427 protein-coding genes, 5 tRNA genes, 2 pseudogenes and 1 riboswitch (1 of these 435 running past the window's edge) are annotated in these 455,981 nt (G+C 62.4%); of the genes and pseudogenes, 239 read left to right on the plus strand and 195 right to left on the minus strand.

What is annotated here, in order from left to right; all coding sequences use genetic code 11:
• Positions 1-124 precede the first annotated feature (124 nt).
• From NKI29_RS00005 to NKI29_RS00025, 5 genes are all read right to left on the minus strand, one after another.
• Positions 125-2,599 carry a GcvT family protein gene (locus tag NKI29_RS00005; protein WP_352644795.1) on the minus strand — a complete coding sequence of 825 codons (2,475 nt, stop codon included), beginning with the start codon at positions 2,597-2,599 and terminating at the stop codon, positions 125-127.
• A complete protein-coding gene (locus NKI29_RS00010) occupies positions 2,596-3,777 on the minus strand; it encodes a pyridoxal phosphate-dependent aminotransferase (RefSeq protein WP_352724938.1) in 1,182 nt (393 codons plus the stop codon). The genes NKI29_RS00005 and NKI29_RS00010 overlap by 4 nt, the downstream gene beginning before the upstream one ends.
• The gene (locus NKI29_RS00015) at positions 3,777-4,676 is read right to left on the minus strand and encodes a homocysteine S-methyltransferase family protein (RefSeq protein ID WP_023676541.1); all 900 of its coding nucleotides are present in this window, start codon (positions 4,674-4,676) and stop codon (positions 3,777-3,779) included. The genes NKI29_RS00010 and NKI29_RS00015 overlap by 1 nt, the downstream gene beginning before the upstream one ends.
• A complete protein-coding gene (locus tag NKI29_RS00020) occupies positions 4,673-7,126 on the minus strand; it encodes a GcvT family protein (protein WP_352568960.1) in 2,454 nt (817 codons plus the stop codon). The genes NKI29_RS00015 and NKI29_RS00020 overlap by 4 nt, the downstream gene beginning before the upstream one ends.
• A 77-nt stretch (positions 7,127-7,203) precedes the next feature.
• Positions 7,204-7,797, minus strand: coding sequence for a helix-turn-helix domain-containing protein (locus tag NKI29_RS00025; RefSeq protein WP_031211731.1), 594 nt, complete (start codon positions 7,795-7,797; stop codon positions 7,204-7,206).
• Positions 7,798-8,066: 269 nt separating this feature from the next.
• On the opposite strand from NKI29_RS00025, the gene NKI29_RS00030 reads away from it, so the two are divergent.
• Positions 8,067-8,765, plus strand: a complete 699-nt coding sequence (locus tag NKI29_RS00030; RefSeq protein WP_352623286.1) for a nitroreductase — start codon at positions 8,067-8,069, stop codon at positions 8,763-8,765.
• 19 nt (positions 8,766-8,784) lie between these two features.
• Here NKI29_RS00030 and NKI29_RS00035 read toward each other — a convergent pair whose 3' ends face one another.
• From NKI29_RS00035 to NKI29_RS00050, 4 genes are read right to left on the minus strand one after another with little or no spacing between them, the layout of a single operon-like run.
• Positions 8,785-9,372 (minus strand): sarcosine oxidase subunit gamma, encoded by a 588-nt coding sequence (locus NKI29_RS00035; RefSeq protein ID WP_023676538.1) that lies wholly within the window; start codon positions 9,370-9,372, stop codon positions 8,785-8,787.
• Positions 9,365-12,361, minus strand: a complete 2,997-nt coding sequence (locus tag NKI29_RS00040; protein ID WP_352568958.1) for a sarcosine oxidase subunit alpha — start codon at positions 12,359-12,361, stop codon at positions 9,365-9,367. Before NKI29_RS00040 ends, NKI29_RS00035 begins: the two co-directional genes overlap by 8 nt.
• On the minus strand, positions 12,358-12,654 hold the full coding sequence (locus NKI29_RS00045) for a sarcosine oxidase subunit delta (protein WP_023676536.1): 297 nt from the start codon (positions 12,652-12,654) through the stop codon (positions 12,358-12,360). The genes NKI29_RS00040 and NKI29_RS00045 overlap by 4 nt, the downstream gene beginning before the upstream one ends.
• 11 nt (positions 12,655-12,665) lie before the next feature.
• Positions 12,666-13,925 carry a sarcosine oxidase subunit beta gene (locus tag NKI29_RS00050; protein ID WP_352568999.1) on the minus strand — a complete coding sequence of 420 codons (1,260 nt, stop codon included), beginning with the start codon at positions 13,923-13,925 and terminating at the stop codon, positions 12,666-12,668.
• Positions 13,926-14,175: 250 nt separating this feature from the next.
• Between NKI29_RS00050 and NKI29_RS00055 the strand changes: the two genes are divergently transcribed.
• The 8 genes from NKI29_RS00055 (at position 14,176) to NKI29_RS00090 (ending at position 24,526) form a co-directional block, all read left to right on the plus strand.
• Positions 14,176-16,665 (plus strand): mechanosensitive ion channel family protein, encoded by a 2,490-nt coding sequence (locus NKI29_RS00055; protein ID WP_352568957.1) that lies wholly within the window; start codon positions 14,176-14,178, stop codon positions 16,663-16,665.
• 156 nt (positions 16,666-16,821) lie between these two features.
• A complete protein-coding gene (locus tag NKI29_RS00060) occupies positions 16,822-17,085 on the plus strand; it encodes a hypothetical protein (RefSeq protein WP_023676533.1) in 264 nt (87 codons plus the stop codon).
• A 268-nt stretch (positions 17,086-17,353) separates the two neighbouring features.
• Positions 17,354-19,915, plus strand: a complete 2,562-nt coding sequence (locus NKI29_RS00065; protein WP_352568956.1) for a GcvT family protein — start codon at positions 17,354-17,356, stop codon at positions 19,913-19,915.
• Positions 19,916-19,922: 7 nt separating this feature from the next.
• Positions 19,923-20,885 carry a site-2 protease family protein gene (locus NKI29_RS00070; RefSeq protein ID WP_352568955.1) on the plus strand — a complete coding sequence of 321 codons (963 nt, stop codon included), beginning with the start codon at positions 19,923-19,925 and terminating at the stop codon, positions 20,883-20,885.
• A gap of 100 nt (positions 20,886-20,985) precedes the next feature.
• Positions 20,986-21,834, plus strand: a complete 849-nt coding sequence (locus tag NKI29_RS00075; protein WP_352568954.1) for a DUF1194 domain-containing protein — start codon at positions 20,986-20,988, stop codon at positions 21,832-21,834.
• A gap of 114 nt (positions 21,835-21,948) precedes the next feature.
• Positions 21,949-22,899: an ABC transporter substrate-binding protein gene (locus tag NKI29_RS00080; RefSeq protein WP_352452114.1), complete on the plus strand. Its 951-nt coding sequence runs from the start codon at positions 21,949-21,951 to the stop codon at positions 22,897-22,899.
• A 71-nt stretch (positions 22,900-22,970) separates the two neighbouring features.
• Positions 22,971-23,747, plus strand: a complete 777-nt coding sequence (locus NKI29_RS00085) for an ABC transporter permease (RefSeq protein WP_023676527.1) — start codon at positions 22,971-22,973, stop codon at positions 23,745-23,747.
• On the plus strand, positions 23,744-24,526 hold the full coding sequence (locus NKI29_RS00090; protein ID WP_352452112.1) for an ABC transporter ATP-binding protein: 783 nt from the start codon (positions 23,744-23,746) through the stop codon (positions 24,524-24,526). Before NKI29_RS00085 ends, NKI29_RS00090 begins: the two co-directional genes overlap by 4 nt.
• A 26-nt stretch (positions 24,527-24,552) precedes the next feature.
• Here NKI29_RS00090 and NKI29_RS00095 read toward each other — a convergent pair whose 3' ends face one another.
• From NKI29_RS00095 to NKI29_RS00115, 5 genes are all read right to left on the minus strand, one after another.
• Positions 24,553-25,044 carry a GNAT family N-acetyltransferase gene (locus NKI29_RS00095; protein ID WP_352568952.1) on the minus strand — a complete coding sequence of 164 codons (492 nt, stop codon included), beginning with the start codon at positions 25,042-25,044 and terminating at the stop codon, positions 24,553-24,555.
• Positions 25,041-25,331 carry a type II toxin-antitoxin system TacA family antitoxin gene (locus NKI29_RS00100; protein ID WP_352477597.1) on the minus strand — a complete coding sequence of 97 codons (291 nt, stop codon included), beginning with the start codon at positions 25,329-25,331 and terminating at the stop codon, positions 25,041-25,043. Before NKI29_RS00100 ends, NKI29_RS00095 begins: the two co-directional genes overlap by 4 nt.
• An 81-nt stretch (positions 25,332-25,412) precedes the next feature.
• A complete protein-coding gene (locus NKI29_RS00105; protein WP_348625928.1) occupies positions 25,413-26,351 on the minus strand; it encodes a GlxA family transcriptional regulator in 939 nt (312 codons plus the stop codon).
• 350 nt (positions 26,352-26,701) lie between these two features.
• Entirely contained in the window at positions 26,702-26,836 is a 135-nt protein-coding gene (locus tag NKI29_RS00110) for a hypothetical protein (protein WP_013894968.1), read from the minus strand.
• Between the two features lie 335 nt (positions 26,837-27,171).
• Positions 27,172-27,357, minus strand: coding sequence for a hypothetical protein (locus NKI29_RS00115; protein WP_352452109.1), 186 nt, complete (start codon positions 27,355-27,357; stop codon positions 27,172-27,174).
• Positions 27,358-27,586: 229 nt separating this feature from the next.
• Between NKI29_RS00115 and NKI29_RS00120 the strand changes: the two genes are divergently transcribed.
• Positions 27,587-28,486 (plus strand): LysR substrate-binding domain-containing protein, encoded by a 900-nt coding sequence (locus NKI29_RS00120; protein WP_023676521.1) that lies wholly within the window; start codon positions 27,587-27,589, stop codon positions 28,484-28,486.
• A 6-nt stretch (positions 28,487-28,492) separates the two neighbouring features.
• On the opposite strand, the gene NKI29_RS00125 is transcribed toward NKI29_RS00120, so the two are convergent.
• From NKI29_RS00125 to NKI29_RS00170, 10 genes are all read right to left on the minus strand, one after another.
• Positions 28,493-29,476 carry an alpha/beta hydrolase gene (locus tag NKI29_RS00125; protein ID WP_352454619.1) on the minus strand — a complete coding sequence of 328 codons (984 nt, stop codon included), beginning with the start codon at positions 29,474-29,476 and terminating at the stop codon, positions 28,493-28,495.
• A 268-nt stretch (positions 29,477-29,744) separates the two neighbouring features.
• The gene (locus NKI29_RS00130) at positions 29,745-29,927 is read right to left on the minus strand and encodes a hypothetical protein (RefSeq protein WP_352454618.1); all 183 of its coding nucleotides are present in this window, start codon (positions 29,925-29,927) and stop codon (positions 29,745-29,747) included.
• A 186-nt stretch (positions 29,928-30,113) separates the two neighbouring features.
• Entirely contained in the window at positions 30,114-32,183 is a 2,070-nt protein-coding gene (locus NKI29_RS00135; protein ID WP_352452107.1) for an ASKHA domain-containing protein, read from the minus strand.
• Between the two features lie 113 nt (positions 32,184-32,296).
• Positions 32,297-33,271 carry a methyltetrahydrofolate cobalamin methyltransferase gene (locus tag NKI29_RS00140; protein ID WP_352568951.1) on the minus strand — a complete coding sequence of 325 codons (975 nt, stop codon included), beginning with the start codon at positions 33,269-33,271 and terminating at the stop codon, positions 32,297-32,299.
• Positions 33,272-33,351: 80 nt separating this feature from the next.
• Complete coding sequence (locus NKI29_RS00145; RefSeq protein ID WP_352795301.1) at positions 33,352-34,443, minus strand: methylenetetrahydrofolate reductase; 1,092 nt, start codon at positions 34,441-34,443, stop codon at positions 33,352-33,354.
• On the minus strand, positions 34,440-35,063 hold the full coding sequence (locus NKI29_RS00150; RefSeq protein WP_352568950.1) for a methylenetetrahydrofolate reductase C-terminal domain-containing protein: 624 nt from the start codon (positions 35,061-35,063) through the stop codon (positions 34,440-34,442). The genes NKI29_RS00145 and NKI29_RS00150 overlap by 4 nt, the downstream gene beginning before the upstream one ends.
• Positions 35,056-35,358, minus strand: coding sequence for a virulence factor (locus NKI29_RS00155; RefSeq protein WP_352452105.1), 303 nt, complete (start codon positions 35,356-35,358; stop codon positions 35,056-35,058). The genes NKI29_RS00150 and NKI29_RS00155 overlap by 8 nt, the downstream gene beginning before the upstream one ends.
• 235 nt (positions 35,359-35,593) lie before the next feature.
• Positions 35,594-36,505, minus strand: coding sequence for a fatty acid desaturase family protein (locus tag NKI29_RS00160; RefSeq protein ID WP_352568949.1), 912 nt, complete (start codon positions 36,503-36,505; stop codon positions 35,594-35,596).
• 43 nt (positions 36,506-36,548) lie between these two features.
• The gene (locus NKI29_RS00165; protein ID WP_352568948.1) at positions 36,549-37,331 is read right to left on the minus strand and encodes a formyl transferase; all 783 of its coding nucleotides are present in this window, start codon (positions 37,329-37,331) and stop codon (positions 36,549-36,551) included.
• A 79-nt stretch (positions 37,332-37,410) separates the two neighbouring features.
• Complete coding sequence (locus tag NKI29_RS00170) at positions 37,411-37,986, minus strand: DUF4893 domain-containing protein (protein WP_352568947.1); 576 nt, start codon at positions 37,984-37,986, stop codon at positions 37,411-37,413.
• 121 nt (positions 37,987-38,107) lie between these two features.
• Here NKI29_RS00170 and NKI29_RS00175 point away from each other — a divergent pair, with 121 nt between their 5' ends.
• The gene (locus tag NKI29_RS00175; protein WP_352568946.1) at positions 38,108-39,031 is read left to right on the plus strand and encodes an NAD-dependent epimerase/dehydratase family protein; all 924 of its coding nucleotides are present in this window, start codon (positions 38,108-38,110) and stop codon (positions 39,029-39,031) included.
• 8 nt (positions 39,032-39,039) lie between these two features.
• Here NKI29_RS00175 and NKI29_RS00180 read toward each other — a convergent pair whose 3' ends face one another.
• Positions 39,040-39,669 carry a DUF1638 domain-containing protein gene (locus tag NKI29_RS00180; RefSeq protein WP_352568945.1) on the minus strand — a complete coding sequence of 210 codons (630 nt, stop codon included), beginning with the start codon at positions 39,667-39,669 and terminating at the stop codon, positions 39,040-39,042.
• 64 nt (positions 39,670-39,733) lie between these two features.
• On the opposite strand from NKI29_RS00180, the gene NKI29_RS00185 reads away from it, so the two are divergent.
• The gene (locus tag NKI29_RS00185) at positions 39,734-39,874 is read left to right on the plus strand and encodes an entericidin A/B family lipoprotein (protein WP_023676507.1); all 141 of its coding nucleotides are present in this window, start codon (positions 39,734-39,736) and stop codon (positions 39,872-39,874) included.
• 81 nt (positions 39,875-39,955) lie between these two features.
• Here NKI29_RS00185 and NKI29_RS00190 read toward each other — a convergent pair whose 3' ends face one another.
• Positions 39,956-40,654, minus strand: coding sequence for a cobalamin B12-binding domain-containing protein (locus NKI29_RS00190; protein ID WP_023676506.1), 699 nt, complete (start codon positions 40,652-40,654; stop codon positions 39,956-39,958).
• Positions 40,655-40,962: 308 nt separating this feature from the next.
• Between NKI29_RS00190 and NKI29_RS00195 the strand changes: the two genes are divergently transcribed.
• The 5 genes from NKI29_RS00195 to NKI29_RS00215 all read left to right on the plus strand — a co-directional run bounded on the left by NKI29_RS00195 (position 40,963) and on the right by NKI29_RS00215 (position 46,924).
• Entirely contained in the window at positions 40,963-42,537 is a 1,575-nt protein-coding gene (locus NKI29_RS00195) for a trimethylamine methyltransferase family protein (protein WP_292654762.1), read from the plus strand.
• A 148-nt stretch (positions 42,538-42,685) separates the two neighbouring features.
• Positions 42,686-43,315 (plus strand): hypothetical protein, encoded by a 630-nt coding sequence (locus tag NKI29_RS00200; protein ID WP_352568944.1) that lies wholly within the window; start codon positions 42,686-42,688, stop codon positions 43,313-43,315.
• 104 nt (positions 43,316-43,419) lie between these two features.
• On the plus strand, positions 43,420-44,175 hold the full coding sequence (locus tag NKI29_RS00205; RefSeq protein WP_352568943.1) for a dienelactone hydrolase family protein: 756 nt from the start codon (positions 43,420-43,422) through the stop codon (positions 44,173-44,175).
• A 68-nt stretch (positions 44,176-44,243) separates the two neighbouring features.
• Positions 44,244-44,804 carry an RNA polymerase sigma factor gene (locus NKI29_RS00210; RefSeq protein WP_352452095.1) on the plus strand — a complete coding sequence of 187 codons (561 nt, stop codon included), beginning with the start codon at positions 44,244-44,246 and terminating at the stop codon, positions 44,802-44,804.
• A gap of 2 nt (positions 44,805-44,806) precedes the next feature.
• Positions 44,807-46,924: a vWA domain-containing protein gene (locus NKI29_RS00215; protein WP_352568942.1), complete on the plus strand. Its 2,118-nt coding sequence runs from the start codon at positions 44,807-44,809 to the stop codon at positions 46,922-46,924.
• A gap of 149 nt (positions 46,925-47,073) precedes the next feature.
• Here NKI29_RS00215 and bmt read toward each other — a convergent pair whose 3' ends face one another.
• Together bmt and NKI29_RS00225 are read right to left on the minus strand one after the other, a co-directional pair.
• Positions 47,074-48,090: a betaine--homocysteine S-methyltransferase gene (gene bmt, locus NKI29_RS00220; RefSeq protein WP_352568941.1), complete on the minus strand. Its 1,017-nt coding sequence runs from the start codon at positions 48,088-48,090 to the stop codon at positions 47,074-47,076.
• 88 nt (positions 48,091-48,178) lie between these two features.
• Entirely contained in the window at positions 48,179-49,021 is an 843-nt protein-coding gene (locus NKI29_RS00225) for a helix-turn-helix domain-containing protein (RefSeq protein WP_352454605.1), read from the minus strand.
• A 227-nt stretch (positions 49,022-49,248) separates the two neighbouring features.
• Between NKI29_RS00225 and NKI29_RS00230 the strand changes: the two genes are divergently transcribed.
• Positions 49,249-50,259, plus strand: a complete 1,011-nt coding sequence (locus NKI29_RS00230) for a fatty acid desaturase (protein ID WP_352568940.1) — start codon at positions 49,249-49,251, stop codon at positions 50,257-50,259.
• A gap of 83 nt (positions 50,260-50,342) precedes the next feature.
• A complete protein-coding gene (locus tag NKI29_RS00235; protein ID WP_352454603.1) occupies positions 50,343-51,143 on the plus strand; it encodes a phosphate/phosphite/phosphonate ABC transporter substrate-binding protein in 801 nt (266 codons plus the stop codon).
• Positions 51,144-51,253: 110 nt separating this feature from the next.
• On the opposite strand, the gene NKI29_RS00240 is transcribed toward NKI29_RS00235, so the two are convergent.
• The 4 genes from NKI29_RS00240 to NKI29_RS00255 form a co-directional block, all read right to left on the minus strand.
• A complete protein-coding gene (locus NKI29_RS00240; protein WP_352568998.1) occupies positions 51,254-52,567 on the minus strand; it encodes a M24 family metallopeptidase in 1,314 nt (437 codons plus the stop codon).
• Positions 52,568-52,592: 25 nt separating this feature from the next.
• On the minus strand, positions 52,593-54,170 hold the full coding sequence (locus NKI29_RS00245) for an ArnT family glycosyltransferase (protein ID WP_352795302.1): 1,578 nt from the start codon (positions 54,168-54,170) through the stop codon (positions 52,593-52,595).
• A gap of 88 nt (positions 54,171-54,258) precedes the next feature.
• On the minus strand, positions 54,259-56,844 hold the full coding sequence (locus tag NKI29_RS00250; protein WP_352568937.1) for a GcvT family protein: 2,586 nt from the start codon (positions 56,842-56,844) through the stop codon (positions 54,259-54,261).
• Positions 56,845-56,976: 132 nt separating this feature from the next.
• Positions 56,977-58,554, minus strand: coding sequence for a trimethylamine methyltransferase family protein (locus NKI29_RS00255; RefSeq protein ID WP_023676493.1), 1,578 nt, complete (start codon positions 58,552-58,554; stop codon positions 56,977-56,979).
• A 208-nt stretch (positions 58,555-58,762) separates the two neighbouring features.
• Between NKI29_RS00255 and NKI29_RS00260 the strand changes: the two genes are divergently transcribed.
• The 3 genes from NKI29_RS00260 (at position 58,763) to NKI29_RS00270 (ending at position 63,707) form a co-directional block, all read left to right on the plus strand.
• Positions 58,763-59,923, plus strand: coding sequence for an MFS transporter (locus NKI29_RS00260; RefSeq protein WP_352568936.1), 1,161 nt, complete (start codon positions 58,763-58,765; stop codon positions 59,921-59,923).
• Between the two features lie 94 nt (positions 59,924-60,017).
• Positions 60,018-62,087, plus strand: a complete 2,070-nt coding sequence (locus NKI29_RS00265) for a prolyl oligopeptidase family serine peptidase (protein WP_352795303.1) — start codon at positions 60,018-60,020, stop codon at positions 62,085-62,087.
• Between the two features lie 240 nt (positions 62,088-62,327).
• Positions 62,328-63,707 carry an aspartate aminotransferase family protein gene (locus NKI29_RS00270; RefSeq protein ID WP_352452083.1) on the plus strand — a complete coding sequence of 460 codons (1,380 nt, stop codon included), beginning with the start codon at positions 62,328-62,330 and terminating at the stop codon, positions 63,705-63,707.
• A gap of 328 nt (positions 63,708-64,035) precedes the next feature.
• Here NKI29_RS00270 and mmsB read toward each other — a convergent pair whose 3' ends face one another.
• Together mmsB and NKI29_RS00280 are read right to left on the minus strand one after the other, a co-directional pair.
• Positions 64,036-64,920: a 3-hydroxyisobutyrate dehydrogenase gene (gene mmsB, locus NKI29_RS00275; RefSeq protein ID WP_023676486.1), complete on the minus strand. Its 885-nt coding sequence runs from the start codon at positions 64,918-64,920 to the stop codon at positions 64,036-64,038.
• A gap of 169 nt (positions 64,921-65,089) precedes the next feature.
• Complete coding sequence (locus tag NKI29_RS00280) at positions 65,090-66,256, minus strand: isobutyryl-CoA dehydrogenase (RefSeq protein ID WP_023676485.1); 1,167 nt, start codon at positions 66,254-66,256, stop codon at positions 65,090-65,092.
• 151 nt (positions 66,257-66,407) lie between these two features.
• Between NKI29_RS00280 and NKI29_RS00285 the strand changes: the two genes are divergently transcribed.
• Positions 66,408-67,022: a dimethylsulfonioproprionate lyase family protein gene (locus NKI29_RS00285; protein ID WP_023676484.1), complete on the plus strand. Its 615-nt coding sequence runs from the start codon at positions 66,408-66,410 to the stop codon at positions 67,020-67,022.
• A 2-nt stretch (positions 67,023-67,024) separates the two neighbouring features.
• Positions 67,025-68,494, plus strand: a complete 1,470-nt coding sequence (locus NKI29_RS00290; protein ID WP_023676483.1) for a cobyric acid synthase — start codon at positions 67,025-67,027, stop codon at positions 68,492-68,494.
• A gap of 52 nt (positions 68,495-68,546) precedes the next feature.
• On the opposite strand, the gene NKI29_RS00295 is transcribed toward NKI29_RS00290, so the two are convergent.
• The 3 genes from NKI29_RS00295 to NKI29_RS00305 form a co-directional block, all read right to left on the minus strand.
• Positions 68,547-68,966 carry a VOC family protein gene (locus NKI29_RS00295; RefSeq protein ID WP_023676482.1) on the minus strand — a complete coding sequence of 140 codons (420 nt, stop codon included), beginning with the start codon at positions 68,964-68,966 and terminating at the stop codon, positions 68,547-68,549.
• A 73-nt stretch (positions 68,967-69,039) separates the two neighbouring features.
• Positions 69,040-69,870, minus strand: coding sequence for a helix-turn-helix domain-containing protein (locus tag NKI29_RS00300; RefSeq protein ID WP_352795305.1), 831 nt, complete (start codon positions 69,868-69,870; stop codon positions 69,040-69,042).
• A 111-nt stretch (positions 69,871-69,981) separates the two neighbouring features.
• The gene (locus NKI29_RS00305; protein ID WP_023676480.1) at positions 69,982-70,152 is read right to left on the minus strand and encodes a hypothetical protein; all 171 of its coding nucleotides are present in this window, start codon (positions 70,150-70,152) and stop codon (positions 69,982-69,984) included.
• 511 nt (positions 70,153-70,663) lie between these two features.
• On the opposite strand from NKI29_RS00305, the gene NKI29_RS00310 reads away from it, so the two are divergent.
• Positions 70,664-71,095, plus strand: a complete 432-nt coding sequence (locus tag NKI29_RS00310) for a TerB family tellurite resistance protein (protein ID WP_023676479.1) — start codon at positions 70,664-70,666, stop codon at positions 71,093-71,095.
• Between the two features lie 298 nt (positions 71,096-71,393).
• Here NKI29_RS00310 and NKI29_RS00315 read toward each other — a convergent pair whose 3' ends face one another.
• The 12 genes from NKI29_RS00315 to NKI29_RS00370 form a co-directional block, all read right to left on the minus strand.
• Positions 71,394-71,669, minus strand: coding sequence for a hypothetical protein (locus NKI29_RS00315; protein ID WP_023676478.1), 276 nt, complete (start codon positions 71,667-71,669; stop codon positions 71,394-71,396).
• Between the two features lie 134 nt (positions 71,670-71,803).
• Positions 71,804-71,995, minus strand: coding sequence for a hypothetical protein (locus tag NKI29_RS00320; RefSeq protein ID WP_156937333.1), 192 nt, complete (start codon positions 71,993-71,995; stop codon positions 71,804-71,806).
• Positions 71,996-72,012: 17 nt separating this feature from the next.
• Entirely contained in the window at positions 72,013-72,453 is a 441-nt protein-coding gene (locus tag NKI29_RS00325; protein WP_352568929.1) for a hypothetical protein, read from the minus strand.
• 127 nt (positions 72,454-72,580) lie between these two features.
• Positions 72,581-72,781, minus strand: a complete 201-nt coding sequence (locus NKI29_RS00330) for a DUF4926 domain-containing protein (protein ID WP_023676476.1) — start codon at positions 72,779-72,781, stop codon at positions 72,581-72,583.
• 139 nt (positions 72,782-72,920) lie between these two features.
• Positions 72,921-73,112, minus strand: a complete 192-nt coding sequence (locus NKI29_RS00335) for a hypothetical protein (RefSeq protein ID WP_023676475.1) — start codon at positions 73,110-73,112, stop codon at positions 72,921-72,923.
• 137 nt (positions 73,113-73,249) lie between these two features.
• Positions 73,250-73,873 carry a DNA polymerase Y subunit UmuC family protein gene (locus tag NKI29_RS00340; RefSeq protein ID WP_156937332.1) on the minus strand — a complete coding sequence of 208 codons (624 nt, stop codon included), beginning with the start codon at positions 73,871-73,873 and terminating at the stop codon, positions 73,250-73,252.
• A 292-nt stretch (positions 73,874-74,165) separates the two neighbouring features.
• Positions 74,166-74,630: an Imm26 family immunity protein gene (locus NKI29_RS00345; RefSeq protein WP_023676473.1), complete on the minus strand. Its 465-nt coding sequence runs from the start codon at positions 74,628-74,630 to the stop codon at positions 74,166-74,168.
• A 448-nt stretch (positions 74,631-75,078) separates the two neighbouring features.
• Positions 75,079-76,698 carry an ABC transporter ATP-binding protein gene (locus tag NKI29_RS00350; RefSeq protein WP_352795307.1) on the minus strand — a complete coding sequence of 540 codons (1,620 nt, stop codon included), beginning with the start codon at positions 76,696-76,698 and terminating at the stop codon, positions 75,079-75,081.
• Positions 76,695-77,564, minus strand: coding sequence for an ABC transporter permease (locus NKI29_RS00355; protein ID WP_352795308.1), 870 nt, complete (start codon positions 77,562-77,564; stop codon positions 76,695-76,697). Before NKI29_RS00355 ends, NKI29_RS00350 begins: the two co-directional genes overlap by 4 nt.
• The gene (locus tag NKI29_RS00360; RefSeq protein WP_352795309.1) at positions 77,561-78,508 is read right to left on the minus strand and encodes an ABC transporter permease; all 948 of its coding nucleotides are present in this window, start codon (positions 78,506-78,508) and stop codon (positions 77,561-77,563) included. Before NKI29_RS00360 ends, NKI29_RS00355 begins: the two co-directional genes overlap by 4 nt.
• A 236-nt stretch (positions 78,509-78,744) precedes the next feature.
• Positions 78,745-80,223: an ABC transporter substrate-binding protein gene (locus tag NKI29_RS00365; protein ID WP_352795311.1), complete on the minus strand. Its 1,479-nt coding sequence runs from the start codon at positions 80,221-80,223 to the stop codon at positions 78,745-78,747.
• A 130-nt stretch (positions 80,224-80,353) separates the two neighbouring features.
• A complete protein-coding gene (locus tag NKI29_RS00370; RefSeq protein WP_352795313.1) occupies positions 80,354-81,643 on the minus strand; it encodes an acetylornithine deacetylase/succinyl-diaminopimelate desuccinylase family protein in 1,290 nt (429 codons plus the stop codon).
• 222 nt (positions 81,644-81,865) lie between these two features.
• Between NKI29_RS00370 and NKI29_RS00375 the strand changes: the two genes are divergently transcribed.
• Entirely contained in the window at positions 81,866-82,294 is a 429-nt protein-coding gene (locus tag NKI29_RS00375; RefSeq protein ID WP_023676467.1) for a L,D-transpeptidase, read from the plus strand.
• 143 nt (positions 82,295-82,437) lie between these two features.
• Here NKI29_RS00375 and NKI29_RS00380 read toward each other — a convergent pair whose 3' ends face one another.
• The 8 genes from NKI29_RS00380 to NKI29_RS00415 form a co-directional block, all read right to left on the minus strand.
• Positions 82,438-83,430, minus strand: coding sequence for a lipid A biosynthesis lauroyl acyltransferase (locus NKI29_RS00380; RefSeq protein WP_352795315.1), 993 nt, complete (start codon positions 83,428-83,430; stop codon positions 82,438-82,440).
• A gap of 1 nt (position 83,431) precedes the next feature.
• A complete protein-coding gene (locus tag NKI29_RS00385) occupies positions 83,432-84,460 on the minus strand; it encodes a zinc-binding dehydrogenase (RefSeq protein ID WP_352795316.1) in 1,029 nt (342 codons plus the stop codon).
• 83 nt (positions 84,461-84,543) lie between these two features.
• Positions 84,544-85,815: a beta-ketoacyl-ACP synthase gene (locus tag NKI29_RS00390; protein ID WP_352795318.1), complete on the minus strand. Its 1,272-nt coding sequence runs from the start codon at positions 85,813-85,815 to the stop codon at positions 84,544-84,546.
• A gap of 75 nt (positions 85,816-85,890) precedes the next feature.
• A complete protein-coding gene (locus NKI29_RS00395; protein ID WP_352757460.1) occupies positions 85,891-87,078 on the minus strand; it encodes a beta-ketoacyl-ACP synthase in 1,188 nt (395 codons plus the stop codon).
• 39 nt (positions 87,079-87,117) lie between these two features.
• Positions 87,118-87,402, minus strand: coding sequence for an acyl carrier protein (locus NKI29_RS00400; RefSeq protein WP_023676462.1), 285 nt, complete (start codon positions 87,400-87,402; stop codon positions 87,118-87,120).
• Positions 87,403-87,615: 213 nt separating this feature from the next.
• Positions 87,616-88,164 (minus strand): histidine phosphatase family protein, encoded by a 549-nt coding sequence (locus NKI29_RS00405; RefSeq protein WP_352454578.1) that lies wholly within the window; start codon positions 88,162-88,164, stop codon positions 87,616-87,618.
• A 106-nt stretch (positions 88,165-88,270) separates the two neighbouring features.
• Positions 88,271-90,706, minus strand: a complete 2,436-nt coding sequence (locus NKI29_RS00410) for a caspase family protein (protein ID WP_352757461.1) — start codon at positions 90,704-90,706, stop codon at positions 88,271-88,273.
• On the minus strand, positions 90,649-91,284 hold the full coding sequence (locus tag NKI29_RS00415; protein WP_352757462.1) for a caspase family protein: 636 nt from the start codon (positions 91,282-91,284) through the stop codon (positions 90,649-90,651). Before NKI29_RS00415 ends, NKI29_RS00410 begins: the two co-directional genes overlap by 58 nt.
• 149 nt (positions 91,285-91,433) lie before the next feature.
• Between NKI29_RS00415 and NKI29_RS00420 the strand changes: the two genes are divergently transcribed.
• From NKI29_RS00420 to NKI29_RS00450, 6 genes are all read left to right on the plus strand, one after another.
• Complete coding sequence (locus NKI29_RS00420; protein WP_352470327.1) at positions 91,434-92,384, plus strand: AEC family transporter; 951 nt, start codon at positions 91,434-91,436, stop codon at positions 92,382-92,384.
• A 191-nt stretch (positions 92,385-92,575) separates the two neighbouring features.
• Positions 92,576-94,033: an NAD-dependent succinate-semialdehyde dehydrogenase gene (locus NKI29_RS00425; protein WP_352454576.1), complete on the plus strand. Its 1,458-nt coding sequence runs from the start codon at positions 92,576-92,578 to the stop codon at positions 94,031-94,033.
• A gap of 80 nt (positions 94,034-94,113) precedes the next feature.
• On the plus strand, positions 94,114-95,139 hold the full coding sequence (locus NKI29_RS00430; protein ID WP_254818213.1) for an aldose epimerase family protein: 1,026 nt from the start codon (positions 94,114-94,116) through the stop codon (positions 95,137-95,139).
• Between the two features lie 335 nt (positions 95,140-95,474).
• Positions 95,475-97,403 (plus strand): adenylate/guanylate cyclase domain-containing protein, encoded by a 1,929-nt coding sequence (locus tag NKI29_RS00435; protein ID WP_352568919.1) that lies wholly within the window; start codon positions 95,475-95,477, stop codon positions 97,401-97,403.
• 1,317 nt (positions 97,404-98,720) lie between these two features.
• On the plus strand, positions 98,721-100,457 hold the full coding sequence (locus NKI29_RS00445; RefSeq protein WP_352795320.1) for an adenylate/guanylate cyclase domain-containing protein: 1,737 nt from the start codon (positions 98,721-98,723) through the stop codon (positions 100,455-100,457).
• A gap of 187 nt (positions 100,458-100,644) precedes the next feature.
• Entirely contained in the window at positions 100,645-101,127 is a 483-nt protein-coding gene (locus NKI29_RS00450; protein ID WP_352697837.1) for a GNAT family N-acetyltransferase, read from the plus strand.
• 499 nt (positions 101,128-101,626) lie between these two features.
• On the opposite strand, the gene NKI29_RS00455 is transcribed toward NKI29_RS00450, so the two are convergent.
• The 5 genes from NKI29_RS00455 to NKI29_RS00475 all read right to left on the minus strand — a co-directional run bounded on the left by NKI29_RS00455 (position 101,627) and on the right by NKI29_RS00475 (position 106,435).
• Complete coding sequence (locus tag NKI29_RS00455; RefSeq protein ID WP_352568916.1) at positions 101,627-102,481, minus strand: phosphorylase family protein; 855 nt, start codon at positions 102,479-102,481, stop codon at positions 101,627-101,629.
• Positions 102,482-102,561: 80 nt separating this feature from the next.
• Positions 102,562-103,353 (minus strand): ABC transporter permease, encoded by a 792-nt coding sequence (locus tag NKI29_RS00460; protein WP_352795321.1) that lies wholly within the window; start codon positions 103,351-103,353, stop codon positions 102,562-102,564.
• Entirely contained in the window at positions 103,346-104,233 is an 888-nt protein-coding gene (locus NKI29_RS00465; protein ID WP_352795323.1) for an ABC transporter permease, read from the minus strand. The genes NKI29_RS00460 and NKI29_RS00465 overlap by 8 nt, the downstream gene beginning before the upstream one ends.
• Positions 104,230-105,267, minus strand: coding sequence for an ABC transporter ATP-binding protein (locus NKI29_RS00470; RefSeq protein WP_352568997.1), 1,038 nt, complete (start codon positions 105,265-105,267; stop codon positions 104,230-104,232). Before NKI29_RS00470 ends, NKI29_RS00465 begins: the two co-directional genes overlap by 4 nt.
• 127 nt (positions 105,268-105,394) lie before the next feature.
• Positions 105,395-106,435, minus strand: a complete 1,041-nt coding sequence (locus NKI29_RS00475; protein ID WP_352568912.1) for an ABC transporter substrate-binding protein — start codon at positions 106,433-106,435, stop codon at positions 105,395-105,397.
• 146 nt (positions 106,436-106,581) lie between these two features.
• On the opposite strand from NKI29_RS00475, the gene NKI29_RS00480 reads away from it, so the two are divergent.
• Positions 106,582-107,631 carry a LacI family DNA-binding transcriptional regulator gene (locus NKI29_RS00480; RefSeq protein ID WP_352568911.1) on the plus strand — a complete coding sequence of 350 codons (1,050 nt, stop codon included), beginning with the start codon at positions 106,582-106,584 and terminating at the stop codon, positions 107,629-107,631.
• Positions 107,632-107,643: 12 nt separating this feature from the next.
• On the opposite strand, the gene NKI29_RS00485 is transcribed toward NKI29_RS00480, so the two are convergent.
• Positions 107,644-108,228: a TetR/AcrR family transcriptional regulator gene (locus NKI29_RS00485; protein ID WP_352568910.1), complete on the minus strand. Its 585-nt coding sequence runs from the start codon at positions 108,226-108,228 to the stop codon at positions 107,644-107,646.
• Positions 108,229-108,335: 107 nt separating this feature from the next.
• On the opposite strand from NKI29_RS00485, the gene NKI29_RS00490 reads away from it, so the two are divergent.
• The 3 genes from NKI29_RS00490 to NKI29_RS00500 all read left to right on the plus strand — a co-directional run bounded on the left by NKI29_RS00490 (position 108,336) and on the right by NKI29_RS00500 (position 111,192).
• Complete coding sequence (locus NKI29_RS00490; protein WP_352568909.1) at positions 108,336-109,151, plus strand: oxidoreductase; 816 nt, start codon at positions 108,336-108,338, stop codon at positions 109,149-109,151.
• A gap of 86 nt (positions 109,152-109,237) precedes the next feature.
• The gene (locus NKI29_RS00495; RefSeq protein ID WP_352568908.1) at positions 109,238-110,185 is read left to right on the plus strand and encodes an alpha/beta fold hydrolase; all 948 of its coding nucleotides are present in this window, start codon (positions 109,238-109,240) and stop codon (positions 110,183-110,185) included.
• A 5-nt stretch (positions 110,186-110,190) separates the two neighbouring features.
• The gene (locus tag NKI29_RS00500) at positions 110,191-111,192 is read left to right on the plus strand and encodes an NADP-dependent oxidoreductase (RefSeq protein WP_352568907.1); all 1,002 of its coding nucleotides are present in this window, start codon (positions 110,191-110,193) and stop codon (positions 111,190-111,192) included.
• Here NKI29_RS00500 and NKI29_RS00505 read toward each other — a convergent pair.
• Positions 111,185-112,114, minus strand: a complete 930-nt coding sequence (locus NKI29_RS00505) for a sugar kinase (protein WP_352568906.1) — start codon at positions 112,112-112,114, stop codon at positions 111,185-111,187. The two genes, NKI29_RS00500 and NKI29_RS00505, sit on opposite strands and share 8 nt — an antisense overlap.
• 158 nt (positions 112,115-112,272) lie before the next feature.
• Between NKI29_RS00505 and NKI29_RS00510 the strand changes: the two genes are divergently transcribed.
• Both NKI29_RS00510 and NKI29_RS00515 read left to right on the plus strand, forming a co-directional pair.
• Positions 112,273-112,719, plus strand: a complete 447-nt coding sequence (locus NKI29_RS00510) for a FixH family protein (RefSeq protein ID WP_352568996.1) — start codon at positions 112,273-112,275, stop codon at positions 112,717-112,719.
• Between the two features lie 7 nt (positions 112,720-112,726).
• A complete protein-coding gene (locus tag NKI29_RS00515; protein WP_352644741.1) occupies positions 112,727-113,926 on the plus strand; it encodes a cytochrome-c peroxidase in 1,200 nt (399 codons plus the stop codon).
• A gap of 237 nt (positions 113,927-114,163) precedes the next feature.
• Here the strand turns inward: NKI29_RS00515 and NKI29_RS00520 are convergent, their stop codons facing one another.
• Entirely contained in the window at positions 114,164-114,616 is a 453-nt protein-coding gene (locus NKI29_RS00520) for an Lrp/AsnC family transcriptional regulator (RefSeq protein WP_352568904.1), read from the minus strand.
• Between the two features lie 162 nt (positions 114,617-114,778).
• Here NKI29_RS00520 and putA point away from each other — a divergent pair, with 162 nt between their 5' ends.
• Positions 114,779-118,390: a bifunctional proline dehydrogenase/L-glutamate gamma-semialdehyde dehydrogenase PutA gene (gene putA, locus NKI29_RS00525; RefSeq protein ID WP_352568903.1), complete on the plus strand. Its 3,612-nt coding sequence runs from the start codon at positions 114,779-114,781 to the stop codon at positions 118,388-118,390.
• 169 nt (positions 118,391-118,559) lie between these two features.
• Here the strand turns inward: putA and NKI29_RS00530 are convergent, their stop codons facing one another.
• Genes NKI29_RS00530 through NKI29_RS00540 form a run of 3 tightly spaced genes read right to left on the minus strand, consistent with a single transcriptional unit; the run spans position 118,560 to position 122,539 of the window.
• Entirely contained in the window at positions 118,560-119,840 is a 1,281-nt protein-coding gene (locus NKI29_RS00530) for an energy transducer TonB family protein (protein WP_352568902.1), read from the minus strand.
• 48 nt (positions 119,841-119,888) lie between these two features.
• On the minus strand, positions 119,889-120,320 hold the full coding sequence (locus NKI29_RS00535) for a hypothetical protein (RefSeq protein WP_352795325.1): 432 nt from the start codon (positions 120,318-120,320) through the stop codon (positions 119,889-119,891).
• A gap of 5 nt (positions 120,321-120,325) precedes the next feature.
• Positions 120,326-122,539, minus strand: coding sequence for a TonB-dependent hemoglobin/transferrin/lactoferrin family receptor (locus tag NKI29_RS00540; protein ID WP_502894570.1), 2,214 nt, complete (start codon positions 122,537-122,539; stop codon positions 120,326-120,328).
• 202 nt (positions 122,540-122,741) lie between these two features.
• Between NKI29_RS00540 and hemP the strand changes: the two genes are divergently transcribed.
• The 5 genes from hemP to NKI29_RS00565 are packed head-to-tail and all read left to right on the plus strand — an operon-like array spanning position 122,742 to position 126,844.
• On the plus strand, positions 122,742-122,948 hold the full coding sequence (hemP, locus tag NKI29_RS00545; RefSeq protein WP_352587787.1) for a hemin uptake protein HemP: 207 nt from the start codon (positions 122,742-122,744) through the stop codon (positions 122,946-122,948).
• Positions 122,949-122,957: 9 nt separating this feature from the next.
• Positions 122,958-124,016 carry a hemin-degrading factor gene (locus NKI29_RS00550; protein ID WP_352754841.1) on the plus strand — a complete coding sequence of 353 codons (1,059 nt, stop codon included), beginning with the start codon at positions 122,958-122,960 and terminating at the stop codon, positions 124,014-124,016.
• A gap of 11 nt (positions 124,017-124,027) precedes the next feature.
• Positions 124,028-124,936, plus strand: coding sequence for a heme/hemin ABC transporter substrate-binding protein (locus NKI29_RS00555; RefSeq protein ID WP_352795327.1), 909 nt, complete (start codon positions 124,028-124,030; stop codon positions 124,934-124,936).
• A 5-nt stretch (positions 124,937-124,941) separates the two neighbouring features.
• On the plus strand, positions 124,942-126,045 hold the full coding sequence (locus NKI29_RS00560; RefSeq protein ID WP_352635557.1) for a FecCD family ABC transporter permease: 1,104 nt from the start codon (positions 124,942-124,944) through the stop codon (positions 126,043-126,045).
• Positions 126,046-126,055: 10 nt separating this feature from the next.
• Entirely contained in the window at positions 126,056-126,844 is a 789-nt protein-coding gene (locus NKI29_RS00565) for a heme ABC transporter ATP-binding protein (RefSeq protein WP_352635555.1), read from the plus strand.
• Between the two features lie 156 nt (positions 126,845-127,000).
• On the opposite strand, the gene rirA is transcribed toward NKI29_RS00565, so the two are convergent.
• On the minus strand, positions 127,001-127,462 hold the full coding sequence (rirA, locus tag NKI29_RS00570) for an iron-responsive transcriptional regulator RirA (RefSeq protein ID WP_023676431.1): 462 nt from the start codon (positions 127,460-127,462) through the stop codon (positions 127,001-127,003).
• A gap of 191 nt (positions 127,463-127,653) precedes the next feature.
• Here rirA and NKI29_RS00575 point away from each other — a divergent pair, with 191 nt between their 5' ends.
• The 3 genes from NKI29_RS00575 (at position 127,654) to NKI29_RS00585 (ending at position 130,106) form a co-directional block, all read left to right on the plus strand.
• Complete coding sequence (locus tag NKI29_RS00575; RefSeq protein WP_352454554.1) at positions 127,654-128,958, plus strand: DUF445 domain-containing protein; 1,305 nt, start codon at positions 127,654-127,656, stop codon at positions 128,956-128,958.
• 83 nt (positions 128,959-129,041) lie between these two features.
• Positions 129,042-129,470: a phasin family protein gene (locus tag NKI29_RS00580; RefSeq protein ID WP_023676429.1), complete on the plus strand. Its 429-nt coding sequence runs from the start codon at positions 129,042-129,044 to the stop codon at positions 129,468-129,470.
• Positions 129,471-129,608: 138 nt separating this feature from the next.
• Positions 129,609-130,106: a MaoC family dehydratase gene (locus NKI29_RS00585; protein ID WP_023676428.1), complete on the plus strand. Its 498-nt coding sequence runs from the start codon at positions 129,609-129,611 to the stop codon at positions 130,104-130,106.
• A gap of 39 nt (positions 130,107-130,145) precedes the next feature.
• Here NKI29_RS00585 and NKI29_RS00590 read toward each other — a convergent pair whose 3' ends face one another.
• Positions 130,146-131,549, minus strand: coding sequence for an aminotransferase-like domain-containing protein (locus NKI29_RS00590; protein ID WP_352517638.1), 1,404 nt, complete (start codon positions 131,547-131,549; stop codon positions 130,146-130,148).
• A 104-nt stretch (positions 131,550-131,653) separates the two neighbouring features.
• Here NKI29_RS00590 and NKI29_RS00595 point away from each other — a divergent pair, with 104 nt between their 5' ends.
• Positions 131,654-132,562: a DMT family transporter gene (locus NKI29_RS00595; RefSeq protein ID WP_023676426.1), complete on the plus strand. Its 909-nt coding sequence runs from the start codon at positions 131,654-131,656 to the stop codon at positions 132,560-132,562.
• 42 nt (positions 132,563-132,604) lie between these two features.
• Here NKI29_RS00595 and NKI29_RS00600 read toward each other — a convergent pair whose 3' ends face one another.
• A complete protein-coding gene (locus NKI29_RS00600; RefSeq protein ID WP_023676425.1) occupies positions 132,605-134,053 on the minus strand; it encodes an MFS transporter in 1,449 nt (482 codons plus the stop codon).
• A gap of 139 nt (positions 134,054-134,192) precedes the next feature.
• Between NKI29_RS00600 and NKI29_RS00605 the strand changes: the two genes are divergently transcribed.
• Complete coding sequence (locus NKI29_RS00605; RefSeq protein ID WP_352454663.1) at positions 134,193-135,086, plus strand: LysR family transcriptional regulator; 894 nt, start codon at positions 134,193-134,195, stop codon at positions 135,084-135,086.
• A gap of 19 nt (positions 135,087-135,105) precedes the next feature.
• Here the strand turns inward: NKI29_RS00605 and NKI29_RS00610 are convergent, their stop codons facing one another.
• From NKI29_RS00610 to NKI29_RS00620, 3 genes are read right to left on the minus strand one after another with little or no spacing between them, the layout of a single operon-like run.
• Positions 135,106-136,146 carry a zinc-dependent alcohol dehydrogenase family protein gene (locus tag NKI29_RS00610; RefSeq protein WP_352454550.1) on the minus strand — a complete coding sequence of 347 codons (1,041 nt, stop codon included), beginning with the start codon at positions 136,144-136,146 and terminating at the stop codon, positions 135,106-135,108.
• Between the two features lie 34 nt (positions 136,147-136,180).
• Positions 136,181-136,831: a maleylacetoacetate isomerase gene (gene maiA / locus NKI29_RS00615; protein ID WP_352454549.1), complete on the minus strand. Its 651-nt coding sequence runs from the start codon at positions 136,829-136,831 to the stop codon at positions 136,181-136,183.
• A 4-nt stretch (positions 136,832-136,835) separates the two neighbouring features.
• Positions 136,836-137,546: a fumarylacetoacetate hydrolase family protein gene (locus tag NKI29_RS00620; RefSeq protein ID WP_352754836.1), complete on the minus strand. Its 711-nt coding sequence runs from the start codon at positions 137,544-137,546 to the stop codon at positions 136,836-136,838.
• Between the two features lie 373 nt (positions 137,547-137,919).
• On the opposite strand from NKI29_RS00620, the gene NKI29_RS00625 reads away from it, so the two are divergent.
• A complete protein-coding gene (locus tag NKI29_RS00625; RefSeq protein WP_352568886.1) occupies positions 137,920-138,942 on the plus strand; it encodes an acyltransferase family protein in 1,023 nt (340 codons plus the stop codon).
• 19 nt (positions 138,943-138,961) lie between these two features.
• Here the strand turns inward: NKI29_RS00625 and NKI29_RS00630 are convergent, their stop codons facing one another.
• Positions 138,962-139,450, minus strand: a complete 489-nt coding sequence (locus tag NKI29_RS00630) for a GNAT family N-acetyltransferase (protein ID WP_352795329.1) — start codon at positions 139,448-139,450, stop codon at positions 138,962-138,964.
• Between the two features lie 28 nt (positions 139,451-139,478).
• Positions 139,479-140,243: a copper homeostasis protein CutC gene (locus NKI29_RS00635; RefSeq protein WP_352568884.1), complete on the minus strand. Its 765-nt coding sequence runs from the start codon at positions 140,241-140,243 to the stop codon at positions 139,479-139,481.
• Positions 140,244-140,468: 225 nt separating this feature from the next.
• Between NKI29_RS00635 and NKI29_RS00640 the strand changes: the two genes are divergently transcribed.
• Together NKI29_RS00640 and NKI29_RS00645 are read left to right on the plus strand one after the other, a co-directional pair.
• On the plus strand, positions 140,469-140,912 hold the full coding sequence (locus tag NKI29_RS00640) for an SRPBCC family protein (RefSeq protein WP_352454545.1): 444 nt from the start codon (positions 140,469-140,471) through the stop codon (positions 140,910-140,912).
• 119 nt (positions 140,913-141,031) lie between these two features.
• Positions 141,032-141,487: a carboxymuconolactone decarboxylase family protein gene (locus NKI29_RS00645; protein ID WP_352568883.1), complete on the plus strand. Its 456-nt coding sequence runs from the start codon at positions 141,032-141,034 to the stop codon at positions 141,485-141,487.
• A gap of 28 nt (positions 141,488-141,515) precedes the next feature.
• On the opposite strand, the gene NKI29_RS00650 is transcribed toward NKI29_RS00645, so the two are convergent.
• Complete coding sequence (locus tag NKI29_RS00650; protein ID WP_352568882.1) at positions 141,516-142,424, minus strand: LysR family transcriptional regulator; 909 nt, start codon at positions 142,422-142,424, stop codon at positions 141,516-141,518.
• A gap of 122 nt (positions 142,425-142,546) precedes the next feature.
• Here NKI29_RS00650 and NKI29_RS00655 point away from each other — a divergent pair, with 122 nt between their 5' ends.
• The 3 genes from NKI29_RS00655 to NKI29_RS00665 are packed head-to-tail and all read left to right on the plus strand — an operon-like array spanning position 142,547 to position 144,641.
• Positions 142,547-143,050, plus strand: coding sequence for a nuclear transport factor 2 family protein (locus NKI29_RS00655; protein ID WP_352568881.1), 504 nt, complete (start codon positions 142,547-142,549; stop codon positions 143,048-143,050).
• Positions 143,051-143,109: 59 nt separating this feature from the next.
• Complete coding sequence (locus NKI29_RS00660) at positions 143,110-144,093, plus strand: alpha/beta hydrolase (protein ID WP_352568880.1); 984 nt, start codon at positions 143,110-143,112, stop codon at positions 144,091-144,093.
• Positions 144,090-144,641, plus strand: coding sequence for a nuclear transport factor 2 family protein (locus NKI29_RS00665; RefSeq protein ID WP_352568879.1), 552 nt, complete (start codon positions 144,090-144,092; stop codon positions 144,639-144,641). Before NKI29_RS00660 ends, NKI29_RS00665 begins: the two co-directional genes overlap by 4 nt.
• 37 nt (positions 144,642-144,678) lie before the next feature.
• Here NKI29_RS00665 and NKI29_RS00670 read toward each other — a convergent pair whose 3' ends face one another.
• Both NKI29_RS00670 and NKI29_RS00675 read right to left on the minus strand, forming a co-directional pair.
• Positions 144,679-145,110, minus strand: coding sequence for a cupin domain-containing protein (locus tag NKI29_RS00670; RefSeq protein WP_352568878.1), 432 nt, complete (start codon positions 145,108-145,110; stop codon positions 144,679-144,681).
• Between the two features lie 70 nt (positions 145,111-145,180).
• Positions 145,181-146,011: an AraC family transcriptional regulator gene (locus tag NKI29_RS00675; RefSeq protein ID WP_352568877.1), complete on the minus strand. Its 831-nt coding sequence runs from the start codon at positions 146,009-146,011 to the stop codon at positions 145,181-145,183.
• Positions 146,012-146,095: 84 nt separating this feature from the next.
• Here NKI29_RS00675 and NKI29_RS00680 point away from each other — a divergent pair, with 84 nt between their 5' ends.
• Positions 146,096-147,295 (plus strand): amidohydrolase, encoded by a 1,200-nt coding sequence (locus tag NKI29_RS00680; protein ID WP_352568876.1) that lies wholly within the window; start codon positions 146,096-146,098, stop codon positions 147,293-147,295.
• Here the strand turns inward: NKI29_RS00680 and NKI29_RS00685 are convergent.
• The 5 genes from NKI29_RS00685 to NKI29_RS00705 all read right to left on the minus strand — a co-directional run bounded on the left by NKI29_RS00685 (position 147,273) and on the right by NKI29_RS00705 (position 153,388).
• Positions 147,273-149,495 (minus strand): xanthine dehydrogenase family protein molybdopterin-binding subunit, encoded by a 2,223-nt coding sequence (locus tag NKI29_RS00685; RefSeq protein ID WP_352568875.1) that lies wholly within the window; start codon positions 149,493-149,495, stop codon positions 147,273-147,275. The two genes, NKI29_RS00680 and NKI29_RS00685, sit on opposite strands and share 23 nt — an antisense overlap.
• Positions 149,492-150,481: an FAD binding domain-containing protein gene (locus NKI29_RS00690; RefSeq protein WP_352568874.1), complete on the minus strand. Its 990-nt coding sequence runs from the start codon at positions 150,479-150,481 to the stop codon at positions 149,492-149,494. The genes NKI29_RS00685 and NKI29_RS00690 overlap by 4 nt, the downstream gene beginning before the upstream one ends.
• Complete coding sequence (locus NKI29_RS00695) at positions 150,478-150,963, minus strand: (2Fe-2S)-binding protein (RefSeq protein WP_352568873.1); 486 nt, start codon at positions 150,961-150,963, stop codon at positions 150,478-150,480. Before NKI29_RS00695 ends, NKI29_RS00690 begins: the two co-directional genes overlap by 4 nt.
• A gap of 251 nt (positions 150,964-151,214) precedes the next feature.
• Positions 151,215-152,186, minus strand: coding sequence for an NADP-dependent oxidoreductase (locus NKI29_RS00700; RefSeq protein WP_352568872.1), 972 nt, complete (start codon positions 152,184-152,186; stop codon positions 151,215-151,217).
• 128 nt (positions 152,187-152,314) lie between these two features.
• Positions 152,315-153,388 (minus strand): alkene reductase, encoded by a 1,074-nt coding sequence (locus NKI29_RS00705; protein WP_352568871.1) that lies wholly within the window; start codon positions 153,386-153,388, stop codon positions 152,315-152,317.
• A gap of 83 nt (positions 153,389-153,471) precedes the next feature.
• Here NKI29_RS00705 and NKI29_RS00710 point away from each other — a divergent pair, with 83 nt between their 5' ends.
• On the plus strand, positions 153,472-154,341 hold the full coding sequence (locus NKI29_RS00710) for a LysR family transcriptional regulator (RefSeq protein ID WP_352568870.1): 870 nt from the start codon (positions 153,472-153,474) through the stop codon (positions 154,339-154,341).
• 433 nt (positions 154,342-154,774) lie between these two features.
• Here NKI29_RS00710 and NKI29_RS00715 read toward each other — a convergent pair whose 3' ends face one another.
• Positions 154,775-155,425, minus strand: a complete 651-nt coding sequence (locus NKI29_RS00715; RefSeq protein ID WP_352568869.1) for a hydrolase — start codon at positions 155,423-155,425, stop codon at positions 154,775-154,777.
• 181 nt (positions 155,426-155,606) lie between these two features.
• Here NKI29_RS00715 and NKI29_RS00720 point away from each other — a divergent pair, with 181 nt between their 5' ends.
• The 14 genes from NKI29_RS00720 (at position 155,607) to NKI29_RS00785 (ending at position 167,451) form a co-directional block, all read left to right on the plus strand.
• Complete coding sequence (locus NKI29_RS00720; RefSeq protein WP_352568868.1) at positions 155,607-156,500, plus strand: LysR family transcriptional regulator; 894 nt, start codon at positions 155,607-155,609, stop codon at positions 156,498-156,500.
• Positions 156,501-157,237: 737 nt separating this feature from the next.
• The gene (locus tag NKI29_RS00725) at positions 157,238-157,795 is read left to right on the plus strand and encodes an integrase arm-type DNA-binding domain-containing protein (RefSeq protein ID WP_352795331.1); all 558 of its coding nucleotides are present in this window, start codon (positions 157,238-157,240) and stop codon (positions 157,793-157,795) included.
• Entirely contained in the window at positions 157,740-158,513 is a 774-nt protein-coding gene (locus NKI29_RS00730; protein WP_352795333.1) for a site-specific integrase, read from the plus strand. Before NKI29_RS00725 ends, NKI29_RS00730 begins: the two co-directional genes overlap by 56 nt.
• Positions 158,510-159,220: a hypothetical protein gene (locus tag NKI29_RS00735; protein WP_352795335.1), complete on the plus strand. Its 711-nt coding sequence runs from the start codon at positions 158,510-158,512 to the stop codon at positions 159,218-159,220. The genes NKI29_RS00730 and NKI29_RS00735 overlap by 4 nt, the downstream gene beginning before the upstream one ends.
• 130 nt (positions 159,221-159,350) lie before the next feature.
• Entirely contained in the window at positions 159,351-159,560 is a 210-nt protein-coding gene (locus NKI29_RS00740; protein ID WP_352795339.1) for a helix-turn-helix transcriptional regulator, read from the plus strand.
• Positions 159,561-159,570: 10 nt separating this feature from the next.
• Positions 159,571-160,350, plus strand: coding sequence for a helix-turn-helix domain-containing protein (locus tag NKI29_RS00745; protein WP_352795341.1), 780 nt, complete (start codon positions 159,571-159,573; stop codon positions 160,348-160,350).
• The gene (locus NKI29_RS00750) at positions 160,334-160,807 is read left to right on the plus strand and encodes a hypothetical protein (RefSeq protein ID WP_352795343.1); all 474 of its coding nucleotides are present in this window, start codon (positions 160,334-160,336) and stop codon (positions 160,805-160,807) included. The genes NKI29_RS00745 and NKI29_RS00750 overlap by 17 nt, the downstream gene beginning before the upstream one ends.
• Before the next feature lie 621 nt (positions 160,808-161,428).
• A complete protein-coding gene (locus NKI29_RS00755; protein WP_352795344.1) occupies positions 161,429-162,118 on the plus strand; it encodes an HK97 family phage prohead protease in 690 nt (229 codons plus the stop codon).
• A complete protein-coding gene (locus NKI29_RS00760; protein WP_352795346.1) occupies positions 162,115-163,299 on the plus strand; it encodes a phage major capsid protein in 1,185 nt (394 codons plus the stop codon). The genes NKI29_RS00755 and NKI29_RS00760 overlap by 4 nt, the downstream gene beginning before the upstream one ends.
• Positions 163,300-163,365: 66 nt before the next feature.
• Positions 163,366-163,734, plus strand: a complete 369-nt coding sequence (locus NKI29_RS00765) for a hypothetical protein (protein WP_352795348.1) — start codon at positions 163,366-163,368, stop codon at positions 163,732-163,734.
• 36 nt (positions 163,735-163,770) lie between these two features.
• A complete protein-coding gene (locus NKI29_RS00770; protein ID WP_352795350.1) occupies positions 163,771-165,975 on the plus strand; it encodes an SGNH/GDSL hydrolase family protein in 2,205 nt (734 codons plus the stop codon).
• On the plus strand, positions 165,960-166,169 hold the full coding sequence (locus tag NKI29_RS00775) for an SGNH/GDSL hydrolase family protein (RefSeq protein ID WP_352795352.1): 210 nt from the start codon (positions 165,960-165,962) through the stop codon (positions 166,167-166,169). Before NKI29_RS00770 ends, NKI29_RS00775 begins: the two co-directional genes overlap by 16 nt.
• Before the next feature lie 69 nt (positions 166,170-166,238).
• A complete protein-coding gene (locus NKI29_RS00780) occupies positions 166,239-166,580 on the plus strand; it encodes a hypothetical protein (RefSeq protein WP_352795354.1) in 342 nt (113 codons plus the stop codon).
• Between the two features lie 55 nt (positions 166,581-166,635).
• Positions 166,636-167,451 carry a hypothetical protein gene (locus NKI29_RS00785; protein WP_352795356.1) on the plus strand — a complete coding sequence of 272 codons (816 nt, stop codon included), beginning with the start codon at positions 166,636-166,638 and terminating at the stop codon, positions 167,449-167,451.
• Positions 167,452-167,743: 292 nt separating this feature from the next.
• On the opposite strand, the gene NKI29_RS00790 is transcribed toward NKI29_RS00785, so the two are convergent.
• Positions 167,744-167,818, minus strand: a tRNA-Asn gene (locus tag NKI29_RS00790).
• Between the two features lie 220 nt (positions 167,819-168,038).
• Between NKI29_RS00790 and NKI29_RS00795 the strand changes: the two genes are divergently transcribed.
• Positions 168,039-168,299, plus strand: a complete 261-nt coding sequence (locus NKI29_RS00795) for a hypothetical protein (protein ID WP_023676401.1) — start codon at positions 168,039-168,041, stop codon at positions 168,297-168,299.
• 64 nt (positions 168,300-168,363) lie between these two features.
• Here NKI29_RS00795 and NKI29_RS00800 read toward each other — a convergent pair whose 3' ends face one another.
• On the minus strand, positions 168,364-168,564 hold the full coding sequence (locus NKI29_RS00800; RefSeq protein ID WP_156937330.1) for a hypothetical protein: 201 nt from the start codon (positions 168,562-168,564) through the stop codon (positions 168,364-168,366).
• A gap of 217 nt (positions 168,565-168,781) precedes the next feature.
• Here NKI29_RS00800 and NKI29_RS00805 point away from each other — a divergent pair.
• The 8 genes from NKI29_RS00805 to NKI29_RS00840 all read left to right on the plus strand — a co-directional run bounded on the left by NKI29_RS00805 (position 168,782) and on the right by NKI29_RS00840 (position 179,938).
• Positions 168,782-168,855 (plus strand) — tRNA-Cys (locus tag NKI29_RS00805).
• Between the two features lie 89 nt (positions 168,856-168,944).
• Positions 168,945-169,613, plus strand: a complete 669-nt coding sequence (locus tag NKI29_RS00810; RefSeq protein WP_352568867.1) for a protein-L-isoaspartate O-methyltransferase family protein — start codon at positions 168,945-168,947, stop codon at positions 169,611-169,613.
• A gap of 186 nt (positions 169,614-169,799) precedes the next feature.
• Positions 169,800-171,191: a TolC family outer membrane protein gene (locus NKI29_RS00815; RefSeq protein ID WP_352795358.1), complete on the plus strand. Its 1,392-nt coding sequence runs from the start codon at positions 169,800-169,802 to the stop codon at positions 171,189-171,191.
• Between the two features lie 199 nt (positions 171,192-171,390).
• Entirely contained in the window at positions 171,391-172,272 is an 882-nt protein-coding gene (locus NKI29_RS00820; protein WP_352795360.1) for a DUF2497 domain-containing protein, read from the plus strand.
• A 389-nt stretch (positions 172,273-172,661) separates the two neighbouring features.
• On the plus strand, positions 172,662-175,445 hold the full coding sequence (locus NKI29_RS00825; protein WP_352568865.1) for a valine--tRNA ligase: 2,784 nt from the start codon (positions 172,662-172,664) through the stop codon (positions 175,443-175,445).
• 447 nt (positions 175,446-175,892) lie between these two features.
• Positions 175,893-177,113, plus strand: a complete 1,221-nt coding sequence (locus tag NKI29_RS00830; RefSeq protein ID WP_352568864.1) for an outer membrane protein transport protein — start codon at positions 175,893-175,895, stop codon at positions 177,111-177,113.
• Positions 177,114-177,390: 277 nt separating this feature from the next.
• Complete coding sequence (gene ilvD, locus NKI29_RS00835) at positions 177,391-179,115, plus strand: dihydroxy-acid dehydratase (protein WP_352577585.1); 1,725 nt, start codon at positions 177,391-177,393, stop codon at positions 179,113-179,115.
• Complete coding sequence (locus NKI29_RS00840; RefSeq protein WP_023678939.1) at positions 179,102-179,938, plus strand: tetratricopeptide repeat protein; 837 nt, start codon at positions 179,102-179,104, stop codon at positions 179,936-179,938. Before ilvD ends, NKI29_RS00840 begins: the two co-directional genes overlap by 14 nt.
• A gap of 23 nt (positions 179,939-179,961) precedes the next feature.
• Here NKI29_RS00840 and NKI29_RS00845 read toward each other — a convergent pair whose 3' ends face one another.
• From NKI29_RS00845 to erpA, 4 genes are all read right to left on the minus strand, one after another.
• On the minus strand, positions 179,962-180,279 hold the full coding sequence (locus NKI29_RS00845; protein WP_352635511.1) for a hypothetical protein: 318 nt from the start codon (positions 180,277-180,279) through the stop codon (positions 179,962-179,964).
• 76 nt (positions 180,280-180,355) lie between these two features.
• Positions 180,356-181,150 carry an exodeoxyribonuclease III gene (gene xth / locus NKI29_RS00850; RefSeq protein ID WP_352795363.1) on the minus strand — a complete coding sequence of 265 codons (795 nt, stop codon included), beginning with the start codon at positions 181,148-181,150 and terminating at the stop codon, positions 180,356-180,358.
• A 30-nt stretch (positions 181,151-181,180) separates the two neighbouring features.
• Entirely contained in the window at positions 181,181-181,570 is a 390-nt protein-coding gene (locus NKI29_RS00855; RefSeq protein WP_352587862.1) for a VOC family protein, read from the minus strand.
• A gap of 2 nt (positions 181,571-181,572) precedes the next feature.
• Positions 181,573-181,920: an iron-sulfur cluster insertion protein ErpA gene (gene erpA, locus NKI29_RS00860; protein WP_031212336.1), complete on the minus strand. Its 348-nt coding sequence runs from the start codon at positions 181,918-181,920 to the stop codon at positions 181,573-181,575.
• Positions 181,921-181,993: 73 nt separating this feature from the next.
• On the opposite strand from erpA, the gene NKI29_RS00865 reads away from it, so the two are divergent.
• From NKI29_RS00865 to NKI29_RS00925, 13 genes are all read left to right on the plus strand, one after another.
• Positions 181,994-183,208: a deoxyguanosinetriphosphate triphosphohydrolase gene (locus NKI29_RS00865; protein ID WP_352795365.1), complete on the plus strand. Its 1,215-nt coding sequence runs from the start codon at positions 181,994-181,996 to the stop codon at positions 183,206-183,208.
• A 61-nt stretch (positions 183,209-183,269) separates the two neighbouring features.
• On the plus strand, positions 183,270-185,027 hold the full coding sequence (argS, locus tag NKI29_RS00870; RefSeq protein ID WP_352635503.1) for an arginine--tRNA ligase: 1,758 nt from the start codon (positions 183,270-183,272) through the stop codon (positions 185,025-185,027).
• A gap of 103 nt (positions 185,028-185,130) precedes the next feature.
• Positions 185,131-188,784 (plus strand): SPOR domain-containing protein, encoded by a 3,654-nt coding sequence (locus tag NKI29_RS00875; protein WP_352795366.1) that lies wholly within the window; start codon positions 185,131-185,133, stop codon positions 188,782-188,784.
• Between the two features lie 116 nt (positions 188,785-188,900).
• Positions 188,901-189,920 carry a beta-N-acetylhexosaminidase gene (gene nagZ / locus NKI29_RS00880; RefSeq protein WP_023678932.1) on the plus strand — a complete coding sequence of 340 codons (1,020 nt, stop codon included), beginning with the start codon at positions 188,901-188,903 and terminating at the stop codon, positions 189,918-189,920.
• Positions 189,921-189,978: 58 nt separating this feature from the next.
• Positions 189,979-190,779 carry a segregation and condensation protein A gene (locus NKI29_RS00885; protein WP_352482297.1) on the plus strand — a complete coding sequence of 267 codons (801 nt, stop codon included), beginning with the start codon at positions 189,979-189,981 and terminating at the stop codon, positions 190,777-190,779.
• Positions 190,776-191,555, plus strand: a complete 780-nt coding sequence (scpB, locus tag NKI29_RS00890; RefSeq protein ID WP_352451389.1) for an SMC-Scp complex subunit ScpB — start codon at positions 190,776-190,778, stop codon at positions 191,553-191,555. The genes NKI29_RS00885 and scpB overlap by 4 nt, the downstream gene beginning before the upstream one ends.
• A 178-nt stretch (positions 191,556-191,733) precedes the next feature.
• Positions 191,734-191,955, plus strand: a complete 222-nt coding sequence (locus NKI29_RS00895) for a twin-arginine translocase TatA/TatE family subunit (protein ID WP_023678929.1) — start codon at positions 191,734-191,736, stop codon at positions 191,953-191,955.
• A gap of 45 nt (positions 191,956-192,000) precedes the next feature.
• Positions 192,001-192,684 (plus strand): Sec-independent protein translocase protein TatB, encoded by a 684-nt coding sequence (gene tatB, locus NKI29_RS00900; RefSeq protein ID WP_352795369.1) that lies wholly within the window; start codon positions 192,001-192,003, stop codon positions 192,682-192,684.
• Positions 192,681-193,544: a twin-arginine translocase subunit TatC gene (tatC, locus tag NKI29_RS00905; RefSeq protein WP_352795371.1), complete on the plus strand. Its 864-nt coding sequence runs from the start codon at positions 192,681-192,683 to the stop codon at positions 193,542-193,544. The genes tatB and tatC overlap by 4 nt, the downstream gene beginning before the upstream one ends.
• Before the next feature lie 413 nt (positions 193,545-193,957).
• A complete protein-coding gene (gene serS / locus NKI29_RS00910) occupies positions 193,958-195,265 on the plus strand; it encodes a serine--tRNA ligase (RefSeq protein WP_352697801.1) in 1,308 nt (435 codons plus the stop codon).
• 244 nt (positions 195,266-195,509) lie between these two features.
• Complete coding sequence (gene surE / locus NKI29_RS00915; protein WP_352467008.1) at positions 195,510-196,268, plus strand: 5'/3'-nucleotidase SurE; 759 nt, start codon at positions 195,510-195,512, stop codon at positions 196,266-196,268.
• Positions 196,265-196,930: a protein-L-isoaspartate(D-aspartate) O-methyltransferase gene (locus NKI29_RS00920; protein ID WP_352568853.1), complete on the plus strand. Its 666-nt coding sequence runs from the start codon at positions 196,265-196,267 to the stop codon at positions 196,928-196,930. Before surE ends, NKI29_RS00920 begins: the two co-directional genes overlap by 4 nt.
• Positions 196,931-197,257: 327 nt before the next feature.
• On the plus strand, positions 197,258-198,790 hold the full coding sequence (locus tag NKI29_RS00925; protein WP_352568852.1) for a peptidoglycan DD-metalloendopeptidase family protein: 1,533 nt from the start codon (positions 197,258-197,260) through the stop codon (positions 198,788-198,790).
• 97 nt (positions 198,791-198,887) lie between these two features.
• Here NKI29_RS00925 and NKI29_RS00930 read toward each other — a convergent pair whose 3' ends face one another.
• Positions 198,888-199,763 carry an ATP-binding protein gene (locus NKI29_RS00930; RefSeq protein ID WP_352568851.1) on the minus strand — a complete coding sequence of 292 codons (876 nt, stop codon included), beginning with the start codon at positions 199,761-199,763 and terminating at the stop codon, positions 198,888-198,890.
• A 292-nt stretch (positions 199,764-200,055) separates the two neighbouring features.
• Between NKI29_RS00930 and yajC the strand changes: the two genes are divergently transcribed.
• Genes yajC through NKI29_RS00950 form a run of 4 tightly spaced genes read left to right on the plus strand, consistent with a single transcriptional unit; the run spans position 200,056 to position 204,259 of the window.
• Entirely contained in the window at positions 200,056-200,397 is a 342-nt protein-coding gene (yajC, locus tag NKI29_RS00935) for a preprotein translocase subunit YajC (RefSeq protein WP_352451381.1), read from the plus strand.
• Between the two features lie 51 nt (positions 200,398-200,448).
• Positions 200,449-203,001, plus strand: coding sequence for a protein translocase subunit SecDF (secDF, locus tag NKI29_RS00940; protein ID WP_352568850.1), 2,553 nt, complete (start codon positions 200,449-200,451; stop codon positions 202,999-203,001).
• Between the two features lie 15 nt (positions 203,002-203,016).
• The gene (locus tag NKI29_RS00945; RefSeq protein ID WP_352568849.1) at positions 203,017-203,406 is read left to right on the plus strand and encodes an Mth938-like domain-containing protein; all 390 of its coding nucleotides are present in this window, start codon (positions 203,017-203,019) and stop codon (positions 203,404-203,406) included.
• A 25-nt stretch (positions 203,407-203,431) separates the two neighbouring features.
• Positions 203,432-204,259 (plus strand): phytoene/squalene synthase family protein, encoded by an 828-nt coding sequence (locus tag NKI29_RS00950; RefSeq protein WP_502896624.1) that lies wholly within the window; start codon positions 203,432-203,434, stop codon positions 204,257-204,259.
• 26 nt (positions 204,260-204,285) lie between these two features.
• Here the strand turns inward: NKI29_RS00950 and trmFO are convergent, their stop codons facing one another.
• From trmFO to NKI29_RS00965, 3 genes are all read right to left on the minus strand, one after another.
• Positions 204,286-205,695 (minus strand): methylenetetrahydrofolate--tRNA-(uracil(54)-C(5))-methyltransferase (FADH(2)-oxidizing) TrmFO, encoded by a 1,410-nt coding sequence (trmFO, locus tag NKI29_RS00955; protein WP_352568848.1) that lies wholly within the window; start codon positions 205,693-205,695, stop codon positions 204,286-204,288.
• Positions 205,696-206,069: 374 nt separating this feature from the next.
• Positions 206,070-206,210, minus strand: coding sequence for a DUF1127 domain-containing protein (locus NKI29_RS00960; protein ID WP_023678914.1), 141 nt, complete (start codon positions 206,208-206,210; stop codon positions 206,070-206,072).
• 48 nt (positions 206,211-206,258) lie between these two features.
• Positions 206,259-206,399 (minus strand): DUF1127 domain-containing protein, encoded by a 141-nt coding sequence (locus NKI29_RS00965; protein WP_023678913.1) that lies wholly within the window; start codon positions 206,397-206,399, stop codon positions 206,259-206,261.
• A 222-nt stretch (positions 206,400-206,621) separates the two neighbouring features.
• Between NKI29_RS00965 and NKI29_RS00970 the strand changes: the two genes are divergently transcribed.
• Both NKI29_RS00970 and NKI29_RS00975 read left to right on the plus strand, forming a co-directional pair.
• Complete coding sequence (locus tag NKI29_RS00970; protein ID WP_352568847.1) at positions 206,622-207,740, plus strand: DUF2157 domain-containing protein; 1,119 nt, start codon at positions 206,622-206,624, stop codon at positions 207,738-207,740.
• The gene (locus NKI29_RS00975; protein ID WP_352587907.1) at positions 207,737-208,321 is read left to right on the plus strand and encodes a GDYXXLXY domain-containing protein; all 585 of its coding nucleotides are present in this window, start codon (positions 207,737-207,739) and stop codon (positions 208,319-208,321) included. Before NKI29_RS00970 ends, NKI29_RS00975 begins: the two co-directional genes overlap by 4 nt.
• Before the next feature lie 91 nt (positions 208,322-208,412).
• On the opposite strand, the gene NKI29_RS00980 is transcribed toward NKI29_RS00975, so the two are convergent.
• Positions 208,413-208,497: transfer RNA gene (locus tag NKI29_RS00980), tRNA-Leu, on the minus strand.
• A 343-nt stretch (positions 208,498-208,840) separates the two neighbouring features.
• Between NKI29_RS00980 and tig the strand changes: the two genes are divergently transcribed.
• From tig to NKI29_RS01005, 5 genes are all read left to right on the plus strand, one after another.
• Positions 208,841-210,316 (plus strand): trigger factor, encoded by a 1,476-nt coding sequence (gene tig, locus NKI29_RS00985; protein WP_023678910.1) that lies wholly within the window; start codon positions 208,841-208,843, stop codon positions 210,314-210,316.
• A gap of 160 nt (positions 210,317-210,476) precedes the next feature.
• Positions 210,477-210,998, plus strand: a complete 522-nt coding sequence (locus NKI29_RS00990) for a hypothetical protein (RefSeq protein ID WP_023678909.1) — start codon at positions 210,477-210,479, stop codon at positions 210,996-210,998.
• A gap of 212 nt (positions 210,999-211,210) precedes the next feature.
• The gene (locus NKI29_RS00995) at positions 211,211-211,564 is read left to right on the plus strand and encodes a c-type cytochrome (protein WP_502894605.1); all 354 of its coding nucleotides are present in this window, start codon (positions 211,211-211,213) and stop codon (positions 211,562-211,564) included.
• Between the two features lie 146 nt (positions 211,565-211,710).
• A complete protein-coding gene (locus NKI29_RS01000) occupies positions 211,711-212,643 on the plus strand; it encodes a heme o synthase (protein WP_023678907.1) in 933 nt (310 codons plus the stop codon).
• A gap of 316 nt (positions 212,644-212,959) precedes the next feature.
• Positions 212,960-213,772 carry a DUF2189 domain-containing protein gene (locus NKI29_RS01005; RefSeq protein WP_023678906.1) on the plus strand — a complete coding sequence of 271 codons (813 nt, stop codon included), beginning with the start codon at positions 212,960-212,962 and terminating at the stop codon, positions 213,770-213,772.
• Positions 213,773-213,838: 66 nt separating this feature from the next.
• Here the strand turns inward: NKI29_RS01005 and NKI29_RS01010 are convergent, their stop codons facing one another.
• The 10 genes and pseudogenes from NKI29_RS01010 to NKI29_RS01050 form a co-directional block, all read right to left on the minus strand.
• Positions 213,839-214,312 (minus strand): aminoacyl-tRNA deacylase, encoded by a 474-nt coding sequence (locus NKI29_RS01010; protein ID WP_023678905.1) that lies wholly within the window; start codon positions 214,310-214,312, stop codon positions 213,839-213,841.
• A 144-nt stretch (positions 214,313-214,456) separates the two neighbouring features.
• Positions 214,457-214,861, minus strand: a complete 405-nt coding sequence (locus tag NKI29_RS01015) for a cytochrome C oxidase subunit IV family protein (RefSeq protein ID WP_352795375.1) — start codon at positions 214,859-214,861, stop codon at positions 214,457-214,459.
• Positions 214,862-214,871: 10 nt separating this feature from the next.
• Complete coding sequence (locus NKI29_RS01020) at positions 214,872-215,594, minus strand: heme-copper oxidase subunit III family protein (protein ID WP_023678903.1); 723 nt, start codon at positions 215,592-215,594, stop codon at positions 214,872-214,874.
• Positions 215,595-215,607: 13 nt separating this feature from the next.
• Complete coding sequence (locus tag NKI29_RS01025; protein WP_023678902.1) at positions 215,608-216,312, minus strand: cytochrome c oxidase subunit 3; 705 nt, start codon at positions 216,310-216,312, stop codon at positions 215,608-215,610.
• Positions 216,309-218,078 (minus strand): cytochrome c oxidase subunit I, encoded by a 1,770-nt coding sequence (ctaD, locus tag NKI29_RS01030; RefSeq protein WP_352470447.1) that lies wholly within the window; start codon positions 218,076-218,078, stop codon positions 216,309-216,311. Before ctaD ends, NKI29_RS01025 begins: the two co-directional genes overlap by 4 nt.
• Before the next feature lie 90 nt (positions 218,079-218,168).
• Positions 218,169-218,984, minus strand: coding sequence for a cytochrome c oxidase subunit II (gene coxB, locus NKI29_RS01035; RefSeq protein ID WP_023678900.1), 816 nt, complete (start codon positions 218,982-218,984; stop codon positions 218,169-218,171).
• A gap of 167 nt (positions 218,985-219,151) precedes the next feature.
• Positions 219,152-219,341 (minus strand): annotated as a pseudogene (locus NKI29_RS33430) (efflux RND transporter permease subunit); the annotation flags it as partial.
• A 6-nt stretch (positions 219,342-219,347) separates the two neighbouring features.
• Positions 219,348-220,676, minus strand: coding sequence for a PQQ-dependent sugar dehydrogenase (locus tag NKI29_RS01040; RefSeq protein WP_352795377.1), 1,329 nt, complete (start codon positions 220,674-220,676; stop codon positions 219,348-219,350).
• Positions 220,676-221,124 (minus strand): annotated as a pseudogene (locus NKI29_RS01045) (DUF2231 domain-containing protein). The gene NKI29_RS01040 and the pseudogene NKI29_RS01045 overlap by 1 nt, the downstream one beginning before the upstream one ends.
• Before the next feature lie 128 nt (positions 221,125-221,252).
• Positions 221,253-221,609: an SPW repeat protein gene (locus NKI29_RS01050; RefSeq protein WP_352795379.1), complete on the minus strand. Its 357-nt coding sequence runs from the start codon at positions 221,607-221,609 to the stop codon at positions 221,253-221,255.
• A gap of 494 nt (positions 221,610-222,103) precedes the next feature.
• Here NKI29_RS01050 and NKI29_RS01055 point away from each other — a divergent pair, with 494 nt between their 5' ends.
• From NKI29_RS01055 to NKI29_RS01065, 3 genes are all read left to right on the plus strand, one after another.
• Positions 222,104-223,198, plus strand: a complete 1,095-nt coding sequence (locus NKI29_RS01055; RefSeq protein WP_352795381.1) for a glycosyltransferase family 4 protein — start codon at positions 222,104-222,106, stop codon at positions 223,196-223,198.
• 237 nt (positions 223,199-223,435) lie between these two features.
• On the plus strand, positions 223,436-224,302 hold the full coding sequence (locus NKI29_RS01060) for a class I SAM-dependent methyltransferase (protein WP_023678894.1): 867 nt from the start codon (positions 223,436-223,438) through the stop codon (positions 224,300-224,302).
• 349 nt (positions 224,303-224,651) lie between these two features.
• On the plus strand, positions 224,652-227,231 hold the full coding sequence (locus tag NKI29_RS01065; protein ID WP_352795556.1) for a bifunctional diguanylate cyclase/phosphodiesterase: 2,580 nt from the start codon (positions 224,652-224,654) through the stop codon (positions 227,229-227,231).
• A gap of 88 nt (positions 227,232-227,319) precedes the next feature.
• On the opposite strand, the gene radC is transcribed toward NKI29_RS01065, so the two are convergent.
• Both radC and map read right to left on the minus strand, forming a co-directional pair.
• Positions 227,320-228,066, minus strand: coding sequence for a RadC family protein (radC, locus tag NKI29_RS01070; protein ID WP_352795383.1), 747 nt, complete (start codon positions 228,064-228,066; stop codon positions 227,320-227,322).
• A gap of 68 nt (positions 228,067-228,134) precedes the next feature.
• On the minus strand, positions 228,135-228,962 hold the full coding sequence (map, locus tag NKI29_RS01075; RefSeq protein WP_352454462.1) for a type I methionyl aminopeptidase: 828 nt from the start codon (positions 228,960-228,962) through the stop codon (positions 228,135-228,137).
• Between the two features lie 297 nt (positions 228,963-229,259).
• Here map and NKI29_RS01080 point away from each other — a divergent pair, with 297 nt between their 5' ends.
• A complete protein-coding gene (locus tag NKI29_RS01080; protein WP_023678889.1) occupies positions 229,260-229,556 on the plus strand; it encodes a DUF982 domain-containing protein in 297 nt (98 codons plus the stop codon).
• Positions 229,557-229,681: 125 nt separating this feature from the next.
• Here the strand turns inward: NKI29_RS01080 and NKI29_RS01085 are convergent.
• The 3 genes from NKI29_RS01085 to phaC form a co-directional block, all read right to left on the minus strand.
• Positions 229,682-229,756 (minus strand) — tRNA-Glu (locus NKI29_RS01085).
• Positions 229,757-229,930: 174 nt separating this feature from the next.
• Positions 229,931-231,154: a YcbK family protein gene (locus tag NKI29_RS01090; RefSeq protein ID WP_352754868.1), complete on the minus strand. Its 1,224-nt coding sequence runs from the start codon at positions 231,152-231,154 to the stop codon at positions 229,931-229,933.
• 216 nt (positions 231,155-231,370) lie between these two features.
• The gene (phaC, locus tag NKI29_RS01095; protein WP_352754815.1) at positions 231,371-233,206 is read right to left on the minus strand and encodes a class I poly(R)-hydroxyalkanoic acid synthase; all 1,836 of its coding nucleotides are present in this window, start codon (positions 233,204-233,206) and stop codon (positions 231,371-231,373) included.
• Between the two features lie 97 nt (positions 233,207-233,303).
• Here phaC and NKI29_RS01100 point away from each other — a divergent pair, with 97 nt between their 5' ends.
• The 5 genes from NKI29_RS01100 to recJ all read left to right on the plus strand — a co-directional run bounded on the left by NKI29_RS01100 (position 233,304) and on the right by recJ (position 239,333).
• Complete coding sequence (locus NKI29_RS01100) at positions 233,304-233,690, plus strand: hypothetical protein (RefSeq protein WP_023678887.1); 387 nt, start codon at positions 233,304-233,306, stop codon at positions 233,688-233,690.
• Positions 233,691-233,730: 40 nt separating this feature from the next.
• A complete protein-coding gene (locus NKI29_RS01105; RefSeq protein ID WP_023678886.1) occupies positions 233,731-234,948 on the plus strand; it encodes an LL-diaminopimelate aminotransferase in 1,218 nt (405 codons plus the stop codon).
• A 40-nt stretch (positions 234,949-234,988) separates the two neighbouring features.
• Positions 234,989-236,302: a homoserine dehydrogenase gene (locus tag NKI29_RS01110; RefSeq protein ID WP_352454459.1), complete on the plus strand. Its 1,314-nt coding sequence runs from the start codon at positions 234,989-234,991 to the stop codon at positions 236,300-236,302.
• A 202-nt stretch (positions 236,303-236,504) separates the two neighbouring features.
• The gene (glpX, locus tag NKI29_RS01115) at positions 236,505-237,488 is read left to right on the plus strand and encodes a class II fructose-bisphosphatase (RefSeq protein WP_352754813.1); all 984 of its coding nucleotides are present in this window, start codon (positions 236,505-236,507) and stop codon (positions 237,486-237,488) included.
• Between the two features lie 60 nt (positions 237,489-237,548).
• On the plus strand, positions 237,549-239,333 hold the full coding sequence (gene recJ, locus NKI29_RS01120; RefSeq protein ID WP_352568835.1) for a single-stranded-DNA-specific exonuclease RecJ: 1,785 nt from the start codon (positions 237,549-237,551) through the stop codon (positions 239,331-239,333).
• A 19-nt stretch (positions 239,334-239,352) separates the two neighbouring features.
• Here recJ and NKI29_RS01125 read toward each other — a convergent pair whose 3' ends face one another.
• The 3 genes from NKI29_RS01125 to folE form a co-directional block, all read right to left on the minus strand.
• Positions 239,353-240,324 (minus strand): patatin family protein, encoded by a 972-nt coding sequence (locus tag NKI29_RS01125; RefSeq protein ID WP_023678882.1) that lies wholly within the window; start codon positions 240,322-240,324, stop codon positions 239,353-239,355.
• An 84-nt stretch (positions 240,325-240,408) separates the two neighbouring features.
• Positions 240,409-240,879 (minus strand): phosphoribosyl-AMP cyclohydrolase, encoded by a 471-nt coding sequence (hisI, locus tag NKI29_RS01130; RefSeq protein WP_352568834.1) that lies wholly within the window; start codon positions 240,877-240,879, stop codon positions 240,409-240,411.
• Between the two features lie 10 nt (positions 240,880-240,889).
• On the minus strand, positions 240,890-241,552 hold the full coding sequence (folE, locus tag NKI29_RS01135; RefSeq protein WP_023678880.1) for a GTP cyclohydrolase I FolE: 663 nt from the start codon (positions 241,550-241,552) through the stop codon (positions 240,890-240,892).
• Between the two features lie 240 nt (positions 241,553-241,792).
• On the opposite strand from folE, the gene NKI29_RS01140 reads away from it, so the two are divergent.
• A complete protein-coding gene (locus tag NKI29_RS01140) occupies positions 241,793-242,239 on the plus strand; it encodes an iron-sulfur cluster assembly scaffold protein (RefSeq protein ID WP_023678879.1) in 447 nt (148 codons plus the stop codon).
• On the opposite strand, the gene NKI29_RS01145 is transcribed toward NKI29_RS01140, so the two are convergent.
• Positions 242,236-243,150: a LysR substrate-binding domain-containing protein gene (locus NKI29_RS01145; RefSeq protein ID WP_352568833.1), complete on the minus strand. Its 915-nt coding sequence runs from the start codon at positions 243,148-243,150 to the stop codon at positions 242,236-242,238. The genes NKI29_RS01140 and NKI29_RS01145 overlap by 4 nt on opposite strands.
• Before the next feature lie 91 nt (positions 243,151-243,241).
• Between NKI29_RS01145 and NKI29_RS01150 the strand changes: the two genes are divergently transcribed.
• The 4 genes from NKI29_RS01150 (at position 243,242) to thrS (ending at position 246,966) form a co-directional block, all read left to right on the plus strand.
• On the plus strand, positions 243,242-243,409 hold the full coding sequence (locus NKI29_RS01150) for a hypothetical protein (RefSeq protein ID WP_352568832.1): 168 nt from the start codon (positions 243,242-243,244) through the stop codon (positions 243,407-243,409).
• Between the two features lie 79 nt (positions 243,410-243,488).
• Positions 243,489-243,863 (plus strand): membrane protein insertion efficiency factor YidD, encoded by a 375-nt coding sequence (yidD, locus tag NKI29_RS01155; protein ID WP_352454656.1) that lies wholly within the window; start codon positions 243,489-243,491, stop codon positions 243,861-243,863.
• Between the two features lie 146 nt (positions 243,864-244,009).
• Positions 244,010-244,825: a class D beta-lactamase gene (gene blaOXA / locus NKI29_RS01160; RefSeq protein ID WP_352795386.1), complete on the plus strand. Its 816-nt coding sequence runs from the start codon at positions 244,010-244,012 to the stop codon at positions 244,823-244,825.
• A gap of 167 nt (positions 244,826-244,992) precedes the next feature.
• Positions 244,993-246,966, plus strand: a complete 1,974-nt coding sequence (thrS, locus tag NKI29_RS01165; protein WP_352795388.1) for a threonine--tRNA ligase — start codon at positions 244,993-244,995, stop codon at positions 246,964-246,966.
• Positions 246,967-247,117: 151 nt separating this feature from the next.
• Here thrS and NKI29_RS01170 read toward each other — a convergent pair whose 3' ends face one another.
• Positions 247,118-248,083 carry an RgsD C-terminal domain-containing protein gene (locus tag NKI29_RS01170; RefSeq protein WP_023678874.1) on the minus strand — a complete coding sequence of 322 codons (966 nt, stop codon included), beginning with the start codon at positions 248,081-248,083 and terminating at the stop codon, positions 247,118-247,120.
• 156 nt (positions 248,084-248,239) lie between these two features.
• Between NKI29_RS01170 and NKI29_RS01175 the strand changes: the two genes are divergently transcribed.
• Positions 248,240-248,824: a nitroreductase family protein gene (locus NKI29_RS01175; RefSeq protein ID WP_352568828.1), complete on the plus strand. Its 585-nt coding sequence runs from the start codon at positions 248,240-248,242 to the stop codon at positions 248,822-248,824.
• Positions 248,825-248,843: 19 nt separating this feature from the next.
• Here the strand turns inward: NKI29_RS01175 and NKI29_RS01180 are convergent, their stop codons facing one another.
• Both NKI29_RS01180 and NKI29_RS01185 read right to left on the minus strand, forming a co-directional pair.
• Positions 248,844-249,725, minus strand: a complete 882-nt coding sequence (locus NKI29_RS01180; RefSeq protein ID WP_352587953.1) for an HpcH/HpaI aldolase/citrate lyase family protein — start codon at positions 249,723-249,725, stop codon at positions 248,844-248,846.
• 3 nt (positions 249,726-249,728) lie between these two features.
• Positions 249,729-250,220, minus strand: a complete 492-nt coding sequence (locus NKI29_RS01185; RefSeq protein ID WP_502894602.1) for a MaoC family dehydratase — start codon at positions 250,218-250,220, stop codon at positions 249,729-249,731.
• A 110-nt stretch (positions 250,221-250,330) separates the two neighbouring features.
• Between NKI29_RS01185 and NKI29_RS01190 the strand changes: the two genes are divergently transcribed.
• Positions 250,331-251,452 carry a DUF2336 domain-containing protein gene (locus tag NKI29_RS01190; RefSeq protein WP_352795390.1) on the plus strand — a complete coding sequence of 374 codons (1,122 nt, stop codon included), beginning with the start codon at positions 250,331-250,333 and terminating at the stop codon, positions 251,450-251,452.
• Here NKI29_RS01190 and NKI29_RS01195 read toward each other — a convergent pair.
• Positions 251,449-253,515 (minus strand): FUSC family protein, encoded by a 2,067-nt coding sequence (locus tag NKI29_RS01195; protein ID WP_352795392.1) that lies wholly within the window; start codon positions 253,513-253,515, stop codon positions 251,449-251,451. The genes NKI29_RS01190 and NKI29_RS01195 overlap by 4 nt on opposite strands.
• Before the next feature lie 42 nt (positions 253,516-253,557).
• Positions 253,558-255,609, minus strand: a complete 2,052-nt coding sequence (gene parE / locus NKI29_RS01200) for a DNA topoisomerase IV subunit B (RefSeq protein ID WP_352795394.1) — start codon at positions 255,607-255,609, stop codon at positions 253,558-253,560.
• 273 nt (positions 255,610-255,882) lie between these two features.
• Here parE and NKI29_RS01205 point away from each other — a divergent pair, with 273 nt between their 5' ends.
• Positions 255,883-257,052 (plus strand): GGDEF domain-containing protein, encoded by a 1,170-nt coding sequence (locus NKI29_RS01205; RefSeq protein ID WP_352568824.1) that lies wholly within the window; start codon positions 255,883-255,885, stop codon positions 257,050-257,052.
• Between the two features lie 72 nt (positions 257,053-257,124).
• On the opposite strand, the gene gcvP is transcribed toward NKI29_RS01205, so the two are convergent.
• From gcvP to gcvT, 3 genes are read right to left on the minus strand one after another with little or no spacing between them, the layout of a single operon-like run.
• On the minus strand, positions 257,125-259,935 hold the full coding sequence (gene gcvP, locus NKI29_RS01210) for an aminomethyl-transferring glycine dehydrogenase (protein ID WP_352568823.1): 2,811 nt from the start codon (positions 259,933-259,935) through the stop codon (positions 257,125-257,127).
• Positions 259,936-259,951: 16 nt separating this feature from the next.
• Positions 259,952-260,320 carry a glycine cleavage system protein GcvH gene (gcvH, locus tag NKI29_RS01215; RefSeq protein ID WP_352568822.1) on the minus strand — a complete coding sequence of 123 codons (369 nt, stop codon included), beginning with the start codon at positions 260,318-260,320 and terminating at the stop codon, positions 259,952-259,954.
• Positions 260,321-260,325: 5 nt separating this feature from the next.
• On the minus strand, positions 260,326-261,444 hold the full coding sequence (gene gcvT, locus NKI29_RS01220; protein WP_352568821.1) for a glycine cleavage system aminomethyltransferase GcvT: 1,119 nt from the start codon (positions 261,442-261,444) through the stop codon (positions 260,326-260,328).
• Positions 261,445-261,592: 148 nt separating this feature from the next.
• A riboswitch (glycine riboswitch) is annotated at positions 261,593-261,679 on the minus strand.
• A 204-nt stretch (positions 261,680-261,883) separates the two neighbouring features.
• On the opposite strand from gcvT, the gene NKI29_RS01225 reads away from it, so the two are divergent.
• Positions 261,884-262,882: a hypothetical protein gene (locus tag NKI29_RS01225; protein WP_352568820.1), complete on the plus strand. Its 999-nt coding sequence runs from the start codon at positions 261,884-261,886 to the stop codon at positions 262,880-262,882.
• 12 nt (positions 262,883-262,894) lie between these two features.
• Here the strand turns inward: NKI29_RS01225 and NKI29_RS01230 are convergent, their stop codons facing one another.
• Positions 262,895-263,722, minus strand: a complete 828-nt coding sequence (locus NKI29_RS01230; RefSeq protein WP_352795397.1) for a transporter substrate-binding domain-containing protein — start codon at positions 263,720-263,722, stop codon at positions 262,895-262,897.
• Between the two features lie 86 nt (positions 263,723-263,808).
• On the opposite strand from NKI29_RS01230, the gene NKI29_RS01235 reads away from it, so the two are divergent.
• Positions 263,809-264,411, plus strand: coding sequence for a DUF3011 domain-containing protein (locus tag NKI29_RS01235; protein WP_352635443.1), 603 nt, complete (start codon positions 263,809-263,811; stop codon positions 264,409-264,411).
• Between the two features lie 23 nt (positions 264,412-264,434).
• Here the strand turns inward: NKI29_RS01235 and NKI29_RS01240 are convergent, their stop codons facing one another.
• The 6 genes from NKI29_RS01240 to NKI29_RS01265 all read right to left on the minus strand — a co-directional run bounded on the left by NKI29_RS01240 (position 264,435) and on the right by NKI29_RS01265 (position 269,218).
• Positions 264,435-265,244 carry a molybdopterin-binding protein gene (locus NKI29_RS01240; protein WP_352795399.1) on the minus strand — a complete coding sequence of 270 codons (810 nt, stop codon included), beginning with the start codon at positions 265,242-265,244 and terminating at the stop codon, positions 264,435-264,437.
• A 1-nt stretch (position 265,245) separates the two neighbouring features.
• The gene (locus tag NKI29_RS01245) at positions 265,246-266,127 is read right to left on the minus strand and encodes a cytochrome b/b6 domain-containing protein (RefSeq protein WP_352795400.1); all 882 of its coding nucleotides are present in this window, start codon (positions 266,125-266,127) and stop codon (positions 265,246-265,248) included.
• Positions 266,128-266,232: 105 nt separating this feature from the next.
• The gene (locus tag NKI29_RS01250) at positions 266,233-266,910 is read right to left on the minus strand and encodes a DUF1345 domain-containing protein (RefSeq protein WP_352454436.1); all 678 of its coding nucleotides are present in this window, start codon (positions 266,908-266,910) and stop codon (positions 266,233-266,235) included.
• Positions 266,911-266,915: 5 nt separating this feature from the next.
• Positions 266,916-267,383 carry a YaiI/YqxD family protein gene (locus tag NKI29_RS01255; RefSeq protein WP_352454435.1) on the minus strand — a complete coding sequence of 156 codons (468 nt, stop codon included), beginning with the start codon at positions 267,381-267,383 and terminating at the stop codon, positions 266,916-266,918.
• Between the two features lie 66 nt (positions 267,384-267,449).
• Positions 267,450-268,019: an S-(hydroxymethyl)glutathione synthase gene (gfa, locus tag NKI29_RS01260; RefSeq protein WP_352795402.1), complete on the minus strand. Its 570-nt coding sequence runs from the start codon at positions 268,017-268,019 to the stop codon at positions 267,450-267,452.
• A gap of 71 nt (positions 268,020-268,090) precedes the next feature.
• On the minus strand, positions 268,091-269,218 hold the full coding sequence (locus tag NKI29_RS01265; RefSeq protein WP_352795404.1) for an S-(hydroxymethyl)glutathione dehydrogenase/class III alcohol dehydrogenase: 1,128 nt from the start codon (positions 269,216-269,218) through the stop codon (positions 268,091-268,093).
• Positions 269,219-269,431: 213 nt separating this feature from the next.
• Here NKI29_RS01265 and NKI29_RS01270 point away from each other — a divergent pair, with 213 nt between their 5' ends.
• Together NKI29_RS01270 and dnaE are read left to right on the plus strand one after the other, a co-directional pair.
• Complete coding sequence (locus tag NKI29_RS01270; RefSeq protein ID WP_352795406.1) at positions 269,432-271,444, plus strand: acetyl-CoA carboxylase biotin carboxylase subunit; 2,013 nt, start codon at positions 269,432-269,434, stop codon at positions 271,442-271,444.
• A 437-nt stretch (positions 271,445-271,881) separates the two neighbouring features.
• Positions 271,882-275,409 carry a DNA polymerase III subunit alpha gene (dnaE, locus tag NKI29_RS01275; protein ID WP_352795408.1) on the plus strand — a complete coding sequence of 1,176 codons (3,528 nt, stop codon included), beginning with the start codon at positions 271,882-271,884 and terminating at the stop codon, positions 275,407-275,409.
• 14 nt (positions 275,410-275,423) lie between these two features.
• Here the strand turns inward: dnaE and NKI29_RS01280 are convergent, their stop codons facing one another.
• Positions 275,424-276,305 carry a DMT family transporter gene (locus NKI29_RS01280; RefSeq protein WP_023679994.1) on the minus strand — a complete coding sequence of 294 codons (882 nt, stop codon included), beginning with the start codon at positions 276,303-276,305 and terminating at the stop codon, positions 275,424-275,426.
• Positions 276,306-276,478: 173 nt separating this feature from the next.
• On the opposite strand from NKI29_RS01280, the gene NKI29_RS01285 reads away from it, so the two are divergent.
• Entirely contained in the window at positions 276,479-276,985 is a 507-nt protein-coding gene (locus NKI29_RS01285; protein WP_352568806.1) for a hypothetical protein, read from the plus strand.
• A 623-nt stretch (positions 276,986-277,608) separates the two neighbouring features.
• Here the strand turns inward: NKI29_RS01285 and NKI29_RS01290 are convergent.
• On the minus strand, positions 277,609-277,896 hold the full coding sequence (locus tag NKI29_RS01290) for a GIY-YIG nuclease family protein (RefSeq protein WP_352568805.1): 288 nt from the start codon (positions 277,894-277,896) through the stop codon (positions 277,609-277,611).
• A gap of 248 nt (positions 277,897-278,144) precedes the next feature.
• Positions 278,145-279,473: a DNA polymerase IV gene (locus NKI29_RS01295; RefSeq protein ID WP_352568804.1), complete on the minus strand. Its 1,329-nt coding sequence runs from the start codon at positions 279,471-279,473 to the stop codon at positions 278,145-278,147.
• Between the two features lie 68 nt (positions 279,474-279,541).
• Here NKI29_RS01295 and NKI29_RS01300 point away from each other — a divergent pair, with 68 nt between their 5' ends.
• Together NKI29_RS01300 and NKI29_RS01305 are read left to right on the plus strand one after the other, a co-directional pair.
• The gene (locus tag NKI29_RS01300) at positions 279,542-280,117 is read left to right on the plus strand and encodes a GNAT family N-acetyltransferase (protein ID WP_023679991.1); all 576 of its coding nucleotides are present in this window, start codon (positions 279,542-279,544) and stop codon (positions 280,115-280,117) included.
• A gap of 303 nt (positions 280,118-280,420) precedes the next feature.
• Complete coding sequence (locus NKI29_RS01305) at positions 280,421-281,761, plus strand: hypothetical protein (protein WP_352646496.1); 1,341 nt, start codon at positions 280,421-280,423, stop codon at positions 281,759-281,761.
• 190 nt (positions 281,762-281,951) lie between these two features.
• Here NKI29_RS01305 and NKI29_RS01310 read toward each other — a convergent pair whose 3' ends face one another.
• Positions 281,952-282,251, minus strand: a complete 300-nt coding sequence (locus NKI29_RS01310; RefSeq protein ID WP_352568802.1) for a DUF3572 domain-containing protein — start codon at positions 282,249-282,251, stop codon at positions 281,952-281,954.
• A 172-nt stretch (positions 282,252-282,423) separates the two neighbouring features.
• Here NKI29_RS01310 and NKI29_RS01315 point away from each other — a divergent pair, with 172 nt between their 5' ends.
• From NKI29_RS01315 to NKI29_RS01350, 8 genes are all read left to right on the plus strand, one after another.
• Positions 282,424-282,840, plus strand: a complete 417-nt coding sequence (locus NKI29_RS01315; protein ID WP_348625950.1) for a response regulator — start codon at positions 282,424-282,426, stop codon at positions 282,838-282,840.
• 33 nt (positions 282,841-282,873) lie between these two features.
• Positions 282,874-284,247: a PleD family two-component system response regulator gene (locus NKI29_RS01320; protein WP_352568801.1), complete on the plus strand. Its 1,374-nt coding sequence runs from the start codon at positions 282,874-282,876 to the stop codon at positions 284,245-284,247.
• Positions 284,248-284,709: 462 nt separating this feature from the next.
• A complete protein-coding gene (locus tag NKI29_RS01325; RefSeq protein ID WP_023679986.1) occupies positions 284,710-285,444 on the plus strand; it encodes a FadR/GntR family transcriptional regulator in 735 nt (244 codons plus the stop codon).
• A complete protein-coding gene (locus NKI29_RS01330) occupies positions 285,441-286,628 on the plus strand; it encodes a PLP-dependent transferase (protein WP_352646433.1) in 1,188 nt (395 codons plus the stop codon). Before NKI29_RS01325 ends, NKI29_RS01330 begins: the two co-directional genes overlap by 4 nt.
• A 29-nt stretch (positions 286,629-286,657) precedes the next feature.
• Positions 286,658-287,935 carry an ABC transporter substrate-binding protein gene (locus NKI29_RS01335; protein ID WP_031212851.1) on the plus strand — a complete coding sequence of 426 codons (1,278 nt, stop codon included), beginning with the start codon at positions 286,658-286,660 and terminating at the stop codon, positions 287,933-287,935.
• Between the two features lie 214 nt (positions 287,936-288,149).
• On the plus strand, positions 288,150-289,073 hold the full coding sequence (locus tag NKI29_RS01340; RefSeq protein ID WP_352455645.1) for a carbohydrate ABC transporter permease: 924 nt from the start codon (positions 288,150-288,152) through the stop codon (positions 289,071-289,073).
• Positions 289,073-289,921 carry a carbohydrate ABC transporter permease gene (locus tag NKI29_RS01345; protein ID WP_352455646.1) on the plus strand — a complete coding sequence of 283 codons (849 nt, stop codon included), beginning with the start codon at positions 289,073-289,075 and terminating at the stop codon, positions 289,919-289,921. The genes NKI29_RS01340 and NKI29_RS01345 overlap by 1 nt, the downstream gene beginning before the upstream one ends.
• A 4-nt stretch (positions 289,922-289,925) precedes the next feature.
• Positions 289,926-290,993 (plus strand): ABC transporter ATP-binding protein, encoded by a 1,068-nt coding sequence (locus NKI29_RS01350; RefSeq protein WP_352646436.1) that lies wholly within the window; start codon positions 289,926-289,928, stop codon positions 290,991-290,993.
• 68 nt (positions 290,994-291,061) lie between these two features.
• Here NKI29_RS01350 and rpmG read toward each other — a convergent pair whose 3' ends face one another.
• The 9 genes from rpmG to NKI29_RS01395 all read right to left on the minus strand — a co-directional run bounded on the left by rpmG (position 291,062) and on the right by NKI29_RS01395 (position 300,745).
• A complete protein-coding gene (rpmG, locus tag NKI29_RS01355) occupies positions 291,062-291,229 on the minus strand; it encodes a 50S ribosomal protein L33 (protein WP_006201775.1) in 168 nt (55 codons plus the stop codon).
• Between the two features lie 319 nt (positions 291,230-291,548).
• Positions 291,549-291,917 (minus strand): YybH family protein, encoded by a 369-nt coding sequence (locus tag NKI29_RS01360; protein ID WP_352455648.1) that lies wholly within the window; start codon positions 291,915-291,917, stop codon positions 291,549-291,551.
• A 51-nt stretch (positions 291,918-291,968) separates the two neighbouring features.
• Entirely contained in the window at positions 291,969-292,430 is a 462-nt protein-coding gene (locus NKI29_RS01365) for a YqfO family protein (protein WP_352455649.1), read from the minus strand.
• Positions 292,431-292,539: 109 nt separating this feature from the next.
• Entirely contained in the window at positions 292,540-293,715 is a 1,176-nt protein-coding gene (locus tag NKI29_RS01370) for an MFS transporter (RefSeq protein WP_023679978.1), read from the minus strand.
• 16 nt (positions 293,716-293,731) lie between these two features.
• Positions 293,732-294,466, minus strand: coding sequence for an NUDIX hydrolase (locus NKI29_RS01375; RefSeq protein ID WP_352455650.1), 735 nt, complete (start codon positions 294,464-294,466; stop codon positions 293,732-293,734).
• Between the two features lie 72 nt (positions 294,467-294,538).
• Complete coding sequence (locus NKI29_RS01380; RefSeq protein ID WP_023679976.1) at positions 294,539-294,991, minus strand: DUF983 domain-containing protein; 453 nt, start codon at positions 294,989-294,991, stop codon at positions 294,539-294,541.
• Complete coding sequence (gene rnr, locus NKI29_RS01385) at positions 294,991-297,297, minus strand: ribonuclease R (protein WP_502896617.1); 2,307 nt, start codon at positions 297,295-297,297, stop codon at positions 294,991-294,993. The genes NKI29_RS01380 and rnr overlap by 1 nt, the downstream gene beginning before the upstream one ends.
• Positions 297,298-297,303: 6 nt before the next feature.
• A complete protein-coding gene (gene topA / locus NKI29_RS01390; protein WP_352455651.1) occupies positions 297,304-299,919 on the minus strand; it encodes a type I DNA topoisomerase in 2,616 nt (871 codons plus the stop codon).
• 448 nt (positions 299,920-300,367) lie between these two features.
• The gene (locus NKI29_RS01395; RefSeq protein WP_352568795.1) at positions 300,368-300,745 is read right to left on the minus strand and encodes a COG4315 family predicted lipoprotein; all 378 of its coding nucleotides are present in this window, start codon (positions 300,743-300,745) and stop codon (positions 300,368-300,370) included.
• Between the two features lie 187 nt (positions 300,746-300,932).
• Here NKI29_RS01395 and NKI29_RS01400 point away from each other — a divergent pair, with 187 nt between their 5' ends.
• Positions 300,933-301,679: a cytochrome c biogenesis CcdA family protein gene (locus NKI29_RS01400; RefSeq protein WP_031212847.1), complete on the plus strand. Its 747-nt coding sequence runs from the start codon at positions 300,933-300,935 to the stop codon at positions 301,677-301,679.
• Between the two features lie 53 nt (positions 301,680-301,732).
• Here NKI29_RS01400 and NKI29_RS01405 read toward each other — a convergent pair whose 3' ends face one another.
• Entirely contained in the window at positions 301,733-302,638 is a 906-nt protein-coding gene (locus tag NKI29_RS01405; protein ID WP_352754786.1) for an SDR family oxidoreductase, read from the minus strand.
• A gap of 129 nt (positions 302,639-302,767) precedes the next feature.
• Here NKI29_RS01405 and NKI29_RS01410 point away from each other — a divergent pair, with 129 nt between their 5' ends.
• A complete protein-coding gene (locus NKI29_RS01410; protein ID WP_352754785.1) occupies positions 302,768-303,715 on the plus strand; it encodes an AraC family transcriptional regulator in 948 nt (315 codons plus the stop codon).
• A gap of 129 nt (positions 303,716-303,844) precedes the next feature.
• Positions 303,845-305,206, plus strand: a complete 1,362-nt coding sequence (gene glmU / locus NKI29_RS01415) for a bifunctional UDP-N-acetylglucosamine diphosphorylase/glucosamine-1-phosphate N-acetyltransferase GlmU (protein WP_352594487.1) — start codon at positions 303,845-303,847, stop codon at positions 305,204-305,206.
• 1 nt (position 305,207) lies between these two features.
• On the opposite strand, the gene NKI29_RS01420 is transcribed toward glmU, so the two are convergent.
• Positions 305,208-305,561: a hypothetical protein gene (locus NKI29_RS01420; protein ID WP_023679968.1), complete on the minus strand. Its 354-nt coding sequence runs from the start codon at positions 305,559-305,561 to the stop codon at positions 305,208-305,210.
• Positions 305,562-305,788: 227 nt separating this feature from the next.
• On the opposite strand from NKI29_RS01420, the gene glmS reads away from it, so the two are divergent.
• The 4 genes from glmS (at position 305,789) to NKI29_RS01440 (ending at position 309,176) form a co-directional block, all read left to right on the plus strand.
• Entirely contained in the window at positions 305,789-307,612 is a 1,824-nt protein-coding gene (glmS, locus tag NKI29_RS01425) for a glutamine--fructose-6-phosphate transaminase (isomerizing) (RefSeq protein ID WP_352622634.1), read from the plus strand.
• Between the two features lie 219 nt (positions 307,613-307,831).
• Complete coding sequence (locus NKI29_RS01430) at positions 307,832-308,005, plus strand: type II toxin-antitoxin system RelE/ParE family toxin (RefSeq protein ID WP_352795557.1); 174 nt, start codon at positions 307,832-307,834, stop codon at positions 308,003-308,005.
• Between the two features lie 37 nt (positions 308,006-308,042).
• Positions 308,043-308,342 carry a HigA family addiction module antitoxin gene (locus NKI29_RS01435; protein ID WP_031212869.1) on the plus strand — a complete coding sequence of 100 codons (300 nt, stop codon included), beginning with the start codon at positions 308,043-308,045 and terminating at the stop codon, positions 308,340-308,342.
• An 81-nt stretch (positions 308,343-308,423) separates the two neighbouring features.
• Entirely contained in the window at positions 308,424-309,176 is a 753-nt protein-coding gene (locus tag NKI29_RS01440) for a DUF502 domain-containing protein (RefSeq protein ID WP_023680026.1), read from the plus strand.
• On the opposite strand, the gene recG is transcribed toward NKI29_RS01440, so the two are convergent.
• The gene (gene recG / locus NKI29_RS01445) at positions 309,128-311,236 is read right to left on the minus strand and encodes an ATP-dependent DNA helicase RecG (RefSeq protein WP_352692318.1); all 2,109 of its coding nucleotides are present in this window, start codon (positions 311,234-311,236) and stop codon (positions 309,128-309,130) included. The genes NKI29_RS01440 and recG overlap by 49 nt on opposite strands.
• 91 nt (positions 311,237-311,327) lie before the next feature.
• Here recG and NKI29_RS01450 point away from each other — a divergent pair, with 91 nt between their 5' ends.
• The 6 genes from NKI29_RS01450 (at position 311,328) to NKI29_RS01475 (ending at position 318,373) form a co-directional block, all read left to right on the plus strand.
• Complete coding sequence (locus NKI29_RS01450) at positions 311,328-311,615, plus strand: FAD assembly factor SdhE (protein WP_023680023.1); 288 nt, start codon at positions 311,328-311,330, stop codon at positions 311,613-311,615.
• A gap of 13 nt (positions 311,616-311,628) precedes the next feature.
• A complete protein-coding gene (gene mfd, locus NKI29_RS01455; protein ID WP_352692316.1) occupies positions 311,629-315,126 on the plus strand; it encodes a transcription-repair coupling factor in 3,498 nt (1,165 codons plus the stop codon).
• 179 nt (positions 315,127-315,305) lie between these two features.
• Positions 315,306-316,679 (plus strand): class II 3-deoxy-7-phosphoheptulonate synthase, encoded by a 1,374-nt coding sequence (locus tag NKI29_RS01460; protein WP_352568786.1) that lies wholly within the window; start codon positions 315,306-315,308, stop codon positions 316,677-316,679.
• A 150-nt stretch (positions 316,680-316,829) separates the two neighbouring features.
• On the plus strand, positions 316,830-317,249 hold the full coding sequence (locus NKI29_RS01465; protein ID WP_352568785.1) for a GFA family protein: 420 nt from the start codon (positions 316,830-316,832) through the stop codon (positions 317,247-317,249).
• Positions 317,250-317,326: 77 nt separating this feature from the next.
• Positions 317,327-317,686: a diacylglycerol kinase gene (locus NKI29_RS01470; protein WP_031212866.1), complete on the plus strand. Its 360-nt coding sequence runs from the start codon at positions 317,327-317,329 to the stop codon at positions 317,684-317,686.
• A gap of 99 nt (positions 317,687-317,785) precedes the next feature.
• Positions 317,786-318,373, plus strand: a complete 588-nt coding sequence (locus tag NKI29_RS01475) for a hemerythrin domain-containing protein (protein WP_352684153.1) — start codon at positions 317,786-317,788, stop codon at positions 318,371-318,373.
• A gap of 3 nt (positions 318,374-318,376) precedes the next feature.
• On the opposite strand, the gene NKI29_RS01480 is transcribed toward NKI29_RS01475, so the two are convergent.
• Complete coding sequence (locus NKI29_RS01480) at positions 318,377-318,964, minus strand: DedA family protein (protein WP_352684155.1); 588 nt, start codon at positions 318,962-318,964, stop codon at positions 318,377-318,379.
• Positions 318,961-319,524, minus strand: coding sequence for a DUF1003 domain-containing protein (locus NKI29_RS01485; protein ID WP_023680015.1), 564 nt, complete (start codon positions 319,522-319,524; stop codon positions 318,961-318,963). Before NKI29_RS01485 ends, NKI29_RS01480 begins: the two co-directional genes overlap by 4 nt.
• An 83-nt stretch (positions 319,525-319,607) precedes the next feature.
• Between NKI29_RS01485 and NKI29_RS01490 the strand changes: the two genes are divergently transcribed.
• The 5 genes from NKI29_RS01490 (at position 319,608) to gltX (NKI29_RS01510) (ending at position 326,204) form a co-directional block, all read left to right on the plus strand.
• Positions 319,608-320,321: a DNA-3-methyladenine glycosylase I gene (locus NKI29_RS01490; RefSeq protein ID WP_352684158.1), complete on the plus strand. Its 714-nt coding sequence runs from the start codon at positions 319,608-319,610 to the stop codon at positions 320,319-320,321.
• Positions 320,322-320,386: 65 nt separating this feature from the next.
• Positions 320,387-322,069, plus strand: a complete 1,683-nt coding sequence (locus tag NKI29_RS01495; RefSeq protein WP_352795412.1) for an NAD+ synthase — start codon at positions 320,387-320,389, stop codon at positions 322,067-322,069.
• A 27-nt stretch (positions 322,070-322,096) separates the two neighbouring features.
• Positions 322,097-322,510: a GNAT family N-acetyltransferase gene (locus NKI29_RS01500; RefSeq protein ID WP_352619846.1), complete on the plus strand. Its 414-nt coding sequence runs from the start codon at positions 322,097-322,099 to the stop codon at positions 322,508-322,510.
• A 381-nt stretch (positions 322,511-322,891) separates the two neighbouring features.
• A complete protein-coding gene (locus NKI29_RS01505; RefSeq protein WP_352568776.1) occupies positions 322,892-324,697 on the plus strand; it encodes an ABC transporter ATP-binding protein in 1,806 nt (601 codons plus the stop codon).
• 133 nt (positions 324,698-324,830) lie between these two features.
• Positions 324,831-326,204 (plus strand): glutamate--tRNA ligase, encoded by a 1,374-nt coding sequence (gene gltX / locus NKI29_RS01510; protein ID WP_352795414.1) that lies wholly within the window; start codon positions 324,831-324,833, stop codon positions 326,202-326,204.
• Here gltX (NKI29_RS01510) and NKI29_RS01515 read toward each other — a convergent pair.
• Entirely contained in the window at positions 326,122-327,336 is a 1,215-nt protein-coding gene (locus tag NKI29_RS01515; protein ID WP_352568774.1) for a DUF2865 domain-containing protein, read from the minus strand. The two genes, gltX (NKI29_RS01510) and NKI29_RS01515, sit on opposite strands and share 83 nt — an antisense overlap.
• Before the next feature lie 263 nt (positions 327,337-327,599).
• Between NKI29_RS01515 and NKI29_RS01520 the strand changes: the two genes are divergently transcribed.
• A complete protein-coding gene (locus NKI29_RS01520) occupies positions 327,600-328,220 on the plus strand; it encodes a DUF1287 domain-containing protein (protein WP_051406245.1) in 621 nt (206 codons plus the stop codon).
• Positions 328,221-328,232: 12 nt separating this feature from the next.
• On the opposite strand, the gene NKI29_RS01525 is transcribed toward NKI29_RS01520, so the two are convergent.
• The 5 genes from NKI29_RS01525 to NKI29_RS01545 all read right to left on the minus strand — a co-directional run bounded on the left by NKI29_RS01525 (position 328,233) and on the right by NKI29_RS01545 (position 332,635).
• A complete protein-coding gene (locus NKI29_RS01525) occupies positions 328,233-330,557 on the minus strand; it encodes an NADP-dependent malic enzyme (RefSeq protein ID WP_352568773.1) in 2,325 nt (774 codons plus the stop codon).
• Positions 330,558-330,771: 214 nt separating this feature from the next.
• Positions 330,772-331,080: a hypothetical protein gene (locus NKI29_RS01530; protein ID WP_352568772.1), complete on the minus strand. Its 309-nt coding sequence runs from the start codon at positions 331,078-331,080 to the stop codon at positions 330,772-330,774.
• The gene (locus NKI29_RS01535; protein WP_352568771.1) at positions 331,077-331,340 is read right to left on the minus strand and encodes a hypothetical protein; all 264 of its coding nucleotides are present in this window, start codon (positions 331,338-331,340) and stop codon (positions 331,077-331,079) included. The genes NKI29_RS01530 and NKI29_RS01535 overlap by 4 nt, the downstream gene beginning before the upstream one ends.
• Positions 331,341-331,392: 52 nt before the next feature.
• Positions 331,393-331,692 (minus strand): hypothetical protein, encoded by a 300-nt coding sequence (locus NKI29_RS01540; protein WP_352568770.1) that lies wholly within the window; start codon positions 331,690-331,692, stop codon positions 331,393-331,395.
• 163 nt (positions 331,693-331,855) lie between these two features.
• Positions 331,856-332,635, minus strand: coding sequence for an SDR family oxidoreductase (locus tag NKI29_RS01545; RefSeq protein ID WP_352448726.1), 780 nt, complete (start codon positions 332,633-332,635; stop codon positions 331,856-331,858).
• A gap of 120 nt (positions 332,636-332,755) precedes the next feature.
• Here NKI29_RS01545 and NKI29_RS01550 point away from each other — a divergent pair, with 120 nt between their 5' ends.
• A complete protein-coding gene (locus tag NKI29_RS01550; RefSeq protein WP_352568769.1) occupies positions 332,756-333,577 on the plus strand; it encodes a UDP-2,3-diacylglucosamine diphosphatase in 822 nt (273 codons plus the stop codon).
• A 127-nt stretch (positions 333,578-333,704) separates the two neighbouring features.
• Complete coding sequence (locus NKI29_RS01555) at positions 333,705-334,922, plus strand: MFS transporter (RefSeq protein ID WP_352502483.1); 1,218 nt, start codon at positions 333,705-333,707, stop codon at positions 334,920-334,922.
• Here NKI29_RS01555 and dgcA read toward each other — a convergent pair.
• Positions 334,893-335,876, minus strand: a complete 984-nt coding sequence (dgcA, locus tag NKI29_RS01560; RefSeq protein WP_352646457.1) for an N-acetyl-D-Glu racemase DgcA — start codon at positions 335,874-335,876, stop codon at positions 334,893-334,895. The genes NKI29_RS01555 and dgcA overlap by 30 nt on opposite strands.
• A gap of 78 nt (positions 335,877-335,954) precedes the next feature.
• On the opposite strand from dgcA, the gene NKI29_RS01565 reads away from it, so the two are divergent.
• The 4 genes from NKI29_RS01565 to NKI29_RS01580 are packed head-to-tail and all read left to right on the plus strand — an operon-like array spanning position 335,955 to position 340,037.
• Positions 335,955-337,139, plus strand: a complete 1,185-nt coding sequence (locus NKI29_RS01565) for an MlaE family ABC transporter permease (protein ID WP_352568764.1) — start codon at positions 335,955-335,957, stop codon at positions 337,137-337,139.
• A 1-nt stretch (position 337,140) separates the two neighbouring features.
• Positions 337,141-337,959, plus strand: a complete 819-nt coding sequence (locus NKI29_RS01570) for an ABC transporter ATP-binding protein (protein WP_352568763.1) — start codon at positions 337,141-337,143, stop codon at positions 337,957-337,959.
• A gap of 13 nt (positions 337,960-337,972) precedes the next feature.
• A complete protein-coding gene (locus NKI29_RS01575; protein WP_023679998.1) occupies positions 337,973-339,346 on the plus strand; it encodes an MlaD family protein in 1,374 nt (457 codons plus the stop codon).
• 37 nt (positions 339,347-339,383) lie between these two features.
• Positions 339,384-340,037 (plus strand): ABC-type transport auxiliary lipoprotein family protein, encoded by a 654-nt coding sequence (locus NKI29_RS01580; protein WP_352568761.1) that lies wholly within the window; start codon positions 339,384-339,386, stop codon positions 340,035-340,037.
• Between the two features lie 104 nt (positions 340,038-340,141).
• Here the strand turns inward: NKI29_RS01580 and NKI29_RS01585 are convergent, their stop codons facing one another.
• Positions 340,142-346,528, minus strand: a complete 6,387-nt coding sequence (locus tag NKI29_RS01585; protein WP_352568760.1) for an apolipoprotein A-IV repeat region-like domain-containing protein — start codon at positions 346,526-346,528, stop codon at positions 340,142-340,144.
• A 285-nt stretch (positions 346,529-346,813) separates the two neighbouring features.
• Between NKI29_RS01585 and NKI29_RS01590 the strand changes: the two genes are divergently transcribed.
• The 3 genes from NKI29_RS01590 to NKI29_RS01600 all read left to right on the plus strand — a co-directional run bounded on the left by NKI29_RS01590 (position 346,814) and on the right by NKI29_RS01600 (position 348,711).
• Positions 346,814-347,182, plus strand: coding sequence for an Hpt domain-containing protein (locus NKI29_RS01590; RefSeq protein WP_352646500.1), 369 nt, complete (start codon positions 346,814-346,816; stop codon positions 347,180-347,182).
• A 97-nt stretch (positions 347,183-347,279) separates the two neighbouring features.
• Positions 347,280-347,600: a 2Fe-2S iron-sulfur cluster-binding protein gene (locus tag NKI29_RS01595; protein ID WP_023674833.1), complete on the plus strand. Its 321-nt coding sequence runs from the start codon at positions 347,280-347,282 to the stop codon at positions 347,598-347,600.
• A gap of 82 nt (positions 347,601-347,682) precedes the next feature.
• Positions 347,683-348,711, plus strand: a complete 1,029-nt coding sequence (locus tag NKI29_RS01600) for an NAD(P)/FAD-dependent oxidoreductase (RefSeq protein ID WP_352568758.1) — start codon at positions 347,683-347,685, stop codon at positions 348,709-348,711.
• A 27-nt stretch (positions 348,712-348,738) separates the two neighbouring features.
• On the opposite strand, the gene NKI29_RS01605 is transcribed toward NKI29_RS01600, so the two are convergent.
• Positions 348,739-350,220: an MDR family MFS transporter gene (locus NKI29_RS01605; protein WP_352568757.1), complete on the minus strand. Its 1,482-nt coding sequence runs from the start codon at positions 350,218-350,220 to the stop codon at positions 348,739-348,741.
• A gap of 201 nt (positions 350,221-350,421) precedes the next feature.
• The gene (locus NKI29_RS01610) at positions 350,422-351,039 is read right to left on the minus strand and encodes a DUF922 domain-containing Zn-dependent protease (RefSeq protein WP_023674836.1); all 618 of its coding nucleotides are present in this window, start codon (positions 351,037-351,039) and stop codon (positions 350,422-350,424) included.
• A gap of 96 nt (positions 351,040-351,135) precedes the next feature.
• On the opposite strand from NKI29_RS01610, the gene folP reads away from it, so the two are divergent.
• From folP to folK, 3 genes are read left to right on the plus strand one after another with little or no spacing between them, the layout of a single operon-like run.
• The gene (folP, locus tag NKI29_RS01615; RefSeq protein ID WP_352568756.1) at positions 351,136-351,981 is read left to right on the plus strand and encodes a dihydropteroate synthase; all 846 of its coding nucleotides are present in this window, start codon (positions 351,136-351,138) and stop codon (positions 351,979-351,981) included.
• A 3-nt stretch (positions 351,982-351,984) separates the two neighbouring features.
• A complete protein-coding gene (gene folB, locus NKI29_RS01620; RefSeq protein WP_352568755.1) occupies positions 351,985-352,344 on the plus strand; it encodes a dihydroneopterin aldolase in 360 nt (119 codons plus the stop codon).
• On the plus strand, positions 352,328-352,852 hold the full coding sequence (gene folK / locus NKI29_RS01625; protein ID WP_352568754.1) for a 2-amino-4-hydroxy-6-hydroxymethyldihydropteridine diphosphokinase: 525 nt from the start codon (positions 352,328-352,330) through the stop codon (positions 352,850-352,852). Before folB ends, folK begins: the two co-directional genes overlap by 17 nt.
• Before the next feature lie 24 nt (positions 352,853-352,876).
• On the opposite strand, the gene NKI29_RS01630 is transcribed toward folK, so the two are convergent.
• On the minus strand, positions 352,877-353,428 hold the full coding sequence (locus NKI29_RS01630; RefSeq protein ID WP_502894566.1) for a DUF924 family protein: 552 nt from the start codon (positions 353,426-353,428) through the stop codon (positions 352,877-352,879).
• 17 nt (positions 353,429-353,445) lie between these two features.
• Positions 353,446-355,281, minus strand: coding sequence for a monovalent cation:proton antiporter-2 (CPA2) family protein (locus tag NKI29_RS01635; protein ID WP_352754780.1), 1,836 nt, complete (start codon positions 355,279-355,281; stop codon positions 353,446-353,448).
• Between the two features lie 229 nt (positions 355,282-355,510).
• On the opposite strand from NKI29_RS01635, the gene NKI29_RS01640 reads away from it, so the two are divergent.
• Positions 355,511-355,777: a hypothetical protein gene (locus NKI29_RS01640; protein WP_352697726.1), complete on the plus strand. Its 267-nt coding sequence runs from the start codon at positions 355,511-355,513 to the stop codon at positions 355,775-355,777.
• Positions 355,778-355,840: 63 nt separating this feature from the next.
• On the opposite strand, the gene NKI29_RS01645 is transcribed toward NKI29_RS01640, so the two are convergent.
• The 4 genes from NKI29_RS01645 to NKI29_RS01660 form a co-directional block, all read right to left on the minus strand.
• Positions 355,841-356,395: a hypothetical protein gene (locus tag NKI29_RS01645; RefSeq protein ID WP_352697724.1), complete on the minus strand. Its 555-nt coding sequence runs from the start codon at positions 356,393-356,395 to the stop codon at positions 355,841-355,843.
• A gap of 87 nt (positions 356,396-356,482) precedes the next feature.
• Positions 356,483-357,577, minus strand: coding sequence for a YcjF family protein (locus NKI29_RS01650; RefSeq protein WP_352795416.1), 1,095 nt, complete (start codon positions 357,575-357,577; stop codon positions 356,483-356,485).
• Complete coding sequence (locus NKI29_RS01655; RefSeq protein WP_352697722.1) at positions 357,574-359,052, minus strand: YcjX family GTP-binding protein; 1,479 nt, start codon at positions 359,050-359,052, stop codon at positions 357,574-357,576. The genes NKI29_RS01650 and NKI29_RS01655 overlap by 4 nt, the downstream gene beginning before the upstream one ends.
• 62 nt (positions 359,053-359,114) lie before the next feature.
• On the minus strand, positions 359,115-359,618 hold the full coding sequence (locus tag NKI29_RS01660) for a SixA phosphatase family protein (RefSeq protein ID WP_352574988.1): 504 nt from the start codon (positions 359,616-359,618) through the stop codon (positions 359,115-359,117).
• Positions 359,619-359,878: 260 nt separating this feature from the next.
• On the opposite strand from NKI29_RS01660, the gene dksA reads away from it, so the two are divergent.
• Entirely contained in the window at positions 359,879-360,295 is a 417-nt protein-coding gene (gene dksA, locus NKI29_RS01665) for an RNA polymerase-binding protein DksA (protein WP_023674847.1), read from the plus strand.
• An 83-nt stretch (positions 360,296-360,378) separates the two neighbouring features.
• On the opposite strand, the gene NKI29_RS01670 is transcribed toward dksA, so the two are convergent.
• Positions 360,379-361,131 (minus strand): hypothetical protein, encoded by a 753-nt coding sequence (locus NKI29_RS01670; protein ID WP_352754776.1) that lies wholly within the window; start codon positions 361,129-361,131, stop codon positions 360,379-360,381.
• Positions 361,132-361,334: 203 nt separating this feature from the next.
• On the opposite strand from NKI29_RS01670, the gene cckA reads away from it, so the two are divergent.
• Both cckA and NKI29_RS01680 read left to right on the plus strand, forming a co-directional pair.
• Positions 361,335-363,908 carry a cell cycle histidine kinase CckA gene (gene cckA, locus NKI29_RS01675; RefSeq protein WP_023674849.1) on the plus strand — a complete coding sequence of 858 codons (2,574 nt, stop codon included), beginning with the start codon at positions 361,335-361,337 and terminating at the stop codon, positions 363,906-363,908.
• An 82-nt stretch (positions 363,909-363,990) separates the two neighbouring features.
• The gene (locus tag NKI29_RS01680) at positions 363,991-364,701 is read left to right on the plus strand and encodes a purine-nucleoside phosphorylase (RefSeq protein WP_023674850.1); all 711 of its coding nucleotides are present in this window, start codon (positions 363,991-363,993) and stop codon (positions 364,699-364,701) included.
• Positions 364,702-364,747: 46 nt separating this feature from the next.
• On the opposite strand, the gene NKI29_RS01685 is transcribed toward NKI29_RS01680, so the two are convergent.
• The gene (locus tag NKI29_RS01685; RefSeq protein ID WP_023674851.1) at positions 364,748-365,143 is read right to left on the minus strand and encodes a hypothetical protein; all 396 of its coding nucleotides are present in this window, start codon (positions 365,141-365,143) and stop codon (positions 364,748-364,750) included.
• 301 nt (positions 365,144-365,444) lie between these two features.
• Between NKI29_RS01685 and urtA the strand changes: the two genes are divergently transcribed.
• The 6 genes from urtA to NKI29_RS01715 all read left to right on the plus strand — a co-directional run bounded on the left by urtA (position 365,445) and on the right by NKI29_RS01715 (position 371,634).
• Entirely contained in the window at positions 365,445-366,755 is a 1,311-nt protein-coding gene (gene urtA / locus NKI29_RS01690; protein WP_023674852.1) for an urea ABC transporter substrate-binding protein, read from the plus strand.
• Between the two features lie 100 nt (positions 366,756-366,855).
• Entirely contained in the window at positions 366,856-368,472 is a 1,617-nt protein-coding gene (urtB, locus tag NKI29_RS01695) for an urea ABC transporter permease subunit UrtB (RefSeq protein ID WP_352568745.1), read from the plus strand.
• Positions 368,469-369,701 (plus strand): urea ABC transporter permease subunit UrtC, encoded by a 1,233-nt coding sequence (urtC, locus tag NKI29_RS01700; protein ID WP_352568744.1) that lies wholly within the window; start codon positions 368,469-368,471, stop codon positions 369,699-369,701. Before urtB ends, urtC begins: the two co-directional genes overlap by 4 nt.
• A 7-nt stretch (positions 369,702-369,708) precedes the next feature.
• Positions 369,709-370,455: an urea ABC transporter ATP-binding protein UrtD gene (gene urtD / locus NKI29_RS01705; protein WP_023674855.1), complete on the plus strand. Its 747-nt coding sequence runs from the start codon at positions 369,709-369,711 to the stop codon at positions 370,453-370,455.
• Between the two features lie 70 nt (positions 370,456-370,525).
• Positions 370,526-371,221, plus strand: a complete 696-nt coding sequence (urtE, locus tag NKI29_RS01710) for an urea ABC transporter ATP-binding subunit UrtE (protein WP_352568743.1) — start codon at positions 370,526-370,528, stop codon at positions 371,219-371,221.
• Positions 371,222-371,433: 212 nt separating this feature from the next.
• Positions 371,434-371,634, plus strand: coding sequence for a hypothetical protein (locus tag NKI29_RS01715; RefSeq protein WP_023674857.1), 201 nt, complete (start codon positions 371,434-371,436; stop codon positions 371,632-371,634).
• Between the two features lie 45 nt (positions 371,635-371,679).
• On the opposite strand, the gene NKI29_RS01720 is transcribed toward NKI29_RS01715, so the two are convergent.
• From NKI29_RS01720 to NKI29_RS01760, 9 genes are all read right to left on the minus strand, one after another.
• A complete protein-coding gene (locus tag NKI29_RS01720; RefSeq protein WP_352568741.1) occupies positions 371,680-372,486 on the minus strand; it encodes a DUF72 domain-containing protein in 807 nt (268 codons plus the stop codon).
• Positions 372,487-372,514: 28 nt separating this feature from the next.
• Positions 372,515-372,985: a GNAT family N-acetyltransferase gene (locus NKI29_RS01725; RefSeq protein WP_352568740.1), complete on the minus strand. Its 471-nt coding sequence runs from the start codon at positions 372,983-372,985 to the stop codon at positions 372,515-372,517.
• Positions 372,982-373,392, minus strand: coding sequence for a DUF302 domain-containing protein (locus NKI29_RS01730; protein WP_352568738.1), 411 nt, complete (start codon positions 373,390-373,392; stop codon positions 372,982-372,984). Before NKI29_RS01730 ends, NKI29_RS01725 begins: the two co-directional genes overlap by 4 nt.
• Complete coding sequence (gene uvrA, locus NKI29_RS01735; RefSeq protein ID WP_352646465.1) at positions 373,392-376,313, minus strand: excinuclease ABC subunit UvrA; 2,922 nt, start codon at positions 376,311-376,313, stop codon at positions 373,392-373,394. The genes NKI29_RS01730 and uvrA overlap by 1 nt, the downstream gene beginning before the upstream one ends.
• 696 nt (positions 376,314-377,009) lie before the next feature.
• Positions 377,010-377,408, minus strand: a complete 399-nt coding sequence (locus tag NKI29_RS01740) for a hypothetical protein (RefSeq protein WP_352593513.1) — start codon at positions 377,406-377,408, stop codon at positions 377,010-377,012.
• Positions 377,405-378,010: an ATP-dependent Clp protease proteolytic subunit gene (locus tag NKI29_RS01745; RefSeq protein WP_352502501.1), complete on the minus strand. Its 606-nt coding sequence runs from the start codon at positions 378,008-378,010 to the stop codon at positions 377,405-377,407. The genes NKI29_RS01740 and NKI29_RS01745 overlap by 4 nt, the downstream gene beginning before the upstream one ends.
• A 26-nt stretch (positions 378,011-378,036) precedes the next feature.
• Entirely contained in the window at positions 378,037-378,531 is a 495-nt protein-coding gene (locus NKI29_RS01750; protein WP_352646467.1) for an SRPBCC family protein, read from the minus strand.
• A gap of 26 nt (positions 378,532-378,557) precedes the next feature.
• Entirely contained in the window at positions 378,558-378,872 is a 315-nt protein-coding gene (locus tag NKI29_RS01755) for an ArsR/SmtB family transcription factor (protein WP_352448759.1), read from the minus strand.
• 82 nt (positions 378,873-378,954) lie between these two features.
• Entirely contained in the window at positions 378,955-379,344 is a 390-nt protein-coding gene (locus tag NKI29_RS01760; RefSeq protein WP_352646470.1) for a cupin domain-containing protein, read from the minus strand.
• Between the two features lie 208 nt (positions 379,345-379,552).
• Here NKI29_RS01760 and NKI29_RS01765 point away from each other — a divergent pair, with 208 nt between their 5' ends.
• Positions 379,553-380,065, plus strand: coding sequence for a single-stranded DNA-binding protein (locus NKI29_RS01765; RefSeq protein WP_023674867.1), 513 nt, complete (start codon positions 379,553-379,555; stop codon positions 380,063-380,065).
• 123 nt (positions 380,066-380,188) lie between these two features.
• Positions 380,189-380,614 (plus strand): OsmC family protein, encoded by a 426-nt coding sequence (locus NKI29_RS01770; protein ID WP_352646472.1) that lies wholly within the window; start codon positions 380,189-380,191, stop codon positions 380,612-380,614.
• Between the two features lie 8 nt (positions 380,615-380,622).
• On the opposite strand, the gene NKI29_RS01775 is transcribed toward NKI29_RS01770, so the two are convergent.
• The gene (locus NKI29_RS01775; RefSeq protein ID WP_023674869.1) at positions 380,623-381,252 is read right to left on the minus strand and encodes a MarC family protein; all 630 of its coding nucleotides are present in this window, start codon (positions 381,250-381,252) and stop codon (positions 380,623-380,625) included.
• Positions 381,253-381,326: 74 nt separating this feature from the next.
• A complete protein-coding gene (locus tag NKI29_RS01780; protein WP_352646474.1) occupies positions 381,327-381,857 on the minus strand; it encodes a hypothetical protein in 531 nt (176 codons plus the stop codon).
• Positions 381,858-381,943: 86 nt separating this feature from the next.
• Here NKI29_RS01780 and NKI29_RS01785 point away from each other — a divergent pair, with 86 nt between their 5' ends.
• Both NKI29_RS01785 and gyrA read left to right on the plus strand, forming a co-directional pair.
• Positions 381,944-382,771, plus strand: coding sequence for a helix-turn-helix transcriptional regulator (locus tag NKI29_RS01785; protein ID WP_352593499.1), 828 nt, complete (start codon positions 381,944-381,946; stop codon positions 382,769-382,771).
• 148 nt (positions 382,772-382,919) lie between these two features.
• Positions 382,920-385,730, plus strand: coding sequence for a DNA gyrase subunit A (gene gyrA, locus NKI29_RS01790; protein WP_023674872.1), 2,811 nt, complete (start codon positions 382,920-382,922; stop codon positions 385,728-385,730).
• A 54-nt stretch (positions 385,731-385,784) separates the two neighbouring features.
• Here the strand turns inward: gyrA and NKI29_RS01795 are convergent, their stop codons facing one another.
• The gene (locus tag NKI29_RS01795; RefSeq protein ID WP_352646477.1) at positions 385,785-385,937 is read right to left on the minus strand and encodes a hypothetical protein; all 153 of its coding nucleotides are present in this window, start codon (positions 385,935-385,937) and stop codon (positions 385,785-385,787) included.
• Between the two features lie 195 nt (positions 385,938-386,132).
• Between NKI29_RS01795 and coaD the strand changes: the two genes are divergently transcribed.
• From coaD to NKI29_RS01835, 8 genes are all read left to right on the plus strand, one after another.
• Positions 386,133-386,633, plus strand: coding sequence for a pantetheine-phosphate adenylyltransferase (gene coaD, locus NKI29_RS01800; protein ID WP_023674874.1), 501 nt, complete (start codon positions 386,133-386,135; stop codon positions 386,631-386,633).
• Between the two features lie 75 nt (positions 386,634-386,708).
• Positions 386,709-387,299 carry a peptidylprolyl isomerase gene (locus NKI29_RS01805; RefSeq protein ID WP_352471695.1) on the plus strand — a complete coding sequence of 197 codons (591 nt, stop codon included), beginning with the start codon at positions 386,709-386,711 and terminating at the stop codon, positions 387,297-387,299.
• A 29-nt stretch (positions 387,300-387,328) separates the two neighbouring features.
• Positions 387,329-387,841 carry a peptidylprolyl isomerase gene (locus tag NKI29_RS01810; RefSeq protein ID WP_352568728.1) on the plus strand — a complete coding sequence of 171 codons (513 nt, stop codon included), beginning with the start codon at positions 387,329-387,331 and terminating at the stop codon, positions 387,839-387,841.
• Positions 387,838-388,236, plus strand: a complete 399-nt coding sequence (locus tag NKI29_RS01815; RefSeq protein WP_352795418.1) for a hypothetical protein — start codon at positions 387,838-387,840, stop codon at positions 388,234-388,236. The genes NKI29_RS01810 and NKI29_RS01815 overlap by 4 nt, the downstream gene beginning before the upstream one ends.
• Before the next feature lie 12 nt (positions 388,237-388,248).
• Positions 388,249-389,334, plus strand: coding sequence for a tRNA preQ1(34) S-adenosylmethionine ribosyltransferase-isomerase QueA (gene queA / locus NKI29_RS01820; protein WP_352568725.1), 1,086 nt, complete (start codon positions 388,249-388,251; stop codon positions 389,332-389,334).
• Positions 389,324-389,593: a hypothetical protein gene (locus NKI29_RS01825; RefSeq protein WP_352568724.1), complete on the plus strand. Its 270-nt coding sequence runs from the start codon at positions 389,324-389,326 to the stop codon at positions 389,591-389,593. The genes queA and NKI29_RS01825 overlap by 11 nt, the downstream gene beginning before the upstream one ends.
• Positions 389,594-389,617: 24 nt before the next feature.
• Positions 389,618-390,748 carry a tRNA guanosine(34) transglycosylase Tgt gene (tgt, locus tag NKI29_RS01830; protein WP_352568723.1) on the plus strand — a complete coding sequence of 377 codons (1,131 nt, stop codon included), beginning with the start codon at positions 389,618-389,620 and terminating at the stop codon, positions 390,746-390,748.
• A 149-nt stretch (positions 390,749-390,897) separates the two neighbouring features.
• Positions 390,898-392,343 (plus strand): glycosyltransferase family protein, encoded by a 1,446-nt coding sequence (locus NKI29_RS01835; RefSeq protein ID WP_352568721.1) that lies wholly within the window; start codon positions 390,898-390,900, stop codon positions 392,341-392,343.
• 9 nt (positions 392,344-392,352) lie between these two features.
• On the opposite strand, the gene NKI29_RS01840 is transcribed toward NKI29_RS01835, so the two are convergent.
• On the minus strand, positions 392,353-392,772 hold the full coding sequence (locus tag NKI29_RS01840) for a DUF4864 domain-containing protein (RefSeq protein ID WP_352568720.1): 420 nt from the start codon (positions 392,770-392,772) through the stop codon (positions 392,353-392,355).
• Positions 392,773-393,014: 242 nt separating this feature from the next.
• Here NKI29_RS01840 and NKI29_RS01845 point away from each other — a divergent pair, with 242 nt between their 5' ends.
• From NKI29_RS01845 to glpK, 15 genes are all read left to right on the plus strand, one after another.
• Positions 393,015-393,251, plus strand: coding sequence for an Lrp/AsnC ligand binding domain-containing protein (locus NKI29_RS01845; RefSeq protein ID WP_023674883.1), 237 nt, complete (start codon positions 393,015-393,017; stop codon positions 393,249-393,251).
• Between the two features lie 172 nt (positions 393,252-393,423).
• On the plus strand, positions 393,424-394,836 hold the full coding sequence (locus NKI29_RS01850; RefSeq protein ID WP_352568719.1) for a circularly permuted type 2 ATP-grasp protein: 1,413 nt from the start codon (positions 393,424-393,426) through the stop codon (positions 394,834-394,836).
• 192 nt (positions 394,837-395,028) lie between these two features.
• Positions 395,029-395,970, plus strand: coding sequence for an alpha-E domain-containing protein (locus tag NKI29_RS01855; protein WP_023674885.1), 942 nt, complete (start codon positions 395,029-395,031; stop codon positions 395,968-395,970).
• Between the two features lie 61 nt (positions 395,971-396,031).
• Positions 396,032-396,826, plus strand: a complete 795-nt coding sequence (locus NKI29_RS01860) for a transglutaminase family protein (RefSeq protein WP_352455718.1) — start codon at positions 396,032-396,034, stop codon at positions 396,824-396,826.
• 31 nt (positions 396,827-396,857) lie between these two features.
• Positions 396,858-397,589, plus strand: a complete 732-nt coding sequence (locus NKI29_RS01865) for a proteasome-type protease (RefSeq protein WP_254817354.1) — start codon at positions 396,858-396,860, stop codon at positions 397,587-397,589.
• 61 nt (positions 397,590-397,650) lie between these two features.
• Positions 397,651-399,063, plus strand: coding sequence for a pyridoxal phosphate-dependent decarboxylase family protein (locus NKI29_RS01870; protein WP_352568718.1), 1,413 nt, complete (start codon positions 397,651-397,653; stop codon positions 399,061-399,063).
• Positions 399,064-399,191: 128 nt separating this feature from the next.
• Complete coding sequence (locus NKI29_RS01875; RefSeq protein WP_023674889.1) at positions 399,192-399,959, plus strand: DeoR/GlpR family DNA-binding transcription regulator; 768 nt, start codon at positions 399,192-399,194, stop codon at positions 399,957-399,959.
• A 124-nt stretch (positions 399,960-400,083) separates the two neighbouring features.
• On the plus strand, positions 400,084-401,610 hold the full coding sequence (glpD, locus tag NKI29_RS01880) for a glycerol-3-phosphate dehydrogenase (RefSeq protein WP_352568717.1): 1,527 nt from the start codon (positions 400,084-400,086) through the stop codon (positions 401,608-401,610).
• A 39-nt stretch (positions 401,611-401,649) separates the two neighbouring features.
• On the plus strand, positions 401,650-402,729 hold the full coding sequence (locus NKI29_RS01885; protein WP_352795421.1) for an ABC transporter ATP-binding protein: 1,080 nt from the start codon (positions 401,650-401,652) through the stop codon (positions 402,727-402,729).
• A 9-nt stretch (positions 402,730-402,738) separates the two neighbouring features.
• Positions 402,739-403,806, plus strand: coding sequence for an ABC transporter ATP-binding protein (locus NKI29_RS01890; RefSeq protein ID WP_352568716.1), 1,068 nt, complete (start codon positions 402,739-402,741; stop codon positions 403,804-403,806).
• Position 403,807: 1 nt separating this feature from the next.
• Complete coding sequence (locus NKI29_RS01895) at positions 403,808-404,674, plus strand: carbohydrate ABC transporter permease (protein WP_023674893.1); 867 nt, start codon at positions 403,808-403,810, stop codon at positions 404,672-404,674.
• Position 404,675: 1 nt separating this feature from the next.
• Positions 404,676-405,590: a carbohydrate ABC transporter permease gene (locus NKI29_RS01900; RefSeq protein ID WP_352448784.1), complete on the plus strand. Its 915-nt coding sequence runs from the start codon at positions 404,676-404,678 to the stop codon at positions 405,588-405,590.
• Between the two features lie 173 nt (positions 405,591-405,763).
• The gene (locus tag NKI29_RS01905) at positions 405,764-406,030 is read left to right on the plus strand and encodes a DUF2160 domain-containing protein (protein ID WP_031193610.1); all 267 of its coding nucleotides are present in this window, start codon (positions 405,764-405,766) and stop codon (positions 406,028-406,030) included.
• Positions 406,031-406,108: 78 nt separating this feature from the next.
• The gene (locus NKI29_RS01910; RefSeq protein WP_352568715.1) at positions 406,109-407,836 is read left to right on the plus strand and encodes an ABC transporter substrate-binding protein; all 1,728 of its coding nucleotides are present in this window, start codon (positions 406,109-406,111) and stop codon (positions 407,834-407,836) included.
• A 146-nt stretch (positions 407,837-407,982) separates the two neighbouring features.
• Positions 407,983-409,476 (plus strand): glycerol kinase GlpK, encoded by a 1,494-nt coding sequence (glpK, locus tag NKI29_RS01915; protein ID WP_352795424.1) that lies wholly within the window; start codon positions 407,983-407,985, stop codon positions 409,474-409,476.
• Positions 409,477-409,562: 86 nt separating this feature from the next.
• Here the strand turns inward: glpK and NKI29_RS01920 are convergent, their stop codons facing one another.
• Positions 409,563-410,057, minus strand: coding sequence for a BA14K family protein (locus NKI29_RS01920; RefSeq protein WP_352795425.1), 495 nt, complete (start codon positions 410,055-410,057; stop codon positions 409,563-409,565).
• Positions 410,058-410,342: 285 nt separating this feature from the next.
• Between NKI29_RS01920 and NKI29_RS01925 the strand changes: the two genes are divergently transcribed.
• Positions 410,343-410,418 (plus strand) — tRNA-Lys (locus NKI29_RS01925).
• 88 nt (positions 410,419-410,506) lie between these two features.
• On the opposite strand, the gene NKI29_RS01930 is transcribed toward NKI29_RS01925, so the two are convergent.
• Genes NKI29_RS01930 through NKI29_RS01950 form a run of 5 tightly spaced genes read right to left on the minus strand, consistent with a single transcriptional unit; the run spans position 410,507 to position 414,964 of the window.
• On the minus strand, positions 410,507-410,902 hold the full coding sequence (locus NKI29_RS01930) for a hypothetical protein (RefSeq protein WP_352646487.1): 396 nt from the start codon (positions 410,900-410,902) through the stop codon (positions 410,507-410,509).
• A 46-nt stretch (positions 410,903-410,948) separates the two neighbouring features.
• The gene (gene dprA, locus NKI29_RS01935) at positions 410,949-412,073 is read right to left on the minus strand and encodes a DNA-processing protein DprA (protein ID WP_352540581.1); all 1,125 of its coding nucleotides are present in this window, start codon (positions 412,071-412,073) and stop codon (positions 410,949-410,951) included.
• Positions 412,070-412,657: a glycerol-3-phosphate 1-O-acyltransferase PlsY gene (gene plsY / locus NKI29_RS01940; RefSeq protein ID WP_352455728.1), complete on the minus strand. Its 588-nt coding sequence runs from the start codon at positions 412,655-412,657 to the stop codon at positions 412,070-412,072. The genes dprA and plsY overlap by 4 nt, the downstream gene beginning before the upstream one ends.
• A gap of 58 nt (positions 412,658-412,715) precedes the next feature.
• Positions 412,716-414,002 carry a dihydroorotase gene (locus tag NKI29_RS01945; RefSeq protein ID WP_352795426.1) on the minus strand — a complete coding sequence of 429 codons (1,287 nt, stop codon included), beginning with the start codon at positions 414,000-414,002 and terminating at the stop codon, positions 412,716-412,718.
• Positions 414,002-414,964, minus strand: coding sequence for an aspartate carbamoyltransferase catalytic subunit (locus NKI29_RS01950; protein WP_352795427.1), 963 nt, complete (start codon positions 414,962-414,964; stop codon positions 414,002-414,004). Before NKI29_RS01950 ends, NKI29_RS01945 begins: the two co-directional genes overlap by 1 nt.
• Before the next feature lie 155 nt (positions 414,965-415,119).
• On the opposite strand from NKI29_RS01950, the gene NKI29_RS01955 reads away from it, so the two are divergent.
• From NKI29_RS01955 to NKI29_RS01965, 3 genes are all read left to right on the plus strand, one after another.
• Positions 415,120-416,748: a DNA alkylation response protein gene (locus NKI29_RS01955; RefSeq protein WP_352455730.1), complete on the plus strand. Its 1,629-nt coding sequence runs from the start codon at positions 415,120-415,122 to the stop codon at positions 416,746-416,748.
• Between the two features lie 159 nt (positions 416,749-416,907).
• A complete protein-coding gene (locus NKI29_RS01960) occupies positions 416,908-417,462 on the plus strand; it encodes a hypothetical protein (protein ID WP_352646491.1) in 555 nt (184 codons plus the stop codon).
• Positions 417,462-417,773, plus strand: a complete 312-nt coding sequence (locus NKI29_RS01965) for a DUF6105 family protein (protein ID WP_352448794.1) — start codon at positions 417,462-417,464, stop codon at positions 417,771-417,773. The genes NKI29_RS01960 and NKI29_RS01965 overlap by 1 nt, the downstream gene beginning before the upstream one ends.
• Here the strand turns inward: NKI29_RS01965 and ruvX are convergent.
• Positions 417,740-418,225 carry a Holliday junction resolvase RuvX gene (gene ruvX / locus NKI29_RS01970; RefSeq protein WP_023674907.1) on the minus strand — a complete coding sequence of 162 codons (486 nt, stop codon included), beginning with the start codon at positions 418,223-418,225 and terminating at the stop codon, positions 417,740-417,742. The genes NKI29_RS01965 and ruvX overlap by 34 nt on opposite strands.
• Positions 418,226-418,341: 116 nt before the next feature.
• Between ruvX and NKI29_RS01975 the strand changes: the two genes are divergently transcribed.
• From NKI29_RS01975 to NKI29_RS02000, 6 genes are all read left to right on the plus strand, one after another.
• Positions 418,342-419,049 (plus strand): metal-dependent hydrolase, encoded by a 708-nt coding sequence (locus NKI29_RS01975; protein ID WP_352620060.1) that lies wholly within the window; start codon positions 418,342-418,344, stop codon positions 419,047-419,049.
• Between the two features lie 24 nt (positions 419,050-419,073).
• Positions 419,074-419,490, plus strand: coding sequence for a hypothetical protein (locus NKI29_RS01980; RefSeq protein WP_352471669.1), 417 nt, complete (start codon positions 419,074-419,076; stop codon positions 419,488-419,490).
• Positions 419,491-419,566: 76 nt separating this feature from the next.
• Positions 419,567-419,854: an Asp-tRNA(Asn)/Glu-tRNA(Gln) amidotransferase subunit GatC gene (gatC, locus tag NKI29_RS01985; protein ID WP_023674910.1), complete on the plus strand. Its 288-nt coding sequence runs from the start codon at positions 419,567-419,569 to the stop codon at positions 419,852-419,854.
• Between the two features lie 7 nt (positions 419,855-419,861).
• Positions 419,862-420,320, plus strand: coding sequence for a GNAT family N-acetyltransferase (locus tag NKI29_RS01990; RefSeq protein ID WP_352620059.1), 459 nt, complete (start codon positions 419,862-419,864; stop codon positions 420,318-420,320).
• Positions 420,320-421,885 (plus strand): amidase, encoded by a 1,566-nt coding sequence (locus NKI29_RS01995; protein WP_352624901.1) that lies wholly within the window; start codon positions 420,320-420,322, stop codon positions 421,883-421,885. The genes NKI29_RS01990 and NKI29_RS01995 overlap by 1 nt, the downstream gene beginning before the upstream one ends.
• A 29-nt stretch (positions 421,886-421,914) precedes the next feature.
• On the plus strand, positions 421,915-422,709 hold the full coding sequence (locus NKI29_RS02000; protein ID WP_023674913.1) for a YdcF family protein: 795 nt from the start codon (positions 421,915-421,917) through the stop codon (positions 422,707-422,709).
• Here NKI29_RS02000 and NKI29_RS02005 read toward each other — a convergent pair.
• Positions 422,658-423,401, minus strand: coding sequence for a DUF599 domain-containing protein (locus NKI29_RS02005; protein WP_023674914.1), 744 nt, complete (start codon positions 423,399-423,401; stop codon positions 422,658-422,660). The genes NKI29_RS02000 and NKI29_RS02005 overlap by 52 nt on opposite strands.
• 170 nt (positions 423,402-423,571) lie before the next feature.
• Here NKI29_RS02005 and NKI29_RS02010 point away from each other — a divergent pair, with 170 nt between their 5' ends.
• The 4 genes from NKI29_RS02010 (at position 423,572) to NKI29_RS02025 (ending at position 427,052) form a co-directional block, all read left to right on the plus strand.
• Positions 423,572-424,975 carry an L-serine ammonia-lyase gene (locus tag NKI29_RS02010; RefSeq protein WP_352624899.1) on the plus strand — a complete coding sequence of 468 codons (1,404 nt, stop codon included), beginning with the start codon at positions 423,572-423,574 and terminating at the stop codon, positions 424,973-424,975.
• Positions 424,976-425,060: 85 nt separating this feature from the next.
• Entirely contained in the window at positions 425,061-425,498 is a 438-nt protein-coding gene (locus tag NKI29_RS02015) for a DUF1489 family protein (protein WP_023674916.1), read from the plus strand.
• 124 nt (positions 425,499-425,622) lie between these two features.
• Positions 425,623-426,354, plus strand: a complete 732-nt coding sequence (locus tag NKI29_RS02020; RefSeq protein WP_352593453.1) for a vWA domain-containing protein — start codon at positions 425,623-425,625, stop codon at positions 426,352-426,354.
• A complete protein-coding gene (locus tag NKI29_RS02025; RefSeq protein WP_352593451.1) occupies positions 426,354-427,052 on the plus strand; it encodes a DnaJ domain-containing protein in 699 nt (232 codons plus the stop codon). Before NKI29_RS02020 ends, NKI29_RS02025 begins: the two co-directional genes overlap by 1 nt.
• Positions 427,053-427,099: 47 nt before the next feature.
• On the opposite strand, the gene NKI29_RS02030 is transcribed toward NKI29_RS02025, so the two are convergent.
• On the minus strand, positions 427,100-428,485 hold the full coding sequence (locus tag NKI29_RS02030; RefSeq protein ID WP_352754766.1) for a D-alanyl-D-alanine carboxypeptidase: 1,386 nt from the start codon (positions 428,483-428,485) through the stop codon (positions 427,100-427,102).
• 298 nt (positions 428,486-428,783) lie between these two features.
• Between NKI29_RS02030 and NKI29_RS02035 the strand changes: the two genes are divergently transcribed.
• From NKI29_RS02035 to clpA, 3 genes are all read left to right on the plus strand, one after another.
• Positions 428,784-429,113 (plus strand): phasin family protein, encoded by a 330-nt coding sequence (locus NKI29_RS02035; RefSeq protein WP_352471661.1) that lies wholly within the window; start codon positions 428,784-428,786, stop codon positions 429,111-429,113.
• Between the two features lie 274 nt (positions 429,114-429,387).
• On the plus strand, positions 429,388-429,714 hold the full coding sequence (gene clpS / locus NKI29_RS02040) for an ATP-dependent Clp protease adapter ClpS (RefSeq protein WP_023674921.1): 327 nt from the start codon (positions 429,388-429,390) through the stop codon (positions 429,712-429,714).
• 6 nt (positions 429,715-429,720) lie between these two features.
• The gene (gene clpA / locus NKI29_RS02045) at positions 429,721-432,189 is read left to right on the plus strand and encodes an ATP-dependent Clp protease ATP-binding subunit ClpA (protein ID WP_352742685.1); all 2,469 of its coding nucleotides are present in this window, start codon (positions 429,721-429,723) and stop codon (positions 432,187-432,189) included.
• 94 nt (positions 432,190-432,283) lie between these two features.
• Here clpA and NKI29_RS02050 read toward each other — a convergent pair whose 3' ends face one another.
• The 4 genes from NKI29_RS02050 to NKI29_RS02065 form a co-directional block, all read right to left on the minus strand.
• Positions 432,284-432,715, minus strand: a complete 432-nt coding sequence (locus NKI29_RS02050) for an HIT family protein (RefSeq protein WP_352754764.1) — start codon at positions 432,713-432,715, stop codon at positions 432,284-432,286.
• A gap of 120 nt (positions 432,716-432,835) precedes the next feature.
• On the minus strand, positions 432,836-434,050 hold the full coding sequence (locus NKI29_RS02055; RefSeq protein WP_352705692.1) for a GNAT family N-acetyltransferase: 1,215 nt from the start codon (positions 434,048-434,050) through the stop codon (positions 432,836-432,838).
• Positions 434,051-434,090: 40 nt separating this feature from the next.
• Positions 434,091-434,819: a glycerophosphodiester phosphodiesterase gene (locus NKI29_RS02060; protein WP_023674925.1), complete on the minus strand. Its 729-nt coding sequence runs from the start codon at positions 434,817-434,819 to the stop codon at positions 434,091-434,093.
• A gap of 14 nt (positions 434,820-434,833) precedes the next feature.
• Complete coding sequence (locus NKI29_RS02065; protein ID WP_352448812.1) at positions 434,834-435,298, minus strand: RidA family protein; 465 nt, start codon at positions 435,296-435,298, stop codon at positions 434,834-434,836.
• Between the two features lie 138 nt (positions 435,299-435,436).
• Here NKI29_RS02065 and NKI29_RS02070 point away from each other — a divergent pair, with 138 nt between their 5' ends.
• The 5 genes from NKI29_RS02070 to tsf all read left to right on the plus strand — a co-directional run bounded on the left by NKI29_RS02070 (position 435,437) and on the right by tsf (position 440,064).
• Entirely contained in the window at positions 435,437-436,264 is an 828-nt protein-coding gene (locus NKI29_RS02070; RefSeq protein ID WP_023674927.1) for a cell envelope integrity EipB family protein, read from the plus strand.
• 135 nt (positions 436,265-436,399) lie between these two features.
• Entirely contained in the window at positions 436,400-437,698 is a 1,299-nt protein-coding gene (locus NKI29_RS02075; protein WP_352754763.1) for a lysophospholipid acyltransferase family protein, read from the plus strand.
• A gap of 43 nt (positions 437,699-437,741) precedes the next feature.
• Complete coding sequence (locus NKI29_RS02080) at positions 437,742-438,020, plus strand: DUF4031 domain-containing protein (RefSeq protein ID WP_352471792.1); 279 nt, start codon at positions 437,742-437,744, stop codon at positions 438,018-438,020.
• Between the two features lie 203 nt (positions 438,021-438,223).
• Positions 438,224-439,021, plus strand: a complete 798-nt coding sequence (gene rpsB / locus NKI29_RS02085) for a 30S ribosomal protein S2 (protein WP_352568701.1) — start codon at positions 438,224-438,226, stop codon at positions 439,019-439,021.
• A gap of 119 nt (positions 439,022-439,140) precedes the next feature.
• Positions 439,141-440,064: a translation elongation factor Ts gene (gene tsf / locus NKI29_RS02090; RefSeq protein WP_352471655.1), complete on the plus strand. Its 924-nt coding sequence runs from the start codon at positions 439,141-439,143 to the stop codon at positions 440,062-440,064.
• Here tsf and NKI29_RS02095 read toward each other — a convergent pair whose 3' ends face one another.
• Positions 440,065-441,003, minus strand: a complete 939-nt coding sequence (locus tag NKI29_RS02095) for a LysR family transcriptional regulator (protein ID WP_352795428.1) — start codon at positions 441,001-441,003, stop codon at positions 440,065-440,067. It abuts the gene before it with no gap.
• Between the two features lie 114 nt (positions 441,004-441,117).
• Between NKI29_RS02095 and NKI29_RS02100 the strand changes: the two genes are divergently transcribed.
• The 13 genes from NKI29_RS02100 (at position 441,118) to lpxB (ending at position 454,234) form a co-directional block, all read left to right on the plus strand.
• Complete coding sequence (locus NKI29_RS02100; RefSeq protein WP_352795429.1) at positions 441,118-441,546, plus strand: nuclear transport factor 2 family protein; 429 nt, start codon at positions 441,118-441,120, stop codon at positions 441,544-441,546.
• 54 nt (positions 441,547-441,600) lie between these two features.
• Positions 441,601-442,707: an aldo/keto reductase gene (locus tag NKI29_RS02105; RefSeq protein WP_352568697.1), complete on the plus strand. Its 1,107-nt coding sequence runs from the start codon at positions 441,601-441,603 to the stop codon at positions 442,705-442,707.
• A 132-nt stretch (positions 442,708-442,839) separates the two neighbouring features.
• Positions 442,840-443,562 carry a UMP kinase gene (gene pyrH, locus NKI29_RS02110; RefSeq protein WP_023674934.1) on the plus strand — a complete coding sequence of 241 codons (723 nt, stop codon included), beginning with the start codon at positions 442,840-442,842 and terminating at the stop codon, positions 443,560-443,562.
• A gap of 91 nt (positions 443,563-443,653) precedes the next feature.
• Entirely contained in the window at positions 443,654-444,208 is a 555-nt protein-coding gene (gene frr / locus NKI29_RS02115; protein WP_084640965.1) for a ribosome recycling factor, read from the plus strand.
• Positions 444,209-444,240: 32 nt separating this feature from the next.
• Positions 444,241-444,963: an isoprenyl transferase gene (locus NKI29_RS02120; RefSeq protein WP_352448819.1), complete on the plus strand. Its 723-nt coding sequence runs from the start codon at positions 444,241-444,243 to the stop codon at positions 444,961-444,963.
• Positions 444,964-444,966: 3 nt separating this feature from the next.
• Positions 444,967-445,800, plus strand: coding sequence for a phosphatidate cytidylyltransferase (locus NKI29_RS02125; protein WP_352474281.1), 834 nt, complete (start codon positions 444,967-444,969; stop codon positions 445,798-445,800).
• 104 nt (positions 445,801-445,904) lie between these two features.
• Positions 445,905-447,047, plus strand: coding sequence for an RIP metalloprotease RseP (rseP, locus tag NKI29_RS02130; RefSeq protein ID WP_023674938.1), 1,143 nt, complete (start codon positions 445,905-445,907; stop codon positions 447,045-447,047).
• Positions 447,048-447,264: 217 nt separating this feature from the next.
• Positions 447,265-449,628, plus strand: a complete 2,364-nt coding sequence (bamA, locus tag NKI29_RS02135) for an outer membrane protein assembly factor BamA (RefSeq protein ID WP_352568696.1) — start codon at positions 447,265-447,267, stop codon at positions 449,626-449,628.
• 181 nt (positions 449,629-449,809) lie between these two features.
• On the plus strand, positions 449,810-450,868 hold the full coding sequence (gene lpxD, locus NKI29_RS02140) for a UDP-3-O-(3-hydroxymyristoyl)glucosamine N-acyltransferase (RefSeq protein WP_352795430.1): 1,059 nt from the start codon (positions 449,810-449,812) through the stop codon (positions 450,866-450,868).
• Positions 450,861-451,325 (plus strand): 3-hydroxyacyl-ACP dehydratase FabZ, encoded by a 465-nt coding sequence (gene fabZ / locus NKI29_RS02145; protein WP_023674942.1) that lies wholly within the window; start codon positions 450,861-450,863, stop codon positions 451,323-451,325. Before lpxD ends, fabZ begins: the two co-directional genes overlap by 8 nt.
• A 13-nt stretch (positions 451,326-451,338) precedes the next feature.
• On the plus strand, positions 451,339-452,172 hold the full coding sequence (gene lpxA / locus NKI29_RS02150; RefSeq protein WP_352795432.1) for an acyl-ACP--UDP-N-acetylglucosamine O-acyltransferase: 834 nt from the start codon (positions 451,339-451,341) through the stop codon (positions 452,170-452,172).
• A gap of 6 nt (positions 452,173-452,178) precedes the next feature.
• Positions 452,179-453,078, plus strand: a complete 900-nt coding sequence (locus NKI29_RS02155) for an LpxI family protein (RefSeq protein ID WP_352568694.1) — start codon at positions 452,179-452,181, stop codon at positions 453,076-453,078.
• Positions 453,068-454,234, plus strand: coding sequence for a lipid-A-disaccharide synthase (gene lpxB, locus NKI29_RS02160; RefSeq protein ID WP_352795434.1), 1,167 nt, complete (start codon positions 453,068-453,070; stop codon positions 454,232-454,234). The genes NKI29_RS02155 and lpxB overlap by 11 nt, the downstream gene beginning before the upstream one ends.
• 120 nt (positions 454,235-454,354) lie before the next feature.
• Here the strand turns inward: lpxB and gltA are convergent, their stop codons facing one another.
• Together gltA and gltX (NKI29_RS02170) are read right to left on the minus strand one after the other, a co-directional pair.
• Positions 454,355-455,683: a citrate synthase gene (gene gltA, locus NKI29_RS02165; RefSeq protein WP_352568691.1), complete on the minus strand. Its 1,329-nt coding sequence runs from the start codon at positions 455,681-455,683 to the stop codon at positions 454,355-454,357.
• A 179-nt stretch (positions 455,684-455,862) separates the two neighbouring features.
• Positions 455,863-455,981, minus strand: the final stretch of a protein-coding gene (gene gltX / locus NKI29_RS02170; RefSeq protein WP_352795436.1) for a glutamate--tRNA ligase. It continues 1,303 nt past the right edge of the window; the window shows 119 of its 1,422 coding nt (coding positions 1,304-1,422); its start codon lies beyond the right edge, outside the window — the gene reads right to left on this strand; it ends in the stop codon at positions 455,863-455,865.

The raw sequence follows: 455,981 nt of genomic DNA on the forward strand, positions 1-455,981 counted from the left end.
CGTCCGCCAGACTCAACTGACCCAGAACACGATCCGCCATCCCGAATCTCCCTGCTTCGACCATCATCACAGAATCACCGATCGGCTTCTGTGCAAAGGTCTCACAAGGGGAGAAAGAAAAGAGTTACATCCGCACCCGTTCCGATTTCGGATCGTACATCGGCTTGAGCGAGGCCTCGGCGGCAAAGCGCTCGCCGGCGATCTCGATTTCGTAGGACGACGCCAGGACGTCCGCCTCGCTCTCGCCCTTGCAAGTCACGTAGCCAAGCCCGATCGCGCCGCCGAGATGATGGCCGTAATTGCCCGAGGTGATCGGGCCGACGATCGTGCCGTCGCGCAGGATCGCCTCATTGTGGAAGAGCAGCGGCTCGGGGTCGTTCAGGCGGAACTGCACCAGCCGGCGTGACAGGCCGGTTTCTTTCTTCGTCAGCACCGCATCGCGGCCAAGGAATTCGCCCTTGGCCGTTTTCACCGCGAAACCCAGCCCGGCCTCCAGCACATTGTCCTCGTCGGTGATGTCGTGGCCGAAATGCCTGAAGGCCTTTTCGATGCGGCAGGAATCCAGCGTATGCAGGCCGCATAGCTTCAGGCCGGCGTCAGTGCCGGCTTCCGCGATCGCTTCGAAGACATGGGCAGCCTGGTCGGTCGAGACATAAAGCTCCCAGCCGAGTTCGCCGACATAGGTGACGCGGTGAGCGCGGGCCAGGCCCATCCCGATCTCGATCTCCTGAAACGTCCCGAACGGGTTGTTCTCGTTGGAGAAATCGTTCGGGCTCACCTTTTGGATCAGCTTTCTCGAATCCGGGCCCATCAGGCAAAGCACGGCTTCGGCCGCCGTCACATCGGTGATGACGACGAACTCGTCGGCAAGGTGTTTTCTCAGCCAGGCCAGGTCGCGTTGCAGCGTCGCACCGGGCACGACGAGCAAGAAGGTCGTTTCGGACAGTCGCGAGACGGTGAGATCGCTCTCGATGCCGCCGCGCTGGTTGAGCATCTGGGTATAGACGATCTTGCCCGGCGCCACGTCCACGTCGTTGGCGCAGAGCCTTTGCAGGAAGGCGCAGGCATCGCGGCCTTCGACACGGATCTTGCCGAACGAAGTCATGTCGAACAGGCCGACGCCGTTCCTGATCGCAAGATGTTCCTCGCGCTGGTTGTCGAACCAGTTCTGCCGCTTCCAGGAATAGCGGTATTCGCGCTCCTGGCCGGGCCTAGCGAACCAGTTGGCGCGCTCCCAGCCGGCGACCTCGCCGAACACGGCGCCGCGCGCCTTCAGATGTTCGTGCAGCGGCGAGCGCCTTATGTTCCGCGAGGTCGCCATCTGCCGGTAGGGGAAATGATCGGCGTAGAGCAGGCCGAGCGTTTCGGAGACGCGCTCTTTGAGATAGCGGCGGTTCTTCTGGAACGGCTGGGCGCGGCGGATGTCGACCTCCCAGAGGTCGAAAGGCGCTTCGCCATCATTGATCCATTGCGCCAGCGCCATGCCGGCGCCGCCGGAGGAGACGATGCCGATCGAATTGTAGCCGGTCGCCATCCAGTAGCCGGAAAGCTCCGGCGCCTCGCCGAGATAGTAGCGGTCGTCGGGCGTAAAACTCTCGGGACCGTTGAAGAAGGTGTGAATACCGGCGGTGGCCAGCATCGGCATGCGGTTGACGCCCATTTCGAGGATCGGCTCGAAATGGTCCATGTCCTCCGGCAACTGGTCGAAGCAGAAATCCTCGCTTATGCCGTTCATGCCCCAAGGCTTGGCCACTGGCTCGAAAGCGCCGAGCATCATCTTGCCGGCATCTTCCTTGTAGTAGGCACACTCGTCCGGCACGCGCAGCACCGGCAGGCGGGAGAGCCCGGGGATCGGCTCGGTGACGAGATAGAAATGTTCGCAGGCGTGCAACGGGATGGTGACGCCGTTCTGCGTGCCAAGTTCGCGTGCCCACATGCCGGCGCAGTTGACGACGATATCGGCTTCGATCAGGCCTTGCTCGTCGCCCTGCGCCCAGGAAATGCCGGCGACGCGGCCGGCCCTGGTATGCACCTTGGTCACCTTGACGTTCTCGACGATCGTTGCACCGCGCTGGCGCGCGCCCTTGGCCAACGCCATGGCGATATTGGCCGGATCGCACTGGCCGTCGAGCGGCAGGTGCACGGCGCCGACCACATCTGATACATTGAGATGCGGGTACATCTGCTTGACTTCGTTTGGCGAAATCTCGCGCACGTCGACATCGAAGGCGCGGGCGAGAGATGCCTGCCGATAGATCTCGTGCTTGCGCTCCTCGGTAAGCGCCACCGTGATCGAGCCGACCTGGCGCATGCCGGTGCCGACATCGGTCTCGGCCTCCAGCTTGACGTAGAGGTCGGCCGAGTACTTCGCCAGCCGCGTCATGTTCTGCGAGCCGCGCAATTGGCCGATCAGGCCGGCGGCGTGCCATGTCGTGCCCGACGTCAGCTGCTTGCGCTCGAGCAGCACGATATCGGTCCAGCCGAGCTTGGCCAGATGATAGGCGACCGAGCAACCGGAGACGCCGCCACCGATGATGACCGCCCTCGCTTTGGGAGGAATGGCCTTGGTCGGAATGGTTTTGGTGGGCGAGGCGCTCATGCGGCCTCACAGCGATAGAAGGAGGCGAAGCGGCGCAGGCGTGTGGCAGCCTCCATCAGCACCGGCTCAGGCTGGCAGAGGCTGAAGCGGATGTGGCCGGCTGCAGCCTCGCCGAAGCTCGAGCCGGGCATGACGCCGACCTTCTCCTGGTCGAGGAAAGCCCAGGCGAATTTTTCGTCGTCCGGCTCGATCGCCGATATGTCGAGCATGACGTACATGCCGCCTTCGGAGCCGCGCACGGTGATGTTGTTCATACCGCGCATGGCATCGAGGACGACGGCGCGCCTTGCGGCATAGCGCTCGGCGATCTCCTTGACGCCGTAACCATTTTCGAGCGCCTCAGCGCAGGCGAGGCTGATGAAGGCCGGTAGGCCGTAGGTCATCACCAGATTGAGGTCGGTCAGCAGCGAGACCATCTCCTCGGGCCCGGTCAGCCAGCCCATGCGCCAGCCGGTCATGCCGTGGCTCTTCGACATCGAATTGATGACCAGCGTGCGTTCCGCCATGCCGGGCAGCGAGCGTGGTGAGACGTGCTCGCCGCCGCCCAGCGTCCAGTAGACCTCGTCCGACAGCAGCCATAGGTCATGCTCGCGGCAGATCTGCGCCAGATCCTCCAGGCGCTCTCGCGAATAGACGGCGCCCGTGGGGTTGTTGGGCGTGTTGATCAGGATGGCGCGGGTGTTCGGCCGAAGGGCGGCGCGAATGTCGGCGGCGCGCGGCTGAAAGCCATCCTCGGCGGGGGTCTCGACGACGCTGAACTCGGCGCCCGCCGCACTGAAGGTGTTGGGATAGGTGGCGTAATACGGCGCGACGACGATAGCATGGTCGCCCTGGTCGAGAACCGCTTGAATGGCCGCGTAAAGCGCGGCCTGCCCGCCCGGCGTGGCGATGACCTGGTCGGGATTTGTCGCAACGCCGGTGCACCGCATCGAGGCCGCCGCCATCGCCTTGCGCAGGCGTGGAACGCCGGCAAGCGGCGTGTAGTGGTGATTGCTGGCGCGAACCGCCGTCACGCAGGCTTCGATCGTCTCGCTCGGCGTGTCGAAATCGTGGTCGCCGACCGACAGCATGATGATGTCCTCGCCGGCCTGCTTGCGCGCCCAGGCAGCGGAATGAACCTCCCAGCCATCCTTGCCCGAAGGCACGATGCCGGAAATGCGCGATGATGGCCTGGGCATTATGCTGCTCCCGAAATTTCATAACCGGCCTGTTCGAGCCGGTCGCGCAGCGCGGCGATGTGGGCCGGTCCGACTTCGCAGCAGCCGCCGACGATGCCGGCGCCGGCCTCGACCCAACCGACCGCCTGGCCGGCATAGGCATCCGGATCAAGGTCGTGGCGGGCGTGCAGCACTTCCACGGTACCGCCATGCTTGAGCGCCTCAATCGAGGTGAAGCCGTTGGCATAAGCGCCGACCGGACCGCCGAGAGCGATCAGTTCGGGCAGCGCTGCAGCGATCGCTTCGGGCCGGCAGCAATTGATCAGCCGGGCCGCGACGGGCAGGCCGGCAAGAGCGCCCGACGCCGCCGCAATGGCTTCGCCGCTGCGCAGGCGCGGCGTGCCGTGGTCGGCAAGCGTCCACGACACCCATAGGGGCTTGCCGCTTTCCGACGCCGCGGTGACGGCGGCGCGCGCCTCTTCGGCCGACGCCATGGTTTCGCACAGAAACAGATCGACGCCGTCCGCCTGCTCGGCAACGATACGGCGATAGATGTCGAGCGTATCCTGGAAGGATATCGTCAGCGCCGGCGCATAGCTGCCGAACAGCGGCGACAGGCAGCCGGCGATCGCCGCGTCGCCGGCCTGGTCGCGGGCTTGCCTTGCCAGTTCGATGCCGCGCTTCTGCAGCGGCTTGAACAGCTCTTCCGCGCCTTCGCGTGCCAGCCGCTCCGGCGTGGCTGAATAGGTGTTGATGGTGATGACGCGGGCGCCGGCGCGGATGAATTCCGCATGCAGGTCGCGCACCAGATCCGGTTCGTCGATCAGCACCCTGGCCGACCACAGCGGCGTCGGCTCGGAACTGCTACGGCGGACCAGCTCCTGGCCCATGCCGCCATCGGTGAGGATCACTTTCTTCATGCTCTGAGCCTCTCGTTCTTTGGATCCCATAACGGCTCATCCTTCTGCACGACCGCCCGAAAACGTTCGCCGAAGATCTCGATCTCGACCGCGGTTCCCGGCTCGGTGAGGTCGGCGCGCAGCATGCCGAGCGCGATCGACCTGTCGATGCGATGACCCCAGCCGCCGGATGTCGTCTCGCCGACGATCCGGCCGTCATGCCACAGCGTCGACATGGTGGGCGCATCGCAGTCGCCGGGGTTTTCGACAACCAGCGTGACGAAGCGCTTCTTGATGCCCTGCTGCTTCTCGTTTTGCAGCGCCGTCTTGCCGCGGAAGTCGGGCTTATCCCATCTGACGAATCGCTCCAGCCCGCCCTGCAGGATCGAGTAGTCGGTCGACAGGTCGCCCTTCCAGGTACGGTAGCCTTTTTCGAGCCGCAGCGAATCCAGCGCGTACATGCCGAACGGTTTTAGTCTATGCCTCTTCCCGGCCGCCCAGACGGCGTCGAAGATGGCTGCGGTATCGTCGACCTTGCTGTGGATTTCCCAGCCGAGCTCGCCGGCGAAGGACACGCGCACCAGCTTTGCCCAACGTCCGGCGATACTGGTTTCCTGATGCGTCAGCCAGGGCAGGGTGAGGTCGGCTGCGCAGAGTTCGGCGAGGATTTTTCGCGAGTTGGGGCCGGCGAGGATCTGGGTGGAGTATTCCTCCGTCCTGTCGATCAGCTTGAATGTGGCGTCCTTCGGGATGCGCGACTTCAGCCATTCGAAATCATGCCACTGAGCCACAGCGGCGGTGATCAGCGTCATCAGGTTCTCGTCGTGGCGGACCACCGACATTTCGGTGACGATGCGGCCCTTGTCGTCGGCAAAATAGACGAGGCCGATGCGGCCGGGTTTCGGCACCAGGCCGGTCACCTGGAGGCTCAGCCATTCGGCGGCACCCGGACCGTCGAGATTGAAACGGGAGAACCCCGGCAGGTCCAGAATGCCGGCGGCATCGCGGACGGCGAGGCATTCCTCGCGCACACGATGCTGCCACGGCCCGTCGCGGCGGAAGGTCAGCGTGGATTCTTCGGAGATGTCGTCGCCTGCGTTCGTATACCAGGTGGCGCGTTCCCAGCCATTATAAGCATCGAACCGGGCGCCGAGTGCCTTGATGCGGTCGTGGAGCGGCGACAGCTTGCGGTCGCGCCCGGCCGGCCAGGCATGGCGCGGGAACTGGATGGCATATTCGTTGCCGTAGATCTCCATGCCCTTGGCGACGCAATAATCCGGGGCCGAGGCAAAGGCGGTGAAACGGCGTGGATCGCAGGACCACATGTCCCATTCGGTCTGGCCTTCGGTCACCCACTCGGCCAGCACCTTGCCGGCGCCGCCGCCCTGGGCGATGCCGAAGGTGAAGACGCAGGCCTCGAAGGCGTTGGGCACGCCGGGCATCGGCCCGATCAGAGGGTTGCCGTCCGGCGCATAGGGGATCGGCCCGTTGATGACCTTTGAAAGGCCGGCGGTGCCGAGGATCGGCACGCGGGCGACAGCATCGGCCAGGTAATGTTCCAGCCGATCGAGATCGTCGGGAAACAGCTGGAAGGAAAAGTCGTCGGGCATCGGGTCGTTGTGGCCGACCCAGTGGGCGCGGCAATTGCGCTCATAGGGGCCGAGATTCATGCCGTTCTTTTCCTGGCGCAGATAATAGGACGTATCGACGTCGCGCAGCAGCGGCAGCTTCTTGCCCTGTTCCTTCGACCACGCCGCCAGTTCGGGGATTTCCTCGAACAGGATATATTGATGGCTCATCACCATCATCGGCACCTCGCGGCCGAACATCCTGCCGACTTCGGCGGCGCGGTAGCCGGCGGCGTTGACGACGATCTCGCAGCGGATCTCGCCTTGCGCCGTCTCGACCACCCACTCGTGATTGTCTCGGCTCACGCCGGTGACCGGACAGAAGCGGATGATCTTCGCGCCCATGTCGCGCGCGCCCTTGGCCAGTGCCTGGGTCAGCTGCGCGGGGTCGATATCGCCATCATTCGGATCGTAGAGCGCGCCTTTCAGCTCATGCGTCTCGATGAAGGGGTAACGGCGCTTAATCTCGTCGAGCCCGACCACGTCGATATCCATGCCCTGGTAGCGGCCCATGCCCTTGGCGCGCTGGAATTCCTGCATGCGCTCCGCGCTATGGGCCAGCCTGAGCGAGCCGGTGACGTGGTAGTTCATGGGATAGCGGACCTCGTCGGCCAGCCGGCGATAGAGCTCGGTCGAATAACGCTGCATGTTCATCAGCGACCATGACGAGGAGAAAGTCGGCACGTTGCCGGCGGCATGCCAGGTCGAGCCGGAGGTCAGCTCGTTCTTCTCCAGAAGCACGCAGTCGGTCCAGCCCGCCTTGGCGAGATGGTAGAGCGAGGAGGCGCCGACGGCACCACCTCCGATGATCACAACGCGTGCCGTGGTCGGCAAACCGGCCATGTTCTTCTCCGACTATTTGTTTTGATGCATGTCGTTGTCCCAAAACCGCCACGCACTTTTGGGCGACATGCATTCGTTCAATAGACAGGCGGCGAAACCACCCAGATGACGACAGCCGGCTCGGCTCCAGGATTGCGCCATCGGAACGGCTTGCCGTCGAAGCGGAAGGAGTCGCCTTCGCCAAGCCGGTGCCAGATGCCAGCAATTTCGATGTCGAAACTGCCCGAAGCGACGTAGCCGGCTTCCTCGGTCGGCCGGCGCGCCTCGGCCTTCATCTCGGCACCCGGAGCGAAGACCGAACGCAGCATCTCGAAGCTACCGCCGAGATCGGGCGACAGAAGCTCCTCCACCAGGCCGGAATCGCTTGTGCCAAGCGTGCGCCGGTTGCCGGCGCGCACGACCACGCCGCGCTCGGTCTCGACAGGCACGTCATGGCTGAAGAACAGGCTGACCGGCACGCCGAACAATTCGGCGAAGGCCCTGAGATCGCCGAGCGACGGGACCGACAGACCGCGCTCGACCTGGCTGACCCAGCCGACGGAACGGCCGAGCTTCAGTGCGATTTCAGCAAGCGTCAAGCCGCGCGCCTTGCGCAACGCGCGAATGTCGCCGGCCAGCAGCCGTTCGCCGCTGTCCTGTTCCGATCTGGCGGCGGTTGAGGGCAAAGCCATCCCTGTCTTGGTGAAAAATTCTCAGCAAATTTCATTTGATGGCGGGTTCATGAAAAAATCAAGAGGATTTTCACGCAACCACAAGATTTACTTGCGCCATTTTGACGGTTCGGGCAAAGGCTCGGCGCACGAGCGGCGAGTGGGGCGTCCGGTCGAGGCGGGTAGGCTATCGGGCGTTCAAAAAGACGCGCAAGGATGCTCCATCACTTCTAGTCGGCGCATGATCCTTCCGGAAAATCGGTTCGGGATCATACGCAAAAGGACGGCCCATGCTGGAAAACAACTCCCGGATTGCGGCGGCGATCGTCGATGACGCGATCACCTCGCGGCGGTCGGTACGCGCCTTCTTGCCCGATATGGTCGACGACGAGATCATCCGCGATATTCTCGCCGTTGCCGCGCGCGCGCCCTCAGGCACCAATATGCAACCCTGGAAAGTCTATGTGACCAAGGGCGAGGTCAAGCAGCGCATCACCGACGCCATCCTCAGCTCGGGCATCCGCGCCGAAAAGGCCGAGTGGGACGAGTATCGCTACTATCCCGACCAGTTCTTCGAACCCTATCTGACGCGACGGCGGGCCAACGGTTTCGGCCTCTACGGCGTGCTCGGCATCGGCCGGCGCGAGGTCGACAGGATGCGTGCGCAGCACGACCGCAACTTCGTCTTCTTCGACGCGCCGGTCGGCATGATCTTCACCGTCGACCGGCGGCTGAACAAGGGGTCGTGGATCGACTACGGCATGTTCCTGCAAAACATCATGGTCGCCGCGCGGGGCAGGAGCCTGCACACCTGTCCGCAAGCCGCCTTCGCGCCCTATCACCGGCAGATCAGGCCGGTGCTCAACATTCCCGACGAGGAGATCATCGTCTGCGGCATGGCGCTCGGCCACGAGGATACGTCCAAGCCCGAAAATGCCTTCCGCACCGACCGCGCGCCGCTGGAAGAGTGGGTGACGTTCGCGGAGTGACGTGAAGCGCCGTCCGGCTCTACTGCACTTCGTAGCCGACTTCCTCGCTCGCATGGCAGAGCGCTTTCCAGAACGAGCGGGCAAACGAGCGGAACACATAGATGTCGAACTGATCGGCGCCGGTGCGCTGGATCTGCGCGAAGATGTCGTGATGCATGGTCGAGCGGCCGGCGCCGATCGGGAAGGCCGGCAGCGCGAAGTCGATGGCGAAGAATTTCGCCAGCACCCACTCGGCCTTCGGCCCGGCGATACGGATCGCGGTGCGGCCGTGCGAAAGGTCGGTCACCGTACCGATGGCCGAAGTGACGACACTGGCAAAGGCCGGCGCCAATCCCTCGGCTTCATCGACCACAGTGAACTTTCCCGGCGCAAAGCCGAACACCGACCTGGCGCCGTTCGTCACACCGCCACCGGCGCCGTCGGGCAAAGCCAGGCCGGTGACCGCATGGATGCCGGCCATCAACTTCTTCTCCTCGCCGGGCCAGGCGGCGAGCTGCAGGATCGAACCCGGCCTGGTTTCGGAGAGGATGATTTCGACACCATGCTCGAAATTGCCATGCGAGCCCGGATGCAGCACCGGCTCAAGCGGCGATTGGCGTTCAACCATGCATGCGGCTCCCGTCCGGATCGAAGAAATGGTTGGAGACGATCTCGACCGGCCCGAACCGGTTGCGCAGCGGGTCGGAGACATAAGCGCGCGTGCCGCGCCGCGCCTTGCCGCCCTTGACCAGGGCAAGCGCGATATATTTACCCAGCGCCGGCGAATAGCAGCAAGCGGTGATGTGGCCAAGCGAGCCGTGCGGATTGGCTTCGTCAAGCTCCTCGACGATGTGTGCGCCGCCATTGAGCGGCTGGTTGTCGAGCGAAACAATACCGACGAGTTCCAGGCGGTCGGGCGCGATCAGCCCCTCGCGGTCCATCATCGCCGAACCGATGAACGGCTTCTTCTTCGACAGCATCCAGTCGAGATGCAGGTCGCGTGCCGTGGTACGGCCGTCGATCTCGGCACCGGTGACGTGGCCTTTCTCGATGCGCATGGTGCCCAGCGCCTCCAGCCCGTAGGTCACCAGCCCGAACGGCTTGCCGGCTTCGATCAGCGCCTCCCAGACATGGGTGCCGTAGCCGGCGCCGGAATAGACCTCGAAGGCCATTTCGCCGGAGAAGGACAGCCGGCAGATCATCACCGGCACGCCGGCGATTTCGCCGTGGACGATGCCCATGAAGGGCAGGGCGGCATTGTCGACGGCAGTGCCGCTGACGCAAGCAGCCAGTATCTGCCTTGCCTTCGGCCCGCCGATGGCGGCACCGGCCCATTGGTCGGTCACCGAGGTGACGTGGACCTTCAGCGCCGGCCAGATCACGTCGAGGAAATATTCCAGATGCTGCATCACCTTGCCGGCATTGGCGGTGGTGGTGGTCATCAGGAAATCCTGCTCGCCGAGGCGCCACGTGGTGCCGTCGTCAAAGGCGAGACCGTCCTCGCGCAGCATCAGCCCGTAGCGCGCCTTGCCGACGGCCAGCGTCGAAAACATGTTGGTGTATAGGCGGTCGAGGAATTCCGCCGCGTCGGGGCCTTGCACCGCGATCTTGCCCAGTGTCGAGACATCGACGATGCCGGCGCTCTCGCGCGTGCCTCTCGCTTCGCGGACATAGGCCTGCTCGATCGTCTCGCCGGGATGGCCGTAGATCATCGGCCGATACCACAGGCCGGCGGAATACATGGTGGCGCCGTTGGCGACGTGCCAGTCATGCATCGGCGTCAGCCGCTCGGGCTTCAGATCGCCGAAGCGTTCGGCGGCTAGCGAGCCGATCGACACCGCCGAAAAGGGCGGGCGAAAGCGCGTCGTGCCGACCTGCGGGATCGGCTTGCCCAGCGCCTCGGCCATTATGGCCAGGCCGGGTATGTTGGAGCTCTTGCCCTGGTCGGTTGCCATGCCGAGCGTGGTGTAGCGCTTCAGATGCTCGACCGAGACGAAGCCTTCGCGATGCGCCAGCCGCACGTCATCCGCCGTCACGTCATGCTGGAAGTCGACGAAGCTTTTTCCTTCGGCCTTGATCTCGAACACCGGCGCCGGATCGGGATCGCCAGGTGCTGCTTCGACGGCAGGCAAGGCCGCCGGCGTGGCGGTTGCGCCCGCAGCGGAAAGACCGGCGGCGCGACCTTCGGCGATCGCCTCGGCGGTGGAGAAACTGCCGGTGAAGGCGCCGGCGCCGATCCATTGCTGTGTCGTCGGCTTGGGCGGCAGGAACGCTTGCAATGCTTCGTTCCATTCCGCTTTGGCTCCGGCCTGGCTGGCCAGATGAATGGTCGGCGACCAGCCGCCCGACATCAATAGGCAATCGGCGTGGATGCTGCGCGCATCGCCGGAAAGCGCGCCGTTGACCATGTCGAAGCGCTGCACCTTGAAGCCGGAAAGCGCCTTGCCGCCCTCGGTGGCGATCACCGCGTGGCCAGAAAGGATCTCGGCCTCGGTCTCGCCGGCCAGCTTGCGCATTTCGCTCGAAAGCTCAGGGCGCACGTCGATGATGGCGACGACCACGGCGCCGGCCTTCTTCAGCGCCAGGGCCGCGCGATAGGCGCTGTCATTGTTGGTGAACAGCCCGATCCTGTCGCCGGGCAGCACGCCATATTCAATGGCATAACGCTCGGCAGCATGCGCCAGCATTACGCCTGGCCGATCATTGCCTGGAAAGACCAGCGGACGCTCCAGGGATCCGGTGGCCAGCACCACCGACCTGGCGCGGATCGTCCAGTAGCGATGGCGCGATTCGCCCTTGCCGGGCGTTTCCTTGTGGTCGGTGACACGTTCGAGCGCGGCAAGCGTGTTGCCGTCATAATAGCCCCAGACGGTGGTGCGCGGCAGCAGGCGGATATTGTCACGGCCTTCGAGCTGGCCAGCGGCGCGCGCTGCCCAGTCGGCGGCCGGCATGCCATCGATCGTCTCGCCCGACCAATTGGCCGAGCCGCCGAAATGCGGCTCGAGCTCGGCCAGGATGACGCGTGCACCCTGATCGGCAGCCGCCCTGGCGGCCATCAGCCCCGCCGGGCCGGAGCCGACTACCAGCACATCGCAAAACGCGTTCATGCGTTCGTAGCGCGCCGTATCGGGAGCCGTGCCTGCCTTGCCCAGGCCGGCGGCACGGCGGATGAAATGCTCACAGAACATCCAGAAGCGAGTGCCCTTCAGCGGACCGATCACCGGTCCCATGAAGGTCTTGTAGTAGAAGCCGGCCGACAAAAGCTTGCCGCCGAGCTGGTTCACGGCACTGACGTCCCAGGCCAGCGAAGGGAAGCGGTTCTGGCTGATCGCGGCCAGCCCGTCATAAATCTCGACCATTGTGGCGGGGATGTTCGGCTCGCGAACCTCGCCCCTCAACACTGTGACCAGCGCGTTCGGTTCCTCGACGCTGGCGGTCAGCACGCCGCGCGGGCGGTGATATTTGAACGAACGCCCAAACAGGGTGATGCCGTTGGCCAGCAGCGCCGAAGCCAGCGTGTCGCCGGCATGGCCGGTATAAGGCGCGTCGTCGAAGGTGAAACGGATGGTCCGCAGCCGGTCGATGCGGCCCCCGGCCTCTGTACGGCGCGGGCTCATGGCTTGTCCTCGGCCCGGTGCCGCGCAACCGAGTTGTGGTCGCCGCGCGCGAACGCGGTGCTGGAGATCTCGTGCGTCAGCGTGTTGCGCACGACCCTGAGATGGGCGCGGCAGCCGCCGGAATGCTGCCAGATCTCATTGTGGTCGCCGGCTGGATTAAGCCGGTCGTAGACATAGGCGTTCCAGGCGTCGAGGTTCTGCGAGGCGGGCTGTGGGCGCTGGCGATTGCCGTCGCCCTGATAGGTGAATTCGATCACGTCGCGCGGGCCGCAATAGGGGCAGGTGATGAGCATGGATCTCTAACCTAATGCAGCCGGGGCGTGGCGCCCTGGCCCTTGTCGTCGATCACCAGGCCACGGTAGAAGCGGTCGAGCGTGAAGGCCGAGTTGAGACCGTGCGGCTCGTCCTTGGCAATGGTCCAGGCAAAGCACCAGCCGGAAGCCGGCGTCGCCTTGAAGCCGCCATAGCACCAGCCGCAGTTGAGATACATGCCCGGCAGCGGACCGGTGGTGATGATTGGCGAGCCGTCCATCGACATGTCGCAGACGCCGCCCCATGAGCGCAGCATGCGGACACGGGCCAGCCCAGGGAACAGCGCCAGCATCTCGCTCATCACCTCATCGACGATCGGCAGGCTGCCGCGTTGGGCGTAGCTGTTGTAGCCGTCGAGATCGCCGCCATAGACAAGGCCGCCCTTGTCCGATTGCGACATGTAGAAATGGCCCATGCCGAAGGTCAGGACCGTATCGATGAACGGTTTTAGCGATTCCGTGACGAAGGCCTGCAGCACGTGGCTCTCGATCGGCATCGTCTCGATGCCGGCAAGCCGCATGACCCGCCCGGTGCTGCCGGCAACCGCGACCGCTACCTTTTTTGCGCGGATTTCGCCGCGCGTTGTCGTGACGCCGGTGATGCGGTCGCCGTCGCGCAGGAAGCCGGTGACCTCGCAATTTTCGATGATGTCGACGCCGCGGCGATCTGCGCCGCGCGCATAGCCCCAGGCGACGGCGTCGTGGCGGGCGGTGCCGGCGCGCCGCTGCATCAGGCCGCCGACGATCGGGAAACGCGCGGTGGCTGAGACGTCGAGCGCCGGCACCAGGCGCGCGATTTCGGCCGTGGTCATCAGTTCGGCGTCAACGCCGAGATGGCGCATGGCGTTGCCGCGCCGGGCATAGTCGTCGAGCTGAGCAGGTGTGTGGGCGAGGTTCAGGCAGCCGCGCTGCGAGAACATGACGTTGTAGTTGAGGTCATGGGCCAGGTTCTCCCACAGCTTCATCGAATGCTCGTAAAAGCGCGTGTTGGCCGGCAGGAGATAGTTGGAACGGACCGCCGTGGTGTTGCGGCCGACATTGCCGGAACCGAGCCAGCCCTTCTCCAGCACCGCGACATTGGTGATGCCGTGCTCCTTGGCTAGGTAGTAGGCGGTCGACAGGCCATGGCCGCCGCCGCCGATGACGATCACGTCGTAGGACGCCTTCGGGTCGGGCTTGCGCCAGGCCGGCCTCCAGTCCTTGTTTCCGGTCAGCGCGTTCTTGAGAAGCGAAAAGGCCGAATATTCCGCCATTCTTATTGTCATCCATTTCAGGCTTTGCGGCAGACTATAGAGCAGGCCGCCAACGCAAAGCCAAGATTGCGCCATCGCTTTTCGACTCCCCGACTTCGACTGGATTGGCCGACTTCGATTGGATTGGCCGACTTCGATTGGCGGACTTCGAAAACGAGCCGCCTGGCATGACTTGCCCCGTGATATGAGCGTCTTTATCAAGGACGTGCTTCAAAACTGCCGCTGCCGTCCGCGAGTCGCCAGAAAAATCATGTTCTTTCGTTTACTCCGCCTGGTCCTGATCGTTGCGCTTGTTGTCTTGGCGCCGCCGTCGTTCGACGCGATGGCGCAGGCGCTCGGGCAGGGTGCCGCCGGGCTGGTTACAGACCAGCAGAAGGTCATCCAGAGCCTGACGGCCAAAACCGACGATCTCGAGAAGAAGATACAGCAGGACGGCCAAGACGATGCCACCCTGGTGGAAATCCGCCTGCAATTGGAGGATCTGTCGCGGGCGGCGCTCACCAGCGCGCTGGCGTTCCGCTCGCGTCTCGGCGATATCAACGATCGGATCGAGACGCTGGGACCTCCGCCGGCCGCGGGCCAGCCGGCCGAGCCCGACATCGTGACCGGTGAACGCCAGGCGCTGGCTTCCGAAAAAGCCGAGATTAACGCCGTCATTGCCAGCGCGCAGAACCTGTCGATCCGTGTCAGCGGGCTGATCGAGAAGATCGGCAACATGCGCAGCGAGCTGTTCCGCAATCAGCTCACCAAGCGCTACGTGCTGTCCGATGCATTGAGCCCGGAGGTCATTTCCAACGCCAATGACGAATTTACCAGTTTCTACAAAGCGGTGTCGTCCTGGCTGAGCTTCGCCTTCAAGTTCAAGTTCCAGGCAATTCTTGCCGCGACGTTGATGGCGCTTGCGCTGGCCGCCGTGCTTTTTGTCGGCGGGCGGCGCCTGTTCGGCCGCGTCTTCGAAGCCGATCCTTCCGTCGAGGATCCATCCTATCTCAGCCGCCTGTCGGTGGCGTTCTGGTCGACATTGCTGCCGTCGCTGGCGGTTGGCGCCTTCCTTATCTCGACGGTCTTCTTCTTCAATTATTACAATGTCTTGCGCGGCGACATCGGCATCTTCCTGAATTCGCTGGTTGCCGTTATCGCGGTGGTGTTCTGCGTCAACCGGCTGACCAATGCGGCGCTGGAACCGCGGTTGCCGAACTGGCGTCTGATCCCTGTCGAAACCGGCCCGGCGCGCTGGCTGGTGCGGCTGACGACTGCCATGGCCGTCGCCATCGGCATCAATTATTTCCTGTCGGTCGTCAACGACAAGATGGGCTCGCCGCTATCGCTGACCATCGCCAGAAGCTTTGTCGCCACCATCAGCGTCGGCGTCATCCTGATCCTGATGGGGCTGCTGAAGCCGTTCAAGGCTGCCGACGGGAGCTGGCGCCCGTGGCCGGCATGGCTGCGCTACACCGCCGTCGCGCTAGGGCTATTCACCATAGCGTCGGCGCTGCTCGGCTTTATCGGCCTTGCTATTTTCGTCTCGGTGCAGGTCGTGGTTACCGGCACTATCCTGGTCACCGCCTATATCGGCTTCCTGTCGGCGCGGGCGATCGGCGAGGAAGGTGGTTTCGCCAACACTTCGATCGGGCGCTGGCTAGCGGCCAATTCAAGCTACGAAGAGACCGCGCTCGACCAGCTCGGGCTTGTCGTCAGCGCCGCCATAAACATCATGATCGTGCTGGTGTTCCTGCCGCTGATCCTGTTGATGTGGGGCTTCCAGCCCGGCGACATCCAGGCCTGGGCCTACAAGCTGGCGACGGGCCTCACCATAGGCTCGGTGACGATCTCGGTCACCGGCATCCTCACTGGCGTCGTCGTCTTCATCATCGGCTATTTCCTGACGCGCTGGTTCCAGGGCTGGCTCGACGGTTCGGTGATGGCGCGCGGCCGGGTCGACACCGGTGTGCGCAATTCGATCCGGCTGGCGGTCGGCTATGCCGGCGTCGCGGTCGCGGCACTGGTCGGCATCTCGGCGGCCGGTATCGACCTCTCCAATCTCGCGTTGGTCGCCGGCGCCCTGTCTCTCGGCATCGGCTTTGGCCTGCAGAATGTCGTCTCCAACTTCGTCTCGGGCCTGATCCTTTTGGCCGAGCGGCCGTTCAAGGTCGGCGACTGGATCGTTGCCGGTGACATCAGCGGCACGGTCAAGAAGATCAGCGTGCGCGCCACCGAGATCGAAACGTTCCAGCGGCAGTCGGTGATCCTGCCCAATTCAAACCTGATCAACAATGCGGTCGGGAACTGGACGCACCGCAACAAGCTCGGCCGCATCGATATCAAGGTCGGCGTCGCCTATGGCAGCGACATCAAGCACGTGCATGGCGTCCTGTTGGAGATCGCGCGCAGTCATCCGCTGGTGCTGAAAAACCCCGAACCCTTTGTGCTGTTTTCCAATTTCGGCCCGGCCGCGCTCGAATTCGAGATCCGCGTATTCCTGGCAGACGTTCTTAGTGGCAATATCGTCCAGAACGACATCCGCTTTGCCATCTTCGATGTGTTCGCCGACCAGCATATCGAAATTCCGTCGACACCGCGCGCCGTCGTCGAGACCAAAAAGCACGAGGCGTGGCCGATCGACGACGACAAGATCGAAGTCGAATTCGCCGAGCGGGAACAAGCAAAAGCCCTAGCGGCGGTCGAGGCGAAACGTCTCGCCAAGTCGGGACGCAAGGTACGGAAGCCCGATCCTGACTAGCTGATTGGAGCTTGCCTTCAAGCCTTCGGAAACCAATTGCGGCATGAATGCGGCATTCAGTTGCCGTTCAGCTTGCATTGCATATAAGCTCACCTGCAAACGGCGAGAATGCCTTGCGAAATGCAACAGAGGCGGTGGCAACACCGATACTGCAAAATGTGGAAGTCTCTCGTCGCCGCCATCGCTTTTCTGGCCGTGGGCGGTTCGGCCCATGCCGCCAGCGCGGTCAACAAGGACGCCGAGACCCGCACGCTGATCGTGACGGAAGGCGGCGGCAAGACCGAGCTGGCGCTGGCCGCTGGCGAAACCGTGGAATTTTGCCCGAGCGGCTGTTTTGTTACCTTGCCGAATGGCGACCTCGAGGCGCTGACCGGTTCGGAGACGATTGAGATCTCGGGCGGCGTCGCGCGCATCAAATAAAGTCGACGCCATGATTTTTGAAGGCCGGGCAAACGCCCGGCCTTTTGTTTGCTTCCGGTAATCGGCGATGAAGGTATGCACTTTTCTTCGAAGCTGCGCAGGGCGGGCTCTAGCAGCGCCTTCGTACCGAGCAGGGCGAAGGCGTAGGTCTAACTGCATTCGACGGGCTGGTGGCGCGGGCTTTTTTGGCGATGTCGCAAACAGGCTGCAAGCGCGGCGCCGCGCCGCCCTATAGTCTGCTCGCAATAGCATCTTGGAGTCGCGGGCAATGGCAGGGTTTCCGGAAAAGGCGAAGGTCGTCATCGTCGGGCTGGGCGGCATCGTCGGCGCATCGGTCGCCCATCACCTGATCGAGCGCGGATGGGACGATATTGTCGGCATCGACAAATCGGGCATCCCGACGGATATCGGCTCGACGGCGCATGCCTCCGACTTCTGCTACACGACCAGCCATGATTTCCTGTCGTGCTGGACGACGCTCTATTCCATCGATTTCTACGAAAAGATGGGTCACTACGCGCGCATCGGCGGCCTCGAGGTCGCCCGCGTCGGCGACGACGCTCGCATGGCGGAGATCAAGCGCAAGATCGCCTCGGCGAAGGCCTTCGGCACACGCGCCCGCCTGATCGATCCCGCCGAGATCAAGGAAAAATTCCCGCTGATCGAAGAACAGATGGTACAGGGCGGCCTGTGGGATCCCGACGCCGGCCTCGTCATCCCGCGCTCGCAGACCGTCGCCGGCAAGCTTGTCGACCAGGCGGAAGCTTCCGGCAAACTCAGGGCGTTTGCCAATACGTCGGCCAGGTCGCTCGTCATCGAGAACGGCCGCATCAAGGGCGTGGTGACCGACCGCGGCACCATCGAGGCCGACTATGTCGTGGTCTGCACCGGCATCTGGGGACGGCTGATCGCGGAAATGGCGGGCGAGGACCTGCCGGTCATGCCGATTGACCATCCGCTTACCTTCTTCGGGCCGTACACTGAGTTCGCCGGCACCGGCAAGGAGATCGGCTGGCCGCTGCTGCGCGATCAGGGCAACTCGGCTTACATGCGCGATACCGGCGACCCCAAGACCGCCGAAGGCGGGCAGATCGAATGGGGTTATTACGAAGAGACCAATCCGCGCCTTTGCCATCCGCGCGATATTCTCGAGAAAAACCAGGCGCGGCTTTCGCCGTCGCAACGCGATCTCGACATGGAACAAATCCTGGCGCCGCTCGAGCGCGCCATGGAACTGACGCCGATCCTGGGCGAGCTGGGCTACAATGAGAGCCATTCCTTCAACGGCCTGCTGCAGGTGACGGCGGACGGCGGCCCCTCGATGGGCGAAAGCCAGAAGGTCAGGGGCCTATGGTATGCCGTTGCGATCTGGGTCAAGGACGGCCCCGGCATGGGCAAGCTCATCGCCGACTGGATGACGGACGGCCGCACGGCGATCGACCACCACGCCATCGACTATTCGCGCTTCTATCCGCACCAGACGAAAGAGCAGTTCATCTGGGACCGCTGCACCGAAACGGCGATGAAGGTCTACAACCCGGCTGTCCATCCGCGCGAACCCTTCTCCAAGGCCCGCAATGTCCGCCGCTCGCCCTTCTGGGAGCGCGAAAAGGAACTCGGCGGCTATTTCATGGAGCTCGGCGGCTGGGAGCGCGCCCACGGCTACGCCGCCAACGAGCATCTGCTCGAGAAATACGGCAACCGGGTGCCGGTGCGCCAAAACGAATGGGATAACCGCCACTTCTGGCGCGTCTCGAACGCCGAGCATCTCGCGATGAGCGAGGATTGCGGCATCGTCAACCTGTCGCATTTCGCCATGTACGACGTGGAAGGCCCGGACCATGTCGCGCTGATGGAATGGCTGTGCGCGGCAAAGATCGGCGGTGACGGCAATATCGGCAAGGGCATCTATACCCATTTCCTCGACGAGGAAGGCATGGTGCGCGCCGACCTGACCGTCATCCGCATGGCCGACCGCTGCCGCGTCATCGACGGCGCTGATGCCGGGCCGCGCGACTTCCAGTACATGCGCCGGACGGCAGAGGACAAAGGCTTCGACGTTACCGTCACCGATGTGACCGAGAGATATGTGACCGTCGGCATCTGGGGTCCGAACGCGCGGGCAACATTGGGCAAGGTCGTGGAAAACCCCGACGGACTGACGCCTGAGAATTTTCCCTTTGCCGCGATCAAGCCCGTCAGGATCGCCGGCAAGGACGTGACCGCCTTCCGCATCTCCTATGTCGGCGAGCAAGGCTGGGAACTGCATATGCGCTACGAGGACGGCCTGGCTGTCTGGGACGCGCTGCGGTCGACCGGCGTGATGGCCTTTGGCGTCGAGACCTATGCCAACAGCCGCCGCATGGAGAAGAGCCTGCGCCTGCAAAACGCGGACCTCTTGACCGAATACAATCTGCTGGAAGCCGACCTTGCCCGTCCGAAAGTCAAGGAGGCCGATTTCTGCGGCAAGGCAAAGCATCTGCAATATCGCGCCCGGGTGCATCAGCCGGCCATGCTTTGCACGCTTATCATGACGGACAATACAGATTCGAATGGTGTTCCCCGCTATCCGGTTGGCACGATGCCGGTGATGGACCCGCAAACCGGTGAGACGCTCGTCGACGAGCTCGGCCGCCGCTCCTTCACGACCTCGGTGGCCTATGGTCCGACCCTCGGCAAGAACATCGCGCTCGCCCACCTGCCCTGGGCGTATTGCCAGGAGGGCCGCAAGCTGAGCGTCGAATATTTCGGCGAGAAGTACCCGGTCGAAGTGGCCGCCGTCGGCTACAGGCCGCTCTACGACCCGGAGAACCTCAATCCGCGCAGCTAAGCGTTGCTTGCCTGCCGATTCTCCACACAGGCAAGCCGAGCAGTGCCAGCAGGACCTGAATGCAGAAGCCCGATTCATCGTCGGGCTTTTCGCTTTGTGGAGCGATGATTCTCGCTTACCGTCGCGCTGCGATTGGGGGGTGCCTTTGCGGCGGATCGGCTGGGACAGAAAAAACGATGCGCTTGTGTTTCAGCTGAACCGGAATATCCCGGTTCGCGTCAGCTGGACCTTCGCAATTCCCATTGTGCTGCCCTTCCTGAACGAGTGGGCGAGCCGACCCAAGGATGCACTGATCCATACCTCTATCTTTGCAGCGCTTCTGTTTGCGTCGATATTTCTGCACGAACTGGCACACGCCTGGATCGGACGCCGACAAGGCGTCGCCACCGACAGGATAGAATTATATCTCTTCGGCGGGCTCACGCGTTTCAAACGCGCCGCAGCGCCATCGCCTGCCTGGGCGCGGATTGCGATAGCGGGTCCCCTGGCGAACGTCGCGCTCGCCGCGTTTTTCGATGCGGCCTATTATCTGGTTTTTGGAGAACTCATCCCAGTTGCGCCCGAAAGGCCATTCGGGTGGCTGCCGTCAAGGTCGGCCGGTCCTCTGGAATGGACGCTTTGGATTGGCGCATTGTTGAACGTGTCACTTATCATTCTCAACATCCTGCCCGCCTACGATCTGGATGGCGGCGTGATTGCAAGACATTTGTTCCTGAGACGCTTCGGCGTCCGCCGGGCCGCGCAGATCGTCGGCATCTGCGGCATCGTACTTTCAATTCTGCGTTTTGCGATCATCTTGCCTGCCGCGGTTGCAGGTATTCTGTTGTGGCTTCCGCCGTCATTCAAGCCGAACTGGAGGGCAGCGCGCGGAGTCGGTGCTAGAAAACCGAAGCCGGACCCATCCTCCGAGACGGATGTCGAGAAGGCCGTGGAGTGGCGGGGACGGGGCGGGCACCGCATCCACAAATGAAATTCGTTTTCCGGCGGTTCGCAAAAATGTGACCGAATGAGCCCGGCTCTCCACCGGGCTTTTCTCTTTGTCGATCGGCGATTTTCGCTTACCGTGCGGCATGTCTGGTTTTGCCCGTGCAAGACATCTCGTCTCGGGTGCCGCCGCGCTGGCGTCGGTGCTATGGCTGACTGCAAACTCCCGCGCCGCCGAGCCGGTCGACGTCGAACTGGTGCTGGCAGTCGACGTTTCGCTGTCCATGTCGCCGGACGAGCTCGAAATCCAGCGTCATGGCTATGCGGCGGCGCTGACGCATGACGATGTCCTGCAGGCAATCGGCGAAGGCGCTCATGGCAAGATTGCCGTCACCTATGTCGAATGGGCTGGCGCGACCTGGCAGCAGGTCGTCGTGCCGTGGACGGTGATCGCCAATCGTGCCGACGCCGAGCGGCTGGCAGCGCAGCTTTCCGCTCATCCGCCGGCCAGTGCCAGGCGCACCTCGATCTCCGGCGCGCTGGAATTCGCCAGCGATCTCTTTGCTGAAAGCGGCTTCCAGGGCGTCAAGCGGGTGATCGACATTTCGGGTGACGGCCCCAACAACCAGGGCGCACCTGTCGATATCACCCGCGACGCCGTGATCAAGCAAGGCATCACCGTCAACGGCCTGCCGCTGATGACCAGGGGCGGGTTCAGCAGCGCTTACGATGTCAACAATCTCGACCGCTACTACAGCGACTGCGTCATCGGCGGGCCGGGCTCCTTCATGATCCCGGTCAATGACTGGACGCAGTTTCCGGAGGCCATCCGCCGCAAGCTGGTGCTGGAGCTTGCCGGTCCGGCCTCGCCGCAGCGAGCGGCGGAACAGGCGGCGCATCCGCCATTGGTGCTGGCACAGGACATCCCCGTCACCGACTGCCTGGTCGGCGAAAAAATGTGGCGCGACCGCAGCTGGATGTACAACAGCCGCTGATGGCGGAGTTTGCTGTCGATGGTGACATACCGCAGTGCAGCATCTGCTTCATTGACAAGCCTGCGGGCGTCTGTGACACAATTCCCCATCCGAACACATAAAAGGGGAACCGACATGAACAGGATCGGAATTCTTGCCGCAAGCTTGACGCTTGCCGTCGGATTGTCCGCGCCGGCGATGGCCGCCACATCGGTCAGTATCGGCATCAGTGGATGGACCGGCTTTGCGCCACTGACACTCGCCAAGCAGGCCGGCATCTTCGAAAAGCACGGCCTCGACGTCACCTTGAAGAAGGTGCCGCAAGCCAGCCGGCCGCTCGCCATCGCCAGCGGCGACCTGCAATGCGCCGCCACCACGGTCGAGACCTGGCTGGTCTGGAACGCCAATGGCGTGACAACCAAGCAAATATTCCAGCTCGACAAATCCTACGGCGCCGACGGCATCGTCGCCCGCAACGACATCAAGACCGTCGCCGATCTCAAAGGTAAGTCGGTCGCGTCTTCGGCGCCGGGCACCTCGCCCTATTTCATGCTGGCCTGGGTGCTCAACAAGAACGGCATGTCGACCAAGGACGTGACGGTCGTCAACCTGGAGCCGGATGCGGCGGCGCAGGCGTTTCTCGCCGGCCAGAACGATGCGGCGGTCACCTATGAGCCGTTCATCTCGGCGGTGCGCGAAAAGTCCGACCAGGGCCATATCCTTGTGACCACTCTCGACTATCCGATGGTGCTCGATACGGTCGGCTGCACGCCGGAGTTCCTTAAGGCCAATCCGGATGCGGGCAAGGCGCTTGCCGACAGCTATTTCGAGGCACTCGACCTGATCAAGAGCGATCCGGCGAAATCCTATGAGACGATGGGTGCCGACGTGAAGCAGTCGGCCAAGGAATTCGAAGAGTCGGCCAAATACCTGAAATGGGCCGACAAGGCTGAAAACAAGCAGTTCTTCACCAAGGAATTCCAGGACTTTTCCAAGACCGCCGGCGAGCTTCTGCTGCAGATGGGTTTGATCAAGGAAGCGCCTGACGTCTCGACATTGGCCGACACCAGCGCCGTCGCCGACTAACCGGCAGGATTGTCGCCCGGCGGCGGCGCGTGCGCCGCCGCTTTTTCATTCAGATCAGAGGACGGTCGAAGATGCCGCGCCCCTTGCATCCGGTCTCGCCGGGCATTCGAACCGTGCTCGGCATTTCGTTCTTCGTGCTGTTCGTGGCGTTCTGGGCGTGGATCACGCTTGGCGGCCACGTCAATCGCATTTTCCTTGCCGATCCGCTGTCGATGGTGAGAGACGGTTGGCGGCTGCTGGTCGAGGACCGCTTCTGGCTCGACATCCTTATCACCATCTGGCGCGTCTTCGGCGGGTTCCTGATGGCGGCCATCGTTGCCGTGCCGCTCGGCATCGTGATGGGTGCCTGGAAGCCCGTGGAGGCGTTCCTGGAGCCGTTCGTCTCCTTCGCCCGCTATCTGCCGGCATCGGCCTTCATCCCGCTGCTCATCCTGTGGGCGGGCGTTGGCGAGCTCGAAAAACTGCTGGTGATCTTCGTCGGCTCGGTGTTCCAGATCATCCTGATCATCGCGGTCAAGGTCGGCGGCACACGGCGCGACCTGGTCGAGGCGGCCTACACGCTTGGCTCGTCCGACAACGGCATCGTGCGGCGCGTGATCATGCCGGCCAATGCGCCGGAGATTGCCGAGACCCTGCGGCTGGTGCTCGGCTGGGCCTGGACCTATGTCATCGTCGCCGAGCTGATCGGCTCGTCGTCGGGCATCGGCTACATGATCATCAACAGCCAGTCGCGGCTGGCGACAGGGCAGATCATCTTCGGCATCATCGTCATCGGCCTGATCGGGCTGTTGTCCGATTTCGCCTTCAAGGCGCTTAACCGTTGGCTGTTTCCATGGAGCCTGGCGTGAGCAAGCTGCTCATCGAAGGCGTCTCGCGCACCTTCGCCGGTGTCGGCGGTGGGCAGCCGGTCAAGGCGCTGATGCCGATCGATCTGGCGGTCGCCGCCAACGACTTCATCACCATCCTGGGGCCATCCGGCTGTGGAAAGTCGACGCTGCTCAGGATCGTCGCCGGCCTCGAAGCGCCGAGTGGGGGACGTGTTCTGCTCGACGGCAGGGTGGTGGACCGGCCCGGTCCAGACCGCGGCATGGTTTTCCAGTCCTATACGCTGTTTCCGTGGCTGACGGTCGCCGAGAACATCGCCTTCGGCCTGCGCGAACGTGGAATGGCCGAGCACGAGCGCAGCGAAATCGTCGCTTCTTACGTCGATCTCGTCGGGCTGAGAGGTTTTGAAAACCATTGGCCGAAGCAGCTTTCCGGCGGCATGCAGCAGCGCACCGCGATTGCCCGGGCACTGGCCAACGATCCGGAGATTCTGCTGCTCGACGAGCCGTTCGGCGCACTCGACAACCAGACCCGCGGGCTGATGCAGGAACTGCTTCTCGGCATCTGGGAGCGCCGGCAAAAAACGGTGCTGTTCGTCACCCACGACATCGAGGAGGCGATCTTCATGGCGTCGCGCGTGGTCGTGATGACGGCACGGCCGGGCCGCATCAAATCGGACGTTGCCGTCGACCTGCCGCATCCGCGCCACTACACGCTGAAGACCAGCCCGGAGTTTTCGGCACTGAAGGCGCGGCTGACGGAAGATATCCGCGTCGAGGCGATGCGCACGGCGCAGATATAGTCGGGTCAGCAAGGCGCCTGAACGGCTCAGAGACTTCGTAAGTCCTTGATAAGCACGTAAAGATGCAGCGGGTCCGTCGGCGATTGCGCGAATCCGTAGCGCTCGTAAAACGTGCGGGCGCCGTCGTTCTTGGCGTGGACGACGACCGCGCGGATACCTGCAATATCGGCCGCCTGCAAACTGCGCAGGACGGCATCGCGCAACAGTCCGCCGCCGACGCCTTTGCCTTGCCAGTCCAGACTGACCGCAAGACGCGCCAGCAGCATTACAGGCACCGGATGGCGTGCGAGACCTTTCGTCAATCGCTCGGGCGCACCCTCATATTTAACTTCACCAACGACCAGGGTATAAAAGCCGATCACATCTTCGCCAGAGAGACCAATGTAGGTCTGCGAAGCATTGGCTTGCTGGTTTTGGAATGCATAGCGTACGAGAAAGCGATTGAGCGGTTCTTCACCGCAGTCGAACATGTCCACCAAATGCTTGCGGGCCAGTTTCTCGATCTGGAATTCGCTCACGCTGGATCGCGACCGGAAAAGATGCTTGGTTCGTTCAATAGGCGCTTGAGGCGGGGGAGATCACGCGTTGGCGCGTCGAGCGCTGCCATGAACGCGACCCATTTTTCGGCGTCGAGATGGAAGCTGCGCCGGTCGGCTAATGTTTCTTCGGCTCGTGCAAGCGCGCTTTCAAGCACGAAATCGCTGAGCGAACGGCGTTCAGTCGCGGCGGCGGTTGCGAGTGTACGCTTTGCCTGGGGGGTAAGGCGCAAGTCCAGTTTTTCCGATCTGGTGGTTCTGGTCGTCATTGGTACCTCTCGATTGAGGGATACCACATTTCGCCAGACAATGTCATGACAATTTCGGCCGCGCCCGCGAAACGTGCTGGATCAAGCCGCCAGAAGCTGCTTGCGGTCGACGCGTTCCTGTTGCGGCGAGCGGGCGTACAACTCGCGATAGCATTTGGAGAAATGCGAGGCGGAAACAAAGCCGCAGGCGACCGCCACTTCGACCACCGGCAACGACGACTGGATCAGCAGGTGCCGGGCGCGGTCGAGGCGGATCTCCAGATAGTAACGGGCAGGGGAGCGCCCCATCTCGGTGCGGAACAGGCGCTCAATCTGCCGGCGCGACAGGTCGACATGGTCGGCGACCTCGATCAGCGAGAGCGGCTCGGAGAGATTGGCTTCCATCAGCTCGATAATGGTCAGAACCTTGGAATTCTGCACGCCAAGGCGGGCGCGCAGCGGCAGGCGCTGGCGGTCGGTCGGGCTGCGCACGCGATCGGTCAGCACCTGCTCGCAGACGCGGTTGACGAGGCTTTCGTCGAAATCGTCGCCGATCAGCTTCAGCATCATGTCGAGCGCGGCGGTGCCGCCGGCGCAGGTGTAGATGTTCTGGTCGATCTCGAAGAGGTCGGCGAAGACATTGGCCTTGGGGAACGCCTCGGAAAAGCCCGGCAGGTTCTCCCAATGGATGGCGCAGCGCTTGTTGGACAGCAGGCCTGCGGCGGCCAGGATATGCGCGCCGGTGCACAGGCCGCCGACGGCAACGCCGCGATTGTACTCCTCGCGCAACCAGGCAAAGGCCGATTTGTTCTGGTAGCGCTCGACATTGATGCCGCTGCAGACGATGGCCATGTTCGGCCGGTCCGGTCCGGACATTTTCTTGCGCTCTTCCTCCAGCGAGGTGTTGACGGCGCATTCGACGCCGTTCGAGGCGCGCACCGGCTTGCCGTCGATGCTGGCGAGCCGCCAGCGATAGGCTTCATAGCCGAGCATGCGGTTGGCCGAACGCAATGGATCGAGCGCCGTCGCGAAGGCGATCATGGTGAAATCGGGGACCAGGAAGAATACGAACGATCGCCGGATCGGGTGCTTTACGACGTTCACGGGTAGATCCTCACGCTGCAATGGCGCGAACAGGATGTCGCGATTAGCATAGCGACATCAGGAAAGACGTTTCCTGTCAATTGGCTAGATGGCAACGGAGCGACTTTATTTGCGACACGGGTCGCAAATGGGCAATCGCTATGCGGCGAAGGACGCGACATGCCGCCGGATCGAGCAAACGAGCCTACGCAGTCTGCGCACACGAAAACGCCGCCTCGGCAAAACCGAAGCGGCGCTGGATCGACTTCGAAGCAGCGCTAGGCTGCTTCCGCCGGGATTGCCGCGTCTCAGGCGACGAAGCCGAGGCGCGCGGCAGCCATGGCACCGGTCTGGCCAGGCATGGTGTTGGCCAGGCGCTGGCGCTCGAGCGCGGTCGTCAGGTTCATTTCGCGACGGGCAAAGAGGCGGGCAAAAAGCTTCATGATCATCTCCATTCGGTTGCTCAGACGGGTCGCCTTCGCTTGATGGAGTGGGGCAGCTCGTTTGTTGATGATGATATAGGCTTACGTGAGGGGAAACTAAATCGCAAAAGCGAAGCACTTGATATGAAAAGCGACACGGAATGCGACAAATTTGGGCATTCTGCCCCGGATTTTCGATTATTTACAATGTGTTGATTGCCAGTGCGGGCTGCTATGCGACTTGCTCATATGCGGCATGCGACGGCGACATGGCTCGGGAAAATCATTGGAGTACAAACAAAAAGGCCTGCCGGGCTGATCTGCGCGGCAGGCCTTCAGCTGTTGATACACACGGTTTACTTTGCTCCAGCCCAGGATCCCACACCATGGCGAGTGCCGGCCTTAGCATCGGCAGCTTCGGGCCAGCCGATATCCTTCTGCAGTTCAATCGGCAGCGCGCGGATGGCGCGTTCCGTCTGGTAGCGGGCACGGGCCTCGCTGAACTCGGTCGCGATCCGACCGATGGATGACAGGATAGACATCTCATTCTCCTTCGCGTTGGGCCAGGTTGTCCCGGCGCTTGCAGCGTCAGGCGGTACACCGGGTTTGTTTCAGCTTCATTTCGTGTCGATTGCAGGTCCGTGTCATGGTTGTTTCGGGACCACTTCGATGCGTCCTGCCTTCGATGGAGTTGACTATCCTCCCAAACTGATGTTCAATCAAACGAAATGGAATGATGGTTTGCATCAGAAAAATTGAAGGTCGCTTGCCATGAACGCCCCACTCAATCATCCGCTGCCGCTGCTCGATCTGGATGTTCTGCGCACTTTCGTCGCGATCGCCGAGACCGGCAGCTTCACCACTGCGGCCAATGCGGTTTTCCGCACGCCGTCGGCCGTCTCCATGCAGATCAAGAAGCTGGAGGACATTCTCGGCCGCTCGGTGTTCGCGCGCGACGCCCGTTCGGTGACGCTGACCACCGATGGCGAGATGCTGCTCGGCTATGCGCGCCGGCTGCTGTCGATCAATCGCGAGGTGGTGTCGAAGTTCATCATTCCAGACATTGTCGGGGTGGTGCGGCTCGGCTCGCCGGACGATTACGGCGAACGTGTGCTGCCGCATGTGCTGAAGCGGTTCGCACAGTCGCATCCATCGATCGCGGTCGACGTCACCATCGACCAGAGCGTCAATCTGCGCCGGCGCATGGACGACCGGGCGCTCGACATCACGCTGCTCACCAACTCCTACAAGACCAGCGCGATCGGCGCCGAAGTGCTGCTCACAGAGCCGATCGTCTGGGCCGGTGCCAAGGGCGGTTGCGCGCATCTGCGCGAGCCGCTGCCGGTCTCATTGTGGGAAGAGGGCTGTGCCTGGCGGGCAGGGGCATTGGAGGCGCTTGGCCGCGAGGGCCGCAACTACCGTATCGCCTATATGAGCGCGCACACGGCCGGCCAGCGCGCCGCGATCATGGCGGATCTTGCGGTGGCGCCGCTGCCGAAATCCTTCCTCGGCAGCGACATGGTCGAGCTGTGCCCGAAGGACGGCATGCCTGACATCGGCACCTACAACCTCGCCATGGTGGTGACGCCGGACGCCAGCGCGCCGGTGAAGGCAGTCGCCGACCATATCCGCGCGACGTTTGAGATGTTCAGGGAAACTGGGAAGTTCTGAGCCAAACTACGACCTGAGCGGCGCAACCAGATCGCGAGGGGTTCCGTCGCGGTCTGTCCTCTGCAGCCACAACTCTCCTGCCTTGGCATGATAACTGTCAGTTTCGTTGGTCAAGAAGGCCACTATGCTGTCCCGCGCGCGTCGCGCCTCCGGCATGTCGATCAACGGCCAGACATGGAACATGCCTTGCTCGTGGACGACCTCAATTTCGACGCCGGCCGCGCGTGCCTTTTCCGCGAAGATCAGATTGTCGGGGGTGAGCAGATCGCGTGAACCGGTCAGCAGCAGCGTTTTGGGCAGCACCGACAGGTCGCCGTAAACCGGGCTGATGCGCCAGTCGGTGGGATCTATGCCGGCGCTGTAAAGCCGGATCGCCTCGCGGCCGCCGGCAATGCCCAGCCACGGATCGTTGCGTTCGGCCTCATACATTTCTGGGTTGGCGAGCGACACGTCGAGACCGGGCGAAATCAGCACGTGGCGTGATGGCAAGGGCAAGCCATTTTGCGCAGCCATCATCGTCAGCACGACGGCCATGTTTCCGCCGGCGGAATCGCCCATGAAGATGATATCAGTCGCCCTGGTTTCGCCGAACATCTGGCAGTAGACGGCGCCGACCATGCCGAACATGGCGTGAAAGTCGTGTTCGGGAGCAATGGGATAGATCGGCACGGTGATACCGAACCCGAGGCGGTCGGCCATGTCGGCGATCAGCCGCCAATGATAGGGTGTGATTTCAAAGACATAAGCGCCGCCGTGCAGGTAGAGAATCCGCCTCCGCTCACCAGCCTGGGGAGCGATCTCGTAGACGGGAAAGCCGTTGATCGTGCGGGTTGTGATCTCCAGGCGCGACCGCAGCGACGCAGGCGGCTGATGGTTTTCCGTCTTGCGCGCATAGGCGATCCAGCGCTGCAGGTTCTCGGGGCTGGAAAACGCCTTCTTGCGGCTGTACCTGAGGACGAACGACACGACGTGGCTTTTGAGACTGGGCATGCAGATACACGGACTTCGGCTGAGCCGACTAAGAGAACCCCCGACTATTTCGAAGATTGTGTCGCCACCAAAAAAGTCAAGATTGATGCAATCTCAACACGGTCGTTTGATCCCAGCTGTCGACAAAGCATCCGGCCATGAAGTCTCTGGCCTACCGGCGCAGCTCAACGCCGCGGCAGCAACGCGGCGCGCAGCCAATTGCTGGGTGCAGCCGGAGCCGCATTGCGGCTCCGGCGAATACCGAACAGCTTGCATTTGTCGATGAATTTCATCCGCGCTGCGTGCCCCATCCGACCGACGGCTGCCCTTCGCTCGAACGCGGCGACACCGGCCAGCCAATGTCCTTCTGGATCTCAGGCGGCAAGCTGTTGAGGATGCGCAGCGACTTGCGCGCTTCGCGTGTTTTCTTGAAGGCCGCACCATAGCGGCCGAAGCTTTCGAACATCGACATCTTGATCTCCTTGGAGCGTTGCGGTGGCCGAAAACTGTTTCCGCCTGCCGTTCGATGCCGGTTAAATGCTCCGCCTATGTATCTGGCGGATTTCACGAAAACGCGATTTCGTTTCCAGATCGGCGCGATCTGGAAACATTTGCATACAAATGAAAATGGAAGGTCTGACGGCCTATCGGAGGCGAGTCATCCCCGCCCGCGCCGCGCGGCGTGGCCTTCGCGCGAACGCCGCCGCGGGGCAGCGTCGCCGGCAATGCCGTCTTCGCTCACCGTCTTGCGCGGCGGCAGTTTCACCGCCGCCGACAGCTTGGGAAACGGGTCGATCTTGTTCGGGAGCGCCATGGCATAAACGAAATGTTCCTGGAATTTCGGCTCCAGCGCCGTCTCGATCTTCTCGATCTTGCTAACGGTTTCCTCGATCTCGCGGCGATAGCCACGGTTCAACAGCGCCATGCGGGCACCGGCACCGGCCGCATTGCCAACGGCCGAGACCTTGTCGAGGTCGCAATCCGGAATCAGGCCCAGCACCATTGCGTATTTCGGGTCGATGAACGAGCCGAATGCGCCGGCGAAGTGGATGCGGTCGACATGATCGGTGTGCTGCTTTTCCATCAAAAGCTTGGTGCCGGCATAAAGGGCGGCCTTGGCAAGCTGGATAGCGCGCACATCAGTCTGGGTGATGGTGATCTTGGGCTCGCCTTCCTTCAGCACATAGGAGAAGGTGCGGCCATTGGCGACGACGCGAGGCGAGTGGCCGCTCAGCGATCCATCGACGACGCCGTCCTCGGAGATGATGCCGGCGAGATACATCTCGGCGACCACCTCGATGATGCCGGAGCCGCAAATACCGGTGACGCCGGTCGCCTGCACGCTGTCGAGGAAGCCCGGCTCGTCGGACCAGAGTTCCGAGCCGATGACGCGGTATTTCGGTTCCAGCGTTTCAGGATCGATGCGGACGCGCTCGATGGCACCCGGTGCGGCGCGCTGGCCACCGGAGATTTCCGCACCTTCGAAGGCCGGGCCAGTTGGCGATGAGGCCGCCACGACCCGGTGGCGATTGCCGAGCACGATCTCGGCATTGGTGCCGACATCGACGATCAGCATCATCTCGTCCTGGCGGTGCGGCCCTTCCGACAGCGTCACTGCGGCAGCGTCCGCGCCGACATGGCCGGCAATGCAAGGAAGCATATAGAGCCTGGCGCCCTGGTTGAGCTTCAAACCGATATCCGATGCCTTGATGTGCACGGCGCCGGAGACGGCTAGCGCGAAGGGGGCGCCGCCGAGCTCGGTCGGATCGATGCCGAGGAACAGATGGTGCATGATCGGATTGCCGACGAACACGGAATCCAGGATGTCGTTGCGTTGGACGTTGCCTTCGGTGCAGACCTTGTCCACAAGCCCCGAAATGGCCTCGCGCACGGCGACCGTCATGCCTTCGCGGCCGTCCGGGTTCATCATCACGTACGAGACACGGCTCATCAGATCCTCGCCGAAGCGGATCTGCGGATTGGATGTGCCCGACGAGGCGGCGACGCGGCCCGACAGCAACGACACCAGATGCATGGCGATCGTGGTCGAGCCGATATCGCAGGCAAGTCCGTACGCCTCGTTCTTGAGGCCGGGCCACAAAGCGATGACCCGTGCGGTCTCGCTGTCGGTGTCCTTGTGGATGGCGGCGGTCGCGGTCCAGTTGCCTTTGCGCAAAATGCCTTGCACCTGCGGCAACAGATGGAAATCGAAATCGAGGCTCTTGAGGCCCCAGTCCTTCATCAGCGCGATCTTCAGACGGTCGAGGTCGCCGAGCGGCTTGTGCATGTCGGGTTCTTCGATCTCGACATAGCACATGCGGATTGCCGCATCGCGGGCGATGACCCTGGTGTCGGCGTCCTTGCGGATGGTCTGCGCGTTGATGACGGTGTCCTGCGGCACGTCGACGACGAGATCGCCGAGAATCTGCGCCGAGCAGGACAGCCGGCGGCGCTCGGGCAGGCCGCGTACGCGCTCGTAGCGCTCTTCCTTGGCGCCCTTGGGCGAGAGGTGATCGTTGGAGGAAACGATCTTGTGCTTGGCGAAATTGCCTTCCTGCACCTCGATCTGGCAACGCCCGCAAGTGGCACGCCCTCCGCACACGCTCTCGACATAGACACCGAGCTGGCGCGCGGCATCCAGAACCGGCGTGCCGACCGGAAACCGCCCGCGCTTGCCCGACGGCATGAACAGCACGAGCGGATCGGTGATGTTGACGGGAGAGTTCATACGTTCCAGACTTTACTTTCTACGCAGCTCGGGTCTTGGCCACGGCAGCGATGCCGCTGTGTCTCGGTTCCTCCTCAGTCCTAGGCCCCATATCGTGTCGGCCAAGACCTGGCTCAACCCCGGGCCATACGCGCTTCGCGGCCGCCGCGCCTGCGTCCGCCATTGCCATTGCCATCGCCCGGCGCGTTGACCTGCGTCCGGGCGGCAACGGCCTGGCCGCCTTCAGCAGGCTTGTAGTCCTTGTAGGTCCTGATCCAGTTGGTGCAGTTCTCGTCGGTGCCGTTCAGCACGTCGGCGCCGCGCACCGCTTCCATTTCCTGCGGCCGCACCGGGTTCATGATCGCCGAGGTCATGCCGGCGCCGATCACCATCGGGATGAAGGCGGCGTTGATGCCATGACGGTGCGGCAGGCCGAACGAGATGTTGGAGAGGCCGCAGGTGGTGTTGACCTTGAGCTCCTCGCGCAGCCGGCGTAGCAGGGCAAATACCTGGCGGCCGGCATCGCCCAGCGCGCCGATCGGCATGACCAGCGGGTCGACGACCACATCATGCGCCGGAATGCCGAAGTCGGCACAGCGCTGAACGATCTTCTTGGCGACGGCGAAGCGCACATCGGGGTCCATCGAAATACCGGTCTCGTCGTTGGAAATGGCGACGACGGGAACGTTGTATTTCTTGATCAACGGCAGGATGGCTTCGAGCTTTTCCTCCTCGCCGGTGACGGAATTGACCAGCGGCCGGCCCTTGGCGACCTTCAGCGCCGCTTCGATTGCCGCAGTCACGGAGGAGTCGATCGACAACGGCAGGTCGACCAGGCCCTGCACGATCTCCAGCGTCTGCACCAGCAGCGCCGGCTCGGTGGCGTTGGGGTCGACTGCGGTGACGCCGGCATTGACGTCGAGCATGGTCGCCCCGCAGGCGGCCTGCTCCAGCGCATCCTTGATGACGGTCTCAAAATTGCCGGCGATCATTTCGGCGGCCAGCTTTTTGCGGCCGGTCGGATTGATGCGCTCGCCGATCACGCAGAAGGGCTGATCGAAGCCGATGATGATTTCTCGTGTCGCCGAGGCGACGATGGTGCGGGTCATGAAATCTCTCCATCGTGATATAAAGAGTTCTTTATATCGTTATCTGTTTCTGATCAAGCGAATGCTGACGATTCGCGCTGTCAATGCGCGGTCTTGACCATGTCGACCTGGGTTTCAGTGAGGTCGTCATGCAGTATGTGGTCGAGCCGGTCGGCAACGAGCTGGTCGTCGCGGCGGATTTCGCGTTTCCACGGCCGGCGACCCTTCAGCACGCCGGATTCGTCGACGATCTCGGCGACGTATTCTTCCTGGCGGTAGGCCATCACATGGACGCCGGATACACCGGGAATTTCCTTCACCTCATTGATGATGTCGATGCAGAGCTGCTTGCCTTCCTTCTTCTGATCCTGGGCGCCTTCCAGGCGCTTGACGATCTGATCGGGAATGTGAATGCCCGGTACGTTGGAGCGGATCCATTTGGCCGTCTTGGCCGAGGCCAGCGGCCCGACGCCGCACAGGATGAAACATTTCTCGGTATAGCCGAGATCGCGGACCTTCTGCATGTAGGTGCGGAACATCGGTACGTCGAAGCAGTACTGGCTCTGCACGAACTGTGCCCCGGCGGCGATCTTCTTGCCCAGCCGATAGGGCCGGAAATCGATCGGCGGCGCGAACGGGTTGATGGCCGCGCCAAGGAAAAGCTGCGGCGGCGTCGTGAGTTTTCGGCCGGACAGGAATTTGCCGTTATCGCGCATAACGCGGCAGGTTTCGAGCAGCGACATGCAGTCGAGATCGAACACCGGCTTGGCGCCGGGCTGGTCGCCGGCCTGCACGCCGTCGCCGGTCAGGCACAGCATGTTGGCGACGCCCATCGCAGCACCCCCAAGCACGTCGCCCTGGATGGCGATGCGGTTCCGGTCGCGGCAGGCGATCTGCATGATCGGGGCATAGCCCATGCGGGTCAGCAGCGCGCAGATGCCGACCGACGACATGTGGCAGTTGGCGCCGGAAGCGTCGACGGCATTGATGGCGTCGACCCAACCGTCGAAAATACTGGCGCGGTTGTAGACGTCTTCCGGATCGGCGCTGTCAGGCGGATTGAGCTCGGTCGTCACTGCGAACTCGCCGCGCCTGAGGACGCGTTCCAGCCGGCCACGCGAGGTGTGGCCGGGCAGGGGATCGAGCGGCAAATGGATGCCGGCCGGATTCTCGTCTGGCTGACGGCCGATCATGCCGACGCTCCGGTCTTCGTAGTATTCCGGGCCGCATTGCGGGCGGCCGCGGCCTGCGCGGTGACCCGCAGCCAGGCGGAGGTTTCGCGCAAGGACTGATCCACCGGCTTCTGCACTTCCAAAATCTTGTCGCCATGCACCATGTTCCGCGAGCCTTCCCAGGCTTTGACCCAGACGCAAGGCATGTCAGGCTCGACCTCGCAATTGCCGTTGGCGCGGACACCGCCGCAAGGGCCGTTGCGCAATTGCTTGGGGCAGTTCATTGGGCACGACATGCCGGTCGAGGAAAGGATGCACTGGCCGCACATGCGGCAGTCGAACATGAATCCCTTGACGCGCTTTTCGACGAATTTCACCGGCCCTTCGACCCGGCTGTAGCCGATGCCCTTCCATAGCGGGTGGAGAGCCAGGAATATGTCGGCGAACCTGGCGTAGAACCATTCGAGCAGCCGCGAATGCCGCACCGACCAAAGCCGCACCGCAAACGACCGCTGCACACGCCGCTGTGGCGACACGTCGGCCGGCTTGTAGTCGGATTTCGGCGCCGCCTTCTTGACGATGGTCGCCTGGGTCACGCCGGCTTGAGCCGTCGTCGCCGGCATTGATTGGGGATCAGACATTTTCTTTGCCCCCCGCCTTGACCAGAGCGACCAGCCGCTCACGGTCGTATTTCGCATCAAGTTCCTGAAGAGCCTTCTCGGCCTCGGCTTCAAGATCGTCACTGACCGGGAGGGGTTCTGCCTTGCGCCATTCGGCAAGATAGTCGTCGGTGCCGCCAGCGCCGGTGCGCATGGCGCACATGTCGATCGCCTCGGTGAAGCGCAGCGGCAGTTCGCGCTTGGCGTTCTGCCGGCCTTTCTTGACGATGACCTGGGCGGGGATGTCGCGCCAGTAGACGACGATCAGATCGGCCATAATTTCCTGCTCCTGCAGAGCGCCGTGCGTCCAATCGGACGCACAAACGATGCTCTACCATTTAACTCCGCTGCATCGTGCTCTCCGAAGATCGATTCCGATCTTTTGGCCAATGCAGTGGTTTCGAGCATTGCCGGAAGCGCTGTTGGGCTGCTTGTTATGGGACGACGCGGGGGCCTTCAAAAGCGACGCAATCGACGGCCGCGGTTGAAAGCGGAGTTTCTTCCAGCACTGGTCAGCCGGCGCGGCCATCGTAGCTGCCGACCAGCTTCCTGTGGAAGCGCACGTAACCTCGTTCGGTCGTGCGTAAATGCTCCGCGACGATGTCATGGAAGCGCGGCAGGCGGTGGAAGGGAACGGCCGGATAGGAATGGTGCTCGGAATGGTACGGCATGTTCCAAGCCACGAAGCGCACCAGCCTTGTGGTGAAGGTGGTGCGGGTGTTCTCGAGCATGTTGGCGACATGCGGGCACAACGCGTGCTCGGCCAGCAGGTAGGCACGCAAAAACGGCTGTCCGACCAGCACCGGCACGATCCAGACCCACAACAGCAGCGCCGACTGTATGGCGAGAGATGCGGCCAGCAACACCGCATAGCCGATCAGGAACAGCCGTGCTTCGGCAGCCACCTTGGCGCGGCCCTTTTCCGGCACAAAACCGTCGCGGTTGCGGCCAGCCGCGTTGGTTATGACCACGCGGGCCATGCCGCTCCAGTAGGGGCCGCCGGAGAGATAACGCAGGTACTGGCCGATGGTCTCCGGCTTCGGGGCCATGAGTTCGGGGTCGTTGTCCGGGTCGTGCGTGTGGCGGTGGTGGGCGAAATGGAAGTAGCGGAACCATGCCGGCGGCAGCAGGATCAGGAAGCCGGCCACGGTGGCGATGGTGCGATTGAGCAACGCCGTTCTGAACGCCGTTTCATGGATGGTCTCATGCAACAGCGTGAAGAAGAAGACGATCAGGATTCCCTGCGGCAAGATGAGAAGCGGCCAGAACGGGATGCGGGCGGCGATCAGCGCGCCCAGCACGACAACCAGCCCGCCATGGACGGCCAGCCGGATAATGCCGGGTCCGTCCAGCCTGGCGGTGAGGTCGCGACGGTCCTCGACCGAAAGGCCGGCAATGATGGTGCGGTGGTCGATGTCGCTCATGATGCAATGTTAGTGGCGGGTGGCTGTCCGGTAAATCGGCGCGTCACCAGACGCCGTTCCTTATCCCCGTCCAGAGATAAAACCATACCGTCGGATGATACCATTGTTTCGAAGGCAGGCCGGGATCCACCGTGCCGACCTTGCCGGCCAGCGCATCCCTGACGGCTTCGACGCAGATGTCGCGCGAGAAGGCCGCCTGCCGCAACGCGTAGCTTGAAATTGTGTCGCCCGGCTGCGGTTTGCCACGCGTCTGCCGCAGCACGCCGCCAGTGTCGACGCCGGCGTCGACCAGATGCACGGTGGTGCCGAAGTTCTCCGCATCGCCTGAAGCCAGCGCCCAGTAGCCGCCGTTCATGCCACGATATTTCGGGGCGATGCCGGCATGGTAGTTGAGGACCGGGCAAGGGATTTTCGCCAGCGTCTGCCGCGACAGCAAGCGGCAGCCGGCGAGCAGCACCACACCCGGCTGGATTTCCGCGATCGCCTGCAGGCACTCCGGCGCGTTGGCCGACGAGACATAAATGATCTTTTGCCCAGGCTTCGGTTCGGTTTGCAGCTTCTGCCCGGCGGCAAGCCGTGCTGCGTGGCCGGCGAAGAAGCGCTTGCCGAAGCGCGTCAGCACCATCGTGCCGAGTTGACCGATGGCCGAGGTCCAGCCTTGCCGCCGCGCCCGCGCGAGAAGCAATTGCTTTTTGGATTCAGGAGCTTCGAGGATGACGCTGACCGGGCCGAGTTGATCGGCGACGGCGTTGACGATCGCCCAGATATGCGGGCCGCCTTCGGTGACGACGACGATCGGCCGTTGGTTTGTTTTCGACAGTGCCATGCTCTGCGACCTCCCGCAAAGAACCTGTTCTTTGCGCGCGAATGCTAGGCTGACCGGGTTAACCCCTGGTGATCGGGGCTCAGCGCTTGAATTCGAGGATATCGAGCTTCGATTCATAATAGGGCGCCGGGAACTCGATGCGCCATTCACTGGCGCTGTTGCGGAAGGCATAGCCGACCTGATCGCTTTCCGGGCCGCTGCCGTAGGGCTTTGCCGGATCGTCGTTGACGTGGAAGGAACCGAGATAGATCGCGCGTTTCTCGCCATCGTCGAAGAAGCGGCCCTTGGTGCGCTGCGAGCCGGTGATCTTTTCCAGGCTCCAGCCGGAACCGTCGTCACTCACCTTGCATTTGAACCAGCCATAGATGACGAGCGGGCTCAATCCGCCGGCCTTGATGGTGCGGCATTGCCATTTGCCGGTCAGGTCCTTGTCAGAGAAGGGAACCAGCGGCTTTGCCAGCAAGGCGTCGAGCTGCTTGACCTCGGCGGGATCGCCGGCCTTCGCCTCGTCAAGCGCTGCCTTGCGCGTCTCGCCATATTTGTTGAGCCGCGCCTTGTCGGCAGCCGTTATCAGCTTCTGCACCTCGCCATCGGCGAACGCGGGCATGGTCAAGCAGAGGACAGTTGCTGCGGCAAACATGAGGCGAGCGATCATCGGTGGCGTTTCCCTTTTGATGGCTGGAGCAGGCTGTTTTCTTGTCTGGCGCATACCTTAATGTTTCGCCGCGTTCTGTCATCCGTGCCTGAGCATCGACAGCAGAAACGAGGTGGAAAGAATGCGGATCTTGCTGACGGGATCGTCCGGTTGGCTGGGCAGCGCCTTGGCGCCGCGGCTGCGGGCTCTTGGTCATGACGTCACCGGCCTCGATCCCGTCCCATCCTCGGAAACGCGAATCGTCGGCTCTGTCGCCGATCGCGACCTGGTCATGAGGGCGGTCGAGGAGAACCGCATCGAGGCCATCATCCATAGCGGCGCGCTGCACAAGCCTGACATCGAACGTCATCGCAACGAGGATTTCGTCGAGACGAATGTGCGCGGCACGCTCAACCTGCTCGATGCGGCAGCAGCTTTTGGCGTTCAGCGCTTCGTGTTTACGTCGACGACATCGCTGATGATTTCCGAGTCCATACGCACCGGCTTCACCGGCGGGGCGCGCAAGGCGGCATGGCTGACGGAAGACATGTCGCCTGAACCGCGCAACATCTACGGCGTCACCAAGCTTTCAGCCGAACAGCTCTGCCGGCTCTATCATTTGCAGTTCGGCCTGCCGGTGATCGTGTTGCGCACCGCCCGGTTTTTTCCCGAGGCGGACGACACGGCGCACGTGATCGAACAGTCGGATGCCAACACCAAGGCCAATGAGCTGTTGTTCCGCCGGCTGACGGTGGAGGACGCAGCCGACGCCCACATCGCTGCCCTGGAGAAAGCGCCGCAATTGGGCTTCGACACTTTCATCATCTCGGCACCGACGCCTTTCCAGCCCGAAGATTGCGCGGCCTTGATCGCCGACGCGCCGTCGGTCGTCGCGCGCTATTTTCCGGATTATCCGGCACTCTACACGAAGAAAGGCTGGACGATGTTTTCGTCGATCGACCGGGTCTATGATGCGTCGCGGGCGAGGGACCGGCTGGGTTTCGTCTGCAAGACGAGCTTTGCCGATGTGCTCGCCGGGCTCGAAGCTGAAGAACGCTTTGCCTAGAAATATCGTCAAGCCAGGATTGCAGCGCTGGCCAGTTCCTTCGTCAGGTCACCATAGCCGGTCGAGCGCCGCTCATAAGCGAGGCCGAGCATTTTCGCCGCCTTTTCGGCGACCTTGTCGAGTTCCGGGTCGTCGGTCTGGGCGATATAGATCAGCTTCTCGTAATTGCCGAAATAGTCCTTGATCAGCTCCGGGTGCTTGTCCAGACCGAGCGGCTTCATGAAGAAGGCATCGAATTGCCGGCAGAGGAAATCGGTCATGTAGAACGACATCATGTCGTCATCGGCGACCTTCGCATAGGCATCCATGCCCTGGTAGAAGGCAAAGCAATGCGGCCCGGCCATACGCTCGACGCCGTGCTTCTCGCAGATCCGGTCGAGCAGGCCACCCGTGCCGCAATCGGCATAGCCGACGAATATGTGTCTGTAGCCGTCGGTCTTGGCCTTCTCGATAGCCTTGTCCATGGCCGGCGCGATGCGGTCCGGATAGAAATGGAACTCCGCCGGCAAGCAGGTCAGGTCGAGATGGTCGAGCCCGAGCTGCTCCTTGACCGCCAAAACTTCGCGCGCAATCATCCCGCAGGCGATGACGAGCAGCCTGTCGCCTTGATCGGATTGTTGTTTTCGCGCGGTAGTCATGGAACCAGTCTAATCCATCTTCGTTGCTGTCCAGCGAATTTATATCCTGAGGGAGACACCATTCATGAAATTGTTCCGCGTCGCGCCAATCGCTATTCTCGCCTGCGCCTTGGCTGTTTCGGCCTGCGCCAACACGGTGCGCGGCGTCGGTAAGGATATCAAATCCACTGCGAAGGCTGTTGACGATACCGTCAAGAAACCCTGATCCGCACGGCTCTAAATATTTGGGAATAAAAAAGCCGCACTGCAAGGCGCGGCTTTTCTCGTCGGTGCCGGACTTATTGGCTCAGGCCGAAGCGCGGACGTTGTGCTTGCGCTTCATGAAGTCCTTGGCGGTCTCGACCGCCACCGCGGCGTCGCGGCAATAGGCGTCGGCGCCGACGGCTTTGCCGAATTCCTCGTTGAGCGGTGCGCCGCCGACCAGCACGACATAGTCATCGCGAATGCCCTTTTCCTTCATCGTATCGATGACGACTTTCATGTAAGGCATGGTCGTCGTCAGCAGCGCCGACATGCCGATGATGTCGGGCTGGTGCTTTTCGATGGCATCGAGATATTTTTCGACCGCATTGTTGATGCCGAGGTCAATGACATCGAAGCCGGCGCCTTCCATCATCATGCCGACCAGATTCTTGCCGATGTCATGGATGTCGCCCTTGACGGTGCCGATCACCATCTTACCCTGCTTCGGCGCGCCGGTGGCGACAAGCAGCGGACGCAGGATGAACATGCCGGCCTTCATCGCGTTGGCCGACAGCAGCACTTCGGGAACGAACAGGATGCCGTCGCGGAAGTCCTCGCCGACGATGCGCATGCCCTCGACCAGAGCCTCGGTTAACACCTTGTAAGGCGCCCAGCCGCGCTCGAGAAGGATATTGGTGCCTTCCTCGATTTCTTCCTTCAACCCGTCATAAAGATCGTCGTGCATCTGCTGCACCAACTCGTCGTCGGAGAGTTCCGAAAGGATGATCTCGTCGTCGGCCATTTTTTCTCAGGCTCCTTGCCGGCTACAACTGTTGCGGCAGCTTAAAAATATCGCGTCAATACCTAACCCGCACGGGCCGGTTGTCCATAGCTGATTTGCGACTTCCCGCAAAACGAAAGCGACCGTAAATCTCTTGGAATTCTTGTCGATTTTGCGACAGGCGTTGGCGCTGGCGGGCCGTTTCGAATAGGGTGCATGGCTACGATCCGGCCAGAGACCGCAATATGCGGCCGCAAACGGATTTCAGGCCGGTTCAAGAGCCCGGCCGGAGTAAATCAGGCCAGAACGAAAGCCAGGGAAGAACGATTATGAGTGAGAACGCGCCGGTCGATCAGGAAGCGTCAAACGCACGGCGCGGGCGCGCTGCCAGCGGTGGCGCCGCAGCCCGACGGGCTGCGCGTTCGGGCGGCGGCCCCGGCACACAGCTCACCTATATCAAGCGCAAGATCAACGTCTATGAAGTGCTGGACGAGGAAGGGCTGGCGCTGATCGAAAAGAACACCGACACCGTGCTGGAGGAGATCGGCATCATCTTCCGCGACGACGCCGAGGCGCTGCAGCTTTGGAAAGAGGCGGGCGCCGACGTCAAGGGCGAGCGGGTGCATTTCCCCAAGGGCCTCTGCCGCTCGCTGTTGAAGACCGCTCCGTCCGTCTATACCCAGCACGCCCGCAACGGCGAGCGCTCGGTGCAGATCGGCGGCAACGCGACAGTGTTCGCGCCGGTCTATGGACCGCCCTTCGTGCGCGATCTCGACGGCGTCCGGCGCTACGCGACGATCGAGGATTTCCGGAATTTCGTGAAACTCGCCTATATGGCGCCGTCGATCCACCATTCGGGCGGCACGGTTTGCGAGCCGGTCGACGTGCCGGTCAACAAGCGCCATCTCGACATGGTCTACAGCCATATCAAATATTCGGATAAGCCGTTCATGGGTTCGGTTACCGCGCCCGAGCGCGCCGAAGATACGGTGGCAATGGCCAAGATCGTATTCGGCGACGATTTCGTCGAGAACAACACGGTGCTGACCAGCCTGATCAACGCCAACTCGCCGATGGTCTTCGACGAAACCATGCTGGGAGCGCTGAAGGTCTATTCGCGCCACAACCAGGCCTGCATTGTCACACCATTCATCCTTGCCGGTGCGATGAGCCCGGTGACGGTCGCCGGTACGCTGACGCAGGTTTTGGCCGAAGTGCTGGCCGGCGCGTCGTTCACGCAGCTGATCCGGCCGGGTGCGCCGGTGCTGTTCGGCACCTTCGCCTCGTCGATCTCGATGCAGTCGGGCGCGCCGACCTTCGGCACGCCGGAGCCATCGCTGGTCTCGTATGGCGCCGCACAGCTTGCCCGCAGGCTCGGCCTGCCGTTCCGCACCGGCGGTTCGCTCTGTGCTTCAAAAATCCCCGATGCGCAGGCCGCCTACGAGAGCGCCAATACGTTGAACTCGACGATCCTCGCCGGCACCAATTTCGTGCTGCATTCGGCCGGCTGGCTCGAGGGCGGTCTCGCCTCCTGCTACGAAAAATTCATGATGGATATCGACCAGCTCGGCATGACGCAGAAGTTCTCCGAAGGCGTCGACCTGTCGGAAAACGGCCAGGCGATGGACGCCATCCGCCAGGTTGGCCCGGGCAGCCATTATCTCGGCTGCGATCACACCCAGGCCAATTTCCAGACCGCGTTCTACCGTTCCAACATCGCCGACAACAATTCCTACGAGCAGTGGCTGGCGGAAGGCGAAAAAACCGCACCCCAGCGCGCCAACGAGCTCGCCCGCCGCTGGCTGGAGAGCTACGAGGCGCCGTATCTCGACCCGGGCATCGACGACGGGCTGAAGGACTTCATCGCCAGGAAGAAGGCGTCGATGGCCGACGCCTTCACCTGAAAGGAGCCCGAATCAGGCGGGGCTAAAGTCGCCAACATCATCCACAAGGAAGTCTGGCGGAGTGCCTTCTCCGACCCGGACAAGAAGGGATGATCCCGAGCGCGGCATGACTGAAACAATCGCGGCAGCGCTTTCCGCCTCCGGCCTCATGCTTCGCGGCGGCTTCAATTTTGCAGGTGGTGAAGAAACACCCTCCGGTCTCTCCGGCGCTGCCGCCAGATCCGTTCTGCTGGTGGGGCAGGCGGGCGCTGCGCCATGGCCGCATTTCCTGCGCTGGCTGGAAAGACAGTCACAGCCGATCGACGATCCGCTCGACAGATGGTCTCGCGAAGTGATCGGCGCGGTGGCCGGAAAATTCGGGGCGCGCGCCGTGTCACCGTCCGACAGGCCTTATCTGCCGTTCCAGCAATGGGCGATACGTGCGGAGGGGCTGAAGCCGTCACCGCTCGGCATTCTCATGCATCCGCAATACGGGCTCTGGCATGCCTATCGCGGCGCGCTGCTGTTCGAAAATGAGATTGCGCTCCAAGAACCCCACGACGTGATTCACCTTTGCGATACATGTTTGGAAAAACCTTGCCTGAAATCCTGTCCGGTCGAGGCTTATTCTGCGAATGGTTTTGCACATGAAACCTGTCTGGCCCATGTGCGCGGGCAAAACGGCGCGCCCTGCCGGACCGGCGGCTGCCTCGAACGCAACGCCTGTCCTTACGGTACCGATTATCGCTATCCGGCCGAGGTTCAGGCCTTTCACATGGCAGCATTCGCGCGTCTGTAGCGTCGCCGAATGCCGCACGAAATCTTGAAGCAGATCGCCTCATTACAGCTTGCCGCGACGGTCACCGCGGGTATCTATCGCACGTCAGATCAACGGAGCGGATGATGGCCACGCAAGCGATGCAGATCAAGACAAGCGACGGCATTGCCAAGGCCCGGCTGTTCCGTTCGGCGGCCCCAGCCAAGGCAGCGATCATCCTCTACATGGACGTTTTCGGTCCGCGACCGGCGCTTGATCAGATGGCGGAGCGGCTTACGGGCGAGGGCTATGCGGTGCTTGTGCCGGACCTTTTTTACCGCAACGCGCCCTACGGCCCTTTCGAAGCCAAGACTGCGTTCAGTGACGAGAGGAGCAAGGCCGCAATCACAGGTCTCGTCGGCGGCACGACCCAGGAGATGACGATCCGCGACAGCGGCGCTTTCCTCGATGCGCTCGCTGCGCAAGGCCTGACCGGGCCGGTCGGCATTGTCGGCTACTGCATGGGCGGAGCGCGGGCGCTGAACGCCGCGGCCACCTATTCCGACCGCATCGCCGCCGCTGCCAGTTTCCACGGCGGCAATCTGGCCGGTGACGCCGCCGACAGTCCGTACCGGAAGGCAGCGTCAATCAAGGCAAGGATCTATATCGGCACTGCCGGTGTGGACCGCAGCTTTCCGCCGGAGCAATCGGCGCGGCTCGCCGAAGCACTGCGCGCCGCCGAGGTCGACCATGTCATAGAGAACTATGCCGGTGTGACGCATGGCTGGTGCATGCCGGACCATAGTGCCTTCGATGCAGCCGGCGCCGAACGCCACTGGAAGCGGCTGACGACGCTGTTTGCGGAGACGCTCGGCCAAGGCACGCCAACCATTACGACGTGACCGCCCGCCAAAAAATTCTTTCCATCGCCCCAAGGAACCGCCATTAGCCTTCGTCCAACAGGCAAATGATGGCGATGATGCTGGACGAAAGCGAAGCCTCCGACGCCGAACTGATCGGACGGGCGAAGGGCGGAGACCGGGGTGCTTTCGGCAAGTTGCTCGAAAGGCACTATGGTTTCGTCTATCGCGCCGCCTATCGTTGGTGCGGGAAAAAGGCCGACGCCGAGGACATCGCCCAGGAAGTCTGCGTCCGGCTCGGGCGGGCGATCCGCGACTATCACGGCAGCGGTGCCTTCACGACGTGGCTCTACACCATGACGCTGAATGCGGCGCGCGACATGATGCGCAAGACCGCCCGCGAGACGGTCAAGACCGAGGCCTATGGCGCCTATGCGCTGATTTCGGGGGAAATCTCGGCTGAGCCGGAAGACCCGGCCGAGGCGCTCTGGGCAGCGGTGCGCAAGCTGCCGGACAAGCAGCGCGATGCGGTGCTGCTGGTTTATGGCGAAGGGCTGAGCCACGCCGCCGCCGCCGAGGCGATGGCGATCTCGGAGACGACGGTTTCCTGGCACATCCATGAAGCGAAGAAACGGCTGAAGACGCTGATGCGTTCAGCCGGGGAAGTGTGACCATGGTCGACGACAACGAACTGAACAGACTGCGCGACATCGCAGCACCGGCGCCGGACGCGGACGCAAAGGCGCGTGCCCTCCAGGCCGCGCTGCGCGCCTATGACATGGAAGAAAAAACTTTGCCGGGCGCCCAAGGATCGGTGAGCGGGCTTCGTCTCACAGAGCGAGCACAAAGGCTCTGGAGCGAAATCATGCAAAAGAAACTCTTCGCCACGCCGGCCATTGCCGGGCTCGTTGCCCTGCCGATCGCCGGATACGCTACCATTTATATGCTGGGGGAATCCAAATTCGGCGGGCCCGAATTCGGCGGGGATAAGATCACCGAAACGCTGGCTGACAAACCGGCGACCGTCAAACCGCCGGTCGTTGCCGAAGCGGACAAGCAGAAGAAGGCGGACGCCGACAGTGAAAGCCGCGACACCGGCGAGGCGCTTGTGGCGCCGACATCGCCGCCGAAGGCGGAATCGACCGCGGTCGGCGGGCTGACGCAGCAGGATGTGCTCAGCCGCAATGCACCCGAACCGGCGCAGAGCGGCGAGTTCGCGTTGGATGGGGGTGCAAGCTCCGCGGCTCCGGCAGTCGATGGCGGCGCGCGGGTCGGACGCATGCCTGGCACGGTTGCCGAGCCCAAGCTGATGGCACAGCAGCCCGCCGCTGCGCCGGCCGACCAGATGCTGCCGCAAGAGGAAAACCGCGACCGTGTCGAGAATTTCAAGACCAACCCCGTGCATGCCGCACTTGAAGACCCGGTCTCGACCTTCTCGATCGATGTCGACACCGCTTCCTATTCCTTCGTCCGGCGCTCGCTGAAGGAAGGCTTTATCCCGCAGGCCGACACGGTTCGCGTCGAGGAGATGGTCAACTACTTCCCCTATGACTGGAAAGGCCCGGACTCCGCCTCGACGCCGTTCAACTCGACCGTCAGCGTCATGCCGACGCCGTGGAACGAGCACACCAGGCTGATGCATGTCGCCATCAAGGGTTTCGACGTGAAGCCGGCCGAGCAGCCCAGGGCCAATCTGGTCTTCCTGATCGATGTGTCGGGCTCGATGAACGAGCAGGACAAGCTGCCGCTCCTGCAGTCGGCCTTCCGGCTGCTGGTCAACAAGCTGAGACCTGACGACACCGTCTCGATCGTCACCTATGCGGGCGATGCCGGTACCGTGCTGGAGCCCACCAAGGCTTCGGAAAAGGACAAGATCCTCGCTGCCATCGACAATCTGACATCCGGCGGCTCGACGGCAGGCGAGGCCGGCATCAAGGAAGCCTACAGGCTGGCGCAGAAATCCTTCGTCAAGGACGGCATCAATCGGGTGATGCTCGCCACCGATGGCGACTTCAATGTCGGCCAGACCGACGACGACGACCTGAAGCGGCTGATCGAAAAGGAGCGCAAGACAGGCGTATTCCTGTCGGTGTTCGGCTTCGGCCGCGACAATCTGAACGACCAGATGATGCAGACCATCGCCCAGAACGGCAATGGCACTGCTGCCTACATCGATACGTTGGCGGAGGCCGAGAAGGTGCTGGTCGAGGATGCCTCCTCGACACTGTTCACCATCGCCAAGGACGTGAAGATCCAGGTCGAGTTCAACCCGAACAAGGTCTCGGAGTACCGGCTGATTGGCTACGAAACCCGCGCCTTGAACCGAGAGGATTTCAACAATGACCGGGTCGATGCCGGCGAGATCGGCTCAGGTCATTCAGTCACCGCGATCTACGAGATCACGCCTAAGGGCAGCGGCGGCGAACAGATCGACCAGCTGCGCTACGGCCAGGCCTCGGTGAACAATGGCGGTGTCGCCAATGCCGACGAATATGCTTTCGTCAAGATCCGCTACAAGCTGCCGAACGAGGACACCTCGAAGCTGATCACCACGCCGGTAACGTCAGCCAACGAGGTGGCGTCGTTCGACCAGGCCAGCACCGACCAGCGTTTCTCCGTTGCCGTTGCTGCTTTCGGCCAGAAGCTGCGCGACGAGGATGCGACCGCGAAGTTCGGCTACGACAAGATCATGGAGATTGCCACCGCCGCCAGAGGAGCCGACCCGTTTGGATACCGGTCCGAGTTCCTCTCGCTTGTGCGCCTTGCCTCGGCGCTCGGCGGTAACCGGTAGTGGCAATGACGGCCGGTTTCTTTCAGATGGGATCGTTCTGATAGGGGGAGCCGGCCTACGGGCGGGTGAGGCAGGCCGGCGAGGGAAACCTTGCCGGCCTTTTTTCGCGGCCGCACTGCTTCGCGCGGACTATGTCGCAGACGAAAGCGTCAGGCGCGTCCGCGGCGCCGCTCGCGGCGGGCTTCGCTGGTCTCGGCGGCATTGACCGTAGCCTGCTTGTTGCGCATCGGGCCGATGCGTTCGACGATCTGCTCGACGGTCGGGCGATCCGACTTGGTGTGCGCATCGAGCGCCTTGCGCATGGCGGCGAGGTGCTGGAACGAGGTGCCGCAGCAGCCGCCGACGATTTTGGCGCCGGCATCGACGGCGAGGCGCACATAGTCGGCCATCAGCTCGGGTGTGCCGGAATAGTAGATCTCGGCACCGCGAAATTCGGGAATGCCGCAATTGCCCTTGACGATCACCGTTGCTTCCGGCTTCGCCTCGGTCATGTCGAGCAGCGACGCGAGAATGTCGGAGGCGCCGACACCGCAATTGGCGCCGACACCGAGCGGTGTCTGCGACAGGCCATCGACGACGCCGTGGATGTCCTTCGGCAGCAGTCCCATCATGGTGCGGCCGGCGGTGTCGAAGGAGCCGGTATAGGTATAGGGCAGGCCGACGCGGATGGCGGCTTCGGCGGCGGCGCGGATTTCGTCAGGCGCCGACATGGTTTCGATCCAGGCGACTTCGGCGCCGCCGGCCTTCAGCCCCTCAATCTGCTCGGCAAAGGCTTCGACCGCCTCGTCATAGGTCATGGCGCCGAGCGGCACCAGCAGCTCGCCGGTCGGGCCGACGGAGCCGGCCACGATCACCTTGCGGCCAGCGTTGCCGGCGACGGCGCTTGCGATCTCGGCCGCGCGCTTGTTCAGCGCATAGACGCGGTCCTGCGCGTGGTGCAGCTTGAGCCGATGGCGGGTGCCGCCAAAAGAGTTGGTCAGGATGATGTCGGCGCCGGCATCGACAAAGTTCTGGTGCAGGCTGGTGATGGTGTCGGGCGCGGTCTCGTTCAAGAGCTCGGGAGCCTCTCCGGCCTCAAGGCCCATGGCGAACAGATTGGTGCCGGTGGCGCCATCGGCGAGCAGGACGCCCTTTTCGGCAAGCAGAGCGTCGATCGGATTGGTCATGTGAAATACGCCTTCGCGGAAGAATAACTGAGATAAGGATATAAAGAATTCTTTATGTGCCGTCAATGTCGGCGCGTAGAGCAACCGGTCAAAATCGCATCTCCGCCAGCTTTCGTGTGAAGCTGGCCGCTTCATGCGCGTTGACGTCCGCGGCACGGATCAGATTGTCGAAATGGCTGGTCAGGATGCGGATCGGCTGCGTGGCGTTCAGCACCAGATACATGTCGCCGACGTAAATGGCGGCGCGATAGGGTCCAAAGATGGTGTATGGGATCGAATAGCGCATCCGCCCGTCATAGAGAAACAGGCGGAAGGTGGGATAGAGGTCGTCGAGCAGCGTCGCCATATGGAGGAGCTGCTGGTGGCGGTCGGCCTCCGGAAAGCGGTCCCACACGCCCAGCCCACGCGAGAAGATCTCCAGCGTGTGGCGCGGCATACAGACTTCCATGTCGGTTTCGGGCCGGCGGTTATAGTCGATGCGGTACTGCGTTTCGCCGGCCTGTGCCTCGCGGCTCTTGTTGGCGATGACGGCTTCGTAGTCGACAAGCGCCTCGGTGCGCAGAAGGTCGGGAATGCCGGCCGGCACGTAGCGGATTTTCGTTCCCGCCGCCTCGGCATGCCAGCGAGCCAGCAGCGTGCGGTCGAAGCCGTCCGGCGCCTCCTCGATCTCAAGGCTCTCGCGGATTTCACCGGTGACGCCCTCATCGTGGCTGAGGCCGAGCAGCCAGTCGAGCGAGACTTTGAATTCGGCGGCGATGTTGAGCAGCGTTTCAGCACGGGGAAGGCGGGTCGAGGCGCCGGAGAGCAGCTGCGACAGTGCCGAACGGTCGATGCCAACCGCGGCGGCGAAGGCCGACTGGTTCAGATCGGACCTTGTCAAGAGCATTTTCAGGCGCTCGCGAAAGATCGTCGACAGGTCGCGCTTGTCCAAATCCCTACTCTCCCTACGTGAGCAAAATTTTGCGCCGAAGCGGTCTACATGGCGTTTCGAGCGTAAATGAATCTACGAGCTTGTTTACAATACATAACATATGCAGCTGAAAATGCGCAATCGCAACAGTTTGTGCGCTTTATCGCGTTGCGCCGACGCAACGCTCCTGACACAATGTTGTCAGGAATCAAACGGGTTCCGGCGACTGGAAGGCAGTGGTCGATAGCATGACGAGCATGGGCAACAGGCGACACGGCGCAGCGACCATCGAATGGCCGACCGTATTTCTCGCACTTCTATGCTACGGCGGCTGGCTCGCTGCCGGCTTTCTGCTCTGGCCATCCTACCCGCTGCTGGCACTCGCCTTTCTGACCCTGATTGCGGCGCTGCAATCCTCGCTGATGCACGAGGTCCTGCACGGCCACCCAACCCGGAATGCGCGGCTCAACGAAGCCTTTGTGTTCCTGCCGATTGGCCTTGTCTGGCCGTTTCGCCGATTCAAGACCATTCACCTGCGCCACCATGCGGACGAGCGCCTGACCGATCCGCTCGACGATCCCGAAAGCTATTACAAGGCGCTCTGGCAGCACGAGGAGCTGCCGTCGGCGATGAAATTCCTGCTGAAGGTCAACAACACGATGATCGGGCGTTTGGTGCTAGGCCCGTGGCTTTCCTGCATCGGCTTTTTCATCGACGACGCCAGGCAGGTTGCCGCGGGCGACAATTCCATCCGCAAGGCATGGCTGCTGCATGCGATCGGCCTCGTCGTGGTGCTGCCTGTCGTGCAGTTCGGCTTCGGCATGCCGTTGTGGCTTTACGTTCTGGTGCCGGTGTGGCTTGGGCAGTCGCTGATTTCGATCCGCACCTACGCCGAGCACCAATGGTCTGAACATCCGGAAGGCCGCACGATCATCGTCGAGCGCTCGCCGCTGTCCTTCCTGTTCCTCAACAACAATCTGCATTTCGTCCATCACAAGAGCCCGACGGTGGCCTGGTACAGGCTGCCGAAGGTGTTTCGCGACCGCCGTGACGAATGGCTGCGGATGAACAATGGCTACGCCTATCCGAACTATTTCGCGCTGCTCAAGGCCTATGCCTTCAAGGCGAAGGAGCCGGTCGTCCATCCCGTGCTGCGGCGCATGCCGGAACCAGGACGCGCATTCAAGCCGCGCGTCAGGGCACGCAGCCTCAATGGGCTTGGCAGCGCACCGGTACCCGCCGAGCCGCCGAAAGAATGATTCTTGCGTTGTTGCAGGCGGTGCCGCGCGGACGACGCTTTCCTGACCTTGTCAATTTCCCCGCATAACGGTCAAATCCCGGCATGAGTGAATTCATTGCGGCTTTGCCGATGTACGACTGGCCGGAAGCGCGGGACGATGTCGACGCGCAATGGGCGCGGCTGCGCGATGCTTTCAGACAAAAAGGCATCGATGCGCCGGAGACGATCATCCGCCGCACCGGCGATTTGCCCCCCGTGCCTGGCGGTATTCGCGATGATCAGGGAAAACCCATCGCGCCCGATCCGGCGACATTGCCGCCGGACGAACTGGATTTTCACCAGCTCTGGCTGCATCCGGCGCTGCTCTTTGCGCAAACCTGCTGGGGACCGATGGAACTCGGCCTGTCGCAGCGTGTCCAGCTCGTCGGCCAGCCGCGTTACGACGCCTTCGAGGGTGGACAGGGCGAACTCTATTCGAGCGCCATCGTCATGAGGGCGGGCGAGGCACCGCCGGCAAGGGCGCCGGCCGACGGCGGTGCCGTCATTCCGCTCGATCAGCTTCGCAGCAAGCGCTTCACCTTCAACAGCCTCGATTCCATGTCGGGCATCATCGCGCCAGCCCGCGACCTGCAAGCATTGGGCGAGAGTTTGGATATCTTTTCCGCGCTGAGCGAAAGCTGTGGGCACCGTGCTTCGATCGTTGCCGTTGCCGAGGGCAGGGCGGACGTCGCGGCGATCGATTGCGAGAGCTGGGCGCTGGCGCAGAGTTTCGAGCCGGCGGCGCAGAAGGTGACGGTCGTCGGCTGGACAAGGCGGCGCAAAGGCTTGCCGTTCATCACGGCCAGGACAACGCCGGAAACGATCGTCGCTGCGATGCGCGAGGCGATCGCCGCGCTCGCATAAAGCGCGTCGCGTTCGGTCGGCCTCATGCGACGCGCTTTAGATTCTTGTTTTATGCATGTCGTTTATCGCAAAGCCGCTGCACACTTTTGCGCGACATGCATTAGCGTCGCTCAGCCGCCAAGCAGCCGATTGTCGAGCGGGTAGGTCGAAAGCTTCTCGTTGCCGGTTTCAGTGATCAGGATCTGTTCTTCGATCTTGACGCCTTCGTAGCCGCCAAGCCGACCGATATAGCTCTCGACGCACAGCACCATGCCAGGTTCGAGCACTCCGTCCGGTGTGTCGTCGGTCCAGTCGCTAGCATGCGGCAAAGTCGGGTATTCGTCGGCAAGGCCGACGCCGTGATAGAGCACCCCGTAACGGGCCGGGAAGCAGTCTCCCGGTGGCACTGACGAGCGCTCGACGAGGTCGCGGAACGATATGCCCGGCCGCATCAGCTCCGTGTTGTGGGCGATCTGGTCGGCGGCGATGCGGAACAGGTCGCGCTGCTCCTGCGACGGCGGCGCGTCACCGCAAAGCCAGGTGCGCGAAAGGTCGGCGCAGAAGCCGTAAGGACCGATCAGGTCGGTGTCGAAAGCGACGAGCTCGCCGGCCTCGATCGTCCGCGACGAACACTCCTGGAACCATGGATTGGTGCGCGGACCCGACGACAGGAGCCGGGTTTCGATCCATTCGCCGCCGCGCGCGATGTTGCCGCGATGGAGTTCGGCCCACAATTCGTTCTCGGAGATGCCAGGCCTCAGCGCCTTCTCCATCTCGCCCATTGCCGCCTCGCAAGCGGCGATCGCCCGGCGCATGGCAAGGATTTCGTCGGGCGATTTGATCAGCCGCGCATTTTCCATCACCGCCTCGCCATTGCCGGTCGAGATGCCGAGGCGGGCGAGCTCTTCGATGCCCTCGGGATTGATGTGGTCGACTGCGATGCGGCGATTGCCGCCGCCATGTTCCAATACCAGGTCGGCGATGCCGGCTGCCCAGCGGCGGACTTTTTGACCGGTCAGCTCGCCGCTGTACAGATAAGCCCACGACACCGCCGGCCGCACCTCGTCGACGACGCCGGAATGATCGGAAAGGTGCTCGCAGGAGAAATAGTCGAACAGCACCACCGGGCCATCGGTGGCAACGAAACAATGCCTGGTCCGATTGTGTGCGACCCAGAGCTGCATGTTGGTTGCGTCGGTGGCATAGCGGATATTGACCGGATCGTAGAGCAGGGCTCCCGCATAGTCGCGGCGCTTCAGCTCGGCGCGGATGCGCTCGAGCCGGTATCGGCGCATGGCGGGCAGGTCAGGAGCAGCAATGCCCGCCGCCTGCCATTCGGCTTCCGCCAGCGCTCCATAGCCCAGCGCATGCTGGTTGAGTTCAGCGGCCTTCAGCTGCGATTTTTTGCGCAGCACATCATTCGAGCCGTCGGGCTCGAACGGCATGATCTTGCGGTGATGACGGGGCCGGTCAGTCGGGTTCCTGTCCACCCTCGGCTCCTCCGCTAACGCCTCCCTTGGGCGCCGTGGCTTCTCCCACCGCCATTCTCTTCAATCTTACATAGGCGCCGGCCCGGGCGGACTTGCCGGTGCCGCGCAACAGCGGAACCATCATTTGCCGTGGTTGGCCGTCCGGCTCATAGCCGGCCGCTTTGAGCTGCTCCAAAATGACCGGACGCGGATCGTCTCGGTCAAGCCAGACGAGTACGGCCGGCTCCTGCATCAGCGTTTCGAAATTAGGCACTTCCTGGTCAAGTGCGAGCAGTTTTTCGTCGACCAACCGCAGGTTTCCGACCCATGCACCATCAGATATTGCGGTTTTGACCGGTCCGTCCGCAGTCAGTTGGCGATAGAGGGCGGGGTAATCCACGCGGATCATCCGCGAGAGGCCACTGGTCCCGTTTATCTGGACGTACCAGGTGGCGGGCGCGAGCAGCACGGCGATGATCGCTCCAGCCGCGATCACCAGGAGCTGCGCATTCCTGCCCCGCGGCGCCAGCCGTTCCATAGTGGCGACGATGGCCAGCGGCAACATGAACAGGACCGGCAGCAGCCAGCGGTCCTTGACCACCGTCACGCCGGTGGCAAGTACAAGTATTGCCAGCATGGCCAAGCCGAGCGCCAAGGTACGCCACAACAGAATTTCCCTTGCCGGACCTTTCGGGAGCCGCTCCGAGAAACGGAACTTCGCCAGCCAGAAAGCCAGGGCGGAAACGAGCACCGGCAAGACCGCGAAATTGAAGGTGCCCATGATAAACTTGCCGGCGCCGACAAAGGCCGCCGCCACGCGCCCTTGTTGCGCGTCTATTCCGAACTTCTCGCCTCTCGACAATAAATCGGCGGGATGCATGAGGCTCCAATAGGTGGTCGGCGCCAGCACCAATATCGCGACCGCTATGCTGATGGCGAACTTCGGACCGAGGATCGCGCTGCGCCATTCGCGCAGCGACAGCACGGCCGCAACAAGGGCCACCACGAGGAAGACATCATTATATTTGGCAAGAATTGCCGCCGCGGTGGCCAGGCCAAACGCCGCATAGGCGATCATGCTTCGCCGCTCGAGAAGATAGGCCATGGCCAGCAGGAGCAGCGAGCAGAAGCCGACGACGGCGACGGAATGCGACAAGGCGCGCTGCGATTCCCAGACGATCTGCGGGATCGTAAACAGGCCGAACATGGCCGCCGCCGCTGTCGCTTTGGTGTAGCCGAACCGCCGCATGGCGGCGAACACGCTGCAGGCGGCAAGGAACAGCACGGAGTATTTGACGAGCTTCAGCGTGAAGATACTGGTGCCGAAAACATGCGCGGCCAGCCAGTTGATCCAGGTGTACAGGGGTGGTTGCGAGCCGCCATATCCAGCCCAGAGATACGGAACATAGATCAGCTGCTCCGCATCATCGATGCCGACGCCGGTTCCCGCCCAAGAGCTCAACAGGGACAGTATGATGGTCTGCAAGGCAAAATAAGCCGCGACCATGACGATCGTTGCCGGGAAGGGGCCGATCCGTCCCTCGGCCAGCCACTCGGCCCATCTCAGATTGTACTTCAATGAAATCTCATCGCCCTTGCCAGCAGAGTGTTGCCGGCTGCGCTAGCATGAAGAGTATGCTCCGCACAATGCGACCGGCTGGCTGCGCCTACGTCCTCATCTTTTCGCCGCTCGGGTCGAAGGGCGGTTCGACATTGATGCGTGCGGGACGCCGGTGCCCGAGGATTTCGATCTCGAACAGGCCGGCGCTCTCGTTCTCGGCAAGCGCTGCCGGTACATAGCCTTGCGCCATCGACTTCTCGACATAATGCGCATAGCCGCCGGAGGTGACCCAGCCGACCACCCGCCAGTCGCCGTCGACAATGCCGCGCACGGCAGACGCGCCTTCGGCGGCGTTCGAGCCGCGCACTTCCTTGCCGCCCGCGTCGAAGCGCGGCGCGCCATAGCCATGCGGCTTTTCCACGGTGCCGTAATCCTTGCCGCCGACCTTGGCCCAGATCGGCTCGTCGCCCATGACGTCTGCATCCGCGGCATCGACGATGAAGGAGACACGGCGCAGTTTCGGCCCTTCTGCCTGTTCCTTGGCCGCTGCTTCCCGGCCGATGAAGTCGTTCTTCTCCAGCTTGATGAAGCGGTCCATCGAGCCTTCGAACGGTCCGTAGATCGGACGTAGCTCGCGGAACCAGGTCGGGAAGTTCTTCTCAAGGCGCATAGAGAGCAAAGCCCGCATGCCGAAATCGACAAGCCCAAACTCTTCGCCAGCCTCCTTGATCGCCTTGTAGACCAGGCGCTGGTAGGCAGGCGCCATCCATATCTCGTAGCCGAGGTCGCCGGTGTAGGTGATCCGATTGACCATGCAAGGCGCGCCGCCGACCGCCATCTCGCGGAAATCCATAAAGCGGAAGGCCTTGGTCGAGATGTCGACATCGACCAGTTTCTGCAGCAGGTCGCGGGATTTCGGCCCGGCGATGGAGAGACCGACCAGCGTCTGGTCGAAGCGGTGGATGCGGATGCTTCCATCCTTTGGCAGATGCTTCTCGAACCAGCGCATGTGGTATTTTTGCGCTGCCGAAGAACCCCAGATCATGAAGCGGTCTTCCCCACCCCTTGGGCCCGCCTTGGCGATGGTGAAGTCGCCGATCAGTCTGCCGAACTCGTTCAGCATCGGCGTCAGCACGATGCGGCCGGTCTTCGGCATGCGATTGGTCATCAGCCGGTTGAGAAAGTCCTCGGCCCCCGGTCCGGAGACTTCGTATTTGGCGAAGTTGGCGATCTCGGTGACGCCGACCTTCTCGCGGGTGGCGCGCACCTCCTCGCCGATCGGGCGGAAATCATTGGAGCGGTGGAAGGACACGACGTCGTTCGGCTCCGAGCCTTTCGGCGCGAACCAGAGCGGGGTTTCGAGACCCCAGCTGTCGCCCATGACGGCGTTGTTGGCCAGCATGGTGTCGTAAAGCGGGGTCGTCTGCGCTGGTCTTGCCGCCGGTAATTCCTCGTTGGGAAAGCGGATGGAGAAACGGCGCGAATAATTTTCGCGGACCTTTGCGTTGGTATAGCGCAGCGTTGCCCATTCGCCGAAGCGCGCAACGTCCATGCCCCAGACGTCGAAGCCGGGGTCACCATGGACCATCCAGTTCGACAGCGCCAGGCCGACGCCGCCGCCCTGGCTGAAGCCGGCCATGACGGCGCAGGCGCACCAGAAATTGGTCAGGCCCTGCACCGGGCCGACCAGCGGGTTGCCGTCCAGCGCGAAGGTGAAGGGGCCGTTGATGATCTGCTTGATGCCGGCCTTTTCGATGCCGGGGAAATGCTTGAAGCCGATCTCGAGCGACGGCGCGATGCGGTCGATGTCTGGCTGCAGCAGCTCGTGGCCGAAATCCCAGGGCGTGTTGACCGGCGACCACGGCTTGCAGGCCTTTTCATAGGTGCCGAGCAGGATGCCGTTGCGTTCCTGGCGGGTATAGATTTCGCCCTTGAAATCGAGCACGCCAATCATCTCGCGGCCGGTCGACTTGTTGAATTCCTCGACCTCCGGCATCGGCTCGGTCAGGAGATACATGTGCTCCATGGCCAGCACCGGCAGTTCGACGCCGACCATGCGACCGATCTCGCGCGCCCACAGGCCGCCGCAGTTGACCACATGCTCGGCTTTGACTGTGCCTTGCTCAGTGACGACGTTCCAGGTGCCGTCGACCTCCTGCGTCAGTTCCACGACGCGGTTGCGCAGTACGATCTCGGCGCCTAGCTTCCTGGCGGCCTTGGCATACGCATGGGTGGTGCCGGAAGGGTCGAGATGGCCCTCGACTGGATCCCACATGGCGCCGACGAAATTCGTCTCGTCCATCAGCGGGAACATCGCCTTGGCTTCGGACGGCGTGATCAGTTCGGTGTCCATGCCGAGATAGCGGCCCTTGGCGTGGGCGAGCCGCAAGAAGTCCATGCGCTCGGGCGTGTCGGCCATCATCACGCCGCCGGTCAGGTGCAGCGAGCAGGATTGGCCGGAAATCTCCTCGATCTCCTTGTAAAGCTGCACCGTGTAGGCCTGCAGCTTGGCGACGTTGGGATCGCCGTTCAGCGTATGGAAGCCGCCCGCCGCATGCCAGGACGAGCCGGAAGTGAGCTCCGAACGCTCGATCAGCATGATGTCGGTCCAGCCAGCCTTGGCCAGATGATAGAGCACCGAGCAGCCAACGACCCCGCCGCCGATGACAACCGCTTTTGCATGAGATTTCATGAAGATAATTCCGTTTTTGAAGAGATTGAATCGAGTGAGCGGGGCGCGAAAACAAAGCGGAGATCGGATACAGCGATGTTTCCGGCCAGCCTGCCATCAAGACGGAGTGGGGGTCGACTACTCATCAGATGATCAGAAATCGGTCGGCGCGCCGCCTTCGGCCCGGCGCTTGTCGACGAAAGCGTTGAGCTCCTCCCTGATTGCCGGATCCATGTAAGGCTCTTCATAGGAGGCCAGCCGTTCCTTCCAGACGCGATTGGCCTTTTCGAGCGCCGTCGGCGACCCGGCCTCCGCCCAACTCTCGAAATTGCGCCAGTCCGAGATAATAGGCGCATAGAACGCGGTCTTGTAGCGGTCCTGCGTGTGCTGGGTGCCGAAGAAATGGCCGCCGGGGCCGACGGACTGTATGGCGTCGAAACCGAGTGCTTCCTCGGAAAGATCGAGCGGCGTCAGGAACTCGGCGACCATCTGCAACAGGTCTATGTCGAGGATGGTCTTCTCGTAGGAGCAGCGCAGGCCGCCTTCCAGCCAGCCGGCCGCATGCATCATCAGATTGCCGCCGCCCTGGATGGCGCCCCACAGTGAGAACACGCTTTCATAGGCGGCCTGCGCATCGACCGTGTTGGCGGCGCAGGTGTTGGAGGTGCGGTAGGGGATGTTGTAGCGGCGGGCGAGCTGCCCGCCGACCAGCTGCGCCTTCATATATTCCGGCGTGCCGAAGGCCGGCGCGCCGGACTTCATATCGACGTTCGAGGTGAAGCCGCCGTAGCCGACAGGCGCGCCCTTGCGCACCATCTGCGCAAAGGCGATGCCGGACAGCGCCTCGGCATTCTGCTGCACCAGCGCGCCGGCAATCGTCACCGGCGCCATGGCGCCGGACAGGGTGAACGGCGTCACGATGACAACCTGGCCCTTGCTCGACATCTGGATGATGCCTTCCATCATCGGCACGTCGAGCTTGAGCGGCGAATTGGTGTTGATGATGGTGAATACCGACGGCTCTGCAAGCAACTGCTCATGGCTGATGCCGCGTGCGATCCTGGTGATCTCGATGCCGTCGACGTTGCGCTCCTTGCCGAGCGAATAGATGTGGAACATCTTGTCGGTCAGCGTGGCGAGGTCACGGATGCATTCAAGGTGGCGGACGGACGGATGGATGTCGATCGGCTCGACCGGATAGCCGCCCGTGCAGTTCAATATGTTGTGCATCTGCGCAAGCTTGAGGAAGTTGCGGTAGTCCTGCTGGTTGCCCGGCCGGCGGCCGCGATCGACGTCGGAGCAATTGGGCGCCGACGCCATCATCGAGATGATCAGATTATCGCCGCCGAAGCGCACGTTGTGCGCCGGGTTGCGGGCGTGGATGGTGAATTCCGGCGGGCAGTGCGCAACCAGTTCCAGGATCATGTCACTGTCGAAGCGCACCCGCTCGCTGCCTTCGCGGACATCGGCGCCATGCGCCTTCATGATGCGCCGGGCTTCGTCATGCAGCACGTCGACGCCGATTTCCCGCAGCACGCGCAGAGAGGCGAGGTGGATAGATTCCAGCTCGTCGTCGGAAACCAGCCGGGTCGGCGCCAGCGGGTTCTTCAACTGCCGAAACGGCGGCTGCTCGAACGCCGCCGATCCGCCGGCACGCTTTCCCGCGCGGCCGCCGCGACGGGCGCGGTCGTTTGCCAATGCAGGTTCGGCGGGCTGAAGGGCGGCGGTCATGATAGTCCTCGTACGCTGCGGCAATGCGGCGGCATAATGGACTGCCGGCCGGCCAGCCATTGCGGAGGCGGCGACCACTAGGACGAGGGAAGCGACATGCCTGAAGGGCAGCCGGAGGGATCGTCAGGCTCTTATCTCTTCCGGCTGGCGCAAGCGGTTTTCGTTGCCGGTGCTTACCGCGATGAAAGCGAAACGCTAGTCCTGCATCATGGACCGGGCGGAACAGGACAGCGGCGAGACAGTGCAATGGGCGGCAATCACCGGCGTGATCGCCACCGTCTCGGTGTTCGCCATCGCGCAAGGGCTGAGCTATCCGCTGTTGAGCTTCATCCTGCAGCGCCAGGGCGTCTCGCCGGCCATGATCGGCCTGTCGGCGGCAATGACGCCGATCGGCTTCATCGTCTCGTCGCCGCTGGTTCCGGCGCTGGCACGGCGTTTCGGGGCAGGGCGCACCGCGCTTACTTGCGCGGCACTTTCCGCGCTGGTGCTGGCGCTGATCGGCTGGACGCAAAATGTCTATCTGTGGTTTCCTCTGCGCTTTTTGATCGGCGCCGTCACCAACCCGCTCTACGTGCTGAGCGAAGTCTGGGTGATCGCACTGGCGCCGCCGACACGCCGCGGCCGCGTCATGGGCATCTATTCGACGATCATTTCGGCGGGCTTTGCGGCGGGACCGCTGTGCCTGCTTGCGGTCGGCACCATGGGATGGCCGCCGTTTCTGGTCGGCATCGCCGCATTTCTGTTTTGCGGCGCCTGCCTCGCCTCGGTGCTGGCACGGCTGCCGAGGGTCGACGAGAGCGGGCACCGCGTTTCGGTGCTGGGGTTCGTGCCGCAGGCGTGGCTGCTGTTATCGGCGGTGATCGTGGCCGCCGGTTTCGAACAGGCGGTGCTCGCCTTGCTGCCGGTCTATGGAACGCATTACGGCATTGCGGAAGCGCGCATGTCGGCGCTGCTGTCGGTGATGATCGCCGGCAACATCGCTATGCAGGTGCCGCTCGGCCTGCTGGCGGAACGACTGACGGCGCGGCTGGTGCGGTTCATCTGTGTTTCGATGACGGTGCTCGGATGCGTTCTGTTGCCGGTTCTCATCGAGACGCCGCTGATCTGGCCGTGCGTCTTCATCTGGGGCGCGGTTTCCTACGGCATTTACACGATGTCGATCATTGAACTCGGCGAGCGGTTCACCGGCTCGGCACTGGTCGCCGGCAACGCCGCCTTCTCGCTGATGTGGGGCGTCGGCGGCATCGCCGTGCCGCCGCTGGCGGGCAGCGCCATGGATGTTGTTGGCGCCGGCGGCCTGCCAATGACGCTCGGTGCCATTTGCCTGGCGCTGGCAGTTGTAACGGTCATTCGAAGACGGATGGTGTGAATGCCAGAAAGCCGCCGTTTCTGACGAATGACTTGAATGTAAGCGGCCCATGTCGATCTTGGCTATGTCGCCACCCGACTCAACCGGAGACCTCATGACCAAATCGAATACCAAGGGCCAGCCGGGTTCGGCGGCCGAAGACCCGTTTCTCTGGCTTGAGGACAGGAGGGGCAAGCAGGCGCTCGACTGGGTGCATCACCAAAATGCAGTTACGGTCGGGGAGCTGCAGGGTGATCCGTCCTATCAGACGTCGTTCGAGACGGCGCTCGACCTGATGACAGCCGAGGATAACATCGCCGTCGGGGCCGCTATCAACGGCTATGTCTATAATTTCTGGCAGGACCGGACGAACGTACTCGGCCTCTGGCGGCGCACCACCGTCGCCTCCTACAAGACCGGCAAGCCGGAATGGCAGACGATCATCGACTTCGACAGTCTGGCGGCGAAAGAGGGGGTGAAATGGGTGTTCAGCGGCGCCAGCCGGCTCTACCCCGACTTCAGCCGCTGCCTGCTCAACCTGTCGCCGGATGGCGGCGATGCCAGCGAGATGCGCGAATTCGATATCGAAAGCAGATCGTTCGTCGATGGCGGCTTTCGCGCTCCTGCCTCGAAATCGAGCTTTAGCTGGCTGGACGAGGACACGGTTATCGTTTCCGCCGCCTTCGAGGAGGACGACAAGACCCAGTCCGGTTATCCGCGCGTGGTCAAGCTTTGGCGGCGCGGCACGACACTGGAAGCGGCGATGCCGATCTTCGAGGCGCTGAAGCAGGATCTTGCCGCCGGCGGGTCCGTCGAATTCGACGGCGACAAGCGTCATGTCTTCCTCGCCCGAACCATCGACTTCTTCGCCTCGCACAGCTTCCTGCGGCTGCCTTCCGGCGAGAACAGGCGCATCCCGTTGCCGGACGACGTCACCGATACAGCGCTGTTCAAGGGCCAGCTCGTCTTCGGCGTGCGTACCCCGTGGACTGCGCCGGACGGCACGCTTTGTAAGCCCGACGGGCTCTATTCACTCGATTTCGAGCGCTGGATCGAAACCAGGCTATTCGGATCCCTCGGTACCGTGCTCGAGCCGGCGCACCGTGTCTCGATCGCCGGTATTGCCCGCACGCAGGACCGGCTGTTCATCAATTTGATGGACAATGTGCGCGGCAAGGTCGTCGCCGGCAAGCGCAGCGACAGCGGCTGGGAGTTCAAGCCCGTGGCGTTGCCCGAAAACGGCAATGTCGGCATCAGCCATGCCGAGCATTTCGGTTCCAGCGTCTCCTTCTCCTTCACCGATTTCCTGACGCCGAGCTCGATCATCTGGTCGGACGACAACGCCGCGGGGCTGGCAACGGTGAAGTCGCAGCCGGCGCGTTTCGATGCGTCGTCCCTGGTCTCCGAACAGTTCGAGGCGCGCTCGAAGGATGGCACGATGATCCCGTACTTCGTCGTCAGGAGGCGCGACTTGCATGGACCCGTGCCGACATTGCTTTACGGCTATGGCGGCTTCGAAGTGCCGCTGCTGCCCGGCTATGCCGGCGTGCGCGGCAGGCTGTGGCTGGAGAAGGGCAATGCCTATGTGCAGGCCAACATCCGCGGCGGCGGCGAGTTCGGCCCGAACTGGCATCAGGCGGCGCTCAAGGCCAATCGCCAGAATGCCTTCGACGATTTCGCCGCGGTCGCGCAAGATCTGGTCAAACGCGGCATCGCTACGCCCGCCACACTGGGCATCCAGGGCGGATCGAATGGTGGCTTGCTGACCGGCGTCTCGCTGACCCAGCACCCGGAATTGTTCGGTGCAGTGATCATCGACGTGCCGCTGCTCGATATGCTGCGCTACACCGAGCTGCCGCCCGGCGCGTCATGGATGGCCGAGTATGGCGATCCGGCGAAGCCGGAAGAGGCAGCCTGGCTCGCCGCCTATTCGCCCTATCAGCATGTAGACACGGATGCAGCCTATCCGCCGGTGTTGCTGACGACCTCGACCGCCGACGATCGCGTCCATCCCGGGCATGCCCGCAAGATGGCGGCACGGCTGCAGGCGGCCGGCCACGGCAAGACGCTGTTCTTCGAGGAGACCGAGGGCGGCCATGGCGGACGCGGCGACCGGCGGCCGCAGGCCGCACAGGCGGCGATGAAGTACGTCTTCCTGCAGCGGGCCCTGACTGGCACCAATTGACCGGCGTCGCTTGACCGGCACGGCTTGAACTGAGGGCTCGAGGCAGCCTAAGGTGCATGCATGGCTCGGCTGGCGAAATCGGGTTGCGCATTTGGGGTGGCGGTGACGCCGTCGTCGCGCACGCTACGCGCCGAGCTGTTGCGGCTCTGCGCTCGCATCGGCTATTCGCCGCCCGCTGTCCTCTGACGAATCCGCCCCGGCGCGAAAGCTGCCGGATTGGTTCAAGAGGAAAGACCAGACATGACCTACCAGAATTATTCGCTGAAGCAGCTTCAGCAGATCGATGCCGCGCATCACCTTCATCCGTTCACCGACCACAAAGAGATGCGCGAGACCGGCTCGCGCATCATCACCCACGCCAACGGGCCGTTCATCTATGATGCCGAAGGGACGGAAATCCTCGACGGCATGGCTGGGCTGTGGTGCGTCAATGTCGGCTATGGCCGCGACGAGCTTGCCGACGCCGCCTACGCCCAGATGAAGGAATTGCCCTACTACAACTCTTTCTTCAAATGCTCGACGCCGACGCCGGTTCTGCTGTCGAAAAAGCTGGCGGAGATCGCGCCAAGGCACATCAACCAGGTGTTCTACGGCTCGTCCGGTTCGGAGGCCAACGACACGGCGCTGCGCCTGGTCCGTCACTATTGGGTGCTGGAAGGCAGGCCCGAGAAGAACCGCATCATCTCACGCAAGATGGGCTACCACGGCTCGACCATCGCCGGCGCCTCGCTCGGCGGCATGGATTTGATGCACAAGCAGCTCGGCGGCGCCGTGCCCAACATCGTCCATGTGATGATGCCCTATGCCTATGAGCTCGCACTGCCCGGCGAAAGCGACCATGATTTCGGCCTGCGTGCGGCAAAAGCGGTCGAGGACGCGATCCTCGAAGCCGGCGCCGACAAGGTGGCCGCCTTCATCGGCGAGCCGGTAATGGGGGCAGGCGGGGTGAAGATCCCGCCGATGAGCTATTGGCCGGAGGTGCAGCGCATCTGCCGCAAATACGATGTCCTGCTGATGCTGGACGAGGTCATCACCGGATATGGCCGCACAGGCGAGTGGTTCGCCGCACAAGCCTTCGATGTCGAGCCCGACACCATCACCACGGCCAAGGCGCTGACCTCTGGCTATCAGCCGCTGTCGGCGCTGCTGGTCGGCGACCGCATCGCGGCGACGCTGGTCGAAAAGGGCGGCGAATTCTATCACGGCTACACCTATGCCGGGCATCCGGTGGCCTGCGCGGTGGCACTGAAGAACCTCGAGATCATCGAGCGCGAAGGCCTGGTCGAGCGCGTGAGGAACGACACCGGGCCTTACTTCGCCAGGGCGCTGCAGGAACGTCTCGGTGGGCACGATCTGGTCGGCGAGGTGCGCTCGTTCGGGCTGATGGGGGCGATCGAGATCGTCAAGGACAAGGTGACCAAGGAGCGCTTCCTGCCGGCCGGCAGCGCGGCGGTGATGGTTCGCGACCACGCGATTGTCCAGGGCATGATGCTGCGCGCTACCGGCGACACGATGATCCTGTCGCCGCCGCTGATCTGGACGCGCGAGACGATCGACATGGCCTGCGACCGCATCGCCACGGCGCTCGACCTGGCGCAAGCAGATTTGCGCAAGCATTAGGGAGGCGATCGCTGGGCGCTCCATGTCGGGCGCCCGGCGTTCGAATGGGCGCTCGCCAGGCGAGGATGCGAAAACGCAAAAACCGCGCTCCATCGGAACGCGGCTTTGCCAGATACGCATGGCGCTTCGCCAACAATACACTTGCGAAACTAACGGCGAAACTTACGGGCTCCGGTACGCGAGACCTGATCCGGAGCGCCGGGCGGATGTCCGCCTCGCAATCCGTTCTAAACGCATATCGTTACTGCAGGGTTAGCAAGAGCTTAAGCAAACCTAAATTTGCCGACTTTCCGCTTTGGGCAGATCGAAAACCTGTGAACTTGGAAGCTTACGCCGGGTTACCACGGAGGAAATTAATGATGCCGGAAAAATCCGCGCCGGCATTCCCTTGTGCGTTGAACAGCGCATAGAGCTGGGCTGCCTCGGCGCCGAGCGGCGTTGCTGCACCGACGCTCTGTGCGGCCTCCTGCGACAGTTTCAGGTCCTTCAGCATCAGTGCCGCCGCGAACCCAGGCTTATAGCCATTGTTGGCGGGCGATGTCGGCACCGGGCCGGGCACCGGGCAATAGGTGGTCAGCGACCAGCACTGGCCGGACGAGGTCGAGGCGACGTCGAACAGCGCCTGGTGCGACAGGCCGAGCTTTTCCGCCAGCACGAAGGCCTCGGCAACGCCGATCATCGAAATGCCCAAAATCATATTGTTGCAGATCTTCGCCGCCTGTCCGGCGCCGTCGTCGCCGCAATGAACGATGCGGCCGGCCATCGGCTTGAGGATTGGTTCGGCCTTGGCGAAGGCATCCTTCGAACCGCCGGCCATGAAGGTCAGCGTGCCGGCCGCCGCACCGCCCGTGCCGCCGGAGACCGGCGCGTCGATCGACAGCAACCCGTGCTTGGCGGCGATGGCATGGGCCTTTCGAGCCGACTCGACATCGATGGTCGAGGAATCGATGAACAGCGCGCCTTTTTTTGCCTTGGACGCTATGTCTGCGTAAACCGACAGAACATGCTTGCCGGCCGGCAACATGGTGATGACCGCATCGGCGTCTTTCACCGCCGCAACGGCGTTGGCCATGACGACGACGCCGTGTTCCCTGGCGATGACGAGGTTCTCCGGCACCAGGTCGAAGCCGTGCACGGCATATCCGGCCTTGACCAGGTTGGAGGCCATCGGATTGCCCATATTGCCGAGGCCGATGAAGGCGATGGTGGTCATAATGGCGCTCCGTGAGTGGAATAGTGAATAGTGAATAGTGAATAGTGAATAGTCAGTAGTCAGTAGTAAGTAGTCAGTATGGATCATGTATTACCTCATGGTCTATATGATAGCCTCACCATTCACCATGCACCATTCACCATTCACTATTCACTATTCACTAAATTCTCTATCGTCCGATCAGCGCGCGAGCGATGATGACGCGCATGATCTCGTTGGTGCCTTCGAGGATCTGGTGGACACGCAGGTCCCGCACCAGCTTCTCGATGCCGTAGTCGTGCAGGTAACCATAGCCGCCATGCAGCTGCAGGGCGTCGTTGGCGACGTTGAAGCCGGTGTCGGTGACGAAGCGCTTGGCCATCGCCGACCATTTCGAGGCATCCGGCGCGTTGCGGTCGAGCTTCGAGGCGGCGGTGTAGAGGAAGACGCGCGCTGCCTGCAGTTCGGTCTCCATGTCGGCGAGCTTGAACTGCAGCGCCTGGAACTGGTTGATCTTCGAGCCGAAAGCCTTGCGTTCGGCGGTGTAGGCGAGTGCCTTGTCGAGCGCCGATTGCGCGCCGCCGAGCGAGCAGGCAGCGATGTTCAACCGGCCGCCGTCCAACCCGGCCATGGCGATGCCGAAACCGGCGCCCTCGACCGACAGCAGGTTTTCCGCCGGCACCTTGCAGTCCTCGAAGACGACCTGGCGGGTCGACTGCATGTGCCAGCCCATCTTGCGCTCGTTGGCGCCGAAGGAAAGGCCGGGCGCATCGTTCGGCACGACGAAGGTGGAAATGCCTTTCGGCCCGTCGGCGCCGGTGCGCGCCATGACGACATAGAGGTCGCTGTCGCCGGCACCGGAGATAAACTGCTTGGCGCCGTTCAGCACATAATCGCCGCCGCTTTTGACCGCACGCGTCTTCAGCGCCGCGGCATCGGATCCCGAACCCGGCTCGGTCAGGCAGTAGCTGGCCAGCCATTCCATCGAGGTCAGCTTCGGCAGGAAGCGCCGACATTGCTCGTCGCTGCCGAAGCGGTCGATCATCGATGCCGCCATATTGTGGATCGAGATGAAGGCGGAAAACGCCGGATCGGCCCGCGAAAGCGCTTCGAAGATCAGCACGGCGTCGAGCCGGCCGAGCCCCGAGCCGCCGACATCCTCGCGGACATAGATGCCGCCAAGGCCGAGCGGACCTGTCTCGCGGATCACATCGGCGGGGAAATACTTGTTGCGATCCCAGTCGAGTGCGTTCGGCGCCACACGGTCGGCGGCGAAGGCTTGCGCCATCTCCTGGATGGCGCGCTGGTCTTCGTTGAGTTCGAACTGGCTGGTGCCCGCATCGACAGCGGCGTCCATGGCGTGCTCCCTGATGTTTCCGGCCTGCTGGCCTGTCGTTTTTGGCTTTGCGCGCAGTCCAATCTAGACCAATGATGCCGCCGCGCAACCCGATCGTCTCCATCCAACCATCTGGGCAGCGGCTGTGTGCGAATGCGCTTTGGAGCAAAGTGTGACGACAAATTTCGACGAACTGCTTGGACGCTTCCATGCCTATCTCCAGACGTTCGATGATGCGCTGGTGCGCGACGCCGTGGCCCGAATCGGCTGGGACATGCCAAGCCGGCCGCTCGAACCGCATGCACTGCCTTGTCTCCTTCAGCTCGACCGTATCGTCGAACTCGCTCCCGCTGCGGCCAAGCCGCTGGCGCGGCTGGTTGCGGAGCGTCGCGGCGATCTGCGCTGGGGGCAAACCTATGGCGAGGCGGATTTCGGCAAGGTTTTCATCGACAATTACGGCTGGCTGGAGGTGTTCGGTACACGCGGGCATTTCGTCAATGACGAGGTTGCGGCCGGCCTGCTGATCCTTGGACCCGACATCGTCTACCCCGATCATCACCATGTCGCGGAGGAGATCTACATCCCGCTGACCGGCGGCACCGAATGGCGCATGGGCGACGGCGGTTTTCGCCTTCGAGCGGCGGGCGAGGTGATCCACCATGCCTCTGACATCAACCACGCCATGCGCACCGGCAAGGAGCCGCTGCTGGCGCTCTATCTCTGGCGTGGCGGGCCACTGGCGGCCAAGTCGACGATCACCGGAACTGTTGCGCAGGGCAGGGGCTGATAATGGCCAAGGCGATCATGCTGCAGGGCACGGGTTCGGATGTCGGCAAGACGGTGCTCGTCGCCGGTCTGTGCCGCGCGGCGAAGAAGCGCGGCTTGAAGGTGCGGCCGTTCAAGCCGCAGAACATGTCCAACAACGCCGCCGTCGCCGATATTCCAGGCGATTCAGGCGGCGGCGAGATCGGCCGCGCCCAATGGCTGCAGGCGATCGCCTGCGGCGTGGCGCCGACGATCCACATGAACCCGGTGCTGCTCAAGCCGCAGACCGATGTCGGCGCTCAAGTCGTCGTGCAGGGCAAGGTGTTCGGCGAGGCGCGGGCGCGCGACTACCAGGCGCTGAAGGGCCGGCTGATGGATGCGGTGCTGGACTCCTGGGCGACGGTCGGCGAGGGCGCCGACCTAGTCATTGTCGAGGGCGCGGGATCGCCGGCCGAGATCAATCTCAGGAGCCACGACATTGCCAATATGGGCTTTGCGACGCGCGCCGGCGTGCCGGTGATCCTGGTCGGCGATATCGATCGCGGCGGCGTCATCGCCTCGGTCGCGGGCACCCATCTGATCCTGCCGGACGAGGACCGGCGCATGATCGTCGGCTACCTTATCAACAAGTTCCGCGGCGATGTCTCGCTGTTCGACGATGGCATCGAGGCGATCGAAAAATTCACCGGCTGGCGCTGTTTTGGCGTCGTGCCGTGGCTGAAGGCGGCGGCGCGGCTGCCATCGGAAGATTCCGTCGTGCTCGAACGACTGGCGTCCGGCGAGAAGCGCGCGCTGAAGGTTGCCGTGCCGATGCTCTCGCGCATCGCCAATTTCGACGATCTCGACCCGCTCAAGGCCGAACCGCAGGTCGAGGTGGTGTTCGTGCCGCCTGGTGAGCGCTTGCCCGAAGATGCGGGTCTGGTGGTCATTCCCGGCTCGAAGTCGACGATCGGCGATCTCCTGAAATTTCGCGAGAACGGCTGGGACCGCGACCTTGCCGCGCATAGGAAACGCGGTGGTCATATCGTCGGCATTTGCGGCGGCTTCCAGATGCTTGGTCGTAGCGTGCGCGATCCCGACGGCATCGAGGGCAGCGTTACAGAAACGCAAGGCCTCGGGCTGCTCGACGTCGAAACGGTGATGGAGCCGGAAAAGACGGTGCGCAACGTCAGCGCGCGCTCGGTGCCGTTCGATCTGCCGCTCGAGGGCTACGAGATCCATCTCGGCCGCACCACAGGTCCGGATACGCTGCGGCCGTCCGCCGTTATCAACGGCATCGATGACGGTGCTATCTCGGCCGACGGCAAGGTGCTGGGCACCTATATGCACGGGCTGTTTTCCGCCGATGCCTTCCGGGCGAAATTCCTCGAAAGCCTTGGCGTCAAGGGCGGCGGCATCGACTACCGCGCCGAGGTCGAACGGGCACTGGACGAGATCGCAGCCGAACTGGAAACCCACCTCGACTGCGACGCGATTTTTGGGCTGGCGCGTTAGATACTTTGCTTGAGCATGATCTTGTCCGAAAACCGGTCTCCACTTTTCGGGATCATGCTTTCTCGTCAGCCTTCGGCCAGTAGGTGCCGAACGACCAGACATTGCCTTCCGGATCGCGGCAGATGAATTCGCGGCTGCCATAGTCGCGGTCGGTGAGTTCTTCCAGAATCTCGGCGCCGGCGGTCTTTGCCCGCGCGTATGCCGCGTCTGCGTCAGCGACCGCAACGTAGATCGACTTGCCGCCGTCCGAACCCGGCGCGCCGACCATCTTGCCATAGGCGTCGTCGCGCGCCGTGCCGAGCATGATGATCGAGGAGCCGAACGCGAGTTCGGCGTGGTGCACCACGTCGCCTTCGCCATAGCGGGCGCGGACGCTGAAGCCGAAGGCCTCGCACAGCCAATCGATCATCTTGCCGGCATTCCTGTAGCGCAGCGCCGGATAAAGCCGCGGTGGTTCGGTGGTGTTCGGCATGGCTGATCTCCTTCAGCGGGTTGGTCGATCAACCCAGTCTGCGCGAAGGCCGGTTGCGCGTCTTGAAGAAATGTTACCTCGCGGCGACAGTGGTCGGCGTGACGCCTGCGAGGTCGCGGAACTCGCGCACCAGATGCGCCTGGTCGGCATAGCCGCAGCCGGCGGCGATGTCGGCCCAAGCGCTGTTGGCCTGTCTCGACAGCCCAAGCGCATGGTTGAAGCGGACAATTCGCGACAGCGTTTTTGGGCCGGTGCCGATAGCGTCCGAAAATTTTCCGGTAAGATGCTTGCGGCTCCAGCCAAGCTTTTCGGCCAGCGTCGAGATGCGGGTCCGCCCACGCGTCGAGACGATCGTCTCATAAGCCCAGACTATTTCTGTTTGAGTGCCGCTCGCGGTTGCCAACCGGTGGGCGACGAAGGCTTCGACGATGGCGAAGCGTGTGCTCCAATCCGGCAAATTGCCGAGCCTTTCGCGAAGTGCAATGCCGTCAACGCCGAGCACGTCATCCAGGCCGACCATGCGGTCGGTCAGTTCGCTCATCGGCCGCCCGAAGAAGCGACGAGCGCCGAGCGGGGTGAAATTGATCTGCACACAGCAGGTGCCGCCGAAGGATTCGATCACCACCGGCCCGGCATAAAGGCCGGCGGCAAAACTGGCGAAGCGGTCATTGTCGCTGGGGTCCCTGCCGAGCCCGATGGCAAAGGGTTCGGCAAAGCTGATGACCAGCGGCACGGTCAGCGAGGCATATTCGATGGCGCGGAAATGGCCTGGCATGGTTTCGCGAAAGCCGCACATGTCGGTGACGGCGCCCTGAAGCCGATGGCTCGGCGCGCGCCGCACCATCTCGAATCGATCGAGGCCTGGGCTGTCGTGATGGCTGCCGTCTTTGCTGTCGGCGGGCATGCGCTTTCCTTCCGCCAAGCGACTTTAACAGACCATCCGTCGGAATCAAAAGCGCCCGGCTTTTGGCCGGGCGCTCCGAGTTGCCTGAGATTCGGAGTTGTCTGGATGTGTTTAAGCCCCGCGCATCAGGCAGCCGGCGGCCAGCACGATGTAGGCGATGACGACAATCCACGCGGCATTCAAAGGTATAAACGCAAGAACGCCAAGCGCGGCGAGAACGCCGATGATGGCGATGACAAGGGATATAATGAAAATAAGCTGGGTAGGCGCACTGAGATTCATGTTCGGTCCCTCCTCAACATGATTCGTACAGCGGCATAGTATCAGGCGCGCGGTCACACACCAATGAGCGCACGCAGCGGGGCTTGCCGGATTGGCCAGCAGTTTTATGGGAGTGGCCAGAACGGTGCTGCGCGTTCGATCAGAAGGGCATCGCTTCAGACGAATGACAGTTTCCAAATTGTGGCGGAGACCACCAATTGTCGATGTCGCCGCCGCCCCTCATTGCCCTGCCGGGCATTTCTCCCCGTATAGTGACGGGGAGAAAGGGCTGGTCGCAACGTCGGCGCCTTTTCTTGCATCGCCTGCGATTGGCGAAATCGGTGACGAGAGCGCCCCTCTCCCCGTCACTAAACGGGGAGAGGACGCCGGCAGGCAGGTGAGGGGCAGCGCCAACGCCCTAAAAGGGTGAGGAGGCGAATTCAAACCTGAAGCGATTGTCCTTTTCACCATTCGCACCCCGTTTGCGCAAATCCGATTCCGCGCTACCTTCCGAACGAATCGGAAGGGGCTGATGGCGATGGGATTGCTGGACCAGATACGCTCGATCTTCGACGGCGATCCTGGCGTGCGCAAGGTCGCGGACGATCCGGTGCTGTCGGCGGAGCTGCTGATGCTGTTCCGTATGATATTGGCCGATGGATCGGTCAGCGAAAGCGAAATGACAGCCTTCAGGCGTATCTGCCGGGACGCCTTCGGCATTCCCGAAACCAGCATCGACAGCGTCATCGAATATCTCAACGAATTCGGCTACGAGACCAACGGCTCGCAAGCCGTCGCGCAGTTCCGCGACCTCGACGTCGAACGGCGCAAGCTGCTCGCCCGCCACATGGCCGAAATCGCCAAGGCCGATTCGCAACTCGCCGGGAGCGAAATGCAGCTGTTGCGCCGCACGCTCGACCTGCTCGACATCAGCCCGGCCGATGTGGTGAAGCCTCAAGGCTGAGGCATCGGCTGACTTTCTGAACGTCATTTTGTCTGTCATAGGCCATCCTCCAGGATAACCTGTCACAGATATTATCTGTGTTCTCACTTACGGGGTGCAGTGTATTCGCGGGTGGCGCACGGGGTATGGGATAGTTTGCCAAGCGCACGTCACTGTCACCACTACTCCTCAAGCGTCAAATGTGATGAATTCAGTATAAACTTGTGGTCAAATAAAATAACGGTGCATTGGTAAAACATATATGCCGCGATCGGATCTTGATGATCCGGTTCCGCCTTATATTCTTCAGTGCTGTATACTACGTCGAAAGATTTTCAAATAAAGCATCGTCAGACCAAAGATCGTATTGCTTGGGCATATTTGGTTCATCAGGCTTGCCGAGATAGGTCCAAATCTGACTTCTTCTAATGGCTTTTATGTCACCAAATTGTGCGGTCAATTTTTCACGCGATAGTGCGTCCTTCCATCTGGACGAAGGGCCGGTGATTTTCTGATAGAATATAAGCAAGACCAATACGGCAGTCACAGCACTCAGCACAGCTGCCGAAAATATGCACTGCTTACTAATTTTCATTTCAGCCCCCAATTTCTGACGTCGACATCAATCGGGATCAAGCGACCTGAAAGAGGGTGAGCTATAAACCCCGGGGTAATCGTGCTTCAAGCCCTCCTCTGTTCCGTAGTGAACATCGAACTAGCCCGCACCAATCATTCCAAAATCGCCGGCAACTGTCGGGGCGCGCTACCATTAACATTCAGACTTCCCGTGTAAACTGCAGTGTGCCCGGTGGCATCATCGAATTTTGCAGTCCACGAAACAACATCACCGATTTTAGCGTCTTTTTGGGAAACAATCTTGGAACCGGGAAGATCCCCCTTGCCGCTCCAGCGGATGCTCAAAGTACTATCATAGTGCGCTATCTCTTTCTCTTATGCCGGGCAATAAAAGCAACGGAAATCAAAGAGAATGCAGCCATAATTGCGAGATACGCGACAGCTAATTCGCTTTCACCCAAGGCACCTGAAATCAAAAAATGAATGACAGTAATTAAAAGTAATACATAGTGATACTTCTGGATCATACCCAAATTATATATCATGTTTATGTTTGATTTTGTATACGACCATCCGGTCCAGTCATTTTTGAAATTCCTCTCCAGATAACCGATGGGGTGTTCGAAACGATTAAGAAGCTCCGCTAACCTTCTTGGAAATGCAAAGGAGGCAGCAAGTATCGCGAAAATAAAAACCACCATCCAGGCGGATTCACCCCACGCCAGCGAAATAGGAATGGTCGCAATCGACGTCCATACGGATGTTACTGAGAATATCCTCTCAAAAGTCCCGTTCATATCCATAGTCTCTGCGCCTCCGATCTTCTAGCTATTTCGACCGAGCGAACACAACAAAAAGTGCACTGTTACCGTAATTCGCACTGTCACCGTAATTCGGAGAGGAGATATGGAAAGAGTGCGCTGTAATTCCTTACACAGCAATCAGTACGAACTGGTTTGGAAGTAAGGCTAATTGAGCGATGGTCTTCCCATTTTCGCTACTGAATTCAATCTCGTATGCCTCCTCGGGATAAGAATGCTCTTCAACAACGACTCCTAACGCTCCGGCCTGAAGGGATTCTCCCAGCATATCACAAATCAATCTCACAACGTCGTTGATCTTTGGTTTCATAGCGGGACTCTACTTCACGAATAGTGTCATCAGCGACGGGACGTTTGAACCGGGGGCTAAAAATCCACCCGGTGCGAACCTCAACGGTGCCGGCCGGACCTGTAACAGTTACGTCCACCGTATATCGAGCTCCGTATTATCAACAACCCGTCTGGCCGGAGGCATCGCGCACGCTGGTCGTGGTGTGGGTCAGCGTGCCCAGCGTGACGTCCCGGCGGGCGAGCTTGCCAAAGCCGTCATACTTGTTGCCTTGCGTTGCCCCAGGGTTGGTGGAGGTGAGCTGGCCGATGTTGTAGAAGCCGGACGCCGCTATGCGGGCAAGGCGGGCCATGTGGTCAATCTACGTGCAATGATAGCCGGGCGAACGCGATAAAAGTGCACCGAAATTGCGAAATTCTCTCCAGTTCCTGCCGCACAATAGCGGCCACTAAGTAATGACCCGCGTCATTTAGGATCTGTGAATGGCAACTAACGACCTTGTGCACTGGCCCGATAATCCAACAACTCTTGCATTTCTACAATCTCTTCCCCGTATTGTCCCGTGACCTTAATGGTGTGGGTGTCAAGATCAACCAGACTCTTCAGGAACAAAATGGTGGGCCGCGCGTGCTCAATTCGAACCAAACCTAAAAGCCTTATCGCATAGAGCGAATTCGCATCCCCGCCTCCTTTTTGGGCCAAAGACATTTTCAATTCTTCCTGCAATTTTTCAATATCGTCGTAAATGCCAACATAAGAGTCCGTAAGCGATCGAGTTACTTGATCAAAATCTTTCGTTCTCTCGTCCAATTGCAATGGAGTCGCAAGATTCTTATCAATCAATCTCGTCCATATAAAAAGGTAAAGTGCACCAGTATCCTCATTAAATTCTTCATATTTCGTATTCCAGTCTATGAACTCCTTCGCAATTTGCGAGGTTACGCGTGATATACATTTCTCCTCAACTGCTCGCCAAGTGAACGGCCAATTATCTGCAAAGATTCCATTTGAACAGTTCAGTATCTCAGGAGTTGATGGCACAGTACAGGCCGATCCTCCGAAAACCAAAATTGCAACAAATCCGGCAATTTTCAATGCTATTTTAAAATGCATGATGGCAACTCCTCACGGACCAATTGAGAAATCATTTACCTGTAAACTCGCACTACCCACCTTATTCGGGCCGATTACATTCATAAGCGAGTTATAGTCTTTATTGTTCTCCACCAAACAACCCAGTGACATCCCTCCTTCACTAGTCGTGGGGCTCCTCCCCGGATGAATAGTCCGCCCGATGCAAATTAGCCGCTGACGCCGCCAAAAAAGTTCCGCGCGGCATTGACGAGAGGCCGGCTAGTGGGAGTCACCGTAATTCGTAATTCACATCGTTACCGTCATTCCTTGATCAATGGGGTTTCAGCTGCTCGATCAGAATCAATTCGACGGCTTGATATCCGTGTAAACCGTCCTGCTCCAAATCGCCCGCCGAAGCTACGCTAGTTTGGCTCTCTAGCTTCGATGGATCAGACTCTGAGTATTTTCGAATAAGAATTCGGTTGGAAAGGCTTTCTTTGTGAACGAAGGTTGGCATAGGCCATTTGTCTTCTGCCCAGCTCTTCATTTGACCAATAATTGGCCAAGTTCCATTTATTAAACCGAGATCGCCACACCGTAGGCACCTGACTGCATTATCTGGACTAAGGTCATTTAATTCATCCGCCTTTGGCAATTCCAGACGCATTGGTCCAAATAGATATGCTAGAATAATCTTTCCCATTGGGGCCATATGAGCTACCAAGCCAAGCCCATAGCCACCTGATCTCAACGGAATGGCAAACAGGGTGCCTTCCTTGTAGGGTAGTTTTCTCACTTTAAGGTTACCTTTACTACAGATGCCGGCGTGATGCGGAAGGCGCGAGTGGTGATTAGTTACGGCTTTGTTGGAGCGCCAAGCTCTCGTGTGTTTGGGGGCTATCCGTTGCTGCCAGTCGTTTTGCTTAGCTTAAGCGCGACGATGCGGAGAATACGCGGCAGGACAAAGCCGAACGGGCGAGGCAGAAAACATACATTAATACCGCAATTTCCAAACCTAAGTTCGCTAAATCTCCTTCGCGCGCAAAGGGACGATCAGGTCCGGGTTGCGCGATCGGCGATCGGCCCAATGGCCCCATATTTTTTCTACTTTCATAGGCTGGCCACAAACAGTCGTCTCCCCCACGTCGCCAACCACCGGAGCCTCCTCGTGGGGCGAGCCACCGGTCTCGCCCCGTCCTTCGGACCCCACAGTGGGAGATCGGAAGGCCCGTGCCCCTTGCGGCTCAGCCCTGTTCGTGCAGCCGTTTTGCAATCGCCCGGTGCAGGTCTGGAGCAGCAGTGATCAGCGCCTTGGCGGCTTCTGATTGCGGGTGGTCGAGTACTTCGCTCGTCCTGCCGCGCTCGACGATCTTGCCGTCATGCATGACCATCACCTCGTCGGTGATGGCGCGGGCGACGGTCAGATCATGGGTGATGAACAGATAGGCGATGCCGAGTTTTTGGTTGAGCTCGGCGAACAAATCGAGGATCTGCGCGCGGATCGAGACGTCGAGCGCCGAGACCGGCTCGTCGGCGACGACCAGCTTCGGCCGGGTGATGATGGCGCGGGCGATCGAAAGGCGCTGGCGCTGGCCGCCCGAAAACTCGTGCGGGTATTTGTCCATGTCGCCTGGTGAGAGGCCGACCTCGTGCAGCGCATGCGCCACCATCTCGCGCCGCGCGGCGGGCGCCGGCTTCTTCTCCAGCACATGCAGCGGCTCGGCCACCAATCTCTCGACCTTCTGGCGTGGGTCGAACGAACCATACGGGTCCTGGAACACGACCTGCATGTCGCGCCGCGCCGGCCTCAGCTCCGCCTCGCTCTTGCCGGTGAGGGTGTCGCCGCGGAAGCGGATTGTCCCTGATGTCGGCCTGTCCAGCGCCAGGACCATGCGGGCAAGCGTCGACTTGCCGCAACCGGAACGGCCGACCAGCGCCACCGACTGACCGGGCCCCATGGAGAAGGAGACATCGTCGACGGCGCGGATGGGAGCCCCTCGCTTGAGCAGCGATATGCGCCGTGCCGGATAGTCGCGCGTCACGCTCTCTACCTCAACCAGAGGTTTTCCTTGGCCGACGCTGTGCCTAGCCCGCGCGGGCACATGCATCGAGGCCTGCGCCAGCTGGCGCGTATAGGGATGAAGCTGTCCGGACAGAATGCGCGCCGTGTCGCCGGCCTCCATCACCTCGCCATGGCGCAGGATGGTGATGCGGTCCGCCATCTCGGTCACCACGGCGAGGTCGTGCGAGATCAGCAGCAGGCCCATGCGGTTTTCCGCTACGAGGTCGCGCAGCAGGTCGAGGATCTGCGCCTGCAGCACCACGTCGAGCGCGGTCGTCGGCTCGTCGGCGATCAACAGCTTGGGTTTCAGCGCACAGGCGATGGCGATGACGACGCGCTGGCGCTGTCCTCCGGACAACTCGTGCGGATAACGCGACAGCGGGAACTGCGCCGCCGGCAGGCCGACCCGGTCCAGCATTTTTCGCGCCCGTTCCTCGGCGTCGCCGCGGCTCGCCCTGGTGTGCCAGCGAATACCCTCGGCGACCTGCTCGCCGATGGTCTTGACCGGGTTGAGCGCCGTCATCGGCTCCTGGAACACCATGCCGATGTCGTCGCCGCGCAGCGCGCACATCTGGTCCTCGCTCGCCGCCAGGATGTCGATGCCGTCGAAGGTGACGCGTCCGCTGGCGTGCGCCGCCCAGGGCAGCAACTGCATCACCGCGAGCGCCGTCATCGACTTGCCGGAGCCGGATTCGCCGACCAGCCCCATGACTTCGCCGGGCGCGACGGAAAGTTCGATGTCCCTGAGGATGGGCGTGCCGCCGATGGTCAGCGACAGCTTGTCGATTTCGAGCAGGCTCATCGCTGCCGCCGCGATTTCGGATCGAGAATGTCGGCAATGCCGTCACCAAGCAGGTTCAAGCCAAGCACGGTGATGACGATCGCCATGCCGGGAAAGATCGCCATCCACGGCGCCACCACCATGCGGGTCTGGGCGTCGAACAGCATGCGGCCCCAGCTCGGCATTGGCGGCTGGGTGCCCAGCCCGACATAGGAAAGCCCTGCTTCGGCCAGTATGCCCAGCGCGAACTGGATGGTGCCTTGCACCAGCAGCAGCGTGGCGATGTTGGGCAGCACATGTTCGATGCTGATCAGCGTCCTGCTCTTGCCGGCGGCGCGGGCGGCGAGGATGAATTCGCGCGGCCAGATCGCCAGGGCGGCGGCCCGGGCGACGCGCGCGAATACCGGGATGTTGAAGATGCCGATGGCAATGATGGCGTTGAACGCGCCCGGCCCGAAGATGGCGGTGATCATGATTGCCGAAAGCAGCGCCGGAAAGGCGAAGACCAGGTCGTTCAGCCGCATCAGCACGTCGTCGACGATGCCGCCACGCGCCGCGGCAAAGGCGCCGAGCGGCACGCCGACGCCCATGCCGAAGCCGACCGCCACCAGCGCCACGGCAATCGAGTTGCGGGCGCCGACCATGATCATCGACAGGATGTCGCGACCGAAATGGTCGGTGCCGAACCAGTGCGCCAGCGACGGCGCCTGGGTCTTGTCGGAAATGACCAGCCTGGTGACGTCGTAAGGCGTCCACAAGAAGGAGAGGATCGCGACCGCGGCCACCAGTGCGGTGATGACGAAGCCGGCAAGGAACGAACGGTTTTTGAACGCCTTGGCCAGGATACCGGCAAGGTTCTCGTCGGGGATGTCGATGTGCAGCGTCATTGCCGGCCTCTCAGGCGCGGATCGACCACCGCATAGGAGAGATCGACAACGAAATTGACGACGATGACGGCGGCAACCAGCAGCATGACGACGCTCTCGACCACGATCAGGTCACGCTGGTTGATTGCCTGGAATACAAGCCGGCCGAGGCCGGGCAAATAGAAGACGTTCTCGATGATGATGGTGCCGGCAAGCAGGAAGGCGAATTGCAGGCCTAGAATGGTGACCACCGGGATCAAGGCGTTGCGCAGCGCATGCCGCCACAAGACAAGACGATAGGGCAGGCCCTTGGCGCGGGCGGTGCGGATGTAGTCCTCATTCAGCACTTCAATCAGCGCCGAGCGGGTGACCCGGGCGAGGATCGCCGCCTGCGGCAGAGCGAGGGCGACCGCCGGCAGGAGCAGCGACTTCAGCGCCGGCCAGACGCCGGCGCCCCAGCCGGGAAAACCGCCGCCCGGCACCAGCCGCAGCCAGACGGCGAACAGATAGATCAGCATCAGCGCGAACCAGAAGTTGGGCACGGCGACGCCAAGCTGGGCGGCGCCCATCGCAATCGTGTCGCCGACCCGGCCGCGTCTGCTGGCGGAAAACAGCCCGACCGGGATGGCAATGACTGTGGACAGCGCCAGCGCCATCAGCGCCAGCGGCAGCGAGACGACGAGGCGCTCACGGACCAGATCGATGACCGGCACCGAATAGGTGTAGGAACGGCCGAAATCGAGGCTCAGCAAGCCGCCGGCCCAATGCAGATAGCGCAGCACGACGGGAGCGTTGAGGCCTATCTGGTTGCGCAGCAATTCGATCTGGTCGGCGCTGGCGTTCAGGCCAAGCATCAGCCGCGCCGGGTCGCCGGGAATGATCTCCAGCACGGCAAAGACCACCATCGAGGCCAGAACCAGCGTGACGATGGCGATGGCGAGCCGCTTGAGGAGATAGGCGGTCATGAGGGGACCGGTGCAAGCGCCGGGCGAAGCTTGCGTTCCCGCCCACCCCCCTCTGTCCTGCCGGACATCTCCCCCTCAAGGGGGGAGATTGGCAGTTTCCACGCCGGCACTGTCCTTGCAACGCTAGTGGTTAGCGAAAGCGGGGGTGAGGGCTCAATCTCCCCCCTTGAGGGGGAGATGTCCGGCAGGACAGAGGGGGGTGTGACGGAGTGCAACTTTCGCCTTTCTGTCAGCGATCAATCCGTCCACTTCACCTTGGTCAGGTCGTTGGCCTGGATCGGGGCGTTTTCCCATAGGCCCTGCAGTTTGGCGTCCCAGACGCCGACCTTCGGCAGCTCGTAGAGGAAGCCGACCACGGCGTCATCGGTTAGGACCTTCTGCGCCTCGCCGAGCAGCGTCGTGCGCTTGGCCTCGTCGGAGGTAAGGTTCAGCTCGTCGATGATCTTGTCGAAGGCCGGGTTGTCGTAGTTGAAGTAATAGTCCTTGCGCGAATAGATATCGATGTCGTTAGGCTCGGTGTGGGAAACGATGGTCAGGTCGTAATCCTTCTTGGTGAAGACCTGGTCCAGCCATTGCGCCCATTCGACCGGGATGATCTCGAGATCGATGCCGATTTCGCGAAGCTCGGAGGCGATGATCTCGCCACCAAGCCGCGCGTAGGAGGGCGGCGGCAGCTTGAGCGTCGCCTTGAACCCACTCTCCAGGCCGGCTTCCTTCAGCAATTCCTTGGCCTTCTCCACATTGTGCGGATAGAGGCCGGTGAGGTCGACATAGGCTTTGCTGGCGGGCGACATGTGCGAGCCGATCGGCACGCCGAGGCCGGCCGAGGCGCCGTCGATGATCGCCTTGCGATCGAGCGCAAAGGAAATAGCCTGCCTGACCTGCAGCTTGTCGAAGGGCGGCTTCTTGTTGTTGATCGACAGGATGGTTTCACCCTCGGTCGAGCCGATCACCACCTTGAAGCGCGGGTCGTCCTTGACCTGGGCGACGCTGTCGGGGTCGAAGAACGGAAAGGCCTGGACGTCGCCGGAAAGCAGCGCCGGAACGGCGGCGGCGGCATCCGGAATGATGCGGAACTCGGCCTTGTCGAGGAACACCGGGGCGCCCCAGTAATTTTCCGACTTGACCAGCGTGATCGACGAGCCCTTGGCCCAGTTCTGGAATTTGAACGGGCCGGTGCCGATCGGTTTTTCCTTGTTGGTGTCGGCTGTCTCAGGCGCGACGATAACCGCGTCGCCCCAGCCCATATTGTAGAGGAACGAGCCTTGCGGGTTCTTCAGCGTGACATTCACCGTCGTGGGATCGACGACCTCGACCTTGTCGATGGCGGCGAACAGGCTCTTTTGCGCGTTGACGGAATTGTCGGCGCGGGCTCGATCGAGCGAGAATTTCACGTCGTCGGCATTGAAGTCGCTGCCGTCATGGAATTTCACGCCTGTATGCAGCTTGAAAGTGTAGACCTTGCCGTCGTCGGAAATGCTCCAGCTTTCGGCGAGATCGGGCAGCACCTCGCCGTTCGGGCCGATGCGGGTCAGGCCCTCGAAGACATTGGCATAGAGTACCTCGTCAATTGCCGCGGCGGCACCCGCGGTCGGGTCGAGATGCGGGGGTTCGAGCGTAATGCCGATGACCAGGTCGGTGCGCGCGGCCATCGCCGAGGTTCCGGCGGCCAACACCAGCGCCGCGGCGGCCAGAATGGTTTTCCACAATTTCATCGTGCAACTCCCCATATCTAAAACACGTGCTCAAAACCCGGCGGATAGAAGCGTGAATTCGCCGCCGAGTAAATTGCGTTTCGTACCGTCCGCCGACGCCGGGAGGAATGTTTTTCCGCCCATGGCCGGATCATCGCGGGCCGGCGCCCCTCAGCAGCACGTCGAGGCCGATCGCCATCACCTTTGCCGAGTCCAGCATGTCGGCAATGCCGACCCATTCATCGGGCCGGTGGGCGAGATCGAGGATGCCCGGGCCATAGGCGATGCAGTCATAGATATGGCCGATGCGGGCGATGTGCTTCTGGTCGTAGGTGCCGGGCGAAATCACATAATCCGGCTCGCGGTCGAATATCTCCATGATGCCTTGCGCGACCGCCTTCACCACCGGTGCGTCGCGCTCGGTCATCAGCGGCAGCACCTCCATCAGATCGCGGATCTCGTAATCGAACTTTTTGCGCTCGCGCTTCAGCCGTTCCAGGATATCGGTCACCTCGCTCTTGACCGTAGCGAGATCCTCTTCGAGCAGGAAGCGGCGGTCGATTGTCAGCCGGCAGGAATCGGGCACGTTGGGCGAGGGCAGGCCGGGCCGGAAATCCTCCGTCTGGCCGCCATGGATCGAGTTGATGTTCATGGTCGAGCGTTTTGCGCCTTCGGGCACGACCGGCATGCGCGTCATCTTGCGGTCGAGCGCCGGAAACAGCTCATCCTCGAAGGCCCGCAGCACGGCGCCCATATGGCGCACTGCGTTGTCGCCGAGGAACGGCATCGAGCCGTGCGCGATCTCGCCCTTGGTCTCGATCTCCGCCCACCAGACGCCGCGATGGCCAAGGCAGATGCGATCCTTGTTGAGCGGCTCGGGAATGATGACGTGGTCGACCTTCGGTCTGGAGAAATAGCCGAGCTTCGCCAGATGGGCGACGCCGCCAAAGCCGCCGGACTCCTCGTCGACCGTGCCTGAAATCTCGATGGCGCCGGGAAAATCGGGAAAGACCTCCATGAAGGCTTCAGCGGCAATGATCGAGGCGGCAAGCCCGCCTTTCATGTCACAAGCGCCGCGGCCATAGACCTTGCCATTCCTGACGATGCCGGCGAACGGATCGAGGCTCCAGCCGTCGCCGGGCTCGACGACGTCGATATGCGAATTGAAGTGCACGCAAGCACCCGGCGCTCGGCCATCGAAACGGGCGACGACGTTGACGCGCGGATAACGGTCAGTGTCGCCGTGCGTGCCTTCGGCACGGATGAATTCGATCTCAAAACCACGCTTCTTCAGCCGCGCGCCGATATATTCGGCACATGGCCGATAGGCTTCGCCGGGCGGATTGATGGTCGGAAAGCGGATCAGATCCGCAGTCAGTGCAACCAGATCATCGGCTCGGTCATCGATAGCCTTGAGGAGCCGTTCGTTCGGTTCGTTCATTCGGCGAATTGAGCAGCGGATGAGGGGGTTTTGCAAGCCCGATGGCGAATTGCGAGGCGATTGCGTGTCGTTACGGCAACTATTGCGGGAAATCGTTCAAATTCGCTGCTTTGGATTGGTGAAATCGTCAGGGAGTAGGTGTTAGCTCGCTGGCTTGCCATCAAAACGCTGGAGAACAGCGTGAGGGCAGGCAGGCAAGGGGCATCAAAGGGGTTTGATTGCATGAAAAACACTGTTCTCATGGCAGCGGCATTGATGGCGATGCTGTTCGGTTCGTCGTTCGAGAGCCGGGCGGCCAGCCTGGTCGCGAACATCGACATATCCTCACAGACGATGACAGTAAGATACGGGCTTTCGTATTACCGGTGGAGCGTTTCCACCGCCCGCAAAGGCTACATCACGCCGCGCGGCAGCTATCGCCCACAGCGGACGGCCCGGATGTGGTATTCGCGCAAATACGACATGTCGCCGATGCCCTATTCGGTGTTCTTCCGCGGCGGCTATGCTATCCACGGCACCGGCGCGATCCGGCAATTGGGACGCCCGGCATCGCATGGCTGTGTGCGCCTCCACCCCAGCAACGCCGCCGCATTCTATTCGATGGTGCGCAAAGCCGGCTTCGGTAATACGCGGATTCTCGTGACGAATTAGGGCCTGCTTCTCGGCCCGCAATAAAAAACCCGCCGGAGCGGCGGGTTCGTCGGGGCCAAATAGCACCATACCGAAATTAGTAGCATAGCTGCCGGCACAAATCAAGAACAAAATAGGGCCTGTGCCCAAAAAGATCGTTCCGCTCAGGCGGCTTTGTCGCGCACTGTCGCCGGACGACGCTTTTTGCGGCCGCTGATCTCCCAGCGCTTGTGGAACCACATCCACTGGCCGGGGTCTTCTCGCACCCAGCGCTCGACCACCTCGTTGAGAAGCTGGGTGGTGGCGCGGACGTCGACACTGCCGCCGGCGGTGCGCGGCAAGGTGAGCTTGTCCTCGATCTCGAGCCGGAAACGGTTGTTCGGCAGGCGCACGCAGCGCGCCGGGTAGACATCGCAATCGTAGTGCCGCGCCAGGGTGCCGAGAACCCGGTTGCTCTCGCAGGGGCGGCCGAAGAATGTCGTCTCGAGCCCGCCCGTGAATTTCTGGTCGACCAGCACGCCGATATTGCCGCCTTTCTCGAGGATGGCCGCAAGTGCGAACGAGGCACCGGTCGAAGACGGCAGCAGCGATCCCATGCTCGAGCGGCGGGTCGAGAGGATGTAGTCGGCGAGGTAAGGGTTGTTGGGCGGGCGAAAGAGCGCCGTGATGTTCATGCCGAAGGTCGCCGCCGCCACTGGCAGCAGCTCGAAATTGCCGAGATGCCCGGTGAAGACGATATGCGGCTTGTCCTCGCCGGCAATGCGCACGAAATGCTCCACGCCCTTGACCTCGACACGGCCCGGCTTCGTCGCAGTGGGATCGTAGTCGAACAAAGCATCGAGAAAGATGTATTCGGTGGCCAGGCGGGCCATGTTGCCCCACATGTCGGAAGCGATCGCCTCGATCTCGGCATCGCTCTTTTCCGGATAGGCCTTGCGCAGATTGTCGACAGCAACCTGATGGCGCGCTACCCAAGGGCCGATGCGGCGGGCAGCGCGGTCGGCGAAATTGAGCGCCCTGTCGGGCGGCAGCAGGCGCAGCGCGGAGATGATGATCATCGCGACGCGCGCGACCAGCCAGTAGTTGAACTGGCGAAGCCGCCTGCCATAGCGGAATCCCACGTCCCTGCGGATCTTCCTGAAGGCGTTGCCGATCATTTCAGCCGACGCGCAGGATGATCTTGCCGAAGACGTCGCGGCCTTCCATGCGCTTCAGCGCCGCATCGATGCCGTCGAAGCCAACCTCGGTGTCGATCACCGGCGCGACCAGGCCCGCCGCCATCTTCTGCATGGCGTCAGCCATGTTTTCCATGCGGCAGCCGAACGAGCCTAGCAGCTTCAGCTGCTGCTGGAACAACTGCATCAAATTGATCTGCGTCGACACGCCGGAGGTCGAGCCGCAGGTGACCAGCCGACCGCCGCGTTTGAGGCACAGCATCGAGGCGGCAAATGTGTCGGCGCCGACATGCTCGAACACCACGTCGACGCCCTTCTTCTTGGTCAGCTTGCGCACGACGCCTTCGAAGCGGTCGTCGCGGTAATTGATGACGTGGTCGGCGCCGAGCGCCTTGGCCTTGTCGATCTTGTCGTTCGAGCCGACGGTGGTGATGACCGTGCAGCCCATCTTCTTGGCCAGCTGAATCGCGGCGGAGCCGATGCCGGAGCCGCCGGCATGGACCAGTATCGTCTCGCCGGGCTGCAGCCGGGCATTGTCGAACAGCATGTGCTCGACCGTGCCGAAGGTGACAGGCGCCACCGCCGCGCCGATTTCGCTCACGCCGGGCGGAGCTGGGACCAGAAGGCGCGCCGGCAGGTTGATCTTTTCCTGCGCAAAGCCGTCGAGATGGAAGCCGTGCACGCCCGAAACATGCTCGCAGAGATTGTCGCGGCCTTCGCGGCAGGCGCGGCAAAGACCGCAGGTGCGGGCGCCATAGATCGACACCAATTGCCCGGGCACAAGGCTGGAAACGCCGGGGCCGACCGCCTCGACCTCGCCGGAAGCCTCGGCGCCGACGACCAGCGGCAGCTTGCGCTTGGCAAAAGCCATGCCGCGCCAGCCCCAGACGTCGATATGGTTCAGCGCCACGGCCTTGATGCGCAGCGTCACCTCGCCGAGCAAAGGCGGCGGCGGCGGCGGCAGGTCCACCGTTTCAAGCCGGCGATCCTCGATAAGTTGCAATGCGCGCATGCCAGATCCCAGGTTGCGCATGACCGAGAACCGTTTCGGAAGGGATCATGCGCACGACAACAGTGCTAGAGCGGAACGGTCGCTTAGACCGGTTCCCGCGCCATGACAAGGCAGGTGTTCTGGCCGCCAAAGCCGAAGGAGTTCGACAGGACGGTGCCGACCTCGGCATTGCGCTTGGTGTTCGGCACCACGTCGAGGACGATTGCCGGGTCGGGATTGTCGTAGTTGACGGTCGGCGGAATGACGCTTTCGCGCATCGTCATCAGCGAAAATGCTGCCTCGACGGCACCGGCAGCCGATAGGGTATGGCCGATCATCGACTTGTTCGACGAGACCGGCATTGACGAGATCCGCTCGCCGAACACCGTCGACAGCGACAAATGCTCCATCTTGTCGTTTTCGGGCGTCGACGTGCCGTGAGCGTTGACATAATCGATCCCGTCCTCGCTCAAGCCGGCATCGGCAAGGGCGGCGCGCACCGCCGCGATCGCCGGCGAACCGTCCGGCTTGGAGCGGGTGCGATGGAAGTCGTCGGCCTTTTCGCCGCAGCCGCGCAATATGCCGAGAACGGTGGCACCGCGGGCAAGTGCTGCCTCCAGCGATTCCAGCACAAGGGCGCCCGAGCCTTCGGCCAGCACGAAGCCGTCGCGGTCCTTGGAGAAGGGTTTTGAGGCCTTTTCGGGGATGTCGTTATGCGTGGAGAGCGCCGATAGAAGCGAGAAGCGGATCAGCGCCTCGGCGGTCGCCGACCCATCGGCGCCGATCGACAGCGCCCTGTCGCATTCGCCGCGGCGGATCGCCTCGACGCCGAGCTGGATCGCCGTGGCGCCCGAAGCGCAGGCTGTCGACAGCGTGATCGGCAGGCCGCGCGTTCCGAAACGGTCGGCAAGCCGGTCGGCAATCGAGCCGAACTGGGTGGTCTCGAAAATGTCGAGTTCCCTGAGGCCGCGCGCTACCCGCAGCAGCCTCTCGGCACCGGTCTCGTGCGTGTCGGAATTGTAGAGCGAAAAGCGCTCGCTCCAGTCGAGCTCGACCGGCGGCGAAGCGAGGAAAAGCGGTCCGCCGAAATCGCCGGCATCGAGGCCCGCCTCCGACATCGCTTCCTGGGCGGCGGTTTCGGCAAGCTCATAGGTGAGGAGACTGGCGCCCTTGGAGCTCGACGGCAGGAAGTCGATCATGCCGGAGATGCGGGTGTTGAGATGATCGACCGGGAAGCGGGTGATCGGATGGATGCCGGATTTGCCTGACGTAAGTGCCGCCCAATTATCGGCTTTGCCGACACCGAGCGACGTCACCACGCCGATGCCGGTGACGGCGACGATCGGCCTGCCCATGTGGTCGTTCAGATTGGCCATTTGTTGTCCAAAAACCTGTTTCTCTTGGTGCGTCGGATCGCCCGAAAACCGCGCCACACTTTTCGGTCCGATGCTCTAGGCGGCTTTGATCAGCGCCATGCCCTCGAATTGGTGATAGCCGATCGCTGTTGCAAGGACGGTCTTCGGGACACCGGCAAACGGTTTTTCGACTGTGGCGTCGAAGACAGGATAGGCGGCCTTGCGGTCGACAGCCAGTGCCGCCAGCGCAACGGCGAAGGGGAACTGCGCTTCCTTCATGTGGCCGGTCAGCGTCGAAAAGCCGCGTGCGGCGATCGCCGGATTGGCGTCGAGCGCCGATTTCTCGGCGGCGGTCGCGGCATGGGCGCCCGAAGCGCCGGAGATCGCGAGCAGCTCGCCATTCGGCAATGCGGCCTGCTTCAGCAGCGCGGCGATCTCACCGTCGAGTTCGCCCCGCCGGCGCTTGGCACGGCCGGACAGGATCGGGCCGAGTTCCGCATAGATCTTCCGGCCACGGCTTTCCGCATGCTCGCGCTGCTCCAGGACGAGAAACGCGCCGCCGGATCCGGTCACCACGCCGCCGCCCTCGGCACCTTGCCTTTGCCAGACCGGCGTCCACGGACCGCGGTGCAGGTAGCCGGCCAGTTCATAGCCGAGCAGCATGTCGGAGTGTTCGGTCTGGAAAGCGCCGCCGACCAGTATATGCGTCGACTGGCCGGAGCGGATGCGCGCGGCCGCCGTCTCGACAGCGGCAACGCCGGCACCTTCCTCGCCCATGAAGGTGCGCGACGATCCCGTCACCTTGTGGACGATCGAGATGTTGCCGGCGAGCAGGTTGGAGAGCTGTGCCAGAAACAGCGTCGGGCGCAATTCCGTGGTCAGCTTCTCGTTGAGCAGCACGTCGCGGTCATTGCGGCTTTCCGATGCCGCGAGAATGGCCGCGTCGACTGCCTCGTCGCGCTCGCCGCCGCCGGCGGCCACCACCATGTCCATGGTCGCGCAGAGTTCGTCATTGCCCTTGATGCCGGCATCGTCGAGCGCAAGGCCGGCCGCATAGGTGCCGAGCCTCTGCCAGGTCTCCATCTGCCGCTGGTCGCCACGCTTGGCGATCTGCAGGTTCCAGTCGATCTCCGGCAGCGGGTGGACTGTATAGGGCGAGAAGCGCGAGGCCTCCAGAACCGGTTCAAGGCGCGGCTGGACGAGCTTTTGCCAATGCGCATCCGGACCCTCGCCCAATGACGAGACAAGGCCGATGCCTGATATGACGACGTCGCGGGGGTTCATGGGCGGCTGTTGTGGGTGAGGGCGCGTCAAGCGCTGTGCTTAGATGGCGTTCTTGGCGGCGACGAGCGCGTCGATCTTGGCGCACAGGTTCTTCATGACGAAATAGTCGTCGGTCGAGGCCTTGCCGTCGTTGACCTCCTGCGTCCACTTTTCCAACGGCACCTTGATGCCGAATTCCTTGTCGATGGCAAAGACGATGTCGAGGAAGTCGAGGCTGTCGATGCCGAGATCGTCGATGGTGTGGCTTTCGGGCGTGATCGTCTCGATGTCGATCTCGCTGGTGTCGGCGATGATCTTGGCGACTTTGTCGAACGTGGTGGACAAGGGCTTTTCCTTCGATTGCGGGCGGAATCTGTCCGCATGTGTTTTGGGCTGTCTAATCGGTTTTTCCGGGCAGGAAAAGGCCTCATACGCCGGGCGCAGATGGGATTGCTGCCCAGGCGGAGCAAGATGAGATCGGAATCCAACCACGGCTTCTCGTGGCAGTGGCATTTCGGCAACACCTATCTCGCTCGACGCGAGGAGCGACCGGCCCGGTCAGAAGGTAACGCGGCCGAGCACGCGCAGGCCGTCGCCTTGCGGCTCGACGACCACGGCTTCGCCTTCGCGCGGCGAGATGCCGGTCAATTCCTTGATGTCTTCGAGATGCGTGACCATGACCAGATTGTCGGATCCGGAATAGCCGCGGATCTCTGCCAGGATCGCCGCGATCTGAGCGGCCTTCTCCTTTTCGTCGGTCTTCAGCAGGTCAAGCGGTGCGAACGGCTCCGGTTCGCTTTCGAAAGCGATGCGCGCGGTTTCGAGGCAGCGGCAATAGCGGCTGGACAGCACGCGCTCGACCGGTGCCGCGCGGGCGCCAAACAGCGCGCCGATCTTGCGCGCCTGTTGCTTGCCGCGCTCCGAGAGATTGACCTGGGTGGCGCATTTGCCGAGGTCGAAATTGGCCGCATCGGTGGTGCCTGTGACCATGGCATGGCGAAGCAGCACGACATGCCCGCCGTCGCGCAGCAGCGCCCAGCCGGCTTCCGTCGCATGGGCTGTGGCGGAAACGGCAAGCAACAGCAGCGCCAGCACAAATCGAAGCATCAGACATCCTTTTCGGGTGACCGGCAGGCAGGTCCCCGGTGACCGGCATATAGGGACGGCAAAGCCGGCTGAAAGACAAGCCGAGTGCAACCTGCGGCCGAGACGCCTATTTCTTCGCTATCTGCTTCTTCACCAGATCGATCTTGCGGTCGGTCAGCGGGATCGGGAGTGTGTAGCCGGCTTCGGTAAAGCCCTGCTTGGCGTTCTCGAAGAATTCGATCGCCTTTTCGAATTCGGCATTGCCACCGCCATAGCTGCCGCGGTTCCAGTGGACGTCGCCGAGATTGTTCTGCTCGAAGGCCCATTGCATCGGCTGGCTTTCGCGGGTGAAGACCTTGAGCGTTGCCTTGAAGGCGGCTTCGGCTTCGTCCAGATATTTGCCGGTGCGTTCGAGATTGCCGAGATTGATCAGGCTCATGCCGATGCCGTTCTGCGCGTTTGCCCAGTCGACGGGCGAGGTCTCGAAGGTCAGCACCTCCAGCGCTGCCCGGCGCGCGGCGATCGAAGCGGCCAGTTTGCGGGGATCGGCCTCGCTCATGCTTAGCCATTGCAGCGCCGAGCCGAGGCCGGCCTGCGCCAGTGCCCATTGCCGCGGCGTGGTCTCGCGCTTGTATTCGCGAAGTGCATCGCGATAGGCCTCGATCGCGTCCTCGTAATGCACCGGCTTGTCGGTCACGCCGCCGAGCAGTTGCAGCGTGTTGCCGAGATTGTAGTGGGTCATCGCCCAGTCGAGCGGAAACTCCTTTTTGGTATAGACGCGCCGTGCCGCCCGGTATGCAGCGGCCGATTGCTCAAGCCTGGCAGGATCGCGCGTGCGCTGGCCAAGCGTCTGGTAGATCGAGCCGAGATTGTTCTCCGCCGAAGCCCAATACGTCGGAAAACGCTGGCGGGTGAAGATGGTCAGCGCATCGCCATAGGCGGCAGCCGCCTCTTCGAGCAGGCCGGTGCCGAGATCGAAACGTGCAGCACTGTTCAGCGCGTTACCCAGATTGAGACGGCTGCTCGCCCAGGAGAGCGGGAAGGTGTCGCGGGTGCGGATTTCGAGCGCGGCGCGGAATGCCGCGGCTGCCTCGTCGATTTTTGCCTTGTCGTTGCGTTGCGTGCCGAGAGACACCAGGGTATTGCCGAGATTGTTCTGGACCATCGCCCACTGAACGGGGGCTTTTTCGCGCGTGTATTCTTCAAGCGCCAGCCGATAGGCGGCCTCGGCCTCAGTCAGGCGCTCGCCGTCCGGTTCGCGCTCCGAAAGCGCGTAAAGCGCAAGGCCAAGGTTGCTTTGCGAGGCGGCCCAGTCCAGCGGGACTTTGTCGCGCGGCCGCTTCTCCAGCGTGGCGCGCATCGCCACCACCGCCTCGTTCAGGCGTTTCGGGTCGCTCTCGCGTTCGCCGATCTTCAACAGCACATTGGCCAGGTTGTTCTGGGCCGCGGCCCAGTTGATGTCGTCCTTCTCGCGCTCGAACACGGCAAGCGAATCGCGAAAGATTTTCGCTGCCTGTTCCAGCCGGTCGGTTTCGCGCTCGCGCTCGCCGATGGTCTGCAGCACCACCGCCATGTTGTTGCGGGTGATCGCCCAGTCGCGGTTCTGCTCGCCATTGGGGATGAAGTTCAGGATGACGCGGTAGGCGTCGATGGCGCGCTGCAGCACTTGCCTGTCGCCGGTGGCGCTGCCATGCGCGTTGAGCGCTTCCGCCTCCTGGTTCTTGTAGTTCCAGCGCAGCCTGTCGTCCCATCTCTCGACCAGCGAGAAGGCCTTGCCGTAATCGTTGGCGGCCGACAGATAGTCGAAGACCAGCGCCGAGGCGTCGGCACGCCTGGCATAGATCGCCGCGTCGGCAAGACGCTTCTGCCTGACCAGATCCTCTGCCCGATCGACCACGCCGCTGGCCTGCTCGACCCGGCCCACCGCCTGGTCGAGGAAGTTGCGCGCGGTGACGATGGCGCCCTGGCCGATCGCCTTGTCGGCCGAGGCGACGAGGCGGCTGATCTCGGGGTCGTCGGTGCGCAGCGCGTCGCGCTCGGAGATCATCTTCTTCAGGCGCTCGGCCTGGGCGTCGAGCAGCTTTTGCAGGTCGGTGGGGTCCTCCGGCATCTTTTCGGTGCCGAGCGCCTTCAACACGCCATAAAGCGCGTCGAGCGGCACGCCGTCCTGCAGCGAGGCCAGTTCCACCTGTGCCCGCTTGGGGTCAGGCAACTCGGCGATCGTCAGCAGCAATTGCCGCCGCTCGCCGGTGATCAGGCCGTCGTCGCCGGTCGGTTCCTGCGGTGCTACGCCGAAGTAGAGCAGCCGGCGCAGGCTTTCATTGACCCATGGCCGCTGCTTGGCCTTGGTGTCGAGATAGACCTCCTCGGTCACCATGCGCATGACCGAGCCGAACTCGGTGCCCTTCATCGCCGCGAGGTGGCGCAGAAGTGCCGCTGCGTAGGGGCTGTTTTCGCCGACGATGCCATCGAGTGCCGGCCGCCCCGGCTCGGCGGCAAAGCCGATCACCGTTCCCAGATTTTCCGTCGCGGTCGCGTTTGCCAGTGCCCTGGCACCGCGCACCGGCTCCAATCCGCCGGCGCGCTGATCGGCGAGGCCGAGGCCGTCGGCGCCCGGCGCAGCACCGCATCCGCCGGAAACGGGTTGGTGCGGCAGGCATCGAGCAGCATGATCGTTACCGGCACGGTCGTCTTCAATTCGTCCATGACGGCGGAGATCGGCACCAGGGCCTGATCGGCGTCCTTCAATGAAGAAACGTCGGCGTCGACCGGCACCAGATAGTTTTCGCCGCCGGCCTCGATGCCGTGGCCGGAATAGTAGATCAAGGCGACGTCGGCGTCCTCTGCATCCTCGGCGAAACGCTCGAGGTCGCGCTTCAGCTTTGCCGTGTCGCGGTCGGTGACGCTGCGCGCGTCGAAGCCGAGATCGGTCAGCATCTTGGCGATGTCGCGGGCGTCGTTGGCGGGGTTGGGAAGAGCCGCTATGTGCTGGTATTTCGACTGGCCGACAATCAGCGCCACGCCCTTGAGGCTCGCCGGCTCCGCGGCATGAGCCGAGGTCACCACGAGGCAAAGCATGGCGCCGACGAAAGCCGTCAGCCACGCCTGCTTGAAGAAGTGCTGATTTCCGACAAGGCCCATTCGCCGCGTGTCCCCCGACAACCCTGTATAGCGCTGGCATCCAACCATGAGCAAATTCGGGCAAGATCCGAGCGGCCGGATTGTTGGCCGGTACATTCGCGAGGGAAGGGCGATTGCGCCGCCGCCGGGGCTCGCCTATCACGGGAAAAATGTCTCCGCTTACCGAAACCGTCCTCTTCGTCTTCAGTCTCGTCGGGCTCGGCTATCTTGCCGGGTTGACCGGCTATTTGAAGCCGGCGAGCGGCGAGGGCGTATCCGAATTCGCCATCAACGTGGCAATGCCGCTTTTGCTGTTCCAGACCATGGTAAAGGCCGATTTCCACGGCGTGGCGCCGTGGTCGCTATGGGGCGCTTATTTCGCGGCGGTGGCGCTTACCTGGGCTGCCGGCCATCTGGTCATTACGCGCATCTTCGGGCGGGACGCCCGCGCCGGCGTCGTCGGCGGCGTGTCGTCGTCCTACTCCAACGTCGTCCTGCTCGGCGCGCCCTTCATCATCGGCGTGTTCGGGCCGGCGGGGTTCGAAGTGCTGTCACTGCTCGTTTCCATTCACCTGCCGGTGATGATGATGGCCTCGATCATCCTTTTCGAGATGTTCGGCCGCGGCGGCAGCGAGCCTGTGCATCCGCTCCGCGTCGTCAGGAGCTTTCTCAGGAGGGTATTCATCAATCCGCTGATCATCGGCATACTGGCCGGGCTGGCGTGGCGCTTCACCGGTGCGCCGCTGCCGGTGCTTGCGACGCGGCTGAGCGACGCGCTGGCCGGCACGGCCGCCCCGGTGGCGCTGTTCGCCATGGGGCTCAGCCTGCGCCGTTTCGGCATTTCCGGCAATGTAAGGCCGGCGCTGGCGCTGTCGGCGCTGAAACTGTTCCTAATGCCGGCGCTGGTTCTCGGCCTGGTCTGGCTGATCGGCCTGCCGCCATTGACGGCCAAGGTGGCGGTCATGGTTGCGGCGTTGCCGTCCGGCATCAATTCCTATCTCATCGCGGTGCAGTTCAACACCGGCCAGGCGCTGGCGTCGAACCAGATGACCATCGCCACCGCCTGTGCGGTCGTGACCACTGCGTTTTGGCTGACAGTGGTCGTCCATGTTTTTGGATAAGAGCCCGGGTTTTTGGATAAGAACCCGGCTGCATCGCCTCTCGCTTTGGCTGGCCCAAACCCTATATGCCATCTTGTGATTGCTTGCGGGGCTTGCCCTGGGCTAAGAGCAGTGGCTCTAGCGATGCTATCGCGCACGTCCATTCACGAAATCAGCGACCGGCCCGCCAGGTGCCGAACGGAGGCGAGATCATGCTTCAGAAAACCAGCCATTTCATGCGGCAGGCCAATCTCATCAATGGCGAATGGGTGCAGGCCGATTCAGGCCAGACGGTCGACGTCAACAATCCTGCCACCGGCCTCAAGATCGGCACCGTGCCGAAGTCGGGCAAGGCCGAGACCCGCCGCGCCATCGAGGCCGCCGACGCTGCCTTCAAGACATGGCGCAAGACCACCGCGCTCGAACGCTCGAAGCTGTTGCGCAAGCTGCACGACGCGATGATGGACAATCAGGACGTGCTGGCCGAACTACTAACCATCGAGCAGGGCAAGTCGCTGTTCGAATCGAAGGGCGAGATCGGCTCGGCCGCGTCCTACATATTGTGGTTCGCCGAGGAAGGTCGCCGCACCTATGGCGACGTCGTGCCGTCGCCCTGGGCTGACCGCCGTATCCTGGTGACCAAGGAACCGGTCGGCGTCGTCGCCGCCATCACGCCGTGGAATTTCCCATCCTCGATGCTGGCCCGCAAGCTTGGCCCGGCGCTTGCCGCCGGCTGTACCGCCGTGGTCAAGCCGGCGTCGCAGACGCCTTATTCCGGCCTTGCCTGGGGCGCGCTTGCCGAGGAAGTCGGCTTCCCCAAAGGCGTAATCAATATCCTGACCGGCGCTGCCGGTGAGATCGGCGACGAGATCTGTGCCAACCCGCTGGTCAAGAAGATCACCTTCACCGGCTCGACCGAGGTCGGCAAGATCCTGATCCAGAAGTCGTCGGTGACCGTCAAGAAAGTGTCGATGGAGCTCGGTGGCAATGCGCCGTTCATCGTCTTCGACGACGCCGACATCGAGCGGGCCGTCGCCGGCGCCATCACCGCCAAGTACCGCAATTCCGGCCAGACCTGCGTCTGCACCAACCGCTTCCTGGTGCAGGCCGGCATCTACGACCGGTTCGTCGAAAAATTGGCTGCTGCGAGCAACGGACTGAAGGTCGGTTCCGGCCTCGAAGACGGCGTCCAGCAGGGGCCGCTGATCGACGAAAAGGCGGTGGAGAAGGTCGAGGAGCTGATTGCCGACGCTACCGCCAAGGGCGGCAAGGTCGTCGCCGGCGGCAAGCGCCACGCGCTCGGCGGCTCGTTCTTCCAGCCGACGGTGATCGCCAATGCGACGCCGAAGATGCGCTTCATGAAGGAAGAAATCTTCGGCCCGGTGGCGCCGGTATTCAAGTTCGAGACCGAGGAAGAGGCCGTAGCACTCGCCAACGACACCGAGTTCGGCCTGGCCTGCTATTTCTACACCGGCGATCTCGGCCGCGCCTTCCGGGTCATGGAAGGGCTGAAATACGGCATGGTCGGCGTCAATGAAGGGCTCATCACCACCCCTGAAGCGCCGTTCGGCGGAGTCAAGGAATCGGGCCTCGGCAAGGAAGGCGGCCATCAGGGCATCGAGGATTATCTCGACACCAAATATGTCTGCATCGGCGGACTTGGTCTCTAGAAGCCCGATGCGGTAATACCGAAAACGATCCTGGGCCGCTTCGAAAGGCCAGGCTGGCATCGAGCAACGAACTTGCGAGCATGGCGATGAAGGACGGCGAGGTTTTCGGCACGACGCAGGCGGGCGAGGCCGTCCGCCGCTTCACCATCCGGGGCGGCGGCCTGACCGCCAACATCATCGGGCTGGGTGCGATCATCCAGGATCTGCGTCTGGCCGGGCACGACGCGCCGCTGGTGCTCGGCTATGATCGTTTCGAGCACTATGAGACGGACACCGCCTTCTTCGGCACCGTCGTCGGGCGCTATGCCAACCGTATCCGCGACGGCCGCTTCACGCTTGCTGGGAAACGCTACCAGACCGAGCGCAATTTCCTCGAAAAGCACACGCTGCATGGCGGTTCGCAAGGTTTTTCGCGCCGGGCCTGGGCGGTTTCGCTGCATGGCAGGGATTTTGTCACGCTGACATTGCACGACCCCGACGGCACGATGGGCTTTCCCGGGGCGCTCGACGTGACCTGCACCTACCGGCTCAAGATCCCGGGCACGCTCAGCGTCGAACTGACCGCCACCTGCGAGGAGCCGACGCTCTGCAACCTCACCCAGCATTCCTATTTCAACCTGGATGACGGCGGCGCCGGCGACATTCTCGATCACCGGCTGATGCTGAATGCCGGCGCCTATCTGCCGGTCGACGCGGATCTCATTCCGACAGGCACGGTAAAGCCGGTCGACGGCACGCCCTTCGATTTTCGCCAGGCGCGGCCGCTGCGCATGGAGACCGAGGGCGAGCAGCTCCCTTACGACCAGAATTTCTGCCTCGCCTCGACGCGCGGGCCGCTGAAGCAGGCGTCGTGGGCGCAAGGCGCGAATTCCGGCGTCGAGATGGAGCTCTGGACCACCGAGCCAGGTGTCCAGCTCTATACCGGCCAGTATCTGGCACCGTCCTCGCCTGGACTGGGCGGACGCCAGTACAAGGCCTTTTCGGGCTTCTGCCTGGAGCCGCAAATCTGGCCGGATGCGCCGAACCGGCCGTATTTCCCGCAAGCCACGCTGTGGCCGGGCCAGATCTATCATCACGTGACGGAATACCGGTTCAGGCTGCCTTAGGGCATGACCCCCGGAAACCGGCATGGTTTTGCTGCGCTGACCTCCGGTTCGGAAAGGATCATGCAAAATTCAAAGTGTTATAGCGTCCTTTGCGCGTCCAATGACGCGCGGCGCTCTGGAGTCAAAACGCAATCACTCTGAACGACCGACTTCGAACCCTCTCGGACCTTTGACGCCGAGAGCCCTGACGACGCAAGTTGACCCGTTGAAGACGTTCATCCGCACCCGGTCGAAAGTCAGGAACGGCTGACGAGCGGTCATTCACCGCGCGGCCAACGGCGCGTTCTGGCTCCGACGCTTCCATGGGTGTAGGGTTGTGCCATAAAGAGGCGCATATGGCGGTTCCCCCTCTCAATCGGAAGCTGCTGGCGATCCTGGCGGCCGATATGGTTGGCTACTCGAAGGCGATGGAGGCCGATGAGGCCGGAACCATTGAGCGATTGAAAACCGTTCGTTCCGAGGTGTTCGACCCCGCCATCTCCCAGCACCATGGCCGCGTCGTCAAGTTGATGGGCGATGGCGCGCTTGTCGCCTTCGAAAGCGTGGTCGACGCAGTCGCCTGCGCAGCGGAAATCCAAAGCGCGGCGGCCGCGCGCAATGAAGGTCTGCCAGAGCCTGAGCGCATCGTGTTCCGCATCGGGGTCAATCTGGGCGACGTTGCGCTGGTTGACGGCGATGTCTATGGCGACGGCGTCAATGTCGCCGCGCGGTTGCAGCAACTCGCTGAGCCGGGCGGCGTGATCGTATCGGGCACGGCCTTTGACCATCTGCAGGGCAAGCTTGATTTGCCCCTCGATTTCGCCGGCGAGCAGCAGGTCAAGAACATCAGCCGCCCCGTGCGGATGTACCGACTGAGGCTCGATGGCAAGCGGGTGCGTTGGACCTTACGCAAGGCGATGCCGCGCTGGACCAGGACGACTGCAGCGGCCATCGTCGTGCTGGCTCTGGCGGGTGGAGGGACCTGGTGGTTCTTTCAGCCCGCGCCGCTGGGGGCCAAGCCATCGGTCGCGGTGCTGCCCTTCAATAATTATGGCGGCGACGAGGCCACCGGGCGTTTGGCCGATGGCTTGACTGAGGATATCATAACCGACCTCGCGCGGTTTCCCGAACTTGAGGTCGTGGCCCGGAATTCGACGGAAGTTTACAAAGGCAAGCCGGTGGATGCCCGCCAGGTAGCAAGTGCGCTCCATGTCGGCTTCGTACTAGAAGGCTCTATCCAGCGGCAAAATGGGCGGGTGCGGGTCACCGCGCAGTTGATCGATGCACAAACCGGCAACCATCTTTGGTCGGATCGTTGGGACCGGCCTGCTGAGGACGTTTTCGCCGTCCAGACCGAGATCGCAGAGCAAGTCACCAACCGTCTGGGCGGCGGCGTAGGGTTGATTCAGGCGGCCGGGCGGGCCGCGGCCAAACGTAAACGACCTGAAAACCTGAATGCTTATGATTATTATCTGCTCGGGACCGAGAAGATTGAAAAGATCACCATAGCGGATGAGGAGGAGGCCATCGCGCTTCTCAACCGCGCCGTTGAGCTGGACCCCGGGCTGGCCCGGGCCTGGGTAGAACTTTATCATGCTCATGGTATATTGGCTGGCTTCGGTATCAATCCCGAGAGCGAGATCAAGGCGGCTGCCGATGTGGCCGAACGCGCGGTGCGGCTCGATCCAAGTGACGCTGAGGCACACGCCGTGTTTGGTATGAGCCTCAGCCAGAAGGGCGACAACGCCCGCGCCAAGGCTGAGCTGGACACGGCCCTTCGTCTAGCTCCCGGTTCGTCCGAAATCCTGACATTCTATACCGGCTTTGCGGCACGCTTCAATGAACCCGAACGCGGCGCTCAGATGGTCGACCAAGTAATGCGGCTCGACCCGAACTACCCGATGTGGACGTCCAACTTCTTCGCCCCTGCCTATTTTATGGCCGGCCGATATGAGGACGCGTTGAAGATGCTGGAGCGCATGACGCCTAACAACTACGACAAGTGGAAGTGGGTGGTGCTTAGCAGCTCCCTTGCGGCTCTGGGTCGAATGGATGAGGCGAATGCTTCGGTTAGGGAAACTCTCAAGCAGTACCCGGACCTGACCGTCGAGAGCATGATTAATGAAGTGGGCTTGAGCACTAAAGAGCGCAGCCGGTTTATTGAAACAATGCCGCTCGCCGGCTTTCCGGCTTGCGCCAAGCCCGAGGCGCTGGCGAAACTCGCCAAACCTGTGCGATTGTCGGAATGCGAGGCGGGGGAGGCGAAGCCTCTCGGGCAGCCATAGAACACCCCTGTGCAAAGAAAGGCGAGGGCCGCTGCTCGCCAGCGCGCGAACGGCGCGCGTTGCCAGGAACGACCGCTGTGCATCGAAAGCGACAGTTCACTGGCCAAACGATGAATGGCGGCAAGTGGCGCTTAAATTTGGATCCTTATCGGCTGCCGGAGAGCCAATCGCTCTCGAGTGCAGGCACTCCGGTGGAGTCCAGACCGTTGGATTGGACCCTCGACCTCTACAAAAGCTCACTGAGCTTCGGGTCGGGCTACGACGGCATTCCGAAGCGATCGCTTCGGCGAGAAGTCGTCGTTCTCAATCGGGCGAAGGGGGAGACATCGGCGAAGACGGCATAAGGGAGGATGGGCCAGACCGAGCCGACGGAAAGGTCGTAGCCATTGGAGCGCATAGCGCCTGGCCGGGAGGCCGCCGCCAGCCAGACTTACGCGGCGCGTCGTTGAGCGAGGTGGAGACCCGAACGGGCTCGACGAGGGTCCACGGCGGTCACAATGTGGTGGTGGTGATCGCAGTAGACGCGATCCGGCGAAGTTGGCCCAGCACAAAAACGATAGCCGCCGGGTACTGACGGGTCTTCGCTCACCGGGAAGCGGCACTGATAGAGGCCTAGCTGAATGAGAGGGACGTCTCTCGAAGTTAGTCTGATATTTTCAGGCATGATGGTTTCCTAGTTCACAGCAATTGCCGGCTGACGGCCGCAGTGCGACCCGTCGGGGCGAGCTTCTCTCGTTTGGGAGGGCTACGGACCATATGGTGTTGGTAGCACCGTCAATGAAGCCCGACGCCCTGCTTCTGAAGCCAATAGTTTGCGACTTAAGGCCACACCCGCGAACGCATTGGCAATCTACCATCGTGTCCCCGAGGCACCCGCCCGCCGGTGTTTGTCGGCGGCGGGGCACTGGCTTGTGGCCCCCTATGAGACGCGCTCTGCCGACACCCTCGTTCACAGTCCGGACCACCTCATGCCGGGTCGCTCTAGCCGCCAAAACCCAAATCACTCTAAGACGACCGAGTTCCGACCCTTGCAGTCGATCAGTTGCGAGCGTCGCATGACGCGATCTGACCCTGAGCTGCCCTTCGTCAGCCCATTTCACTGCCCGATAGCCGACATTCGCGGCAATCGGCACTGATCCCTTGCTGACCTTCTCCAAGACGATCCCCAAGGGCAAGTCGTGGCCCCAATGGGGACAATCGACAGGCGCGATCACCCTATGTAGCTGCTTGACGATCGAGCCTCGAAGTCAGCCTGATAGACTTTTGAAATGGGCGGCATAAAATTCGCTTTTCTGCTTTCAATGAAAGCAACGCGAAATGGCCGAAGAACGCGCCCAACGCCGCCTTGCCGCCATATTGGCTGCCGACGTGGTGGGCTACAGTCGACTTCTGGACCTGGACGAGCAAGGAACGTTGGCCGCTTTAAGGAGGAGGAGGAAGGAAATCCTCGAACCACTCGTCCGCGACCGTCATGGCCGTATTGTGAAAGTGATGGGTGATGGCGTTCTGGTCGAGTTCGGAAGCGCGGTGAACGCCGTGTCATGCGCCGTGGACCTTCAGAAGCGGATGGCGGCCGCAAACGAGGGTGTGACCGCCGACCGGAGAATCTACCTGCATATCGGCATCAATCTGGGCGATGTCGTTGTCGAGGACGGCGATCTGTTCGGCGACGGCGTCATTGTCGCAGTGCGGCTCCAGGCAATGGCCGGGGCAGGAGATGTCTGTGTGTCCGGCAGCGTCTACGACCAAGTCAAGCGGAAGCTCGATTGCGGCTTCGACGAACTTGGTCCGCAAGCGATCAAGAACGTCACCGAACCAGTGTCTGTCTACCGGATCCGGCTGTCGACCGCATCGGACGATGGCGGGCTCGCGGAGAAAGCGCCTCTGCAGCTCCCCGCCAAGCCCTCCATTGCCGTCCTCCCCTTTATGAACATGAGCAATGATCCGGAGCAGGAGGCATTTGTCGATGGCCTCACCGAAGACTTGATCACGGATCTGTCGAGGACAAGCGAGTTGTTCGTCATCGCCAGCAACTCGGCATTTGCATACAAAGGCAGGCACGTGGATGTGCGTCGCATCGCGCGAGAACTGGGAGTTCGCCATCTTCTTGAAGGTAGTGCACGGCGGGCCGCTGGACGGGTGCGTATCAACGCCCAACTGATCGACGCGATCGCGGGTGACCACCTTTGGGCCGAAAGATTCGACCGGAGTCTAGAAGATATCTTCGCCGTTCAGGACGAGGTGACCGGCAAGATTGTCGAGGCTCTGGTTGGCCGCCTGACCACCGCGCCGGCGCGCAACAGACCGAGCAACCTGGAGGCCTATGATCTCTGTGTGCGTGCCCGGGCCCTTGGCCTGCAAACGGCGCTCACCGCGAAAGAGGCCATTTTGCTGCTAGACCGGGCAATCGCGCTCGACCCGGAATACGCGGAGGCGCACCGTTGGCTGGCACTCAACCTCTGGCTGGGCTGGGAGTTCTGGGACGAACCGATGGACCCCAACCGCGCAAGAGCGCTCGCCGAAGCACAGCTGGCGGTCGAACTCGACCCGAACGACGCCGGGAACAGATGGGTATTGGGCGTCATACTGGGACATGAGAGTCGCTGGGTGGAATCGGATGCCGAATTCGATGCTGCCCACGAGCTGGACCCCAACCACGCCGACGCTTGGGCAATGCAGGCCGAGTTGACGACGGAAAAGGGGCGACCTGCCGAAGCCATAGAGCAGGTCCGCAGGGCACTGCGACTCAACCCTCACCCGCCCGGTTGGTATTACTGGATGTTGGGCCAGGCCCAATATGCCATGGGCGACTACGAATCCGCGATCCAAACGCTGCGCAGGCCCGAAACCTATCGCACGACTTCACGACGCCTGCTTGCAGCAAGCCTTGCGCAACTTGGCCGTTTGGAGGAAGCGCGCTGGGAGGCGAAAATGTTCATGATAAGCAATCCGCACTTCACCATCCGGCACTGGTCGGATTCGCAGCCATTCCCAGCCGAAGACGTGCGACGGCATATCGTGGAGGGCTATCGCATGGCGGGGCTGCCAGAATGACTGTCATTGGCTATACCTTCGGCCTGCTGTCGACAGGCGTCCCAAGGGCTGCCGCAGCAGCGAACATTTGGTCTTCTGACGGAACGAAATTCGCCATATCGTGCGTTTGTTTCGCCTCACGGTGTGCTTGAACATGGCCAGTGAAGACTTTCGGCACCGGATAGCGCGACGCGAGGACCTCGCTTCCATGATTGCGCTCATGGATGCAGCGATCTCCGAACTCCAGAAACCGTTTCTCGACGATGACCAGATCCGATCCAGCCGCGCAATCATGGGGCTGGACACGCAGCTTGTCGATGATGGCACCTATTTCGTCGTGGAGCACGACGGCGTCCTGGCAGGGTGCGGTGGCTGGAGCCGGCGCCCGACCATGTATGGTGGTGATCAGTCACCGGGACGCAACGCGGCACTGCTTGATCCAGCCACGGACGCGGCGCGTATCAGAGCCATGTATACGCATCCGGACTTTGTCCGGCGAGGCGTCGGCCGCCTTATCCTTTCGCTGTGTGAACGTGCCGCTAAGGCTGAGGGCTTCCGCCGTGCCGATCTGGCAGCCACGATGGCAGGAGAGCCGCTCTATCGAGCCTGCGGCTACCAACCCGCCGAGAAATTCGTCGATGACCATGGCGGCGCTCCGGTTCCGATCCTGATGATGAGCAAGACGCTCTGAGCTACGCTCAAAGGCCACTCGCTCGCGGCCGGCACTCGCTCCGGCCAGTATGGCAGGAGGAGGATGCTGGAGATTGAACCAGGCCATCTCGAACGAAACAGTACTTCGCCTGTACTTCCGCTCCATGGTCGAGTCGCGACCGACGTGGAGGTTTTCGCGAACGTCTCGAGATGGCGCACGTGGTAGGGTGGCGCGTTGAGTTTAACCGGATCAAACGACCATCCGCTTCGGGTCCGCATCAGGTCGTAGCGAGAACGACCGCAATGGTGAAGCGCCATGATTGTCAGCAAATGGCGCTCTGTGCTCATTCCCGCCGACTAATTCAAACGGCAAGTTCCGCCCATCTGGGCCATTGGCGGCAGCCAGTCTGATTGAGTTTTGACCCTAATCCTCAAACGCGGCCCTCAGCGTTTCGAACGTCGCAAACACGCCCAATGCAGCGCCCTCGGGATTCTTGGTCGGTGGCAGAGCTTCAGCTATCCGGCGCACCAAGGTCGTCTCAGAACCGGCTGGAGCGTTCTTTCGGCTGAGGCGACTTCAAGCCGTGACAGGAGCATTCCGGATCAGCGGGAAGTCGCGCGGCGGTCTCCAGCGCGACCCGCGAGGCTGTCATGGAGAGACTGGGCAGCACGTCCTCCTGCAGCAATTTCTGGCGATTGCGATCCATATAGTCGTTGAAGCCCGCCGTCACGAACGCGCAAGGCACGAAACACGCGCCGATCTCGCGCGACAAGGTCGCCTCAGGGGCGATGGAATGGTTGAGTACATCCGCCCCCATGCCCCGATATGCCAAGGCTTCGGCAGGCGTTGTCAGCCGGGGCCCATAACAATGGGCAGCCACCAACTGCTGTTCGATGCCATAAACGCGGCATTCGGCTGGCCAATGACGGCGGGCCGTTTCGACCAGAACCGCCGCACATCTTGGACACACGATTTGCTTGCCCGAACAGTCGAAGCTCTGGCGGTCAGGAAGCAGTGAAAACGGGGTCTGCGTCAGTTCGATGATGTCGGCGGCCACGACCATGTCGCCCGGCTGGATCGCCTTGTTGACGGCGCCTACAGTCGAGCAGGCGAGAACTTGCCGTACACCCGCCCGCATCAATACCCAGAACGCGCGGCGATGGCAGGAATGGTCGATACGGTCGCGGGGATTGCCGTGCGAATACATGCACAGCGCGCGTTTTGCTCTCCCTTCCGCTGTGATCGACGCATCGAACTCGAGCAGCTTCCAGTTGTCGGTGCGACCGAAAGGTGTTTCAAAACTCATGTCGCGCCGCAAGGTGCGCACACCATCGAATTCGACATCTTCCGGGAAGGCAAGCCCCCAGTTTGCCGACCCGGTGATGATGGCCAACCCTACCTGAGGGATGTCCGTCGAATGATCCGTCAGATCGTCGGCTGCATGGTAATTGGTGGGCATGTTTCCAGTCTCGGTCAGGATTTTTGGCGAAGGGTCACAATCAGGACCACGGCCACGACGATGACGGTCCACAATGTCGAGATCGCCGCAATGGTCGGATCGATCTGATCGCGCAGCGACAGGAACATAAGCTTCGGCATCGTGCTATTGCGACCACTTGCGATGAAGATCGAAATCACGGACTCGTCGAGCGAAGTCAGGAACGCCATTAATGTCGCCGACAGCAAGCTGATCCGAAGTTGCGGAACGATGATTCCGCCAATGGACCTGGCCCAGTTTGCACCGAGGCTGCGCGCCGCCTGAACCTGGTTCCAGTCAAAGCGGGCGAGAGCGGGTAGCAACACAATGCAGGCGACCGGAACGGCCAGCACCACATGTCCGACCAGCACACCGAATAGCGTTCCGATCAGATGTTGTGCGGCCAACACAAAGAAGAGACCGATCGCAAGCAGGATACCTGGGGTGATCGAGGGGGTCAGCAGGACGCTCTGGATGGCCGCAGCGGTCTTTCCGCCCAGCCGATTCATTGAAATGCAGGCGAGCAGCGCGAAAGGCACCGCGATCAACGCCGTCAACGTCCCAAGGATCAAACTCGTTCTGAGCGCGGCCATCCACGTTGCCGAGCCGAAGAAGTTCTCGTACCAGCGCAACGAGTAGACGTGCGGCGGAAACTCGAGGAGATTCGACGCCGAAAAGGAAAGCGGCACCACCACGAGCGTCGGCAGCATCAGAAATGCCATGATAAGAGCGGCAAAGCTCCAGAGCAAAATGCGGGCGAGCCTGTTTTGCGGATAGGCTTCAAGCATGGGAGGCTTCCACGGTGTTCTGGGCCACCAGACGGCGTGCCGCCAGCAACATCACACCGATCAGCGCCATAAGTACGAGGAGCAGAATGCCCAGGACGCTTGCCGATCCCCAGTCCTGAAAGGTCGATAGTGTACGCTCGATCCGGGTAGAGAGCGGATTTACCTTGCCGCCGCCAAGCACCGCCGGCGTGATGAAAAAACCTATGGCGTAGATGAGGACGATGATCGAACCCGAGAAGATGCCGCCCGCCGAAAGCGGCATAATGACTGTGCGGATGACCTGCCTGAGAGTGGCTCCCATGCTCGCAGCCGCGCGAATGAGATTTGGGTCGATATCGCGCACCGCAGCATAAACAGGCAGCAGAAAAAGTGGCAGCATGTAGTGCACCATGCCGATGAGCGTTCCCGTGAAGTTGTAGACCAGCGGCAATGGCTCCGCCGTCAGGCCTGAACCGGTCAAAGCCGCGTTGATCAGGCCGTCGCGCCGCAAGAGCACGAGCCAACCATAGGTACGCACCAGAATAGAGGTCCACAGCGGCAGCATGACGAACGCCATGAGCACGTTGGCCAGCCTTGGTCTGATGCTGGCCAGAGCCAGCGCCAGAGGGGTACCGAGAACAATGCAGGCCGCCAGCGTACCCAAGGACAGTTCGAGGGTCGTGACGAGCGCCGACCATGTCAGTCCGCTCGAAAGGACCTTCTCGTAATTGCCGACGGTGTACTCACCCCCGGTGGTCAGGAAGGATTGCCGGATGATCCAAAGGATGGGCAGTATCGCCGCCAGTCCAACGATGAACAGCGCCGGGAGCGAAAGTGAAAGAAAAAACCGCCGCTCGCGCCGCGCATCCGCAGCGAGCGCCGGGTCCCGGACGACGATCACGCCATCGCTCCCGGTATCGCGTGAACCTTCGCTGCTGGTGCATATGCGGTCATCCGCTGACCGGCGGCAAGCTCGGCGCAGCCGCCGGCCAGCGCTGCCGGAATGCAGACAAGAACCTCTTGCCCGCCGTCAAGCGCCAGCGTCAAAAGCCAGTTCTCGCCGCGGAACGCTTTGGCGCGCAGTATTCCTTCGAGAGCCACTCCGTCTCCCCCGACGAGCTTCGCATCAAGATGGAAGCTTTCGGCGCGGATCATCAGAGTTTCGCGTGATGCTTCGGCGCCGTCGATTCTGCGCGCTGAGCCCGGGGCCACAATGTTGGCCTCGCCCATGAACTCCGCGACGAAGCGGGTCGATGGACGATCATAAATCCGCTGCGGCGTATCTATCTGCTGGATGCGGCCAGAATTCATCACCGCAATCCGGTCAGACATAATCAGCGCTTCGCGCTGGTCGTGGGTTACATAGATTGTGGTGATCCGTAGATGATCATGCAGACGCCGGATCTCATACTGCATGCTCTCGCGCAGGTTCTTGTCGAGCGCCGACAGCGGCTCGTCCATCAACATCACGCGCGGTTCGAAGACGATAGCCCGCGCCAATGCCACCCGTTGACGTTGGCCGCCGGATAGTGCGGCAATATTGCGCTCCGCCAGACCATCCAGCTTCACGCGGGCCAAGGTATCAAGCGCCCGCTGACGCGCCTCCGCTCTCGGTACCTTGCGCAGCACCAGCGGATACGCGACGTTCGCCATGACATTCATGTGGGGAAACAAGGCGTAATTCTGGAATACTATGCCGATGTCTCGTTTGTTGGGCGGCAGGCGGGTGATGTCTCGATCGCCCAAGAAAAGTTTACCGGAATCCGGCCGGACAAAACCGGCCAGAGCCATGAGTAACGTGGTCTTGCCCGATCCCGATGGCCCTAGCAGCGTGAGGAATTCGCCAGCCTGGATGTCGAGCGAAACATCATCCAGTGCGACGTAGGACCCATAAGCCTTGTGCACGCTTTCGATGGTGATCGCGAGCGACTTCATCATGTGCTCCAGCCTTGAAGCGCGTCGCGTTCGACTGGCTTCACGCGACGCGCTTTAGGTTCTTGTTTTCATGCATGTCGTTGTCGCGCGCTGCACATTTTTGCGCGACATGCGTTAGAGCTGAGAGTCAGCGGGCCATCATTTCATCGAAGGCTCTTTGGGCAGCCTCGCCATTCTTGACCCACCATTCTGAATTGGAAAACACCGAAGTGCCAGCATTTTCAGGCGCGGTCGCAAGGGTCTTCAGACGGTCCTCGGGAATAAGGCCACCCTCATATGCCGCAGGATTGACGGGGCCGTAGGCAATGAAATCGGTCAGCTTGGCAACCCGCGCGGGCTGCGTCATCGCTGCGATGAGTTTCATGGCGGCCTCCTTGTTCGGCGCTCCCTTCGGCACCCCAAGGCAGTCCGTGCCGATGACCGAACCCTTGAACGTGTAGTCAGCCGCGCCGCCATCGGCTTTCACGGTTTGGGCCCGTCCGTTCCAGGTAATGACCAAATCCGCCTCACCATCTTTCAGCAACTGCGCGGACTGAGCCCCCGAGGTCCACCACACGGCGACGTTTGGTTTGATCGCTTCAAGCCGCTTGATGGCGCGCTCTAGCCCTTCCGGCGTGCTGAGCACGGAATAGACGTCCGCCGGTGCCACGCCATCGGAGAGAAGCGCGATCTCGATCGAGTCTTGCGCATTGGCGCGCAACGCGCGACGGCCAGAAAATTTGGCAACATCCCAGAATTCCGCCCACGTCTTCGGCGGGTTCTCGCCATAGGTCTTGGTGTTCCACGACATGACGGTGCCATAGGAGTCAAACGGATAGCAGTAGTCGGACTTTGCACCTACCGGCACGGATTTCGGATCGATGATCTTGTAGTCGAGCGGCTCCAGCAGCGATTGTGCGGCCGCCTGGGCACCTTCCGGTGAGCCCAGGTGAATGACGTCGGTCGTGACCGCACCCGAGGTGACCTGCATCTTCAAGGCGGCCAGGCCGTCGCTTAGGGTCTCCTCGCGGACATCATAGCCAAGCTCTTTTGCAGCAGGGCCCCACATGGCTTCCTTCATGGCGTTACCATAATCCCCACCTGCGGTCGTGATGGTGACTGTTTGCGCATGAACGGGCAGGGCAGCCGAGATTGCGAATGCTGTTAAGGAAATGCGTAGCCAAGACATAGGTTCTCCTCCCCAACTTTATCAAACATCGCTCAAAAGAGCCATTATTTTGTAATCGTAACGTTACGATTGCATCTCAATGCGCTGGAGTCAAGCTGCTTCCTACGGGAGTTTCGATTGACCGGGATGTCGAATTCGGTAACGTTATGGCGGTCAGCAAATCAGCCGGCGCTTTCGCAAATGAAGTCGGGCGAACAATGGCCAATCTAAAGCAGATCGCCGCGGAACTTTCCCTCTCGGTGACCACGGTGTCCCGCGCTCTGAAGGATGGGCCGGAGGTGCAGCCCTCGACCATAGCCCGCGTCAAGGAGGCGGCTAAGCGGGTCGGCTATTTACCAAATCATCATGGTCGCGCGCTCAAAACCGGTCGAACGCAGACGCTGACGGCAGTACTCCCGATGGAAACACGAGACCATCTGTCCGATTTGTTGAAGCTTCCTTTGATCGAAGGCATGACGCTGGCGGCGCGGCAAGCCGGTTATAGTCTGTCCATCTATTCCACCACTCCCGACGACGATCCCGTTGAGAGTGTGCAGCGCCAGCTTCAGGCGCGCAACGCAGACGGCCTGATCATCACGCGTCTGGTGTCGGCTGATCCGCGCGTCAAGCTGCTGCTGGACAAACGCATGCCGTTCGTCGCGTTTGGAAGAACCGACCTGGATATCGCGTATCCTTATGTCGATGTCGATAATGAACAGATTGCCTACGAGGCGACCCGGCGGCTCATGGATAAGGGCTGTCGACGCATTGCGCTGCAACTTCTCGTTCCGGAGGACCAGACGAGTGCCATGCGTCTTTCCGGGTATGGAAGGGCAATGGCCGAGGCTGGTATTCCGATCGACCAATCGTTGATCGGTCATGGCATGTTCACCATGGAATCGAGCGCAGGCTGGTTCGATCGCTTGCTGGCGTCATCAGATCCGCCAACGGGCTTGGCGTGCGCCAACGAACTGGGCCTTCTGGGAGCGTTGCACGCTCTCGGCAAGCGGGGTCTTACACCTGGCCGCGACGTCCACATCGTCACCCGTGACAGCACGCGGCTGGCACGCTTCCTGCCGGCAAAGATCGGAGTTCATTCCGTGGATATGGCGGGTGTTGGACGCAAACTTATCGAAGTCCTGGAGAGCCGGATCATCAATCCGCTTGGGCCGGTGGAGACAGTCTTGGTGCAAGGCAGATTCGAGCCGGCCGAATAATCCGGGCTGCCCTCAGGAGGCCACCTCGTCTTGAACCGGCCGGATCAGCGCCTTTGCGGCAGCTGCTCCCGCCGCTAGGATACGATCCGATAATTCCGTTCCTTCCACGGCGCGCGCGAGTTGGAGCGCGCCGATGAGCGTTGCAAACATGCCCAACGCAGCGCCCTCGGGATCGTTCGTCTGCGGCAGAGCTTCAGCTATCTGGCGCACCAGGGATTGAGCGCGCTCGGCATAGAGGGCTCGCGTTTCAGGCGGCTGCCGCGCGATTTCCGGCAACAACGCGGCCGAAGCGCAACCCTTTCCAGGATTGTCCCGGTGCTCGGCCGATAGATACGTCTCTATGGCCATTTCCGGACCGCCGGCGGCCAATGCTTCCTGCACTTGATGCGACTGCGCGTCCAAGGCCACCGCGACGCTTTCACGGACGAGCTCCGCCTTCGACTGGAAGTGCGGATAGAAGGCGCCGTTCGTCAGCCCGGCGTCGCTCATGATGGTTGCCAGCCCGGACGCCGCGATGCCGTCAGATCGAAAACGTTCGGCGGCGACCTCCATGATCCGGCTGCGTGACGCGTCTTTTCGGCCCTTTTCGTAGCGCATAGTCTTTCTTCCCTGTCCTGCTATTGCATTATGCTCATAATCTGATATTACTACCATAATTCAATTCGTGGAAATAAGCTAGACCTCTCGAACCTGGAACATCAAAAATGAATGGGAATTCTGAAAAGACCGCAATCGTGACCGGAGCCTCCTCGGGCATCGGCCGCGCCAGCGCCGAGGCCTTGGCGCGGGCGGGTTTCACTGTCTTCGGGACAAGTCGCCGCAAGACCAGTAATGGTCCGGGCGGAGTGACCATGCTGGCATGCGACGTGACCGATGATGCGGCCGTCAATGCGCTCGTTGCCAACGTGCTCGCGCAGACCGGCCGGATCGATCTCCTGGTCAACAATGCTGGTGTCGGTCTGCTAGGCGGCGCCGAGGAATCCTCGGTCGCACAGGTACAAGCTCTATTCGACGTCAATCTGTTCGGCGTCATGCGGATGACCAATGCGGTGTTGCCGTCGATGCGGCGGCGCGGCGAAGGGCGCATCATCAATATCGGCTCGATCCTGGGACTGGTACCCGCGCCATACTCAGCTCATTACTCGGCGGTCAAGCACGCGCTCGAAGGCTATTCGGAATCGCTCGACCACGAGGTGCGCGCCTTCAACGTCCGCGTTTCCGTCATCGAGCCGGCATTCGTCCGCACCGTCTTCGACCAGAACGGCATCGAGCCGGATTCGCTGTTGAAGGAATACGATCGGGCTCGAGCCGGGCTCAAGGCGCTGCTGGGCGATGTGATGCCCAAGGCCGATCAGCCGGAAGTGGTGGCGGATGTGGTTGTCAAGACAGCGACCGATGCCCGTCCGCGGCGGCGCTATACCGCTGGCAAGGCAGCGCGCCAGGTCAGCCTGCTGCGCCGCTTTGCCCCCGCGGGGATTTTCGACAAGAGCCTGCGCAAGCAGTTCCGACTGCCGGTCTGAACAACGGCGAGCCAGACGATTTCACGCACATGCGACTAGCAACTACGACACATTTGGCCAGGCCCTACGAAACGGAGGCGCCAAGCATGACACATAGATCCAATCGGTCGCCGCGTTCACCGGCGTTGTTCCAGGACGCGCCAACGCGCTCCGTCGATGTCGGCGGCATAGCTTTTGCGTACAGGGAACTCGGGCCTAGGACGGGCGTGCCAGTGATCCTGCTCAACCATCTGGCTGCTCAGCTGGACAATTTTGATCCGCGCATCGTCGATGGCCTCGCTGCGACCCGGCGGGTAATTGCCTTCGACAATCGCGGCATCGGCGCTTCGGGTGGCAAAACTCCGTCGACCATTTCCGGCATGGCGCGGGATGCAATCGCCTTTGTCCGGGCGCTGGGGTTCGAAGAAGTCGATCTCTTCGGCTTTTCACTCGGCGGCTTCGTGGCGCAAGAGATTGTGCTGACCGAGCCCAAGCTTGTGCGCAAACTCATCCTGGCTGGCACGGGGCCGGCCGGTGGGCAAGGCATCGACAAGGTGACGCCGCTGACGATCGTGGACATGATCAAGGGCGCGCTGACTTTTCGGGATCCGAAGTACTATCTCTTCTTCACAAGAACGACGAATGGGCGCCGCGCCGCAAACGCATTTCTGGAACGGCTGAAGGAGCGCCGGAATAACCGGGACAAGGCGATATCGCTGAGCGCGTTCGGCGCGCAACTCAAGGCGATCAAGGCCTATGGACTCCAGGCGCCTGAAGACCTGAGCACCATCCGCATTCCCACTTTGGTTGCGAATGGCGACCAGGACAGGATGGTGCCGAGCAGCAATACCTATGATCTCGCAGGGCGTATCCCGGGGGCGCATCTGGTTATCTATCCGGATGCCGGGCATGGCGGGGTATTTCAGAACTACGCCGATTTTGTCCCGAAAGCCCTGTCCTTCCTCGAGGCTGAGGCCTTGCCGCAGGGCGGCTATGCAGCTGAAAACGTTCGGCTTGTTTCGTCCCGAACAACAACAGACATTCTTAGAAAGTAACTGCCATGAAGGCATTCGTTGTCGATAAGTATAACAAGAAGGGCATTCTGCGGCTGGCCGAAATGCCGGAGCCGGAGCTCCAGGACAGCGATGTCTTGGTCGAGGTCCATGCCGCAGGGGTGAACCTGCTCGATTCCAAGATCAGAACCGGGGAATTCAAGCTCATCCTGCCTTATCGCCGGCCCTTCATCCTGGGCCACGACGTGGCTGGGAAGGTTGTTCGCGTGGGATCGAAAGTCCGCAAGTTCAAGGCCGGCGACGATGTCTATGCGCGGCCGCGCGACGGCCGGATTGGGACATTCGCCGAATTCATTGCCGTGAATGAGGCCGACGTAGCCTTGAAGCCCGAGAATCTCAGTATGGAAGAGGCGGCGTCGATTCCCCTGGTCGGTCTCACCGCCTGGCAGACGCTCATCGAACGGGCAAACCTGAAGAAGGGACAGAAGGTCTTCATTCAGGCTGGTTCCGGCGGCGTCGGGACATTTGCTATTCAGTTGGCCAAGCACCTCGGCGCGACCGTTGCGACAACCGCGAGCGCGGCGAGTGCCGATCTGGTCAAAAGTCTCGGCGCCGATGTCATCGTCGACTACAGGAAAGACGACTTCGAGAAAGTTCTGTCGGGCTACGATGTCGTCTTGAACAGCCAGGACGCCAAGACACTGGAAAAATCCCTGAGCGTGCTGAAACCGGGTGGCAAGCTCATCTCCATCTCCGGTCCACCGGATGCCGAATTTGCCAGGGAAAAGGGGCTGAACTTGATGCTGAGGCTGGCGCTGCGCTTCCTGAGTCGCGGAATTCGGGCCAAAGCCAAGCGCCGCGGCGTGCAGTTTTCGTTCCTTTTCATGTGGGCGCAGGGCGATCAGCTGAGCAAAATCACCGCTCTCATCGAAGCCGGCGCGATCCGCCCGGTTGTGGATCGGGTCTTTCCATTCGAAGCGACCAATGACGCCCTGGCCTATGTCGAAACAGGACGCGCTAAGGGCAAGGTCGTCATCAAGGTCAGATAGCAGTTGCCTCGAACGCTGCCCTCAGCGTCTCGAACGGCGCCAGGGCGCCGCGCACCTGCACGACGGCGGCGGCAACGCGATGGGCGCGCAGCACCGCCTCTGCCGGGGCATGGCCGGCAAGTCGGGCGGCGAGGTAGGCGCCGTTGAAGGAGTCCCCGGCGCCGGTGGTGTCGACCGGCGCGGCGACATGCACCGCCGGAACCGATTGCAAGGTTCCGTTTTGCGCGATCAGCGCCGGTTCCTCACCGTTCTTGACCACGACTTCGCCGGCCAGCTTTCGCAGCCGTTCAGCTGTTTTCTGCGGTGTCGTATCACCAAACAGCATCTGCTCGTCGGGAAAGGTCGGGAGCGCGATGTCGGCGACGGCGAGCGCCTCGAGGATCGCGGCCTGCGCTTCCTCGCTTTGGCGCCATAGCCGCGGCCGGTAATTGGGGTCGAAGGCAATCAGCGAGCCGGCCGCGCGCGCCTTGGCCACGGCCGTCAGCAGCACCGTGCGTGCGTCGTCGTCGAGGATTGCCAAAGTGATTCCGGAAAAATAGACAAGCGCCTGGTTTTCAAGGCTTTTCTGCAAAGCGGCTGGGTCCGAAGCCAACTGCCTTGCGGCCGCATCGGCCCGCCAATAGGTGAAAGAACGTTCGGCGCCGGTCAGCGTGATCGCATAGAGGCCGGGGCGGGCGCCCGCTATCACCGGGCTGGCGCCGATGCCGATGCCGCTCTCGGCCAGGAACTTGATCTGGTCGCGTGAGAACGGGTCGTCGCCGAAGGCCGACACATAGGTCGCCCGCCGCTCGCCGCTCAAGGCATGCAGCGCCCACAAAGTGTTGAACGTGTCGCCGGCAAAGCCCATGCGCCAGTTCGGCCCGGCCTGGCCCGAAAGCTCTAGCATGCACTCGCCGATCGAGGCGATGCCGTTTCCTGCCATGAAGCACTCCTCCATCCCTGCAATTGCGGTGCTGTAGCTTTTTGCAGCCGGCAGCGCCATGCTTGGCGACGGCGGATTCTTGCACTGGGCGCGATTTCCCACAGGGGCGTGGGACGCGATCTGCCCAGCGAAACGTTATCCGCAGAACAGGAATGGGTTTGGCATCGTTATGGCGTTATCTTCTTGGAGGCCTCGGCCTGGCTGCCTTGCTCGCCGGCGTGCTGGCAATCGTCTATCTGACGGCGCCGCGTGCGCCGCAACCAAGCTCGGATGTCGGCCGTTCCAAGACGACGGCGAACAAGCTGTTCGCGGCGACTTTCGAGCCCGAGAAAGGCGTCATCCGGCAGGGCGAACTGGAATCCTGGCTGCTCACGCTCAAAACCGTCGAGGGTGCGCCGGTGGAAGGTGCTGCGATAACGATTTCCGGCGGCATGCCGCAGCACAAGCACGGTCTGCCGACCAGCCCGCAGGCGACCGATTACCTCGGCGCGGGGCGCTATCGCATCGACGGGGTCAAATTCACGATGAGCGGGTGGTGGCAATTGCATTTTGCCATTTCCGCTGCGGCCGGTTCGGACACTGTCGTCTTCAATGTGGTGCTGTGAGCCATAGATGAGCCGGTTTCCCAGTCTTCTCGCGTTGGTGGTGGTGGCCGTGCTTGCCGGCTGCGGCAGACCGGAGTTTTCCGATGCCGAAAAGCAGACCATCGCCTCACTGGCCCTGTCCAAGCTGCCGCCGCTGAAGCCCGATACCACCAATCGCTTCGCCGATGTGCCGGCCGCCGCGGCACTCGGCTCGACGCTGTTTTTCGACACCGGGATGAGCGGCGACGGCACGGTATCGTGCTCGACCTGCCACAAGATCGACCGGCAGTTCCAGGACGACCTGCCGCAAGCGGTCGGCGTCGGCCGCACCAACCGTCGTACCATGCCGTTGGCCGGCGTCGCGCATGATCCCTGGTTCTTCTGGGACGGGCGGCGCGACAGCCTGTGGGCGCAAGCGCTGACACCGCTCGAAAATCCGCTGGAGCAGGCCGGCAACCGCGCCGCCTTCGCACATTACATCAAGGCCCGCTTCGGCGAGCGCTACGAGCGCATCTTCGGGCCGCTGCCTGACCTTTCGGGCGTGCCGGCCAATGCCGGCCCGTTCGGCACCGATGCCGAGAAGGCGGCCTGGAACGCCATGCCCGCCAGCCAAGCCGAGGAGGTCAACCGCGTCTTTGCCAATATCGGCAAGGCGATCGCCGCCTTCGAGCGCTCGATCGCGCCGCCGCAGACACGCTTCGACCGCTTTGCCCTCGACCTGGCTGCGGGCGCCGAGCCGAAAGGCGACGCCGCCTTTTCGTCGGAGGAAATCCTCGGCCTGAAATTGTTCATCGGCAAGGCCAATTGCGTGACCTGCCACAACGGCCCGCGTTTTACCGACGGCAGCTTCCACAATACCGGCGTGCCGCCGGTCGCGGGCCTGCCGCCGGATCGCGGCCGCGTCGAGGCGGTGGCGCAGGTCGAGGCCGATCCGTTCAACTGTTTCGGCGCCTTTCGCGACGGCGATGCCAGCGCCTGCCGCGAGTTGCGCTTCATGGTCAAGACCGGGCCGGAACTCGTCCGCGCCTACAAGACGCCGTCGCTGCGCGGTGCCGCCACCCGTCCGCCCTACATGCATGCCGGGCAGTTTTCCTCGCTCGACGAGGTGGTGGCGCATTATTCCAAGGCGCCGGCAAGTGTCGAGGGTGTGTCAGAGGTCCACCCGCTGCAGCTTTCGGACCACGAGCGCGCGGCGCTGGTGGCGTTTTTGAAGACACTGGCGGAGTGACGTTGGGTTTGCCGGGACGTGAAGATAGATTTCGACTTTCCCGACTTGAAGCAAATTAAAAAGGTGGCAATCACAAAGCCTCGAGATTAGCTGAGACATCTCTCCACTTCGTCATCCCAGGGTCTGCGCCGCGTCGCTTCGCTCCTTGCTCCGCCCTGGGATGACGAAGGGATGGTGGGGATAGGCTAGTCGCCAGCGTTGGATCGGCCGCTGATATCGGTCTGTATGCAGAGATACTCACCGATCCTTCACCGTCTCCATCGCGACAAACGTCGAGGTCTGGGCTACGTGCGGCAGGGCGGAGATGCGCTCGCCAAGCACGCGGCGGTAGGCGGCGATGTCGGTGGTGCGGACCTTCAGCAGATAGTCGAAGCTCGATGCCATCATGTGGCACTGCTCGATCTCCGGCACCGCCTGCACGGCGCGGTTGAAGGCGTCGAGCGCGGCCGAGCGGGTGTCGGACAGTTTCACCTGGACGAAGGCGACATGGCCTTCGCCCATGCGCTCACGGTCGATGATCGCCTGGTAGCCCCTGATGAAGCCGTCCTTCTCCAGCCGTTTGACTCGTGCCTGCACCGGCGTCTTCGACAGGCCGACTTTAGCCGCCAGGTCCGACATGGAAAGCCGGCCATTGCTGCCCAGAGCCGACAGGATGTTCCTGTCGATCCGGTCCAATTGGTCTTCTGTCACTGGATTCCTGGTCGAATTGGAGGTGATCAGTCCTAATGATAGATCGATCGATCTGTTCTGTCGACTTCTTTGGACCGACTGCAATCCCTACTTATGTTAGCTTGCGCCGTTCGGTCCGGTGACCGCCGGCCCGCTCCCTTATGCTCGCTCTACAGGACCGCCATGCCAGCGCTCGACACCATCCGCCAGCAGATCCGTGCTAATTATTTGCCCGACGAAGACCAGGCGGTGAAGCGGCTGGCCGAGGCGGCCGGGCTGTCCGCGCAAGACCGCAAGGCGATTTCGGCCCGTGCCGCCGATCTAGTGCGGGCGGTGCGCGGCTCGTCCGATCCGCGGCTGATGGAGGTCTTCCTGTCCGCCTATGGCCTCTCGACCAAGGAGGGCGTGGCGCTGATGTGCCTGGCCGAGGCGCTGCTGCGCGTGCCCGACACCGAGACGATGGACGACCTCATCGCCGACAAGATCGCGCCGCACGACTGGTCGGCGCATTCGGGCGGCTCGAGCTCGATCTTCATCAATGCATCGACCTGGGCGCTGATGCTGACCGGCCGCGTGCTCGACGAAGGCGAGGGCGGCATCGAAGGCACGCTGCGCGCCATGGTGCGCCGGCTCGGCGAGCCGGTCATCCGCAAGGCGGTCGCGGCGGCCATGCGCGAGATGGGCGAGCAGTTCGTGCTTGGCCGCACGATCGCCGAGGCGGTCAAGCGCGGCCGGCCGATGACGCAGAAGGGCTATCTCTATTCTTTCGACATGCTGGGCGAGGCGGCCCGCACCGAGGCCGATGCGCTGCGCTACCTCAAGGCATATGCCGATGCGATCTCTTCGCTCGATGCCGGCGCCAACGGCCCCGACATCCGCCAGAACCACGGCATTTCGGTAAAACTGTCGGCGCTGCATCCGCGCTATGAAGTGACGCAGAAGGAAAAGATGCTGCCCGTCATGGCCGAGCGGCTTTGGTCGCTGGCGCTGGCGGCGCGCCATTCGCGCATGGGCCTCAACATCGACGCCGAGGAGGCCGACCGGCTCGACCTGTCGCTCGACGTCATCGAACGGGTACTGGCCGAGCCGGAGCTTGCCGGCTGGAACGGCTTTGGCGTCGTCGTCCAGGCCTACGGTCCGCGCGCGGCCTTCACCGTCGACTGGCTCTATGCGCTGGCGAAGAAATACGATCGCACCATCATGGTGCGGCTGGTCAAGGGCGCCTATTGGGACACCGAGATCAAGCGGGCTCAGACGCTCGGGCTCGACGGCTATCCGGTTTTTACCCGCAAAGCCAACACCGACGTCTCCTACCTGGCCTGCGCGAAGAAGCTTTTGTCGATGACCGACCGCATCTATCCGCAATTCGCCACCCACAACGCCCACACCGTCGCCGCCATCCTGTCGATGACGACGGAGCGCGATACATTCGAGTTCCAGCGGCTGCACGGCATGGGCGAAGCACTGCACGAGACGGTGCGCAAGGCCGAAGGCACGCGCTGCCGCATCTATGCGCCAGTCGGCGCTCATTCCGACCTGCTCGCCTATCTGGTCCGCCGGCTGCTCGAGAACGGCGCCAATTCCTCCTTTGTCCACCAGCTCACCGACGAGGAAGTCGAGCCGGAGGATATTGCTCGCGACCCGCTCGACACGGTGGAGAAACAAGGCCCCGCGGCCAATCCGGCGATCGTGCCGCCGTCGGCGATCTTTGGCCCCGGCCGGCGCAATTCCAAGGGCTTCGATATCACCGACACGCCGACGCTGGCGGCGATCGACAAGGCCAGGGCCGAGTTCGCCGGGCCGGACCGCTGGCACGCCAAGCCGGTCAGCCGCGCCGCCGGCTACGGCAAGCAGCGTCCGGTGGTCAATCCTGCGAAACCTTCGGAAGTGGTCGGCACGGTCAGCGAGGCCGGCGCCAAGCAGGTCGAGACCGCCGTGCGCATCGCCGTCGAGGCACAACCGGCATGGGCAAGACGCCCGGTCGCCGAGCGCGCTGCCATCCTCAACCGGGCGGCCGATCTCTACGAGGCGAACGCCGTCGAGTTCTTTGCGCTCGCCGCCCGCGAAGCCGGCAAGTCGCTCGCCGACGGCGTTGCCGAGGTGCGCGAGGCGGTCGATTTCCTGCGCTACTATGCGGCCGAGGCCGCCAATGCCGAGGCGGGCACCGAGGCGCGCGGCGCCATCGCCTGCATCTCGCCGTGGAATTTTCCGCTCGCCATCTTCACCGGCCAGATTGCAGCGGCACTCGTCACCGGCAATTCGGTGATCGCCAAGCCAGCCGAACAGACGCCGCTGATCGCCTTCCGCGCTGTCCAGCTGCTGCGCGAGGCCGGCGTGCCGGAAGACATCATCCAGCTTCTGCCCGGCGACGGCCCCACGGTCGGCGGCCCGCTGACCGCCGATCCGCGCATTGCCGGCGTCTGCTTCACCGGCTCGACCGAGGTCGCCAAGCTAATCGAAAAGCAGCTCGCCGACACCGCCGCGCCTGACGCCATGCTGATTGCCGAGACCGGCGGCCTCAACGCCATGATCGTCGATTCCACCGCACTTCCCGAACAGGCGGTGCGCGACATCCTCGCCTCCGCTTTCCAGAGCGCCGGCCAGCGCTGCTCGGCATTGCGCATTCTCTACGTGCAGAAGGACGTCGAGAAGAAGATGCTTGAGATGCTGAAAGGCGCGATGGAAGCGCTCAGCCTCGGCGACCCGTGGCGGATATCGACCGATGTCGGCCCGGTCATCGATGACGAGGCGCAAGCGTCGATCCGTGACTATTGCACCAAAATGGGCCTGCAGGGCCGGCTGATCGCCAAGCTCGAAGCGCCGAAGGACGGCCGCTTCGTTGCGCCGCACGTCTTTCGGGTCAAGGGCATCGAGGAGTTGGAGCGCGAGGTGTTCGGGCCGGTGCTGCATGTCGCCACCTTCGATGCCGACGAGATCGATGCGGTGATCGCTGCGATCAACCGCAAAGGCTATGGCCTGACCTTTGGCCTGCACACCCGCATCGAAGGCCGCGCCCAGCATTTCGTCGATGGCATCCATGCCGGCAACATCTACGTCAACCGCAACCAGATCGGCGCCGTCGTCGGCGCGCAGCCGTTCGGCGGCGAGGGCCTTTCCGGCACCGGGCCGAAGGCCGGTGGCCCACATTATCTCCGGCGCTTCCGCAAGGGGCCGGAAGCCGGCACCCATCTTGCCGAAGGCCGCAAGGTGACGGCGACCGAGCTCGCCGACAATCTGCCGGACCCGGCCTTTGGCGGCTGGTCGACGCGGCCGGATCGCGTCGCCATCCTGAGGAAACATCTGCGCGGCAAGGGTGCCGCGGCTATCGGCACTGCCGCCGGCATCGATTTCGGCCAGGTCGACCTGCCCGGGCCGACCGGCGAGGCCAACACGCTGTCGCTGTCGCCGCGCGGGCGCGTGCTGTGCCTCGGTCCCGACGCGGATACGCTGCTTGCGCAGACGATCCAGGCGCTGGCCGCCGGCAATGCCGTGCTCGCCGTCGCACCCGGCGCGCCGGCGGCACTTTCATCATTGACCGGCAAGGGCCTGCCGCTGGCGGCGATCGACGGCCGGCCGGACCCGGTCGAAGCGCGCTCGCTGCGGGTCGATGTCGTGGCCTTTTCCGGCACGCCCGAGGCCGCGCGCATCGTGCGCAAGGTCATCGCCGAGCGCGCCGGCCCGATCGTGCCGCTGATCAGCGAAGTCTATTATCCGGCCGCCTACGCCCACGAGCGCGCAGTCTGCGTCGACACCACGGCGGCGGGCGGCAATGCCAGCCTGCTGGCCGCGGCCTGAGGGTTTCGCCAGGGCTCGCGTGTCGCGGGCAGGGCAAATCGCTTGGGGTTGCGCTGTCCCTCACCCTTACCCTCTCGCTGTGAAGAACGGGGAGAGGGGTCGCCAGCGTTGCGTCCACGCCCCTTCTCCCCGGGGCGGCGCCGACTTTGATGCCTGATGAGAGCGATAGCTATCTGATACCGAGCGGCACTTCGAACTGCCAGGCCGAGCGACCGGCTCCGTCTGGAATAGGGGGAAAGGGAGAAGCCCGGCGGACTGCGTCGAGTGCGGCCTTGTCCAGCGCGGCAACACCCGAACTGCCCGTCAGCCTGGCCGACCGGACGCTGCCGTTCGAGCCGACGGTAAAGGCAACCGTAGCTGTGCCGGTGGCGCGCGTGCGTGTCGAATTGAAGGCCCGCACCAGTTTTGACCTGATCTTGCCGGGATAGTTCGTGACGGCTGCATTGCCGATGCCTGATTTGCCGCCCCTGCTGGCGGTCAGGATCTTGCCGTCCTTCCTGGCGTCGGCCATGCCGCGCGCGACATCCGTTTCGTCACGGCCGCCGGAGCCGGCTTTTTTCTTCTTGGTGTCGGCTTTGGCCGCAGCCTTGCCCGCCTTCTTGCGCAGGGCCGGCTTTTCAGGCTCGTTTGGTTCGACCTTCCTGGCCGGCTTGCTCTTTGCGGTTGCCTTCTTCGGCTGCCTGGGCTCAGGCTTGTTCGGCCTCGGTTCTTCCGCCGCGACGACGGTCTCGGCCGTCTCAACCGTTTCGGCCGGCGCCGGGTCGGCTGGTGCCGGTGCGCTTGTCTCGGCAGGCTCGGCCGTTTCGGCCGCGCTGACTGGCGGCGGCACGGCATTGTCGTCGGCAGGCACCAGCCTGTCGGTCGCAAGAACGTCGGGCGATGGGTCCTGGCGCGCCGGCTGGACAGGTTGCGCAGGCTCAGTCCGGTCGGCAACGGCAGCGGTTTCCATGGCGGCCTCGTTGACCGGCTCAACCACTTCTTTGTCCGATGTCTCCGCCGCATCGGTGACCGGCTGGAGCGTCTCCTCTGCCGCGGCCGCCTGCGCCTCGACCGTTTCGACCGGCTTGGCGTCGAGCATGGTCACCATCGTCACGTTGGCCACTTCCGGATCGTCTCCGACATCGCCGGCCGCCTGCTGCGGGTCGGCGCCGAGCAGCATTTCGCCTTGCTGGTCGGCACCTTCGATGCTTGGCCGGTCGTCCGGCAGCGTGAGGAAGGCCAGCGCCACCGCCACGTGGAATGCGCAAGAGCAGGCGATCGCCACCGTCCAGTTGCGGCGCCGCCGCGTCTGTCGTGCCTGCCGCAATGGCTCCATAGGTACCGCAGTCAAGTCGCCGTCGGCATCGGCGATGTAACTGTCTTCCGGCCTGTCGCGCGGCGAAACACGCAGCGCCCCGCGCGGGATGGCGAAATCCGGATCGTCCGGTTCCGGCGGCAGGAAACCGGCCAATGGCCACGCGACGGGGTTTCGTGCGAATGCGGGTTCCGGTCCCAAAATTCAGACCCCGAAGGCGATGCCGGTCCTGGTCTGCGTCTTCAGCCCGCGCATGCAGGCATTCGGCTCGGCGCCGGCGCATTCCGTGGCTCTGTTGATCAACACGCGGCTGACCTTGCCGCAATCCGTGCCGGCAAGATCGAAACGCGTCACCTTGGTCTTGCCTGCCGGCAGCTCCTTGAAATCGAGTACCGTCAGCCGGTCGACAACGCCGGCCCCGTTGAACAGCGCGATCTCGAACGCCGCCTTGGAAAGACCGGCGCCGAGATTGTTGGTGACCACGAAGGTAAGGCGGCAGCCCTTGTCGGAAGGCTGCGCGCCATTGAGCTCGAGGATCAGCGCCGGTGCTTGCTGCTGTGTCCATGCCGGAGCCGCCGCAAGCAATATTGCCAGCACCGCGGCGAACAGACGAAGGGATGCCGTCATGCCTGTCATTGTCGTCAGCCTCCAAACCTCATCGTCGCCGCCAGCTTCAGGGTGACGCCGGGCTCGTAGACGACGCTCGTCGTCGATGCGTTCAGCGGGTTGGCGTATTTGACGTCGAACAGATTGTCGGCGCGGAAATCGACCTTGAAATTGTCGGTCGCCTGGTAGCTGGCGAAGGCATTGACCAGTGTATAGTCCTTGGCCACCGGGTTGCCCTGCGGCTTGCCGTTGTACTGCACCTCGCCGCCGATGGTCAGCCTGTCCTCGAGGAAGCGAAAGCCGAGTTGCCCGGTGATCTGGGAGGAGGGGACGGTGACAAGGTCTGCCCGTTCGCCTTCATAGGAAATCGTGTGGCCATCGGTGAACGACGCCGAAAGCCCGGCAAAGCCCCAGGCGGCATCATAGACGCCCTCCATCTCGAAGCCGTGGATCCTGGCCTTGGCGAAATTCTGATACTGGAAGCAGATCGGTATGCCCGGACCGAACGGGCAGCCGCTGGTCGGGTCGAACGGCGAGAGCGTCACGCCGTCGATGTAATCGTCGACATTGTTGTTGAAATAGGCCGCCTTCAGCCGCAGCGCGTCGTCGGCCTCAATGACGCCGTTGGTACTGTAATTGACGCCGAATTCCACGGTCTTGCCGGTTTCAGGCTTGAGATCGGGATTGGGGAGGAACGGGAAGCTGACGCCGGCCGGATGATTGCCGCTGATCAGGGTCTCCGACAGCGACGGAGAACGGTAGCCTTCCGCATAGGTGCCGTAGAATTGCAGGCCGGAAAGGCTGGCGGTTTCGAAGGGCGAAATGCCCACTGTGATGCGTGGCGACAGCCGGTCGCCAGAGGTTTCGCCGACATCACTGTCGAGCTTATAGCTGTCGTAACGCAGCCCGGCGATGACCTCGAGCCAGTCCCAGGTGAGCTTGTCCTGAACGTAAGCGCCGGAGACGTTCCTGTTGCCCGAGGGCGTATAGAAGCTGTCGCCGCCCGCCGTGCCGCCTGTCTCGACATCGTCGCCAACCCAGTCGCCGCCATAGGTCAGCTCATGCGCGATTCCAACGGTCTCGAATCTCGACGTGTTCCAAATGTCGATGCCGGAGGTGCCGATGTCGAACGTCGATTTCGAACCCGCCGGCAAAACCACGGGCAGACCGGTGACCGGATCAAACCGGTTTTGCGCCACAAGGGTCGTCAGATCGAGCTTGGTCTTGTTGTAGGACGCGTTGATGTGGAGGTCGAGCCAGCTCTTGTCTTCGTCGGTGATGTTGTAGCGGGCCGTGAAGGTATTCGCCTTCAGGTCGGCGTCGTTCACCGGCGCGCTGCCGCTGGTCTCGGTCCATCCGTCGTTCGAGCCGATCCAGCCCAGCTTCAGCTCGCTGTTTTCGCTGGGGCGGATGGTCGTCTTGAGGAGGCCGCTCAAGACGTCGAAGCCGGTGCCCGCTACAGTGTCGCCGCCGCCATGCTTGTAGTCGTCATAGTCGCGGTAGACGATATTGCCGAGCACGTCCCAGTTCTCGTTGATCCGATAGGCGCCGGTGGCGCTGGTGGTCCAGCCTTTGCCGTTGGTTTCGTAGCGCCCAGTTGCGGATACCGCCCAGGTCTCGTCCGGCTTGAGGAAATCCTGCGCATCCTTGGTGTCGAAAAATACGACGCCGCCGATCGCCCCGGAGCCATAGGTGTTGGCGACCGGGCCGCGGATCACATCGACGGATTTGATCAATTCGGGATCGATGTAGAAGGTCGATTGCGTACCGTGATCCGAGCGCTGGAAATTCTGGCGGGCACCGTCGACGATGACGGAGACGCGGCCGAAATCCTGCAGGCCGCGGATGTTGATGCTGGAACTGACACGCCTTGCGTCGGCCTGGACGGCGACACCCGGCACACCGAACAGCATTTCGTTGGGCGTCGTCGCCATGCGGCGCTCGAGCTGTTCCTCGTCGACATGGCTGGCTGAAGCAAGCGACTCGATCGCCGTCTCGCCGGTACGGCTGAGGATCAGGATCTTGTCGAGCAGTGTGGTACCCGCCGGGGCCGGCTTTACCTTTTCGGGCTGTTGAGACGGGTCAGTCTGCTGCTGGTCGGCTGCCGGTTGGGCGGCCTGCTGGGCGCCGGCCGGTGTTGCGAGCAGCGGGATCGCCGCCGCGCCGGCCAGCAACGCGGCCATTTTGCTTGTCATAGAACAATGTGTCAGGCCGCTGCCCGCCAGCCGTCCCCAATTCGCCAACCCCATGCTGCAACTCCAAGAATCCATGTTCGATGCTGGCTGGCTTGGGGCTCGCTGGCATTTTTCATCGCGTCCGGCGTCTTAAATGTTGACTCATTTACTCCGGTATTGCACTGCTAGATAACATGATTATTCGAGTCAAGAATTGAATCGGCATTTCACGCAGGCGCCGAGCCAGATGCCCGGCACAGGAAAAGGGATCGAACCAATGAACACGCACAATCCCAGCGACTTTCGCTATCGCGTCCGCCGTTCCGACGAAAATTCCGTCCGTTTCGACCGGATCCAATCGGCCGTGAGAACGCTGTCCAGCAACACGCTGTTCCAGGGCGAGCACGAGATCGGCATCGAGCATCATGGTGCGCTGTACCGGCTGAAGATCACCCGGCAGGGCAAGCTCATCCTCAACAAGTAGGTGGTAGAAATGGACCAGCGCGTAAAACCCGCCCCACACGAGATCCGGCGGGCACGGGCAGACAATCCGAAAATGCGCGAGCGCGACCTCGCCGCCCAGCTCGGTATTTCGGAGGCCGAACTGGTCGCCGCGCATTGCGGCGACGGCGTCGTGCGCGTCGAGCCGCGTGTCAACGACCTTTTGACTGGCCTCGAAGCTGTCGGTGAGGTGATGGCGCTGACCCGCAACGAAAGCGCGGTGCACGAGAAGATCGGCGTCTACGACAAGGTCGTCACCGGCAATCACAATGCCATGGTGCTCGGTGAGAATATCGACCTGCGCATTTTCCCAAAAGTCTGGGCGCACGGCTTTGCCGTGGAAAAGCGCGATGGCGCCGACATCCGCCGCAGCCTGCAGTTCTTCGATACCGCAGGCGAGGCGGTACACAAGGTGCATCTCAGGCCAGCCTCCAACCTTTACGCCTATCAGAAACTGGTGGCCGGGCTGGAATCGCCGAACCAGGAGCCGACGGTGGCGATTTCAGCGGGCACGGCCGACGAGACCGAGACTGCGGACAACCCGGCGAGCATCGACGATCTGCGCGACCGCTGGAGCCATCTGACCGACGTGCATCAGTTCTTCGGCATGCTGAAGACACTGAAGATCAGCCGCCGACAGGCGGTGCGCATGGTCGGCCAGGACTACGCCTGGCTGGTCGACAAGGATGCGGTGAACGCCATGCTCAACCACGCCGCTGCTGGCGCCATGCCGATCATGTGCTTTGTCGGCAATCGCGGCTGCATCCAGATCCATTCCGGCCCCGTCGCCTCGATCAAGCCGATGGGACCATGGCTCAACGTGCTCGACGAGACCTTCCATCTGCACCTGCGGACCGACCACATCGATGAGGTCTGGGCCGTGCGCAAGCCGACCAAGGACGGCTATGTCACGTCGCTCGAAGTCTATGGCGCCGACGGCAAGATGATCATCCAGTTCTTCGGTAAGCGGCATGAAGGCGAAAGCGAGCGCGAAGACTGGCGCTTTCTGGCCGAAAACCTGCCGCGTATCCCAAGCCCGACCGCAGCTTGAGGAAAACGACGATGGTTCTTTTCTCCAGGCTGGCATCGGTCTCCAGGTCGGCGCTTGGTCCTGTGGCCGCTGTTTTCCTGGCCTTCGCCGCGCTGATGACGGCTCAAGCCGCCGAGGGCATCGCGACTTTCGCCGATCGCTCGAGGATCGTGGCTATTGGCGGCTCGATCACCGAGATCGTCTACGCGCTCGGTGAACAGGATCGTCTTGTCGCGCGCGATTCGACCAGCCGCTATCCGCAAGCGGCGGCGGAACTGCCTGATGTCGGCTACATGCGCCAGCTGTCGCCGGAGGGTGTGCTGTCGGTCAATCCGTCGGGCATATTGGCCCTGCACGGCAGCGGACCGAAGGAAGCCGTCGACGTCTTGAAGAAATCAAGCATCCCGTTCATCGAGGTGACCGAGCGCTATGATAATCAAGGCATTCTCGAAAAGATCCACATCGTCGGCAAGGCGCTCGGCACCGAGGCCAAGGCCGATGCGCTGGCGGTCCAGATCGATGCCAGGCTGAAGGCAGCCGAAAAGCAGACCGCCTCGATCAAGGATCGCAAGCGCATCCTGTTCGTGCTGTCGATGCAGGGCGGCAAGCTGCTTGCCGCCGGCAGCGACACCGCCGCCGACGGCATCATCAAGCTTTCGGGCGGCATCAACGCCGTCGACGGCATTGCCGGCTACAAGCAATTGTCGGACGAGGCAGTCATCACCGCCAGGCCCGAAGTGATCCTGATGATGAACAATGCCGGACCGGCCACCGCGGATGACGAATTGTTTTCGAACCCTGCCGTGGCTTCGACGCCGGCGGGTGCCGCCCGCAAGCTGATCCGCATGGACGGCGGCTATCTGCTCGGCTTCGGCCCGCGCACGGCCGACGCCATCCACGACCTCGCCGTCTCGCTCTATGGCGGCCAGGTCACGGATTGAGCGCGATGGCCGATCATTCGATCGCCGGTGCGGCGGGCATCATGGCGACGGCAGCCGAGGGTGACCGTTCGCGGCGCGCCCGCCTCGTCGTCGTGCTGCTCTGCGTCGGGCTGGCTATCGCCGTGCTGTTGTCGCTGACCTCCGGCGCATCCGATGCCTCGGCCATCGGCGTCATGCATGACTGGCTGTTCGGCGCGTTGCCCGGCGACGCGGCGTTGAGCGCCCGCGACCACCTGATCATCCATGACATCCGTCTGCCGCGCATCATTATGGGCGTGCTGATCGGCGCATCGCTTGCCGTCTCCGGTGCCGTCATGCAGGGGCTGTTCCGCAATCCGCTGGCCGACCCCGGCCTGATCGGCGTTTCGGCCGGATCGAGCCTCGGTGCGGTCGCCGTCATCGTGCTTGGCTCGACCATGCTGGCGCCGCTGACTTCGGCGCTCGGCACGATGGCTTTGCCGCTGGCTGCGTTCTGCGGCGGGCTGGCGACGACATTGCTGCTCTATAAGGTCGCGACACGGCAAGGCCGGACCTCGGTCGCCACCATGCTGCTCGCCGGCATCGCGCTGGCGGCGCTTGCCATGGCGCTGACCGGCATCCTGATCTTCATGGCCGACGACCGGCAATTGCGCGACCTGACCTTTTGGCAGCTCGGCTCGCTGGGCGGCGCAACCTGGCAGAAGATCGGCTCGGTCGGGCCGGTCATCGTGCTGGCGCTGGCGGCAATGCCGTTCCTGGCGCGCGGCCTCAACGCGCTGGCGCTCGGCGAGGCCACGGCCGGCCATCTCGGCATTCCGGTGCAGCGGCTGAAATACACCGCGATTGTCGGCGTCTCGGCAGCGGTCGGCGCATCGGTCGCCGTCAGCGGCGGCATCGGTTTCGTCGGCATCGTCGTGCCGCATCTGCTGCGTCTGCTGATCGGCCCCGATAACCGTTATTTGCTGCCGGCATCGGCGCTGCTTGGTGCGGCGCTGCTGCTGTTGGCCGACGCCGTCGCCCGCACCATCGTCGCCCCAGCCGAATTGCCGATCGGCATCGTCACCGCGGTCGCCGGCGCACCGTTCTTCCTGTGGATCCTGCTGCGCAAGCGCGGCGTCATCGACCTGTGAAAGTTTGCCTATGATCGAAGCGCGGGATGTCTCGGTGGCGATCGGCGGCAAGGGCATTGTCGCCAATGTCGATTTCGAGGCGCGGCCCGGCGAAATCGCGGCCATCGTCGGCCCCAACGGTTCGGGCAAGACGACCTTCCTCCGAGCACTGTCCGGCGATCTTGGCTATTCGGGAGAGGTCACCGTCAACGGCCGCAATCTATCGGCGATGAAGCCGGTCGAGGCGGCGACGGTGCGCGCGGTGCTGCCGCAGGCGACGACGCTGTCGTTTCCGTTCACCGTGCGCGAGATCGTCAGGCTGGGCCTGGTCGGCGGGCGCTCCGGCGCGCTGTCCGGCGAGGACCAGCGCCTGCCCGAACGGGCGCTGGCTCGCGTCGACCTCGACGGTTTTGCCGGCCGCTTCTACCAGGAGCTGTCCGGCGGCGAGCAGCAGCGCGTGCAGCTTGCCCGCGTTCTGTGCCAGGTGTGGGAGCCGGTGCTCGACGGCAAGCCGCGCTATTTGTTCCTCGATGAGCCGGTGTCCAGCCTCGACATCAAACACCAGCTGATCATCATGGACATCGCGTGCGATTTCGCCAGACGCGGCGGCGGCGTGGTCGCTATCCTGCACGACCTCAATTTGACGGCGATGTATGCCGACCGGATTTTCGTCATGCATCGCGGCAGGCTCGCCGCTACAGGTTCGCCGCAACAGGTGCTCAGCGACGAGCTGATCGAAAAGGTCTTCGATTGCCGGCTGAAGGTCGGTGTGTTGCCGGCCGCAAACATGCCGTTCGTATTGCCGCAGTCGGTCTGTTGATATCCAGGTGATGCCGGCCCGCAAATGGCGATTTCCTGCGCTTCCGGTACTCACGTACCCAAACGTACGCTCCGTTCCGGTTCTCGGAACCCACCATTTTCGGCTCGGCCTGACCTGAATCTCAACAGACCTCACCAACTGAGATGCGACCAGAAATCAGGCGGCCGGCGCCCTTTGCACCAGCATGTCGATGCCGAGCAGGTGCCGCACATTCGGGCGCGCCGCCACCAGATCGGCGATCGTGTAGCGCGACAGCACGGCGAAGAAGGCGTTGAGCGCTTCGCGCAATGCCGAATTCAGCGCGCAGCTATCGACCAGCGGACATTCGGCGGCGTCGTTCTCGAAGCACTCGGCCATGGCAAAGCTTTCCTCCGTTACCCGCACGACATCGAACAGGCTGATTGATTCGGCCGCGCGGCCGAGCCTGACGCCGCCATTCCTGCCGCGCACCGTTTCGATCAGGCCGTTTTCGACCAGCGGCTGCAGGATCTTGAACAGGAAAAGTTCCGATACCGAATAGGCGGCGGCGATCTCGGGGATGCGGCTCAACCGCTCGGTGTTGGCGGCGCAATACATCAGAATGCGCATGGCGTAGTTGGTCTGACGGGTAAGCCGCATTGTGTCCTCACATAACAGTGGTTGGCGTCAATATGGCCTATAGTTTGGAACAATTCCAGACTGGCGCTGCATAATAGATGAATTCCGGCGTCAAGTTTGCGTGCACGATTGCGCGCACCGGAACCAGCGGCGCGCTTTCTGGGGCAGGCGACACTAGATAAGTTCGCATACACGATCAGGAGCGGCCCATCATGTCACGACCAGCCCCGGCATTTGCATCCGTCGCGTCCGTCCGGTTCGACGCCGATGCCGACGCCAAGCTTTCGGCGCTCAGGCGCACCAAGTTCGTTGCCGCCGCAGCGCTTGCGTTTTGCGTGCTGGTCTTTGCGGTGGCGAAATCGCTCGAGAGCCGGCATGCGTGGTTGGGCTTCGTCGCCGCTTTCGCCGAGGCGGCGACGATCGGCGGCCTGGCGGACTGGTATGCGGTGGTGGCGCTGTTTCGGCGGCCGCTTGGCCTGCCGATCCCGCATACGGCCATCATCCCGGAAAACCAGAATCGCATCGCCGACAATCTCGGCCGCTTCATCGAGGTGAATTTCCTGGCGCCGGAACCGGTGCGCGAAAAGCTCGCCGAGGTCGACTTTTCCGCGCTGGTCGCGGACTGGCTGGCCGACCCGAACCGCGCCGCCGATTTGTCGCGCTTCGTCGGCCGGCTGGTGCCGCAGACGCTGGCGGCGGTCGAGCAATCCGGACTGCGCGGCTTCGTCACCAGCCGTATGCTGGAGCAGATCGAAAAGGTGCCGCTGGCGCCGCTCGCCGCCGAGCTGCTGTCGGCGCTGACTGACGATCGCCGCCACCAGAAATTATTCGACGAGTTCACCAAGGTGGTCGGCCGCTTCCTGAGCGACGAGCAGGCGCTGGCGACGATGCGCGAGAAGATCCGCGAGGAACTGCCGTCGCTGTTCAACCTGTTTCGCGCCGACGCCTATCTGTTGAAGAAGATCATTGCGTCGGCCGGCTCGCTGCTCGATGAGGTGCGGGCCGATCCGCACCATCCGATGCGAGCCGAATTCGACCTTTTCGTCGAAACCTTCGTCGAGCGGTTGAGGACATCCAAACAATATGCCAGGCGCGCTGAAAAGCTGAAGCGCGATTTCCTTGCCCGGCCAGAGCTCAGCGCGCTGGCCGGCGATATGTGGGACAGCCTGCGGCTGTTCATCGAACAGGACGCCAAGGCGCCGAATTCGATGATCCGCGACCATCTCGCCACCATGTTCGTCGAGGTCGGCCGCCATCTTGCCGACGACGCGCAGATCAGGGCCGACATGAACCAGGGGTTCATCGTGGCGCTGGCGTCCTTCGTCGAAAGCCAGAAGAGCGGCGTGTCGAAGTTCATCGCCGACCAGGTCAAGCGCTGGGACCTCGCGCAACTGACAAGGCTTATCGAAATGAACATCGGCAAGGACCTGCAATATATCCGCTTCAACGGCATGATCATCGGTGGCCTTGCCGGGCTCGTGCTCTACACTGCCGAACGGCTGTTTCTTGTCGGCTGACTCGTCCGAATGGACCGCTGAGCTTCGCTGCACTATCTTCCGTGCAGTGGCGGCGTTCACGGCAACAAGGGGAGAGAACCAGCATGGCAAAACGACCGGAGTCCGAGTCCTTCATCGACATGTTCGGCAAGTTCGGCCGCGACCTGAAGCTGCCGAATGTCGACGTCGAGGCGATCCTCGCCCACCACGCCAAGAACCTGGAAGCGCTGGAGAAGTCGGCACGGGCGAGCGCCGCTGGAGCCTCGGCGCTGTTGTCAAGGCAACGCGAGATGCTGCAGGACACGCTGCGCGAAATCACCGACATGGCACAAAGCTACAGAGCGCCCGGCAATCCGCAGGAAATGATGCAGAAGCAGGCGGCGTTCGCCAGGAAATCCTTCGAGACCGCGCTGAAGAATGCCGGCGAGATGGCCGAACTGGCGAGGGCGTCCGGCACCGAATCGATCGAAATCCTGCGCAGCCGCATCAAGGAGGCGATGGAGGAGATCCGCGCCGGCCACGACAAGAGGTAGCTGTTCCCCGGCAGCACACTTGCCGGCGGCGAAGACTGGCGGTTCGCGGGCCGAAGATTATGCGCTGGAATCGCATTGGCGAATTGACAGGGGCGGCCCGTCGTGGTCCGGAACAGGCAAGCGATCGGGAAAGCAGGAATGACGCAGATACGGCCGAGGACGCCGCCGACCTTCGAGCAACTCAGGGCGATGGCCGGGCAGGAGTTGGGCGTTTCGGACTGGACGCTGGTCGATCAGCACCGCATCGACCAGTTTGCCGAATGCACGGGCGATCATCAATGGATCCATGTCGATCCCGAGCGGGCGAAGCGGCAAAGCCCGTTCCGCACCACGATCGCGCATGGCTATCTGACCCTGTCGATCATCGGCGCGCTGGCGCTCGAGATGGGGATCGTACCCGAAAACACGCAGGCCGCGTTCAACTACGGTTTCGACAAAGTGCGCTTCGTGGCGCCGGTCAGGGTCGGCTCGCGTATCAGGCTGCGCACCACGCTGTTGTCGATGGAAGACAAAGGTCCGGGGCAATATCTAATGAAGGCCGCCAATACGGTCGAGATCGAAGGCGAGCAGAGGCCGGCGCTGACCGCCGAGACGCTCGTCATGCTTTATGCACGCCGCAAGCGGGCAGGGGCCTGAGAGCACAGCCTCAGGCCAGCAGGGTTCCGGCAGCGCGAATCAACGCGACATCGCCTGTTCAAGCGCCCTGAAAATCCGGTCATCTCCGGACTGCGCGACGTTGAAGCGCATGAAACGGCTGGCCGACCGGGACAGGCTGAACGCATTGCCGGGCGCAAGCACGACGTTGGCCGACAAAGCGTGACGGGCGACGTCCGCGGCATCTATTCCCTCCGGCAGCCTGCACCATAAAAACATGCCGGCCGGCTGATCTATCCACGGCACGATGCTGATTGCCCTGAGCCGGGTGCCGGTTTCTTCCATGGCGCGCGAGAGCCGCGCGCGCAGCAGATCGACGTGCTTGCGATAGAGGCCGTCCTTCAGCAGCGTCAGCACCAGTTCGGATGCAAGTCGCCCGCTGCCAAAGGACGTGGCGATCTTGAGATCGGTCAATCCTTCCATCCAGTCGCGAGGAGCGGCGATGAAGCCGCAGCGCACCGATGCCGACAGCGTCTTGGAAAAGCTTCCGATATGGATGACCCTGCTGAGGCCGTCGAAGGCCGCCAGCCTGGGCGCGGACGTGTGTTCGAAATCGGCGAAGATATCGTCCTCGATGATCGTCAGCCCCGACTGGTCGGCGAGCTTCAGCACCCGATGGGCAACGACCGGGGACAATATCGCGCCGGTCGGATTATGGAGCGCCGAATTGGTGATGTAGAGGCGCGGCCGGTGCTCGTTCAGCGCCTGCGCGAACAGTTCGATGTCCGGCCCCGAGCGCGTGTAGGGGACGCTGATCACCTTGGCCCGATGGGCGCGCAACAGGGCATGGAAGTTGAAATAGCAGGGATCGTCGACCAACACCGTGTCACCCGGTTCGAGCAGGAACCGGCACAGCAGGTCGATCGCCTGAGTGCCCGATTCCGTCAGCATGATCTGGTCCGGGGAGGCTTCGATGCCGTGCTCGGCCATGCGCCGCGCCAGCAGATGGCGTAGCGCCGGCAAGCCGAGCGGCGTGCCGTAGTCGGTCAGCGCGGCGTCGTCGGCGCGGGCCGTCGTCCGCAGTGCCCGGCGCAATCCAGCCTCGGGCATCCATGTTGCCGGCAGCCAGCCGCAACCCGGTTTCAGGACGCCGTCGCCGGCTTCCAGCGATTGGCGCGAGACCCAGAGCGGGTCGACGGCACGGTCAAGCCTGGGGCCGATCTCGGCCAGCGACAACGGAGCCAACGGTCCGGCGGCATAGAAACCCGAGCCCGGCCGCGAGCGGATCATGCCTTCCGCCGCAAGACGCTCATAGGCTTCGACCACGGTGGATTTGGAAACCTGCATGGCCTTCGCAAACGCCCGGATCGAAGGCAGCCGCGTTCCCGGCGTCAGGCTGCGCGCGGCGATCCTGTGCCTGATCGTCACCATGACGCTTTCGACAAGCGTCCGGCTGCCTTCATCAGTTGTCGTCTGCTCATCCATCCGTACTGCTCGCCCTACCATGACGGTTTTGTCAAACTGTACCTGATTGTCTCTGGCGGAGCCAGACGCCCGGCCCGATAGAGGGCGAAATCAGCGGGGCATCGATGGACAAGGCGGCGAGTAGTTGGGCGGCGAGTAGTTGGGCGGCGAGTGGTTGGGCGGCGAGTGGCTGGGTCAACGGGTTCATAGGCGTGCTGATCTTCAGCGGTTCGCTTCCGGCGACGCGCGTGGCGGTGATGGATTTCGATCCGGTGTTCGTAACGGTCGCCCGTGCGGCTTCGGCGGGCATCCTCGGCCTGGCGCTGCTGCTCGTTTTTCGTCAGAAGCGCCCGGAGCGGCGAGATCTGTTCCCGCTGGCGATCGTGGCGCTTGGCGTCGTGGTCGGTTTTCCCCTGCTGACGGCGCTGGCGCTCAAGCACATCACGTCGGCTCACTCCATCATTTTCGTCGGCCTGTTGCCGTTGGCGACCGCGATCTTCGGTGTGGTTCGAGGCGGCGATCGCCCGAAGCCGGCGTTCTGGCTGTTCTCGTGCCTCGGCAGCGCCCTTGTCGCCGGTTTCGCAGTCACGCAAGGCCTGTCGGTCTCGCCGCTCGGCGACATCTTGATGCTGGCCGCCATCATCGTGTGCGGATTGGGCTATGCCGAAGGAGCGGCGCTGTCGCGCAAACTCGGCGGTTGGCAGGTGATTTCGTGGGCGCTGGTGCTGTCGCTGCCCCTCATGCTGGCGCTGACGTTCATCACCATGCCGCCGTCGCTCGAAAGTGCCGGCAGGGGCGCATGGATTGGTCTGGCCTATGTCTCGCTGTTCAGCATGCTGATCGGTTTCGTGTTCTGGTATCGCGGCCTGGCGCAAGGCGGCATCGCCGCGGTCGGGCAGTTGCAACTGCTGCAGCCCTTCTTCGGCCTGGGGCTGGCGGCAGCGCTGCTGCATGAGCAGGTCAGTCCCGCCATGATCGCCGTCACCGCCGCCGTCGTGCTTTGCGTCGTCGGTGCCAAGAGATATGCGAGATAGGTGCGCCGGCTGCCGGAGTTGCATGCGAACCGGGTGGAATCCTCAAGGATGCTTGGCAACGATATCAGTTCGCCCGGCAGTGGCGCGGGCTGAAAATACCGCAAGGATCAGCGCCATCAGCACCAGGCCCGTCGCCACCTGGAAGGTGACCTGCATCCCTCGTGCCGCTGCCGCAGGTGCCAACACTGCCAAGCCAGTGCCTTCCCCAGCCGATGCGAAGGCAAACACTGCGCCCATCACGGACGCACCGGTGATCAGGCCGAGATTGCGCGACAGATTGAGCAGGCCGGAGACGACGCCGCGCTGGTCGGATGCGACGCCCGTCATCACGGCCGAATTGTTGGAGGTCTGAAACAGGCTGTAGCCGGTGCAGACGATGATGATCGGCACGACATAGCCGGCAATACCGAATTCCGCCCGCGACAGAGCAAAGGTGCCAATAGCGAGATCGAACAGGCCGACGATCATGATCCGGTTCGCCCCGAAACGATCGACCAGGCGTCCGGCCGGCAGCGCCGCCAATGCGGTAACCAGAGGGCCGGTCGACAGAACCAGCCCGACCATGGCTGCGTCCAGCCCGAGCGCGCGCGACAGATAGAATGGTGCGACCACCAGCGTCGCCATCATCACCGTGGCGACGATCAGGTTCATGGCGAGGCTTGCGTTCAACGCCTGGTCGCGGAACCTCGCAGGTTGGATCAAAGGGTTCTGGACCCTTGTCTGCGCAATGACAAACAGCAGGCCAGCCACGGTTGCGGCAATCAGCAAGCCGACATTGAGAGAACCAAAACTGCCACGCCCAAGGGTCATGGCGAGCGCATAGGCGGCTAGCGTCAGCGCGAGCAAAGCCGTGCCGATCCCGTCGAAACCGCGCCGACCTGGCGTCTTTTTTCCGGCCGACAGGAAGCGCCAGGCAAGCGCAAAGGCCAGCACCCCCAACGGCAGATTGATGAGGAAGATCGCGCGCCAGCCGAGGCCGGCAATCAACAGTCCGCCAAGCGAGGGGCCAAGCGTGGTGCCGATCGCCGACATGGCGCCGAGCAGGCCCATGACGCTGCCGGTTTTATCCCGGGGAACCGCGTCGGCGACAAAGGCCAGCGTCAGAGCCATCATAATGGCCGCGCCGAGCCCCTGTGCCGCCCGTGCGGCGATCAGCAGCCAGAGCGTCGGCGCGAGCCCGCAAAGCACCGATGCGAAGGTGAACAGGGCAATGCCGCCGAGCAATAGCGGGCGGCGGCCGAATATATCGGCGAGCCGCCCGGCGCTTACGATCAAGGTGGTGATGGCGAGCAGATAGGCCAGGACGACCCATTGCACGAGCTGGAACGATGCGTCGAACGCCTGCATCAGCGATGGCAGCCCGACGCTGGCGATGCTGGTGGCGAGCGACGACAGCAGCGTTGAAAGCGACAGGCTTGCCAATGCCCATCGGGTCGAGCGTGCGCTCACCGGGGCAACTTCGTCCCAGGTCTTTTCAGCGGTCGATGCCAAGGTGAACTCCTTTGCCGGCAGCCCCCAATCGGAGCTGTCGGACGCTATTCCCTCGCATGATGTGGCGGAAGGCGCAGTATTTGCATCTTATTCGTGCATGAAACGCCACATCGCGGCCGAGCTGTGCTACGGTCCTTCCATGTCGTCGCCAGATCTCAATCTGCTTGTCGCCCTCAATGTGCTGCTGACCGAGGGCAGTGTGGCGCGTGCTGCCGCGCGGCTGCGCCTCAGTCCCTCGGCGATGAGCCGGACGTTGGCGCGGTTGCGCCAGGCGACAGGCGACCCATTGTTGGTCCGGGCCGGCCGTGGCCTGGTTGCGACGCCGCGCGCGCTCGAATTGCAGCAACAGGTAGGCCGCGTCGTTCAGGATGCGGAAGCGCTGCTGCGCCCGGCCAAGCTCCTCGACCTCTCTGCTCTCGACAAGGTCTTCACGCTGCGCGCCAACGAAAGTTTCGTCGAGGAGTTCGCACCGCGTCTTCTGACCCGTGTCGAAGCGGATGCGCCTGGTGTGCGGCTGCGTTTTGCGCCGAAATCCGACAAGAACGACATGTCGTTGCGTGACGCGGCGGTTGATCTCGAAATCGGGGTTGCCAGTGAAACGAGCCCTGAAATGCGCATTCAGGCGCTGTTTCGCGACCGCTTCATCGGTGCGGTGCGAACGGGTCACAGGCTGGGCGAGGGCCCAATGACGCCGGAACGCTATGCGGCCGGCCGCCACATTAGCGTTTCGCGGCGCGGCCGCGAAAGGGGCCCGATCGACGAGGCCTTGAAGCGGCTGGGACTCGAACGGACGATCGTGTGCATGGTTTCCAGCTTCTCGGCCACGCTCGCCATGGCGCGCGCCTCCGATCTGATCGCCAGCGTCCCCGAACGGCACACGCTGGGCGCGCGCACGGGCATGTACAGCTTCCCGTTGCCGGTCGATATCGAGGAGGTCACCATTTCGATGCTGTGGCATCCGCGACTCGATGCCGATCCGGCACAACGCTGGCTGCGAGCCTGCGTGCGGGAGGTCTGCGCGTCGTTTCGCTGATCCAGACTCAGGGCGTGATCTAGAATCTGGTCACCACGCCGATGCCTATGCCTTCGAAGCCGCCCATCGCCATCAATGCGGCCGGCGCCTCTTCGAGGCTGATCTTCTTGCCGACCAGCAGTTCGGGTTTCAGCTTGCCGGTGCGGATCATCTCCATCATCGCCTGGTAGCGGAAGGCCTGCATGCCGTGGCTGCCGCGGATTTCGAGCTCGAATGCGATCACCTTGTCCATCGGTATCTGCGGCCTGGCATGGTCGCCGAGCATCAGGCCGACCTGCACGTGGCGGCCGCGGCGGCGCAGGTTTGCGATCGAGTTGAACGAGGTACTGGGGTGGCCGAGCGCGTCCATCGACATGTGCGCGCCGCCATTGGTGATCTGCTTGACCGCCTTGACCACGTTCGGCGTCTTTGCCGCGTTGATCGTCGCCACCGCGCCGATCTTTTTGGCAAAGTCCAGCTTCTCGTCGGTGAGGTCGATGGCGACGACATTGGCGCCCATGGCGCTGGCGATCATGATCGCCGACAGGCCGACGCCGCCGCAGCCATGCACGGCAACCCATTCGCCGGGGGTCACGCGGCCCTGATCGACGATGGCGCGGAACGAGGTGACGAAGCGGCAGCCGAGGCTGGCGGCGGTGGCGAATTCCATCTCGTCGGTCAAGCGCACGAGATTGGTGTCGGCATGGTCGATGGCGACATATTCGGCGAACGACCCCCAGGCGCTGAAGCCTGGCTGGAACTGGTGCTCGCAGACCTGGTGGTTGCCCGAGGTGCATTCGAAACAGCGGCCGCAGCCGACGGCGAAAGGCACAGTGACACGCTCACCGGTCTTCCAGCGGGTCACCTGCTTGCCCACCGCGGCGACGACGCCGGCAAGCTCGTGGCCGGGCACATGCGGCAGGCGGATACCGTCGTCGTGCCCCATCCAGCCATGCCAGTCGCTGCGGCAGAGGCCGGTGGCCTCAACCTTGATGACGACGCCTTCCGGCGCCGGCGTCGGATCCGGCACGGTCTGGATCGTCGGCGCCTCGCCGAATTTTTCGAAGACGACGGCTTTCATCGGCTGTTCCTCATGACTTCATGCGATTTGCGGTCTATTCGGCATCGATCTGGTTCTCAGGCGCGGCCTTCTGGAACGCCGGCAGCGCCATGCAGGCGACATTGATGCGCGAGATCGTCGGGTAAGGCGTCATGTCGACGCCGAAACGGGCATTGCTGGTGACCTGTGCGACCAGACAGATGTCGGCCAGCCCCGGCGTGTCGCCATGGCAGAATGTCTTGGTCTCGGGCGAGGAAGCCAGAATCTTTTCAAGCGGCTGGAAGCCTTCGTTGACCCAGTGCCGGAACCAGTTGACGACATCCTGGTCGCCGGCGCCGAACAGTGTGCGCAGCGAGGTCAGCACGCGCAGATTGTTCACCGGATGGATGTCGCAGGCGATCATCTGCGCCAGCATCCTGACGCGGGCGCGGCCAGGCGCATCCTTGGGCAGCAGCGGCGGCTCAGGCGTGGTCTCGTCGAAATATTCGATGATCGCCAGCGATTGCGTCAGCAGCGTGCCGTCGTCCAGGACCAGTGCCGGCACCAGCCCTTGCGGATTGACCGCGAGGTAGGCGGGTTCGAGATGCTCGCCGTGGCGCAAATGATGCGGCACGTAGTCGTAGGACAGGCCCTTCATCTCCAGCGCGATCCGCACCCGGTAAGAGGTCGAGGAGCGGTAGTAGTTATGGAGGACGATGTCGCTCATCGGTTCATGAACTCGGTTGGCCGATGGTCAGTTCGATTTCGCCGATGCCGTCGACGCCACCGGTGATCTTTTCGCCCGGCCCGACCGCGCCGACACCGGCGGGCGTGCCGGTGAAGATCAGGTCGCCGGGCCGGAGTTCTACCGCCTCGCTGCAAATCGAGACGATGTCGGGAACCGGCCAGATCAGTTCGGCAAGGTCGCCGTCCTGCCTGATCTCGCCGTCGACCGCGAGCCAGATGCAGCCCTTGTCGGGATGACCGGATTTTTGCGCCGGAACCAGCGGGCCGCAGGGCGCTGAACGGTCGAAGGCTTTCGACCAGTCCCACGGCCTTGCCGCCTTTTTCGCCTCGTCCTGAAGGTCGCGGCGAGTCAGGTCGACGCCGACGCCGTAGCCCCAGACATGGTCCAGCGCCCGCTCGCGCGGTATGCGAAAGCCGGCTCTGCCGATCGCGACGACCAGCTCGATTTCGTGATGCAGGTTTTGGGTCAGCGGCGGGTAGGGGATCGTGGTGCCCGAACCGACTGCCGCGTCGACCACTGCGTCGCCTGGTTTGGTGAAGAAGAAGGGAGGGTCGCGCTCGTCATTGCCGAGCTCGCGGGCATGAGCGGCGTAGTTGCGGCCGACGCAGAAGATCCGGCGCACCGCAAAACGCTCCGGCGAGCCGGCCACGGCCACCGACGGGGTTGCGGGCAAGGGAAGGACGAAGCCGGTCATGCACTGTCTCTGTTCAGTGGATATGTCGCTGGCACATTCGACCGATTTGGCCGGTCGGGCAAGGCATTGCATCGCGCAAAGGCTAGGCCTGCCGCGTTGCGTCGCGGAAATCGCCGGTACATTTTGCTCTGCCGGCCAAGATGGCAATGTACTATTTGGGAACAAGCCGGCCACGGCGCGAAGCGCCTGCCGCCAACGCCTGAGACTGTCGACCGTTGGTTTCGGGGAACGGACATGACAGCCCCTTTCGGTCCGTCCCCCTACTTCGGGCGTGTCGTTATCTCGCACTTGCACAAAGCTCTGGTGCGCTGCAATATAGCTGGAGGAATGCGGCCTCCAGCCCACCTTTCGCAGGTTCAATGAAGGGACCGGCATGACGGACATCTCCGCGACGCGTCTTGTCGTGTCCAGGCCTGTGGCCGATAGCTCGGCAAGAACCAGGCTTGCCTATCTCGACGGCTGGCGCGGCCTGTCGATCGCGCTGGTGCTGATCGGCCATTTCTTCCCCGTTCCCGGCATCAATCTCGGCGTCCTGGGCGTCGAATTCTTCTTCGTGCTCAGCGGCCGGCTGATGGCCGAGATCCTGTTTGTCGAATACTATCCGCTGAAGAAATTCTTCAAGCGCCGGTTCTCCCGCATCTACCCGGCACTGCTGATTTTTGTCGTCGCCGCGATGGTTGCCCTGTCCGGCACATTCATCGCCTTCAAGTCGAAGGCGGCGCTGACGGCGCTGACGTTCACCTACAACTATGCCGGAATTCTCGTCACCCGCGCCGGCGCGCTCGACCATATCTGGTCGCTCTGCGTCGAAGAGCACGCCTATATCATCCTGGCGCTGATCAGCGTCGTCGTCTCGGGGCGGTCCCGGGTCATCATGTTGCTCGGTGCATTGTCGGTGCTGGCCATGGCAAACGGCGCCATCTCCTACTGGGTGCTCGCAATAGGCTACGAGGGCACCTATTGGCGCACCGACGTGCACATCGCCTCGATCCTGCTGTCGGCGGTGATATGCCTGCTCAAGGCCGACGACAGGCTGCCGGCGCTGCTCAAGGGGCCGCATGTCGCCCTGGCGGCCTCAGTAGTGGCTGTGCTCCTTTTCATGGCTGCCGTGCCAACCCCGATCCACTATCTGCTCGCGGTGCCGCTGCTGGCGCTCGCCGTCAATTCGCTCGACTTCAGCAGCCGGTATCTGACCGGGTTTCTATCGTCCCTGCCGATGACGATGCTGGGGCTGTGGTCGTATTCGCTCTATCTTTGGCAGCAGCCTTTTTATCAATTCGTCGACATAAAAGGCAGTTCGCCGTGGTTGATGCTGGCGGCGGCGTTCGCTTGCGCGCTGTGCAGCTACTACATCATCGAAAAGCCGGCCCGCTCCTGGCTGAACCGCAATTGGTAGGGCGAACGGCGCCCGCCGTTCAGCCGGCGATCCGTCTTGCATAATACCGCACGGCTTTCCTGCCGCCGTGGATTACCGCGTCGCCCACTTCCGCAAAGCCGATTGCGGCATGGAAGGCGTCCGAAGCCGGATTGGGTGGCTCGGCATTGACTTCGCAGGTGACGATCGCCTGGCCCGCGCGTGACGCCTGCTCGAACAGATCCTCGTACAGCCGGCGGGCATGGCCGCGCCCGCGCGCTGCGGCGGCGACCACGACGCGATCGACATAGACGAACCGCGGGAAGCGCTGGCGAAACCACAGGAAGTTCGGGCTGTCGTAGCTCGCGTGCTGGTCGAAGGTCATGATGAAGGCCTGGAGCGCACCGATACGGCGCGCGTAAAACGCTTCGCCGAGCAGGAAGGACAGGCGCTCAGGTTCGAGCCATGATAATTCCGCAGCGTGCTCGTTGTTGAGCGCGAGGATGGCGGGCTCATCCTGCGGCGAAACCCGTTCGATCGGCAAACGCACTTCGATGATGTTGTTCGATCTTCCAGGATCATGCCCGGGCAGCGGCGATGGTCGCCGCCACCAGCGCCTCGTCGGTCACGGTGTTGCGGTATTCGCGGTCGAGGTCGGTGCCGCCCATGCCGACCCCCGGGTTGCGGTAGCGCATGGCACTCGGCACGTCCTTGAGCGCGGCGAAGTGCATTTCGCTCAACCCGGTTTTCCTCCGCACCTTTCTGATGTTCTCGGGATCAAGCCCGCCGCAGCCGAGGATGATGATGCGGTCGCCGGCCTGCCTGACAAGATCGGCGAGCAGGTCAGCGCCTTCCAGTGCCGTGTCGCGCTGGCCGCTGGTCAGCACGCGGCCGACCTTGCAGCGGATCAGCGTCTCCAGCGCCTCGGTCGGGTCGCGGGTCATGTCGAAGGCGCGGTGGCAGGTGACGTTCAAGCTTCCCGCTGCCTGCGCCAGTTCGCTCATGCGCTGTTCGTCGATCGTGCCGTCGGCAGCGAGGCAACCGACGACGACACCGGCGACGCCGAGCTCGGCAAGCGCGCCGATATCGGCGAGCATCGAACGATATTCGGCTTCGCTATAGAGAAAATCGCCGCCGCGCGGCCGCACGATGACGTGGAACGGGATCGTCGCCAGCTCGAGCGCCGTGCGCACCGTGCCGAAGCTCGGTGTGATGCCGCCTTCGATCAGGCTGGCACAGAGCTCGACACGGTCGGCGCCTGCGGCTTGCGCGGCCAGCAGGCCGTCTATGCCTTCGACGCAGATCTCGATCAGCGGGAGGCGAGGACGTTCGGTCTCGGTCATGGGCGATCCGTCGATGATTTCAGCTGGCCAGCGGTAGCATCGGGCATGGTGCGATGAAAGCCGGAAGTGTTGGCTCAATGTGCTTGCGGGCGCGCCTGCCATTCCGCCGCTTGACACATTCATAACTTAAGCGTTATACGTAACTCATAGCTGGTGGGTTATTGGTTCTCATGGAGAGCGCGTTGTTGATAGCCCAGCCAAACCGCAAACAACGGGTCCGAAGTCATGACTGAAGCAACCACAATCGAAACCAAATCCATTGTCGTCGAGCGTCTGATCCCGCATGCGGCTGAAAAGATATGGCGCGCACTGACCGTGCCGCATCTAGTTGCCGAATGGCTGATGGAGAACGACTTTGCGCCTGAGCAAGGCCATCGCTTTACCTTTCGCGCGACGCCGGTGCCTGGCTGGTCCGGCGTGACGAACTGCGAGGTGCTGAAGATCGAGCCGCCACGCCTGCTAGCCTACAGATGGGGCGACGGCACCGAATCCGACAGCGGTCTGAAGACCGTGGTGACATGGTCGTTGACGCCCGAAGGTACAGCGACGCGGGTGCGCATGGAGCATTCCGGGTTCCGGTCCGAGGACGAGCGCGGCTATATCGGCATGGGAAGCGGTTGGCCGCGCATTCTCGAGCGGCTTGAGCGGGTGACTGCCTCGCAAAGCTGAAGATCCCGGCGCTCGCCTTGCCGCAACGCGGCGGCCGGCGAACTGACAGAACCAAGACATATCGAGACCCCGGATGTTCGTCGTCCGGGCTTGAAAAAACACGCCCGAAGGAGACCACTATGCAAGCACGATTGAAAAACCCGGTGATGCTCATTCCCGGCGCCTTGCAGGCGCTGCTCGCGCTGGACAAGTCGACAGAGACTGCCGACCTGTCCTATGTGACGCGCAAGCTCGTCCATTTACGCGCCAGCCAGATCAACGGATGCAGCCTCTGCGTCGACATGCATGCGCGCGAATTGAAGAAGGCCGGCGAAAAGGACGAGCGCGTCTTCACCGTGTCCGCATGGCGGGAGACACCCTACTTCACCGACGCCGAACGCGCCGCGCTGGCACTGACCGAGGCGGCAACCCGGTTGGCCGACCGGCCAGACGCGGTAACGGATGCGGTCTGGGATGAAGCCGCCCGGCACTATGACGAAAAGGCGCTTGCCGCCCTGGTCGTCCAGATTGCCCTGATCAACGCATTCAACCGGCTCAACGCAACCACCAGGCAGATGGTCGGCGCCTGGGGCTGAACGGGGCTCCCTTTTTCGCAACGGCACGTCAGATCCGCAACTCGTGAGCGTTCGCGCGGACGAAGTCGATGAAGGCCCGCAGCTTCGGCGGTACCAGGCGGCGGCTCGGATAATAGAGGTGGAGCGGCTCGTAAGCTGGACAGAAAGGTTCCAGCACCTTGACCAGCGCGCCTGAGGCGAGAAGCGGCGCGGCGAGGCCCTCGACGGCGAAGGCGAGGCCAAGCCCTTGCGCCGCGGCGGTAATGCACAGCGGAAGCGTGTTCACGACCAGACATGCGTCCGGCGTGAATGCGACTTCGCGTCCCTCCACGATGAACTCCCAGGGTGAAATCGTGCTGGTGCGGGTGAGGGCGAATGCGATGCAGCGATGGGCGGCGAGGTCTGCCGGCCGTTTCGGTGTGCCGTTGCGCGCCAGATAATCGGGGCTGCCCACCACGACCATCTGCAGGGGCCCGCCCAGGCGCGCGCCGATCATATCTCTCTCGAGAAGCTCGCCGATGCGCAGGCCGGCATCGAAGCCGTCGGCGGCGATGTCGACGAAGCTGTCGTCGAAAATCAGACTAAGCCGCACTTCGGGATAAGCATCCATGAACGGCCGCATCAATGGCTCTATCAGCAGCGGCGCGGCGATCCAGGGCAAGCTGAGGCGCAGCGTGCCGGCGGGACGATCGCGGCTCTCGCGCAGAGCCGCACCAGCCGCCCAGATGTCTTCGGCTGCCGGGCGCACATGGTCGAGGTAGTGGGCGCCAGCTTCGGTCAAGCCAACGCTGCGGGTCGTGCGGTTGAGCAGCCGCACCCCCAGGCGCTCCTCGAGCCCCTTGACCGCCTCGCTCAACGAGGCCGGAGCGACGCCGAGCTCAGCGGCGGCGCGGGTGAAGCTTTTGGCCTCCGCAACCTTGACGAAGGCGACGATGCCGCTGAATTGGTCGAGGCGCATTGTAAGGATTTTCCAAATAGCCCTGTCGAACTCTACTGGTTTTTCCGGCGAACAAAAGGCGTCATGTTGGGTCCGACGAACCGGCCTCGGGAACGGCTCGAAAAGACAAGGAAACAGGATCGATGACCAGGCTTGCTTTACTCGCCGCCGGCACTCTTCTGGCGGTGTCTGCCGCCCCGGCGCACAGCGGGCCACTGGAAGACCGCAATATCCAGCTCATCAAAGACTATTACGCAGCTTACGCGACCGGCAATCCCGAGGCCATGCGGCCCTTCCTCGCGCCCAACGTCGTGTGGCGTATTCCCGGCCATCATCCGCTCGCCGGCGACAAGCGCGGGCCGGACGAGGTGGTCGCCTTCTTCCGCGGCCTGGCCGATGGCAAGTTCAAGGCCGAGCCGATCTTCTTCCAGGCGCAAGGCGACGTCGTTGTCGACGTCCATCGCGGCTGGTCGAATGTCGGCTCAGGTCCCGAGATCGACCAGTTCTACGCGCTGATGTTCCGCATCAAGGACGGCAAGATCGCCGAGGCACAGAATTTTTTGACCGACATGTACCAGTCGGACACCTTCTACTGGGCGCATTACCCGCTGAAGCCGCTGCCCGGCCGACTGGCTGGCGAGCGCTGAGACGGCGGTCTTTCTCGCAACGCGCAGCGCTTCTCACTCCAAGCCAAAGGAGACTTGCGATGTTTAAAACCCTGACACTTGCCGTAGCAACCACCGCCGCGCTCGCCGCCTCCAATGCCGTCGCCGCACCGCGCGTCGAGCGCGTCACATTCTCCTCGCATGGTGAGCAGCTTGTCGGCGAGCTCTATCTGCCAGAGGATCTGGACGCGGCAAAACCTCGGCCGGCGCTGGTCGTGACCGGCGCCTGGATGACGGTGAAGGAACAGATGCCGGGCCGCTACGCCCGCGAGATGGCCGATCGTGGCTTCGTCGCCTTGACCTTCGATTTTCGCGGCTGGGGCGAAAGCGGCGGCATGCGCCGCCAGTACGAGGACCCTAGCGCCAAGATCGCTGACATCGAAGCGGCCGTCGCCTATCTCGCGAGCCGGCCCGAGACCGACAAAGACCGCATCGGCGGGCTCGGCATCTGCGCCAGCTCCGGCTATATGGTCACCGCTGCGGCAGGAAACGCCGCGATCAAGTCGGTCGCCCTCGTTGCGCCCTGGTTGCAGGATGCCGAAGTGGTCGAGCAGACCTATGGCGGCCGGAATGGCGTCTTCAGGCTTGAGGCCGTGGGCGATGCGGCCAAGGCTGAGTATCGCCGCACCGGCAAGCAAGCGTTCTTGCCGGCCGCGAGCCTGACCGACGAGCGCGCGATCATGTTCAAGGTGCCTTACTACACCGAACCCGATCGCGGCATGATCCCGGCGTGGCGCAACGAGGCCGATCCGGCGTTCTGGCGCGGCTGGCTGACGTTCGACGCCATCCAGGCTGCTCCGCGCCTGCACCAGCCTTTTTTGATGGTGCACAGCGAGGCGGCTGCCATTCCGAAGGGGGCGCACAAATTCTACACGCGGCTGACCAGTTCCAAGCGGGAGCTGTGGCTCGACAATGTCACCCAATTCGATTTCTACGATCGTGCCGCGCCGGTGAAGGCGGCGAGCGATGCCGCCGCCGCGCACTTCCGCGCGACGCTCGGCAGTGCGGGGGAGGCGGGACAATGAGCCTCGTCACGCGCCGGCATGTCCTGGTCTCGGCGATTTCCGCTGCGATGATTTCCGCCGTCTCGGCGCCCGCCTCGAGCGCGCCGGGAGATGCGCTGACGGTCAAAGACAGGATCGCAATCACCGAGGCAGTGGCCGGGATCGGCCTCTATGCCGACCTGCGTGAATGGAACCGGGTCAGATCCTATTTCGCGGCCCGTGTCACGACCGACTATACCAGCCTCTTCGGCGGCGAGGTCACGACCAGCGGCCGCGACGCGCTGATCGCCCAATGGCAAGGGCTGCTGCCGGGCTTCGACGCCACCCAGCACCTCATCACCAACATCATTGTCGAAGGCGCGGACAACGGTGCGGTTGCACGCAGCCATGTCCGCGCAACCCATTGGATCGGTTCCCGGTTCTGGACGGTTGGCGGCAGCTATCTCCACCGGATGGTGCGGACGCCTGAAGGCTGGCGCGTCAAGGCAATCTCCATCCGCCGCTTATACGAAGAGGGGGATCGCGCGGTGCTGGCCGCCGCCGCCGACCGGGTGAAAGCTGCGGAGTGAATCCGGTGTTCCTTGCTGGAGTGCCCGACGACCGCAGTTACTGGCGCAACACCGTGTTCTTGGTGCCCTCTTCGACCTGGTCAATGACCAGCAGCTTGACCGGATCGGCGCCGATATTGGTCGCCTGATGCCACTGCCCGATCATCTCGATGATGAAATCACCTGTTTGATAGGTGTTGCTCTTGCCGGTCTCGACATTGGTGACCTGAAGCGTGCCAGCCTCAACATAGGCATAGCGCGGAAACGGATGCTTGTGGACCGGCAAGGTGGCGCCCGGCGCGATCTGATAGGCCGAGACCAGGACCTGGACGTTCTTCTGCGGCAGCGTGATCGGCTGGCCGGATGCAGTTTCGGTGCGGGAGGCAAGCGGGGTCACGACAACCGGCGTCCCGCTGGCATCCAGCGCCTGGGCGTTATTTGCAAGCAGAACCGCCGCGAGCAGCAGCGTCGATCCCAAGATTTTTCGCATGATTCCCCCCGAGCTGCGTCAGCATTGCGCAGCAAGCATTGGCGCGCAAGCTTGTCTGTTCAAGAGCGCCTTATCCCGCTCTTCTGAACATGCCTGGGGTCATGCCATGCATAGTCCGGAAGGTACGGGAAAGATGGCTCTGGTCGGCGAAATCCGCCGCGATAGCGGCGTCGGCGAGGCCAAATCCCTGTTCGATCAGCGCGCTCGCCCGGCGCAATCGCCGGTCGCGGATATAGGCCGCCGGCGTCAGGCTAATTACCTTGTTGAAGTCGCGGATGACCTGGAACCGGGTCACGCCAGCCGCGCCGGCAAGCCGCTTGAGGTCGAGCTGCGAGCCAAGCTCGCTTTCGACAAGATCGCGGTAGAGGGAAAATCTTCGCTGCGATCCGGAGCTTTCGATCTCTTCGGCCTGTCCGCTCGAGTCGCCATGCCGAACGATCAGCCGTCGCAGCGCCACGAGCAGGGACGTCTCGGCCGTCATTGTGTCCGGGGATGTCGAGCCCTGGTGTGCTGCCGTCAATGCTGCGGCGAGACTGCTGTCTTCGATCGTCGCGCGCGAAAACACCGGAGCGCCGTCGCGGCCGAGTTCGCGGGCAAGCGCGGTCATCAGCGGCACCGAAGGATAAAACGTCCGGTAGGCCCAGCCTTCATCCGCCCCGCGTTCGCCGTCATGCCACTCCTCGGGATTGACGACGGCAATGGTGCCTGCCGGAGCGAGAACGCTTTTGCGGCCGATGCGAATGCGCTCGCAGCCAGAGGTGATCAGGGCGATCACATAGGTCGGATGCGTGTGCAGGTCGTAGCGGTGCCGGGTGAAGCGCGCCTCGAACAGGCCAAGGTCGGGGAAGCACGGATGGCGCCAGTATTTCCCGGTCTCTGCCGCTTCGTTTGTCCTTGCCATGGTCAATCCGGTTCAAGACGCCTCTCGCCGGGCCTTCTATGGCTGGCAAACCAAGCCGCTTTTTGTCGGCGGAAAGGAGGCATCATGTTGCATAATGACCCCATCGCCGCGCTGACACCAGAGGTCGTAGGCTGGCGGCGCCATATCCATGCCAATCCGGAGCTCGCATTCAATGAATACGAAACGGCGCGTTTCGTTGCAGAGAAGCTGCGCTCCTTCGGCGTCGACGAGGTGCATGAAGGGATCGGCGGCACCGGCGTCGTCGGTGTCCTGCGCAGCGGTGGCGGCGCACGCGCCATCGGCCTTCGCGCCGAGCTCGACGCGCTTCCGGTGCTGGAGAAAACCGGCTTGGCCTATGCCTCCAGGAAAGAAGGAGTAATGCACGCCTGCGGCCATGACGGCCACACCGTCATGCTGCTCGGCGCCGCCAAACTGCTCAGTCAATCGCGCACCTTCGACGGCACCGTCACTTTCATCTTTCAGCCGGCCGAGGAGAACGAGGGCGGCAGCATGCGCATGATCGAGGACGGCCTGTTCAAGCGCTTTCCGGTCGAAGCGGTCTATGCGGTCCACAACTGGCCGGGCATCAGGCTGGGGACGATCGCCGCCCGCGTCGGGCCGCAAATGGCGGCCGTCGATAATTTCGAACTGACCTTCGAGGGTCTTGGCGCTCATGCCGCCATGCCGCAGCTCGGCGACGACCCGATCCTGGCCGCCAGCGCCTTCGTGCAAGCCGTCCAGCGCATCGTCAGCCGCTCGGTCGACCCGCAGAGCGCGCTTGTCGTCAGCATCACGCAGATCCATGGCGGCAATGTCGGCAACATCGTGCCGGGCAAGGTCTGGCTGCAAGGCACTTGCCGCTTCTTCGAGCACGGCCTTTCCGACCATTGCGAGAGGCTGATCGGCGAGATCGCACAAGGTATTGCCGCCGCGCATTCGCTCAAGGCCAGGCTCGACTACAGGAAGGGCTATCCGCCGCTGATCAATACGGCGGATGCGACGGCCCGCGCCGTCGAGGCCGCCGCCTCCGTCGTCGGCCGGGAGAATGTCTTGACCGAGTTCAGCCCCAGTCTCGGCTGCGAGGATTTCGCTTTCATGATCCGCGACGCCGGCGGCTGTTATGCGTGGATCGGTGCCGGCGAGGTCGGCCCGGGCGAAGGCCTGCACGGCGACCGCTACGTTTTCAACGACGAGATCGTGCCGACGGTGATGCGCTATTACGGCAACCTCGTCGAGCAGACGCTTCCGCGGCCCGATCCTTCTACAGCAGTTTTTCCGGCGTGATCGGCAACTCCCGGATTCGTTTGCCTGTGGCGTCGAAGACGGCATTGGCAACAGCAGCGGCAACGCCGGTGGCGCCGAGTTCGCCGATGCCTTTGCCGCCGATCGGGCTGGCATGCTCGTCCACCTCGTCGACGAAGTGGATTATGATATTGCCGGGAATGTCGGCGTTGACCGGAATGGCGACCCCGGAAAGGTTCTTCGACAAGAACCGCCCAAGCACTGGTTCGTGCCTGCTCTGCTCCATTGCCGCCATGCCCCATCCCCAGATGATGCCGCCCGTCATCTGGCTGCGTGCGGTGCGGGGATTGACGATACGGCCGGCGCTGTAGCTGCCCACGGCGCGACGAAGCCTGAGCAGGCCGAGCCCCGGATCGACGCCGACCTCCATGAAGATCGCGCCGAAAGTGCGCATCGCAAGGCCTTTGCCATGCTGCGCCGGATCGAACGAGCCCGAGCCGGTGATCTCGCCGATGTCGGTATGACTCATCACGTCGGCGATCGTCTGACCGCCGGCAGCGCCCCTGCGGCGAATATGGCCGTCTTGCATCTCCACTTCGTCCGGCAGCAGATTGGCAAGACGGGCAAGCTGCGAACGCGCATCTTCGGCAGCGGCAAGCACCGCCGCGCCCACCCCCATGGTCGATGACGAGCCATAGGTCGGCCCCGCCTCCGGCAGCTGCGTATCGCCCATTTCCAAGTTCACCTTCTCCATCGGCAGGCCCAGCACGTCCGCCGCGATCTGCGGAAAGATGGTGAGTGTTCCGGTCCCTATGTCCTGGGTGCCGGTGCGGATGAGCACCGTGCCGTCCCGGCGCAACCTGACTTCGGCTGCAGGCGTCGGGTTGCGGAAACAGCCCATGCTGCAGGTTGCCATGCCGTAGCCGATCAGCCAGTCGCCGTCGCGTTGCGGCTTGCGCGGGCGCTCGCGCCAGCCGAACAGGCGGGCGCCTTCCTCATAAGCCTCGCGCAGCTTCTTCGACGACCAGGGCTGGCCGGTAGCCGGATCCGTGTCCGCATGGTTGACCAGACGCAGGTCGAGCGGATCGATGCCGAGGCGGTGGGCGAGCTCGTCCATCGCGCTTTCAAGCGCCCAGGTGCCCGGACCCTCGACCGGCGCGCGCAGCGGCGTCGGCATGGCGACGTTTGCGCGCTCCACGCGCTGGCTGAGACGCATGGCCGGCGTGGCGTAGAGACCCTTCGAGGCTTCGGTGGCGAACTCGACGAAATCGTCGGTCACGGTGGTCAGGTTGACCACGTCCTGCTGCACGGCCGTCAGCTTGCCCGACCTGTCCGCCGCCAGCACGATCTTCTGTGCCATGCGCGGCTGATACCCGAGGCAGGAATAGGCATTGGCGCGGCTGAGCGCCAGCCTGACCGGGCGCTGCATGATGCGCGCGGCGGCGGCGGCCAGCACCTGATGCGGCCAGATCCAGCCCTTGCCGCCGAAGCCGCCGCCGGTATGGCGGGAAATCACGCGGACCTTCTCGGCCGGGACATTCATGCGGGCGGCAACCACCTGGCGGACACCGTAGACGTGTTGCGTGGCGTCGTGCAGCGTCAGCTCTCCGTCATTCCATTCGGCGAGCGTCGCCGAGGGCTCCATGGCGTTGTGATGGCGCGACGGCTGCAAATACACGGCTTCGACCGTGGCGGCGGCGTCAGCAAGCCCGCGGTCGACCTCGCCCTTCGTAAACGTCGGCTCCAGGAACAGGAAGCCGCTCTCCCTCGGCGAGACAGCAGCCTTGTCGATGGCGGTCCACTCGGGGGGTGCCGGCAACTCCGGCTCGGCGAACTCGTAGCGCAATGCGACGCGGCGGGCACCGGCCTCCGCTGCCTCCAGCGTCTCGCCCAGCACAATGGCAAGCGGCTGACCCTCGTGACGTATCTCGTTGCCCTGCATGGGCATGAAGCTCTGCGCTGCCGGCGGGCCTTCGGCCTGCTGCATCTGCGTATCGGGCTCGGCCCTCGGCGATGCGAACCGGCCGAATTTGGGCATGTCCTCATGCGTGAGCACACGCACGACGCCGTTCTCGGCGAGCGCGTCGTCGACCATGATCGACGTCACGCGGCCGGCGGGAACGGGCGCGGTCACGAGTACCGCATAGAGCAGATTGGGGGCAAAATAGTCGGCCGCATAGCGGGCGCGGCCGGTCACCTTGACGCCGCCGTCAGGGCGGGCAACAGGCTGGCTGATCATCATGACGGCATCCTCGCTGCTCTTTCGATCGCCCGCAAAGCGGCGGTCTTGGCCAGTTCGATCTTGTAGGCGTTCTGCGACAAGGGACGCGCTTCGGCGAAGGATTGCTCGATAGCGGTGCTCAATGCCTCGCGATCGCCGATTTCGGCACCGGCGAGCTGCTCCTCGGCGGCGCTCAGCCGCCACGGCCGCAGCGCGACGGACCCCAGCGCCAGGGCCGCCCGACGGATGGTTTGGCCGTCCATCTCCAGCACAGCGGCGGCAGAGACGATGGCGTATTCGTAGGATTCGCGCTCGCGCACCTTGAGGTAAGCCGATCGCGGCGCCGGCGCCGGCAGCTCGATTGCCGTGATCAGTTCGCCTTGCTGCAACACATTGTCTGCCTCGGGCCGCGTGTCGGGAAGCAGGTGGAATTCCGCTGCCGGAATGCGCCGGCCGCCGCTGCGGTGCGCGGTGACGATGACCGCATCAAGTGCTGCCAGCGCCACGGCCGGGTCGGATGGCTGGGTGGCGACGCAATCCTCGGTCCAGCCGAATATCGCGTGATTGTCGTTGATGCCATGCAATGCCGAGCAGCCGGAGCCGAGCTGACGCTTGTTGCATGGCAACTGCTCTTCGGCACGGAAATAGGCACAGCGCGTCTTCTGCAGAAGATTGCCGCCTATCGTTGCTAGGTTTCTCAGCTGCGGCGATGCGGCGTTGAGGATCGCCTGGCTCAACACCGGATAGTCGCGCATGACCAGCGCATGCTGCGCGACATCGTTGAGATGCGTCAGCGCGCCGATCGTCAAGCCGCCGCCGGGCAGTGCCTCGATCTGATCCAGCCCGTCGAGGCGGGAGATGTCGATGATCCGGGTCGGCTCGGCAATGCCAAGGCGCAGCCAGTTGAGCAATTCGGTGCCGCCGGCGAGAAAGGCGCTGTCCGGCGCGGCACCTGCCGCGATCGTTTCGCCCAGGCTGTCGGCGCGCGCGTAGACGAATGGGGTCATTGGCTCACCCTCCCGGCCGCCGCGCGCACGGCCTCGACGATTTGCGGATAGGCCGAGCAGCGACACAGATTACCGCTCATCCATTCGCGGATCTCGGCATCGGAGCCGGTATGTCCCTCCTCAATCAGCGCCGCCGCCGACATCACCTGGCCGGGCGTGCAGAATCCGCACTGGAAACCATCATGATCGATGAACGCCTGCTGCACGGGATGAAGCGCATCGTCGTTTGCCAGGCCTTCGATCGTCGTGACCTCGCGTCCCTCGCAGGACACGGCAAGTATCATGCAGGCATTCACACGCCGTCCGTCGAGGTGCACGGTGCAGGCGCCGCACTCGCCGAAATTGCATCCCTTTTTCGTTCCGGTCAGATGAAGCCGCTCGCGCAGCAGGTCGAGCAGCGTGACGCGGGGATCGAGATCGGAAAGGCTGTGGTCCTCTCCGTTCACCCGCAACCGCAATAGGTGCCGATCGTGGAAGTCCATTGGGGGTTACCTCGAAGCACATGCCGTACTCGTCGCAGGGACTCGTCCAGCAAGCAGCCGCCCACCTGTCGAGGCGAAATAGGGCGATCGATTTTAGGGAAAAGGCGCTGCCGGTCAGGGAAAGCGAAAAAACGCGCATTTGAGATTTGCGGCGGAGCGGAAAGGCCCTGCATAACTGTGGTTCACGGCCGTCCCAACATGAGCCGAATGCAGACGGTCCCCCCTTTAGGGACGATTACCATGAGCTGCAGTCACCTGGTGAGGTCTAAGACTATCTTTCCGGGAGCGTGGCCGGTGCGATTGCGCTCGATCGCGGATGCCAGATCGTCGAAGCCGACCACTTCTGCAATCGTGGACCGCAGCGAGCCGTCAGCGATCTCTTGAGCGATTGTGGCTAGGCGCGCGGTGTCAGGTTTGACTGACAACCAGATGCCATGACGGCCTGCCGGGGCGCGCGAAACCACATCAGTTGCAGCGATGCTGGCAAGGACGCCGCCAGGCGATAGGACCGACCAAGATTTGTCTAAGACCTGGCCCCCGACAAGATCGACGATAAGGTCAATGTCGCTCGCAAGAACCTCGAAGTTCTGTTTCTGGTAATCGATCACTTCGTCAGCGCCCAAGGCTTGGACATGGGCCACGCTCTTGGTTGAGGCTGTAGCATAGACGGTCGCTCCAGCCGTCTTGGCGAACTGGACAGCGAAGCTGCCCACCCCGCCAGCCGCGCCGTGGATCAACACCCGCCGCCCCCGAAGGTTGAAATCGGCGACCTGAAGGACTTGCCATGCCGTCATCGCCGCCACCGGTACTGCCGCTGCGTCAATGTCTGACAGGACCGCAGGCGTCTTGACAAGTTTTTCGGCATTTATCAGCAAGTGGTCAGCATAAGCGCCCAGGCCACCCAGCGCGGCCATGACCCGGTCTCCGACCCTCACGCCTTCGACGTTGGAGCCGGTCCGCAGCACGACCCCCGCCATTTCGATGCCAAGCGTCGCGGGCAAAGATAACTTGAACTTGTCGCGGACGTAGCCTTCACGGATTTTCCAGTCGATTCCGTTTACTCCGGCAGCCTTGACCTGGACGAGCACTTGGTCGGGACCAGGCTCTGGGGCGGATAGCCAATCGACTTTCAAGCTCTCTGTGCCGCCATATGCTTGAAGACGTAGGGCCCGGCCGGAGCCAAGCGGTTCAGACCGGCGGGGGGCGCTTTTGAAGTCATTCATCGGGTTTATCCTTCCTGTGGGACGATATAGTTTGAAATCTCTCAAGAAGAACTTCTAAGTATGCAGTCCACATCGGGTGAGAAATGTTTATTCGGCTGCTGTCGCTTGGGGATTTACTTGCTTTCGCTTTACGCGCTCAAAGCAGGATAGTCGGTGTAGCCCAGGGCGGTGCCACCATAGAAAGTGGCTTGGACTGCCGCATTCAGCGCCGCATTGGTCTTCAACCGTTCCACAAAGTCCGGATTGGCCAGGACCATCTGGCCGTAGGACTCCTGATCGGCCAGCCCCGAAGCTACGTCGGCGCCGATCTGGTCACGCGGACGACTTGGCCGATTGAGGATCAGCGATTGGTGCCAGAGCTTGCGGATATCGGCCAGCAGCGCCTCGTCGCCCTGGTGCATGATGTGCACGTAAGCGAGCCCGAGCTTGTCGAGTTCGGCGACCAGATAGCGGTAGAGGTCCGGCCCCTCGGCGCCTTCGTCGATCCCCCATATCGTCGTCCCGGGTGACAGGCGGATCGCGGTGCGGTCCGCGCCAATCTCCTCGGCGATCGCCGTGGCGACTTCGATGGCGAAGCGCGCTCGGTTCTCGATCGACCCGCCATATTCGTCCGTGCGCGTGTTGGCGCTGGGCGCGAAGAACTGCTGGACCAGGTAGGCGTTCGCGCCGTGAATCTCGATGCCGTCGGCGCCGGCCTCGACCGCCGAGCGCGCGGCATGGCGGAAATCGGCGACCGTCTGGCGCACCTCTTCGGTCGTCAGCGCGCGCGGCGGGGGAATGTCCTGCATCCCCGTCATGGTGAACATACCCGTCCCCGGCGCTATCGCGGACGGCGCGACCCCTTGGCAGTGATGCAGCGTATTGTCGGGATGCGACATGCGCCCGGCATGCATGAGCTGGATGAAGATGTGGCCGCCCTTGTCGTGCACGGCAGAAGTGATCTTCCGCCAGCCGGCGACATGGGCGGGCGTGTAGATGCCGGGGGTGGTGAGATAGCCCTGGCCGTCATCCGAGGGCTGGGTGCCTTCGGTGACGATCAGGCCGACGCCGGCGCGCTGGGAATAATATTCGGTGGCCAGCTCGCCCGGCGTACCGTCGAAGCCGGCGCGGCTGCGGGTCATCGGGGCCATGACGAGGCGGTTAGGCAGAGTGTAGCGGCCGACGCGGACAGGGGTGAATAAGGGACTCATTGGGATCTCCATTTGCTGGAGCGCTTGTCCACTATTCCAATGTCGGGATAAATCCGGCAAAAGTGAAATCAATATTCCAAATATGGAGCAATAGCGTGAGCCACTTGAACGACATGGCGCTGTTCGTGGAGGTGGCGAGAGCGAGGAGCTTCCGGAAGGCGGCTGAGGCTCTGGGCATGCCCAACTCGACTCTGTCGCGACGTATCAGCGCGCTGGAGAAGGCGATCGGCCTGAGGCTTCTGCATCGAACGACGCGCAAGATCGAGCTCACCGAGGCCGGCCAGCTCTATTACGAACGAAGCAAACGCATCGTCGACGAGGCACGGCTCGCACACGAGCAGCTCGGCGCGATGCTGGAGCAGCCGAGCGGTGTCCTGCGGGTCTCGCTCCCGGTCGACTTCGCCACGCTTTACCTGACGCCGATCATCGTCGATTTCGCGCGGCACTATCCCGGCATCACCTTCGAGTTCGACCTGACCCCGCGCCGCGTCGATTTGGTGGCCGAGCCGTTCGATGTAGCGATCCGCATCGGCGAGCTGGAAGACTCCAGCCTGATCGCTCGCCTGATCGGGCGCCACGCGCGCCACCTCTATGCGTCTCCTGGCTACATCGAAGCGTCCGACGAGCCGGCGACACCGGCGGATCTGGCGGAGCATGAATGCATCTGCATGCCGAAGATCTGGACCCTGCATCAGGGGATGAACAAGGTCGAAGTCGAGGTTGGAGGCCGCTTCACAGTCAACAGCGTCGGGATGATCCGCGCCCTGGCGGTCGACCACCAGGGCATCGCCCTGCTTGCCGAGAAGATCGTCGCCGAAGATTTGGCCTCGGGCAGGCTCCGGCGTGTCCTGCCCGAATGGCAGGGATCGTCGGTCAGCATTCACGCCGTCACCGAAACGCGCCTCATTCCAGCCAAGACCCAGCGCTTCATCGAATTCCTGTCCGCCAGGCTGGTGGAAACTTGAACCAGATCGTTACGCGGAGAAAAGTCGGACGGCGGCGTGCAAAATCGCGACTTGGCGTAGAAAAGGCGATGGCTCGCCGGAGTCGATGAAGCTGAGAAATACGAATTTGCCATACCCCTACACCAGAATGCACCAGAGTCGCCAAAAATGCGCAAACGTGACCGGACGGCGCAGAAGCCCTACGCCTCGCCGGCGGGCCGACACCGACGCTCAGGGAGCGGGCCATCGCTCTACCGCGAGGGCGGGGCGAGGTGCGCACGGCTGAACTCACGGCCATCGGCATCCCCGATGCTATCTATCCAGGATGTGCGACGAGCGACTGCTCGTGAAGGTGGGTTCGGCATCACAAGGCTTCCCTGTGAGGTGAGATGGCGAGGGCCGGCAAACGGATCGATTCCGACCCTCACCGAAATGCTCGCCATCCCGGCCCGAATCAGCCTTCGCTCGGCACAGGCGTCTTGAGGAGTTGTTGCTCCCACAGGAAGGCGATGCCGCTGCCGCCGAAGTGCTGGATGAGAATCTCGGTCAGCTCTTCGACATGCTCGGTGCGCGCCCAGTCGCGCTGCCATTCGCCAGCGAGCGCCATCACGGTCATCATGTTTGCGCCAGCCGCGATCATCCGCTGGATGGCGATCTGGTGGGACTCGGTCGAAACGCCGCCCGACGCATCGGTGATCACGGACACGTCCCAGCCTTCGCCGAGGGCTTGGATGACAGGCATCGCGACGCAGACTTCGGTCCAAAGGCCTGCGATAACCAGTTGTTTGCGGCCGGTCGCCTTGACCACGTCCACCACCTTCTCGTCCTGCCAGGCGTTCACCCAAGTCCGGTCGATCACTTCCTGCCCCGGGAAGACGTCAGTGATCTGCTTGAAGAGGATGCCGCCACGACCCGCGATCACGCTGGTGAGAATGGTCGGAACATTGAAGGCTTTTGCTAGCTTCGCCAGCGCGGTCGCGTTGTTGACCACAGCTTGCGGATCGTGGCTGTTCAGGTTCGCGAGTTGGTAAGGCTGGTGGTCGATCAGAACGAGTACCGAGTCTTCAGGACGAAGAAGCGAATCAAGGCCGTTGCGAGGGGTCATCAAGACTTCCTTTCTCTGCCGCCATGGACGGCAATCTTTCTCTGCCGCTATGGACGGCAATGGGTTTCACGGGAGACATGCGCCAGCGGGCGACGTTGCCTGGACGCAATTTGCCGTTCCTTTTGGTGATGCAGTAGTGCCATAATCAGGCAAGCTGTGTCGCGAAATGAGGAACGCTGAATTGGACATCGAAGATCTACGGACATTCGTCGCAGTGGCCGATGCAGGGGGCGTATCGGCCGCCGCGCGCCGGCTCGGCGTCTCCAAGTCAATCGTCAGTCGGCGGCTCTTTCGGGTTGAAGCGGAACTTGGCGTCCAGCTTCTTGCACGAACGACCCGCGGCGCCGCGCTCACCGAAGCGGGAATCGCGTTCAGAGACCATGCGGCCCGGGCCAGCGCAGAGATCGATACGGCTCGGGAAACGATCCTCCCCACCGGTGAGCTGCGCGGCCGCCTGAGGGTTGCCATGCCGCTTACTTTCGGCGCGACCCACTTCGCCCCCGTGCTCGCGGAAATGGCGCGTCTGCACCCGAAGCTTCACATCCATACTTCCTACAGCGATCGCTTCGTCGATCTCATCGCAGAAGGTTTCGATTGCGCGATCCGGGGCGCCTACCTTCAAGACTCCAACCTGATCGCGAAGCGCGTCGGGCCGATCCATGGAAAGCTTGTCGCAAGCCCGGATTATATCGAGGTGCACGGGTCACCCGAGACTCTGGACGAACTCGTCACCCATCAGGCCCTCATGCAGGGAACGGAAGCCTGGCAGTTCATAAATGGCAGCAAGATTGTTACGGTCCAGCCGCAGGGCAGGTTCAAGGCCGATAGCGCCACGGCGCTTGCCGCCGCGGCGGCGGCAGGTCTCGGCATCGCCTGGCTCCCCGATTGCATCACACATGAATATGTGGCCTCCGGCGCGCTGGTCCCGATCATGACACGCTATCCGGTACCTCCAGGGGCCGCGTATGTCGTCCGACCGCCGGGTCAGCATCCCACGCGGAAAGTGCGGGTGCTCACCGAGATGCTAATTGAGTACTTCAAACGGAACACGGATCTTTGGGGTCTTGACAACTAGGACACGAACGGTGCGAAGCCTCCCCACCGGCAGGAGGCACGGGGGTAAATTCTCCAGGCAACGCCGCAGGCGCGACGTCCACGCGGATCATGTTCAACCGAGTAGGCGTTGAGATCTTGCCTGTGCAGATCTGGCGCGAGGCCTCTCCGCTTTGTCCCAGCGACGCCTCGCGCGCGCAGGCTCAAAGCTATGCAATCCGCCGTCCACGAACACCTCGCGCCCGTCTGTAAGCTGCTGTCGTTGAGGCAGCGACGGCAAGTAATAACGGGCGGCAACGTTCGGACGCCGCCGCGGCGAACTGAACGGCGCACTCGGGCGCGAAGCCGCCGGTCATCAGTATTTCCGCGCGGTAGCCGCCGAATAGGCGTGGGCGGGCGAGCCCTGCTATTCTACGCCTGATTTCATCGGTCCTCGATGCTCTGACACTCTGGAGGCAGGACTATCGAGATCGACGCGTAGGGAGAAATTGCACGCTGGCGCGCAATATCGCGCTATGGCGTAGAAGAGGCGGTGGCTCCCCGGGCCGGATTCGAACCAGCGACCAACCGGTTAACAGAGGCTTTCATTCGCGTCTTGCTGCAATGCGTTGCGACAGCGTGAAACACCTGAAACCCTTGATCCATATGGGATAGAGGCGTGCTTATCGTTGCGAGTTGTCGCAACGTGTATCGACAAAGCGCGCGTACTGGCGTACATAAAGCCGTACATAATGGAAAACCGGTTGGTCGGGGGTGAGTATGCCAAAAATTGAACTCTCTGACCGTTTCTGTCAGACGGCGAAGCCAACGAGCGGCTTGCAGGTGGAGTTTTTCGATACTGTGGTAAAGGGTCTTTCGCTCCTGGCATCAGCAGGTGGCGCTAAGACCTTCTATCTCAATTATACGAGGCCGACGGACGGAAAGCGGGCTCGTATGAAGATCGGCCGCTATCCCGAAATGAAGCTTGGCAAAGCGCGGGAGAAGGCCAGAGCCGGGCGCGGCGGTATCGGGGAGGGTCAGGACCCGCTTGTCGAGAAACGTGCTTTGGCGGCTTCGCAGACCGTTGCCGACATGGTGGACAACTATATCGCCCGCCATGCCTCGACGAAGCGCAGCGGCGACGAGATAGCCCGGCGACTGCGTAAGAACGTCAAGGACGTGATCGGCGAAATTAAACTGTCCGAACTGCACCGTCGCGACATCACCAAATGCATCGACACGGTCAAGGACCGCGGCGCGCATATCGAGGCAAACCGTCTGTTTGAAGACGTTCGCGCAATGGTGCGGGTGGGCGAGGGGACGTGGCGACCTCGATAGCAACCTTGTCGAAGGTATGCGCCGGCCGACCGAAACGACAGAGCGCGACCGCGTGCTGTCTGACGATGAAATCCGAACCATGTGGGCAGCCCTGGCCAAGGCCGACGCGCGCGAATCGACGCGGCGCATTATTCGTCTGTGTTTAGTTACGGCGCAGCGCGTTGGCGAGGTTTCCGGCATGACCCGCGATGAGATCGACCTTGACGAAAAGGTTTGGAAGATCCCGGCGGCCCGCTCCAAGAACAAACGCGACCACTTAGTTCCGCTCTCAAACTCGGCGATCGACATCATCAATGAGCAACTCGCGGACGCAGAGGCGCTCGCCGACCGCAAGGGCAGGGAAGTTTCACCGTTCGTCTTCCCAGGACCAGGCGCCCGAGCTGCTGTGACCGGCGCCGCAATTGCAAAGGCTGTGAAGCGCGAAGAGACGACGAAGCGCAACGCGACCGCCATCATGGGCGTTGCATCCTGGACGCCGCACGATCTGCGTCGCACCGCTGCGACGCACATGGAAGAGATCGGCATTTCCCCTTTTGTTATCGGCCACGTGCTCAATCACATTTCCGCGACAAAAGCATCCATCACCAGTCGCGTCTATGCCCGGTATGATTATGCCCGCGAAAAGCGTGAGGCGCTGGAACTTTGGGCCGCGCGCCTTGCCGGAATACTCGCGCCAGCGCCGGCCCGGGTGGTCGCTATTCGTGGCGGGCGGCGATGATGCCGGAATTCCGCCTTTCACCCACCGAGCGAGCGGCGATCGCAAACGCGGTGCCCGAGCCGACTTGGTTGGACGCGCTCCCTAGCGATTGGGCGCGCCTCATCTGGTTTCCCGATGCCGATCGGTTTCGAGCCGACAAGGAAGGCTACATCGCGAGCATGATAGAATGGGCGGCTAGTGAAGCTCTGAAAGAACAGGTGGCGAGGGCAGTCGCCCCGTCCGCCGAGTTGAGCGACGTTGCCCAGATCGCGAACTTGGCTCGGCGGCTGCAGAGATTGCTCCGGTCGCCCAACAGCTATCGACAGGACTTTGCCACCGCTTACTTCGGCCGCGAATTACTCGGCACGCGCCTCGTCTCGGGCGATGCAATCTACAAGCACGCTGTCCTTGACGAGCTGCTTGGCGAGATTGTCGCCGATGAGGATTTCGTCCGTGAGTGCATGCAGGCCTGGCAGGCAAACGATCATCTGCGGAAGCCCAAGCACGTCGCTCTTTCGGCCTTTGTGTCGCAGGTGATGTGCTTCTGGACCGTCTGGACCGGGAAACCGTCGGGAAAGGGAACCGAAGGCGGGCCGGCGGCTAGGTTCGTGCGCGATGCCACAAATCCGCTACTGATTTTCGCAGATAAAGAGTTGGGGATAACCCTAAACAGCCGGGGACTGCTCGACGAAACTGCAGCCGCTCAACTGGTCAAAAGCCTTGCCTGACTTCGTGTAGCGGATGGCAAGGGGATAATGCGAACAAAATTCGCGCTCTAAATATCTTTGTATTCTTCCCTACGCCACACGCCGCGACTGTCTGAACTTCCGCGCATCGTTGTGATGTGAGGAAGATGAGATGATTGACCTGGTTGACGAACAGACCGCGTGCCGGATCATCGGCGGCGAGAATAGTCCCATTCACCGCTCGACGTTGTGGCGGGGCATCAATGCAGGCCGGTATCCGCGCCCGCTGAAGATGAACGCTAGCACGAACCGCTGGCGTCGTGATGAACTTGTCGCTGTGATTGAGAAAGCGGTTGCCGAACGCGACCAGGTAGCTGCGTAAGACCGGCTCGATGTCATCAGGTCCGCGCTATTCGATCATCCCGGCTGATGCGGTTTTCGATAACCGACTGTCGCGCTTGGCACTGCATGTGTTGACGGCACTTGGAACCCATTCCGATAGCAATGGCTGGTGCATCGTTAAGCAGAACACGCTGGCGAACGAAATCGGCTCGACGCCGGGCAGTGTGCAAAACGCCGTTCGGCAGTTGGCGAAGCTTGGGTACCTCCGAAAGCGCGACCGTTTCGCGCCGAACGGGGCGAAATTGGCGAGCCAGTACCAAGTCGCGATGGATCGCGACCCGCCGGCCGAAATGGTTGACGAGGCAGCGGAAACCGCCACCCCCACCCCACTCCCAGATAGGGTGGTACCCCACTCCCACGTGGGGAGGCACCCCACTCCCACGTGGGGACATAAGAACGACCCTTACTTAGAACGATCCTCTAGCGAGGATATAGAGAAACAGGCGTGCCTGCCGGTGCGGGCTTGCCGCTTGCCCGACAACTTCGCTCCCGACGTTTCATGGGCCACGGGACAGGGCATGTCCCCTGCCGACGTGAGCCGAGAGCGAGAACGGTTCTTCGATCATTGGAGGGCGGCGCCTGGGCAGCGTGGCGTTAAGCGCGACTGGCAAGCCACCTGGCGCAATTGGGTGCGCAACGCCCTCGATCGGCACCATGCACCGCAGCGGCGAGCCCTGCCAGCACCCCGCGCGCCAGACGGCCTGTTTGCCCTGTGCCAGGGCGAACTTTCCCCGACCATCGCTGGAGACGGCCATGTCATCGAACATTGATAGTCAGCGCGCCGTGACAAAGCAGGATCTCGCCGGGGCACTGGTGGCCCTGTCCTGCCTGCCCAAGAGGCTGTCGAGCAACCCCGAGATTGAGTTCGCCGCCTACGAAACCGCCATAGAAGGCGTGATGTTCGATGATTTGGCGATGGCCGTTAAGGCGATCCTGAAGGACGCACTTGGGCACGCGTTCTTCCCGGCACCGCCAGAGCTCCGTCGCCAATGCAACGCTGCTTTGGACGTTCGGGCAACCGAGTTGGCCAGAGCGGCACAGCGGCAACGCGAACGGGAACAACGGCTCCCCGACGTCGTGCACTCGCCAGAGCAACGCGCCCGCGTGGCTGCTCTGCATCGCGCATTCCACGAGAGCCTGAAGCCGATGGCCGAGGCCGACGAGATCGAGGAGATCCGGAAGAAATACGATCCGGGCGCGCTCGCCGCCATTCCGGACCGCACCTGAAGGGGGGCGGGTCAAATCTCTACAGCGCCGAGGGGCCCGTAACCGCTTGGGGGTCATTCAGAGGTTTTTTCCTTCGAATGGCGCGTTTTTGGATGAGTGTGGCCAAGGAGCCGAACATGGGTATCGACAAGCTATTGAAAAGGTTGATTAAAAGGCAGTCACACATGACACAGCCAGGCTCAACTGATCATTTAATTCCCACCGTCCCTCGACGGCTTGTTTTGATCACTTGCGCCGTCTGCGGGAATGAATTCCAAGCGGTTCAGGTTGGGCGGCGGAAGCCTTCGACGCGATGCAGCCAGGCATGCCGAGCGGAGGGCCGGCGCCGCTACTCGAACAGCTACAACGCTGCAGCCCGGCAGGAACTCGCCGATCTGAGGGCACGGGTCGCAGCTGGCGAGCTCGAGCGATTCGGCATCGGCCGCGACGGCCGACCCTTGCCGAAGGCTGCGCCGCAGACGGAGTTATCCACACCTGCGGTTGACGTGGAGACGGACGATGCGTAGTTTCCGATCCGCGCGCTGTTGGCGAAACCGCCAAGGCACGCACCTCAAAGCGCCGGTGCTATGCCGGGCAACAGGTCGAAACCCCTTGTTTCAACCCCCGCTTGAGGTGCGCCTGATGCGCGACTTCCAACTTTACCTGAAGGAATCGACGGAACGGTTCATTGCCGCACCCGTCGAGGTCAAGTTTGCGTCCGATCGAGGCGCGATCGACGGCTACGGGAGCGTATTCGGCGTCCGTGATCTCCACGGTGACATCGTCGATCGCGGAGCCTTCACGGCCACTCTGGCAAGGCACCAGGCGGATGGAACCCGCCCCGTCATGTTGTTCTCGCACCGCATGGACAAGCCGATCGGCGTCTGGGACCGGGTTTCGGAAGATAATTACGGCTTAAAAATGTCCGGCCGGCTAAACCTTGATACCCAAGCCGGGCGCGAAGCGCTCAGCCTGGTGAAGCAGGATGCGATTTCGGGCTTGTCGATCGGCTTCCTCGTCAACCCGGGCGGCGCGTCGGTCGGCCGTGACGGCGTCCGCCATCTGAAGGACCTCGACCTCTGGGAGGTTTCCCTGGTAGCGATCCCGTCCAACGGCAAGGCCAGGATCACCGATGTGAAATCCGCCGACGATGTCACCAGCCGGCGCGACTTCGAAACCTTCCTGCATGAAATCGGCTTTGCCAAGGCGGCGGCGCGCAAGCTCGCCGGCGGCGGCTGGCCGGCACTCTCCGACGAAAACCAACAGTCCGTGGCGGACCTCGCCGCGGCGGTCAAATCTGCAATTCTGGACCTGAAAGGATCCTCGAAATGATGCATGCCCTCAAGCTGGCCGGACTGCGGCTGGAAACCAAGGAAGCACCTGACCCGCTAGTCGAGCTGAAGACACTGTTCACCGGTCATCACGACGAAGTCAAAAAGCTCGCCGAAGAGGTGAAAAAGTTCGATGGCTGGGCGACCGAGATCGAGAGGAAGTTCAATCGGTCGCGGCTCGGCGGCGGCGGCCAGATCGGTCTCGGCGACGAAAAGGATCTTCAGACCGAGCACAAGGCGATCGGCGCCTACATCAAGGCCGGCCTCGAGAATGAGCTGAAGGATTATTCCGTCGGCACCGATCCCCAGGGCGGGTATGTGGTCATGCCGCAGCGCTCCGAAACGATGATGAAGCGCCTCTTCGATGCAACCCCGATGCGCCGTCTCTCCCGCGTCATCACGCTCGACGCGGCCGACAGCTGGGAAGAGCCGGTCGACCCGTCCGACATAGGCGGGACGTGGGTGGGCGAAACCGAGTCTCGTCCGGAAACCGATTCCGGCTCGCTCGGCCTTCTGACGATCCCGTTGAATGAGATCTACGCGCTTCAGAAGGTGACCCAAAAGCTACTGGACACCAGCTATCTGAACATTGGCCAGTGGATCGATGGGAAGATCGCCGACAAGTTCGCCCGCTCGGAAGGCGCTGCCTTCGTCACCGGCGACGGCATCAAGAAGCCCCGGGGTTTCATGAGCTATGCCGCCGCCAGCGTCACCACAAGTGACGCCACGCGCGACTGGGGAGTGCTTCAGCATGTCATTTCCGGCGCCGCAACGGCGGTGCTGGCCGACAGCCTGAGAGACGTCTACTGGTCGCTGAAAGCCGGCTACCGCACCAACTCGAGCTGGCTGATGGCATCAACGACGGCGAACGCGCTCGACAAGCTGAAAGATGGCAACGGTGACTACCTGTGGCGCAGCGCGATGACCGCCGGCGCGCAAAACTCGCTGCTCGGCCGTCCCGTCGAATTTGATGAAGGCATGCCTGCGGTCGGCGCCGGCGCGTTCCCGATTGCCTTCGGCGATTTCAAGGTCGGGTACACCATCATCGACCGCCTTGGAATGCGGCCGCTACGCGACCCCTACACGGCAAAGCCGCACGTTTTGTTCTACACTTACAAGCGCGTCGGCGGCGGCCTCAGCAACAGCGAGGCGATTAAGCTGCTGAAAGTATCGGCCTCCTGATAGGATGCCAGTGGCGGGCCTTGAAATTGGCCCGCCTTTTGCCACCACCAGAAGGAACCGCCGGACATGGAACTGCCTGAACTTGATGACCACCGCGCTCTCGCAGCCGATCCACACGCTGAATACGACCGTCTGGCGCGCGCTATGGCAACACCGAAGCAACTCGACGACATCGAGGAGATGCCGAACCGCGTGACCCACCTCAGTCTCGACGGTCTGAAGACGGTTGCACTCGATGCCCGGCGCACATTCGACGAGGTGAAGGCGATCGCGATCGATGCAGTCCAAGATGAGATCGAGACCGAGACGCAAGCGTTGCTGGTGCGCCGGTCAATGTTGGCGGAATATCTATGGCGCCGCACATGTCTGATCCTCGCCGACGAGTTCCAGCGCCGCCGCACGGGCGTCGCTCCCCGGGCGAAAGGACTGAACTAATGGGCTGCCCCTCAAGCAATGATGACAGGTGCAACAATGGCGAATGAAGTTCGGGATGCCTTCAATACCGTCTATGCTGACGGACCTACCTCCAGCCCAACATGGCCGCAGAAGTCAGAAATCCGTGGCATTGGCACAGTTATTCAAGCAACCGTAGACGGTCTCGACACCCGCCTAGATGCGGTGGACGACGCCATCGGCGGATTGCCTGCGGAGGTTGATGCTCTCGACACACGCGTCGATGAGGTAGAGGCGCTCGCTCTGGCAGGCGTCAAGCCTGCAAAGCAGTCTGTTCGCATACTAATGACGACCGACGTCGTCATCGCGTCTGCACTTGAGAATGGCGACACCTTGGATGGGCTTACGTTGGTGACCGGCGATCGCGTCGCACTGACGGGACAAACGACCGGGTCGCAGAATGGCGTCTACGTTGTGCCTATATCTGGCGCCGCAGCTCGCTCGGCAGACTTGGATACGGCGGACGAGCTGGTCGGCGCGCGCTTCGACGTAGATGCGGGCACGCATGCGGCCGAGACCTGGGCCATGCAGACGACGGCGCCTATCACCGTTGGCACGACAGTTCTCACCTTCGTCAGAACGACCTCGGCAAATGCCATCAATTCGACGGTGACAGCACTTGCCGCTCGCATCGACCAGTCGGATGCGAAGGCGGAGATCGTCGCCATGCTCGAGGGACTCAGCGTACCCACCGCCAGGCTCACAGAGGCGGCCGGGTCGGTCAGCCCGTCCGTCTACCGATCTTATTCCTTCGTGGCTGGCGATACGATTGAGCACCTCGTCGTTGCAAAAGCTGCGGAGCGCGGCTCCCTTCAGCTTACCCACGCTGGCGCAGGTGCCACCTACACGGCCAACTTCAATCTCGAAGAAGGTGCAGTCTCGAGCACCTCTGGCGCAAACCTCGTTAGCGCCGACATCACGGACCTGGGTTCCGGCTGGTACGAGTGCAAGGCTGTCGTTCTTGTCGCGGCAAACGTTACGAACAACGTGCAGGCCAGAATGTCGGCCTCTGGTGCACTTCCGTACACCGGCGACGGCGCGAGCGGGATGTATGTCCGAAGCATCGTCCTGCGCAAGCAGGGGCTGATGGCCAACCTGTTCCCGAGCAGCGATCCCGCAAACGCCGCCTTTACAAAGCAAAATGTGACAGTCACCACAACGACAAACCCGAACGAGCCTGCTCTAGTCACTCTCCCGCCGCTCGTTGACGAACTTGACGTGATCGTCAGCGGGCGCATGACCGCATCGAAGGTCGTTGAGCCGGGTGTTTCGGGAAGCCCGTCGATCTACCAAGCGAAGTCAGTTGTCGCCGGAAACCTCATTGTTTGGGAAGTTACCGCCAAGCGCGCGGAGCGGAAGCGCCTCAACCTGTTCTCGAATAGTGCGGCTCTCATTGACTGCACTTTCGATCTGGAATTAGGAACGGTTGCTCAGGGTGGTGCGGCTGTCACCGGCTCAAGCTGTACGGCGCTCGGAAACGGCTGGTACCGGTGCCGCGTCGAGGCGACCGCTTCGGCCTCGGCGTCCTCCAATTGGCAGCACCGCATTTTCAAAGATACAGGGACGCAACCCTACGTCGGTGATGGGGTGTCGGGCCTCTATATTCAGCGATCATCTTTCAGCCTCAACGGAGGCCCGAACGTATTCGGGTCCGCCGAAGACCTTTCTACTGTCGGCTGGACTAAGAGTGCTGGTCTGACGGTCGTTGCCGATGCTGCCCTCTATCTCGGTCTACTGGCCGACCCGACCAACCTTGGCGGCGACCCCTATGATGACGGCTCCGCTGCTCTGGTCGGTAAGAAGTGGACCGCTATCGGATCGAGCATCACCATCGGTGCTTATTATGCAACGCTGCTTGCCGGGCAGACAGGCATGGTGCTGACCAACATCGGCGTCAGCGGTTCGGCTCTGGGCTTGAGCACCACCGGGTACGCGAGCTACGGCATGTCCGCGCCAATCGCCACCATGCCTACGGACGCTGAGATTGTGACCTTGGAGCCGGGTCCGAATGCATTTGGTGCGCAGGAAACGCCTTTGGGTGCTTTCGGCGACACGACCTATGCCACGCACTACGGCTCGATATGGAAGGCCATTCTCGACATCCGCACACGGGCACCGAGTGCCAAGATCATCGTGTTCGGCACTTACAGCGTGGCCCTGGCCACGCGACCCATCGCCTTGGCCGTACCAACGGGCAGGGCAACACGATGGACCAGTTCATGAAGGCCGAACGCGAAGTGTGTCAGGCGCTCGGCGTCAGGTACGTCGACATATCCCAAAGCGGCATCGGCTATATGACATCGACGCTGTACATGGGCGACGAGCTTCATCCCAATGCAGCCGGTTCCTTGCGCTATGCCACTTACGTTGCTGGTAGCCTTCGGGACATGGTTCGTCGCGGCCTGTTCGTGAACTAGCGGGCGAGTACCAAGCCGATCGCTTGCTCGACCAGGGCGGGTCCAATACTGATAGCCGATCGGCGAAAAGTGGACGCCATCCCGAAAAGCGCTGTCATAGGTCAAGTCACCTACGCCTTAGCGATGCTTCCTAAGCCGCACGCCTGGACCCTCGCCATTCTCTGCGACGAAGATGACGCCGGCCGCTTCGAGGGCGGCGCGCATCTTGTCGACACTGCTGACGCGAGCATCCTGGCCGGCCTCAAAACGGTTGACCGTATTGCCTCCAACGCCGGCCGCTTTGGCAAGGTCGAGGGTGCTCCAATTGAGGGCTGCACGCCCCATTCGGCATTGAACTGGCTTCATATGGTGTGTTTATCACCAAATTCAGTTGACATCAAATCGGGTGTGACGTTACCGTTAATGGTGTAAATATCACCATTTTGAGCAAATTGGGCTCAATGAACGACAGCGAGGAAATCTTAAGATGTCGGAAACCATGAAATCAGCCGCTGCTGCTTATGCCCGCGATCCACAGCGCCCGGGCCTCGTCGAACGTCTCCTGAAGCCCTGGAATGCGTCTGCGGGAAGCGGTCCCGCGATGATGCTACCGGAGGAGAGTTTCATGAACCAGCACGTCAATCGCCGCGCCGTCATGGCAGGATCGGCGGGAGTTGCAGGAATTGCGTTCGCGCTTGGGAGCTCAGTCTCTCAGGCCGAGCCTGCCGGGAAAAATTCGGTCGCCGCCGGCCGCCATGTGGTTGATCCGAAGCTTCGGAAACTCGAGGCGGCTTTCAAAGCGCAATGGAAAAAATATAAGGCAGCGTTGCCGGCGCACTCCGCCGCCCAAAGAGGGTGCGTTGCGGCAAAGCCGCCCAGGCCCGAGGAAATAAAAACGCCGGGCGAGCTTTTCGTGCCGTTTCGAACTTTGAGACTGGATCAGATGAACAGGGACAACCCACACTTTGCGGCCATCTGTGAGTATCAGGACATGAACAAGGCGCGACTCGATAGATGGCGCGCGGAGTGCGAAGCAATTGAGCGACGCCCGGAGTTCACAAAGCCCACCCAGTCCTTTCGGCGCCAGTTGGCACTTTGCGACCTGGCTGCCGAACGAGTGTTCCGCTTTCCAGCGCGGAGTCTTGCCGACATCCAGGTGAAGATCCAGGTCCACCGCAAATGGTCCGTTGACGACGAGGAGGCGCTGCTGCGCTTCATCATCGCCGACATTGCCCGCGTGGCGAAATGTCAGCGACAAACACGCGGAGACGTTTCACGGGCAACAGGCGGTGTAACCACCTGAGAAAATTGGCCGGATTCGGAAAAGTGTTCTCGCACGGGAACGCTTTCCGCCCCTGCGCAAAACCGTTCCACCCCCCGGAACGGTTTTGTCATTTTTCGGGTCAGCAAATTTGCAGACCCGACTAGCCCGTGCAGATTTGCACCCCCTGCCGTGTATTTCACGGGAAGAGCACTGAAACAGGCGGCTTCAGCCACGGCATTGATTCCAGGCAAGCAAAGGCGCGCCGCGTACATATGCCGTACATAACCGAAAAATCACCGGTTTTGGCATCATGCTAAGTGTTTGAAATTATTGGCTCCCCGGGCCGGATTCGAACCAGCGACCAACCGGTTAACAGCCGGTTGCTCTACCACTGAGCTACCGGGGAACAGAGGCTCTTGCGTGAGTGGGGCAGCCTATAGCAAACCCGTTTCGGCTTTGCAAAGAAGCATTTCGCATTTTTTCGGTGCTTTTTGGCGCAGGGCTTGCTGGCAATGGCCGGCGAGCGCCCTCATATGAGCTGTCTCTCGCCTGTCACGGAACAGAAAAGGCCGTTGCGGCTTTCTCCGGCTGATGGTGCTACTGATGCAAACGGATCGACATTTCACATGACGGCAATGAGCGACGAACAGCCACCGGCCCGGAAAATCTCGGTCTTCGGCCGCCAGTTCACCATGCCGCGCTCGCGCGGCCTCAGGATTGCGATCGGCGTTGTGCTGATCATCGGCGGCATTCTCGGCTTCCTGCCGATCCTGGGTTTCTGGATGGTGCCGATCGGATTGCTGGTGCTCTCCTACGAATTCGCATTGGTGCGCCGTCACCGGCGCCGCTTCGTCGTCTGGTGGGAGCGACGGCGCCGGCCGGATTGAGACTGCCCTGCTGACAGGCCGGTATCCGGCAAAATGTCGGAGAGCGGCGTGGTCCGTCCAGGCCTCACCGAGGCTGGTCGAAACAGCTTTCCAGGCGTTCGCAAAGCTCCTTGAGAACGGCGGTAGCCGATGCCAGCCGCGCCCGGTCGCGCGGCGGCAGGCTGTTTGCGCCTTCTATGCTGAGGCGGTCGATGGCATAGCGCACAAGCTCTGCAGACTGCGACAATCCGCGCGACGTGCCGTCCTTCGTAGCTGCTCGACGCATGGCGGAGCCTCTTCCTTGCCCAACGTGGCCGCCGGTTTCGGGTTCCCGTCGCCCAGAATCATGCTTAACGATAAGCTAATATGTTATTGCTAACATGGGCATTGCGTTGATAAGGCAGGGCATGGAATGTCGAGGAACCGTTGGGAATGCATGGTGGCCGCTTGACGGCATTTTCGCCGCAACCTATTGGAGCCGGGTGGAACGCCGGGAGCAATGAGGCCTCGTGGCGGAGTGGTTACGCAGAGGACTGCAAATCCTTGCACCCCGGTTCGATTCCGGGCGAGGCCTCCAATGCCCGAGCTCCCGCGCGTCAGCGCCAGGGGGCTTCAGTTCCGGTCGAAACAGCCGCGGCCTTTGCGCGGCAAGCGGATGGTTGGAACATGAGCGCTGATTTTGCCGAACGCCGGGTGAAGATGGTCGACGGCCAGATCCGCACCACCGACGTGACCAGCGCACCGCTGCTCGAGGCGATGCTTGTCGTGCCGCGCGAGGCCTTTGTCGGCGCCGGCCAGCGCGATCTTGCCTATATCGACGAGGACATCCGCATTGCCGATACGGCAGATGGTCCGCGCTATCTGATGGAACCGTCGCCATTGGCCAAGCTGATGCAGCTGGCCGATATCGGCCCAAGCGATTCGGCACTAGATGTCGGCTGCGGCACCGGCTATGCGGCGGCGATCCTGTCGCGGCTGGCAAGGTCCGTGGTGGCGCTGGAAAGCGATCCGGCGCTGGCCGAGACCGCCACTTCGACGCTTGCGGCACTTGGTTGCGGCAATGTCACCGTGGTCCACGGGCCGCTGCCGCAAGGCCACGCAGATAAGGCGCCTTACGACGTCATCCTGATCGGCGGCAGCGTCGGGGAGGTGCCGGCGGCGCTGTTCGACCAGCTTGCCGAAGGCGGCCGACTCGTCGCCGTGGAGGGGCAGGGCAATTCGGGCGTAGCCCGGCTTTTTTTTAAGACTGGAGGGGTTGTAACGGGAAGACGCGCATTTAATGCGGCAATTAAGCCACTACCGGGATTCGAACGCATTCCCGCCTTCGAATTCTGAGTGATTTTGCCTTGCAGCGAAGGCGCTGTCATGATCGCTTGCGTTTGAACAATCGTTGCTGATCTGCATAACCGGGCGTTTCTGGGGGCTTTCAGCGGGGGAACGATAAAAAACGCGGCGCCGGCTGATCAGAAGGAGAAGCCAGCGTGGCGCAGTTCCCGTGCAAAACGAATGAGGGAATATAACGTGCCGTCTGTACGCAAGTTGCTTTTTACCGCTGTCCTCGTTTCGGCGACAGCGCTGTCTCCAATGGCCGCCTCGGCCGAAACCATTCTCGGGGCCCTTTCAAAAGCCTATCAGAACAATTCCTCGCTCAATTCGACACGCGCCGGCGTTCGCGTCACCGACGAGGGCGTTGCAATCGCAAAGTCCGGCTGGCGCCCGACCATCACCGGTTCCGCGGACATCGACTACACCAGCACCCATATCAATGGTACTAGTCGAACCGCGCGCATAACTACCGGCAACTTTGGCGTCCAGATCAATCAAACCCTGTTCGACGGCTTTCAGACCTGGAACAACGTCGCGGCCGCCGAAGCGCGGGTCAGCGCCTCGGTCGAGAGCCTGCGCAACACCGAAGAAAACACCCTTTTCAACGCGGCAAGCGCCTATATGGACGTCATCCGCGACCGCCAGATCGCGGTGCTGACCGAACAGAACCTGCAGTTCCTGACCGAGCAGGCGCGTGCGGCGCGTTCGCGCTTCGAGGTCGGCGAAGGTACCCGCACCGACGTCGCGCAAGCCGACGCGCAGCGTGCCTCCGCGGTGGCGCAGTTGAGCGCCGCCCGCGCGACGGCGCTGGCAAGCGCTGCGACCTATCGCCAGATCGTCGGCGACGAGCCGGGCAGGCTCAGGCCGGCTTCGCCGCTGTCGAAGCTGTTGCCGTCGAGCCTCGATGCAGCGATCGCGATCGCATCGGCCGAACATCCGGCCATCCTCGCCACCGAGCACCTGGTCGACGCGGCGGCGTTTTCGGTTAAATCGGCCGAAGGCGCGCTGCTGCCGCAGCTTTCGGCTAGCGCCGGCGTTTCCGGCGACTATCGCAACACGGTTCCGGGCGTCCTTGGGGCATCGCAGGATGGCACAAGGACGTCGGCGAACATCGGCGCGACACTGACCGTGCCGATCTATTCCGGCGGACGGACCTCGGCGACCGTGCGCCAGAACAAGGAATCGCTCAGCCAGGCGCGGATCGAAGTCGACGTGAGTCGCGACCAGGTGCGCCAGGCCGTTACCTCGGCATGGTCGCAATACACCGCCGCGCAGCAAAGCGTCACGGCCAACCGGCAGGTGGTCGCCGCCGCGCAGCTTGCCCTGAACGGCGTCATCGAAGAGCGCAATGTCGGCCAGCGCACCACGCTCGACGTGCTCAATGCGCAGGCGACCCTCATCACTGCCAAGATCAATCTTGTCAGCGCCGAACGCGACGTGGTGGTGGCGAGCTATGCCATCCTCTCGGCGGTTGGCCATTTGTCGGCAGACCGCCTTGCGCTCAATGTGACGAAGTACAGGCCCGAAGAGCATTACAACGCCGTCAAGGACAAGTGGATCGGCCTGCGCACGCCGGACGGCCGCTGATCGCCAAGCCGTGTTTTCAGCCCGCGCTCGAACGACGCGCGGGCTTTCAACTCCCGACCCTAATCTGTTGAAATCCGAGATGTCGCCAGATTGGGGATTCTCGCAAGCCGTTCCGTCGGTTACGCTGTTGCCATGATTCGAATCCGGCATTGCCGGACAGGAAATCTGAGAACGAGTCACAAGGGCGGCGGATGTGACGATGGCGACGGCAAGCAGCGTACAGCGCGAACCTTCCATGGAAGAAATACTGGCTTCCATCAGAAGGATCATCGAGGACAGCGATACCGGCCGCAAGCAGCCGGGCGACGCGGACGAGCTGCGCCAGGATCTGCAACCGGCGCCGGCAGCCGGACGGGCAGCGGAGGGGGATGCGTTCCGCTCCGAACTGCGCGGCGGACTGGAGATCGCCAAGCCGGCCACGCGCGCCGAGGTGCAGCCAACGGCCGCGCCGGTCATTGAGAGCCTGGAAACGCCGTTGCGCGCCGGCCCGGTAAAGGCAGCGGTGACGCTGGCTGAGGTGAACACCGCTCCCGCAAAGCCGGATCGGCCTGCGACAGCCAAGGCTGCCGAGACGACCGACACCATCATCGCCGATTGGCGGCGCGAGATCGCCGCGGTCGGCGACGCGATGGCCAAGCCGGAGCGCGCCGAGCCACTCCGGACGCCGGACGCCGAGCCGAAAGCCGAGGTTTTCGAGAACGAGGCGACTGCTGGACCTGTGCCGGAGCCTTCGGAAATTGGGCCGGAGCCTTCGGAAAGCGGCCCGGAGCCTTCGAAAACCGGCCCGGAATCTTCGAAAATCGGCCCGGAATCTTCGAAAATCGGATTGGCGCGTCCGGCGGCCAGCGAGGCGCCGTCCCTTCGGCCGGCGATCCTTTCGGAGCATACGGGCCGGCAGGTTGCCGCCGCCTTCGGCGAGCTTTCCGACGCGTTTGCCAGCCGCAGCAAGAAGACTTTCGACGAGATGGCCGAGGAGATGCTGCGGCCGATGCTGCAGGACTGGCTGGACAACAACCTTCCGACGCTGGTCGAGCGGCTGGTGCGCGAGGAAATCGAGCGCGTCGCGCGCGGCGCGCAGTAGCAATTCGGAGAGCCGCCAATGGGCGGCGCTCGACCGGCGAATTGTCGAAGTCGGCGCTGTCCCTCATCCGCCTGCCGGCACCTTCTCCCCGTATAGTGACGGGGAGAAGGGGTTGACCGCAATTTAGGCGCCTTTTCCGCAACGTTCGTGACTGGCGAAAGCTTCAGTACAGGCGTCTTTCTCCCCGTCACTATACGGGGAGAAATGCCCGGCAGGGCAATGAGGGGCAGCGCAAACCTGAAGCGATTGCCTCGCAACATTCAGTCCCGCGAGTTGCACCGAACCATCCCGGCGCTATCTATTGGCCATGCCGCCCTTGCGGTTGACTTGGCAACAACCTTCCGATTTACACCGGACCACAAATTCCGGACAGCGCGGACCGTTTTCCCATGCTCGAAAAGACCTACGACGCCAAAGCCGTCGAGCCGAAGATTGCCAGGATCTGGGAAGAGGCCGACGCCTTTCGGGCCGGCGCCGGGGCCGAGGAGGGGGCTGAAGCCTTCACCATCGTCATCCCGCCGCCGAATGTCACCGGCTCGCTGCATATGGGTCATGCGCTCAACAACACGCTGCAGGACATTCTGGTGCGCTTCGAGCGAATGCGCGGCAAGAATGTTCTTTGGCAACCAGGCATGGACCATGCCGGCATCGCCACGCAGATGGTGGTAGAGCGCCAGCTTATGGAAAAGCAGATCCACCGCCGCGACCTGACGCGCGATGAGTTCATCGACAAGGTGTGGGAGTGGAAGGCCGAGTCCGGCGGCGCCATCCTCAACCAGCTGAAGCGGCTCGGGGCCTCGGCCGACTGGAGCCGGGAGCGCTTCACCATGGACGAGGGCCTGTCCAAGGCCGTGCTCGAAGTGTTCGTGACGCTCTACAAGGAAGGGCTGATCTACAAGGACAAGCGCCTTGTGAACTGGGACCCGAAGCTGTTGACCGCCATCTCGGATCTCGAGGTCGAACAGCAGGAAGTCAACGGCAACCTCTGGCACTTCCGCTATCCGGTCGAAGGCATGACCTTCGATCCGGAAAATCCGAAGACCTTCATCACCGTTGCGACGACCCGGCCGGAGACGATGCTGGGCGATACGGCTGTCGCAGTCCACCCCGACGACGAGCGTTTCCGGCATCTTGTCGGCAAGAACCTCATCCTGCCGATCGTCGGCCGCAGGATCCCGGTGGTGGCGGACGAGTATTCCGATCCCGAAAAAGGCAGCGGTGCGGTCAAGATCACGCCGGCGCATGACTTCAACGATTTCGAGGTCGGCAAGCGCCACCGGCTGCCGGCGGTCAACATCCTCACCGTCAATGCGGCGGTGAGCCTCAAGGACAATGAGGACTTTCTCGCCGGACTGGACGTGACGCCGGAGCGCCAGGCCGTATGGGACGGCCTCGACGGCCTGGACCGTTTCGACGCGCGCAAGAAGATCGTCGAGCTGATGCAGGCGGGCGGCTTTCTCGAGAAGGTCGAGCCGCATCGCCACACCGTGCCGCACGGCGACCGCGGCGGCGTGCCGATCGAGCCGTTTCTGACCGACCAGTGGTATGTCAATGCGGCGGAACTGGCCAAGCCGGCGATCGCCTCGGTGCGCGAGAGCCGTACCAATTTCGTGCCCAAAAACTGGGAAAAGACCTATTTCGACTGGATGGAAAACATCCAGCCCTGGTGCATTTCGCGCCAGCTCTGGTGGGGTCACCAGATCCCTGCCTGGTACGGGCCGGACGGGCATGTCTTTGTCGAAAAGACCGAGGAAGAGGCGCTCGGTGCCGCCGTCGAATATTATCTGGCGCTGGAAGGGCCGTGGAAGGCCTGGGTCGAGGACAAGCTTGAGAATTTCCAGCCTGGCGAGATCCTGACCCGCGACGAGGACGTGCTCGATACATGGTTCTCGTCGGCGCTGTGGCCGTTCTCGACGCTTGGCTGGCCGGACCAGACGCCGGAGCTGAAGACCTATTACCCGACCGACGTGCTGGTGACCGGTTTCGACATCATCTTCTTCTGGGTCGCCCGCATGATGATGATGGGCCTGCATTTCATGGATCAGGAGCCGTTTCATACCGTCTATGTCCATGCGCTGGTTCGCGACAAGAATGGGCAGAAGATGTCGAAGTCGAAAGGCAACGTCATCGATCCGCTCGAGCTCATCGACGAATACGGCGCCGATGCGCTGCGCTTCACCTTGACTGTGATGGCAGCGCAAGGGCGCGACGTTAAGCTCGATCCGGCCCGCATTGCCGGTTATCGCAATTTCGGCACCAAGCTGTGGAACGCGACGCGCTTCGCCGAGATGAACGAAGTGGCGCGCGACGACGATTTCTGGCTGCAGGACGCCAAGCTGGCGGTCAACCGCTGGATCTTGACGGAGCTGACGCGAGCCGCGCGGGACATAACGGACGGTATCACCTCATACCGCTTCAACGAGGCGGCGGGTGCCGCCTACCGGTTCGTCTGGAACCAGTTCTGCGACTGGTACCTGGAACTGCTGAAGCCGGTGTTCATGGGCACCGACGAGGCCGCCAAGGCCGAGAGCAGGGCATGCGTCGCCTTCGTACTCGACGAGATCTACAAGCTGCTGCATCCGATGATGCCGTTCATGACCGAGGAACTGTGGGCCGAAACCGCCGGTGAGGGCAGGCAACGGCAATCGCTGCTTTGTCATGCGGCATGGCCGTCGCCCGACTTCGAGGACGAGGCGGCCGCCGCCGATATCAACTGGCTGGTCGACCTTGTCTCCGGCATCCGCTCGGTGCGTTCGGAGATGAACGTGCCGCCGGCGGCTATCGCACCGCTCGTGGTGATCGGCGCCAACGACGCGACACACGAAAGGCTCGAGCGTCAGGGCTCGGCTATCAAGCGTCTGGCGCGGGTCGGCGACATCTCGCTCGCCGAGGCGCCACCAAGGGGATCCGCCCAGATCGTGGTCAACGAGGCGACGATCTGCCTGCCGCTCGGCAGCCTGATCGACCTTGCCGCCGAGGCAGCGCGCCTGCACAAGGAGCTTGCCAAGGTGACCGAGGAAATAGCGCGGCTCTACAAGAAGCTGTCCAACGAGAAATTCGTCGCCAACGCGCCGGAAGAGGTGGTGGAGGCCGAGCGTGAAAAACTCGCCGAATATCGCGAGGCGCAAGAGAAGCTTTCGGTGGCATTGGCGCGGGTGCGTGATGCCGGTTGATCGAACAGATTGGGCCGGTTGATCGAACAGATTGGGCCGGTTGATCGAACAGATTGGGCCGGCTGATCAAACAAATTGGGCCGGCTGGCCGCAATAGATTCGCCGGTCACGAATCTGCCTTCCAGACAGGCCGCCTGCCACGAAAACGGGCATTCCGCAGCGTAAATCTTGAGGCAAACTGAATGTTTTTGCCCCATTGTTGCCGTAATGTAACAATGGCTGACTGGGCACGCAAAATGCCCTGTTTTATAGTGATTTAGGGGTTTTTCCCGAGTTTTCTCGTCGATCTGTATTGTGGCGGCCATTTTCCCGCCTCGGTAAGAAGGCCGACACCTTGTCGGAAATGCGTTCAGCCAAGCTGTACATGTACGCACGGCGAATTCGTTGTTGCGCCGTTAACCTGAATTGGTTCTAGCTTGATGCAAGGACATTTCGGGGAGGAGATTCATGTGTTATTCGCGTCTGAAAGTGCTGCTGGGCGCGGGGGCTTTTTCGCTGGCTTTGGCTGGGGCGGTGCAAGCCGGGGGCTTTGACCGGGGCGGCGTCAATATCGACCAGCTGTTCGACGCGGCGCCATATTCGTTCGACGCAGGCGTCACCTATGTTTCGCCACAGCGCAAACTCAAGAATGTGCAGCGTCTCGATGGCTCGGGTTTGTCGACATCGGCGGTGGACGTTGGTGGCGATTATGCGGTGCCGCATGTCGGCATCAAGGCCAACATCTTTGAGCCCGTAGACTGTCTTGCCACCTATACGAGACCGTATGGTGCGGACGCGAATTTCGGCATGAACAACGCCTATTCGCCGACAGCGGTCAAATACGCCGTCGACACAGACGATTTCGGTCTCACCTGCTCCTATAAGGTGAACGTCGGCAAGGGCGCCATACGATTCATCGGCGGTGTCTCCTACCAGCAGGTAGACGCGTTTCTTTCCCGTCAGACACTGCTCGCCTTCGGCAATACCGGCCTCGGCGTCTTCAAGCTATCCGACGAGGCATGGGGTTGGCGTGCGGGCGCAGCCTATGAGATCCCCGAGATCGCCCTGCGCGCCACCCTGATGTACTCTTCGAGCTACAAATATGACGGGCTGTCGGGAACCGTCGACACGACCGGCTTCAGGGGCGCCTTTCCAGCGGATCTGATTCCCGGCTCTACCGGCGTGTACCCAGTCTCGGCGTCGGCTGAGATACCTCAGGCTCTGGAATTCAAGCTGCAGAGCGGTATAGCTCCTGGCTGGCTGGCCTTTGGTTCCATCCGCTGGCAGGAGTGGAGCAAGCTTGGCGTCATTGCCATCAATGGCGTGCGCAGTCCGGTAACCGGTTTGCCCTCGCCCGTTTCATTCGACCTGCTTTATCGCGACGGCTGGACGGTCACGGGCGGTATCGGGCACAAGTTCACCGATCAATTGTCGGGCGTGGTTTCGCTGACCTGGGATCGCGGCACCTCGACGACCTCCGGCTACCAGTCGGATACCTGGGCCGTTGCCAGCGGCGTCTCCTATTCGCCGAACGACCAGATCGAGGTCAGGCTCGGCGGCTCGATCGGTGTGCTGACGAGCGGGTCATCGACTTTCAGCGGTGTCGGCGACGTGGCAAATGCCGTTACCTATACCTACGGCAACGACCTGCTTCTCGCTGGTTCGGCTTCCGTCAAGATCAAGTTCTAACTATTAAATTTTAAACGACAAAACGGCCGGGCGTTGCCCGGCCGTTTTGTTCGGTGCCATCCGGCATTCGGCCAATGCAACAAATTGCCCCCATGATGTTCGCTCCGATAATTGTGACGTTTTGGCAACAGTTTCTGAACAACCCTCGCGCCACCCGGCCGCCCGGGAACATTGCCTATTTCCCGCCATAAACCCGGCGCACCTCGAACTTGTCTCGGGACATGCGCCAAAAGGCTAGGCGAAGAGGCAGGCCGCACTGCCCGCGGCAAGGACGAGTATGGACGCCAGAGCGATCTCCAAGGCCAAGCTGCCGAGCCGCCACGTGACCGTTGGTCCCGAGCGGGCGCCGCATCGCTCCTACCTCTATGCGATGGGGCTGTCGGCGGCCGAGATCGCGCAGCCTCTGGTCGGTGTCGCCAGCTGCTGGAACGAGGCCGCGCCCTGCAACATCTCGCTGATGCGCCAGGCACAAGTGGTCAAGAAGGGCGTGGCGGCCGCCAACGGCACGCCACGCGAATTCTGCACCATCACCGTCACCGACGGCATCGCCATGGGTCATCAGGGCATGAAGTCGTCGCTGGTGTCGCGCGAGGTCATCGCCGACTCGGTCGAGCTCACCATGCGCGGCCATTGCTACGATGCGCTGGTTGGATTGGCCGGTTGCGACAAGTCGCTGCCCGGCATGATGATGGCCATGGTGCGCCTCAACGTACCGTCGATCTTCATCTATGGCGGCTCGATCCTGCCCGGCAGCTACCGTGGCCGGCAGATCACCGTGCAGGACGTGTTCGAGGCGGTCGGCCAGCATTCGGTCGGCACGATCGGCGACGCCGAGCTGCTCGAGATCGAGCAAGCCGCCTGTCCGTCGGCCGGCTCCTGCGGCGCCCAGTTCACCGCCAATACCATGGCCACCGTCGCTGAGGCGATCGGCCTGGCGCTGCCCTATTCCTGCGGCGCGCCGGCACCCTACGAGATGCGCGACCGCTTCAATTTCGCTTCCGGCGAAAAGATCATGGAGCTGATCGCAAGGAACATCCGCCCGCGCGACATCGTTACTATAGAAGCGTTGGAAAATGCCGCGACTGTGGTCTCGGCCACCGGCGGCTCGACCAACGCGGCGCTGCATCTGCCGGCGATCGCGCACGAGGCCGGGATAAAGTTCGATCTTTTCGACGTGGCCAAGATATTCGAGAAAACACCCTACATCGCCGACCTCAAGCCGGGCGGCAAATACGTCGCCAAGGACATGTTCGAGGCCGGCGGCATTCCGCTCTTGATGAAGACGCTGCTCGACCATGGCTATCTTCATGGCGATTGCCTGACGGTGACCGGCCGCACTTTGGCCGAAAATATGGAACATGTTTCCTGGAATGACAGCCAGGATGTGGTCCGTCCCGCCAATAGGCCGATTACCCAGACCGGCGGGGTCGTGGGCTTGAAGGGTAACCTTGCCCCCGAAGGCGCGATCGTGAAGGTCGCAGGCATGGCGGAACTCAAATTCTCGGGTCCGGCACGCTGCTTCGATTCGGAAGAGGAATGTTTCGAGGCTGTTACGCACCGTAACTATAGCGAAGGCGAGGTTCTCGTCATCCGTTACGAGGGTCCGCGCGGCGGCCCGGGCATGCGCGAAATGCTGTCGACGACGGCGGCTCTCTACGGCCAGGGCATGGGCGGCAAGGTGGCGCTCATCACCGACGGGCGTTTTTCGGGCGCGACGCGCGGTTTCTGCATCGGCCATGTCGGGCCGGAAGCGGCAGTGGGTGGCCCGATCGGGCTGCTTAGGGATGGCGACTTGATCTCGATCGATGCGGTGAACGGCACGATCGAGGTTGCATTGTCTAAAGCCGAATTGGCTGCGAGGGCAAAGGCATGGAAGGCGCGCACGACCGACTATCAGTCGGGCGCGATCTGGAAATACGCACAGACGGTCGGATCTGCCCGCGACGGCGCGGTCACCCATCCCGGCGGTGCCAAAGAAACACACTGCTATGCGGACATCTGAGTTGTTGAGGTCGTCTGTCCTTTCGGCACTGGTTGCGCTCGCCACGTTTGGCGCGACCTTGGGCGCCGTCGGCCAGGCCATGGCCTTCGACGACAAGGTGTTCGACGACAAGACCGGCGTGAAGCCGCAGTCGAGCCCGTGGGCGGTGTTCCAGTTTGGCTTTTCCGCCTACAAGAACGGCCATAAGGAGCAGGCCGCGGAAGCCTATAAATATGCCGCCGAGAACGGCCAGATCGGCGCCACCTGGAAGCTTGCGCGCATGTATGCCGAAGGCGATGGCGTGGCGCGAGACGACTACGCGGCATTCAAGTTCTTCTCAGAGATCGTCGACCAGGATGTCGAGCCCGGTTCGCCCGAGGAAAGCTATGTTTCGGACGCGCTGGTGGCGCTTGGCGACTATCTGAGGAAGGGCATTCCCGGCAGCCCCGTCGAGGAGAACGAGGTGGCGGCCCAGGAATATTACATGCGCGCCGCCGCCAACTACCGCAACCCGAACGCCCAGTTCGAGATGGGCCAGATGTTCCTCAAGGGTGAGGGCGGCGTCAAGGCCAGCGTCAAGCAGGCCGGACGCTGGTTCCAGCTGGCGGCCGAAAAGGGCCATGCGGGCGCGCAGGCGACGCTCGGCAACCTGCTTTTCCAAAGCGGCAAGATCGTGCGGGGGCTGGCGATGATGACCGCGGCGCTCGAGCGGGCCTCACCCGCCGACCAGCCATGGATCCGCGGCATGCAGGAAGAAGCGTTTGCGGCCGCCGGCGAAGCCGACCGCCGCACCGCGATCTCGCTGGCCGACGACATCCTCACCAAGGGTGGCGGCGACCAATAGGTCGGCAGAATTTCCGTTTTAGATCAATTGTCGGTCGGTTCCGCCGGCATGCCGCTGGGCGCCGGTGTTGAGATCGGCGTGCCCTGCAGATGTGGGGCCAGCGTGTTCTCCGGGCAGCCATCCCGCTGCTTGGTCCAGGACGTGTTGTTGAGCACCATCTCGCAACGGGCGAGGTAGCTTTGGCCGGCAAGCGTCAGGCAGGCGACCCGGCCGATCTGGAATGATTTGCCGTTAGCCAGGCACTCTGCATCGGCAAAAGCCGGCGTCGCCACCGCCATCGCAAGCGCGCAGCCGATCGGGCAGAGTGCAAATCGAGTAGTCATGGAAACCCCAGCCACCATGATGATTTCTCATCAAGCGCGCGATTTGTGGCGATAAGAGGTCAACTATCAATGTGCCGCCGGACAGCAGCTCCGGTCAGGCCGGCTGCAGCGCCAGATCGATCGCCACCGGCACGTGGTCGGAGGGCTTTTCCCAGGCGCGCACCTGTTTTTCGATCGAAGCCGAGGAAAACCAGTTGGCGGCTTCGGGCGACAGAAGCAGGTGGTCGATGCGGATGCCGTTGTTCTTCTGCCAGGCGCCGGCCTGATAGTCCCAGAACGTAAAAATGTCCGGGGCGTCGGTGACGGCACGCACGGCTTCGGTGAAGCCGAGATTCTTCAGCCGCCGGAACGCCTGCCGCGTCGCGGGCTGGAACAGCGCATCGCTTAGCCAGTTTTCCGGATACTTCGCGTCGATCGGCTCGGGAATGACATTGTAGTCGCCGGCCAGGACCAGCGGCTCTTCCAGAGCAAGCCGCTCCTGGGCCCAGCGCTCAAGTCGCGCCATCCAGGAAAGCTTGTAGGAGAACTTCTTCTCGTCGTCGATCGGGTTGCCGTTCGGCAGATAGATCGAGGCAACGCGCAAGGCGCCCTTGTCGGTCGAGAACACGCCCTCGATGAAACGCGCCTGCTCGTCGGCATCGTCGCCCGGCAAGCCGCGATTGACCTCGTCGAAACGCAGCTTCGACAGGATGGCGACGCCGTTGAAGCCTTTTTGGCCGTAAGTCTCGACATTGTAGCCGAGCGCCTCGATCTCGGCGCGAGGAAACTGCTCGTCGACCGTCTTGATCTCCTGCAGGCAGGCGATGTCGGGCGCGCTTTCCGTCAGCCAATGGGTCAAATTGCCGATGCGGGCGCGAACGCCGTTGATGTTCCAGGTGACGATTTTCATGACGGCCTCGATAGGCTGGTGGTCCGGAGACTAGCGATCCGGTGGATGACGTTCGACAAGGCCGATCGTATTGCCTGCCGGGTCCTTTAGGAAGGCCATCCATTCGCTTTCCCCCGCCTGGCCGAACAGGCCTTCGGTGTCGCGATGGACGAGCGCCGGCGGCGCGGTGAAGGGAACGCCGGCGGCCTTGGCCGAAGCGTGGAACTCTTCGAGGCCCGAGATGTCGAGATAGACGGTGCCGGCGGGCAGGCCGTCGGTGAAAAGCAGGCGCACGTCACCGGCCATGATAAAGGCGATGCCCGGCGGATCGAAACGCGCATGCAGGTTCATGCCGAGCACCTCGCGCCAGAACGCCAGCGTCGCATCAAGGTCGCGCCCGGCGGAAAGCGCGACCTGACGGACCGCGCCGATGTCGGGCATTTCTAGATCGAGAAGCTGGTGCCGCAGCCGCAGGAGGCGACCGCATTGGGGTTTCTGATCTGGAACGACTGGCCCATCAGATCGTCGACGAAATCGATCACCGAGCCGCCCATATAGACCAGTGACAGGTCGTCGATCAGCACGGTGGCGCCGTCCTTTTCGATGGCGACGTCGTCGTCATTGCGCCTGTCGACCAGATCGAACTTGTAGGAGAAGCCGGAACAGCCGCCGCCCTCGACCGAAACGCGCACGGCCGTCTTACCGGCTTCGCTCGCTACAATCTTGGCGATCCGCCTGGCGGCGGCGTCGGTCATCTCGACTTTCATGGCGGTCTTGGCATCAGCGCCCATGGGCGTCACCTTGCATTCGGTTTCGTATGATAGGTATGAAGCGCGACGGGGCAAGTCAACTGTGGCATACGCTATGACCAACGAGTTGGGCGACATCGGATTCGGCTATCGGCCGCGCGCGGCCTATGCCAGCGACCCGGCGAAGTCGCGCGGGCGGCTGTTCGACGAGGTGGAAAGCCCGACGCGCACGCCGTTCCAGCGCGACCGCGACCGCATCATCCATTCGACGGCGTTCCGCCGGCTGAAGCACAAGACGCAAGTGTTCGTCGCACATGAAGGCGACCATTACCGCACGAGGCTGACGCATTCGATCGAGGTCGCGCAAATCGCACGCGCTCTGGCGCGGGCGCTGCGCGGCGACGAGGACCTGGCCGAGGCGGTGGCCCTGGTGCACGACTTCGGCCACACGCCCTTCGGCCATACCGGCGAGGACGCGCTGAACGAGAAGATGGCCGCCTGGGGCGGCTTCGACCACAATGCGCAGTCGCTGCGTGTGGTGACGCGGCTGGAGCGGCGCTATGCCGAGTTCGATGGGCTGAACCTCACCTGGGAAACGCTGGAGGGGCTGGTCAAGCACAATGGCCCGCTGACCGATGCCAAGGGGAAAGGGCTGAAGGGACCGGTGCCGCAGGCTATCCGCGACTATTCCGAACTGCACGACCTCGAGCTCGACCGCTTCGCTGGTATCGAGGCGCAGTGTGCGGCGATTGCCGACGACATCGCCTACAACACCCACGACATCGATGACGGCTTGAGGGCAGGGCTGTTGACGCTGGATATGCTGGAGGGCGTCTCGCTGCCGGGATCGATCCTCAAGGGCGTGCGTCAGCGCTATCCGGCGCTCGATGACGTACGCACCGGCCACGAGCTGATGCGCCGGCAGATCACCATCATGGTCGAGGACGTGATCGTCTCGACGACGGCCAATCTGGCGCGCATCCAGCCCGACAGCGCCGAAGCGGTAAGGGCGGCCGGCGAGCCGATGGTGAGCTTCTCCGCCGAGACGGCCGTATTGGAAAAGGAGCTGAAGGCCTTTCTCTACAAGCACCTCTACCGGCATGCGGAGGTCATGCGGGTGCGCGCCGATGCCGACCAGATCGTCAGGGACCTGTTCGACGTCTATTTCGCCGATCCGCGCGCTATGCCGGATGGCTGGCGCGAAGGGCTCGACCGGGCAGAGGACCGCGTCAAGGCGCGCAGTGTTGCCGATTTCCTGGCCGGCATGACGGACACTTATGCACTCAAGGAACACAGGCGTTTGTTTGACCATACGCCGGATTTGAGCTAGGGCGGGCGCGATTTTGCCGGCCAACGAGCCGGATTCCTGCAAAACCGTCAGAGCCACAGCAATGAACATCTTCGCCGATTTCAACGCGCGAATCATAAAGGCCGTCGAAGCGCTTGATTTGAAAGACAAGGATGGCGTGTCGCCGGACCTGTCGCGCATCGCCGTCGAGCCGCCGCGCGATGCCAGCCATGGCGATCTCGCGACCAACGCAGCCATGGTGTTGGCCAAGCCGACCGGCCAGAACCCGCGCGCGCTGGCCGAAAGGCTGGCCGAGGCGCTGCGCGCCGACGAGGATATCGCGGCCGCCGAGATCGCCGGCCCGGGCTTCGTCAATCTCAGGCTCAAGGACGGCTTCTGGCAGGCGCATCTGACGGCGATGCTCGGCGAAGGCCGCAACTATGGCCGCTCGACTATCGGCGGCGGCAAGAAAACCAATGTCGAATATGTCTCGGCCAACCCGACCGGCCCGATGCATGTCGGCCATTGCCGGGGTGCTGTAGTCGGCGACGCGCTGGCCAATCTGATGGCCTTCGCCGGTTACGACGTGACCAAGGAATACGTCATCAACGATGCCGGTTCGCAGATCGACGTGCTCGGACGCTCGGTCATGCTGCGCTACCGCGGAGCGCTCGGCGATGAGATCGGCGACATTCCGGCCGGGCTTTATCCAGGCGACTATCTGATCCCCGTTGGTCAGGCGCTGGCCAGCGAATTCGGCCGCTCCCTGCTGCAGATGCCGGACGAAGAGGCGCTTGCCATCGTCAAGGACAGAACGATCGATGCGATGATGGCGATGATCCGCGAGGATCTGGCGCTGCTCAACGTGCATCACGACGTCTTTTTCTCAGAGCGCACATTGCATGCCAACAATGCCAAGAAGATTCGCTCGGCGATCAACGACCTGACGCTGAAGGGCCACATCTACAAGGGCAAGCTGCCGCCGCCCAAGGGCGAGAAGCCGGACGACTGGGAGGATCGCGAGCAGACGCTGTTCCGCTCGACCGCGGTCGGCGACGACATGGACCGGGCGCTGGTCAAGTCGGACGGCACCTTCACCTATTTCGCCGCCGATGTCGCCTACCTCAAGGACAAGGTCGATCGCGGCTTCGTCGACCTGATCTATGTGCTTGGCGCCGATCATGGCGGCTACGTGAAACGGCTGGAAGCGCTTGCCCGGGCGATTGCCGGCGACGAGGTCAAGCTTACCGTGCTGCTTTGCCAGTTGGTGAGGCTGTTTCGCGCCGGCGAGCCGGTACGTATGTCGAAGCGGTCGGGCGAGTTCGTGACCTTGCGCGAAGTGGTGGAGGAGGTCGGCCGCGACCCGATCCGCTTCATGATGCTCTACCGCAAGAACGACGCGCCGCTCGACTTCGACTTCGCCAAGGTGACCGAGCAGTCGAAGGACAATCCGGTGTTCTATGTGCAGTATGCCTCGGCGCGCTGCCATTCGGTATTCCGGCAGGCGAGCGAGCAATTGGGCGAGGCCATGTTCGACCGCAACCAGCTGGCCGCCGAAGTGGCTTTGCTGACCGATGAGGGGGAGATCGGCCTGATCAGGAAGCTCGCCGAATATCCTCGGCTGATCGAAGCCGCGGCGCTCGCGCTCGAGCCCCACCGGCTGGCATTTTACCTCTACGAACTCGCTTCCAGCTTCCACGGACACTGGAACCGGGGCACCGATAATCCCGACTTACGTTTTGTTAAGGTTAACGACCGACAATTGACGCATGCCAGACTAGGGCTGGTGCAGGCTGTTTCGGACGTTTTGACGTCCGGCCTGACGCTGATCGGAGCCAATGCGCCCACCGAAATGCGTTAGGTTTGAGTAAAAAACCTGTCACCTTTTGCCCACATTGCGCTGGTAAGGGCCAACCCTACGCGACGTCCATGGCGTCCGAATGAGTGCGAGTTCGGGAACAATAATGGCAGACAGAACCCAGCTGAGAGCAGCCGACCACAACGACATCGCCAACGATGATCCGTTCGCGGAACTGACCAGGATCATGGGGTTCGACCCGCGCCAGCCGGTCAAACCGCAAACGCCGGCCCAGCCGAAAACCGCTGCCGCCGAACCGTCGGTGGACGAGGCCGATTTCGACATCGATCTCGAGAAGGAGTTGATGGGCGAGTTCGGCGCCGATGCCAATGACAATGCTTCCCCTGCCGAGCTTCGCGAGCCGACACCCGAACCGGCCGCCGCCGACGAAATGGAGGACGCGCTTGCTGCCTCGTTCGAACAGGATTTCGCGTTCGACGACAGTGCAGCGGACGATGCTGCTCCCGTTGCGGCCGCTCCTGTTGCACCCGGCCAAATTGCCTCCGCCCCCGAGAGGGCGTTCGCTCCCGCTGTCGAGCCGGAGTTCGACGACGAGTTCGATAACGCCGTCGCCGGCTCGCTCGAAGACGTGTCGCCGTTCGAGGACGACCTTTCGAGTGACGACGAACTTGCCGCCTCGCTCGACCAGGATTTTCGGCTCGACGACGATGTGACGGCCAAGATCGCGGTGACGGGCGATGAACCGAGGACCGCAGCCGAGGCGATCGAGCCGGTCGACGAGCCCGCCTTCGACGATGAGTTCGACAACGCCGTGGCAAGTTCGCTCGAAGACGAGTTGATGCTCGAAGAGCATGAGCCGATGGAGCAGACCGTCGCCGTTGAAACCGCCGCGCAAGCGGCCGCGCCTGCGTTCGATGACGAGTTCGACGATGCCGTGGCAAGTTCGCTCGAAGACGAGCTGATGTTCGACGAGCATGAGCCGGCGGAAAACGTCGCCGCCCCGGCATCGCCGGTTGAGGCGGTTTCGGCCGATGAGGACCTTGCCGGCCATTTCGATGATGCCATGGCCGATGTCGACATGGACTTCGACGTTCGCCCGAACGAGCCTGCCGAAATCGAAGAACCAGAGTTTATCGAAGACCCAGAGGCCGCCCGGCTTTCCGGCACGGCCGCTGAAGCGGCGTTCGACGACGATGTCGATCTGAGCTTCGACGATGCGCCTGCGGAGGAAGCCGAAGAGCCCGTGGCGCAGGTTGCGGCCGAACCAGTGGCGCCGGCCGCTGTCGTCCCGACGGCCCCAGTGGCTGAGGAACGCAGCCTGGAAGACGAACTGAACGCGCTGCTCGGTGCGATGAGCACACGGCCGGCACAAGCGGTCAACGAACCTCAGACAAGCCCGCAGACTGCCCAGCAGACTGCCCAGAAGCCCGTGATGGCTGTTCAGCAGCCTATCGCGCCGGTAATTCAGAAGCCAGCAGTGGCCGCTGAACAGCCAATGGCGGCGGTCAAAGACGTCGCCAACGAACCGGTGCATGCTGTCGACGAGCTGGATTGGGAACTCGACGAGCACGAGCCCGCTGAGCCGCAGCAGTCCAGTGCCGCCGATGACGCCGATCTTGGCAGTGTCCTCCTCGATGAGCTTGAAGGCGAGGATTTCGGTGTTGAAGCCGCTGCCGGACCCGCGGATGATCTCGACAGCGATGCGCTCGATGCCGACTTCGCCAGGAATATCGGCCTGGATCATGACTCGGCCGACAAGAGTGCGGCAGCTGCTGCCGAAGAAGACCCGCTCGATGCGCTGAACTGGCTGACGACACGCGCCACACCGCCCGAGCCGGCCCGCTCGTGGAGCCGCGTGACACCGGTCGCACAGCCTCAGCCCGCTTTTGCAAGCCAGCCGGTGGCTTCGGCGCGTCCGGCACCACCGCCGCAGCCGGCTGCAACGCCGTCCTATCGGGCCGCACCGGTCGAAGAGAGGCCGTCCTATGAAGGCCAGGCATCCCGTGAAGATAGGTCATCCTATGAAGATCGGCCCGCCTACACGGAAGCTGCACCAAGCTCGCATCAACAGCCTTCCGCCTATGACGAGATGCCCGATGTCGAGACGGTCGACGTGCCCGAGCGCGTCGTGGCGCTGGCGGACGATCTCGACATTCCGGAGCTCAACTTCGACGATGACGAGCCGGTGGCGCCCGCCTACGACGATCTCGATGCCGATTTTGCCAGCCTTCTCACCGAAATGAATGCAACGGATATAGCGCCTGCCCCGGTGCGCAGCGCTGGCTATGACGATGAATACGATGCCGGCTTCGCGTCTGGCTATAAGCAGGATCGTAGCGAGACGCGCGCCTATGGCGCCAAGCCTGCGGAAGCCCCCGTCAGCGCGGCGGCCGCTTCCTATGCCGATGCAGCGGACGGTTTCGATCTGGGCCCATTGCCCGGTGGCCAGCCGGTTTCGCAGGCCGACGATTTCACCTTCGATGAGCTCGACTACGATCCCGAACTGGACGAGGAGATGTCGGTTCCGGGCCTTGCCGAACGCGGGGCCGAAAGGCAGCCGCGCAGGCGCGGGCTGCTGATAGGTGCGGTGGTCGGCGCCGTGGCGATCGCCGGAGGCCTTGGCGCCTTTGCGTTGACCCTCGGCGGCAAGAGCGGCGGCGATGCGCCGGTTATCGTCAAGGCCGACAACAGGCCGATCAAGATCAAGCCGGAAAATCCAGGCGGCACCGTCGTGCCGAACCAGGACAACAAGGTTTATGACGCTGTGGTCAAGGGCGCCAAGCCCGCCGAGCCGGTTCAGCAGAAGCTGGTCACCAACACCGAAGAGCCCGTGGACCTGAAAGCCGACGAACCGGAGAGCCGCGTCGTCGATCTTTCGCCCAATGACCCCGATGCCGCAGACGACATCGACGCGCCCGGCACCGCGGCGTCCGACACCGACGGGTCTGGAACCAATGCGCCCGGCACTAACGCGTCTGACTCCAGCGCGCTTGGCGCCAGTGCGGCTGGCGCTGCCGAAACCGCCGCCGCACCGGCGCCCAAGTCCGAGGATCGCATCGCGCAGGTTCTGCAGGAGGCCGAGAAGGGTGCAACCCCCGAGATCGTCGCTGTTGCGCCGCGCAAGGTACGGACCATGGTCGTGAAACCTGACGGCTCGCTCGTGGCGCGCGAGGATCCGGCGCCCGCCGCCCCGCAGATGGCTGCTGCCGAGCCGGCCGATCCGGCGCCGCAGCACGTGGCTCCGGCCGCCCAGGCCGACGCCGCGGCGCAGACCGGCACCGTGCCCCTGATCGACCAATTGACAAGTGATCCGAAGATTGGCGACCAGCCGAGTGGCGACCAGGCGAGCGGCGATCAGGCCGAAACCTCCAAGCTGCAGCCGGCGCCCAAGCCCGACACAAAGGCTGAAGCCAAGCCGTCAGCCAGCAAGCAGTCCGCCAGCACCCCGGCCACGGTTCCGGTGGCGCCGCAGCGCCCGTCCGACCAGCCGGTCGACGTGGTCGGCGAGGTCAAGCCCGATCAGGTCGCTTCCATCGATCCGGCCGCGGCCGGCGCTGGTTCGTGGTCGATACAGATCGCTTCGCAGCCGACAGTCGAAAGCGCCCAGGCGACTTATCAGGATCTGCAGCGCCGCTACGGCAGCGTGCTTTCCGGCCGCACCGCCAACATCGTCAAGGCCGAGATTGCCGGCAAGGGCACCTTCTACCGCGTCCGCGTTCCGGCGCAGTCTCGCAACGAGGCGATCAAACTGTGCACCAGCTACAAGGCTGCCGGCGGCAATTGCTTCGTGTCCCACTAGGCACCAAAACCTCTCGAAAAGCCGGCGTCCGCGCCGGCTTTTTTGCGTGAACGGAAACCTCTGAAGGCAATTGCGGGCGATTCCCTTTGTCGGCGCGAAGCTCTAAACTGTTCCGCATGACCGAATCAAAATCCATGATCCTCGGCTGCGCCGGGAAATCACTGACCCGCGACGAGATCCGTTTCTATCGCAACGAATGCCCGTGGGGTTTCATCCTGTTTGCGCGCAATATCGGCGAGACCGAGCAGATCCGCGATCTGGTCGCCGCGATGCGCGACTGCGTCGGGCGTGCGGATGCGCCGGTGTTCATCGACCAGGAGGGCGGCCGGGTGCAGCGCCTGCGGCCGCCGCTGGCGCCGAACTATCCGGCTGCCGGTGCACTCGGCGCCTTGTGGCGCGACGACCATGACGCCGGCACCCGTGCCGCATGGCTGATGGCGCGGCTGCATGCCTTCGACCTGCTGCGCTACGGCATCACGGCGGATTGCCTGCCGGTGCTCGACGTGCCGATCGAGGGCGCCAGCGACGTCATCGGCGCGCGCGCCTATGGCAAGGAGCCGCGCGCCGTCATAGAATTGGGTCGCGCCGCGGCGGAAGGCCTGATGGCGGGCGGCGTGCTGCCGGTGATGAAACATATTCCCGGTCATGGAAGGGCCTTCGCCGATACGCATTTCGAACTGCCGACCGTCGACGCCTCGATCGGCGACCTGCAGCGGCATGATTTTGCCCCGTTCAGGGAGCTCAACCATTTGCCGATGGCGATGACGGCGCATGTCGTCTATAGCGCGATCGACCCGAAGAACCCGGCCACGACTTCCGGCAAGGTCATCGAAAAGATCATCCGAGGCGAAATCGGCTTCGACGGCCTGTTGATGAGCGACGACACCTCGATGAAGGCACTTTCTGGGGATTTCCCGTCAAAGGCGGCCGCTATCCTTGCGGCGGGCTGCGATCTGGTCCTTCACTGCAACGGCGTGTTCGAGGAGATGGCCGGCATTGCATCGCGCACGACCGGGCTGGAAGGCAAGTCGTTTGAGCGCGCGGAGCGGGCGCTGACCTATATCAGGAACCGTGACGTGGCGGACGAGACCGAGATTCGGGCCGAATTTGCCGGTTATTTCGACGCGGTGGCCTAGCATCAAAGGAAGCGAAGTGGCGGAAACATTGGACCTGAAGGCCGGCAAGGCCGCACCGATGGACCGCTTGTGGGCCGAGAACGACGATTCCCGGCTGACCGGCGATCCGGCGTTGGTCGTCGATGTGGCCGGCTTCGAAGGTCCGCTCGATCTTCTGCTGCATCTTGCCCGCAATCAGAAGGTCGACCTGTCGCGCATCTCGATCCTGGCGCTGGCCGAACAGTATCTGGCCTTTGTCGAGAAGGTGAGGGCGCTGAGGCTGGAGCTTGCCGCCGACTACCTGGTGATGGCGGCATGGCTGGCCTTCCTCAAGTCGAAGCTCCTGATCCCCAAGCAGCCCGGCGACGAAGGCGAAAGCGGCGAGGAACTGGCGGCGGTGCTGCAGTTCCGGCTGAAGCGGCTGGAGGCGATGCGCGACGCGGCGGCACGGCTGGTCAACCGCAACCGGCTCGGACGCGACGTGTTTGCACGCGGCATGCCGGAAATGGTCATCGTCGAGAAGCGCAATGCCTATTCGGCCTCGCTCTACGACCTGTTGACCGCCTATGCCCAGCAGCGCCAGAAGCAGGCAATAACCAATGTGACGATCGCCAGGCGCGGCGTGTGGTCGCTCAAGGATGCGCGCGACGTGCTGATCAGGCTGATCGGGTCGCTGCGCGACTGGACGGCGCTCGACAGTTTCCTGGTCGAATATCTGGCCGGCCCGGAAGAGCGGCGCACCGCGGTTGCCAGCTCGTTTGCGGCGACGCTGGAACTGGTGCGCGAAGGCAAGATGGAAATGCGGCAGGACCAGGTGTTCGCGCCGCTGTATCTGCGCGGCCGCGCCCAGGCCATCAAGATAGTCGAGGTAACACCATGAGCGAACGCGCCAACGCTTCGGTCATTCCGTTCAAGGTCGACGACGATGCCGAGCAAGGCGCGGTCGCCGAAAACCCGGCACAAAATCAGGGGCAGAATTTGTCGCGGAATCCTGGCGAGCGGCTGCATATGGCGGAGGCCGTACGGATGGCCGAGGCGATCGTATTCGCCAGCGCCGAGCCGGTCAGCGAAAAACAGCTCACTTCGCGACTGCCCGACGGCATCAACATTGCCGCGGCAATGGCCGAACTGCAGCAGATCTATGCGCGGCGCGGCGTCAATCTGGTGCGCGTCGGCGATGCCTGGGCGTTTCGCACCGCCGGCGACCTCGCCTTCCTGATGAGCCGTGACACGGTGCAGCAGCGCAAACTGTCCCGCGCTGCCCTCGAAGTGCTGGCGATCATCGCCTACCACCAACCGGTAACGCGCGCCGAGATCGAGGACATCCGCGGCGTCGAGACGTCAAAGGGGACGCTCGACACGCTGATGGAGACCGAATGGGTGAGGATGCGCGGCCGGCGCCGCACGCCCGGCCGTCCCGTCACCTACGGCACGACCGACATTTTCCTCGACCATTTCGCACTGGAGGAGATACGCGATCTCCCCGGCATGGAGGAATTGAAGGGTGCGGGGCTGCTGTCCGGCCGCATGCCGTCGAATTTCTCGGTGCCGCTGCCGCCGGCCGACCCCGATGCGCTCACCGACGACGAGGATCCGCTGACCGACATCGACCTCGAAGAACTCGGCCTTTTGACGCCGCGCGTCACGGAAGATTGAGCCGAGCGCCATCTTAAAGCCACAGGCAGGATGGGACTGCGCCGATTGGTAGCGGGCCGCCGTGCCGAAAGTGCGTGACTTCGGCGACTCATTCATGAACTCTGTCGCAGTTCTGTTTGAATCCGAACCCGAAAGCGCATAGATCAGCGTCTGGGAAACCGTTCGAGAGAGATTTGCTATGGGTTCATTTTCGATTTGGCACTGGATGATCGTTCTGGTGATCGTGCTGCTGGTCTTCGGCCGCGGCAAGATCCCCGAGTTGATGGGCGACATGGCCAAGGGCATCAAGAGCTTCAAGAAGGGCATGGCCGACGACGAGACGGCTGAGGATAAGCGCACCGTCGAACACCGTTCCGACGAAACTGTTTCGGTACCGAAGGAAAAGGCCAGCAAAAGCTGAGCCCAAAACTTTCGTCGGCCAAAACTTGAGTCGGAACGTATAGCCATGTTCGAAGTCGGCTGGACCGAGATGCTGGTGATCGCGATCGTCATGATCGTGGTCGTCGGGCCCAAGGATTTGCCCAACATGCTGCGCACCTTCGGCCGCACAACGGCGAAGCTGCGCGCCATGGCGTCCGATTTCCAGCGGCAGTTCAACGACGCGCTGAAGGAAGCCGAACTCGACGACGTCAAGAAGTCGGTCGATTCGCTGAGAAGCCTCAATCCGGCGGCTGAGATCAGGAAGCAGCTCAATCCATTCGAGCAGGCCGCCGCCGATGTCCGTTCCGGCGTCGATGCCGTGATGAAGCCCAAGCCGGCCGTCGATGCCGCCGCTTCGACAGAGCAGACAGCCGAGCCGCTGAAGAACGGCGCAACGACGATGCCGGGCGTCAGCCCGCCGGAGCCGACGCCGGCCACGCCGATCTTTCCGGCGATGACGGACGAGTCCGTCGTGGCGCCGGCAGTGCAGGCGCAAACGACCGCAGCGGCCGTGCCGCAAAAAGCGCCGGCGGCAAAGAAGAAGCCGGCGCCCGCAAACGCCGCGGCCGCAGTGCCGGCCAGGCCGGCAAAAACCGCTGCGCCAAAGACTGCCGCAAAAGCTGAGCCGAAAGCGCAATCGGCAGCGAAGAAGCCGGCGGCAGCAGCGAAGAAGCCGGCCGCCCGGAAAACGGCGGGAGCCGCCAAGTGAGCGTTTCGGACAAGGAAAAGGACGAGATCGAAAAATCGTCGGCTCCGCTGATGGAGCACCTGATCGAGTTGCGCCGGCGGCTGATGTGGTCGATCGGCGGTTTTTTCGTCGCCTTCCTGGTCTGCTTCTTTTTCGCCAAGCGGCTGTTCAACCTTTTGGTCATTCCGTTCAGATGGGCGACGCAATGGGCCGGGCTCGACCCGCACAAGGTCGAGCTGATCTATACGGCGCCGCAGGAGTTCTTCTTTACCCAGGTCAAGCTCGCCATGTTCGGCGGCATGGTCATCGCTTTTCCGCTGATAGCCACCCAGATCTACAAGTTCATCGCGCCCGGCCTCTATAAGAACGAACGCAATGCCTTCCTGCCGTTCCTGATCGCCTCGCCGATCCTGTTTCTGATGGGCGCATCGCTGGTCTATTTCTTCTTCACGCCGATGGTGATGTGGTTCTTCCTCGCCATGCAGCAGACCGGCACCAACGACCAGGTGCAGATTTCGCTGCTGCCGAAAGTGTCCGAATATCTCAGCCTGATCATGACGCTGATCTTCTCCTTCGGCCTGGTGTTCCAGCTGCCGGTGGTGACAAGCCTGATGACGCGGGTCGGCATGCTGTCGTCCACGGCCCTGGCCGAGAAGCGCAAATGGGCGATCGTCATCGCCTTTGTGGTGGCGGCGGTGCTGACGCCGCCCGACCCGATGAGCCAGATCGGCCTCGCCATTCCGACGATCCTGCTCTACGAGGTCTCGATCTGGTCGGCCCGGCTGATCGAACGCAGCAAGGAGCGCGACCGTGTGGCCCGCGAAAAGCAGGACGCCACCGAAGAGGTGGCCGAAAAGCCGGCGGACGCGTCTTCGACGTAGGTTCGGTTGAAGCGGGCAGCATTTTTTTGCCGGCCATGGCAACTTTGTTCTTGCTTTGTGCCGGCAGCTATGCTATTAATTTAAGTATGGTGCCAATTGGCTCCAAAAACCCGCCCACTCAGGCGGGTTTTTTTGTTTCTTCCTTTGAAGTTCCGGTGTTGCCGCCTGAGGTCGGCGGGACAGCGCCCCCCTCTGTCCTGCCGGACATCTCCCCCACTTGGGGGGAGATTGGCAACTTCGCCGATGGCTTGCTTTTTCAGCGCCGGAGATTGGCGAAAGCAGCAGTGACGGCCGATCTCCCCACCCGTGGGGGAGATGTCCGGCAGGACAGAGGGGGGCGCGAAGGAACTCTGCCTTGACGCCTTGCATCGATGCGGTTTACCCCCTCTGGCCTACTCAAGGACGAACAGACCATGCTTGACATCAAATGGATTCGCGACAACCCGAAGGCCTTTGTCGAGGCGCTCCAGAAGCGCTCGTGGTCGGCTGAGGATGCGCAGTCCACGGTCGACGACCTGATCGCCGCGGATGAGGCGCGGCGCGAGCATCTGACCGAGCTGCAGACCAGGCAGGAACGCCGCAACGCCGCATCGAAGGAGATCGGCAATGCCATGCGCTCGGGCGATGCAGCTCTCGCCGAAAGGCTGAAGGCCGAGGTCGGCGAGATCAAGGCCTTCATCCAGAATGGCGAGGCGCGCGAGCGCGAGCTCGACAAGGCGCTGAACGATGCGCTGGCGGTGCTGCCCAACGTGCCGTTCGACGACGTGCCGGTCGGCAAGGACGAGCACGACAACGTCGTCATGCGCGTCGTCGGCGAGGTGCCGACGCGGCCGAATTGGGTGAAGGAGCATTTCGAGATCGGCGAAGCGCTCGGCATGATGGATTTCGAGCGGGCAGCACGGCTTTCCGGCTCGCGCTTCACGGTGCTGAAGAGCGGCCTGGCGCGGATGGAACGCGCGCTCGGCCAGTTCATGCTGGATCTGCACACCACCGAGCACGGCTATATAGAGATCCAGCCGCCGTTGATGGTGCGCGACGAGGTGCTTTTCGGGACCGGGCAACTGCCGAAATTCGAAGAGGATTTATTCTTCGTTCGGCACGGGGACGGCAGGCTTGGCCTAATCCCAACCGCCGAAGTGCCGCTCACCAATCTCGTTCGCGACGAGATCATGCCGCACGAAAAACTGCCGCTGCGCTATACGGCGCTGACGCCGTGCTTCCGCTCCGAGGCGGGCTCGGCCGGGCGCGACACGCGCGGCATGCTGCGCCAGCACCAGTTCTACAAGGTCGAGCTGGTGTCGATCACCGACCAGGAGACTTCGGTTGCCGAGCATGAGCGCATGACCGAATGCGCCGAGGAGGTGCTGAAGCGGCTCGGCCTGCCGTTCCGCACCATGACGCTGTGCACCGGCGACATGGGCTTTGGCGCGCGCAAGACCTACGACATCGAGGTCTGGCTGCCCGGCCAGAATGCCTATCGCGAGATATCGTCGTGCTCGGTATGCGGCGATTTCCAGGCGCGGCGCATGGACGCCCGCTACAAGGACAAGGACGGCAAGGGCAACCGCTTCGTCCACACGCTGAACGGTTCGGGCACCGCCGTCGGCCGCGCTCTCATTGCCGTCATCGAAAATTACCAAAACGAGGACGGCAGCGTAACCATTCCTGAAGCGCTTCGGGCTTACATGGGCGGTCTCGCAAAGATCGAATCATCGAAGTGACAAGATTGTCGGCCCCGCGTTCCTTCGCGCCCCCCTCTGTCCTGCCGGACATCTCCCCCTCAAGGGGGGAGATTGCGCCGTCATCACAGCTTTCGCCAACTGTTGGCGTAGCAAGGAAGGCGGCGGCTACGGTATTGCCGATCTCCCCCCTTGAGGGGGAGATGTCAAGTGGTGGCAAAGAGGGCAGGACAGAGGGGGGTATCGTAGAGCGCTGCCGTCAATCCAATTCTGCAAAGGCGGTCTCATGCGCATCCTCCTGACCAACGACGACGGCATCCATGCCGAGGGCCTTGCATCACTCGAACGCATCGCGCGCACGCTGTCGGACGACGTCTGGGTGGTGGCACCGGAACAGGATCAGTCCGGCTATGCGCATTCGCTGTCGATCTCGGAGCCGCTGCGGCTCAGGAAAATCGGCGAAAAGCACTTTGCGGTGCGCGGAACGCCGACCGACTGTGTCATCATGGGCGTGAAGAAGATCCTGCCCGAAGCGCCTGACCTGATCCTGTCCGGCGTCAATTCCGGCGCCAACATCGCCGACGACGTCACCTATTCGGGCACGGTCGCCGGCGCCATGGAAGGCGCGCTGCTCGGCGTGCGATCGATCGCCATCAGCCAGGCCTATTCCTATGTCGGCGAGGACCGCGTCGTTCCCTACGAGACCACCGAAGCGCTGGCGCCGGCCCTGCTCGAAAAGCTCGTCGCCATGCCGTTGCCGGACGGCGTGCTGCTCAACGTCAATTTTCCGAACTGTGCGCCGGAAGAGATCGCCGGCACTGTAGTCACTTCGCAGGGCAAGCTGGTCCACAGCCTGTGGGTCGACGAGCGGCGCGACGGGCGCGGCCTGCCTTACTACTGGCTGCGCTTCGGCCGCGAGCCAGTCGAGGGCAAGCAAGGCACCGACCTCCATGCCTTGCGCAATCGGCTGGTGTCGGTGACGCCGCTGCAGCTCGATCTCACCGCGCATGAAATCCGCGATCAACTGGCCAAGGCGCTCGCATGAACTTGAACCACGCTGCAACGGTCGACGAGCGCGAAGGTTTCGCTGCCTTCCTGCTTCGTCTGCGCGGCAGGGGGACGGTGCCGAAGGCGCTGATCGCCGCCTTCGAGGCGACGCCGCGGCGCGGCTTTCTGTCTCCGCATTTCCACCCGATGGCCTGGTCGGACCGTATGCTGCCGATCGAATGCGGCGAGGCCATCGAAGGCGCCGACCTGCAGGCGGCGGTGATCGCGGCATTTGCCATCGAGCCGGGCAACCGGGTGCTCGAGATCGGCACCGGGTCCGGCTACACGGCGGCGGTGATGTCGCGGCTTGCCGCGCGGATCGTCACCATCGACCGTTACAAGACGCTGGCCGAACAGGCCCGGCAGCGCCTCGAGGCACTCGCCATCGGCAATGTGATCGTGCGCCAGGCGGACGGTTCCAACGGGCTGGCCAACGAAGCGCCGTTCGACCGCATCGTCGCCTGGGCGGCCTTCGACAGCCTGCCGCGCTTTCTCCTCGACCAATTGTCGAGCGGCGGCATCGTCATCGCGCCGATCGGACCCGACGAAGGCGAGCAGGTGCTGGCCAAGCTGACCAAGGTCGGCAGCCGCTTCGAACGCGAGGATATCGGCCTGGTGCGCCTGCAGCCGATCCTGCACGGTGTCGCCGCGGTGATCTAGACTGTGTCGATATTCAGGTGAGGCCGGCCTGCAAATGGCGGCTTCCTCCGCTTCCGGCCTTCGCCGGCCGAAGCATTCATAAGAGGTCGCGGCAGTTAAGGCTATGGCCGGCGTAGGCCGGTGCTCACGTACCGAAAAAGTACGCACCGCTCCGGTTCTCGGAACCCACCATTTTCGGCTCGGCCTGACCTGAATCTCGACACACCCGGCGCTCGATCCTCGAATATTTTAAGAAAATTTGCGTCTGATTCTACAGGTTTAACCGACCGGTAACATTAACGCGCTTTAATCACACTCAGTTGTACCGGGTCTGTGCGGGTTAGTGCGATGCAATTCAGTGTTTTGAAGGCAAACGGACGCAATCTGGCGCGTGGCTGCGCCGTCCTCATGATCGCAGGCGCTGCGACGGGGTGTAGTTCCCAGGTGGCGCGGTTCAACAGCGTCGATGACGTGTTCACCGCCTCGACCAACAACCAGCGCGCCATCATCGACAAGCAGGATGCTGCCCAGCCTTATCCGGGCGATGTTGCGGCCGCGCCGATCGACGGCAGCCACACCCAGTCGGTCAGCCGCTCAAGCCTCGAACCGGTTACGGCGCAGCAGTTGCCACCGCCGGCTCCCGCCCTGGCACCCGCCGCCCGCCCGGTGCGTACCGCTGCCGCGCCGGCGATGGCGCCTGCCGCTCCTCGTGTCGACAGGACGGCAACCGGCACCGTCGCTCCGGCGGCAAGGCCGTTCAAGAACGCCGAGCCCGACGCGCCGCGCATGGCGACGGCCGCCGGCGCACCGCATGCAGCCGAGATCGTCGTCAAGGACGGCGAGACCATTTCCGGCCTGTCGCGGCGCTACGGCGTGCCGGCCGATGCCATCATGAAAGTCAACGGGCTGAGCGCGACCAAGGGGCTGAAGACCGGCCAGAAGCTCGTCATCCCGGCCTATGCGTATTCGAGCAACGGCGCCACGCCGAAAGTCGCCGACGCCAAGCCCGCGAACGGCACCAGGCACGACCAGCCGGCCGACGCGCCGGAGAAGGTGGCCGTGCTGCCGCAGCAGCCGAAGCTCAGGGAAGGCAAGTCTGCCGCGCAGGTGGACGCCTCGGCTGCCGCAAGCCAGCCGAAGGATGGAAAGACCGCGCCCAAAGTGGCTTCGGCGACGGCCAAGCCAGCCGGTGCCGGCGGCACCTACACGGTTCAGCAAGGCGATACGCTGTCGGCCATCGCCAGAAAGACCGGCGTCGGCATCGTCGCGTTGAAGCAGGCGAACGGCATGCAGGATGGACTGCTCAAGATCGGCCAGACCCTGAAAGTGCCGGCAGGCGGAACCGCTGTCGTCGCCGGCGCGAAGCCGGCAAAGGTCGATCCGGTGACGACGGCCACCACCCAGCCGCCTGCCAAGGCCACGCCGACGCAGACGCTCGCCTCCTACACGCCGCCAAAGAAGGACGCGAAAGTCATCCAGCAGGCCGAGGACGACGATGCGGTGGCGCCGGACGCAACCGGCATCGGCAAGATGCGCTGGCCGGTGCGCGGCCGCGTGATCTCAAGCTTCGGTGGCGGCAAGGACGGCGTCGACATTGCCGTGCCCGAGGGGACGCCGGTCAAGGCAGCTGAAAATGGCGTCGTCATCTATGCCGGTGACGGCCTCAAGGAATTCGGCAACACGGTGCTGGTGCGGCACGAAAACGGTCTGGTCACCGTCTACGGCCACACCAGCTCGATCGAGGTGCAGCGCGGCCAGAAGGTCAAGCGCGGCCAGGAAATCGCCCTGTCCGGCATGAGCGGCACCACCGACTCGCCGAAACTGCATTTCGAAGTGCGCAAGAACTCGGCGCCGGTCGATCCTTCGACCTATCTCGAATAGACGACGAAAAGCGATTTGCGGGCCACCTGACCTTCAGCCCGCCGAGGAAGTCCGCTCCGCAAGGTGCGGGCTTCTTCTGCTGTTAGTCCTTGAGCGGCTAATCCTTCAGCGATTTGCCGAGCCGGCCTGCCAGATCCTGGGTGAACTGCCAGGCGACGCGGCCCGAACGGCTGCCGCGCGTCGTCGCCCATTCCAGCGCCTCGGCGCGCAGCGTCTCGGGATCGATGGCGAGACTGTGATGGCGGACATAGCCGTCGATCATGTCGAGATATTCGTCCTGCGAACATTTGTGGAAGCCAAGCCACAGGCCGAAACGGTCCGACAGCGAAACCTTTTCCTCGACCGCTTCCGACGGATTGATCGCCGTCGAGCGCTCATTGTCGATCATGTCGCGCGGCAACAGATGCCGCCGGTTCGAGGTGGCGTAGAAGATGACGTTGGCCGGGCGGCCCTCGACGCCGCCTTCAAGAGCTGCCTTCAGCGATTTATAGGACGTGTCGTCGTGGTCGAATGACAGGTCGTCGCAAAACAGGATGAAGCGGAAGGGTGCCGCCTTCAGCAGTCCCATCAGCTTCGGCAGCGTGTCGATGTCTTCGCGATGGATCTCGATAAGCTTGAGCGGCAGGTCGAGCTTGGCCGAAGCGTTGACCGCGGCGTGCACCGCCTTGACCAGCGACGATTTGCCCATGCCGCGCGCGCCCCACAACAGCACGTTGTTGGCAGCGTAGCCGGAGGCGAAGCGCTCGGTGTTGTCGACCAATATGTCGCGGACGCGGTCGACGCCGCGGATCAGGCCGATGTCGACGCGGTTGACCTTGCGCACCGGCTCCAGATAGCCGGGATCGGCCTGCCAGACGAAGCAATCGGCCTCGCCGAGGTCGGTTTGCGGCACCGGTGGTGGGGCGAGGCGGGCGACCGCCTCGATCAGGCGGTCGAGCTTCTGGCTCAGGATATCGATGGTGCTGTCGGTCATCTCATGTCTTTTTTGTTTCGCTTTCAGGATGGTGCGGCAGGCCAACCTACCTGATTTCAGCGGTTTCGAAACTCGTCCCAAGCATTTGTTCGGGCATGATCTTTTGCGGAAACCGAGCGTCGCTTTTGGGGATCACCCTCTAACACGGCTCACCAGGCCGGAAAAGCAGCCGATTTGCCCGGCCGCGCAGTTGCATTGGCAACGTTACCGACTATATTCCGGCCAAATTTGGCGGGGCCGTCAAATTCCCAGAACGGTTTGGCGGCTGTTTTTAAAATTCAGGAGTACCTCGATGTTCGTGACACCGGCATACGCCCAAGGCATCGGCGGGGACTCGTCCGCAATGTTTATCCAGATCGTGCCGTTTGCTCTGATTTTCGTGATCATGTATTTTCTGATCATCCGGCCGCAGCGCACGCAGCTAAAGAAGCGCGGCGAGATGCTGGCGGCGGTTCGTCGCGGCGATACCGTTGTCACCGGCGGCGGCTTGGTCGGCAAGGTGACCAAGGTGATCGACGATAACGAGCTGGAGATCGACCTTGGCGGCGGCACCAAGGTGACGGCGCTGCGCTCGACGATCGCCGACGTGCGCGTCAAGGGCGAGCCGGTGGCGAACCAGAACGCCAAGAAATAACCGAATTGTCGGCGGAACGATCCGCCAGTACGCCCTGACGGACGACGCCATATGCTTTATTTTTCGCGCTTCAAGATGATCCTGATCTGGCTGGCCGTGGCCGCCACAGTGGTCCTCGCTGCGCCCAACCTTTTTTCCGCCAGCACGCTGGCCAAGTTGCCCGACTGGGTGCCGAAGCGGCAGATGACGCTCGGCCTCGACCTGCAGGGCGGCTCGCACATCCTGCTCAGGATGGATCCGAACGATCTGATCAAGGACCAGCTGGAGACGACGCGCGACGAAATTCGAACGCTGCTGCGCAATGCCAAGGTCGGCTATACCGGCCTTTCCGGATCGGGCCGCAGCGTTCAGGTCCGCATCACCGATGCCAATCAGGTCGATGCCGCCAAGAATGCGTTGAAGACATTAACCGATCCGGTGCAAGCTGGCCTGTTCAGCGGCGGCTCCATCCGGGAGATGACACTGGATGAATCCCAGCCCGGCCTGCTCAAGTTCACCGTCACCGATGCCGGCATCAAATACCGCACCTCGGCGGCGCTGACGCAGTCGATCGAGGTCGTCGGTCGCCGCGTCAACGAGCTCGGCACCACCGAGCCGATCGTGCAAAGGCAGGGCGACGATCGCGTTCTGGTCCAAGTGCCGGGCCTGCAGGATCCGCAGCGGCTGAAGGAGATCCTCGGCCAGACCGCCAAGCTGACCTTCCAGATGGTCGACCAGTCGATGCCGGTGCAGGATGCGCTCAAGGGCCGCCCGCCGGCGGGGTCCTCGGTGCTCTATTCGCAGGACGATCCGCCCGTTCCCTATCTGATCGAGAACCGCGTCATCGTCTCGGGTGAAGACCTCGACAAAGCGAGTGCGACCTATAACTCCCAGACCAACGAGCCGGTGGTTTCGTTCACCTTCAATTCCAGGGGAGCGACGCGGTTCGGCCAGGCGACATCGCAGAATGTCGGCAAGCTGTTCGCCATCATCCTCGACAATCAGGTGATTTCGGCGCCGCAGATCCGCGAACCGATCCTTGGCGGCAGCGGCCAAATCTCGGGCAATTTTACTGCCGAGAGCGCCAACGACCTCGCCGTGCTGCTGCGTGCCGGCGCTTTGCCGGCGACCCTCACCGTGATCGAGGAGCGCACGGTTGGCCCTGGCCTCGGCCAGGACTCCATCCATGCCGGCAAGGTCGCCGGCATCATCGGGTCAATCCTGGTGGTGGCGTTCATGTTCGTCGCCTATGGTTTCCTCGGCTTCCTCGCCAACATCGCGCTGGCGGTGCATGTTGCGATGATCGTCGGGCTGCTGTCGCTGCTTGGAGCGACGCTGACCCTACCTGGTATCGCCGGTATCGTGCTGACCATCGGCATGGCGGTCGATTCGAACGTCCTCATCTATGAACGCATCCGCGAGGAGCGACGTGCCGGCCGCTCGGTCATTCAGGCGATCGATACCGGTTTCAGCAAGGCGCTGGCGACCATCGTCGATTCCAACGTGACCTCGCTGATCGCAACCGTGGTGCTGTTCTGGCTCGGAACCGGGCCGGTGAAGGGCTTTGCCGTCACCTATGCCATCGGCATCCTGACCACGGTCTTCACCGCCTTCACCTTCACCCGCCTGCTGGTGTCGATCTGGCTTCGCCGGGCCCGTCCGAAGGAGTTGCCGCGCGCGCCGGTGACCTTCATTCCGCCGGGAACGAAAATTCCGTTCATGGGCATCCGCCGCTGGACGTTCACACTGTCCAGCGTGCTTTCGGTGCTGTCGGTCATCGGCTTCATGACCATCGACATCAATTACGGCATCGATTTCAAGGGCGGCTCACTGATCGAGGTGCAGGCCAAGACCGGCAATGCTGATCTCGCCGACATCCGCGGCAGGCTGACGGAACTCAACATCGGCGAGGTGCAGGTTCAGCAGTTCGGCGAACCGAACGACGTGCTGATCCGCGTCGGCACGCAGGAGGGCGGCGAGAACGCCGAACAGACCGTCATCGACAAAGTGCGCGGCGAGCTGCAGGACCAGTATGATTTCCGCCGCGTCGAAGTGGTCGGGCCGACGGTCTCGGGCGAGCTTGCCAAGCAAGGCACCATTGCCATGCTGGTCGCGCTGCTCGGCATCCTGATCTATGTCTGGTTCCGCTTCGAATGGCAGTTCGCGGTCGGCGCCATCGTTGCGACCGTTCACGACGTGGTCATGACGATCGGCTTCTTCGTCATCACCGGCCTCGAATTCAACCAGTCGTCGCTGGCGGCGATCCTCACTATCATCGGTTATTCGCTCAACGATACGATCGTCGTCTATGACCGTGTTCGCGAGGATCTGCGAAAATACAAGCGAATGCCGCTGCCGCAATTGCTGAACAACGCCATCAACGAGACGCTGTCGAGGACGACGCTGACCTCGGTGACGACGATCCTGGCGCTGCTGGCGCTGGTGCTGTTCGGCGGCGAGGTGATCCGCTCGTTCACCATGGCCATGCTGTTCGGCGTCGTGTTCGGCACCTATTCGTCGATCTTTATCGCCGCGCCACTGCTTATCCTGTTCAAGCTGCGGCCGCAGGCCACAGCGTCCGATGAGGAAAAGCCGGTGGGCGGCGGCAAAGCCATAGCCACCTGACGGCTTGCCTCAAAAGTGGCCAAGGGCATCGTCATCCGCGAGGCGCATTTCCCCGGCCGCGCACCGATCGAGGCTTACGGCAATGGCGGTTTCCGCTTTGCCGACATGTCGCATCGCGGCTCGCTGCTGTGCCTGCCTTCTGGCATCTATGGCTGGGAGCCGGCCGATCCGTTGGCGCTGACGGCAGCGGATTTCACCAAGCTGTTCAACGAGGCCGCCAAGGTCGAGATCCTGCTGGTCGGCAGCGGCAAGGATCTGAGGCCGTTGCCGACCGCGCTGCGTGCCGCGCTGAAGGACGCCGGCATTTCCGCCGATCCGATGTCGACCGGGGCGGCGGTGCGGACCTATAATGTGCTGCTGGCTGAAGACCGCGCCGTGGCGGCAGCACTCCTCGCCGTCGACTGACGTGGCCGAAAACACCAAAGTCGTCATGGAGACGGTGCGCGCCGCCGATCATGACCGCTATCTGACCGCGCTCTACGCGCCCGAAGACAAGCGGGACGCGCTGTTTTCGCTCTATGCCTTCAACGCCGAAATTGCCGGCATACGCGATCGCATCCGCGAAGCGCTGCCGGGCGAGGTCCGGCTGCAATGGTGGCGCGATGTCATCGCCGCCGAAGAGGATGAGGCAGAGATTGGCCCTCCCGTGGCGGACGCGCTGAAGGCGACGATTTCCACTCACCGCCTGCCCAAGGCCGCTTTCGACAATATGCTCGAAGCGCGCGTCTTCGATCTCTATGACGACCCGATGCCGTCGCGCACCGATCTCGAAGGCTATTGCGGCGAGACTGCCGCCGCGCTCATCCAGCTTGCGGCGATCGTGCTCGATCCGGCCGAAGCACCGCGCTTTGCCGAACTTGCCGGCAGGGCAGGTTGTGCGCAGGCGATGACCGGTCTGCTGCTTCTGCTGCCGCTGCATCGCAAGCGGGGACAGTGCTTTGTCCCGGCCGACATTTTGGCAGCGGCGGGATCCTCGCCGCAAGAATTCGTTACAGGCGACGGCGGGCCGGGCGCGGAACGCGCCGTTGCCGCGATGATCGCGCTGGCACGCGAGCATCTTTCCGCTTTCGAGCAGGGGGCGTCCACCCTGCCGGTTTCACTGCGTCCGGCCTTTCTGCCGCTGGCTCTGACGGGCGCGTATCTCGGCAAGATGGAGGGCTCCCGCCACTCACCGCTTGATGGCGCGGTGCGGCTTTCGGCCTTGCGCCGGCATTTGCTCTTGTTCCGGCGCGCGACGCGGGGCTGGCCGGTCGCATAGAGGCTGCCGCGTAGCCAACCTGATCGTTATTCCGCAGCTTCGGCCTGGGAAGGCAGCCCCAGCCATTCGCGGCAGTCGGCGAGCGCGCGCGATGTCACGGCGTGCCGCTTGGCAACCGTCTTGTCCTTGCCGCGCAGCCGCTTGCCCTCGATCTTTGGCGCGTCCACGGGCGGGAACAGACCGAAATTGACGTTCATCGGCTGGAAGGAGCGCTTTCCCGGCTCGTCGTCGGAGACAATATGGCCGCCGGTGATGTGGTTGAGCAAGGCGCCGAAGGCGGTGGTCAAGGGCGGCAGCGACGGCGCGTGGCCAAGCCTTTCGGCGGCGGCAAAGCGCCCGGCAAGCAGACCGATGGCGGCGCTCTCGACGTAGCCCTCGCAGCCGGTGATCTGGCCGGCAAAGCGCAGGCCGGGTCGCGACTTCAACTGCAGCGACGCGTCGAGCAGCGTCGGCGAATTGATGTAGGTGTTGCGGTGCAGGCCGCCTAGGCGGGCAAATTCGGCGTTTTCCAGCCCGGGGATGGTGCGGAATATGCGCACCTGCTCGGCGTGCTTCAGCTTGGTCTGGAAGCCGACCATATTGTAGAGCGTACCCAGCGCATTGTCCTGGCGGAGCTGGACGACGGCATACGCCTTTACAGACGGATTATGCGCATTGGTCAGTCCCATCGGCTTCATCGGCCCGTAGCGCAATGTCTCGACGCCGCGCTCGGCCATCACCTCGATCGGCAGGCAGCCGTCGAAATAGGGCGTGCCTTCCCATTGCTTGAATTCGGTTTTCTGGCCGTCGACCAGCGCCTGCACGAAGGCAAGGTACTGCTCCTTGTCCATCGGGCAGTTGATGTAATCCTTGCCGGTGCCGCCGGGGCCGACCTTGTCGTAGCGCGACTGGAACCAGCAGATATCCATGTCGATCGTGTCGAAATGGACGATCGGCGCGATGGCATCGAAGAAGGCGAGTGCGTCGGCGCCGGTTGCTTCCGCAATCGATTGGGCGAGCGAAGGCGCGGTCAGCGGGCCGGTGGCAACGATCGCCTGGTCCCAATCCGCCGGCGGCAGGCCCGGCATTTCCTCGCGCCGAATGGTGATGAGCGGGTGGGCTTCGAGCTTTCTGGTCACCGCTTCGGAAAACCCGTCGCGGTCGACGGCCAGCGCACCGCCGGCCGGCACCTGGTGAGCATCGCCGGCGCTCATGATCAGCGAACCAGCCAGCCGCATTTCGGCGTGCAGCAGGCCGACGGCATTGGTTTGCGCATCGTCGGAGCGGAAGGAATTGGAACAGACGAGCTCGGCCAGCCCGTCGGTCTTGTGCGCATCGGTGCCGCGGACGGGACGCATTTCATGCAGGACAACGGGAACGCCGGCTTCGGCCGCCTGCCAGGCGGCTTCGGAGCCGGCAAGTCCGCCGCCGATAACGTGAATGGGGTTCTTGTCCATGAGCGCCGAAATAGTCGCTTGGCGCAAGGATTGCAATTGCCACGCGGGAGAATGGCTGACGGGGGAAGCCGCCCCAAAACAACAACACCCGCCGGGGGAGGAGGTCCGGCGGGTGTCGTTTTGTTGGTCGATCCTCGGGAGGAGGTGAAGATCGACCGTATTCGTCATCGCCGGGGAGGAGGTCGGCTTTGACGAAATTCTTTTCGCCATTTGAAAGGGCGCGAAACCCTTTTTAGAAACAACCTGGAAACAGCGCCCGCCGAGGGAGGAGGTCCGGCGGGCGCCGTTTTTGTGGTCAACCCTCGGGAGGAGGTGAAGGCTGACCGTATCCGTCAGGGTCGGGGAGGAGGTCGACCCTGGCGAAATTCTTGTGGTTAGATCGCCCTGCGAGCGACCATCTTGATCTCGTCGCGGACGATGCCGAGATCGTTGAGCTGGCGATTCGACAGGCGACCCAGCTCGGTAACCGTCTCGCGGTAGACGCGCCAGTTACGATAGTTGCGGATCAGGTTCATTGTCGTTCTCTTTTCAAAACTGGTTCGGACCATTTGCGGCCCGAAGGATTAGACCGCCTTGCGGGCGACGTAGTGAATGTCGCTGCGGCTGATGCCGAGGTCGGTCAGTTCACGGGTGCTCAGGCGGTTCAGCTCGGACACGGTGTCCCTATAGCGGCGCCAGTTGCGATAGTTGCGGATCAGGTTCATGGTAGTCTCGTTTCGTCTTTCTTTCGGATCATTCCGTCTTTGTGTGCACCGTGAAAATAGGTGGGGTCATATCGATTTAAAAGCGCTATTGGTGCATGGCAGCAATGCAAATTGTGCAATGCAGCATTAACGCGCGTCCGGCTTTCCGCCCAGATCGGAAAATGCCGTTAGGTCAAACGCTTGGCCGGACGAGCTAAAAGGACCAAGCAAAGGGGGAGGGGCATGGCGAGCTATTCGTCACGGGTCAGGTCGGATATCGCACGATGGCAACAGGCCGGCCTGATCGACGCGCCGACAGCCGATGCGCTGACGCGCGACGTCGAGGCAAACGAACGCAAATCGCTGAGTTTCGGCTCGATCCTGGCGATGATGGCGGCGCTGCTGTTCGGCGCGGCTATCCTGATCTTTATCGCCGCCAACTGGGAAGTCATCCCGCGGCTGGTGCGGGTCGCGGCACTTTTTGCCGTTATCCTTGCCGGCTATGTCGGCGGCGCGGTGCTGAAGATGCGCGACCATGCGGCGATCGGCGAGGCGCTGTGGATCGTCGCGGCAGCAGCGTTCGGCGGATCGATCGCGCTGATCGGCCAGATGTATCATTTGTCGGGCGACGAGGCCTCGGCCTTGATCACCTGGGGCGCCGGCACGGCGCTGGCGGCGGTGGCGCTGCGCTCAAACCCGCTGACCGTCGCTGCTGTCGGCATCGCCGATGCCTGGCTGTTCCTGAGAGGGTTCGACTACTTCCGGCGCACGGAATTTCCGCATCTCTTCGTGGTCATGGCGCTAATTCTGTTCGCCGTTTCGTTCTGGACGCGCAGCCAGGCGGCGCGCCACCTGATCATCCTGTCGGTGCTTTTCTACCTCGTGCTGTTGGCCATGGAATACGACACGCTGCAAGTCGCCATCCCGCTCGTTGCCGCGTCGGTGCTGCTTTTTACCGCTGCGATCTTTGCTGCCGGGCCGGTCGAGAGGGTTTTGCAACTCGGCGGCAGGTTGCCCTTGCACGCGCTGATCGGCTTTCTCACCGGCCTGGCGATGATCCAATTCGAACTGGCGGATGAAAGCAGCTACAATAGCGGCTTCGCCATTGCCTCGGCTGTTGCGCTGGCCGGCATCGTCGCGGCGATCGTGCTGGGCGGCCGCGAGAGCCGGGGACTGCGCTGGGTTGCCTATGCGGGCTTCGCCTTCGAACTCGCCATCATCTATGTGGTGATGCTGCAATCAATGCTCGACACGGCAGGCTTCTTCCTTGCGGCGGCGGTGCTTCTCGCCGTTCTTGCTTTCATTATCATCCGCATAGAAAAGCGCATGAACGCCTCGAACATGACAGGAGCGGCGGCATGATGACCGGCAAAAGACTGATCATCTCGGCGCTGGTCCTGGCGCTCGTCCAGATCGGCTTTCTGAGCTGGATCATCGCCGGACGCGCGGCGATCCTGCGCGATGGCAAGCAGGTCCTGCTCAGGGTCGAGCCGATCGATCCGCGCGATCTCTTGCGCGGTGACTACATTCTGCTCGGCTACGATATTTCGCGCATACCGGTGAAGCTGATCGGCAACATTCCGGCCGGCAAGCTTTCCAGCGAGGAAACGTCGATCGTGGTCAGGCTGAAGCAGGGCGCCGACGGCTATTGGGGGCCGACCGCGGCTTGGTTCGGGCAAGCGCCGGCGCCGGCAGCATCCGATGAAGCCGATATCGTCGGACACGTCTCCGAGGGCTGGAATATCAGCCAGGGAGCAACGACGATCGCGCCGGATTACGGCATCGAGCGCTTCTATCTGCCGGAAGGCGAGGGGATGGCGATCCAGAACGACATGCGGGTGCGGCCGTTCGGCATCCGGGTGGCGATTGCGGCGAACGGCACGGCGCAGATCAAGGCGCTGGTGGATGGCGACAAGACACTGTTCGAGGAGCCGCTTTACTAGATCGCGCTACGGCCTTGGCAATGATCCTCCTTCGCCAAGGCTTCGGAGGAGCTTCGAGTGGCCTGCCACCTGCAGCTCGAAGAGCGAAGGGTGGTGCGGATGAAGGGACTCGAACCCCCACGCCTTTCGGCACTGGAACCTAAATCCAGGGCGTCTACCAATTCCGCCACATCCGCATTGCCCGGCCAATCCCATGTAGCCATCATTCTGTCAATGTCAGAGCCCACATCGGCATCATTGGCCGGAATGCAAAGATGGTTGAAAATCGGCCGCGCCTGTGACAAAAGGCGTGTCGAATGTGACGGGACGCGACGATCCGCTTCTGCAGAATGTGATAAGAAGTAGGAAAAACAAAGACTTATTCACATTTTGGAGCGTATTTCTGGAGGATTTGTGCCGCGTTGAGCGGACAGATCGCCAAGTCCCGCACCAAAAGCCATTCCCGGCAAGATCATACCGGCAGGCTGTAAACGGCAGGGGCCGTTTGACGGCCTCATTGGTGGAAACAAAGGTTTTATGATGCAGGTCACCGAAACGCTCAACTCCGGTCTCAAGCGCGAGATCAAGATCACCGTGCCGGCCGGTGACATGGAAGCCAAGCTGATGGCGCGGCTCTCCGACGCCAGGAACAAGGTCCGCATCAACGGCTTCCGCCCCGGCAAGGTGCCGGTGCAGCATCTGCGCAAGGTCTACGGCAAATCATTCATGGCCGAAGTGGTCAACGAGATTCTCAATGATTCGACCCGTTCGATCATCACCGGGCGCGGCGAAAAGGCCGCCATGCAGCCTGAAGTGATCATGACCGAGGACGAGAAGGAAGCCGAGAAGATCCTGGCAGGCGGTGCCGATTTCGAGTTCCGCCTGAACTATGAGGTCATTCCGCCGATCGAGATCAAGGATTTCTCCGACATCAAGGTGACGCGCCAGGTGTTCGACGTGCCGGATGAAGAGATCGACGAGCAGGTCAAGCGTGTCGCTGAATCCGCCCGCACTTACGAGCCGAAGACCGGCAAGGCCGCCGAGGGCGATCGCGTGACCATCGATTATGTCGGCAAGATCGACGGCGAAGCCTTCGGCGGCGGCGCCGGCACCGATCAGCCGCTGGTGCTCGGCTCGAAGGAATTCATCCCCGGCTTCGAGGACCAGCTGGTCGGCAGCAAGGCCGGCGACGAGAAGCAGGTCACGGTTACCTTCCCGGAAAACTACCAGGCGGCGCATCTGGCCGGCAAGGAAGCCACTTTTGACGTGACGATCAAGGAAGTGTCGAAGCCCGGTGCGCTTGAGATCAACGACGAGATGGCCAAAAATCTCGGCCTTGAATCGCTGGAGCGCCTGCGCGAGGTGGTGCGCGGTCAGATCGAGAACCAGTTCGGCTCGATAACGCGCCAGAAAGTCAAGCGGCAGTTGCTCGACCAGCTCGACGCTGCTTACTCGTTCGAGGCGCCGTCCAAGCTCGTCGAGGCCGAGTTCAACAACATCTGGAACCAGGTCAACCGCGACCTCGAAGCTGCTGGGCGCACCTTTGCCGACGAAGAGACGACGGAAGAAGAAGCGCGTGCCGAATACATGCGGCTTGCCGAGCGCCGCGTGCGTCTCGGCCTGGTTCTCGCCGAAATCGGCGAGAAGGCCGGCGTCACCGTGACGGACGAGGAATTGCAGCGCGGCCTGTTCGAGCAGGTGCGTCGCTATCCGGCCAACCAGCAGCAGGAAGCCTTCGAATTCTATCGCAATAATCCCGAAGCGCTGAACACGTTGCGCGCGCCGATGTTCGAAGAGAAGGTGGTTGACCATCTGCTCGGCCAGATTTCGGTCACCGATGTCAAGGTCAGCAAGGAAGAGCTGCTGGCCGACGACGAGGATACGGAGACAACCAAGGCCAAGCCGGCGAAGAAGGCGGCTGCGAAAAAAGCGGACACCAAGAAGGCCGACGACGACGCTGAAGAGCCGAAGAAAAAGGCCGCGCCGAAGAAGAAGGCCGCCAAGGACGCTGAATAACGTCCCTGCTGAATTCCGAAAGGCCGCCTTCTCGAGGCGGCCTTTTTCGTTGTGGCGCAGACGCAACGGATTTCACGCATCTGGCGGTCGAGGTAGCGATATGAAGCTTTGATGATTATCTGCGCTGGGTTGCTGACCGCAGCGGTTGTTGGAGGCATCGTTGAGACAGTTCTTCGGTATCGGAAGCGTGGCGGCGGCGTTCCTGCTTGCGTCGGTCTGCGGCATTGCCCAGGCTGATACGGTTCTCGACAACTGGCGGTTCGACAAGAGCAGCGATGGCCTTGTCACCGCCTCGCTTTACGCGACCAACAAGCTCATCACCGGTGGCGGCGCATTGAGCTACAGCCCGGTTTTGACGATCGCCTGCCGGACAGCCGGCGAACCGCGTTGGAGCGAATGGCTGCAACTGAGCGACACCGTTTCCGCCAGCCGAACCATCGCCATGTCGGTGACTGTCGGCCAATCCGGCAAGCTCAACGAAAGCTGGTCGGTCGGCCCGCGCAGCAGAATGCTGGTCCGCGACGGTGCCGACGGCATCAGGCGACTGATTTCCGCGGACCGGCTGCTGCTGTCCTGGCGGTTCGGGCTGCTGTCGGGGCGCGGCAAAGCCGAGTTTGACCTCACCGGAGTTGAAGAGGCGATCGGCCGGATCGCCGCCAGCTGCAACACCAAATTGCCTTGAGCAGATTGTCCGCATTAAACCTTTGCATGGCCGAACTCTACCTGCCGGCCGGGTTCTGTGGTATGTAGGTGCCGCAACCCCAGGCATTGGATATCCGTTCTGCCATTCAAGAGCGCATGCCAGCGGACTAAATGTCGGCCTGTGCAGGTCAGCCAGGGCAAATTGGCGATCAGGGAGGAAATGCCATGCGTGCCATTGTGTTTTTCATCATCATGTCCGTCGCCACCGTCATTGCCGGCCCCTCGCGGGCACAGGATGCCGCGGCGGGTGAGAAGGTCTTCGCCAAATGCAAGGTCTGCCATATCGCGGACAAGGATCAGAACAAGATCGGTCCGTCCTTGAACGGCGTCATCGGCCGAACGGCCGGCACGCATCCAGGGTTCAGCTATTCCAAGGCTATGACCGAGGCCGGAAAATCCGGCGTTAAATGGGACGAAGCCACGCTGACGACCTACCTTCGCGATCCCAAGGCGATGGTCAAAGGAACCAAGATGGCGTTTGTCGGCCTCAAGAAAGACGAGGACATCGCCAACGTCATTGCTTATCTGAAGCAATTCTCCAAATAGCCCGGCTCTTCCGCCGGGTCTTGGCATAGCAAACAGGTCGAGGCATAGCCTCGGCCGCAATCTGCCGGCAGTGTCGGTGGGAGGGCGGCTCGTTGCAAAAAAGACATTGGCCGGCTAGGCTGCCATTCCCATCGGTGGTCGTCTGAATGTCGACTGAAGAAAGCCGTCTCAAGGATACCGGCATCCGCCTCTCGGAGGCGACGGCGGGTGATTTCTTTGCGCTTTTGAAGCCACGCGTCATGGCGCTTGCCGTGTTTACTGCCTTCGTCGGCCTGATGATGGCGCCCGGCGTGATGAATCCAGTTATCGCCGTAATTGCCATCGGCGCAATCGCGGTTGGAGCGGGAGCCGCCGGCGCGCTCAATATGTGGTACGACGCAGACATAGACGCCTTGATGTCTCGCACGTCCAAGCGACCAATTCCGTCCGGTCGCGTCACGCCTGGCGAAGCTCTCAGCTTCGGTCTGGTGCTTTCCGCACTGTCGGTCATGACGCTCGGCGTGCTGGTGGGGTGGCTCGCCGCATCGTTGTTGGCGTTCACCATCTTTTTCTATGTTGTTATCTACACGATGTGGCTGAAGCGCTCGACGCCACAGAATATCGTCATAGGCGGCGCGGCAGGCGCCCTTCCTCCGGTGATCGGGTGGGCTGCTGCAACCGGCGCAATCGGCATTGAAAGTCTCATCCTGTTTCTGATCATTTTCCTCTGGACGCCGCCTCATTTCTGGGCGCTGGCCCTTTTCAAGGTCGGTGACTATGCCGCGGCGGGGGTCCCGATGATGCCGAATGTGGCCGGCCAGCACTCGACCAGAAAACAAATCTTCGCCTATTCGCTGCTCTTGGCGCCAATCGGCGTGCTTCCTTGGGGCTTCGGCTTCGCGAGCGGATATTACGGCACTGTTTCAGCCGCGTTGGGTGCAGGTTTCATTTGGCAGGCCTGGAAGGTTCTCGTCGCCGACAAGGAGATGAAGCCGGCAAAGGCACTGTTTGCGTATTCGATTGTCTATCTTTTCGCAATATTTGCGGCGTTGCTTGCCGACACCATTGTAATGCGAGTGATCGCTTCAGCCGACTATTGACCCCGGCTCAAAACATCACGTTGGCAGAGCACAAAATCCCAGCAACAGCAGAATAATGACGCCAAGGCCGAGTATGAGAACTGTCCTTCCGTCCATGACCTTCACCTTCGACTAGAAGAGCATATCGAAGAACGGCGTCCGTAGCTAGTCAGGCTACCCGGGAGCTCCTACTCCCGGGCCTTCCTACAAAGCGCGACAAGTCCCCCGCATGAGAGTATATTGATCATGGTGCAGGTCGCGGTTTGCGTGGGCCAATCATGCAGAACGGCAGCACCGTAAAACGCGACCTTACCGGACCTGGTCTGGAGGAATGGTCATGGCAAGCTTTCACGTGATAGCAGGCGCCAGCGAGACGCTGGAACACACCAGAATTCGAAAAATCGGTGTCTCCGATCTTTTTGATGCGCTCAGGCGTGGCGTCGATGATTTCATGGTCAAACCGTCGCACATCGTTTTTCTCTGCCTGATCTATCCGATTGCGGGAGTCGTGCTTGCTGTCTGGACATCAGGTAACAACACGCTGCCATTGCTGTTTCCGCTTGTATCCGGCTTTGCACTGATTGGTCCGTTCGCGGCGATCGGCCTCTATGAGATCAGCCGGCGACGGGAAGCCGGGCTCGACGCCTCGTGGAGGCACGCCTTTGAAGTCAGGAGTTCTCCGGCACTGCCGGCTATTGCAGCGGTCGGCGTCATGCTGCTTGCGATCTTTATCGCCTGGCTTTTGACGGCCCAGATATTCTACCAGACCCTGTTCGGCCCGGCGCCGCCGCAATCGCTGTCCAGCTTCATCAGTGAAATATTCGCCACGGGACGCGGCTGGACGCTCATCATCCTGGGTCACGCCATCGGCTTCGTGTTCGCCGCGGTTGTGTTGTGCACCACGGTCGTCGCATTCCCGTTGTTGCTCGACCGCGATGTCGGCGCCTACGAAGCCATCCACACCTCGGTGCGCGTTGTCCTGGCCAACCCGATCGTGATGGCCGTGTGGGGCCTTATCGTCGCCGTCGCCCTGATCGTCGGCTCGCTGCCAGTGTTCGCCGGGTTGGCAGTCGTGCTGCCGATCCTTGGTCATGCGACCTGGCATGTCTATCGGAAAGTTGTGGAATCGCCGCCGGCCACCAGACCGTGAGCTGAAAAAAACCTGCCCTGCGCGCACCGGTGAAAGTGCCGGTGCGGGCAGGGTGGGGCAGAGCTTTCAATAGGCCGGGTGGCTGAAACGGGCCTGGCGCGCGTCCTTTGTCAGGTCGCGGAAATCCTTGCCGCTCACATGCACCAGCGTCCTATGGTCACCGCCCTCGAAATAGACTTCGGGAGCGTCGCCGAGGCTTTCATCGAGGACCACTGGCACATCATAGGCAGCGCCGATCGGCGGCACAGCGCCGACATCGCAATCGCCGAACAACGAGACCACCTCGTCTTCGGAGGCAAGTCCAAGAGGCTTGTCCATGACATCCTGCAATGTCGCGAGTTCTATCCTGTGCGTGCTTGGAACCACGGCGAGCGCGTAGCCACGGTCGTGGTGAACGACCACCGATTTGGCCATTATGCTGCCAGGCACATGTGCCGCAATGGCGGATTGTCTGCTTGTCGCCGTGCGGTGATGCTCGACGGTGTCGTAGGAAATTCCTTTCCTATCGATGAAGTCCTTCAGTCTGTTTGCGATGGTCATCTTGGGCGCCCCTTGCTGGTGTTCGCGACGCATGTGGAAACGCCGGCATCGCCTGTCGTTTCCGATACCAACAGAAATGGACCAGTCGTGGATTGTTTCAAGGCGAAGGCTCCAGGACCGGACGGCCTGGATCCGGATTGCATGTCAGGGCCCGGCCCCGAAAAACGCCATTCGGGTGAAAAGCGTGTAGTCCGCTTCGAAGACCATCATCGTCACGAACACCAGAACCAGCACCGGCGGCAGGATAATTGCATATGCCAGTGCCAGCCGTTCCCAGGCCATGTGCATGAAGATGGCGACGATCAGTCCTGCCTTGAGGATCATGAAGATCAGGATCAGCGACCATCTGAGATAGCCGTGGAGACCGAAATAGTCGACCAGATAGGAGCAGGTGCTGAGGATGAACAACCACGCCCAGACCACCAGATAGAGCTTGATCGGGTGCTCCTGATGAACCTCCGCCGGGGTAACGCCGGTCGTCGTCGCATCATGGGTACGGGCGCTGTCCAGTGCGTGTTGTCCCAGGCCGTTTGCGGTTGCTTCAGCCATGTCCTGCCTCTCACCAAAGATAGAAAAATGCGAAAATGAACACCCAGACCAGGTCGACGAAATGCCAGTAAAGCCCCATGATTTCGACGTTCTCGTAGCGGCCCCTTCGGCTGGTGAAGAAGCCGGGCCGTCCGACATCGTAATCCCCGCGCCAGACCTTTCGCGCCACGATGATCAGGAAGATCACGCCGATCGTCACGTGCGTGCCGTGGAAGCCGGTGATCATGAAAAAGGATGCGCCGAACTGGGCAGCGCCCCAGGGATTGCCCCAAGGCCGCACGCCCTCGGTAATCAGCTTGGTCCATTCGAAGGCCTGCATGCCGACGAAGGTCGCGCCGAGTGCTGCGGTCAAGAGCATCAGCACTGCCGTCTTGCGGCGGTCGCGGCGGTAGCCGAAATTGACCGCCATGGCCATCGTTCCGCTGCTCGAGATCAGCACGAAGGTCATGATGGCGATAAGGATCAGTGGAATGTCGGAGCCGCCGATGCGCAGGGCGAAGACCTCGCTCGGATTGGGCCACGGCACGCGTGTTGAGATACGCGCGGTCATGTAGGAGAGCAGGAAGCAGCCGAAGATGAACGTGTCGCTGAGCAGGAAGATCCACATCATGGCCTTGCCCCAGGACACGTTTTTGAACGCCCGCTGATCCGAGGACCAGTCGGCGGCGATGCCTTGCCAGCCTGCGGGCCGCGGCTCTGTTCGGCCGATGTGGGCCAGTGTCGTCTCTGCCATCCGCCCGTTCCTCCTAGGTCAGCAACCCTCGGCAAATGTCGATTAAAGTCGAAGCCCAGCCGGCCAGAAGCGCAAAGATGGCGAGCCAGACGAAAAGCAGGAAATGCCAGTACATGGCGCACAGCTCGACACTGAGGCGAAGCCGCTGCGGCTGCGCTCCGTTCCAGGCGCCGACGCTCGTTCTGCCCAGCCCGACCAGTCCTCCCAGTATATGCAGGCCATGCATTCCCGTTAGCAGGTAGAAGAAGCTGTTGGCCGGATTGGATGCCAGAAAATAGCCGTCCGCACTCAGTTCCCGCCATGCCACAAGCTGTCCAATCAGGAAGACGAGCGCCGTGAGTCCAGCGGTGGCGAGGCCAAGCCTGACCATGTCCACTTGACCCTTGCGCGCCGCGAGCGAAGCGCACTGTATCGCAATGCTGCTCAAGACCAGTACGCCGGTGTTAAGCCAGAGCAGGGGCGGGATGGGCAGCGGCCGCCAATCCGACAGCGCCATGCGCATGAAATAAGCACTGGTGAACAGCGCGAACAGGCAGCCGACGACGGCAAGGAAGACGCCGAGACCGATCTTTGCGGTCGGCAGCGCCGATCGGTCCAGAGCGACAAAATCCCCGATCATACCTTGCTCGAGCCACGGTTTCGTCATTAGCCGCTGATGGGAAAGCCACCACCCGGCAATACCGGCGATCACGAGCAGGAAGACCAGGATTACGCTCATGCCGGCTCCCTGGAGGGCGCGAAGGAGCCCGGAACGTTTTGCGGTATGAAGTCCTCCTTGGCTCCCGGTACGCTGTAGTCATAGGCCCAGCGATAGACGATCGGCAGATCCTTGCCGAAATTGCCGTGGGCGGGCGGTGTTTCGGGCGTCTGCCACTCGAGCGTCGTTGCCCGCCACGGATTGCCGCCAGCCTCACGGCCATGGCGGATGCTCCAGATGAGATTGAACAGAAACACAATCTGAGCAAAACCGACTATAAAAGCCATGATGCTGATAAACGAGTTCAGGTGATGGGCCGATTCCGTCATGATCGTCATGTCGGTCAATTCGTTGTACCGCCGCGGCACGCCCATCAAGCCGAGATAGTGCATGGGAAAGAAGATCAGATAGGCGCCGAGGAAGGTGACCCAGAAATGGAACCGGCCCAGTGTCTCGTTCAGCATCCGGCCGGTGACCTTCGGATACCAGTGATAGATCGCGCCGAAGATTACGATGATCGGGGCAACCCCCATGACCATATGGAAATGGGCGACGACGAACATCGTGTCCGATAGCGGAACGTCGACGACGACATTGCCAAGAAATAGCCCAGTCAACCCGCCATTGACGAAGGTGACGATGAAGGCCAAGGCAAAAAGCATCGGTATGGTGAGGTGGATGTCGCCGCGCCACAGCGTCAGCACCCAATTGTAGACCTTGATGGCTGTTGGGACGGCGATGATCAATGTCGTTGTGGCGAAGAAAAAGCCGAAATAGGGATGCATGCCACTGACATACATGTGGTGCGCCCAGACCACGAAGCTCAGCGCGCCGATGCCGACGATGGCCCAGACCATCATGCGGTAGCCGAAGATGTTCTTGCGCGCGTGGGTGCTGATCAGGTCGGATACGATGCCGAAGGCCGGAAGCGCCACGATGTAGACCTCCGGATGGCCGAAGAACCAGAACAGATGCTGGAACAGGATCGGGCTGCCGCCGCCGTGCTGCAACTGTTCGCCCATCTCGACGATCGCCGGCATGAAGAAGCTGGTGCCGAGCGCCCGGTCGAGCAGCATCATCACGCAAGCAACGAACAGCGCCGGGAAGGCGAGCAGCGCCATGACGGTGGCGGTGAAAATACCCCAGACAGTAAGCGGAAGGCGCATCAGCGTCATGCCGCGCGTGCGCCCCTGCAGCACCGTCACGACATAGTTCAAGCCGCCCATGGTAAAGCCGACGATGAACAGGATCAGCGAGACGAGCATCAGGATGATGCCCCAGTCCTGGCCGCCTGGCGTACCGGTCATGATCGCCTGCGGCGGATAGAGCGTCCAGCCGGCACCCGTCGGTCCGCCGGGCGCAAAGAAGCTCGACACCAGGACCAGCACGGCGAGCAGATAGATCCAGTAGCTCAGCATGTTGACATAGGGAAAGACCATGTCGCGAGCACCAACCATCAACGGGATCAGATAGTTGCCGAAGCCGCCCAGGAAGAGTGCCGTGAGCAGGTAGATCACCATGATCATGCCGTGCATGGTGATGAACTGGTAGTAGGCTTCCGGGGTGATGAAGTCGAATGTGCCGGGGAAGCCGAGTTGCAGCCGCATCAGCCAGGATAGCACCAGCGCGACCATGCCGATCGCTGTCGCCGTCGCCGAATACTGGATGGCGATGACCTTGGCGTCCTGCGAGAAAACGTATTTCGTCCACCAGCTGTGCGGATGGTAGAGTTCCATTTCCGCGACTTCGGCCGGCGGTACCGCATCTGCAGGTGTGATATCGACCATAGGAACACCTCCGTGCCCTTTTCGGCCAGCCCGACAGTTCGGGCTTGCCGCATTAATTTCAATCCCGACGGCGCGCCGTCGTTCCGGTTCCTACTCTGCCGAGCCCATCTGCTGGGGGGCGGACAGCTGCGCAAAAGTCTGCTGCTGGCCAAGCCACGCCAGATAGTCTTCCTGAGTATCGACCATGACCACGCCATGCATCATCGGATGTCCCTGGCCGCAGAGTTCGGCACACAGGACCTGGAAGGTTCCGGTCTTGGTCGGAGTGAACCAGAAATAGGTGACCGAGCCCGGGATCATGTCCATCTTGGCGCGGAATTCCGGCACGTAGAAATCGTGCAGCACATCGACCGAGCGGAGCAGCATCTTGACCGGTTTGCCTACCGGGAGGTGCAGGTCGGCCGCTTCCACTACGACATCGTCCTGACCGTTGGCATCGGTGGCGATGACGCCGAGTGGATTTTCAGCGTTGACGTCGCGAGTGTCGGATGTGCCGAGCTTGCCGTCCTTGCCGGGGAGGCGGAAACTCCATTGCCACTGCTGGCCGACGACTTCGACCTCGGTTGCGTCGCTTGGAACGTTAACGAACCGGCTCCAGACGAACAGGCCTGGAACGAGCAAAGCGGTGACGCCAACCGCGGTGACGACCGTCAGCCAGGATTCGAGCCGCCTGTTCTCAGGTTCATATGCCGCCTGATTGCCTTCCCGATGACGGAAGCGGAAGACGCAATAGGCCATGAAAAGAACCACGGCGGCGAAGACGACACCGGTGATCCAGAAAGTTATGATGATGGTGTTGTCGATATAGTCCCAGTTCGAGGCAATCGGCGTCCACCACCATGGGCTCAGGAAGTGGAACAACACCGAGCCCACGACTATCAGAACGAGTACAAGCGCAACGGCCATGTCCCGGTTCCTCCCGGTATTCCAAGCGGCGCAAGCCGTCCCGGGAAATACCAAGTGCATCATAACTTGATTTGCGATGAAAATTCTAGAGCCGGCTGTGGGAAGGGCAAAAATACCATTTCGGCGCTGGGGGTCCTTCGGTTCGGCGGTGATCAGCGGCAGCGCGTGGCAAACATCGTCAGCGTCGAGTAGCCGGCAAGGGCGGGCACGCCGGATGCGCCTAGCAGAACCACCGGAACGGCGATCGTCGGGGATCGTCGCGCGCAGGTTCGGCAGGAACAGCATGACGAAGAGCGTCAGCACGATTGCTTCGAGCAGTGTCCGTTCACCTGCTCGACGCTCGACGAAGGGAGTGGAGCCACTTTATTGGCCGGCAGATGTCACCCGCCAAACTGTGTTGCCGACGTCGTCGGCGATGAGCAGGGCCCCGGTTTTGTCGACAGCCAGGCCGACAGGCCGGCCGCGCGCTTTGTTGTCCTTGTCCAGGAAGTCAGTCACCACGTCGGTAGCGACGCCGCTCGGACGGCCGCCGCTGAATGGTACGAACACTACCTTGTAGCCATTGAAGCGCGTGCGGTTCCAGCTGCCATGCTCGCCAACGAAGGCGCCGCCGCGATATGCCTCGGGAAGGCTGGTTGCCGTATAGAAGGCCAGTCCCAGAGGGGCGACGTGGGAACTCAGTGCATAACCCGGAACGATCGCTTTTGCGACCAGGTCCGGACGTTGGGGCATGACGCGGGGATCGAGATGCTGGCCGTAATAGCTGTATGGCCATCCGTAGAAGCCGCCATCCTTTACCGAGGTCAGATAATCCGGCACGAGATTGGGGCCGAGCTCGTCGCGCTCATTGATCACTGCCCAGAGCGCCCCGGTCTGCGGCTCCCAGCTCAGGCCGTTTGGATTGCGCAAACCGCTGGCGAAAATGCGCGACCGGCCGGTGGCCCTGTCTACCTGCCAGATGGCGGCGCGGTTCTTCTCCGCCTCGATGCCGTTTTCGGCGACGTTGCTGTTCGAGCCGATGCCGACATAGAGCAGCGAGCCGTCGGGGCTTGCCACCAGACTCTTCGTCCAATGGTGGTCGATCGGGCCGCCGGGCAGGGCGGTTAGCGGCGTTCCGGGCACGGTGATCTTTGTGTCACGGACGATGGAGTCGGTATTGGCGACGTATAGATCGCTTCCCACCAGCGCCACGCCAAAGGGGGAGCTCAGGTGGTCGAGGAATACGCTGGTCAGCTCCGGCTTGCCATCGCCATCGGTGTCGCGCAGCAGCGTAATGCGGTTGCTTGGGCCGCTGTCGCCGCCCGAGGTGACCCAGGATTCGATCCAGCCCATCACCAAATCCTTGGGCCGTTTGATCGGTTCGCCACCCGGCGCCTTGGACTCGACCACCAGGACGTCGCCATTGGGCAGCACGTAAAGCGACCGCGGATGCTGCAAGCCGTGGGCATAAGCCTGGATCTGCAGCCCCTGCGCGACGGTCGGCTTTTCGTCGTTCTTCCATCCGACCACGGAAGCGAGATGCATGGGCGGGAAGAAATATTGGATCGGCTCCGGCAGGTTTGGATTCGGCCCTATCTGACTGCTGGGATCCGGGTCGTTGCCGCTGCACGCTGCAAGAGTGATCGCCGCAGTGCAAACGAGGACGGACACCGCGATGCGCCTGGTCTGACCGATGGAGCTTGCTATGCGCATCAATCCGCCACTCCGACGTGATGCCGGTACACCATGGACCAGCCCAGCCAACCAGTGAAGATGAGGATGAGCACGACAACCGCCGAGAGGATCAAGCCGGTAGGAACGATGGAGGTCCATGCATCGCGGGTGTGCACGAGCATGTTGATGATGGATAACGCCAGCGCCAGAAGATTGCCGAGCACGTGCGGCCAGGCGGGGGCTGTGCCCTTATCAGCGGATTGGCCAGGAAATCGATCAGCCCCGCGATCGCTGCTAGGCAGCCCATGATCACGCCGATGGTAACCAGCCAAGCGGAGAAGTCAGCCCACATCATCTCCGCTGTTCGCCAATAGGCTAGATCCGTCAGCAGGGTGCCGACGAAGCAGGCGATCGGAAATGGCACGAGCATCGGATGAATAGGATGTCCCGCAATCCTGGCCGTCGAACGCGGATTGTCACCGACCATAATGCGCCACCCTTCCTATTCTCGTCCAAACAACCGCCTGCCCGGCCTCCGGCGGCTGTTGCCGAGAGACCGGCAGACGACCGATAGATCCGTCAGGCCCAAAAAAGGGCGCTGGCTGGCTGCGCCTGTTAGGCGGCGGACTGGGTCGGCGGGTTCTGATGCATCATCCAGAGCTCGATCGCCGCCAGCACGGCGACCAGAATGCCGATCACGACATGCACGGTCATCGCCGTGGTCGCCTGGAATCCAAGCACCCAGGGCGATGCGAGAACCCACAGTCCGACGACCAGGTTCACCCACTCTTCCCACACGGCAAATGCTGCGAGGGCGGCAACCGAAAGCACGACGATCAAGATTCCGCTGCCGAGGGCGTTCTGCGTCTGCGGGCCTGCCGCAAATGTGAAGATCCAGGGAGAGAAGAACAGAATTGCCCCAAGGATCAGGTTGGCTACGTCACAGAGCCTGGCGTTTGTCCACTGGTTCATGGCATCCTCCATAAGGAGCGTTTATGGCTCCCGAGTTCGGCAAGGTGGTGCCTGAGTTCGGCGAGATGCGCCCGAAGCCGCTCACTCCGTGTCACGGTAGTGCCCTGCCCGGCTGGAATTCCGCATCTGGCGGTACTCCAGCCAAATCCAGCTATCTAACTGAATTCCGGGCTTTATGTTCCATTCGGCACCGGCACGCCTGGATCAATTGGTGGTGATCGAACAAATCCAAACCTGCCTGTCAGGGGGCGGCGGGGCGGCGGCGCGTAGCTCATTCTGTCTTTTTATCGAGCCGGTGAAACATTTCTCATGGATCGCAGTTCTTGGATGCAGAGGAGTTGAATAAGGGAAACCTGATTGCACGGGAGGAGCACGGACGGCACAACTATAAATACGCTCTGCATAGAATACTTCGCAACGGGAAGCTCTCGCTTGTCTTGGTTGCCGCCGAAGCTTGTTTGAAAGACGGCGGTCGCCGCCGAAAAGATTTCTAAATGAAAATAGCCCAGATCGCACCGCTAACCGAATCCGTGCCGCCCCGAACCTACGGTGGAACCGAGCGAATCGTTTCGTATCTGACCGAAGAACTTGTCCGACAGGGCCATGAGGTGACGCTGTTCGCCAGCGCCGATTCTCGTACCTCAGCCGAGCTGGTGCGATGTTGCGACGTCGCGCTGCGCCTGAACCCCAGGGTCCAGGACGGTGGTCCGCACCATGTTATGATGCTTGAACGGGTGCGCCGGCGAGCCGATGAATTCGACGTTTTACATTTCCACGTCGATGTTCTGCACTTCCCCATAATTCGGGATTTTGCCAGACGAACGGTTACCACGCTTCACGGCAGGCTCGACCTGCCCGATCTGGCGCAGCTTTATGCGATGTTCGACGACGTTCCCCTGGTCTCGATTTCCTTCGACCAGCGCCGGCCCATGCCGCCCGTCAATTGGGTTGGAACCGTGCATCACGGCCTGCCCCGCGATCTTCTGCCATTCCACCCGAACACCTCTGGCTATCTTGCGTTTCTCGGTCGCATCTCGCCGGAAAAGGGGCCGGAAGCGGCCATAGAAATAGCAGCGCGGGCCGGGTTTCCCCTGAAGATCGCCGCCAAGATCGACAAGGTGGACCAGTCGTTCTGGAAGGAAAGGGTCGAGCCGCAAGTGCTGCGGCATTCGAACGTGGAGTTCATTGGCGAGATCGATGAGCGGCAAAAGGCGGATTTTCTGGGCAATGCGATAGCGCTTTTGTTTCCGATCGACTGGCCGGAACCCTTCGGGCTCGTAACGATCGAAGCAATGGCCTGCGGTACGCCGGTGGTTGCGTTCCGGCGTGGCGCCGTCCCGGAGATCATCGATGACGGTGTGTCCGGATGGATCGTGGATACGGTGGAGGAAGCCGTGGGCGCGCTCCGGCGCATAGACAGCCTCGATCGCGCACGAGTGCGGCAGACGTTCGAGAAGCGGTTCACGGTCGAGCGCATGTGCAGCGATTATGTGGCACTCTACCGAGCACTCACGAGCAGCACGGCAGACGCAGTTGCCCCCACAAACGAGCTCTCCAGAAATATCGCGATGGTGGCTGTGCCGGGCTGAGGAACCGACTAATCCACATACAGACCACGACGGCGGAGTCCGGGAGCGCCTGCGGGGTCTTGTCGCCGGGCGCGGCGATCGCGCCAGAAGCCTTTGATCAGCAGCAAGCCTTCCCGGGGCTAATGCTTTCGCGAGCGGCGGCGCACTGCCGCCCGGTCCGGATTGACGCGCGCTACTTTCGCTGCAAAGGTGTTTTAACGACTTGTTTACCATGCGTCAGTCAGGGGTGGGGGGAATTTGGAACGGTTTCTGGGCGCGAACCGCCTTAATTGGGATGATCGGGCCGAACTGCACTCGACCGACACAACGGGCAGCTACCACATCGAGAATGTGCTGGCCGGCGGATCCAATCTCTATGAGCTGGAAACACGCGAGCTCGGCGACATCGCCGGCAAGGATATCGTCCACCTGCAGTGTCACATCGGTCTTGACACGATCAGCCTGAAGAATCTCGGCGCAGGCAGCGTGACCGGGCTCGACTTTTCACCGACGGCGATCGTGGCGGCGCGGGATTTTGCTGCGAAGGCAGGCACCGACGTGCGCTTCGTGGAAGCGCCACTGTTCGAGGCGGTGGAAGCGCTCGGCCGGACCTTTGATATCGCTTACGTTACTTGGGGTTCGGTAAACTGGCTGGACGACGTGTTCCGTTGGGCGCGGGTGGTTGCCGATCTTCTGCGACCCGGCGGCCGCCTCTACATGGCCGAGGGCCATCCATTGATGTTTCAGTGCGATCGAAAGGCCGCGGCCCTGGAATTGAAGCACGACTGGCGAACGCCGATAGCTCGGCCGCTCGCCTGGAACGAGGAACTGACCTACACCGGCGATGATCGTATCTTGAAGCATCCTCGCTATTATGAATGGATCCACCCGATCAGTGACGTGGTGAATGCGCTGATTTCAGCTGGTCTGACGCTCGATTTTCTCAATGAGCATGACACGGTTTCGTGGCAGCACTTTTCATTTGCCGTGCGGGCCGGCAAGGATATGTACGGCCTACCCGAGAACTCTCCCAAGATACCGATGGCCTATTCCATTGGCGCGACGAAGCGCAGCGTCGGCAAGATACCATACCTTGTGTCTCCCAAGGCGATTGAGGGGCACTAGTCCAGGTCAATGCTCTGACGTACTCGGGTCGGAGCGTCGAAATGTGCAATGGCGCTCGTGCGCCTCGATCTTCCGAGCAAGGCTGATCTAGCTGGCGTTTCATGTTGGTCCGCATCGTGCAGCCCGCCTTCAGCATCGCTGTCGGTATCGCAGCCGGCGTCAGCCGTCGGAAAATGAAATTTCTCAGGAGTATGAAGGTCAAATTAAACATTGAAAGCTAATGTTCCTCATCGGGTCGACCCCGAGAACCTGAAAATGGCACTTGAGGAATCGCCTATTGGCTTTTTTCCGCGCTAGGTTCAACGGCATCAAGGAGGCCGTCTTTTCGTCGGCAAATATTCCGGCGGCGATCGCGTTTGTCGTCATCCTTGTCAGCGCAGCGTTCGCGGAGCACCAGAACAAAATCGTCTCGGACCAGGCCGTCCGTGCGGACGTGCTGACCAAGGTCAATCTCATCCGCGCCAAGCTCGAAGGCAATATCAATGGAAACCTCCAGCTCGTGCGTGGACTGGTCGCCGCGGTCGTGACCGAGCCCTATATGGGACAGCAACGCTTCGCCTCGCTCGCGAGCAATCTGTTTGGCGCCGACTCGCAATTGAACGATATTGCCGGCGCGCCCGATCTGGTCGTTTCCCTTATGTATCCGATGGAGGGTAACGAGCAGGCGATGGGTCTGGACTACCGCAAGAACGAGCGGCAGCGTGCAGCTGCGCTAAGGGCGCGAGACGAACGCAAGCTGGTGCTTGCCGGTCCCGTCGACCTGAAACAGGGAGGACAAGGCTTCATCGGCCGCTTTCCGGTCTTCGTGCCGAGCGCTGGCAATACGGAAAGGTTCTGGGGTATCATTTCCGCCGTTGTCGACGTGCAGCGCCTTTACAGAGCGAGCGGCTTGCTTGACGACGATCTCGGGATCGACGTAGCGCTGATCGGCAGGGACGCCCTCGGTCACCGAGGTGGTCAATTCTACGGCAATGAGGAGATCAGCAAAAGCGATCCGGTGACGGCTGACGTTTTGCTTCCTTCCGGCTCGTGGCAGCTCGCGGCCATTCCCAAAAATGGCTGGCCTTCGACGCCAAGCAACGCATGGTTGTTGCGCGCGATCATGGCGACGGCCGGAGCCTTGGTTGTGTTCCCTTTCCTGGTCACAGGCCGCCTGATTGGCGAAAGACAGCGCAATTATGCGGAATTGCGTCGATTGTCACGACGCTTGGAACTCGCTCTGGAAGCTTCGGCTATTGGGGTTTGGGAACACGATCTCGCGACCAACGAGCTTACGTGGGATGATCGCGTCAACGAAATATATGGCAAACCAACCGGCGAGCACCGGGGCTACCCAGACTGGGCGGGAGCAATCCACCCAGATGATTTGGCTGGCGCCAACGCGGACTTCGACAGGGCAGTGGCCAGCGGACGACCATATTTGTCGGAGTACCGGATTGTGCGTCAGGATGGCGAGATCCGTCATGTCCGGTCCAAGGCGATCCTCTACCGGGTCGCAAACGACACCCCAAAAATGATCGGCGCGGAATGGGACGTGACTGCCGACGTCCTGCTGAACAAGGATCTGGTTCGTGCAAAACAGCTGTCCGAGTCGAAAAACGCAGAACTCGAGTCGGCCAAAGCGCGCATAGAGCACATCGCGCTTCATGATTCGCTGACCGGCTTGCCCAACCGGCGTTACCTCGACCAGGTACTGGAACATTACGCGGCAAACGCCAGGCGCTCAGGCGGGCACGCGGCACTGCTTCACATAGATCTGGATCGGTTCAAGCACATCAACGATACGCTGGGCCACGCCGCCGGTGACGCGATGCTGGTTCACGCGTCAACCGTGCTCAGGTCGAAGGTCGGCGACGAGGGATTCGTCGCCCGTATCGGGGGAGACGAATTCATCGTTCTGTGCGTGGTGCGCGACGATACCAAGCAACTGGCGCTGCTCGCCGACCGCATCATCAGCCAGATGCGCGAACCCGTCTACTATCAGGGTCATCGATGCCGTTTTGGTGTCAGCGTGGGAATCGCTGTCGATAACGCAAAAGATGTCGAAGCCAAACACCTGCTGGTGAACGCCGATATCGCCCTTTACCGAGCAAAGGGGCGGGGCCGCAATCGATACGAATTCTTCACCGACGCGATGCAAAGCGAAATCGTCGATACTAAGCGGATTGCCGACGAAATTCTCGGCGGCCTCGAGCGCAACGAGTTCATCCCCTTCTACCAGCCCCAATTTGACGCAAAGACGCTCGAAATCGTTGGGGTTGAGGCGCTGGCGAGGTGGAAACATCCAATAAAGGGTATTTTGGCGCCCGACATCTTCCTGAGGATTGCAGAAGAACTGAACGTCGTCTCGATTATCGACCAAGCCATATTGAAGCAATCGCTTGCGGATTTCGAAGAGTGGTCCGCTGCAAAACTTCACATTCCGCGGGTGTCGGTCAATGTCTCGGCCAGGCGCCTTCAAGACGAGGAGCTCATCAAGAGCCTGCGAGAACAAAATATCAAGAAAGGAACAGTTTCGTTCGAGCTTGTTGAGTCGATTTTCCTGGACGAGAACGACGACCTTGTCACCTGGAATATCGAGCAGATAAAAGAGCTGGGGATTGACGTCGAAATAGACGATTTTGGTACCGGCTACGCTTCGATGGTCAGTTTGCTGAAGTTGCAGCCGCGCCGGCTGAAGATAGATCGGCAGCTGGTCACCCCAATCGTCAAATCTCCGCAGAGAAGGCAGGTTGTCTCGTCGATCATTGAAATCGGCAAGTCGCTAGGTATCGAGGTCGTGGCGGAAGGCGTCGAGACGATGCAGCATGCACGGCTACTCAAGGGCCTGGGCTGCGACATATTGCAGGGTTATGCCTTCGGCCACGCGTTCGATTCCGAGGGACTTAAGACCTTTGTCCGATCGCGACGCCTGCGCACGGCCAGCTGAGCCTCGGCGCCAGAATTTATCGAGCCGACCGCCTTGACGTTGCGGTACAGAGGCGCACAGCGGACAAAGCTGAAAACAACGCCAAACCTCAGATCAGCAGCAGGCCCTTCATGCTGGAGTGGCCTTTCCTGCCGATGATGATGTGGTCGTGAACGGCAATGCCAAGCGGTTTGGCCGTCTCTATGATCAGCTTGGTCATCTCGATGTCGGCGCGCGACGGCGTCGGGTCTCCCGACGGATGGTTATGCGTCAGAATGATCGCCGTGGCGGAGAGTTCCAAGGCGCGCCTGACCACCTCGCGCGGATAGACCGGTGTGTGGTCGACGGTGCCGACCTGCTGGACTTCGTCGGCGATCAGCGCGTTTTTCTTGTCGAGGAACAGGATGCGGAACTGCTCGCGCTCCTCGAAGGCCATCACCGACCGGCAGTATTCGAGAACCTGCGTCCAGGTCGACAACAGCTCGCGGCCGGCGATCTCGCCGCGCGCCATGCGCTGCGCCGTTGCCGCAACCACCTTGAGGTCGAGCGCCACCGCCGGGCCGATGCCCTTCACCTCCTGCAGGCGCTCGACGGGCGCACCGAGGACCTCGGCCAATGTACCGAAGCGTGCCAGCAATGCCTTGGCGACAGGCTTGGTGTCGGCGCGCGGGATCAGCCGAAATAATAAAAGCTCGAGCAGTTCGTAGTCGGGGAGGGTGTTGGTACCGGCGGCGAAGCGCTCGCGCAGGCGGTCGCGATGGCCGAGATAATGCGGCTTGTCGGCGGCCACCGCTTTCGCGGGCGATCGCACTGGCCTTTCGGGAAAGAAGGCCCGCTCGTCGTCGTCACCGTTCATCTATGGCTGCCCCACCCAGCATTTGCCGGGCAAGGTAACGCCCGATGTAACGCCCGATCTGCCAGACACTAGGCCCGCAGGCCGGGGCGGTCGAGGTTTTTTGGCGACAGCGTGAAGATCTCGCAGCCGGTCTCGGTGACGCCGATCGTGTGCTCGTACTGCGCCGACAGCGAACGGTCGCGCGTCACCGCGGTCCAGCCGTCCGACAGCACTTTCACATGCGGCCGGCCGAGATTGATCATCGGCTCGACGGTGAAGATCATGCCCGGCCGCATCTCGACGCCTTCGCTGGCGCTGCCGTAATGCAGGATATTCGGCGCGTCGTGAAACAGCCGGCCAACCCCGTGGCCGCAGAAATCGCGCACCACCGAGCAACGCTCGGCTTCGGCATAGGTCTGGATGGCGGCGCCGATGGCGCCGGTTCGGGCGCCCGGCTTGATTGCCGCGATGCCGCGCATCAGGCACTCATACGTGACTTCGAGCAGCCGCTCCGCGGCACGCTTGATCGTGCCCACCGGATACATGCGCGAGGAGTCGCCATGCCAGCCGTCGAGGATATAGGTGACGTCGATATTGACGATATCGCCATCCTTCAATGGCTTGCTGTCGGGTATGCCGTGACAGACGACGTGGTTGATCGAGGTGCAGGATGATTTCGTGTAGCCACGGTAGTTGAGCGTCGCCGGAAGCGCGCCATGGTCCATCCCGAACTCGAAGACGAAGCGATCGATCGCTTCGGTGGTGACGCCGGGCGCCACAATCGGTACCAGTTCGTCGAGGCAGCGCGCGGTGAGATCGCAAGCCTTGCGCATGCCGACAAAACCTTCCTCGTCGTAAAGACGGATCTGGCCGGTGTTTCTGAGCGGTGCCGTGGCGGCGTCGAGATAGGTGACCATTTTTATCCGTCTTGCAGGATGCGGGGCTGGATGAGCCTCCGCGAGAGAAACCTTCCCAGATTTGGCACTGGAAAGCGCAAGGTTCAAGGACGAACTGCCGGCGACGGCCGAAGACCGGCGATATTCATGCCCAGGGAGCATTCTCCTTGCCTGCAGCGGCTCATGCTTCCGCCGGGTTCATCTGGCTACCGCAGTGACGACACATTTCTAGGCGAGAAGTCGGCCCAAGCGTTAGCCGCCACGGCAACTTTTTGCGACGAACGGCGCTGCTGCGGGGGTCGGTTCGGGAGAGATCGAATGGACAGACTGCAATTCGAGGTGCCGGTGCGGATCGCGCCTGTGCCCGGCCAGCCGGTCGAGGAAATCTACAGTGTCGAGCAGGCGCTCGATTTCCTGCAAACGTGGCCGGTTCGCCGGAAGGGGCCAACCTACCAAGCCGCGTTCAATGCCTGTTTTGGCGCCACGGTGGACATCGTCGAGACCGAAGACGCATGGCGGGCCTTCATGGCCTTTTGCCGGGTGAGCGGCCTGCTTGCCAGGGACATGATGGTTCCGCGCAAGCGCGGCGGCGAGGCGAGGGGACTGCGGGCGTAGACAGCCTTCGACGTAGTCCTCAGTCGTCTTCGCCTCTTCTTGCCGACATCTCTATCAGAGTGGCGGGTCCAGCAAAGCTTGCGCAGCATCACGCTGGCGATAGACATAATGCCAAGTTGAAATGCTGGTACGCCCAAGGGGAATCGAACCCCTGTTACCGCCGTGAAAGGGCGGTGTCCTGACCGCTAGACGATGGGCGCGCTCAGATGTGAGCGCTTATAGTTGCGTCGCGACAAACCGGCAACCCGTCTGCCGCCGGCTGCGACAACTTTTTTCCTTTGGCTCCAAACCGCGTCTTTCCGGCAGCCAAGCTGGTTTTTGCGGCATGATGCAACGCCGCCGAAGGGCCTTCGCGGTGACGGAAGATCCTCGCCCTAGCCGCGCCTGCGGCAACGCCAGTTCCAGTCGCGCTCCGGTCCGACATCGACGTGAACGGATTCGGTGTGGCAGTAGGTGCCGACGCCGCCGCGGCCCGGCATGGTGCGGATGTAGCTCGCCAGTTCCCACTTCGAGACGCCGGGGACCTGGATGTCGGCGGCGGCGCAGTACATGTGCAGCGAATTCTTGGCGCCGTTGGCGCGGCGGTTGCGGGCTGGGTCGCGATAGCCGGAGGTGACCGTCATCTTGCGGCCGTAATGGCCTTCGATCGTCTTCAGCACGCGAACCAGCGACGGCTTCAAGCAGGCGACATCGACGCTTTCGTTCTGTTTCAGAAGGCCGTTGGGTGCCAGCCGTGCGAGGCCAGCGGCGGAGGCGACCTGGTAGGCGCCACCCGAACCTTCGTCTTCGTTGAGATCGACGTCACTCTCATCGTCGAGGCCGGATTTGCGCTTGATCTCGAACAGCGCCGTCTGGCGCACGCCGGGCAGCGCATCGGCCGTGAAGTGGCTGGTATCGCCCGTCGACACCAGCTGCACCGGCTTTTCAGCCGGATTGGCCGAGGCCAGGGTAACGGTGGGTTTTGCCGCAGGCGTCGCCTTGGCCTGCACGACCGTTGGCTGCCCGCCCGATCTGCTGTTGGCCGGCGATGCTGCCGAAGCGGGGGTGGCGCTGAACAGCGAGGCCAGGAAGTTTTTCTTCGGTGCGTAGGCCTGTGGCTGCGGCATCTCGCCGGCGGTCACATAGACCGGGTTGTTCATCGCCGGCGCGGCGGCCTTGGCGTCGGGCTTCGATGCATCAGCACTGTTCTGTGCCACGGCCTGATCGGCCGTCTGGGCGTTTGGTTGCAGCGGCTGCGGCGTGTGTCCCGTGATCGTCTCGGCTGCCGTGGGAACGGCGATCGGGAAGCCGGCATCGGGCTTGGCCCCTGGCTTGGCTATTGGCACATAGGCGACCTGCTCGGGAAGGTTGGCGTCGCCGTCGGCATTCATCGTCATTTGTGCGGTTGTCATCTGCGACGATGATGCGGCCGTGCTGGCCTGGGGCGCACCGGCGGCCGTGCTGATTTCGGTAGCCGAGGTATTGTAGCCTGGCATGCCGACCGACATGGTCGGGTCGCCGGCCGAGGTGCAGGACGCCAGGAGCACCGAGAAAAGCGCCGCCACAATGGCGCGGCTTTCTCCCTTCGCGAGGCGCGATCCTGCTGATCTCAAAACAATATTCCCCCTCGATATCCGACCGGTTCGTCATTGGCGCGGCGTCGAAACGTCTCGTCGAAATGACCCTTGTTCCCCGAACCGGAAACGAGACCTGTGTCAAATCTGCAAGCCTCAAAGTACTTTGGCGGCTAGAGGATGAATCAAGGCTGCTCAGGGTTGACGGCACCATTTCGCCCGCTTTTGGCGGCGCGTCAACTCACCACACATTACAGATGGTTACACGCGCACCTTGACATAGGTGCCGGGGGCTTCGCCTAGAACTTGCATATGCTCGCCCGGTTTGCGGGCCGGTACGCGGGTATTGTCCTTGGCTTCGATCCAGCGTTGCCAGTGCGGCCACCAGGAACCGGGATGGTCGGTGGCCCCGGCGAGCCACTGGTCGAAGTCGCCGGCCGGCTTGCCGCCGGTCCAGTAGTGATATTTCTGCGCTGCCGGCGGATTGACGACCCCGGCGATGTGGCCGGAGCCGGCCATGACGTAATCGACCTCGCCGCCGAAATATTTCGAGCCGAGGAATACCGACAGCGCCGGCGCGATATGGTCCTCCTTAGAGGCGAGGTTGTAGACCGGCATGGTAACGTCCTTCAGCGAAACCGTGCGGCCCGCCAGTTCCATCATGCCTTGCGAAAGCCTGTTCTCGAGATAGCAATTGCGCAAATAGAAAGAATGGTTGGCAGCGCCCATGCGGGTCGAGTCGGCATTCCAGTACAGCAGGTCGAAGGGCAGGGGATCCTTGCCGCGCATGTAGTTGTTGACGACATAGGGCCAGATCAGGTCGCCCGAGCGCAGCATGTTGAAGGCGGTCGCCATCTTGGTGCCGTCGAGATAGCCTTTTTCGTTCATCGCCTTTTCGACGGCCGCGACCTGTTCCTCGTCGACGAACACTTTTAGATCGCCGGCATAGGTGAAATCGACCTGGGTGGTGAAGAAGGTGGCGGATTTGATGCGGTGGTCGCCTTCCTGCGCCATCAGCGCCAGGGCCGCCGCCAGAAGCGTGCCGCCGACGCAATAGCCGATGGCGTTGACTTGCCTTTCGCCGGTGGCCTTTTCAATCGTGTCGAGGCCGTATTGCAGGCCCTCCCTGATATAGGCCTCCCAGCTCTTGGCGCCATGCCGCTCGTCCGGGTTGATCCAGGAGATGACGAAGACGGTGTGGCCTTGCTCGACTGCCCAGCGAATGAAGGATTTTTGCGGGTTGAGGTCGAGGATGTAGTATTTGTTGATCCATGGCGGGCAGATCAGCAGCGGCCGCTTGAGCACGGTGTCAGTCGCCGGCTCATATTGCAGGATCTCGGCGACGTCGCTGCGGCCGACCACCTTGCCGGGCGTGGTAGCGAGATTCTTGCCGATCTCGAAGGATGAATAATCGGCCTGCCGCAGCCTCAGGTCGCCCTTGCCGGCGGCGATGTCCTCGGCAAGCATCTTCATGCCGCGCACCAGGTTTTCGCCGTTCGAGGCGACAGTCTCGCGAAACAATTCCGGATTGGTCAGGATGAAATTCGACGGCGAGATGGCGTTGGACACCTGCCTGACATAAAAGCTGGCCTTATGGCGGGTGTGCTCGTCCAGGCCGTCGGCGTGCTCGACCAGTTCGGCCGCCCAGCGCGAGGTGACCAGATACGCCTGTTTGAGGAAATCGAAGAAGGCGTTGCGGCCCCATTCCGGGTCCTGGAAACGCTTGTCACCGCGCTCGGGCTTGACCGCGTCCTCGGCGTCCTCGGCGCCGGCGCCGATGCGCTGGACGGCGTTGGCCCAGACGGTCATGTAGCCGGAAAACAGCCGCGTTTGCGCCTCCAGCGCGCGCTGCGGGTCGGAGAGCCAGTACTCGGTGAGCTTGGAGAACGTCTTCACCATGTCGACGACCGGCTCGGCGACGTGATCGCGCACCTCGCCCTTTTCCCGCGGCTCGGCCCATGCCGAGGCGGCCTTGCCGGCCTGCTCGATCATGCGGGCCATGTTCAGAGCGAAGCGTTCCGGGTCCTTCACCAGATATTGCTCGACGGTCGAAGGTTGGTCATCTTCCGCTTTGCCCGAATCGGGTGTTTTGGACATGGTTCGCCGGGTTCCTCCCGAAGCGTTTTGTTGACATATTACCATGGGATATCGAACAGGGTCCAATGTGCTCTAACCCGGCCGCCAGGAAAACAATATGACGATTAATATTGGCAAGAACGTTTTTTCCGGCACTGGTCGTTTTTGCCGCATGGCGCTCGTCCTGTTGGCGATGGCCGGTTGCACGAGCAGCAACATAGAAGGTGCGGCGCCCGCCACCGGCCTTGTCGGCGCGAAGGACACCGGTTCCTATCCGAACCTGAACATCCGGCCGCAGGTGGCGGCCGAGCAATTCACCGACGAGGAAAAGAACGCCAAGCTCGCCCAACTGAAGGCCGAGGAGCAGAGCCAGGCCGCCAAGGGCGGCGGCGTCAAGGTTGCGGACCAGGCAGCGCTGGACCAGCTGGCAAAAAAACACGGCGCCGAGGCGCTGAAGCAGATCGAAGGCAAATGCGACCCCGCTCTCGACCCTAGTTGCAAATAAGCTTATACGCGCGACCGCAACCTCACTGTCTGGAACTGCCATGGAAGAATTTCACAAGGTCCGCCGGCTTCCGCCCTATGTCTTCGAACAGGTCAACCGGCTGAAGGCCAGCGCCCGTTCGCGCGGCGCCGACATCATCGACCTTGGCATGGGCAATCCGGACCTGCCGACGCCCAAGGCCATCGTCGACAAACTCTGCGAGGTGGTACGCGATCCGCGCACGCACCGCTATTCGTCGTCGCGCGGCATTCCGGGCCTGCGTCGTGCCCAGGCCAACTACTATGCCCGCCGCTTCGGTGTGAAGCTCGACCCGGACAGCCAGGTGGTGGCGACGCTCGGCTCGAAGGAGGGCTTTGCCAATATGGCGCAGGCGATCACCGCCCCCGGCGATGTGATCCTGTGCCCCAACCCGACCTATCCGATCCATGCGTTCGGTTTCATCATGTCGGGCGGCGTCATCCGCTCGCTGCAGGTCGAGCCGGACGACGGCTTCATCCCGGCGTTGGAGCGCGGCATCCGCCATTCGATCCCGAAGCCGCTGGCACTGATCCTCAATTATCCATCCAACCCGACGGCACTGGTCGCTTCGCTCGATTTCTACAAGGAGGTGGTGGCCTTCGCCAGGAAGAACGACATCATCATCCTGTCGGATCTTGCCTATTCGGAGATCTATTTCGACGGCAATCCGCCGCCTTCGGTGCTGCAGGTGCCGGGCGCCATAGACGTCGCCGTCGAGTTCACCTCGATGTCGAAGACCTTTTCGATGCCGGGCTGGCGCATGGGTTTTGCGGTCGGCAATGAACGGCTGATCTCGGCGCTGACGCGAGTGAAATCCTATCTCGACTACGGCGCCTTCACGCCAATCCAGGTGGCGGCGGCGCATGCACTCAACGGCGACGGCGCCGACATCGCCGAAGTGCGCGACGTCTACCGCAAACGCCGCGATGTCATGGTCGACGCTTTCAGCCGCGCCGGCTGGACCATTCCCGCACCGGCGGCTTCGATGTTCGCCTGGGCGCCGATCCCGGAGCCGTTCAAGCACCTGGGCTCGCTTGAATTCTCCAAGCTCCTGATCGAGCACGCCGACGTCGCGGTGGCGCCGGGCGTCGGCTTCGGCGAGCATGGCGACGATCACGTGCGCATCGCGCTGGTCGAAAACGAGCACCGGATCCGGCAAGCGGCGCGCAACATCAAGCGCTTCCTCGCATCCAGCGCCAAGCAGCCGAATAACGTCGTGCCGCTCGCCGCGCATCGCTGATTTTCTACACATGAACCGACTGAATGGGGCGTCGCCGGACATGGCTGAAGCGTTGCGTGTTGGAATTGCCGGGCTCGGCACCGTCGGTGCGTCGGTCGCCCGCGTGCTACGCGACAAGGCGGCCGAACTGACGCGGCAGTGCGGGCGCGACATCGTCGTGTCGGCGGTTTCGGCCCGCGATCCCAAACGCGACCGCGGCGTTGATCTTGGCACAGCACAGTGGTTCGACGACGCCGTCAAGATGGCGCAGACCGCCGAGATCGACGTGTTCGTCGAGCTGATCGGCGGCGACGAAGGCCCATCACGCTCGTCCGTCAAAGCGGCGCTCGAGGCCGGCCGACATGTCGTCACCGCAAACAAGGCGTTGCTTGCCAAACACGGGGTGGCATTGGCCGAGATCGCCGAGAGGAAAGGCGTGCTGCTCAATTACGAGGCGGCGGTGGCCGGCGGCATTCCGGTCATCAAGACAATGCGCGAGGCGATGGCCGGTAATTCGGTGACCCGCGTTTTCGGCATCCTCAACGGTACCTGCAACTACATTCTGACGCGCATGGAAGCCGAGGGCCTGTCTTTCGATGCCTGCCTGAAGGATGCGCAACGGCTGGGCTATGCCGAAGCCGACCCGACCTTCGACATCGAGGGTCACGACACCGCGCACAAGCTGTCGATCCTGACCAGCCTTGCCTTCGGCACGAAGATCGCCGCCAACGATATCTACATGGAAGGCATCTCCAACATCAGCCAGGCCGACATCCGCGCGGCCGGCGATCTCGGCTACCGGATCAAGCTGCTTGGCGTCGCCCAACGCACCGAAAGCGGCATCGAGCAGCGCGTGCACCCGACCATGGTGCCGACGGCCTCGGTCATCGCGCAGGTGCACGGCGTCACCAATGCGGTGGCGATCGAAACCGACATCCTCGGCGAATTGCTGCTTTCCGGCCCTGGCGCCGGCGGCAACGCCACCGCGTCGGCGGTGATCGGCGACATTGCCGACATCGCCAAGAGCCGGCCTGGCTTCCAGCATGGTCCGGTCTTCGGCCGGCCGGCGAAGGAATTGAAGCCTTACAAGAAAGCGCAGATGCGCAGCCATGCTGGCGGTTATTTCATCCGGCTGACCGTACACGACCGCCTCGGCGTCTTCGCGGCAATAGCCAAGCGCATGGCCGACAACGACATTTCTCTGGAATCGATCGTCCAGCATGCCGCCGGGCCGGAAACCGAGGCACAGAAGACGGTTATCCTCGTCACCCACGAGACGACCGAGGCGGCGGTGCGCAAGGCCGTCGACGGCATCACCAGGGACAGCCTTCTGACCGACAAGCCGCAAGTCATCCGCATCGAGCGGGCCGGATAGCAGTCTCACATTTTGCGTTTAATCGATTGATATTGCTGCGCTTTCAAAAAGGTCCAGCGCAGGTCTTGCTGTTGTCACGGGGCTTTGACACAAGAAGCGCGTCTCTGGCGGGAGGCTAATGCATGTCGCCCAAAAGTGTGCAGCGGTTTTGGGACAACGACATGCATAATAAAAACAAAGTGCCAACGAGGATTGTCCATCGATGAATGTGGCCCAGAACATTGTCGCCGGCCTCGACCGGATACTGACCATGGAATTGGTGCGCGTCACCGAACGCGCCGCGGTCGCGGCCGCCAGATTGCGCGGACGCGGCGACGAGAAGGCCGCCGACCAGGTCGCGGTCGATGCCATGCGGCAGGAGCTCAACCGTCTTGCCATCAACGGCACGGTGGTGATCGGCGAAGGCGAGCGCGACGAGGCGCCGATGCTCTATATCGGCGAGGAGGTCGGTACCGGCAAAGGCCCGGCTGTCGACATAGCGCTCGATCCGCTCGAAGGCACGACGATCTGCGCCAAGAACCTGCCCAACGCATTGGCCGTTATCGCCATTGCCGAAAAAGGCAGCCTTTTGTTCGCGCCGGACGTCTATATGGACAAGATCGCGATCGGCCCGGGCTATGCCAACGGCATCATCGACATCGATGCCTCGCCGGCCGAAAACATCGCCAGCCTGGCCAGGGCCAAGGGCGTGCCGGTGGCGGAGATCACCGCCTGTATTCTCGACCGGCCACGCCATGGCGCGTTGATCGAAGCCGTGCGGGCGACCGGAGCCGCAATCCGTCTGATCGGCGACGGTGATGTCGCCGGGGTCATCCATACCACCGACCCGGACGAGACCGGCATCGACATCTATCTCGGCACCGGCGGCGCGCCGGAAGGCGTGCTCGCAGCTGCCGCCTTGCGCTGCACCGGTGGCCAGATGCAGGGCAAGTTGATCCTCGATACGCCGGAAAAGCTGGCGCGCGCCGCCAAGATGGGCATCTCCGACCCTAAACGGATCTACCACACGCAAGACATGGCACGCGGCGACGTGCTGTTTGCCGCGACCGGCGTCACCGACGGCAATATGCTGGCCGGCGTCAAGTTCGGCCGCAATTTCATCACCACGCACACGATCGTCCTGCGATCGTCATCGCGGACCGTGCGCGAAATCAAGGCCAGGCACCAGGATCTGGAAAAGTTTTGATTTCGACTCAGTTAGCCGTTGCATACTGTGCGCAATGACAAATTGCAGACGGCGCGTCACGTGACGGGGGAAAGACGCTTTTTCCTCGATGTCAGGCAGTCGGCCACCGGCGTTTCCTGGGAACACCGGCTGACCGAGCGTCAGGACATGGCCGCGCTCGCCATCGCGCAAGGGTATGGCGTGCCCGATATCGTGGCGCGCGTGCTGGCCGGGCGTGGCGTCACCGCCGAGCAGACCGAGCAGTTTCTGGATCCGACCATCCGCAACCTGCTGCCCGACCCGGCATCGCTGACCGACATGGACAAGGCCGCCTCTCGCATCGCCCAGGCGGTGATGGCCAGGGAAAAGGTGGCGATCTTTGGCGACTACGATGTCGACGGCGCCGCCTCATCGGCGCTGCTCAAGCGCTTTCTCGCGCATTTCTCGGTGCCGTCGGAGATCTACATACCGGACCGCATCTTCGAGGGCTACGGCCCCAATCCGGAAGCGATGCGCGAACTCGTTTCGCGCGGCGCGACGCTGATCGTCACCGTCGATTGCGGCACCAATAGTGCTGCTTCCATCGACGCGGCGAAGGCCGTCGGCGCCGACGTCGTGGTGCTCGATCACCATCAGGTCGGCGGGCCGTTGCCGGCGGCGACTGCGGTCGTCAACCCCAATCGCGAGGACGACCTTTCCGGCCAAGGTCATCTTTGTGCCGCCGGTGTCGTCTTCCTTTGCCTGGTGCAGACCGCGAAGATTCTGCGCAGCCGCCTGCCGGATGCCGCACCGCCGGACCTGCTTGGCCTGCTCGATCTGGTAGCGCTTGGCACCGTCTGCGACGTGGTGCCGCTCACCGGCATCAACCGCGCCTTCGTTGTCAAGGGGCTGCAGGTTGCGCGGCAGCAGAGGAACGAAGGGCTGGCGGCGTTGGCGCGGGTCTCGCGTATCGGCGAGCCGATCAACACGTTCCATCTGGCCTTTCTGATCGGTCCGCGCATCAACGCCGGCGGGCGCATCGGCGACGCAGCACTTGGCAGCCGCCTGCTTGCAACCGACGACCCGGTCGAAGCCCGCACCATCGCCGAGACGCTGGATCGGCTCAACCAGGAGCGGCAGTCGATGGAGCAGGAGATGCTGGCCGCGGCGCGCTCAGAGGCCGATGCCGAGCTTGCTGGCGGCAATGGTCCGGCCATCGTGGTCACAGCCAGCAGCAACTGGCATCCTGGCATTGTCGGCCTGCTTGCCTCGCGGCTCAAGGACCATGCAAGACGGCCGGCCTTTGCCATCGCCTTCAACGCCAATGGTGTCGGCACGGGGTCAGGCCGTTCAGTGTCGGGCTTCGACCTCGGCCGGCTGGTGCGCGAGGCCGCCGATGCCGGGCTGATCGTCAAGGGCGGCGGCCACGGAATGGCGGCCGGCATCACTGTCGAGCGGGCGAAGCTCGGCCAACTCAGGGCTTTCTTCGAAGAACGCGCGGCGGTGGATGTGTTCCGGCTGCAAGGCGAGGAGAGCCTGGCGATCGACGGCGCGCTTGCCGCCGAGGGCGCGACGCTTGCGCTGCTCGATGCGCTTGAGAAGGCAGGGCCGTTCGGCGCCGGGCATGTTGCGCCGGTGTTCGCGCTGCCGCGCCACCGGCTTGTCGATGCGCGGGCGGTCGGCAGCAACCACATCCGCGCCGACCTGCAGTCGGAAAGCGGCGGCCGCATCCAGGCGATCGCCTTTCGCGCCGTCGACACGGCTCTTGGCGAATTCCTGTTCAAGAACAGGGGTAAGCCGGTGCATGTCGCCGGCTCGCTGTCGGGCAACCACTGGAACGGCAACCGCACGGTGCAATTTCGTATCGTCGACGCGGCGCTTGCCTGAGAGCTCGCTGCCGCCCTGCCTAAGCGAGGACGGTCTGCAGCCGGGTCAGGTCGCCGATCTGCGCCATCGTTGCCTGGTAGCCGATACGGATCGCTTCGTCGGCGCGGTGGAATTCGGTCAGGCCGATATGGCTGAGCTTCGGCTGCAGCGATATGTCCGGCGGGTCGCCGGCCAGCCTGGCGCGCGAAATGCGGTCCTGGATGATGTTGAAGGCCTCGACCATGACGCCGGTAATGCCGAGCCGCGTCTCGCGTGACTGGCGTTCAGGATCGGCGTGGCCGGCCCTCGGCGCGTCTTTCTCGATGACCAGCTCGCCGGCATTGTGCTTGATCACCGCGGCGCGGCCGAACAGATCGTAGTGAAGGTTCACCGCAACTACGAGCGGCTGCTCGTAGGCACGGCAGACCGAGACCGGCACCGGATTGACCAGTGCGCCGTCAACCAGCACACGCCCATTGCAGGCGACCGGCTCGAACACGCCGGGCAGCGCGTAGGAGGCGCGCATTGCGGTGCTCAACGAGCCGCTCGACAGCCAGATCTCATGGCCAGTGCGGATTTCCGAAGCGACGCAGACGAATGGTTTTGGCAGGTCCTCGAAGCGGATGCCGGCTATGTGCTCGCGCAGCCGCGCATCGAGCTTCATGCCACCGAACAGGCCGCTGCCGCGTAGATTGAGGTCGAGAAGGCCAAAAATGCGCCGCCTGGTCAGGCTGCGCGCGAATTCTTCCAGCTCGTCAAGCTTGCCGGCAACATAGCAGCCGCCGACCAGCGCGCCGATCGAGGTGCCGGCGATCATCGACACTTCGATGCCGGCTTCGTCAAGCGCGCGCAGCACGCCGATATGCGCCCAGCCGCGCGCACAGCCGCCGCCCAATGCCAGCGAAATCCCTGTTTTGCCCGGAGATTTGGTTTCGGATGCGCCCGCGGCCGAGGAGAGGCCATTGGCCTCCCGAACGTCAGGTCTGTTGCGCAATGACGCCCAGTCGAGCATCACAATCTCCCTTGTCCCACGGCCATCCTATAGGCGGGCCGTATCGAAATCATGAATATACGTGGCTGAAGTGCTGCGAATGGTTCATATTGATGGTGTATTGCGCTTTCGATACGTTTTTTCCGCATCGAACAGCGGCTTGCTGCCGTCGCTGGCAAGTGTCCCTTTGCCATCGCTCAGCCCCACCGTCCGATAAAAGCATGAACGTCGGCCGGTGTGACAAGTTGCTTGGTGACCCAGCACTTTGACGCGCAACCATATCGCGTCCTGGTCACAATCCGTGAGCATCTCGACAACCTCCTGGACATTGCCCGAGGTTTCGCCCTTCTTCCACAGCGCGTTGCGCGAACGCGACCAGTAGTGCGCGATGCCGGTCTCGAGCGTCAGCGCCAGCGCCTCGGCATTCATGTGCGCGACCATCAGCAGCATGCCGTCTTCGGCATCGGTGACGACGGCGGTGACGAGGCCGCCGGCATCGAAGCGCGGCGAAAGGACCGTGCCTTCCTCAAGCGCCTTCTTGTCTGAGGGAGCTTTCGGGAACTCCAATGCCGACATTCGCCGGTCCTTATTTAACTAAGGTGGGGCGGGTCTGATCAGTTCCGCCGCCGCGCACCATGGTGACGAAGCGGACCTGCTCTTCGGGTGTATCCTTGAAGACGCCGGTGAAGGTCGAGGTCAGTGTGGTGGAGCCCTGTTTGCGGATACCGCGCATGGCCATGCACATATGCTCGGCCTCGAGCATGACGGCGACGCCACGCGGATTGAGCACGTCCTGGATGACCCCGGCAATCTGCGCCGTCATCGCTTCCTGGGTCTGCAGACGATGGGCGAAGATGTCGACGACGCGGGCGATCTTGGACAGGCCGACGACCTTGCCGTCCGGCAGATAGCCGACATGCGCCTTGCCGATGATCGGCACCATGTGGTGCTCGCAATGCGAGTGGAACGTGATGTCCTTGACGATCACGAGGTCATCGTAGCCGGCGACTTCCTCGAAGGTGCGGCCGAGTTCCTCGGCCGGACACATGTCGTAGCCGTTGAACATTTCGCGGAACGCCTTAGTGACGCGCTTCGGCGTGTCGATCAGACCCTCGCGGTCAGGGTTGTCGCCGGTCCAGCGCAGCAAGGTGCGCACCGCGGCTTCGACTTCGGCCTCGCTTGGCCGGTCGGTGACCGGCTTTTCCATATAGGCCGACTGCGGCATGAGTTTCTTGATAACGGCGTCCATAAAGGCGTCTCCCGTAGTTCCTCTCTCAGGAGGAACGAGTTGAACGGACCACGACCTTTCGGGTGTTAGAAACTCGCCCGGTTTCCAGCCCGTAAGTGGCGTGAACAGATTTGGGCATGACGAGGTTTGTGGTCGCCTTGTCGATACCCGACTACCGCCATTATATATGTTCGTGCCGAGCGAAAGGAAGACGCCAGAGCGGCAATCGCTGTTCGCTGGGCGGCGACGGATTGGAAAAATATGATCGACGATGTCTACAATGCGAAAATTCTGGGTTTTGCCGGAAATATCGCACGGATCGGCCGGCTCGACCGGCCCGACGCAACCGCACGAGCACATTCCAAACTGTGTGGCTCGACAGTGACCGTCGATCTGAAGATGGATGACGGCGTCGTCAGCGATTTCGCGCATGACGTGAAAGCCTGTGCGCTTGGCCAGGCGTCGTCTTCGATCATGGCGCAGCATGTCGTCGGCGCCAGTGCAGAAGAATTGCGCAGCGTGCGCGAGACGATGCTGAAGATGCTGAAGGAAAATGGCCCGCCGCCCGAAGGCCGCTTCGCCGACCTGAAATACCTGGAGCCGGTGCGCGACTATAAGGCGCGCCACGCCTCGACCATGCTGACCTTCGACGCAGTGGTCGATGCCATCGGCCAGATCGAGAAGAAGCGGGCGGAAGAGGCGGCTTAAACCTTGGCGAGAAAACGCCGGCTTTCGGCGAATTCCGCCCGGACCCACTCGGCAAAAGCCCTGGCTGGCTCGGAAAGGTCATTCAGCCTTCTGGCCACTAGCCAATAGGCGCCCGACGCGACGTCGATGTCGAAAGGCTTGATCAGCGCGCCGGACGCAAGTTCTTCGCCGATCTGCAAAAGATCGCCCAGCGCGACACCATGTCCAAGCAAGGCTGCCTGCTTCGAAAGCGAAGCATCGGCCAGCATCGGGCCGCGCGCAGGCACGGCATCAGCCGTCACGCCCGCCGCTTCGAACCAGCGCGCCCAAGCCTGACGGTTTTCTTCGTGCAGCAATGTATAGCGACCAAGGTCGATCGGCTTTTCCAGAGCTGGGCCGGATGCAAGAAGTGCCGGCGACAGAACTGGGGAATCGACGACCGCGGCAAGCTGTTCGGCTTCGCTGCGTGGCCATGAGTTGGCGTGCGCACTGAAACGTAGGGCAAGTTCGGGCTGATCGCTGCGAAACTCTATCAACCTCGGGTCGACCTCAAGGGAAACGTCGATGTCGGGTCGCAACTCGCGAAACCGGTTGAGCCGCGGCACCAGCCATACGGATGCAAGCGATGGCTCGACGCTGACACGTACCACGGACTGCGTCGGGGCTGCCGTCAATTCCGAAAGCAGCCTGTCGATGCCCTCGAAACTTCTGACCAACTGATCGAGCAGCCGCCGGCCGGTGTCGGTCAACTCGACGCGGCGATGATGGCGGAAGAACAAAGGTTGGCGCAGGAAGGTTTCGAGCTCGCGGATCTGTCGGCTGATCGCCGCCTGCGAAACATAAAGCTCCTCGGCCGCACGGCTGAAGCTCAGGTGACGACCGGCTGCTTCGAAGCTTCTGAGGGCCGTCAGGGGGAGGTGTCCGCGCTTCATTCGCATAACTCAGAGTTATCTGACGTGGACGTTATACTCGTTTGAAGAGCAAGGCCAGCGGCGCTCTAATCGGTGCTCAAGGAGTGCCGCCATGATCCAGTTTCTCAACATTCTAGGCGATGTCGTGCGGATCGCGACGTTTCAGTGGTACGACGAGAAACCGCATAGGGATTGGTGCGAGGAGAGGCCGCCGACCAGCGTCGCCGTATGTCGAAGGCCGACGCCCGACCACTACCCGGTTCGCCGTACCAGGCCATGACCGGATTGCCGGAACGGCATTGCGTTCCTGGCCCGATGCGCACATCTATCGCGTAGGGAAACGCGATGTGGAGACTGCGGTGGTCGGCCAACATCGGCAAGCGCACGGCGCCAGACCGATTCGACAAGGACGCAATTGGCCCGGCCCGTGGCGCAAGACGCCGGGCCGCGTCTTCGGCACGTCGCTTGTCCGACTCTACCAGCTGACGCTGTCCGGCTTCGTCGGCAATTCCTGCCGGCATCTGCCGACCTGTTCCGAATACGCGCACGAAGCGATCGCCCGCCACGGGCTGTGGGCCGGCGGCTGGATGGGGTTTTTCCGGGTGCTGCGCTGCGGACCGTTCGGCACGCACGGCATCGACCGGGTGCCTGAGGCACTGGCTGATCGCTACCTCTGGTTCACGCCATGGCGGTACTGGCGGATCGGGAAAAAACGTGGCGACCTGGACAGTTGACCGCAGCTGTGCGGTGCACAAAGGGATCGCTTTTTACGATCTGTTAGGGTTAACCGCAGCTTGCGCTGACATAGCGCATTTGAGACAAAATCGAGACAAGACACCTCGCTAAGCCGCTCCTGACACCCTTCAGGAGAGATTACCAAATGCGCCGGATAGATCGTCTTCCCTTCGTTTTCGCCGTGGTTCTCTATGTCCTGGCGTGGCTGATGGGTTTTCCGATCCGTGCGCAATCGGCGCCGCTCGGGGACGTCGAATGCACGCTGATCGTCGACGCCGCAAGCGGCGAGACGCTGTATCGCCAAGGGACCTGCGATCAGCGCTTCAGCCCCGCCTCGACATTCAAGGTTCCGCTGGCGCTGATCGGCTATGATGCTGGAATCCTGAGCGACGAGCATACGCCAAGCTGGGAGTACAAGGCAGAGTTCAATGCCCCGAAACGGGACCGCAAGACCGTCGACCCGACGATCTGGGAAAGGGATTCGGTCCTTTGGTTCTCACGCGAGATTACGCGCCGGCTCGGCAGCAAACAGTTTGCCGGCTATGTGTCCAGATTGGACTATGGTAACACCGAAGTCTCCGGCACTGCCGGCAAGAATGACGGCCCCGCCCATTCCTGGGTGAATTCTTCGCTCAAGATATCGCCGGTCGAGCAGGTCGATTTCCTGCGCAAGCTGCTGGCGCGGAAACTGCCGGTCTCGGACAAGGCCCATGCGATGACCAGCGCGATTGTCCCGACCTTCCGGGCAGGCGGCTGGACGGTGCAGGGTAAGACCGGAACGACCAGGCTCGGCGACAGCGCCGACAAGCGCTCGCTTGGCTGGTTTGTCGGCTGTGCGCAGACCGATGCTCGCAAGATCGTCTTTGCCCGCCTGGTAGTCGATACGAAACGTTCCGACACGCCAAAGGGGCTCAAGACGCGGGCGATGTTCCTGAAAGATCTGCCGAATCTCCTCAGGTGACCTACATCCGGCTTTACGGCACCGAAAACTGCCCATAAAAGACCGCTCGCCGCCGGACGCATCCGGCTCTTACTGATGCATGTCGTAGCCCCAAAACCGCTAAGCAGTCTTGGGCGACATGCATTTCACCACCCGCGCTCGTTTGCGGGACTGGATAGGAGAATCTTATGTTGAATTCCGTTTCCCTGACATTTCCCGATGGTTCCGTTCGCGATTACGACGCGGCGATGACCGGCGCCGGCCTGGCGGAATCGATCTCGAAGTCGCTGGCCAAGAAGGCCGTTGCCTATTCGATCGACGGCACGCTGCGCGATCTTTCCGACCCGATCGGCAAGTCCGGCAAGGTCGAGATCATCACCCGCGAGGACCCGCGTGCGCTGGAGCTCATCCGCCACGATGCAGCCCATGTGCTGGCCGAAGCCGTGCAGGAACTTTGGCCGGGAACGCAGGTGACCATCGGGCCGGTGATCGAAAACGGGTTCTACTACGATTTTGCCCGCAACGAGCCGTTCACGCCCGACGATTTCCCGGTGATCGAGAAGAAGATGCGCGAGATCATTGCGCGCAACAAGCCGTTCACCAAAGAGGTCTGGTCGCGCGAAAAGGCGAAAAGGATCTTTGCCGACAAGGGCGAGCGCTACAAGCTCGAGTTGATCGACGCCATCCCCGAGGATCAGGACCTCAAGATCTATGCACAGGGCGACTGGTTCGATCTTTGCCGCGGCCCGCATATGGCCTCGACTGGCCAGATCGGCAACGCCTTCAAGCTGATGAAGGTCGCCGGCGCCTATTGGCGCGGCGACAGCAACAACCCGATGCTGACCCGCATCTACGGCACGGCCTGGGCCGACCAGGCCCAGCTCGATGCCTATCAGACGATGCTCGAGGAAGCCGAGAAGCGCGATCACAGGAAGCTCGGCCGCGAGATGGACCTGTTCCACTTCCAGGAGGAGGGCCCTGGCGTCGTCTTCTGGCACGCCAAGGGCTGGAGGATGTTCCAGAACCTGGTCAACTACATGCGCCGCCGCCTCGACGAGCAGGGCTACCAGGAAGTCAACGCGCCGCAAGTGCTCGACAAGAGCCTGTGGGAGACGTCAGGCCACTGGGGCTGGTACCGGGACAACATGTTCAAGGTGACGGTTGCTGGCGACGACACCGACGACGACCGGGTGTTTGCGCTGAAGCCGATGAACTGCCCCGGTCACGTCCAAATCTTCAAGCACGGGCTGAAATCCTACCGCGATCTGCCGGTAAAACTTGCGGAATTCGGCAATGTGCATCGCTATGAGCCGTCCGGCGCGCTGCACGGGCTGATGCGCGTGCGCGGCTTTACCCAGGACGATGCGCACATCTTCTGCACCGAGGAACAGCTCGCCGACGAGTGCATCAAGATCAACGATCTGATCCTCTCGACCTATGCCGATTTCGGCTTCGACGAAATCACCGTCAAGCTGGCGACCCGCCCCGAAAAACGGGTCGGCACCGACGCGATGTGGGATCATGCCGAGGGCGTGCTGCAGGACGTGCTCGACAAGATCGCCGCGCGGTCGGGCAACCGGATCAAGACGGGCGTCAATCCGGGTGAGGGCACGTTCTACGGGCCGAAGTTCGAATATGTGCTGAAGGACGCCATCGGCCGCGACTGGCAATGCGGCACCACGCAGGTTGATTTCAACCTGCCGGAACGGTTCGGCGCCTTCTACATCGGCTCGGATTCGGAAAAGAAGCAGCCGGTGATGGTGCATCGCGCCATCTGCGGCTCGATGGAGCGTTTTCTCGGCATCCTGATCGAGAATTATTCCGGCCATTTCCCGCTCTGGTTCGCGCCGCTGCAGGTGGTGGTGGCGACGATCACTTCCGATGCCGACGATTACGCCCAAAAGGTCGTTGCGCAGCTGAAGGCGGCGGGGCTGATCGCCGAAGCCGATCTGCGCAACGAGAAGATCAACTACAAGGTCCGCGAGCATTCGCTGGCCAAGGTCCCGGTCATCCTCGTCTGCGGCAAGCGCGAGGCCGAGGAAGAAACGGTCAATATCCGTCGTCTCGGGTCGCGCGACCAGGAATCACTCGGCCTCGCAGCCGCCGTGAAGCTGCTTGCCGATGAGGCGGTGACACCCGACCGCAAGCGCCGCGCGGCCTGAACCAGCCGACCAGCAACGAATGGCGGTGGAGCGATCCACCGCCATTTTCATATGCCTGTCACGCCGCGCGCCTATCTGGCAAATCGATCGACGTGCGCGTCGGCGATGTGCTGGCGCGACGCATGCGCAAAGCAGCCTAGAGGGGCGCGCCTCAGTCGGCGCCTTCCTCGGAATCGATGGCCGAAGCCTCGGTGGCCAGAACCTCGATGTCCTGGTTGTGCCCAGCCACCACCGTAAAATCCTTCTGGTAGATGCGGTCGCGGTTCTTGGCGATGATGGTGTAGTCGCCCTCGGCCAGCACCATCGAGGCAAAGGCGCCGACGGTTTCCTTGATCGGATCGCCGGATTCGTTGAGCAGGGACCAGGAGGTGTCGGCGATCGCCTCGCCGCCTGGTTCGCGCACCAGCTTCATGGTCATCTCGGCGGCACGGTGCTCGACGGTCGCTTCGGTCAGCTTGCCGGCCTCGACGCGGATGTCGGAGCGGATGACCGCGTTCACCGCGCCATAGGTCGACACGACGTGGTAGGTGCCGGCATTGAGCCGCACGACGCTGTTCGGCTCGACATCGGGTATGATCAGGGCGCGATCGCCATCGGCCGCGGCGTGGCTCTCATAGATCGAGAAGCGCAGCTTCTTCGGCGGTATGCGTACCCCGCCGGACAGCACGGCATCGAGCTTGAGGCCACCGGCATCGAGCACGAGGCTCTCGCGCTTGGCTTCCTTGCCGACGGTGATGCGCTTGGTGGCGCCGGCCCGCCCGTAGGAGGCGTGGACCAGATACGAACCCGGCTCGAGCTGGAATATGGCGGTGCCGCCATGAGCGGAGGCGACCATCGGCAGCTTGCCGTCGCTGGCCGATTCGGGCTTGAAGACGCGCCAGACTATGCCGCGCGTGATGTCGGCGCCCTTGTCGGTCAATTGCGCCGACAGCGTGATCGCCCCGCTGCTGCCCAATGCCAGCGATGTCTCGCTTTTCGGAGGCGCATAGCCCGAAATTCCGGGAAGCTTCAGCTCGCCGAGGCCGTCCACATCCTGGGCGACGGCAAGCGAAACCGGCACCATCAACAGTGCGGCAGCGAGCCATATCAGGAAAAGACGCAATGTCCCCTCAAACATGCCTTGCGTTGAAGCCCAAGGCGGTGGCAATTTCAAGGCTTAAGAGTCCGGTCGGCTTCTGCTACAGGGCTCTTTGTCCGGCGCGCCGCGCCAATGCCCAAGCCGCCCGATGTCCCGATGGTGCGCTTCAGCTCAAATTCCAGGAGACTTGCGCCCATGGCGTCGCCGATCATCGATCTTCTGCTGACCCGAAATTCCGCGCCGATCCCGGATTTGAAGGAACCGGCACCGGGCGATGCGGAGATCGCGACGATGATCGCCGCCGCCTCGCGGGTGCCGGACCATGGCCGGCTGGAGCCTTGGCGTTTCATCCTTTATCGCGGCGAGGCCCGCATCGAGATCGGCAAGAAGCTGGCAGAACTTGCCGAACAGCGCGAAGGGCCGCTGCCGGAAGGCCGGCGCAACCAGGAATTGGCGCGCTTTTCGCGGGCGCCGCTGGTCATCGGCGTGATTTCTATCCCCAGGGAAAATCCAAAGATCCCGCAATGGGAGATGTTCCTGTCCGGCGGCATGGCGGCGATGAACCTGATGCTTGCCGCCAATGCGCTGGGCTACGGCACCAACATGATCAGCAACTGGTATTCCGACGTGCCCGAGGGCAGGGCGATCCTCGGCCTGGCGCCGCATGAGCGGGTCGTCGGCTTCGTCCATATCGGCTCCTACCAGGGGCCAGCGCCGGAACGACCGCGGCCCGATCCGGCAAAGCTCTATGCCGACTATTCGGGGCCGTGGGTGGGATAATTTTCGCGCGGAACAGACCCTAAGCGTCAAGCCCCGCTGCCTTGGCTCGCGCCAGGAGCCGTTCGGCGAGCTTGAGATGCGGCCGATCGTACATCTTGCCGTCGATGCCGACGACGCCGGGATTTCCTGCCGCCTCGAACGCCTCGACGATCGCCAGGGCGCTTTTCACCGCTTGCGCCGAAGGTGTGAAGGCGGCGTTGATGACCGGCACCTGCGCCGGATGGATCGCCATCTTGCCGGTGAAGCCGTCGCGCTCGGCCTCAGTGCATTCGGCCTCGAAGCCGGCCATGTCGCGAAAGTCCGGAAAGACGGTGTCGATCGCCGCGACTTCCGCGGCACTTGCGGCAAGCATGGTCATGGTGCGGGCGAAGCGGAACACATCCGTGTAGCGGCCGTTCCCGTCGCGCGTCGCGCGTGCGCCGATTGCCGCCGACAGATCTTCCGCGCCCCAAGTGAGGCCGGCAAGCCGCGCGCTTGCCTTGGCGTAGGTTGCAGCGGCCATTACGCCGGCTGCGGTTTCGGTGATGATCGGCAGGATCCTTATCGCGCCATCCGGCAGGCCGCCTTCGGCTTCGTGCACCCTGAGCTTGGCCGAGAGATGCTGGACATCCAGTCCGCTGTTCGACTTAGGCAGCATGATGCCGTCTGGTTTCACCGGCACGAGCGCCGCCAGATCGTCGTCGGTCAGTCCGGTCGAAAGATCGTTGACGCGAACATAGATCGCGGAGCTGGTCCGGTGCCTGTGCGCGGCGATAAAACGCGCCGCTGTGTCGCGCGCCAGACCTTTGTTCTGCGCGGCAATCGAATCCTCGAGGTCGATGATGACCACGTCGGCGCCTACGCCAAAGCCCTTCTCCAGCTTCTTTTCCGAATCGCCGGGAACGAAGAGCAGAGAACGCATCGGCTATGCCTTTTTCATCATCATGGCTTGCCTCGTGCATTTGGCAACCAGCACATCGTTCTGGTTATAGGCGCGGTGCTCGAACTCGACGATACCGCGGTCCGGTTTCGACCTGGAATCGCGCACCGAAACCACCGTGGTCTCGACGCGAATGGTGTCGCCATGGAAGACGGGGTGCGGAAACACTGTCTCCTTCATGCCGAGATTGGCGATGGTGGTGCCGACGGTGATGTCATTGACCGAGATGCCGATCATCAGGCCCAGCGTGAACAGCGAATTGACCAGCGGTTTGCCCCATTCGCTCTTCGCCGCGAAGTCGAAATCGATGTGCAGCGGTTGCGGGTTCAGCGTCATCACCGAAAACAGCATGTTGTCGCTTTCGGTCACGGTCTTGCGCAGCGTGTGCTTGAACACATGGCCGACAACGAACTCCTCAAGGTAAAGTCCGGCCATTGTCGATCTCCTCCGCTGCTTAAGGGTTGATAGGCGTTGCATACCGGGCTCGCAAGCCAGTTAACGAACATGGTGAACCGTTCGTAAACCATTTGTGCCTACGGTCTCCACCAGGGTCAGAAGCGTTCTGGCAAGGGGCGTAAGCAGGCGACATGGTCGTTTCGCATTTCCTGAAATGGATCCATACGGCGAAGGTGTCGGAGCGTGCTGCGGCGGCAAGCGCGCTGGCTCGCGCCTATGTCGACTCGGAGCTGCCTTTCGAGGACCGCTGCGCTGCCGAGGCGGCGCTGACGTTGCTGCTCGATGACGTATCGTCGAAGGTGCGGCTGGCGATCGCCGACGCGCTTTCCATGAGCCATCATGCGCCGCCGCAGATCGTCAGCGCGCTGGCCTCGGACCAGCCGGAAGTCGCAGCCTTGGTGCTGGCGCGCTCGCCGCTGCTCACCGATGCCGACCTGATCGATCGGGTTGCCGGCGGCCAGAAAGCGACGCAGAAGGTGATCGCCGACCGGCCGCGTGTCTCGATGTCGGTTGCGGCGGCGATCGCCGAGATCGGTGAGCCGGAGGCTTGCACCACGCTGCTCGCCAACAGCGGCGCCGACATCGCATCCGTCAGCTTTCGCCGCATGGCCGAGCGGCACGGCCATCTGCCTCTGGTGCGCGAGGCGCTGATCGCCGACACCCGGCTGCCCGCCGACTGCCGGCATATGCTGCTGGTCAAGCTCGGGGAGATGCTCAAGGGGTCGCCGCTGGTGCTGGCGCTGATGGGCGCCGCCAGGGCCGAGCGCGTCACGCGCGATGCTTGCATCAAGGCTTCGCTGACGCTGATCGAAGGCACGCGGACAGAGGAACATACCGCACTTGTCGAACATCTGCGCCTGCGCGGCGACCTGACCGCAAGCTTCGTCGTCCGCACCATTGCGCACGGCAAGGTCGACTTCTTTGGTTCGGCGCTGGTCGCGCTCAGCCAACAGTCCGAACAACGGGTGAGAGCACTGCTGGCCGGCGGGCATGACATAGCGTTGCAGGCACTGTTCCGCAGCGCCGGGCTTGCCGCCGCCACCCACGCCATCATCCTGCGCGCGCTGAAGGTCTGGCGCGAGGTCGCCAATGGCAAACGCCTCGCCGGCGTCCAGGAAGTCAGTTGGCTGATGCTGAAGGAATTGGGCGGACAGTCCGCGGAAGGCGATCTCGCCGGGCTGGTCAAATCGATCCATCTCGACGCGCTGCGCGAGAACGCACGCGGGCACGCGCTGGCGATCGCTGCTGCCTAAACCCGGTCTTTCGCGAAAAAGTCCGGAAAATCCTCAATCGCGGCGGCGATGATGCGCAGCGAGGCGGCGGTCTGCAGCATTTCGGCTGCGACGCTGCGCTCCGCGATGCCAGCTGCATACTGCCTGGCGACCGCGACGGTCGCCGTCTGCGGCTCGCCGGGCCGCCTGAACAGCAGTTCGCGTGCCAGCCCGCGCAGGAAATTGGTGATGGAAAGTGCTGTTTCAGGCGGGATCGCGGAACTTTGCTGCGCGTTGCGCAGCCGCAGGATTTCGAGGCCGACGGTAACCGCAGCTATGCCGTCGCCGAGAACCGCGTCGCCTTTCTTGCCGGCGTTCTGCAGCAGTGGCATCAACTGGTTGATCCGGTCGTAGGCAAGGCTTTCGAAGGCCGATCGCCGCGGCAGGCGGTCGTGCAGGCAAAGGCGTGCAAGATCTTCGCGCATTGTTTGCAGGATGCGGTTGACTGTAACCCAGGGGTCGGCGGGCAGCACGACGGCGAAGACGCCGATCGCCAGAAGAATGCCGACAAGGACCGCTGCCGAATTGGCGAGGAACGGCTCCGGATCGTAGGTCATGACCTGATGTGGGCTGAGGAAGGCGAGGAAATTGATCGCAAAGGCCGTTGCCACGCCGACATAGCGCGGATTGGCCATGCCCAGTGCCGCTGGCACCAGGATCGGGACGACGAAAACCGCGAACCAGCCAAAGCCCGGCAGCGCTGGAAGTGCTATCTGCCCGACCACAAACGCGAACGGCAGGGCGAGCAACGTGCCCTCGAAGAAGTTCCATGCCGACCGGATCGGATCGGCGCGCGCGGCGAACAGGCTGGAGACAACGGCGACCAGAATGACCGTGCCCGTCGCGTCCGACCATTTCGTCGCCAGCCAGAAGCCGGCGACCAGGAGCGTGGCGATAGCTGCGCGCACGGCATTGCGCGATGCCGCACGGTAATCGCGGTGCACCACCAGCGCCGGCTGCCGCCGTTCGCGACTGGCACGAGACGGGGGAGAGCGGAGTGCATCCAGGCCGCGCAGCACTTGCTGCATTGCCTCGGCGAAGTCGGCGGCAATGGTTAGGCGGGTGACAGTGCCAGCCCAGTCAATGTCTTGCCCGGCCGCGATGTCAGGCATCTGTCGCGCCTTGCCGGCGATTGCGTCGAGCCGCACCACCCAGGGCGCCATATCGTCCAGCGCGCCCGGCTTGGCTACCAGTTCGCCGACAACAGCCTGCAACTCGGCGCGAACGGGGATGAGGGCTGCATTCTTCGGCGCGGCGTGGGCATGCAGCGCACGCGCCGCTGACAGGGCCGACAGAAGCTGGCCGATGGTACGCCGGACCGGATAGGCGCGGGTGGCGAGGCTCGGCCCCTCCAGCCTTGCGTAGGTGCGCATCTCGCCGAGCGTTTGGACGTCGCCGATCAGCTTGCGGTGCAGCCCGGCAAGCTTTTCCGCATCGCCGCCGGAAAAAGCGCCGTCCGCATAGGCCGCCAGGTCGAGAATGCTGCGTTTCAGTCTTGAGATGATGGCGTCGGCGGCCAGTTTCGGCAGGATCAGCCGGCTGGTCAGCGCAGCGCAGACGATACCAAGCACGATTTCCGCGCAGCGCGCCACGGCGAGATCGATGACGAGGTGCGGCTGGCCGAAAGCCGGCAGGCCGATGATCATCGCGGTGTAGCCGGCAAGCGCCGCGCCATAGGCTTCCGGATTGCGTAGCAGCGACGAGACCAGCGAGCAGATGCCGATCCAGACGGCAAGAACTGCAACCAGCAACCACGGGTTGGCATCGAAAACAGTGGTAATGCCGATCGCCGCCAGCGCGCCGGCAAGCGTGCCGAGGAGACGATAAAACCCCTTCGCCAGCACCATGCCGGCGACCGGCTGTGCGACGATGAACACCGTCATCATCGCCCATTGCGGGTGGTCGAGCTTCAGCGCATAGGCGGCCAAAATCGCGATGAGGCCGGCCGAAACGGTGCGCAGGGCAAAGATCCAGTCCGAGCGCGTCGGCCGCGTCAGGCCAGCGATCCGCGTGCCGATATCGTCCTTCAGCCGCGCCCAGGTCAAGTGCTCGTCTCCAGCTCAGAAGGCCAAGCTAGCGGCGGGAGCTCAGATATCCAGCACTTCCGTCTCGGCGAATTCCGCGCGTTCCTGGATGAACCGGAAACGGGCCTCGGGCTTGGTCCCCATCAATGCGTCGACCGCATCCTTGGTCGCCGCCTCGGCATCGATAACGTCGACCCTGAGCAGCGTGCGCTTTTTCGGGTCCATGGTGGTTTCCTTGAGCTGGGCGGCCATCATTTCGCCCAGCCCCTTGAAGCGGCCGATTTCGACCTTGCCGCGCCCGGTGAATTCGGTGCGCAGGAGTTCGTCCTTGTGCGCGTCGTTGCGGGCATAGGCGACCTTGCCGCCTTGCCGAATCGAATAAAGCGGCGGCACCGCCAGATAGAGATGGCCGCCGCGGACCAGGCTTGGCATCTCCTGGTAGAAAAAGGTGATCAGCAGCGAGGCGATATGGGCGCCGTCGACGTCGGCATCGGTCATGATGATGACCCGGTCGTAACGCAGGTCCTCGTCGCGATATCTCGAGCGCGTGCCGCAGCCAAGCGCCTGGATGAGGTCGGATATCTGCTGGTTGGCGGCAAGCTTGTCGCTGCCGGCGCTGGCGACGTTGAGGATCTTGCCGCGCAGGGGCAGCACCGCCTGGCTGGCGCGGTCGCGCGCCTGCTTTGCCGAACCGCCGGCCGAATCGCCCTCGACGATGAACAGCTCGGCACCGGCGGCGGCATTCTGCGTGCAGTCGGCGAGCTTGCCGGGCAGGCGCAGCTTGCGCACCGCGCTCTTGCGCGACACTTCCTTTTCCTGGCGGCGGCGCACCCGCTCGTCGGCGCGCGCGATCACCCATTCGAGCAGTTTCGAAGCTTCCTGCGGATTGTCGGCCAGCCAGTGGTCGAACGGGTCGCGGATGGCGCTTTCGACGATGCGGATCGCCTCGATCGTCGCCAGCCTGTCCTTGGTCTGGCCGACGAATTCCGGTTCGCGGATGAACACCGACAGCATGCCCGCCGCCGAGATCATCACATCCTCGGAAGTGACGATCGAGGCGCGCTTGTTGCCGACCAGGTCGGCGTAGGCGCGCAAGCCGCGCGTCAGCACGTTGCGGAACCCGGCCTCATGCGTGCCGCCCTCCGCGGTCGGGATGGTATTGCAATAGGAATTGATAAAACCGTCGCCGCCGAACCAGGTCACCGCCCATTCGAGCGAACCGTGGCCGCCCTGCTTCTCGCTCTTGCCGGCAAACATTTCACGGGTCACCTGGAATTCGTCGCCGAGCGAGGCTTTCAGATAATCCTTGAGGCCGCCCGGAAAATGGAATTCTGCCTTGGCCGGCGTCGTGTCCTTTTCCTTGATCAGCGACGGATCGCAGGTCCAGCGGATTTCGACACCGCCGAACAGATAGGCCTTTGACCGCGCCATGCGGTAGAGCCGCGCCGGCTCGAAAGCAGCACCCTTGCCGAAAATCTGCTCGTCTGGATGGAAGCGGATCTTCGTGCCGCGGCGGTTGTGCACCTCGCCGAGCTGCTCCAGGCCGGTCACCGGAACGCCTCGCGAGAAGCGCTGGCGATACAGCTTGCGCCCAATCGCGACCTCGACCTCGAGATGGTCGGACAGCGCGTTGACCACGGAAACGCCTACACCGTGCAGGCCGCCGGACGTCTCGTAAACCTTGCTGTCGAACTTGCCGCCTGAATGCAGCGTCGTCATGATGAGTTCAAGCGCCGGCTTCTTGAATTTCGGGTGCGGATCGACCGGAATGCCGCGGCCGTTGTCGGTTACGGACAGGTATCCGTCTGCGGAAAGCTCGACATCGATGAAGGTCGCATGGCCGGCGACCGCCTCGTCCATCGAATTGTCGATGACCTCGGCAAACAGATGGTGCATCGCCTTGTCGTCGGTGCCGCCAATGTACATGCCCGGGCGGCGGCGCACCGGCTCCAGCCCCTCCAGCACTTCGATATCGGCGGCACTGTAGCTCTCGCTGGCGTCGCGGGGCGCCGGCCGCTTCGCCGCCTGCACAAGCGGATCGGCCGGTCGCGCGGCGGCGCGAGCCGGCTGCGGCTGCTTGTCCAATTTGGCGAAAAGATCGTTATTGTCGTCCATGCCGATCCTGGATTCCGATGCTGCGAATCACCACCCGATACTGCCACGCTTTTCGCGGGCAGGCGACGGAGGTTCCTGTTACGTTCGAGGATAGAGCCTCTTACTGCAAAACCATTCGACAGCCAAGCGGCGGAAATGGGGTCGAAGCTTGGGGCATCGACGCTTTGTAAACCTTGTCCGAAGGTTACGCCGCAAGGTTGGCTGAAAAACGATATCCGCGAACTGTCGCTGACCTAGAATGCAGTGGAACCCTCAAGAGGCTGTCGCTTAAGCATGTTGGATTACAGTTCGCTTCTGCTCGCGGCGGCGCTGTCGGGCACGTGCCTTAGCATCACCATGTTTGCGATCTGGTTCAGCGCGCCACAGGCACGCTTTGTGCTGACGGTGGCCTGCGGCATTCTCGTGCTCGTCGCACATGTCGTGTTGTTTTGGCATTACGCAAGAGATCCAAGCCCCTGGCTTTGCCAGATCGTGCTTGCGCTTCTCAGCCTCGGTTTCCTGATTATCTGCCTGTCGGCCATGCAATATCTCGGCATAGGCGACTACAGGCGCGCCATCTTGCCGACCTTGGTTGCGATGGCTGTTTGCACAGGCGCGACGTATCTCGGATTTGATGGTGTCGGCTTTATTGTCACCTACGCAACGGTAACGGCGCTGCTCTCGCTCATCGGAGCGATGTTCTGGATTGAGGGTGGTCACGATCGCCGGATATTGCTGGTCGTCTCGTTCCTGAGCGGCGTCTGTGCGCTGTCGTTCGGACTTTGCGGCGCGGTCCTGCTGGTCACGGGCCAATGGGTGCTGGGTGTTGCGCCCGACAATTGGGCCGAGCGGGTGAATTCCGTCGTGGCCGTCGCCTGCATGACCGGGCTCGGCGCATTGACGCTCTCCCTGCACCATTTGCAGGCGCAGATCGAATTGAAGGCCGAGACGATGACCGATCCATTGACCGGGCTGATGAATCGGCGGGCGTTGACGGCACTCTACGGCGAGCGGGTCTTCGGTCCGTTCATGTCCGTTGCCATGTTCGACCTTGACCATTTCAAGAGGACGAACGACGTATTTGGTCACCCGGTCGGCGACCAGGTTCTGTGCCGCTTTGCCGCCGTCATCAGGAAATACGCCCGGACCGGCGTCGACGCCTTCCGGTTGGGCGGCGAGGAATTCGTGCTCGTCATGTCGCGGATGACGGAAGAGAAGGCCTATGACATTGCGAGCAAGATCAGCGTCGCCTTCGGCACGGAAGTCGTGGCCACCCAACTCGGTCCGTTGCGAAGCACAGTCAGCGGCGGCATCGGCTTTGGCGGAACAAACGGCACCGGTCTCGACGATGTGCTGGCCGAAGCCGACGCAGCACTCTATGCGGCAAAGCGCGCCGGGCGAAATCGCGTCGTCGTCCGGGACCGGGCGAGCAAGGCCGACGGGCCGGCCTTGCGTTCTGCCTGATTGAGGTTTCTATCTTCTTGTTAGACCCATGATCTTGTCCGAAAACCGGATTCCACTTTTCGGGATCATGATCTATTCCGCCGCACCCAGATATTCCGACAGCGGCGGGCAGGAGCAGACAAGGTTGCGGTCGCCGGCGACATTGTCGATGCGTGACACCGGCGGCCAGTATTTTGCCGCCGTGTCGGCATCGCCGGCGGGGTAGGCCGCCTCCAGGCGCGAATAGGGATGGGTCCACTGGCCGGCCAACGCCTCGGCGGCGGTGTGCGGCGCATTGACTAGAGGATTGTCGCCCAACGGCCATTCGCCCTTCGCCACCTTGGCTGCCTCGCCGGCTATGGCGATCATCGCCTCGCAGAAGCGATCCAGCTCGCGCTTGGGCTCGGACTCGGTCGGCTCCACCATCAGTGTGCCGGCCACCGGGAACGACATGGTCGGTGCATGGAAACCATAGTCGATCAGCCGCTTGGCGATATCGTCGACGCTGATGCCGGCGCTGTCTTTGAGCACGCGGGTGTCGAGGATGCATTCATGCGCAACGCGTCCGTTGCGCCCTTTGTAAAGCAGGGGGAAATGCTCGCCGAGCCGCGTCGCCACATAGTTGGCGGAGATGATCGCCGTCTCGGTCGCCTGCTTCAGGCCGGAAGCGCCCATCATGCGGATATACATCCAGGTGATCGGCAGGATGGAGGCACTGCCGAACGGTGCCGCCGCCACGGCATGGGCCGAGCCTTCGGTGATGTGGCCGGGCAGATATGGCTTCAGGTGCGCCTTGACGCCGATCGGGCCGACACCGGGGCCGCCGCCGCCATGCGGGATGCAGAAGGTCTTGTGCAGGTTCATGTGGCAGACATCGGCGCCGATATCGCCGGGACGGGCGAGGCCGACCAGCGCGTTGAGGTTGGCGCCGTCGAAATAGACCTGGCCGCCATGGCTGTGGACCAGCGCACAGAGATCGCGCGCGCCTTCCTCGAAGACGCCATGCGTCGAAGGGTAGGTGAACATCAGCGCCGCGAGATTGTGCGCATGCTCGGCCGCCTTGGCCTGCAGGTCTTCCATGTCGATATTGCCGTCCTCGGTGCAGCGCACGACGACAACGCTCATGCCGGCCATGGCCGCGCTTGCCGGATTGGTGCCATGCGCCGAGGACGGAATCAGGCAGACGGTGCGATGGCCTTCGCCGCGTGAGCGGTGGTAGCCGCGAATGGCGAGCAGGCCGGCATATTCGCCCTGGCTGCCGGCGTTGGGCTGCAGGGTCACCGCGTCGAAGCCGGTGATCTCCGCCAGCCAGCCTTCCAGCTCGTCGATCATGGCGCGATAGCCTGTCGAATGGTCAGCCGGGGCGAAGGGATGCAGGTTGGCGACATCAGGCCAGCTCACCGGCATCATTTCGGCGGCGGCGTTGAGCTTCATGGTGCAGGAACCGAGCGGGATCATGGCGCGGTCAAGCGCCAGGTCCTTGTCGGACAGCCGGCGCAGGAAGCGCATCATGTCGGTTTCCGAGTGGTTTTCGCGGAAGACGGGCTGGGTGAGAAACTCGTTGCCGCGCGGTTTTCCTGGCATGGAACTGCTGGCGGCAACGCCGGCCTTGGCGCCGAAAAGTGCTGCGATCGCCTCCAGATCGGCTTCGGTGGAGGTCTCGTCGAAGCTGATGCCGACATGGTCGGCGTCGATGACGCGCAGCAGTCGGCTGGTCTTTTCTGCGGCGGCGGCAATCGCGCCGGCTCTGCCCTTCACTTCCACGGTCACAGTGTCGAAGCGGCTGTCGCCGAGCACCGAAACGCCCGCTGCCTTGAGGCCGGCAGCCAGGCGGTTGGCCAGCGTGTGGACGCGGCCGGCAATCGCCTGCAGCCCGGCAGGGCCATGCCAGATCGCGTAGGCCGTCGCCATATTGGCGAGCAGCGCCTGTGCGGTGCAGATGTTGGACGTCGCCTTGTCGCGGCGGATATGCTGCTCGCGTGTCTGCAAAGCGAGGCGATAACCGGGACGGCCCTTGCTATCCGTCGACTGGCCAACGAGCCGGCCGGGCATCAGCCGCGTCAGCCTGTCGGAGACGGCGCAATAGGCGGCGTGCGGCCCGCCAAAGCCCATCGGCACGCCAAAACGCTGCATCGGGCCGACGGCGATGTCGGCGCCAAGCCTGGCCGGCGCATCGGTCAGCGTCAGGCCAAGCGGGTCGGCGATGAAGACGACCAGCGCGCCGGCAGCACGGGCCCTGTCGATCGCTACCTTGTGGTCGCCGTAGACGCCGAATGTATCGGGCCAGGAGACCAGCAGGGCGGCGGTGTTGTCGTCGATCACCTCGCCGTCGACCTCGATGCCGAGCGGCTCGGCGCGGGTGCGCACGACGTCCAGCGTCTGTGGGTGCGGCGTGCCGGCCAGTGCCACCTTGGTGCGCTTGTCGCGATGATGGCGCAGCGCAATGCCGACAGCTTCGGCCACCGCCGTCGCCTCGTCGAGCAGCGAGGCCGACGCCACCGGCAGGCCGGTCAGTTCTGTCACCAGCGTCTGGAAGTTGAACAGCATTTCCAGCCGGCCCTGGCTGATCTCGGCTTGGTAAGGCGTGTAAGCCGTATACCAGGCCGGGTTCTCGAACAGGTTGCGCTGGATCACCGGCGGCACGTGGACGCCATGATACCCGGCACCGATGAAGCTCTTCAGCACCGTGTTCTTTGCCATCGTCGCCGCGAGCTCGGTCAGCGCTTCCGCTTCGCTTGCGGGGGCGGGCAGGGCCAGCGGCCGGTCGAGCCGGATCGACTTCGGCACTGCCTGACTGATCAGGGTCTCGACCGAAGGAACGCCGATCGTCGCCAGCATGGCTCTGACGTCATGGAGGCCCGGGCCGATATGGCGAGCCGAGAAGGGGTAGGGTGCTGCGGTCATCTTCCTGGTCCTGCTATCAACCAATATGGGCTTTGTAAGCGGCTTCATCGAGGAGTCCGTCGAGCTGGCTTTCATTGGCCAGCTTCATCTTCCACAACCACCCGTCGCTGGTTGCTGCCGAATTGACGAGTGAAGGATCCGATGACAGCGAGGTGTTGGCCTCGGTGATCTCGCCGTCGACGGGCGCGTAGACATCCGATGCGGCCTTGACCGATTCGACCACCACGGCGGTGTCGCCCTTGGCCAGCTTCCTCCCCGGCTCCGGCAGTTCGACGAAGACGAGATCGCCGAGCTGCTGCTGCGCGTAATCGGTGATGCCGACCGTGGCGATGCCGCCCTCGACGCGCAGCCATTCGTGATCTTCGGTGAAATAGGTCTTTGCCATTGAAATCATCCTTTGCGATAGCGATGGGGCGTGAAGGGCAAGAGGTGGATGTCGACCGGGATTTTCGTCCCGCGGACATCGGCGAACAGTTTTGCGCCGGATTTGGCAAGCGGCGTCTGGACGTAGCCCATGGCGACCGGATGACCGGCCGAGGGGCCGAAGCCGCCTGAGGTGACATGGCCGGCAGGGTTGCCGTCAGCATCGAAAAGGGCAGCACCGGCGCGCACCGGCTGGCGGCCTTCCGGCTTCAGGCCGACACGTTTTTGCGCCGGACCGCGCTCCAGGATGGCGCGCAGCGCATCGGCGCCGATGAAGGCGCCAGAGGCGCGAACCTCCTTGGGGATGGCCCACATCAGCCCGGCGCTGGCCGGATCGATCTCCGGCGTGATGTCCAGCCCGTGCAGGCACAGTCCGGCTTCGAGCCGCAGGCTGTCGCGGGCGGCAAGGCCGACCCACATCACCCGCTCGTCCTCGAGCAGCCTGGCGACGAGGTTTCTTGCATCCGCTTCCGGCAGGCCGATCTCGAAGCCGTCTTCGCCGGTATAGCCGGACCGGCTCATGAACCATTTTTCGCGCGGTTCGATGCCGTGCATGAACACCAGCGAACCGGTCTCGATGCCGGCGCGGGAAAGGGCAGCCCACGCCTCGGGGCCCTGTATGGCCAAGAAGACGCGGTCGAGCGCATCCACTTTTACATCGAAATCGCCCTCTGCACCGAAATTTTTGGCCAGTGCGCGCAGATGCTTTTCGTCGGCGGCGGCGTTGCCGGCATTGGCGACCATCATGAAGCGCTCGGCGCCGAGCCTGGTTACGATCAGATCGTCCAGAATGCCGGCCGCCTCATTGAGGAAGAACGTGTATTTGGACTGGGAAATCTCAAGCGCGCCGGCATCGAACGGGCAGGCGCGGTTCAGAAGCGGTGCTGCGCCCAGGCCGCTGATTTCGAACAGCTTCATGTGCGAGATGTCGAACAGGCCGGCATGCTCGCGGCTGTGCAGGTGCTCCTTCATCACGCCGGCCGGATAGGTCAGCGGCATCGACCAGCCGGCGAAGGCGCCGAAACGCGCACCGGCTGCCATGTGCAGATCTTCGAGGGGAAGGTGTTTGGTGTCGTCGCCCGTCATGTCATCTCCAGAGTCGCACGCAAGCGGCCGCGAATGGCGACCAGTCCGTGCCCCTCTGTCTGAAGCCTGAGAGACTCGCGCCCCGTAACTCTGTCGGCAGCGCTTACACCTTCGGCGCGGGGGCAAGCCCCGACTTTCCAGAGTGTCTTTCCCGTCTACGGTTCTTTTGCCTGAGAGATTTCGGGCGATTTCCCCTTCGGCGGCAGCTCTCGCTGCTCTCTCCCGCAAACAGGTAGGACTCGGTCAAGAGCCCTCGACTCGTCATCCATAGCCCGTGGACGACACCTTGTCACCTGCCGGCGACATTTTTACTGGCAAGTCTTCCGCGGGCCTTCTTTACAGGCAAGCCTTCGCTAACCACGCCGCTTGCCGGTTTCTCAAGACCTTGTCGATATACCGCATAAGGGCCGGCAATTACCGGCAGCGGGCGGGGAAGACAATGGGCGAATTGATCATGAGCGCGCCGGTGGCCGGGCTGACCTCGAAAAATCGGATCACGGCGGAAGACGTGGTCATGCTGCGCGGCGAAGTGTTCGGCGACGGCGTAGTAACGCGCGGCGAGGCCGAGGCGCTGTTTGCGCTCGACGCGACGGCGAGGGACAAATGCGCGGAATGGCTCGAGTTTTTCGTCGAGGCCGTCACCGATTTCATCGTCCACCAGGAAAAGCCGGCGGGCTATGTTTCGCAGGACAATGCCGACTGGCTGATCCGGACGATTTCGCGCGACGGCATGGTCGACAGCCAGACCGAACTCGAGCTGCTGGTGCATGTGCTGGAAGTTGCCAAATCATCGCCGAGCAAGCTTTCCAGCTATGCGCTGGAGCAGGTCGCTCATGCGGTTGTGGACGGCAAGGGGCCGCTGATGACCGGCGGCAGGCTTATCCCTGGGTCGATTGCCAAGGCTGAGGTCGAGCTGTTGCGCCGCATCCTTTACGCCTACGGCGGCGATGGCAACATCGCCATCAGCCGCGCCGAGGCCGAGGTGCTGTTCGAGATCAACGAGCGGACAGCGGCGGGCGACAACGATCCGTCCTGGAACGATCTGTTCGTCAAGGCGATCGCCAATTTCGTCATGTGTTCGGCCGGCTACGAACCGCCGGTGCGCGACGTGGCGCTGCGCCGGGATGCTTTTTTCGAACAGGCCGATCCGGAGATCGGCGGGTTCTTCAGCCGCATGGTGTCGGGTGGCCTGTCCGGCATTATGGAGGCCTATCTCTCACCGGGCGACGTCGAGGCCGAATGGGAATCGAGGAACAAGGCAGCCGAGGCACTGGCCCGCCGCGCCGAGACGGTCGATGCCGGCGAGGCCAAATGGCTCGCTGAACACATAGGCGACCGGCCGCTGCAGGAGAACGAGCGCGCGCTGCTGACGCTGATCAAGCACGCCTCGCCGGAAATCCACCCGGCGCTGAAGCCGCTGATCGACAAGGTTGCATAACAGGTCGCGACCCTATTGCTTGGCGGGCTCGGACTTAGCTGTCTCGAAGCGCAACATCCATTTGAAGCTGCCGAACCAGTAGCGGCGCACGCCGCCTATGGTGCCGTCGGCGGTGCGCGCGCCGATCCAGTTGTTGACGTATTGGATGAGGCGGACATCGTCCGGGCGCATCGCAAACGCTTCCGGCGTCCGCAACAGCGGGCCGCCCACCATCGTCAACTTCGCGTCATAGAGCCTGGCGGCCATCTGCGGCGTCGGCGATGTCGCGACCATTGCCTGTGCGTCGCCGCCGATGATCGCGGCGAAAACATCTGAGGTATTGTCGAAAGACAGGATGGTCGCCTTGGGAAAAGCTTCCTTCGCGGCGGCTTCATCGGTGGAATTGGACAGCACGGCGATCTTGTATCCCGGCGCCGCCACTGCCTTTCCCGGCCTTTTCCCAAGGCTGGCGATCGTCGCAACCATACGGATATCGGCGGTACCGGTCTGGTTGGAGAACACCACCTCGCGTGCGCGTTCCGGCGTGCTGGCGTAGCCCGCCGCGATCATGTCGAAATCACCCTTGAGCAGTCTTGTCTTGAGGTCGTTCCAGGGCACCTCGACCAGCTTCAGGTCGACGCCGAGATCAGACGCCAGCGCACTGGTCAGGTCGACATCATAGCCGGCGAACTTCCCGTCGGCCTTCTTGAGGATCCATGGCGGGTTGAGCGCCACGCCGATCGTCAGTGTCTTCTGGTCGATGATGCGCTTGAGGCTGTCGTCCGCCCGGGCTGGCAGCAGCGACAAAGCCAACCAGGCAGAAAGGGCAAGTATAGTTGTGGCGATCATCTTAGCGCGCATTAATATAACCTCGCTGAGCCCGTCCGGTTGTCAGATTTACACAGAGGTGCCATTCTGTCGATAGCGGACCCTGATGGAGAGTTGCGATGTCGACACGGATGACGGTTACCGGTTCGATGATGTTCCTGGTTTGCATCCTGGGCAATCCGGCGAAGCTTTCGCTGCTGCCGGCGGCAGCGCAGGCTGCGGGGGCAAAACGCGTGGTCTGCTCCAGCGCCGATTACCGCTATTCCTATTGCGGGGTCGATACGCGCCGCGGCGTGCAGTTGACCTCCAGGCTGTCGAAGGCGCGTTGCGTATACGGTAGAAGCTGGGGCTATGACGGCGGCGGCATCTGGGTCGACAATGGTTGCTCGGCCGAATTCGCAGTCGCCGGCCCCAACCGCAATCCCTCTGCTGGCGACGTCGCCGCAGCCATTATCGTCGGCGGCGTGGTAGGCGCCATTCTCGACAACGGCAATTCGCATCGCCATCATTCCGATAATTACTATCCGAAGCCGCGCCCGCGCCGTTACGACCAATTGATCGATCCGACGCCGCAATTCGACAATCAGGGCAACCCCAACTTCGATACCCACGGCAACTACCAGGGACCGCATGGGCTGGGCAAGCTTGTCACCCCTGACGACAATCCTGACCTGAATCCGGCCCTGCGCAGCGACGGCGACGACAGCGACGACGACAGTTAGATGAAGCTTAGGTCAGGTTTCGGTCAGATGCCGCCGTACCAGTCGTAGCCATTGTCCTCCCAATAGCCGCCTCTGCCGCCGCCGATATTGGCGAAGCCGTCGACCAGCTCGATCTTGTAGAGGTATTTCGGCATCTTGTAGCCGAGCTGGCGCTCGACGCGGACGCGCAGCGGCGCGCCGTTCTCGACCGGCAACGGCTTGCCGTTGAGGCCATAGGCAAGGATCGTCTGCGGATGACGGGCATCGACCAGGTCGATCGAGCCGTAATATTTGATGTCGCCGGCCAGGCTGCGGTCGATCGTATCGAGGCAGTGGAACATGACGTAGCGCGCCTGCGGCTTGACCACTGCCTGGTCGAGCACCAGCGACAGCGGCGTGCCGGTCCATTTGGCAATGCAGCTCCAGCCTTCGACGCAGTCGTGGCGGGTGATCTGGGTGCGGCTCGGCATGTTCATCAGCTGCTCGCGGCTCAGCGACAGCGGTTTTTCGACGAGGCCTGAAACCTCCAGCCGCCAGTCGGCGAAATCGCTGGCGAGCAGGCCCTTGTAGAAATCGTCGTCCGGTGCGGTGACACCGTTCGGCCGCTGCGGCTGGCGAATGTCGGCCTCGGCGAACTCCGGCGCCAGCGCATCAGCGCCGGCAAGCAGTCGCTGCGCCCGCCAGGTCAGGCCATTGGCGCTTTCGAGGAAGCTGCGCAGGCTGTCGCCGACGCCAAGCTGGCTGTCGAAGGCGTCGCAGCCCGACAGCATGATGCCGGAAAGGCCGAGGCTGGCCGAGGTCAGGAACTTTCTTCGGCTTATCTGTAGCTTGGGGCTGATCTCGAATTTCGCCATGTCAGGCACTCCTCTCTGGCGCATTGTCGCCATGCGCCGGCGGGTCGGTTCGGTACCACCCGGTGATGATGGAGCGCAGCTCGTTAATCGGGCCGGCGGCCAGGATCATCAGGATGTGGATAATGAAGAAGGCGACGAGCAGCAGCATCACCGTGAAATGAATGGTGCGCGCCGTCTGCCGGCCGCCGAGCAGATCATTCAGGAACGGCAGCACCGAATCCATGCTCGGCGACATGGCAAGGCCGGTGATGATCATCAGCGGCAGCAGCACGAACAGCACGCCGCCATAGGCCATCTTCTGCAGCGTGTTGTAGTCGCGCGTGTGATGGAACCTGAGCTTGGCGTGCTCGACAATGTCTCGCGGCAAGCGCCTGAAATCATCGAGGCGCGGGGCAAGATCGCGGCGCAAATGGCCGTTGATCAGGCTGGCGACCAGCCAGACCAGCAGCGTGGTGGTCAGCACCCAGGCAAAGAAGAAATGAACGACGCGCGCGGTGCCGAGATCGTAATAGGAAGGGATCGTCGCCCAGGACGGGAAGGCACGTGAGGTCTCCTGGCCGGCCGGACCCGACCAGCCGAGCACGCCAGTGGTATCGAAACGCTTGCCGAAGATTTCGGTATAGCCGCGCGGGCCAGTCGCCGTATTCTCGGCGCCAATGGCGAAGACGGTGTTGTTGTAGCCAAAACCCGACTCCTTGCCGATATAGAGCTGCGGGCGGGCGTTGAAGATCTGCAGGCCGGAAAGCAGCATGAAGAACAGCGCGATCGCCCACAGCCAATGCGTCAGCCGCGTCCAGCGCGACTGGCGATAGATCAGCGTCGCATCCGTCGAAGCAGCGTTATCTGCCTCGGTGCTGGCTTCGCCTTTGGCAACTGATTCCATATTTTCCGTGCCTCCCTGCCAAGTGGTTCCGCATGGCCTCGTCAGATCTCTTCTCCTCCCAATACGTCGCCAGCCTAAGCGATGTTTCACCCGATCACGGATTTATTACGGACTGCCGAGGCTGACGGCGAGGTTGACCGCGGCTGCCACGATGACCGTGTTGAAGAAGAACGACAGGATCGAGTGCACAAGCACGACACGGCGCATTTGCGAGGTCGTGATGTTGGTGTCGGCGGTTTGCGCCGTCATGCCGATCACCGTGGCGAAATAGAGGAAATCCGAGCCTTCCGGCCGCTTGCCGCCCGGGAAGTCGAGGCCGCCGACCGGAATTTTCTTTTTTGTGTCGCCATCCATCGCATCGCCATCCAACCAGTAGATATGCGCGTAGTGAAGTGCGGCCATCGCATGGATGGTCAACCAGCCAAGCGGGATAGACAGCAGCGCCACCGTAAGCTCGACGGTGTCCGCGCTCTTCTCCCTGTTGATCAATTGAAACAACGAAATGATGGCAATAGCGACGACAATCAGCGTGACCGCGAAGATGGCCAGTACCGGCAGGTCCGTGTCGCCTGCATTCTTGCGCAGATAGCTGCCGGTAAGCCGCGGCATATGGGCGATGACAAGAACGAGATAGGCGGCAAAGAACACATTGGCGCCGATCGAATAGGCAAGCGGCGCACGCCAGACCAGCGCGGCGCCAAAGGCTGCCACGCCGATGCAGGCCGACACCGCGAACGGCGTGTGGGGTCGCATGGGCATTTTGGTCGGGGTACCAGTCGCCATGGCCTTCAGTCCGCTGACGCGGATTTCAGCGCTCGCCGTAGGATGCGGTCAAGCTCGCCTAGGAACCGCGAGCGATCCTGCGGCGCGAAGCTCGAATTGTAGCCCTTGCTTTCGCCGGTTTCGCGCAGATGCTGCTTGAGATCGCGCATTGCCACCGCCATGCCGATCGTTTCGGGCGTAAACGGGCGTCCGGTCGGGCCGAGTACGTGCGCGCCAAGCGCCACCGCGCGCGCGGCAAGCGGGATATCGGCGGTCACCACAATGTCGTTGGACCGGGCATTTTCGACGATCCAGTCGTCGGCGGCATCGGCGCCCTTGGAGACGACGACATTGCGGATCATCGGATCGCGCGACGGACGCAAGCCGCCATTGGAGACGAAGGTGACGACGATGCCGTGCCGCTCGGCGACTTTTTCGACCTCGGCCTTCACCGGGCAAGCGTCGGCATCGACGAGAATAGCAGGTGCGGGCATCGTTGTTCCAAATGTGAAAGAGCCGGGCGGCGTCGCCCGGCTCGATCGATGATAGTCGAGCGGCTACTAGGCCGGCAACGCGCCGGACCTCTTGGCCGTCCAGGTGGCGATATAGTCCATCAGTCCTGGATTGAGGCAATCATAAGGTTCGAGCCCGATCGACTTCAGCTGTGACCTTATGCCGTCCATACGGCTTGGATCGACACCGGACTCGATGATCGAAGAGACAAAGGCGGTGAAGCCCGGCGGCGCCCAGCCGTCTTCCTGGAAGCGTTCGGGATGGATGAAGGACAGCCCCTTGAAAGCGTGGTCGCGCTCGACCGGGCCGTGCATGTGGACGCCGCAGCCGGTGCAGGCATGGCGCAGGATCAGCGCGCCCGGATCGACGATCTTCAGCTTGTCGCCGTTTTCGGTCACCATCACGTCGTTTGTACCGGCAACCGCCACGACCGAGAACAGCGCGCCTTCCGGCTTCCAGCATTTGGTGCAGCCGCAGGCATGGTTATGGGCGATCTGGCCCTTGACCTTCACCTTGACCGGGTTGCTGGTGCAGGCGCAGACCAGCGTGCCGCCGGCAAAGTCGGCCTTTTCCCGTGGCAGTCCATTGTCGATTTTAGGATGCAGTTTTTCCGGCATTTTTGTCTCCTCCCGTGTTGAACATCTGCATTTTTCGGCCGCTGGCTGGTTTGCCGGCGGCTTTCTCGTCCTCAGTAAACCACCACGCTCCTGATCGACTTGCCTTCATGCATCAGGTCAAAGCCCTTGTTGATGTCCTCGAGCTTCAGCGTGTGGGTGATCATCGGATCGATCTCGATCTTGCCGGCCATGTACCAGTCGACGATCTTCGGCACGTCGGTGCGGCCGCGCGCGCCGCCGAAGGCGGTGCCCATCCAGGTGCGGCCGGTGACCAGCTGGAACGGCCGCGTCGAGATCTCCTGGCCGGCGCCGGCAACGCCGATGATGACCGACTTGCCCCAGCCGCGATGCGACGATTCTAGCGCCTGCCGCATGACCTTGGTGTTGCCGGTGCAGTCGAACGTGTAGTCGGCGCCGCCGATCTGGTCGGCGCCGCGCTTGGTCATGTTGACGAGATGAGCCACGATGTCGCCGTCGATCTCCTTCGGATTGACGAAATGCGTCATGCCGAATTTCTCGCCCCATTCCTTCTTGTCGTTGTTCAGGTCGACGCCGATGATCATGTCGGCGCCGGCAAGGCGCAGGCCCTGGATGACGTTGAGGCCGATGCCGCCGAGGCCGAACACGACCGCCGTCGCGCCTTGCTCGACCTTGGCCGTGTTGATCACAGCACCGATGCCGGTGGTGACGCGGCAGCCGATGTAGCAGATCTTGTCGAACGGGGCGTCGGCATTGACCTTGGCCACCGCGATCTCGGGCAGCACGGTGAAGTTGGAGAAGGTCGAGCAGCCCATGTAGTGGAACAGCTTGTCCTTGCCGATCGAGAAGCGCGAGGTGCCGTCGGGCATCAAGCCCTGTCCCTGCGTGGCGCGGATGGCGGTGCACAGATTGGTCTTGCGCGACAGGCAGGACGGGCACTGCCGGCATTCCGGCGTGTAGAGCGGGATGACGTGGTCGCCCTTCTTGACCGAGGTGACGCCCTTGCCGACGTCGACGACGATGCCGGCGCCCTCATGGCCGAGGATCGCCGGAAACAGACCTTCCGGGTCGGCGCCCGACAGCGTGAACTCGTCGGTGTGGCAGATGCCGGTTGCCTTGATCTCGACCAGCACCTCGCCATCACGCGGACCTTCGAGGTCGACCTCCATGATCTGCAGCGGCTTTCCGGCGGCGACGGCGACAGCGGCGCGCGTTTTCATCAGGCAATCCTCCCAAGGCAGTCTGCAATCCAGGTTAGATTTAACTTACCATTCAGCTCTGCGCTATGCACGAAGCGACGTTCTGACCCCGGATTTTCGTCAGCGCCCGCCGATTTGCATGCGGGATAGGCTCCGACTTTGCCTTGACCGGCCCCCTGAAGCCCATAAAACGGGAAGCCCGTAAAAGAAGGGCAGCCGAGGGACGAGGCCTGCATGTTCACAAAGATCCTGGTCGCCAACCGTGGCGAGATCGCCTGCCGCGTGATCAAGACCGCGCGCAAGATGGGCATCGCCACCGTCGCGGTCCATTCCGACGCCGACCGCGACGCCGTGCATGTCGAAATGGCCGACGAGGCGGTGCATATCGGGCCTTCGCCGGCTGCGCAAAGTTATCTGGTCGCGGAAAAGATCATCGCCGCCTGCAAGGCCACAGGAGCAGAGGCCGTGCATCCCGGCTACGGTTTCCTGTCCGAGCGGGCATCCTTCTGCGAAGCGCTGGAGCAGGAAGGCATCGTCTTCATCGGCCCGAAGCCCAAGGCCATCAAGGCGATGGGCGACAAGATCGAATCGAAGAAGTTCGCCAACGCGGCCAAGGTGTCGACGGTGCCCGGCTGGCTCGGCGTCGTCGAAAGCGCCGCCCATGCCGAAAGAATAGCCGGCGAAATCGGCTATCCCGTGATGATCAAGGCTTCGGCCGGCGGCGGCGGCAAGGGCATGCGCATCGCCTGGAGCAAGGCAGAGGTGCGCGACGGCTTCGACCGGGCGCGGTCGGAGGCCAAAAGCTCGTTCGGCGATGACCGCGTCTTCATCGAAAAATTCATCGTCGATCCGCGCCATATCGAAATCCAGGTGCTCGCCGACGCGCATGGCAACACGCTCTATCTCGGCGAGCGCGAATGCTCGATCCAGCGCCGCAACCAGAAGGTCGTGGAGGAGGCGCCGTCGCCGTTCCTCGACGCCAAGACCCGCAAAGCCATGGGCGAGCAGTCGGTGGCGCTGGCCAAGGCCGTCGACTACCAGAGCGCCGGCACGGTCGAGTTCATCGTCGACAGCGACAAAAACTTCTATTTCCTGGAAATGAACACGCGGCTGCAGGTCGAGCATCCGGTGACGGAGCTCGTCACCGGCATCGACCTGGTCGAGCAGATGATCCGCGTGGCGGCCGGCGAAAAGCTCGCCATCAAGCAGAGCGACGTCAAGCTGAACGGCTGGGCGGTGGAAAGCCGCCTCTATGCCGAAGACCCGTATCGCAACTTTCTGCCGTCGATCGGCCGGCTGACGAAATACCGGCCGCCGGAAGAGGGAAAATTCGGCGAAATCGTCATCCGCAACGATACCGGCGTCACCGAAGGCTCGGAAATCTCGATGTTCTACGACCCGATGGTCGCCAAGCTGTGCACTTGGGCGCCGACACGGCTGGCGGCGATCGACGCGATGTCGGAAGCGCTGGACAGTTTCGTCGTCGACGGCATCGAGCACAACATACCGTTCCTGGCGGCGCTGATGCAGCATCCGCGCTGGCGGGAAGGGCGGCTATCGACGGCGTTCATCGCCGAGGAATATCCCGACGGCTTCGCGCCCATTGTGCCGAACAGCGAAGAAAACGCGGTGCTGGCCGCGATCGTAACCGCGGTCGAACTGCTGCGCCGCGACCGGCTCGACCGGCTGGGCGGGCGGCTGGCGCCGCATTCGGGCGCCTTGAAACGCGATTGGGTGGTGAAGATCGGCCGGGATTATCTTTCGGTTGCCGTCGTCGAAGGCATGATTTCCATTCCGATCGAGCTCGACCTCACAATCGACGGCGGCAAACCGCTGACGGTGGCCTCCGACTGGCGGCCGGGCGATCTCATCTGGCGCGGCGCGGTCGGCGGCCGCAAGGTCGCGGCGCAAGTCAGGCCGGTGCTGAACGGGTTCCGCATCGCCTGGAAAGGCATCTCGGTGACAGCCCGCGCCATGCTGCCGCGCACCGCCGAGCTCGAAAGGCTGATGCCGGAAAAAGTGGCGCCGGATACCTCGAAGATGCTGCTTTGCCCGATGCCCGGCCTCGTCGTATCGATCGCCGTTGCCGAGGGGCAGGAGGTCAAGGCCGGCGAGACGCTTGCCGTGGTCGAGGCGATGAAGATGGAAAACGTGCTGCGCGCCGAGCGCGATCTCATCGTCTCGAAGCTCAACGCCAAGCCCGGCGACAGCCTTGCCGTCGACGCGGTGATCATGGAATTTGCGTGAGTACTGAAATCCGCCCTCGACGCCCGTCAGAAGTTGGCAGGACAGAGGGGGGCGCGAAGGAACGCGACTTTGCAATTGGTTGAGCATGCTCGCTTGAGGAGGGACAAGGCGAGGCCGTGAGGAATTCGCACTTTTTTGCCGTCACAGCGTATTTTGTTCTTGCTTTGTGCCGGCAGCTATGCTACTAATTTGGCTATGGTGTTAATTGGCTCCAATGACCCGCCCGCTGTGGCGGGTTTTGTGTTTCCGACCTGAGGTTGGCGGGACAGCGCCCTCTCTGTCCTGCCGGACATCTCCCCCACGAGGGGGGAGATTGGCAGCTTCGGCGGTTGCTCTAAACTTCCAAAGCTCCAATCACTACCGCTGGACTCGTGTTACCCGGTGCCGGACAATACATCTTCATCGACTGAGTCCTTGTGAGGCGGCGCGAAAAAACCATGGCGGATGAAAGACTTCCACGCGATCCCTTGCTGCGCGAGGCCTATGCAAAGGCGTCGCGGGCGGAGGCGGCGGCGCGTCGGTTCATTCATCTGCGCGTGCATTCGGCCTATTCGCTGCTCGAAGGTGCCTTGCAGCTCGGCAAGATCGTCGGCCATGCGGTGCAGGACGAATGCCCGGCAATCGCCGTCACCGACACCAACAATCTGTTCGGCGCGCTGGAATTCGCCCAGAAGGCGGTAAAGGACGGCATCCAGCCGATCATCGGCTGCCAGATCGACCTCGCCTTTTCCGGCGAGGCGAGCGACAGCCAGCGCGACCGCAGGCGGCAAGGACCGGAGATGCGGCCGGTCGTCCTGATCGCCGCAACCGAGGCCGGCTACGGCAATCTGGTCAGGCTGGTCAGCCGCGTCTACCTCGAGACACCGCCCGGCGAAGCGGTGCATCTGACGAGCGAGATGCTGCAGGGCCACACCGACGGATTGATCTGCCTTACGGGCGGGCCGCGCGGTCCGATCGGCACTGCCTTGAAACAGGATCGCCGCGAACTCGCCGAGACCCGGCTCTCGGCGCTCAAGAGCCTGTTCGGCGACCGGCTCTATGTCGAGCTTGAGCGGGTCTCCGGCTACGACCGCGCCATCGAGCAGTCGTCGGTCGATCTCGCCTACCGCCACGATCTGCCGCTGGTTGCCACCAACGAGGCGTTTTTCTTCTCTCGTGAAGACTATGAGGCGCATGACGCCCTGATCGCCATCGCCGAAGGTTCCGTGGTTGCGGCCGACAATCGCCGCCGCCTTTCGCCCGACCACTTCCTGAGAAGCCAGGCCGATATGGCGAGGCTGTTCGCCGACCTGCCGGAAGCAATCGACAACACCGTCGAGATCGCGCTGCGCTGCTCGTATTACCCGAAGACCCGCAATCCGATTCTGCCGCGCTTTGCCGGCCGCGATGTCGCCGACGCCGATGCTGCGGTGAAGGCTGAGGCGCAGGAGCTTGCCAGGCAGGCGCATGAAGGGCTAGAGGCGCGGCTGGCGGCGCACGGGCCGACGCCCGGCTATACCGTCGAGCAATATCGCGAAAGGCTGGATTTCGAGCTCGGCGTCATCGAGAAGATGAAATATCCGGGCTATTTCCTGATCGTTGCCGACTTCATCAAATGGGCCAAGGCACAAGGGATTCCGGTCGGCCCGGGCCGCGGTTCGGGCGCCGGCTCGCTGGTCGCCTATGCCACGACCATCACCGACATCGACCCACTGCGTTTTTCGTTGCTGTTCGAGCGCTTCCTCAATCCCGACCGCGTGTCGATGCCCGACTTCGACATCGACTTCTGCCAGGACCGGCGCGAGGAAGTCATCCGCTACGTCCAACGGAAATACGGCCGCGACCAGGTTGGCCAGATCATCACCTTCGGCACGCTGCAGGCGCGCGCGGTGCTGCGCGACGTCGGCCGCGTGCTGCAGATGCCTTACGGGCAGGTCGACAAGCTGAGCAAGATGGTGCCGTCGAACCCGGCCAATCCGGTCAAGCTCGCCGACGCCATCGCCAACGAGCCGCGCTTTGCCGAAGAGGCGGAGCGTGAGCCGATCGTGCAGACGCTGCTCGATACGGCGCAGAAACTGGAAGGTCTTTATCGGCACGCCTCGACGCACGCCGCCGGCATCGTCATCGGCGACCGGCCGCTGTCGGAGCTGGTGCCGATGTACCGCGATCCGCGCTCGGACATGCCGGTCACGCAGTTCAACATGAAATATGTCGAGCAGGCCGGGCTGGTGAAATTCGACTTCCTTGGCCTGAAGACGCTGACGGTGCTGGACAGGGCCGTCAAGCTGATCCGCCGCCGCGGCATCGAGATCGATCTTGCCCACATTCCGCTCGACGACCCCGAAACCTACGCCATGCTGTCGCGCGGCGAGGTGGTCGGCGTGTTCCAGGTGGAAAGTGCCGGCATGCGCAAGGCGCTGATCGGCATGCGGTCCGACTGTATCGAGGACATTATCGCGCTGGTCGCGCTCTACCGGCCGGGGCCGATGGAGAACATACCGACCTACAACGCCAGAAAGCACGGCGAGGAGGAGATGGCGTCGATCCACCCGAAGATCGACCATCTCGTCAAGGAGACGCAAGGCGTCATCGTCTACCAGGAACAGGTGATGCAGATCGCGCAGGAGCTCTCCGGCTATTCGCTGGGCGAAGCCGATCTGCTGCGCCGCGCCATGGGCAAGAAGATCCGCGCCGAGATGGACAAGCAGCGCGAGCGCTTTGTTTCGGGCGCGGTCGAGCGCGGCGTCGGCAAGCCGCAAGCCGACTTCATCTTCGACCTGCTGGCAAAGTTTGCCGACTACGGTTTCAACAAATCGCATGCCGCCGCCTATGCCGTCGTCTCCTACCAGACCGCCTATCTGAAGGCGCATTACCCCGTCGAATTCCTGGCGGCATCGATGACGCTCGACATGGGCAATACGGACAAGCTCGCCGATTTCCGCCAGGATGCGCTGCGCCTCGGCATCGAGGTGGTGGCGCCGTCGGTCATGACGTCGTTCCGGGATTTCGAGGTAGGCGAGAACCGCATCTTCTATTCGCTGGCCGCGCTCAAGGGCGTCGGCGACGCGGCGGTCGAGCACATCGTCGCCACGCGCGGCGAAAAACCCTTCAAGAGCCTCGCCGATTTCTGTGAAAGGGTCGATCCGAAGATCGTCGGCAAGCGCGTCTTCGAAAGCCTGATCATGGCCGGCTCGCTCGACTGCTTCGGTCATGACCGCGCGGCGATGATGGCCGGCGTCGAGCGGATGATGGGGCTGGCGTCGCTGGCGCAGCAGAATGCCGTCACCGGCCAGCATGACATCTTTGGCGCCTCGCTCGGCGCACAGTCGCAGGCGCTCAACTTGCCGGCGACCGATCCCTGGCTCGCCGCCGACCGCCTGCACCGTGAATTCCAGGTGGTCGGGTTCTATCTCTCGGCGCATCCGCTCGACGAATACAAGGCGGCGCTGCAGAAAATGCGGGTGCAGACCTGGGGCGAGTTTTCGGCCGCCGTTAAACGCGGTGCTGCCGCCGGCCGGCTCGCCGGCACGGTGACCACCAAGCAGGAGCGCAAGACGCGCACCGGCAACAAGATGGGCGTCGTGCAATTCTCCGACACGTCCGGCCAGTATGAAGCGGTGCTGTTTTCCGAGGGGCTGGCGCAATACCGCGACTTGCTCGAACCCGGCCGCTCGGTGGTGATCACCGTTTCGGCCGAGGACAGGCCTGAAGGCGTCAATCTGCGCATCCAGACCGTGCAGTCGTTGGAGGAAGAGGCAAGCCGTATCCAGAAAGCGTTGCGCATCTTCGTCAGAAATGACGCACCGGCATCGACAATCCAATCGCAGCTTGGCCAGCGTGGCGACAGTCAGGTGAGCATCATCGTCATCAAGGAAGGCGGCGAGGGCGAGGTCGAGATCGAGTTGCCCAACCGCTACCGCGTATCGCCTCAGATCGCGTCGGCGATGCGGGCGGTGCCGGGCGTGGTCGAGGTGGAACTGGTCTAAGAGTTAGCGCACGCTTATGAAGCGGCGATCTCCGCCGGTTGCGGTGCTCTCCGCTGCAGGTTGAGCAGATTTCCCATGAGGATCAGCAGGGCGCCACCGGCGGTGAAGGCGTCGATCTGCTCGTGATAGAGCAGCCATCCGATCACCGCCGACAGCGGCACGCGCAAAAAGTCCATTGGCGAGATGACCGTCGCATCGGCATAGACAAGTGCGCGGGCCATGCAGAAATGCGACGACATGCCGGTGAAGGCGATGAGCAGGATCCACGGCCAGAGCTCAAGCGGCGGGTTTTGCCATTCGTAAAGCGCCGGGACCAGGCCAAGCAGCGACTGGATGATCAGCATCCAGAAGATGATGCGCACGACGCTGTCCGTCCGCGTCAGCGACTTGACGAGGACCACCGAGACGCCGAAGCAGACCGCGGCTCCCAGCACGATTACATGTCCCGGATTGACCGCGCCGACGCCCGGACGCACGATGATCACAACGCCGATCAGCCCGAGCACGATCGCTGCGAGCCGTGGCCGGGAGAGCCTTTCGCCGAGGAAACCGACGGCCAGCAAAGCAGTCCAGATCGGCGTCGTGAATTCGATCGAGATCAGTACCGCAAGCGGGATCAGCGTCAGGGCGTAGAGCCAGGCAGCCTGGCCGGTATAGTGGACGACGTTGCGGGCGATATGAGCCAGCGGGCGTCCGGTGCGCATCGCCGCAAAACCGCCTGACATCATGACCAGCGGCAACAGGATGAAAAAGCCGATCACCGAGCGCAGCTCGAGCACCTGGAAGACGTTTAGTTCGGCCGTCGTGGCGCGGCCAGCCACCGACATCGCCAGGAACGAGGCGATCGACAGCGCCATCCAGAACGCGGCCTTGGGGATCGAGGGTGCGGGTGCCATGCGGCTATGTCGCAAGCCGGAGCGCTCATCGCAACCGCTAGCCGACGCATTCGGCTGGGCCAGCCGTGCAGCGCTTCACGCAGTGATGTTGAAGCCGGAACTCGCGACTGAGGGAAGCGTTGGTCTGTCACTGCTTGCGTTCTGTGTTTTGGATACCAACGAGGAGCGGTCCGATGAAATCATTCGCACGATTTGTACTTGCCGGCTGCCTGACGGCCGGGGCCGGCGCAGCGCATGCCGACGATCCGGATTTTCTTCGCTCATTCCAGGGGAATTTCGCCGGCAAAGGCATCGTCAAGGTGACCACCGATGCGCCGACGGTGAATGTCTCCTGTCATTTCAATTCCGACGCAACGTCGAGCTCGCTATCGCTCGACGGCAGCTGCCGCGGTCTTATCGTGGTAACGCGCGCCATCAGCGCCGATCTCAAATCGAGCGGGACGAAATACACCGGCACCTATGTCGGATCGCGCACCGGGCCGGCGCAATTGAGCGGCAGCCGCTCCGGCAACGCAATCAATCTCGGCATCCGTTGGGCGAAGGAGGTCAATGGCGATCGCAAGGCGCAAATGACGGTCGAGAAGAACGGCGAGGATGGCATGCGGCTGATCGTCGTCGATACCGATCCGAAAACCGGGAAAAGTGTGGTGACCACCCGGATCGATCTGCAGCGCACGTGATCTTCTTGTTTGATCATGATCTTTTCGCGTACGCGGACCTTCGGTTCGGGATCATGGTCTGGTTGTGAAAATCTGACGCTTAGTACCGACGCGAACGACGGCTCGGGGTGGGCAGCAGTCAGTCCCGGCACAGCGATCTTGACAGGTTGGAAGCCGATCGGCAGCCAAGATTTCATCGTTCGTTTCGTTGGACCTTCATAAACATTCGGGATCGGCCGAAACTTCCCCAACTTCGTCATCCTTGGGCGAAGCAGGAGCGAAGCGCCGTCGCGGAGACCCTGGGATCCATGCGGTAACCTTAGCCGAAGAGTGCAGCGGAGCACAATTCCGCACCACGGCAGCGCTCTGATGTCGCGGCATGGATCCAGGGGTCTGCGCCGCGTCGCTTCGCTCCTTGCTCCGCCCCAGGATGACGAAGCGATGGGCGTTTGCGCTAATCGCTAAGCCGATCGGCAGCAACCGTCGATAGTTCTGTCAGCGGCCAATTTCAGTGGCAAACCGCTAACTTCGGAGATTGGCTGAAACATCCCTCCAATTCGTCATCCCAGGGCGGAGCAAGGAGCAAAGCGACGCGGCGCAGACCCTGGGATCACGCGGCAGTGCGCCTGCGGACCAGAACCGAACTACCACCCCGTTCCGCGAAAAAGCTCGAACCACTCTGGATTGGTCTTCTCGATCAGCTCGATCTTCCACTGCCGCGGCCAGCGCTTCAGCGACTTCTCGCGCTGAATGGCGTCACGAATGTCGAAATGTTCCTCGTACCAGACCAGGCGCTGCACGCCGTAGCGGCCGGGGAAGCGCGAACCTTGGCCGGATTTGTGCTCCGGCATGCGGCGGCCGAGATCGTTGGTGACGCCGATGTAGATCGTGCCGCGCTTCTGGCTCGCGGTCATGTAGGTATAGCCGGTCATGGCTGAAGGGTAGCTGGCACAGTTGCGGATACAAGCGCCGTTCTGAGCCGCTGTATTCTTCGGCTGACGTCACGGCATGGATCCCAGGGTCTCCGCGACGTCGCTTCGCTCCTGCTCCGCCCTGGGATGACGAAGACGTGGTGGCTTATCGCTAATCGCAACCTTGGAGATTGGCAGCCCGATCGGCAGGCTCCCATCCACAGCCCTTTCAGGCTCTGTCAAAGAACCAAAACCTCTGTGCAGAGGAACTAGTCCTCGACCGGTTCGGGCGGATGGGCATCGCGGCCCTTGCCGAAGGTATAGCCGGTTTCCACCGCCCTGCGGCCGAACTTGCCGCGCAGCGTGTCGATGGCGCCTTCGGCCATGGCGCGCTTGCGTGACTGGACGTCGACCAGGTCGGGCGGGTCCGCCCGGTCATCGTCGGAGAGATCGCTGACGCCAATGCCGAGCAGCCGGTATTTCGTGCCATCCGCTTCCTTGCGCAGCAGCTCGAGCCCGGTCTGAAAGATGCGGTCGGCCAGCCGGGTCGGATCGCCGAGCTGGCGATTGCGCGTGCGGATCTTGAAATCCTGGGTCTTCAGCTTGAGGACGACGGTGCGTCCGGCAATGCCGGATTTCTTCAGCCGGGCCGAGACTTTTTCCGACAGCGCCCTCAGCACCGAAACCAGTTCGTCGACGGAGGCGATGTCGGTATCGAAAGTGGTTTCTGCCGACACACTTTTCGCGTCCTGGTCGGGAACGACGCGACGGTCGTCCTCGCCGCGCGAAAGCCGGTAGAGCCGGTCGCCCATGACGCCGTAGCGGCGCATCAGATCGCCACGTTCCATGCGCTGCAACTGGCCGATGGTGCGGATGCCGTCGCGCTCGAGCGTGGCGGCAAAGGCCTTGCCGACCCCCCAGATCAGCGTCACCGGCTGCTCGGCCAGGAAGCCGATAGCCTCGGCCTCGCCGATCACCGAAAAGCCGCGCGGCTTGCGGAAGTCCGACGCCACCTTGGCCAGGAACTTGCAGTAGGAAAGGCCGGCCGAAACGGTGATGCCGATCTCCTTTTCCACGCCGAGTGCGAAGCGCGCCAGCACCACCGCAGGCGGCAGGCCATGCAGGCGCTCGGTGCCGGCGAGGTCGAGAAAGGCCTCGTCGATCGAGAGCGGCTCGACCAGCGGCGTCAGCGCCTGCATCATGGCGCGCACCTCGCGGCCGACGCGCACGTATTTTTCCATGTCCGGCGGCAGGACCACCGCTTCCGGGCAGGCTTCGAGCGCCTTGAACATCGGCATTGCCGAGCGCACGCCGTGGATGCGGGCAATGTAGCATGCGGTGGAGACGACGCCGCGCTTGCCGCCGCCGATGATCAATGGCCGGTCCTTCAACGCCGGGTTGTCGCGCTTTTCGACCGCCGCGTAGAACGCGTCGCAATCGATATGGGCAAGGCGCAGCCGGTAGAGCTCCGGATGGCGGGCGAGCCGTGGACTGCCGCAGCGCTCGCAACGGCCTGCCTCGCTGCGCTGAAAACTCAGGCAGTCGCGGCAAAAACCGTGTTCGGGATTGTTGACAGGGGCCGCCATCGCTGCGAACATAAAGAGAACAAATGCAATGGTACGTCAGGACGGACGCCACGACAAGGCGGTGGGCCGGGAGAGAGCTCATGAATACGACCATAGCGCCGCTAGTGCCCGAGCTTTGGGCGGATTTCGAAGATCTTTTCGGTAGGCAAGGCGCCTGCTACGGCTGCTGGTGCACACATTTCCGGCTGTCGCCCGCAGCGCGCCGCGCGAGCAACCGGGAGCGCAACAAGGACCACATCAAGGCGCGGATCGAGGCCGGGCCGCCGCCCGGCCTGTTGGCCTTCGAGGGTGGCCAGGCGGTCGGCTGGATGCAGATCGGCCCGCGTGCCGACGTGCCCGAATGGAACAACCAGGGCAGGGGGTCGGCGCCGATCGACCCCGCCGACGCCAGCGATCCGGGCGTCTGGGCGATCTCCTGCTTCTTCATCCGCACCAAAGCACGCGGCAAGGGCCTGTCGCACCGCCTGGTCCAAGGCGGCATCGAGTTCGCCCGCCAGAACGGAGCGCGGCTGATCGAAGCCTGCCCGATCGATCTATCGAAGGATTCGCGCTCGATCGGGCTGTTCGTCGGCTCGTCGCGGGTCTTCGAAAAGGCCGGGTTCCAGCGGTTGGTCGAACGTAAGCCAGGCCGACCGCTGATGCGGCTGGTGCTGTAACAGCTCCGCAACACATAGGCCTTCTCTTGCGGCTGCGATGGTATTTGCCTACCAGTGATAGAACGGCTTGAGGGCCGCGATTAAGTGAGGATCGAGATGAAGCGCGTTTTGCCACTTGTTTTACTTCTTGCCTGCAGCGCACCGGCCTTCGGCCAAGCGGTCGACAGGCAAGGCGCGAAGCAGCTTTCCGACGATCTGGCGCACTACATCGGCAAGAAGCTGTTCGATATCGGGTTCGTGAAAATTTCAGTCGACGGCGATGCCTACAAGCTCGCTTTCGACTTCAAGCCAGTCACGGATTTGATGGCAAAGCAGCAAGCCTTCAAGTTCGACGTCACGCCTTACTTCATCTTGGTCAAGCCACGCCAAGATGGACACTGGGACGTTTCGGCGGACGTGTCCCCGAAGGGGTCTATCGATTTCGTTGGCCCTGAGGGGGCGCAGCACATCGACTTCTCCGTGTCGGACAACAAGTTCACCGGAGTTTATGACCCCGACCTGGCCGCTTTCGCGAGCGCAACCGGTTCGATGGCTGGCATGACGATGACCACCCGAGAGCCCAAGCAGCAGGCGGATGTCACGGTCGGTGCTGGCACTGCCGTAATAGTTTCGACCAAATCCGCAAATGGCGGCATCGATTTCACGGTGATGGAAAAAATAACGAACTTCGCCGAAACGATCAAAGTCAACGATCCCAAAAGTGGGTTGAGTTTTCCGGCTGCTGTAAAAGCGCCTGAACTTTCCGTGGATGCGTCCGGCAAGGGTTTGCGGACAAAGCCGCTGCTCGACCTGCTTGCTTTCATCGTGGCGACTGATGATGCAGCCAAATTCAAGGCGGATGAGGCGGAGTTCAAATCGCTTCTGACGGCAGCACTGCCATTGTGGGAGCGGATCGACGGCACCTACGGCTTCAAGGACTTTGTGGTGGAGAGCCCGGTAGGCAAGTTCGGTGCGACGCAACTGAATACCGCCGTCGGCATGGACGGCATCGCCAAGGACGGCAAGATCAACTACGCGTTCAAGGTTTCCGGCCTGACAATACCACAGCAGGTGCTGCCCAGCTGGAGCGTTGCGTTGCTGCCGACGGATATCGACCTCAACTTCGGCGGCACCAACATCGATCTGGACAGCATGGCGAAGAAAACCATCGAAACCCTTGATTTCAGCAAGGATCCACCGCTGCCGGCAGATTTCGGCAACCAGATCTTCGCCGATTTCCTGGCCAAGACGCCAAAGGCCATTCTCGGACACAGCACGATCAAGAACGGCAACATCGAGATTGCGATGGAAGGTGAAATGACGTTCCCCGGCAAGAAGCCCGAGGCGAGCATGACCATCGATGTCGCGGGCTATGACAAGATTGTGGAGGCTCTGCAGACGGCGGCCAAGACCGAGCCGGAAGCGGCGCAGTATTTCCCCTTCGCACTCGCCGTCAAAGGATTTGGCAAGGCGCTGCCGGATGGTCGACTGGAATGGGTCGTCAACGCTAAGGCAGACGGTTCGGTCACGGTCAACGGCGCCATGCTGAAGCCGGCCGATGCCGTTCAGGACAACCCCGTCATGGACCCAAGCGAGGCTACCGTTCCGGATCATGGCTCGGGCGAGAATGACAATGGCGGGGCAGGGGCGAAGTTGAAACCCTAAGCGCCGAGCTTGGAGCGGTTCATCGTTTCCCGGAAACGCCGAACCGCTCCATGTCTTTGTTTTTGCACAATCCGGACGGAAAACCGTTTCACACTTTTCCTGGAATTGCTCTAGAAGCGGCTGGCGTTAACGCCCGAGTGCGCTCACGATTTTCGCCGCCGCGATCTGCCCGCAGTCTCGGGATCGCCGCTTATATCGAATGCTCATGATTGTCGTCGCCGAGCGGCAGCGCCCGCAATGCCTTGCCGACTGCGGCGGGCGGCGTTCCGGTCTCCTCGGAAAAACGCATCAACGTCGGCTCGTGGGCAAGGATGAACTGCAGCACGCCGGCCAGGAATCCCGGCTCGCCCGCCGCCCGGCGGATGGAATGGGCTTCGATGCCGGTGATCGCCAGGAAGCGGGGCAGAAGTTCCGAATCGGCGGCGACGAAGCCCAACGCCTTTACGGCAACCGTTTCCGCTTCCTCGCGCATTGACGCTGCGTTTGCCATCGCTACCTTCCTTCATGGGCGGAATCGTTCTGTTTTCGCAGTAGTGGCAAGTGTCGCCGGCAGCAAGCTCGCCGACCTGGAATCCGAACGCTTTTAGGGCGACCGGTTTCCGTTTCGTCAATCATATTGCCGTATAGTGGGAACAGGTTTGGTGCGTGCCGACAAGGGGCGCATGACGGCACCCTTCGAGTGGAAGGCCAGCCGGGACGGGAAATCGATGCCAAAGAAGGTTATGATCGTCGAAGACAACGAGCTCAACATGAAGCTCTTTCGCGACCTCATCGAAGCGAGCGGCTACGAGACGGTGCGCACACGCAACGGCCTGGAAGCGCTGGATCTGGCGCGGCAGCACAGGCCGGACCTCATCCTGATGGACATCCAGCTGCCGGAAGTGTCGGGCCTCGAGGTCACCAAATGGCTGAAGGAGGACGATGATCTCCACGTCATCCCGGTCATCGCCGTCACCGCCTTCGCGATGAAGGGGGACGAGGAGCGCATTCGCCAGGGCGGCTGCGAGGCATATATCTCCAAGCCGATCTCGGTGCCGCGTTTCATCGAAACCATCAAATCCTACCTGGGCGATGCCTGATGTATCTTTCCAGCCGAGCCGGAGCTTTGTGAAATGACCGCGCGGATCCTCGTCGTCGACGACATCCCAGCAAATGTCAGGCTGCTGGAGGTTCGGCTGCTCGCCGAATATTTCGAGGTCCTGACCGCCACCAACGGGCCGGACGCGATCGAGATCTGCGAGAACGGCAAGGTCGACGTCGTGCTGCTCGACGTGATGATGCCCGATATGGACGGGTTCGAGGTCTGCCGGCGGCTGAAGGGCGACCCGGCGACATCGCACATCCCTGTCGTGATGATCACCGCGCTCGACCAGGTTTCGGACCGGGTGCGCGGCCTCGAGGCCGGCGCCGACGATTTTTTGACCAAGCCGGTCAACGATCTGCAACTGATGACGCGCGTCAAGAGCCTGGTCAGGCTGAAATCGCTGACCGACGAGCTGCGGCTGCGCGCCTCGACGACACGCAATATCGGCATCGAGGAGCTTTTGAGCCGCAACTTCGCTACTGACGATGCGGTGCCGAAGGTGCTGCTGGTCGACGAGCGCAAATCCTCGTTCGAGCGCATCCAGAAGATGCTGCGCGGCAGTGCCGATCTCGACGTCGCCAAAGATCCGCATGCCGGCTTCTTCCAGGCCGCCGAGCAGCCGTATGAATGCGTGATGATCTCGACGGCCTTCGCCGATTTCGACCCGCTGAGGCTCTGCTCGCAATTGCGCTCGCTCGATCGCACCCGTTTCCTGCCGATCATCCTTCTGGCGGACGAGGGCGAGGAGGGGCGTATCATCCGCGGCCTCGAACTCGGCATCAACGATTATCTGATGCGGCCGATCGACCAGCAGGAGCTGACCGCGCGGCTGCGTACGCAGGTGCGCCGCAAGCGCTACAACGACCAGCTTCGCGCCAGCGTCACCCAGACCATCGAGATGGCGGTGACCGATGCCCTGACCGGCCTGCACAACCGCCGCTATCTCGACAGCCATCTGCAGACGCTGTTCGACCGCGCCGTGGCACGGCGCCGGCCGCTGTCGGTGATGATCACCGATCTGGACCGCTTCAAGAGCATCAACGACGCGCATGGCCATGACGGCGGCGACGACGTGCTGCGCGAATTCGCGCGGCGGCTGCGCAAGAATGTGCGCGGCATCGACCTGGCCTGCCGCTTCGGCGGTGAGGAGTTCGTCGTGGTGATGCCGGACACCGACGGCGCGGTAGCCGAAAAGGTCGCCGAGCGCATTCGCGCCGAAATCGCCCAGCTGCCGTTTGCCGTCGGCACCGAAGGCAAGGCCGTCGAAGTCACCGTCAGCGTCGGCGTGTCGTCGGTGCTGAAGGGGGTAGACACGGTCTCGGCGCTGATGAAACGCGCCGACCTCGCGCTCTACGAAGCCAAGAGCGGCGGCCGCAATCGCGTCGTCGCCAAGGCGGCTTAGCACCGAACACCAATTGCCCGGTCAACGCGACAAGGTTACGAATTTACCTTAATCTAAGCGATTTGCGAGGCTTGGTTAAGAAACGGTTGATTTCCATAAGTTGTTGCGCAAATGTGCAGCCCTTAGACGTAACCGGCACGAGGCTAGATCGCCGGTTCGACCCGAAGAATACCCCATGATGCTCAGGTCCGCCGCATCTCCTGGGTCCGTGGGGTCGGCCGGCCGGCGCTGGCACATAGTGGCCTCCTCGTACCGCTGCCAAACGCCGGCCGGCCCCCAATTTTCAAAATACATCAGGATTCTACGCCAAGACCCGGAAAACGCTTGGTTTTTGTTACGGCAGCGACAGCGCCCTTTGAAATAGCCGGCTGGGCAGAGCGTATGCGCCCGCAGTCGGTTGACAGGGCCCGTCTTCTATGCAGAAATTGGTTGGACCATTGAGCCATTTGGTGACCCGTTGGCATGACCGAATTCGGCCTTTCCCCCATACAGGCAACTGCTCGCGACGACGCGGTGCTCAAGGCGCTGGCCGGCTTTGTGATGCGGGAAGCTCTCGGGCCCGGCCAGAGACTGCCGACCGAACGCATCCTTGCCGAGCGCCTCAAGGTGAGCCGCAACACCGTGCGCGAGGCGCTGACGCGCTGGGAAGGGCTCGGCCTGGTCGAACGGCGGCAAGGCAGCGGCACCTATCTCAAGGGAGTGGTCTCGCTGGACATGCTGCACATGCCGCTGACGCTGGCCGGCGGCAATGATTTCACCAGCCTGATGCAGACGCTGGAAATCCGCCGGGCACTGGAAGCGGAAGCCGCCGCCCTGTGCGCCGTCCGCGCGGGCCAGGCAGATCTCGTCGAGATCGGGCGCAAGCTCGACATTATGGAGCAGGCCTTCCACACCCGCGCCGGGATGTCGGCGGAGGAGGACTGGGAATTCCATCAGTCGATCTACCGCAGTTCCGGCAATCCGCTGTTCGAGCAGATCATCGCCGCCATGCACGAACTGTTCCATCGTTTCTGGGAGCATCCGCTCGGCGTGCGTGATTTCGGCCACGCCAGCTTTCCTTACCACCGCACCATCTACGAACGCATCGCCGCGCACGATCCGGAGGGGGCCCGGGCCGAGGCGCTCAAGCTGATCGCCACCGTCGAGGACGATCTGAAGCGCGGCGCGGCCAAACTCGAACTTTCAGGCCAGAAATGAGCGATCATCCCGCCGGTTTCGAAAACGACTATCTCGCCGAGGCAGCGACGCTTCTCGCCCATGACGAGCCTTTCCCCGGCGGCGCGGTGGTCCCGCCGATCTACCAGACTTCGCTCTTCACCTTCGCCAACTATTCCGAGATGGCCGACACATTCGCCGGCAGGCGACGTCAGCCGATCTATTCGCGCGGCGACAACCCGACGGTCATGGAGTTCGAGGCGCGTGTCGCCGCTCTCGAAGGCGCGGAGGCCGCGCGCGGCTTTTCCAGCGGCATGGCGGCGATCAGCGCCACGGTGCTTGCTTTCGTCGGTGCCGGTGAGCGCATGGTTGTCGTGCGCAATTGCTACGGCGATGCCTACCGGCTGTTCGAACGGCTTTTGCCACGGCTCAACATCAAGGTCGACTATGTCGACGGTTCCGATCCGGACGCGGTCGCGGCAGCACTTCCCGGCGCCAAGCTGCTCTACCTGGAAAGCCCGACGTCGATGATGTTCGAGCTCCAGGACATAACCCACCTGGCGCGGCTGGCCAAAGAGCAGGGCATCATCACCTCGATCGACAATTCCTGGGCGACGCCGGTGTTCCAGAAGCCGATTTCGCACGGTGTCGACCTGGTGCTGCATTCGGCCTCGAAATATCTCGGCGGCCACAGCGACACCGTTGCCGGTGTGGTGGCCGGTTCGGCCGCCCATATCCGACATATCAACGAGCAGACCTATTCCTATCTCGGCGGCAAACTTTCGCCTTTCGAGGCCTGGCTGTTGCTGCGTGGCCTGCGCACATTGCCGCTGCGGTTGCCGCATCACATGAAGAGCGGGCTGACCATCGCCGAACGGCTGAAAGCGCATGACCATGTCGAGCGGGTCAACCACCCGGCCTATTCCAACCATCCAGGCAAGGCGACGCTTGCCGGCTATGCCGGGCTGTTCTCGTTCGAAGTGACGGAAGACGTCGACATCCCGGCTTTCGTCGATGCGCTGAAACTCTTTCGCATCGGCGTCAGCTGGGGCGGCCATGAAAGCCTGGTCGTTCCGGCAAAGGCCTCGCTCGAGCAGACGCCGGGCCTGAATTCGATGGCGCGCTTCGGCGTCAGCCCACGAACCATCCGCTTCAGTGTCGGATTGGAAAGTGTCGAAGACCTGTGGGCGGATGTTGCCCGGGCCTTCGACAGAGCAAAAAGATAAAGGAGCCGTTCAAAATGGGAGTGCTGAACATGAAAAAACTGAGCATCCTTCTTGGTGCCGTCGCGGGTCTGGCGATTTCCGCCGGCAGCGTGCTGGCCGATTCCACGGTCAAGATGGTCGAGGTCATCACCAGCCCGCCGCGTACCGAATTCCTCAAGAAGCAGATCGCCGAATTCGAGGCGGCCAATCCGGGTGTCAAGGTCGAGCTGGTATCGCTGCCCTGGGGCCAGGCGTTCGAGAAGTTCCTCACCATGGTGCAGGCCGGCGACACGCCCGACATCGTCGAGATGCCGGAACGCTGGATGGGTCTCTATGCGACCAACGGCCAGCTCGAGGATCTCGGGCCATACATGGCCAAATGGGACGATGCCAAAACGCTGGGCGAGCGTGCCAAGCAGTTCGGCTCGACGGTCGATAACAAGCAGTACATGATCCCTTACGGCTATTACCTGAACGCGCTGTTCTGGAACAAGAAGCTGTTCAAGGAGGCCGGTCTGGACGGTCCGCCGGCGACGCTCGATGAATTCGTCGAGGACTCCAAAAAAATCTCGGCGATACCGGGCAAATACGGCTACTGCCTGCGCGGCGGCCCGGGCGCCTTCAACGGCATGCATATGTTCATGAACATCGCAGCCGGCAAGGGCGGCTATTTCAACGAGGACGGCACCTCGACCATCAACGAGGAAGGCTCGGTCAAGGGCCTGCAGATGCTCGCCGACATGTACAAGAACGGCCTGGCGCCGAAAGATGCGGTGAGCTGGGGTTTTAACGAGACCGTCACCGGCTTCTACAGCGGCACCTGCGCCATGCTGAACCAGGATCCCGACGCGCTGCTCGGCATCGCCGACAAGATGAGCGCCGACGACTTCGCCGTGGCACCGATGCCGGTCGGGCCGAGCGGCAAATCCTATCCGACGCTCGGTTATGCCGGCTGGGCGATGTTCGCCAATTCCCAGCACAAGGACGATGCCTGGAAGCTGATGGCGACGCTGTTGTCGCCCAAGGACAATCTGGAATGGGCAAAGGAAGTCGGTGTCATTCCAATCCACAACGGCGCCGACCAGGACGCCCACTTCAGGACCGAGCAGTTCAAAGGCTGGTTCGAGGAACTGAACAACGGCGACAAATACGAGATGGTGACGCCTCCGACGCATCTGGAAAACCTTGGCAATTTCGTAGACCAGGTGGCGATCAAGAATTTTCAGGAAGTGCTTCTTGGCCAGAAGGCGGCCAAGGACGTGGCCGACGAATGGGCCAAGTTCCTGACCAAGGAACAGCAGGACTGGCTGGCCAAGAACAAGAAATAGCTTTTGTTCCTTCTCCCCGTTCACGGGGAGGGGGTGTCACGACGTGACGGATGAGGGGCGGCGCCAACCCGACTTGGCTCGCGCTGCTTCTCATCTGCCTGCCCGTCCTCCGCAGCAGCTGCGCTGCAGCTGCGGAGGGTGGACCGGCATCTCCCCGTAAACGGGGAAGGCGCTGTCGCCAGCCCGTGCTTACCCAGGAGACGATCAAGTACCAATGACCTATGCCGTGTCCGAAATCCGATCCGCCGGCAGGCCGCGAAAGAAGCGGCTATCCCATGCCGCGATCGAGCCTTGGCTCTATCTCAGCCCGGCGATCGCGCTGCTGGTCGTCGTGCTCCTGGTGCCGCTGGTTATCGGTGTCGGCTACTCGTTCCGCAAATTCTCCGCTTTCAAATCCGAATATGTCGGGCTTGGGCAGTATCAGGCGATGCTGTCGGATCCTGTGCTCGGGCAGGCGCTCGTCAACACGCTATGGTGGACGGCAGCCAGCCTGTTCTTCCAATTTTTCCTTGGACTTGGCCTGGCGCTGCTGCTCGATACGCCGTTCCGGGGCAGAAAGATCGTGCAGGCCGTGGTGTTCCTGCCTTGGGCGGTACCGTCCTTCCTCTCGGGCCTGACCTGGGCCTGGCTGTTCAACCCGATCATCGGGCCGCTGCCGCATTGGCTCTACGCCTTGGGGCTGAAAGCCGAGCCAACCAACGTGCTCTCCGATCCCTCGACAGCCATGTGGGGGCCGATCGTCGCCAATGTCTGGTTCGGCATTCCCTTTTTTGCCGTCACGCTTTTGGCGGCGTTGAAGTCGATCCCGTCAGAACTGCATGAGGCGGCGGCGATCGACGGCGCCTCGCCGTGGCAGCGCTTCACCAAGGTGACGCTGCCGTTCCTGGCGCCGACCATCGTCATTACCGTCATGCTGCGCACGATATGGATCGCCACATTCGCCGACCTGATCTTCGTCATGACCGAAGGCGGGCCTGCCGGTTCGACCGCCACGGTGCCGGTCTATATCTATGTCAGCGCGTTCAAGTCACTGGATAAGGGCTATGCCTCGGCGGTGGCGGTGCTGCTGCTTGTGCTGCTCATCGTCTATGCGATTGCGCTGATAGGCATCCGCCGATCGCTGGTGAGGCACGTCTGATGATTGCCGGACGCTCCGTCTCCTCGCGCATTCTCGGCGGCATCGGCCTTTACGGCGCCATCGCCGCCTATATGGCCTTCGCGCTGTTCCCGATCTTCTGGACGTTGAAGATCTCGGTCACGCCGGAGCGGCTGCTCTATTCCGAAGGCATCACTTTCTGGCCGTCGCAAACGACGCTGCAGAACTTCGTCACCGTGCTCGAAGCCACCGATTTTCCGCGCTATTTCCTGAACAGCGTTATCGTTTCGGTGTCGACGGCAGCCTTCGTAACGGTCATTGCCACGCTGGCCGGCTACGCCATGTCGCGATTTTCCTTCCGCGGCAAGGCGACCCTGGCCATCCTGCTTTTGCTCACCCAGACTTTTCCGCTGGTGATGGTCATTCCGCCGATCTACCGCATCATGGGACAGATCGGCCTCATCAACAGCCTGACCGGCCTCGTCATCATCTACACCGCGTTCAATACGGCCTTTGCGACCTTCCTGATGCAATCTTTCTTCGACGGCATCCCGCGAGACCTGGAAGAGGCAGCCATGATCGACGGCTGCACGCGCCTGCAGGCGATGCGCAAGGTGATCGTGCCGCTGACGCTACCCGGCATGGGCGCGACGCTCGGCTTCGTCTTTACCGCCGCCTGGAGCGAGTTGCTGTTTGCGCTGATGCTGATTTCCAGCGACGACCAGAAGACCTTCGCGGTCGGCCTGCTCACCTATATCGGCAAATTCGCGGTCGACTGGGGACAGATGATGGCTGCTTCCATCCTGGCGCTGATCCCGGTCTGCGTCTTCTTTGCCTTCCTGCAACGCTACCTCGTCACCGGCCTTACCGCCGGTGCCGTCAAGGGATAGATCGATGGCCTCCGTTACACTCGACAAAGTCCGCAAAGACTATGGAGCCGTGCGCGTTCTGCACGCGGTCGATCTCGAAATCGCCGACGGCGAGTTCGTCGTTCTGGTCGGCCCGTCCGGCTGCGGGAAATCGACACTGCTGCGTATGATCGCCGGGCTGGAGGAAGTCTCCGACGGCGAAATCCATATTGGTGAGCGCCTGGTCAACGACATTGCGCCAAAGGACCGCGACATTGCCATGGTGTTCCAGTCCTACGCGCTCTATCCGCACATGGACGTGTCGAAGAACATGGGTTTCAGCCTGATGCTGAGAAAGGCCGGCAAGCCGGCGATCGATGCAAGGGTGGACAGTGCCGCCAAGCGGCTCGGGCTCGGTGCGTTTCTGCAGCGCCTGCCGCGGCAATTGTCTGGCGGCCAGCGTCAGCGCGTCGCCATGGGCCGTGCCATCGTGCGCGACCCGAAGGTCTTTCTCTTCGACGAGCCGCTTTCGAACCTCGATGCCAAGCTGCGCGTTCACATGCGTGCCGAGATCAAGGCGCTGCACCAGCAATTGAAGACCACTTCGGTCTATGTCACCCACGACCAGACCGAAGCGATGACAATGGCCGACCGCATCGTCGTCATGCATGACGGCCTCGTCCAGCAGGTCGGTGTGCCGCTCGATCTGTACGACCGGCCGGTCAACATGTTCGTCGCCGGGTTCATCGGCTCGCCCGGCATGAATTTTCTGCCTGCCGTGGTTGAAAAGGGCGCCAAGCCGGATGCCATCCTGGCCGACGGCCAGAAGCTGAGGCTGCCGGACGGCTTGCCGCTCAGGGATGGCGATGCGATCACCGTCGGCTTGCGGCCCGAGCATATCCGGCTCGCCGACAATGGCGCGCTGAAGGGCGAGGTGGGTGTCGTGGAGCCGCTCGGCCTGTCCACCCAGTTCTATGCCGGGCTTGCCGGCCAGCAGGTCTGCGTGTTTGCCATGGGCCGGGCCAGCGTGAAGCCGGGTGAGGCCGTGCGCCTATCGGCTGATCCGGCATCGCTCCATCTGTTCGATCCGGCAAGCGGCGATCGCATCGGCTAATCCTGCATCCCGAAATGAAAAACGCCGCCCGGAAGGCGGCGTTTCGGTACCGCGAGAGAAAACCCCGATTACTTGATCTTGGTTTCCTTGAATTCGACGTGCTTCTTGGCGACCGGGTCGTATTTGCGGAACGACAGCTTGTCCGTCTTGGTGCGGCTGTTCTTGCTGGTCACGTAGAAGAAACCGGTGTCGGCGGTCGACAGAAGCTTGATCTTGATGTTTGCGGCTTTGGCCATGATGTTCGTCCGTTAATGTTCGTGGAGTTTTGGCCGCTGGAGCACGGGAAACACCCGGACGCGGGAAACTTGCCGCGACACATAAAGAACGCGCCCGGAAAGTCAACCCTTGTCCAGGTTCTGTGTCGTAAGCAGATGAGTTGTCCGGATTAGGTAGCACATGAGTTGTCCGGGTTTATTGCCAGCCGATGGAGGCTGGGGACGAAGCGGACATTGATGTGCTACCAAAACCCGACAATTTGATTGGGTGCCGACAGCCGCGGGAGGCTCCTGTGTGCCTCCGGCCGTCCTCCGGGTGGCGTCTCAGTTTGAATGCTAGCTATGAGTATCGAGCGATGGACGGCTGATCGATCACCCAAAGCCAGTTCCCGTCACCTTGCCGGCGAGCGATTTCCGCAGTAACGGTGCCATCGGCAAGGCGCGTGGAAGTGAGCGCCAAATCCCTGTTGATGATAGCCGGACGCTGATCTCCGAGATCAAACTTTCGTCCCGCTGCCACCAACTTGGCGTAAAATCGGCGGATGGCATCTCTGCCGCAGGCCAACTGTCCGTTGCCGGTAGCGAGGATGGCACCGGGTTCGTAAAGAGCAGCCATTCCTTCCGCGTCTCCCGCTTGCTCGCGAGAAACCAATAGCCGCGCCAGGTCCTGGGGATCGCTTGCCGGTTTGCGGTTTGCTTCATCATTCATCGGCAGGCTTCCTGACAGCCAAATTCAAACCGAGATACGACCAGGTTCCGGTCACTCCGCCGCGACGGTTTCCCGTTGCAACGCCTTCTTCCAGTCTCCCGTCGTGTTCCACCAGCGGTTCGGGTTGGCGCGGTCGTCGAGACCCTTGGAGCGGCTGGCAAGCAGTGGCTGAATGCGGATCACCGGCTCCTGATAGCTGTGAACCTGGTAAATCGCTTCGACGACGCGAGCGGCGAGCTTCTGGTCGTCAGGCAGTTCGAACGACACCTCGACAGTCCCTGGCCGCCTGCGCAATTCCGTCTCGGCGCCGGCGGCGGCACCTTCAAGCGGCCGGTAGCGTTCGATGCCGTCCGCCGACTGGAAAGCATTGCTGTCATATTTGCCCATTCCGAGCGGTACGATCGCGACCACCGCCTCCATGATGCGGTCGACATCGGCTGCCGGTGCCTGAAAGGTCACCAGCAGCAGCAATTCCATCCGCAGCGATTTCGTTTCAAAGCCACTATCGATCATCCGAGGTCTCCCTGCTATGCATTTTGGGGGAGCATATACTCGAGCCCTCCTGACATGGTTGTGTCAGGAGTTGGTCAGCAGTGGGAGCGATGTCGGCAGCTGGGCCGACTCAGAGGATTTTGCGGAGCAGCCTGGTGCCGACCAGCACGATATAGCAGGCGAAGAACAGGCCGAGCGCCCAACCGAAGCCCGACGGCCCGAAAGCGTCCATGCCGATGCCGATTGCCTGCGGGCCAAGCACCATGCCGACGCCGTAGCAGAGAACGAAGGCGGCGTTGGCGGAGGCCAGTTCGTGGCCGGAAAGCTGGGAGCCGAGGTGAGCAAGACCGATTGTATACATAGCGGCGACCACACCGCCCCAGATGAACAGAAGCGCTGCCATCAAATGCCAGTTATGCGCGAAGAACGGCATGAAGACCGTGCCGGCAAGCCCGACAGTGGCACAGGCCATCAGCAGATAGCGGCGGTCGCTGACGCGGTCGCTGATCATGCCGATCGGGATCTGCAACAGCACATTGCCAAGCCCGATCATGGTGAGCAAAAGGGCGGCGTCCGCCTCTGAGTAGCCGATGCGGCTACCGTAGACCGGGAACAGTGCAAAGCCGCCGGTCTCGACCGCGCCGAACACCAGCACGGCGGCGGTTGCCGTCGGCACCAGCCAGATGTAACGCAGGAAATTGCTGGTTTCGCCGTCCGAGACGATCGTCGGGCTCTCGTTGCGTGCCGCCAGGACCGGTATGGCAGCGAGCGTAACCAAGGCGATGGTAACGCCGAAGGGCAGGAAGCCACTGCTGCCGAGATGGGCGAACAGCCAAGGCCCGGCGGCAAAGCCGAGAGACAGCACGGTGGCATAGATGCCGAGGACCAGTCCGCGCCGGTGTGGCGGCGCCGAGGTGCTGATCCAGAATTCCGACAGGATGAACAGCACCGTCAGCGCGATATGCAGCAGCACGCGCAGCGGAAACCACATCCAGAAAGCTGGCGCGAAATGGAAACCGACAAAGGCCAGCGCTCCGGCCGCAATCATGGCAAGCATCGTCCAGGCGACCCCGAACCGCATGGCAAGCGGAGTGGCGAGCGGCGCGCCGGCGATAGAGGCGAGGCCGGCGACCGCGGTGTTGAGACCGATCATCGACGCGGAATGGCCACGCGTTTCCAGGATCACGCTGAGCAGCGGCATGCCAAGGCCGATGGCAATGCCGACGACGCTGATCGACGAGATCGCCGCGACCATCGGCAGCCAGTGTACGCGTTCCTTGCCCTGCGGCTGGATATCGACTGTCATGGAATGCCTGGCTGCTCTAGAGAATTTCGCGGACGAAGCGATTGCGGACAAGCCGGTAGAACGGCACGGGACCGCCGGGGCTCAGCAGCGGATCCCGGGCGAGCCGGGTTTCCAGCTCCTCCAGGACCGTGCGCGTGATGTCTGGAATATCGGCTTGCCGGGCCTTGGCCAGCGGCAGCCAAACGACGTCTTCCAACTCGTCGGTCGGACCGCCATCCGGCAGTTGCACGGCGACATCGTCGCGCCATGCGGCGAGAAAGCGCGTATCGAAGCGGCGCACCCGGTTGGGCGGGGTGATGGCGCGTGCGACGAAGCGCAGCGCTTGCAGTGATGGGATGACGCCGTGTTCGACAAAGCCCTGCCAGTCGCGCCTGGCGGTTGCGAACACGCCTTTTTGACCGATCAGCAGGCCGGCCTCCTCATAGGCTTCGCGGATTGCCGACAAGGCAATGGCGCGGGCGCGAGCCGGGCTGGTGCGGCCGATGCCAGCGGTCAATCTCGCTTCTTCCTCGGGATGAAGTGCGGTGGCTATCGGGATGCGGCTGTCGGCCGGATCTGTGCGGCCGCCGGGAAACACGAATTTTCCCGGCATGAAGGCATGACGGGCGTGGCGCCGGCCCATCAGCACCAGGAATTCGTCGCCCTTGCGGTCGAGCAGGATCAGCGTCGCGGCGTCGCGCGGGCGTATAGGCTTGGCATCGAGCGCGATCCGCTCAACCTTGTCGATTTCCGCCTTGGTCATAACGTCCATGCGCTCGACCTAGCGGAATCTTCTCCGATGCGGAAGTGGCGTCCAGCCATGCCGATTGCGCCAGCCTCGGTTTCAAGCCTCGGGATGCGACTCGATCAGATCTTCTTCACCGCCAAAGCCGTGCATATAAAATGCCCATTGCAGGCCGATGACAGCGCCCTTGACTGGCTGCAGCAGGACGACGGCGAGAATGATGGTCAATGGCACCCAGATGGCGATGTGCTGCCAGGTCGACAGCGTCGAGGTCGCTTCGACACCCATGAAGGCGCCGAGCACGATGTGGCCGACAATGACCACCACAAGATAGGCCGGCAGGTCGTCGGCGCGATGGTGGTGAAGTTCCTCGCCGCAATGATCGCATTTGTCGACGGTCTTGACGAAGGCGCGAAACAGCTTGCCCTCGCCGCAATGCGGGCAGCGGCCGAGCATGCCGCGCTTCATTGCCGTCCATAGCGGCCGGGCGGTCCGGCCCGAGTGATGTTCGCCGCCGAAAATCCGTTCTTCCACCTGCAGTTCTGTTGGCATTACCGTCTCCTGCCGCGCGAGCCTGGACGCGATTGCGACGCCCGGGCGCGGCCTTTGGCCTTGTGGAACGACCGTTTGGAGCCGGGCAGCGGCTTTGGCTCGGTCAGCATCTCGAAACGCATCGCGCCGGCCATCGGCGCCACCTCGATCAGGCGAACCTCGACGCGATCAGCAAGCTGATAGCCCTTGCCGGTGCGTTCTCCGAAAAGCGATCGAGCAGTTTCGTCGTATATATAGTAGTCGCCGCCCAGGGTTGAAACCGGAATGAAGCCATCCGCGCCATACTGCGGCAATTGGACAAACAGGCCCGATTTGGTGACGCCCGAGATGCGGGCGTCGAAACGGTCGTCGATGCGCTCGGCGAGATAGGCGGCGATCAGCCGGTCGACCGTGTCGCGCTCGGCGGCCATCGCGCGCCGCTCGGTCGCCGAAATCAGCGCCGAGACCTCTTCCAGCCGCTCCGCCTCGTCCTGCGTCAGGCCCCCCGGACCAAGGCCGAGTGCGGCAATCAGCCCGCGATGCACGATCAGGTCGGCATATCTGCGGATCGGCGAGGTGAAATGCGCGTAGCGCTTCAGGTTGAGGCCGAAATGGCCGATATTGGCGGGCGAATATTCGGCCTGGCTCTGCGAGCGCAGCACCACTTCGTTGACCAGCCCCTCATTGTCGGCGCCGCGCACGCGAGCGAGGATGCCGTTGAACTGGTTCGGCCGCATTTGCGCGCCGCGCGCCAGCGACATGCCGAGCGTCTGCAGGAATTCACGCAACGATTCCTGCTTGGCGAGCGAGGGCGCATCGTGGATGCGGTAGACCAGCGCCTGGCGCTTCGCCTCGAGTGTCTCGGCGGCGGCGACATTGGCCTGGATCATGAACTCTTCGATCAGCTTGTGCGCGTCGAGCCGCTCCGGCACGACGACCTTGTCGACGGTGCCGTCCTGCTTGAGCAGGATCTTGCGCTCGGGCAGATCGAGCTCAAGCGGCTGGCGCGTGTCGCGGCCGCGCTTCAGGATCGCGTAGGCGTCCCATAGCGGCTTCAGCACCGTATCGAGGATCGGGCCAGTCGTGTCATCCGGTGCGCCGTCGATCGCCGCTTGCGCCTGCTGATAGGCGAGTTTCGCCGCCGACTTCATCATGACGCGATGGAAGGAGTGTCTGAGTTTGTGGCCATCGGCCGAGAAAGTCATCCGCACCGCTATCGCCGGACGATCCTGGCCTTCGCGCAGTGAACAGAGGTCGTTCGAGATGCGCTCCGGCAGCATCGGCACGACGCGGTCGGGGAAATAGACCGAATTGCCGCGCTTCAGCGCTTCGCGATCGAGCGCCGTGGCATAGCGCACGTATGCAGCGACATCCGCAATGGCGACGGTGACAACCACGCCGCCGGCGTTCTTCTCGTCGGTGTCGGGCATAGCGAACACCGCGTCGTCATGATCCTTGGCGTCGGCCGGATCGATGGTGAGCAGCGGCAGCTCGCGCCAATCCTCGCGGCCGGCAAGCGTCGCCGGCTTGACCGCCTCCGCCTCGGCGATAACGTCGGCGGGGAAAATATGCGGAATGTCGTGTGCGTGGATGGCGATCATCGAGACCGCCTTTTCGCTGGTCAGCGACCCCAACACCGCCAGAACCTTGGCTCGCGGCAGCCCGTAGCGCGAGGCCCGCGCCGGCTCGACCTCGACCAGGTCGCCGTTCTTGGCGCCGTTCTGGAATTCCTTGTCGACGACCAGCTCCGGCTGACGCCTTTCCACCGGCTCGATGCGGAACGTGCCGTCCTTCAGCACACGGAAAACGCCGAGAACCGCATCGGTGCGCTTCTCGAATATCTTCATCACCCGGCCGGTATAGGCCGGGCCTGCCGGATCGTCGGTCGGAAAGGTCTTGGCCAGCACGCGGTCGCCGATGCCCGGCGTCGGGCCATTGCCGCCGCGCGACACGCGGATCGCTATGACCGGAGGTTCGCCATTGCCGATCGCTTCGGTCGGGTGCGCCAGCAGCACACCGTCGGCGTCACGGCCGAAGATGTCGAGCACCGCGACGTGGGGCAGGGCGCCGACACGGGCAAGCCGCTTGCGCTCCTTGGTCAGCAGGCCTTCATCCTGCAGGTCGCGCAAGACGTCCTTCAGCCAGATACGGTCTTCGCCGCGTAGCGCAAACGCCTTGGCGATGTCGCGTTTTCCGGCGCGGTCCGGATTTTCGGCGATGTAACGCAGTATCTCGTCGCGTGAAGGCCGGTAATTGTCCCTGACCTTGGCACGGGTATCGGCGGTGCGCAGATCGCCGTGGCTTCTTCCGGAGACTTTGCGCGCCAATCCGTCCTATCCCTTTTTCCTGGCCGCCGGTTTTTTGGCCGCAGCCGGTTTCTTCGCAGGCGCGGCCGCTTTGCGGAAGGGCTTCCTGGCGCCGTTGCCGCCCTTGGCTTCCTTTTCCGCAATGAGCGCCACCGCATCCTCGATCGTCACCGATTGCGGATCCTTGCCCTTCGGCAGCGTCGCATTGACCTTGCCGAAATTCACATAAGGCCCGTATTTGCCGTCGCGCACGACTATCTTGCCGCCGCCGGCAGGATGCTCGCCCAGTTCCTTGAGCGCAGCGGCTGTGCCGCCATTGCGGCCGCCTTTGCCCTTCAATTGCTTCTCGGCGATCACCGAGACGGCGCGATTGAGGCCGATCGAGAACACGTCCTCGATGCTGTCGAGATTGGCGTAGGTGCCGTCATGCAGCACGAACGGCCCGTAGCGCCCCAGCCCGGCCGAAATCATCTTGCCGGATTCCGGATGCTTGCCGACGTCGCGCGGCAGCGACAACAAGGCGAGCGCCTTTTCGTGATCGATCGAATCGACCGTCCAGCCCTTGGGCAGACTGGAACGCTTGGCATCCTTGCCGTCGCCGCGCTGGATATAGGGGCCGAACCGGCCATTGCGCAGCGTGATCTCCTCGGCGGTATAGGGGTCCTTGCCGAGCACTTTGGTGCCGTCTTCACCACCGCCGTTCTCGCCATTGGGATTGGCGGCGTCGCCGAGCTGGCGGGTGAAGGAGCATTCGGGATAGTTCGAACAGCCGACGAAGGCGCCGAACTTGCCGAGCTTCAGCGACAGGTTGCCGGTGCCGCATTTCGGACAGATACGCGGGTTCGAACCGTCTTCGCGCGCGGGAAAGACCAGCGGCGCCAGTTCCTCGTTCAATGCATCGAGGACGTCGGTGACGCGCAACTCCTTGATGTCGGCGACGGCGCCGGAAAAATCCTTCCAGAAATCGCGCAGCACGTCCTTCCATGCGAGCTTGCCGTCGGAAATCTCGTCGAGCTTTTCCTCCAGCGAAGCGGTGAAGTCGTACTCGACATAACGCTCGAAGAAGCTTTCGAGGAAGGCCGACAATAGCCGGCCCTTTGCCTGCGGCACCAGCTTGCGCTTGTCGATGGTGACATAGTCACGATCCTCGAGCGTCTTCAGGATCGCCGTATAAGTCGACGGCCGGCCGATGCCCAACTCTTCCAGCTTCTTGATCAGCGAAGCTTCCGAATAACGCGGCGGCGGCTCGGTGGTGTGCTGGGTGGCGTTGATCGCCTCGCGTGTGAGCTGCTCGCCGGCACGGATCTCGGGCAGGCGGCGGCTTTCCTCGTCTTCCGAATCTTCTTCCTTCTGCTCGATGTAAGCGGCAAGGAAGCCGTCGAAGCGAACAACCGAGCCTACAGCGCGAAGCTCGGCGGTGCGCGGGCCGTTGACTGCCTCTATCTCGACCGTGGTGCGCTCTATCTCGGCCGGCTGCATCTGGCTGGCGATGGCGCGTTTCCAGATCATCTCGTAAAGCCGCGCCTGGTCGGCGTCGAGATACTGCTTGACGGAAGCCGGCGTGCGCATGAAATCGGTCGGACGGATCGCTTCGTGCGCCTCCTGGGCATTCTTGGCCTTGGCGGAATAGTAGCGCGGCTTTTCAGGCAGGTATTTAGGGCCGAATTCCTTGGCAATCGCATCGCGTGCGGCAGAGATCGCCTCCGGTGCCATCTGCACGCCATCGGTCCGCATATAGGTGATCAGGCCGGTGGTCTCACCGCCGATCTCCATGCCCTCATAGAGCCGCTGCGCCACCTGCATGGTGCGGTTGGCCGAAAAGCCGAGACCCGATGAGGCTGCCTGCTGCAGCGTCGAGGTGGTGAAGGGCGGCCCGGGATTGCGCTTGGTCGGCTTCGCTTCGACAGACGCCGCCTTGAAGCTGGCGCCTTCGAGCATCGCTTTGATGTCGTCGGCCTGCGCCTTGTTAGAAATGTCGAGCTTTTGCAGCTTCTTGCGCTCGAAGGCGGTCAGCCGCGCCTCGAAATTTTCCTTGCGCGGCGTACCGAGAATGGCGGCGACCTGCCAGTATTCCTCGCGGATGAAGCGCTCGATCTCGGATTCGCGGTCGCAGACCAGACGCAGCGCCACCGACTGGACGCGGCCGGCGGAGCGGGCGCCGGGCAGCTTGCGCCACAGCACGGGCGACAGCGTGAAGCCGACGAGATAGTCGAGCGCGCGGCGGGCGAGATAGGCATCGACCAGCGGCGCGTCGATCTGGCGCGGATTGGCCATCGCCTCCAGCACGGACGCCTTGGTGATGGCGTTGAAGACGACGCGGCTGACCGGCTTGTCCTTCAACGCGCGCTTTTGCTTCAGCACTTCCAGGACATGCCAGGAGATCGCTTCGCCCTCGCGGTCCGGATCGGTGGCGAGGATCAGCCCGTCGGCGTCCTTGACCGCCTTGGCAATATCGGCGAGACGCTTTCCAGACGCGGTGTCGACGGCCCAGGACATGGCAAAGTCCTCATCCGGACGCACCGAGCCATCCTTGGCCGGCAGATCGCGGACATGGCCGAACGAGGCCAGAACCTTGTAGTTCTTGCCGAGGTATTTGTTGATTGTCTTCGCCTTGGCCGGCGATTCGACGACGACGACGTCCATACGGTCTCATATCAGTTGTGATGCGGCAGAAGAATTCCGCTGCGCGCGACGAAATCTCGTTCAATGTGTCGCTCACATGGCCGCGCTTTTGCATCCGGTCAAGGCCAAGCAGTCAAAATGCGGCCCTGTACCGAATGCGCAACCCAGCGGCGCGCCATGCGATTTTCCGCAATCCTGGATAAGGGAAATGGCCAGCCTATCACTGGACAAGCCCGGCAATTGATCCTGGAGAACGGGACAAACTCTCCCGCGGATATAAGAGAAACATCGAGCACGCGCCAGCCCTGCTTGAACAGATGCTGTGAAGCGCGCAATCGGTAGCCCGGCATTTTGCTCGGACAGTCGCAAGGAAGTACCGTGCTGAAAAGCTGGCCGCCGGGGCGGTTGGGTCGAGTTCCCAGCGACCAGCCGTGTTACCGCCGGTTACAGCCGATCAGAAGCTCAAGGCCTAGTCGGCCTTGGCGATATGCCAGACGCCGCCGACACCCTCGCCGGTCACGTCGCCGGCCTTCTTGTCCTTGATGAACGTGTAGAGCGGCTTACCTTCGTAGGCCCACATCCTGGTGCCGTCGGTGCGGTCGACGATCGTCCACTCGCCCTCGGCCTTGGCGTTGGCGTCAGCCTTCAGCGGCGGCCAATTGGCGGCGCATTTGTCGTAGCAGTTCGACTTGCCCGCCTCGTCCTTGTCGTAGGTGTAGAGCGTCATGCCGCTGGCGTCGGTGTAGATCTTGGTGCCGCCGACCTCCGCTTCCTTCCACGCCTCGGCGGCGAAGGATGCGGCAGTGCCGAGCAAAAGCGCGGCCATGCCAGTTGCGATCGTTTTCATGGATTTCTCCCTGGATCATTCGAAAAGCGCGCGGAACAACGCAGCTTCGTATGATCAACGCTGCCTGGCTGCCCTTTCTTCCCGGGCGGGCGTCGACTTGCTACCCAATGTGATGGGGCCACGCGATGGTGATTGGCGGACAGCTGTTGTCGCGGCTATATGGCTGCGCAGTCATCGGGAGACGGAAATGGCATTGGACGTCGGCTATGTCAGTGCGATCGGGGCGGGAGCGATTTCGTTCCTGTCGCCTTGCGTGCTGCCGCTGGTGCCACCGTACCTGTGCTATATGGCCGGCGTGTCGGTCGACGATTTCCGCGGCGAGGCCGGCATTACGGCAAAGGCCGGTGCGCGAGGCGCGCTGGTTAATTCCTCCATCGCCTTCGTGCTCGGCTTCTCGACCGTCTTCGTCGCGCTCGGCGCCGGCGCCTCGACCATCGGCCATCTGCTGCGAGTCTGGCAGGAGCCGCTGGCAATGGCGGCCGGCGTGCTGATCATCCTGATGGGGCTGAATTTCCTCGGCGTACTGCGCATCCCTTTGCTTTCACGCGAGGCGCGCTTCCAGTCACAAGGCAAGCCGGCCAGCCTGATCGCCGCTTACGTAATGGGCCTGGCCTTCGCCTTTGGCTGGACGCCCTGTATCGGCCCGGTGCTGGGGCCGATCCTGACGCTTGCCGGCGGCCGCGAGACGGTGGGCGAGGGCGCGCTGCTGCTTGCCGCCTATTCGCTCGGCCTCGGTATTCCCTTCCTCGTTGCGGCGCTGTTTTCAGGCGCCTTCATGCGCTTTCTCGGGAAATTCCGCGTCCATCTCGGCCGCGTCGAAAAGGCCATCGGCGCGTTGCTGGTGGTCGCCGGCGTGTTTTTCCTGACCGGCGGCGTGCAGGCGGTGTCCTATTGGTTGCTCGAGAATTTTCCGGTGCTGGGGCAATTGGGATAGGTTTGCCGCCCGGCCGAAGCGCGAGGCCGTAGCTGCGGCGCAAGGCACCGCAGCTACGCGGTCCATTCACCTTCGAAATAGCCCGGCTGGTCGATATCGGCGATGAGCCCGGGTCCGCTCGGCGCCCACCCCAGCAGCGCGCGAGTCCGCTCGCTCGAGGTCGGGACATCCATCGCCGCGAACATCGCGAACCAGCCAAAATGATCGGCGGCTTCTTCCGCGGACTTGGCGACGACCGGCACGTTCAGGCGCCGGCCGATCACGCCGGCGATGTCCTTGAACGGCACGCCTTCTTCGGCGATCGCGTGATATCGCCCGCCATCGGCTCCATGCTCGAGCGCAAGCCGGTAAACGCGGGCGGCATCGAACCGATGCACGGCAGGCCAGCGATTGAGCCCTTCGCCGATATAGGCCGACACGCCCTTCTTGCGAGCGAGGTCGATGAGAATAGGAACGAAGGCGTGGTCGCCCTGGCCATGGACCGACGGAGGAAGGCGCACAACCGACGCGCGCACGCCGTGTGCCGCCAGCGCGGCGGCTGTCGCTTCGGAGGCGCGGGGATACGAAGCGGAAGAGGGGACAGGCGCATCTTCCTCGGTCGCGATACGGCCCCGCGCCTGGAGCGCGGTTCCGGAGGTGACGAGCAGGGGCCGCTCGGAGCCTTCGAGTGCACCGCCCAAGGCCTCGATGGCGCGCCGGTCCATCTCGCAATTTTGCGCGAATTTCGAGAAGTCGTGGTTGAAGCCGGTATGGATCACTCCATCAGCTGCCGCTGCGCCCCTGCTGAGGCTTTCGAGGTCTTCGAGGTCACCTCGATGCACCTCGGCTCCGGTGGCTGCAAGCGACTTGGCCGACGCCGCCGAGCGGGCGAGGCCGAGCACCTGATGGCCGGCGCCGATGAGTTCTTGAACGACGGCAGAACCGACGAATCCGGTCGCTCCGGTAACGAAAACACGCATCACGACTTCTCCTTGTTCGTTTCTGACCACGACCATTTTCGCGGCTCAGTTGTGTCGTGATAGGCGCTTGAGAAAATACGATCTATGCGGTAAAGTCCGTATTATCTTCGCAATCGTCCGGAATGACTTGTGGATCCCCTTTCAGATGTGCTCTCGCTGCTGAAGCCGCGAAACTATATGTCGGCCGGTTTCGATGCTGGTGGTGAATGGTCGATCCAGTTCCCCGACCAGCAGCAAAGCATCAAGACCGGAGCGGTGGTCTCCGGCCGGTGCTGGCTATCTGTGGAGGGCGTTGCCGACGCAGTGCGCCTTGAGACGGGAGACTGCTTCCTGCTGCCGAGTGGACGGCCATTCCGCCTTGCAAGCGACATGAGCTTGACGCCTGTTGAAGCCGTCAAGATTTTTCCGCCTGCGCGAGCCGGCGGTGTCGTGACCCACAATGGCGGTGGTGATTTCTTTCTGGTCAGCAGCCGCTTCGCGCTTGGCGGCAATCATGCCGGCATCCTGTTGCGGATGCTGCCAGCCATTGTGCATATCCGCAAAGAGTCGGACCAGTCGGCGCTGCGCTGGTCGGTGGAGCGGATGATGCAGGAGCTGCGCGAGCCACAACCGGGCGGCTTTCTGGTGATCCAGCACCTCGCCCACATGATGCTGGTTCAGGCGCTGCGGCTGCATCTTTCGGAAGGATTGAAAGGTGGCATCGGCTGGCTCTTTGCCCTGGCGGACAAACAGATCGGCGCGGCGATCAGCGCCATGCATGACGATCCGGCGCATGGCTGGACGTTACAGGAACTGGCGGAACGGGCCGGCATGTCGCGATCGACCTTTGCGCTCAGATTCAAGGAGACGGTTGGCGCGTCGCCGATGGACTATTTGACGCGCTGGCGAATGCTGCTGGCCGGCGAACGGCTGACGAATTCCAGCGATCCCGTCGCCGTCATAGCGCTCTCGCTCGGCTACGAATCCGAAAGCGCCTTCAGCACAGCCTTCAAGCGGGTCATGAACTGTTCGCCACGGCAATACGGCCGTGGCCGAGCCTCCAGTTTCGCATCACGCAACGAGGCGGAAGCCGCGTGAGCCGATCGGCTTGAGCGTGTCGCGGGTTGGAGGTTCCACCGTCTCACCGGAATTTAACCGCATTGGTGCAGCATGGCGCCAGTGCTACTAACGCTTCGATTCCAGACCCCTTTCAACGGTTGCCATCCCATGAGCCAGAGAACCTGCCTGTCCATCATCCTCGCCGCCGGCGAAGGCACGCGCATGAAGAGTGCAGTGCCGAAAGTGCTGCACACAATCGCCGGCCTGCCGATGGTTGCCCATGTCGTCAAGGCGGCCGAAGCCGCCGGCAGCGGCGAGTTGGCGCTGGTGATCGGCCATGGCGCCGATGAGATGCGCAAGGCGGCACTCAAGTTTGCGCCGAAGGCCGAGGCTTTCGTCCAGGAAAAACGTCTCGGCACCGCGCACGCCGTGCTTGCCGCACGCGCAGCAATATCAAAAGGTTATGACGACATCTTGGTGATGTTTGGCGACACGCCGTTGATCGATCCGGAAGCGCTCGCGGCGGCGCGGCTGAAGCTGGCGGAAGGTGCGGCCGTCGTCGTGGTCGGCTTCCGTACGGAAAATCCTTCGGGCTACGGCCGGCTTATCGAAAAGGCCGGCAAGCTCGTGGCCATCCGCGAGGAGAAGGACTGCTCGGACGAGGAGAAGAAAATCACCTTCTGCAATGGCGGGCTGATGGCGGTCGCCGGCAGGCACGCGCTGAAGCTGCTCGATCAAGTCGGCAGCAAGAACGCCAAGGGCGAGTATTATCTCACCGACATCGTCGAGATCGCCGCTGCGCAGGGACTTGATGTCGTCGCCACCGAAGCCAGTTTCGAGAACGCGCTCGGCATTAACAACCGTGCCGAGCTTGCCCAGGCGGAAGATATCTGGCAGCAGCGCCGCCGGCGCGAGGCGATGCTTTCTGGCGTTACGCTGATCGCGCCCGAAACCGTGTTCTTCTCGCACGACACCGAGATCGGCGCCGATACGATCGTCGAACCCAATGTCTGGTTCGGGCCGGGCGTGAAAATCGCCACGGGGGCCAAGATCCATGCCTTCAGCCATATCGAAGGCGCCACCATCGCGTCGAATTGCGATGTCGGGCCGTTCGCGCGGCTGCGGCCCGGGGCCGATCTGAGAACCAAGGCCAAGGTCGGCAATTTCTGCGAGGTCAAGCAGGCGATCGTCGAAGAGGGCGCCAAGGTCAACCATCTGACCTATATCGGCGATGCCCGCATCGGCGCCGGCGCCAATATCGGCGCCGGCACCATCACCTGCAATTATGACGGCTATTCGAAATTCTTCACCGATATCGGCGAGGGCGCCTTCATAGGCTCGAACTCCTCGCTGGTGGCGCCGGTGTCGATCGGCAAGGGCGGCTACATCGCCTCGGGCAGCGTCATCACAGAAAGCGTACCCGACGATGCGCTGGCCTTCGGCCGCGCCCGCCAGCGGACTCTAGCCGGCAAGGGCAAGGAGTTGCGAGAGCGTTTTTCTCAGGCCGCGGCGGCCCGCAAAAAAGGGTAGACTAGCGGAACTCGGCGACAAGCTGGATTTCGCCAACGATTGCATCGTTGAAGGCCGACAGGTCTTCGGCCGGGATCCAGTATTCCAGATGCGCCCGGCTGCCGGCATGCTGGACGCTGTAACGGTCCAGAAAGCTGCGACGCACCTCGAAACGCGTCACGAAACCTGATCCGCTCGCGGGCACATTCCAGTCTCGGGCGATCTGGGTGGCATAGGCCTCGCTGGTGACCGGATAGAAGATCGGCTGATCGGCAAGTCGAGGAGGAAAGGCGCGCATCCCTGCCCTCTGGATCAACTCCAGTTCGCGGGGCCCAACCGGACGCCAAAGCGTCACCGTGTCAATTCGTTCGTTCATAGCCGCATCATGTCTTTGACTGATTTCTGGAGCCGTTGAGCCGAGATAGGATACATAAGCGGAGAAACTGAGCAATTGCAGTAACCGGATTGCAAGTGCGCCCTGTCATGGTGCATCTGTGCAGGATAGTCCGGCTGATACCGGACGAAATGGAATGTGATTTTTCGCGACAGCCCGGCAGTCTCTAAATAGCGCCGGGTTTGAGGTCGGAATCGGGGGCAAGCGCCATGTGCGGTATCGTTGGAATTGTCGGTAACTCGCCGGTCGCGCCGCTTATCGTCGATGCGCTGAAAAGGCTCGAATATCGCGGCTATGACTCGGCCGGCGTCGCCACGATCGAGCACGGCAGGCTTGACCGCCGCCGCGCCGAGGGCAAGCTGGTCAATCTCGAGCGCCGGCTGAAGGACGAACCGCTCGACGGCATGATCGGCATCGGCCACACGCGCTGGGCCACACATGGCGTTCCGAACGAGAGCAATGCGCATCCGCATTTTTCCGACGGCGTCGCCATCGTCCATAACGGCATCATCGAGAATTTCGCCGAATTGCGCGACGAGCTGATGCGCGACGGCTACAGCTTCGCCTCGCAGACCGATACCGAAGTCGTCGCTCATCTGGTGGCGCGCGAACTGGCCAAGGGGCTGAAGCCGGTTGAGGCGGCGCACAAGGCGCTGAAGCGGCTGGAAGGCGCCTTTGCGCTCGCCATCATGTTCAAGGGCGACGAGGATCTGATCGTCGGCGCGCGCAACGGCCCGCCGCTCGCGGTCGGTCATGGCGACGGCCAGATGTTCCTTGGCTCCGACGCCATTGCGCTTGCCCCTTTCACCAATTCGATCACCTATCTGGAAGACGGCGACTGGGCGGTGGTGCGCCGCAACGAGGTCGATATCTTCGACATGGGCGGCAACAAGGTCGACCGCAAACGCCAACAGTCGCTCAGCACGAGCTTCATGGTCGACAAAGGCAACCGCCGCCATTTCATGGAAAAGGAAATCCATGAGCAGCCGGAAGTGATCTCGCACACGCTGGCGCATTATGTTGATTTCGTCGGCGGCGTCTCGAAGCCGCTCGAGCTGCCGTTCGATTTCGCCAAGGTCGACCGGCTGGCGATCTCGGCCTGCGGCACCGCCTATCTCGCCGGGCTGATCAGCAAATACTGGTTCGAGCGCTATGCGCGGCTGCCGGTCGACATCGATGTCGCTTCGGAGTTCCGCTACCGCGAGATGCCGCTGTCGAAGAACGATGCCGCTTTCTTCATCTCGCAATCGGGTGAGACCGCCGACACGCTGGCGTCGCTGCGCTACTGCCGCAAGGCCGGCATGAAGATCGGCGCGGTCGTCAATGTGCGCGAATCGACCATGGCGCGCGAATCCGACGTCATCCTGCCGACGTTGGCCGGCCCGGAGATCGGCGTCGCTTCGACCAAGGCGTTCACCTGCCAGCTTTCCGTGCTGGCCTCGCTGGCGGTGCGGGCGGGCGTGGCGCGCGGAACGATTTCGCAGGAGCAGGAGAAAACGCTGATACGCGAGCTGTCGGAAGCGCCGCGTTATGCGAACCAGGTGCTAAAGCTCGACGGGCAGATCGAAAAGGTCGCGCGCGACCTCTCGCACTACAAAAACGTGCTTTATCTCGGCCGCGACACCAATTTTCCGCTGGCCATGGAAGGCGCGCTGAAGCTCAAGGAAATTTCCTATATCCACGCCGAAGGCTATGCCGCCGGCGAGTTGAAGCACGGCCCGATCGCGCTGATCGACGAGAACATGCCCGTCATCGTCATCGCGCCGCATGACCGCATCTTCGAAAAGACCGTGTCGAACATGCAGGAGGTCGCGGCACGCGGCGGCAAGATCATCCTGATCACCGACAGCAAGGGCGCCGCACACGCTACGGTGAAGACGATGGAGACGATCGTTTTGCCGGACGTGCCGGAAATCATCTCGCCGATCATCTACGCGCTGCCGATCCAGATGCTCGCCTATTTCACCGCCGTGTTCATGGGCACGGATGTCGACCAGCCTCGCAACCTGGCGAAATCGGTAACGGTGGAATGATCGGTTCCAAACGGCTACCGATAGGGTCCAACGACAATTTAGTATCAGTTATTGATACATATTTCTTGCACCCTGTCTTGTATCAATGTATGATACAAGACGAGGGCAGAAGTTGATCGTTTCGTTCAAAGGCAAAGCGGTGGAAGCGGTTGCCGAGGGGAAGGCACCGAAAGGTTTCCACCGGATCTGGTTGCCCGTGGCGAACGTCGTCTTCGAGCGATCGAAAACGCCGCACAATTGAACGACCTTCGATCGCCACCCGGAAATCGCCTTGAAGCCCTGAAAGGGAGCAGAGCTGGGCAGCATTCAATTCGTATCAACGACCAATGGCGTATCTGCTTCAAATGGACCAACGCTGGCGCCGAAGAGGTGGAGATCGTCGACTACCATTGAGCGGGCACTTGCCCTAAACCCTTGAGGTCTCTGAACCATGCTCAAGTTCGTACGTCCAATTCACCCCGGAGAGTTCCTGCGCGAGGAATATCTCGTCCCGCTCGGTATGAGTGCCGGTGCGCTGGCGAAGAAGCTCAATCTTCCTCGTACCCGTATCGAACGCATTGCCAAGGAAGAGATCGGCCTGACTCCTGATACCGCGCTTCGCCTCGCCAGGTTCTTCAACACCACGCCGGAATTCTGGATGAATTTTCAGCAGGCTTATGAACTTGAAACCGAGGCGAAGAAACTCGCACCGGAGCTCGAGAAGATCGAACCGCTGGAAGCCGCGGCATAGTTGATCTTTTAAAAACTTCGCCATTCCAAAGCGCCTTGGGGTTCAGTAGTGTCGCGCTGCAAACACACGCTGCGGTGAACCATGTCGGATGCTCTCAAGACCTCAGGCATGACCCGGCTGAGAAACTATTTCCTGACCGGCTTCGTCGTTTGCGCGCCGCTGGCGATTACCGCCTACATTGCCTGGTCGCTGATCGGCTGGGTCGATTCCTGGGTGAAACCCTACATTCCGGTACGCTACAATCCGGACACCTACCTGCCGTTTCCAGTGCCGGGTTTTGGGCTGATCGTTGCCTTGATCCTCATCACCTTCATCGGCTTTATGACCGCCAATATCGTTGGCCGCGCCATCGTCAATTTCGGCGAGCGCCTGCTTGGCCGCATGCCGCTGGTGCGCGGCATCTACCGTTCGCTGAAGCAGATTTTCGAGACCGTGCTGTCGAACAAGGGCGACATGTTCCGCCAGGTCGGGTTGGTCGAATATCCGCGCAAAGGGGTCTGGTCGCTGGTCTTCGTCGCCAGCGAGAAGGAAACCGAGATCAACCAGAAGCTCGACCGGGAAGGCGATCCGCTGATTGCCGTATTCATGCCGTGTACGCCCAACCCGACGACGGGCTTTCTGATGTATGTGCCGAAATCCGACATTGTGCTGCTCGACATGACAATCGAGGACGGAGCCAAGCTGATCGTGTCGGCCGGCTTGGTGGCGCCGGCGGTCAAAATGGTGACGGTGAACGGCGAGCAGATCCACGGCGCGCTTGCCAATCCTCCGCTCGACACGATGCCTCAGCCGGCACGCAGGAGCCGCACGGCCTCGTCGCGGCCGAACAGATAGAGCAGCAGGCGCAGCGCCGTGCCGCGTTCGGACTGCAGTTCCGGATCGCGCGACAGGATCAGCCGCGCATCGTCGCGGGCGGCCTCGAGCAGGTCGGCATGCGCCTCGATGCGCGCCACCTGGAAGCCCGGCGTGCCGGACTGGCGGGTGCCGAGCAACTCGCCTTCGCCGCGCAGCTTCAGATCCTCTTCGGCGATACGGAAGCCATCCTCGGTCTCGCGCATTACCGACAAACGGCGTTTTGCCGTCTCGCCGAGCGGATCCTTGTAGAGCAGCACGCAGGATGAAGGCTTGTCGCCGCGCCCGACCCGGCCACGCAATTGGTGCAGCTGGGCAAGGCCAAAACGCTCGGCATGCTCGATGACCATGATTGTCGCGTCGGGCACATCGACGCCGACCTCGATCACTGTGGTGGCGATCAGGATACGGGTGTCACCCTGCTTGAAGGCGCGCATCGCCTCGTCTTTGTCGGTGCCTTTCATGCGGCCGTGCACCAGGCCGATGCGGTCGCCGAACAGCGGCTTCAGCGAGGCAAAACGGTCCTCGGCCGACATCAGCTTGATCTCCTCGGATTCCTCGACCAGCGGACAGATCCAGTAGATTTTCTGGCCATCGGCGACGGCGTCGAGCATGCGTCCGATCAGTTCGTCGAGCCGTTCAAGCGGCAAGGTGACGGTGCGGATCGGCTGGCGGCCGGCCGGCTTTTCCGTCAGCTTCGACACATCCATGTCGCCGAATGCAGTCAGCACCAGCGTCCGCGGTATCGGCGTTGCTGTCATCACCAGCATGTCGGGCGCATCGCCCTTGGCGGTAATGGCAAGGCGCTGATGGACGCCGAAACGGTGCTGCTCGTCGACGACGGCGAATACGAGGTCACGGAACGTCACCGTTTCCTGGAACAGCGCATGGGTGCCGACGACGATGTCGATGTCACCCTTGGCCAGCCCGGTCAGCGTGTCGGCACGCTCGCGGCCCTTTTCGCGACCTGTGAGGACGGCGACACGCAGGCCGGCCCGTTCCGCCAACGGCGCAATCGTTGCCAGATGCTGGCGCGCCAGGATTTCGGTCGGCGCCATCAATGCCGCCTGGCCGCCGGCCTCGACGGCACGCGCCATGGCAAGCAGCGCGACCACCGTCTTGCCGGAGCCGACATCGCCCTGCAAAAGGCGCAGCATGCGTTCGGGGTCACCGAGATCGGCGTTGATTTCGGCAAGCGCCATTTCCTGCGACATGGTCAGCGAATAGGGGAGTGCCACGCGCAGTTGTTCGACTATGCGGCCGTCGCCGACGAGTGGCCGGCCAGATAATCGGCGGACCTTGGCCCGCACCAGCGCCAGCGATACCTGGCCGGCCAAGAACTCGTCATAGGCAAGGCGCCGCCACGCTGCGCCGTCGACAGAGACGTCGATCGGGTCGGCAGGATTGTGGATGCGGTTGAGCGCATCGCTAAAAGCAGGAAAGGCGTGGCGGCGCCGGAACTCACCGTCCTGCCATTCGGGCAGCACCGGCAGGCGGGCCAGCGCCTGGCCGATGGCCCGGCGCAGCACCTTGCCCGAGAGCCCGGCGGTCAGCGGATAGACCGGCTCGACCAGCGGCAGGTTTTCCGCGTCGCCGGCAAGTGCGATATGGTCGGGGTGAACCATGGTCGGGCGGCCGTTGAACCATTCCATGCGGCCGGAGACGACGACATGCTCGCCTGCGGGCATTGCTTTTTCGAGATAGGCGGCATGGGCATGGAAGAAGGTCAGCGCGATCTCGCCGGTGTCGTCATGGGCGTAGACCCGGTACGGGACCGACCTGTTGCCGCGTGGCGGCGGCTGGTGGCGATCGATGCGGACGTCGAGCGTAACGATGGCGCCTTCCGCCGAGCCGGCGATGCCAGGCCGGTTGCGGCGGTCGATGACAGTATGCGGCAGCACGAACAAGAGATCCCCGGCGCGCGCGGCCCGGTCGCCGAGGTCGGCTGCTACGACTTTTTCGATCAGGGCGCCAACTTTTGGCCCGACCCCGGCAAGCGAGGTGATCGGGACAAACAGCGGATCGAGGAGGGAGGGACGCATGATGTCAGCTTATGTTGCGGCGACTGTAGCGCAAGGCTGACACCGCCTTCTATCCACGCTATATGCGCCGCCTGGGCAAGGATGTTGCAAGATGACCGGAACGAAACGATCAAGCGAGGGGCTCGATGCCCGCCGCCGCAAGCTTCTGTTTCGTTCGTGGCACCGCGGCATGCGCGAGATGGACCTTATACTCGGCAGCTTCGCCGACGCCGAGATCGGCGCCTTGACCGGCGACGAAATCGACCAATATGAGAGGCTCCTCGACATTCCCGACACCGAATTCCTGCCTCTCGTCACTGGCGAACGCCCGGTTCCGGCGGATATCGACTGTGCCGTCCTGCAAAAAATCCTGGCTTCGCGCCGGGAGATGACCTTCTGAACAACGTGTAGCCATGAGCCTTATCCCTACGATCGGTCTGCCGAAAGGCCGCGCCGGCCAGTTCATCGTCGATGGCGTCGCCGACGGCTACGAAGCCTTTGCGCTGGTGCAGGCTGCGCACGAGATCGCCCCCGACAAGCCGGTGCTGTTCGTGGCGCGCGACGGCCAGCGTCTGCCGGCGATCGTCGAGGCGCTTGCCTTTGCGGCGCCGGGCCTGCCGGTGCTGGAACTGCCGGCCTGGGACTGCCTGCCTTACGACCGCGTCTCGCCCGGCGCCGATGCCGCCGCAAGGCGGCTCGATGCACTGGCCGCAATGATTGCGCTGGCGAAGAAGCCGCACCGCGCCGTCGTCCTCACCACTGCGAATGCGCTGTTGCAACGCATTCCGCCGGCTGAACTCGTCGAGGCGCAGACCTTCCACGCCAAACCCGGCAACCAGATAGACATGAACGTGCTGGTGTCGCGGCTGGAGAATTCCGGCTTCGAGCGAGTGCCGACAGTGCGCGGCATCGGCGAATTTGCGGTGCGCGGCGGCATTCTCGATCTCTTCGCGCCCGGCTGGACGGAGGCACTGCGCCTCGATTTCTTCGGCGATACGCTGGAATCGATCCGCGTCTTCGACACCGCAACCCAGCGCACCATCGGCCAACGCAAATCGATGGCGCTGCAGGCGATGAGCGAGGTGGCGCTGACGCCGGAAACCATCAGCCGCTTCCGCCGCGCCTACATCGAAGCCTTTGGCGCGCCCTCCCGCGACGATGGGCTCTATGCGGCGGTCAGCGAGGGCAGGCGGTTTGCCGGCATGGAGCACTGGCTGCCGTTCTTCTATGAGCGGCTGGAAACCGTCTTCGACTACCTGCCCGATGCGCCTGTGGTTTTCGACCATCTGGCGCATGAGGCACTGGCCGAGCGCCACACTCTGATCCTCGACCACTACGAAGCGCGCAAGAAGCAGGCCGACGGCGCCTTGAAGGACGCGGTGCCCTACAAGCCGGTGCCGCCGGATCTGCTCTATCTGTCGCCCGAGAACCTGATTGCCTCGCTTGGCCCGCGCGAGGCGATAGATTTCACGGCCTTCGACGCGCCCGATGCCGGCGCGAAAAAGGTGTTCCATGCCGGCTCGCGCCACGGCCGCAGCTTCGTCGAGGAACGCGCCGATCCTAACGCCAACGTTTTCGACGTCGTCGTAAAACACATTTCCGACGAGCGCGCTGGACGCCGCCGTGTCGTCGTCGCCGGCTGGACTGAAGGTTCGCTCGACCGGCTCGGCCAGATCCTGGTCGAGCATCACCTTGGCAATCTGAAGCCGGTGGCGACGCTTGCCGAAGCCGAAAGGCTTGAGCCAGGGCAGGCGGGACTGGCCGTGCTGCCGCTCGAATCCGGCTTCGAGACTGAGAAACTGGTCGTCGTCGCCGAGCAGGACATTCTCGGCGACCGGCTGATCCGGCGCTCGAAGCGCAAGAAGCGCGCGTCCGACTTCATCGCCGAGGCTTCGGCATTGTCTTCAGGCGATATCGTCGTCCATGCCGACCATGGCATTGGCCGCTTCATCGGGCTGCGCACCATCGAGGCGGTCGGTGCGCCGCACGATTGCCTCGAAATCCACTATGCCGGCGACGATCGGCTATTCTTGCCGGTGGAAAACATCGAGCTGCTGTCGCGCTATGGCTCGGATTCGGCCGAGGCGACGCTCGACAAGCTTGGCGGCGGCGCCTGGCAATCGCGCAAGGCGCGGCTGAAGAAGCGCCTGCTCGACATGGCCGGGCAACTGATCCGCATCGCGGCCGAGCGACAAATGCGGGCCGCGCCGGCGTTGGTGCCGGCGGAAGGCCTCTATGGCGAGTTTGCAGCGCGTTTTCCCTATGAGGAGACCGATGACCAGCAGACGGCGATCGATTCGGTCATGGATGATCTAGGCGCCGGAAAGCCGATGGACCGGCTGATCTGCGGCGATGTCGGCTTCGGCAAGACCGAAGTTGCACTTCGCGCCGCCTTCATTGGGGCGATGGAAGGCTTTCAGGTGGCCATAGTGGTGCCGACGACATTGTTGTCGCGCCAGCATTTCAAGACCTTCTCGCAGCGCTTCTCCGGCCTGCCGATCCGCGTCGCCCAGGCCTCGCGGCTGGTCGGCGCCAAGGAATTGGCGGAGACCAAGAAGGGCATCGCCGAAGGCCAGATCGATATCGTCGTCGGCACGCATGCACTGCTCGGCTCCTCGATCTCGTTCAAGAATCTTGGTCTGCTGATCATCGATGAGGAGCAGCATTTCGGCGTCAAGCACAAGGAGCGGCTGAAGGATCTCAAGACCGACGTCCACGTTCTGACTTTGTCGGCGACGCCGATCCCACGCACGCTGCAGCTTGCCTTGACCGGCGTGCGCGAGTTGTCGCTGATCGCTACGCCGCCGGTCGACCGCCTGGCGGTGCGCACCTTCATCTCGCCCTTCGATCCGCTGGTCATCCGCGAGACGCTGCTCAGAGAACGCTACCGCGGCGGCCATTCCTTCTACGTCGTACCGCGCATCAGCGATCTCGCGGAAATCCATGATTTTCTGCGCGAATCTGTACCTGAGCTGAAAGTGGCGGTGGCCCATGGCCAGATGCCGCCCGGCGAGCTCGACGATATCATGAATGCCTTTTATGACGGCCAGTACGACGTGCTTTTGTCGACCACAATCGTCGAATCCGGCCTCGATATACCGACCGCCAACACGCTGATCGTGCATCGCGCCGACATGTTCGGCCTGTCGCAGCTCTATCAGTTGCGTGGCCGCGTCGGCCGTTCGAAGGTGCGCGCCTATGCGCTGTTCACGCTGCCCGCCAACCGCAAGCTAACCGATACAGCCGAGCGTCGGCTGAAAGTGCTGCAGTCGCTCGATACGCTAGGCGCCGGTTTCCAGCTGGCCAGCCACGACCTCGACATCCGCGGCGCCGGCAATCTGCTTGGCGAAGAGCAGTCGGGCCACATCAAGGAGGTCGGTTTCGAGCTCTACCAGCAGATGCTGGAGGAGGCGGTGGCCGAAGTGAAGGATTCCGGCGAGGTGCAGGACGGCGGCTGGTCGCCGCAGATCGCCGTCGGCACGGCGGTGATGATCCCGGAAAGCTACGTCCCGGATCTGCAGCTCAGGCTGGCGCTCTATCGCCGTCTTGGCGATCTCGAAAATACGGAAGAGATCGATGCTTTCGGCGCCGAGCTGATCGACCGGTTCGGGCCGCTGCCGGAAGAGGTTGAACATCTGTTGAAGATCGTCTTCATCAAGGCGCTTTGCCGCAAGGCCAACGTGGAGAAGCTCGACGCCGGGCCGAAAGGCGTCGTCATCCATTTCCGCAAGCGGGAATTCCCCAATCCGGTCGGGCTGGTCAAGCTCATCGGCGAACAAGGCTCGCTGGCCAAGATCCGACCCGACCAGAGCGTCGTCTTCAGCCGTGACTGGGCGACGCCCGAGAAGCGGCTGGCTGGCTCAGCGGTTGTCATGACGCAGCTGGCGCGGCTGGTGGAGAAGGCGGCGTAGCAGCGCGTCGGTGGTGCTCTGGGCACAACCGCACCGGCACTTTCGCAGTGCCGTGCTCATTCGCCACGCGACCACTTCCGGTCTAGAATAGGAAATCGGCTTCGTGTATGGAGCCGCGACCCCATATGGGGCGGATTGGCGGGCGATGGCGTCCGTGTGAAAGAGCGTTAGGTGCTTCGATGACGAAATGGTCGCCGAATTCGTGGAGAGCTAAGCCGATCCAGCAGGTTCCTGCCTATCCGGATCTTGCCGCGCTGAGGAACACGGAAGCCCAGCTTGCCACGTTTCCGCCGTTGGTTTTTGCAGGTGAGGCACGCAAGCTGAAGAAGCAGCTTGCAGCCGTCGCTGCCGGTGACGCATTCCTTCTGCAGGGCGGCGATTGCGCCGAGAGCTTCGCCGAACATGGCGCCGACAATATCCGCGACTTCTTCCGCGTCTTCTTGCAGATGTCGGTGGTGCTGACCTTCGCCGGCGCCCAGCCGGTGGTGAAGGTCGGCCGTGTCGCCGGCCAGTTCGCCAAGCCGCGCTCGTCCGACAATGAGACCAAGGGCGGCGTGACGCTGCCGAGCTATCGCGGCGACATCATTAACGGCATCGAGTTCGACGCCAAGTCGCGCATTCCCGATCCTGCAAGACAGGAGATGGCGTACCGCCAGTCGGCGGCCACGCTCAACCTTTTGCGTGCCTTCGCCCAAGGTGGCTATGCCAGCCTGGAGAACGTGCATCAATGGATGCTTGGCTTCGTGTCCGACAGCCCGCAGGGGGAGAAATACGAGTCGCTCGCCAACCGCATCACCGAGACGATGGACTTCATGAAGGCCGTCGGCATCACCTCGGAGACCAATTACGCGCTGCGCGAGACCGATTTCTACACCAGCCACGAAGCGTTGCTGCTCGGTTATGAGGAGGCGCTGACCCGCGTCGATTCGACCTCCGGCGACTGGTACGCCACCTCCGGCCACATGATCTGGATCGGCGATCGCACGCGCCAGCCCGACCATGCCCATGTCGAATACTGCCGTGGTATCAAGAACCCGCTCGGCCTGAAATGTGGCCCGTCGCTGACGCCGGAAGGCCTCTTGCAGCTCATCGACCTGCTCAATCCGGAGAACGAGCCGGGACGGCTGACGCTGATCGCGCGTTTCGGTTCCGACAAGGTTGCTGACCACCTGCCGAAGCTGGTGCGCGCGGTGCAGAAGGAAGGCCGCAGCGTGGTGTGGTCGTCCGACCCGATGCATGGCAACACCATCGAGGCCGCCGGCTACAAGACACGGCCGTTCGACCGCATCCTGAAGGAGGTGCAGACCTTCTTCGAGGTGCATCGCGCCGAAGGCACGCATCCGGGCGGCATCCATGTCGAGATGACCGGCAAGAACGTCACGGAATGCACCGGTGGCGCCCGCGCCATCACCGCCGAAGAGCTGCAGGATCGCTACCACACCCATTGCGATCCGCGCCTCAACGCCGACCAGGCGATCGAGTTGGCGTTCCTGGTCTCCGATCTGCTCAAGAAGACCCATCCGGTGCAGCACAAGCAGGCCGTCAATGGCTGATACGATCTGAACTGTGATGTCATTGAAGAAGCGCCGGGCGAAAACCGGCGCTTTTTCTATTCAATCCCGCCGGTGTCGCGTTTGCTCGTGCCTAACGCGCGCAAAACTGGAATCCTGCCAGGCGATGGCAAATTGCATCGGGAGGCCGACATGGCTGACAGTCACAGCGGATCATGCTTGTGCGGGGCAGTGCGGTTCCAGACACGAGGACCGCTACGCGGTGTCGTCTACTGCCATTGCTCGCAGTGCCGGAAGCAGAGCGGGCATTTTTATTCGGCGACCAATGTTGCCGACCGCGACATCACAATCACCGGCGCGGAGAGCATCACCTGGTACGAGGCTTCTCCGTTCGCCAGGCGCGGCTTCTGCAAGACATGCGGCTCTCTGCTGTTCTGGAAGCCGAGCGATGACGGCTATGTTTCGGTCATGGCAGGGCTGTTCGACGCGCCAACCGGGCTTCAAGGAGAATGCCATATCTTCGTCGGCGACAAGGGCGATTATTACGCCATCGATGACGGGCTGCCGCAGTTCGAGAAGTCGACACCGTCGATCAAGGTGGCAGGCGACTGATTTTTGAAGGGGTCGCCTTATTCCCTTGGTCCAGCCATTGCGCTAATCCCCTGCCGGTGATTCCGAAGGGTTTTGGCATGCAGCGGCTGATCGACGCTTTTTACAATTCGGTGCGGGCGTTTCGCAAACTGGCCGCCGGCGAGGAGGCCTTCCAGCTGGAGCTGACACTGCTCGTGCTTGCCTTGCCGCTCGGCTGGTTCCTTTCGGAATCGTGGCGCGGCTATGCGTTGCTGATCGGCGCGGTTCTGCTCATGATCATGATCGAGGTGTTGAACACCGGCATCGAGGCGGCATGCGACGCGTTCAGCCGCGAATTCAACATCGATATCCAACTGGCCAAGGATTGCGGTTCGCTGGCGGTGCTGATTTCGGTGGTGATCGCTGCCGGCGTCTGGGGCGTCGCCGTCATCGAGCGGATCCTCGGGGTACCGATCTGAGGTTTCAGACACTACATGCCGTCACTGCATTTCTCGTTTTGACCATGATCTTTGGAAGACCGGTACCACTTTTCGGGATCATGGTCTGAGGAAACCGATATGGCCGATACCGCCGGATTTCTGCTGCTCGAACGGGAGGGCCTGCCGGACGATCTTCGCTGGCTGGTTGAAAAATTTCCACGCGAGGTCTGGCAGGCGCATGCCAACATCCACGGCATAGCCAATATGTGGCTGCAGCGGCACGACATGTTCCGCGAGCTTGGCGGCATGCTCACCAGTGGTATTGGCGATTATCGGGATGGCAGGCTGAACGCGCAGGAATTCGCGCGCTGGTTCGCGCCGCGCCTCAACCATTTCCTCGGCAATCTCGACGGCCACCACAATGTCGAGGACCATCATTATTTCCCGGTCTTCGCCAAGGCCGAGACCCGTCTGAAGCGCGGCTTCGAAATCCTGGATGCCGATCACCACACAATCCATGAGGGACTGGAGCGCAATGCCCAGGCGGCAAATGCCTTCATCCGCACGCTTCAGGAGAGCGAAGACAAACAGCGTTTCGCCGCCGATGCCTATGCTGACGAGAACAGCCGGCTGATCGCCATGTTGACCCGGCATCTTGCCGACGAGGAAGACCTGATCATTCCGCTGATCCTCGAGAAGGGTGATCGTGCGCTCGGCATTGATTGACGATCAGCTTCCCTTGTGGAGTTCCTTCTTGGCGACGATATGGGCCGCGAGCCAGCCGAGGATGGCCGCAACGAGGCCGATTGCCAGAGCGATCAGCAACCGCTCGTGGCGGGCCAGCGCCTGGCCGACGATGTGCTCCGCGCCCAGTCCGAAGACATAACCGACAGTGCAGAACAGTGCCGCCCAGACTACCGACGAGATGGCGTTGAGGATGATGAAGCGCGCCGCGGCGATGCCCGACAGCCCGGCCGCGATTCCGCCGACCAGTCGCAGGCCATAGATGTAACGGTTCGACAGCACGAAAATGTTGGGATGAGAGGTGACAAGGCGGTAGGCGTGGCTGAAGCCCGGCCGGGCTCGGAGCCTGATCACGAATTTATGGTCGGCGAAGCTCCGTCCCAAGATGAAGAACAACGTGTCGCCACCGAAGGCGCCGAGCGCGGCTGCGAGAAACGCCTGCCACGGGACGAAGACATGCTGATGCGCAAAAAAACCGCCAAGAATTGCGGCGCTTTCGCCCTCGGCGACGCAGCCCAGAAAAACCGCGACCAATCCATATTGCTCAATGAGACGATGGATGACTTCCGTCATGAAGACGTTCGCTGCTTCGACAGAATGTCGTCGATGCGCTTCACCTGCTCGGCCAGCCGGGCGATCTCGTCTCGCATGCCGATGATCTGGCTGTGGCGCAGTTCGTCGAGCTTTTCGTGTAACGCCATGATCTCGATCTCGGCCTTGAGATTGACCTCATAGTCGTGGGCGGCGTCGATACGATCGCGCTCAGTCTGGCGGTTCTGCGCCATCATGATCACTGGCGCCTGCAGGGCGGCAACCATGGAAAGCACGAGATTGAGGAAGATGAAGGGATAGGGATCGAAGGCGGCGCGCGACAAGAGCCAGACATTGCCTGCCGTCCACAGGATCAGGAAGCCAATGAATGCCAGGATGAAGGACCACGAGCCGCCGATCCGGGCGATGGTGTCGGCCAGGCGATCGCCAAACGTCTGGTGAAAGGCGACGGCCTTGTTGGTGTCCTTGGAGATCGTGGTGCGCTCGAGCGTAGATTGCAGTACCCGGCTTTCGAGCGCGCTGAGGCCGTCCGGCTTTCGCTTCAGCCAGCGGCTTGCCAGGTCCTCGATCGTTTTGTTCATCGTCGCCTCCGTCGTCAGCGATGAGGTAGAAGCTGCCGGTTCATACGGGAAGTGGTAGATTGACGCGATGGGGTCAGGAAACAATGGTGGATTTTCAGAAAATTCGCGCCCGTGCAGCGAAACGCAAAGGCGGTGACGCAGCGCTGACGTCGCTGCTGGGTCCTATGCCCGACAATGCCGCGGTGGCAAAGATTGCGGACGACCGGATCCTGTCTACCATGGCCGAGCGGGTTTTTGCCGCCGGCTTTGTCTGGCGCGTCATCGAGCAGAAATGGCCGGGTTTCGAGGAAGCATTTCTTGGCTTCGAGCCGAAGCGGCTGCTGTTCCAGCCTGACGATTTTTGGCACGATCTCACAGCCGACAAGCGCATCGTCCGCAATCCGCAGAAGATCAAATCCGTACGCGACAACGCAGCCTTCGTCGAGCGCGTGTCGAAGGAGCATGGCAGCTTCGGCAAGTTCCTGGCCAATTGGCCGGCGGATGACCAGGTCGGATTGATGGCCTATCTCGGCAAGCACGGCAGCCGGCTCGGCGGCAATACCGGCCAGTATTTTCTGCGCTGGCTGGAGTGGGACGCCTTCATCGTCTCGGCCGACATGGCGGCAGCGCTGCGCGACGCCGGGCTCGACCTCGCGCAGAGCCCGACATCGAAGAAGGACCTGGACAAGATCCAAGTGCAGATAAACGCCTGGGCGGCGGAAACCGGGCTGCCGCGCCGGCACATTTCGCGCATTCTGGCAATGTCGATCGGCGAGAACCATCCGCCGGAAGCCTTGCGCGAATATATGGGCGAATAGGATCGACTGTTTGGTCCAAACGAACGCCATTGCTCGACGAATTTTGCCGCGCTAAACCCACGGGCATGACAGACAAGACCGCTCCAGACGTATTGCGCATCGCCGTCGCCCAGCTCAATCCGACGGTCGGCGACGTCGCCGGCAATCTTGCCAAGGCACGCGAGGCGAGGGCGGATGCCGCCCGCCAAGGCGCCGACCTCGTGCTGTTTACCGAGCTTTTCCTTGCCGGCTATCCGCCTGAGGATCTGGTGCTGAAGCCCGGCTTCCTGAAGGCCTGCGAGCGGGCGGCGGAGGATTTCGCCGGCGATACCGCCGACGGCGGCCCGGGTTTCGTCATCGGCACGCCGTTGAAGCGCAAGACCGGCACGCACAATTCGATCATCTTTGCCGATGGCGGCAAGATCCTTGCCGAACGCTACAAGCTCGATCTGCCGAATTACGGTGAGTTCGACGAGAAGCGCGTCTTCCAGGCCGGCCCCGAGATCCAGGGGCCGGTCAATTTCCGCGGCGTGCGCGTGGGAGTGCCGATCTGCGAAGATATCTGGGGCGAGGTTGCTGTCTGCGAGACGCTGGCCGAAAGCGGCGCGGAAATCCTGCTGGTCCCGAACGGCTCGCCCTATTACCGCGGCAAGGTCGACGTCCGCCACCAGATCGTCATCCGCCAGGTCATCGAATGCGGACTGCCGATTATCTATGCCAACCAGCTTGGCGGCCAGGACGAGCTGGTTTTCGATGGCGCATCGTTTGCCATAGGTTCTGACAAGACGCTGGCCTTCCAGATGAGCCAGTTCGAGGAGACGGTCAACGTCACCACCTGGAAGCGAAAGAATGACATCTGGTTCTGCTCTGACGGACCGATGTCGAAAATCCCGGAGAAGGAGGAGGCCGACTACCGCGCCTGCATGTTGGGCCTGCGCGATTACGTCAACAAGAACGGCTTCAAGAATGTCGTGCTCGGCCTTTCCGGCGGCATCGATTCGGCGATCTGCGCGGCACTTGCCGTCGATGCGCTGGGCGAGGAACGGCTGCGCGCCGTGATGATGCCTTACCGCTACACTTCGAAGGACTCGCTGAAGGATGCCGAGGACTGCGCCCGCGCACTCGGCTGCCGCTACGATATCGTGCCGATCTTCGAGCCGGTCGAGGGCTTCCTGCACACGTTGACACAGCTTTTCGAGGGCACCAACGAAGGCATCACCGAGGAAAACCTGCAGAGCCGGGCCCGCGGCACCATCCTGATGGCGATTTCCAACAAGTTCGGCTCGATGGTGGTCACCACCGGCAACAAAAGCGAGATGTCGGTCGGCTACGCGACGCTCTATGGCGACATGAATGGCGGCTTCAATCCGATCAAGGACCTCTACAAGATGCAGGTCTATGCGCTGTCGCGCTGGCGCAACGCGCATGTGCCGCCGGGTGCGCTCGGTCCGTCCGGCGAGGTGATCCCGACCAACATCATCGACAAGGCGCCCTCGGCGGAACTGCGAGAGAACCAGACGGACCAGGATTCGCTGCCGCCCTATCCGGTGCTCGACGACATATTGGAGTGCCTAGTCGAAAACGAGATGGGTGTCGACGACATCGTCGCGCGCGGCCATGACCGGGCGACGGTGACGCGCGTCGAGCACCTGCTTTACGTCGCCGAATACAAGCGCCGGCAGGCGGCACCCGGTGTGAAGATCACCAGGAAGAATTTCGGCCGCGACCGCCGCTATCCCATTACCAACCGGTTCAGGGATGGCGGGTAGGCGATTGGCCTGTTTAACGGTTTAGCCATGGCCAACCTTGAAATCAGCTTCGACCCGTCGCGGATCGACTTCCGGGCGACGTCCGACATTTTGAAGGAGAGCTATTGGGGCAGCGGCCGCAGCGATGAACTGCACCGCCGCGCCTTCGCCAACTCACTGTGCGTCGGCGCCTATGTCGGCGGCAATCAGGTCGGCTTCGGCCGGGCGATCACCGACCGTACGGTATTTGCCTATCTCGCAGACATAATTGTCTGGCCCGGGTATCGCGGACAAGGCATCGGAACCCGGCTTGTCCAGGCGCTTATCGACCACTCGGACGTCAAGACGGTCACGCATTGGAGCCTGTCGACCAACGACGCCCATGCGGTTTACGAAAAGCTCGGCTTCAGGCCTTCCACCGACGGCCGCTATATGCGCTTCGACCGTATCCCGGCAACCTGAACAGAGGCAGCGCACAACCCGCGATTGTTGCAAATCGTCTCACTGCTTGGACCAGATGCGCTTTTGGCTATCTACTGACTTGGCGCGGCGTTGAGGCGTCTCTATAAACACCTCTCCGCGATTCCCCTTCAGGAGGAACCGAATGCCAGGATTTGACATCGTTATGCGAGGCCGCGAAGCCTAGGTCTTGGTCAGTGCGCCGCGAGATAGCCTCGCGGCAAGGCTGAACCGAGGCAGGTATTTCGCCGCTGCCGGTCGCCGCCCCTCTACAGGGCCGCCAAATACGCCAAACCTCCGCATCTCCGGGCGCCAAACGGCGCCGACGCGGTTTTTCAATTTCTACTTTCGTGGGATCGGGCTCGTTTGCGCCCGAATGACATCATGACTCGTTTTCGAATAGATTTGCGCGCGGGCGCCTTTCGCAGCGTTCTTGGCTTCACGCTCAGCCATTGGCGGCGTCAGCCGTGGCGACTTGCCGGCATTATGGGCACGTTCCTGCTGTCGACCTTGGCCGACGTGCTGACGCCGCTCTATTCCGGCCGGCTGGTGGATGCCGTCGCCAGCAGTGCTGCGGCCGACGATGTTGCGTGGAACGCGGCGACAGCGGCCTTTTCGATGCTGGTGGCCCTGGCGCTCACCGGTGTCGTGCTGCGCAATCTCGCCTTCATGGCCATTGTCGAGCTGACGTTGAAGATGATGGCGGATATCGCCGCCGACGCCTTCCACCGCGTCCAGCGCTTCTCCACCGACTGGCACGCCAACAGCTTCGCCGGATCGACGGTGCGCAAGATAACGCGCGGCATGTGGGCGCTCGACCTGCTCAACGACACGATCCTGATCGCGCTGCTGCCATCGGTCGTCATGCTCGTCGGCTCGACGCTGCTGCTTGGCTGGTTCTGGCCGCTGATGGGTGCTGTCGTCGCCACCGGTTCGGTTCTGTTCATCGCGGTGACGACGATGCTGTCGCTTGGCTATGTCGCGCCCGCGGCAAGGCTTGCCAATGCGTGGGATACACGGCTCGGCGGCTCGCTGGCCGACGCGGTGAGCTGCAATGCCGTGGTCAAGGGTTTTGGCGCCGAGGAACGCGAGGAGACACGGCTTGCCGAGGTCGTCGCTAAATGGCGCGGTCGCACGCGCCGCACCTGGATGCGCGGCACCGTCAACGGCACCACGCAAGGGACGATGCTGCTGCTTTTGAGGGCAGCGGTTATCGGATTCTCCCTGCTGTTGTGGTCGTGGGGGCAGGCGAGCGCCGGCGATGTCGCCTTCGTGTTGACCTCATTCTTCGTGCTGCAAGGCTATCTGCGCGACATCGGCACACATATCCGCAATCTGCAGCGCTCGATCAACGACATGGAGGAACTGGTCGACTTCCAGTCCGAACCACTCGGCATCGAGGATCGGCCCGGAGCCAAACCGATCCGGATCACCGATGGCCGTATCACCTTCGACAAGGTCACGTTCCATTATGGCAGCCACCGCCTGCCGCTCTATCGCGACTTTTCGGTGGACATCGCGCCGGGCGAACGGGTTGGGCTGGTTGGCCATTCGGGCTCCGGCAAGACGACATTCGTCAAGCTGATCCAGCGCCTCTACGACGTGACTGCGGGCAATATCCTGATCGACGGCCAGGATATTGCCAATGTGGCGCAGGCGTCGCTGCGCGCACAGATCGCGATTGTCCAGCAGGAGCCGATCCTGTTTCACCGGTCGCTGGCCGAAAACATCGCCTATGCCCGGCCGGCCGCCATGCAGGCCGAGATCGAGCACGCGGCGCGATTGGCCAGCGCGCATGACTTCATCGCCAATTTGCCGAAAGGCTATGGCACGCTGGTCGGCGAGCGTGGCGTAAAGCTATCGGGTGGTGAGCGTCAACGCGTTGCAATCGCACGCGCCTTTCTTGCCGATGCGCGCATTCTCATCCTGGATGAGGCAACGTCGAGCCTCGATTCGGAATCGGAGGTGCTGATCCAGCAGGCGATGGAGCGCTTGATGGTCGGCCGCACGACGCTGGTCATTGCCCACCGGCTGTCGACGGTGCGGGCGCTGGACAGGCTTTTGGTGTTCGATCGCGGCCGCATCGTCGAAGAGGGCTCGCATGACCAGCTGATCCGGCTGCAAGGCGGCATCTACCGCCGGCTGTTCGAACGCCAGGCGCTTGAGCTGACCAAAGGCATGGTGATCTGACGGTTGCGGCGCCGCGCGTCCTGATGGACGCGTGGCGCTGCAGTCTTTTCTTCGCCTTCGTCATGTTCTATGTCTGCCGCCGAGCGCGGGGGCGCGTCTTGTCAATAGCAAAACCATCCGGTACGCCCCGCTCATGACAGTTACCGTCCGTTTCGCCCCGTCACCGACCGGCCGCATCCATATCGGCAATGCGCGCACCGCTCTGTTCAACTGGCTGTTCGCCATCAAGAACAAGGGCCGCTTCATCCAGCGCTTCGACGACACCGACGTTGCCCGTTCGACGCAGGAATTTTCCGACGCCATCCTTTATGACCTGCATTGGCTGGCCATCTTCCCCGACGCCACGGAGTATCAGTCGCGGCGGGTCGAAATCTATGATGCCGCACTGCAGAAGCTGAAGGAGGCGCGCCTCGTCTATGCCTGCTATGAGACGCCTGAAGAGCTCGACCTGAGGCGCAAGGTGCGCCGCACGCGTGGCCTGCCGCCAGTCTATGGCCGCGAGGCGCTGACGCTGGCACCCGAGCAGGTGGCGGAATATGAGGCCGATGGCCGGCGGCCGCACTGGCGCTTTCTGCTGCCCAACTTCAGCAGCGATCCGCTGCAGCCGGAGCGCACCGAAATCCAGTGGAACGACCTGGTGCGCGGCGAAGAGACCGTCGACCTCGCCTCGCTTTCAGACCCGGTTCTGCGGCGTGAGGACGGCACCTACCTCTATACATTGCCTTCGGTTGTCGACGACATCGACATGGGCGTCAGCCATGTCATTCGCGGCGACGACCACGTCACCAATACCGGCGTCCAGATAGCCCTGTTCCGAGCACTTGGCGCGGAGCCGCCGGTGTTCGGCCACCACAATCTCCTGACAACGGCATCAGGCGAGGGACTTTCGAAGCGCACCGGCGCGCTGTCCATCCAGAGCCTGCGTGAGAGCGGCATCGAGCCGATGGCGATCGCTTCGCTGGCGGTGCTCGTCGGCACCTCGGAAAACGTCGTGGCGGTGCCAACGATGGCCGAGCTAGCCGAGCGCTTCGATCCGGCTGCAACATCGAAATCCGCCGCCAAATTCGACCCGGACGAGCTCTTCGTGCTCAACCGCACGCTGCTGCATCACATGCCGTTTTCCGAGGCGCGCGACCGGCTGATCGTGCTCGGCATCTCCGGCGAACAGGCCGAGCCTTTCTGGCTGGCCGTGCGCGGCAATCTCGACAGGCTGGCCGATGCGGCGATCTGGTGGCGTACGCTTCGAGACGGTCCAGAGGAGCCGGCGGAGTTTTCCGACGATGACCGCGACTTTCTTCGCCAGGCGTTCGAACTGCTGCCGGAGGAGCCTTGGAACGGCACCGTCTGGAAAGACTGGACCGGCAAGATCCGAGAGGCGAGCGGCCGTAAGGGCAAGGCGCTGTTCATGCCGCTCAGGCTGGCGCTTACGGGACAGCCTTCGGGTCCGGAGCTTGCAGATCTGTTGCCGCTGCTGGGTCGGGAAGGAACGTTGGCCCGACGACCCTGACCTTGCGCTGTTCTGGCGGGGGCAGGGACGTCGGCGAAGGCACGGGCTTGACGGCAAGGCGTCTGATCGCCTCACGGTCGAGACCGTCTTGCGCATTGGCCAAGGACTCCGGGTCGGCGCCCGGATCAGGCCTAGCAACCGGCAGCGGAATGAACGGGGTACTCTCTACATTCGCCTCAGATTGTGCCCGGGTTGGCGGGTTGCCGGCGATGATCTCGAAATTCTGCGCGGCATTGCAGCCGCAGGTCGGCGGCCGCGGCATGTCGGACTGCTTGTAGAGGTAGGCCGTCGGCAGTTCGATATAAGGCCTGCCGGTCACCGAAGACGTCATGGACGCCGAATCGCCATTCATGCCGCGCGTGTAGAAAACCTGCATTTCTGTGCCGGGGCAGCTCGATTCGCAATTCTTCTGGTCGCGCTCGAAATCGCCCAGTGAGGCGGCATTCGACATCGGAAAGAAATAACCGTCGCAGGTCCGCACGCACATGGTGCGGAATTCGCCTCGCGGCTGGCCCAACTCGTCGGCGTTGTTGAGCATGGTGCGAATGTTGCGCGGCTGACTTAGTTCTTCAGCCTGGTCGGGCTCTTCAGGCTGATCGGGCGCACCGGGTTCAGTTGCGTCACTGCCCAAAAGCTGGTCGAGCAGGTTTCGCTTGCCGTTTTCACGGCTGGCTTCGCGGACCGGCGCGGGCGTCCGCGCCGCCCCATCATCGCGGCAGCCATTGGCGTCAAGCAACGTCAATATGCGCGCGCGATCGCGTCGCGAACCACCGCCGGCAAGGTCGGCGCGCTTGGCCTGGAGGGCGTCGAGATTGGCTGCCATGCGATCGATGGTGGCGTCGAGTGCCGCGCATGCATTGGCGTTGCGGCGAGACAGCGAAAAGCCGCAGCCGGCGCTGCTGGCCTGGCTGACGGCCTTTGAAATCTGCTGGCGCTGCCGGACGATTGCGTCGTCATATTTCCTGAGCAAAGCCGGTTTGCCGCCGCCACCACGAGAAGCGGCGGCAAGATCGGCTTCAAGCTGGCGGCAGAGGCGCGGAGCGGCCTGCGCCTGAGTGACGGCAATGCCGCACAGTAGCAGAGCGCCGAGCAGCGCGGCGGCCCGCGTCAGCTTCCAACATGCGCCCGTCATCCCTCCGAAACTCCGCCTGCCTGTCGTTCAGAAAGCTACCGCGCTTGCGGTTAACCGTTTGTTTAGCATACCGCCGATTCCGGCTTCATCCCAAATCGGATGGCTTGCGCCGGTGCGCGGCTTCGACCACGACCAGCGCTGTCATATCGACCACGCCGCACGACATACTCGGACAGAGCCACGACCGAGACATCCTGGCGATGCACGAAAAAGGCGTATTCGCCCAGAAGAATGCCCGGATCCAGAATGCCCGGAGGCTTGGCATGACCGCGATTACCCGTCGAGCCGCAGTGCAGTTTGGTCTTTTGTGCCTGGCGATGCCGGATGCCATGGCGCAGGAAAAGCCCATCACGCCGGATTGGGGTACCAAATTGGTCGAAGCTGCCCGTGAGCAGATCGGCGTCACCATGCTCTACGATCCGACCTATACACGCCTGGCCTATCCGGGCGGGGACGTTGGGCCCGAGCGGGGTGTGTGCACGGATGTCGTGATCCGTGCCTATCGCCGCGCCTTCGATCTCGACCTGCAAGAATTGGTGCATGAGGATATGCGGGCCAATTTTGCCGCCTATCCGAAGGCTTGGGGCTTGAAGGCGCCCGACCGCAACATCGACCACCGCCGTGTGCCCAACCTTGCGGTCTATTTCGAGCGGCGCGGTGCTGCCTTGCCCGTCAGCCAAGACCCGGCCGACTATCGGCCAGGGGATCTCATCGCCCAGATGCTGCCCGGCAATCTGTCGCATATTGCCATCGTGTCGTCCAATCGCTCCACTTTGGTACCGACAAGAAGACTGGTCATTCACAATATCGGCGGCGGCGCCAGGGAAGAGGACACTTTGTTTGCCTTCAGGCAGACAGGACATTTCCGGTTCAGGCCAATCTGAGAAAGCCCGCGGCTATTCCAGATCGACGATGGCTTGCGCCTTGTGCGCGGCTTCGACCACGGCCAGTGCCGTCATATTGACGACGCCGCGCGACGTCACCGACGGCGTCAATATATGCGCCGGGCTGTCGGTGCCGAGCAGGATCGGGCCGACATGCAGCGCGTCCATCATTGTGCGCAGCGCCGTCAGTGTGATGTTCGCCGAATCGAGATTGGGGAACACCAGCAGATTGGCTTCGCCTTTCAGCCGCGAATGCGGATAGACGCGTTGGCGCAGCTGCTCCGATAGTGCCGAGTCGGCATGCATCTCGCCGTCGCATTGCAGGTCGGGCGCGATGCGCGCCAGGATTGCCGCTGCCTGCCGCATCTTCATGGCGCTTGGCGAATCGCGAGAGCCGAAATCAGAATGCGAAAGCAGGGCTGCCTTGGGCTCGATGCCGAAACGCTGAATTTCCTCGGCCGCCAAAACGGTCATTTCCGCTATTTCTTCGGCGGTCGGGTCGACGGAGACATGGGTGTCGGTGAGGAAAATGATGCCGCGCTGCGAGATCAGCATGGAGAGCGTCGACAGGTCGCGATCCCTAATGCCGGCGCGTGGCCCGATGATCAACGTCACGTTGCGCAGATGGCGCTCGAATCGGCCTTCGAGGCCGCAGACCATGGCGTCGGCGTCGCCGCGCTTCAGGGCAAGGGCCGCGATCACCGTATTATCGGTGCGCACCATGGTGCGCGCGGCTTCCGTCGTCACCCCACGCCGGCCGGCAAGCTCGATCAAAAGGTCAACATAGTGGCGGTAACGCGGATCGTCTTCCGGGTTGATCAAGCCGAAATCGATGCCCGGCTTGATGCGCAGCCCGTAGCGCTTCAGCCGCACCTCGATGACATGCGGGCGGCCGATCAGGATCGGTTCGGCAATGCCTTCCTCGAGCACGACCTGCGCGGCGCGAAGCACGCGCTCGTCCTCGCCGTCGGCATAAATGACGCGCTTGGCGCTCGACGTCTTGGCCATCGAGAATACCGGCTTCATGACCAGGCCGGAGCGGAAGACGAAGCGGTTCAGCTTGTCGATATAGGCGGCGAAATCTGTGATCGGCCGGGTCGCGACGCCGGTCTCGCACGCTGCCTTGGCGACAGCAGGGGCAATGCGCAGGATCAGCCGCGGATCGAAAGGCGAGGGGATCAGGAACTCCGGACCAAAGATCGGCGTCTCGCCGGAATAGGCACGCGCGGCAACGTCGGACGGCTCTTCGCGGGCAAGCGCTGCAATCGCTCGCACGGCGGCCATTTTCATCTCTTCGTTGATGGCGCTTGCACCACAATCCAGCGCGCCACGGAAGATGTAGGGAAAACAGAGTACGTTGTTGACTTGGTTGGGGAAATCGGAGCGGCCTGTGCAGATCATCGCGTCGGGCCGTGCTGCCCGCGCCGCTTCCGGCATGATCTCGGGATTGGGGTTGGCCAGCGCGAGGATCAACGGCTTGGGCGCCATGTGGTGGAGCAGTTCCGGTTTCAGTACGCCGGCGGCAGACAGGCCGAGAAACACGTCGGCGCCGGGCAGAACGTCAGCCAGCGCGCGCGCCTCGGTATCCTTCACGTAGGGGTCTTTCCAGCGGTCCATCTCCTCGACGCGGCCCTTATGGGCGACCCCGAACCGGTCGGTGACCCAGATGTTTTCGACCCGCGCGCCGAGCGAGACCAGAAGGTTGAGGCACGCAAGCGCCGCAGCACCTGCGCCCGACGTGACGATCTTGATGTCGGAGATGGACTTGCCGGCGAATTCCAGCCCATTGAGCACAGCGGCGGCGACGATGATGGCGGTGCCGTGCTGGTCGTCATGGAAGACCGGTATGCCCATGCGGGCTTTCAACTGTTCCTCGACTTCGAAGCATTCGGGCGCCTTGATGTCTTCCAGGTTGATGCCGCCGAAGGTTGGTTCCAGCGCCGAGATCGTCTCGACCATGCGCTCGATGCCCGGTGCATCGATCTCGATGTCGAAGACGTCGATGCCGGCGAACTTCTTGAACAGTACGGCCTTGCCTTCCATCACCGGCTTGGAGGCGAGCGGACCGATATTGCCGAGGCCCAGCACCGCCGAACCGTTGGTGACAACGCCGACCAGATTGGCGCGGGCTGTATAGTCGGCGGCGGTTGCCGGGTCGTCGCGGATTTCAAGGCAGGGGGCGGCGACCCCCGGCGAATAGGCAAGCGCCAGGTCGCGCTGATTGCCCAGTGGCTTCGTCGCCTGGATTTCCAGCTTTCCGGGACGGGGGTGCTTATGGAAATAGAGCGCTGCTTCGTCGAGGTCGGATCGGGCCGCCTTCTTGCTTTCGCCTGTCATGACGGCCGCCTCCTCAGTTCAGTCCGTTTGGTGTTTTGAGTCTCTTAGCATGCAGCCGCAGCTTTTCGAGGGGTGATATGTCGCAAGCGCGACGCTCTGCCTCGCATTAGCCTAACTTTGCGATCTGCTGTGGAAGATGTTTGCGACGAAGTAGTGCTGCGGCGAGCTATGTCGGCGCCGGTTCGAATGATCATTATGTGTGGAGGGCGGTCGCTTAGTTCTCGACGATAAAGGTGCCGTCCGTGTCTTGGTAGACGAACAACTCGACGGCGTCGTGCTTTTGACGGTCGGTCGAGATCGCGACGAAGTCATCCCCTTCCAAGTGAAAGGTAATCTCTTGATCGGTAGATGTGACGCGTTCGATGTGCGAACCGCTTGCTGCGTCACTCATGCGCAGCGACACCTCTGAATAGGCGGTAAGGCCGGTGCCGTCGGAGAAAAGAACAGTAATCCCGTACCCTTCTTCACTTCTTCCAACGGACCGTATCGACTTGCCGATCATTCTTTCTGCGAAGGTTTTCACAGTACTCCTCCCGATCCGTCGTTAGGAGAAACAGGATCAGTCGGTGGCAGGCGAACCTTGGCTTTAGCAATCATCCATTCGACTACTTCAACGGAAACCTCGGGCTGACCTAAGGTAATCGTCATCTTTCCATCAATGTCCGAGAAAAAAATCTCGCCCACTATGTGATTGTCCTGGTCGACGAGCTCCAGGTACATGCCATCCCGTTGAACATCACTGCCAATCGTTGCTTCATAATTCCGCCCGGCCAGTTCAACCATGCCGCCAGTATCTGCGAAAGACGCAAGGCCCGCAATGGATGGAAAGCGGACGCTACAGTCCCGTCGAAAGGCGGCTCTGCAGCGCTTGCACCTCTTCTCGCGAAAGGGGCGCGCTCTCGTCTGACAGGAAGAACAGAACCTCCAAGACGCCCTCGTCCGCAAAGTTGAAGTCGTCGCTCATGATCAGCGCATCGGCAACATAGGCGGCGGCTTGGACCGGGAGCGTGCCGTCCGCCAGCCCGTTAACCAGCACGTCCACATGCCGACGGTCAATGATCGTATTTGGCCCCTCAGTGATGATGACATGCCCCACGGAGCCAGGCTTGGATGCGGCGGTCACGCATTCGGTCACTTCGGCTTCAATCTCCTGCCAAAGCTCGTCCGGTAGTTTGTCGCCGTTGAGGAAGGATACGAGGGACGAGTGTTGCATTGGCGGAGCTTATGCTGATGGCTACAACGTCCGCAATGGGTCGTTTCCCGCCGTTCCCAGCGGATACCAAAGCGTCAGATACCCACTAAAACGCGCTGACATAGAGGCCGCCGTCCACCGGTATGTTCTGTCCGGTCAGATAGCCGGCATGGACCGAGCACAGGAAGGCGCAGATCTGGCCGAATTCCTCCGGCGTGCCGAGTCGCTTGGCCGGAACATTGGCCGCTGCTTGCGCCTTGCGCGCGGCGGCGGCGGCCGGATCTTCGGGCGTGCCGGCCTCGTGCGGGCCGCGCAGCCGGTCGGTATCGAGTTTTCCCGGCAGCATGTTGTTGATCGTCACATTGCGGTCGATCACCGTGCGCGCGACGCCGGCGAGGAACGAAGTGAGGCCGGCGCGGGCGCCGGACGACAGGTCGAGGCCGGGGATAGGAACATAGACCGACAGCGAGGTGATGTTGACGATGCGGCCGAAGCCGCGCGCCGCCATGCCGTCGATCACCGCCTGAACCAGTTCGACAGGGGTCACCATGTTCTGGGTGACGCCTTCGAGGATCTTTTCGCGGTCGAGCGCGCGGAAATCGCGAAACGGCGGACCGCCATTGTTGTTGACGAGGATGTCGGGATCGGGGCAGGCGGCAAGCAGCGCCTTCTGGACATCGGGCTTGGATACGTCGCCGACGATTTCGGTCACCTTGACGCCGAATTTCTCGCGCAGTTCAGCGGCAGTTTTGGCCAGCACGTCGGCGTTGCGGCCATTGACCACCAGATCGCAACCTGCCTCTGCCAGTGCCATGGCGCAGCCGCGTCCCAAGCCTTTGCTGGAAGCGCAGACGATGGCCTTCTTGCCGCGAATGCCGAGATCCATGGTGATTTTCTCCTCCGATTGCCGCGGCAACCTATCCGGATGGCTGGACCAATCGCAACCGTCATACGGTTGTTGCATGAATCGGGGCATAGCCTCACGCGAAAGCAACGGTGACAAATGATGTCCGGCGCAGAGCCCCGCACTTTCCGCAGCATGTTCATCTCCGACGTCCATCTCGGATCGAAGGCGGCGAAGGCCGAGTTCCTGATCGATTTCCTGCGCCATCACGATGCCGATATCATCTATCTCGTCGGCGACATCGTCGACGGCTGGCGCTTGAGACGAAGCTGGCATTGGCCGCAGAGCCACAATGACGTCGTCCAGAAATTGCTGCGCAAGGCGCGCAAGGGCGCCAGCATCACCTACATCGCCGGCAATCACGACGAGTTCGCGCGCCAGTTCCAGGGCGTGCATTTCGGCGGCATTGTCGTCGCCGATCGCGCCATCCACGAGACGGCCGATGGCAAACGCCTTCTTGTCATCCATGGCGACCAGTTCGACACCGTCGTCCATAATGCGCGCTGGCTGGCCTATCTCGGCGACTACGCCTATGACGCGGCGATGCTGGTCAACCGCGTCATCACGCGCCTGCGCCAGGTGCTCGGCCTGCCTTACTGGTCGTTCTCGTCCTGGGCCAAGGTCAAGGTCAAGAAGGCGGTGAATTTCATCGGCTCGTTCCAGACCGTGCTGACCGAGGAGGCGCGCCGCTCGCATGTCGACGGCGTGATCTGCGGGCACATCCACCATGCCGCGATCGAACGCTATGAGGACGTGCAATACATCAACACCGGCGATTGGGTGGAGAGCTGCACGGCGGTGGTCGAGCATTTTGACGGCCGGATGGAGATCCTGCACTGGGCGCATGTCCTGCCGGAGACTCCGGTCGGCAGCGAGGTGCTCGTGCCGATCGACATCAAGGGCAGGGCAGTCCAGGCGGCTTGACCAAATCCGGCCGCATCTCGCTTCAATCGGTTAGTCCAGCGGTTTCATCGACTTTTTCGCCGTGTTAAGCAGCGGCAGGTGTGGCGGGCCGACCCGGCTGAATGCCGTGCCGACGGATCGCCTGTCAATGTCCTCGCTGCCGCCGCTTTCGCCCGAACAGCTCGTCAAGCCACGCCATTTCGAACTGCGCATGAGCTTGATCTTCTTTACGCTCTTCGTTCCGCTCGGGACGCATGTGCCGTATTTCCCGCTGTGGCTGCAGGCGAAGGGGTTCCATGCCGAACAGATAGCCGTGATCCTCGCCGCGCCGATGTTCCTGCGCGTGGCGACGACGCCTTTTCTTACTGCGCTGGCAGACAAAGCGAGCGACCGCGCCAATGTCTATGTTGCGCTGGTCGCCGCATCGCTGATCCTGTCCGCCGGCTACCTCCTGCCGCCGACCTACGCAACGGTACTTGCCGTGTCGTTGGCCCTGACGGTCGTCTGGACGCCGCATTCGCCGATTGCCGATTCGCTCGCCCTTTCAGGTGTTCGCCGCTTCGGCTCGAATTACGCAAGCATGCGCAAATGGGGCTCGATCTCCTATCTCTGCGCCAATCTCGCCGGCGGTTTCATCCTGTCGGCGAGCGGTGCCCAGGCTGTCCCGGTGATCATCTTCGCGGCGCTGTTTGCCGCGCTAGCCGCCGGACTGATTGCGCCGCGCCTCGGCCGTCCACGCCGCGCCTCGCCGCTTTCGGCCGCCGATATCCAGCAATCGGCACCGAAACTCCTCAACCGGTACTTCCTCTATTTTTCGACAGGCGTCGGCGTCATCACCGCCAGCCACGCATTTCTCTACGGTTTCGTGTCGATCTACTGGAAGTCGATCGGCATCAGCGATTCGGTTGTCGGGCTTCTGTGGGGGTGGGGCGTCGTCGCCGAGATATGCATGTTCGTCGTTTTCACCCGCGCTTTCGCCTCCTTCTCGGTCGTCTCGATCATGCTGATTGCCGGGATTGGCGCGATCGTGCGCTGGTTCGCCTTTCCGCTGATCTGGCCGCTTGGGCTTGGCGTTGGCGGGTTTTTCGCGATCCAGACGCTGCACGCGGTTTCTGTGGCGCTGGTGCTGATCGGCCTGCAAAAGATGATCGGTGAGACGGTCGCGGAAGAACGCACCGGGGCGGCGCAAGGCATCGCCTACTTCTCCAATGGCTTCTTCATGGCGGCGGCGACGCTGATTTCCGGTCCTCTTTACGACCGCTTCGGCGCGAATGGCTTCTTTGCGATGATCCCGATCGCCCTGACGGGCCTGGCTCTGATCGGGCTTGCCGCGCGTTCAGCCCCACAGCGCCCGCTCGGGCGGTGACACCAGCGAACCTTGGTAGACGAGACCGGGAACGCGGTCGCGGGCCAGCAGCAGCGGACCGTCGAGATCGACGAAATCGGCATCCTGCGCCAACAGCACGGCCGGCGCCATCGCAAGCGATGTGCCGACCATACAGCCGACCATGACACCAAGACCCAGTTCGCGGGCGCGGTCGCGAAGCACGAGTGCAGCGGTCAGGCCACCCGATTTGTCGAGCTTGATGTTGACGGCGTCATAAAGGCCGACAAGCGCTTCAAGGTCCTTCGCCTCGTGCACGCTTTCGTCGGCACAGATCGGTACCGGATGCGCGATGTGGCGAAGAATACGGTCATGTCCCGCCGGCAGCGGCTGTTCGATCAAGGCGATACCGTGCTCGGCGGCAAAGGCGAGGTTTGCGACGATATTGTCGTCATTCCAGCCCTCATTGGCGTCGAGAATGATTCGGCTGTCGGGTGCTGCCGCCGTCACTGCACGGATGCGCGCGATGTCGTTGTCGCCGCCGATCTTGACCTTGAGTAGCGGGCGCTGGGCGTTAGCGCGGGCCTGCGCCGCCATCGCCTCCGGCTCGGCGAGCGACAATGTATACGCCGTCTCAAGCGGTCGTAACGGAACGGTTCGTATCGTATGCGCCACCGGTGTTCCGCTGATCTTCGCTTCCAGGTCCCAGAGCGCGCAGTCGATGGCACTGCGTGCCGCGCCGGCAGGCATGGCATCGAGCAGGGCGATGCGGCTGATGCCGCGCGAGATCTCGCTGCGCATCGCCTCGATCGCGTCGCGCACACCCTCCATGGTCTCGCCATAGCGCTTGTAAGGGACGCATTCGCCGCGTCCTGTACGGCCGTTTTCGGTGATGGCGCAGGAAATCACCTCCGCTTCGGTCTTCGAGCCGCGCGAAATGGTAAAGGTCCCGGCTATCGGAAAGCGCTCGGCCTCGACCGAAATGACACGCGCCATATTTTTCTGCTCCAGCTGTGCGACAAGGAGGATATCGGCAAATCGACAGGTCGGCCCCGTCAGGCTAAACAGGATGCCATGTTGACCATCCGCAAACGCGACGCAAGCGGCCCTGCCACGGAGCCCGACCACCAGCCGCGCATCGCGATCGGCGAGGAGGGCGACGTTCTCGGCTGCGCTTTCTCGGGAACCTGGACGACACGTACCGTTGCCCTGGTCGATGCCGAGATGCGTAAGATCGAGAAGCGCGGCGGCTTCAAGACGCTGGCGCTCGACCTTTCACAAATCGAGAAGATGGACACTGCCGGGGCGTGGCTGATCGACCGCCTGGTCAGCAGCTTCGAAAAGAAGAGCGTCGAGATCACGATGCAGGGGCAAAGCGAGATTGCCTCGATCCTGCTCGGCGCCGTCGGTGATGCGGTCCGACGCGAGCCCGAATCAGGTCCGGCAAAGCCGCCCAACATCATCATTCGCGGGCTCGAGGCGGTTGGCCGGCGCGTTTATGAGATGCGCGACGATTTCCTGGCCGCAATGAATATCCTCGGCGCCACGATACGCGGCTCGCAGATGAAGCTTGGCCGTGGCCATGCCGTCAACATGGCGGCGATCTTCAACCAGATCGATCGCATGGGTGTCGGCGCCATACCGGTAGTCGTGCTGATGTCGGCCATCGTCGGTGCGATCGTCGCCCAGCAAGGCGCTTATCAGCTCAGCTATTTCGGCGCCGACATCTTCGTCGTCGACCTGGTCGGGGTGCTGATCCTGCGCGAGCTCGGCGTGCTGATGACGGCGATCATGATCGCCGGCCGCTCCGGCAGTGCGATCACCGCCGAGATCGGCTCGATGAAGATGCGCGAGGAGGTCGATGCGCTGAAGGTGATCGGTCTTAATCCAATCGGCGTGCTGGTGTTTCCGCGGCTGGTCGCGCTGGTCATCGCGCTGCCTTGCCTGACGATCGTCGCCAACTTTGCCGCGTTGGGCGGCGGCATTTTGGCTGCATGGCTCTACTCCGATATTGCACCGGCAGCGTTCATCGACCGGCTGCGTGTCGCAATCGACCTCAGCACCATCTTTGCCGGCCTGATCAAGGCGCCGTTCATGGCCATGATCATCGGCATAATTGCCTCGGTCGAGGGCATGAAGGTTGGCGGCAGCGCCGAATCGCTTGGCCAGCATGTGACCGCCTCAGTGGTGAAGTCGATCTTCGTGGTCATTATCCTCGACGGGCTTTTCGCCATGTTCTATGCAGCGATCGAGTTCTGACATGGCGCTGCCGGGCACAAACACGACCAAGGTGGCGGCGAAAGCCAAAGAAGACGAGATCGTGCTGTCGGCGCACGACATCACGGTGTCGTTCGGCGACCAGGTCGTTCTCGACAAATTGTCGCTCGATATCTGGCGCGGGGAGATTCTCGGCTTCGTCGGTGCCTCCGGTGCCGGCAAATCTGTTCTCTTGCGCACCATCCTTGGCTTGACGCGCAAGCAATCGGGAACAATCAAACTGTTCGGCGTTGACGTCGAGAAGGCAACCGAAAGGGAGCGCCTTCGCATCGACATGCGGCTTGGCGTGCTGTTCCAGCATGGCGCCCTTTTTTCGGCGCTGACGGTCCTCGAAAACGTCCAGGTGCCGATGCGCGAATATCTCGATTTGCCGAAGAAGCTGATGGACGAACTTGCCATGCTCAAGGTCGAGCTGGTCGGATTGCCGCCGGATGCGGCGCAGAAATTCCCCTCCGAGCTCTCCGGCGGCATGATCAAGCGTGCTGCGCTGGCGCGCGCCCTGGCACTCGACCCGGATATCGTTTTCCTCGACGAACCGACGTCCGGGCTCGATCCGATCAGCGCGGCTGAGTTCGACGAATTGGTCGTCAAGCTGCGCGATACGATGGATTTGACCGTGTATATGGTCACACACGATCTCGACACGCTGTTTACGGCGTGCGACCGCGTGGCGGTGCTCGGCAACAAGAAAATGCTGGTCGAGGGCACGATCGACGACATGCTCAGGAGCGAGGAACCCTGGGTAAAATCCTATTTCCGCGGAAAACGCGCCCGGCAACTTGATCTTGCGGCGCGCGCATAGCCATAAGTGAGCAATGGAAACCAGGGCCAACTACGTCATTGTCGGCATTTTCACGCTGGCCGCGATCCTCGCGGCTTTCGCTTTCGTCTATTGGACGGCGGCAATCGGCGAAAAGGGTGAGACGACGGTGCTGCGCGTGCGCATTCCAGGCTCCGCTTCGGGGCTCGGCCGTGGCAGCTTCGTGCTGTTCAATGGCGTCAAAGTCGGCGACGTGCGCCGTGTCTATATCGACGTCGACAATCCGACCGCTGCTATCGCCGACACCGAAATAGACCGGAATACGCCTATCACCAAATCGACGCAGGCCGATATCGGGCTTGCCGGCCTCACCGGCCAGGCCAACATCGAGCTCAAGGGCGCCGACCCCAAAGAGCCAAAACTTCTCGACGAGGCGGAAAAGGAAGGCCGTGTCGCCGAGATCGTTGCCAACCCGTCGGCGGTCACCAATCTGCTACAGACAGCGCAGAACATCTTCACCCGCGCCGACAAGGTCCTTTCGGAGCTCGAAGGCTTCACCAAGGATGTTCGCGGGCCGCTGACGCAGACCGTCAACAATGTCCAGACCTTCTCCGATGCACTGGCCAGGAATGCGGACGGCGTCGACAAGTTCCTGGCCAGCGTCAGCTCGCTGGCGGACGAACTGAAGGGTGTTTCGGGCAAGCTCGACGGCACCCTGAAGGCGGCGGAAGGGCTACTCAACGCCGTCGACAAGGACCAGATCAAGAGCATCGTCGCCAATGTCGACACGGTCACTTCCAACCTCAAGGAAACCAGCAAGCAGTTCGACACGGTCATCAAGAACGTGGACACCGCAGTAGGCTCGATCAACGAGTTCGCCCAGAAGACGCAAGGCACGCTGGCCAAGGTCGACGGCGTTCTCGACGGCATCGATCCGGCTGAGGTTCGCACCGCGCTGGCCAATATCCAGAAGGCCAGCGAAAACGCCAATGAAGCTGCCGCCGACATCGCCAAGGTGACCAACAAGTTCGCCAACCGGGCCGACGACATCGACGAAACCATCAAAGACGCGCACCAGCTCGCAGGACGCCTCAACGATGCCTCGGTGCGAGTCGACGGTATCCTTGCCAAGGTCGACAAACTGCTCGGCTCCGGTCAGGCCGACGGCGTCATGGCCGATGCCAGGGCGACGCTCAAATCGTTCAAGCAGGTCGCCGACACGCTGAACGCCCGCCTCGGCACCATCACCGACAATCTGGCGCGGTTCTCGGGACAGGGGCTGCAAAACGTCGAATCGCTGGTCCAGGACAGCCGTCGTTCGATCAACCGCATCGAAGAGGCGGTGACCGACCTCAGCCGCAATCCACAGCGGATCCTGTCCGGCGGCGAGGGTGAGGTCCGGCAGTTCGACGGCAGGGTGCGCCGTTGACTTCGGCCTGCGCCCACCGCAAGAACATAGCTTGCGGATGCGCGTTGTTTCCACGATCCGGGGGGGATCGCGTTTGAAGTCGATCAGTTCAGGCAGCGTCAGATCGAGTGGGTTCAAGGCCGGAGCGGCACTGCTGGCGCTTTCGCTCGCCGGCTGCGCGGCGCTGGGCGGCAAGCCGGCGCCGCTGGATACGTTTGAGCTTTCGGCGCCGTCGCTGGAAGCGCGTGCCCACAGCCGTCGCCAGATACTCATCGCTCAGCCATCGGCGCTCAAGGCGCTGGACAGCCAGAACATCGTCATTAAGCCATCGCCGCGATCGATCCAGTATCTCAAGGGCGCGCAATGGGCCGACCGGCTGCCGATGATCGTACAGGCGCGGCTGGCAGAGACGTTCCAGCGCTCGGGCAGCTTCACCGGCGTCGGCAAGCCAGGCGAGGGGCTGGCGATCGACTATCAGGTGATCGTCGAGATCCGCTCGTTCGAGGTGCGTGTCGACGGTGGCGAACATGCCGAGGTCGAGCTGTTCGTGCGCCTGTTGAACGATCGCAACGGTGAAGTGCGGTCTTCGAAGACGTTTAGCGCAATCGCGCCCGTTTCGGGCAATGGCAACCAGGCCTATGTCGGCGCGCTCGATGCCGCGTTCGGCGATGCGGCGGGGCAAATCGTCCGCTGGACGGACACCGTGATCTGACACAGCCGGAACTGCCGGCACGGCACTCTACAGCGCCAATGGAATTCAGTACGGCATGAAAAAGGCGGGAAATCCCGCCTTTTCGTTTGTTCTCTGTCGCCCGCTTAGTGCAGGCGGCCGCTGGCGTGGGCCAGCATGGTGTAAACCTTGCCGGTATCCGACGTCAGGTAGGTCTGCGCCATGATGTTGTCGCGGTCGTTGCGCGACACGTCCTTGAGCAGCTTTTCGAAATCGTCGCAGTAACGATCGACAGCAGCGCGGAACTCCGCCTCTGACTGATATTTGCGGCGGATCTCGTCGAACGTCTGCTGGCCCTTCAGCGTGTAAAGTCGGCGCGTGAAGACGTCGCGCTCGCCGCGCCGGTAGCGGTTCCACAGCTCGATCGAGGCATCGTGATCGATGGCGCGTGCGATATCGACCGAGAGCGAGTTCAGCGATTCCACGACATGAAGCGGCGAACGCGCAGCGGGAGCCGGGCGCGGCGCTTCGGCAGGCGCTGCCGGCTTGGCGTCGTCTTCGCGTGATGCACCGGTCAGGAGGTCACGCACCCAACCGCCCTGCGGCGTGCGGCCGTTGGGGTCGCGCTGGCGCGGCGCTTGGTCTGCGGGACGTTCGAGGTCGAGCGTGCCGCGCAGCGCCGTCTCGCCCGAAGGCGCCTGCGGTGCACGGCGCTGTTCGGGAGCCGGAGCCGGGCGACGTGGCGGTTCGGCGGGGCGTGCGGCAGGCGCTTGCGGCGCCGGACGCAGGTTGCGCTGTTCCGAACTGTCGGCGCTGCGGCCAGATTTCGCAACGATTTCAGAAAGTTCCTTCAGCGCGTTGATCTGCTCTGAAACGGCACGGCGGATAGCCGTGGTTGATTCCTTTGCCTCTTCCGGCATCTCGATGACGCCTTTCTTAAGCTCGGCCCGGGTGAGGTCGAGCTCGCTCTTGATCGAGCCGGCGGTACGCCGCATCTCCTCGGTCGCATCGGCAAAGCGCTTGGTTGCCGAATCGACCACTTCGGAAATCGCGGTACGGATCTTGTCGGCGGATTCCAGCGTCTTGCCTTCGGCGTTCTGCAGCGTCTGGCCGACCAGATTCTCGAACGAGCGCATGACCCTTTCGAGATCTTCCGACTTCTTGACAAGGCCGACGGCAAGGTCCTCCAGCGACGATTGCCTTTCGAGCGTGTGCTCAAGATTGCTCTGGGCCGAGCTCAACAGGTCCGAGGCACTGGAAAGCAACCGGCTGTGCTCGTCGAACTTGGTGGCGATTGAAGCAACCTCGCGCAAGGTCGACGACGACAGCTCGGTGAGCCGCGTCGTGTTCGAATCGACCAGACGCGCCGAACTGGCGAAGGTCTGCGCGGTCTTTTCCGTGGTCGCCGCGAAGCTTTGCGTGCTCCCGGTCAGGCGTTCGTCGACCTGGCCGAGATTGGTCGCCGCCTGCTCGATCAATTGACCGAGCTGCGAGCTGGAGGTGGTCATGCGGCCGATGAGGTCGGCAACGCTGTCGGCAAGCGTCGAGCGCGCGCCTTCGACGGCCGACAGGGTTTCGGCCGTGCGGCTGGCGATGGCATCGACGAGGGCGGCGTTTTGATTGCGCAGCTTCTCGGTCGCACGTTCGGTGACCTCTTCCATGCTCTTTTGCAGCTCGGAGCCGCCCTGGGCGAAGCGCTCGACCAGAGGCCGTGCCGTCTCGTCCAGGATTTTCGATATTTCGGCCGAACGTGCCGCAAGCATCGTATTGAGTTCGCGAGTATTGGCACCGATGGTCTTTGCAGCGTCGTTGGTGCTCTGGCCGATATGCTGGCCGACCGCGGTAAAGGTCTCGGCGATCGAGTTGGCACGCGAGACCAACTGCGCCTCGGCACCCGAGACTTGTTCGTTGAGCTTTTGGCCCATTGTCTCGGCGGAGTAGGCGAGGCGGTTCTCGACGCTGGCGACCTGCTCCTCGACGCGGGCCGCAGTGGCGGCAGCACTCGATGCCAGGCGTTCGTCGGCACCGGCAAGCAGCTGCTCGATTTCACGGGCATGGACGGCGAGTTCCTGGCCAGTCTGCCTGGCGCGTTCGGCAACCCGCTGCTCGGTGCTGGTGAAGGCACCGACAATGGTGTCGGCATGTTCGCCGATTGCGGTGCTGCTGTCAGCGATACGGGACACCAGGCGATGATCCGCCTCCTCGAAGATGCGGCCGATCTCGGACGCACGGGCCGAAAGTGCTTCGGAGCCTTCGGCAATGCGCGAAATAAGTTGCTGGTCGGCGGCATCGAAAATGCGGCCGAGATCCGACGCACGTGCCGCGAGCGCTTCGGCGGATTCGCCGATGCGCACGCCCAGCCGCTCGTCGGCTGTTTCGAAATTGCGCAGGATGTCGCCGGCACGTGCCGCCAGCGACTGGGCCGTTTCGATGGCGCGAGAGACCAGCCGGTGGTCCGCCGCGTCGAAGGTACCGGCAATCTCACTTGCTCTGGCTGCCAGCTGATCGGCCGTTTCCTGGGCACGCGCGAGCAAGCTGTTCGACGTGTCGTCGACGCGGGCAATCAGTGCGCTCGACGTGTCCTCGGCGCGGGCGGCGAGGCGACGATCCGCCTCCTCGAAGGTGCGGGCGATGTCCTCCGCCCTGGCGAGCAGGGCGGCCGAGGTCTGCTCGGCGCGCTCGGCGATCTTGCGGTCGGCATCGCTGAATGCCGCGCCCGCCTGCTCATGCAGCGCGCTCGTAACTTCCATGACCTTCTCGCGCAGCGCGCCGGCGACGAAGACCGCGCTTCTTTCGAGCACACTGCGCACGTTGTCGACACCCGTCGACAGCGCCCGCTCCATTGTGCTGGCGCGCTCTTCAATGATGCCTGTCTGCCGGCTGAACGCCTGCTCGATCTTTTCTACGTCCGCAGCGATCGCATCGGAGATGTCGGTGCTCCTGGCGGCGATCTGGTCGATATGGCCGGACAGCGAACGGTCGACATCCTTACGCGTTTCGGCGAGCCTGGAGAGATCGTCCTGCAATGCGCGGGTCAGCATGTCGCGGCCCTCGCTCAGCTTGCCGACATGACCGGCGACGATCTCGTCGACTTCGCTGCGGCTCATTGCAAGCCTCTCCAGATCGGCTTCCAACGCGCGCCTGAGTATGTCGCGGCCTTCCGCCAGTTTCTCAACCTGGCCGGCAACCAGCCCATCGATGCTCGAGCGGCTTTCGGCCAGCTTGGCGAGATCGTCCTCGAGCGCCTTCGACAGGGTCGAGCGGTCCTGGACGAGCTTCTCTGCGTGGGTTGCGACAAGGCTGTTGACGTTGCCGAGATCGGCTTCCAGCGCACGCGAAAACTGCGCGCGATTATCGGTCAATAGCTGCGACTGATCGGCGATGGCGCCCCTGATCGTGCTGAGATCGGCCTCCAAGGCGCGCTTGAGGATGTCGCGGCCTTCGGCCAGCTTCTCGACCTGGCCGGAAACCAGTCCGTCGATGCTCGAGCGGCTTTCGGCCAGCTTGGCAAGATCGTCTTCCAAGGCGCGCTTGAGGATGTCGCGACCCTCGGCCAGCTTCTCGACCTGGCCGGCGACCAGCCCGTCGATGCTCGACCGGCTCTCTGCCAGCCTGGCAAGATCGTCCTCGAGCGCCTTCGAGAGGGCCGAACGGTCCTCGGCGAGCTTGTTCATATGTTCGGAGACGACGCCCCGCACGGTCTCGAGATCGGTCTCCAGTGCCCGCGACAGCTGACCGCGATCCTCCGCCAGCTTCTCGGATTGGCCGGCGATGACATCCTTGACAGTGCTCAGATCGGCTTCGAGCGCACGCTTGAGGATGTCGCGGCCCTCTGCCAGCTTTTCGACCTGGCCGGCAACCATCACATCGATGCTCGAGCGGCTTTCGGCCAACTTGCCGAGATCGTCTTCGAGCGCCTTCGACAGGGTCGAGCGGTCTTCGGCGAGCTTGTTCATGTGATCGGAGACAACGCCCCGCACGGCCTGCAGGTCGCTCTCCAGTGCCCGCGACAGCTGGCCACGGTCTTCCGCCAGCTTTTCGGACTGGCCGGCGATGACGCCCTTGATCGCGTTCAGGTCCGATTCCAGCGCGCGCTTGAGGATGTCGCGGCCTTCGGCCAGCTTCTCGACCTGGCCGGCAACCAGCCCATCGATGCTCGACCGGCTTTCGGCCAGCTTGGCAAGATCGTCTTCAAGCGTCTTCGAAAGCAGGCTGCGGTCATCGGCGAGCCTGCCAGAATGATCGGCGATCAGGCTCCTGATGTCGGACAGGTCGTTATCGAGTGACTGGGAAAGGCCGCTGCGGTCTTGCGCCAATTTCGCCGAATGCGCCTCGATGAGGCCATTGATGCCGGCGATGTCGGCTTCCAGCGCACTGGCGAGTATGGCGCGACCCTCGGCGATCTTTTCGACCTGACCGGCGACGAGGCCGTCGATGCTGGCGCGACTCTCTGCCAGCTTGCCGAGGTCGGCCTCGAGCGCGCGCGAAAGGATGCTGCGGCCTTCGGCGAGCTTGCCGACGTGCCCGGCAACCATTTCATCAATTATCGTACGAGCTTGCACGAGTTTTCCGGAGTCTTCGTTCAAGGCCTGGGCAAGCCTGTTGCGACCCTCTTCAAGGCTTTCGAGATGGCTGCCCAGCGAAGCGTCGATCGCTGCGCGCGATTCGTTGACCTTGCGCAGATCCTCTTCAAGGGCGCGCGAGATCAGGCCGCGGCCTTCGGCTAGCTTCTGCACCTGGTTAGCCACCGCTGCGTCGACTTCGGCGCGACCTTCGGCGAACTTCGCCAGATCGGCCTGCATTGCCGCCGCCATCCGGTCGCGGCTTTCGGAAAGCTTGCGGCTGTGGTTCTCGACGGCTTCCTCGATGCCGGCGCGAGCATCGGCAAGCCGCTGGATGTCCGTATCGAACGAACGCGATACGACATGGCGCGCCGCTTCCATGCGCCCGGCGAAATCGCCGGCGCGGGCTTCAAGCATGGTCGAGGTCGATGAAATGATGTCGGCCATGTCGGCGCCGATCTGGGTCTTGCCCTGATCGATCATCGCCGACAGCGTCTCCTTGCTATCCTGGAAGGTGTGGGCGATTTCGCGCGCGCGCTCGACCAGCGTCTCGTTGATCTGGCGTGCGCGAGCCTCCAGCGCGGCGTTGAGCTTCTGCGTGCCGGTGTCGAGCGCCTCGGCGCGGGTCTGGAACTCGCTGATCAGCGCCTGGCCACGTTCAGCAAGCGTCCGCTCGATGCCGTTGAGGCTGGCTTCGAATTCCGAATTGAGTGTGCGGGCGGCACCGCCGAGCAGCGACACCATGCCGCTCGTGCGGTCGTCGAGCAGGTCGGTCAGTGACCGCGTCAGGCCATCGGTGGTGTCCGTCAGCTTGGCGATCCGGGTGTCGAGCAGGCTGGCGAAGGCCTCGCCCGACGTCGACAGCCGATCGGTGATCGACTCGAGCCGGCCTTCCACCGAATCGAAGATCGACAACGAGCTTCCGTTGATCCTGTCGATCAGCGTATCGCCGGATTCGTTGATCGTCATCGACAGCTTGGTCGAGGCGTTGAGAATGCTGTCGCGAATGATATCGCTGGCGGCGTTGATCTCGTCTTTCAGTGTCTCGTGGGCGCCGGTGATCGAGGCGCGCACGCGCTCGGCATGGGTGACGACCGCTTCGCGCTCGCTGCCCAGCCCGTCGACCAGCGAGCGGATGCGGGACTCGTTCTCTGAATAGGAGCGCTCGATCTGGTTCACCTCGCTGTGGACCAGCGTTTCGAGCTCGACGGCACGCGCAAGCGTGCGTTCGATGCCTTCGCCCATGGCTGCCACCTCGCGGCGAACCGCTTGGCCGATCATCATGACGCGATCCTGGGCAAGATTTTCCGGCTCGGCCAGACGGAAGGCCACCTCGGTCATCGACTGCGCGGCAAGGCGCATCTCCTGAGCGCGGCGAATCATCACTGCGAATGCCCAGAACAGGATGACGGGCACGATTGCCGCGACCGCCAGGCCGATCAGCTCCGGACGGGCGAAAAACTGATCGAAGGTGCGGATGTTCCAGATGCCAGGTCCGAACAACAGGTTCGCAAGGCCGCCAGCGCCGGCGATCCAGGCCAGCGAAACGAAAGCCACGACCCAGTAGATCGTGTTCGAGGCGCGCCGATTGAGGGTGTGCAGGAGCGTCTTATAGTCTTTTTGACGATCGTCGTTGGCCGGCGAGAAAGCTGCCGGCTGCGAGCCATTGCGCGTTGCGACAGGACGCAACTCAGCCGGCTTGGCCTTTGGCGTGGGATTTGCGATCTGGCTTTGATTGGCGGCAGGTGCCGCGTTCTGGGTCTGGTCCGGGGCAGGCGCTTGGTTCTGGCTGCGACCTTCGCGCGCCAGCTCGTCGGCGGCTTGCGATATTTGCGCTTCGAGATCTTCCATGGATGCAGCCATGTCGAAGTCGCCGCCGGCATCGCCGCTCAGATCGATATCAAGTGCCTTTTCAAGTTCCCTGGCTACGTCGCTGTCGAGCGTTCTTGTCGTCGTTGGTTTCTTCGCCATGCCTTCGCTACCCTGTACAAGCTGCCGCGGGACTTATGGTTCTGCTTATTGATTCTGCCTAGCGTGTCCCGCGCAGGAGGCTGAAAATGGACCTGTCGTATCGTAATGACACAGCCGGGTAAAGAAAACATGCATTCCGCCCGATACGTAAAACTTTAAATATAAGGTTAACACAGCCGTGATTCCGGCGCCGTTATCGCGACATTTTTCCGGGCCAATCATTAACCCGTTGTCCACCGGATACGCCTAGTTTTTGCGGCGGTCGAAGAACGGAGTCTCAAAGTGATACGTGGCGAAAACGGCATTGCCTTCTCGATGCCCGGCGGCGACGTGTCGGGGACAGCCGGGGCGCGGCCGATCGACCTGGCGCATCTTGCGCGCCAGACGATGGGCGATCGGAGCCTCGAGCAGGAGGTGCTGGCTCTGTTCGTGCAGCAGGCGCTGTCGGTGCGCGACAAGATCGTCGATGCGGATGTCAGGCAGCGGCTGCTATTGGCACACGGGCTCAAAGGCTCGGCGCGCGGGGTCGGCGCCTTCGCCATTGCCGATTGCGCCAGCGCGATCGAATGCCGGCCCGAAGACGCCAGCACGCTGATGCGGCTTGGCTCGCTGATCGAAGAAGTGCGCGACTTCGTCGCCGCCATCAGCCGATAGGACTTATCCCAAAGACGCCACGCACGGGCGCTTTCGCGCCGCAGTTGACTTGTCCGGCAGAGTGATTATGTCGGCTCAGACTCCCTTCAGGTGACAAATGACCAAGCTGACCTTCATCGCCCATGACGGCACGCATTTTGACGTGGATGCCGAAAACGGCTCGACCGTCATGGAAAATGCGATCCGCAATGCGGTGCCGGGAATAGAAGCGGAATGCGGCGGCGCCTGCGCCTGCGCGACCTGCCATGTTTATGTCGACGAAGCCTGGACGGCGGAGGTCGGCGAGCCGGAAGCCATGGAAGAGGACATGCTGGATTTCGCCTACGAGGTCCAGCCGAACTCGCGGCTGTCATGCCAGATCAAGGTGCGCGACGCCCTCGACGGGCTGGTCGTGCGCGTGCCGGCCCGCCAGGGCTGAAGCCGATTTTTGCGGCTGCCGCTTGGCAGCGGACCAATGGTCATGCAGTGTCGCGCCGTTTTCCCATAGAGGCGCATGCTTCATGACCGCTATCACCAAGACGGACGTACTCATTGTCGGGGCAGGGCCTGTCGGCCTGTTTGCCGTATTCGAGCTCGGCCTCTTCGACATGAAGTGCCATCTGATCGACATACTCGACCGGCCCGGCGGGCAATGCGCCGAACTCTACCCGGAAAAGCCGATCTACGACATTCCGGCTTGGCCCTCGATCTCGGCGCAAGGCCTGGTCGACAAGCTGCTTGAGCAGATCGCGCCGTTCAAGCCCGAATTCACCTATAGCCGCATGGTTTCGAGCCTGGAAAGATTGGAGGACGGCAGCTTCCGCGTCATTACCGACGAAAACGAGGTGTTCGAAGCCAAAATTGTGGTGATTGCCGCCGGCGGCGGTTCGTTCCAGCCGAAGCGCCCGCCGATTCCAGGCATCGAACCCTATGAAGGCAAGAGCGTGTTCTACTCGGTGCGCCGGATGGAGGACTTTCGCGGCCACGACCTCGTCATCGTCGGCGGCGGCGATTCGGCGCTCGACTGGACGCTGAACCTGCAGCCGGTTGCCAAGAGCGTGACGCTGGTGCACCGGCGGCCCGAATTCCGTGCAGCGCCCGACAGCGTCAACAAGATGTATGCCATGCAGGAGATGAAGCAGCTGGAATTCCAGGTCGGACAGGTGACTGGCCTGACCGGCGCCGACGGCCAGCTCGCCTCCGCCACCATCAAGGGGCCGGAGGGCGATATCGAAGTGCCGTGTACGCGGATGCTGCCGTTCTTCGGCCTGACGATGAAGCTCGGCCCAATCGCCGAATGGGGCCTCAACCTCCACGAGAACCTGATCCCGGTCGACACCGAAAAATTCCAGACGTCGGTGCCCGGCATCTTCGCCGTCGGCGACATCAACTGGTACCCCGGCAAGCTGAAGCTGATCCTGTCGGGCTTCCACGAGGTCGCCTTGATGGCGCAAGCGGCCAAGCGCATCGTCAGCCCCGGCGAGCGCATCGTTTTTCAGTATACGACCTCGTCAACCAGTCTGCAGAAGAAGCTCGGCGTGGTCGACTGAACCTCGCCATATTTTCGTCGGGCCGGTCTACTCCGCCAGGGCTGGAGCCACAGCCTCGGCATGGCCGCGAAGCGTTTTCTCCGGCATCAGCCAGAGCGTGATGAGCGACAACAGCAAGATCGCGGCCGCGGCAAGAAAGATCATCACGAACGGCATGGCCGAAGCGATATGGCCGGCCGGCTGCGTGCCTTCGCTGGCCAGCGGCAGCCCGTAACCAAGGGCGACGGCACCCAGCATAGCGACGCCAAGCGCGCTGCCCAGCGAGCGCAGGAAGGTGAGAACGCCGGTCGCTACGCCAAGGTGCATGCGATCGACGGCGTTCTGGACCGAGACGGTGGCAACCGGAAAGGTCGTGCCTGTACCCAGGCCTACGCAGGTCGTCAACACCTCGACGAGCAAAAGTGAGGCATGCCCGGCGACCAGGCTGAGCACGCCGAGGCACAGGATCGAGAAAACAGTTCCGATCATGGCAATGCGCTTATAGTGGAAAAAGCGCGGGATCATTCGCGCGCTGAATGTCGCACCGGCCACCGTGCCGAGCATCAGCCCAAGCAACGCGGTGCCCGATTGACTGACCGACAGGCCGACGACCGATTGCAGGTAGACCGGCAGATAGACTGACAAGCCGACATTGGCGGCCTGCAGCAGGAACATCGACAATGTGCCGGCGAGAACGATCGGATTGCCGAGCACTTCGAGCGAGATCAGCGGTTCGGCCGCGCGCATGAGCCGCAGCGCGAACGCGCTCCAGAACACCGCCGAGCAGGCGAGCAGTCCAAGGATTTCAGGCGACAGCCACGGATACTCGCTGCCGCCCCAGTTCAAGGCAAGCAGCAGCAGCGAGGTGGCCGCGACCAGAAGCAGCGCGCCGAGGCCGTCGATGCGGTGATGTTTTGCGGCGATCGGCAGCTTCTTGAGCGGGTTGTTGATGATCGCCATGGCCAGCAGGCCGAGCGGAATGTTGATCCAGAAGATCAGCGACCAATGCAGATGTTCGGCGAAGGTGCCGCCGAGGAGCGGCCCGGCGATGCTGGCGACGGCCCATGTGCCCGAGATCCAGGCGGCGTATCGGGCCCGCTCGCGCGGCGGCACGAGGTCGCCGATCACGGTCTGCGTCAGGGCGAACAGGCCGCCGCCACCGGCGCCCTGGATCGCCCGGCCGACAACCAGGACCAGCATGTTAGGGGCCGTGGCGCTGACCAGCGAGCCGGCGAGAAAGATCAGGATTGCAGCATAGACGGTCGGCCGGCGACCATAAATATCGGAGATCTTGCCGTAGAGCGGCGCCACGGCGGTCGCGGTCAGAAGATAGCCGGTCACGATCCATGGCAGATATTCGGCATGCCCGAGCAGACGGGCCATCGTCGGCATCGCCGGCGCGACGATGGTCTGGTCGAGCGCCGCCAGCAGCATCGACAAAAGCACGCCGCCGATGATGGCGTTTTTCTCGGTTTCGGTCAGCGGCGCGCTGGTTTCCACCATCGTTTGCTTGTCGACAGCCTGGTCCATATCCGTTCATCCATTATGCCTGCGTGCACGTCCGCGACGGGCTGGGAAGCATCTAGGTACGCCGATTGGCGTTTGCCGGAGGCTGATCCCTGCGAACCTGGCATATGTCGTTCGCTATAGGCCGATTTCGACAGCGGCTCGAAAGTTTTCCGAAGCTGGCACTATGTTTCGGCAAAATTGGCTTTGTCCGACGACGCGGAGTCAGCCGGGAGCGAGCCGGCCGTTCTCAATGCGCTCGATGCGATAGTGCAAGAGCCGCAGGATGCGGCTTTGGAAATTGGCGCTTTCGACGCGATCGAAGCGCATCTGGTCCTGGTCGTGTTTGGCAAGCATGGCCGCAGTGATTTTTGCGGCCTTGGCCTTTGCCAGTTCGCAGGTCTTTTCCGGGTAGCTCGCCTTCAAGGCGTCTTCTAGTTCGCGGCCGTGGTTCTTGGCAATCTCGACGTGGCGTTCCTCATGGCGCTTGATGTCGGCGGACAACGTATCCCAGAACAGCCTGACGCCGGCATCGGCTTTGCGCGGGCGGCGCCACTCAGGAAGGATGACCTTGACCTTGACGGTGACGACAGCGTCGGCAATCCAGCACGAGCCCGGCTTTTGCGCATAGCTGACGCGGGTGGTGAACGCCATCTGGGTAGCTCCCGGATGCCGCGACCCGGTGCTTTTCACCTGAGGCCCGAGTTTCGACAGCTGGGTCTCGATGTCGTCGAGCGTCCTGCCGCCGATCGGGAAATAACTATATGTCTTGACGAGAGTTGCAGCGCCGGCCGGGAATGCGGTCAGAGCGAGCATCAGGGCGCAGAGGAGGGATCGTTTCATCGTGTTGCCTCTTTCCCCACCTTGCTTTACCGCCGTCCTCGGCGCAACGGAATTGATCCCCCGCCACGCCGCGAGATCGAACATGGTTGATGGGCAATGATGACAGGGCGATGGCAATTGGCGCACGGACGCCATCTCGACCTTGGCGGCAAGGCCGTGGTCGTCGGCATCCTCAACATCACGCCGGACAGTTTTTCCGACGGCGGCCTGTTCGATGCGCCGGAAAAAGCAGTGGCTCAGGCGCGCCGCATGGTCGAGGAGGGGGCCTCCGTCATCGACATCGGCGGAGAATCGACACGTCCCGGGGCGTCTGCGGTCTCCGCAAAGGAAGAGCAGGCTCGCATATTGCCGGTCATCGAGGCGCTCGCGACGTCTGGCGGAACGCTGATCTCGGTCGATACCTATCGCGAGGATACGGCCCGGCTTGCCGTCCAAGCCGGCGCGCATATCGTCAATGACGTCTGGGGCCTGCAGCGCGAACCGGGCATTGCCCGGGTCGCGGCCGAAACCGGCGCTGGCCTTGTCGTCATGCACACTGGACGGGACCGGCAGAAACTGCCCGACGTGATTGCCGATCAGCTCTTCTTCCTCAGGAAGTCGCTGGAAATCGCGCGGCGGAGCGGTGTTGCCGACGACCATATCGTGCTCGATCCGGGCTTCGGCTTTGCCAAGGAGACGGCAGCGGAAAATCTTGACCTGATGGCACGGTTTTCCGAGCTTCATGCGCTGGGTTTTCCACTGATGGCCGGCACATCGCGAAAGCGCTTTATCGGCACCGTCACCGGCCGCGACGCAGCCGCAAGAGGCGCCGGGACCGCGGCCACCAGCGTTATCCTGAGGCTCAAAGGCGCGCATCTCTTTCGCGTCCACGATGTCGCAATCAACGTGGATGCGCTGGCCATCGCCGATGCTATGCTGGCACGTGAGATCGGGGAAAGCTGAGCCATGTATGTCATCCGCATGAAGAACTGCGCCTTCTTTGCCCGGCACGGTGTGCTGGACGAAGAAGAGACGCTCGGCCAGCGCTTTTATGTCGATGCGGCACTCACGGTGGATCCCGGGCAGGCGCTGGTCGAGGATTCCATCGAGGACACCGTCAATTACGGCATCGCCTTTGCGGTCATCGAGAAGATCATTACCGGCGAACGGCGCTTTCTGATCGAAGCGCTGGCGCTCGAAGTGGCGAGGGCGCTGACGGCGCGGTTTCCGCAGATCAAAAAGGCCGAAATCACCGTGCGCAAGCCGAACGCCCCGGTGCCGGGTGTGCTCGATCATGTCGAGGTGACCGTTGTCTGGCCAGAATAGTAACAACAACAACACCGTCTATCTCAGCCTTGGCGGCAATCTCGGCGATCCGGCGAAGTCGATGGCTGCGGCACTGGGCATTCTGGATGCCAACGAGAGAACGCGCGTCGTTGCCGTTTCGTCGCTCTACCGCACGCCCCCCTGGGGCAAGCTCGATCAGCCGGATTTCCTCAACGCGACGGCCGAAATCTCGACCGCGCTCGCGCCACGGGCTTTGCTCGACCTTTGCCTCGACGCCGAGCGAAAACTGAAGCGGGTGCGCGAGGAGCGCTGGGGTCCACGCCTGATCGATATCGACATTCTGGTGTTCGGCGACCGCATCATCCACGAGACCGGACTGGAGGTGCCGCATCCGCGCATGCTGGAGCGCGCCTTCGTGCTGGCGCCGCTGGCAGAAATTGCGCCGGAGCTTGTGGTCGACGGCAAGAGCGTATCGGAGCGGCTGGCCGCCGTCGACACATCGGGCATTGAACGGCTGCCGTCAGGCCGGGATTGGTGGAAAACCTGATGCTGCCGCCATCGGTGCCTGAAATCAGCCGGAGAACCCACCTCCGTCGAGGAACATTTGTTCGTCCGGTGTCGTCTCGCGGCCAAGCATCCTGTTTCGATGCGGAAAGCGGCCGAAGCGCTGGATGATGTCGCGATGCTCGATCGCATATTTCAGATAGATCGGGGCTTTGGCGGCGGTAAGCTCTGCCGATTTGAGCTGATCGGCGAGGTCCTCCGAATGCTCATAGGGCAGATAGAGAAAAACGCGGAGCTCTTCGTCGAGTGCCAGGTCATGGCCGGCAGCGATCGCTTTCCCGGCGAAATGCCGCGCCAGCGGGTCCGTGGCGTACATGTGGCCGGTGGCGCGAAAGCAGTTTCGCGGAAACTGGTCGAGCAGGATCATCAGTGCCAGCGACCCTTCGGCGTGTTCGGACCAGCCGTCGCATTCGCGGCGGGCGGCGGCAAAGTGCAGATCGAGAAACCGGGTGCGGAAGTCGGCATCAAAGGCGTCGTTCTTCTCGAACCACGCGTCCTCCCCGGCGTCGCGCCAGAATCTGGTGATGGAGACAGCGCGCTCGTCCAGTTCGTTCATCATTCGCGTCTTTCCAACGTTTAATCGGCCGGTTCGGATTTCTGCAGCACGCCGGCGGTCTCCTCGTTGAGCGCCTGGCCCACGCGCCGTGGCGTGCTGAGCGGCGTCGGGATGGGGGTGCCGATATTGCCTTTGAGGAAACGCCGCCCGGCGCGTATGCCTTCGGCCTGTTGAAGCTCGAAACGGGCAGCATCGCGGCGGCGGACGTCCTCGACTACCTCGGCGACCTCTTCCGGATCGACGCCGAGAGCTTCCAGTGTCGAGCCGCCGAAGACAAGCGCCGATTCGAACGTCTCGCGGAGCTGATAGTCGACGCCGGCACGAATGAGCTGCAACGCCGTGCCGCGGTCGAAAGCCCGCGCCAGCACCGTCAGCAACGGAAACTCCGCCTTGATGAGCTCGGCGATGCGCACGGCGGCATCGGGCTTGTCAACGCAGATCAGCACGGCGCGTGCGCGCCCGGCTCCCGCGGCACGCAGGATGTCCAGCCGCGTGCCGTCGCCGTAATAGACCTTGAAGCCGAAATCGGCCGCCGCCTGGATCATTTCGACCTCATTGTCGATGATCGATACGTCGATCCCGCGCAACAAAAGCGGCTGGCTGGCGATCTGGCCGAACCGGCCAAAGCCGATGATCAGCACGCTGCCGGTCAGGCCGTTGGCGACATCGACGCCTTCAAGCGACTGCTCGTCGCGCGGCGTCAGATACCGCAGGGCTATGATTGCCAACGGCGTCAGCACCATGGAAATGATGACGATGGCGGTTAGCATCGCATTGGCCTGGCTATCGATGATCCCGACTGCCGCTGCTGCGGAATAGAGGACGAAGGCGAATTCGCCGCCTTGCGCCATGAAGACCGCGCGCTCGAGCCCTTCCCGGTGGCCGGTTTTGAGAATGCGGGCGACGATATAGATGCCGATCGCCTTCATCATCATGTAGGCGACGACATAGATGGCAATGAGCTGCCAGTTGACGACGACCACATGCAGGTCGAGCGACATGCCGACGGCGAGGAAGAACAGTCCGAGCAGAATGCCGCGGAACGGTTCGATGTCGGCCTCCAGCTGGTGGCGGAAGGTCGATTCCGACAAAAGCACGCCGGCCAGGAAGGCGCCCATCGCCATCGACAGGCCGGAAAGCTGCATGGCGAGCGCCGATCCGAGAACGACCAGAAGGGCGGCTGCGGTCATCACCTCGCGGGCGCGCGCATCCGCCAGGATACGGAAGAACGGATTGAGCAGATAGCGTCCTGCAAGCACCAGCCCGACGATCGCGGCAAGGCCGATGCCGACCTCCGTCAACCGATCCGACAGGCTCATATCGGCGCCGCCCGGCGCGAGGAAGGCGATCAGCGCCAGCAGCGGCACGATGGCCAGGTCTTCCAAAAGCAGGACCGAAACGATGCGCTGGCCCTTGGGCGTGGCCAGTTCGCCGCGTTCTTCCAGCAATTGCATGACGATGGCCGTCGAGGTGAGCACGAAACCGGCGCCGGCGACGAAGGATTGCGCGATAGGAAAACCTCCCGCCAGCCCGACGCCGGTCAGCAGGACCGCGCAGACGCCGACCTGCAGCGCGCCAAGCCCGAAAATCTCGCGGCGCATGCCCCATAGCCGTGACGGCTGCATCTCCAGCCCGATGATGAACAGAAACATGACGACGCCGAGTTCGGCGACATGAAGAATGGCTTCCGATTCGGAAAAGATGCGCAGCCCGAACGGACCGATCACGACGCCGGCCGTCAAATAGCCGAGGATGGAGCCAAGTCCGATGCGCCTGAAGATCGGCACCGCAACGACGCCGGCGGCGAGCAGCGCCACCACCTGGATCAGATCGCCGTTCGATGCCTCTGCCGCCATGCCTGCCGTTCCGCTCTCTTGCAACAAGCGGCCAAGATAGGGGCTTCGGGGCGGATCGAACAGTGCGAATCCGGCGTGTTGTGAAGGCGATATTGCAGGCGCACTGAACAGGATAATGGGCTCCCGCGCGTTGCTTGTTCCAGCAATCCGGCGCTAAGGACGCCCGGCTTCGGCCAGTGAAGGGCGAGCGACGATCAAGTCGCGGCCCTTTTTTGAGGAGATGACTGACATGAAGAAGTTCTTGCTGCTTGCCGTTGGCATCGCGGCACTTGCCGGTTCTGCCTGTTCGAAGGCGCCGGAGTGCACGACCGAGATGCTGACCAAGAAGGCCCAGGACATGACTGCGGCACTTCAGGCTGCGATTACCAAGAATCCGGCCAAGGCAGCCGACCTCGGGGCCAAGGTCCAGGCGGTCACAACCAAATATCAGAGCGGCACGACAGCGGCTGAGGCCTGCAAGGCCTATGACGAAGTGATTGCCGCGATCAAGGACTGAGCGCCCATTTGCAAATCAAAAGAGGGCGGCGCCGTTTGGCCGCCGCCCTTCTCACGCTGAAAGTCAGTTCGGAGTTATGGAGCCGACCTCGACTGCATCGATCCGCTTCAGCTTCATGCCGATGACCGGGACCAGCTGCTGGTCGACGCGCACGGCAACGGTCACCGTCATTGAATTGTCGTCGGGGACAAGCGCCTGCATAACGCCGCGCAACTGATTGCGATTGATGGTGAAAACCACCTTGTGCGCATCGACGACATTGCCGCCGATAATGTCGAGGCCGGAGCCGGCGGCCCCGCCCATAAAGCTGCCCTTGTAGCCCTGCCGGCCCTTGTGTTCGATCGTTGCCGACATCTGCTGAGTGAACATACCGACCCGGCAGCCGCCGTCGAGCGACATGCCGACCTTGCCGTCAGGCGTCGAGCCGATGAAGCTGCAGGTGAATTTCGTGCCTTTGTATTTGCCGGCAACGATTTCTCCGGGGCCGACCCATTTGCCTTCGACCGATCGAAAGAACTGCTTGTCCGGTTCCGCCGCCGAAGCGTTTCCGGCAATGCCGACGGTTGCGACAAGCGCGAGCGCCACGGGCAGCCCGCTGGACAGAATAACGCTTTTCATCGACGACACCCGGCAACAAAGAGACTGGTTTGGACGCTTCCGACCATGGACAAGATTGGTTAATGCTTTGTCACCCCAAGGCAATAGTCACGTTCCGGAAGCGGATGTTTCTTTTTCTTTCTTTGCTGCAAAGGAGGTCAGCGCGGAGAGGAAATCGCCCAATCCGGGCCGCCTGACCGCGTAAAAGGGCAGGGGCCTTGCGGTTTCCATCGCTGCAATGCCGATGCGCGCAGTCATCATGCCGTTGACGACGCCTTCGCCGAGCTTGGCCGAGAGCCGGGCGGCAAGGCCGTGGCCGACGATCTGCTGGACGAAACTGTCGCCGACGGCGATCGACCCGGTGACCGCGAGATGGGCCAGAACGCTGCGCGCCAGGCGAAAAAAGCCAAGCGTGCCGGGGCGGCCGCCATAAAGCTCCGACAGCCGGCGAATCAACCGGCCGGCTTCGAACACGACATAAGCGACGTCGACCAGCGCGCGGGGGCTGACCGCGGTCACCAGCGAGACGCGCTTCGCCGCTTCGAGGATCATCACCCTGGCGCGGGCATCGAGCGGGCCGAGTATCTCGGTCTCGGCCAGCCGCACCAGATTGCCGCCGTCAATGATCTCGCCGCGCAATTCGGCCAGCGAGCGCCTGCCGGCCGCGGTTTCAGGCTTGGCCGAGACAAAGACCGACAACTCGTCGACCACGGCGCGGGCGGCCTTCGGATCGTCACGGGCAATCGCATCGAGCGCCCGCTTCTGCAACTTTTCGACCTCGGCAAGGCGGGCAATCGCCATGAATTCGCGCACCAGGATGATCAGAAGCGCCAGGATGGCGATCGCGGCCATAGCGGCAGCCAGCCAGCCCAGCCACTCGGCGCGCTCGAACAGGTCGCGAATCAGCTGGTCGGTCCAGAGGCCGACGGCGAGCGAAACCAGAACGCCCAGCGCGCCGAAGAACAGGCTGCCAAGCGGCGAACGTTTTCGCGGCGCAATCGCCGGCGGCGGTTCGGCAGCGACGATATGAGGCTCGTCGAAGACGTCGATCTCCGCCGGTGTGACCACGGCAAGATCCGCCGTCACGGTACGCGGCTTTCGCGCCGGCGCGGCCTCGGACGCAGCATGGTGAGCCGTCGAATCTTCCTTCTGCTGGGGCTCCGGCTCTATGCGAAAGGCCGCCGGTCTGCGGGGCGCACTCATGCGAGATGATCTCCGATCAGGAACTGCAGCGCGCGGTCGAGCCTGATATGCGGCAGCGACAGCGTCACACCCTCGGCGGTGCGCTCGAGTTTCGGCGGGCGAAAGCGCACGAAGCGGATCGCGGGGTCGTCATTGTTCTGCCGGCGGGTCGATTCGGAAACGTCGAACACCGCATCAACTTTCTCCGGCAAGTCACCGGGAAATATGGCTGTTTCGGTCTTTCCGTCAAAGGTTTCGCCATCGATTTTTTCGCCGCGCAATGGCGTGCCGATAATGACCGGCAAAGTCTCGCGGCCCTGCTTGACCGTGCCTTCCCGGGTCGCGCGCATGGCAGCCATAGCGACGACGTCGACGTCGGCGCCGGTGAAATTCGCCCGCGCCACGGCTCGGTCGGCTAGCCGCCGCACGATCGCCTGCAGCCGGTCGTGGCTTTCGTGGTGCAGATGGTCGGCCTTGGTCGCGGCCACCAATATGCGGTCGATACGCCTCGAAAACAGGTCGGTCAGGAAGTTGCCCCGGCCGGGCCGGAAACAGGACAGGATTTCGGTGACCGCGCGCTCCAGATCGGCCATCGCACCGGGGCCGGCATTCAATGCCTGCAATGCGTCGATGAGCACGATCTGGCGGTCGAGACGCGTGATGTGTTCGCGAAAGAACGGTTTGACGACATGCGTCTTGTAAGCCTCGTAGCGCCGCTCCATCATAGCCTGCAGCGATCCCGAGCGGGCGCGCCGGCCGCCCAGATTCGGCAGCGGCGCGAAGGTGAGAGCGGGCGAGCCTTCAAGATCGCCGGGCATCAGGAAGCGGCCGGGCGGCAAGGTCGAAAGCGCCCGCTCGTCGAGTTTGCAGGCCTTGAGATAGGCCGCGAAGCTCTCAGCGAGACGGCGCGCCGTCATCTCGTCGGCCTCGGCGTTGGGGTCGACCGGATTGGAGAGCGCCCGCCATTCCCGCGAAAGGTCGACACGCACCGGCAACACGGCCATCTCGAAGGCCTCACGCGAAAAATCGGCGTAGGACTTGCCGAGCAGCGGCAGGTCGAGCAGCCATTCGCCGGGATAATCGACGATGTCGACCGACAATTTGCCGGCGGAAAACATGCGGCTCCAGCCAGAGGCCGATTCGTATTCGATGGTGAGCCTCAGTTCGGAAATCGCACGCGTCGAATCCGGCCAGACGCGATCGTCGACAAGAGCCGCGATGTGATCCTCGTACTGGAAGCGTGGTACCGCGTCGTCCGGCTGCTCTTCGAGAAAAGCCCGGGCGATGCGCCCCGATTTTTGTGCCTCAAACAGCGGCAAGCGTCCGCCATGGACCAGATTGTGCACAAGGGCCGAGATGAACACCGTCTTGCCGGCGCGGGACAGCCCGGTCACGCCAAGACGCAGTGACGGAGCGAAAAGCCCGGCAGCGCGGCCTGACAACGTATCCAAGGCAATCTTCGCCTCGTCGGTAAAAGTCGTCAGCGATGATGCCAAATCTGTTCTCGCGGGCCGGTCAGGATCCGATATAGGCTTTGATGCGCGGCTTTGAAATGGCCTCAGATATCGGCAGGTGTCAGGAAGGCTTCGAGATAGCCGGTGCCTGGCGCAGCCTCGGCAAGTCTGCCGTTGAACCGGACCACCGCAAGTGCGGAGGTCGGGAAGCCGTGGTTCAGCATGGCCCGCGCGGTCTCGTTGCCGTCGCCTGAGAGCGCCATGGCGAGATCCTCGATCATCGGATTGTGGCCGATGACGAGCAAGGCATCCAGCCCGCCATTCTGCCGGATGGCAGTGAGGTACGCGGCGGCATCGTCGCTGTAGAAGGTGTCACAGAACAGCACCCGGCCCGTGTCCGTATGGCCAGCCAAGCTTTCCAGCGTCTGGCGGGCGCGCTTGGCGCTTGAGCAAAGGGTGCGGGCCGGTGCGTATTTGCGGGAACGCATCAGCACGCCCATCGCTTCGGCATCGGCGAAGCCGGATGGATCGAGCGGGCGGTCGAAGTCAGCCACGCCAGGCAGCGCCCAGCCGGCCTTCGCATGCCTCAGCAGGTAAAGTCTGGTCACCGGATCCCCGTTGTGCCGGGCACCGAACCCGTCAGCACGCCGCAGGATTTGCCATCAGAAGAGCTCCGTGCGCAATGGCAAGCGCCCCTCAAGCATAGCGAATCATGTACGGATTCGGTCGTATTCTTCGCAAAAAGGGCATCGCAGATGCTGATTTGTCCGAGACTAACAATTGCGTGAAACTGTCGTCGATTGACCTTGTGCAGCTTTCGGTCCGCGAATATATAGGCGCCAAATTTGGGGTTTGTTGGGTGAGTCGAATGAACGACATCGTTACCGCCGATTACGTACCCTCCGAAGACGAGCCGTTCATGAACGAGCGGCAGAAATCCTACTTTCGCATGAAGCTCGTCACCTGGAAGAACGACATCTTGCGCGAAGCGCGCGAAACTCTCGAAATCCTGCAGCAGGAAAACGCCAACCACCCCGACCTCGCCGATCGCGCCTCCTCCGAAACCGACCGCGCCATCGAACTTCGCGCCCGCGATCGCCAGCGAAAACTCATCTCCAAGATCGATTCGGCCCTCCAGCGCCTTGACGAAGGCACTTACGGCTATTGCGAGGAGACGGGCGAGCCGATCGCGCTGAAGCGGCTCGACGCGCGCCCGATCGCCACCTTGTCGATCGAGGCACAGGAGCGCCATGAGCGGCGCGAGAAGGTCTACCGCGACGACTGAGTCGCCGGGAAAAACAGCGGCATCAGTAAAGCGTTCACAATGGCCGGTTTTCCGGCCATTTTCATTGGCCGTTCGCTATCGGCCTATCTTTTCTGATTGGACAACTCGCCGAGGAGCTTCGTCATCTCGTCGTCGAGAGAGGGCGATGCCTTCGCCACCGGCTTGCTCGGCGTTTGGCTGAAGCGTGGCTCGTCGAGGGAAACCTCCAGCTCCTTCATCAGCGCATCGTCAATCGACTCGTGCTGTGCAGGCGGCTCGTATCTTGCCGGGGAGTCCTGTCTTGCCGGCGGCTGCGCATGCCGCGAGGCATTGGCGTTGACGGATCCATAACTTGGCAACGGTGTGACGTTCGATGCCGGTTTCGGCGCCGGCGCCGGCATTGTTGCCGGCATCGTCGCCGTCTGGCGGGCTCGGACAGGGGTCGCGGTTACGCTTGCCGGCTGCGGTGGCGCTTGCCTCACCGGCGCGGCGGTGGTCGAAGCAGACCTTGCTGCCGGCTGGTGGCCGTTGTCTCCGGTCAATGCCGGGCGCCGCAGCGCCGAGAGCCTGATGTCGCGCTCGACGACGACGTCGGTCGGACCACCGATCAAGAGCAGGTGCTCGATATCGTCACGGCGCACCAGCACCAGCCGCCGGTGACTGTCGACCGCTGTGGCATCCATGACAGCCAGCCGCGTCTTGCGGTTCCTGCCGCCGGCGACGAATGTCCCGAACGTCAGGCTGCGGACCAGCCTGATGATAAGAAGAATGATGAGCAGAAGGACAAGTACTGCAAACGTCCATAGGATTGCTGCGGCATAACCAGGACCCGCCACGCCATCCAGCCATTGCAGCATTGGTTCCCCCAAAATCAGCTTTCGAAGAGAGGCGACACTAGACTGTTGCGGCAGGCCACCGCAAGTTGCCTTTCACGCTTCGTGAACAGCTTGAAACGCCGGGAGCCGAACGGCGTCATTTTTAACGGACATCTGCAGCCGGGCCTTTTCCCAACCCTGAGAATATGATTCAACCGACACCGGAATTCACGAGCAGGGGGCACATGGCCAAGGAAGCGCGCGGCGATTTCTATCCGGTACCTATCGTCGACCAGAACACGCGGCCGGGAGCGGTCACCCGGCTCATCGTCTTCATCGTCGTCCTGACTGGGGCAGCGATCGTCTTCGGCCTTTTCCGCGAGCGCCTTGGCGATCCATTCCTGCTCGGCATGCTTGGCGTGCTGGCGATGATCGGCGTCGGCTTTCTATTCGCCACTGCGATCGGCTTCGTGCACATCACGCCGCGCTCGACAAGCGACGAACTGTCGAAAGCTTTCGTCGATTCGATGTCGCAAGGTCTCCTGGTCACCGACACCAAAGGCCGTATCATCTACGCCAACCGGACCTATGCCGATATGACGGGTGCCGAGTCGGCCGCCGACCTCAAGACCGTCGAAGGTTTGCTTTCAGACGTTCCCGAGGCCTCGGTGACCATATACCGGCTGGCGTCCGGCCTGCGTGATGGCCAGCCTGGCGACGGCGAGTTTCGGCTCGCGCAGTCCATTCGGCCAGGCGCCGAACCGGGCGCTCGCTGGTACCGCGTTCGGGCCCGCGCCTTCAGCGTTCCCGGCCAGCGGCTGCCCATGCTTGCCTGGCAGCTTGCCGACATCTCGCAGGAACGGGCCGAGCAGGAGCGGTTCTTTCTCGACCTGCAAAAGGCGATCGATCACCTCGACCATGCGCCGGCCGGTTTCTTTTCGGCCGACCAGGAAGGCCGCGTCACCTATATCAACGCGACCCTTGCGGAGTGGCTGGGCATCGACCTGGCCAGCTTCACTCCCGGCGCCATCACGCTGCCGGAGATCGTCGCCGGCGACGGCATGGCGCTGGTCCGTTCGGTCAAGGCCGACGCTGGTACCACGCGCAATGCCGTTATCGACCTCGATCTGACGACGATGACCGGCGAGGCGCTGCCGGTGCGCTTCATGCATCGTGTCTCGGCCAGCCGAGAGGGGCTCAACGGCCCGACTCGCACCATCGTGCTCAACCGGACGCAAGGCGAGGACGCTTCGGCCGACCTCCGCGCATCGGAAATACGCTTCACGCGGTTCTTCAACTCGACGCCGATGGCGATAGCCGGCGTCGACCATGCCGGCCGCATCCTGCGCACCAATGCGCCGTTCCTGTCGCTGTTTTCCTCGGTCGTCGACCGCGATGCGGTCGATCGGCGTGTGCGGCTGGATACGGTGATCCACGAGCGCGACCGGCCGGCTTTCGCCGCGGCCTTTGAAAAGGCACGCCAGCAACAGGCTGACATCGAGCCGATCGATACGGTGCTGCCCGGCAATGAGGAGCGCCACATACGCTTCTACGTCAACGCGGTCGCAGACGGTACCGGTGGCGAGGGCGCCGAGGAATCGGCCATCGTCTATGCCGTGGAGACCACTGAGCAAAAAGCCCTCGAGGGCCAGATGGCGCAGAGCCAGAAGATGCAGGCGGTCGGCCAACTCGCCGGCGGCATCGCGCATGATTTCAACAATGTGCTGACCGCCATCATCATGGCCTCGGACCTGCTTTTGACCAACCACCGGCCGTCCGATCCGTCGTTCCCGGACATCATGAACATCAAGCAGAATGCCAACCGGGCGGCCTCGCTGGTGCGGCAGTTGCTGGCCTTCTCGCGCAAGCAGACGCTGCGGCCGGAGGTGCTCAACCTGACCGACGTGCTCGCAGATCTAAGGATGCTGCTTGCCCGGCTGGTCGGCAACGACATCAAGCTCAAAATCGACCATGGCCGCGACCTGTGGCCGGTCAGGGTCGATATCGGGCAATTCGAGCAAGTGGTGGTCAATCTGGCGGTCAATGCACGCGATGCGATGCCGGCCGGCGGCGAGCTCACCGTACGCACCCGCAACGTCAGCGCCGGAGAGTGCAAGACCTTTTCCTACCGCGAACTTACTCCGGCCGACTATGTGCTGGTCGAGGTCGAGGACAGCGGCAGCGGCATCGCGCCTGATGTGCTGAAAAAGATCTTCGAGCCCTTCTTCACGACAAAGGAGGTTGGCAAGGGAACCGGCCTCGGCCTGTCCATGGTCTATGGCATCATCAAGCAAACAGGCGGCTTCATCTTCTGCGATTCCGAAGTCGGCAAGGGATCCGTGTTCCGCATCTTCCTGCCGCGGCACATTGCGGAGGCAAGGAAGGCGGGCGAGGCTGGAGAAGTGCCGGCCGCCCCTGCCAAGATCGCCGACTCAGCCAAGGATCTGTCGGGCTCGGCCACGGTGCTGCTGGTCGAGGACGAGGACGCCGTGCGCATGGGCGGCATGCGGGCGCTGAAATCGCGCGGCTACACCGTCCACGAGGCGTCGTCGGGCGTCGAGGCGCTTGAAGTCTACGAAGCGCTCGGCGGCAAGGTCGACGTCGTGGTGTCGGACGTGGTGATGCCGGAAATGGATGGCCCGACGCTGCTTGGCGAATTGCGCAAACGGCAGCCCGACATCAAGTTTATCTTCGTGTCCGGCTATGCCGAAGACGCGTTCGCCAAGAACTTGCCGGCCGACGCGCATTTCGGCTTCTTGCCGAAGCCGTTTTCGCTCAAGCAATTGGCCACGATCGTAAAGGACATGCTGGAATCCTGACCCTTCCAACGCTCCGCTTGCGCAATGTCGTGAGACTGCCATGATTGCAGGCGAAACGGGCGACGGGTTTTGGAAGCATGCCGTGACGCCACACAACGAGGCTAGCAAAGGCGACTACGCAAGCACGGTGCTGCTGCCGGGCGACCCGCAGCGCGCTGAATGGATGGCGGAGACCTTTCTGGAAGCGTCGCGCTGCGTCAACCGCCGCCGCGGCGCGCTCGGCTTTACCGGGTTGTTTCGCGGCAAGCCTGTAAGCGTCCAGTCCACCGGCATCGGCGTCCCGTCATTCCTGGTCTACGTGCACGAGCTGCTGGATTTCTACGGTGCGAAAACGTTGATCCGCACCGGCACCTGCGGCGGCCTGACCGCCGAGATGGCGCTGCGCAGCCTGGTGATCGCACAATCGGTGCGCGGCGAAAATGCGGAGAGCGGCCAGGTTTTTGGTCTCTATCGTGCCGATGCCGGCCCCGATCCTGCATTGTTGGCCCAGGCGTTGGCCCGGGCTTCGGAACTCGGGATCGACCATCGGGCCGGGCTGACGATCTGCAGCGACATTTTTTATCATCCGCTGGGGCGCGAACGCTTTGCCGAAGCACAGGCACAGGGGGCGCTCGCCGTGGATATGGAAACCAGCGCACTCTACCGCATTGCGGCCGATTTCGGCGCCCGGGCGCTGTCGATCCTGACCGTCGTCGACAATGTGGCAACCGGCGAGCAGACCGACTATTCCGAACGCCAGGGCCTTTTCACCGATATGACCCGGCTGGCGCTCGACATGGCGGCGGAGAGCTAGGCGGCTTCTACTTCGGAGTACGGAACCTCGCCAGGTTCCGTACTTTTCAACGCTTCGTGCAGGTCGAGGCGGTAAAGGCGCCGTCTGGCTGCTTCATGATGATATCGAAGGACGGGGTGGTTCCGCTTTCCAGCGTCGCCTGCGTAAGCGAGATCGAGTTGCCGCCACTGGTGTAGCCGCCCAGCGGACCCAGCCAGGTGATCACGCCGTCTGCATCCATCTGGTAATTGTAGCTTTGCGGCGCGATGCCGAAGCTCACCGGACCGCTATAGACGTTTCCCTTGATGGTGATGTCGCCGAGGCTGAGGAACATGCCAAGCAGATAGACTTCGCAATGATAGGAGCCGTCCGGCAGCTTGCCGTCGCTGAAGCCGGCGCGCGCTACGGTCGTCGCCGCCAGCAGAAGCATGGCGGTGAAAATGCAAGAAGCTCTGAAGGCCATGGAGTCCCCCGTTAAGGGTTCGAACTTGCCTCATTTCGCTGCGGCGCTGCAATCCTCGCCAGCGCTCATATGATGCTGCTCAAAATTCGGGCATTGGCCTATATGTGAGTAAAACTTAGGCTGATACGAGTGATCTTTTCTCATTTCAAACCTGGCAGGGGAGGTTCATCTCCTGCGGCTAATACATTAACCGACTGACAGGGCTGGGAAATCTCAAACACTCCGATCTTTCGCCGGTGATTGGCACAGCCGTTGCATGGTCCTGTTCCGATGCAGTTAACCAGCTTGGGAGTTTAAAAGTATGAGGGGCAGTTTCTCGACAATAACAAAAATGTTTTCGGCCGGCGTGGTCACCGCCGGCCTGCTGATGAGCATTCCCGCCAGGGCGGCCGACGACACCATCAAGGTCGGCATCCTCCATTCGCTGTCGGGAACCATGGCGATCTCGGAGACGACGCTGAAGGACGCCATGCTGATGCTCATCGAAGAGCAGAATGCCAAGGGCGGCCTGCTCGGCAAGAAGCTCGAGGCGGTGGTCGTCGATCCGGCTTCCAACTGGCCGCTGTTCGCAGAAAAAGCGCGCGAGCTGATCTCGAAGGACAAGGTCGCCGCGGTGTTCGGCTGCTGGACCTCGGTGTCGCGCAAATCGGTGCTGCCGGTGTTCAGCGAGCTCGACAACATCCTGTTCTACCCCGTCCAGTACGAAGGCGAGGAAAGCGAGCGCAACGTGTTCTACACCGGTGCGGCGCCGAACCAGCAGGCCATTCCGGCCGTCGATTATCTGATGAGCGAGGATGGCGGTTCGGTGAAGCGCTGGGTGCTCGAAGGCACCGACTACGTCTACCCGCGCACCACCAACAAGATCCTCGAAGCCTACCTGAAGGCGAAAGGCGTTGCCGCCGAAGACATCATGGTCAACTACACGCCGTTCGGCTTCTCCGACTGGCAGACCGAAGTCTCGGCGATCAAGAAATTCGGTTCGGCCGGCAAGAAGACCGCCGTCGTCTCGACCGTCAACGGTGACGCCAATGTGCCGTTCTACAAGGAACTCGGCAACCAGGGCATCAAGGCCGAGGACATTCCGGTCATGGCCTTCTCGGTTGGTGAGGAAGAGCTTGCCGGTCTCGACACCGCGCCGCTGGTCGGCCATCTCGCCGCCTGGAATTATTTTGAGAGCGTCGACACGCCCGAGAACGCGAAGTTCATCGCCGACTGGCACAAATTCATCAAGAACGACAAGCGCACCACCAACGACCCGATGGAAGCCCATTATATCGGCTTCAACATGTGGGTGAAGGCGGTCGAGAAGGCCGGCACCACCGATCCGGACAAGGTCATCGACGCCATGGTCGGCGTCTCGGTGCCGAACCTGACCGGCGGTTATTCGACGATGATGCCGAACCATCACATCACCAAGCCGGTGCTGATCGGCGAAATCCAGGCCGACGGCCAGTTCGAAACCGTCTCGCAGACGCCGGGCCTGGTGATGGGCGACGAGTGGTCCGACTATCTGCCTGACTCCAAGGACCTGATCTCCGATTGGCGCGCGCCTCTGTCCTGCGGCAACTTCAACGTTGCCACCGGCAAATGCGGCGGCAAGGGAACCAACTGATCCTCCCGGTCTGTCCTCCCAGACCCGCAAGCCTCCGGGCAGGCTCCTCCTCCAGCCTGCCCGGAGGCGACATTCAATCTTCAAGAGCCACCAGAAACCAATGATCCTGATCCGCGCGATTGGCCTGATGCTGCTCCTTCTCCAGGGGACGCTGCTGCCGTCGAACGCCAGCGAAGCAGATCTGCGCGTGGTCATCGCCAAATTCGCCACCGCCGCCAATTTTCCGGCGATAGAAGCCGTGGTGCGGGAGCTTGCGGCTTCCGGCGATCCGGCCGTAGAACGGCCGCTTGCCGCGCTTGCGGAGGGCAGCCTTTACGTGCGCAAGGCCGATTCACTGGTCTTTGTCGGCAAGGAGAGCGGCGACGGCATCGAGCTGCTCGATGCGCTTACCGGCGAAAGATCGGGCGAAGCTGCCAAGGCCGACATCAGCAAGATCAAGGTCAACAACACGCTGCGCCGCGTCATTCGCGATGCATTGGGCACGCTGACGCTTGGCTCAAAGGATCCGGCCGTGCGCATTGCCGCCGCCGACACCATGTTCAAAACGCCCGACGCGGCAAACATCGAGCCGCTCGACACCGCCATCGCCAATGAGAGCGTGGCAAGCGTCAAGGCGCTGCTAGAACAGGCCCGCGCCGCGTCGGTTCTCGTTTCCGACAGGCCGGAGGCCGACAAACTGGCGGCAATCGCGCTCATCGGTGCGCGCAGCGACCGCGATGCGGTGTCGCTGCTCACGTCGGTCGAGGCCAGTTCCGAAGGTGCGGTGAAAGACGCGGCGACGGCTGCGATCGCCAACATCAATTCGACGCTGGCGCTGTGGGATGCCGGCCAGAATATCTGGTACGGCATATCGCTTGGATCGGTGCTGCTGCTGGCGGCGATTGGCCTTGCCATCACTTTCGGCGTCATGGGCGTCATCAACATGGCGCATGGCGAGATGGTCATGCTCGGCGCCTACACGACCTTCGTCGTGCAGGAGGTTATCCGTAATTCCTTTCCCGGTCTGTTCGACTGGTCGCTGGTCATCGCCCTGCCGCTGGCCTTCCTGGTGGCGGCGCTCGTCGGCCTTGTCATCGAGCGCGGGCTGATCCGCTTCCTCTATGGACGGCCGCTGGAGACGCTGCTGGCGACATGGGGTGTGTCGCTGATCCTGCAGCAGGCCGTACGCACCATCTTCGGGCCGACCAACCAGGAGGTCGGCAACCCGTCCTGGATGTCCGGCTCGTTCAATATCGGCCAGCTTGCCGTGACCTGGAACCGGCTCTGGATCCTCGTATTCGCGCTCGGCGTGTTCGCTGTGCTGCTCTACGTGATGAAACGCACGCCCTGGGGGCTGCAGATGCGTGCCGTCACCGCCAATCGCCGCATGGCCGCCTCGATGGGCATCAGGACGCCTTGGGTCGATGCGCTAACGTTTGCACTCGGCTCCGGCATTGCCGGCATCGCTGGTGTCGCGCTCAGCCAGATCGACAACGTCTCGCCCAATCTCGGCCGCGGCTACATCATCGACAGTTTCATGGTCGTCGTTTTCGGCGGTGTCGGCAATCTCTGGGGCACGCTGGTCGGCGCTTTCTCGCTCGGCATCGTCAACAAGTTCCTCGAACCTTATGCCGGAGCAGTGCTCGGCAAGATCGTCGTCCTGGTGCTGATCATCCTGTTCATCCAGAAACGCCCGCGCGGTCTGTTCGCGCTAAAGGGCAGGTCGGTGGAAGCATGATCACGGGACGCTTCTTTGCCGCCGGCGCCGACCGCCGCGTCGCCATCACCATCTTCATCCTGCTGGCGGTTGCAATCGTCGTGCCGCTGCTCAATCTTGCGGTCTCGCCGACAAGTGCGTTTTACGTGCCGTCCTATATCGTCGCGCTCACCGGCAAATACCTCTGCTACGCACTGCTCGCCTTGGCGCTCGATCTCGTCTGGGGCTATTGCGGCATCCTCTCGCTCGGCCACGGCGCCTTCTTCGCACTCGGCGGCTATTCGATGGGCATGTATCTGATGCGCCAGATCGGCTCGCGCGGCGTCTACGGCAATCCGCTGCTGCCGGATTTCATGGTGTTCCTTAACTACAAGGAATTGCCATGGTTCTGGTATGGTTTCGACCATTTCTGGTTTGCCGCGATCATGGTGCTTGCGGTGCCCGGCCTGCTCGCCTTCGTCTTCGGCTGGTTTGCCTTCCGCAGCCGCGTCACCGGCGTCTACCTGTCGATCATCACCCAGGCGATGACCTATGCGCTGCTGCTTGCGTTTTTCCGCAACGACATGGGTTTCGGCGGCAACAACGGCCTAACTGATTTCAAGGACATTCTAGGGTTCAACGTGCAGGCCGACATGACGCGGTCGGCGCTGTTCGCGGCCAGCGCCGTCATGCTGGCGTTTGCCGTCTTCGTCACCTGGGCAATCGTCGGTTCCAAGTACGGCAAGCTTTTAATGGCGGTGCGCGATGCCGAGAGCCGCACGCGCTTTCTCGGCTGGCGGGCGGAGAACGTCAAACTGTTCGCCTTCACCGTGTCGGCGGTGATGGCCGGCATCGCCGGTGCGCTTTACGTGCCGCAGGTCGGCATCATCAACCCTGGCGAATTCGAGCCGTCCAATTCGATCGAGGTGGTGGTGTGGGCGGCCGTCGGCGGGCGCGGCACCATCGTCGGGCCGATCATCGGCGCGCTTCTGGTCAATGCCGGTAAATCCTGGTTCACCGGCGTGCTGCCGGAATTCTGGCTGTTTGCGCTGGGCGGACTGTTTGTCGCCGTCACGCTGTTCCTGCCCAAGGGCATCATCGGCATGTGGGATTCCTGGCGCGGCAACGCCAAGGCGCTGCGGGCGGCCTCGGTTGCCGAGGAAGTCGGCATCGATCCCGATGCGCCGGTGCCGCCGAAAACCGACCGCTCGGCGGCGAGAAGGCCGGGCGACTGGTCGGCCTCCGGCGCCGAACCGCAGCCGGCGGAGTGATGGCCTGATGTCGAAGAGCAACACCATCCTCTATCTCGACGGCGTGTCGGTTTCCTTCGACGGGTTTCGCGCTATCAACAACCTTTCGCTGGTGCTCGACAAGGGCGAGATGCGGGCGATCATCGGCCCCAACGGCGCCGGAAAGACGACGATGATGGACATCGTCACCGGCAAGACGCGGCCCGACGCGGGTGAAGTTTTCTTCAACGGTGAGGTCGACCTAACCAAACACGACGAGGCCGAAATCGCCATGATGGGCATCGGCCGTAAATTCCAGAAGCCAACGGTCTTCGAAAGCCACACGATCGAGGACAATCTGATGCTGGCGCTGAAAGGCCCGCGCTCGATCTTCCCGGCACTGTTCCATCGTCGCTCGGCCGCGGACGTGCGGCAGATCGACGACATCCTCGGCATCATTCGGCTTGGCGACAAGCGTGACGAACTCGCCGCCAATCTGAGCCACGGCCAAAAGCAATGGCTCGAGATCGGCATGCTTCTGGCGCAGGATCCGAAGCTGCTGCTGGTCGACGAACCGGTTGCCGGCATGACCGACGCCGAGACCGAGGAAACCGCGCGGCTGCTCAGGGACATCGCGCGCGACCATTCTGTCATCGTCGTCGAGCACGACATGCATTTCGTGCGCGAGCTCGGCGTCAAGGTCACCTGCCTGCACGAAGGCTCGGTGCTTTCCGAGGGCAGTCTCGACTTCGTTTCGGCCGACGAGCGCGTCGTCGAAGTCTATCTGGGGAGATGAACATGGTCTGGCGCGTTCCGTTCCATCATTTCGACCTTTCGTTCTTCACGCGTTGGAGAAAGCGCTGACCATGCTCGAAGTCTCCAATGCCACGCTGCACTACGGGGCTGCCCAGGCGCTGCGCGGCGTCTCGCTGAAGGCCGGCGCCAGCAAGATCACCTGCGTGCTCGGCCGCAACGGCGTCGGCAAGACCAGTTTGATGAGATCGATCGTCGGCCATCACCGGCTGACGAGCGGAAGCGTTGCCTTCGAGGGGAAGGCGCTCGACCGGAGCGCGGCGTATGATCGCGCCCGGTCGGGCATCGCATTCGTGCCGCAGGGCAGGGAGATATTTCCGCTGCTTACGGTGCGGGAAAACCTCGAATCGGGTTTTGCGCCGTTGAAGCGCGCCGATCGCAACATTCCCGGTCACGTCTTCGAATTGTTTCCGGTGCTGAAGCAGATGCTCGCGCGCCGCGGCGGCGATCTTTCCGGCGGCCAGCAGCAGCAGCTTGCCATCGGCAGGGCACTGGTGATGCGGCCGAAGCTGCTGGTGCTCGACGAGCCGACCGAAGGCATCCAGCCGTCGATCATCAAGGACATCGGCCGCGCCATCCGCTATCTGCGCGACCAGGCCGGTATCGCCGTGCTTCTGGTCGAACAATATCTCGACTTCTGCCGGGAATTGGCCGACGAGGTCAACATCATGGACCGCGGTCAGATCGTCCATACCGGCCCCGCCGAGGATCTCGACCGGGCGGACGTCCGCAAATTCCTGACTGTCTGAATTCTTATTGATTCCATTATTTTGCAACTCTGGCGCGCTGCAGATTGCGTGCTAGATTTTGCTTGGCCTTGGTGAGTCGGCCGCTTTCCGTACCAGTTTCAACTTGGCAGATCAGGGGAAGGCGCGGCCCGCGTCGGCACGCTTGCGCGCAAGCCCTTCCAGCGATCTGTTGTCGTCCAACATTTCGGGTGCTTGGGAGCCAGGGCCAGTCGATGGAGCGCTATGTCGAGGACTACCAGAAACGACGGCTCACGGAGCGCGTCGATATCCTGACAGCCATCAACATTCTGAAATCGCAGGGGTATGACCACGACGAACTCATCGCGGAGATCACCAAGGTCTTCTATGTCGATCTCGATGCTTTCAACGAGATCGTCAGGGTTGATCGGCGTCCGGACGAGCGCGCCGCATAGCCGGTAATTGAGGACCCGGCCAGGCGGACCACCGACAGCGGGGCGTCAGCCTGCGACCCGCTTCATCAGCGCGATGGCGCCGAATGGAGCGCGGACCTTGCCCTCTGTGATGAAGTAGACGAACACATCGCGTGGCTTGACCGGCGCGTCGGTTGAAGGATCGGCGCGCGACAGGTCGGCCGGCACCTTGCCTTCCGCCCAGGTTTTTGCGCGCGCCGCCCATTCGTCGAGCGCCTTTGGCGTGTAGCAATCGGAATTGTCGTCGCTGCCGGTCTGCAGCCGCGCATAGATGAAATCGCCGGTAACGTCGGCAATCCCCGGATATTTGGCGTGGTCGGCATAAACGATGGCGGCCTTGTGCTTTCGCGCCAAGGCGGCGAACTCCGGCACGACGAAGCTGTCGTTGCGCACCTCGACCGCGTGGCGCAGCGCAACGCCGTCCTGCTTTTCCGGCAACAGCTTGAGGAAGGCCTCGAAATCGTCCGGGTCGAATTTCTTGGTCGGCGCGAACTGCCACAGGATCGGCCCGAGCTTGTCGCCAAGTGTCGCGACGCCCGACCCGAGGAAGCGCATGATCGATTCCCCGGCCTCGCCGAGCACGCGGCGGTTGGTGACGAAGCGGTTGCCCTTCAGCGAATAGACGAAACCATCCGGCGCCTCGTTGGCCCATTTGACGAAGGTCGGCTCCTTGAAGCTCGAATAATAGGTGCCGTTGACCTCGATAGTGGGCACCTGCCGGCTGGCATAATGCAGTTGCTTGGCCTTCGACAATTTGTCCGGGTAGAAGGACGTGTCCCACGGCTCGAAGGTCCAGCCGCCCATGCCGGCGCGGATTGTTCCTGATTGAGTCATGGTCGTCCTCCCGGTTTGCAGAAAAGGATCACGCGATGGCGGTCGTCTCGACGGCTTTCGCCATGTCGACGATCGTCCATCCTGGCCGATATGGATTGGGCCGGCGACCCGTTTCGCGAAAGCCGTAGGCCTTATACAACGAAACGTTCCGTTCCATTCTGGCATTGGTGTAGAGTCGGATTTCAGGCAAGCTCCACAAGCGCGTCTGTTGCTCGGCCCAATCGAGCAGCCCGATGCCGAAACCCTTGCCCTGAAAGGCGGGCGCAACGGCGACGCTGAAGATCATTGTATGGTCCGCATGTCGTTCCAGAACGATCAAGCCGGCCGGCTGTCCGTCCTGCTCCGAAAGCCAGACCTCGCCGCGTTCTATGCGCGGCGCATAGTCCTCGGTGACGGGGATCGGCGGCGCTCCGAACAGGGCAGTGTAGGGCGCGTAGGCGTCGGTGGTGAGCGAGATCACCGTGGGGAGATCATCGGCCCGAGCGGCTCTCATGATCAAAACTGGCCCGCGCCGGCAGCGGCCGCAATCACCTTGTCCATGCCGGCCGCTATCGCGGCGACGGCATTGCGACTGGCGTCGCCCAAGCCGTGGCGCTCAGCGAGCCAGTGCGCGTCATTGTAGGAGAGCCAGACCTTGCCTTGCTCGTCCTCCCAAGCCAGTGCCTTGACCGGCAGATCGATGCCGGCAAGCTGCCGGTCCTGCATCAGCGGCGTGCCGCCTTTCGGGTTGCCAAAAATCAGAAGCTGGGTCGGACGCAGAGAAGCTTCGACACTGCGCGCACCGGCGGCGTGGTCAATGCGGGCGAAGACTAGCAATCCTGCACCTTCCACAGTCCCGACCAGGCGATCGATCGTCTCGGCCACGCCGAAGCGGCTTTGGACCGTGATGAGACCGTTCTTTGCCATCACTCCGCCGCTTCGCGCTTGCCTCCGGGGCGCCGCTCCAGCAATTCCCTCAGGAACTGCCCGGTATAGCTGCGTTTTTCGCGAACGATGTCCTCAGGCGTGCCGGACGCTACCAGCTCGCCGCCGCCGTCACCACCTTCGGGGCCAAGATCGAGCACCCAGTCAGCGGTCTTGATCACCTCTAGATTGTGCTCGATGACAACGACCGTGTTGCCCTGGTCGACCAGCTCGTGCAGCACTTCAAGCAGCTTGGCGACGTCGTGGAAATGCAGGCCGGTGGTTGGCTCATCGAGAATGTAGAGCGTCTTGCCGGTCGCCTTGCGCGACAGTTCCTTGGCAAGCTTGATGCGCTGCGCCTCGCCGCCCGACAAAGTCGTTGCCTGCTGGCCAACATGGATGTAGCCGAGGCCGACCCGTTTCAGCGTCTCCAGCTTGTCGCGCACACCGGGCACGGCGGCGAAGAAATCGACGCCTTCCTCGACCGTCATGTCGAGAACGTCGGCGATTGATTTGCCCTTGAACAGGACGTCGAGCGTCTCGCGGTTGTAGCGCTTGCCGTGGCAGACGTCGCAGGTGACGTAGACGTCGGGCAGGAAGTGCATCTCGATTTTGATGACGCCGTCGCCCTGGCAGGCCTCGCAGCGGCCGCCCTTGACGTTGAACGAGAAGCGGCCCGGCTGGTAGCCGCGCGCCTTGGCCTCCGGCAGGCCGGCGAACCAGTCGCGGATCGGCGTGAAGGCGCCGGTATAGGTGGCAGGGTTGGAGCGCGGGGTGCGCCCGATCGGCGACTGGTCGATATCGATGACCTTGTCGAGGAATTCCAGCCCCTCGATTCGGTCATGCTCGGCCGGATGCTCGCGCGAGCCCATGATGCGGCGCGACGCCGCCTTGAACAGGGTCTCGATCAGGAAGGTCGACTTGCCGCCGCCGGATACGCCGGTGACGGCGGTAAAGGTGCCGAGCGGGATTTCGGCGGTGACGTTCTTCAGGTTGTTGCCGCGCGCGCCGACGACCTTCAGCCGGCGGTTCTTCTTGGCCTCGCGCCGAACCGCCGGCGTCGCCACTTCGAGCTCGCCCGACAGATACTTGCCGGTGATCGAGGCGGGGGTCGCCATGATCTGCTGCGGCGTGCCCTGCGCGATGATGTGGCCGCCATGGATGCCGGCCGCCGGGCCGATATCGACGACGTAGTCGGCATGCAGGATGGCGTCCTCGTCATGCTCGACGACGATGACCGTGTTGCCGATGTCGCGCAGATGCTTCAGCGTGTCGAGCAGGCGGGCATTGTCGCGCTGGTGCAGGCCGATCGACGGCTCGTCGAGCACATAGAGCACGCCGGTCAGGCCGGAGCCGATCTGCGAAGCCAGCCGGATGCGCTGGCTCTCGCCGCCCGACAACGTGCCGGAGTTGCGCGACAGCGTCAGATAGTCGAGACCGACATCGTTGAGGAAGCGCAGCCGCTCGCGGATTTCCTTGAGCACGCGCACCGCGATCTCATTCTGCTTGTCGTTGAGCGATGCAGGCAGGTCGGTGAACCACTGGTCGGCCTTGCGGATCGACAGCTCGGTGACCTCGCCAATGTGCTTGCCGGCGATTTTGACCGCGAGCGCCTCGGGCTTCAGCCGATAGCCGCGGCAGGCCGGGCAGGGCGTGGCCGACATGAAGCGCTCGATCTCCTCGCGCATCCAGGCGGATTCCGTTTCCTTCCAGCGGCGCTCGAGGTTGGGGATGACGCCCTCGAAGGTTTTCGTCGTCTTGTAGGAGCGCAGGCCGTCATCGTAATGGAAGGTGATTTCGCGCTCGCCGGTGCCGTGCAGGACGGCTTGCTTTGCCTCCTCGCTCAAATCCTTGAACTTGTCGCCGAGCTTGAAGCCATAGGCAACGCCCAGCGCTTCCAGCGTCTGCGCATAGTAGGGCGAACTCGACTTCGCCCAAGGGCTGACGGCGCCGGCCCGCAGCGAGACATTCTCGTCGGGCACGACCAGGCTGGCATCAATGGCGCGTTGGCTGCCGAGCCCGTCGCAGGTCGGGCAGGCGCCGAACGGATTGTTGAAGGAGAATAGCCTGGGCTCGATCTCGGGAATGGTGAAGCCGGATACCGGGCAGGCGAACTTTTCCGAGAACAGCATGCGTTCATGCGTCTCGTTCTTCGATTTGTTGACCGAATCCTCGCCGGTCTGGCTGGCGTCGAGCGGCTTGTCGGCAAATTCCGCCACCGCCAGCCCGTCGGCCAGCTTCAGCGCGGTCTCGATGGAATCGGCGAGCCGCGTCGCCAGATCGCCGCGCACGACGATGCGGTCGACGACGACGTCGATGTCGTGCTTGTACTTCTTGTCCAGCGCCGGCACGTCGGCGATCTCATAGAAGACGCCATCGACCTTGACGCGCTGAAAACCCTTCTTCTGCAGCTCCAGCAGCTCCTTGCGGTACTCGCCTTTGCGGCCGCGCACCATCGGCGCCAGGATGAACAGCCGGGTGCCTTCCACGACTGCAAGCACCCGGTCGACCATCTGCGAGACCGTCTGGCTCTCGATCGGCAGGCCGGTGGCCGGCGAATAGGGTACACCGACGCGGGCGAACAAAAGCCGCATATAATCGTAGATCTCGGTGACGGTGCCGACCGTCGAACGTGGGTTCTTCGAGGTGGTCTTCTGCTCGATGGAGATGGCTGGCGACAGGCCGTCGATCTGGTCGACGTCCGGCTTCTGCATCATTTCGAGGAATTGCCGTGCATAGGCCGAAAGGCTCTCGACATAGCGGCGCTGGCCCTCGGCGTAGATGGTGTCGAAGGCAAGCGACGACTTGCCCGACCCCGACAGGCCGGTCATGACGATCAGGCTGTCACGCGGCAGGTCGAGATCGACATTCTTCAGATTGTGTTCGCGTGCCCCGCGAATGGAGAGATATTTATGGTCGGCCATCGCCGGTCGCCGCCTCAGAATCTGGAATTCGTGGGATGGGCGGGTTTTCCCGACCACCCCCTATGTAGGCAATTTCGCCGCCTTTTCGAGAGACGCCACAACTCTCGACCAAAGCGTTTAACCGCCTTTCGCGCGAACGGGCAAGCGGAAAGAACAAAGGCCGAACACGCTCCTGACAAAAGCTGCCCGTGGGGCCGGCTTCCCAAAACGTCTCGCGATCACATTTTTCGGTAATCGGCTATTCAAGGTTGACGTCCCTGCACCGTGGGGGCAGACTCCAGACGTCAACGAAGCCGGCCGTCTTTCGATGGCCTCGCGGCCTGGGGCTAGCCTGCGAGACGCCGCGGGTTATGCGATGAGCGCTTCGACGACGACAGTCGCAACCAACAGAAGGAGAGCAGAGGCATGACTCCACCGGATTGTTCGTTGAGGCTCCACGTGTCGCTGGAGCCGCGGCAGGTATAAGTGGCCAGGGTCAGGCGTTTTCGCTGCCCGCCAAACGGACCTGCTGATCCCCATAAAATCAGAGACTGCTAGTCGGATCGTCGGCTGAATGCCGCGAAGCATCCGAAATAAAATGCCGGCAGTACACTCCCGGCAATTTGGATTTCAGATCCAAGAAGCCCCGTCAGTTGCAAACGCAATGGCGGGGCTGTTCGTTTGAAGCGCAATATTTGTGGTTCACACCAGGCGAGCTTAGCGGCTGGAGGGCCTGATCCCGCCGGTAGCGACATCGATGGTGATGCTACCGGAAATCCGAACGTCGGTATCGCCAATCTTGAAGGTGCCGTTGCCGCTGCCTGGAGCCATATCGTCAGGCTCAGGCCGCGGCGCTGGCTCGGCGATGCGATAATCGCTGGTCACACCGGGCAGGGCGCCCTTTTGCGAAGACATCGAATTATCTTGGGCAAGTGCCATACCCACCAGCATGTTCGTGCCGGCTACGGTAGCGATAGCAAGGCATAACAGGCTGGACGAGCGGCTGGCGGTCATCGCCGGACTATAGTGCCGCGATAGCGGCAAGACCAGACCGATGTCGCTGAAATTGCGGGCGCTCAATCGCGTCAGTTCCGTCCGCCGGCCCGGCTCGTTCATGCGGCCTGCTTGCGAGTGTCGAAAACATGGTCGACGAGGCCCCAATCCTTGGCCTCCTGCGCGGTCATGAAAAAGTCGCGGTCGAGCGTGCGTTCCACTTCTTCGTAGGTGCGGCCGCAATGGCGGGCGTAAAGATCGGTCATGCGCCGCTTGGTGCGAAGGATGCCCTCGGCATGGCGCTGGATATCGGAGGCTTGGCCCTGGAAACCGCCGAGAGGCTGATGCAGCACGATGCTGGTGTTGGGTAGCGCGATCCGCCGCCCCGGTGTGCCGGCCATCAAAAGGAACGAGGCCATCGAGGCGGCGAAGCCCATACAAACCGTGGAGACCGGGCAGCTGATATACTGCATCGTATCGTAGATCGCGAAACCGCTGGTCACCACGCCACCCGGCGAGTTGATGTAGAGCGAGACCTCCTTGTCGGGATTGTCGGATTCCAACGACAGAAGCTGGGCGCAGACCAGCGCCGAGGTGCCGTCGTCGATCGCCCCGTTGATGAAGACGATGCGCTCGCGCAGCAGCCGCGAAAAAATGTCGAAGGCGCGTTCGCCGCGGCTCGACTGCTCGATCACCATTGGCACCAGATTGGCAAGGCCGCTCATCGGTTCTCTCCGTTGACTGTTGTCGTTCAGGCCGCGCGCAGGAAGAGGCGCGGCGTGTTTGCGGCGATCTGCTTGTGTCTGGGAGTGCGCGCTTCAAACGAAAGCCGGCAACCGGCGCCTGCCATCGCGATCTCCGGCACTGCTGCCCGAGCAAAACCATCATGGACGATGCGCAGATGCGTGCCGCCGGAAACGGTGCGGTCGAGCGTAAAGGTGACGATGCTGTCCACTGGGCTGTCGTTCATTGCGCTGTCCAGGGGGCTGCCGGGCGGCACCTGCGTATCGCCGGGCGCCGGCCGCTCCCGCCAGGAATAGCGCAGCAGCCGTCCGGGATCCGCGTCGAGGATTTCGCACTCGATCGGCGCATTCGGCGCTTTAAAGGCAAAGCGGTTGCCGATTTCGGGCTTGATGTCGTTCGGCATCATCCAGGCCGCGAGCAGGTCCGGCACCGTCAGCGCCCGCCACACCTTTTCCGGCGGTTCGGGCAGCTCGCACTCGAACTCGATCTTGTCTGCGGCCATTTCGGCGCGTTCTGTGCCTCGGCTGGTCATTGGTCCATGTCCTTCAAAACCGTCTTGAGTCTTTCGATGCGCTCTGGCCAGAACGCACGGTAGCGTTCGATCCAGCCGAGCAGTGGCGCAAGCCCCTTCGGATCGACGCGGTAATAGGCATTGCGACCGGCCCGGCGCTCGACCACGAGGCCGGCGCCGCGCAGCACTGCGAGATGTTGCGATACCGCCGGCTGCGATACCGGTATGCCAGTGCGCAGTTCCGACACCGTCATCTCGCCGTCGGCGAGCCGCTCATAGACGGCGCGACGCGTTGGATCCGCTAGTGCCCGAAAAATGTCTGCTTCGATCATGCCGAAAGCATAAGTCAATACTTATCGGTTTGGCAAGCCGTGTTTTTTAAGACAGGCGGTGTTTTTTAAGACAGGCGAGGTTTTACAAACTCGCTGGAGGCCAGCGTCTCACCATGTCGGGGGATCCGTTGAACGTCGCCTCGAAAACTGGTGACGCGAGCACAGCATGAATATGAAGCAATTCGGAGCCGACGTTTCGGAAGCCATGTTGCCTGTGCGCGGCAACAACAAGCGACTGTCCGGCAGTCAAGACGAGATGCTCTTCGTCGATCCACATCTCGGCCCTGCCAGCGATGACGGTAAGCACTTCCTCGACCGGGTGCCAATGTGTCGGGGCGCCAACCGCGGGTTCGACCCATTGTTCGAATATGCAAAGTTGAGTTGCGCCGTTGCAGGCCGAGACATGCATGCGGGTCTTTACTCCCGTCCGCCATTCTTCTTGCGGCTGATCGTCGTGCGCAACCATCTTCATGCGTTCGCCTCGATCCCATGGTCTGTGGAAATTCGACGCCAAGACACTACTTCTTACTGACAACTATTGACAGTGCAGGGCCTCTCCTATAGAACGAAAAGAGAACAAAAACCTTGTGGGAAAAGGCAGCGACGACAGGCAGGGATTGTCCATAGCCTGTAAGGTGCGGCGACAAAAATTCGGTTTCGGATGAGCGCGGAGAAGTATCATGGCGGGTAGCGTCAACAAGGTCATTCTGGTGGGCAACCTCGGGGCGGACCCTGAAATCCGCCGCTTGAATTCGGGTGACCCGGTCGTCAACATCCGCATCGCGACGTCGGAAAGCTGGCGCGACAAGACATCCGGAGAGCGCAAGGAAAAGACCGAGTGGCACAATGTCGTGATCTTCAACGACCAGATCGCCAAGGTGGCCGAGCAGTATCTGAAGAAGGGCATGAAGGTCTATGTCGAGGGCCAGCTGCAGACGCGCAAATGGCAGGACCAGACCGGCAATGACCGCTATACGACCGAAGTCGTGTTGCAGAAATTCCGCGGCGAGCTGCAGATGCTCGATGCGCGGGGCGAGGGCGGCGGCCAGGTCGGCAACTATGCCGGTGGTGGTGCGAGCCGCGGTTCCGATTTCGGCCAGTCCGGCCCGGGCGAAAGTTTCAATCGCGGTGGCGCCAACAAGGGCGGCGGCGGTGGTTCGTCGCGCGAGCTGGACGACGAAATCCCGTTCTGATTTCTCGGGGCGGACTGCCCTTGCGACGAAAAGCGCCGGCACCTTGGCCACGAAATGGCGTCCCGAAAATCTGTCTTGGATTTTCGGGACGTTGTGCGTTTGAGCGGTGAAAGGACGTATCAGGTGAAGGCAAGGGTCAAATGGGTCGAGGAGCGCACTTTCGTTGGCGAGTCCGCCAGTGGGCACAAGCTGGTGCTAGGCACTGCGTTCGGGCCGGAGGGCAAGACGCCGGGGCCGAGCCCAATGGAACTGGTGCTGATCGGCACTGGCGGCTGCTCGGCCTATGACGTGGTCCATATCCTCGAAAAGGGGCGCGAGGCGGTCGAAGATTGCGTGGTCGAACTCGATGCCGACCGTGCAGAAGCCGATCCCAGGGTGTTCACCCGCATTCACATGCATTTTGTCGTCAAGGGCCGGGCGCTATCACACGACAAGGTGAAGCGGGCGATCGGGCTTTCGATCGACAAATACTGCTCGGCCTCGGCAATGATGGCCAAGACTGCCGAGATTACCCACGACTTCGAAGTCATTGAAACGACAGCGAAGTAGGGTTGTCCCTACGTCGCCATCAGCGCCTTGATGCCGTCGGCGACGAACTGTACGGCGAGCGCCGCCAGGATGACGCCGAGCAGCCTTGTCAGGATCGAACGGCCGGTTTGGCCGAGGATACGGTCGATGCGCTCTGACAGCACGAACACCAGGTAGGTGATGACGAGGCAGATGGCGATGATGCCGACAAGGGCTGTCTGCGCCCCCAAACCCTGAAACGAGCTTGAGAGCAGGACGGTCGCCGAAATCGCGCCGGGACCGGCAATAAGCGGGATCGCCAGCGGAAAGGCGGCGATGTTGTGGATCATGTCCCTGGTGATGGCGACGTCGCCGATCTTCTCCTTGCGGTCCTGCCGGCGCTCGAACACCATTTCGAAGGCGATGAAGAACAGCAGAAAGCCGCCGGCGACGCGGAAGGCCGGCAGAGTGATGCCGAAGACTGACAGGATCGACGCGCCGGCGATTGCGAACAACGCCATTACCAGGAAGGCGATGACCGAGGCGCGCACGGAGACTTGGTTGCGCTCCTCGCGGTTCATGCCGCGGGTCACGGCGAGGAAGAGCGGCGCCAGGCCGGGCGGATCGATCGTCACCAGTATGGTGACGAAGGCGTTGAACAGGCTGTCGAAGCTCGGCATGCTGACCCTCCCCGCCGGCAAAGCCGGATAACGGGATTGGTAGAGCAAAGCGGAGCCAGTGGAAACCGTGCGGATCAGGGGCTGACGGCCCGGCGCGCCAGAAACTCGACTTCGAGACGCCAGGTGGCGCCGTCGTCCTGTGAGCGTTCGCCCAGCCAGCGGAACGAATTTTCGGTGATGCGCGAAAAGCTCCAGCGCACAGCAGATCCGGTGCCGTCTGCGCCTTGCTGGATGATGGTGTCGCCCTCGGCACGGCCGAGCTGGCGGCTGTAGTACTGATTGCGCGGATCGCTCCAGAAGATGTGCCAGGCGTCAACGCCGGGATCGTAGACGCGCAACGTCGTGCCATAGAAGGTCCATTTGCCGAGCGAGGGCGAGGGGCCGGCGTCACGGGCAGGCAGGATCCATACGTCCTGGATCGCGCGGCCTTCGAGCACCCAGCCGAAATGCACTTCGCCGCGCCCGGTCAGCACCTGACCGTCCTCGAGATGGCGCGTGGCGTCGAACGTCCAGGCGCCGATGAAGCGGCCATAAAGATTCAGTTTCTCGGCAAGGGCCGGTACGGGCCCACCGCTGTGCAGGGCCTTGGCAAAGGAATTGGACATGGCTTCGCTCTCATCTTGTCAGGAGACCGGCAAGCATAGAGGCTCACAGGGGTTCTGCGCTTGGGAAAAGTTGCTATGTTTCGGCGATGACGACGAGCGCGCACAGGCTGGCGTCGGGCCGAGGCTGGCAGGTGTCGGATGTCATCTGCACCGCCAGCGCCGCCGACAGGCCATTCGAGGAGGAGCATCGGGATTTCTGCGTTGCCGCCGTAACCAACGGCACCTTCCGCTATCGTGCGCGCGAGGGCACGGCGATGCTGGCGCCGGGCGCGCTCCTGCTCGGCAATCCCGGCACATGCTATGAATGCGGTCACGAGCATGGCGCCGGCGACCGCTGCCTCTCCTTCCATTTCGGACCGGCCTATATGGAGCGGATCGTCGCCGACGTGCCGGGCACGAAGACGCTCGATTTCGGCACGCCGCGCCTGCCGCCCTTGCCGGCGCTGGTGCCGCTGCTTGCCGAAGCGGAGGCGGCGCGCGAGATGGCCGACACCGGCGCGTTCGAGGAACTCGCCCTGCGCATTGCCGGTGCCGCGGTGACAGCGGCTTGCAGCGCCACGGATCGGGGACGGACGCCGAGCCGCCGTGACCAGAAGCGTGTTGCCGAAGCGGTGCGGCGCATCGAAGTCGATGCCGACCGGCCGATCTCGCTTGCCGAACTCGCCGACGAGACCGCCACCAGCCCTTACCATTTCCTGCGCACCTTCCGGCACGTCGCCGGTATGACGCCCTACCAATTCCTGCTGAGAGCGCGGCTGCACAGGGCAGCCGTGCGGCTCCGGACGTCGGATCAGACGATTTCGGCGATTGCCTTTTCGGCGGGATTCAACGATCTATCAACCTTCAATCGTCGTTTCCGGCGGCTGATGGGCGAGGCGCCGGGTACTTATCGCGCCCGCCGGCGACGCCCGTGAAAGGGTGCCACGGCCATATCGTCGCAATTGGTTTATCCTTTTGAATTTGCCGCTAAAAACCACACTGGAAAACTGCCGCGATTGTTGGAGTTTCAGGCTGGCTTCCTATATAAGCACCAAGTGATTCCTGATTAGATTGTGATCCGATTTGACCGACCAAAAGACACCGCGCGGCGCCGACGGCGGCCCCACCGGCATCGAGCCGATATCCATCATCGAGGAGATGCAGCGCTCCTATCTCGATTACGCCATGAGCGTGATCGTCAGCCGCGCGCTGCCGGACGTGCGCGATGGCCTCAAGCCGGTGCATCGCCGCATCCTCTACGCCGCCTATGAGAGCGGCTATCACTGGAACCGCAAATATGTGAAATCGGCACGCCCGGTCGCCGACGTGATGGGTAAATACCATCCGCATGGCGACGCCTCGATCTACGACGCTTTGGTGCGCATGGCGCAGGATTGGTCGCTGCGCGTGCCGCTGATCGACGGGCAGGGCAATTTCGGCTCGATCGACGGCGATCCGCCGGCGGCGATGCGCTACACGGAATCGCGGCTGACCAAGGTCGCGCATGAGTTGCTGGAAGACATCGACAAGGACACAGTCGATTTCCAGGACACTTACGATGCGTCCGGCAGCGAACCGAAAGTCCTGCCGGCGCGCTTCCCGAACCTGTTGGTCAACGGCTCCGGCGGTATCGCCGTCGGCATGGCCACCAACATCCCGCCGCACAATCTGGGCGAGGTCTGCAACGGCGCCATTGCCCTCATCGATAATCCGGCGATCGACCTTCCGGCGCTGATGGAGATCATTCCGGGACCGGATTTCCCGACCGGCGGCATCGTGCTTGGCCGTTCCGGTATCTACAGCGCCTATTCGACCGGCCGCGGCTCCATCGTCATGCGCGGCCGCGTCAACGTCGAGGCGCGCGGCAACGATCGGGAATCGATCGTCATCACCGAGGTTCCCTATCAGGTGAACAAGGCGTCGATGATCGAGAAGATGGCCGAGCTGGTGCGCGACAAGCGCATCGAGGGCATTTCCGACATTCGCGACGAGAGCGACCGGCAGGGCTACCGCGTCGTCATCGAACTGAAGCGCGACGCGGTCGCCGATGTCATTCTCAACCAGCTTTACCGCTTCACCCCGCTGCAGACATCCTTCGGCGCCAACATGGTGGCACTGAACGGCGGCAAGCCGGAATTGCTGACTCTGACCGACATGCTGAAGGCGTTCGTCGCCTTCCGTGAGGAGGTGATCAGCCGGCGCACAAAATTCCTGCTGCGCAAGGCGCGCGACCGCGCCCATGTGCTGGTCGGCCTTGCCATCGCTGTTGCCAACATCGATGAAGTCATCAAGCTGATCCGCAGCGCTCCGGACCCGCAGACGGCGCGCGAGCAGTTGATGGAGCGGCGCTGGCCTTCGGGCGACGTGGAATCGCTGATTCTTCTGATCGACGACCCGCGCCATCGCATCAACGAGGACGGTACCTACAATCTCTCCGAGGAGCAGGCGCGCGCCATCCTCGAACTGCGCCTGCAGCGCCTGACCGCGCTCGGCCGCGACGAGATCGCCGACGAGCTGAACACGATCGGCGACGAGATCAAGGACTACCTGGACATCCTCTCGTCCCGCGCCCGCGTCCAGCAGATCGTCAAGGACGAGCTCATCGCCGTGCGCGACGAGTTCGGCACGCCGCGCCGCACCGAGCTCGCCGAGGGCGGGGCGGACATGGAAGACGAGGACCTGATCCAGCGCGAGGACATGGTCGTCACGGTCAGCCATTCCGGCTACATCAAGCGCGTGCCGCTGTCGCTCTACCGGGCGCAGCGCCGCGGCGGCAAGGGCCGCTCCGGCATGTCGACCAAGGAAGAGGATTTCGTCACCCGGCTGTTCGTCGCCAACACGCACACGCCGGTGCTGTTCTTCTCCTCGCGCGGCATCGTCTACAAGGAAAAGGTCTGGCGCCTGCCGATCGGCAACCCGCAATCGCGCGGCAAGGCGCTGATCAATATGCTGCCGCTCGAACAGGGCGAGCGCATCACCACGATCATGCCGCTGCCGGAGGATGAGACGAGTTGGGGCGAGCTCGACGTCATGTTTGCCACCACGCGCGGCACCGTACGTCGCAACAAGCTGTCGGACTTCGTCCAGGTCAACCGCAACGGCAAGATCGCCATGAAGCTGGACGAGGAAGGCGACGAGATCCTCGGCGTCGAGACCTGCACCGACAATGACGACGTGCTTTTGACGGCAAGTTCCGGCCAGTGCATCCGCTTTCCGGTCAGCGACGTACGCGTCTTCCAGAGCCGCAATTCGGTCGGCGTGCGCGGCATTGCGATGGCCGATGGCGACCGGGTGATCTCGATGGCGGTGATCGAGCATGTCGATGCGCCGCCGGCGGAACGTGCCGCCTACCTCAAGCGGGTGGTGGCCGAACGCCGGCTCGCTGCTGACATTGCGGCCGGCGAGGAGGAAGAAATCCAGCTCACCAATGAAGAGGTCGGCGAAGAGGCGGAGCTTTCCGACGACCGCTATGAGTTCCTCAAGGCGCACGAGCAGTTCGTGTTGACGGTGACGGAATATGGCTACGGCAAGCGTTCATCGTCCTACGATTTCCGCCTGACTGGCCGTGGCGGCAAGGGTATTCGCGCCACCGACGTCTCGAAAACGGCCGAAATCGGCCGCCTGGTGGCGACCTTCCCGGTCGGCAACGACGATCAGATCATGCTGGTTTCGGATGGCGGCACCGTCATTCGCGTCCCGGTCAACGGCATTCGTTTCGCCAGCCGCGCCACCAAGGGCGTTACTATCTTCAATACCGCAGAGGGCGAGAAGGTCGTTTCGGTGGAGCGGATTTCAGAACCGCAAGCCGACGAGGAGATCGAAGAGAGTGTCGATGCTGAAGGTGGCGCTTCCACCGATGCCGAAGGTGGGGAGCCTGATACTACCGTCGAGTGAGTTTGCCACGACGGCGCCAGCCCTATGGGCCGGCGTGTGAAGACACCCCGCAATCTAGAAGTGGCGATAAGGCTTGCGGTTGCCGAAGCCTTCGAACCGCTTGGTATTGGCCTTGGCGGGGACGCGCTGTGCTTCCTGATGCAACCCGAATACGGTAGCGATCAGCATGGCGACGGTCATTGCGGTGGCGAGGATGTAGATCAGCATGTGCATGTTCTCCTGCGCCTAACAACGATTAGATGGGTGTTTGGTTTCATCTTCTGCAGCGGCAACTTAGTGAACACTGCGTGAAGCTGTTGTGAGCGGCACATTCATCTGTCGTTCACGTCGGCCAAAAGGTTCACGGGGCGGGCTGGCGATCGGATTTGCCTTTAGGGGAGAGGCTCGCTAGAAGCACCTGCCATGACCGAACGCATCGCCCTTTATGCCGGCTCTTTCGACCCGCTGACCAACGGCCATCTCGACGTGCTGAAGGCGTCGCTGGCCGTGGCGGATACAATCTATGCGGCGATCGGCATCCATCCCGGCAAGAAGCCGTTGTTTTCCTTCGAGGAACGGGTTGGCCTGATCGAAACGGCCGCGAAGGCGGAATTCGGCAGCGACGGTGCGCGTATCAAAGTAGTCGCCTTCGACGGGTTGGTGATCGATGCGGCCAGGAAGCATGGCGCCTCGATCATCATCCGCGGCCTGCGCGACGGCACCGATCTTGACTATGAGATGCAGATGGCCGGCATGAACGAGACCATGGCGCCGGAGCTGCAGACCGTGTTCCTGCCCGCCAGCCCTTCAGTGCGCACCATTACCGCCACACTTGTGCGCCAGATAGCTTCGATGGGAGGCGACATCCGCCCCTTCGTGCCGGCGGCCGTGGCCGGCGCGCTCACCGCCAAATTCGCGAAATAAATGCATGTCACCCAAAAGTGGAACCCGGCTTTGGGTAACGACATGCATGAACGAAGATATTCGGAGAAAGATCCCATGCAGCTGAAAAAGCTTGCCTTCTTGCTTGCCGTGCTTGCCGGTCTTGTGACCGCATCCGTGTCGGCCTTTGCCGCCGATCCGGAAAACACCATGATCGTAACGCTGAAGGACGGCGACGTGACCATCGCGCTGAGGCCCGACCTTGCGCCGAAGCACGTCGCGCAGATCAAAAAGCTGGTGCGCCAGGGCGCCTACGACAACGTCGCCTTTCACCGCGTCATCGACGGCTTCATGGCGCAGACCGGCGACGTCAAGTTCGGCAACATGAAGAGCGGCTTCAATGCCGACGCTGTCGGCACCGGCGGCTCCGATCTTCCTGACCTGCCGGCCGAATTCTCCAGCACCGAGCACTACCAGCGCGGCGTGGTCGGCATGGCCCGCTCCGACGATCCGAATTCCGCCAATTCGCAATTCTTCATCATGTTCGCGCCGGCACCGCCGCTCGATGGCCAGTACACCATCGTTGGCAATGTCGTCAGCGGCATGGAGCTGGTGGACCACATCAAGAAAGGCGACGAGGCGCAGAACGGGACGGTGACCGACCCCGATCGCATGATCAAGGTGCGCATCGCCGCGGACGGCAAGTAACCCCAATTGTTCAAAAGGATATTTCTGACATGGCCGAAATCAAGGACCGCGAGAACGCGCTTATCATGGACACGACCAAGGGCAAGGTCGTCATCGAATTGTTTCCAGATCTGGCGCCCGGCCATGTCGGCCGTATCAAGGAGCTGGCGCGCGAAGGCGCCTATGACGGCGTGGTCTTCCACCGCGTCATCGACGGCTTCATGGCGCAGACCGGCGACGTGAAGTTCGGCAATTCCAACAAGCCGTCTTTCGCGCCATCGCGCGCCGGCACTGGCGGTTCCGACAAACCCGATCTGAAGGCCGAGTTCTCCAACACCAACCACGGCCGCGGCACCTGCTCGATGGCGCGCTCGCAGAACCCGAACTCGGCCAATTCGCAGTTCTTCATCTGCTTCGACGATGCCGCCTTCCTCAACCGCCAGTACACGGTATGGGGCCAGGTCATCGAAGGCATGGACAACGTCGACAAGATCAAGCGCGGCGAACCGGTGCAGGATCCTGACAAGATCGTGTCGCTCAAGGTCGCGGCCGACGTGAAATGACCGGCCGGGCTGTCGCGGCCATCGCATTTGTGCTCGTCGCGGCGGCCACTCCGGCGCTGGCAACGGAATCGATCGTCTGCAGCGCCGACGGCGGCGCGGCATCGATTGATGTTTTGATGGGACACACGGCCGTCATTGCGGTGGCTCGTGTGTGGCTGGATGCCGGCGGCAAGACATGGACCACGGACGGACAGGCAGGCTCAACGAAAGTCATGGTTGGACAGGCATTCGAAGACGACGAGCGCATGCTGATCGATCTCACTGATGAGGGCCTCAGCTCGATCGTCGCCAAATTGCGGCTGGTCAAGGCCAGCGAGCAGTCCAGCTTCGCAATGGGCGGTACGCTGAGCATAGACAGTGTCGGCGCCTGGGCGGTGACCTGCCCGGAACCTTGAGGCGGGGATTTCTTGCGCGTCGATCTTTTCGACTTCGATCTGCCGGAGGAGCGCATCGCGCTTCGCCCAGCCGAGCCGCGCGACAGTGCCAGGATGCTGGTGGTCAGGCCGGGTGAGGGGCTCGAAGACCGGACGGTGCGCGACCTGCCGGCCCTGCTCAAGGCCGGTGATGTGCTGGTCTTCAACGACACCAAGGTCATTCCGGCACAATTGAAGGGCATCAGGCGGCGCGGCGAAGCAGCAGCGCAGGTCGAAGCCACGCTGCATATGCGGATGGCGCCCGACCGGTGGCTCGCCTTCATGCGTCCGGGCAAGCGCATCGCCGCCGGCGATCGCATCCATTTCGGTCATGACGCCAATTCCTGCTTTCTCGGCCAGCTCGACGCGACAGTGATCGAGAAGGGAGAAGGTGGCGAGGTGCTGCTCGGCTTCGACCTGTCAGGTCCGTTCCTCGACGAGGCGCTGCATGCCGTCGGCCACATCCCGCTGCCGCCCTACATCGCTTCCAAGCGTGACGACGACGAACGCGACCGCAGCGATTACCAGACCATTTATGCCAAGGAGGAGGGCGCCGTGGCCGCGCCGACGGCAGGGCTGCATTTCACGCCGGAGCTGTTTGCGACGCTCGACGCCAAGGGCATAGAGCGCCGTTTCGTCACGCTGCATGTCGGCGCCGGTACGTTCCTGCCGGTGAAGGCGGACGACACCGCCGACCACAAGATGCACGCCGAAACCGGTTCGGTCAGCCCGGAAACCGCCGAGGCGCTGAATGCGGCGAAAGCAAAAGGAGGGCGCATTATCGCCGTCGGCACGACATCGCTGCGCTTGTTGGAGAGCGCGGCTGGCGAGGACGGCAGGCTGGCAGCATGGTCAGGCCCGACCGACATCTTCATCACGCCCGGCTATCGCTTCAAGACCGCAGACATGCTGATGACCAATTTCCATCTGCCGCGTTCGACGCTGTTCATGCTGGTTTCGGCCTTCTGCGGTTTGCAGACGATGCGCGCGGCCTATGCGCATGCGATCGAGAACCGCTACAGGTTTTATTCCTATGGAGACGCAAGTCTTCTGTTCAGGGAGGATAGTAATGGACGATGACCTGGAAACCTTCGGCCGCGAAGCCTTGATCACCGAGGTCAGGAAACTGCGCGCCGGAATCCGCCAACACCGCGACGCCACCGGCCATGATCTGTGCTGGCATCATCCCGACCTCTGGTCGCTTTTGCCCGAAAAGACCGAGCCGGCGATTGCCGTGCCACCGTGGCCGAAATTCATGCGCGGCTGCATCCGCTACCGGCAATCACTCGATAAGCAGGCTCCGGACGCGCCGGTATTCGACAAAGAGTTCGATGGCTAGGGAATTCAATGACTAACGCATTCAATGACTAACGCATTCACCTTCAAGGTGCTGGCGACCGACGGCAGGGCGCGGCGTGGTGTAATCACCATGCCGCGCGGCGAAATCCGCACGCCTGCCTTCATGCCGGTCGGCACCGGCGGCACGGTGAAGGCCATGTATATGGATCAGGTGCGCGGCGTCTGCTCGGACATTATCCTCGGCAACACCTACCACCTGATGCTGAGACCCGGCGCCGAGCGCGTGGCGCGGCTCGGCGGCCTGCATGAATTCGCCCGCTGGCCGCATCCAATCCTGACCGACAGCGGCGGCTTCCAGGTGATGTCGCTGTCGAAGCTGCGGAAACTGACCGAGAACGGCGTTACCTTCCGTTCGCATATCGACGGCGGCGCCTACGAGATGTCGCCGGAGCGTTCGATAGAGATCCAGGGGCTGCTCGATTCCGACATCCAGATGCAGCTCGACGAATGCACAGCGCTGCCGGCCAAGCAGAACGAGATCGAGCGTGCCATGGAGTTGTCGTTGCGCTGGGCCGAGCGTTGCAAGACGGCATTCGGCGAGCAGCCCGGCAAGGCGATGTTCGGCATTGTGCAAGGCGGCGACGTGCCGGATCTGCGGCTGCGCTCGGCGCAGGCGCTGAAGGCAATGGAGCTGAAGGGCTACGCGATCGGCGGGCTGGCTGTCGGCGAGCCGCAAGCGGTGATGCTGGAGATGCTCGACATCACTTGCCCGGAGCTGCCGGCTGACCGGCCGCGCTACCTGATGGGCGTCGGCACCCCGGACGACATTTTGAAGTCGGTGGCGCGCGGCATCGACATGTTCGACTGCGTGATGCCGACGCGGGCAGGGCGCCACGGCCTTGCATACACACGGCGCGGCAAGGTCAATCTGCGCAACGCCCGCCATGCCGACGATCCGCGTCCGCTCGATGAGGAAAGCGACTGCCCGGCCGCACGCGACTATTCGCGGGCCTATTTGCACCATCTGGTGCGCTCGCAAGAGGCGCTTGGGGCGATGCTCCTGACCTGGAACAATCTGTCCTATTACCAGCAGCTGATGCGCGACATTCGTGAAGCGATCGAGGCTGGCAGGTTCGCCGAACAAGCCGAGATCATCACGCAGCAATGGGCAAACGGTGACCTCGCCGTCCGGTAGGCATGCTCGCCAGGAATCCGGCTCCAGGGAGGAGTTGCCCCTTCCATGAACTGTTTTGAAACGACTGCCTAATAAGCATTGCCGGACGACATCGGGCGAGGATCAAGAACCTGTTCGTTTCGGGGCAAGTTTCAGTTCCTGGCACGACGGTGCGGACGAACGGCATCGCCGAGCCTTCGCCTTCCGTGGCTGTCCAGCAATGGACGGCGGGGTCGTTGCTTGCCGCTCTGGCGATCGCAGTGACCGGCCTGGTCTTGCGCTTACTTGGCGCGCGCGGCGACCTTTGGCTGGACGAGATCTGGAGCTTTGCGCTGATCGAGCCGCTGACCTCGATCGACCAGATATTCTGGCGCGTCAATCACGACAACAATCATTTCCTCAACTCGGTCTATCTCTATCTCATTGGCCCCGATGCTTCGCCGCTGATCCAGCGAGGTCTGTCGATAGCATTAGGTGTTGCCACGATCGGTGCGGCGGCAGCGAGCGCCGCATCGCGCGGACGACAGGCGATGATTGCCACAAGCCTGTTGTTTGCCGTGAGCTACCCAATGATCCATTACGGCTCGGAGGCGCGCGGCTATGCCGGCCTTGTGCTGTTCACGCTGCTTTCGGTCATTTTTCTGGAGCGCCGGCTCGACAGTAGACGGTGGTCTGGCGTGGCCTTGGCAGCGGCGATCCTTTTCGGCTTCCTGTGCCACCTCACCATGATCGGAATGGTGGCGGTCCTCGCAATATGGACCGCCTGGCTCGCCTGGCAGCGTACGGCGAAGGTCGGCCGTGTCGTTGCGGACCTGGCGTCGATCTTCCTGCCGGGCTTGCTTGCCGTGCTGCCGCTGGCTGTCGGCGTGTTTGTCGGCGGCAGGCTGTTCGGCTTCAGTGTCGGTGGTGTTTCGCCGTTCTCGATTGCCGCCTTCGCGCAGGGCTATGGCGGGATGATCCGCTCTCTGTTCGGGCTGCCACCCTGGTTCGGTGACGGGCCCTACATCGTTGCCGCCTGCTGTCTTGTCGGCCTCTCCGCCGGTGTCTGGCGCGGTCGCCGAGCCAGCCTTTATGCGATCGGGATTATCGGACTGCCTTTGCTCATGGCGGCGGCGCATCTGCCCAACCTCGAGTTCCCACGCTATTTCATCATCAGCGGAACATTGCTGCTGCTCTGGGCCGGCGAGATGATTGGCCGCGGCCTGGATGCTCGCGGGACTGCAAGGCTACTTGCGATGGGAGCGCTGGCGATCGTGGTGAGTGGAAGCATTTCGTCGCTGCTTCAGTTCTATCAATATGGACGCGGCTCCTACGCCGCTATCGTCGATGAAATGACCAGGAACGGCGCAACCACCTATGCCAGCGACGGCAATTTCCGCACCCCCATTGTCGTCGACTATTTTGCGGCGCGAATGGATCGTCGGGCATTGCTGGTTCCAGACGACGGGATGTGCACCGAACGGCCCGCCTGGCTGGTCCTCGAGGGGGACGTGGACAAACAAGCCGAACATGTCGAACCGACGGCCGCATGCGCTCTGGCCTATGAACGGGCCGATGCGTCGAGGCATTGGGGGTTTTCAGGCCTGAGCTGGACGCTCTACCGGCGACAGGATTGAAACACCCCTTTAGGTGCTGAGCGACGTGGACGCACGCAGGCTGCAGCCGGTGATCCGAAAGCTGCCGTCAGGCTGTAGTTCGAGCGTGTAGACCGCCTCGTAGTCCTTGCCATCCGGGCCGACGATCAGCACTTGCTGGATGATCGAGGTCGGGCTCGTCTCGCGAACCTTGCCGAAGGAGTAGGTCTGCGGTTGGCGCACCGGCAGATAGCCTTTTGTCACCATGTTCATGAAGGTATCGACGGTCGGAAAGATGCGTTTCACATTCGGTGCGGCAAAGCTGTAGGCCGTCATTCCGTCATTGGCGATGAAGGCCCTCAACTGCCCATCGATGACCGTCTGCGCCGCTTTGACTTCGGCGTCGCCAGCAAAGGCCTGGGATGCGAAAATGAATGGAACGACTGCGAATGCGAAAAACGCGCGGCGCATGGCCTGTCTCCGTTGTCCCTGAGAAATCGCTGCCTGAAGGTACATAATACCATACGCTTTGCAGTGCTTCAGGGTTTCAGCCGAGCGCAAACATTCGGCGTGGCAGTCCGTGTCCGAGCCGAGAAAGCATTGTCGAGGCGAGAACAGCCTGAGCGATTGCCGATGCTTGAAAGGCGAACGGCAGTCTGCCACAAGGGCCGCTCGATTATACCTAGAGCGTGCGATGTGAGCAGGACCAGGCAATGAAGGCATTTTTCGTGCAGATAAAGTGCGATCTGGGCAAGGCCTACGACGTTGCCAGCGCCCTGGCCGATGCCGAGATTGCTTCGGAAATCTACTCGACAGCCGGAAACTACGACCTGCTCGCCAAATTCTATGTCGACGACGAGGAAGACATCGGCCACTTCGTCAACGAGAAAGTGCAGATTCTCCCGGGCATCAAGGACACGTTCACGGTCGTCACCTTTCGCGCTTTTTGATCCGCATCCGGCATCTGCCCGGACACCAGGCAAAGCCTGATCAAGGCCCTATTGGTGCTGCCTTAATTTTAGGCAAGTGCGATATACTGATCGCCGGCGCCCAACAAATCACCGATTGCGCTTGATTTTCTCCAGCGAGGCCAGTGAAATGGCGCCACAGGGGAGTATGCGATTGGCAGCGTTCGATGAAATGCTTCCGGAAGTTTCCGGGCTGAGAAAACCGTATTCGGCTTACGATCGCTGGCTGAAGGAACAGGACCCGGCCAGACTTACCGAGAAGATGCAGGACGCCGAACGCGTCTTTCGCAAGACAGGCATCACTTTCGCCGTCTACGGCGAGCAGGAAGCATCGGAGCGGCTGATACCCTTCGATATCGTTCCGCGCATCATTTCGGGCAATGAATGGCGACGGCTGACGCAAGGCATCGAGCAGCGCGTCCAGGCGCTGAACGCCTTTCTCGACGACATCTACCATCGCCAGGAGATCTTGCGCGCCGGCCGGGTGCCGAAGGAGTTGATCGCCAAGAACGAGGCGTTCCTGCCCGAGATGATCGGGGTGCGGCCGCCGGCCGGCGTCTATACCCACATCATCGGCGTCGACATCGTACGCATCAGCGAGAACGAGTTCTACGTGCTGGAGGACAATGCGCGCACGCCGTCCGGCGTCTCCTACATGCTGGAGAATCGTGAGACGATGATGCAGCTCTTCCCCGAGCTGTTCCAGCAGATCAAGGTGCGGCCGGTTGAGAATTACCCGCAGCTCTTGCGCCAGTCCCTGGCGGCAGTGCGGCCGCAAAGCACCAAGGGCGCGCCGACCATTGCCGTGCTGACGCCGGGTAGCTTCAACTCGGCGTATTTCGAACATGCTTTCCTTGCCGACCAGATGGGCGTGCAGCTTGTCGAGGGGCAGGATCTGCGCGTCGTCGATGGCCATGTCGCGATGCGCACCACCGAGGGCTACAAGCAGATCGACGTGCTTTACCGGCGTGTCGACGACTCGTTCCTCGATCCGCTGACCTTCCGCCCCGACTCGGCACTTGGCGTGCCGGGCATTATGGACGTCTACCGCGCCGGCAACATCACGATCGCCAATGCGCCGGGAACCGGCATCGCCGACGACAAGGCGATCTATTCGTACATGCCCGAGATCGTCGAATTCTACACCGGCCGCAAGGCGATGCTCGGCAACATCCCGACCTGGCGCTGCTCGGAGCCGGACAGCCTGGAATACGTGCTCGAGCACATCGATGAATTGGTTATCAAGGAGGTCCACGGGTCCGGCGGTTACGGCATGCTGGTCGGTCCGGCGGCGACCAAGAAGGAATGCGAGGATTTTTCCAAAAAGCTCGCGGCAAAACCGTCGAACTACATTGCTCAGCCGACGCTGGCGCTGTCGACCTGTCCGATCCTGACGGACAAGGGGCTGGCGCCGCGCCATGTCGATCTGCGCCCCTATGTGCTGGTTTCCGACCGTATCCAGATCGTGCCCGGCGGGCTGACCCGAGTAGCGCTCAAGGAAGGCTCGCTGGTCGTCAATTCCTCGCAAGGCGGGGGCACGAAGGATACGTGGGTGTTGGATGATTAGAGTGGAAGTAGCGAGTAGGGAATAGCGAATGGTGAATAGTGAATAGTGAATAGTGAATAGTGAATAGATAAGGATATGGGTCGTTGATGTTGGTGAAATGCCCTGAAGTGAAGCGCGCGGAATCGCGCCCTGGAATCTGGATAGTCACCATTCACCATTCACCTTTCACTATTCACCACAGGACCGCCTGACATGCTTCTCGGCCGCACCGCCAACGGGCTCTACTGGATGAACCGCTACATCGAGCGGGCGGAAAACATGGCGCGATTGGTGGATGCCGGCCTGCGCATGGCGCTGACTCGTACCCAGAACGCTTCGGAGGAGTGGAATTCGGTGCTGCTCAGCGCCGGTTCAGACGCCAGCTTCACGCAGAAATATTCCGACTACACCGCCGCCAATGTCGCCGACTATCTGCTGCGCGACACATCGAACCCGTCGAGCACGATGTCGTCTATCGAAACGGCCCGTAACAATGCCCGCATGGTGCGCACGGCACTGACGCGTGAAACCTGGGAAAGCATCAACGAAGCCTGGATGTCGCTGAAGCGGATGCTGGCCAAGCCGATCGACGAGCGCGACCTGCCCAACGCACTCGACGCAATCAAGCGCGAGACGGCGCTGATCCGCGGCTCGTTCTACGGCACGATGCTGCGCAACGAGATTTTCGATTTCTCGCAGCTCGGCACTTATGTCGAACGCGCCGACAACACCGCGCGCATCCTGGATGTGAAATACTATGTGCTGTTGCCGTCGATCTCCTGGGTCGGCTCGACGCTCGACAACTACCAGTGGGAATCGATCCTGCGCTCGGTGTCGGCGCACCGTTCCTATCGCTGGGTCTATGATGCCGACTACAAGCCGAGCAACATCGCCGATTATCTGATCCTCAACGTCCGCATGCCGCGCTCGCTGACCTTTTGCTACCGCTTCCTGACGGAGCATCTCAAATTCCTGGGTGACGACTATGGGGAGCGCCACGCCTGTCATGCGACGGCTGCCAAGACCCAGGCCATGCTGACGGCCGGGTCGATCAAGGATATTTTCGACGCCGGCCTGCACGAATTCCTGGCCAATTTCATCCGCGACAACACCAGGCTCGGCGACGAGATCGCGCAGGATTACAGGTTCTATTGAGCATGACCCCAAAAAGCGGAGACCGGTTTTCGGAAAAGCTCATGCTCCAGGGACGAGTGCGATGCGGCTGAAGATCACCCACCGGACGGAATACCGCTACGATGCGCCGGTGCATTATTTGTTGCAGCGTTTGCGGCTGCTCCCGGTGAACGGGCGCACCCAGACGGTACTGTCCTGGGCGCTGAAGATCGAAGGCGCACGCGAGGAAGTGCGCTTCACCGACCATTTCGGCAATGATACCCGGCTGTTGAGCGTCGAGGGCGAGCGCGACTTCATCACCGTCGAAGCAGCCGGCGAAGTGGTGACGCGCGACACCGCTGGCGTCTGCGGACCGCACCAGGGTTTCGCGCCGCTCTGGCTGTTCGGCCAGGAAACGCCGCTGACGACGATCGGCAGCGGCATTCGCGAGCTTGCTGCCTCGGTCGGCAAGGGTACCGACATCGAAAGGCTGCACCGGTTGATGGCGGTGATCGGCGAGCGCGTCGCTTATACGCCGGACACCACCAACGTGACGACGCCGGCCGAAGAGGCCCTGGCGCTCAAGACCGGCGTTTGCCAGGACCACAGCCACATCTTCGTTGCCGCGGCGCGTGCCATGGATTTTCCGGCCCGCTATATCAGCGGCTACCTGATGATGGATGCGGCGATCGAGCAGGCGGCAAGCCACGCTTGGGCCGAGGCGCATGTCTCGGGCCTCGGCTGGGTCGCCTTCGATGTCGCCAACGGCATTTCTCCGGACGAGCGTTATGTGAAGGTGGCGACCGGCCGCGATTATCGCGACGCCACGCCGGTATCTGGAATTCGGCTGGGACAGGCGGAAGAACAGCTTGCGGTCACCGTCACCGTGGAGCAGTAATCCCCGGCAAGATTGTTGCCAAAGAGATTCGATGACCTATTGCGTCGGCCTGAAGATCGATCGCGGGCTCGTGTTCATGTCGGACACGCGCACCAACGCCGGCATGGATTCGATCTCGACCTTCAGGAAGATGCATGTCTGGGAAGAGCCGGGCGAGCGCGTCATCGTTTTGATGTCGGCCGGCAATCTGGCGACGACGCAGGCCGTGGTCAGCCTGCTCGACGAACGCACCAAGGCAGTGGCGGAGCGCCGTGCCACGCTGCTCGAAACGCCCTCCATGTACCAGACAGTCCGGTTGGTCGGAGACACCGTCAAGGAGGTCATCGCCAGTTCGTCGCCGGCTGGCGAAAAGGCGGATTCCTACTTCAACGCCTCCTTCATCCTCGGCGGTCAGATCAAGGGCAGCGCGCCGCGCCTGTTCATGATCTATCCGGAAGGCAATTTCATCGAATCGACCGACGACACGCCGTTCTTCCAGATCGGTGAGACCAAATACGGCAAGCCGATCATTATCCGCGCTTATGAAAGGACGATGAGTTTCGCCGAGACGGTGAAATTGCTGCTAGTGTCGTTCGACTCGACGCTGAAGTCGAACCTGTCGGTCGGCCTGCCGCTCGACCTGCTGTTCTATGAAAAGGACACTTTCAAGGTCGGCCTCAAAAAGCGAATAACCCAGGACGATCAATATTATCGTACGATCTCGGATAGCTGGTCGAACGCGCTGAAGACCGCCTTTGCCAGTCTGCCTGATTTTCCCGAATGAAAACCTTCGTTTTTCGTGCTCTTTGATCGCGGCTCGATGAGGCGCCACGGAGGCGAAGAAGATGAATAGCAACGAATTCCGCGAGTGGTCGCTGCGAGCGGCTGAATGGGGCGTCGACTACAGAAACAGCCTTCGCGAGAGACCGGTGCGGCCGCTTGTCGAGCCGGGCGAAATCTTCAAAAGCGTCGATGCCGCGCCGCCGGAAGACGGTGAAACGATGCAGGCAATCTTCGCCGATTTCGAACAAAAGATCCTGCCTGGCATGACGCACTGGCAGCATCCGCGTTTCTTCGCATATTTCCCGGCCAATGCGGCACCGGTCTCAGTCGTGGCCGAGTATCTGGTTTCCGCGATGGCCGCGCAATGCATGCTCTGGCAGACCTCGCCGGCGGCAACCGAGCTCGAGACGCGGGTCGTCGACTGGATGCGGCAGGCGCTTGGTTTGCCGGAGGGATTTTCCGGCGTCATGCAGGATTCGGCTTCATCGGCGACGCTTGCCGCCGTGCTGACCATGCGCGAGCGCGCGCTCGACTGGCAAGGCAACAAGAACGGCTTGCAAGGGCAGCCGGTCGTGCGGATCTATTCTTCCGACCAGGTCCATACTTCCATCGACCGGGCGATCTGGGTGTCGGGGATCGGCGAGGCGAACCTCGTGCGCATTCCGGTCGCCGGACGCTTCCGCGCCATGCAGACGGCGGCTCTGGAAGCCGCGATCGTTACCGACCGCGAAAACGGCATGCTGCCGGCGGGCATCATCGCCAGCGTCGGCGGCACAAGTACCGGCGGCACCGACAATGTGGCGGCTGTTGCCGAGGTGGCGAAGCGGCACGGGCTCTACCTGCATGTCGATGCCGCATGGGCCGGCTCCGCCATGATCTGCCCCGAGTTCCGGCATTTCTGGACCGGCGCCGAAAATGCCGATTCCATCGTCTTCAACCCGCATAAATGGTTGGGGGCACAGTTCGATTGCTCGATGCAGTTCATCCGCCAGCCGGAAGATCTGGTCCGCACGCTGGCGATCAAGCCCGAATTCCTCAAGACGCATGGCCGCGACGGGGTCATCAACTACTCCGAATGGTCGGTGCCGCTCGGCCGAAGATTCCGCGCGCTGAAACTTTGGTTCCTGCTGCGTGCGCATGGCTTGGAAAATCTGCGGACCATGATCCGCAACCATGTTGCCTGGAGCGAGAGCCTCGCCGCGCGGCTGGCTCGGGAACCGGATTTGGAGATCGTCACGCAACCGATGCTGTCGCTGTTCTCATTCCGCCATCTCGCGGCTGCGGGAATCGGCCTTGACGAGCACAATTTGCGGCTGGTCAACGCGATCAACGATGACGGCCGCATTTACCTGACGCAGACCCGGGTGGACGGGCAGGTGGCGATCCGCTTTCAGGTCGGGCAGTTCGAAACGACTGCGGCGGACGTCGATACTGCTTTCGAGGTCATCACTGAGATCGCGCGGGGGCTGAGTTGATACCCTCGTCGAGATTGCGCCGGAGCTTTTCTCTCTGCAGTCGCCCGATTTTCATTAGCCGGCCCATACCTGTTCATGGCTTTCGTTTTCAGCTATAGACGAGAAAAACGAAAATGAGAGGTTGCTAGATGTATCTGTCGCCGCGTCATTCCGAAATCATCCAGATGGCCAAGGACCATGGCCGCGTACTGGTCGAGGAGCTGGCGACGCATTTCAACGTGACGCCGCAGACGATCCGCAAGGATCTCAACGATCTCTGCGACCAACGGCTTTTGTCCCGCATCCATGGCGGGGCATTGTTCCCCTCCGGCATCGAGAACATGGAATATGAGGCTCGGCGCAAGATCGCCGCCGAGGAGAAGGAGGCGATCGGCCGCGCAGCAGCCCGGCTGATCCCCGACAACGCGTCTCTGTTCATCAATATCGGGACAACGACGGAAGCTGTCAGCAAGTCGCTGCTCGATCACAGCGGCCTGATGGTCATCACCAATAACATCAATGTTGCCAACAGGATGCGCATATATCCTTCGATCGAGGTCGTGATCGCCGGCGGTGTCGTGCGCGGTTCCGACGGCGGTGTGGTCGGCGAGGCCGCGGTCGATTTCATCAGGCAGTTCAAGGTCGATTTTGCGGTGATCGGCGCCTCGGCCATCGACCATGACGGCGCACTGCTCGACTTCGATTTTCGCGAGGTGAAGGTGGCTCAGGCGATCATCGCCAACGCCCGACATGTGATCCTGGTGTCGGACCAGACCAAATTCGAGCGCACCGCGCCCGTCCGCATCGGCCATCTGTCGCAGGTCAACACCTTTATCACCGATCGTTGCGACATCCCGTCGGTGCGTAAGATCTGCCAGGAGGCAGAAGTTCAGCTGATCGAAACGTCGCTATCCTAGAGATGCCGTAGCGGCATCTTCCGCCTATCATATTTCGTTTGACATTCGTTATCATTTCGAAATAATTCCTCTACGGTTTCGCAAGAACCCAAAAATGCTGCAATGCGAAATCGAGGGAGGATTCTTGAGCGCATCACCGATTCATGACATTTTCGTCATCGGTGGCGGCATCAATGGCTGCGGCATCGCCCGCGATGCCGTTGGACGTGGCTTTTCGGTTTTTCTTGCCGAGATGAACGATCTGGCCAGCGGGACCTCTTCCGGCTCGACCAAACTGATCCATGGCGGCTTGCGCTATCTCGAATTCTACGAATTCCGCCTGGTGCGGGAAGCGCTGATGGAACGCGAGGTCCTGTGGAGGAACGCGCCGCATATCATCTGGCCGATGCGCTTCGTGCTGCCATACGCCAAGGGACTGCGTCCTGCCTGGCTCATCCGGCTCGGGCTTTTCCTCTACGACCATATTGGCGGGCGCAAATTGCTGCCGCCGACGAAAACGCTGGACATGGCCAAGGATCCGGCCGGCAAGCCGCTGAAGCCGCTGTTTCGAAAGGCGTTCGAATATTCGGACGGTTGGGTCAACGATGCCCGGCTGGTTGTGTTGAACGCCCGCGACGCTGCCGAGCGCGGCGCAACCATTCGAACCCGAACAAAGGTCGTCAGCGCACGCCGCGAAGGCAATCTCTGGACGGTCAGGCTTGAAAATGTGCGGACCGGCCATACCGAGGAGGTCAAGGCGCGGCTGCTGGTCAATGCCGCCGGCCCGTGGGTCGATCAGGTGCTGTCGGCCACCGTCGGCTTGAACGACGTGCACAATGTCCGCCTCGTACAAGGCAGCCATATCGTCGTGGGCAAGAAATTCGACGACCCACGCGCCTATTTCTTTCAGAATAAGGACGGGCGCATCATTTTCGCCATCCCTTACGAGGACGAATTCACGCTCATCGGCACGACCGACCGTGACTATCCCGGCGATCCGCACAACGTCAGGATCAATGACGCCGAGATCGACTATCTCTGCGCTGCGGCAAGCGAATATTTCGCGCAGCCGGTCAAGCCGTCGGATATCGTCTGGACCTATTCCGCGGTGCGACCGCTCTACGACGATGGCGCCTCAAAGGCGCAGGAAGCCACCCGAGACTATGTGCTGAAGGCCGATGGAGGCGAGGGTGCCGCCCCGATCGTCAACGCCTTTGGCGGCAAGATCACGACCTACCGCCGATTGTCGGAATCGATGCTCGAGAAGATCGAGGGTTTTCTCGGCAAGCGCGGCAAACCATGGACGGCAAACGCGCCGCTGCCCGGCGGTGACTTTCCCGTCACCGGCTTCGATGCCGAGGTGGCGAAACTGAAAACGGCGTACCCGTTCCTCGACGCCCGGCTGGCCCGCCGGTTGACCCGGCTCTACGGCACCCGCGCAAGGAAGCTGCTGGGCCTCGCCAAGTCGAACGTCGATCTTGGCCGCAACTTCGGCGCCGATCTCTACGAAGCCGAGGTGCGCTACCTAGTCGAAAACGAATGGGCGATGACTGCCGAGGATGTATTGTGGCGCCGGACCAAGCGCGGCCTGCGTCTCAGCCGTGAGCAGGCGGCAGTGCTCGACGAGTTCATGCGCGGAATAAGCCGGCAGCACGTAGCGGCTGCCGAATAGGAACGGCCGACTGATGCAGAAAGCCTGGGAGGAGGCATCATGCTTGAACTGAGAAACGTGACGAAGACGGTGGGTGCGGCGGAACATATCCGCGACGTCTCGCTGACGCTTCAGCACGGCTCGCTCAACGTCCTGCTCGGGCCGACGCTCTCCGGCAAGACCAGCCTGATGCGGCTGATGGCGGGCCTCGACGTGCCGACCTCGGGCTCGGTCTGGTTCGATGGCAAGGATGTCACCGGCATGCCGGTGCAAAAGCGCAACGTCGCCATGGTCTACCAGCAATTCATCAATTATCCGGCGATGACGGTCTACGAAAACATTGCCTCACCGCTGCGGGTGGCCGGCACGGATCAGGCAACGATCGACAGGGAGGTGCGCAATGCCGCCGCCCTTCTCAAACTAACGCCCTATCTCGACCGGACGCCTCTCAGTCTGTCGGGCGGCCAGCAGCAGCGCACCGCGCTGGCCCGCGCCATCGTCAAGAATGCCAGCCTCGTGCTGCTCGACGAGCCGCTCGCCAATCTCGACTACAAGCTGCGTGAAGAATTACGCGCGGAACTGCCGAAAGTCTTCGCGGCCGCCGGTACAATCTTTGTTTATGCCACGACCGAGCCGCACGAGGCCTTGTTGCTCGGCGGCAACACGGCGACGCTTTCCGAGGGCAGCATCACCCAGTTCGGGCCGACCATCGAAGTGTTCCGCAAACCGGTCGATCTGGTGACGGCGAGAACCTTCGCCGATCCGCCGCTCAACACCATCGTGCTTGCCAAGAAGGGCCTGGATTTCCTGCTCGAGGGCGGCGTGAAGTTGCCGGTGCCGGCCGAACTCTTCGGCATTGCCGATGCGATCTATACGATCGGCTTCCAGCCTCATCATCTGTCCCTCGATCGACCCAACGCCGCCGCAGTGCCGGTGCGCGCAAAGGTGACGATCACCGAGATCACCGGATCGGAAAGCTTCATCCATCTCGATTTTGCCGATGCGCGCTGGGTCATGCTGACCCACGGCATTCGCGACTTCGAGCCGGACGAGGAGGTCGAGGTGTTCATCGACCCGCGCCACATCATGGTCTTCGACGAGCACGGCCGCGCCGTGGCCGCGCCGAACCTGGCGGCTTAGGAGGAAGCGATGGCGCGCATCGATGTCAATCATATCCGCCACTCCTATCTGCAGAACCCGCGCACGGATGCCGATTTCGCGCTGAAGGAAGTGCACCACACGTTCGAGGATGGCGGCGCTTATGCGCTGCTCGGCCCATCCGGCTGCGGCAAGACCACGCTGCTCAACATCATTTCGGGATTGCTGCATCCCTCGCATGGCCAGCTGCTGTTCAACGGCAGGGACGTGACCAATCTGTCGACCCAAGAGCGCAACATTGCCCAGGTCTTCCAGTTCCCGGTGATCTACGACACGATGACCGTCTACGACAATCTGGCGTTCCCGCTGCGCAATCGCGGCGTGCCGGAGGCCGACGTCGACCGCAAGGTGCGCGAGACGCTGGAGATGACCGGGCTGGCCGATATGGCCAAACGAAAGGCGCGCGGACTGACCGCCGACCAGAAGCAGAAAATCTCGCTCGGACGCGGGCTGGTGCGCTCCGACGTCAATGCCATCCTGTTCGACGAGCCTTTGACCGTCATCGACCCGCATATGAAATGGGTGCTGCGCTCGCAGTTGAAGCAGCTTCACCGCCGCTTCGGCTACACCATGGTCTATGTCACGCACGACCAGACCGAGGCGTTGACCTTCGCCGACAGGGTGGTCGTCATGTATGACGGCGAAATCGTGCAGATCGGCACACCGGCGGAGCTGTTCGAGCGCCCGCGCCACACCTTTGTCGGCTATTTCATCGGCTCGCCCGGCATGAATGTCATGCCGGTGGCGATCGACGGCAAGACAGCGAAGCTGGGCTCGCAGCAGATCGAACTGCCGGGCGTGCCCAAGGCGGGCGGCGGCGCCATCGAGCTCGGCATCCGTCCCGAATATGTTCGCCTGGGCAGCCAGGGCATGGCCGTCCGGGTCAGCAAGGTCGAGGACGTCGGCCGCCACAAGGTGGTCCGTGCCAATCTCGAAGGACGCGAGATCGCCGCCGTCATCGGCGAGGACGAGACAGTTCCGGCTGATCCGAAGGTGCGGTTCGACCCGGCCGGCATCAACATCTATGCCGATTCCTGGCGCATCGAGATGGGGGCCTGAAGTGGAAAAGACCTGGAACAACAGAGCCTGGTTCCTGGTGCTGCCGGTGCTGCTGCTGGTGGCGTTCTCGGCGGTCATACCGCTGATGACGGTCGTCAATTATTCGGTGCAGGACACTTTCGGCAATAACGTCTTCTTCTGGGCCGGCACGGAATGGTTCGAGGAACTGCTTTCCTCCAGCCGCTTCTGGCAGGCGATGATCCGCAACCTTGTCTTCTCCTTCATCATCCTGGCGATCGAAGTGCCGCTCGGCATCTTCATTGCGCTCAATATGCCGAAGAAGGGTTGGGGCGTGCCCGTTTGCCTTGTTTTGATGGCGTTGCCGCTGCTGATCCCGTGGAACGTCGTCGGCACCATCTGGCAGGTGTTCGGGCGCAACGACATTGGCCTGCTCGGCTATTACGTCAACGCGCTCGGCATCGACTATAATTATGTGCAAGACCCATATGACGCCTGGGTCACGGTCATCATCATGGACGTCTGGCATTGGACCAGCCTCGTCGTTCTGCTCTGCTATGCCGGCCTGGTCTCGATCCCGGATGCCTTTTATCAGGCGGCCAAGATCGACGGTGCCTCGCGCTGGGCGGTGTTCCGTTACATCCAGCTGCCGAAGATGAACCGCGTGCTGCTGATCGCCGTGCTGCTGCGCTTTATGGATAGCTTCATGATCTACACCGAACCGTTCGTGGTGACCGGCGGCGGACCCGGCAACTCGACGACCTTTCTTTCGATCGATCTCGTCAAGACCGCGCTCGGCCAGTTCGACCTCGGCCCGGCGGCGGCGATGTCGCTGGTCTACTTCCTTATCGTCCTGTTGTTGTCATGGGTGTTCTACACCGTGATGACCAATTACGACGCGGAGCGTTGAGATGAGCCGCACCGAAGAGAGAGCCGATAGGGTGAGCGAGACGACAGCTTCGGAAGGGCTCGCCAGCACGCTACGGCAGGACGAGATCGCACGGCTGATGCGCCGTCGCGGCGAGGAGTCGCGTTGGTGGTGGATCGTGCCGACGCTCTACATCATCGTTCTGCTTTTGCCGATCTACTGGCTCATCAATATGAGCTTCAAGACCAATGGCGAGATCGTCTCGTCGCTGACGCTCTACCCGCACGCACCGACATTGGCGAATTACCGCACCATCTTCACCGACGCGTCCTGGTACTCTGGCTACATCAACTCGATCACCTATGTGGTTATGAACATGGTGATTTCGGTGGCTGCGGCACTGCCTGCTGCCTATGCCTTTTCGCGCTATCGCTTCCTCGGCGACAAGCATCTGTTCTTCTGGCTGCTGACCAACCGCATGGCGCCGCCGGCGGTGTTCGCGCTGCCATTCTTCCAGCTTTATTCGGCCTTCGGCCTTATCGACACCCACATCGCCGTGGCTCTGGCGCATTGCCTGTTCAACGTGCCGCTGGCGGTGTGGATCCTCGAAGGCTTCATGTCGGGCGTACCCAAGGAGATCGACGAGACCGCCTATATCGACGGCTATTCGTTCCCGCGCTTCTTCATCAAGATCTTCATGCCGCTGATTGCGAGCGGCATCGGCGTCGCGTGCTTCTTCTGCTTCATGTTCTCGTGGGTGGAGCTCTTGATCGCCCGTACGCTGACGACAACCGATGCCAAGCCGATCGCCGCGACCATGACCCGCACCGTTTCGGCCGCCGGCATGGATTGGGGGCTGCTCGCCGCAGCCGGCGTGCTGACGCTGATTCCCGGCGCGCTCGTCATCTGGTTTGTGCGCAACTACATCGCCAAGGGCTTTGCCCTGGGGAGGGTATGATGGAGCAGGTCGACAGAAGCCCATGGTGGTGGGCCGTGCTGCTTCTCGCCCTGGTCGTCGTGGCCTGGGTGGCACTTCAAATCGATTTCGTGGCAATAACGGTAGGCTTCAGCGATCCGGCTAATATCCGACTGTGGGGATTTAACCTCTCGTCCAACCTCGATTTTTCGTGGATGGCCTGGACGTGGCCGACCGCGGCCTTCTTTGGAACCATCTTTCTGCTGCTTTGCGGCATGGCGGTGTGGGAATACGTCTCGCCGGGCGGCAATCCGCGCGTCGGCGTGCTGCGGTTCGAAACGACGCGTGGCGACCGCCTGTTCCTGTCGCTGCTTGGCAGCGCCTTTATCCATCTCGCTTGGCTGGGTCTAGTCGGACCCAATCTGTGGTGGGCTCTCGCTCTCTCCGTGGTCTACGCCGTCGGCGTGTTCCGCTACGTATAGAGGGGGAAACTGTTGGAACGGCGGCGTGCCGGCCGCCGATCCAGATCGCACTTTGAACTTTAACAGTGGAGGAAATACATGCGACGGCAATTCTTGACATCAACAACTGCGCTTGTCCTGTTGCTCGGGGCAAGCAATGCCTATGCCGGAATGGACGAGGCCAAGGCCTTCCTCGATAAGGAAATCGGGCCCCTTTCGACGCTTTCGCGCGCCGACCAGGAAGCCGAGATGCAATGGTTCATCGATGCCGCGAAACCTTTCGCCGGCATGGATATCAAGGTGGTTTCCGAAACCATCGCCACGCATCAGTATGAATCGCAGGTGCTGGCGCCGGCCTTTACGGCCATCACCGGCATCAAGGTTACGCATGACGTCATCCAGGAAGGCGACGTCGTCGAGAAGATCCAGACCCAGATGCAGACCGGCCAGAACCTCTATGACGGCTGGGTCAACGATTCCGATCTGATCGGCACGCACTGGCGCTACCAGCAGGTGCGCAACCTGACCGACTGGATGGCAGGCGACGGCAAGGATGTCACCAACCCGAATCTCGACCTGAAGGATTTCATCGGCACTTCGTTCACCACCGCGCCCGACAAGAAACTCTACCAACTTCCCGACCAGCAGTTCGCCAACCTCTACTGGTTCCGTTACGACTGGTTCAACGACGAGAAGAACAAGGCGGACTTCAAGGCCAAATACGGCTACGACCTCGGCGTGCCGGTGAACTGGTCGGCCTATGAGGACATTGCAGCGTTCTTCACCGGGCGTGAGATCGACGGCAAGAAGGTCTACGGCCATATGGACTATGGCAAGAAGGACCCGTCGCTCGGCTGGCGGTTCACCGACGCCTGGCTGTCGATGGCCGGCAATGGCGACAAGGGCATTCCGAACGGTCTGCCCGTCGACGAATGGGGCATCAAGGTCGACGAGAATTCGCGTCCGGTCGGTTCCTGCACGGCGCGCGGCGGCGACACCAATGGTCCGGCTTCTGTCTATGCCATCCAGAAGTACCTCGATTGGCTGAAGGCCTATGCACCGGCGGAAGCCCAAGGCATGACCTTCTCCGAATCGGGGCCAGTTCCGGCGCAGGGCGCGGTTGCCCAGCAGATCTTCTGGTACACCGCCTTCACCGCCAGCATGGTCGACGCCAGCGCCAAGGCGGTGCTGAACGACGACGGCACGCCGAAATGGCGCATGGCGCCGTCGCCGCATGGCGTCTACTGGAAGGACGGCATGAAGCTCGGCTATCAGGACGTCGGTTCCTGGACGCTGATGAAGTCGACGCCGACCGACCGCGCCAAGGCCGCCTGGCTCTACGCGCAGTTCGTCACCTCGAAGACGGTCGACGTGAAGAAGAGCCATGTCGGCCTGACCTTCATCCGCGAGAGCACGATCCACGACAAGAGCTTCACCGAACGTGCGCCAAAGCTCGGCGGCTTGATCGAGTTCTACCGCTCGCCGGCGCGCGTCCAGTGGTCGCCGACCGGCACCAACGTGCCGGACTATCCGAAGCTGGCACAGCTCTGGTGGCAGGCGATCGGCGATGCTTCGTCGGGTGCCAAGAGCGCGCAGGAAGCGATGGACTCGCTCTGCGGCGAGCAGGAAAAGGTGATGAGCCGCATCGAGAAGTCGGGCGTCCAGGGCGATATCGGCCCGAAGATGGCCGAAGAGCATGACCTCGCCTACTGGAATACGGACGCGGTCAAGAAGGGCAATCTCGCTCCTCAGCTCAAGATCGAGAACGAGAAGGAAAAGCCGGTCACCATCAACTACGACGAGCTGGTGAAGAGCTGGCAGCAATAGGACCGTTTGATGCGGGCGTCCGCGCCCGCATCGCCATGCTCAGGGGAGGCGGCATGTTGCCGTCTCCCCTGTTTGCGTGAACGGCTCCGCGCCATCCGGCGTCGAGACATCGCAGCACCTTTGAACTCGCTTCGACGGGAGAGAGAATGACCGGATATATCCTTGCAATCGACCAGGGGACGACATCGAGCCGGGCGATCCTGTTCGACGACAAGATGAAGGTCGTCGGCAGCGGGCAAAAGGAATTCACCCAATATTATCCGGCCTCCGGCTGGGTCGAGCACGATCCCGAGGAGATATGGGCAAGCGTCGTGGAAACGGTGAAAGCCGCGCTGAAGACAGCCGGCCGCAACGCAGCGGAAGTCGCCGCGATCGGCATCACCAACCAGCGCGAAACCGTCGTCATCTGGGACAAGGAGACCGGCAAGCCGATCCACAACGCGATTGTCTGGCAGGACCGCCGCACCGCGCCGCTATGCCAGAAACTGAAGAAGCTGGGGCTGGAGAAGAAATTCACGAAAAAGACCGGCCTGCTGCTCGATCCCTATTTCTCCGGCACCAAGATCGCCTGGATGCTGGACAAGGTGAAGGGCGCCAGAAAACGCGCCGAGAAGGGCGAACTGCTGGCTGGCACCATCGACAGTTTCCTGATTTGGCGCCTGACTGGCGGCAAGGTCCACGCCACTGACGCCACCAATGCCTCGCGCACACTGGTCTACAACATCGAACAAAACGCTTGGGACGACGAGCTGCTGGCCATTTTCGGCATACCTGCAAGAATGCTGCCGCAGGTGAAAGATTGTGCCGATGATTTTGGAATCACCGACAAAAGCCTGTTTGGTGCAGAGATCAGAATCCTCGGTGTGGCCGGCGACCAGCATGCGGCGGCGATCGGCCAAGCCTGTTTCGAGCCAGGCATGATGAAATCCACCTACGGCACCGGTTGCTTCGCGCTGCTCAACACCGGCAGCGATCTGGTTCGTTCGAAGAACCGGCTTTTGACCACCATCGCCTACAGGCTGAACGGCAAGACCACCTATGCGCTGGAGGGCTCGATCTTTATCGCCGGCGCCGCCGTGCAATGGCTGCGCGACGGCATCAAGGTAATCGGCAAGGCCGAGCAGAGCGGCAAATTGGCGGCGGAAGCCGATCCGACGCAGAACGTCTATCTGGTGCCGGCTTTCGTCGGGCTCGGCGCACCGCACTGGGATGCCGGAGCGCGCGGCGCCATCTTCGGGCTGACCCGCAATTCGGGGCCGGCGGAATTTGCCCGCGCGGCACTGGAATCCGTTGCGTTCCAAACACGCGACCTGCTTGACGCCATGCGCAAGGACTGGAAGGCCGCCTCGGCCAAGACCGTGCTCAGGGTCGATGGCGGCATGGTGGCGTCGGACTGGACCATGCAGCGGCTGGCCGACATTCTCGATGCGCCGGTAGACCGGCCGACAATTCTCGAGACGACAGCACTCGGTGCGGCTTGGCTGGCCGGCTCGAAGGCGGGTGTCTGGCCGAAGGCCGCGGAATTCGCCAGGAGTTGGGCGCTCGAGCGCCGGTTCAAGCCGGACATGGATGCTTCGACACGTGCGGCCAAGCTGGCCGGTTGGCGCCACGCTGTGCGCAGGACGCTAAGTACGCAATAGGCAGGGATGCCCCGATGCCCCGGGATTCGCACTAATGAAAAACCCGCGCCGTTTCGGGCGCGGGCTTGCAGCCTCTAATCTGGGACTCAGTAAGGCGACCGGCACTGCCGGCGCGGACCGTAGTTGGGCTGGTAAGTGTTGTCAGAAGCGCGATAGCTCCGATAACGGTCATAGCACCACTGCACGTGGGCATCGCCACGATAGACACGATTCTGGTTGACGATCGCGCCGGTAATCAGCGCTCCAGTAGCAAACGCAGCCAGCGGGAACCAGAAATCGCCGTGACGGCGATAGCCGCGACGATATTCGCGATAGCCGCGATGGCCACGCCAGTACATGCCTTCGTCACGCGAAAAATTGCGACGGAAATGGCGACGCGAGAAATCGCGATTGAAACCCCGGTGCCTCCGCCACGGCTCGTATTGGACGGTCTGGACATTCGAGGTGAGCCCCTGGGCCGGGGGCGCATAGCTGGGCTGAGCGTTGACTGGCACGATCTCCGCGGCAGCGAATGAGATCGAAAGAGTGGTCGCCAGCAGGCCCGACATGATCCTATTCATGGTCTTCTCCTTGAAACGCATGTCCCTTATCGCGGGAAACGGGCAGGCTGCGCAAATTGTTCCGCCAAAAATCCCAAGTTGCTGATCCGCAAAGGTTCTTCCGATTCGTTGCTTGCGCTTGTCCCGCAAAGCGCGAGCTTCGGTCTTGCGCGAGAACGAGGCCGTTCCGTCGACGCCGAAGCGCTCCGCAAGGCATGATGACACTGCAGGACAGTCCGGTTTGCGAGCCGTCTTTTCCGGTTGACCGGCAGAGGCACTCTCCCTATGTTCCGCGCAATTTCGAGGGCGGCCTTTCTGAGCCCGCGGGAGCGCGTAGCTCAGCCGGTAGAGCAACTGACTTTTAATCAGTAGGTCATGGGTTCGAATCCCATCGCGCTCACCAAAATCAAAAGTGTCCAACCCGGAGACATAGGTAACAGATTGTACCTAAGACTTGGGTGACAACCTCGTGCCGAACGCATGCAGTGGCTTTAGCCGCCCGCCCCATCGTCCAGCATGGTGCCTGTGAGTGCCTCATAGGCCTTGCTGCACAGCTGAGAACCCGGACAATCCTTCACGATAAGCACTGGCGCCACGGTAAGAACCGCTGCGGCAAGGATTTGTACACCGAGACGGGTAGCGCTTACCTTCCTGCCCAACACACCGGCCAAGAAAAAGTAGAGACCCTGGGCCATGCAGGCTGCCGTCAGAATGCCCAAAAGCGTGCTGGTCGCTCTTGCGAAGGGCGTTATGTAGCCGTCGGGAAAACCCGACATGCCGAGATCCATCGACCATTGCAGCGCCAGTATGACGCTCAGCGCTGACCAGACGAGGGCCGTCGTGCGAGTGAACAGCGTCTGCTTTGGTTTGTTGCTCGGATCGGCCATCGGGATCACGTCGGGATTGCTTGCCGTGACATGCGCAAGCTCTCGGTCAGATCAGTGAGACGTTGCCGCCGGCGTGGCGTTCGAGCCGGCCGGCGAGGTCGAGCTCCAGCAGCACCATGAAGACTTGCGCGGGATGCAGGCCGGTGTGGCGGATGATCTCGTCTACCGCCACCGGCGTCGGGCCGAGCGCCTCGACGACGCGGTCGCGGTCGTCCTCGCGCGGCGGCGGCGTTGCCGAAAAGTCGGGCGGCTCCTCAAGCGGCGATGTCCTTGGGGCCCAGGCGCCGACCAGCGGGGCGATCGCACTGGTGATATCGGCGGCCTCGGTGACAAGGGTTGCGCCATCCTTGAGCAGGCCATTGGCGCCGGCAGCGCGCGGATCGAGCGGCGAACCGGGAACGGCAAAGACCAGCCGGCCCATCTCGCCGGCAAGCCGGGCGCTGATCAGTGAGCCGGAGCGCTGTGCGGCCTCGACCACCACCAATCCCAATGCAGCACCGGCGACGAGCCGGTTGCGGCGCGGAAAATCCTGTGCGCGCGGCTGCCAGCCAAACGGCATTTCGGAAATGATGGCGCCGCCGCGCTCGGCGATCTCGTCGCACAGGCCGGCATTTTCGGGCGGGTAGGGCAAATCGAGGCCGCCGGCGAGCACGCCGATTGTGCCAGTCGCAAGGCTGCCCTGGTGCGCGGCCGTATCGATGCCGCGCGCCAGGCCGGAGACGATGCCATAGCCGTCGCGGCCGAGATCGGCCGCCAGCATCCGCGCCATCTTGATGCCGGCCAGCGATGCGTTGCGAGCGCCGACGATGGCGACCGCTGGCAAGCGGAACACCGCGCTATTGCCCCTGACCGCGAGCAGCGGCGGCGGATGATCCATGCTTTTCATCAGCGGCGGATAATCCGCTTCGCCGATGCCGACGAAGCGGGCGCCAGCCCGCCGGGCGGTCTCCAGCTCCGCCTCGGCCTCGGCAATGGACGGGATGCGGACGATTTTTTTGGCGCCACCCGAAATCATCAGCTCGGGCAGCATCGATAGCGCTGCTTCGGCCGAACCGAACCGGTTGATCAGGTCGCGAAAGGAAGCCGGGCCGACATTCGGCGTGCGGATCAGACGAAGCCAGCTCAGCCGCTGCCGGTCGCTGAGGCGCGGCCCGGCGTCGGGCTCGCTCACTCCTTGGCCCCGATCTTACCCTCGGTGCCGGCAAGCAGCCGCGCAATGTTGGCGCGGTGCTTTACGATGACGATTAGGCTCATCGCCGCGAAAAGCCCGGCAATCTGCGGCGTGCTCAGGAAATACAGCGCCATGGGCACCACGACTGCTGCCGTCAATGCCGCAAGCGAGGAGAAGCGGAACAGGAAGGCCACCGCCAGCCAGACGACGGCGAAGATCAGCGCCGCCTGCCAGGCAAGGCCGATCAGCACGCCAAGGTAAGTGGCGACACCCTTGCCCCCCTTGAAGCCGAGCCAGACCGGAAAGAGATGACCTAAAAACGCGCCGAAGCCGGCCCAAAGTCCGAGCTCGGGCGCAAAGCGACCTGCGATCAGCACCGCCGCGGTGCCTTTAAGGGCGTCGAGCAGAAGCGTGGCCGCGGCCAAGCTCTTGTTGCCGGTGCGCAGCACATTGGTGGCGCCGATGTTGCCGGAGCCGATGTTGCGCACGTCGCCGAGGCCGGCGGCACGGGTGATCAGCAGGCCAAACGGGATCGAGCCGAGAAGATAGCCGAACACCAATGCCAAGACGGGACTGTAAGCCATTGTTCCCCCGAACTTTCCTTGGCTGAGCGGATTTTAAGCCGTGACGCCTGTTTTCGTCCTAGGCCGAAAACACTGTGCGGCCCGCCACCATCGTTTGCAAGACCTTGCCTTGCAGTCGAGCGCCTTCGAAACAGGTGTTTTTCGAGCGTGAGCGGATGCCGCTCTCGCTGACGACCCATGGCTCGTCCAGATCGACGAGCGAAAGGTCGGCCAATGCCCCCGGTTTCAGCGTGCCGCCGGGCAGGCCGAACAATCTTGCCGGCGCGGTCGACAGTGTCTCGACCAGCCGGAGCAGCGTCACGTCGCCATTGTGATAGAGCCGCAGCGCTGCGCCTAGCAGCGTTTCCAGGCCGATGGCGCCGGCCGCGGCATCGGCAAAGGGAAGGCGCTTGGTGTCGACGTCCTGCGGGTCGTGCGAGGAGACGATGAGATCGATGGTGCCGTCCTTGATCGCTTCGATCATCGCCAGCCGGTCTTCCTCCGCGCGCAGCGGCGGCGTCAGCCGGAAGAAGGTGCGGTACTCGCCGACATCATTCTCGTTGAGCGACAGATTGTGGATCGACACGCCTGATGTGACATTGGCGCCATCGGCTTTCGCGCGCGCTACCGCGTTTGCCGCCATAGCCGTCGAAATCTTGGCAGCGTGATAGGCGCCGCCGGTCAGGCGAGCCAACGCGAGATCGCGCTCCAGGGGGATCGATTCGGCTTCGCGCGGAATGCCGGGAAGGCCAAGCCAGCTTGCGTAAAGGCCTTCGTTCATCACGCCGGCCGAAGCGAGGTCGGCGTCTTGGGTTTCATGCGCGATGACGCCACCGAAATCGCGCGCATAGGTCAGCGCGCGGCGCATCACCAGCGCGCTGGCAATCGAATGCCGGCCATCGGTGAAGGCGACCGCGCCGGCCTCGCGCAGCAGGCCGAATTCGGTCATTTCGCGGCCTTCCAGCCCCTTGGTGATCGCTGCTGCCGGCAAGATGTTGACGATTGCGGTGTCCTTGGCGGTGCGCAGCACGAACTCGACCAGTGCGACATTGTCGATCACCGGGTCGGTATCGGGCATCATGACGATTGAGGTGACGCCGCCGGCCGCCGCAGCGATGCTCGCCGAAGCAATGGTCTCCCGGTGTTCGCCGCCGGGTTCGCCGATGAAGACGCGCGCGTCGATCAATCCAGGGATGATAGTCTTGCCGGCGCAGTCGATGATGGTGGCGCCTTCGGGCGCGCCCTGGTTCAAAGCCGCCTTGCCGGCGGCAACGATTTTGCGGCCTTCGACGATGACGGTGCCGACCTCATCGATGCCGCGCGACGGGTCGACGATGTGGGCCCGGCTGAAGACCGTTATGCTCATCAGGCGCGGCCCTCGTGGTTTCGACGGGGGTCGAGCAGCGCTTCCATTACCGCCATGCGCACGGCGACGCCCATCTCAACCTGTTCCTGGATAACGCTTTGCGGGCCGTCGGCGATCTCGGAGGCGATCTCGACGCCGCGGTTCATCGGGCCGGGATGCATGACCAGCGCACCGTCCTTGGCCGCCTTCAGCTTCTCCGCGTCGAGGCCGAAATAGCGGAAATATTCGCGCACCGACGGTACGAAAGCGCCTTCCATGCGTTCGCGCTGCAGGCGCAGCATCATCACCACGTCGGCGTCCTTCAGACCCTCGGCCATGGAACGGGTGACGACGACGCCCATCTTCTCGATGCCGGCGGGCAAAAGCGTCGAAGGGGCGACGACTCTGACCTGGGCACCAAGCGCGTTGAGCAGGATGATGTTGGAGCGGGCCACGCGCGAATGCAGGATGTCGCCGCAGATCGCCACGATCAGCTTCGACAACGGACCCTTGACGCGGCGGATGGTCAGTGCGTCGAGCAGCGCCTGGGTAGGGTGCTCATGGGCGCCGTCGCCGGCATTGACCACCGAACAGCCGACTTTTTGGGCGAGAAGTGCTGCCGCGCCGGCCGATTGATGGCGGATGATCAATATGTCGGGACGCATGGCATTCAGCGTCATCGCCGTATCGATCAGCGTCTCGCCCTTTTTCACCGACGAACTCGCTACGGACATGTTCATGACGTCGGCGCCGAGCCGTTTGCCGGCCAGCTCGAATGACGATTGCGTACGGGTCGAGGCTTCGTAGAAGAGATTGATCTGGGTGCGGCCGCGCAGCGTCGATGTCTTCTTGTCCGACTGCCGCGAGATGGCAACGGCCCTGTCCGCCCGGTCGAGCAGAAGCTCGATGTCGGCAGGGGAAAGATCGCGGATGCCCAGAAGATGGCGGTGGGGATAAAGCGGCAGGGACGATGCGTCGGTCATCTCAAGTCGCTGCTATAGGGGGGAGGCTCCGCGGCTGCAAGCACCGGCTTGGGATTGGATTGGTTCTCCCCGGTATTTTCGTCGCGCGCCGCTGGCCATAGGCTATAAACCGCCTTGGCTTTGGATTCGCAGCCTTCAGGTGATAAGGACGAAGCGTGACTGACGACGTGACCAACCAGCCGCCGCCGCTGGCCGGCGGCAACGCCTGGCGGGGCGATCCGTTGCTGATCCAGCTTGCCGAGCGCTTTTCCGATCCGGTGCGCAAGGACCTCGATGGGCTTGGCCGTTTCGTTCTGACCCATGAGGCGCAGGAACTGGCCCGTCTTGCCAATGTCGAGATGCCGAAGCTCAGGACCCATGACCGCCAGGGCCGGCGCATTGACCAGGTCGAGTTCCATCCCGCCTATCACGCGCTCATGCGCCGCTCTGTTGCCAACGGGCTGCATTCGTCGGTCTGGGAGAATGGCGACGCCGAGATCGGCCGCCGCCACCAGGTGCGCGCTGCACGCTTTTACCTCACGGCTGAGCTCGAGACCGGACATCTCTGCCCGATCACCATGACCAGCGCTTCGCTGGCAGCGCTGATGGCCAGCCCGAAGCTGTTTCGCGAATGGGCGCCTCGGGTGACGACGCGCAAATACGATCAAAGCCAGAAGCCTCCGGTCGAAAAAGCCGGGCTGACGCTCGGCATGGGCATGACCGAGAAGCAAGGCGGCACCGATGTCCGTGCCAACGTCACCAGGGCCGAGCGCGCCGGCAGCGGGTTTTATCGCCTGACCGGCCACAAATGGTTCATGTCGGCGCCGATGTCGGATGCCTTCCTGGTGCTCGGACAGGTGCCGGAGGGACTGTCGTGCTTTCTCGTTCCCCGCTTGCTCGGCGACGGATCCGGCAACGGTTTCCGTTTTCAACGGCTGAAGGACAAGCTCGGCAACCGATCCAATGCCTCGTCGGAGGTGGAATTCGTCAATGCCATCGGCGAGATGGTCGGCGAGCCCGGCGCGGGCGTGAAGACGATCATGGACATGGTGACCCTGACGCGGCTCGACTGTGCCGTCGCCTCATCGGCGATCATGCGGGCCGGACTGGCCGAGGCCGTCCACCACACGCGGCACCGCAAGGTGTTTGGAACCAATCTGATCGAGCAGCCGCTGATGCAGCGTGTGCTGGCCGATATGGCGCTCGACGTTGCCGCCGCTACCGCGCTGTCGTTCCGGCTGGCGCGCTCCTTCGACGAGGCGGCCGGCGACCGCGGCGAGGCGGCCTTCGCCCGCGCCATGACGCCGGTCGTCAAATACTGGGTCTGCAAGATTGCGCCGCCGCTGCTCTATGAAGCGATGGAGTGCCTCGGCGGCAATGGCTATGTCGAGGAGGGGCCGCTCGCCCGCTACTATCGCGAAGCTCCGGTCAACGCGATCTGGGAGGGATCCGGCAACGTCATGGCGCTCGACGTGCTACGTGTGCTGGGGCGTGCACCCGGCCTGTTCGATGACGTGCTGGCCGGCATCGACCGCGATCTCGGCGCCGGCGGACGCGGCACCGTCGGCGTGCTCAAGGCGGCAATGCAGGTCGCTGCAACCGACGAGGGCTCGGCGCGGCTCTTGACCGAGCAATTGGCATTGTCGGCGGCGGCAGCAGAGCTTCGCAGGCTGGGGGCAGGGCGGATCGCCGACGCCTTCGTCGAAACGCGCCTCGCCGGCCAGTGGCGCAATACCTATGGCATGATCGATTCCCGCCATGATGCGCGCATGATCATCGATACGCTCTACCCGCCGATCAACTAAGGGCCGTCGCCCAATTCGCTGCCGCTCTCGCGACCCTGTGGATGGCCGTTAACCTTAACGAATGGTTTCCATTGCGGCGGCCGGTGGCAAAGCCCAGTGTTATGGTTAAGGCAAGGATTGTTCAGCTTGAGCGGCTTTGCCCTGCGAAGCAGGAGCGTCATGCGGCATATTCTGAGCTCTTTTCTGGCATTGCATTGGGCGGCCGTTTTCGCCCTGCTGGCGTTCATTTGCATCGACGGGAATCGAGGCGTGGCGACGGCCCTTGGCGTACTGGGCGTTCCCGTCCAGAACACTCGATTTGCCGATCTCGAAAACGCCGTCGTTGTGGCGCCGCTCGCCGTGGCACTGCTTGTCGTCGCGGTGCTGTTCTGCTGGGCCTTTGTTGAAGCACTGACCAGCGACACGACCAACCCGGATCCCGCCGATAGCGTCATGCGAATCGCCTTCATTTCCGCCTTGGGCGTGCTGTCGCTGATCGTCATCGGCGGCGCCGCGCAAGGCATCAATGGGCTGTTCATGATTGTCGCGGTGCAATTGGCGGCACTTCTGGCGTCCTATGTCGCGATGCTCGCGGAGCGGCGGTCGACCGTTGCCGCGGCAGTTCCAGGGACCGGGGAAATCCGAGCGGCCGCGCATGTCATGGCCAAGGCAGCGGCGCATAATTCCTCGCTTGCCCGCATTTCCGGCCGGCTGGATTCGAGGGATGACCGCTGATGCGCACCTTGTTCGCGCTGTGGGCGGCTCCGCTCCTCTTGTTTTGGGGCTGGTTCTTTCTGTCGCTCAACGACATCAATTTCGGCTATGTCATCCTGAGCCGCCAATTACACGATCTCGTCTTCCAGCTCTATGGACAGATGCTCGGCGTTGATCCGGCGCTTATTCCGGGCATGGTGGCGAAAGCTTGCGTGTTCGATGGGCTGCTGCTGGTGGCGTTCTGGGCATTTCGCCGCCGCAAGGCGATTGGTGGCTGGATCACGGCGATGCGCAACCGCTATTTCGACCAGGCATCGACGCCGAGCGCCTGAAGCCGGTCGAGAACACCTTGGAGGATAAAAGCGGCCGCCGCAGAATCGATCTTGCCGGCGCGTTTCTTGCGGGAAAAATCCATCTCGATCAGCGTCCGCTCGGCCGCCACCGTCGACAGCCGTTCGTCCCAAAAGAGGAAGGGCAGATCGGTCAATCCAGCCATGTTGCGCACGAAAGCGCGGGATTTTTGGGCGCGCGGGCCTTCGGAGCCGTCCATGTTGATGGGGAGGCCGATCACCACGGCGCCGGCATTTTCCTTCTGTAGCAGAGCGAGCAGCACTGCGGCATCGAGCGAGAATTTCCTGCGCATGATGACAGGGCGCGGGTGGGCGAACGACAAGCCGCGGTCGGAAACCGCCACGCCGATTGTCTTGTCGCCGAGGTCGAGACCGGCCAGGGTCTTGCCGCCGCCAAGCCGGGCCGGCAACTCCTCGATGGTGATGATGCCCAACGGCTTTTCCTTTGACCGCGACGCCGCACGTCCTATACGCGCAAAGCGTGCGCGGCACTTTAATTTCGCCGTCGGCGTTCTATCCTCTACCGAAGCAAAAATCGAGGAAAGCATTGATGAAACTGACCTGGTACGGACATTCGGCATTCCGAATCGAAATCGAAGGCGCGAAAATCCTCATCGACCCCTATCTGGTCGGCAATCCGTCATGGACGGGCGGCTGGGAAGGGCCGGCCGAAGGGATCACGCACGTGTTGCTCACCCATGGCCACAGCGACCACATCAGCGGCGCCATCGAAGTGCTCAAGAAGAGCGGCGCGATGCTGGTCGCCAATTTCGAGATTTGCATGTACCTGGTCGGCAAGGGCGTCGGTGACAAGCAGATCAATCCCGGCAATATCGGCGGCACCGTCGATTGCGGCGGCTTCACCACCACCTTCGTTCAGGCTCTGCATTCATCGTCCTTTCCGGGCGAGGGTGGCCAGAATACCTATCTCGGCAATCCTGGTGGGCTCGTCCTGCACTTTCCCGAGGACAAGACGCTTTATCATATGGGCGACACCGACATTTTTTCCGACATGGCGCTGATCAACGAGTTGCACGAACCGAAGATCGGCATCGTGCCGATCGGCGACCGCTTCACCATGGGTGGCGCGGTAGCAGCCCTTGCCTGCCAGCGTTTCTTCAAGTTCGAGACGGTCGTTCCCGCTCACTTCGGCACATTTCCGATGATCGATCAGACCGCCGACAAATTCGTGGCCGGGCTGGATGGATCGGGTGTGAAAGTTGCGTTGCCGAAGATCGGCGAGACGATTACGGTGTAAAGAAAGCCGGTCCGGAACGATACGATGCGCTTGAGAAATTCTCTTTGCATTTCCATGCTGGTTGCCGCGTCGCCGACGCTGGCCGCGGAAAATTTCATCGAGGGCGTCTATCTGCAATCGGAGGACCTCTGCGCGCAGGCCAAAAAGGATACGCTGCAGACGGTGATCGAGGGCGGCAATATCGTGCTGTCGGCAAATGGCCTGGAAAGCATCGAATATAATTGTGAATTCCTGCAGATCACCAAAGCGACACGCTCACCAAGCTGGGCGGTGACCGCTATATGCCAGGAGCCGGGCTACGTCTTTCCCGATGTTCTCTCACTGACACAGATGAGCCCGAAGCAGATCGACTTGGTATCGGTTCGGCCTGCCGCCGACGAAGGCGAGCAGAGCGGCAACGGCGGCAGTTATTTCCTCTGCGACGGCGTGGCGATGCCATAGGGCAGTTGAAGGCACGATGCATGTTGCGCGGCACGCGCCGCGCCGCTATAGCGCTGGTTTTCCCCGAGGCACAAACATGTCCGTTGATATAAAAACCGTGAAGCGCGTCGCGCATCTTGCCCGTATTGCGGTGAGCGAGGAGGATGCAGAGCGCATGACCGGCGAATTGAACGCCATTTTGGGCTTTGTCGAGCAGTTGAACGAGGTCGATGTTTCCGGCGTCGAGCCGATGACCTCGGTCACGCCGATGGCAATGAAAAAGCGCCAGGACGTCGTCACCGACGGCGGCAAGGCAGCCGACATCGTCGCCAATGCACCGGCGACCGAAGAGAATTTCTTCCTTGTGCCTAAGGTCGTGGAGTAGCTGGCCGATGGCAATCGAGATCGCCACGGAGACGCCGCTGCAGGACGATGTGCGTGGGCTGGTCGAGGAGCTCAACGCCACATTGCTGGAGCTGACGCCGCCGGAGCATTGCTACCATTTGACGGTCGAGCAGATGGCGGACCGCGACACGACCGTCTTCATCGCCCGCGACAACGGCCTTGCCATCGGTTGCGGCGCACTGAAGCGCCACGATGCTGTCGTAGGCGAGGTCAAGCGCATGTATACGCGACCTTCGCATCGCGGCCACAAGATCGGCGCGAAGATTGTCGAGCGTATCGAGGCGCTGGCGCGCCAAGAAGGGCTTAAGCGTCTGGTGCTGGAGACGGGCGACCGTCATCCCGCCGCCTGGACCGTCTACGAACGCGCCGGTTTTTCGCGTTGCGGCCCGGTACTGGATTATCCCGATTCCGAGTGGTCGGTGTTTTACGAAAAGAGCCTTGCCTGATGAGCGACCTTACCCAGCTGACGATTTCGCAGGCCCGCGCCAAATTGCGCTCCAGGGAGATCACCGCCACCGAAATCACCGAGGCTTATCTATCGGCGGTCGAGCGAGCCAATCCGGCGCTCAATGCCTACGTCGTGGTCACCGACGACAAGGCGCGCGACATGGCCAAGGCCTCCGACGCGAAACTGGCCAAGGGCGAGGGCGAGTCGCTCGAGGGTATCCCGCTCGGCATCAAGGATTTGTTCGGCACCGAAGGTGTCCACACCCAGGCCTGCAGCCATGTGCTGGATGGCTTCAAGCCGCGCTATGAATCGACTATCACCGCCAATCTTTGGGCGGATGGCGCCGTCATGCTCGGCAAGCTCAACATGGACGAGTTCGCCATGGGCTCGTCCAACGAGACCTCGTATTACGGGCCGGTCATCAACCCGTGGCGGCGTTCGCGCCTCGACACGGTGGTGATGCCGACGACGCATCAGGGCGAGGGCGGCTTCGTTTCGGCGGGCGGCACCAGGACCGCGCGCACGTTGGACAATGCCCAACTGGTGCCGGGCGGTTCGTCCGGTGGCTCCGCATCAGCGGTCTCGGCCTTCCTGTGCGCCGGCGCCACCGCCACCGATACCGGCGGCTCGATCCGCCAGCCCGCCGCCTTCACTGGCACAGTCGGCATCAAGCCGACCTATGGCCGCTGCTCGCGCTGGGGGATCGTAGCCTTCGCCTCGTCGCTCGACCAGGCCGGGCCGATCGCGCGCGACGTGCGCGATGCCGCGATCCTGTTGAAGTCGATGGCTTCGGTCGACCCGAAGGACACGACGTCCGTTGACCTGCCGGTGCCGGACTACGAGGCGGCGATCGGCCGCCCGATCAGGGGCATGAAGGTCGGCATTCCCAAGGAATATCGTGTCGACGACATGCCCGCGGAGATTGAGGCGCTGTGGCAGAAAGGCATTGCCTGGCTGCGGGATGCTGGTGCCGAGATCGTCGATATCTCGCTGCCGCACACCAAATATGCGCTGCCGGCCTATTACATCGTGGCGCCGGCCGAAGCCTCGTCCAACCTCGCTCGTTACGACGGCGTCCGCTATGGGTTGCGCGTGCCCGGCAAGGACATTGTCGACATGTATGAAAAGACCCGCGCCGCCGGCTTCGGGCGTGAGGTCAAGCGCCGCATCATGATCGGCACCTATGTGCTTTCCGCCGGCTATTACGATGCCTACTATCTGCAGGCGCAGAAAGTTCGCAACCTGATCAAGCGCGATTTCGAAAATGTGTTCGCAGCAGGCGTCGACGTCATCCTGACGCCGGCAACGCCTTCCGCTGCCTTCGGCATCGCCGACGAGGACATGGCCGCCGACCCGGTCAAGATGTATCTCAACGACATTTTTACGGTGACGGTGAACATGGCCGGCTTGCCCGGCATAGCGGTTCCAGCCGGGCTCGACGCCAAGGGGCTGCCGCTCGGCCTGCAGCTGATCGGCCGGCCCTTCGACGAGGAAACGCTGTTCCAGACCGCCCATGTCATCGAACAGGCGGCGGGCACATTTCAGCCGGAAAAATGGTGGTAGGATCGTTTCTCATCTTGAGGGGGTGAGGGATGTTCTTCTATGTCTCCAAGGTTCTCGGGTTCTTCGTCGAGCCGTTGAATCTCGCGATCTTCCTGCTGCTGGCGGGGCTGATCGCGGCGATGTTCGGGCGGCGACGGTTGGCGACCGCCGGCAGCGCTCTTGCCTTCCTCATTCTGGCGGTTTCGATATGGAGCCCGCTCGGCCCCATGATGCTCAATCGGCTGGAGGAACGCTTCCCCAGGCCGCCGCTGCCGGAAAAGGTTGACGGTATCATAGTGCTTGGCGGCAGTCTGGATGGCGCCGTCAATCTGGTGCGTGGCGGCTATGAAATGAACTCCAGCGGCGACCGGATGGTCGAGGCGGCCGTGCTGGCGCGGCGGTTCCCGACAGCGAAAGTCGTTATCTCCGGTGGCAGCATCGAAACGTTCCGCGGCGGCGAAGGCGATGCAGATACCGCGCCGCGTTTTTTTGCCGCTTTCGGCGTGGCGGCCGATCGGCTGATCCTCGAGAACAAATCCCGCAACACCTACGAGAACGCTGTCTTTACCAGGGAACTGGTGACGCCGAAACCGGGCGAGACCTGGTTGCTGGTGACCTCGGCCTTCCACATGCCACGCGCCAAGGCGCTGTTCGACAAAGCCGGTTTTTCGACCGTTCCGTGGCCGGTCGACTATCGCACTTCCGGCAAGGAAAGCATCGGCACCTTGCCTTATCCCGGCGACTGGCTGGAGGTCACCACTGTTGCGATCCGCGAATGGATAGGGCTCACCGCTTATTGGCTGTCGGGCCGCATCGATCGGCCTTTCCCCGGACCGGGCGGCTGACCGAGCACCGCCTGCCGCGCCGCCGAGAAAAACTGGCGGCGCACCAGTACCGCCAGAAGCAGCAGCGTCGATAGCACGAAGACGGTGGGATCGACGAACCAACCAAGATAGCCGATCGAGAAGAACACGCCGCGCAGGCCCGAATTGAAATGCTTTCCGGCCAGCATGTTCATGCGCGCGGCACGCCACACCGCCGTTTCGGTGACCGGATTGCGCGACGCCTCGCCATGTGGAATCGGCACGGCGCCGATCAGGATCGAGCAATAGTTGAACAGCCGGTAAGCCCAGCCGAACTTGAAGAAGGAAAAGGCCAGGATCAGCACCAGCCCGAACACCTTCGTCTGGAAGGCCGCGCGTGAGGACGTGGCGCCAAACGGCAGGTCGCTCAGCACGGTCAGAACCTGATCGGAGGCGCCGAGCAGGGCAAAACAGCCGCCGATCGCAATCAGCGAACTGGAGGCAAAGAAGGCGGTCCCCTGTTGCAGCCCGCTCATGATAGCGGTGTCGACGATGCGGATCTCGCGTTCGGCCATGGTCCGCATCCAGGCCTCGCGCTGCGCGTTCATAGCCCTCGTCAGCGACATGCGGCTGACCAGCATTCCGTCGGCGGCGAGCGTATGCAGCACCCACGCGGTAAGGAAGAACCCCAGCGCCGCAAGGTCGGCCGTCGATAGGTGAAAGGAATCGCTCATGCGTTGCTTTTACCACAGGCGGAGGGGGCGCTTCGATGGTCGAAGCTGGAATGTCGCTGCCGGAGCAAACAAGGTCGGCAGGTGCAGCGCCGCGGTCCTTAAAACAGCGGAAAACATCATGGGAATTCCTATATGTAGACCTCAACAGGGTCCCAGGAGAAAACGCCCACGTGTTCCTTTCGGTTTTCGACTTGTTCAAGATCGGCATCGGCCCATCGAGTTCGCACACGATGGGGCCGATGACGGCCGCGCGGCGGTTTCTCGACGAGATTGCGGGAGACGACTGGCCGCGCCCGGCCGGCGCCAAGGTCGACCGGATCGCGGCCAGCCTGCATGGCTCGCTCGCCTATACCGGCATCGGCCATGGCTCCGATCGTGCCGTGGTGCTCGGCCTCGCCGGCCAGACGCCGCAGACGGTGGATCCCGACCTAGCAGACGGCATCGTCGCTCGCATCGCCGCCGAGAAGCGGATTTCGCCGCGCGGCCATTCGTCCTACCGTTTCGACCCGGCAACGGATCTTGTGCTGGATCGCAAGACGCCACTGCCGGGTCACGCCAACGGCATGGCCTTCTCTGCCTATGATGCCGGCGACCGGTTGCTGCTGAGGCGCGTCTACTATTCGATCGGCGGCGGCTTTGTCGTTTCTGAGGAAGAATTGCAGCGGATGAAGGCGAGGGGCTCGGCGACAACCGAAGGCAAGAAGGTTCCATATCCGTTCAAGAACGCCGTCGAAATGCTGTCCATGGCAGCGAAAAGCGGGCTTTCCATTGCCGAGATGAAGCGCGTCAACGAGGAGACGCAGATGTCGCGCGGGGAGCTCGACGCCGGCCTCGACGGCATCTGGAGCGCCATGAAGGGCTGCATCGAGCGCGGCCTGTCGCAAGACGGCATCATGCCGGGCGGACTCAAGGTGCGCCGCCGTGCCCGGATGCTGCACGACAAGCTGCAGGAGCAATGGCAGCAGAACCGGCCCAACCCGCTGCTCGCCAACGACTGGCTGTCGATCTATGCGATGGCGGTCAATGAGGAGAACGCTGCCGGCGGCCGTGTCGTCACCGCGCCAACCAATGGGGCGGCCGGCACTCTGCCCGCAGTGCTGCGCTACTGGTTGCATTTCCATCCCGAAGCCGACCAGCCCAGCATCCGCGATTTCCTGCTGACGGCGGCGGCGGTCGGCGGCATCATCAAAACCAATGCTTCGATCTCGGGGGCGGAAGTCGGCTGCCAGGGCGAGGTCGGTTCGGCTTCGGCAATGGCTGCGGCGGGATTGTGCGCCGTCATGGGCGGCACGCCCGAGCAGGTCGAGAATGCTGCCGAGATCGCGCTGGAACATCATCTCGGCATGACCTGCGATCCGGTCGGCGGCCTGGTGCAGGTGCCGTGTATCGAGCGCAACGCGCTTGGTGCCGTCAAGGCGGTGACCGCCGCTTCGCTGGCCATCAAGGGCGACGGCGTTCATTTCGTGCCGCTCGATGCCGCGATCGAGACGATGCGCCAGACCGGTCTCGACATGAACGAAAAGTACAAGGAAACCAGCCTTGGCGGATTGGCCGTCAATGTCGTGGAGTGTTGAGCGCCAATCTGGCGGCATGGACCACCACTGTGGAGAAGTCGATCAGGCCGTTGACGCGTTCGCGTGCTGGACTAAACCTTAAACGATGTCTCTCAATCTCATAAAGCTTTGCGTCGGCTGTGACAGCGTCGAGGATCTGGAAGAGTGGATTGCCTTCCGTCTCGACGAGCGGCGCCGCGCCGGCGAACCGGCCGAGCACTACCACACCACCCGCATGGTGCCGACGCGTGGCGCCGAGATTACCGGCGGCGGCTCGCTCTACTGGGTGATCAAGGGCAATGTCCAATGCCGCCAGCTGATCACCGAAATCCGGCCCTTCACCGATGACGAGGGCATCGGCCGTTGCCATCTGATCCTCGATCCCGAGGTCGTGCGCACTGACTGGCAACCGCGCCGTGCATTCCAGGGGTGGCGCTACCTGAAGCCGGCGGACGCGCCGGCCGATCTCGGCAAGGGCAAAGCCGGGCTGATCGAGATGCCGCCGAAGCTCAGGCGTGAGCTTGCCGATCTCGGCCTGCTCTGACGCCAAGAAACGCAACGCCAAGACCACCAGCCGAAGCGTTGTCCGCAGGTGCCATCATCACCGGTCCTCCAGGTCGCCTCATCTGGGCTTGCAAGCCGGGGAACAACGCCACATCTTGAATGTCATGAGCGACAAGAAGCAGCCCGTGTCTGCAAAGGCCAATCCTGCGCCGGTCGAGTCTCAATCGAGCACCGGCGAGATCGACGCGTTTCTCCGTCAGGCAAGGACGCTCGCTGCATCCGCCACCGGTTCAGGTAGGCTGATCCTGTCCCTCGACGCGACGATGAGCCGCCAGCCGACCTGGGATCTCGCCTGTGCGCTGCAGGCCGAGATGTTCGACGCCGTCGGCAAGGCCGGGGCGCTCAAGGTTCAACTTGTCTATTTTCGCGGCCTTGGCGAGTGCCGCTCGTCCGCATTCGTCACCGATACCGAAGCTCTGAAACAGCTGATGACGCGCATCGACTGCCGCAGCGGCCATACCCAGATCGGCAAGGTGCTCGCCCATGCGCTGAAACAGACGGCGGCGGCCAAGGTCAACGCGCTGGTCTATATCGGCGACGCGATGGAAGAAAACATAGATGATCTGGCCGAAAAGGCCGGCAGCCTCGGTCTGCACGGCGTTCCTGTCTTCGTCTTTCAGGAGGGCCATGATGCCGCTGCGGAAAAGGCGTTCAAGGAAATTGCGCGGCTGTCGAAAGGGGCCTGGTTCCGGTTCGATCGGCGGGCTGCCGCGACGTTGGCCGGCCTGCTTTCGTCTGTCGCCGTGTTTGCGACCGGCGGGCTGAAAGCACTGGAGGCCCGGGGCAGGCCGGAGGATCGGCTGATGATCGAGCATATGCGGGGCGGCGGAAACTGATGGGCGCGATTATCGCTTTCGTAGCATTGCTTCTGGTGTTTCTCGGCACGGTCACTGTCTTCCTGCGCGCCGATCCGGCGAAGCTTGCAGGCGGCATGAGGACGCTTGGACCTGTGCTGCTCGGGCTGGTCGGCGTCGCCGTGCTGCTGGTCGGGCGCGAGGGCATCGGCGGCTTGATCCTGTCGGCTGCGCTCGCCTGGTACGGCTCCATGCGCATGAATCGGCCGGCGGCAAAACTGGCACCAGGCAAGCGTTCCACAGTTCGTACGGCGGCGCTTGAGATGGAACTCGATCACGATACCGGCGGCCTCGAAGGCCTTGTGCTGGCTGGGCGCCATGAAGGCAAGATGCTTGGCTCGATGGGGCTTGCCGAATTGCAGCAACTCTATCGCGAACTCTCCGGCGATCCGGAGAGCCGCCAATTGCTAGAGACGTATCTTGACGGCAGATTTCCCATCTGGCGCAAAGACGCTGATGCGAATGGTGGCGAAGGGCTGGGTGTTGCGCCAGGTTCTGGCGCCATGACTAAGGAGGAGGCCTACAAGATCCTTGGTCTTGAAGCGGGGGCTGCCGCGGCGGATGTCCGCAAGGCGCACCGCCGCCTGATGCAGCGCCTGCACCCCGATATCGGTGGCACGTCTTTCCTGGCGGCGCGGATCAATGAAGCCAAGGACGTCTTGCTCTCCAATCACAACTAGTCTCCTTCGACGCAGAACTTCGGGAAAGATATCGTTTCGCGCGCCGCTTACTGCTGGACGGCGTAGCACTCGATCTTCTTCTTTTTCAAAGCGTTGCAGGCTTTCCAGGCAGCCGTCTTCGAACCGAAACCACCGAACCGGGCGCGGTAGTAGGTGACACCGTCCTTGTCGAAGGCGACGGTGAAACCGGAGGCATCGGTCAGAACGGAGGGCGCCTGCTTCGTCGCCTTGTCGAGGAAAGCCTTCGCTTCGGCCTGTTTTGGCGAAGAGGCGACCTGTATTGCCCAGCCGGATGGCACCGACGCCGTGCTGACCGGATCGACCTCTGCCGCCGGTTCGGCATAGGCTGCGGCGACCCGGGCTGTCGCCACGTCGTCCACCGTCGACACAGCCGTCGTCTTGACCCTCTTGGCCTGAACGACCGGAGCGGTCTCTTCAACGACGGGCGCATTTTCCTCGACAAGAGAGGCAACGGCATGGTCGTCCGGCTTACTGTCCGGTGTCGGCGCGTCATGCTTCGGTAGAAGCACCTTGGCCAAGGCTGAAATCGGATTGCCGCCGGCCTTGGCAACCAGCACGCCGCCGCCGCGCGACGACGCCTGCGGCATGTAGGCATTGATCAACCCGGCCATCTGGCTGTCGCGGCTGCCGCCGGACCTGCCGCCCATGACCACCGCTACGATGCGCCGATCGCCATCCGAGACCGAGGAGACCAGATTGTAACCGGAGGCGCGGGTGTAACCGGTCTTGATGCCGTCGACGCCCTTGATGCGTCCGAGCAGACGATTGTGGCCGTTGATGCGCTGCCGCCCGTAAAGAAAGGAGCGCTGCGAGAAATAGCCGTAATATTGCGGGAAATGCTCTCTCAGGGCGATGCCGAGCATCGCCATGTCGCGCGCGGTCGTGAACTGGCCGGGATCAGGCAAGCCGTTGGCGTTGCGGAAAACGGTTCCCCTCATGCCCAGCGCCCGCGCCTTGGCGGTCATCATGCGGGCGAAATTGGCTTCGTTGCCGCCGAGCATCTCGCCAAGCGCTGTTGCGGAATCGTTTGCCGATTTGGTCACCATCGACAGGATCGCGGTCTCGACCGTGACCGAGCCGCCCCGCTTGACGCCGAGCTTCGTCGGCGGTTCGGCAGCGGCATTGGCCGAGAACACGACCGGGGAATTCTTGCTGATCCTGCCCTTCGCCAACGCCTCGAACGTCAGATAGAGCGTCATCATCTTGGTAAGCGACGCCGGATAGCGCCGGCCATCGGCGTCCGACGAATAAAGCACCTTGCCGGTCTTGGCATCGATGACGATGGCCGCCGACTTGGCCGCCATGGATGAGGCCGCGTCCGCGACGACGAAGCTCATCGCCATGGCGAGGATCATGATCGTTTTGAGGGGGGACGCGGATTTGGAAACGAAGCCCGACAACGCCTTACGCACTGATAGTTCCTTTGAATTTCCGTTGCCTTGGAGGCGGCAAAGGGTCCTGCCTCACCTCCGGCCACGCTAACGCGGGCAGCGTTACCAATCCGTTTATGGTAACCGCCGCGTTCACCATTTTCTGTGGGATTGAGCTTCTCTTTATTCGAATCTTAGCGATTGCCGGCAGCTCACGATCCGCATTGCCGCGGGAATCTTGACTTTTGTGCACTGCACAATATATTTACACGCATTGCACAACGCGGCCCGGACAAGCCGCGTCTATCGTCCAAGGCAACCGTTCAAGGGAATGCGTGAAATGACCCAGACCTATGAAGATTTCAGCAAATACGGCAAGGAATTTGCGGACACCGGATTGAAGAGCTTCGCCTCGCTGTCCAAGGGTGCGCAGGCTATCGCCGCCGAGGCGGGCGAGTACACCAAGAAAAGCTTCGAAGCCGGTAGCGCCGCTGTTGAGAAGCTCTTTTCCGCCAAGTCGCTGGACAAGGCGATCGATATCCAGTCCGACTATGCCAAGCAGTCCTACGAGAGCTTCGTCACCGAAGCCACCAAGCTTGGCGATCTCTATGCCGAACTCGCCAAGGAAGCCTACAAGCCGTTCGAATCGATCGTCGCCAAGGCGAAGTAAATTCGACGAACATTCCGAGCCGGCCCCTGGGCTTGCAAAGACAGACCCGGTCGCGAACGCGCGGCCGGGTTTTTTCATGCCAGCTCGAAATCGGGGGCCTGCGGTCTTCACGATTTGAAAAATCGGTCAAGTTTGGCCACCTAGCCATATTGTCAGCTAAACAGAAGGGCTTAAAATCGTCCATCGAACACCTACATGTCGAGCATGCATGAGGATTCGAAAGAGGCAGGACTACGTGACTACAGGTTTGACTGCCACGAGCTACGTGGTGCGAATGCAGAACGGCAGCAACGGCAATGAGGCCGGTCGCGGCACGGCCGTCATCACGCGCACAAAAACCAAGACCAAGAAGCCCAGTCTGTATCGGGTCCTCATTCTTAACGACGACTACACACCCATGGAATTCGTGGTCCACGTGCTGGAGCGCTTTTTCCAGAAGGACCGCGAAGCCGCCACACGCATAATGCTTCATGTTCACAATCATGGGGTGGGCGAGTGCGGGGTCTATACATTCGAGGTGGCCGAGACCAAAGTGGCTCAGGTCATGGATTTCGCCCGACAGAATCAGCATCCGCTGCAATGCGTGATGGAGAAGAAGTGAGGTAACATGCCGGCTTTCTCCCAAGGCCTGGAAAAGGCGCTTCACCAAGCGCTGACGCTCGCCAATGAGCGGCACCATGAATATGCAACCCTTGAACATTTGCTGCTCGCCCTGATCGACGACACCGAGGCGGCGGCCGTCATGCGTGCCTGCAACGTCGATCTCGACGAGTTGAAGCATACGGTCCTCACCTATATCGACACCGAGCTCGACAACCTCGTCACCGGCTACGATGAAGATTCCAAGCCGACTGCCGGTTTCCAGCGCGTCATCCAGCGCGCGGTGATCCATGTGCAGTCGTCAGGCCGCGAGGAGGTGTCCGGCGCCAACGTGCTCGTCGCCATCTTCGCTGAGCGCGAGAGCCACGCCGCTTACTTCCTGCAGGAACAGCAGATGACCCGCTACGACGCGGTCAACTACATCTCGCATGGCATCGCCAAGCGCCCCGGCGCTTCCGAGACGCGGACGCCGCGCGGCGCCGACGACGAGCAAGGCAGCCAGAGCGGGGCCGAGCCGCAAGAGGAAGGCGGCAAGAAGAAGCAGCAGCAGGACGCGCTGACTGCCTATTGCGTCAACCTGAACAACAAGGCCAAGGCCGGCAAGATCGATCCATTGATCGGTCGCGAGAGCGAGATCAACCGGACCATCCAGGTGCTGTGCCGCCGCTCCAAGAACAACCCGCTCTATGTCGGTGATCCCGGCGTCGGCAAGACGGCGATCGCCGAGGGCCTCGCCAAGCGCATCGTCGAGGGCGACGTTCCCGAAGTGCTGCACAATGCCACCATCTTCGCGCTCGACATGGGCACGCTGCTGGCCGGCACCCGTTATCGCGGCGATTTCGAGGAGCGACTGAAGCAGGTCGTCAAGGAGCTCGAGGACTATCCCGGCGCCGTGCTGTTCATTGATGAGATCCACACCGTGATCGGGGCAGGGGCCACCTCTGGCGGCGCCATGGATGCATCGAACCTGTTGAAGCCGGCGCTGTCGTCCGGCGCGATCCGCTGCATCGGCTCGACCACCTACAAGGAGTTCCGGCAGTTCTTCGAGAAGGACCGCGCGCTGGTGCGGCGCTTCCAGAAGATTGACGTCAACGAGCCGACCGTCGAGGACGCCATCGAGATCATGAAGGGCCTCAAGCCCTATTTCGAGGAGTTCCACAAGGTTCGCTACACGAGCGAGGCGATCAAGGCTTCGGTCGAGCTCTCGGCGCGTTACATCAACGACCGCAAGCTGCCGGACAAGGCGATCGACGTGATCGACGAGACCGGCGCCTCGCAGATGCTCGTGCCGGAAGCCAAGCGCAAGAAGACCATCGGCATCAAGGAGATCGAAGCGACGATCGCCACGATGGCGCGTATCCCGCCGAAGACGGTTTCCGCCGACGACGAGAAGGTGCTGCAAGGTCTCGACATCGAGTTGAAGCGCGTCGTCTACGGCCAGGACACCGCGATCACCGCGCTGACTTCGGCCATCAAGCTGGCGCGGGCCGGCCTGCGGGAACCGGAAAAGCCGATCGGCTCGTACCTGTTCTCGGGTCCGACCGGTGTCGGCAAGACGGAAGTGGCCAAGCAGCTCGCCGCCTCGCTCGGCGTGGAGCTGATCCGCTTCGACATGTCGGAATATATGGAACGCCACACCGTTTCACGGCTGATCGGCGCGCCTCCCGGCTATGTCGGCTTCGACCAGGGCGGCCTTCTGACCGACGGCGTCGACCAGCATCCGCATTGCGTGCTGTTGCTGGACGAAGTGGAGAAGGCGCATCCGGATCTGTTCAACATCCTGTTGCAGGTCATGGATCACGGCAAGCTGACCGACCACAACGGCAAGCAGATCGACTTCCGCAATGTCATCCTGATCATGACCACCAATGCGGGCGCGTCCGACGCGCAACGCGCGGCCATCGGTTTCGGTTCGACCAAGCGCGAAGGCGACGATGTCGAAGCGATCAACCGGCTGTTCACGCCGGAGTTCCGCAACCGTCTCGATGCGATCATTCCGTTCGGCTCGCTGCCGGTGCCGGTCATCCATCAGGTGGTGCAGAAGTTCGTCATGCAGCTGGAAGCGCAGCTTTCCGAGCGCGGCGTGACATTCGACCTGTCGCAGGAGGCGATCGCATGGCTGGCCGACAAGGGCTATGACGAGCGCATGGGCGCCCGGCCGCTTGGCCGTGTCATCCAGGAGCACATCAAGAAGCCGCTGGCCGACGAGGTGCTGTTCGGCAAGCTCAAGAAGGGCGGTACGGTGCGTGTCACCGTCGAGAAGAAGGAAACCGGCGAGACCGGCCTGAAGCTCGAATCGCTCGCCGACGAGGCGCCGGTGAAGCCGAAGAAGGAAGAGCCGGACGACGCGCCGAAGGCCAAGAAGGCGGTGGCGAAAAAGCCCGCCGCGAAAAAGGCGGTGGCGCAGAAGCCGGAGCCCAAAGGTAAGGACGGTGGCAAGCGCAGCCTTGTGCCGCAACTGCCGCGTAAGAACTGACGAACCAGCCAGTAAAAAAGCCCCGGAAACGGGGCTTTTTTTGTGACACCTTCCGGTTAAGCACCCGGCGCCCGCCGGAGCGGTTTGCGCCGGTTCAGCTTGCCAGCGCCATCCGTATCTTGCCGGCGTTCTCGGCCAGGACTTCAGGCTTTTCCATCTGTCCGCTGTGCGGTTTCAGGGGAATGCCCTCGAAGCGCGGAATGACATGGACGTGAAGGTGAAAGACAGTCTGCCCCGAAGCTGGTTCGTTGAACTGCATGACCGTGACGCCATCGGCATCGAAGGCCTTCTTTACGGCCCGCGCAACTTTCTGGACGTGAGCGAAGAGCGGGCCAAGCACCGCCGGATCCGCGTCGAGCAGGTTGCGCGACGGCGCTTTCGGCACCACCAGCGTGTGACCCTGTCCTTGCGGCATCACATCCATGAAGACAATGACCACGTCATCCTCGTAGACGCGGTGCGAAGGGATTTCTCCGCGCAGGATTTTTGCGAAGATGTTGCTGCTGTCATAGGTTGCTTCGGCCATGGCGCGCGCTCCGGTTCTTGGCTCGCTGTCTCGTGTAGCGAAGCTGTTCCGGGCGGGCAAGACGATCGGTCGACATCGGCCGTGCCGGCCCGCTCGGCTGAGCGATTGGGGCTCGCTACTCTACTCCGCCATGTCCTTGCGGAACGGGGTGTGCTCTTCCAGATATTCGCTCATCCGCTCGACTTCGCGCCGCTCGCGTTGGAGGTAGTCGGCCACTGCATTGCGCAGACCTGGATGGGCGATGTAGTGCGCCGAATGCATCGTCACGGGCCGGTAGCCGCGCGCCAGCTTGTGCTCGCCCTGCGCACCGGCTTCAACCACCTTCAGCTTGCGCGAGATGGCGAAATCGATCGCCTGATGGTAGCAGACCTCGAAATGCAGGAACGGGTGGTCCTCGATGCAGCCCCAATTGCGGCCGTAGAGCGCGTCTGAACCGATGAAGTTGATGGCACCTGCAATGTAGCGCCCGTTGCGTTTGGCCATGACCAGCAGGATGTCGTCGGCCATGCGTTCGCCGATCAGCGAGAAGAAATCGCGGTTGAGGTAGGGCCGGCCCCATTTCCTGCTGCCGGTATCCATGTAGAACGCGAAAAAGTCGTCCCAGGCCTTTTCGGTCAGATCCTTGCCGGTCAGCCAGTCGATCGAGATACCGTCGGCGAGGGCCTCGCGCCGCTCTTTCTTCATTGCCTTGCGCTTGCGCGAGGCTAACGTTGCGAGAAAATCGTCGTAGCTCGAAAAGCCTTCGTTGAAGAAGTGAAACTGCTGGTCGGTGCGATGAAGGAAGCCGGCCGCCGCCAATATCTGGACGTCATCCTCCGGCGCGAAAGTAACATGCGCGGAAGACACGCCGAGCTTATCCGTCACCGCCTTCAGGCCGGCCGCAAGACCGGCCTTGACGGTGGGGCTGTCCTCGCCCCTGCCGACCAGCAGGCGAGGGCCGGTGACGGGTGTGAACGGCACCGCGCATTGCAGCTTCGGATAGTAGCGCCCGCCGGCGCGTTCGAACGCGTCCGACCAGCCATGGTCGAAGACATATTCGCCCTGGCTGTGCGACTTCAGATAGCAGGGGACCGCCCCGAGCAGCTTGCCTCGCGCGGTTTCCAGCCTGAGGTGATGGCCTTGCCAGCCGGTGCGCCGAACAGCGCAGCCGGAATCTTCCAGCGCGCTCAAAAAAGCGAATGAAACAAGCGGGTTGTAGCCGTATTCTGCATCGCCGCGTGTAGTGCCGCCGAGGCTGTCCCATTCAGCGCTGGTAAAGGCGCCGATGCCCGCGGCGATGCGGATCGACAGCTCCGCATTCGCCGTTTGTCTTTCGCAGTCGTCCCCTTGATCCATGAGGCTTACTTAAGCTCGCTGCGGACCCATACAAGCCCGCTCAGGCGAGCCGTACCAGATCGGGCTCGAATCCTTCGAACGTCATCTGGTCGGCATATTTGAAGGTCAGGTCGACGGCAGGCTGGTCGTGCACGGTCCAGGTGATCACCGGCATGCCGAGTCTCTCTCGCACGAAGGAGACGAACCGGTTCGGCAGGTCGCCGGCAGCGTAGGAGGTGAAGGCGATGTCATGCGCCAGCATGGCGAAATGCGCCTCGATCAGGTGGTTGTCGTTGCCGTAGGCGGTCAACCCGCCGGGTATGCCGGGTGCATATTTCGGGAACTCGCGGATCAGCCAATGGTCGAACGACATGATCGCGGTCTTGCCCTTGTAATGCTTGAGCATCTTGCCGACGCTTTCGACCAGGCCTTCGTCGTGCCCGGCAGCACCTTTCAGCTCGACAACCATCGGCACACGGCCGTCGACCAGATCAAGCGCCTGCTGCAGCGTCGGCAAATGGTCGGCGGTGCCGCCGACCTTCAGCGCCGTGATCTCGGCAGCCGTACGCTGCCAGACGAAGCCGTCCTCGCCGGTCAGCCGCCGCAGATCGCCATCGTGGATGATGACGGGGACGCCGTCGGATGATAGGTGCACGTCGCATTCGATCGCGTAGCCGCGCTCGGCCGCCGCAGCGAAGGCGGAAAGGGTGTTCTCCCAGCGCGTCTTGTTCATGTCGTGGAGGCCGCGATGGGCGACGGGCCGGGCGGTCAGCCAGGAAAGATCGGTCATGGTTGCAGTCCCGGTCATTCGACTTCGAAGATCGCTTCGATTTCCACTGCGGCATTAAGCGGCAGGGAGGCGGTGCCGACGGCGGAGCGAGCGTGCTTGCCGCGATCGCCGAGCACGGCGGCGAGAAAATCCGAGGCGCCGTTGGCAACCAGATGCTGTTCGACAAAATCCGGTGCCGAGGCGACGAAGACGGTGATCTTCACCAAGCGACGGATTTTCTCGAGATCGCCAAGTGCCGCCTGAGCCTGGGCCAATATGTTGATCGCACAGTATTTTGCGGCTTCCTTGCCGGTCGCGGTGTCGACATCGCGGCCAAGCAGTCCGCTCGCCTGGAGCTTGCCCTCCTTGAGCGGCAACTGCCCGGCGGTGAACAGCAGATTGCCGGTCCGGCAATAGGGCACGTAATTGGCGGCGGGCGCGGCGGCGGCCGGCAGCGTCACGCCGAGATCGCTTAGCCGCTTTTCGATTGTTTCGCTCATGCTATTTCCCTATTGCTTGAAGGTGCCGCGCAGGCCGGGCCGAAATTGCTATTTTTGCCTCGCTTCCGCCACGACTTTTTTTAAGCTGGACCATCTTTCCATGCGGCTTGCCATTAGCCGCGATGATCGGAGCACCCCATGCGCGCAACGCGCCTCGCATTCAACGCCGTTCTCTTGACAGCGGCTTCCTGGGCGGCTCCCGCTTTTGCGGTGCCTGCGCTGCAGGCGCATCGTGCTGTTTACGACATTTCACTCGACAAGGCTTCAGACCGTTCCGGCATTACCGGCATCACCGGCCGCATGGTCTACGAGTTCAACGGCTCGCCTTGCGAGGGCTATACGGTAAAGTTCCGTTTGGTGACCCAGATCGTAACCAGCGACAACACCAGGCTGACCGACCAGCAGATGACCACCTTCGAGGATGCCGAGGGCAAGACCTTCTCCTTCGTGAACAAATCCTTTGTCGACCAGAACCTCGACAAGGAGGTCAAGGGTACCGCAACGAAGGAAGCCAACGGTCTCAAGGTCGATATCGACAAGCCCGAGAAGAACAGCCTGGAACTCGCGCCGACCCAGTTCCCGACCCAGCAAATGGTCGAAATGATCGGCAAGGCGGAAAAGGGCGAGCGTTTCTACGAAACCAACCTGTTCGACGGCTCTGAGGATGCCAACAAGGTGGTGACCACCACCGTCGTCGTCGGCAAGCAAGCCGATGCCGACAATGCCGATCCGGAAGCGCCGGCGCTGGCCAAGCTCGCCACCGACAAATACTGGCCGGTCGACATCGCCTATTTCGATGATGCCGACAAAGGCGGCGAGGAGGTGCCGGAATACCGGATCAGCTTCAAGCTGCACAAGAACGGCATCACGCGCGATCTCGTCATGGACTATGGCGAGTTCTCGATGACCGGCAAACTGGTCAATCTGTCGCTGTTCGATCAGCCAAAGACCTGCCCGTCTAAATAAGCTCGAGTGAACGGCAAGCCGCCGGCCGCTATCCGGGATAGTAGCGCTTAATCTTGCGGGGCAAGTCGCATCGACTTGAGCATGCCGCAATTGCCTATCAACGTCTTATGACGGTATGCGCCGCGGGGGAGCAGGTTGAGCAGGATCGACGTTTTTGTGGCGCCGCGGCCCAATGCGACGCTGATCAACGCTATGACATTCGTCAACCGGATTGTCATGCTGCACGGCATTCCAGGCTTTCGCGACCTGTTGCCATTCAACCGTCTGGCCGGTTTGCGCGGCGTCGCCAATGTCCGCCACATCGATTTTCCGGAGGATGACCGGCAAAGGCTGAAGGCTTGTTGCGGCGCGGGCAAGGCGACGTTCATCACGCCCAACCATCCCGAATTCTTTACCGACTGGATGATCGACAAGGAGGTCGTCTCGCGGGTAAGCCCGCTGGCGGCATCCTGGGCCACGCACGGCGTCGTCAACGGGCTTGGCCGGCTGATGCAGAAATTCTGGTTGGCCAACAATCTGATCGCGCAAATCCCGGGCAACAGCGCGGCGGCCAAGGAACATTCGGTGGCCTGGGCGCTGAAGGGGCACGGCGTGCTCCTGCATCCCGAAGGCGGTGTCGGCTGGCATGCCAACATCATTGCCCCGCTGCTGCCGGGCGCGGTCGAAATGGGGTTCGAGGCGCTGAAGCGCGGCCGCCTGACGGATCCGGATTTCAAGGTTTGGATCGCGCCCGTGATCTGGAAGCTTGCTTTCACGGGGAATGTCGAGGCAGTGCTGGCAAAGGAATGCGCCTATGTCGAGCACAGCCTGAAGATCGAACGCCGTGCCGCCGATTCGCTGCCGGAGCGCATCCATCATATCTATGCGACGTTGCTGTCGCGCGATGAGGCTGCATATGGCCTGCGGTCCGATGAGCGGGCTTCGTATGACGCACGTCAAAAGGACCTGCTGACCGAACTCGGCCGTCGCCTTGCCGAACTTGTCTCGGTCGACGCCGGCACGCTCGACAATGCCGACCTTTTGCGCCGTTCGCGGCGCTGGCTGCGGGAAAACACGGATGGCAGTGGAAGCCAGAAGCAGGTCCGAATGCTGGCGGATACAATCCAGCGCGTGCAGCGTGTCGGGCCGTGGGCTTCAGCCAACCCGCGCATTACGCAGGAGGAGATCGCCGAACATTTGAAGCGGATCCGCAACGATTATTGCAAGGGTACGCTGCGCGATTCGATCAACCGATTCGTGCCGCAGCCGGCAGGCCCACGCCGCGCCTATGTCCGGGTACCGGAGCCGCTAGGCTTGCACGCCTATCAAGGCTCCGTCGAGGAGGCACTCGCCGAACTGCACGACCGGATGCAGGAGACCGTCACCAGGACGATGACGCAACTCGAGGCCGGCGGCGGCTTCATTTTCTATGCCAATCCCTTCTATCATCGTTAGCGATGTGTTGGTCGGCGCAAGATGAAGGAGTGCGGCAAGCCTCATGGCGGTCTATGTCGATGCGGCGATCTGGAAATGGGTCGGCCACCGCTGGTGTCATCTGCTGGCAGACGACACCGACGAACTGCATCGCTTTGCCGGGCAGCTCGGCATCAAGCGCGCGTCCTACCAAGGACCGCCGAAGACATCGGCACCGCATTATGACATAACCGGGTTCGAGCGCGACCGCGCAGTGCGGCTAGGCGCCATCGAATGCAGCCGCGAGGAGATCGTCGCTGTTTTCCGGCGTGTGCGGGTGCCGAAGGGGAAGATGCGGCGATGACACCGGTGCGCTGATCGCCGCACGCTGAAACACAGACGCCACAACGCTTGCGTTTGTCGCGCTTCCCCTCTATATGCGCGCTCATTCCACACACGGACTTTGGTGTCTGCCCGGGAGAAATCCGGCTGAAACCTCCGGTGGCGTTCGAGGACAAAGTCCAAAAATGCCTGTGTCCGTGGAGGCTAACCGGAAAGGAAATAAGAATGGCTCTGCCTGATTTCAGCATGCGCCAGCTATTGGAAGCTGGCATTCACTTCGGCCACCAGACCCACCGCTGGAACCCGAAAATGGCGCCCTATATCTACGGCGCCCGCAACAACATACACATCATCGACCTCTCGCAGACGGTGCCTTTGCTGCACCAGGCGCTGAAGCAGGTTTCCGACACTGTTGCCAAGGGCGGCCGCGTGCTGTTCGTCGGCACCAAGCGCCAGGCCTCCGACATCGTCGCCGATGCCGCGCAGCGCTCGGCCCAGTACTATGTCAACTCGCGCTGGCTCGGCGGCATGCTGACCAACTGGAAGACGATCTCGAATTCCATCCAGCGCCTGCGCAAGCTGGACGAAATGCTGGCCGGCGAGGCTCAGGGCCTGACCAAGAAGGAGCGCCTCAACCTCGACCGCGAGCGTGAGAAGCTCGACAAGGCGCTGGGCGGCATCAAGGATATGGGTTCGACGCCCGATTTGATGTTCGTGATCGACACCAACAAGGAAGCGATCGCCATTCTCGAGGCCAAGCGTCTCGGCATCCCGGTCGTTGCCATCATCGATTCCAACTGCGACCCGGACAAGATCGACTTCCCGATCCCCGGCAATGACGACGCGGCCCGCGCCATCCAGCTGTATTGCGATTTGATCGCCAAGGCAGCTATCGACGGCATCGCCCGTCAGCAGGGCGCGCTCGGTGTCGATATCGGCGCATCGGTCGAGGCTCCGGTCGAGCCGGCGCTCGATCAGACCCCGGGCGCCGAGAGCCCGGCAGCCCAGACCCCGGAAGCATAGTAGCGAAGGCCGGCTGCGGCCTTCATCTTTCCAATATGTTGGCGCGGTAAGCGCTACCGGCACCAGGCGCATCATCGAAAATCGATGGTGCGTCAGTGCATTTAGACAAAGAGGCGACAATGAGCATTTCGGCTGCACAGGTCAAAGAACTCCGCGACTTGACCGGCGCGGGCATGATGGACTGCAAGGCGGCGTTGAACGAGACCAACGGCAATATGGAAGAAGCCATCGACTGGCTGCGCAAGAAGGGCATTTCCAAGGCCGACAAGAAGGCTGGCCGTACCGCTGCCGAAGGCCTGATCGGCGTAGATTCCGGGGTCCGCGAGGCAGCGATCGTCGAGGTCAATTCCGAGACGGACTTCGTTGCCCGCAATGCTGCGTTTCAGGAGATCGTCGCCAATGTCGCGAAGGTCGCGCTTGCCTATGGCGGCAAGACCGAGGCCGTTGCCGCCGCTCCCTATCCGGGCTCGGGCAAGTCGGTCGCCGAGACCATCAAGGACGCTGTCGGCACCATCGGCGAGAATCTGGGCTTCCGCCGCTCGGCCAAGCTCACCGTCGAGCACGGCGCTGTCGCAACCTACGTTCACAATGCGGTCGCCGACGGCCTTGGCAAGCTCGGCGTGCTGGTGGCCATCGAGACGACAGGCAACGCGCATGCCGCCAACGCCTTCGCCCGTCAGGTTGCCATGCATGTCGCTGCCACCAATCCGATGGCCCTGACCACCGAAGAGCTCGATCCGGCCGCAGTGGAACGCGAGAAGGCGATCTTCGCCGACCAGGCGCGCCAGTCCGGCAAGCCGGAAGCGATCATCGAGAAGATGGTCGAAGGCCGTTTGCGCAAGTTCTATGAAGAGGTCGTGCTGCTCAAGCAGGCTTTCGTGCTCAATCCCGACATTACCGTTGAGAAGGCGCTGAAGGATGCCGAAAGCGAAATCGGCGCGCCAGCCAAAATCGCTGCCTATCTGCGCTTCGCGCTCGGCGAGGGCATCGAGAAGGAAGAGACCGATTTCGCGGCGGAAGTCGCGGCAGCGGTCAAGAAGTAACTATTCGTTTGAAAGGCTTTTTCGGCCGGGTATCCGCGAGGATGCCCGGCCGATTTCTTGCGCGGTGTCGATGAAGGCGCGGAGCTTCGGGGCCATTGCGGCGCGGCGCGGGAAATAGAGGAACAGTCCCGGTTCCTCGATCGATGCCTCGCCAAGGACTTCGACCAGCCGGCCTGCCTCGATGTCGGGCCTGACAAGCGGCTCGAACAGATAGGCGAGGCCGATGCCGGCAAGCGCCATTTCCCTTGCCGACAGCGGATCGCTGACGACCACGCTGCCGCGTGTCTCGACGCTGATATCCTTGCCCTGATCGGACAGATCCCAGCGATAGAGCGCACGTGATCGCAACAGCCGATAGCCGATGCAGTTGTGCGCGGCGAGATCGGCCAACGCCCATGGCCGCCCGCGCCGGCCGACATAGGCCGGCGAAGCAACGATGATGCTGCGGAAAGGCCCTGTCAGTCGCACCGTCACCATATCCTCGGCGATCATCTCGCCCAGCCGGATGCCGGCGTCGAAACCCTCGCCGACGATATCGCTCAGACGTTCGTCGGTGACGATCTCCACCGTCACGTCAGGGTAACGTTCCGCCATCGCCGTCAGGATGGGCATCAGCGCCAGAGGCAGCGCCAAACGCGGCGCGTTGATCCTGAGCAGTCCGCTTGCCCGGCCTTTGACAGAGCGGATACGTTCGATCTGGTCGGCAATGTCTTCCAGCGCCGGCTCCGCCGCAGCGACAAGCGCGGTGCCAGCCTCGGTCAGCGAGACGCTGCGCGTGGTGCGGGCAAACAATGGCTGGCCGATTCGCTCCTCTACCAGCCGAACCGCATGGCTGACCGCTGACGGGCTCATGCCGAGCTCGGCGGCTGCCGGCGCGAAGCCGCCACGCCGCGCGACGGCAACGATTACAGGTAGGTGGCTAAGCAGATCGCGGTCCATTCATGCATGATATCGCATAGTCCATTCGGATAATGCAATCTTATCGGCGGGGAAAGGAGGGCGCATCTTTGGCTGCATCACACGGCAATCGCCGAGCAGCCAAGGAGACGTCTAATGACCGACCTCGATTCCGAACGAACCCGTAATCTCGAGACCGTGCGTAAATTCTTTGCTCTGATGCACAGCAAGGACATTGAGGCATGGGGCGACCTTTGGGCTGAAGATGGCCGGATACTTGTCTTCTACCCGCCGGCAGGATTTGGAAACAGCATCGATGGTAAGGCCGCGATCCTGGCGGCCTTCCGAGGCCTCTTCGGTAATTTCGAATCCTTCGATTCGCAGCTGACAGCCATCTATCCGGCAGCGGATTCGGACGCGATCGTCGTTGAGTACAAGAACCGCGCGGTGCTGATCGGCGGCACTGAATACACCAACAGCAATATCGCGATTTTCCACTTCAAGAGCGGTCTGATCAGCGCCTACCACGATTATTTCGATCCGCGCCGCTTCCAGGTGGTGGTCGATGCGCTGGCCAAGGCCTGACTGCGTATCCCAGGCAAGACCTCAATCCCGCTTTTCAAACTTCAGGAGAAATCCATGACCATGTCCTACTACACGCTCGGCAACAGCGGGCTGCGTGTCACCCGCCTGGCGCTCGGCACCATGACGTTCGGCACGGAATGGGGCTGGGGCGCGGAGAAGGAAACCGCGCGCGCCTTGGTTGATGCCTATGTCGAAGCCGGTGGCAATTTCTTCGATACCGCCGATCTCTATACCGGTGGCACGGCCGAAACCTGGCTCGGCGAATTCATCGCCGAGCGTGGGCTGCGCGACAAGGCGGTGATCAGTACCAAATTCACCTACAACGCCGAACCGGGCAACCCGAACGCCGGGGGCAACGGCCGCAAGAACATCCTGCGGGCGATAGACGGTTCGCTGAAGCGGCTCGGCACCGACTACATCGACCTCTATATCCTCCATACCTGGGACAGACTGACGCCGCCGGAGGAGGTGATGCGGACGCTGGACGATCTGGTGCGCGCCGGAAAGATCCGGCATGTCGGTCTGTCCGACGTGCCGGCCTGGTACGCAAGCCGGGCGCAGGCGGTCGCCGAGCATCGCGGCTATGAACCGGTTTCGGCGCTTCAGCTCGAATATTCGCTGGCCGAGCGCAACATCGAGCACGAGTTCGTGCCGTTCGGCACGCGCTATGGCGCCGGAATCATGGTCTGGAGTCCATTGGCCAGCGGCCTGCTCAGCGGAAAATACCGTTTCGATACAATCGTCGAGGATGGTGGCCGGCTGGAGACAATGCGTGGTTCGACCAATCCCGGTTTCCAGAAATTCACCGATCGCAACTGGCAAATCGTCGCCGAACTGGAGAGGGTTGCCGGCCAGCTCGGCCGCAGCATGGCGCAGGTCGCCCTGAACTGGACGGCAAACAGGCCAGGCATTGCGTCCGTCATCGTCGGCGCCACCAGGCTTGACCAGCTCAAGGACAATCTCGGCGCGCTTGATTTCGACATTCCCGAAGATCTTCGGGCACGGCTCGATGCGGTGAGCCGGCCGGTCACGCCCTTTCCGTATTCGTTCTTCGGCCCTGAAATACAAGGCGGCCTGACCGGTGGGCAGGCGGTTGGCGGTAAGCCGGCAAGCTATCTGCCGGATCTGCTCATGCGAGGCACTTTTGCCGGCGTGAGCTGACGGCTATCCCGGTCCACGATCTCAACTTTCCGGCTCGGGCGCCGCGTGACATCGCGGTGCCCTTCGTGTATCGGAACGCCCAGTGTTTCGGGGCGCACCGAAACGCGTCACACGCACGATGACGAGGACCAGATGACGGTGAAGCCCCTCTACCGACGTGTCTTGCTGAAAGCGTCGGGCGAAGCGTTGATGGGCGAGCAGCATTTCGGCATCGACGTATCGGTGGTCGACCGCATCGCCGCCGACATCGCCGAGGCCCGCGCATTGGGCATCGAAGTCGGTGTCGTCATAGGCGGCGGCAACATCTTCCGTGGCGTCGCGGTTGCGTCAAAAGGCGGAGACCGCGTCACCGGCGACCATATGGGCATGCTTGCCACGGTTATCAATTCGCTGGCGCTGCGCACCTCGCTCAACAAGATCGGCGTCGACGCCGTGGTGCTGTCGGCGATCGCCATGCCCGAGCTTTGCGAAAGTTTTTCGCAGCGTCAGGCGACCGCCTACATGAACCAGGGCAAGGTCGTCATCTTCGCCGGCGGCACCGGCAATCCGTTCTTCACCACCGATTCGGCTGCAGCCCTTCGCGCCGCCGAGATCGGCGCCGATGCTCTGTTCAAGGGCACCCAGGTCGATGGTGTCTATTCGGCTGATCCCAAGAAGGACCCGCATGCGACACGTTTCGAGCGGATCAGCCATGACGAAGTCATCAAACGCGGGCTTTCGATCATGGATACGGCGGCGATTGCACTTGCGCGCGAAAACAACATTCCGATAATCGTCTATTCGATCCACGAGAAGGGTGGCTTCGGCGATATCCTGAGGGGCGGCGGCCGTTGCACGGTTGTCGCAGACGATTGACCGGACCATGAACCCGAAAGGGACCGGTTGCGGATGAGGCTCGAACAGGGCCTAAGCAGTGAACCCGGGTTAACGGGTCGAGGAGACGATGATGAGTGGCGAGTACGACGATCTCAAACGGCGCATGGACGGGGCGATCGCCGCGTTCAAGCATGATCTGGCTTCGCTGCGCACCGGCCGCGCGTCGAGCAACCTGCTCGATGCCGTCCAGGTGCAGGCCTATGGCACCACCATGCCGATCAACCAGGTGGCAACAGTGTCGGTGCCGGAACCGCGCATGATTTCGGTTTCGGTCTGGGACAAGTCGATGGTCAGCGCAGTCGACCGCGCCATCCGTGAAGCCAATCTCGGCTTCAATCCTATCGTCGACGGTACCAATCTCAGGATTCCGCTGCCCGAGCTCAACGAACAGCGCCGCAAGGAACTGGTCAAGATCTCGCACGGTTATGCCGAGAATGCCCGCGTCGCCGCACGCCACGTTCGCCGGGACGGCATGGACTTTCTGAAAAAGGCGGAAAAGGACGGCGACATCAGTGAGGACGACCACCGCAAACGGGCCGACCAGGTTCAGAAACTGACCGACGAGACAATCAGCACCATCGACCACCTGCTTTCCGACAAGGAAGCGGAAATCATGCAGGTCTAGGGTCTGGCCACGCCTGGCCCGGAAGCGAGAATATGGCAACGCCCGCGCATGTCGCGATCATCATGGACGGAAACGGACGCTGGGCCAAGGCGCGCGGCTTGCCGCGGCTGGCCGGTCACCGCGCCGGCGTCGAGGCGCTGCGCAAGACAGTGCGCGCCGCCCCCGGCCTCGGCATCTCCTTCCTGACCGTCTACGCTTTTTCGTCGGAAAACTGGTCACGGCCGAAATCCGAAGTCAGCGACCTCATGGGCCTGCTTAAGCTTTTCATCCGACGTGACCTCGCCGAGCTGCACCAGAGTGGGGTGCGGATCAGGGTCATCGGTGACAGGGCAGGGCTGCAGCCCGACATAAGGGGGCTGCTCGAGGAAGCCGAAACGCTCACTCTCGGCAACGAGGCGCTGACACTGGTCATTGCCTTCAATTACGGCGGGCGCGACGAGATCGTGCGCACCGCGCGCAAGCTCGCAGCGGCGGTGGCGCGCGGTGAGATCGAGAGCGAGGCGATCACGGCCGATTCCTTTGCCAGCTCGCTCGATACAGAGGGCATTCCGGACCCGGAACTGGTCATCCGCACCAGCGGCGAGCTTCGGCTGTCCAACTTCCTGTTATGGCAGGCCGCCTATAGCGAACTCGTTTTCCTGCCTTGCTACTGGCCCGACTTCAGTCGCGAGCACCTGTCCGATGCACTGCGCGATTTCGCCGGCCGCGAGCGCCGCTTCGGCGGACTTGCCGCCCAAGATGTCGCCTCAGGCTGAGGAATGAGCAACCTCCAACTCCGGGTCATTTCGGCCGTCGTGCTTGCCATCGTCACGCTTGCCCTGACCTGGCTCGGCGGACTGTCCTTCCGGTTGCTTTGCGCCGCCATGGCGGCGGTGATCTTCTACGAGTGGACGCGGATGAGCCGCCCCGTTGCCCCGGCAGGTGCTGGTGCTACGGCAGGTCTCGGCTTTCTGCCCGAGGCGCTGATCGTGGTCTTTATTGGTGCCCTCGTCGCCGGCCTGCCTGCGTCTTTGCTGCTGCCGCTCGTCGCGGCTCTGGTTGCTGTCACTGCCGTCGCTTCTTCCATGCGCAGGGCAGGACCGTGGGAAGCATCCGGCCTTGCCTATGCGGCCGTGTCCGGCTTGTCGCTGGCCTTCTTGCGTGACGGCGACCATTCAGGGCTGCTGGCCATTCTGTTCCTATTCGCCGTGGTTTGGGCGACCGATATCTTTGCCTATTTCGTCGGCCGCTCCATCGGTGGTCCAAGGCTGGCGCCGTCGATCTCGCCGGGCAAGACGCGGAGCGGGGCGCTCGGTGGGGTGGTCGGCGGCGTCGTGGCCGGGCTGCTTCTGGCCGCCGTAGCCGGAACGGGCAACCTCGTCGTGCTTGGCGTGGTCGCACTGGTGCTTTCGATTGTCGCGCAGGCCGGCGACCTGTTCGAATCATGGGTCAAGCGACGCCACGGCCGTAAAGATTCCGGCACGCTGATACCCGGCCATGGCGGCATCATGGATCGGGTAGATGGGCTTGTCGCGGCGGCTTTCGCCCTATACGTCATCGGCTGGATTTCCGCGACCGCCGACCATCCGGCACAGGGGCTGTTTCCGGTTTGAACGGCATCGTCGGTGGGCCGGCGCGGGGCTGCGTCATGGATTCGCCTGGATTGATGTCACAGTCGCGGCGTGATCTGTGCCGTGGATGAATTTGAGGGCATGAATTGAACGAGATTTTTCACGCGGTTTTCAGCACAGAGGGCTTTGTCCTCGGCACGCTGGTGCCTTTCCTGTTCGTGCTGACCGTGGTCGTTTTTGTCCACGAAATGGGCCATTACCTCGTCGGGCGTTGGTGCGGTATCGGCGCAAAAGCCTTTTCGATCGGTTTCGGCCCAGAGATCATCGGCTTCAACGATAGCCGCGGCACGCGCTGGAAGCTTTGCGCCATACCGCTCGGCGGCTACGTCAAGTTCGTCGGCGACATGAACGCGACGTCGAGCCAGCCCAGCTCGGAGGAGATCGAGGCGCTGAGCGACGAAGAACGCAAGGTTGCCTTCCACACGCAGCCGATCTGGAAGCGGGCGGCGACCGTCGTGGCGGGGCCGCTGTTCAACTTCCTGCTGACGATCGCCGTCTTTGCCGTGCTGTTTTCCGTCCATGGCCGGCCCGTGCTGGAGCCGATGGTGGCTGAGGTCACCGTCGGCAGTCCGGCCGCCGCGGCCGGCATCATGCCCGGCGACCGATTCGTCAGCGTCGACGGCAGCAAGGTCGAGACCTTTGCCGACGTCCAGCGTCTGGTCTCTGGCCGCGCCGGCGACAGCATCACCTTCGTCATGTTACGCGCCGGCAAGGAAATCACCGTCACGGCGACGCCGCGCTTGATGGAACAACAAGACGCACTGGGCAACAAGGTCCAGGTGGCCGTGATCGGCGTCGTCAACAACAAGGAACTCGGCCAGCCACGGCTGATCACCTATAGTCCGGCCGGGGCGGTCGGGGCAGCGGTCCAGGAAACCGGACACGTCATCCAGCGTACCGGCCAGTTCCTGCAACGTTTCGTTGTCGGTCGCGAGGACAAGTGCCAGCTGGGCGGCCCCATCAAGATCGCCAAGATGTCGGGTCAGGCGGCAAAGCTCGGCTTTGAATGGCTCGTGCAGCTTGTTGCATTCCTGTCAGTCGGGATAGGGATTCTCAACCTTTTGCCGATTCCCCCCCTCGACGGAGGGCATCTTCTGTTCTACGGCGTGGAGGCTGTCATCCGGCGGCCGGTGTCCGAACGCATGATGGAAATGGCTTACCGAAGCGGCCTCATATTGGTGCTCGGGTTCATGGGCTTTGTTTTCTGGAACGATCTGTTTGGGTGCTGAAATCATGAAGGAATTTGGCTTCGGCACGAGCAATGTTGAGACGCCGTTTACCATGCGTGGGGATATGCGTGACGCGAAAGCCACGCCTCAGGGTTAAGTAAATACAAATTAACCAGAAGCCTTGCGTGTAGGGAAAATCCGGTTAATACGGTAGGGGAAATTACCGCACGTCCGGTTTTCTCGCCGTGGGGACTTCGAGAAAAGGTACAAAAGCCCGATGAAGGCAGCATCCAAGTTTCTGAGCGCCGCGTCCGCGGTGGCTATGTCCGCCGCTCTGGTTGTACCAGGCGCGCTCGCAGTGCAGTTCGTTGCCACATCGGCCGCCGAGGCGGCTGTCGTCTCCAGAGTCGAAGTCACCGGCAATCAGCGTGTCGACGCGGACACCATCCGCAATTACGTGGCGATCAAGCCCGGCAAGGCGTTTTCCAGTTCGGATATCGACGATGCGGTCAAGGCGCTGTTTGGCACCGGGCTGTTTTCGGATGTGCAGATCAACCAGGTCGGATCGACGCTGGTCATCAAGGTGTCCGAATACCAGGTCGTCAACCAGGTGCTGTTCCAGGGCAACAAGAAGCTCAAGGACAACGCGCTTGAGGCCGCGGTGCAATTGAAGCCGCGCGGCACCTTCTCGCAACAGCAGCTCGATGCCGATGTCGAGGCGGTCAAGGCCGCATACCGGCGTATCGGCCGCGACGATGCCGCCGTGACCACCCAGATCATGGATCTCGGCGACAACCGGGTAAACGTGGTCTTCAACATCAACGAAGGCGGCCGCACCCAGATCGCAGCGATCAATTTCGTCGGCAACAGCGCCTATTCGAGCCGCCGTCTGTCGGACATCATCTCCACCAAGCGTTCGTCCTTCCTGTCGTTCGTGCTGCGCGACGATGTTTATGACGAGGACAAGCTGCGCGCCGACCAGGAGCTGCTGCGCCGCTTCTATTATAATCACGGCTATGCCGACTTCCAGGTCGTCTCGGCTGTCGGCGAACTCGACGACACAACCAACAAATACACCGTCACCATCACGGTGCAGGAGGGCGAGCGTTATACGTTCGGGGATGTCAGCGTCGAAAGCACGATCCCCGAGGTCGACGCCAAGTCGCTTGAATCGGTGGTCGAGACCCACAAGGGCGATGTCTACAACGCCAAGAACGTCGAGGACACGATCATCGCCTTGACCGAAAAGGTCGCTGGATCCGGCTATGCCTTCGCCCAGGTGACGCCGCGCGGCGACCGCAACTTCGAGAACCACACGATCTCGGTCGTCTATACGGTCGATCAGGGGACCAAGGCCTATATCGAGCGCATCGAGATTCGCGGCAACGATCGGACGCGCGACTACGTCATTCGCCGCGAGTTCGATGTCAGCGAAGGCGATGCTTTCAATCAGGTGCTCATCCAGCGCGCGAAGAGGCGGCTGGAAGCGCTCGATTATTTTGAAAAAGTCGAAATTTCCACCGTTCCGGGTTCTGAGCCGGACCAGGTTGTGCTGGTGGTCGATGTGGTCGAGAAATCGACCGGTGAGTTCACGGTCGGCGCCGGTTATTCGAGCGGCGGTGAAACGTCAGGTCCGTCCGTCGAAGGTTCCGTCAGTGAGCGCAACTTCCTCGGTCGCGGCCAATTCATCAAGGTGGCGGCGGGCGGTGGCAAGAACTCGCGCGACTACAGCTTCTCTTTCACCGAACCCTATTTCCTCGGCCGCCGGATCGCGGCCGGCTTCGACATCTACAAGCAGAGCCGAAACTACGACCATTACGACAGCGACACGACAGGCGCGACCGTCCGCTTCGGTCTGCCGATCACCGACAACATCTCAACGCAGCTGGCTTATAATATTGCGCAAGAGAAGTACGAGTTCGACGAGGGCTGCGTTCCCGTTATCAATGGTGGCACCTGCGACGTCTCCCAGGCGATCGTAAACGGCGTTGAAGAGAGCCCATGGCTCAAGTCCTCGGTCAGCCTCGGCCTGATCTACAATACCATCGACGACATGAAGAACCCGCATGACGGTATTTATGCCAATGTCGGCACCGAAGTGGCCGGCGTCGGCGGCGATGCCAAGTTCATCAAGGTCACGGCGCGCGGCAGCATTTATCAGACGTTGTCCGAACAATTGGACCTGGTGGGCCTCGTTTCGGGCGGCGCTGGCCATGTCCAGGGATATGGCAACGGCGATCTGCGCGTCTTCGACCATTTCCAGAGCAGCGACCGTATGATCCGCGGTTTCGAATATGGCGGCATCGGCCCGGTTGCTTCGGACAACAGCAATGACCATCTCGGCGGCACTACCTACTTCAATGCCTCGGCGGAAGCTCAGTTCCCGCTGCCGGTCATCCCCGAAAGCTTCGGTTTGCGTGGCGCTGTGTTCGCCGATGCGGCAACGCTCTACGGCAGCAAAATCGCAAGTGGCCTTGTCAATTCTTCGACAACCGGCATGGAATGGCGCGCTTCCGTCGGTGTCGGTTTGATGTGGGCATCGCCTTTCGGCCCGATCCGCATCGACTATGCGATCCCGGTCAAGAAAGAAAAGACCGACGACGTGCAGGAATTCAACTTCGGCATATCGACCCGCTTCTGATGTAGCGGGCAATGATGCTTCCGGCTCGTTTGGATCCGGATGGCAGTGATCCGACACTACAGCGCAGCGCGTCCTATCGGACACGCAAAGGACGTTGTAGCACTTTGATTTGCGCATGATCCTTTCCGAGGGTCGATTTCCGATTTTCGGGGTCATGCGCTAGCTGGATATTGCTTCTGGAATGACCGATCCGGTGTTCTTCGCGCCCTCACGCCGGTATACGGCCGGCGAAGTCGCGAATCTGACCGGTTCGACGCTTGTTGATTCCGGTCTCTCCGATGTATCGATCGAGGCTCTGGCACCCGCCAACGAAGGCGGCGAGAACGCCCTTGTCTTCGTCGATGGCAGGCGCAATTTCGCCCTGATGCAGTCACTGCGGGCGGCGGCGGTTCTCTGCCCTGCCGAATTTGCCGGCAAGGCGCCGGCGGGCATCGCGGTGCTGGTGCATCCGCGCCCGCAGCAGGCCTTCGCAATGGTCGGGCGTCTGCTTTTTCCGGCGGCTGCAACGCCTGGACCGATGACCGGCGAAACCGGTATCTCGCCGCACGCCCATATCGATGCGACCGCCCATGTCCAGGCCGGTGCGATCATCGAAGCGGGTGCGATCATCGGACCTCGCGCTGCCATCGGCAGCGGGACCGTCATTGCCCCGCATGCGGTCGTCGGTCCGTCCTCGCAGATTGGCCGCGACGGCTATGTCGGTCCAGGTGCCAGCGTGCAATATGCGTTGATTGGCAATCGCGTCATCATCCATGGCGGTGCCAGGATCGGCCAGGATGGCTTCGGTTTCGTGGCCGGCTCCAAGGGTCCGGAGCGGGTTCCGCAGATTGGCCGCGTCATCATCCAGGACGACGTCGAGATCGGGTCGAATACGACCGTCGATCGCGGCGCCATGTCCGACACGATCATCGGCCAGGGCACCAAGATCGACAATCTGGTGCAGATCGCGCACAACGTTCGCATCGGCCGCAATTGCATAATAGCCGGGCTTTCGGGTATTTCCGGTTCCGTGACGGTAGGCGACAACGTCACCATGGGTGGCGGTGTCGGCCTTGCGGATCATTTGACCATCGGGTCCGGGGCCAAGCTTGCGGCAAGAAGCGGGTTTATGAGCAATGTGCCTGCCGGTGAGATTTGGGGAGGATATCCGGCGCAGCCGATGGCGGAAGCCATGCGCGAGATAGCGGCCTTGCGCAGACTTGCACGGACGCGCAAACAGGGTGAGGGGGGAAATGGCTGACATCGCAGCGGCGACGCTCGAAGCGGTTGACATAATGCGGCTGATGAAGCTCCTGCCGCACCGCTATCCGTTCTTGATGATCGACCGTATTGTCGACATAGATGGCGACGAATCCGCCATCGGCATCAAGAACGTCACCATAAACGAGCCGCATTTCCAAGGTCATTTCCCCGACCAGCCGGTCATGCCCGGCGTGCTGATCATCGAGGCGATGGCGCAGACGGCCGGCGCCATCTGCATCCGCAGCCTTGGTACGGAAAAGCCGTCGCTGGTTTATTTCCTGACCATCGACAATGCCAAGTTCCGCAAGCCGGTCGTTCCAGGCGACCAGCTGAAAATTCATGTGAAGAAAATCAAGAAACGCGGCAATCTTCTCAAATTCGCTTGCGAGGCCCTCGTCGATGGCGCCAAGGCGGCGGAAGCCGAGATCTCGGCGATGATGGTCGCAAGCGGCTGACAAACGAATGCTAATGAAAATCCAGACAGTCATCCATCCATCGTCGGTCATCGAGGCAGGCGCCCAAATCGGCGAAGGCGCCCGCATCGGGCCCTTCTGTCACGTCGGCCCCGACGCCGTGATCGGCGACCGCGTCGAACTGGTCAGCCATGTCTCGGTGATTGGCGCGACCACCATCGGTGCATCGACCAAGGTCTATCCGATGGCGATACTGGGCGGGCCGCCGCAGAACACCAAGCACAAGGGCGGCCGTACCACGCTAGTGATCGGCGAGAACTGCACGATCCGCGAAGGTGTCACCATGCATGTCGGCACCGATTCCAGCCGCGGCGAGACGACGATCGGCGTCAACGGCAATTTCCTTGCCTATGCCCATATTGCCCATGACTGCGTGGTCGGCAAGAACGCCACCTTCGCCAATCAAGCGACGTTAGGCGGGCATTGCGAAGTCGGTGACAATGTCTACATCGGCGGCCTTACCGCGGTTCATCAGTTTGTCCGCATCGGCGATAACGCCTTTCTCGGCGGTTGCTCGGCGATCGTCGGCGACGTCATTCCTTACGCCATCGCCGTTGGCAACCGTGCCAGCCTTCGCGGCCTCAACATCATTGGCCTGAAGCGCGCCGGCCTGCCGCGTTCGGAGATCCACTTGCTGCGCAAAGCCTACAAGACGATCTTCGATCGCTCCCGGACCGTCGGCGAGAACATCGAATTCGCCAAGGCGGAATTCGCCTCGTCGCCGACTGCCATGAAGATCGTCGACTTCATCGCCGGTCGCGGCAAGCGGCACTACGCCGTGCCGTCGCTCAAGGGTAGCGACGGCGACGATACCGATGATGAAGACTGAGGGCAGATGACGAAGATTGAGGCTGCCGGAAAGGGCCTTGATCTCGCGCCAGATGCCAAGGTCGGCATCATCGCCGGCGGCGGCAGTCTCCCGGTCGAAATTGCCCGAGCGCTCGCCCGGCAAGGCAAATTGCCCTTCGTCGTGATGGCGGCCGGCGAGGTCGATCGCATAGCCGATTTCGAGCCCTATGAGCAGGCAACCTTGAGGCTGGAAGACGTCGGGTCGCTGCTGCCGATCCTTAAGCGGCATCACGTTACGCATCTCGTAACCGCGGGTCATATCACGCGCCGCCCCAGGCTGAGCGCCATGCGCCTCAATTTGGGCCTGCTCGCGTGGCTACCCAGCCTCTTCGTCGGTGTAACCCGGGGGGACGATACGGTTCTGAAACTGTTCGTGCGCAGGATCGAGCGCAGCGGCATCAAGGTCGTCGGCGCTGACGAGATCGTGCCGGAGCTGGTCGCCGCCGAAGGCCTGCTGACCAAGGCGGCGCCACGCAGATCCGACTGGCGCGACATCGAGGCGGCGCACGCGGCGGCAAAAGCCATCGGCGCGCTGGATATCGGCCAAGCGGCTGTTGCGGTCGGCGGCCGCGCCATTGCGTTGGAAGGCGTCGAAGGCACCGACGGGCTGCTCGAGCGGACAAGGGAGTTGCGCGGGCACGGCAGGCTGGCCGGCGGGAGCCGCGGTGTTCTGGTCAAATGCGCCAAGCCCGGTCAGGAACTGCGTGCCGATCTGCCCTCCATCGGCCCGCTGACCGTCGAGGCGGCGCATGCCGCCGGACTGGCCGGCATTGCCGTCGAAGCCGGTCGCTCGCTGGTGCTCGAAGGTCCCGCCACCATCGGACGTGCCAATGCGCTCGGCCTGTTCGTGATTGGCCTGCCTGCGGAGCCGGCGCATGGCGAATGAGCGGCCGTTGAAGATAGCCGTCGTCGCCGGCGAGGAGTCCGGCGACCTACTTGGCGCCGACCTTGTGCAGGCGCTCAAGCGCATGACCGGGCGCGAAGTTCGGCTTGTCGGCATCGGCGGCCGCCATTTGCAGGCGCTCGGCCTGGCGCCATTGTTCGACGGCAGCGAGATCGCACTGATGGGGCTTAGCGCCATCCTGCGCGACCTGCCGCGCCTGATGCGGCGGATCGGCCATACGGCAAACGCGATTGCCGGTGAAAAGCCCGATTGCCTTATCACCATCGACAGTCCGGATTTCTCGCTGCGCGTCGCCAAGAAGGTGCGTGCCGCCGATCCGACTATCCCGATCGTCCACTATGTCTGCCCGAGCGTGTGGGCGTGGCGGCCGGGCAGGGCGGCGGCGATGAAGCCATATGTCGATCACATTCTTTGCATCCTGCCGTTCGAGGTGAAGGAACTCGCTCGCCTGGGCGGGCCGCCCGGCACCTATGTCGGGCATCGCCTTGCACACGATCCGGGCATAATCAGTGCCGCCAGGGCGCAGGCGCAGCCGCGTGACCTGTCCGCAGATCACGTCAAAACGTTGCTTGTACTGCCTGGTTCGCGTCGTGGTGAGGTGCGACGCATGGTCGGGCCGTTCGGCGAGACGGTGTCGATCCTGCGGGCGCGCGGGCACCGCTTGCGCCTGCTGTTGCCGACGGTGCCGCACGTCGCCGACCTGGTCAGGACCTCGGTCGCGAGCTGGGACGAGAAGCCGGAGATCATACTCGATGCCGAACGCAAATGGCAGGCCTTCGGCAAGGCCGATGCGGCGCTGATCGCATCGGGGACAGTATCGCTGGAACTGGCACTGGCGAGTGTGCCGATGATCTCCTGCTACCGGCTCGATCCGGTCATGCGCATGGCGCAGCCGCTGATCAAAGTATGGAGCGCAGCCTTGCCCAATCTCATTGCCGACCGGCCGGTTGTGCCGGAACACTACAATCAATATGTGCGGCCGCATTATCTGGCGCGGCAGTTGGAAGCGCTGTTCTCCGATACCGCCTACCGCACCTGGCAGAAGGACGGTTTTGCCGAAATCGCCAGGCGTATGGCAACCGACGAGCCGTCAGGCGAGATAGCCGCGGGTGTGGTGATGGGGATGGTGAGGAAGTGAGTGAATTGTGAATAGTGAATTGTGAATAGTGGTTTCTATGGACAGGGAGCGACGCTTCGCTACTCCCATTCACCATTCACCATTCACCATTCACCATTCACCATTCACCATTCACCACCTTCACCGCTTCGCGATTGGCACGTAGTCCCGTTCCGGCGCGCCGGTATAGAGCTGGCGCGGGCGACCGATCTTCTGGTGCGGGTCCTCGATCATCTCCTTCCACTGCGCGATCCAGCCGACGGTGCGGGCGACCGCGAACAGCACGGTGAACATGGTGGTGGGAAAGCCCAGCGCCTTCAGCGTGATGCCGGAATAGAAATCGACGTTCGGATAGAGCTTCTTCTCGATGAAATAGGAATCGGTCAGTGCGATCCTTTCCAGCTCCATGGCGATGTCGAGCAGTGGATCGTCCTTGATGCCGAGCTCGCCCAGGACCTCGTGCGCGGTCTTCTGCATGATCTTGGCGCGCGGATCGTAATTCTTGTAAACGCGGTGGCCAAACCCCATCAATCGGAACGGATCGTTCTTATCCTTGGCGCGCGCAATGAATTCCGGGATGTGATCGACATGACCGATCTCGCCCAGCATGTTCAGGGCTGCCTCGTTGGCGCCGCCATGTGCGGGACCCCACAGGCAGGCGATGCCGGCAGCGATACAGGCAAAAGGATTGGCGCCCGACGAGCCGGCCAGGCGGACGGTCGAAGTCGAGGCGTTCTGTTCGTGATCGGCGTGCAGGATGAAGATGCGCTCCATCGCGCGGGCCAGCACCGGATTGATCTTGTATTCCTCGCAAGGCACGGCGAAGCACATATGCAGGAAATTGGCTGCGAAATTCAGCTCGTTCTTCGGGTAAATGAATGGCTGGCCGATGTGGTATTTATAGGCCATCGCCGCGATCGTCGGCATCTTGGCGATCAGCCGCATTGACGCGACCATGCGTTGATAGGGGTCCGAGATATCGGTGGAATCGTGATAGAAGGCCGACAGCGCGCCGACCACGCCGCACATCACCGCCATCGGATGCGCATCACGGCGGAAGCCGGTGAAAAAGCGCGACATCTGCTCATGCACCATGGTGTGGCGCGTCACCCGGTAGTCGAAATCGTCCTTCTGCGCCTTGGTCGGGAGTTCACCATAGAGCAAGAGATAGCAGACTTCGAGGAAGTCGCCGTGCTCGGCCAATTGGTCGATCGGGTAGCCGCGGTGCAAAAGAATGCCGGCATCGCCATCGATGAAGGTGATTTCCGATTCGCAGCTCGCCGTCGACGTAAAACCGGGATCGTAGGTAAAGACGCCGGCGGTGTTGTAGAGCGAACCGATGTCGATGACGTCAGGTCCTACCGAACCACTTCGTATCTTGAATTCATGGATTTTGCCGCCGAGTTCCAGTTTGGCCGTCGATGCCTGGGTTTTGCCGCCAAATTCCATTTTTGTCGCAGGTTCGGTCATAGCAAACTCCTTTTTGTTTCCTCAGGCCGGCAAAGGCAAAATATCTGAACCCAACACGTCAAAAACATCGGAATACGCACATTTGCGCCCGCAATTAAATCTGCGCGGCAGATTAGGCCAAGACCCAATGTTGCACTGCGAAACACACCTTTCAATGCCAATCTTCTTGGGCCAGTTTGCTAATCGATTTGATCAGCGATCCGCGCCAGGCTTTCCTCGCGGCCAAGCACGGCCAGCACATCGAAGACACCTGGCGAGGTACTTTTGCCGGTGAGCGCGGCGCGCAAAGGTTGGGCCA

It is taken from the genome of Mesorhizobium sp. M0678, from assembly GCF_040320505.1.
In the GTDB taxonomy this organism is placed as follows: domain Bacteria; phylum Pseudomonadota; class Alphaproteobacteria; order Rhizobiales; family Rhizobiaceae; genus Mesorhizobium.

Coding starts and splice junctions, on each gene's coding strand:
- NKI29_RS01520 (WP_051406245.1), top strand. CDS start 327,600: ATGACCGCGATTACCCGTCGAGCCGCAGTGCAGTTTGGTCTTTTGTGC.
- NKI29_RS00460 (WP_352795321.1), bottom strand. CDS start 103,353: ATGCTTGAAGCCTATCCGCAAAACAGGCTCGCCCGCATTTTGCTCTGG.
- NKI29_RS00395 (WP_352757460.1), bottom strand. CDS start 87,078: ATGAACCCCCGCGACGTCGTCATATCAGGCATCGGCCTTGTCTCGTCA.
- NKI29_RS00855 (WP_352587862.1), bottom strand. CDS start 181,570: ATGCCCGACATCGGCGCGGTCCGTCAGGTCGCGCTTTCCGCCGGGCGC.
- topA (WP_352455651.1), bottom strand. CDS start 299,919: ATGGACGTCGTCGTCGTCGAATCGCCGGCCAAGGCGAAGACAATCAAC.
- NKI29_RS01980 (WP_352471669.1), top strand. CDS start 419,074: ATGCGCTTGAGAAATTCTCTTTGCATTTCCATGCTGGTTGCCGCGTCG.
- NKI29_RS01255 (WP_352454435.1), bottom strand. CDS start 267,383: ATGCCCGCACCTGCTATTCTCGTCGATGCCGACGCTTGCCCGGTGAAG.
- glpX (WP_352754813.1), top strand. CDS start 236,505: ATGAATGTGGCCCAGAACATTGTCGCCGGCCTCGACCGGATACTGACC.
- NKI29_RS02065 (WP_352448812.1), bottom strand. CDS start 435,298: ATGAGCGAAACAATCGAAAAGCGGCTAAGCGATCTCGGCGTGACGCTG.
- NKI29_RS01225 (WP_352568820.1), top strand. CDS start 261,884: ATGGGCGAATTGATCATGAGCGCGCCGGTGGCCGGGCTGACCTCGAAA.
- NKI29_RS00885 (WP_352482297.1), top strand. CDS start 189,979: ATGGACCGCTTGTGGGCCGAGAACGACGATTCCCGGCTGACCGGCGAT.
- NKI29_RS00310 (WP_023676479.1), top strand. CDS start 70,664: ATGGCGATGGGATTGCTGGACCAGATACGCTCGATCTTCGACGGCGAT.
- clpA (WP_352742685.1), top strand. CDS start 429,721: ATGCCGGCTTTCTCCCAAGGCCTGGAAAAGGCGCTTCACCAAGCGCTG.
- NKI29_RS00025 (WP_031211731.1), bottom strand. CDS start 7,797: ATGGCTTTGCCCTCAACCGCCGCCAGATCGGAACAGGACAGCGGCGAA.
- NKI29_RS00110 (WP_013894968.1), bottom strand. CDS start 26,836: ATGAAGCTTTTTGCCCGCCTCTTTGCCCGTCGCGAAATGAACCTGACG.
- NKI29_RS01550 (WP_352568769.1), top strand. CDS start 332,756: ATGTCCGGCGCAGAGCCCCGCACTTTCCGCAGCATGTTCATCTCCGAC.
- phaC (WP_352754815.1), bottom strand. CDS start 233,206: ATGTCCAAAACACCCGATTCGGGCAAAGCGGAAGATGACCAACCTTCG.
- radC (WP_352795383.1), bottom strand. CDS start 228,066: ATGAACGGTGACGACGACGAGCGGGCCTTCTTTCCCGAAAGGCCAGTG.
- NKI29_RS00390 (WP_352795318.1), bottom strand. CDS start 85,815: ATGGCCAATCTGAACGACCACATGGGCAGGCCGATCGTCGCCGTCACC.
- clpS (WP_023674921.1), top strand. CDS start 429,388: ATGCAGAACGGCAGCAACGGCAATGAGGCCGGTCGCGGCACGGCCGTC.
- urtD (WP_023674855.1), top strand. CDS start 369,709: ATGTCGAAGAGCAACACCATCCTCTATCTCGACGGCGTGTCGGTTTCC.
- thrS (WP_352795388.1), top strand. CDS start 244,993: ATGTTGAATTCCGTTTCCCTGACATTTCCCGATGGTTCCGTTCGCGAT.
- rirA (WP_023676431.1), bottom strand. CDS start 127,462: ATGCGGCTTACCCGTCAGACCAACTACGCCATGCGCATTCTGATGTAT.
- NKI29_RS00235 (WP_352454603.1), top strand. CDS start 50,343: ATGAGTGAATTCATTGCGGCTTTGCCGATGTACGACTGGCCGGAAGCG.
- NKI29_RS01435 (WP_031212869.1), top strand. CDS start 308,043: ATGCTCAAGTTCGTACGTCCAATTCACCCCGGAGAGTTCCTGCGCGAG.
- NKI29_RS01235 (WP_352635443.1), top strand. CDS start 263,809: ATGTCGACACGGATGACGGTTACCGGTTCGATGATGTTCCTGGTTTGC.
- NKI29_RS01535 (WP_352568771.1), bottom strand. CDS start 331,340: ATGGTTGAACTGGCCGGGCGGAATTATGAAGCAACGATTGGCAGTGAT.
- NKI29_RS01545 (WP_352448726.1), bottom strand. CDS start 332,635: ATGGATCTCGGCATTCGCGGCAAGAAGGCCATCGTCTGCGCTTCCAGC.
- NKI29_RS00565 (WP_352635555.1), top strand. CDS start 126,056: ATGATCGAAGCGCGGGATGTCTCGGTGGCGATCGGCGGCAAGGGCATT.
- dksA (WP_023674847.1), top strand. CDS start 359,879: ATGAACGACATCGTTACCGCCGATTACGTACCCTCCGAAGACGAGCCG.
- NKI29_RS00785 (WP_352795356.1), top strand. CDS start 166,636: ATGTCGGAAACCATGAAATCAGCCGCTGCTGCTTATGCCCGCGATCCA.
- NKI29_RS00970 (WP_352568847.1), top strand. CDS start 206,622: ATGGCGAGCTATTCGTCACGGGTCAGGTCGGATATCGCACGATGGCAA.
- NKI29_RS00325 (WP_352568929.1), bottom strand. CDS start 72,453: ATGGATATGAACGGGACTTTTGAGAGGATATTCTCAGTAACATCCGTA.
- NKI29_RS00755 (WP_352795344.1), top strand. CDS start 161,429: ATGCGCGACTTCCAACTTTACCTGAAGGAATCGACGGAACGGTTCATT.
- NKI29_RS00665 (WP_352568879.1), top strand. CDS start 144,090: ATGAGCCTCGTCACGCGCCGGCATGTCCTGGTCTCGGCGATTTCCGCT.
- NKI29_RS01175 (WP_352568828.1), top strand. CDS start 248,240: ATGGCGTCGCCGATCATCGATCTTCTGCTGACCCGAAATTCCGCGCCG.
- recG (WP_352692318.1), bottom strand. CDS start 311,236: ATGCGTCCCTCCCTCCTCGATCCGCTGTTTGTCCCGATCACCTCGCTT.
- NKI29_RS01495 (WP_352795412.1), top strand. CDS start 320,387: ATGACAGACAAGACCGCTCCAGACGTATTGCGCATCGCCGTCGCCCAG.
- NKI29_RS01910 (WP_352568715.1), top strand. CDS start 406,109: ATGCGACGGCAATTCTTGACATCAACAACTGCGCTTGTCCTGTTGCTC.
- NKI29_RS01785 (WP_352593499.1), top strand. CDS start 381,944: ATGACGACGAGCGCGCACAGGCTGGCGTCGGGCCGAGGCTGGCAGGTG.
- folP (WP_352568756.1), top strand. CDS start 351,136: ATGATGACAGGGCGATGGCAATTGGCGCACGGACGCCATCTCGACCTT.
- NKI29_RS00060 (WP_023676533.1), top strand. CDS start 16,822: ATGTGGAAGTCTCTCGTCGCCGCCATCGCTTTTCTGGCCGTGGGCGGT.
- NKI29_RS00020 (WP_352568960.1), bottom strand. CDS start 7,126: ATGGCCGGTTTGCCGACCACGGCACGCGTTGTGATCATCGGAGGTGGT.
- NKI29_RS01860 (WP_352455718.1), top strand. CDS start 396,032: ATGCGGCTGAAGATCACCCACCGGACGGAATACCGCTACGATGCGCCG.
- NKI29_RS01740 (WP_352593513.1), bottom strand. CDS start 377,408: ATGAACGAGCCGGGCCGGCGGACGGAACTGACGCGATTGAGCGCCCGC.
- erpA (WP_031212336.1), bottom strand. CDS start 181,920: ATGGGCGCTGATGCCAAGACCGCCATGAAAGTCGAGATGACCGACGCC.
- NKI29_RS01875 (WP_023674889.1), top strand. CDS start 399,192: ATGTATCTGTCGCCGCGTCATTCCGAAATCATCCAGATGGCCAAGGAC.
- ilvD (WP_352577585.1), top strand. CDS start 177,391: ATGGACGCCAGAGCGATCTCCAAGGCCAAGCTGCCGAGCCGCCACGTG.
- NKI29_RS01450 (WP_023680023.1), top strand. CDS start 311,328: ATGACCGGAACGAAACGATCAAGCGAGGGGCTCGATGCCCGCCGCCGC.
- NKI29_RS00360 (WP_352795309.1), bottom strand. CDS start 78,508: ATGACCGCCTATCTCCTCAAGCGGCTCGCCATCGCCATCGTCACGCTG.
- NKI29_RS01230 (WP_352795397.1), bottom strand. CDS start 263,722: ATGCGCGCTAAGATGATCGCCACAACTATACTTGCCCTTTCTGCCTGG.
- NKI29_RS01335 (WP_031212851.1), top strand. CDS start 286,658: ATGAAAAAACTGAGCATCCTTCTTGGTGCCGTCGCGGGTCTGGCGATT.
- NKI29_RS00645 (WP_352568883.1), top strand. CDS start 141,032: ATGCAAGCACGATTGAAAAACCCGGTGATGCTCATTCCCGGCGCCTTG.
- NKI29_RS01950 (WP_352795427.1), bottom strand. CDS start 414,964: ATGACCGACGCATCGTCCCTGCCGCTTTATCCCCACCGCCATCTTCTG.
- NKI29_RS01285 (WP_352568806.1), top strand. CDS start 276,479: ATGAAATCATTCGCACGATTTGTACTTGCCGGCTGCCTGACGGCCGGG.
- NKI29_RS00775 (WP_352795352.1), top strand. CDS start 165,960: ATGGACCAGTTCATGAAGGCCGAACGCGAAGTGTGTCAGGCGCTCGGC.
- NKI29_RS00005 (WP_352644795.1), bottom strand. CDS start 2,599: ATGAGCGCCTCGCCCACCAAAACCATTCCGACCAAGGCCATTCCTCCC.
- NKI29_RS01000 (WP_023678907.1), top strand. CDS start 211,711: ATGTCGACTGAAGAAAGCCGTCTCAAGGATACCGGCATCCGCCTCTCG.
- NKI29_RS00165 (WP_352568948.1), bottom strand. CDS start 37,331: ATGGCACTGTCGAAAACAAACCAACGGCCGATCGTCGTCGTCACCGAA.
- NKI29_RS00500 (WP_352568907.1), top strand. CDS start 110,191: ATGAAGGCATTCGTTGTCGATAAGTATAACAAGAAGGGCATTCTGCGG.
- xth (WP_352795363.1), bottom strand. CDS start 181,150: ATGAAAATCGTCACCTGGAACATCAACGGCGTTCGCGCCCGCATCGGC.
- NKI29_RS00930 (WP_352568851.1), bottom strand. CDS start 199,763: ATGACCGACAGCACCATCGATATCCTGAGCCAGAAGCTCGACCGCCTG.
- NKI29_RS01315 (WP_348625950.1), top strand. CDS start 282,424: ATGACGGCACCCTTCGAGTGGAAGGCCAGCCGGGACGGGAAATCGATG.
- NKI29_RS00405 (WP_352454578.1), bottom strand. CDS start 88,164: ATGCTTCGATTTGTGCTGGCGCTGCTGTTGCTTGCCGTTTCCGCCACA.
- NKI29_RS00430 (WP_254818213.1), top strand. CDS start 94,114: ATGGCGATGAAGGACGGCGAGGTTTTCGGCACGACGCAGGCGGGCGAG.
- NKI29_RS00925 (WP_352568852.1), top strand. CDS start 197,258: ATGCAATTCAGTGTTTTGAAGGCAAACGGACGCAATCTGGCGCGTGGC.
- NKI29_RS02095 (WP_352795428.1), bottom strand. CDS start 441,003: ATGGACCGCGATCTGCTTAGCCACCTACCTGTAATCGTTGCCGTCGCG.
- NKI29_RS00685 (WP_352568875.1), bottom strand. CDS start 149,495: ATGATGATCAGCCAGCCTGTTGCCCGCCCTGACGGCGGCGTCAAGGTG.
- NKI29_RS00365 (WP_352795311.1), bottom strand. CDS start 80,223: ATGAAATTGTGGAAAACCATTCTGGCCGCCGCGGCGCTGGTGTTGGCC.
- NKI29_RS00300 (WP_352795305.1), bottom strand. CDS start 69,870: ATGCCCGCCGACAGCAAAGACGGCAGCCATCACGACAGCCCAGGCCTC.
- NKI29_RS00055 (WP_352568957.1), top strand. CDS start 14,176: ATGTTCTTTCGTTTACTCCGCCTGGTCCTGATCGTTGCGCTTGTTGTC.
- nagZ (WP_023678932.1), top strand. CDS start 188,901: ATGACCGAATCAAAATCCATGATCCTCGGCTGCGCCGGGAAATCACTG.
- NKI29_RS01855 (WP_023674885.1), top strand. CDS start 395,029: ATGCTTCTCGGCCGCACCGCCAACGGGCTCTACTGGATGAACCGCTAC.
- NKI29_RS00690 (WP_352568874.1), bottom strand. CDS start 150,481: ATGACCCCATTCGTCTACGCGCGCGCCGACAGCCTGGGCGAAACGATC.
- NKI29_RS00650 (WP_352568882.1), bottom strand. CDS start 142,424: ATGCGCCTCGACCAATTCAGCGGCATCGTCGCCTTCGTCAAGGTTGCG.
- NKI29_RS00210 (WP_352452095.1), top strand. CDS start 44,244: ATGGCGATGATGCTGGACGAAAGCGAAGCCTCCGACGCCGAACTGATC.
- NKI29_RS00035 (WP_023676538.1), bottom strand. CDS start 9,372: ATGGTTGAACGCCAATCGCCGCTTGAGCCGGTGCTGCATCCGGGCTCG.
- NKI29_RS01300 (WP_023679991.1), top strand. CDS start 279,542: ATGAATACGACCATAGCGCCGCTAGTGCCCGAGCTTTGGGCGGATTTC.
- NKI29_RS00420 (WP_352470327.1), top strand. CDS start 91,434: ATGTCTCCGCTTACCGAAACCGTCCTCTTCGTCTTCAGTCTCGTCGGG.
- NKI29_RS01405 (WP_352754786.1), bottom strand. CDS start 302,638: ATGCGTGTTTTCGTTACCGGAGCGACCGGATTCGTCGGTTCTGCCGTC.
- NKI29_RS00505 (WP_352568906.1), bottom strand. CDS start 112,114: ATGGCAGGAAACGGCATCGCCTCGATCGGCGAGTGCATGCTAGAGCTT.
- NKI29_RS00185 (WP_023676507.1), top strand. CDS start 39,734: ATGAAATTGTTCCGCGTCGCGCCAATCGCTATTCTCGCCTGCGCCTTG.
- NKI29_RS02125 (WP_352474281.1), top strand. CDS start 444,967: ATGAGCAACCTCCAACTCCGGGTCATTTCGGCCGTCGTGCTTGCCATC.
- trmFO (WP_352568848.1), bottom strand. CDS start 205,695: ATGGACAAGAACCCCATTCACGTTATCGGCGGCGGACTTGCCGGCTCC.
- NKI29_RS01010 (WP_023678905.1), bottom strand. CDS start 214,312: ATGACCATCGCAAACAGACTGAAGGACTTCATCGATAGGAAAGGAATT.
- NKI29_RS01810 (WP_352568728.1), top strand. CDS start 387,329: ATGGCCGAAATCAAGGACCGCGAGAACGCGCTTATCATGGACACGACC.
- NKI29_RS01640 (WP_352697726.1), top strand. CDS start 355,511: ATGAAGAAGTTCTTGCTGCTTGCCGTTGGCATCGCGGCACTTGCCGGT.
- NKI29_RS00575 (WP_352454554.1), top strand. CDS start 127,654: ATGTCACGACCAGCCCCGGCATTTGCATCCGTCGCGTCCGTCCGGTTC.
- NKI29_RS01325 (WP_023679986.1), top strand. CDS start 284,710: ATGACCGAATTCGGCCTTTCCCCCATACAGGCAACTGCTCGCGACGAC.
- NKI29_RS00680 (WP_352568876.1), top strand. CDS start 146,096: ATGTTGCATAATGACCCCATCGCCGCGCTGACACCAGAGGTCGTAGGC.
- NKI29_RS01905 (WP_031193610.1), top strand. CDS start 405,764: ATGGCCTGGACGTGGCCGACCGCGGCCTTCTTTGGAACCATCTTTCTG.
- NKI29_RS01815 (WP_352795418.1), top strand. CDS start 387,838: ATGACCGGCCGGGCTGTCGCGGCCATCGCATTTGTGCTCGTCGCGGCG.
- urtC (WP_352568744.1), top strand. CDS start 368,469: ATGATCACGGGACGCTTCTTTGCCGCCGGCGCCGACCGCCGCGTCGCC.
- tatB (WP_352795369.1), top strand. CDS start 192,001: ATGTTCGAAGTCGGCTGGACCGAGATGCTGGTGATCGCGATCGTCATG.
- NKI29_RS00920 (WP_352568853.1), top strand. CDS start 196,265: ATGAACTTGAACCACGCTGCAACGGTCGACGAGCGCGAAGGTTTCGCT.
- NKI29_RS00340 (WP_156937332.1), bottom strand. CDS start 73,873: ATGCATTTTAAAATAGCATTGAAAATTGCCGGATTTGTTGCAATTTTG.
- NKI29_RS01870 (WP_352568718.1), top strand. CDS start 397,651: ATGAATAGCAACGAATTCCGCGAGTGGTCGCTGCGAGCGGCTGAATGG.
- NKI29_RS00960 (WP_023678914.1), bottom strand. CDS start 206,210: ATGAACCTGATCCGCAACTATCGTAACTGGCGCGTCTACCGCGAGACG.
- putA (WP_352568903.1), top strand. CDS start 114,779: ATGCCAGCGCTCGACACCATCCGCCAGCAGATCCGTGCTAATTATTTG.
- NKI29_RS01040 (WP_352795377.1), bottom strand. CDS start 220,676: ATGCGCATAGCAAGCTCCATCGGTCAGACCAGGCGCATCGCGGTGTCC.
- NKI29_RS01465 (WP_352568785.1), top strand. CDS start 316,830: ATGGCTGACAGTCACAGCGGATCATGCTTGTGCGGGGCAGTGCGGTTC.
- NKI29_RS00315 (WP_023676478.1), bottom strand. CDS start 71,669: ATGAAAATTAGTAAGCAGTGCATATTTTCGGCAGCTGTGCTGAGTGCT.
- NKI29_RS01370 (WP_023679978.1), bottom strand. CDS start 293,715: ATGACAGTCGATATCCAGCCGCAGGGCAAGGAACGCGTACACTGGCTG.
- NKI29_RS00750 (WP_352795343.1), top strand. CDS start 160,334: ATGTCATCGAACATTGATAGTCAGCGCGCCGTGACAAAGCAGGATCTC.
- NKI29_RS00610 (WP_352454550.1), bottom strand. CDS start 136,146: ATGAAAGCCGTCGTCTTCGAAAAATTCGGCGAGGCGCCGACGATCCAG.
- NKI29_RS00195 (WP_292654762.1), top strand. CDS start 40,963: ATGAGTGAGAACGCGCCGGTCGATCAGGAAGCGTCAAACGCACGGCGC.
- NKI29_RS00050 (WP_352568999.1), bottom strand. CDS start 13,925: ATGGCGGAATATTCGGCCTTTTCGCTTCTCAAGAACGCGCTGACCGGA.
- gcvT (WP_352568821.1), bottom strand. CDS start 261,444: ATGACGGGCGACGACACCAAACACCTTCCCCTCGAAGATCTGCACATG.
- NKI29_RS01205 (WP_352568824.1), top strand. CDS start 255,883: ATGTTGGATTACAGTTCGCTTCTGCTCGCGGCGGCGCTGTCGGGCACG.
- NKI29_RS01015 (WP_352795375.1), bottom strand. CDS start 214,861: ATGGCTGAAGCAACCGCAAACGGCCTGGGACAACACGCACTGGACAGC.
- NKI29_RS00585 (WP_023676428.1), top strand. CDS start 129,609: ATGACGCAGATACGGCCGAGGACGCCGCCGACCTTCGAGCAACTCAGG.
- NKI29_RS01780 (WP_352646474.1), bottom strand. CDS start 381,857: ATGTCCAATTCCTTTGCCAAGGCCCTGCACAGCGGTGGGCCCGTACCG.
- NKI29_RS00580 (WP_023676429.1), top strand. CDS start 129,042: ATGGCAAAACGACCGGAGTCCGAGTCCTTCATCGACATGTTCGGCAAG.
- NKI29_RS00475 (WP_352568912.1), bottom strand. CDS start 106,435: ATGTCTTGGCTACGCATTTCCTTAACAGCATTCGCAATCTCGGCTGCC.
- NKI29_RS01250 (WP_352454436.1), bottom strand. CDS start 266,910: ATGGCGACTGGTACCCCGACCAAAATGCCCATGCGACCCCACACGCCG.
- NKI29_RS01365 (WP_352455649.1), bottom strand. CDS start 292,430: ATGATCGATAGTGGCTTTGAAACGAAATCGCTGCGGATGGAATTGCTG.
- NKI29_RS01125 (WP_023678882.1), bottom strand. CDS start 240,324: ATGCTCGACTGGGCGTCATTGCGCAACAGACCTGACGTTCGGGAGGCC.
- NKI29_RS01605 (WP_352568757.1), bottom strand. CDS start 350,220: ATGGACCAGGCTGTCGACAAGCAAACGATGGTGGAAACCAGCGCGCCG.
- NKI29_RS00655 (WP_352568881.1), top strand. CDS start 142,547: ATGACCAGGCTTGCTTTACTCGCCGCCGGCACTCTTCTGGCGGTGTCT.
- NKI29_RS00560 (WP_352635557.1), top strand. CDS start 124,942: ATGGCCGATCATTCGATCGCCGGTGCGGCGGGCATCATGGCGACGGCA.
- NKI29_RS00260 (WP_352568936.1), top strand. CDS start 58,763: ATGGACCGGGCGGAACAGGACAGCGGCGAGACAGTGCAATGGGCGGCA.
- NKI29_RS01635 (WP_352754780.1), bottom strand. CDS start 355,281: ATGGCGGCAGAGGCATCGAACGGCGATCTGATCCAGGTGGTGGCGCTG.
- NKI29_RS01960 (WP_352646491.1), top strand. CDS start 416,908: ATGCGGCATATTCTGAGCTCTTTTCTGGCATTGCATTGGGCGGCCGTT.
- glpK (WP_352795424.1), top strand. CDS start 407,983: ATGACCGGATATATCCTTGCAATCGACCAGGGGACGACATCGAGCCGG.
- NKI29_RS01460 (WP_352568786.1), top strand. CDS start 315,306: ATGACGAAATGGTCGCCGAATTCGTGGAGAGCTAAGCCGATCCAGCAG.
- NKI29_RS00485 (WP_352568910.1), bottom strand. CDS start 108,228: ATGCGCTACGAAAAGGGCCGAAAAGACGCGTCACGCAGCCGGATCATG.
- gcvP (WP_352568823.1), bottom strand. CDS start 259,935: ATGACCGCAGCACCCTACCCCTTCTCGGCTCGCCATATCGGCCCGGGC.
- NKI29_RS01505 (WP_352568776.1), top strand. CDS start 322,892: ATGACTCGTTTTCGAATAGATTTGCGCGCGGGCGCCTTTCGCAGCGTT.
- NKI29_RS01380 (WP_023679976.1), bottom strand. CDS start 294,991: ATGCCAACAGAACTGCAGGTGGAAGAACGGATTTTCGGCGGCGAACAT.
- tsf (WP_352471655.1), top strand. CDS start 439,141: ATGAGCATTTCGGCTGCACAGGTCAAAGAACTCCGCGACTTGACCGGC.
- bmt (WP_352568941.1), bottom strand. CDS start 48,090: ATGACCAATCCGATCGACGCTCTGCTTGCCGAAAAGGGCGTCCTGCTC.
- maiA (WP_352454549.1), bottom strand. CDS start 136,831: ATGAGCGACATCGTCCTCCATAACTACTACCGCTCCTCGACCTCTTAC.
- NKI29_RS00100 (WP_352477597.1), bottom strand. CDS start 25,331: ATGACGACCAGAACCACCAGATCGGAAAAACTGGACTTGCGCCTTACC.
- NKI29_RS01580 (WP_352568761.1), top strand. CDS start 339,384: ATGCGCGTTGTTTCCACGATCCGGGGGGGATCGCGTTTGAAGTCGATC.
- NKI29_RS01490 (WP_352684158.1), top strand. CDS start 319,608: ATGGTGGATTTTCAGAAAATTCGCGCCCGTGCAGCGAAACGCAAAGGC.
- NKI29_RS00200 (WP_352568944.1), top strand. CDS start 42,686: ATGCTTCGCGGCGGCTTCAATTTTGCAGGTGGTGAAGAAACACCCTCC.
- NKI29_RS01330 (WP_352646433.1), top strand. CDS start 285,441: ATGAGCGATCATCCCGCCGGTTTCGAAAACGACTATCTCGCCGAGGCA.
- coxB (WP_023678900.1), bottom strand. CDS start 218,984: ATGGCCGTTGCGCTTGTACTCGTTCTGATAGTCGTGGGCTCGGTGTTG.
- NKI29_RS00240 (WP_352568998.1), bottom strand. CDS start 52,567: ATGCCGTTCGAGCCCGACGGCTCGAATGATGTGCTGCGCAAAAAATCG.
- NKI29_RS01185 (WP_502894602.1), bottom strand. CDS start 250,220: ATGCAACGCCTATCAACCCTTAAGCAGCGGAGGAGATCGACAATGGCC.
- NKI29_RS00865 (WP_352795365.1), top strand. CDS start 181,994: ATGACCAACGAGTTGGGCGACATCGGATTCGGCTATCGGCCGCGCGCG.
- NKI29_RS00085 (WP_023676527.1), top strand. CDS start 22,971: ATGCCGCGCCCCTTGCATCCGGTCTCGCCGGGCATTCGAACCGTGCTC.
- serS (WP_352697801.1), top strand. CDS start 193,958: ATGCTTGACATCAAATGGATTCGCGACAACCCGAAGGCCTTTGTCGAG.
- NKI29_RS00290 (WP_023676483.1), top strand. CDS start 67,025: ATGGCCAAGGCGATCATGCTGCAGGGCACGGGTTCGGATGTCGGCAAG.
- NKI29_RS00840 (WP_023678939.1), top strand. CDS start 179,102: ATGCGGACATCTGAGTTGTTGAGGTCGTCTGTCCTTTCGGCACTGGTT.
- NKI29_RS01340 (WP_352455645.1), top strand. CDS start 288,150: ATGACCTATGCCGTGTCCGAAATCCGATCCGCCGGCAGGCCGCGAAAG.
- NKI29_RS00640 (WP_352454545.1), top strand. CDS start 140,469: ATGACTGAAGCAACCACAATCGAAACCAAATCCATTGTCGTCGAGCGT.
- fabZ (WP_023674942.1), top strand. CDS start 450,861: ATGGCTGACATCGCAGCGGCGACGCTCGAAGCGGTTGACATAATGCGG.
- NKI29_RS00190 (WP_023676506.1), bottom strand. CDS start 40,654: ATGGCCGACGACGAGATCATCCTTTCGGAACTCTCCGACGACGAGTTG.
- NKI29_RS01320 (WP_352568801.1), top strand. CDS start 282,874: ATGACCGCGCGGATCCTCGTCGTCGACGACATCCCAGCAAATGTCAGG.
- NKI29_RS00705 (WP_352568871.1), bottom strand. CDS start 153,388: ATGGAGATCCCAATGAGTCCCTTATTCACCCCTGTCCGCGTCGGCCGC.
- NKI29_RS00140 (WP_352568951.1), bottom strand. CDS start 33,271: ATGACCCGCACCATCGTCGCCTCGGCGACACGAGAAATCATCATCGGC.
- NKI29_RS01845 (WP_023674883.1), top strand. CDS start 393,015: ATGAAGGCATTTTTCGTGCAGATAAAGTGCGATCTGGGCAAGGCCTAC.
- rpsB (WP_352568701.1), top strand. CDS start 438,224: ATGGCTCTGCCTGATTTCAGCATGCGCCAGCTATTGGAAGCTGGCATT.
- NKI29_RS00675 (WP_352568877.1), bottom strand. CDS start 146,011: ATGGCAAGGACAAACGAAGCGGCAGAGACCGGGAAATACTGGCGCCAT.
- NKI29_RS00230 (WP_352568940.1), top strand. CDS start 49,249: ATGACGAGCATGGGCAACAGGCGACACGGCGCAGCGACCATCGAATGG.
- hisI (WP_352568834.1), bottom strand. CDS start 240,879: ATGTCGGCATTGGAGTTCCCGAAAGCTCCCTCAGACAAGAAGGCGCTT.
- NKI29_RS01765 (WP_023674867.1), top strand. CDS start 379,553: ATGGCGGGTAGCGTCAACAAGGTCATTCTGGTGGGCAACCTCGGGGCG.
- NKI29_RS01100 (WP_023678887.1), top strand. CDS start 233,304: ATGACGATTAATATTGGCAAGAACGTTTTTTCCGGCACTGGTCGTTTT.
- NKI29_RS00670 (WP_352568878.1), bottom strand. CDS start 145,110: ATGCGAAAAATCTTGGGATCGACGCTGCTGCTCGCGGCGGTTCTGCTT.
- NKI29_RS00330 (WP_023676476.1), bottom strand. CDS start 72,781: ATGAAACCAAAGATCAACGACGTTGTGAGATTGATTTGTGATATGCTG.
- NKI29_RS01755 (WP_352448759.1), bottom strand. CDS start 378,872: ATGATCGAAGCAGACATTTTTCGGGCACTAGCGGATCCAACGCGTCGC.
- NKI29_RS00295 (WP_023676482.1), bottom strand. CDS start 68,966: ATGCCGAACACCACCGAACCACCGCGGCTTTATCCGGCGCTGCGCTAC.
- NKI29_RS00450 (WP_352697837.1), top strand. CDS start 100,645: ATGATTGCGCTCATGGATGCAGCGATCTCCGAACTCCAGAAACCGTTT.
- NKI29_RS00065 (WP_352568956.1), top strand. CDS start 17,354: ATGGCAGGGTTTCCGGAAAAGGCGAAGGTCGTCATCGTCGGGCTGGGC.
- NKI29_RS02080 (WP_352471792.1), top strand. CDS start 437,742: ATGGCGGTCTATGTCGATGCGGCGATCTGGAAATGGGTCGGCCACCGC.
- NKI29_RS00375 (WP_023676467.1), top strand. CDS start 81,866: ATGAAAAACACTGTTCTCATGGCAGCGGCATTGATGGCGATGCTGTTC.
- NKI29_RS01515 (WP_352568774.1), bottom strand. CDS start 327,336: ATGACGGGCGCATGTTGGAAGCTGACGCGGGCCGCCGCGCTGCTCGGC.
- NKI29_RS01630 (WP_502894566.1), bottom strand. CDS start 353,428: ATGATGAACGAACTGGACGAGCGCGCTGTCTCCATCACCAGATTCTGG.
- NKI29_RS00965 (WP_023678913.1), bottom strand. CDS start 206,399: ATGAACCTGATCCGCAACTATCGCAACTGGCGCCGCTATAGGGACACC.
- NKI29_RS00740 (WP_352795339.1), top strand. CDS start 159,351: ATGATTGACCTGGTTGACGAACAGACCGCGTGCCGGATCATCGGCGGC.
- NKI29_RS00695 (WP_352568873.1), bottom strand. CDS start 150,963: ATGGACTTCCACGATCGGCACCTATTGCGGTTGCGGGTGAACGGAGAG.
- NKI29_RS01775 (WP_023674869.1), bottom strand. CDS start 381,252: ATGCCGAGCTTCGACAGCCTGTTCAACGCCTTCGTCACCATACTGGTG.
- NKI29_RS01050 (WP_352795379.1), bottom strand. CDS start 221,609: ATGAACCAGTGGACAAACGCCAGGCTCTGTGACGTAGCCAACCTGATC.
- NKI29_RS01485 (WP_023680015.1), bottom strand. CDS start 319,524: ATGAACAAAACGATCGAGGACCTGGCAAGCCGCTGGCTGAAGCGAAAG.
- NKI29_RS00700 (WP_352568872.1), bottom strand. CDS start 152,186: ATGAATGACTTCAAAAGCGCCCCCCGCCGGTCTGAACCGCTTGGCTCC.
- NKI29_RS02100 (WP_352795429.1), top strand. CDS start 441,118: ATGACCGACCTCGATTCCGAACGAACCCGTAATCTCGAGACCGTGCGT.
- NKI29_RS00435 (WP_352568919.1), top strand. CDS start 95,475: ATGGCGGTTCCCCCTCTCAATCGGAAGCTGCTGGCGATCCTGGCGGCC.
- glmU (WP_352594487.1), top strand. CDS start 303,845: ATGAGCCAGAGAACCTGCCTGTCCATCATCCTCGCCGCCGGCGAAGGC.
- NKI29_RS01005 (WP_023678906.1), top strand. CDS start 212,960: ATGGCAAGCTTTCACGTGATAGCAGGCGCCAGCGAGACGCTGGAACAC.
- lpxB (WP_352795434.1), top strand. CDS start 453,068: ATGGCGAATGAGCGGCCGTTGAAGATAGCCGTCGTCGCCGGCGAGGAG.
- NKI29_RS01525 (WP_352568773.1), bottom strand. CDS start 330,557: ATGACAGGCGAAAGCAAGAAGGCGGCCCGATCCGACCTCGACGAAGCA.
- NKI29_RS00115 (WP_352452109.1), bottom strand. CDS start 27,357: ATGTCTATCCTGTCATCCATCGGTCGGATCGCGACCGAGTTCAGCGAG.
- uvrA (WP_352646465.1), bottom strand. CDS start 376,313: ATGGCCGACCATAAATATCTCTCCATTCGCGGGGCACGCGAACACAAT.
- NKI29_RS00355 (WP_352795308.1), bottom strand. CDS start 77,564: ATGACGCTGCACATCGACATCCCCGACGAGAACCTTGCCGGTATCCTG.
- NKI29_RS00385 (WP_352795316.1), bottom strand. CDS start 84,460: ATGCGCGCATTGCAACTTATCGAGGATCGCCGGCTTGAAACGGTGGAC.
- NKI29_RS00370 (WP_352795313.1), bottom strand. CDS start 81,643: ATGAACGAACCGAACGAACGGCTCCTCAAGGCTATCGATGACCGAGCC.
- NKI29_RS00125 (WP_352454619.1), bottom strand. CDS start 29,476: ATGCCCAGTCTCAAAAGCCACGTCGTGTCGTTCGTCCTCAGGTACAGC.
- NKI29_RS00105 (WP_348625928.1), bottom strand. CDS start 26,351: ATGATCGCCTTCGCGACGGCGCTCGATCCATTGCGTTCGGCCAACCGC.
- NKI29_RS00350 (WP_352795307.1), bottom strand. CDS start 76,698: ATGAGCCTGCTCGAAATCGACAAGCTGTCGCTGACCATCGGCGGCACG.
- NKI29_RS00825 (WP_352568865.1), top strand. CDS start 172,662: ATGCTCGAAAAGACCTACGACGCCAAAGCCGTCGAGCCGAAGATTGCC.
- NKI29_RS01670 (WP_352754776.1), bottom strand. CDS start 361,131: ATGCTGCAATGGCTGGATGGCGTGGCGGGTCCTGGTTATGCCGCAGCA.
- NKI29_RS00515 (WP_352644741.1), top strand. CDS start 112,727: ATGAGCCGGTTTCCCAGTCTTCTCGCGTTGGTGGTGGTGGCCGTGCTT.
- NKI29_RS00745 (WP_352795341.1), top strand. CDS start 159,571: ATGTCATCAGGTCCGCGCTATTCGATCATCCCGGCTGATGCGGTTTTC.
- NKI29_RS01145 (WP_352568833.1), bottom strand. CDS start 243,150: ATGAAGCGCGGACACCTCCCCCTGACGGCCCTCAGAAGCTTCGAAGCA.
- urtE (WP_352568743.1), top strand. CDS start 370,526: ATGCTCGAAGTCTCCAATGCCACGCTGCACTACGGGGCTGCCCAGGCG.
- NKI29_RS00800 (WP_156937330.1), bottom strand. CDS start 168,564: ATGCGTCGAGCAGCTACGAAGGACGGCACGTCGCGCGGATTGTCGCAG.
- yajC (WP_352451381.1), top strand. CDS start 200,056: ATGTTCGTGACACCGGCATACGCCCAAGGCATCGGCGGGGACTCGTCC.
- lpxD (WP_352795430.1), top strand. CDS start 449,810: ATGACCGATCCGGTGTTCTTCGCGCCCTCACGCCGGTATACGGCCGGC.
- NKI29_RS01360 (WP_352455648.1), bottom strand. CDS start 291,917: ATGAATGATGAAGCAAACCGCAAACCGGCAAGCGATCCCCAGGACCTG.
- NKI29_RS01840 (WP_352568720.1), bottom strand. CDS start 392,772: ATGCGCCGCGCGTTTTTCGCATTCGCAGTCGTTCCATTCATTTTCGCA.
- folE (WP_023678880.1), bottom strand. CDS start 241,552: ATGGACGCCGTTATCAAGAAACTCATGCCGCAGTCGGCCTATATGGAA.
- NKI29_RS00535 (WP_352795325.1), bottom strand. CDS start 120,320: ATGACAGGCATGACGGCATCCCTTCGTCTGTTCGCCGCGGTGCTGGCA.
- NKI29_RS00735 (WP_352795335.1), top strand. CDS start 158,510: ATGATGCCGGAATTCCGCCTTTCACCCACCGAGCGAGCGGCGATCGCA.
- NKI29_RS01555 (WP_352502483.1), top strand. CDS start 333,705: ATGTCCTCGCTGCCGCCGCTTTCGCCCGAACAGCTCGTCAAGCCACGC.
- NKI29_RS01280 (WP_023679994.1), bottom strand. CDS start 276,305: ATGGCACCCGCACCCTCGATCCCCAAGGCCGCGTTCTGGATGGCGCTG.
- NKI29_RS00480 (WP_352568911.1), top strand. CDS start 106,582: ATGGCGGTCAGCAAATCAGCCGGCGCTTTCGCAAATGAAGTCGGGCGA.
- map (WP_352454462.1), bottom strand. CDS start 228,962: ATGGTCACCTATCTCGACGCCGCCACGGCACCGCTCAGAAACACCGGC.
- NKI29_RS00950 (WP_502896624.1), top strand. CDS start 203,432: ATGGAGACGGTGCGCGCCGCCGATCATGACCGCTATCTGACCGCGCTC.
- NKI29_RS00555 (WP_352795327.1), top strand. CDS start 124,028: ATGGTTCTTTTCTCCAGGCTGGCATCGGTCTCCAGGTCGGCGCTTGGT.
- NKI29_RS00175 (WP_352568946.1), top strand. CDS start 38,108: ATGCGGATCTTGCTGACGGGATCGTCCGGTTGGCTGGGCAGCGCCTTG.
- NKI29_RS00130 (WP_352454618.1), bottom strand. CDS start 29,927: ATGTCGATGTTCGAAAGCTTCGGCCGCTATGGTGCGGCCTTCAAGAAA.
- NKI29_RS00975 (WP_352587907.1), top strand. CDS start 207,737: ATGATGACCGGCAAAAGACTGATCATCTCGGCGCTGGTCCTGGCGCTC.
- NKI29_RS00765 (WP_352795348.1), top strand. CDS start 163,366: ATGGAACTGCCTGAACTTGATGACCACCGCGCTCTCGCAGCCGATCCA.
- hemP (WP_352587787.1), top strand. CDS start 122,742: ATGAACACGCACAATCCCAGCGACTTTCGCTATCGCGTCCGCCGTTCC.
- NKI29_RS00490 (WP_352568909.1), top strand. CDS start 108,336: ATGAATGGGAATTCTGAAAAGACCGCAATCGTGACCGGAGCCTCCTCG.
- NKI29_RS01350 (WP_352646436.1), top strand. CDS start 289,926: ATGGCCTCCGTTACACTCGACAAAGTCCGCAAAGACTATGGAGCCGTG.
- NKI29_RS01945 (WP_352795426.1), bottom strand. CDS start 414,002: ATGAGCATAACGGTCTTCAGCCGGGCCCACATCGTCGACCCGTCGCGC.
- urtA (WP_023674852.1), top strand. CDS start 365,445: ATGAGGGGCAGTTTCTCGACAATAACAAAAATGTTTTCGGCCGGCGTG.
- NKI29_RS02155 (WP_352568694.1), top strand. CDS start 452,179: ATGACGAAGATTGAGGCTGCCGGAAAGGGCCTTGATCTCGCGCCAGAT.
- NKI29_RS01150 (WP_352568832.1), top strand. CDS start 243,242: ATGATCCAGTTTCTCAACATTCTAGGCGATGTCGTGCGGATCGCGACG.
- cckA (WP_023674849.1), top strand. CDS start 361,335: ATGGCCAAGGAAGCGCGCGGCGATTTCTATCCGGTACCTATCGTCGAC.
- NKI29_RS00335 (WP_023676475.1), bottom strand. CDS start 73,112: ATGGCCCGCCTTGCCCGCATAGCGGCGTCCGGCTTCTACAACATCGGC.
- NKI29_RS01110 (WP_352454459.1), top strand. CDS start 234,989: ATGGCTGAAGCGTTGCGTGTTGGAATTGCCGGGCTCGGCACCGTCGGT.
- parE (WP_352795394.1), bottom strand. CDS start 255,609: ATGGACGACAATAACGATCTTTTCGCCAAATTGGACAAGCAGCCGCAG.
- NKI29_RS00180 (WP_352568945.1), bottom strand. CDS start 39,669: ATGACTACCGCGCGAAAACAACAATCCGATCAAGGCGACAGGCTGCTC.
- NKI29_RS00030 (WP_352623286.1), top strand. CDS start 8,067: ATGCTGGAAAACAACTCCCGGATTGCGGCGGCGATCGTCGATGACGCG.
- mfd (WP_352692316.1), top strand. CDS start 311,629: ATGAGCCTTATCCCTACGATCGGTCTGCCGAAAGGCCGCGCCGGCCAG.
- NKI29_RS00830 (WP_352568864.1), top strand. CDS start 175,893: ATGTGTTATTCGCGTCTGAAAGTGCTGCTGGGCGCGGGGGCTTTTTCG.
- NKI29_RS01180 (WP_352587953.1), bottom strand. CDS start 249,725: ATGCGTTCTCTGCTCTTCGTTCCCGGCGATTCGGAAAAGAAGCTGGAG.
- NKI29_RS00620 (WP_352754836.1), bottom strand. CDS start 137,546: ATGACCGGCTTCGTCCTTCCCTTGCCCGCAACCCCGTCGGTGGCCGTG.
- NKI29_RS00215 (WP_352568942.1), top strand. CDS start 44,807: ATGGTCGACGACAACGAACTGAACAGACTGCGCGACATCGCAGCACCG.
- NKI29_RS00845 (WP_352635511.1), bottom strand. CDS start 180,279: ATGGTGGCTGGGGTTTCCATGACTACTCGATTTGCACTCTGCCCGATC.
- NKI29_RS01975 (WP_352620060.1), top strand. CDS start 418,342: ATGAAACTGACCTGGTACGGACATTCGGCATTCCGAATCGAAATCGAA.
- NKI29_RS02060 (WP_023674925.1), bottom strand. CDS start 434,819: ATGACCGATCTTTCCTGGCTGACCGCCCGGCCCGTCGCCCATCGCGGC.
- NKI29_RS00895 (WP_023678929.1), top strand. CDS start 191,734: ATGGGTTCATTTTCGATTTGGCACTGGATGATCGTTCTGGTGATCGTG.
- NKI29_RS01720 (WP_352568741.1), bottom strand. CDS start 372,486: ATGACTCAATCAGGAACAATCCGCGCCGGCATGGGCGGCTGGACCTTC.
- NKI29_RS02055 (WP_352705692.1), bottom strand. CDS start 434,050: ATGGATCAAGGGGACGACTGCGAAAGACAAACGGCGAATGCGGAGCTG.
- NKI29_RS02020 (WP_352593453.1), top strand. CDS start 425,623: ATGAGCGACAAGAAGCAGCCCGTGTCTGCAAAGGCCAATCCTGCGCCG.
- NKI29_RS00595 (WP_023676426.1), top strand. CDS start 131,654: ATGGACAAGGCGGCGAGTAGTTGGGCGGCGAGTAGTTGGGCGGCGAGT.
- NKI29_RS02035 (WP_352471661.1), top strand. CDS start 428,784: ATGACCCAGACCTATGAAGATTTCAGCAAATACGGCAAGGAATTTGCG.
- NKI29_RS01645 (WP_352697724.1), bottom strand. CDS start 356,395: ATGAAAAGCGTTATTCTGTCCAGCGGGCTGCCCGTGGCGCTCGCGCTT.
- NKI29_RS01295 (WP_352568804.1), bottom strand. CDS start 279,473: ATGTTCGCAGCGATGGCGGCCCCTGTCAACAATCCCGAACACGGTTTT.
- NKI29_RS02120 (WP_352448819.1), top strand. CDS start 444,241: ATGGCAACGCCCGCGCATGTCGCGATCATCATGGACGGAAACGGACGC.
- NKI29_RS00470 (WP_352568997.1), bottom strand. CDS start 105,267: ATGAAGTCGCTCGCGATCACCATCGAAAGCGTGCACAAGGCTTATGGG.
- NKI29_RS01890 (WP_352568716.1), top strand. CDS start 402,739: ATGGCGCGCATCGATGTCAATCATATCCGCCACTCCTATCTGCAGAAC.
- NKI29_RS00725 (WP_352795331.1), top strand. CDS start 157,238: ATGCCAAAAATTGAACTCTCTGACCGTTTCTGTCAGACGGCGAAGCCA.
- NKI29_RS01565 (WP_352568764.1), top strand. CDS start 335,955: ATGTTGACCATCCGCAAACGCGACGCAAGCGGCCCTGCCACGGAGCCC.
- coaD (WP_023674874.1), top strand. CDS start 386,133: ATGACCGAACGCATCGCCCTTTATGCCGGCTCTTTCGACCCGCTGACC.
- NKI29_RS00635 (WP_352568884.1), bottom strand. CDS start 140,243: ATGACCGAGACCGAACGTCCTCGCCTCCCGCTGATCGAGATCTGCGTC.
- NKI29_RS01345 (WP_352455646.1), top strand. CDS start 289,073: ATGATTGCCGGACGCTCCGTCTCCTCGCGCATTCTCGGCGGCATCGGC.
- NKI29_RS01375 (WP_352455650.1), bottom strand. CDS start 294,466: ATGGACGTTATGACCAAGGCGGAAATCGACAAGGTTGAGCGGATCGCG.
- NKI29_RS00160 (WP_352568949.1), bottom strand. CDS start 36,505: ATGAGCGACATCGACCACCGCACCATCATTGCCGGCCTTTCGGTCGAG.
- NKI29_RS01240 (WP_352795399.1), bottom strand. CDS start 265,244: ATGGCGAAATTCGAGATCAGCCCCAAGCTACAGATAAGCCGAAGAAAG.
- NKI29_RS01715 (WP_023674857.1), top strand. CDS start 371,434: ATGGAGCGCTATGTCGAGGACTACCAGAAACGACGGCTCACGGAGCGC.
- NKI29_RS00810 (WP_352568867.1), top strand. CDS start 168,945: ATGAGCGCTGATTTTGCCGAACGCCGGGTGAAGATGGTCGACGGCCAG.
- NKI29_RS00380 (WP_352795315.1), bottom strand. CDS start 83,430: ATGATCGGCAACGCCTTCAGGAAGATCCGCAGGGACGTGGGATTCCGC.
- NKI29_RS01750 (WP_352646467.1), bottom strand. CDS start 378,531: ATGGCCGCAGACAAGATCGAGTTCGAGTGCGAGCTGCCCGAACCGCCG.
- dgcA (WP_352646457.1), bottom strand. CDS start 335,876: ATGGCGCGTGTCATTTCGGTCGAGGCCGAGCGCTTTCCGATAGCCGGG.
- NKI29_RS01900 (WP_352448784.1), top strand. CDS start 404,676: ATGAGCCGCACCGAAGAGAGAGCCGATAGGGTGAGCGAGACGACAGCT.
- NKI29_RS00135 (WP_352452107.1), bottom strand. CDS start 32,183: ATGAACTCTCCCGTCAACATCACCGATCCGCTCGTGCTGTTCATGCCG.
- NKI29_RS00265 (WP_352795303.1), top strand. CDS start 60,018: ATGACCAAATCGAATACCAAGGGCCAGCCGGGTTCGGCGGCCGAAGAC.
- NKI29_RS00145 (WP_352795301.1), bottom strand. CDS start 34,443: ATGATCGGCCGTCAGCCAGACGAGAATCCGGCCGGCATCCATTTGCCG.
- NKI29_RS01610 (WP_023674836.1), bottom strand. CDS start 351,039: ATGAAACGATCCCTCCTCTGCGCCCTGATGCTCGCTCTGACCGCATTC.
- scpB (WP_352451389.1), top strand. CDS start 190,776: ATGAGCGAACGCGCCAACGCTTCGGTCATTCCGTTCAAGGTCGACGAC.
- NKI29_RS00760 (WP_352795346.1), top strand. CDS start 162,115: ATGATGCATGCCCTCAAGCTGGCCGGACTGCGGCTGGAAACCAAGGAA.
- NKI29_RS00155 (WP_352452105.1), bottom strand. CDS start 35,358: ATGGCCGATCTGATCGTCGTCTACTGGCGCGACATCCCCGCCCAGGTC.
- NKI29_RS00715 (WP_352568869.1), bottom strand. CDS start 155,425: ATGACCCCTCGCAACGGCCTTGATTCGCTTCTTCGTCCTGAAGACTCG.
- NKI29_RS01745 (WP_352502501.1), bottom strand. CDS start 378,010: ATGAGCGGCCTTGCCAATCTGGTGCCAATGGTGATCGAGCAGTCGAGC.
- gfa (WP_352795402.1), bottom strand. CDS start 268,019: ATGCCGGAAAAACTGCATCCTAAAATCGACAATGGACTGCCACGGGAA.
- NKI29_RS00250 (WP_352568937.1), bottom strand. CDS start 56,844: ATGAAATCTCATGCAAAAGCGGTTGTCATCGGCGGCGGGGTCGTTGGC.
- NKI29_RS01805 (WP_352471695.1), top strand. CDS start 386,709: ATGCAGCTGAAAAAGCTTGCCTTCTTGCTTGCCGTGCTTGCCGGTCTT.
- NKI29_RS00280 (WP_023676485.1), bottom strand. CDS start 66,256: ATGGACGCCGCTGTCGATGCGGGCACCAGCCAGTTCGAACTCAACGAA.
- gcvH (WP_352568822.1), bottom strand. CDS start 260,320: ATGGCAAAGACCTATTTCACCGAAGATCACGAATGGCTGCGCGTCGAG.
- NKI29_RS00770 (WP_352795350.1), top strand. CDS start 163,771: ATGGCGAATGAAGTTCGGGATGCCTTCAATACCGTCTATGCTGACGGA.
- NKI29_RS00590 (WP_352517638.1), bottom strand. CDS start 131,549: ATGGATGAGCAGACGACAACTGATGAAGGCAGCCGGACGCTTGTCGAA.
- bamA (WP_352568696.1), top strand. CDS start 447,265: ATGAAGGCAGCATCCAAGTTTCTGAGCGCCGCGTCCGCGGTGGCTATG.
- NKI29_RS00120 (WP_023676521.1), top strand. CDS start 27,587: ATGAACGCCCCACTCAATCATCCGCTGCCGCTGCTCGATCTGGATGTT.
- NKI29_RS01170 (WP_023678874.1), bottom strand. CDS start 248,083: ATGTTTGAGGGGACATTGCGTCTTTTCCTGATATGGCTCGCTGCCGCA.
- NKI29_RS01470 (WP_031212866.1), top strand. CDS start 317,327: ATGCAGCGGCTGATCGACGCTTTTTACAATTCGGTGCGGGCGTTTCGC.
- NKI29_RS00425 (WP_352454576.1), top strand. CDS start 92,576: ATGCTTCAGAAAACCAGCCATTTCATGCGGCAGGCCAATCTCATCAAT.
- NKI29_RS01480 (WP_352684155.1), bottom strand. CDS start 318,964: ATGACGGAAGTCATCCATCGTCTCATTGAGCAATATGGATTGGTCGCG.
- NKI29_RS00540 (WP_502894570.1), bottom strand. CDS start 122,539: ATGGGGTTGGCGAATTGGGGACGGCTGGCGGGCAGCGGCCTGACACAT.
- gltA (WP_352568691.1), bottom strand. CDS start 455,683: ATGACCGAACCTGCGACAAAAATGGAATTTGGCGGCAAAACCCAGGCA.
- NKI29_RS01600 (WP_352568758.1), top strand. CDS start 347,683: ATGACCGCTATCACCAAGACGGACGTACTCATTGTCGGGGCAGGGCCT.
- NKI29_RS01730 (WP_352568738.1), bottom strand. CDS start 373,392: ATGGCAAAGAACGGTCTCATCACGGTCCAAAGCCGCTTCGGCGTGGCC.
- NKI29_RS00305 (WP_023676480.1), bottom strand. CDS start 70,152: ATGAATCTCAGTGCGCCTACCCAGCTTATTTTCATTATATCCCTTGTC.
- NKI29_RS00075 (WP_352568954.1), top strand. CDS start 20,986: ATGTCTGGTTTTGCCCGTGCAAGACATCTCGTCTCGGGTGCCGCCGCG.
- NKI29_RS01575 (WP_023679998.1), top strand. CDS start 337,973: ATGGAAACCAGGGCCAACTACGTCATTGTCGGCATTTTCACGCTGGCC.
- NKI29_RS01270 (WP_352795406.1), top strand. CDS start 269,432: ATGTTCACAAAGATCCTGGTCGCCAACCGTGGCGAGATCGCCTGCCGC.
- NKI29_RS01865 (WP_254817354.1), top strand. CDS start 396,858: ATGACCTATTGCGTCGGCCTGAAGATCGATCGCGGGCTCGTGTTCATG.
- NKI29_RS02070 (WP_023674927.1), top strand. CDS start 435,437: ATGCGCGCAACGCGCCTCGCATTCAACGCCGTTCTCTTGACAGCGGCT.
- NKI29_RS00010 (WP_352724938.1), bottom strand. CDS start 3,777: ATGCCCAGGCCATCATCGCGCATTTCCGGCATCGTGCCTTCGGGCAAG.
- NKI29_RS00205 (WP_352568943.1), top strand. CDS start 43,420: ATGGCCACGCAAGCGATGCAGATCAAGACAAGCGACGGCATTGCCAAG.
- NKI29_RS01140 (WP_023678879.1), top strand. CDS start 241,793: ATGATCGACGATGTCTACAATGCGAAAATTCTGGGTTTTGCCGGAAAT.
- NKI29_RS00015 (WP_023676541.1), bottom strand. CDS start 4,676: ATGAAGAAAGTGATCCTCACCGATGGCGGCATGGGCCAGGAGCTGGTC.
- NKI29_RS01570 (WP_352568763.1), top strand. CDS start 337,141: ATGGCGCTGCCGGGCACAAACACGACCAAGGTGGCGGCGAAAGCCAAA.
- mmsB (WP_023676486.1), bottom strand. CDS start 64,920: ATGACCACCATCGCCTTCATCGGCCTCGGCAATATGGGCAATCCGATG.
- secDF (WP_352568850.1), top strand. CDS start 200,449: ATGCTTTATTTTTCGCGCTTCAAGATGATCCTGATCTGGCTGGCCGTG.
- NKI29_RS00150 (WP_352568950.1), bottom strand. CDS start 35,063: ATGTCTGATCCCCAATCAATGCCGGCGACGACGGCTCAAGCCGGCGTG.
- tgt (WP_352568723.1), top strand. CDS start 389,618: ATGACTAACGCATTCACCTTCAAGGTGCTGGCGACCGACGGCAGGGCG.
- NKI29_RS01400 (WP_031212847.1), top strand. CDS start 300,933: ATGGCATTGGACGTCGGCTATGTCAGTGCGATCGGGGCGGGAGCGATT.
- NKI29_RS01420 (WP_023679968.1), bottom strand. CDS start 305,561: ATGAACGAACGAATTGACACGGTGACGCTTTGGCGTCCGGTTGGGCCC.
- NKI29_RS01965 (WP_352448794.1), top strand. CDS start 417,462: ATGCGCACCTTGTTCGCGCTGTGGGCGGCTCCGCTCCTCTTGTTTTGG.
- NKI29_RS01595 (WP_023674833.1), top strand. CDS start 347,280: ATGACCAAGCTGACCTTCATCGCCCATGACGGCACGCATTTTGACGTG.
- NKI29_RS01020 (WP_023678903.1), bottom strand. CDS start 215,594: ATGGCAGAGACGACACTGGCCCACATCGGCCGAACAGAGCCGCGGCCC.
- NKI29_RS01080 (WP_023678889.1), top strand. CDS start 229,260: ATGGACAGACTGCAATTCGAGGTGCCGGTGCGGATCGCGCCTGTGCCC.
- NKI29_RS01395 (WP_352568795.1), bottom strand. CDS start 300,745: ATGAAAACGATCGCAACTGGCATGGCCGCGCTTTTGCTCGGCACTGCC.
- NKI29_RS01290 (WP_352568805.1), bottom strand. CDS start 277,896: ATGACCGGCTATACCTACATGACCGCGAGCCAGAAGCGCGGCACGATC.
- surE (WP_352467008.1), top strand. CDS start 195,510: ATGCGCATCCTCCTGACCAACGACGACGGCATCCATGCCGAGGGCCTT.
- NKI29_RS01685 (WP_023674851.1), bottom strand. CDS start 365,143: ATGGCCTTCAGAGCTTCTTGCATTTTCACCGCCATGCTTCTGCTGGCG.
- NKI29_RS00445 (WP_352795320.1), top strand. CDS start 98,721: ATGGCCGAAGAACGCGCCCAACGCCGCCTTGCCGCCATATTGGCTGCC.
- NKI29_RS00820 (WP_352795360.1), top strand. CDS start 171,391: ATGGCGACGGCAAGCAGCGTACAGCGCGAACCTTCCATGGAAGAAATA.
- argS (WP_352635503.1), top strand. CDS start 183,270: ATGAACATCTTCGCCGATTTCAACGCGCGAATCATAAAGGCCGTCGAA.
- NKI29_RS01760 (WP_352646470.1), bottom strand. CDS start 379,344: ATGAAGATGGTTGCGCACGACGATCAGCCGCAAGAAGAATGGCGGACG.
- NKI29_RS01055 (WP_352795381.1), top strand. CDS start 222,104: ATGAAAATAGCCCAGATCGCACCGCTAACCGAATCCGTGCCGCCCCGA.
- NKI29_RS01105 (WP_023678886.1), top strand. CDS start 233,731: ATGGAAGAATTTCACAAGGTCCGCCGGCTTCCGCCCTATGTCTTCGAA.
- NKI29_RS00170 (WP_352568947.1), bottom strand. CDS start 37,986: ATGATCGCTCGCCTCATGTTTGCCGCAGCAACTGTCCTCTGCTTGACC.
- gltX (WP_352795414.1), top strand. CDS start 324,831: ATGACAGTTACCGTCCGTTTCGCCCCGTCACCGACCGGCCGCATCCAT.
- NKI29_RS01310 (WP_352568802.1), bottom strand. CDS start 282,251: ATGGCAAACGCAGCGTCAATGCGCGAGGAAGCGGAAACGGTTGCCGTA.
- NKI29_RS01305 (WP_352646496.1), top strand. CDS start 280,421: ATGGCAAAGCAGCAAGCCTTCAAGTTCGACGTCACGCCTTACTTCATC.
- NKI29_RS01500 (WP_352619846.1), top strand. CDS start 322,097: ATGGCCAACCTTGAAATCAGCTTCGACCCGTCGCGGATCGACTTCCGG.
- pyrH (WP_023674934.1), top strand. CDS start 442,840: ATGACGGTGAAGCCCCTCTACCGACGTGTCTTGCTGAAAGCGTCGGGC.
- NKI29_RS00625 (WP_352568886.1), top strand. CDS start 137,920: ATGACGGACATCTCCGCGACGCGTCTTGTCGTGTCCAGGCCTGTGGCC.
- NKI29_RS00255 (WP_023676493.1), bottom strand. CDS start 58,554: ATGACCGCCGCCCTTCAGCCCGCCGAACCTGCATTGGCAAACGACCGC.
- NKI29_RS01585 (WP_352568760.1), bottom strand. CDS start 346,528: ATGGCGAAGAAACCAACGACGACAAGAACGCTCGACAGCGACGTAGCC.
- tig (WP_023678910.1), top strand. CDS start 208,841: ATGCAGGTCACCGAAACGCTCAACTCCGGTCTCAAGCGCGAGATCAAG.
- NKI29_RS01025 (WP_023678902.1), bottom strand. CDS start 216,312: ATGAGCGTAATCCTGGTCTTCCTGCTCGTGATCGCCGGTATTGCCGGG.
- NKI29_RS02015 (WP_023674916.1), top strand. CDS start 425,061: ATGTCTCTCAATCTCATAAAGCTTTGCGTCGGCTGTGACAGCGTCGAG.
- glmS (WP_352622634.1), top strand. CDS start 305,789: ATGTGCGGTATCGTTGGAATTGTCGGTAACTCGCCGGTCGCGCCGCTT.
- NKI29_RS01920 (WP_352795425.1), bottom strand. CDS start 410,057: ATGCGTTTCAAGGAGAAGACCATGAATAGGATCATGTCGGGCCTGCTG.
- NKI29_RS00495 (WP_352568908.1), top strand. CDS start 109,238: ATGACACATAGATCCAATCGGTCGCCGCGTTCACCGGCGTTGTTCCAG.
- NKI29_RS00995 (WP_502894605.1), top strand. CDS start 211,211: ATGTCCGTCGCCACCGTCATTGCCGGCCCCTCGCGGGCACAGGATGCC.
- NKI29_RS02005 (WP_023674914.1), bottom strand. CDS start 423,401: ATGAGCGATTCCTTTCACCTATCGACGGCCGACCTTGCGGCGCTGGGG.
- NKI29_RS00080 (WP_352452114.1), top strand. CDS start 21,949: ATGAACAGGATCGGAATTCTTGCCGCAAGCTTGACGCTTGCCGTCGGA.
- NKI29_RS01190 (WP_352795390.1), top strand. CDS start 250,331: ATGGTCGTTTCGCATTTCCTGAAATGGATCCATACGGCGAAGGTGTCG.
- lpxA (WP_352795432.1), top strand. CDS start 451,339: ATGAAAATCCAGACAGTCATCCATCCATCGTCGGTCATCGAGGCAGGC.
- NKI29_RS01990 (WP_352620059.1), top strand. CDS start 419,862: ATGGCAATCGAGATCGCCACGGAGACGCCGCTGCAGGACGATGTGCGT.
- NKI29_RS01995 (WP_352624901.1), top strand. CDS start 420,320: ATGAGCGACCTTACCCAGCTGACGATTTCGCAGGCCCGCGCCAAATTG.
- NKI29_RS01885 (WP_352795421.1), top strand. CDS start 401,650: ATGCTTGAACTGAGAAACGTGACGAAGACGGTGGGTGCGGCGGAACAT.
- NKI29_RS01475 (WP_352684153.1), top strand. CDS start 317,786: ATGGCCGATACCGCCGGATTTCTGCTGCTCGAACGGGAGGGCCTGCCG.
- NKI29_RS01930 (WP_352646487.1), bottom strand. CDS start 410,902: ATGGCCGATCCGAGCAACAAACCAAAGCAGACGCTGTTCACTCGCACG.
- NKI29_RS00875 (WP_352795366.1), top strand. CDS start 185,131: ATGGCAGACAGAACCCAGCTGAGAGCAGCCGACCACAACGACATCGCC.
- NKI29_RS01650 (WP_352795416.1), bottom strand. CDS start 357,577: ATGAGTGCGCCCCGCAGACCGGCGGCCTTTCGCATAGAGCCGGAGCCC.
- NKI29_RS00040 (WP_352568958.1), bottom strand. CDS start 12,361: ATGAGCCCGCGCCGTACAGAGGCCGGGGGCCGCATCGACCGGCTGCGG.
- NKI29_RS00415 (WP_352757462.1), bottom strand. CDS start 91,284: ATGGGCCTTGTCGGAAATCAGCACTTCTTCAAGCAGGCGTGGCTGACG.
- NKI29_RS00045 (WP_023676536.1), bottom strand. CDS start 12,654: ATGCTCATCACCTGCCCCTATTGCGGCCCGCGCGACGTGATCGAATTC.
- NKI29_RS01265 (WP_352795404.1), bottom strand. CDS start 269,218: ATGAAAACGCGCGCCGCTGTCGCCGTCGCCGCCGGAAAGCCGCTGCAG.
- blaOXA (WP_352795386.1), top strand. CDS start 244,010: ATGCGCCGGATAGATCGTCTTCCCTTCGTTTTCGCCGTGGTTCTCTAT.
- dnaE (WP_352795408.1), top strand. CDS start 271,882: ATGGCGGATGAAAGACTTCCACGCGATCCCTTGCTGCGCGAGGCCTAT.
- NKI29_RS02105 (WP_352568697.1), top strand. CDS start 441,601: ATGACCATGTCCTACTACACGCTCGGCAACAGCGGGCTGCGTGTCACC.
- NKI29_RS00660 (WP_352568880.1), top strand. CDS start 143,110: ATGTTTAAAACCCTGACACTTGCCGTAGCAACCACCGCCGCGCTCGCC.
- NKI29_RS00270 (WP_352452083.1), top strand. CDS start 62,328: ATGACCTACCAGAATTATTCGCTGAAGCAGCTTCAGCAGATCGATGCC.
- folB (WP_352568755.1), top strand. CDS start 351,985: ATGTATGTCATCCGCATGAAGAACTGCGCCTTCTTTGCCCGGCACGGT.
- NKI29_RS01825 (WP_352568724.1), top strand. CDS start 389,324: ATGGACGATGACCTGGAAACCTTCGGCCGCGAAGCCTTGATCACCGAG.
- NKI29_RS00795 (WP_023676401.1), top strand. CDS start 168,039: ATGACGGCAATGAGCGACGAACAGCCACCGGCCCGGAAAATCTCGGTC.
- NKI29_RS02000 (WP_023674913.1), top strand. CDS start 421,915: ATGTTCTTCTATGTCTCCAAGGTTCTCGGGTTCTTCGTCGAGCCGTTG.
- NKI29_RS02025 (WP_352593451.1), top strand. CDS start 426,354: ATGGGCGCGATTATCGCTTTCGTAGCATTGCTTCTGGTGTTTCTCGGC.
- NKI29_RS01440 (WP_023680026.1), top strand. CDS start 308,424: ATGTCGGATGCTCTCAAGACCTCAGGCATGACCCGGCTGAGAAACTAT.
- NKI29_RS00550 (WP_352754841.1), top strand. CDS start 122,958: ATGGACCAGCGCGTAAAACCCGCCCCACACGAGATCCGGCGGGCACGG.
- gatC (WP_023674910.1), top strand. CDS start 419,567: ATGTCCGTTGATATAAAAACCGTGAAGCGCGTCGCGCATCTTGCCCGT.
- NKI29_RS01795 (WP_352646477.1), bottom strand. CDS start 385,937: ATGCTGATCTACATCCTCGCCACCGCAATGACCGTCGCCATGCTGATC.
- urtB (WP_352568745.1), top strand. CDS start 366,856: ATGATCCTGATCCGCGCGATTGGCCTGATGCTGCTCCTTCTCCAGGGG.
- NKI29_RS00605 (WP_352454663.1), top strand. CDS start 134,193: ATGTCGTCGCCAGATCTCAATCTGCTTGTCGCCCTCAATGTGCTGCTG.
- plsY (WP_352455728.1), bottom strand. CDS start 412,657: ATGGCTTACAGTCCCGTCTTGGCATTGGTGTTCGGCTATCTTCTCGGC.
- rpmG (WP_006201775.1), bottom strand. CDS start 291,229: ATGGCCAAAGCCGCAAACATCAAGATCAAGCTTCTGTCGACCGCCGAC.
- NKI29_RS01245 (WP_352795400.1), bottom strand. CDS start 266,127: ATGGAATCAGTTGCCAAAGGCGAAGCCAGCACCGAGGCAGATAACGCT.
- ctaD (WP_352470447.1), bottom strand. CDS start 218,078: ATGGTCGATATCACACCTGCAGATGCGGTACCGCCGGCCGAAGTCGCG.
- frr (WP_084640965.1), top strand. CDS start 443,654: ATGAGTGGCGAGTACGACGATCTCAAACGGCGCATGGACGGGGCGATC.
- NKI29_RS02050 (WP_352754764.1), bottom strand. CDS start 432,715: ATGGCCGAAGCAACCTATGACAGCAGCAACATCTTCGCAAAAATCCTG.